This is a genomic window from Winslowiella toletana, from assembly GCF_017875465.1.
Lineage (GTDB): Bacteria > Pseudomonadota > Gammaproteobacteria > Enterobacterales > Enterobacteriaceae > Erwinia > Erwinia toletana.
This window is the reverse complement of the sequence record NZ_JAGGMQ010000001.1, coordinates 3,161,378-3,622,750: the sequence shown is the minus strand read 5'-3', so window position 1 is coordinate 3,622,750 and position 461,373 is coordinate 3,161,378. Positions and strand designations below refer to the sequence as shown.

Sequence of the window (461,373 nt, the reverse complement as noted above, 5' to 3'; positions counted from 1 at the left end):
CCCGCGACTGGCGGCGCTCAGCGACTCTTATGAAGATTTCATCGCTAACTATCATCAGTTTGCCACACTGTTCTGGCAGTTTTACCCGCGTATGATGCAGCAGGCCGCTGCGCAGCAACTGTAAACCAGTCTGATATAATTTGATGCTTGCCCTTTTGGCCAAAAGGGCTATTGTATGAGCACGCCTTAATTATTTTCTGTTTTCGATAGGCGCAGCCTATCTGAGTAATCGGCGCTATGCACTGGTTCACGATGGCATCAAGCCTCTATACTTGCTGGCGTCAAATCACATTAACTTCACACTTTTACAGGAGTGAACATGGTCCTGGTAACTCGTCAAGCCCCTGATTTTACTGCAGCAGCTGTGCTGGGCAGCGGTGAAATCGTAGAAAACTTTAACTTTAAAAAACACACCGCTGGTAAAGCCACCGTTGTGTTCTTTTGGCCAATGGACTTCACCTTTGTATGCCCGTCTGAGCTGATTGCTTTTGACAAGCGTTACGAAGAGTTCCAGAAGCGTGGCGTTGAAGTTGTTGGTGTTTCCTTCGACTCTGAGTTTGTGCATAACGCATGGCGCAAAACGCCAGTTGATAAAGGCGGCATCGGCGAAGTTAAATACGCGATGGTTGCTGACGTTAAGCGCGAAATTCAGAAAGCTTACGGCATCGAACATCCGGACGCAGGCGTTGCGTTGCGCGGTTCATTCCTGATCGACAAAAACGGCGTTGTACGTCACCAGGTGGTGAACGATCTGCCACTGGGTCGTAACATCGACGAAATGGTGCGTATGGTTGACGCACTGCAGTTCCACGAAGAGCACGGTGAAGTTTGCCCGGCACAGTGGGAAAAAGGCAAAGAAGGTATGGGCGCATCACCAGAAGGCGTCGCTAAATACCTGTCTGAAAACGCCATTAACCTGTAATTCAGGTCGGTTGCAGAAAAAGCTCGCTACGGCGGGCTTTTTTTTGTCTGTTTTTTTGTTCTGATCCCTCCCGCTGCCCCTGTTTCGCCTCAGAGATGTCACAATTTCCTGCTAAGTTACTTAGCCAGCCAACTGATGCCAGATATGAAGGTCACTATGGAACCCTACACTCCCGCTGCAATTGATGCCCGTTACCATTTTGCCCGTGAAGTGGCGCAGGCCGCCGCTAATCGCGCTTATGGCTTTTACCAGCAGCGTAACCAGCTGGAAGTCGAGCATAAAGATCAGGATATGCAGAATGTCGTCAGCATTGCCGATCGCGATGTCGAAGCGCTGGTGCGCGACCTGATTGAACAGCGTTTCCCCGCCGATGACTTCCTTGGTGAAGAGAGCGGCGGCAGCGAGAAAAACGCCCGTTGCATCTGGGTGGTCGATCCAATTGATGGCACCAGCTGTTTTCTCAACGGACTGCATAACTGGTGCGTGGCGATTGGCGTGATTATCGATGGTGAACCCGTAATTGGCGTGGTGTATGACCCGAACCATCGGGAAATGTTTCATGCCTGCACCGGCCAGGGGGCGTGGGTTAATGACGCGCCATTACAGGTGCATAGCGGAGAAGATGTGCAAGCTGGCGTGATGGGTGTGGGAACCTCACAGCGCGTGGCGGCAGGCACCTTTGTGCCGTTTATCAGCAAGTTGCTCGATGAGGGCGGGATGTTTATTCGTAACGGTTCCGGCGCATTGATGACTGCATGGGTCGCCGCCGGACGTCTGATCGGCTACTACGAGCCTCACATGAATATCTGGGACTGCCTGCCCGGCATCGTGCTGGTGCGTGAAGCGGGTGGCGTCACCAATGATTTTCTCGCTAACCACGGCCTGCTGAACGGCAACCCGGTGTTAATGAGCAACAAAATTCTGTATCCGCAATTAGATGCAATGATCATTCAGCCGTTGAGCTGAGAGCGACTGGCCGGGCATTCACCCGGCCAGTAAATGTTTACTTACGGCTAACGCGCTGTTTGATCACATAGCCCGCCAGCAGCAGCACAATCCACACCATACCGACATACAGCGACACGCGGGTATCCGGGAAGTAACCGATCAGGCCAATAATAAACACCAGGAACGCCACGCCGACCATGGCGGTAGCAGAGCCACCCGGCACCGCAAACTTCAGCGCTTTTGCCTCTTCACGGCTCAGTTTACGGCGGAAAGCGATCTGCGAGCAGAGGATCATAATCCACACCCATACCGTCGCAAAAGTCGCCAGCGAGGCGATCACCAGAAACACTTTCTCCGGCATCAGGTAGTTAAGATACACAGCGACCAGCATCGCCAGCATCATCACGACGACCGTCACCCACGGAATACCGCGACGCGATACTTTCATAAACATCTTCGGCGCATGGCCCTGTTCCGCCATGCCATGCAGCATACGGCCAACACCAAATACATCGCTGTTAATCGCCGACAGTGATGCCGTAATCACCACAAAGTTAAGAATCGATGCCGCAGCGGCGATGCCCAGATGCTGGAACGTCAGCACAAACGGGCTGCCGGAAGTGCCGACCTGGTTCCACGGATAGATCGACATAATCACAAACAGCGTGCCGACGTAAAACACCAGAATACGCAGTGGCACCGAGTTAATCGCACGCGGAATCGACTTCTCCGGATCTTCCGCTTCACCGGCGGTGATACCGATAATCTCAATACCGCCATAGGCGAACATCACCATCTGCAACGACAGCAGCATGCCAACAATACCGTGGGCAAAGAAACCGCCATTACTCCACAGATTATGGATGCCAGTCGGCTGACCACCGTTGCCAATGCCCCAGATAATGATGCCGAAACCGGCAAGGATCATAATAATGATGGTGGCGACTTTAAAGAATGAGAACCAGAACTCCACCTCACCAAACACCCTGACGCTGAGCAAATTGATGCCGCCGATAATCAGCACCACGCTCAGCACCCAGATCCAGTGCGGTACATCGGGGAACCACACCCCCATATAGATTCCGAAGGCGGTGACATCCGCAATGGCGACAATCAGGATTTCAAAACAGTAGGTCCAGCCCGTGATATAGCCCGCCAGCGGGCCAAGATAATCCTGGGCGTAGCGCGAAAACGAACTGGCTTGCGGATTGTTAACCGACATTTCACCCAGCGCGCGCATAATAATATAGGCCACCGCGCCGCCAATAATGTAGGCCAGCAGCACACTAGGCCCGGCCATTTTTATCGCATCGGCGGAACCGTAAAACAGCCCGGTGCCAATTGCCGATCCCAAAGCCATAAAACGGATATGGCGAGTGCTCAGTCCGCGTTTGAGCGTGTTTGTTTCTTGCATAGCAACGTATCACCTGTGGAAATGAAAAAACCACGGGCAAGCCCGTGGTTACAAAAAAAACTGCAGTGTTACTGCTGGTGCGCGGTTACCTGCTGACGTCCCTGCACACGGTCATACACCGCGACCAGAATCAGCATCGCCAGTGACGGCGGCAACCAGGCCAGCCCCTGATCGGCCAGCGGCAGATGCTGACTCCAGAGTGGCAAAATATCTTTAAAGTTGGTGGTCTTAAACGCATCAATAATGCCGAACAGCAGGCTGACCAGCATGGTCGGTGCAATGATGCGGCTGTTTTTATGCCACCAGCTCAGGGTAAAGCTTAATACCACCAGCACAATACAGGGCGGATAGATGGCGGTCAGTACCGGAATGGAAATCTGAATCAGATGGCTCAGACCCAGATTGGAGACCAGCATCGAGAACAGGCCAAGAATAAACACCAGCGTGCGATAAGAGAGCGGCAGATACTGGGCAAAGAACTCGGCGCAGGCGCAGGTCAGGCCCACCGCCGTGACCATACAGGCGACAAAGATCAGCGCAGCCAGGAAGAAGCTGCCCATATTGCCAAAGGTCTGCTGTACATAGGCGTGTAAAATCGCCGCGCCATTGGCATTCTGATCCACCAGCCCGGCGCTGCCGGAACCCAGTTTAAACAGGCTGAGATAGACCAGCGTCAGGCCGATACCGGCAATCAGACCCGCCAGAATAGTGTAACGCGTCAGCAGGCGGCTGTCGCTGACACCGCGTGAACGTGCCGCATTGACGATAACAATGCCAAACACCAGCGCGCCCAGCGTATCCATGGTCAGATAGCCGTTAACAAAACCGGTGGAGAAGGCGGCGCGCGCATAGTCCGCGCTGGCTGGCGCAATACCGCCCGCAGGCCACATCAGCGCCGCGAGGCCAAGCACCGTCAGCGCAACAATTTTCAGCGGCGCCAGAATATGGCCGACGGTATCAAGCAGTTTGCCCGGATAGAGGGAGATGCCCATCACCAGCACAAAGTAGACCACGCTGTAGATAAACAGCGGCAGCGGGCCGTCGCCGGTCATTGGCGCAATACCGACTTCAAAGGAAACCGTTGCGGTGCGCGGGATAGCGAACAGCGGTCCGACCGCCAGATAGCAGACTGTGGCTAACAGCAGGCCCGCCGCTTTACCGATTGGCGTGCTCAGTGCATCAATACCACCGCCAACGCGCGCCAGCGCAATCACCGTAATTACCGGTAAACCTACCGCAGTAATCAGGAAGCCGAGAGCCGCAACCCAGACATGTTCACCGGACTGAATGCCGACCATTGGCGGGAAAATAATATTACCGGCACCGACAAACAGGGCGAAGGTCATAAAGCCCAGTGCGAGGATATCTTTTGGAGCTAAACGATGTGTCATAAAGCGGTATTGCCTGTAACTGATGTTGCGTGAAAGTGGTGTTTAAACGTTGCGAATCCGACAGCACGTGGAAAATTAACAATAATTCAGACAACTACAGAGCAATATGCTTGCTGACGGCCTGACGTGCAGGTGATTTGAGCTGATTTTCTTCTGTTCACAGGGGATGAATCGACAACGGCGCTAAGTAAAACGTTTATAGCGGGTAAAGGCAATACGGAATCGGAAAAGCAGAGTGATATAGCGGATAAATTCGGAAAAGCAGTGTATCAGTTCAGTATATAACTGAACTGCATTACATGATTTGTATTTTTTATGCACAGGTCGGGGTTAAATTGGTCATTTAACGGATTTTAATGCACAAAATGCGCGGAATTCCGCGCCTGTCTGCACAAGTTTACGCCAGTTACCAGACGTTTTTGGCGATATCGACCACCAGGCGCAGTTTCGCCCACTGCTGCTCTTCCGTCAGGCTGTTGCCCTCTTCGGTAGAGGCAAAACCACACTGCGGGCTAAGGCAAATCTGGCTGCGATCGACAAACTTCGCCGCTTCAGCAATGCGCAGTTTCACGGTTTCCGGATTTTCCAGCTCACCATTTTTGGTGGTGATCAGTCCCAGCACCACCTGCTGATTACCCGGTTTAATGAAGCGCAGCGGCTCAAAGCCACCCGAGCGCTCATTATCATACTCAAGGAAGAAAGCATCGACATTGACCGAACCAAACAGAATTTCCGCCACCGGCTCGTAACCGCCTTCCGAGATCCAGGTAGAACGGAAATTGCCACGGCAGACATGCAGACCAATGGTCAGATCGTCCGGTTTGCCTTCGATAGCCTGGTTCAGCACGCGGGCGTAAGTACGCGCCAGCTGCTCAGGATCTTCACCACGTTCACGAATCTGGCGTTTCTGATCGTCAGAACAGAGGTAAGCCCAGACGGTATCATCCAGTTGCAGATAACGGCAACCGGCGTCGTAAAAGGCTTTGATTGCGTCACGATAAGTCTGCGCCAGATCGTCAAAATAGGCATCCAGTTCAGGATAAACCGTGGCATCAATTGCTTTACGACCGCCACGGAAGTGCAGCACGCTCGGACTCGGAATAGTCATTTTCGCTACGGCATCGCCGCTGACGCCCTGTAAATAGCGGAAATCAGCTAACATCGGGTGATCGCCAAAGCCCAGTTTACTGACGACACGGATGCTGTGTGCTTTGGTCTGTACGCCGTTAAACTGAATGCCCTGCTCTGACTCATAACGCTCAACGCCTTGCAGGCCGTCGAAAAAGTCAAAGTGCCACCACGCACGGCGGAACTCGCCGTCGGTAACCACCTGTAAACCACAGGCGCGCTGATGGGTGACCACATCGCGAATCGCTTCGTCTTCGATACGGCGTAGCGCAGTGGCGTCAATCTCACCGGCGGCAAACTGCTCGCGGGCCTGTTTAATCGCTAGTGGACGCAGGAAACTGCCAACGGTATCGGCACGGAATGGCGCGGTGGATCTTTGCATGTTGATTAACTCCTGGCTTATGTGCGCGGCACATAATTTACCTGTGAAATAGTTGCTCTTCGTTATTCTTAGACTTCTGGATGTCTATATGTCTGAACCAAGAGTGACATGAGCATTCTTCAGGTGCAATAGAGGAAATTTCACGGGTGATGAATAAAATTCATTATGGATAATGGGTCGCTATTCAGAAACCTCGTAAGAGAGGGATTATTCAATTAACGCCTGCGCCTGACGCAGCTGCTGATCGGAAAGCGGTAAATAGCCTGCTCGTTTTACCAGCGCCTGCCCCTGCGGCGAAATCGCCTGCAACAGAAAAGCGCGCGTCAGGGGTTCCAGCGGTTTACCGGGGGGTTTATTCACATAGATATATAGTGGTCGGCTCCAGGGATAGCTGCCGTTACGGATATTTTCGATACTGGGGATCACCGCCGCCGCGCCAGCGCGCGCCACTGCCAGGGTTTTTACCCCGCTAATATGAAAACCGATACTGGCGTAACCAATACCATTCAGCGTGGTGGCCACCGCCTGCACCACCGCCGCCGAGCCGGGATATTCACTGACATCACGGCGGAAATCGCCGCCGCACAACGCCTGTTGTTTAAAGAAACCCCAGGTGCCCGAGGCGGAATTACGGCCAAAACGCTGCAATGCACGCTGCTGCCACTCAGGCGAGTTTAATTGCAGATCGCCCCAGTGTTCCGGCGTTGATGTGGCGCCACAGCGACGCGTTACCGAAAACAGCGCATCAATCTGCTGCGTGTCGATAGCGTTCAGCGGATTATCCTGATTAACCACCACCACCAGCGCATCCATCGCTACCGGCACCGCCAGCGGCGCATAGCCATATTTATCGGCAAACAACTGACGTTCCCCGGCCTGCATCGGACGGCTCATCGCCCCCAGTTGCGCAGCGCCAGCCGCCAGCGCGGTAGGCGCAGTCGAGGATCCGGCCGCCTGGATCTGCACATTAACGCCGGGATACTGACGATTGAAGTTTTCGCCCCACAGCGCCATCAGGTTACCGAGGGTATCGGAACCAACGCTGGTCAGATTGCCCGCCAGCATCCCCTCTCTGGCCGAGGCCGCGGCTGACAGCAGCAGCAGCGCTGTCAGAATCAGTTGTTTCATGCTTTGCGCCTGTTAGTGGTCAACGCGTAGCATTCTCCGGTAATTCCACCTGAACAATCAACCTTGGCGCCAGCGTAAAGCTAAAGCAGGTCTGAATATCCGGCACGCTGGTAATATCCAGCCGCGAATTATGGTGGCTTAACGCATGCTTGACGATCGCCAGCCCCAGACCACTACCGCCGGTATTGCGCGAGCGCGCTTTATCCACGCGATAAAAACGCTCGGTAAGCCGCGGAATATGTTCCGCTGCAATGCCCGGCCCGTTGTCCTTTACCGCAAAATGCGCGCCGGTTTTATCGCGCAACCAGCTGATATCAATGCGAGTGCCGGACGGCGTATGGTTAATCGCGTTATACACCAGGTTAGAAATCGCGCTGCGCAGCTGATCGTCATTGCCATATACCTGCAGATGCGGGTCGGTATGGAAATGGATCTCCTGACGACCGTTGCTGAGGGTTTCTGCTTCGCGTTGCAGCAGGCGCAGCATCATTGGCACATCCACTTTCTCCTGCAAGTCGATAGCTGGCGCCGCTTCAATACGCGACAGCGTCAGCAGCTGCTTCACCAGGCTGTCCATACGGCGCGTCTGCTCCTGCATGGTTTGCAGCGCCTTGCTGCGCGAAGGGCCTTCCAGCACCGAATCGTTCATCATCTCCAGATAACCCTGTAACACCGTCAGTGGCGTACGCAGTTCATGGCTGACGTTGGCAAAGAAGTTACGCCGCGCCCCTTCCAGCTGGTGTTTCTGGGTGACATCCCGCGCCACCAGCAGCCACTGCCCTTCGCTGTAAGGCATTACACGAAACTCTAAATGACGATGATTATTCAGTACCAGGGTAAGCGGGCGGGCAAAATCGCGCTGGCGCAGATAGCGGGAAAACTCAGGATAGCGCAGCAGGTTAAGGATATTCTGGCCATTATCCTCCGGCCAGCGCAGGCCTAAATGTTGCTGGGCTAAGCCGTTACACCAGAAGATATTGCCCTCTTCGGTGGTCAGCACCACCGCATCCGGCAAGGACTCGGCCCCACTACGAAAACGCTTAATCAGATTACCCAGCTCGCGTCGTCGTCGACGATTACGCAGCTGCATTTGATACAGACCGTAAAACAGGGGCTCCCAGCTGGCTCGCCCGGCGGGCGGCGTCATGGTGCGATCCACCCACAGCCAGTGCGATAAACGCAGCAGATTATAGAAATGCCAGCCCAGCACGCCCAGCACGGATACTAACAGCCACCACGGCAAATAGCCGAACAGCAGACCCAGTATCAGTGCTGGCAGACAGGCCAGCAACAGCTCCAGCAGTAATCTCTTCCAGGAGAGGCGTTCCAGCACGGTTCAGACTCCGATCAAAAACGAGCGGAGAAACGATAACCCGTTCCGCGCACCGTTTGAACCATTCGATCGTGGCCGGTGACTTCCAGTGCCTTACGTAAGCGGCGAATATGCACATCGACAGTGCGATCTTCCACATACACATTGGTGCCCCAGACATGGTTCAGCAGCTGCTCGCGGCTGTAAACACGTTCGGGATGGGTCATAAAGAAATGCAGTAATTTATATTCGGTCGGTCCCATATCCAGCGGCGTGGTTTCGGCCATCACCCGATGCGAGGAGGGATCAAGGCTCAGCCCCTGCATCTCAATCACCTCTTCCACCGCCATCGGCGAAATACGGCGCATTACCGCTTTAATTCGCGCCACTAATTCTTTTGGCGAAAACGGCTTGGTAATATAGTCATCAGCACCTACTTCCAGCCCACGCACCCGATCTTCTTCTTCGCCACGCGCTGTCAGCATCATTACCGGAATATCGCGCGTCATCGCTTCGCGCTTCAGATGTTTAATAAATTGAATACCGCTGCCACCAGGTAACATCCAGTCAAGAAGGATCAGATCTGGCCAGGGTTCGATAAGTAAATTTACCGCACTGTCATAATCTTCCGCCTCTATCGGTTGATAGTCATTTTGCTCAAGGACGAAACACAACATCTCACGGATTGGGGCTTCATCTTCGACTACCAGAATGCGCTTAGCCATTATTGCTCCTGCTGATGTGACCGATTTGTCACTGGGATTCGCGGCGTCATTATGCGTCAGTTTTATGACAGATTTATGAAAAATGCACGGGTCAGAATGGCCTTTGTCACAATTTTTTGACCGCGGATCCAGCATTATCGCAGCCGATTTTTTTCACTCTGTTTATAATCGGCCTTTCGCATCAACGTAATGCACCGAGTTTGGGAGATTTATGCGCATTATCCACACTGCCGACTGGCACCTCGGCCAGTTCTTCTACACCAAAAGCCGTGAGCCGGAACACCGGGCGTTTCTCGACTGGCTTATTCAGACGGTAGAAGAGCAGCAGATTGATGCCGTAATTGTCGCCGGCGATATTTTTGATACCGGCTCGCCGCCGAGCTATGCGCGTGAACTCTATAACCATTTTATTGTGCAATTACAGCAGACCGGCTGCCAGCTGGTGCTGCTGGGCGGCAACCATGATTCGGTCGCCACCCTCAATGAGTCGCGCGATCTGCTGGCCTGCCTGAACACGCGGGTGATTGCCGCCGCCAGCGAGTGTATTGCCGATCAGGTGCTGCTGCTGAACGATCGTCAGGGCCATCCTGGCGCGTTACTCTGCGCCATTCCCTTTTTGCGTCCGCGCGATATTCTGCGCAGCCAGGCTGGGCAATCAGGTCGCGAGAAGCAGCAAAGCCTGCTGGAAGCGATCAGTGAACATTACCAGCGCTGCTATCAGCACGCATTGCAGCAGCGCGAGGCGCTGGCGCTGCCACTGCCGATTATCGCGACCGGCCATCTGACCACCATGGGCGTGACCAAAAGTGACGCGGTGCGCGATATCTATATTGGTACGCTGGAAGCTTTTCCGGCGCAGGCTTTTCCGCCCGCAGATTATATTGCCCTCGGGCACATTCACCGCGCCCAGCGCATCGCCGACAGCGATCATATCCGCTACAGCGGCTCGCCGATTCCGCTCAGCTTTGATGAAACCGGTAAAGCGAAGAGCGTGTTTCTGGTGGAATTTGACGGCCAGCAACGGCAGCGGGTAGAGGCGCTGGAGATCCCGCAGTTTCAGCCGATGTGCATGATTAAAGGCTCACTGGCGGAAATCGAGCAGCAGCTGAAACAGTTTACCGATGCCAGCAGCAACGTCTGGCTGGATATTGAAATTGTCACTGCGGATTACCTCAGCGATATTCAGCGACGCATTCAGGAGCTGACCGCCGATCTGCCGGTGGAAGTGGTGTTATTGCGGCGCAGCAGAGAACAGCGGGACAAGGTTATCGCCCGCCAGAACAACGAAACCCTGAGCGAACTGAGTGTCGAAGAGGTATTCAGCCGACGGCTGGCGCAGGAACAGAGCAGCGATGCGGCGCGCCTGCAACGTGTAGAGCAACTGTTCGCCATTACCCTTGATGCGGTACGCAGTGAGGTGCAGCCGTGAAAATTCTGACCCTGCGCTTTAAAAATCTCAATTCGCTGAAAGGCGAGTGGAAAATCGACTTCACCGCCGAACCCTTCGCCAGTAACGGCCTGTTTGCGATTACCGGCCCCACTGGCGCGGGAAAAACCACCCTGCTGGATGCCATCTGCCTGGCGCTCTATCATCAGACTTCGCGTCTCGGCGTCATCACTCAGTCGCAGAACGATCTGATCACCCGCGATACCGCAGAATGCCTGGCGGAAGTGGAGTTTGAAGTGAAAGGCGTCGCCTGGCGCGCATTCTGGAGTCAGAACCGCGCACGCGGCGCAGTTGACGGCAACCTGCAGGCGCCACGCGTCGAGCTGGCGCGCTGCGACGATAACAGCATTGTCGCCGATAAAGTCAGCGATAAACTGCGCATCACCGAAACCCTGACCGGCCTTGATTTTAATCGTTTTACCAAGTCGATGATGCTGTCGCAGGGTCAGTTCGCCGCCTTCCTCAATGCCAGAGCCAGCGAGCGCGCAGAGCTGCTGGAAGAGCTGACCGGCACCGATATTTATGGTCGCCTGTCGGTTGAAGTCTTTGAACGCTATAAAAGCACCCGCATCACGCTGGACAATTTACGCGCGCAGGCCTCCGGTATGGCGCTGCTGGATGAAGAGAGCCGCCAGACGCTGCAACAGCAGCTGGAGCAGCTGATTGCGCAGGAGCAAGTACTCACACAATCACTCAATGCGTACCAGCAACAGCACAAGCTGCAACAGGATATTAGCGCGCTGCAACAGCAGCTGACTGAGGTTGAAACGCAGCAACAACAGGCCAGCACCCAGCTGCTCAGCCTGAGCGAACAGCAGCAGCAGGCGGAAAATGCGCGTAAGCAGCTGAATGAACAGCGCCAGCAGCAGGAAACGCTGATTAACGATCAGGTACTGCCGCTGGATTTACGCATCGCCGCGCTGGATAAGCAGTGTCAGGATTTCAGCAAAACGCTTAATGAACAGCAGGTTGCCTGCCAGCAGAAACAGCAACACCGGCAACAGCAGCAGCTGGAAATGCGCACGCTGGAGCAGCAGCGCCAGCAGCATCAGCAGTGGCGTCAGCAGCATGCTCAGGTCGCCGACTGGGGACCATTGCTATTGCAGTGGGGCGATCGTCTGGCTGCGTTACAAAAAAGCGAGCAAGTACTAACTTCGCACCGAGAGCATGAGCAGCAACAGCTGGAGAGCATTAACACACAAAATCAGTCGATTGCGCAGCAGGAGCAGCAGCTGGCGCCATTGCAGCAACAAACCGATCAAGCACAACAGCAGCTCACTCTGGCCCAGCAGGCGCTGGACAGCCTGCAACAGCAGCAGCCCGAGGCGGCGCTGCGCGCTTCGTTGGCGCAACTGCAACAACAGCGGCCACAGCGCCAGCAGCTGGCGCAGATTTCTTTGCAACTGTTACAACAGCATCAGCAGCAGAAAAAAACGCAGCTGGCGATCCAGACGCTGACGCAGCAGCTGGAGCAGGATGAGCAGCAACTGATTGCGCTGCGCAACGGTTATAAAGAGAAAAAACAGCATCATCTCGATTTGAAAGCCCGCTGCGACCTGGAGAAGCAGATCACCGATCTGGCGCAGCATCGCGCCACGCTGCAACCCGATCAGCCCTGCCCGCTGTGCGGCTCCCGCCAGCATCCGGCGATTGCCGGGTATCAGGCAATTGAGCTTTCAGCCAACCAGCAGCGACTGCAACAGCTGGAAAACGAGCTGCAACAGCTGTCTGAGCAAGGCAGCGCTAAAGGCGAGCAGGTGCGGCAGGCTAAACAGCAGCGGGAAAAGCTGCAGCAGGAGCTGCAGCAAATAGCGGATGATAGCGGACAGCTGCTGCAACGCTGGCAGGCGCTTTGTCAGCCGCTGGCGCTGACTGTTGAACCGCACGACGATGCCGCGCTCAGCCACTGGCTGGCGCAACAGGAGCAACAGGAAAGCACGCAGCAGCAGGCATTACAGCAGCTGGAGCAGAGTGTGCGTCACTGCCAGCAGGCCAGAGAAAACCTGCATCAAAAACAGCAGACAGGGCAAAAACTGCAGCAGTCACTGCTGCTGGCGCGCCAGCAACTCGCTTACGCGCAGCAGCAGCTGGCGGAGCGGCAAAAGCAGCAGCAATCTGATGCTGAACAGACACAGCAATTACGTCAGCAACTTAGCCAGCAGCTGGCGGCTTATCACTTCACCCTGCCTGCTCAGCAACAGACTGAGAACTGGTTAGCCGAACGCCAGGCGCAGTGGCGGCAGTGGCAGCAGAGTGAGCAAGCGCTTACTGAGCTTGGCCCTCAGCTGGCGGCATTACAAAGTCGTCAGGAGAGCGCAGCCAGCGAACTGGCGGAACGTGAGCAACAATTACGCCGCAGTGAAAGCGAACTGAATAGTGCCCGTCAGCAGCTAACCGAACAGCAGCAGCAGCGCCAGCAATTATTTGGCGATCGGCAGATCGCCGCAGTACGCCAGCAGCTGCAACAGCAGGCGGAGCAGGCCGATACGCTCTGCACCGCAGTACAACAGCGCTGGCTGACGGCACAGAACCAGATAAATACCCTGACCGGACAGCATAACTCACTAAATAACCAGCTTTCAGCATTGCAATTACGCCAGAAAGAGAGTGAAACTGCGCAGAGCCTTAACCTTTCACCACCACAACTTGCGCAGGAAATTGAGTCTCTGCGCCTGCAAATCCGCGACAATGCGCAGCAGCAGGGTCAGGCGCGCCAGCAGTTAACCAGCGATCAGCAGCGACGTGAGCAGCAGCAAGGGCTGATGCAGCAAATTGCCGATGGTGAACAGCAGCTGGAGGACTGGGCATGGCTGAATGAGATGATTGGTTCTGCGAAGGGCGATAAATTCCGTAAATTTGCCCAGGGGCTGACGCTCGACCATCTGGTATGGCTGGCGAATAATCAGCTTGCCCGTCTGCATGGTCGTTATCTGTTAGAGCGTAAATCGCAGGAAGAGCTGGAATTACAGGTGATTGACACCTGGCAGGCCGATGCCCAGCGCGATACCCGCACGCTCTCCGGCGGCGAAAGTTTCCTCGTCAGTCTGGCGCTGGCGCTGGCGCTCTCCGATCTGGTCAGTGATAAAACTCGTATCGAATCGCTGTTTCTTGATGAAGGCTTCGGCACCCTTGATGCCGAAACCCTGGATACTGCGCTCGACGCCCTTGATGCGCTGAATGCCAGCGGCAAAACGATTGGCGTGATCAGCCATGTCGAAGCGATGAAAGAGCGCATTCCGGTGCAGATTAAAGTGCGCAAAGTGAATGGCTTAGGCTACAGCAAACTGGAATCACCGACCGTCTGAAACCCTGTGGGCGCCGCAATGGCGCCCGTACTATCAGATTTTCGCGGCTTTTGCGCGCGGCCCCGCAAGCATGCCGCCATTAGTATTGGCAGTCAGCAAGCGGTTGCTGGTGACCACTGCAACATCATGCGCGCCATCGCCAACATTATTCGCAATCTGTTTGACCGCCGCACTGACCAGTATCCCTACCAGCCCCTGATTACCATTGTTTTGCTCGTTATTCGACGCGGTGGCAAGGCCACTCCAGATCTGCTTGCCGCTGCGCAGATCGACCAACCTGGCCGTCGCGCTTACCTGCGTTATGCTGTCGATAACAATATATTTGGTACCGTAATCGGTGATATCGATATACAGCGCTGCGTCGGCGTTAAAAATACTGCGCAATTTTTCCGCACTGACGCTGCGAATATCAGTGGCGTTGGTCAGGCCATTCTGCTGAAAAGTCTCTTCCACCACGGCCACCGGGAACACATAGTAGCCCGACTCGGCCAGCGGCTGCGTCACCAGCGAGACGAAACTGTGCGCCGCATTGATGTCCGCAGAGTGGTTTTCCGCAGGCAGCACCAGAATCGAGGCCGGTTTACTGGCGCGAAAAGCTGAGTAATCATACGGCGTTTTTTTCGCACAGCCGGTCAGGGTGATGGCCGCCAGCACGGCGACGAGAGTGATTAGTTTTTTCATTATTTTGCTTCCTGCTTGTTACGCATCAGGAAATCCATATAGTGAGAGGACTCAGGAAATGCGGCTTTCTCCGCGTTAAACTGGCTGAAAGCCAGATCCGGATGGCCGGTATTCACATATAACAACCCGAGCTGGGCGCGCAGTCCGGGAGCGACCGGTTTATTTTTGGCATTCGCCTGCTGAATAACCGCATTCAGGGTCTCAATCTCTTTTTCCGGTGCCGCAGTATGTTTGTAATAGCTATATAACGACGGCTGGTAGTCGCCCCAGTAATAGATATTTGTGTTTTTTTCGGCACAGGCGGTTAATAGTAAAGCGGTAGCCGCTGCCAGGCTGTATTTCAGTATGCGCATGTTCTTCTCCGTTTATTATTTAACCGCACGCCAGGCGCCGGATTCAATTCCGCTGACCAGATGATTGACCGCTTCACGCACCGCCAGATCCATCACTTTGCCATTTAATGTGGAGTCATAGCTGGCGGTACCACCAAAGCCAATCACTTCACGATTAGAGAGTGCGTACTCACCGGCGCCCTGCACGGAATAAACCACTTCAGAAGTGGCGACATCAACAATATTCAGATTGACCTTTGCATAAGCGACCTGAGTTTTGCCGCGCCCCAGAATGCCCCACAGCTGCTGGTCACCCACTTCTTTGCGGCCAAACTCAGTGATATCGCCGGTCACCACATAATCGGCGCCTTTGATTGACTGCGTGCTGCGCTTATAGCCTGCTTCCGCTTTCAGTTCGTCGAGATTAGCGCGGTCCAGCACGTTAAAACGCCCGGTCTGCTGGAGATGGGTAATCAGGATGGTTTTGGACTGGTTGCCCAGATGATCGACACCATCAGAGAAGATGCCATTCATATAAGCGGAGCGGTTATCAAATTTTCCCACGGCAATCGGGCTTTTTACCCCCTGATATGCCGGCTGACTGGCAGCGGTAACCTGAGGCGCTTCGATAGCGCGTGAAGATTCGGTCGCACAGCCGCTGAGAGCCGCGCAACTAATTAACGTCAACGTAACAAGGCGATAATAGGTTTTCATTTCTGTTCCATGAATTAAGTAAAAAAACCAGCAGCGCGCGATTAATAACCGTCAATGAATATCCGCCGATAAAAGCCAGAGGCAGCAATAAAACGACTATCTGTATTGGTAATAATTTAATTGCCTGATAATTTATTTCCGTGACTAACCTGGTGGCTTTATTGTTTCTTCCAGCCAATAAGGCGACCGCTGCAAGGCAGCAGGGGAATTATCTGTAAATGGTCTGGCGGTGCTGGAATAACCTGTCAGCAGAAAGCTAACGTTGTAAGCTATCGGCTGATATTAAAAATTCTTTAGCAATCCGGGTGAATAATGGCATCAGCGATACAGCAAACAGGGATAATGGCGGGAGGTATAGCCGGAATGGCGCTGCTGCTGGCGGGTTGTCAGTCGGCAAATCATAGCAATCCCCCTCCCGACACCCGTGAGGTACAGACCTGGGTGGAAAAACAGTGCGCTAAGCCAGCAGAAGGTATGTCAAAACAAGATTGCCGCTATTTTTCGCAGATTCAGTACCGGATCCAGCAGAATTTTGATAATGCTGAACAGTTTGCAGGCCGCGAATGTACATTGACCATTATCTGGGGGCCACAGCGGCGTTATAACGTGTTAAGCGCTATCGGTGATGAACAGCTGTGCAAAAAGGCGTGGGGAGTGGTTAGCAGCGCCGACAATCTGCCGCCGCCGCCCGATAATATCGCCAAAAAGTTTTTAATCAGATTACGGCCGGGAAGTTAACCGGCCAGCTCATCCTGACGCCACTGGCGCGGACTGATGCCGAACCAGCGGCGGAAGGCGCGCGAAAAGGCGCTGACTTCCGAATAACCCAGCAGCAGCGCCATTTCCGAAATCGGCAGCTGTTTTTGTTGCAGATAGTGCGTGGCCATTTCACAGCGCACTTTATCCACCAGTGCGGTAAAACTCAGCCCTTCATCACGCAGGCGGCGTTGCAGTGACCAGCTCGACAGCCCCATTTTTTCCGCCACGTCATCCAGTACCGGCTCGCCCTGCAACAACGCCAGATGCACCTGCGATCGCGCCTGATCGACAATATTCTGCAGCGGCGCGCTACAGTTAAGACGGCGGATCGCATCCTGCATTACGGTAAGCAGGATCGGATCGCTGTCCGGCATCGCACGCGCCAGATCGCGTTTCGGGATCACCAGCGAATTAAACGGCTGATCAAAATAAACCGGCGCATCAAACACCTTACAGTGCTCATGCCACTGCTCCGGGCGCGGATGTTCAAAATGCACTTCACGCGGTGACCAGCTTTTGCCGGTGACATGACGGATCAGATTCATAATCATCCCCAGCGTCAGCTCTGCATCCTGACGGCGACAGAGAATCGCGCCATGCCTGACCTGATAGTCAAAGCGCCAGCAATCGCCCCTGTCAACCAGCCGCGTCAGGGTGTCGTGCTGATGAAAGGGAAAAGCACTGACCACATTCTGTAGCGCCTGCTCAAGATTCGCCGAACAGAGGCCAACATAACCAATCAGACCTAATGACTGTGGTTTAAACTGCTTGCCGTAGTGCAAACCGAAGTTATCAAAACCTGAGGATCGCGCCGCTTCTTCCAGCACCCGACAGTAGTTGATCAGCCCAAGACTGAGCGTCGGGCTGGCCAGCAGTTCCGGATCGATGCCGCTGACGCCGAAAATGCGATCGACATCGCCGCCCTTATCACAGATAAAATCCCCTAACCCACTGGCCGCTGCCGCCAGCACACCGCGGTTACTGGCAAACCCGGCGGCCAGCACGCCAGCCATCTCGGGTTGTCTTGTCATTACATTTTCCATCATCGCCTCGCCCTGCGCTGCAAAAGGAAGTATCAGGAATAAGCAGCAAATTTCGTACCAACCACTATGGCGAGGTAAAACAATAAGTTAGTGATTATCAGTCACGGGCCGGGCACCGCGGCTGCGCATCCCTGCCCGATGATAGTGCAGATTCAGGCGCCAACCGGCAGCTGCGTGGTTTCCAGATAGCGGCGACACAGACGCACCGAATGATCGGCCCACTGCGGACCAAGACTTTGCGCCATTTCCGTCTCGGCATGGGAACCGGCCCATGCCAGCAGCTGAATACGCCGCTGGATCAGTAAGGTGGGCACCAGCGCCATATCGGCATCGGAAATATGCGCCACTTGCTCGTAGCCATGGATCCAGTGATCCACCCACTCGGCAGCACGCGGATGGTGCTCAACAAAGCTAATGGCGGCGGCCAGATCGTGCAGATACCAGCCGAAGCCACAGTCGTCAAAATCGATCACCCGCGTTTCGCCCTTGTGCAGCAGCAGATTGGTCAGACGCAGATCGGCATGGATCAGGCCGTAGCGATCGGCGCCTTTGCCATAATCCGCCAGCTCATCACCAATCCGTGTAATCGCCTGGCCGACAATGGCGCGATCGGCGATTTGCAGATTAGGGGCATCCTGCCAGTGGCCCCAGTGACTGTCCGCACTGACCATGGTGCGGTGATCCCAGATAATGCGCTGAAAGCCCGCCGGGCGCTGCCACTGGCGGCTGTGCTGATGCAGGCGGGCGGTGATATGGCCCAGCTGGCGGAAGGCGCGCGGATCGACATCGGTGGTCGGCATTTCGCCTTCGATCCAGTGAAACAGCACCACATAGCGCTCACCGCCATCCGGCAGCTTCAGGGTCTGCACCGCTTCGCCCTGACGGTTTAGCACCGCTTGCGGCACCACAATGCCGGTATCACGCAGGGCATTCAGCCAGTGCAGCTCACTTTCGATATCCGCTTTCTGATGGTAATCACCGCGATGCAGGCGCAGGGCATAGCGCTGACCATTGGCCACCAGCAGAAAAGTGGCGTTTTCGGATCGACACAGCAGGCTCAGTTCGCCATGCAGCGCCGCAGGGTATTGTGCGAGGGCAGCGTGCGCCAGCGCGGTCAGCGCAGTGTTATCAAGGGTGTCATATTGTTTGGCACTCATAAGTCAGGCTCCGGGGATAACAAAAGTGTTACCAGCATGTGATGCCAGACATCCGTTCGGCTTGACCGCAGACGACCCAATGTTGACCGCAGCGTACAGCGGGCGCTTTTCCTGCCGCTGAGTTGACTATAGATGACAAAACTTAGTGCGCCAGCGTCAAGTTTTCCCGGGCATGGCGGCGGCATTATCAAACCCTGCTGGCAAGCGATAACCGGGGCGAGGCGCTGACCTCGAAAATAACAAGACAATAGCGGGGAGTGTAATATGACAGTGACAAGTAAGCTCAAGCCCACACTGGGCACGATACATCTGTGGGGCATCGCGGTAGGTCTGGTCATTTCCGGCGAATACTTCGGCTGGAGTTACGGCTGGGGCGTAGCGGGTACCCTGGGTTTTCTGATCACCACCGCCCTGATCGCCACCATGTACACCTGCTTTATCTTCAGCTTTACCGAACTGACCACCGCCATTCCGCATGCCGGTGGTCCTTTTGCTTACAGCCGTCGCGCCTTTGGCGAAACCGGTGGTCTGATTGCCGGTATGGCAACCCTGATTGAATTCGTCTTTGCTCCACCGGCGATTGCGATGGCGATTGGCGCCTATCTGAATGTGCAGTTCCCGGAGCTGAATCCGAAATATGCCGCCGTTGGCGCCTATATCGTGTTTATGACGCTGAATATTCTCGGCGTAAAACTGGCGGCGATGTTTGAACTCTGCGTCACGGTGCTGGCTGTAGGTGAACTGCTGGTGTTTATGGGCGTGGTGGCGCCAGGCTTTAGTATGGCTAACTTTGTCGCCAACGGCTGGTCAGGCGGCGATAGTTTCGGTATACCTGCGGTGTCCGGTATCTTTGCCGCCATCCCGTTTGCCATCTGGTTCTTCCTGGCCATTGAAGGCGCAGCGATGGCCGCCGAAGAGGCGAAAGATCCCAAACGCACGATCCCGAAAGCCTATATCAGCGGCATTCTGACGCTGGTGGTGCTGGCGATTGGCGTGATGTTGCTGGCGGGCGGCGCGGGCGACTGGCGCACGCTGTCGAATATTAACGATCCGCTGCCGCAGGCGATGAAAATGATTGTCGGCGAAAACTCTGGCTGGATGCATATGCTGGTGTGGATTGGCCTGTTCGGTCTGGTGGCCAGCTTCCACGGCATTATTCTCGGCTATTCACGCCAGTTCTTCGCCCTGTCGCGCGCCGGTTATCTGCCGCCAGCGCTGGCAAAACTCTCCCGCTTCCAGACGCCGCATCGGGCGATTATTGCCGGTGGACTGATTGGCATCGCGGCAATCTTTAGCGACAGCTGGATTAATCTGCAGGGAATGACGCTGACGGCGGCGATGATCACCATGGCGGTATTTGGCGCCATTGTGATGTATCTGATGAGTATGCTGAGCCTGTTCCGTCTGCGTCGTACTGAACCGCAGATGGCGCGCAGCTTCCGCGCACCGGGCTATCCGATTGTCCCGGCAATCGCGCTGGTATTGGCGGTAGTCTGTCTGATTGCGATGCTGTGGTTTAACCCATTAATCGGCGGGATTTTTATCGCAATGATGGCGGCCGGTTATATTTACTTCCTGATGACCAAAGCGCAGCGCGACAACGCGCCAGCGGATGCGATGCTGTCCGGCGTCGAGTAAGCTTTACGGCCCTCTGCTGCTGACGGCAGAGGGCCGCTTTGATCTATAACGGCCAGAGCCAGGCCGCGCCGCGTACGCCACTGGAATCACCATGCCGCGCCTGCAACACCGGCGTTTCACACTCACCGCCAAACACCCAGTTTTTCAGCAATAACGGCACCGTCTGATACAGACGCGCAACATTGCTCATCCCGCCGCCCATCACAATCACATCCGGATCAAGAATATTAATCACCTGTCCCAGCGATTTTGCCAGCCGCTGCTCATAGCGACTCATCGCCAGTTCAGCTACCGGATCCTGCTGCTCCAGCAACTGAATAATCTCCGCCCCCTTGCGTGACTGGCCGCTCAGGCGCTGATAATCGGTGGCGAAACCGGTGCCGGAAATAAAGGTCTCAATACAGCCCGCTTTGCCGCAGTAGCAGGGCACTTCCAGACGGTAGCGCAGTTCATCTTCATCCATCCACGGCAGCGGATTATGGCCCCACTCGCCCGCATTACCGTTGCCGCCGATATGCGCCTGGCCATTAAGCGCCACGCCCGCGCCGCAGCCGGTGCCAATAATCACCGCAAACACCGTCGCTTCGCCCGCCGCCGCGCCATCTACCGCTTCGGACACCGCCAGACAGTTAGCATCATTGGCGACCCGCACTTCGCGCTGTAGTCGCGCCGAAAGATCTTTATCCAGTGGCTGACCATTCAGCCAGGTGGAGTTAGCATTTTTAACCTTGCCGCTGTACGGCGAAAGCGTTCCTGGAATACCGATGCCGACACTGCCCTGCTGCGCGGTTTTTTCTTCCGCGAGGGTCACCAGTCCGACAATAGCGTCAACGGTTTTCTGATAGTCGTCACGCGGTGTCGGCACGCGGTGGCGAAACAGCTCTTCCCCCTGGTTGGATAACGCAATCACCTCAGTTTTGGTGCCGCCTAAATCGATACCTATACGCACGTTGTTGTCCTCATTATGCGACGCAGAGACAGTTACATTAGAAGGGCGCAGCTTGAAAGGCAATGAAACCGCGGCGATGTTTCGCTATCATGCGCGCTGACTTTAAGACTTGCGCGCCAGATCGCGCCCCGGCTAAGGAAAACACCATGTTGTGGTTTAAAAATTTGATGGTTTATCGTCTGAATCGTGACATTCCGCTGTCGACGGACGATATGGAAAAACAACTCGAAGCGTTTTCCTTTAGTCCCTGCGGCAGCCAGGATATGGCAAAAACCGGTTGGGTTTCGCCAATGGGTTCGCGCAGCGATGCCCTGACCCATGTGAATAACGGCCAGATCCTGATTTGCGCACGTAAAGAAGAGAAGATCCTGCCATCGCCAGTGATTAAACAGGCGCTGGAAGCGAAGATCGATAAGCTGGAGAGCGAGCAGCAGCGCAAACTGAAAAAGACCGAAAAAGACTCGCTGAAAGATGAAGTGCTGCACAGCCTGCTGCCGCGCGCCTTCAGCCGTTTCAGCCAGACCTTTTTGTGGATTGATACGGTTAACAACCTGATTATGGTCGACTGCGCCAGCGCCAAGAAAGCCGAAGACACGCTGGCGCTGCTGCGCAAAAGCATGGGCTCACTGCCGGTGGTGCCGCTGACGCTGGAAAGCCCGATCGAACTGACGCTGACCGAGTGGGTGCGTTCCGGTGATGTCCCGGCCGGTTTTGCGCTAATGGATGAAGCCGAGCTGAAAGCGATCCTCGAAGATGGCGGCGTGATCCGTTGTAAGAAGCAGGATCTGGTGTGTGATGAGATTGCCAACCATATCGAAGCCGGCAAACTGGTCACCAAACTGGCGCTCGACTGGCAGGAACGTATTCAGCTGCTGCTGTCTGATGATGGTTCGCTGAAGCGTCTGAAATTTGCTGACACCCTGCGTGAGCAGAACGACGATATCGATCGCGAAGATTTCGCCCTGCGTTTCGACGCTGATTTTATCCTGATGACCAGCGAATTAGCCGCGTTGGTCAGTAACCTGGTGGAAGCACTGGGTGGTGAAGCTCAGCGTTAACTTTCCCCCCTTTTCGCTATCCATACTTATGGTATACTTGACTGAAATTTGCACAGGAGATTTTTATGAAGCTCACTCCGGTTAACGCTGCAAACCTTGATGAAATGCTTTCTCTGTCTCGTCAGTCAGGTAGTACTCACGTCACAGGGAAGAGTGATGAAGAATATCGCCGGAATTTCCTGCAAGAAATTTATGGTGAGATGTTAGCGGAAAGGACTCGCCGTGATCACAAGGATAAATATATTACGGGTTGATTTTGCCAGACGCTTTGGCGAAGTGAGTGATTATTTTGGTTTTGACCTTGATGTGGTAATCACTTACATCGGCGATATTCAGGCATTGCAAAAGCTGTGGCAAGCACGGGGTTATGTTGAAGTCTATGAGCATATCCATGAACGGCGTTACGGCATGATCAAAGATTCCAACTCCACGTTGGGGTCTTCCCCGTATTATATCGGCCTTTATCACGGGCGAGTGTTACCTGATGATCATGACCCACTACTTGTTATCTCCTTTCAGGAAAGCCCTGGCGGCAAGATTCTGGTGATTGAAAATATGATCACCCACGATGATATGTTTGGCGCCAGCGGAACAGTAAAACATTCGTTATCGCAGATGCGTGCTATCCGTAAGCGCTTGCGCGATAAGCTTGATGAAAAGTAAACAACTGTTTAAATGCGTATAGCGTAGCGGTAACGCGTTACTTTGGGGTTAACCCCCCCCAAAGTAACGTCATAAGTTGCGCTTCCGATCACGGGCTTCAGCAGGGTCTGCGCGTTATTCTTAAACTCCGAATCTGATAAACCGTTGAAAATTACCTCGATATCAAGATACCGGAGTACGTATGACTAGCCGAAAACCGGATGCAGTTGACGTAATTCTTGAACAGTGGCGACGGGAAAGGCCGGATATTGATGCCAGCCCGATGGGGCCAATGGGTCGTCTGAAACGCTGCATCATGCTGCTGGAACCGAGGATTGAAGCAGCCTTCGCTCCCTTTGGCCTGACGCGCTGGCAGTTCGATATGCTGGCCACCCTGCGCCGTGCCGGGACACCTTTTTGCCTGTCGCCCACGGCGCTGTTTTCCGCACTGATGATCACCTCCGGCACCATGACCCATCGTCTGAAGTTACTGGAAGCCAGCGAATTGATTGAACGGCTGCCCAATACCGACGATGCACGCAGTATGCTGGTGCAGCTGACGGAAAAAGGCTTAGCGCTGATCAATCGTGTGGTGGAAGTACATGTGGAAAACGAAAAGAGACTGCTGGCGTTAATTCCGCCGAATACTCTGGAGGAGCTGGATAATGCGCTATCGCAACTGATGGTGGCGCTGGAGGAGAATCCGGCGGTTAGCGGTAAAAAACAATAAACAGCACTGACGAAAGCGAATTCGCCAGTGCTTCATGGCCGATCAATATGGCAACGCTCAATATTATTGTCTGATTAAACGTGGCGCGGCAGGTCTTTCTTCAAAGTTGCTGCGAAACGGATTGATATCTAATCCCCCCCGGCGGGTATATCTTGCAAAAACGCTTAATTTCTCCGGACGACAATAGTAATTAATATCGTTAAATATACGTTCAACACACTGCTCATGAAACTCATTATGCATTCTAAATGAAATAATATATCGGAGTAACTTTTCTCGATCTATTTGTTGCCCTTCATATCTGATAACAACACTGCCCCAATCAGGTTGATTGGTCACCAGACAATTGGATTTGAGTAAATTTGATGAGAGTGTTTCAAAAACAATTTTATCAAAGGTGGAACCAATAAGATGTTCTGGTTTGAAGGTATAATCGCCAATTTCGATATCAAGTTGATCAATACACTCGCCAGGCAGCGAGTTACTAGCTGCCGGGTAATCGGTCAGGTGAGGATAAATGTTGACCTTTACCTCGCCAACGGCAGACAGTGAAAGATCTTGCCTGAGCGATTCGGCAACCTGCTCCGTTGTAGCGAACCTTGTTTGATTGAAACTATTGAGGTAGAGTTTGAATGACTTTGATTCAATGATATTTCTGCTTGTTGCCGGGATGAAAAAATCCGCAATAGCAACAACAGGTTTCCCCTTATTATTTAACCAGGAAAGCTCGAATCCCGTCCATAAATCAAAGCCGGAGAAAGGTAAATTTCCTGACTGAATCTTTATTTCCTCCCTGGCATAAGCCCGTGGAAGCGATTCAAGTAAATCGGGCGAGTAGTTCTGGATATAATTTGTGTTTTTTCCCAGCAACGTTATTCCATTACCTATGCTCATACACATTCCTTTTTGTTTTCTGCGTTAATATATCTTCTGAATAGTTCACGAGTGGCGTAGATTGGTCCCACGCCAATAATTGCATAAGCTAATTTAATGATGAACTGTGACATTATCATGGTTTTTATCGTCTCTATACTCAGCACATTATAAAAAGCTAATGTACAAAAAATAACACTATCTATCGCCGACGCGATAACGGTACTGGTGATCACTCTTATAAAAAGGTATCTGGAGTTTGTCAGTTCTTTTATTTTACAAAGTAATAATGAGTTAATATTTTCCGATACCAGATAGGCACAAGAAGAAGCAAAAAGCACAGCAACAATGCTTGTTACAAAGGCACTATATGATTCATTCAGCTCCCACTCAGCCAGGCCAGGAAGCAGGCTTGTTGCCCACAAGCCTGCAACAAATAAAACATTTGCGACAAATGAAATAAGTATTGTTCTTCTTGCCATTCTTAAGCCGAAAAATTCGTTAAGAATATCAACAAAAATAAAAGTGAGAGGATAGAAAAATATCGCTGGTGGGACAACAAAGTTAACCAGAGGAATATGAATGGGCTTTACGCCGCTAATAGTGCAAAGAATATATATCACTGTCATAGCTATACTGATAATGAGATAAGCATACCAGGATCGTTCATGCCTGTCACCTAGTTCATAAGATGTCACAGTATTTTCATTGCCATACATTCTTCGATAAAGCGCTTTAATTTCATCTCTATTTAAATCATTAGTTATTTCGCTACTTTCAAGATCTGGCAAACCAATCTTAATATATTTTCCAGTTGCAAGAACCATAATATTAGCTTTAATAACATCTGAACGTTCAAAGCCAAGTAGTTTATATTTGGTATTGTGTTCCATTGCATATCCTTCCTTGAATATTTAAATTAACATCAAAAATCATACCCGCTCTTCAATAACAGTACCAAGTAGATATTCATCAGTCTTATACATAAACCGAGAGATTTCCTGATCATAACTTAGATAAAACCCTTCGTCTTTTGAATAAAAGAGCGCAAGCTGCATATCAGAAGGATAGACCTTACGCTTAATAATAAGAATATCTCCCGGATAGAAAACATTTTTTATATTGGATTCTACTTTTAAGGCAACCATATTTGATACGTCGCCAAAATACCATGTTAACGGATATCGGGTAACGAGATAGCCAACTCTTTTTTCGAGACAGCCCAAAAACTCTCCCTGAGGAATAATGGGAATTGCCGCAGGATTTTTATCGCCTTCAGGTGATAACGTTTTTTCAATAAGTTCAATGCACTCGAGATCATAATTTTCAATAACTTCACACGCAACACCGAAAAAGTCAGCTATCCGGGTCACAGTTGACCTTTGAATATTATTAACTTTACCCTCAAGGATCTTATATATTGTTGCGCGTGTAACCCCTGTGCGAGAAGCGAGAGATGCTTTAGTTTCTCCGCGACTTCTCATAATATATGTTATATTATTGATAATATTTTCTTTTCTCTGCGAACCCGACACATTCATAGATAAACGTCCCTGTTTTTCACCTAACCCTTAGCATATAAACATTTATAATATCTGTCCATTGAGTAACCATCAGAGAATAGAAAAAACTACCGACAAAAAACATCCAATAAAAATAATTAATCAGATAATAATTAAAATAAAAATCAAATACGCATTTATACTCAAAGTGTATATTTTTATGTTGACTTTAAAAAACACAAACGATACTTTCCGAAACATCATTAATCAGGAGAGTAATATGAAGGGAATCAATTCAAAAGACTGGCATCGGGCCGATATTCTTGCAGCGGTAAGGAAAAAGAAAAAATCACTCTCAGCCCTTTCCAGAGAGCATGGTCTTTCATCATCCACCTTACATAATGCATTAATAAAACCCTGGCCTCGGGGTGAAAATATCATCGCGACAACAATCGGGTTGTTGCCAGCTGAGATATGGCCAGGTCGTTATATAAAAAAGAAAAACAGCGCAAAGATAGGATATTAAAATAAAAAACAATCGTTCAGACAGTCTTTATTAGCATCAGGGAAAGTCGGCAACAGGTTATTTTAAGATGGGGATCCCATAAAGCAATCCCCACCCGTTACAGATTACAGGTAGCGGCACAGATAGGAGGTCGGTTCGGCAACCTGCAGATGGAATTCGCTGTGCTCAGGAACGTTAAATACCGCCCCCGCCTGATAGAGTTTCCACTCGGTTTCACCTGGCAGCAGAACTTTCAGTGAACCACTGACCACTGTCATCTCTTCCGCCTGGGCTGTGCCAAAGTTATATTCACCTTCCGCCATCACGCCAACGCTCGCGCGTCCGGTGCTGGCACTGGTGAAACCAATGGATTTCACTTTTCCGTCAAAGTACTCACTAACGTTGAGCATGCAACTTCCTCGAAACCTAAAAATATGTGAAAAGTCAGTGTAGAGGTTTGTTTCACGCTCTGTCACGCAAAATTGCTACGCAATGTCGCACACCTCACGCCCTGATTACACCAGCAGTTCAGCAGCCAGTTTCGCCACCAGCACATTCGACAACAGCACCGGAATTTCCAGCAATTTTTGCAGGAAATCACGGTGATACTGGTGATAACCAATACAATCCAGTACCACCACATCCGCCCCCTGCTCTTTCAACGACAGCGCGGCGGCTGTAAGGGTTTCATCATCACTGAGGTAAGGACTGGCGACGGCAAAGCATGGCGCTTTGCTGAGGTGGCGCCATTTACTCGCCTGCTCACGGATCTGCTCCTGCACCGGCACCACAATCCCCACCTGATGGCTGTCGACAATCGATTTAATCAGTGGCGGAATAATGCGATCCGGCTCCAGCAGCAGTGCGTTATTGGCGCGCAGCTGGCCGAACTCACCGGTGCAGAGTAACAGGATAATGTCGTAACCCTGCTCCTCGAGCGCCAGAATCTTGTTCTGCAGGGCGATCTCGACTTTCGCCGCCGACAGACGCGCCTGCGAACCATCCTGCAAACGCGAAACCAGAACCTTTTCATCAGCCTGCGGCGCGAACTGCTGCTCAACTTCGGCAGCCGTCAGCCCGTCCAGTAATCCGGCGTGCGCGATCTGCTGTTCCGGCATATGCTCCAGCAGCAGCGGCAGAATATCGCTGCGTGGAGACTGACCAATGGTAAGCGTAACCAGTGTCTGCTTCATGATTATTTCCGCGCGCGCAGATGGCCCAGAGAGCCGTACATCGCGACCAGGCGTGCATACTCTTCAGCGTCATAGAACTGGCAGGTGCCGCGGCCAAACTCTTTCGCCACTTCTACCGCGAATTTCGCCGTCAGCGCAATATCCACTTCATGGCTTGCGCCGGTACCACAACCTGGCACCACTGACTCAGCACAGATCGCCACGCCCACCACCGGTACATCGGTCGCCGTTGACGGCTGTAAGATACTGTTCAGGTGATAGATACCGTTACCGTATGGCGTGATGTCCTGGGTGGTAATCGGGAATGTCACTGCCGGCTGGCCGCTGGTCATCTCCATAATGCGCAGCAGGTCTTCTGAAACGCGCAGGATATAGCCCTCTTTCACCGTCGGTGACAGCGCATAACCTTTGTGATTAAGAATGCGATTTCCCTTGGTGGTATCAATGGAAAGAATAGCATCTGCCTCAGCGATCGCTTCATTGCTGCTCATCGACAGGTCGTCGATTGGCGAGTCCATAAAATCGACCGGCTCATGCGGGCGGGTTGGCGCATCCGGGCAGATATGGGTAGTGATAATCACATCGCCTGCCAGCGGATCGCCTTTGCGCTGCATCTCAGCCAGCTTCAGGGCGCTGGCCACCGCCGCGACAGCGCCATCCGCATCGGAAACCAGACCAATACGCGTCGGACGCGCACCGATACCGCCGAGACGACCAATAATACCGAGGGTAGCCGCGCTACCGCCATTCAGTTTGCCATCGGTGCCGTGGATTTCGATACGCACGAAATCGGTGCCGCCTTTCTCGCCATCCACGCGATGGGTGGTGGCTTTCACACCAGCATAACCGGCAAACAGATCAACGATATCCTGACCACTGACCCTGGCGTGGTCCATTAACTCAAAAACCTGCAAAGTTTGTTGCAAACTCATTGTTGAATCCTCGTTTTATTTTTTAGCGCCACTGGCAAAGATCGAGTGGAAGAAGCTATACAGCGCGTCACCGGCAATAAATCCTGCGGCCATCACTTCCATTGGCGTACGGCCACGCTCGCCCCAGACACGGCTGATAATCAGGCGCAGTACAATACCGGCGATAATTGCCCAACCAGCGGCGGCGTTATTAATCAGCAGGCCGGTTGCCAGCAGGACGCCCAGCTGGCGTTTTGGTCCGCCAATTAACTGAATGATCGCCCCCGGTATCGCCCAAATCAGCAGACTCATGGCAATCCCCGGCTCAGCACCGGCCTGAATGGTTTTGGCATAGACGCGTGCTACTGGCGGCAGTAAATCCTGCGCGAAATAGCTAAAGTGCGCGTACCACACCACCGGAATCGCCACCACAAAGGCAATCAACGCGGCAATCAGCTGAACACGACGTCCCCACAGCTCTTCCTGCAGATTCTTACCATGACCGCGCAGCACAAAACCGGCTTTCAGGTCGTAACCCATATCGGCGAAGGCCGGGCCGGTAGCGGCGGTAAAACCGGTTAACACACAGAGCGCCAGCGGCGGGAAGCCAATCAGAATGCCGATAATCAGCGTAATCAATGCCACGGCAAACGCCGGGAACCAGCCAGAGTGCATCGCGGCAATGCCGACAATCAGCTCATGCACAAAGGCGGCAAAAGCGGCATAGACGATAAACAGCAGCAGCATCGGCAGTGACATCTCACTCCACAAACCGGCGGCCAGCGCCAGCAGCGCAGCGATCAGCACATAACCCACCGATCCCAGTCCCAGCGCTTTGCGCACTTCGGTATCCGGACTGGAGTAGCCGCTGTTATCCGTTTTCTTACTGCGGATCACCTGCACCACCTGAATCAGCGCCACCAGACCTGCGCCGACCATCACACCGTGCGGAATATAGTTAGCGTTGATATCGATGCCAGCAATCGGTTCAGAATAAGCGCGCAACAGCAGACCAATACCGAACATACTCAGCGCCCAGATATTGCCGATAAACGCCGTACCAAAGGCCGCCATTGGAATTTTCAGCATCGAACCGGCAACACCGCCAACAATGCCCACCACCAGCAGCCACGCCTGCTTACCGCCCCTGTCACCGGCTTTGATCGCTTCTGCCGCGGCAACGCCTGGTGGCCACGCATTACTGGCCGGGAACACACGGGTATCAAACAGACGATAGAGTAAATACGCATCCAGCAGCATCGCCGCCGAGACCCCGACAAACATCGGCAGCACCAGCTGCGGCTGGCCCATCACCCATGGCACCGCAATCGGCATTAGCAGACTATTCGCCGCGCCAAAGGTGGCGGATGAGATAGCGGTTTGCGCCAGGTTTTGCGTATGCACGGAACGGTAACGCTGGAAAGCTTTCATTGGCATACGTGCTAATAGCATTGCCAGCAGCGCGCCAATAATTGAGGTATTAGGTGTTACACCCAATGTCGTTAATAACTGCACGCCAATAATAGCGCCGAGAACTGAAAGGAGAATCAGCATCACAACGATGCCAATATCCTTTAATGGATTATCCTGCCGCATAGTTTCCCCGTTGAATTACCCTGTCTGTCGGTTTATTTCATTATTATCGGATTGGTAAATAAGGTTAATTCCCCCTCAGGAACGTTGAGAAGAGAATTACCCGAGTGAGTCTCTGCGGACTTTGCTTACGTTGTTATGTTGAAAATAGAGCCCTGGTATTGGCTTTTACAGCACTTTGCTTTCCCTGGTGAGGCGCAAAGTCATCACTGGCGACCTGGATATTTTTGCAGCCATTTCAGATCGCCAAATTTTTCGGCCAGTTGATGCGCTGTGGTCATCAACGCCGCTAAAACCAGCGGTGAATAACGCTGTTCACCTTCAGTCGAAGGAAAAGAGAGGCAGACGCCAATCGTTTCATCACGATGTTTATTGCTTACCGCAGTTGCCAGCGAACTGATGCCCTGCAGTGTTTCGTTACGGGCCAGCGCCCATCCCTGCTGACGCACTTGCGCCAGCGCCGCCAGTAACTCATCCAGCGTTTGCGGTGAGTTTGGCGAACTGACCTGCCACGCATCCTGATACAGCGCACAAATATAATCGTCGCTGTGACGCGCCAGAATCGCGCGGCCTACCGAGGTTTCCGCCGCCGGAGAACGACTGCCCGCCGGGGTAACCACCTGAATAAACTGCCGGCAGTGGAACATGCGCATCACAATAATTTCGCGCCCATCCAGCACCGAGATATAACCGGTGGCATTAGATTCTGTCGCCAGCCGCGCCATCAGTGGTGAAGCACTGTCGACCAGCGGCGTTGACAGATAGCTGCTGGCTACCGAAAGCAATACGCGGCCAATATGGAAACAGCGCGTATCCGGATCACGCTCCAGCAGCCCCTGCGACTCCATGGTGGCCAGCAACCGTGAAACGGTGCTTTTTGGCAGCCCTAAAGACTCGACCACATCACTAAATGACAATCCTGACTGACCTTGCATCACGCCGTAACGGGTAAAAAGTTTTAATACCGCAGCGGCATTTTCCAGGGTAGTCATATTGTGTTCCGATATATGGAACTAAGTTCCTGTTTGGTCTGCATTGAAACTAAAACCGTTACCTTTGCAGGTCAAGTTCTCATTTTTAACGATGGCTATTTAGCGCAGCACAATATGCGGGGTAAAACCCAACGAGGGGACAATATACTGGTGGAGAAAGAAAAGTATGCGGGGATCGCCAAAGGGGGAAAAAATCCCCCGAAGAATATTCTGAATATTATTTCACTGACTGGCGGGCGATCGTGAAAAAATTAATCACGTTGAGAACCGTTAACAAAAAGCATTTATCTACTCTTTCCCGGCATCCTCATAACGCTGCTTCGCGTCCAGCGCTTCCTGTTCGGTGTCATGCTCACTAATCAGCGTATTTTCATGAGGGTGATCGGCGCGTAGCTGATATGAAGTCACAGTTTTGCCCTCAGGGCCTTTTTCAACCGCTTCGATACGCGCTTCGCGTGGATATGGAGGTCTTGTCGCCATAATATGTTCCCTCTTATTGTGGATGATAATGTGATATCCAGAGGTTAAGTATAGACAATGCAGGGGATTTTTCCGTAACACTGTAGGGGCGGCGTTCTCGCCGCCCGTGTCAGGAGGTTGGCACAGGGAAATTTAGCTGGCGCGGGCCAGTGATAGCGTTTGTAACAGCGTCTGCACCACTTGCTCTGGGGTCTGCATCGCATTGATCACATGATGTGCGGCCTGCTGGTAGAGTCTGTCACGCTGTGACAGCACTTCCACCATCTCATCGGCAATCGGACGCCCGGTCAGCGTTGGTCGCTGCTCTTCTTCAGGATAGGCTTCAAGACGCGATGCCAGCACCTCGGGATCGGCTTTCAGATAGACCACCCGGCCATGTTCGCGCATAAAGCGGCAGTTCTCTTCCGCCAGCACCATCCCGCCGCCAGTGGCGATCACCGTTGAGGGCGCAGTGACGGCGATCAGCGCCTGGGTTTCGCGGCGGCGAAAGCCTTCCCATCCTTCAGCCGCCACAATCCCGGCAACGGTCTGTTGTGTGGTCTGCTGTAAAAAATAATCGGTATCACTAAACGCATAGGCCAGCGCCTGGGAAAGCGCGCGTCCGACAGTGGTTTTGCCGCATCCGCGGGCGCCGATCAGATAGATGGGTAACGACATAAATGGCACATCCTCAGCCGCATTGTTGGGGGCAACATGCTCACCAACATGGGAGTAAAACAGGTCAACTTTGCGTCGCATCATACCGTCAATTTTTTCGCTGAGCCAGACGTTACGTCATTTTTGCCAACGACCGCACAAAGATGCTGGCTAACCAGCTGATTAAAAACCGTAATTCCATGCACGTTTTGTGCATCACCGCCGGTTTTTCCGCTGGCAACATCTCCTTACCCGATGCCGATTTACTTTCCCGATACGATTGCCACAATTAGCCTGTCCCTGTTTACGGAGGTTTATCATGCAGAACGAAGAGCAACAATTGATTGAGAATCTGTTTAGCCGACTGAAGCAGGCCGAATCGCAGTCTGCGCCGCGCGATGCGGCGGCGGAAAAATTGATTGCCAGCCAGCTACAGCAACAACCTGGCGCCCCCTATTATATGGCGCAGGCGATCCTGATTCAGGAAGCGGCGATGAAGAAGCTTAACGAGCGGGTCAACGAGCTGGAGAGCCGCCTGGCGCAGGCGCAACAGCAGCAACCGCAACAGAGCAGCGGCGGTTTTCTGTCCGGTCTGTTTGGCGGCGGCAGCCGTCCGTCACAACCGCAGCAGCAACCTGCATCCTCAGCCTGGAACAGCGCGCCTGCGCAACAGCAGCAACCGGCTTACAACGCCCCGGCGGCAGGCGCGGCGCGCGGCACCGGTTTTCTTGGTGGCGCTTTGCAGACCGCGGTCGGCGTTGCCGGGGGGGTTGTGATGGCGGATATGCTGACCAGCATGTTCCATCATTCGCAGCCGGAAGAGATTGTGAATATTATCAATGAACCGGCGATGCCGGAGGCGGTCGATACCAGTCTCGATACCTTTAATCAGGGTGGCCAGGATCAGTTTCTGCATCAGGATGCCGGTCTGCCGCAGGATAACGCCAATGATTACAGCGACTTCGGCGGCGACGGTTTTGATGATAATGATTTTGGCGATGATGATAGTTTTGTCTGATTAGTCACGCTGCATCCGGGCGACGGAAACGCCGCCCTGATAATCGTTACCCGCGTAATATCCACTTATCCAGCTCATTGGCGAACTGCTGGCGATCTTTCTGGCTTAAGGTGCCCGGGCCGCCGGTCTGAATACCACTGGAGCGCAGGGTATCCATAAAATCACGCATCGTCAGGCGCTCACGAATGGTGGCATTGCTGTAACGCTCACCGCGTGGATTAAGCGCTATCGCTCCTTTCTCCATCACTTCCGCCGCCAGCGGAATATCCGCCGTCACCACCAGATCGCCCTTCTCTGCACGACGGACAATTTCGTTGTCCGCCACATCAAAACCAGCCGGAACCTGCAACGTACGTAAAAAACGCGACGGCGGAACATTTAGCGGCTGATTGGCTACAAAGGTAATCTCGACCTGCGCACGGTCGGCGGCGCGATACAGCACCTCTTTAATCACTTTTGGACACGCATCGGCATCCACCCAGATTGGCATAACATTTCCTGTCAGGATTGGGGAACGAGGGAGATCTTGCCGTTCTTTTACAGAATGGCAAATTTTTTCTGTGCTTAACTTGCCAGCTGCTGCTGGTTTTAAGCGTAGCTGAAGCTGGATTAAGGTGGAGAATGTCGTAAGCTGGGTGGCAGTAAATACAGAACGCATTAAGGAAATAAGATGCTGGAGAAAAAGATAGGTTTTATCGGCTGCGGTAATATGTCTAAAGCTATTATTGGCGGTCTGGTGGCCGGTGGAGTGCTCAAACCGGAAAATATCTGGGTATTTGATCATAAGCCCGCAACTAATCAGGCGATGCAGCAGCAGTATGGCATCACCCCGGCGCAAAGCGCGGAAGAGGTAGCGAAACAGGCTGATATTCTGTTTGCTGCGGTTAAGCCAAACGTGATTCTGAAAGTGCTGAAAGAGGTGGCCAGCAGTCTGAATAAAGAGACGCTGGTCGTTTCGATCGCTGCTGGCGTGACCCTCGATTCACTGGCCATGGCGCTGGGCCATGACCGCAAAATCGTACGCGTGATGCCAAACACCCCGGCGCTGGTCAATGAAGGTATGACCTCGGTGACGCCTAATGCGCTGGTGACGCAGCAAGAGAGCGAGGAAGTGGTGGCGATTTTCAACAGCTTCGGCAAAGCTGCGGTGGTTGATGAATATCTGATCCACGCTGTGGTCGGCGTCAGCGGATCGGCACCAGCCTATGTGTTTATGTTTATTGAAGCGATGGCCGATGCGGCAGTGCTGGGCGGCATGCCACGCGCGCAGGCGTATCAGTTTGCTGCACAGGCGGTGAAAGGCTCAGCGCAGATGGTGCTGGAAACCGGCAAACATCCCGGCGAACTGAAAGATATGGTCTGCTCACCGGGCGGCACCACCATTGAAGCGGTTAAAGTGCTGGAAGAGAAAGGTTTCCGCGCTGCGGTGATAGAAGCGATGCGCCAGTGTATGGCGAAGTCGGAAGCACTTAGCAAAAAGTCCTGATCATAGCGGGCGGGCTTTCCCCCGCCCCGCCAGCTGTTACAAATACGTCTCCGCCAGGCTGATCGCCTGTTCCACCGTCATGGGCTGCTGCATGCGCTGTATCAGCCCGGCGGTCAGGGTGTACATGCCGCAGGAAGCCGCAGCAGCCAGTTTTCCCTGCTGACCATAGAACGCGATAAAGCTCTTATCCGTTAGCGAACCGAGCAGTTCAAACTGGTCCCATTCGCTGGCGTGACCAAGATATTCATAACGAGTACCAAAATGCGCGGTCCAGAAAAACGGCACCCGATCAAATGCTTCTGCGGCTCCCAGCATATTCTTCGCCGCCACCCGCCCCTGCTGGTGCGCCACGCGATAGTGTTCAATACGTAACTTGCCAGCTGCGGTCGGACAGGTCGCGATATCCCCCGCGGCCCAGATATTCTTGCCCACCTGCAACTGGGCGTCGGTTGGCAGACTGCCATCATCCAGCAGCTCAATGTCGTGAATAAAGCCGGTCGCCGGCGCGATACCGGTGGCGAACAGCACCACATCCGCCGGCACTACGTCACCGCTTTTCAGCTCTACGCCACTGACATGCCGCTCCCCCTGCAAAGCCGCCACTTCACCCTCAACAAAACGCACGCCATTCTCTTCATGCAGCTCCCGGAAAAAGGTGGCGATTTGCTCGCCAAACTGCTTTTTAAACGGCAGCGGCTGGCGGGCGATCACCTGCACATCAATTTTCTTCGCGCGCAACGCCGAGGCCAGCTCCATGCCGATAAAACTGTTGCCGATAATCACCAGCTTCTGCTGGCTGTCGACCTCTTTAAGCAGCGAATCAGCCTGCTCAATACTGCGTAACAGATGTACACCGAACAGCGCCTTACCTTCAATATCCGGGCGCTGCGGCACCCCGCCGCTGGCAATCAGTAATTTATCGAAATGCAGCGTCGAACCATCGGCAAAATGCAGCTGCTGTTTACGGCTGTCGAGCCGCCCGACATCGCCATGGACCCGCTCCACCTGCTGCAGAAAATCCTTATCCAGCATTGAGGGGACTTCGCTGATTTTCATCTTGCCGGAGGGAACAAATTTGCTTAATGCGGTGCGGTCATAGGGGGCTTCAGTTTCGCGATCAACCAGAATCAGTTTGCCGTTAAATCCCTCATCACGCAGCGTCCACGCCGCAGCGCTGCCTGCCGCTCCGCTGCCAAGAATAACCAACACCTCAGTGTTATCAACGCCCTTGCCCGGCTGCTTCGCCGCCAGCGGTTCAGGGTCGACCTGCACCATGCCATTTTCAATGCGCAAGGCATAGTGCTGCAGATGGCTGAGGGCCAGTGGCTCCGCCAGCGAACCGTCACTCAGATTAAATACCGCTTTATGCCACGGACAGATCAACTGGTCGTCACAAATCGCCCCTTGCTCAAGAGGAGCGCCTGCATGCGGGCAGGTTGCCTGATAAGCACGAACCGTATCTCCGTTACGAATCAGTAAAACGTCGGTTTCCCCTACCGGTGCTTTAACCGGCTTCATCTCTGGCAAATCCTGCAAAACCATAACATTTTGATAGCTCACGACAGTGCTCCCTTTCAAAGGTAACTGGCAGATGCGGTGATACCCACATCTTTTACAGGAATATTATTAAGCCTGGCAGGTACGGGGCGCGGGAGAGGATTAAAGTGAATATTAAATTCTAACTCATTGTTTATAATTAAATTTAAAATCTTAATAAATATTAACCGCCGCAGAAAACGGTTTTGCGCGGGCTGAAAGAATTTACGGTGGGAGATCATGCGAAGGGAGAAATACGTGGATCCACAGATCCACGTTAAACTTTAGCTTTTCTTCAGGCAACTGCTCATAAAGGCTTTACGCTCATCCCCTTTCAGCGTCTTCTCTGCCGCCTGGGTATTACAGGTTTTCATTTTTACCTGCTGCGGCGTCATATCACTTATTTTGCTGTCTTTACGTAAGCACTCGCTCATAAAGTCTTTGCGCGCGTCGCCTTTCAGCGCCTGACTGCTGGCGTGCTGATTACAGCTGGCCATTTTTTGCTGCTGCGGCGTTTTCTCAACAGCAGCGGCATAGCCCGCTGTCATCAGGCTGACCAGCATTAGTATCAATATCTGCACCTTCATATTCGATCCTTATTTTAATTCACGAAGTCATTGCGCTAATGCTTTAAACAGCATTAACGCTAAGTCTGGCAGGTATTTTGTATATGGCTAAAAATAAAAAACAAACTTATAGCTGGATCTCATTATTACTTTAAGTGCGTAACCATGCTGGCAACAGTTAAACGCTGAAAGCGGCTCTACAGAAAAGTTTAATAGCGTGGGTAAGTCAGCAGTCGCCGGATATAGCCCTGCAATAAGGAAGTATCTTGCGGATCGGTGGCTGCATCCTCTGCCGCTTTACGCATCGCAACCTCAATGCCGGCATTGAGTTCCAGCCGCTGTGCTTCCTCCATCTTGCGTAACATGGCGGTAACTACAATTTCTAATGCTTCAACCTGAGCGGTGAGCTCTTTAGCTTCTTCTTCTTTGGCAGCGAGCTTTAACAATAATTCAGCAATGAGATTTTTCATGCGAATGTCTCAGCGGGTTAAAGCAAGACGTTAACATTGAGATAAATAAAATGGTAGCGCTTTTTAGCGGATATATTCGTGTATTAAGAAGCACATGCAGTAGTTAACTTTATCGAAACGTTTCTCTGCTAAAAATGATTTGTATACCCCTGAGCGGATAACAAGTCGTTGATAAATGGAATTTTGAAAATATTTTTTATTGAATGGTCAAAATAAAATGCCTCCGACTGGCCGTAACCGGCCAGTCGGAGGGAAGTTTAGTGACTTACTGTGGGCCACCCATAAAACCACCGCGTGGGCCGCCACCGCCGCCCCATCCGCCGCCGCCACCGCCGCCGCCATGTCCACCACCACCGCCACCGCCCGGTCCCCACATCGGGAACAGACAACCACTTAATGCTGTTACCAGCGCCACAATTGTGACCAGCTTAATAATACGACCCATAATAAACAGAACCTCTGTATGACGATTTTGCGCCGAGTGTATGCCGCAGGGGATCGCCCGACAATGCAGAATACTCTGCATCCGGCGGCTTTTTACCGCGCGTAACCACGCTTAACACTTTCCTGCCAGAATTCAGTGACCAGTCTGCATCAGCCGCTGCCTGCCGCAGATTTTTCCCGAAATCCGGGAACGCGATCGCCGTCGCGGAATCGCCGCTAAACGCTTTACTAAATCTGCCATCACAGGCAGTGTGAGCGCATAACATTCAATAAGGATCCCATGATGAAAACAGCCGCTATTCATACCCTGTCAGAGATCATTGCGCGTCGCGACTGGGAGCAGCCCGGCACCACGCAACTTAACCGTCTGCCCGCCCATCCGCCTTTTTTCAGCTGGCGTGATGCGCAGCAGGCACGTAATGATGCGCCGTCGGATCGACGTCAGAGTCTGAATGGCAGCTGGCATTTTAGCTACTTTGATCAGCCGGAAGCGGTGCCGCAAAGCTGGCTGTTGCAGGATCTGCCGCAGGCCGACAGCATTAAGGTGCCCTCTAACTGGCAGCTTGCCGGTTATGACAGCCCGATTTACACCAATGTGCAGTATCCGATTCCGGTTACGCCACCGCAGGTGCCACAGCATAATCCCACCGGTTGCTACTCGCTCACATTCACTGTCGACGATAACTGGCTGCATAACGGGCAGACGCGCATTATTTTCGATGGCGTAAACTCAGCCTTCTATCTGTGGTGCAACGGCAACTGGGTCGGTTATTCCCAGGACAGCCGTCTGCCAGCGGAATTCGACCTCAGTGAATTTTTACAGCCGGGCAATAACCGTCTGGCGGTGATGGTGCTGCGCTGGAGCGATGGCAGCTATCTTGAAGATCAGGATATGTGGCGGATGAGCGGTATTTTCCGCGACGTCAGCCTGCTGCATAAACCGCAGGTGCAGCTATGTGATATTCAGCTGGAAACCCATCTCAGTGCGGAATTCAGCTCGGCGCGCTTGCAGGCAACAGTGGTCGCCAGCCTGACGCCGGATAACTGCACAGACTATCAGCTCAGAGTCGGGCTCTGGCGTGACAATGAAGAGATTACCCATCAGCAACAGCCGTTTGGCAGTGAAATTATTGATGAGCGTGGCCACTACATCGAGCGCACCACCGTTAATCTGCAGGTTGCGCAGCCGCTGTTATGGAGCGCTGAAACCCCGCATCTGTATCGCGCGGTGATCTCGCTGCTTGATAACCGGGGTTCGCTGATCGAAGCGGAAGCTTATGATGTCGGTTTCCGTCAGGTCACCATTGAACAGGGGCTGTTAAAGGTCAATGGCAAGGCGCTGCTGATTCGCGGCACTAACCGCCATGAACATCACCCGGAGACGGGCCAGGTGATGGATGAAGCCACCATGGTGCGTGATATTCAGTTAATGAAACAGCACAACTTTAACGCGGTGCGCTGCTCTCACTACCCTAACCACCCGCTATGGTATCGCCTGTGCGATCGCTACGGCTTGTACGTGGTCGATGAAGCCAATATTGAAACGCACGGTATGCAGCCGATGAATCGCCTGTCCGACGATCCGCGCTGGTTTAATGCCTTTAGTGAACGCGTGACGCGGATGGTGCAGCGTGACCGTAATCATCCCTGCATTATTATCTGGTCACTGGGTAATGAATCCGGCCATGGCAGCACGCACGACGCGCTGTATCGCTGGATCAAAAGCAGCGATCCAACCCGTCCGGTGCAGTATGAAGGTGGCGGCGCCAATAGCGACGCGACCGATATTATCTGCCCGATGTATGCACGTGTGGATCAGGATCAGCCCTTCCCGGCGGTGCCCAAATGGTCAATTAAAAAGTGGATTAGCATGCCGGGTGAAACGCGACCGCTAATCCTGTGCGAATACGCGCACGCCATGGGCAACAGCTTTGGGGGTTTCGATCGTTACTGGCAGGCATTTCGTCAGTTCCCGCGCCTGCAGGGCGGCTTTGTCTGGGACTGGGTCGACCAGAGCCTGACGAAGACAGATGCAGATGGCAGCCGCTGGCAGGCTTACGGGGGGGATTTTGGCGATAAGCCCAATGACCGCCAGTTCTGCATGAATGGTCTGGTGTTTGCCGATCGCACGCCGCACCCGTCACTGTATGAGGCACAGCATACTCAGCAGTTTTTCCAGTTCAGCGTCGATCCCGGCAACCCGCTGGCCTTTACTGTCAGCAGTGAATATCTGTTCCGTCACAGCGACAACGAGCAGCTGCGCTGGCGCATCGAACAGAATGGCCAGACGGTGGTCAGTGGCGAAATTAACCTGTCGCTGCCGCCAGAGGGCAGCCAGCGAATTGAGCTGGATCAGCAGCCCGCGCTAAGCGGCGAAGTGTGGCTTAATCTTGAGGTGGTACAACCGCAGGCCACCGCCTGGTCCGCGGCAGATCACCGTGCGGCCTGGGCGCAGTGGCGTTTGCCTGCTACGCTGGCGCTGCCGCCGGAAGCTGATTCCGCTGTCGCGCCGACCCTTACCGCTAATCACGATACCATTGAAATTGCACATGGTCAGCAGCGCTGGCAGTTCTCCCGCCGCAGCGGTGAACTGACGCAGTGGTTGCAACAGGATCGCGCTACGCTGCTGTCACCGCTAAGCGATCTGTTTGTGCGCGCACCGCTGGATAATGATATCGGTATCAGCGAAACCACGCGTATCGATCCGAACGCCTGGGTCGAGCGCTGGAAACGTGCCGGACTCTGGCAACTGGAAGCCGTCACCCTGCAGTTTAAAGCCGATGCGCTACGTGACTCGGTTATCGTCGATACGCTGCATGCCTGGCAGTATCAGCAACAGACACTGTTCCTCAGCCGCAAACGCTATGAGGTGAATGCGCAGGGAGAGATAAGCGTTGAAGTGAGCGTCGAGATTGCCGCCGGCGTGCCAGCCCCGGCGCGTATTGGCGTACGCTGTCAGCTGGCGGAAGCGCCTGCCGAAGTCAGCTGGCTGGGACTTGGCCCGCATGAAAACTACCCGGACCGCCGCAGTGCGGCGCAGTTCTCGCGCTGGCAGCTGCCACTGGCTTCCCTGCATACACCCTATGTGTTCCCCAGCGATAACGGGCTGCGCGGCGGGACGCGTCAGCTGGATCTCGGTAAGCTGCAACTCAGCGGTGATTTCCACTTCTCGCTAAGTCGTTACAGCATGGAGCAGTTGCGTGATACCAGCCATCGCCACTTACTACGGGAAGAAGCGGGCTGCTGGCTGACGCTGGATGGCTTCCACATGGGCGTCGGCGGTGACGACTCCTGGAGTCCAAGCGTCAATGCCGATTTCTTACTCAGCGAACGGCGCTACAGCTATCGCTTTACCCTGCGTCAGCCGTAACGCATCGGCACGGGCGGCGATAACGCCGCCCCTACGCCCGGGGTTTCTGCAACTCCGTCGCTGCTGTCTTCTGCTGCCGATAGAGTCGCCGCAACTGCCAGGTGTTGATAAACACCACCAGCGCCGTGGCGATAAACACCCAGCGAAACCCGCCAATCGCCGAGACACCGGCGCCAATCAGCGGACCCACCACATTGCCAAGATACATAAATGACTGGTTGTAACCAAAAATACGTCCGGTGACCTGGTCGCTGGAGTAGCGCAACAGCAGCGTTTGCACCGCAGGCATCATTGCGCCATCGGCAAAGCCCAGCAGAAAGCGCAATACGCCCAGCTGCGTGGCATTGGTGACAAAGCCCATCGCCAGAAACAGCACTATCGAAAACGTCAGCGTGGCGATCAAAATCCGCTCGGTACCAATACGATCGCCAAGCTTGCCCAGCCAGGGCGCAGAGATTAGTGCCGACATACCGGGGATCGCCGCAATAAAACCGCTCAGAAAGGCAATATTTTGCACATCCGGTGCCAGATCGCGCACAAATAGCGTCAGAATCGGGCTGATGGAAGAGTTACTTAACTGAATCACCAGTGTGGTGCAAAACAGCGTGATCACCAGCGCCGGATTGCTTAAGGTCTGAAATACCGCGCTGCCGCTGAGCTTGTCCTCTTTCTTTACCGCTTTATGTCCGGTCTCTTTAATCAGAAACAGGGTAATCAGAAAACTGATCAGCAGCAGAATTGAAGTGAGGATAAACACGCTGCGCAAACCGACCCAGTCGGCCAGCAGCCCGCCCAGCATTGGTCCGGCAATCACACCTGAGATCTGGCCGGTGGCCACGGTGCTTAATGCCCAGCCGCTGCGCTCACGCGGCACCTGCGAAGCCACCAGCGCCATTGCATTGGGAATATAGCCGGAAGTCAGCCCCATCAGCGCACGCAGCAGAAACAGCTGCCAGACATTAGTGACAAACGCCTGCATCAGGATCACCGCTCCCATGCCAAAAGAGGCGCGCAACAGCATCAGCTTACGCCCCTTGCGATCTGCCAGGCTACCCCACATCGGTGAAACCACCGCCGAAACCATAAAGGTGACACTGAAGGTTAATCCGGACCAGATGGTTAAAGCGCTATGGGATTCAACACCAAGCTGTTGAATATAGAGTGGAAGAAACGGCAGAATTTGACTGATAGCCAGCCCGGTAAAAAAACACCCGAACCAGACTGAAATAAGATTGACCTTCCAGGATTCCATAGCGAAGTGCGCGTGGCCTCAAATGCATAGCGGAACCGTCAGTCTAGCAAGTTGAGAAATGTGACGAGTGGCAAATACTGGCAACGGGACAACTTCAGATTATTTAGCTGAAGCGGCATTCAGCTAACGCCGCCTCACGCTGCGGGCAGGCAAATAGCATTATCTTTATGCTTAAAACAAAAAACCCGCACAAGGCGGGTTTTTATTAGCGTTTCGTCGTTGAAGATAAATATCTTCAGCAGCGATAAATTCGCTTAGATAGCAGTTACGTTAGCAGCTGCTGGGCCTTTCTGGCCATTTTCAATGGTGAACTCAACTTTCTGACCTTCGTCGAGGCTTTTGAAGCCATCGTTCTGAATTGCAGAGAAGTGTACGAATACATCTTTGCTGCCGTCAGTTGGAGAAATGAAACCGAAGCCTTTCTCAGCGTTGAACCATTTTACTAAACCAGTCATTTTGTTAGACATTTGTCTATCCTTCATTCAATTACAAGCCACATGGGCGAAATGGTTTGTCTACAGAATTTATGAGGCACTCAGGAAGGAGTCAGGAAGAAGAGATATCTAAGATAACGCTTGAACTGAAGACTGCTTTACTAAAACTGCTCGCATATTCGGCTCTGCTTAACAAACCGACGACGCATTTACTCATAGCCACCCTTCAGATGCAACCTTTATTTTATTTGTCTTTAATAATCGTCGTTCACCATAAAGATTGAGGCTGGCTTTAGCCGCTCGCTACGGTAATACTGGCAGCCAAGGATTACGCGATAAACGCCCTTTTCTGTTAAGGATATCAGCATGCTGGAACTGTTTAAGGCGATTGGCCTGGGTCTGGTGGTATTACTGCCGCTGGCTAACCCGCTGACCACCGTGGCGCTGTTTTTAGGCCTGGCGGGCGATATGAACTTTAGCGAGCGCAACAAGCAAGCGCGCGATGCCTCGCTGTACGTTTTTATTATTATGACCGTAGCGTATTACGCCGGTAACCTGGTGATGGATACCTTTGGCATCTCGATTCCTGGCCTGCGGATTGCCGGTGGCTTAATTGTCGCCTTTATCGGTTTTCGCATGCTGTTCCCGCACAAACCGGCCGGTCAGTCGGTGGAGGCCGAGCACAAGCAGGATGAGTTAAACGAACATAAAGGGGTCAATATTGCCTTTGTACCGCTGGCGATGCCCAGCACCGCCGGTCCGGGCACCATTGCGATGATTATCAGTTCCGCTTCCACCATCCGCGACAGCACGCAGTTCTCGCCGTGGGTGATCAGCGTCGCGCCGGTGCTGACCTTTATCGCGGTCAGTGTGATTTTATGGATTAGCCTGCGCAGCTCCGGCGGCATTATGCGCATCGTCGGCAAAGGCGGTATCGAAGCCATCTCACGCCTGATGGGGTTCCTGCTGGTGTGCATGGGCGTGCAATTTATCATTAATGGCGTTTTAGAGGTTGTCAGCACTTATTCGCCTGCGTAATGTCAAAAATATTTCATTTTGTTACTGACAACTCCGCTGCCGCGTTCTATGTTTAAAAAATCTCCACCTGTTTAACGTCTGGCAAGTGGCGGGCTGACTGTCCTGGTTGCCCGGATCACCATCATATTGTCCTGTTTATGATCTCACCGGCCTCCCCTTGTGTGGCCGGTGGTGTGGCCGATGGCGCTTTTTCGGAGGTTTTTCATGCGAGCACATACACCCGGCGCAGGCCGTGCGATTACCGACTACTTTAACAGCCCAGCCTGGCAAGCACCGCGTGAGGCTGAGTTGCTGGCGGCAGTGATGACCGAACTGATGCAAGCCGGTAAACCGGCTACCAGCAAAGCGATTATCGCCACGGTGATTAGCAAACTGGAACATGAAGTCGATGAGGCGTTGTTACAGGGCTATCGCAATGTACTGGCGCAGCTGATGGATGAGAAAGCGGAGTAAGCGCAAAAGATTTAACCAGGCGTGCGCTTTGAATTGATCGCTTTTTATCTCGGGCTACACTCGCTTTAAAACGCGCCTGAGGATCAATCATGACAATCCAGCTTTCGGCTTTCGACCATGTACATATTTATGTCGATGACATACAGCAGGCGACACGCTGGTATCATGAGGTATTAGGATTTAGCGTTTGTCAGCCACTACTGAACTGGTATCAGCAGGGTGGGCCATTAACACTTCAACAGGGCAATATTCATCTGGCGCTATTTAAACGCCAGCAGCATGCCGCAGGTCATACCGTCGCCTTTCGCTGCAACGCCGCGCAGTTTATCGCTGCACAACGGCACCTTAGTCAGCATGATGTCACTTTCAGCCTTAGCGATCATCAGCTCTCCTGGTCGATCTATTTTAGCGATCCCTTTGCTAACCGTTACGAAATCACCAGTTATGAATATGCTGCTTTGCAGCCCTGAAGATTATACGATTACTGGGGCAAGCTCGCCGAGGTACAGCCAATCTACAAGCTGGCAAGGGTCTGCAAGGTTTCAGGGTTACGAGCTACCATGAGGATTAAAAGTACAGCCTGCGCATTTGGTTTAGCCCTGCCCTGTTCCCAGTTCTGATAAGTGGATTCACCGGTATGCAGATAGCTGGCAAAAACAGCCTGGGAAAGATTCAGTCTTTCGCGCACTGATTTAAGTTCTTCCGGCGCAATTGAAACCCGATGGCGGGAGACTTTATGGGTTTTCAGGGTGATCTTACCCTTCCGGTGTGCGGCCATTTCTTCCATACCCTGCATAAGTTCAGCGAACAGGTTACGCTCTGTCATAGTTTGTTTCCTCGTTTAATCTGCTCAAGCATCCGGGCCAGAATATCTTTCTGCTTTTTGGTGAGATCATCCATTTCATCCTTGTCATACAGGGAGAAGAGATAGAATAGCCCTTCGTCAGACCACCAGTAATAAATGATTCTCATCACCCGTGTGGGGATTAGCCATTAGTCATTCCTGAAATGCCTTAAACTGGTCATCCGTCAGGAATTCTGCACGGTATTTTTCAAATGTTGAGAGTTCAATAAAGATTGCGTTCATGGATTTCCTTACCCTCCGCTTCAGGATGTCCTATCCTCAAGTTGAGTACATTTAAACTTATTTTGCATCACAGTGTCACATTTTGTTATGTTATTACATAACAAATAACTTCTATGCGACGCTATGCTGACTTCGTTATCTCCGGCCCCTGACAGGGTGCTGCAACTGACCAATCTGGATCTGAATCTGCACCAGCAGCAAAAACTGCATCAACTCAGTTTTTCCCTGCAACGGGGCGAGTGCGTCTGTCTGCTGGGTGAATCAGGATGTGGTAAATCGCTAACCGCCAGCGCCATTATTGGCGCACTGCCCGCATCGGCGCGCCTGGCGGGTAGACTGCAAATTGCCGGACAGTCGGTGATTGATCGCCCGGTGGGCCAGCGCTCCCCTGCGACACGTGCAGCGATGATTTTTCAGGACTCCGCCAGCGCCCTTAATCCGCTGGTGAGTGTCGGCAAGCAGCTGCAGATGACACTGCGCGCCAGACAACCGGTTTCCCGGCGTGCAGCGCAGCAGGCGGCGATTGCGCTGCTGGATGAGATGGATTTCGCTGATAGTGAGCGGGTGATGGCCTGTTATCCCGCCGAGCTGTCGGGCGGCCAGCGTCAGCGCGTCTGCATCGCACTGGCGCTGGCCAGCGAAAGCCCGCTGATTGTCGCCGACGAACCCACCAGTGCGCTGGATGTCGCCACGCAACAGACGGTAATCGCGGCGTTCCAGCGCCTGGCGCTGCGTCGCGATGCGCCCGCGCTGCTGTTTATCACCCACGATCTGGTGCTGGCTGCGCAGCTCTGCAGCCGGGCGCTGGTGATGTCAGCCGGGCGGCTGGTGGAAAACAGCACCATGCAGCAACTGCTGAACCGGCCAACGCATGCGGCCAGTCAGCGGCTGGTCAGCGCCGCACGCCACGCGGAACAGATGCTGCTCACCACGCCCCCGCTGCGGGGGATTGCCTGATGTCTGTGCCCGCTTTTCTTACTACCCATCAGCTCAGCTATCAGCCGCACGGCCAGCCGCGTCCGCTTGTCGACGCCGTCTCATTCCAGCTACGTGCCGGTGAACGCGTGGCGCTGATTGGCTCCTCCGGCAGCGGCAAATCCACACTGCTGAAACTGATGCTGGCATTGCAAAGCGCCACTGACGGCGAAGTGCGCTGCCAGCAACATCCGGTGCGCCCCGCATCGGTACGGGCGCTGCGCTGGTATCGCCAGCAGGTGCAATATATCGCGCAGGATCCAGCCACCACGCTCGATCCGCGCCGCACGGTGGCGGATGTGCTGGCCGAACCGCTGCGCCAGTTAAAGCGTCTGCAACCCGACCTGCTTCAGCTGGCAGCGATTCTGGCGCAGGTCAGGCTCGATGCCAGCCTGTTAAATCAGCGCTGCGCCACTCTCTCCGGCGGTCAGGCGCAGCGCGTGGCTATCGCGCGGGCGATTGCGCTGCAACCGCGTTTTCTGCTGGCGGACGAACCGGTTAGTGGCCTTGATCTGCCGCTCAGACAACAAATCAACCACCTGCTGGCCGATATTGCCCGTCAGCAGCAGATGGGCCTGCTGGTGGTGTCACACGATCTGTCATCAATTACCTGCCTGTGCGAACGCGTGCTGGTAATGGATAACGGCGCCATCGTTGAAGACGCCCCCACCCGCCAGCTGTTGTGTCACCCGCAGCACCCGGCCAGCCAGCGTTTGCTGGACGCCATCCCCCGTTTACCTTTGGCTGATTAATTTAACAATAAGGATACCAGGCTAATGAAAGCTCGCGCCCTGTGGATACTGAGCATCACGTTGCTGCTTAGCGGCTGTTTTAACGAAAAGGAGGTCAAATCAGACAGCTCACGCATTCGTCTGGCGATGCTACAACCGCCACGCTCCGCCCTGTCGCCGCTGAGTGACGACGCGTTTAAACTGTCACGCTGGCAGACAGCCGAAACACTGGTCAATCTTGATGCGCTGGGCGAAGCAAAACCAGCGCTGGCCACCCGCTGGCAGCAGCTTGACGATCGCCGCTGGCGCTTTGAGTTACGCGAGAATGTCCATTTCCATGACGGTACGCTGTTAACGGCAGCCACGGTGATCCGCTCACTTAACGCCGCCACTCAGGCTGCGCCTAAGCCACGTATTCTTGATGGCGTTACGCTGGAGATTGCCGCCGACGGCGATCATGCGGTGATCATCACCAGCGCCGATCCCGATCCGCTGATCCCGCAGCGCCTCTCCAGCCCGCAACTGGCGATTCTGGCAGCCAGAGCCTATGGCGCAAATGGCAGCGTTGATCCGGTCGGCAGCGGCAGCGGGCCGTTTATTCTCAGCAAAGTGAATGGCACCAGCAGCGCCAGCTTAAACCGCTTTGCTGACTACTGGGGTGAGAAAGCGCAGGCCAGCGGGATTGATGTCAGCTTTGTGCCGGACGGTGCAGCGCGCGCGGCGGCATTGCGCACCAACAGCGCCGATGTGGTGGAAGCGGTGCCGGTCTCGCAGGCCGCCCTGCTGAAACCGGAACAGATTCATGAAGTGCCAATGCCGCGCACCAACACCCTGTATCTGAACAGCCAGCAGGGAACCTTCCGCGATCCGGCGCTGCGTGCCGCCGTACGTGAGGCGATCAATCGCCAGCAGCTGGTGGATAACGTCTATGAAAAACGCGCGGATGTCGCGCAAGGATTGTTAGGTCCGGCGCTGCCGTGGGCGGCGCAGCTGCGTCAGCCGGTCGCGCATCCGCAGGCGGCAGCCAGACCCAATGGCCAGCTGATGACTCTCGCCACCTTCAGTGACCGCGCTGAACTGCCGGAAGTGGCGGTTTATCTGGCGCAGCAGCTCACCGCCGCTGGTTTTCAGGTGAAGCAGGTGGTGCGTGAATATGCTCATATTGAAGCGGATGCGCTGGCGGGTAAGTTTGACGCCTTTATCCTGTCGCGCGCCACGGTGCTCGACTCCGGCGATCCGGTCGCCTATATGTACAGCGACTTTGCCTGCAAGGGTTCATTTAACATTGCGCAGCTATGCCAGCCGGCGATCGATCAGGCGCTGCAACGGGCAGCAGCCACGCCAGCTGGTGAGGCGCGTCGTCAGGCAATCATCGCGGCGGAAAACCTGATTCTGGCCACTGATGCCGCCATCCCGATGCTGCACGAACGGGTGATTCAGGGGGAAAGTCCGGCAGTACGCAGTGCCGATCGTGATCCGCGCGAACGTCGGCTGATCTCCAGCCAGACTCATCTGGAGTGATAATGCGCCACTTTACTCCCCTGCTGCCGCTGTTGTCGCGCCTGATCACCCTCGCGGCAATGGTGATGCTGGTCGGGATTTTACCCTGGCTGGCCGGAGGCGATCCGGCGCTGGCGTTGCTGCGGGCGCGCTCCGGCGATCAGGAGGCCACCACAGAAACTCTGGAGGCGATTCGCCACTCGCTGGGGTTATATCAGGGGCCGGATGCCCTGCTGTGGCACTGGCTGAAAAACCTGGCGCAGGGCGATGCCGGCAACTCGTGGATCTCCGGTGCGCCGGTGCTGCCGGGCATGCTACAGGCGACCGGGGTTTCGCTGACACTGATGGCCTGCGCACTGCTGGTCGCGCTGCTACTGCTGAGCCTGATCTGCCTGCCGGTACTGCGCGCCGGTCTGACGGGTGTGGCGCGACGCCCGGCGGGAACCCTGGCGGCGGCGCTGACCGCGCTGCCGGAATTTCTGCTGGCGGCGCTCTTGTTGCTGGCCGGTGCGGTGTGGCTCGGCTGGTTACCGCCATTTGGCTGGACAGGCTGGCAGCACGCGATATTACCGGCGCTGGCGCTGGGCATTCCGGCCGGAGGCTTACTCGGCCGTCTGTTTTCCGACGCGCTAAGCGCCAGTTTTCAGGAGAAGTGGCTGGTCAGCTGGCAGGCAGCGGGCATCCCGCGTTATCGCCTGGCGCTGGCGCTGATCAAACGCACGCTACCGGCAATGCTGCCGCAGCTGGCGATGGTGATTATCGGCCTGACTGGCGGCGCGATTGCGGTGGAGAAGGTGTTTGCCATTCCGGGCCTTGGTCGCGCCACGCTGGGCGCCGCCGCCGCCAGTGATCTGCCCGCGCTGCAAAGCGGTATGCTGATTCTGCTGCTGCTCGGAAGTGTCGCTGGCCTGCTGGCCAGTCTGTTGCAGCGCGCGTTGCTGGGTCCGGCTCTGCACTATGGCGCGCTGCCCGCGATACCGCCGCAGGTATCGGTCAGCCGCACAGGCTGGTGGATACCGCTGATCGCTCTGCTGCTAATGCTGTTGCTGATTGCGGCTGGTTTACCGCGCGATGCTTTCAGTTCCGCCTGGCTGCGCCTGCAATCGCCATCATGGTCGCTGCCATTCGGCGCCGACGCCATGGGCCGCGATATCCTTGCACGCGTGGCGCAGGGAGCATTGCACACCTGCGCGCTGGCGCTGCTGGTCACGCTCTGTAGTCTGCTGATCGGCATACTGGCTGGACTGTTTCCGCGCGTGCTGGTCGGCCCGATTGAAGTGGCCAATGCCACACCGCCGGTGATTGCCGGTATGGTGATTGCCGCTGTCAACGGCCCGACCGCTGCTGGCGCCGCTTTCGCGGTGATTATTGTCAGCTGGGCGCCGCTGGCGGCGCATACCGCCGCGCTGGTGGCCGAGATCAATGCCCAGCCGCATATCCGCATGTTGCCGGTCCTCGGGGTCGGTCCGCTGCGGCGCGCCTGGCGCTATTTATTGCCGCCGATGCTGGCGCCATTACTGCGTCACGCGATGCTACGTCTGCCGGGCAATGCGCTGGCGCTGGCCGGACTGGGTTTTCTCGGTCTCGGGCCGCAGCCACCGGCGGCCGACTGGGGGATCGTGCTGGCGGAAGGGATGCCTTATCTTGAACGCGCGCCATGGGCGGTGGTAGCCCCGGCATTGGCATTGATCCTGCTGTCAGTGCTGGCGGTCACCGGCGCCAGTCTCACGGATCGCACGCGGCATCTAAAGGTTAAGCCATAAGTACCAGAACAGCGCAGTTTCACTGCGCTGTGGATTCAGCGCGCGATACAGCGCCCGGTCGATGCCCGCCAGCTCGAAACCATACTGCTCGTAAAACAGGCAGGCGGGAACGTTATTTGACTGCGTCTCCAGCACCAGCCCCGAGAGATTTTTCTCACGCGCCCACTGCACTGCGGCATCCATCAGCGCACGGCCACAACCCAGCTGCCGCGCATGGCGATCGACAGCGATATCTTCCACCAGCGCCAGACCATTCCAGTTGCGGCTTACCGCCAGATAACCCGCCAGCTGCTGCTGGCGCTGAACGATAAACAGGGCGCTATCCACACTGTCGACATACGCACTAAACTGCTGCGGATCGTTAAAATAGTGCTTTTCGTATGCCTCAACCCGCTTCAGGTTCTGGCTGACAGGACGGTCAAAAACCGCAATAAACTCTCTGGTGACGCGAAAACCATAATCAAGCTCCCCCAGTGGCGTCAGCATTTCCATGCTGGCTGGCAGGACGGTAATTGCAGCATCAGTATCAGGCATTTTCTCCATCATCCGTTAATCTATGGCGTTTTAGCCATCAGGCTATCGGCCTCGGTAACTGAAGCGGTTTTTGTGCTGCGCTGATAGAGGCACAACTCGCGGCCGCGCTGATTATTCATATGTTTCTGAGGATAACGCCCCTGCAACAGCAGAGCCGAGTAACCAACCCGATCATCAAACAGCATGATTTTGCCGGCTGGTGTGGCATTTTTTAAACCGCTGGCTTTAATGCAAGCCTGCGCCATCGCCTTATCTGCTGCCGCCCAGGCTTGATTGCTGGAAGCAAACCCGGGTGACGCCAGCAGCACTGTTGCTGACAGTAACAAAAGTTGCACAGCTCGCATAATCACTCCTGCTGAATATTTCTCTACAGCGTAGCCGAAAGCGCTAAGCAAATGATCTGTTGCCGGAAGAAACGCAAAAAAAATCCCGCACGCAGCGGGAAGGTATGAAAAGACAAGCATTACCTGTTTTCGTGACGAGGAGATCACTGTTGTATGACGCAAGTTAAGCTAACCCGACGCTATTGCAGCAATATGACAAGCGGCAGAAGCAGCGAATGGTGAAATGAAAGGTGAAAGGTCTGGTAAAAAAGCAGTAACAGGGGGCGGGTGAGAAGCACGGATAGGGGCGAATCTGCTTCGCCCCGGTTGGCTGATTAGCCGCAATAGACGCTGCTAATTTTGCCGCTGGCATCGCCCATAAAGTTCAGACGATTAAGGTTAAAGTCCATGGTCACCGCCGAGTTATGCGGGATCGCACGCACCGGGTTGGCGAATTTCACCGTATCCAGTGAAGAAAGGGGTTTGCCGACATAGTTCTGATACTGCGAAGCGCCGCAGCGATCATTCTCAGCATCGACCGGCTGCGCCGCTGCATCATGCTTTGGCGCAGTGTTACAAGCGGTTAGCGCAAACATCGCGGCTACCATCAGGGATTTTGCATAAAACGTCACGTTTCACTCCTCTTCTACGTGTTTTTACTTAACAACAGCTCTCAGACTAACAGATTGCGTTGGCGGATCAGACGGTTTTTTACCCTTTCGTGCCGCCAGTTTATAACAATGTGAAAGTGACACGAATTGCTCAATCCTTAACCAGATAAAGGATATAATTACCTAAGATAATTCTTAGGAGGAAATCATGGAACTCGCGATTTTTATCTGCTTCGCGGCGTTGATGACCTTTATCGCCATCCGCGTACGTTAAGTCATCTGCTCTGGTAATCAGAGTACGGGCCGGGTCTTCACCCGGCCTGATAAACCGCTGTTTCCCCCCCGCGCTGAACCCGCTCGACAGTTTTCTAACTGGTTGATAGTATTGCCTCTCTTTTCAGCCACGGGCTTAAGATGAACGCCAATACCAACCGGGTTACGCTGACGCTGTTTTACGGCGCGATGTTTGTGATTTACTACCTGATAACGCTGGTGATTTCGCGCTTCCCCAATGTGGCTGAGCTGCGCAGTAGTGGTCTGCTGGTGCCGGTGGTTTGCCTGTTTGAGTTCGCGGTGCTGTTTCCGCTGTATCGTTTTTACTGCACGCGCCGCGACGACATTCCGCCGGGTACGCTGCGGTTAAAAACCACCCTGCTGTTTCTTGGTGGCCTGCTGTTACTGATGCTATTGCAAATCTTCGTGCTGCAGCCTGAAGCCTGGCTGGAACAGCAGTCACAACAGAGCCGCTCTGCGGTGTTGATTCTGCTGTTTACCGCCGTGGTGCTGGGGCCGGTGTTTGAAGAGATTCTGTTTCGCGGCTTTCTGTTGCAGGGATTTCTGCTGTGGGCGCCGAAGAGCCCGCTGGCCTGCGTCACCCTCACCTCGATCCTGTTTGCCACCATGCATACGCAATACGTGCATCTGCAAACGCTGGCGATGCTGACCCTGTTTTCGATGCTGCTGTGCTATGCACGGCTGCAATCACGCGGGCTAAAACTGCCGATTTTTCTGTATATGTTTAATAACCTGCTGGCGCTGTTACCGGCTTTATATGCCACGTTTCAGCATGGCTGATCCGAACGGTGCTAAAATTAATTCGCTTACAGCCAGCAGTAATCTCAGTCAGTCATCAATTAATGATTTATAACCATATCGCTTTACTTAGAACAAAAACACATATCGATAGCCAATAATCTACTATTTGATAAGGCTATGAGTCATTTAAACTCGCGGCAAATTTTAAGGTAAGGAAACGTCATGAAAAGTATCGTTCCGTCAGTCATCGCTATTGCTCTGGCTGCTTCTTTTGCTGCTCAGGCTGCCACACCGCCAGACACGCTGGTGATTGCTCAGTCGATCGATGATGCCAGCAGTTTTGACCCGGCGCAGGGTTTTGAACTGACCTCGATGCAGGCCTTTACCAATATCTATCAGCGTCTGGTGCAGTCAGACCCGAATAATCCGGTTGATCTGAAGCCAACGCTGGCGACCTCCTGGCAGCCTGCCAGCGATAACCGCAGCCTGACTTTTGAACTGCGTGATGGCGCTAAATTCTCCACCGGTAATCCGGTGCGCCCGGAAGATGTGATCTTCTCCCTGTCGCGTGTAATCAAGCTGAATCTGGACCCCTCTTTTATCCTCGCGCAGATGGGCTGGACCAAAGACAACGTTGATGCACAGCTGAAAAAGATTGATGACAAGCACGTTCAGATCAGCTGGACCGCTGATATCAGCCCGGCGTTTGTGTTAAGCCTGCTTTCAGCGCCGGTGGCATCGATCGTTGATGAAAAAACCGTACTGGCCAATCAGCAGAAAAACGATCTCGGCAATCAGTGGCTGGGCATTCACTCTGCCGGCAGCGGTCCGTATCAGATCCGCAAGTATATTCCGCATGAAGTGGTGCTGCTGTCGGCTAACCCGACCTCACCCGCCGGTGCGCCAAAACTGAAAAATATTCTGATTAAAAACGTGCCGGAACCGGCGGCGCGTCGTCTGCTGCTGGAACAGGGTGACGCCGATATTGCGCGTAACCTTGGCGCGGATCAGATGGCCGCGCTGAAAGGCAAAGCGGGGGTGAAACCCGTCGCTTATCCAATGGCGTCGCTGTATTACATCCAGTTCAATATTGATGCTTCACCCGCGCTGAAAAACCCCGCGCTGTGGGAAGCTTCCCGCTACCTGTTTGATTACCACGGTATCGCCGACGATCTGCTGAAAGGCCAGTTCCAGGTACACCAGTCATTCCTGCCGCAAGGTTTCCTCGGTGCGCTGAATGACAATCCGTATAAATACGATCCGGAAAAAGCCAAAGCGATTCTGCAGAAAGCGGGCCTGACCAATGTCAGCTTTAAGCTCTCCGTCAGCAATCAGCCGCCATATCTGGATATCGCTCAGGCGTTGCAGGCCAGCTTCGCCAAAGGCGGCATTAAGGTGGAACTGATCCCGGGGCTCAGCACCGAAGTCTCCACCAGCGTAAAAGCGCATAAATATGAAGCGACGCTAAATGCCTGGGGCGCTGACTATTTCGATCCGAATACTAACGCCGCCGCCTTTGCTTACAATCCGGAAGATGGCAGCAAAACCCTGGCATGGCGCTCTAACTGGCATATTCCTGAGCTGAGCAAACAGACGCTGGCCGCTACCGCCGTCAGTGATAATGCTAAGCGGGTGGAGATGTATCAGAACATGCAGCGCGAAGTGCAGAAAAATTCCCCATACGTGGTGGGACTGCAGGCGCGTAACCTGGTTGCGCTGCGCGATAACCTGAAAGGCTATGTGCAGGGAATCAACCCGGATATGGTTTACTACAACCAGGTCAGTAAGTAATGGCGGTAACCTCTACCGAAGCCGGGTCCGCCCGGCGTTTCTGGCGCGGTGGCGGACGTCTCGCCACCAGCCTGATTTCGTTACTGGTGACGCTGCTCGGTTTGCTGGCGTTTACCTTTATGTTGTCCCATCTGTCGCCGGTCGATCCGGTGTTACAGATTGCGGGCGATCACGCCAGTGAATCGACTTATGCGCAGGTACGCCGTGATTTAGGCCTCGACCAGCCGGTGCTGATGCAGTTCTGGCACTATCTCGAACACCTGGCGCGGGGTGATTTGGGCGTTTCGCGTATAACCAATCAGCCGGTGCTCAGCGATCTGATGCGCACTTTCCCGGCCACGATTGAACTGGCCAGCTGTGCGATGATTTTTGGCGCCTTTTTTGGCATCACGCTGGCGCTGCTGGCGGCGTGGAAACCGGGCAGCATAATTGATAACCTGGCGCGTCTAATCTCACTGCTGGGCTATTCGGTGCCGATTTTCTGGCTCGGGCTGCTGGGGCTGCTGCTGTTTTACGCAGTGCTGCACTGGTCGGCCGGACCCGGCAGGCTGGATGATATTTATGTCTATACCATCGAAACCAAAACCGGTCTGATGCTGATTGATAGCTGGCTATCCGGCGATGCGGAAATGTTCCGCAACGCCATCGCCCACCTGTGGCTGCCGGTGGTGGTGCTGGGGATGTTGTCGATGGCGGGCATTACCCGTCTGCTGCGCGCGGCGCTGCTGGAAGAGAGCAGCAAGGAGTATGTCACCCTCGCGCGCGCCAAAGGCGCCGGACGCGGGCGTATTCTGCTGCTGCATGTTCTGCCCAATGTCTCAGGTACGCTGATTACCGTGCTGGCGCTCTCCTACGCCACACTGCTGGAAGGTTCAGTGCTGACGGAAACCGTCTTTGCCTGGCCGGGTGTTGGCCGCTATATGACCACCGCGCTGTTCGCCTCCGATGCACCGGCGATTCTTGGCTCCACGCTGCTGATTGGCGGCTGCTTTATCGTGCTGAATACGCTGGCTGATGCTCTCACCTGGCTAACCGATCCGAGAACCCGATGACGCAAAATTTAACTGATGCTGAAACTGTGGCGCCGCGTCGCTATCGCCGTCGCCGGGTGACTACCCTGGTGGCTGGCGGCACGCTGGTGGCCATTCTGCTGCTGACCGCACTGCTGGCGCCGCTGCTGGCGCCTTTTGACCCCAATGCCCAGCTAATGTCCGCACGCCTGTTGCCGCCCTCTGCCGCTCACTGGCTGGGCACCGACGGCTTTGGCCGCGATCTGCTGTCGCGGGTGATTTACGGCACCCGTCCGACGCTGCTGCTGGTGTCGCTGATTCTGCTGCTGACCATTCCGGTTGGCATGCTGGTCGGTATCGCTGCCGGTTATCTTGGCGGCTGGACCGAACGTGTGCTGATGCGCATTACCGATATCTTTCTGTCACTGCCAAACCTGGTGATCGCGCTGGCGCTGGTGGCGATGCTTGGCCCGGGGCTGATGAATGGCGCACTGGCGCTGGCGCTGACCAGCTGGCCGCCCTTTGCGCGTCAGGCGCGCGCGGAAACCCTTGCGCTGCGTCGTAGCGATTACCTCGCCGCTGCGCGGATGCAGGGCATTACTGGCCTGCGTCTGATGTTTGGTCATATTCTGCCGCTCTGCATGCCAAGCGCCGTGGTGCGCGCCGCACTCAGCCTCGGCGGAATTATTCTTGCCGCCGCCGGTCTTGGCTTCCTCGGGATGGGCGTTCAGCCACCGACGGCGGAATGGGGTTCAATGGTCGCCGAAGGCAGTAAGGTGATTTTTGACCAGTGGTGGGTCGCTGCCGCACCAGGTGGCGCGATTCTGTTTGCCAGCCTTGCCTTTAACCTGACAGGCGACGGCCTGCGTGACCGACTGGATACCCGAAATGCCAACTGATTCTTCCGCGCTGATTATCGCCGACAGGCTAAGTATTTCGCTGAATGATGGCGCTACGCTGGTAAAAGATCTCTCTTTTACCCTCGGACGCGAACGTGTGGCGCTGGTGGGTGAATCCGGTTCCGGTAAATCACTCACCGCCCGCGCGCTAATGGGCCTGTTAGCGCCTTCACTGCATGTGCAGGCGCGCAGCTTAAGCGTCGCCGGGGAAAATGCCTTAACTCTGACTGAACGCCGCTGGAGCCAGTTACGCGCCAGTAAGCTGGCGATGGTCATGCAGGATCCTAAATATGCCCTGAACCCTGTGCGCACCATTGGCTGGCAGGTTGAGGAGCCACTCAAGCTGCATCGCGCCTTTAGCCGCGCCGAACGCCGCGAAAAGGTGTGCGAGATGCTGGATGCGGTGGGTCTGCCGCAACCGGCTCAGCTGATGACGCGTTATCCGCATCAGCTCTCCGGCGGCATGGGGCAGCGCGTGATGCTGGCAATTGCGCTGATTGCCGATCCGCAATTTTTGATTGCTGACGAACCGACCTCTGCGCTCGATCACGCGATGCGCGATCAGGTGCTGGCGCTTATCCGCCGTCTGGTGGAGCAGCGCAATATGGGGCTGCTGCTGATCAGTCATGATCTGCAACAAGTCGCGGAGCATTGCGATCGGGTGATGGTGATGTACAAAGGTGAAGTGCTGGATACCCTGCCCGCCGCTGAACTCCCGCGCGCCACGCATCCCTACACCCGAACCCTGTGGTCCTGTCGTCCCAGCAAAGCGACCCACGGGCAGACGCTGCCGGTTCTCGATCGCGCGGCACTGGAGGCGACTCGTGAGCATGATTGATCTGCAACAGCTGAGTGTGGCGCATAAGCAGGGCTATGATCTGCGCACCGTGGTGCATGATATTAACCTGACGATTGCCGCTGGCGAATGTTTTGGACTGGTGGGTCCGTCCGGCTGCGGCAAATCGTCGCTGCTGTGGGTGATGGCCGGACTGAATCCACACTGGCAGGGCAGCATGCAGCTGGCCGGGCATCAGGTCGTCGCTGGCAAAGCCTTTACCGGCGACCTGCGCCGCGAAGTGCAGATGGTGTTTCAGGATCCTTACGCCTCGCTGCATCCGCGCCACCGCCTGCGCCGCACGCTGGCCGAGCCGCTAAAACTGTTGAAGGTGCAGGATATCAATGATCGCATCGATCAGGGGTTTCGTCATGTCGGTCTCGATCCGGCGATGGCCGACCGCTATCCGCACCAGCTCTCCGGCGGACAGCGCCAGCGTGTCGCCATTGTGCGCGCACTGCTGTTAGAGCCAAAGGTGCTGCTGCTGGATGAACCCACTTCAGCGCTGGATATGTCGGTGCAGGCCGAGATCCTTAATCTGCTGAACGATCTGAAGCGCCTCGATAATCTGACCATGGTGCTGGTCAGCCATGATCCGGATGTGATCGACCATATGTGCGATCGCGCCGCCCGTATGGCCAATGGGCGGATTGTCGGTTAATCCGTATGAGACGGGCGGCGAGAACGCCGCCCCTACAGGATCATATTTTAATCCCGCCCGGTTAATTATAAATCCTTGATCTGGCTATAGTCTGAAAGCGGGATACCATAGTCTGAAGTGATATTTCCAACGCCCAGTTTGCCCCCTATAGTCCTGATATCCCCCCTCATCAGGATCATCAAATGCGTAAACTTCTGCCCGTCGCCATCGCCAGTGCATTAACTTTTACCGCTGCTGTCCATGCGGCGACGCCCGCCGACACTTTAGTTGTGGCAATCCCACTTGATGGCATTATCAGTTTCGATCCGGCAGAGAGCTTTGAAACCGTCAGTACCAGCAGCCTGACCGATCTCTATCAGGGGCTGGTGGCGTCGGATCGCAATAATCCGCGTCAGCTGGTAGCGGAACTGGCAACCGGCTGGCAACCCGGCAGCAGCGAACACAGCCTGGTATTTAATCTGAAGCCAGGCAGTCGCTTTGCCAGTGGCAATGCCATCACCGCCGACGACGTTATCTGGTCACTGACGCGAGTGGTAAAGCTGAATAAAACCCCGGCGTTTATCCTTGGCGAATTAGGCTGGACGCCAGAAAATATCGACACGCAGTTCACGCGTATCAGCGATGACAAAGTGGAATTACGCTGGGTTTCGCCAATTGGCAGCGATCTGGCGCTGCGTCTGCTGACCGCGCCGGTGGCATCGATTGTCGACAGCAAACTGGTACAGCAGCATGCCAGAGATAACGATTTTGGTAACGGCTGGCTGCGCACCCGCTCCGCTGGCAGCGCCGCTTACAGCATTCGCAACTATGTTCCGCAGCAGGCGCTGGTGCTGGAACAGAATCCGCAGGCCCGTCCCGCGCCGAAACTGAAACGGGTGATTCTGAAAGGGGTGGCCGATCCCGGCTCGCGACGTTTGCTGCTGGAACAGGGTGATGCCGATGTCGCCTATGAACTGGGTGCCGATCAGTTTGATGCGATTAAAAATCATCCCGGCATTAAAGTTTCCGCCTTCCCTTCCAGTCTGATCTACTATCTGGGTTTTAACACCCAGGACAAACAGCAACCGGCGCTGGGCAATCCGGCACTCTGGCAGGCCGCACGCTGGCTGGTGGATTATGACAGCCTGTCTGGTGAGTTACTGAAGGGACAGTATCAGGTGCACCAGGCGTTTCTGCCGCAGGGCTTTGACGGCGCATTAACCGATCAGCCATTTAAACTGGATGTCGCCAAAGCGAAGAGTATCCTGCAACAGGCTGGCATTAAGCCCGGCACCCGTTTCTCCCTGACTATTGTCAATCAGCCGCCGTACACTGATGTGGCGCAGGCGTTGCAGGCCAGCTTTGCTAAAGCGGATATCAATATAGATATTCAGCCAGTGGCAGAATCAGAACTGTGGAGCAAAATGCGCGGACGTAATTTCCAGTCGATCTTTATCTACTGGGGAGCGGACTATGTCGATCCCAATACCAATGCCAGCACCTTTGCCTTGAATGTACCCGGTGGTCCGAAAACCCTCGCCTGGCGTGTTGGCTGGGAGATCCCCAAACTCAGCGCGCAGACCCGCGCCGCAGCGGCGGAGAGTGATGTGCAGAAGCGCCAGGCGCTGTATGTCGAGCTGCAAAAAGAGATTCAGCACAACTCGCCGTATGTGGTGACCTTGCAGGGGCAAAAACTGGTGGGTCTGCGCGATAATGTTAAAGGCGCACAACAGGGGATTGGCACCAGCATGCTTTACTACGATCAGGTCAGTAAGTAACTCCGCTGCCGCTAAACGCCATCATCCTGATGGCGTTTACGGTATTTAAGCGGCGTATCGCCAATCATCTTTTTAAAGCAGGTAATAAAATAGGAGGTATCGGCAAAGCCGGTCTGCTCTGCTATCGCCTCCACCGGCAGCTCTTCGCTGCGCAACCAGGCACACGCCTGCCACAAGCGGCGCATCAACAGATAATCCTGAATCAACCCTCCGGTCTCCTGTTTGAAGCTGCGGGAGATATAACTGCGCGATAAATTAAGCGACAGCGCCAGCGCCGCGAGACTAAATTTATGCGCGTAATTTTCCTCAACCCATAACATCACACGCGTGGAAATACTGTCATCGCGCGGCTCCCGGTTCACGGCATATTCCGGCAAAAAATTCAGCAGCTGTAACACCAGGCAGGCGCTGTCCGGCAGATTAAATGGACGGCTGTCAAAAATGCGCTGATAAACGCTGAATAACTGTTCGAGACCGTGCTGATATTCACTTAAATCATAGACGGTAGCGGCGCCGTGCTGATGACAAAGGCGCTGTAAACGGGCGCGCTGATGCGGAAAATCACGCAAGAAATTGATCAGAATGGCGCTGTCCAGATGGATCAAGGTGCGCCGGTAGCTGGCAAGATCGCGCTCATCAACCAGCACCTTATGCAGTTTATAGGGTGGAAAGATAAACAGCCGACCAGGACGCAACGCATATTGCTGATTATCAACAATAATAGTGCCATAGCCCTGTTCGACCAGGAGAATTTCCAGCCACTGATGCCAGTGGTGAGAACAGGTTTTATCCCCAATGCGGCGCGTAATTAAGAATGCGCGATCCGTTACAGAATGGTGCTCAATGGTTGCCATCGTCATGTGGTTTACCCGCTGATAGTGGCTATTTTTCGCGGAAAAATTTAAACCGCTGTTTTATTTTGTATTACCATAAATTTTATTGAGCAACGCTATTGTGATAACGCTAACACTTTAACGTCAGTGCGGCCATCAAGAGGGAAAGATTGCCAATCCGAAAGTCGGATTACATCGTTTCTGGAATGAATAACATCTATAAGAACTAAATAGCGCTAAAAAGAGGCGAATGGCGAACGGGCATCCCTGCCACGCATGCCGTTAAGAGATGGCGGAATCAGAGTTGTGTTTATGTTTGTCCGATTCAAAATGCGTTTTAAACTGTTCGTAAATAGAGATCATATTTGACGCATCGCCCTGCAATGGGCTGAGTTTACCGGCGCGAACCAGTTCAATCACCAGCTGCAACGCTGCCTGCTTAGGACTGCTGGATGGATGTGCAATTTCGTTAGACATAGTGTTTCCACAAAGGTGTAAAACGCCAACTTTAACAACTTTAGCCTCCGCCCGTTACCCTTTTCCCGCGGGCGGGGGCACTTGTGCAGAAATAAGCGGCGAATCACCCGGAACTAAACAGGCTTTATTCTGAAACTTTCCGTTCCAGTTGCCCCATTCTGTTCACCTTTATCCCGTGGATTACGTTAAATTTGCGCTAAGTCCCATCTTAACGTGCCAACCTGACAGGAGTATGTGATGGATAGTAGCCTGATTGCGTTTTTATCAATTTGTGGAGTCATTGCGGTAGGTTCGATGTCACCCGGCCCCAGCTTTTTGCTGGTCGCCAAAACCGCCATGTCAGAGAGTCGTCGCTGCGGGGTATTTACCGCGTTAGGGATGAGTACCGGCTGTGCGCTGTTCGCGCTGGCAGCGATTATGGGGTTACAGTCGATTTTACTGACGGTTCCGTGGCTGTTCTGGCTGTTGAAGATTGCCGGTGGCCTCTATCTGTTGTATCTGGCGTATCAGATGATTATCAACGCCCGTCGGCCACTCGAACTGGAGACTGGCGCATCGAACGGCTATAGCGCCGCCCGCGGCTTTCGTCTTGGCCTGCTGACGCAGATCAGCAATCCGCAAACCGCGCTGGTTTTCGGCAGTATATTCGCTGCTTTTCTCAGCCACCAGTATCCTGTCTGGATCAATATTGCGCTGCCAGTCGCTTCTTTCGCCATCGACTTTGCCTGGTATCTGTTTGTGGTTATGGTGCTTTCCGCCACCGCGCCACGTAGCGCTTATCTGCGTTTTAAAAAGCGGCTCGATACCCTTGGCGGTGGCCTGATGGCGTTGCTGGGGATTAAATTAATCGTCAGTCAGTCATCCTGATACACGCCATCTCTCCCGCCGCCGCTGCGGCGGCGGGACTCGGCGGACTATCGCTTCTGCTGTTTTAGCCAGCGCTGCATACGGTCGATCTCCGGCTGTTGCGCGGCGATAATTTCCTGCGCCAGTTTACGCATTTCAGGGTCTTTACCATATTTCAGCTCGGTTTTCGCCATATCAATCGCTCCCTGATGGTGCGCCGTCATCCCCTGAGCAAAAGCGACATCAGGATTGTCCGACTGCATCCCCTGCATCATATCGCCATGCATCTTATCCATGCCGCTCTGATAACTCTGCTGGGCGGCGCTCTCTTTTGCGTGGTCCATATGCATCGTCTCCGCTGCCAGCACGCTTAATGGCGCCAGCAACGCAATCAGCAGGAAAGGTTTTATCTTGTTCATTGGATTTCCTCATCACTCAGATAACCTCAGAGATCTGAAGGGTAAACCCTCCCCTTACGGTAAGGTCAAGCGTGGTTCGCTGACGCCAGAAATGACTAAGCCCGCGGGTGGCGGGCTTTAAGGGTTGAACTTCATCAGTTTTCCAGACTTCGTTGCAGTATCGACGCTGACGTCAGGGGTTTACTGCAGTGGTTAGATGCCGCCCCGCAGGGATGAAGATGGCGCTGATACAGATATTGTCCTGCCAGTGCCAGTACACTCAGGTTATTGCTGATGTAATCCTCGCATTTGTTTACCGGAATTCCAAAATAGCACCATCAGGCGCAAATAACTGTTCGATTATTTCTGGTCTGTGACCCGGAAACTTCTTAAAAACCGAGTTTTACCGGAAACTTTAGCATTAGGATTTTACTTCAACTATTAACGGCCTCAAAATAGGCACAGGTTGATAAGGCATTTTGTCGGGATCGTCGCCGGTTTGGGGCAGTTTCTGAAAAACAGTTTTAAAAAGCGTGATCTGTTAGACAATTATTAGATTGACCGATTCAGGTTGTTCGCAATAGTTTTACACTTGCAGTACCAATAATTAGCAAACTTATTTTGATAGCGTTTAGCTGGCTATCTGGTACCCGGTAATCTCTTACGGTGTGTTAAAAGGATGTGCAAAATGAAATGCCCACAGGTATGGCATACAACCAACCTGCCCGCTATGGCAATGGCAGCAATACTGCTCTCACCGCTCGCGATGGCAGAAACGGTTACAGTTTCACTCTCGCAGGAACAGGATGGCGGCGACATGGGTCGTGCCTGCATCTATGTACATCAGGGTAAAGCAGAATTCCGTATGGTAAAGGCGGGTGAGCAGTGTGCTCCCAATATCACCATTGATAACAATAAAGCCTGATCGCTAATAAGCCGCTGTAAATAGTCAACAAAAATCACTCAGCAGATAATCTGCCGGGGGATACTGTTGACTTTTTTTTGCCTGATGTCTCTTAGATGATGGGCAAAAACGGAGTTAAATAAAATTAATGAATTAATCAATTCATTATTATTTCTGCTAATCTTTTTCGCCGATAATGGCAAAAATATATTTCACGCGGTCAATATTTTCACCGCTTCAGCTGAAAAGCATACGTTGGTTTTACTCATCTTTTCCTCCAACTGCTGCGTCTGACACGCAGTTGCCGCTTCGCTCGGCTATACTTAAACCCTGAAGACGGAGAGTCTCCCTCTTCAGGGACCGTCGTTTAAGGAGGGGATATGTTAATTGGCTTTGTACTATTAGTCAGCGCCTGCGGCTACGATGCCTGCGACGCGCTGCCGGTATCAGAACATATCTACCCTACCCTTGAATCTTGTCAGCGGATGGCAGAAAGGATTCATCAGCGACGCCCGCAGGCAGTGCTGCTGTGCGGCGAGGTCTGGCGTTAGCGCGCTATTTTAATGACACCTGTTTCAGGGTATCAAAAAGCATCGCTTTATCAGGTTCGGCGATGTTATGTTGCGAGATCAGCATATTAAATGCCGGCCTGTCCTCCTCACGCACACGGTCTCCGGACTTCAGCATCTGCGCCAGATGGCGGAGGATGTCCGTACTAAGCATTGAAATTTTTTCCCGCACCACCGGTAAGGGTAATGGCGTCCATTTCTCTTCCGGCATTGACAGCCAGTCAGCGCGATAACGATATTGTATCGCTTTGGCCACATCCATCTGTGCCGTAATAAAGGGCTTAACCGACTGTGGTTGCAGATCAAGGCCCTCAGCACTATTCAGAGTCAGCGAGAGCACCCGTGACTCCTGCGTCAAATCCTCAATTGCCTGATGATGCCTGGCTTTATAACCGGCAACATCTTTCATCCAGCCAAGACGCTGATTTACATGCTCAAAAAGTTGGGTTTTATCATTAGCCTGCGCCATTGGCAGCAGCATCGGGGTCAAAAACAGCGCCAGTACTCCGTATCGTGTCATCATTGCGATCCTCATCCTTAGGAAATCGAGGTAGTTTAGCACAGAAACTATTTAGTATGTTTTCTGCATATTTTTCTCCGCCAGTAACGCACTATTTTTTGTTACCCCTGTCCCATAAAGCAGGAGTAAACTGGTGGATTAGGGTGTATTCAAGTGTTGCCGGTTGAAACCCAGCGTGTGACAGGTCAAAATATAGGCTATTTTTTTACTATACCCTCAGCTCAACATAGTTGCCCCGATGAAAACGCCCAAGCCGCGTCGTCCCAATGGTCGATGGATTTACTACATACTTTACGATGGCATTTTATGGCCCTGCCCGGTGCGCTGGGAGTGGGAAAATGGCTACGGCGGCTGGCTGCCCTTTTATTACTCCCCTACCTTCGAATTTGTGGCTGGCGACCCGGAAAAAGCCCACCGGGTGTCAAGAAGCGCCAGTAAAGCGCGCGAAGCGGAACGCGTTCATTAGCAACGGAATGCCACCAGACTGGCGGCATGTACAAAAGCGTGCCAGGTTGTGTAGAAAGGAGGTGTTGCGATGAAACGTGATGTGTTGAGTGAAGAGTATTATGACGAAGTGTGCCGGGTGATTGGTGATGCGGTTATCGTGCTGGCGGAGAGCGGCCGTGATACGCAGCGCTCGGTGCTGGCTGAGTTGCTGAAGAAGACCCGACTTAAACGCGGTGACAGCGAGCGCGATGAACAGAAAGTGCTGGAACACGCCATCAGGCTGATAAAACCCTAATCTCCGCGATAATCCGAACCCGGCCGCAGGCTGGGTTTGTTTAATTGTTCTTATATGATACCCCCATTTCTCGCCTTGCGTAACATTGAATGCCAGGATAAAAAATCTTAGCCTTCAGGTGGCGCAGCAATGCAAAAAATCCTTCTCAGCGCCTGTCTCGCCGGTTTTCCGGTGCGCTATAACGGCTCGGCAAAAACACTGGTCAGTCAATATATCGCCCGCTGGCAGCGACAAAACCGCTTTGTGGTGTTCTGCCCGGAACTGGCTGCGGGTTTTCAGACGCCGCGTCCGGCGGCAGAGATCCAGTCCTCCGCCCGTGGTTATGGCGTGATTAACGATGGCGCAACGGTGCGTGAAGCCAGCGGTGATGACGTCACCGAGCGCTATATTTTAGCCGCCTGGCTGACGCTGGAGATGGCGCAACAGCATAACTGTCAGTTTGCCATTCTTACCGAAGGCAGCCCGTCATGCGGCAGCAGGATGATTTACAGCGGTGGCTTTAACGGCGGTCAAATCGCCGGTCAGGGCGTGACTACAGAACTGTTGACCCGCCATGGCATTGAAGTCTACTCAGAATTAACTCTCGCGGCGCTATGTGACCGCCTCCGCCATGAAGAGTCCGGCGATATCCCCTGCCTTATGCGCTAACCCTGCGAGCGGCGTCACTTTAACTAACCACGCTTACGCGAGTAATATCTGAGTCATTCCCTGCGGTCCGCAACAGGTGAACACCATGGAATGCAAACCGTTACTCTTTAGTTTGATGCTATTTATTACGGCGCCACTGTCGGCAAAAGACTTAGCGCTGGCGCTGGATAATGAGTGGCAAATCAACCCGTATCGCGCTACGCGGGTCAATTATTTCCCTTTTCCCCTGCTGAGCTGGAACGACCAGCATCTGTATATTGATGGCGATGAAGCCGGGCTGCTGGCGTGGAAAGATGCAGCCAATGAGCTAAAAATCAAAGGATTATGGTTTGACCGCAGCTACGACCGCCGCAATGGCAAAGGGCCGCAGATGCAGCAGCTGAATAATCGCCGCACCACTCTGATGGCTGGCGTCAGCTATCAGCGGATTACCCCGTATGGCGCGCTGTCTGGCCAGCTGGCGGCAGATACCCTCGGTCAGAGCAATGGTCTGCTGGCGACGGTGTCATGGACCGGCTATCTGCAAAGCGGCCAGCTGGCATGGATTCCGGCGCTCGGCATCGACTGGGAGGATGCGCGGCAAACGCGCTATTACTATGGCATTGATGATAATGAGTCCCGTCGCAGCGGATTAAGCCGCTACCGTCCCGGCGCCAGCCTGACGCCCTGGCTACAGCTGGCGCTCGACTACCGCTTCAGCGCCCGCTGGGAAGGCTTTATCTCCACGCGGCTTAACCTGCATGATGATCAGGTACGCAACAGCCCCATGGTGGAAAAATCGCTGAGCTATGTGATTGACCTCGGTGTTAATTATCACTTTTAACCCACAGGTGCGTTCATAAAGATATAGCTTATCGCGAAAACGAATTTCACCCGCCCCCGGCTTTTGCTCTACTTTGAACACTCTCTGTGCATCTTACTGGTGCATTTTTGTCCTGACGTTCGACCTGATTCCCGCCGGAAAAAACTGAGGTGATTGATTATTAATCACTATTTTTTTGGCATAAATATTGTATATACATGTCTATTCACAATAACTCTACGCTGGGGAAAGCAATGCGCATAACAACCATCAGGCAGGTTCTGTTATTAATGGCAGGATTAACGGCATTTGCGCCCGCCAGTCAGGCGGCGGATATCATCGTCGGCAGCAAAAGCTTTACCGAACAATATATTCTGGCGGAGATCTACGCCTCAGCGCTGGAGCAGGCCGGGATGCCGGTGGAGCGCAAAATTAACCTTGGCGGCACCTTAATTGCGCAAGCGGCGCTGTTAAAAGGCGATATTGATCTGTACCCGGAGTACACCGGCACCGCACTCAGTGCGGTGGTGAAAGGTGAACTCTCTTCCGATCCGGATAAAGTTTATCAGCAGGTAAAAAGCGTCTATGCGCAAAAATACCAGCTGACCTGGCTGGCGCCTGCCAGACTGAATAATGGTTATGCCTTACTGGTCAGCAAAGCGCTGGCAGAAAAGTATCAGCTGAAAACCCTGTCCGATCTGGCAAAAGTCGCCCCGCAGCTGACCATTGGCGCGGGCGCTGAGTTTGGCGATCGTCAGGATGGTCTGAAAGGCCTGCAGCAGGTTTACGGCATCAAATTTAAATCGTTCCGCCAGTTTGCCAAAGTGGGTCTGCGTTACGATGCGCTGGCCGCCGGACAAATTGATGTGGCGAACGGTTTCGCCACCGACTGGCAGATTGCTGACGGACAGTATGTCTCGCTGGCCGACGACAAACATCTGTTCCCGCCTTACTTCGTCGCCCCGGTAGTTCGTGACCAGACGCTGAAAGCGCATCCGGATGCCGCAGCGGTGCTGAATAAAGTCAGTGCGCTGCTGGATAACGCCACCATGCAGAAACTCAATGCCGCAGTAGAGAAAGATAAAGAAGAGCCAGCTGATGTCGCAGCAGCATTTTTGCGCGAAAAAGGCATTGTGAAATCGTAACTGACCCAATTTGAAGAGGGGCTATGACCTTAACTCTCGGTGATCACACCGCGTTAAGCCTGGCGATGCTGGTAAAGGTCGCCCGGGAAGATTATCCGGTGGCATTCAGCCCGGCGGCGCAGCAGCGTATCGAGCAGGGGTACGCCTTCCTTTATCAACGTATTGCATCCGGCGAGCAAATCTACGGCGTCACCACCGGCCTTGGCGCCGGTGTGGATACCGCCGTACTGCATGGTGACGATGGTCAGCAGGATATCGCCCGCTTACAGCAGATCCAGCAGCGTATTCCGCTGGCGCGCGCCGTAGGTGTGGGCCAGCTGGCGACCCGCGATCAGGTGCGGGCGATGATGCTGGCGCGGCTTGCCGGGCTGGCTGCCGGTTATTCCGGTATTTCACCGGCCAGCGCCACGGCGCTGTTACAGCTGCTGAATCATGGCGTACATCCGCAGGTTCCGTTAATCGGCTCCATCGGCGAGGCCGATCTCGCGCCGCTGGCGCATATCGGCCAGGCGCTTACTGGTCAGGGGGAAGCAGAATATCAGGGTGAAGTCAGTGCGATCGCTGCGCTGGCGAAAACTGTCGGCTTTACCCTGCCATTAATGAGCGGTAAAGACGGACTGGCGCTGGTGTCATCGAATGCAGCCAGCGTCGGACTTGCCGCGCTGGTACTCAGCGATATCGCGCAGTTAATCAATGCACACACCGGGGCGATTGCCCTGTCATTTGAAGCGTTCCGCGCCAATATTTCCCCGCTGTCAATCTGGGCCAGCCATATTCGCCCGCTGCCGGGAGGCGCGCAGAGCGCCGCTCATCTGTTGTCACTGCTGACGGGTGGCACGCTGGTGCAAGCCGGTGGCGCACGACTGTTGCAGGACCCATTAAGTTTCCGTTGCGCCGCATCGGTGCTGGCCAGCGTGCAGCAGGCGTTTAACCATGCCAGAGAGGCTACCGAACTGGAGCTGAACAGCGCCGATGACAATCCGGCGCTGATTGCCAGCGCCGATCTGGTGTTAGCCAACGCCAATTTCGATGCCACTCATCTGGCGCTGGCATTTGAAGCGCTGGGTCTGGCACTGGCGCGCCAGGCCAGCTGTGCCGCTGAACGCATGATGAAACTGATGTCCGCCAGCGCCAGCGGACTGCCGCGCTTCCTGACGCCGCACAGTGGCCAGACCGGCTTTGCCACGCTGCAAAAAACTATCTCCGCCCTCACCAGCGATATTGTGCATCACGCCAGTCCGATGTCGGCCATCACCATTCCGGTGGCCGATCGGGTGGAGGATTACGCCGCACAGTCGATGGCGATCGTCACTAAAACCGCACGGCTGGTTGAGAGTCTGCGCTACCTGGTGGCGATTGAACTGCTGGTGGCCGCACAGGCGGTGGACCTGCGCGCATTACCGGTCAGCGATCTGGGTAGCGGCAGCGCTGCTATCTGGCGACGGGTACGGACGCTGGTCGCGCCGCTGGATGAGGATCGCTCTTCAGCGGCAGATATTGCCCGGCTGGCCAGCGCGATTCGCACGCCAGACTGGCTGAGTGCCGACGAGCAACTTCTGGAGACTGACTGATGCGCTGGGCGCCGAAACACCTTGATGATATTGCCCTCGCCTTGTGGCAACACCTCTATCTGGTCGGCATCTCACTGGGCTGCGCCTTTGTGATTGCGATGATCCTCGGCATCTGGAGCGCGCGCCGGCCAAAAACCTATGCGCTGGTGCTGACCTTTACCGGCATGCTGTTTTCAATCCCCAGTCTGGCGCTGTTTGCGCTGTTTATTCCATGGCTGGGCATCGGCGTACTGCCCGCCATTGTCGGCCTGACCGCCTATGCGCTGATGATCCTGGTGCGCAATATCGCCACCGGCTTTCATGCCATTGCGCCTGAGGTGCTGGATGCGGCGCACGGCATGGGTTACGGCTACTGGCGTCGGCTGTGGGAAATTGAACTGCCGCTGGCGCTGCCGTTTATTATCACCGGCTTGCGCATCGCGGCCACCACCCTGATTGGTATCGCCACGGTCGCCGCCTATATTAATGCCGGTGGACTGGGCACGATTATTTTTGCCGGGCTGGATCAGCGCTATCCGGAAAAGATCCTGACTGGCGGCGGCCTGACGTCGCTGCTGGCGATTGGCGTCGATACCCTGTTTCTGCTGTTGCAGCGCCGTATGGCGCGTCGTCGCCCGCAGATCAGCCTGGAGGCTAGCGCATGATTTTTATCGACGCATGGCGCTGGATCATCGCCAATCCGCAGCAGTTCTTTGACGCGCTGCAACAACATCTGGTGATGTGTGGACTGGCGCTGCTGTTTTCCCTGCTGCTGGCGCTGCCGGTTGGCGTCAGGGTCGCCGCTTCGCCGCGCGCTACCTTTATCGCCACCAATATTGCCAGCACGCTGCGCACCATTCCCAGCCTGGCGATCCTCGCCGCCGCGCTGCCGTTTCTCGGTATTGGCCTGCTGCCGTCCGTGGTGGCGTTGGTGATCCTCGCGCTGCCGCCGATCCTGCTAAATACCTGCACCAGTATTCAGTCAGTCGATAAAGACACCCTCTCCGCCGCACAAGGCATGGGACTGACGCGTGGGCAAATCACCCGCCAGGTCATTCTGCCGCTGGCTGCGCCGGGGATCCTCGCGGGTGTACGTACCGCGGCGGTGCAGGTGATTGGCGGTGCGGCGCTGGCCTCGTTTATCGGTGGCGGCGGGCTGGGCGACTTCGTTACCACCGGTATCGCGATTATGGATATGTCGCGTCTGCTGGTCGGCGCGGTGCCGATTATTCTGCTGGCGATTGGCGCCGAATTGCTGTTTGCCGCCATCGAAAAGAGCTGGTTCAAACATGTTCCGAAAGGGAATGCCTGATGATTAAACTGGAAAATATCACCAAAATTTATCCCGGCACCACGCAGAAAGCGCTGTATAACCTGACGCTGGAGATCCCGGAAGGCTCCACCACCGCACTGATCGGCCCCTCCGGCTGCGGCAAAACCACTGCCTTGCGGCTGATTAACCGGCTGGAAGACGCCACTGAGGGGCGGGTGTGGGTTAATGGTGAAGATATCACCACCGTCGATCCGGTGCAGCTGCGCCGCCATATCGGCTATGTGATCCAGAATGTGGGTCTGTTTCCGCATATGCATGTGGCGGACAACATCGCTACCGTGCCGCGCCTGCTGGGCTGGGATCGGCGCAAAACCGATGCGCGCATCGATGAACTGCTGCATCTGGTCGGGCTGGATCCGGCGCGCGATCGTCAGCGTTATCCGGCAGAACTCTCCGGTGGACAGCGCCAGCGTGTGGGGGTTGCGCGCGCGCTGGCCGCCGATCCGCCGGTAATGCTAATGGATGAACCCTTTGGCGCGATCGATCCACTGGTGCGTGGCCGTCTGCAACTGGAATTTAAGCAGATTCTGCAACGGGTGAAAAAGACGGTGGTGATTGTCACCCATGACCTTGATGAAGCGATCAAAATGGGCGACCGCATCGCGATTATGCGCAGTGGCAAGCTATGCCAGTACGACACGCCAGCAGCCATTCTCAGCCATCCTGCCGACGATTTTGTCACCGCCTTTATTGGCAACGATGCCGCGCTGAAACTGCTGGCGTTGACAGCGGTAAGCGAGGCGATGACGCCAGTCGCGCAAAGCGCCTTTTCACTGGCGGTGAAAGCCGATGCCAGCCTGAAAGAGGTTCTGTCACTGATGCTGGCCCACGACGCGCCCGGAGTAAAAGTTACCGATGACCATCACCAGTTGCTGGGAGAACTTAATCGCCAGCAGCTATTCACTTACCAGCAAACATTGCTTGTGGCCTGAGCGCCAGACTAAGGGAAAGAGATGACTGAACAGGTCAATATCAGCTACCTCAACGGACCAGATATTCAACAGCTGGCAATGAGCGACAGCGAAATTCTCGCCGCCGTCGAAGCCGGACTGCTGGCGCAGGGCAACCATCAGACGGTGATTGAACCGCGCGTGCATCTGATCCCTGATCCGGCATTTAACGGCCACTTTAATGTGCTGCGCGGCTATATTGCGCCGCTGAATCTGGCCGGGGTAAAAGTGGTCGGCGATTACGTCAATAACTACAAGCTGGGTCTGCCGTCAGAGATGGCGATGCTGAATTTATTTAATCCGCAAACCGGTATGCCGGTGGCGATCCTCGATGCTTCGGCAATTACCGATATGCGTACCGGCGCCATCACCGCGCTTGGCGCCCGCCATCTGGCGCGCAAAAACAGTAAAGTTCTGGCGCATATTGGCGCCCGCGGCACCGCTTACTGGAATGTCCGCCTGCTGGATAGCCTGTATGACTTTGATGAGATCCGCGTTCACTCACGCCGGGCGGAGAGCCGTGAAGCCTTTGCCCGTCGGCTGGAGCAGGATCTGGGTAAAAAGATTATCGTCACCGACGACTGGGAAAGCTGCGTGCGCGATGCGGATATCGTGGTGGAAGCCTCGCGGCTGGAAAAACCAACGCCCATGCTGAAGACCGCGTGGATCAAACCCGGCGCGCTGGTGATCCCCTATGGCACCATGAGCGCAGTCGAACTGTCGCTGACCGACATTATGGCTAAAATGGTGGTTGATGACTGGGGTCAGTGCAAAGGCGGCATGTTTGGTTCGCTGCGCGCCCATGTTGAAGCCGGAAAGCTGAGTGAAACCACGCTGCACGGCGAACTGGGGCAGATTGTCGCCGGGATAAAAAGCGGACGCGAACGCGATGATGAAACCATTCTGTTCTGGCATCGCGGCCTGTCGCTGAGTGATATCGCCCTTGGTCATGCGATGCTGGAAAAAGCGCAAAAGCTGGGCATTGGCCAGACGTTACGCTACGCATGATCGCTAACGCACGGATGTACTCAGTCACTGCGACGGCGGCGGCAAACTGGAAGAAGCTGCTGCAGGAGGTGTATCGCCGGGCAAATGTCAGCGGCGATGTGATCGACTATCCGGCCCCGGCGCCGCTGGAGGCCCTGTGGCAGCGCGCGGATCTGGCGGGGGTGTTGATGTGCGGCCTGCCGTTTTCCCTTGGGCTGTTTCCGGTGGTGGCGCTGGCCACGCCGGTTCCGTTGCATTCGCTGGCGGACGGTGCTGGCAGCTATCGCAGCCGTTTAATTGTGGCAAAAGATGCACCTTATCAGCATCTGGCGGAAACCTTTGGTCAGCGGCTGGCGTTTACCAACCCGGAGTCGCACTCTGGTTACAGCGCCCTGCGTTTTCATCTGCTGCGCTGGCTGACGCCCGGCCAGCAGCGACTGTATCGCGAAACCGTCGGGCCGCTGATTACGCCACGGCGGGTAGTGGAAACCATTGCCAGCGGACTGGCGGATATCGGCCCGGTAGATAGCTATGCTTTTGAGCTGTTAGCGCGCGATGAACCTGAGCTGATGCAGCAAGTGCGGGTCATTGATCAAACGCAACCGGCGCCAATGCCGCTGCTGGTCGCTTCCGCCAGCCTGGATCCGACTACGCTGGCAACATTACAGCGCGCCTTTGTCGAACTGCACTATGACAGCCGCGTCAGCGAACTGCTGGCAGCGTTACAGTTGCAGGGATTTATGGCGCCGCCAGCGGATCATTATCAGCTGCTGGCGCAGCGCGCAGCGGCGGCGCGACAGGCGGGTTATGGTGTTTTGCAGTAACCACGCGGCAGGCTACAAGGCCGTTACGCTGCTAACCTGATGCTGAAATACATAGGGATCGGACAGCAATTCGAATTGCTCATCGTCCGCATATGTCACTGCAATATGGTAGTTTTCCCCGGCGAAGGCTTTAACTGCATCAATATCCACCCAGTATGTCGCCAGAAAAAAGTGCTCCCACTGCTGCTGAGTTTCACGACGTACTAAAGCAGCCAGATTTCCGGCGATCCCCTCAGCATGCTGTACACCAGTAAGCTGTAAATGTGCGGCAAATCCTTCAGCATGTTTCAGCGGTACGCAACCATGCCATGTTCTGACTATCATATTAAGCATCCTGTTGTTATCCATTAGATTTTGACCTTAACATTTTTATTTCCTTAAGGGACACCACAAATTTTATCCGCTGAATAATTGTCCCTGAACGCTAAAAAGAGGTAAGCATGGCAAGATTTACAGATAAACGCATACTGATTACCGGCGGCACCAGTGGTATGGGACTGGCTGGCGCTTTACGTATCAGTAAAGAAGGCGGAAAAGTCGCCATCACCGGATTAAATGCTGCCCGCCTGCAACAAGCGCAACAGCAACTGCCCGATGACGCTTTGATCCTGCATAACGATGCAGCGCAGGAGAATAGCCCCGAGGCGCTGGCTGACGCTTTACTGTCATGGGGGACGCTGGATGGTTTGTGGCTGAATGCGGGTTTTGCCGAGGTCGGCACGCCAGAAGAGGTCACGGCAGAGGCCTTTAATCATATGATGAATGCCAATGTCAGAGGTCCGATGCTGCAGCTGGCGAAGCTTTCCCCTCTGCTGAAACCCGGCGCTTCGGTTGTGCTCACCTCCTCCTCTTCAACCTATGAAGGCGCAGCAATGACCAGCCTGTATGCCGCCACCAAAGGCGCAGTGGTGGCGATGGCGCGCAGCTGGGCGGCGGCGCTGGCCACAAGAGAAATCAGGGTTAATGTGCTGATACCCGGTCCGATTGAGACCAACTTCCGCCACTTTATGCCCGAAGAAGCACGCCAGCAGTTTGAGGATTTTGTCGTCAGCCAGGTGCCGCTACGCCGGGTCGGCACCGCTGATGAAGCCGCGGCGGTGGCGCTGTTTCTGTTATCTGATGATGCTTCTTATGTCACCGGCAGCCAGTATGCGGTTGATGGCGGTCTGTTGCGCTATTAACCAGTGCCGCCACCTCTGCAATTAGCACTGCATAGCAAGCCGATGATTCAGCACAGCTAAGCCACAAACGCAAAAAGGGAGCCTGAGGCTCCCTTTTGTTATTCAGCAGACTTATTTAATCAGGTCAGCCGTCATATAGACATAGTTGCCGTTGCTGGCGCTGGTGATTTTATAAGATGAAGCACCGGCTGCCTGCGCTTTCGCGGCAATACGCGCTTCCGCGCTGTCGAGGTGGCTACCGGTGGCGCTCACGCTTTGAGCAAAGCTGCCGAAAGATACGGTAGCAAGGGCGATAACTGCAACAAAAGTTTTGATCGATTTCATGATTTAATTCCTTCAGGTTTTTGACTGGGAGAAGGCTGCTTGTCTTCGATAAAACAATAGTAACGCCCGCAGGCAATGTTTGATAGCGGAGCTATTTGCTTATCTTTGTCAAAAATACTGATTAAAAAACCTACCTGGAAAATCCATCCCCCTCAAGTCATCCTGTGCAATGCCGATAATCATAATGTAGCCGCAGCGCCAGCTTCCCTTATTAATAGCCAGCGACAGGCCCTCCAACTCTTACTCTCCTGCTAAAGGAAACCTGTTATGGCGATTATTTATATTCCTGCGCTGGTTAAGCTGCTGGTAAGCGCGCAGAACCAGCAATCCACCCCATTATCACGCAGCGACGTGGAGAGGATTCGCGCAAATGCCACTGCCGTCAGCCTGCCCGACCATATCGCGGCCGAGATGACCAAAAACGGTAGCTGGCCGGATATCAATCCGGATCGTTGCTGGGAGGAGTGGCTGGCTTATTGTCAGTTCCGCCGTATCGGTAAAGATCAGCGTATTGGCGTCAGATAGAAAAAGCCATCGTCAGCCGATGGCCGGTGGATTATGCCGTTTTGCTGCAACACAGCGGGCAAACGCGACAGGCGCGATGCTTTTGCTGGGCGTTAACCAGCGCTTCTGCTGCGGTATAAAAGGTGCCGAGAAATGCCCGATCGCGCCTGAGAATGGTGAGCTTCAGGCAGCCGGAACGGTGAACTATTTTAAAGGTATTTGGCTGTGGTTTGTTTTCCAGATAGTAGTAGTCACCCATCATTCTTCTCATTGTGATTTTGTCTGACCGCAGAGAAAGATTAGGTGAAAACCCGCGCGTCATCTTCGCCAGCACGGCCCCGGTTAACACTTTCAGAATTAGCACAGTTCGCCGCAGGGCCGGGCAAAACTGCTGCAGACAAAGCCTGAAGCGGATAGAATATGGCCTCTGGCGAATTCCCCTGAGAGAATAAAATGAATAAAAGAGCGATTGCACCGGCCCTTATCTTTATTGCGGCGGTGGTTTTCTTTGTCTGGTTTATTGCCAGCGGCGCCGCGGTGCCCGGCTCGTAGGGACGGCGTTAACCGCCCCTGCTAACGTCTTAACGCTGATCCTCTGACACCACTTTCCCGTTCAGCGTCATTGGCTCATTATCCAGCGACAGTGAACAGTTACGCAGCGGGATATCCAGATGGCAAGGCGTATCACGCGTGCCGCCCGCTTCGGTGTTTGGCCCGCTGGAGAACAGGAAGTTACCGGCAAAGGCGCGCGCATCCATGCCAATAGTGGACTCGCGATCATAGAGACCCAGCGTGCTCCAGTGCGCACGCGTCATCAATCCCCAGCCAACATGCGCCATGGCATAAGCCTCCGGATCGTTAAACGAATCCATAAAACTACGCATAAACTCGGCGTCAAATCCGCCCTCAATCTGGCGAATATAGCCCTCTTCAATAATCAGCGTCACCGGCTCACGCACATAGCGTTTAAACGGCAGAATGATATCGCCGCTATCAATCACAATTTTACCGTGCGAACTGCCTTCATCAGGCCAGGTGGCGACAAAGCAGCTTGGCCAGTGATCCCACTTGCCCGCCACATCGGAGAAACCGTGCTGAGTCAGTACCGGATAAGCGCCCAGTGCGCAGCGGAAATCGGTACCCGCCGGCGAAGTGACGGTCATCGTTTTCGCCTGTTGCAGGCGTCTGGTGGCGGCCATCGCGCGCTGTTTATCTTCCAGCGTCGGCAGCAGACGCAGCAGAATCTCCGGCGGTTCCACCGCCAGCAGCATGCGGGTGTTGGCTTTCAGAATCTCTTCCTGCTCCGGCGAGAACAGCAGCATCATGGTATCGATAATCAGATCGCTGCTTTTCAGCGCGCTGAGCGCCACTTTATTGGTCTCCAGCGCGGTCTTGCCGACATAGCCCGACTTATCCGGGCTGAGCGCTTTCTCGCCGTTAAGCGGCGGCAGCACCAGACGCGTCACCACTGCGCCCATCAGACCGCAGGCGATTTCACAGGTATTAACCACCTGCGGATGGGAGTCGGTGCTGGTCAGCAGCGTAACCTGTTCACCGGCCTTTAACTGACACAGCGTAAGAACCTGTTGCCAGCCGCTAACCAAATCGCTATCACTTACAGCCATCTTATGCTCCTTAATCAGATTAGGTTCAGGCGATGCTGGCGGTCGCCAGCGAGAAATAGTGACGATCAAAATGCAATAACGGCGTATGTTGCTGACCGAAACGTATCGCCTCGACCGCACCGAAAAACACACTGTGAGTTGAGGTCTGAACACGTTCAGCAATGCGACAATCGATATTCACCAGCGCGCCATCCAGCGCCGGTGCGCCGCTTTCCAGTTCGCTCCAGCTGGCGTGAGAAAAACGTTCGGCAGGTTCCACTCCCGCCTGCCCGGCAAAGATATCCGCCAGAAAACGCTGTTCGGCATTCAGCACATTGACGCAGAAAGCGCCGTTTTCCAGTATTGCGCGATGCGCCTCACCAAAGTGATTAACGCAAATCAGCACCATCGGCGGCGTAACCGTCAGGCTGCATACCGCCGAGGCGGTGAGGCCACGACGTTCATCCCCCTGCCCGGTGGTAATGATATTCACCGCCGTCGCCAGCTGGCGCATGGCGGCACGGAATTGATCTTCGAGAGTATTTTGACCCGTTGTCATAGTTGTTCCTCTTTTTCCCAGCCAGGTAAGCGGCGTAATTGTCGAACAAAAAACGGGGCCCCCAATACCACCACAAACATACGCACGGTTTGCAGGGCCAGAACAAAAGTCACATCCACATGGCTGGCGATAGCGACAATCGCCACCGAGTCGATACTGCCCGGCACCGTAGCCAGAAAAGCCGTCAGCAGATCGACGCCCATTAAATAACTCAGCAGCAATGAAAACAGCGCGCTGAGGCCAATCAGCGCCAGTGACGCCAGCAGCGCCAGCGGGATCAGCCGAATCAGCCGCAGCAGGATCGCGCGGGTAAACTTCAGGCCAACTTCCAGCCCGATAGCGGCAAACGCCAGATTCAGCACCCAGCCCGGCAGCGTCATATGGTAGATATTGCTGGCGCTTAACACCGCGCCGACAATCAGCGGCACCATCATCGCCGCCGCCGGTAAGAAAGCCATATAGCGCGCGGCTAACGGGCCGAGTGCGGCAATCGCCAGCGTGCTGCACAAGGCGCTCAGCGCAATCGGCGTAAAGCTAAACAGTTTCGCGCTGCTGATCACCGCTGCCGGGGTGGCAAACAGATGCGAAACCAGGGTTACCGCCAGCACCACCGCCGCCAGACGAATATATTGCACCAGCGCCACGACGCGACCATCGGCATTGCGTTCATAGGCGATAATCACCATCGCGCTCGACATACCGGGCATTGCCGCCCAGATGGCGGTTTCCGCCGATACTTTGCCGAAATAGCGCAGCCCCCAGCTGATACAAAATGAAAACAGTAAGGTGGCGCAGACCGACAACAGCAGGATCGGCCAGTTGGCAATTACTGACAGCAATATCACCGGCGTCAGATTGGTGGCAATCAGGCAACCGGCAACCCCCTGCGCCAGCAGAAACAGCGGACGCCACAGCTTGCGTTCATTACCGCTGACCGCAAAACAGACCCCGGCCAGCATCGAACCTAATAGTGCTGCTGCCGGGAAATTAATCAGCGTTAACAGCTGAGAAATCGCCGCGGCGAGCATAAACAGCGCGCACCAGTTGAAAAACTGGTTACTGCGCGAGGCCGTAACGGCAGACGCGGTTAGCTTCATACTGATCCTGTTAACACATCGGGCCTGAGAGCGGTGAATGACTAGACGCTGTCGTCCGCTAAATGATCTTCAATCCAGGCCGCACACTGCAGCAGCTGCGCATCCGCGCCGATACGCCCAACCAGCTGAATCCCCAGCGGTAAACCTTTGGGTCCGCGCCCGGCCGGTAAGGTAATGCACGGCGTATGCAGTAACGTCCACGCCTGGTTAAACGCCGGATCGCCGGTTGAACTTAGTCCTTCCGGCGCTTCGCCCGGCGCGGCCAGCGTCAGGAACAGGTCATAACCGTCCATCAGCGCCTGCATGCGCTTGCGCCACTGGCCGATGCTGGCCATCGCCTGCTGATATTGCGCCAGCGTGGTTTCTGCTTTGAAATCGAGAAAACGGCAGGTCACTTCGGTGATCTCCGCGCGGCGATGCTCAAAGGCCAGCGCATGCGCCACTTCCCAGCCCATCACCGCGTCATGCATCGCAAACAGTTCGCTAAAGTGATCCGGCGTCGCCACTTCGCTCACCTGCGCACCTGCGGCCGCCAGACGGCTGGCCGCCGACTCGAGCACCTGCTGCGAATCCGCCCCGGCCTGCGCCCAGTTAGAGGAGCGGAACAGCGCAATGCGCGGCTTATGGCTGGCATCGCCAATATGCAGTTGCGGCTGACTGGCCAGTTGCGCGCTGGCAAAACCGGCATCGCGTACGTTGCGGGTGATCACCCCGATGGTATCCAGCGAGTGCGACAGCACCTTGGCGCCGGTGCTGTTAATGGTGCCGAAACTCGGTTTATAACCGACCACGCCGCAGTAAGAGGCCGGACGAATAATCGATCCTGAAGTTTGCGTACCGTAGGCCACCTGCGCCATATTGGCGGCGACTGCCGCGCAGGATCCGCTGGAAGAACCGCCTGGCGTATGCGCGGGATTATGCGGATTACGAGTCTGATTCGGGCTGGCCATGGCAAATTCAGTGGTCACCGTTTTGCCAAGAATAATGGCGTCGGCCCGGCGCGCCATCGCCACACAGCTGGCATCCCAGGCGGGACGAAAACCGCTGTACAACGCCGAACCATAACCGGTTGGCAAATCGACGGTATCAATCACATCTTTGACGCCAATGGCTACGCCAGCCAGCGCTCCTTTGTGTGGACGGCTATCCAGCAATTGCGCCGCCTGTAGCGCCTGTTCCGCCGCCAGCGTTTGCCATGCCAGAATCACCGGTTCACGCCGGACGATCTCCGCCTGACGCGCCTCAATGGCCGCCGTAGCGCTAAGTTCCCCGGCTTGTATTTTTGCCGCCAGTGCGCGGGCAGTTAAAGCAAGAATGGCCTGCTCAGTCAGAGACATGCGGGACTCCTGAATGGATAGAAGGACGGCGCTTAAACCACGGCTGCACCAGCTCCAGCTGACCAGCCAGCGCAAACAGCGTGGCTTCTTCGCCAAAGGCCGCGCCAAAATGGACGCCAATTGGCAATCCACGGGTGGAGATTCCCAGCGGAACGCTCATTGCCGGGCAACCGGCGGCATTAAACACGCAGGTAAAGGGACCGTGTTGCCAGAAGCGCTGATAAAAAGCATCAAGATCGCGGGTATCGCCCTGCATCTCACCGAGCAGCGGCGCAGTTTCGCTGGTGACCGGCGATAACAGAATGTCGTACTGACTGAAGAATTGCCCCATGGCGCGCGCCATTGCATGCAGTTGATTAATCGCCCACAGATAGTCGAGGCCGCGCCACTGTTGTCCTTCAAGGATCCACTGCTGATTAACCGGCTCCAGCAGTGACAGCGGATCGGCGATACCGCGTGCGGCGGCAAAACTGTTCATGCCACTGGCGACATTGACGCCAAGGATAATGCGCCAGGCGCGCATCAGGGCTTCGATGTCATAGGCGCAAACCGCAGGTTCCACCTGGTGGCCAAGCGTGCTGCACAGGCTTGCCGCTTCATTCACCACCCGCAGAATATCCGGGTCAATCGCATGACCTAATGGCGAATGGGTGATCAGCCCGATGCGCAACGAACGCGGTGGCTGGCTGACCGCCTGTAAAAAACTGGCGGCGCTGGCAGGTGCGGCATAGGGATCGCCGCGATCGGCGCCAGCACTGGCATCCAGCAGAGCGGCGTTATCACGCACCGACCAGCTGACCGCATGCGGCGTCGACATACCGGCAATCGCTTCAACCGCCACCGGCCCCAGTGGATTACGCATCCGGCTGGGTTTAAAACCAAACAGGCCACAGTGCGAAGCCGGTACGCGTGTCGAACCGGCACCATCGGAGGCATTGGCCAGCGGCATCCAGCCGGCAGCCACCGCCGCCGCAGAGCCGCCGGAAGAGCCCCCCGGCGTACGCTGCAGATCCCACGGATTACGCGTGGCGCCATACGCCAGCGGTTCAGTGGTAAAACTAAGGGCAAATTCCGGCGTATTCGATTTTCCCAGCAACAGTAAACCCGCCTGGCGATAACGTGCAATCAGCGTGCTGTCCTGCGCCGAAACCACTCCACTGAACAGGTGCGAGCCGCTGGAAAGCGGCTGTCCGCTGACCTCAAAACCGGTGTTTTTAATCAGCATCGGCACGCCAGCAAAAGGCCCGTCTGGCAGACCCTGGCGCAGCTGCTGCCGCGCCATCTCATAAGCCGGATGCACCACCGCATTCAGTGCCGGATTACCGCGTTCACACAGGGTAATTGCCGTTTCCAGCACCTCCTGCGCACTGATCTCACGCTGACGAATCAGCTGCGCCAGCCCCAGGCCATCATAGTCTGCATACTCGTTAAACATGCGCGTCCCCGACATCGATAATGACGCGCAAAAGCACAACGGCTCTCACGCGTATTCGCCATCGCCACAGAAAAAACGTGGCGATCAGACCAGCCCTGCCAGCTTCTTCACCTGGTCAACAAACACATCACGTTTTACTTCTTCATACAGACGGGCACGCAGACGCGGCGCCGGGCTGGAGTTGACGTTTTCAAACAGCGCGACGCGGCCTGCCAGCGAACTGGTGGTCATATCCCAGATAAAGTTCATCAGCTGCTCTTTTTCCATTGCGCTGGCGCCATGACCGACCAGCAGATCGCGCAGGTAGTGGCCGATATCCGGGTTATCAAACGCCGCTTTGCCAAAGCGCATCACCAGGCCCTGTCCGCACATCTCCTGCAACACGTGAATAATGCGCGGGTAGTGCTGAATCGAGTAGAGACGCCCGGTGGTTAACATGCCGACATCCGGCGCCATCACCTCGCCTTCGGTCATCTGTGCTTTGGCTTCCGCCGCATAAACAAAGGCGCGCAGAGTCTGCGCATATTCGATCAGTTCCCCCAGCATCGCCTGCACCGCCGGAATACGGCCAGTCCCCAGCACATCCAGCACCAGCTGGCCCGCGCCGACAAACAGCTCCGCTTTGACCGCCAGACGGGTTAACACATGCCAGTGCGCAAAGGTGCAGACCGGGCCGTAATACTGCATCGCCGTCGGATCGCCGAGGTTAAAGATGCGCTCGGTGGGCACAAACACATTGTCGAAAATAATAAACTGGTCAGCTTCTTCACCGAGGCGGGCAATCGGATGATCGAAAGGATCGGCGCCAGGATGGGAAACCATTTCACGGGAAATTAAGCGAATCCCTTCCGAATTAATCGGCACCGATCCCCAGATACAGGCTTCCGCTGGCGTTTCCTGAATGCCACCAAGGTTGGTGAAGAAAATTTCATTGGCCTGCGCGGCGATCGAGCCGACAGTTTTGGCGCCGGAGACACGGATACCACCGCGTTCAATGCTTTTAACCCGCAGCAGCGAGGCTTCGCCCGCTTTCGGTGATGAGCGATCGGTTTGCGGTCCGGCAAGGCTTTCCGATGCTGTCAGGTTATTGTCGCGACCATAAGCCAGATAGCGTTCGATATTTTCCGCGAAGTCAGGCTGGCAGCCATCAAAGGTGGATTTTTTCGCTTTAAAGGTTGGCAGATAAGCATACAGTCCCACAGCAATCGCCGGCGCCAGATCCGGCGGACGACCAAAAGTGCCGCCGGTTTTTAATGAGGTGTACTCGATCATCTTGCGACGATCCTGCAGTTCGGTAATGGTGCGCGGGATCTGCCAGGCGCGGCTATAGACATCGCCGCTGACGCTATCGGTGACAGTGGTGGCGTCCGCGTGTTCGGCGGTAAACTGATCGTCGAACATCGATGCCAGTAAGTCGATGCCGGCAGAAAGCGCCGGTTCATCAGTGACCTTCTCCAGTTTTTTGCCGTTTACCCACAGCTGGCGGCCATCATCTAACGAAGCTTTGAACTCCGCGCCGGTTTTCAGTTTTTGTTGTGCTACGCCTTTCAACATCGCTTCCACTGGCTACCCCCTGAGTTTAAGAACCTGTTACGGCACTGAACGCCCGGTGCCGTACTGAACAGCAAAACCAATAACTCAACCATTTCCGGGAATTCCTCTGGTGCTGGCCTGCCCGGTACAGCCAGAAAAACACAACAACAGAAATATTTCAACCAATAATAGCGAGCATAAAAGTATTGGTTAAAAAAAATTAAGCGATGAATAACCGTGCGAAAACAGTAAAAAAACGCCAAAAGAAAAGTAAAAATAAACCATTAAAAACAATTAAATAACCAAATTAAGGCCAGATAAATCCCGCGTAAGATCGCCGGCTCAATCAATGCAGCCAATGGAAAACTCTATGACCTTTCGCCTTATGATAACCAAACGATCTGGATCAACCAAAGATATTGGTTGCATATTGGTTATAGCGATAGCTTAATGAAATGCATCTGAGTATTGCTGCAGTGACCTGAACAGCGTAAGTCAGTGATTACGCTGTTTCATTCCGTTAACTGGCCAGGCGCGGAGGGGATAATGGCAGGAAGAGAGTCTGATCTGTCAGCTTACTGGCTGGCACTGCGTACTGTGCGCCGCTTCGCGACAGTTAAACTGGTGCGACTGCGGCGTCTGCTGACGCCGATCGGGCAGCGTAAACTGATAGCGGGTTTGCCAGCTGGCGCCCTGCTGACCACACCAGAAGCGCTGCACCGGCAGGCGATCCTGCTGCTGGTTAAGAATAAACACTTCACCGCTGCGCGTGTTTTTCCACAGTGCGGCTTGCAGGGTTCTGCCCGGCAGAATATCGCCCAGCGCCACCGAGTACCAGTGTGCGGTAGAGACTTCACAAGACAAAGGCTGCTGGCCCTGATTATTTACCGCAATAATAAATTTATCGAGGCCTTGTGTGCCCCGTTCAATATGCAGCGTTTCCTCTGCGTGCAGCGGAGATAAAATTATAATGGCAGAAATAAACAACCAGCTCATTCGCATGGTAACTCCCGGGATAAAGGAAACGGCCAGATAACATCGCCAGACGAATAAAATATTTAATTAATTAAAGACAATGTCAACAATAATATTAATGAGGAAACAGATGATGAGAAGTTGGCAAAATTTGCATCGCGTGCTGTTAGTTAGTCTGTTTTTTTGCGCCACCAGTTATGCCGCAGAGATTAAATCGATTGCTATTTTAAGCCCGGAACCCGGCACCGATTTTGGCTGGAACCAGCAGGGAATTGACGCCGCCAAAGCGGCCGGGGCCAAAGCGGGCGTTAAAGTGATGGTGGCGGAAAACCTCGGCTATGGCGATATCCGTCCGGCGCTGCGCGATCTGATTGACGATGGCGCTCAGCTGCTGATTGCCCATGCCAGCGGTTACAACCAGGCGGCGCCAGAAATTGGCCAGCAGAGTAACGTGCCGGTGGCGGTCACCGACAGCCCGGCATCACTGAAAGCCGGGCTGGTCGCCGACTATACCGTCAGCGGCCATGAAGGCGCTTATCTGGCCGGGGCGCTGGCGGCGAAAATGACCCGTAGCGGCACGATCGGCGTAGTGGTCTCAGGCGAACCGCCATCATGGAATGCGCAATCAAACGCCTTTATTCGCGGCGCACGCGCCACCAAAGCCGATATCAAAATTCGCTATGCGGTGATTGGTCCGGCGGCCTATAGCGACGCCGCAGGCGGCAAACGCGTCACCTCCTCGGTGATTGCCGCCGGCGCCGATATTATCTTTGGTCAGGGCAATGGCTCCAGCTTTGGCATGTTGCAGGCGGTAGAAACCGCGAAAGCCGCAGATGGCGGTAAAGTCTGGTTTATCGATGTGATTGGCGATAAATCGAAAATTGATAAAGGCAATTTATTAAGTTCGGTATTATGGAATTTAACCCCGGTATTTACTGCCATGATCGGTGATTTAAAAGCAGATAAATATGGCAGCCATAATTACACCACCTCTTTAGCTGACGGTTCGATCAGTTTATTAAAAACCGCGCATATTCCGGATGACGTCTGGCAGAGTGTCAATCAGTTAAAAGATCAGATTATTGCCGGAAAAATCAAAATACCGGCCGAATATGATGCCAAATCCCTGCATGACTTATTAAACGCCGGTAAGTCTTAATTTGCTGATTAGCCGGAGGCCATGATGAGTGAATTATTGTCCGCTCCCCTGCCCGCGCTGTCGGTCAGGCAGATAACCAAACGTTTTCCCGGCATTGTTGCCAACAATCAGGTGGATTTTGCCCTGTGGCCCGGCGAGGTGCATGTGCTGCTGGGAGAGAATGGCGCCGGGAAATCCACCCTGGTGAGTATGCTGGCAGGTCTGTTACAGCCGGATGAGGGCAGCATCGAGCTGGAGGGGCAAATTCGCACGATTAACTCGCCACAACGGGCGCTGGATCTGGGGATTGGCACGGTATTCCAGCACTCAATGATGGTGCCGTCGCTATCGGTAGTCGATAACTTTGCGCTGGGTCAACGCTGGTGGAAACGCCCGCCACGCGCGCATTTCGCCGCAGAAATTCAGCGCGTCAGCCAGCAAATTGGCGTTAACGTTAATCCTTATGCTGAGGCCGGTTCGCTGTCGCTGGGTGAACAGCAGCAGGCGGAAATCGTCCGTACTCTGCTGCGCGGTAGCCGGGTGCTGATTCTCGATGAAGCAACCGCGATGCTGACGCCGCAAAACGCCAGCGAGCTGGGACAGCTGATGCGTCGGCTGGTGGCGCAGGGTTTAGCGGTGGTGTTTATCACTCACAAACTCAATGAAGCGCTGGACTGGGGCGACCGCATCTCGGTACTGCGACTCGGGCGCAAAGTGGGCGAAATTACGCCGGATAATTTGCGGGCATTACACCGTGAAGAGGCGACCCGTCAGGTCGTGCAACTGATGTTTAACCTCGATCCTTCGCTGAGCAGTGAAGTAGCGGGTGGTGTACGCCACAGCAGCTGCCAGCCAACAGCAAAACCGGTGCTGGAAATTCATGCGCTGGAAGTCAGCGATAAGCTGGTGCCGGTCAGCCGTGTTGAGCTGCGTATCCGTCCCGGCGAAATCGTTGGCGTCGCCGGTATTGATGGCAACGGCCAGAAACAGCTGGCGGAGGCGATTGCCGGTCAGCGTCCATTAAGCAGCGGCCGTATCTGGCTGGATGGCGAGTCGATAGAAAATTGCTCCATCGGTGAACGACGGCGGCGCGGTTTACGCTATGTCACTGATAACCGGCATGGCGAAGGCACGGTCAGCACCTTTCCGGTCGCCACTAATCTGCTGTTAAAACAGATTGGCGAAGCGCCGTTCTGGCGTCATGGCATTGAACAGTCGGCGGAAATTGCCCGCTGGAGCGCCGCGCGTATCCGTGAATATGATATTCGCGTACCGCAAACCGACACCCCGATCGGTAAGCTTTCCGGCGGCAATATTCAAAAAGCGGTGCTGGCGCGCGAACTTGGCGATACGCCACGGGCGGTGATCTTCTCCAAACCCACCTACGGACTGGATCTGCAGAATATCCGCTCAACCCGTCGCCGCATCCGCGAATCTGCCGCCGCCGGTAGCGCCGTGATGCTGATTTCCACCGATCTGGAAGAGATTCTTGAGCTGGCCGACCGCATCGCGGTGATGTCGCAAGGCCAGATTGTCGGCATTGTCGACAACGATCCTGCCGCCCGTAGCCGGGTGGGTGAATTGATGAGTGGAGTGCATTAATGAGCAGTCAATCCGGACCCACTGGCCTGACAACGTCAGGCGTCGCCTTTCCGCCGTGGATCAAACGGTGGCTGACCCGGCTCAGTTTTTCACTGGCGCCACTGCTGATTGCGCTGCTGATCACCGGCAGTCTGCTGCTGGTGATGGGGGTGAATCCGCTGGAGTATTACAGCTATATCGTGCGCAAAGGGCTGCTGACCCCGTCCGGGCTGGACGCCACCTTAACGCGGATGGGCCCGCTGTTACTGATTGCTGCCAGCCTGATCGTCGCTTTTCGCGCCGGGCTGTGGAACCTGGGTGGTGACGGCCAGTTCCTGCTCGGCGCGGTGACATCCTCCGCGCTGGCCCCTGCGCTGCTCGCCTGGGGGGCGCCGGTATGGCTGGCCCTGCTGCTGGCGATGCTGGCGGCGGCAGTGGTCGGCGGCGTCTGGGCGTTATTGCCCGGTCTGCTAAAAGCCTGGCAAAATATCAATGAAATCATTACCACCATGATGATGTCGTTTCTCGGTATTTCGCTGGCAAATGTGCTGGTAAAGCTGGTGTTTTTTGATCCCAGCACCACCGTGCCGCAAACCCGTACCCTGCCGTGGGAAGATCGCTTACCCATGCTGTTTGGCAGCCATATCTCCAGCGGGTTACTGCTCGGTCTGCTGGCGATTCTGGCGGTGCACTGGATGATGACGCGCACCGCCTTTGGTCTGCAACTGCGCGTGGTGGGCGCTAATCCGCAAGCGGCAATCCATGCCGGGATTTCCGTGAGCCTGCTGACGCTGGCAGTATTTGCCCTCTCGGCTGCCCTTGCCGGTCTGGCTGGCGCAGTGGAAATTATGGGAGTGCAGGGCAATGTGCGCGCCGACTGGAATCCGGCCTATGGCCTGGTGGTGGTGCCGCTGGTGTTTCTGGCGCGTTTTAACGGCTTTGGCACCATTGCGTTTGTCTTTCTGTTTTCCATGCTGTCGATTGGCAGTGAAAGTGCCGCGCGCCGCATGGATATTCCCAACCATTTCACGCTGGTTACGGTTGCGGTACTGATGCTGGTGCTGGGACTGACCGAATGTGTTGAACAGCGTCAACGACAAAAAGTGAGGGGATAGCATGGATCTGTTTACGGTTGGCTTTCTGACTTCACTGCTGCTGGGCGCAGTCACCGCTGGTGTGCCGCTGCTGCTGGCTGGTCTCGGTGAACAGCTGTCGGAAAAAGCGGGCGTCCTGAACATCGGCCTTGAAGGCATGATGCTTAGCGGCGGTTACCTGGGTTTTTACGTAGCCTGGCAGAGCCAGTCAATGGGATTAGGTCTGCTGGCGGGCGGTCTCGCCGGAGCCCTGACCGGCGGACTGATGGCGCTGCTGTGCGTCTGGTGGCGACTGAATCAGATTGTGGTCGGTATCGCCATCACGCTGGGCGCCGAGGGCGCGACCGCTCTGCTGCACTACTTTCAGTTTAGCCGCACCTATCCGCGACTGGGTAATATCGAAAGCTGGGCGATTCCCGGGCTCAGCAATATTCCGGTGCTCGGCCAGGCGCTGTTTAATCAGCCGCTGATTATCTATCTGGCAGTACTGGCGGTGCCGCTGTTTGCCATGATCTATCGCGGCACGCTGGCCGGTTTATATCTGCAGGCGGCAGGCGATAAACCTGCGGCGCTGGATGCCGCTGGCGTCAATGTATTGCGCACGCGTACGCTGGCGGTGCTGATCACCGGACTGTTTGCCGGTCTGGGCGGCGCGTTTATGTCTCAGGTCGGCGCGGGCATTTTTGTTCCCTTTATGACCCAGGGCAACGGCTTTATCGGCATCGTGTTAGCGATGCTGGCGCGCGGCAAACCGTTGTGGGTGCTGGCGGGCGCGCTGCTGTTTGGTTGCTGCCTGTCGATGACCACTGCGCTGCAGGTGCTGGGGGTGGATGTGCCGACCGATGTGATTCAGATGCTGCCATTTATTACCGTGATGCTGGTGCTGTTGCTGTTTGGCCGCCGCGCCAGTTTACCGGCGGCGCTTGGCGCGCCCTATATTCGCGGCGCGCGTTAAACCTGTACTGGCCGTAGCTACCGTTTTGACGTAAAGCGGTAGCTGCATAGTTTTTGCGCCGCGGCGGCTTGAGCGATATGGAAAAATTTGACCGCAGGTTATAAGTGACGGGCTTGATTCAGTTCATCTTCCGTCAGGCCGGTCATTTCCATCACATCAGCAAGCGCCAGCCCCCGGGACAACATTTTGCGTGCGACTTCCAGTATACCTTCCAGACGCCCTCTCTCGAGACCTCGTTCCAGACCTCGTTCCAGACCTCGCTTCAGACCTTTCTGCTCCAGCTTTTCTGCCATCGTCATCATCATTTCCTCATATTGTCCGGCCCGCTTTGCCAGCGCGCGGATAAATGCTTCCGGGTCCGCCGTTTCTCCCACCTGCAGCAGATAATTCATCGCTACAGTCACCAGCATATCGGTAGTGTAATCACTTGTTATCAGCGTTGCCAGCGGCTCCAGCAGCTTCATCAGGTCGCGTTCGCGAATATTTTTCTGCAGAAACTCCAGCAACGCCACCCCTTTGTGCGACATGATCTCATCGTTGGAGATCACTGTAACGTCCACCAGCGGAAAATCACCGCCGTAGACGCGCGCGGCCAGCTCCGGGTCATCAAAAGCCTGTAGCCAGTTCATCGGGTAAGGATAAGGGCTGGTAGTACCGTGGTAAAACAGGATGGGGATTACCAGCGGCAGACGATGATGCCCGGCATCAAGATGACGCTGCATCGCCGCGATGGCGTAGCGCATCAGCCTGAAGGTCATATGCCTGTCGGGCGAGCTCTGATGTTCTATCAGGCAGTGGATGTACCCTTCCCCGCGAACCGTTTTCAGCGAATACAACACGTCCGAATAGAACGCACGCAAATCCTCTTCAACAAAACTGCATGATTCCAGATGAAGTGTTGCCAAATCGCAATGCTTTAGCAGCGCCGGCGGCAGATGGATTTGCAGAAAATCCCTTGCGGCTGCAGGGTAAGTAAGAAACTGTTTAAAGACCGCATCATGCGGTGTAGGGGTTGCACCCATTCCGTGGCTCCTGTCATCCAGATTGACCTGCGCAGAATTTAACACATCTGATTAGCGGTTAAAATACAACCAGATATATTGATTTCGCACAGCAGCGCCGGTTTATAACTGACCATGATTAGCCAATCACCGCCATTGCCGCCGCCACGCCAGCGCCAATATCCAGCTGCGGCTCGCGTAGCTGATTAAGTGCCCCCGCCAGTGCGGTCAGCGCAATAATCGCAAACATCGGTTGCGCAGTCGGCCCCATATGGCCGACACGCAATACCTTGCCCAGCGTTTCACCGCGCCCTGACGAAAACATCACGCCATAACACTCACGCGCGCGCAGTCGCCATTGCGCTTCATTTACCCCGTCGGGCACGCGTATCGCAGTTGCCGTTGGTGAAGCAATGCTTTCATCCGCCGCCCACAGGCTAAGTCCCATCGCCTGAATCCCGGCGCGAAATGCCTGTGCGGTTAGCCTGTGGCGCGCCCAGACCTGCGCTGGCCCCTCCTGCAAATAACCGTCCAGCGCCGCCTCCAGCCCGTTGATCTCCGCCACTGATGGGGTATACGGAAAAGGTTTTTCCGCTGACCAGGCATCACGCCAGTCGAGCAGGCTGAGTACCGACGCACGCGGCGCAGCGTCATTGGCCTCGATTTTCCGCCAGGCAGCGTCAGATACCGCCACCAGGCTTAAGCCCGGCGGACAGCCGAGACATTTATTGGGGCCGGTAATAAACAGGTCCGCCTGGCAACTGGCCGCCGTCACCGCCACACCGGCAAACGAAGAAACCGCATCCACCAGCAGCAATTTGCCATGTTTTTTCACCACCCGCCCAATTTCATCCAGTGGGTTTAGGGTGCCGGACGGCGTGTCATGGTGGCAAACCACCACCACGGTAATCTGCGGATGACGACTAAGCCATGCATCAACCGCGACAGGATCAATCACCTGATTAAATTCAACGCGCAGCTCCTCAACCTGACGCGAATAGCGCCGCGCCCACTCAGAGAAACCGGCGGCATATACGCCGGAAACCAGATTCAGCACCATATCCTCAGCGCTAAGCAGCGATGCCGCCGCGGCTTCCAGCGCCAGTACCGGTTCACCCTGTAAGATCAGCGGCGGCGTGGCGCTTTCCAGCGCCTGTGCGGCCTTCAGGCTGACGCGTTCAAAGCAGTTCTGAAAAGCCGGGTCGTAGTCGTACCAGACCGGCATCGATAATGCCCGCGACACCGCCGGATAGACATCAACCGGACCGGTAGTCAGGGTAAATAACGGCTGGGCAAAGGCGGAACGCATCATAACCTCACAGGATAATGGCCAGACAGATCTTCACATTATGTCCCGCAACCTTAAAAATCAACCATTTCATAAATGGTTTTATTAGCACCATTTTTTCGGTTATGATAACTAAAAAACGCGGCCAGCCAATACTGAAACGCAAGAATCACAATTTATCCATATGTTTTTAAATGATTTTACTATCTAACCTATTTAACTGGTTGCATAACATGGATAATCGACATCAACTCTGCCCTGACGATCACGGGTACAGAAAACTGACAGGATCGCCTTATGACAACCATTAAATCTGCGGCAACCCGCTCACCGGTCAAGGAGAAGCAGCAGGAGAAGCTGGAACACCTTGTCAGTGAGATCAAAAAGCTGACCCAGACCAAAGGGATGTTACCGGCGGAGCGCGTGCTGGCCGGAAAACTGAATATCAAGCGCCATCTGCTGCGCTCAGCTTTACAACTGATGCGCGACCGCGGTGAGATCCCACCCGCACGTCCGGGCCGCCGCACCAGCGAGCCAAAAGCAAAAAGCCGCGTGGAGAAAGGCAGCAACCACAGCAATACGCCACAGGATGCGGTCAGTAATTTTATTGGCAGTGATCTGGTGCGATCCACCAATCCGCTGGAAGTGATGGAGATGCGCATGATGCTGGAACCGGCGCTGGCCAGACTGGCGGCATTACGCGCCTCGCCAGAAGAGATTGCGGCAATTAAGGCCGCCGCCAGCACGCCAGATGATCTGACCCCCAGCGAAGCCGACCAGCGTTTTCATCGCGCGATTGCCACTGGCTCACGTAACAGTCTGGTCAGCGAACTCTTTGTGTTGCTGAACCAGGTGGCCAGCGACAGCCGCCTGCGCTTTGCGCAAAGTGATGAAGAGACCACCCATGACCGTATCGCACAGCGAGACCAGGAACACCATCTGATTGCCGATGCCATCGCCAGCCGCGATTGCGACGGCGCCGAACGCGCCATGTGGCAGCACCTGGCGGTTGTGCAACAAAAAATCATCAGTCGCTTAGGTTTTGCACCTTCGAAGAAGGATTACGCCTGAGATCACCAGTAACGGGGGAAAGGTATGCGTCATTTTGATGTGCTGGTCATTGGTGGCGGTTCCGCAGGTTCAGTACTGGCCGCGCGTTTTTCAGAAAACCCGGATTGCCAGGTGGCGTTGCTTGAGGCTGGTGAATGGCCGACGGATCCGGATATCGCTAAGCCCGCGATGTGGCCGCTGATTCAGGGCAGAGCCTATGACTGGCAATACGCAACCTTAGCGCAATCCGGCACCGCAAACCGTATCCATCCCTGGCCACGTGGCCGTACCGTCGGCGGCTCCAGCTGCTTACACGCGATGGCGCATGTGCGTGGTCATCAGGATGATTTTGCCGCCTGGGCGCAGGCCACCGGTGATGACAACTGGTCATGGCAGGGTCTGCTGCCGTGGTTTATCAAAAGTGAGCGCTTTTCTGGCGGCGCCAGCGCGGTGCATGGCGCTGATGGTCCGTTAGATGTCTGGCTGCCAGATGCAGAGGTTCATCCGCTGGTGAAAAGCTATATGCAGGCCGGACTGAATCAGGGTGCGCCCTGGCTTGGCGATCATAACCGCGGACAGTTGTGCGGCGTCGCACCCAACTCGCTGACCATCCGTCAGGGCGAGCGGGTGTCAGCTGCCGATGCCTGGCTGAAACCGGCAGGTGAACGCCATAACCTGACACTGTTGTTACACACCGAAGTGGAAAAGCTGCTGCTCGAAGGCAATAAAATTAGCGGTGTGAACTGTATTATTGCCGGTCAAGCGGAGACCCTTTCGGCAGATAACGTGATTGTTGCCGCCGGGGCCCTGGCCTCGCCAGCCCTGCTGATGCGATCCGGTATTGGCTGCGCCAGTGAACTGGAGGCATTGGGGATCAGCTGTCAGCTGCCGCTGGCGCAGGTGGGTAAAAATCTGCATGACCATCTGCTGGCGGCGGGCAATGTGTGGCTGGCGCGTCAGCCGATTGGCAAAACCCGCTTACAACACTCGGAATCCCTGATGTATCTGCATTCGGCGGATATAACCCGGCGCGATGTCCAGCCGGATATTGTACTCGGCTGTGTCTGTGCGCCTTCAGTTGCCGACAGCTTTCCGCAGCCGGAACCGGGCACCACCTATACCCTGCTGTGTGGTGTTACCCGCCCCACCAGTCGCGGACAAATTACGCTCAGCGGCCCACACCGCAACGATAAATTACTGATCGACCCGGCTTATCTGCAAACAGAACATGACCGCCAGACTTTTATTAAAGCGCTAAAAATTGCCCGCCAGATTGGCAATGACGCAGCACTGAGTCCGTGGCGGGAAAAAGAGTGGCTGCCGGGAGAGCAGGTGCAGGATGATGCCGCGCTTAGCGAGTTTATTTCGCGGGCAGTGATTACGCATCATCATCCGGTAGGCACCTGTCAGATGGGAAAAACCGCGCAGGATTCGGTGGTGGATGGACGGCTGCGTATCCATGGTGTGGATAATGGTTATGTGGTGGATGCGTCAGTGATCCCCACCATTACCTGTGGTCCGGTTCATGCGGCGATCCTGGCGATTGCCGAGTCATTTGCCGGACGTTTCCGGTAGTTCCTTAAGTGCCTGCAAAGCCATGGGCGGCATTGTGCCGCCCATGGCCTGTTAATCTATCGTCACCACCCGCCCTTCGCTGGCGCTGATACGGGCAGCATCCAGCACTTTCAGCGTCAGGATCGCCTCGCTGGCGCTGACCGGCGGCTTACCGCCCTGCTGCACTGCCGCGGCAAACTGCTCATAATAGGCCTGATAAGCGCCCTGCTCAGAAGGGATCACTTTGTCGCCGTCTGCGGTGCGCAGTGTGCCCCACAATTCTGGCTTCTCAATTCCCCAACCGGCAGGATCGTCCACCGGTCGCAGACCGGCAAAAATAGCCTGTGCCTGTACATCAGTGCCCGATGCCGAGTAGCTGCCCGCATCGCCATAACAGCGCAGTTCGCGTGCCGTCAGATGATTAAGTTTGCTGGCGGAGAGGTGTGAATGCACCCCCGACTGATGGGTCAGCGTCAGTACAAAGCTGGCATCGGTCTGCTCCCCCTCGACGCTGACAAAGTCTAATTGTGCATACACGGTGCTGACCGGACCATGCAGCCAGATCGCCTGATCCACCAGATGACTGCCAAGGTCGCGCAGTAAGCCCCCCTGTGCGCCACCTTCCAGTGTGTTCTCGTCCAGATCCATCCGCGAGTGAAAACGCCACAACTGTCCCAGCGAACCTTGTTGCAGGACTTTACGCAGCGTCAGGATATCAGCGTCAAAGCGGCGATTATGGAACACCGCCAGCACTACCCCTTTGGCCCTGGCCGCCTGATCAAGCTCTCGCGCCACTTCAGCGCTGGGAGCAAAAGGTTTATCGGCAATAACCGCCACCCCGGCGGCAATCGCTTCCAGCACCAGTTCACGGCGCGTCGCCGGAGGGGTAGTAATGGTCACCGCATCAACCCCATCCGCCAGCATGGCGCTGAGGCTGGGATAGATTTTGACGTCTGGCAGGTCCGCTTTAACCCGGGCGATGGTTTCGGCAGCGCGGGCAACCACCCCGACCAGCTCAATACCCTGTGCCGCCGCAATAAAAGGCGCATGAAAATAACGTCCGCCCTGACCGTAGCCCACTAAGCCTAATCTCATACTTATTTCCTTATCTCGTTCAGTTGCCGTTAATAACGTCGCTTTGAATGAAAATAAAATTTCAAAACATGATTATATGAAAAACATAATCCATCAACAGCAAGCTGGCTGCATACCGGCGAGATGCAGTTTAGTGACCGGCATCACATAACAAGTGATGCGTTACTTCACTGGCGCATCCTGATCCTCATCTTCCGGGGCAACCTCCGGGATCTCCTCCTCGCTATTAACCATTACCGACTGGATCTCTTCCTCATCGATAGTCGGGTTCAGCGCCACTGCCAGCGGCGAGCTGGTCATCCCATCCGGCAACGCAACATGGGGGAACTGCACTTCATCAGAGGGGGTCACCGCAGAGACTTTCTGCCAGCTGAGCGCGGCAATCACCACGCCACACAGACAGAAAAAGGAGTAGAGCATATTGCCGCCCAGCGGCTGCATAATTGCGCCGGTCAGTAGCGGACCAATACAGGCGCCGATGCCAAACGCCATTAACAGGCAGGCGGTAAGCGAGACGCGGCGCTCGGGCACCACCTGATCATTGGCAATCGCCACCGCCAGCGGATAGAGGGAAAACTGCATCATGCTGACGGCAAAGGCCATGGCGACAATCAGCGTAAAGCTAAACTGCATCGGCAGGGCGAGTGGAATCGACACCAGCGCAAAGATCAGCGCGGTAATAAACAGCAGGCGATTACGGTCGATGCGATCTGACAGCCAGCTTAGCGGAAATTGCGACACCAGCCCGGCGAAGATGGTAATCCCCATAAAGACCCCGGTCAGGTGGGCGCTGAATCCCAGCTGGCTGATATAGACCGGCGCCATACCGTAAAACGCGCCCACCGCCATACCAATCACCAGCGTCATAATCAGCAGGCGCGGGATGGTTTTAAAGAAGTAGCCCAGCTCCATCGGCGCGGGGGACATCGGTTGCGCATTGGTGCGGGTGGTCAGCGCGATCGGCACCAGGCAGAGAGCGAAACAGAGCGCCACAATCATTAAGCTGGTGAGGCCAAAATCGCTCTGCATCACCAGAATAAACTGACCGGCGGAGAGGCCAAGGTAGGTCGCCACCATATACAGGCCAAAGATTACGCCGCGCTGACTGGCTTCCGCCTGATCGTTCAGCCAGCTCTCCAGCACCATATACTGGCACATCATGCACAGCCCGATAATCAGGCGCAGAAAAATCCACAGCGGTAAGAAATCGGTCAGCCCGTGGCCCAGCACCGATGCGGTAATAATTCCGGCGCAGGAGACATAGGCGCGGATATGGCCGACGCGCGCAATCAGGTTGTGCCCGACCTTACCGCCAATCACCAGACCGATATAGTTGGCGGCGGTAATGCCACCGATCAGCGCCCCGCTTACCTGCTCATGGGCAAGCCGCAGCGACACATAGGTGGTGAGTAAGCCGGATCCCAGCAGCATTAACAGGGTGGTGGTGTAGAGCGGCAGAAATGCCCGGAGAACCTTCTTCATTACGACTCCCTGTAGTTTTAATCCGCTGATTTTTACGGCCAGTCTGAAATCGTAGTCTTTTTTGGCGCTTTCGGGCAAATATCAGCGCCAGTTTCGGATTGATGGAAGTCATTACTACGGGTGGTGAAAACGCCGCCCGCCTCACAAATTACTGGCTAGTCAGTTCGCGAATATAGCGCTCGCGCAGACGCTGTACCACCGGCCCCGGCACGCCGCCGCCAATGGTATGGCCATTCAGCGCGACGACCGGTAACACAAAGGTGGTGGCGGAACTGATAAACAGCTCCTGCGCCTGATAAGCCTCTTGCGGGCTGAAGGAGCGCTCGACCACATTGATGCCTTCGGCGGCGCACAGCCGCAACAGCGTTGCACGCGTAATACCGGGTAAGATGGCATGGCTTAACGGCGTGGTGACCAGCGTATTATCCGCCAGCACCATATGACAGTTGGAGGAGCTGCCCTCAGTAATCAGTCCGTGCTCGACAAACAGCACATCATCAGCCTGCTGCGCGCGGGCATACTCTTTTGCCATACAGGCAGCTAATAAGCCGACAGTTTTAATATCACGACGCTGCCAGCGAATATCCTGCCAGGTGACCACTTTCAGCCCGTTCTGCAATTTGGCATGCTGCACAATCGCATGCTGCTGGGTGAACAGCACCAGCGTCGGTTCCACATCCGGGCCGGGGAAGTGAAAATCGCGCACACCGGCGCTGCCACGGCTTAACTGCAGATAAATCGAACCTTCATGCAGATCATTCTGCTCAATCAGCGTCAGATGGATCTGATGCAGCTGATCCGCACTCAGCGGCACCCGCAATGCCAGTTCTTTGCAGGAGCGTTGCAGCCGCTGCATATGACCGTCAAAATCCACCAGCTGACCGTTAACCACCGCAGTGACTTCATACACCGCATCAGCAAACAGGAAGCCGCGGTCGAAAACTGACACCCGCGCCTGATGCTGGTCAACAAACTCACCATTTACATATATCCGCTGCATTGTTATTCCCGTTTCCCTGAAGAGACGCCGCACCGCTGTTTCTGACCGTTACCGGTGGGCAAAGATATGACCCATAAACTCCACCATAGTATGCGCCGCCAGGTAAGAAGTCATGCCGGTTGCAACATCCAGCAGCGGATTCACCTCCACTAAATCGAAACCAATAATATCCATCCGTTCAGCCAGCGCACACAGGGTATCGCGCAGCTGGGCGTAGCTTAGGCCGTCAGGCTCAGCAGAGACGCATCCCGGCACCAGCGCCATATCCAGCACATCGATATCAATGCTGACGTAACACTTCTCACCAGCGGGTAACAGTGCGGCGATCTGCTGTGGGCTGCACTGGCGAAAATCATTTACCGGCACGATACGGCTGCCCTGCGCCTGTGCATCGGCGATTTCGCCCGGACGCACGCGCAGACTGCGGATCCCCACCTGCGTCAGGCTTTTTACCTGCGGTAACGCAGCAATATGGCGGAACGGCTGACCGTTGGTGTAGTGCATCTCGTGCTGCACCGGGGCAAAATCGAGATGGGCGTCAAACTGAATCACATGCACCGGCTCTTCAATGCCGCGAATCAGCGGGTAAGAGACCGAGTGATCACCGCCCATCGCCACCGCAATCACCCCTTTGCGCCGTAACTGGCGCGTCATCGCGGAGATATTTTCCATCGTTTGTGACAGATTGGTGGGCAGAATATCGATATCACCAACATCCTGAATCTTGCCGTCGGTAATCTCACTGGCAAGAAAATGCTGCTGACGCGCAATATCATAAAATCCGCTGGGGGAAAAGCGCATTGAGTGTTCACGGATACTGCGCGGCGCCATCCGCGTGCCAGGCATAAAAGGGGAAGCCTCATCAAAAGGCACGCCAAATATCGCCATTTCTGCCTGTAGCTGGGCGATATCCTCACAGTAGTTGGCGCGTAAAAAAGTGGAAATCCCGCTAAAGGCGCGATTGACCCGATCAACGCCACGCATATTGGTCATCTGATTCTCTCTGTTAACTGATTTTCTTCAGCAGCGCCTGCGTTCTGGCATGGGTCGGACTGGCAAATATCGCTGCGGCGTTACCCGCTTCGACAATGCGTCCCTCCTCCATGACCACCAGCGTGTCCGCCATCTCACGGGCGAAGGTCATTTCATGGGTCACGACCATCATGGTCATGCCTTCACGTGCCAGCTGTTTCATCACCGCCAGCACCTCTTCCACCAGCTCCGGATCCAGCGCTGAGGTGGGTTCATCAAACAGCATCACCTCCGGCTGCAACGCCAGCGCCCGCGCAATCGCCACGCGCTGTTTCTGCCCGCCCGACAGGCTGGCGGGCATCGCCGTGGCTTTATGCGCCAGCCCGACCTTCTCCAGCAGTTGCATCGCCAGCTGTTCAGCATGGGCTTTTGGCTGTTGCAAAATTTTGCGCGGGCCAATCGCCACATTGTTAAGGATGGTGAGATGCGGAAATAAATTAAACGACTGAAACACCATACCGACATGGGTGCGCAACGCGTTGAGGCGGATATCGTCGAGCATTTTGCCGTTATCCAGCAGTCGCTCACCGCAGATGCGGATTGAGCCGCTTTCCGCCTGCTCAAGACCGTTACAGCAGCGTAAAAAGGTGCTTTTGCCAGAGCCGCTTGGCCCGATAATCACCACCACTTCGCCGCGCTGCACCTCGAGGTCAACGCCATGCAGAATAGTGTTGTCGCCAAATGATTTTTGCAGCTTACTGACCTGAATAATGCCCTGACTCATTGCACCATCCCTCCGGCGCGCAGCTTGTTTTCCAGCTTGCGTAACGCCAGCATGGTGGCGCTGGTCAGTATCAGATAGATAAAGGCAATCACGATATAGACCTCCAGCGAGCGGTAGGAAACGCTGATAATTTTCTGCCCTTCATGCATCACGTCATGAATGGTTACCAGCGATACCAGCGCCGAATTCTTGGTCAGCGCAATAAACTCATTGGCCATTGGCGGCACCATACGCACCAGCGCCTGCGGCATAATCACCCAGCGCATCGCCTGCCCCGAGGACATGCCCATCGAACGCGACGCCTCCATCTGACCACGGTCGATCGACAGAATCGCCCCACGCACCAGTTCCGACACATAGGCGGCGGAGTAACAGCCCATACCAATCACCCCGCAGACAAACGCCGGGATCACGATGCCGAAATAGGGCAGACCAAAATAGAGGATAAACAGCTGTACCAGCAGCGGCGTGCCGCGCACCAGCACCACATAGGTGTTGCCAGCCAGCCACAGCGCTTTACGCGCGGGATTAACCCGCGCCAGACCAATCAGCGTGCCAAGAATGCAGCTTAACACCATGGCACACAGGGTTATTTCGATGGTCACCAGCGCGCCTGAGAGCAGATCCCGCCAGCCTGCCAGGGCCGGTGTAAAATCAAACGTGACCATATTTATGCTCCTTTAGTTGCCCGCAACGCCAAACCACTTCTCGTGGATACGCTGCCAGCTGCCGTCGGCGCGAATTGCCTGCAACGCTTTATTCAGTTCAGCGCGCAGTTCAGGCTCACGTTTACTGACGGCAATGCCGTAGTCCTCACGGGTTAACGGTTCGTCTAACACTTTGCTGACACCACGCGCTTTGGCGTACAGCAGCGCCGCCGGTTTACCGGTGACCACCGCATCAGCGCGGCCGGAAGTTAACGAGTTAAACATCTCCTCATTTTTTTCCACTTCAATCAATTTAGCGGTTGGGTATTGGGCATTCATCACGCTGACTGACTTCGTGCCCACCTGCACCGCTACGCGTTTACCGGCAAGATCGGCCGGGCCTTTGATGCTGGTGTTATCTTTATTGACCATTACCACCAGACCGGCAGAGAAGTAAGGGTCGGTAAAATCGACCACTTTTTTGCGCTCATCGGTGATATAGATCGCCGACAGAATAATGTCGGAACGTCCGGCCAGCACTGAAGGCACCATCGCTTTAAAGTCCATATCGGTGTACTCCAGCGGGCGGCCAAGCTTTTCCGCCAGCGCGCTGGCCATATCGATATCAAAACCAGTGCGCTTACCGTCCTTGATGTACTCCATCGGCGGGAAAGTGGGATCAATCGCCACACGTACCGGCTCAGCGGCCAGCGTGGAGCCGATATGCAACAGCGCAGGCAGGCAAAGCGTCAGCAATAAGGTTTTCAGTTTCATCAGCATCTTCCAGGTTAATTAACGCGTGGTATCGCAATAGCCCGCGCGGATCGCGGCCCCGATAAAATTGAGAATCAGACGGCCTGCAATCATGCAGGAGTGCTGGTTAATATCTTTTTCTGGCTGGATTTCAACGAAGTCCATCCCCACCACTTGTCCTTTGTTCACCAGGCCATGTATCAATTTTCGTGCCTGAACGAAGGTCACGCCGCCTGGCGCCGGTCCGGCAACCGCTGGCATACAGGTTGGATCAAGGCCATCCGCATCAATAGTCAGGTAGTAGCGGCCGCCATCGGGGATACGCGCCAGCACCGCTTCCATACCAATATCGTGCAATTCATAGGCAGTGATAATTTCAGCGCCCCATTTTCGTGCATAGTCTGCCTCCTCCTGGCGCGCACTGCCCGAAGCGCGCATACCGATCTGAATAATCTCTTTGACATACGGCAGTTCAGAGGCGCGTCGCATTGGGCTGGAGAGGCCATCTTTGATGCCATTGACCTCATCGCGCCAGTCAAGATGAGCATCGAGATGCACAATGGTGATCGGCCCCTGGTCGTCAAAAGCGCGCAGGATCGGGTTGGTGATACCGTGGTCGCCGCCCAGCACTATCGGGATCGCACCCGCCGCAAGGATCTTGCGCGTCGCCAGCTCGGCACGGCGGAAATGCCCGCGTGGATCGCTGAGATCGGCAGGCACATCGCCGCAGTCCACAAAGCGCACATCGTCGCGTCCCTGCAACAGCGGGCCATCAATATCAAAATCAAAGCGCTCCGGGCTGCGAATCACGCGGTCAGATGCCTGACGGATGGCGGTGGGTGCGTTAGTCTGATCGTTGTTATAATCCTGTGGGGTATAAGCCGCGCCATAAGGCATGCCTAACACGGCAAAATGCGCCTGCAGGTTATCCAGATCTAAAGCAAGTTCAGAAAATAACAGTGATTTATGATTAGTTTTTGGTGCAATGGTTAATTGTTCTGACATGGACTATTTCCCTGATGTGGCAAAAGATGTTACTGGTGATTGTATTAATGGTTACGCAGCCGGAAAACAGACTTTTTATGCAATCATCGTTGCAGGAAAAACAACCATGAAAAATAGAGTGCTGAATGAACGTGATTTAAGGGCGTTACGTATATTTTGCGTGGCGGCGCAGGCGGGTGGTTTTTCCGCAGCAGAAAATAAACTGAATATGACTAAAACCACCATTAGCCGGCAGATTAAATCGGTAGAAGATACGCTCGGCGCCAGGCTTTGCAGCCGTGGGCCGCAGGGCTTTGAGCTTACCGAGGCCGGTAAAGCCGCACTGGTTTATGCCCAGGAAGCGCTGGATGCCCTTGACCGTATATTTCCGGCGATTGATGCCAGCCGCGAAATTATTTCCGGCGATCTATCCATAGGATTTTCTGATAATATCATTGGCAATCCCGGTGGTTTTTTACATCTGGCATTAAAGGAATTACATCATACTGCGCCGCTGGTAAATTTATCGCTGCATACACTTACCGCGCCACAGCTTATTCAGGCGCTGCTTGATCGCAAACTGGATATAGCGCTAAAAGGCATCATGGAACATCAGAAGGTCATATCTTTACGTTATATTGAATTGTATAGCGAAAGCCATCAGCTCTATTTTATTGGCAGTGAAGTCACCGGTGAAAAACGGCCGGTGGTATTCCGTCATCAGCAGGCGTTTGTTGAAGAGAGTATCAGCCGGATGGGCTACCGTCGTGGCCCGGAAGCCAACGGCATTGAAGCGGTAGCAATGCTGATTGCCACCGGCCAGTATGTCGGCATTTTGCCGACCCACTATGCCGATCTGTTACGTCCGGTGCTGCCGTTGCAGGAAGTGCCCGGCACGCCGCGCTGGGAAGTAAAACATTATGCGGTCACCCACGGCTCACGTCCGCTCTCTCCCGCCGCTGAAACGATGCTGAAGCTGCTGCTCTCCAGCCACCGGCGCCAGAGCTAAAAGGGGAAGTCACAGGCATAAAGTCTGCTGTTTTTTCCGCATTTAATTACCCCCAGAATGGGATAAACGACACGCTGTTCTGCCATCAGGATAAAAACAATGAGTAAAAATCTGAACAAAGACACCAAAGTCTGCATGTCCCTGGCCGCGCGCCCCGGCAACTTCGGTACCCGCTTCCATAACTATCTGTATGACGCGCTGGATCTCGATTACCTGTATAAAGCCTTTACCACCAGCGATCTGGCGGCCGCCATCGGCGGCGTACGCGCGCTGGGTATTCGCGGCTGCGCCATCTCAATGCCGTTTAAAGAGGCCTGTATTCCCATGGTTGACGAGCTGGACGCCTCAGCGAAAGCGATCAACTCGGTTAATACCATCGTTAATACCGATGGCTATCTGAAAGCCTGGAACACCGACTATATCGCTATTGCCACCCTGTTGAAGCAGTATCAGGTGCCGACAGAGATGAGTTTTGCGCTGCGCGGCAGCGGCGGCATGGCCAAAGCAGTGGCCTGCGCGTTAAAAGATGCCGGTTTTAAGCACGGCTATATTATTGCTAAAAATGAAACCACGGGTCGTCAGCTGGCGGAGCTGTGCGGCTTTGAATGGCGTCTGAGTCTCGAAGGGGTGCCAGCGCCCGGCTTATTAATTAACGCCACGCCAGTCGGCATGAGCGGCGGTGTCGATGCCGATAAACTGTCGTTTAGCGCTGAAGAGATTGCCGCCGCCAGCGTGATATTTGAGGTGGTCGCGCTACCGGAACAGACGCCGCTGGTCGCCAGCGCGCGCAGCCAGCATAAAACGGTGATTACCGGCGCGGAAGTGTTTGCCATTCAGGCGGTCGAGCAGTTTGTGCTGTATACCGGCATCCGCCCGGATGACGCATTATTCCAGCAGGCCGCCGCTTACTCGCGGCAGTAGCGCAGCGGCAGCCTTAACAGCGGTGCAGACGGCGGACTACTTCAGCATAAAATCATATTGCAGATTCATTTTGATATCGTAGTAGTCCAGCCGATCGCCAAGGCTACTGCCGTTGCGATGCTCACGCGCTTTATTAAGGATCAGTAACGCCTTCAGCCCTTTCAGCATGCCATCTTGCGGGCGATAGCCAAATAGCAGGTTAGTGCCCATGCCATGGATCGGCACGCGATGCTGATAATCCTCGTAACCGCGAGTCAGCACCTGCGCCACACCAACATACGTATCACCCGGCAGATTCACTGTGCCGCCCGCCTGCCACGACCACATATCGTTATGGTTACGGTCAATACTGAGGTCAAACGGATAGCCCAGATCGGTGTCAACGCCAGAGCTCCAGTGCGGTCTGTCGCCGGTTCTGGCCGCCGCCATAAACAGCGACCCCGGCGGCGCAACATAGCTTAGCTGTCCACTGACGACATAGCCGTACTCCGGACCATCATCGCGGACGCTGAGTCCATTCAGCCTGGCATAAAACGCCATAAACTCCGGCTTCAGATACTCGCGCTGATCGTCCGCCAGCGGAATACAGCCTGCGGCTTTGGTCATTAGCTGAAGCGCCACATCCTGCTGCCAGGAGACCGCCGCACCGGCAGATTCACACTGGCGTCGCCAGGCAAGCGCGCTGATATATTGTGGCCGAAACAGATCATGTTTCAGCGTGGTGGTATTAATCGGCCCGGTTTTATGCACCCCCTCGGCGACATCAGAATAGTTATATACGCCAAAGCGATACATGGCATAAATATCCAGCTGTGGATTAAGCTGATATTTAAGCAGCGCCGCATCAGAGAGTGATGGCACAGTACGTTGTGATGATGAATTAATAATTAACAGATCGTCGCCACCGCTGTATTGCGTATCCGTCACCATACGACCGACTTTAAACTGCAACTGCGGTGAAAGGTTTATTTTTAACGCCGCAGTATAACGATTGAAACTATCATGATCATTTAAATACCAGCGGCTACTCCAGTTATCACGCGCGCCGAGTTTATAAACATAAAAGTCGCCAATATCGACACCGATAATATCGCGGTAATAACCGCTGTTATACTCCAGCGCCAGCCCCTGCACCCAGGCATAGATATCTTTACCGTTACCGGCGCTGGGCTTCTCCGCCCTGCGAAGTTCATTCCTGACACGTAATCTTAAAACATCCTCTTGCTGCTCAAAGGAGGATGCTACAGCCTGATAAGATAAGCAGAACACAACCCCACAGATTAACTGCGTTTTGGTGATGTATTTCATATAACTCTTATCCCCGGAGGTGTTTATTATTCGATTTTGCTGCGATAAACCTTATGCTCTTCGAGTTGTTCAAGGAATTGCTGACTGGTGGTTTTTCTTTTTTCAATCTCCTGTACGATCTCCTGATATTTCTTTTCGGTGAGTGGATAACAGCACATACCAATAAAGGCGAGGAACAGGCAAAGGGCCGGAATAATCGCCACCGCCAGTTTAATACCGGTGATGGCCTCGGCGGTTTGCGGCTGATTGGAGACATAACCAAATCCCACCAGAATAAACGCCGGTAGCGAGCCGCCAATCGCCTGACCGCATTTACGCGTAAAGGAGAACAGCGAATAGGTCAGTCCTTCAATCCGCACGCCGGTCTGGTATTCGCCATATTCAACCGTATCGGCTTCCAGCGCCCACATCACGGTCATACACAGACTGGCGCCAAACGAGGCGCAGGCGAACAGGAAAAACGCCATATAGATCGAAGAGGAGAGAAAGAAGAACAGCGTCAGATAACTGAGCGCGGCGATCCCCGAGCCGAGAATAAAAGTGGATTTCTTACCGTAACGTTTGACCAGCCGCGGCACTAACGGAGCCGCTAACACAGCGCCGAGAAAGGTCTGAATAAAGATCAGCACGCTAAAATAGCTCATATCATGCAGAATATAGCGTACGTAATACAGCCCGGCGGCGCTGAGGGAGAAGGTGCCGGTCAGTGTCGCTATCGCCACCAGACAGAGAATAATCAGTGGCCGGTTGCGCTTAATGGTTTTCAGGCTGATGCGCAGCGTCGGTTGCTGAACCACCCGGGTAATATTCTCCTGAGTGGTGCGGAAACAGATCCAGTACAGCGCCACGCCAACCACTGCCAGCACACAGGTGTAGAGGGTATAGACAGACTGCGACTCACCGTGTCTGCTGTTAATCGCCGGAGCAATCACAAACGCCAGCAGCGTATAGGTAAAAGAGGCCATAATGGTGCGCGCCGCGCCCAGCTTTGCCCGCTCCTCGGGATGCTGAGTCATGGCGGTAGAGAGTGAACCGTAGGGAATATTGACCAGCGAATAGGCCAGTCCGAGCCCCATATAGGTCAGATACATATAAAAGATTTTATGGCTGTCGCTTAGCGCGGTGGGAACTGAGAATACCAGCACGCTAAATACCATCAGCGGTACGGCGCCAAACAGAATAAAGGGGCGGAATTTTCCCCAGCGCGTTTGCGTGCTGTCGACCACCCGGCCCACCACCACATCCGCCACCGCATCGAAGATCCGCACCAGTAACAACATCGTCCCGGCTACCGCGGCATTAATGCCGACGGTATCGGTGTAGTAATTCAGCAAAAACATCGCGCCCATAGCAAAGGCGAAGTTGTTAGCAACATCGCCTAAGCCATAGCCCACAATATTTTTCCATGTGAGGCTATTTTTCATTAGTGATTACTCCGCGCTGCCGGGCTTGATAAACGGCTGCTGAGAAGTCCAGCGTTCGCGCAGGACAAAGGCCGAAGACTTCGGTTTTCTGTCGCGGGTAAACACCCCTTTTTTATTCCCACCGACGCGAATAATGTTCTGTGAGGTAGCAAAGTCGGCGAAGTTCCACACATGTTCGCCCACTACCGCCCCCACGCGGTCGAATACCCGGTGATACATCGCCAGGAAGGCATTCTGGAACTCTTCGCTCCACATCTCCTGATACGTAGAGTGCAGACCGGCCAGCGTATCGGCGCCATATTCGGTGATAATAATCGGACGATGCAGCTTCTCCTGCCATGCCCGTAACTCTTTCTCCAGCTGCTGTTCCGCTTTCTCGAGGTTGCCGGACTGAGTGTACCAGCCGAAGTAACGATTGAGGCAGACCACATCAAACAGATCGGTGATGGTGTCGCTTTCTGCCGTACAGAACATAACATTGACGCAGGTGATCGGACGGCTGGGATCCAGTTTGCGTGTCGCTGCCGCCAGCGGCGCGAAGTAGTCACGCGCGCCGGTCTGGTTAGCATCCGGCTCATTGGCGATGCTCCACATCACTACCGACGGGTGATTTTTGTCGCGGGCAATCAGCTCTTCAATTGCCCGCAGATGCGCCTGCTGTGTTTGCTGATTAACGGCTTCCTCAGAGAACAGCGCTTCCGGCATCGTATTCTGACTAAACGTAATACCCAGCGCGAGGTTAAGGCCCACCGCCGGGGTTTCATTGATCACCACAATGCCGTGTTCGTCGGCCCAGTCGAGCATCTCTTCCGCGTAGGGATAGTGCGAGGTGCGGTAAGAGTTAGCGCCGATCCAGCTCATCAGCGCGTGGTCGTGCACCATCAGTACATTATCAAATCCTTTACCGCGAATATCAGCATCTTCATGGCGGCCAAAACCGGTGAAATAGAACGGTTTATCGTTAATCAGGAACTGTTCGCCGACGACTTTAACCGTACGAATACCGACGCGGACAAAATAGTGATCCTGCTGGCCGTCCGCCTCGTTCTCCACCCACAAGGTATAGAGATAGCCTTCACCCGGTTGCCATAATGTCGGTGACTTGACCAGCAGATCGCCCTGTGGCCCGCTGCCCTGCGCCACCACATTTTGCTGATGATCTTTCAGCAGTACGCTGACCTTACCCGACGCTTTGACCTGATAGCTGACGGTAGCCTGCTGATGGTTTTCGGTCAGCGAGGTCACCACATGCACATCGCTGATAGGATTTTTCGGCGTGGTATACAACATCACGCTGCGGTGAATACCGGCGTAGTTAAAGAAGTCATGGAAATAGAGCTGTTCGCGTTTCCCTTCTTCATCTTCCACCACCATGCCTGGCGGGATAGTCTGCCAGCTTAACTGGTTATTGACGCAGACGGTGATCCGCAGCGGTTCACCCGCTTGCAGCAGATGGCTGATATCATGCTCAAACGGTGTATAACCGCCCTGATGTTCCATCACCTGCTGCTCGTTGACCCACACTTTGCCATAGTGGGTGACCGCATCAAAACGCAGCACCACCCGGCGGCCCTCCCAGCCAGCCGGTACGATAACGTTCCGCTGATACCAGACATTGCCGACATGGTTGCGAATATCAGCATCGGCGAACTGCTCATTAAAGCTGCCCGGCACCGCAATCTCACGGCTGTTTTGCAACGGCTGACGCCACCACTGCTGGTTCATTCCCTGATTGTCGCTGTCGACCACAAACGCCCATAAGCCATCCAGATTCTTAATTTCACGGGATCGGGTTTCTACTGGTTTTAACATCGGTTCGCTTCTCCATCTTGTGAGTAAATGTCGCTTCAGGTTGACCGGCTATTTTATTGGTCAACCAAATTTTAACCGTGTAAAAGAGATAGCATGTGCCAGAAGGGAGCGTTACCGCGATAAAGATGAACTGCCGTCTCGCTCGCAAAAACGCAGGCGCAACTGACAGAAAGACGACAGGGCTCACGAACGACGCGCGCGGGCGATTGACTTTAGTGGCAAGATGATCAACCGAACGTTCGTTCTAGTTTTTAATCCAGCAGGCATCGCCAGATAACATTATCTAATTAAATGGTTTTAAAGGAGTTTAACTGGTAAAGCGGTGATTACTGCCGGATACCCAGCAGACCATTAATCATGGCGGTCAGGGTGTTTCGCCGCTGCTGGTCACTAAGCTGCATCGCGCTGCCGGTATCCGCCAGCACGCCATAGGTTAGCGACAGTAACAAACTGGCTACCGCGTTTAAATCGATATTCGCCGCAATCGCGCCTTGCGCTTTGCCCTTCTCCAGACGCTCAATCACCCGCTGCATAATCGCCTGGTGCTTGCGCTCCAGCATCTCTGCCACCAGCGGATTGCGCATACCTTCGGCCATGATTTCGATGACCAGCGAACGCTGCGCCTGATCTTCTTCACGTACCGCCAGCAGGTTAGCAATCATCTCCTCAACCACATCGCGCTGTTCGGCGCTGTCATCAAAGCGTGCAAAGGCACGTTGTTGATCCTGCTGAATAATTTCCTCGATCAGCGCTTCTTTGCTGGCAAAGTGGTGATACAGCGTGCCCGGACTCATATCACAGGCCTTGCAGATGCTTTTCATCGAGGCGCCATGAAAACCATCGCGCGCAAAACAGTGGCGCGCGGCGGTCAGCACGCGCTGTCGCGACGGAGAAGAAATTTTGCAATCAGAAGTCGTCACGTTTGAGCTTCCCTTGATTAACCGGCAACTGTGTCAGGAATTCGCTTCGCTTAATGGCCAGGAGGTAAACAGATAGCCGTCAAAGTTAATATCATCAACGTCGGAGAACTCAAGCAGACGTACTTTCACGTTTTCAAGATGTTGCCACATGGCGAGCTTCGCCGCCCGCGCATCTTTCTTGATCAGTGCGGCAAGGATCTGCTTATGGTCGGTCAGCCAGGCCTGGCGGTAGTGAGTATCCTGCAAATGGCGATGCAGCTGGATCCACATCGGGTTATTCTCACGCCACTGCCAGGACTGTTTAAACAGCTCCACCAGCATGCTGTTATGGGTCGCTTCCGCAATCGCCAGATGGAACTGCATATCACCACTTTCATGGTCTTCGCTGGCCAGCTCCTGCTCTTCAATCTGTAACGCGCGGCGCATCTTGACGATATCGTCGCGGGTCGCCTGCAACGCGGCAAACTCGGCGATATTGCTCTCCAGCAGCTGACGCGCTTGCAGCAGCTCAAACGGTCCGGCGTCGTTGCACTGACTGCTGTCAGCGGCATCAGCGTTGTGATCCTGCGGCAGCATGACGACAAAAATACCGGAGCCACGACGCACCTCAATCAGCCCTTCAATTTCCAGCATAATCAGCGCTTCGCGCAGCACGGTACGCGTGACATCCAGCTGTTCGGCGATTTCACGTTCCGGAGGCAGGCGATCACCCAGCGCGAATTGCTGCCGGATAATCATCGTACGTAGCATGCCGCCCACTTCCTGGTAAGGACGTTGTGGGCGCGGTGGAATGGATGACGCTTTCATGGTGGTATCCGCTTTATGTTGCCAGTAACGCCGCTAATTCAGGGCAATATTCAGACTATACCATAAGTGGTTGATCAATTTTCGGCAAGCGGCGACCCGCTGGTCGCCTGAAAATTACACGCCGGAGAAATAGCGCTGCGCATTGTTAAAGCAGATATCTTTCACCATCTGTCCGAGCAGTACTTCGTCATCCGGCGCCTCCCCTGCCTCCACCCACTGGCCCAGCAGATTGCATAACAGGCGGCGAAAATATTCATGCCGCGTGTAAGAGAGAAAACTGCGTGAGTCAGTCAGCATGCCGACAAACTGGCTCAGCAGCCCAATCTGTGACAGCTGCTCCAGCTGACGCAGCATGCCGTCTTTCTGGTCGTTAAACCACCAGCCGGAACCAAACTGCACCTTGCCAGGCATCCCGCTGCCGGGAAAGTTACCGATCATCGTCGCCAGCACTTCGTTATCACGCGGATTGAGGCAGTAGAGAATCGTTTTCGGCAGCTCATTGCTGATATCCATACTGTCGAGCAGCCGCGACAGCGGCCAGGCAATATTGTTATCGCCAATCGAGTCAAAACCGCTGTCAGCGCCTGACTGACGCAACATCCGCGTGTTGTTATTACGCAGCGCGCCAATATGCAGCTGCATCACCCAGCCGCGCGCCGCATACTGTCGCCCCAGCCATACCAGCACAGCGCTACTGAACTGGGCGATTTCCAGTTCTGTCAGTGCGTTACCGGCCAGACGTTTCGACAGGATCGCATCCAGCAGCCGATCGTCCGGCACCGGCGCATAGCGCAGGATATCGATGCCGTGATCAGCGGCGCGACAGCCGTGCAGGGCAAAATGGTCCAGACGCCGGGCCAGCGCCACCCGCAAATCATCAAAACGCGTAATCGCCACATCTGCTGCGGCTTCCAGCTGTTGCAGATAGGAGTTAAACCCCTCCAGCTCAATTTTAAACACTTTATCCGGTCGCCAGCTGGGCGCCACTTCAATATCAAAGCTACCATCTTCGGCAATCTGGCGATGATATTGCAGCGAATCAATCGGATCGTCAGTCGTCCCCACCATTCGCACATTCATCTGGCGCATAATGCCGCGCGCCGAAAATTCCGGCGTAGCCAGCTGCTCATTGCACTGATGCCAGATGCGTTCGGCGGTGGCCGGTCCGAACAGCGTGCCGGTGATGCCAAATGGCCGTCGCAGTTCAAGATGGGTCCAGTGGTAGAGTGGATTTCCCAGCGTACGCGGTACGGTGCGCGCCCAGGCCTGATACTTATCGTAATCACTGCTGCTTTTGCCGGTGATCAGTGACTCATCGACCCCCATCGCCCGTAACGCGCGCCATTTATAGTGATCGCCTTCCAGCCAGATTTGCCCGAGGTTGGCAAAACGACGATCTTCGGCAATCTCCTGCGGGTTAAGATGACAGTGGAAATCATAAATCGGCATTGCGGCGGCATAGTGGTGATACAGCATGCGTCCGGTGGCGTTTTGCAGTAAAAAATCTTCAGTCATAAATGCGGTCATTATGCTTCTCCTGACGGGTTAAGGGCTGCCACCGCAGCAGCCGCGCCATTGTCCAGTATCTGCAGGTAAGCATCGCTTACGGCCCTGACAAACCGCGGATTATCCGGCAGGTCAGTGCCAAAAATAGCGTGGATGCCGAGCAGCGCACGCACCCGCTGCTGCGGTTCGGCATACTGCTGATGAATCGCCTGTAGCTGCGTCAGCAACGGGTCAACCACGTCAATAACGCGCCCCTGTTCATCTGTGCCGCTGACATAGCGCATCCAGCCAGCCACTCCCAGCGCCAGATGACGCCATGGCTGGCCTGCGGCAAGGTGCTGGCGAATCGGATCAAGCAGGCGCTGTGGCAACTTCTGGCTGCCATCGATAGCGATTTGTCCGGTGCGATGTTGCAATGACGGGTTACTGAAGCGCTCAATCAGTTGCGCGGCATAGCGGTGAAGATCGGTATCTGCTGGCATCGCCAGTGTGGGCGCTTGTTCCGTCAGCATCAGGGACAGCGCAGCCTGGCGGAATGCGTCATTATTGATGGTTTCGGCAATCGTCTGGTAACCGGCGAGATAGCCGAGATAAGCAAGGAATGAGTGGCTGCCATTCAGCATGCGTAACTTCATCAGTTCAAACGGCGCCACATCATCGACAAACTGCGCGCCGACCCGATCCCACTGTGGACGGCCATTCACAAAATGATCTTCAATCACCCACTGGCGAAAAGGTTCGCAGGCAATTGCGCAGGGATCAAATACCCCCAGTTGCGCGCCAATCTGTTGCAGACTCTGCTCAGTGGCGGCGGGAACAATGCGATCCACCATGGTACAGGGAAAGGTCACCTGCTCTGCTATCCACTGCGCCAGCCCGGCATCGCGCGCGCCTGCCAGCCCGAGTACCGCCGCTTTTGCCACCAGGCCATTGTCACGCACGTTATCGCAGGAGAGCACGGTAAACGGCTTAAGCCCCTGCTGGCGGCGCAGATACAGCGCCTCAACAATATAGCCAATGGCGGATACAGGCTGTGCAGGATTAAGCAGATCCTGTTTAATCAGCGGGTGATGCTGATCAAGCTGACCGCTGGCGCCATCGGTGCAGTAGCCTTTCTCGGTAATCGTCAGTGAGACAATGGCGGTTTCTGCGCGCGTCATCGCCTGCAAAATCGCTTCACCGCCGTCAGATTCCGCATGCAGCGCCTGTTTAACCGCGCCAATAATTTTTAGCTCGCTGCTGTTCGCGCCACGTTCCGCCACGGTATACAGCAAATTCTGCGCTTTCAGCTGGTCGATCAGGCGCGCGCCATGACCGGACATCAGGCTCACTTCACATATCCCCCAGTCGCTGTCGCTGATCTCCAGCAGATGGTGGGTGTACAGCGCCTGATGCGCGCGGTGGAAAGCACCGCAGCCAAGATGAACAATACGCGGCGCCAGGCGTGTGGCGTCCCATGCCGGACGCCTGACGGAAAGCGGACTGTTGGCAATATTCTGTGCCATAACAAACTCCTGTTAAATAACCACCCTCGCCGGACGGCAGGGTTAAGCAGACTCAGAACCGGGAAAAACCGGGAGCCGCATAACGCGAATGTGTTATGCGGCGGGAGATCAGTGGCTGAAGAATGCGCGCTGGATTGCCAGCTCCACACCACGCAGTTCGGCCAGACCTTTCAGGCGACCAATCGCCGAATAACCTGGATTGGTTTTCTTGTTCAGATCGTCCAGCATCTGGTGGCCGTGGTCAGGACGCATCGGGATGGGATCTTCAGCACCAGCGCTCTTACGGCGATGCTCTTCAGTGGCGATCGCTTTTATCACCGCATACATGTCGACATCGCCGTACAGGTGTTCCGCTTCGTGGAAAGTGTGCGGATTCTCTTCACGCAGTGTGGAACGCAGATGGGTAAAGTAAATGCGCGGACCAAACTCGGTGATCATCTGCACCAGGTCATTATCGGCACGCACGCCGTAGGATCCGGTACACATAGTAAAGCCATTGGCCGGACTGCTGACGTTGTCCACCATCCACTGCATATCTTCAATCGTTGAGACAATGCGCGGCAGGCCAAGGATCGGACGCGGTGGATCGTCGGGATGCACCGCCATGCGGATCCCCACCTGCTCCGCCACCGGAATAATGCTGTTAAGGAAGTAAGCGAAGTTCTCACGCAGCCGGGCTTTATCGATATCTTTATAGCGCTGCAGATGCTGGCGGAACTGCTCAAGAGAGTAGCCCTCTTCCGCCCCCGGCAAACCCGCAATAATATTGGCGGTCAGCTGTGCTTTTTTCTCATCGCTCATCTCCGCAAACCGCTGATTAGCCTGCTCCACCTCGTCAGCGGTGTAACCTGCCGCGGCGCCCTCGCGTTGCAGCAGGTGCAGTTCAAATACCGCAAACTCAATCTGGTCGAAGCGCAGCGCTTTGGCGCCATTTGGCAGCTGATACGCCAGGTCGGTGCGGGTCCAGTCCAGCACCGGCATAAAGTTGTAGCAAACGGTAGAAATGCCGCACTGCGCAAGGTTACGCAGCGACTGCTGGTAGTTGCTAATCCACTGCGGATACTGGCCAGAGTGAGTTTTGATATCCTCATGAATCGGCACGCTTTCCACAACCGACCACACCAGGCCCGCCGCTTCTACCGTCGCTTTGCGCTTCAGGATCTCCTCCACCGTCCACACTTCACCATTCGGAATATGGTGCAGTGCGGTGACCACCCCGGTCGCCCCGGCCTGGCGCACATCGGCCAGCGTTACCGGATCATCGGGACCATACCAACGCCAGGTCTGCTTCATGCTCAATCCTCTTATTGTCTGTAATTCGCTTAGCGCTAAACTCAGTGATTTGCCAAATGATGTCAACCTGAGACACAAAATTGGTTAACCACATCACAAACTGATGATCTTTGCATCGCAGAAATGACGAAAAATCAATGGAATTGAGCCAGCCAGAAGGCCAGAAAATTTATCAACCAATTTATCAGCATTCACTGCAAACTTGGCCTGGCCGGGCGAATCAGCTGGCGTTGCGACAGAAATGTCACGCGCTAACACCATGCCTGTTTAAAACACGCTAACGCTACTATTTTCAGCGCTTTTTGTGATCGCCTTCTGATTACACACAGCTGATAATTGCCGTAAAAAGACGTTAGAGAGATAACTGGCAATGCATGTATAGCGCATAACATTTTACACCTACAGACCGACTAATAATAAAATAACGGGATACCTTATGAAGCTCTCTGAACTCACCACAAGGGAACGGCACAATTTCAGCTACTTTATGCTGTTCTTTTTCTTCTACTACTTCATCATGTCGGCGTACTTTCCCTTTTTCCCGGTGTGGCTGGCGGAAGTTAATCATCTGACAAAAACCGAAACCGGGATGGTCTTCTCCTCCATCGCGCTGTTTTCGATTGTCTTCCAGACTGCCTTTGGTCTGATATCGGACAAACTGGGACTGCGCAAGCACCTGCTCTGGTGCATCGTGATTCTGCTGATTCTGTTTGCTCCCTTCTTTATCTTTGTTCTGTCGCCACTGCTGCAATTTAATATCTGGCTCGGCGCGCTGGCGGGCGGGATCTACCTTGGCTTTGTCTTTTCCGGCGGTTCTGGCGCCGTCGAGGCGTATATCGAGCGCGTCAGTCGCACCAACCGTTTTGAATATGGTCGGGTGCGGGTATCCGGCTGCGTCGGCTGGGCGGTCTGCGCCTCATTAACCGGCATTCTGTTCAGCATCAATCCGAATATCACGTTCTGGATCGCCTCAGGATTTGCGCTGGTGCTGGCGCTGCTGCTGATCCTCTCACGCCCGCAACCAGGCCAGAGCGAAGTGGTCATCGATAAGCTCGGCGCTAATCAACGCGAATTCTCGCTAAAAATGGCCGGTGAATTATTGAAAATGCCGCGTTTCTGGGCGTTTTTACTGTACGTAGTAGGCGTGGCGAGTATCTATGATGTGTTTGACCAGCAGTTTGCCAATTTCTTTAAAGGCTTCTTCTCATCACCACAACAGGGAACCGAAATATTTGGTTTCGTCACCACCGGCGGTGAATTGCTGAATGCGATTATTATGTTTTTTGCCCCGGCGATTATTAACCGTATTGGCGCTAAAAATGCCCTGCTGGTGGCGGGAGCCATTATGTCGATTCGTATCATTGGCTCCTCTTTTGCCAGCAGCGGCGTTGAAGTGATTGTGCTGAAAACGCTGCATATGTTTGAGCTGCCATTTCTGCTGGTCGGCACCTTTAAATATATCTCGTCGGTGTTTGACCCGCGCCTCTCCGCCACGCTGTTTCTGATTGGTTTTAACCTGTCGAAACAGCTTTCCGGCGTCGTGCTGTCAGCCTGGGTCGGCCAGATGTACGATTCTGTCGGTTTCCATCAGGCTTACCTGATCCTTGGGCTGATTACCGCCAGTTTTACCCTGATCTCGTTCTTTACCCTCACCGGGCGCGGCGCAAGCGGGCTGCTCACCCCCGACGCCAGCAAAGCCTGATTTAACTACGGTTGCTATAGCCAGTGATGGCTGTAGCAACCTGGCTACATTTCGCTAATCCAAAGCAGATCGCAGATTTACTTTTTTTACGTAAAGTTAACAGCCCCTCCTGCCGATAAGCCCCCCTGATGCGGACTTAAATAAAATTATCATAATCATGGAGGAGACCTGCCAGTGAGTTCCCAAACCAGCCATCGCGGTAACGAATATATGCTCGCCGACGATACCACTCTGATGACCACTACCGACGCCAGCGGCAATATCACTTACGCCAATATGAGTTTTGTCGAGGTGAGTGGCTACGCGCAGCACGAAATCGAGGGGCAGCCCCATAATCTGGTGCGCCATGCAGATATGCCGAAACAGGCGTTCGCCGATATGTGGGCCACCATCAGACAAGGACTTCCCTGGAGCGGGCTGGTTAAAAACCGCCGCAAAAATGGCGACTATTACTGGGTGCGCGCCAATGTGGTGCCGCTGATCCGTGACAGTAAAATCATCGGCTATATGTCGGTGCGGATTAAACCCAGCCGCGAGGAAGTGAACTCCGCCGAACAGCTGTATCAGCAAATGCAGCGCAGCGAACTGCGTAGCTGGCGGTTGCATCAGGGCATTCTGCTGCGTCGTGGGCCGCTTGCCAGCCTCTCGGCACTGAAGACCATGCCACTGCGCTGGCGCATCCGCTCGGCCAGCGCCGGTTTCTGGCTGCTCAGCCTGCTGAGTTGGTTAACCGCTGGCGTTGCCGGGGGCGCGCTGGCGCTCTCTGCCGGACTTTCCCTGCTGGCCACAATGGTGATCTGCGGCTGGCTGGAGTGGCAGATATCCCGTCCGATGGAGAAAGCCTGTCGCATGGCGCTGAATGTCGCCACAGGTGCCAATAGCCAGGTTGCAGGTTTTGATCGCGTTGATGAAGTCGGCATGACCCTGCGCGCGGTGTCGCAACAGGGACTGATGTTTCGCTGGCTGGTTAACGACGTGCGCGCGCAGATTATGGCGGTTCATCAGGCCAGCGATGCGCTGTCGCAGGGCAGCGAGAAGATCGCCAGCCGCACTGAACAGACGGCGGTCAGCGTGCAGCAAACCGCCGCCGCGATGGAGCAGATGACCCGCGCGGTAGAGAAGAATACCGACAACACCGATAAAGCCAATAGCTTCTCATCAACAGTTAATCAGGCAGCGTTAGAGGGGCGCGAGGCGGTACTGAGCGTTGTCGGCACCATGGATAAAATAGCCGAGAGTTCGACGCAGATCGCCACCATGATCAGCCTGATCGACAGCATTGCCTTTCAGACCAATATTCTGGCGCTGAATGCGGCAGTGGAAGCGGCGCGCGCCGGTGAACAGGGTAAAGGCTTTGCGGTAGTCGCCGGCGAGGTGCGCAGTCTGGCCAATCGCAGCGCGCAGGCCGCCAGCGAGATCCGCCAGCTGATTAAAGCCAGTACCCTTAATGTACAGGATGGCGCCAGTCAGGTGCGCGAAGCGGGTGAAGCGATTACCGAAATGGTCGAAAAAGTGCAGAGTGTGAAAGCGTTACTGAATCAGATCAGTATGGCGACCCATGAACAGGGAACCGGTCTGAGTGAAGTGGGTAAAGCGGTGGAAGTGCTGGATCAAAATACCCGTCAGAATGCCGAACTGGCCGGGAACAGCGTGCGTGAAGCGGCGGGAATGAAGCAGCAGGCGCGGCGCCTGGTGAATGCCATCAGCGTCTTCAGTTAGCTGACTGCTCTGTCCCTCTGAGTCGCATGATCGGATTCAGAGGGCTGTCTGCCGCCGCAACGCTTAAGAACTGAACAGCGTAAATGTGCTGGCGTAATAAGTAACCATCCAGGCGACATAGCCCAGCCATACCAACATACCAAGACTCAAACCCATTTTAGTTGTCATTTTACCGCCCCTGTATCAGCTGTCATTTCAGGATTACTGCTCAGGTTTTAGAGTGGCAGGAGGCAAGCTGACATATCTTGCGCTGGATCAAATTAACCACGAAAAGCCGCGCAGCGGCAGCGGGGTTAATATCAAAATCGCTTCCCTGCCCCCGTTTCAGGCATAACGCAATGTGGTAAGTAATCTGTAAGTCTGATCGCCCTAAAGTTGCTGCGAAAATTTAATCCGCCGCTTAAGGAACGATTGTGAAGCAAACTTTTCCAACCATATTATTGCTGGGCTCACTGTTTCTCTATTCAGGTTCACTTTATGCGGTTAGCAACTCCGCCGCTCAGACCAGTGGATTTACCCTGTTCAGCGATCAACCCAACGTCACACAATGGGGAGTAGGTATTGGCGTTAAATATGAGCAGTCACCTTACCGCGATTATGGTTCAGAGTATTCGCCACTGCCGCTGATCTACGTTGAAAATAAATGGCTGCGGCTATTTGGCAATAACCTCGATATTAAAGTGGGCCGATGGGACAACCTGAAATTTGCCCTGCACAGCGAATATGCTTTCGGTGATGGTTATAAAGGATCGGATGCGCCGGTTCTGAACGATATGCAAAAGCGCAGCGGCGGATTCTGGGCAGGTCCGTCGGTAGCATGGGATACGGAAATCGTTACGCTGTATGCGGACTATTTATTCGCCGGTAATAAAGGACAAAAAGCAAAGTTAGCCGCCATCAGAAAATTTGACTACGGCGACGTCACCATTGCACCTTATGCAGATATTGTCTGGCTTAACGATAAATATGTTGATTACTACTATGGCGTCCGGCCTGCCGAAGCCCGTCCGGGTCGCGATGCTTATGATGGCAAATCAACTTACGCCTTCTCTGCGGGATTAAATGTCAGCTATGCGCTTAGCGCGCATCAGAGTCTGAGTCTTGATGCCAGTGTGACACGCTTCGGCAGTGGCATTGACGACAGTCCGTTAGTCGATAACACCACCATTCCGCAGGTTAGCGTTGGTTATCTCTATCACTTTTAGAGGGTAGAACCTATGTCACGCGTTGCGCTTATTGAAGATAATTTGCGGCTTGCCGGCATGATTGGTCAGGCGCTGTCGGCTGCGGGTATCGAAACCGACTATTTCCCCACCCTTTCGCAGGCGAAATATGGCCTTAACCAGGCGCGCTATCAGGTGATTATTATCGACCGCGGCTTGCCTGATGGGGATGGTCTCACATTTTTAAGGGAGTGGCGTGCGTCAGGCGAGATGACCGCCTGCCTGATGCTGACCGCACGCGATGCGTTACACGATCGCATCGATGGCCTCGAAAGCGGCGCCGATGACTATGTCAGCAAACCTTTTGCCATGAGTGAGCTGGTCGCCCGCGTGCGAACCCTGATGCGCCGCCCCGCCGAAACCATGGCGCTGACGCTGAGTTTCGCCAATATGACGCTTGATCCGCAACAACAGATGCTGCATTGCGCCAGCAAATCGATTTTACTCTCCTCACCAGAGCTGCAAATTATGCAGACGCTGGTGCAGGGGAAAGGGCATACCGTGCGCCATGCCACCCTGGAGCATGCCGCGTGGGGTCTGGCTGATGCGGTCACGCCTAATGCACTGGAAGTGAGCGTCCATCGTCTGCGCAAAAAGATGCTGCGCGTCGGCGTGCTGGCGAAAATAGTTAACGTCCGCGGCGTCGGCTTCGCCCTGCTGCCGCTGGAGTTAAACGATTAAAATGCGACTTAATAGCATCAGTTACTGGAGCCGCAGCCTGGCATTCAGATTATGGGTAACCAGCATTGCCGTGCTGTCGATCAGTCTGACGGTGATTGTCAGTCTTATCCTGTATATGTTCAGCCACTCACCGCTGCAAATGTGGCAGATGAAAGACAATCAAGACACCGCGGAAAGTGTGGCTGCAGGGCTGCAATATAATCCGCAGGGTCAGCCAACGGCAATCCAGGTGGATAAACGAACGGCATGGCTGTTTGATGTGGCGTCAACCGAGTTTATGTACCGGGTGCTGGATAAATCAGGCCGGGTGCTGCTCTCTTCGCATAGTGATATTTACCATTTCCCGACGGAAGATCTGCTCTCTTCTTCAGCAGTGGGCGCTCACCGCCAGGTCAACTTTAATCATCGTCCATTCGATCTCTATAGCCTGAAAATTTATCATAACGAGCGGCCGTTTTACGTGCAGACCGCCACCAGTAACTATTTTGGTGAAACGGTAGTGGATATGAAACTGGACCCGCTGCCAAATATCGCCGCAATTACCGTATTAATCGCGGTTATCGGTTTTGGCCTGACGTTTCCCTTTACCATTCGTATGGTGCTGCGCCCGCTGAATAGCGCCTCAAAGGCGGCCATGTCGATTACGCCAGCAAATTTAACCACCCGTCTGGGTGAACAAGAGATGCCCAGCGAAATAAAACCGCTGATTGGTGCGTTTAATCAGGCGCTGGAAAGGTTAGAGACCGGCTTCAGCGCCCAGCAGCAGTTTCTCGGATCCGCCGCTCATGAGCTACAAACCCCGTTAACGCTATTAAGGGGGCAGATTGAGTTGCAGCCTGAAATTAATAACAAAGATCTGCTGTTTCGTGAAATCGACCTGATGGCAAGGCAGGTACGACAGCTTCTGCATCTGGCGGAAGTCAGTGAATCACAAAACTATCTGTTTGATAAAACCGATATTATCGCCGTTACCCATGACGTTGTTGACTATCTGGAGCTGAAAGCGGCAAACCATCAGGTGCAATTGCAGATTGAGGCGCCGGAAACCCTGCCGCCAATTAACGCCGACGAAAGCGCGCTATTTATTTTATTAAAAAACATCGTCGAAAACGCCATTAATGTCACGCCAGCAAATCAGGAAGTCACGGTGGTGGTTGAGGCCAGTGCCATCCATATTCAGGATAACGGCCCGGGTATTCATCATGATGATTTTCCCATGCTGTTTAAACGCTTCTGGCGTGCGGCGAATGCCAGCACTGAGGGAACCGGTCTCGGCCTGGCTATCTGTAAAGAGATTGCGCAGGCGCACAAATGGCAAATCACCGCGCATAATACGCCACGCGGCGCCGAGTTTATTATTCATTACTCTGCCCGGTAAATCAGCCGTCACAAAAACTTCATAAACAGCGTTTTTATAATTCACACCAGACACTTACAGCTAATTCCTCCAGTTTTCCACTGGCGGGCAGATTAAAGTCGGGTCTCTGCGCAGTCGATATCCCAGTGGCGCACGATCTTGATCTCTATTTAACCCGGGAAATACTGAACGCTATGAAACTAAACCATCTCACCATCGGGCAACGCCTCGGTCTGCTGGCGGCTATTCTGCTGCTGGCGACCCTGTTTATCGGCATGCGCGGTTTGTCCGTTAACGCCGACGGACTGGCGCATAACCAGAGTATTCTGGCGACCGAAAAAATCATTTCAGACAGCATCGATACCGCGCGTAATGCGCAGGTGCAGTTCAAGATTCAGGTGCAGGAGTGGAAAAATACCCTGTTGCGTGGCACGCAGGGGCAGGAACAGTTCGATAAATACCAGAAAGCCTTTACTGAACAGAGCCAGAAAACCCAGGCACTGCTGGATCATCTCAGCAAACTGCTGCCGCAAATTGGCATCAGCACCAGCGAGGTGGTGAAGACCCGTAGCCTGCACGCCGAACTGGAAAAGCATTATCTTTTGGCACTGCAACAATATCATATTCAGGATGCAACCAGCCCGCAGCGGGTGGATAAGCTGGTCTCCGGCATCGACCGTGAACCCACGCGCATGATTGATGAGATGGTGGCCAGCACGCTGAAGCAGGCCGCGCTTATCCGTCAGCAAACCGATGCGCGCAACCTTGCGCTCTATCAGCAGACCCGACTGATGCTGATGCTGGCAATGGCGTTGACGCTGGTTGCCGGTTTTATCATTACCTGGTGGCTGATTCGCAGCATCACCCGCCCGCTGGCGCAGGCGGTGGCGATCGCCCGCACCGTGGCCTCCGGCGATCTTCAGACCACTATCACCGTGAGTGGTCGCGATGAGACGGCGGAGCTGATGCAGGCTTTACAGGAGATGAACAGCAATCTGACGCGGATTGTCGCCGGTGTCCGTTCCGGTACCGAAACCATCGCCACCGCATCCAGCCAGATCGCCATCGGTAGCCGCGAGCTTTCCGCGCGTAACGAAGCCCAGGCCAGCGCAATCGAAGAGACTGCTGCATCAATGGAACAGCTGACATCAGTAGTGAAAAATAACGCCGACAACTTACGTATCGCCAGTGATATTACCCGTGAGGCCAGCTCTGCCGCCGATCAGGGCGGAGAAGTGGTGGAGCAGGTGGTGCAGACCATGAGCGAAATCAACCAGTTCTCCAGCGAGATGAGCAGCATTATTGGCGTGATTGACAGTATCGCCTTCCAGACCAATATTCTGGCGCTGAATGCGGCGGTCGAAGCGGCGCGCGCTGGCAGTGAAGGACGCGGTTTCGCCGTGGTAGCGGCTGAAGTGCGGGCGCTGGCGCAACGCTCAGCAACAGCAGCGAAAGAGATTGGCGCCCTGATCGATAACTCGGTAACCCGTATCAATCAGGGCAATACGCTGGTGAAAAGTGCGGGCGGTTCAATGGCGGAGATTGTTGGCAGCGTGCAGCGTGTCAGCCAGCTAGTGGATACCATCTCGATGGCCAGTAACGAGCAGAGCACCGGTATTGATCAGGTCAATGTCGCCATCACCCATATGGATTCCGCCACCCAGCAAAATGCCACTCTGTCGCAGGAATCCTCTGCGGCGGCCCATTCGATGCAGCAGCAGGCGGAACAGCTGCTGGAAATGGTCAGAGTGTTTAAGTTGCGGGAAGATCGTATCGGCTAAGGCATTTAGGGATAGGTTTATGACATCGACATGTTTTAAAAACGTGTCGATAAAATCGATTTTTATCGACATATCACTGAGGCATGTTTATGGTATCGACATTAGGCTCAGGATATGTTGATAAAATCAGTTTTTATCGACATATCATTGAGACATGTTTATCCCATCGACAGGTTCCGTGAAGCTGTCGATAACTGCAAGAGGGTTAAACCTATGTCATGGGATGCTGAAAAACCCTTTAACCAGCTGCCACTGTTACCACCACAAGCTGAACAGCTGGAGTCTGTAACCGTACTCAAAGCCTGTATTAAAGCCCGTGCGGCGCTGGCTGAGCTTAAACAGGCTGGCGAGTTGTTGCCTGACCAGGGGCTATTGATCAATCTAATCCCGTTGCTGGAAGCAAAAGACTCCTCCGAAATTGAAAACATCGTTACCACCTCAGACAAGCTTTTTCAGTTCTCGCAGGAAGAGAGTCAGGCGGATCCGGCCACTAAAGAAGCATTGCGCTATCGTACTGCACTCTATGATGGCTTTAAAAATGTGCATGAACGGCCTCTCTGTGCTTCGACGGCGGTAAAGATTTGCCGGACGTTAAAAAATGCAGAGATGGATATCCGCCGGGTGCCAGCTACAAGATTAGTCAGCAGCGATCAGCGCGTGGTTTATACGCCTCCTGAAGGGGAAAGTGTTATTCGCGATCTGTTGAGTAACTGGGAAAATTTTATTCACGCCGAAGATGATATTGATCCTCTGGTGAAAATGGCGATTACCCATTACCAGTTTGAAGCCATTCATCCCTTTCCGGACGGTAACGGCAGAACGGGGCGTATTCTCAACATCCTGTTTCTGATAGAAAAGCGATTGCTGACCCTGCCAATACTCTATCTGAGCCGCCATATCGTCAGCCATAAAGCGGATTATTATAATTTGCTACGTGGCGTGACCGCTTCTGGTGAGTGGGAGCCGTGGATTCTGTTTATGCTGAAAGCTGTCGAAGAGACCTCAATATGGACCACGGCGAAAATCGCCGCCGTACGCGAATTGCTGGCGCTAACCACAGCGCATATTCGCCAGTCGCTGCCCAAAATCTACAGCCATGAACTGGTGCAGATCATTTTTGAACAGCCTTATTGTCGTATATCGAGCCTGATCGATAATGGCATCGCACGACGCCAGACGGCATCAGTCTATCTGAAACAACTGTGTGAAATTGGCGTTCTGAATGAAATTACCTTTGGTCGCGAGAAGCTCTATGTCCATCCTAAGCTAATACAGTTGATGACAAGGGATGAGAATGCGCTGGTGGCTTACTGAGTAATAGCGCTATTTCACAGCAATAACTGTGACATAGCGCTGTTTATTATAAGCCAATATCGCGCAATTTAACCCCCGACATGAGTTTCTTCTCAATCTGCTCCAGAGTGACATTTTTCGTTTCCGGGACCAGGGCGAAAGTAATAAATACGAAACTGATATTCAGTGCGGCATAAAACCAGAAAGTGGCGGCAGCGCCGAAGGTATCAATCAACGTCAGGAAGGTGGCGCCAATAATCATATTGGACACCCAGTTGGTGGTGGTGGAACAGGTGATACCAAAATCACGTGCTTTCAGCGGCTGAATTTCTGAACATAAAATCCACACCACTGGCGCGGCGCTCATGGCGTAGCCAGCAATACACATCATTGCCATGCCAACCGAAAGCCAGGAAAGACCGGGTGATGCATGCCCGATACTCAGCGACATAAAACAGAACCCCAATATCAGCGTGCCCAGCGCCATCACACTGAAACCCACTTTTAGCGCGGGTTTGCGCCCCACTTTATCCACGGTAAATACCGCGATAAATGTCGCCAGCATAAACGTCAGGCCGACCACAATGGTGGCGATCATCTGCTGTTCAGTGCTGGTAAATCCGGCCATTTTAAATATCTGCGGCGCGTAATACATAATAATATTCATGCCGGTAAACTGCTGAACCGCCTGCAATAACATACCAAGAAATACCGCACGCCGGACATTCCGGTTAACCTTAAATAACCCCCAGCCGCCCTGCTTCACCTTGAGGCTTTCTCGGATCTCGTTGAGTTCATTGCGGGCTTTTTCGGAGGTATCTCGCAACATGCGCAGCACCTCTTCCGCCTCAATATGACGCCCTTTTGCCGCCAGCCAGCGCGGGCTGTTGGGCAGAAAGAACACCAGAATCATCAGTACCACTGCTGGCAGCGCCAGAACGCCCAGCATACCGCGCCAGTTGCCGCTGTAACTAAAAGCGGTATCGGATAAAAAAGCCATCAGAATACCCAGCGTTACCATCAGCTGATACATACTAATCATCTTACCGCGAACATTTTCGGTTGCCATTTCAGAGAGATAAAGCGGTGCCGTATAGGATGCAATGCCCACCGCGACGCCGAGCACCACCCGCGCCGCCATCAATATTTCAACGTTCTCTGCCAGAGCCGAGCCGAGGGAACCGACAATAAACAGCACCGCTCCCGCCATCAGACTGTATTTACGCCCCAGCTGTGATGACAGCCAGCCGTTTAACAGTGCGCCAAGCGCCGCACCGAGCATCATGGTGCTGACCACCCACTCCTGCTGGCGACTACTGAGGGTAAAATGCTCAGTTATAAAAGGGAGTGCACCGGAGATAACGCCGATATCGAGGCCAAATAATAATCCCGCCACTGCCGCAGAAACGGAGACAAACAGATTCATGCGCCGGGTATTTTTCGCAATGATCCCCACACCATCACTTACGTATGACATTGTGACAACTCCTGAGAAATAAAATAATTCATCAGGTGTTACGTTACAGGAGCAGCGTTTTCACGCTACGGCATGAACATCTGAAGACATGGACATAATAGCTATGACATAGCATTGTGTGATGGACATTGCATTTTGCGGTTGTTTTTCTGCAGGGCGATCTTAAAATAAGTTCTTGATATTAAATAAACAAAATAAAAGATTCATTAAACCGGCAAATTCATGGATTAAACTGCTATTAATATATGGAGGAAAGTGACTATTTTAGCTGATTTGTCATGATGGCTGATGATGGTAATACGCTTTTCAAAAAAACCAAAAATATCATAAAGTTAATCAATAATTGCCGTGGGCTTTTCCGTTTCTGGCGACCAACAGCCACCACTGCCATGGTATGTTTCGGCACCTAAAACAAACTGAGTCTGGCAGCGGTTACATAAAAAATGGTAATCCACAATATCCCCCCATGTCATACCTTCGGCACACTGTTTGAAACTATACTGATTCCACTGCGATTGCGATTCAGCTTCAGAGATTATCCCCTCGCTGACCGCCTGAGCGGCAATACGGATCGCCTTACGCAGATCCGCCGGTGTACGGATAATGTATTTAACGCAAAGATCCTGACAGTATGGGCAACTCATTTTTTTCTCCGTAAAAAGCGCCACAGGTTTGATCATGCGGCCTCGCGTTTCAAGACGAACAAATGTCAAATCCTCTTGTGTTGCACAGCAAACAAGCTGATGGTGAATAACACAGGCACTACAATCCCACCGCCACCCGCACTTTTACCAGGTCGCGGAACGCCCTGATTAGCGTTTCCCGGCTGCGTCCACGGCGGAAAATCAGTGAGAACGGCGCCTGATAGCTAAACTGTTGCGGTAACAGGCGTTTTAGCTGGCCCTGCTCCACCCAGGGTTGCGCGCAATGCTCAGGCAGATAGCCGATATATTTGCCTGACAGGATCAGAATCAGCTGCGCTTCAATGCTCTCGACCGAGGCGGCGCTGGCTTTAAAGCCGCGGCGCGCCAGCTCGGCCTGATTCCAGTAACTGCGGGTGACAAAACCGTAGCTATGCAAATCACCAGTATCCTGTTCAGCGCGGTTAAACAGCTGATGGCTGTCGCTACAGTAGAGCCAGTGTTGCTCGTGATGCAGCGGCAGCGTCACCAGATTATTCACATTGACCGGAAAATGGCCGATAGCCAGATCGAGCCGGTTATCCAGCACCTGCTGCTGCAATTCATTGGGATCGCGCACTGAGAGGTTAAGATACACCGCCGGGAAGCGCTCACTAAACTGGTTGATGCTCTCCGCCAGTCCCAGCCGCCGGTCAGTCGACAGGGAATCGACCACCCCCAGCGAGAACACGCCGCCCTGCTCGCTTTTCAGCCCTTCCACCTGACGATCAAAGTCCGCCAGCGTACCGAGTAATTGCAGGCTGTACTGCAAAAACTGTTCGCCGCGAGGGGTCAGCGAAAAGCCGCCGCGACCACGCTGGCACAGTACAAATCCCAGCCGCTGCTCCAGCTCGCTCATATAACCGCTGATCGCCGGAGTAGTCATGTTCAGCTCCTGCTGCGCGCGCGAGTAACCCTGGCAGCGCGCCACGGTGGCAAAAATAGTCAGCAACTTCAGGTTTGGCAGGCGGTTGACGCTCACGGACTCTCCCTCGGCCTGGCGGCTAATTAGTTAAGTAATCTCTGAACTGATTATTTACTCTCAATGATTTTTTCTCAAGCTTATCCGGCAGATGATGGCTGATGCCCTTTTCACCTTCCGGAGGCCACACCTGATGCACCCGAACAGCGATAACGACTTTCCACAGCCGCAGAGCGGCAACGATATGCCCCGTTTTGCCGGACGCGGCACCATGATGCGTCTGCCCGCCGCTGAACGCCCCGATGGGCTGGATGCGGCGTTTATCGGCATTCCGCTCGATATTGGCGCATCTCAGCGTGCCGGCACCCGCTACGGGCCGCGAGCGATCCGCGCCGATTCAGTGATGATTCGCCCGTACAATATGGCAACAGGCGCTGCGCCTTTCGATTCGCTGCGTGTGGCGGATCTCGGTGATGTGCCGATCAACACCTATAATCTGCATAAATCGGTGCAGATCATTGAAGACTATTACAGCGAACTGAATGCTTTTCCGTTAGTGCCGCTGACACTGGGTGGCGATCACACCCTGACGCTACCGATCCTGCGTGCGCTGGTGAAAAAGCATGGCCCGGTTGGTTTGATCCATGTTGATGCGCATACCGATACCAATGATGAAATGTTCGGTGAAAAAATTGCCCATGGCACCACCTTTCGTCGCGCGGTAGAAGAAGGTCTGCTTGATCTGCAGCGGGTAGTGCAGATTGGTCAACGTGCGCAGGGCTACGATGCCGGCGACTTTCAGTGGGGTGTCGATCAGGGCTTCCGCCTGGTGCCTGCGGAAAAATGCTGGTATCAGTCGATGACGCCATTAATGGAACAGGTGCGTGCGCAGATGGGCAGCGGCCCGGTCTATCTCTCGTATGATATCGACAGCTTTGATCCCGCCTGGGCGCCCGGCACCGGCACGCCGGAAGTGGGCGGTCTGACCTCGATTCAGGGGCTGGAGATCGTGCGTGGTTGTCGTGGCCTGAATCTGATTGGCGCAGACCTGGTCGAAGTGTCTCCGCCTTACGATATCAGCGGCACCACCTCGCAGCTGGCCGCCAATATTCTTTATGAAATGCTCTGTGTATTACCCGGCGTAAATTACAACTAAATAAGGTCAGGCATGTCTGAACAAAATCTGGTTTTCCCTGCGCGCGTGCTGCGCGGTGCAGGCGTTATACAGCAGTTAGGTGGTATCTGTCGTGAGCTGGGGCAGCGCGCGCTGCTGATCGGCGGTCACCAGGCGTTGCAGGCCGTCGAACCGCTGGTGCGTGCGCAGCTTGCTGACGCACAAGTGGAGTTAGTCGGCAGCGAATGGTTTGGCGGTGAAACCTCGCTGCGGCAGATCGCCCGTCTTGGTGAACGGGCGAAGGCGCTGAACGCCGATATGATTATCGCCACTGGCGGCGGTAAATCGCTGGATACCTGTAAAGCGGTGGGTGCGGAACATAATCTCCCGCTGGTCACCATTCCTACGATCGCCGCCACCTGCGCCGCCGTCACGCCGCTGAGCATTCGTTATGATGACGAGGGTAATTTCTACGATATTTTCCCCCTTCCCCAGGCGCCAGCGGCAGTAATTATCGATAGCCAGCTGCTGGCTCAGGCGCCGGTGCGCTGGCTGGCCGCAGGTCTTGGCGACACGCTGGCGAAATGGTATGAATTCCGCGCCGTCAGTCAGCGCCATCCACCCGCAGGCGCTAATGAGAAATCATCACTGGCGCACAGCCTGATCTGCTATGAAGTGATAGCCGAACATGGCCCGAAAGCCTGCGCCGCAGTGCGTAACGGGCAGCCGGATCAGCATCTCGATCAGGCGCTGGATGCGATTTTCACTTTTGCTGGTATGACTTCGCTAATGAGCAACGGCGCGCATATGGCGGCGTCACATGCGATTTATGAAGGCTTTACCTTCTGTGATAAAACCCGCGAGTATGGCCATGGCCTGCTGGTCGGCTACGGCAATCTGTGCCTGCTGGCGCTGGAAAACCGTAGCGATGAAGAGCTGTTGCGCGAAATGATGCTGGCGCATCAGTGCGCTATCCCGCTAACGCTGGCGGCGATTGCCGACCTCACGGCGGAAGAGATGGCGGTGATTGTGCATGAGTCGGTGGCAACGTCAGATATGAAAAATATGGCCGAGCCAGTTAGCGAAGCGGCGCTGTATCAGGCCATGGCGCGGGTGGAAGCGCTGGCAGGTAGTCACTTCTGACAGAATGCCCATATCCCGCGATATGGGCTAATCCTTACTTCAGTAACGCCAGCAACTCACTAACATCCGCCTGCTGCTCCAGCGTCAGGCAGTAGTCCTGCAACGCACTGGTTTGTTGCGGCGTAAGCACCCGCTGCGCCAGCTGGGTAAACTTATCCAGCAGTGCGGTATCGCTTAACGGATTGGTCGGCGCACCCAGCGGCACGGCAATATGCTGGCGCCAGCGTTCGCCCGTCAGCGTCTCCAGTTCAACCACCGGCTCATCGCTGCTGCCCTGCTGCGTATCAATATGCAGTTCAATGCGCGTCAGCATGGCGGCAACCTCACTGCTGGCGCGTTTATCGCTGTCATAGGCATCCAGTCCGGCATGGCCAAACAGCACTCGCGCCGCCAGCGCATAGGGCAGACTCATCTGCGCCGCCGCCAGGCTTTGCAGATCGCTATTGCCACACATATCCAGCAGGAACGGATTAAGGTACACATTAATACGCGCGATCTGTTCAGCGCCACAGTTGTGTTCAGCCATCAGCAGACCAACGGCATCAATCGCCGAATGGGTGCCGCGACAGGAAGCATAGGGCTTAATCGAGCAACGATTGAGCTTCCATACCTGCCCCAGTTCCGCCGTTAATGCGGCTGGCTGGCGGCTGGCTGGGGCAAAGGTTTGCAGAAAACCACCCCAGACATCGTCAAAGGTCTGGCCAGGGCCGGTGATGCCTTTGGCCGCCAGCAGTGCAGCTAACACGCCCCCTTCCGCCGCACGTCCGGCATGCAACTTCTTACTCTGCGAACCATCATGGATAAAGCCCCATAACCCGCTGCTGAAGCTGGCGGCAATCCCCAATGCCTGCGCGGTTTGGTTCTGATTTAACTGAAGTAAAGAGGCGGCGGCGGCGGCGGCGCCAAATACGCCACAGGTAGCAGTGGAGTGCCAGCCCGCTTCATTATGCGGCGCATAGCCACCACAGGCTTCCAGCACCCGGCGGCCCACGTCATAGCCCAGCACCACCGCAGTAATCAGCGCCTGACCAGAAACCGGCGCCGCACACTGTGGTATCAGCGCCATTACCGCCGGCAAAACCACCGCGCCAGAGTGATCGCAGCCACCGGTATCGTCCAGTTCATACATATGCGCCGCCACACCGTTTAGCCAGGCGGCATTGCGCGGTGAGGTTTGCCAGCCACATCCCCAGACGCTGGCCAGCGGCGTACAGCCTTCGGCGATAACCGTTTGCTGCACCGCCTGCGCGATCGGACTATTACTGCCCGCCAGGGTGGCGCCAAAGGTATCGAGAATATGACGTTTGGCGCGCTCCACCAGCTCTGGTGGCAAATCGTTATAACCGGTGCTGGCGACAAAAGCCGCCAGATCGTCCATTAACTGGCTCATGCGTTTTGCTCCATAATCTGTCGCTGGAAGATCTCTGCCGGATGTTCGGGCAGATTATCAGGCTGGGTTTGCCACCAGTCGGCGACCTCAGCAGCGCTGGCCATCCACACCTGCTGGTGTCCGGCGATAAAGTCCAGCAATTCACCCAGCAGACCGATGCGCCCGGCAGTGCCGATAATTTCCGGATGCAGACGCAGTACATAGCAGAGACCAAAACGGTGGAAGCCGCGAAAATCCAGCTTCATATTTTCTAACGTCTGCTGATAAGAGGCGATACGTGACTGGCCCGGCGGCACCGCCGGACTGAGGTTAAAGGCGAAATAAGGCTCGTCCTCCAGCTCATAATGCATCGGCAGTTCAACCAGCCGTGTCGCCGGATGGAAGTAGGGTAAATCGTCGCCGCGCCAGCTGGATGACCAGCGGATACCGGCCTCACTCAGCGCTGCCGCCAGCCCCGGTTTCCACTGTCCGGCTGGCGTGCGAAATCCTACCGGCCGCGCGCCGCCAGCGGCTGCCAGCTGGTCGCAACCCTGCCTGACGCAGGCGATTTGCTGTTCCAGCGTCAGCGTATCAAAATTCTGGTGGCGATCGCCGCTGCAGGCAATCTCATGCCCGGCGGCGACAATACGGGCGAACACCGCAGGATTTTCAGTCGCGACAATCGCTGGCACCAGCCAGCTGGCGCGCACATTTTTTTCCGCCAGCAATTTCAGCAGCCGATCAACACCGCGCAGCGTGCCGTAACGCCAGACCGATAAAGTTTTATCGCGTCCGGCCACCGCCGGGGTTTGCGTCAGAATGCCGTGAATATCGTTAAAGTCGATGGTCAGCACCACCGCCGATTGCTGCCCCTGTGGCCAGCGTGTTGCTTCAGTCATGCTGCTGCTCCTGCAGATACCAGTGGGCGACATCACGGCAGCGGGCAAACCAGACGTCGCGCTGACGCATATGGGCAATAAACTGCTCCAGCAGCAGAATTCGTCCCGGCTTACCGCTGATTTTGGGATGGAAAAGCGTCGTCAGACACAGACCTTCATCCATCGCACCATCAAATTCACGACACCAGTTATCCAGCGTCAGGGCATAGCTGGCGGTGCGATCCAGCCCTTTCGGAAAGTCCGGCTCGCGGGTGTAAGCCAGCGAGGCGTAATCATCCATTTCCCATTTGCCGGGGATCTCTACCAGCGGCTGCGTATAGCCCGGCACGCTGATGGCATAAGGCCGATCGTCACCGCGCATGCTGCTGGAGTAGATCACGCCCGCATCCAGCAATACACCAGGTGTTTCCTGATGCCAGTCGCCTGATGGCGTGCGAAAACCCTCGGCACGAATGCCGAGGCGCTGCCAGAAAATCTCGCGCGATGTCTCCATTACCTGACGCTGCTGATCGCCGTTTAGCGCGTAAAAGGACTCATGGCGATAGCCGTGATAAGCCACCTCATGCCCTTTTTCGACAATTGCGGCGCACTGCTGCGGCCACTGCTCAACCACCCACGCCGGAATAAAGAAGGTGGCGGGCACCTGATACTGCTCCAGCAGATCGAGGATTCTGCCCAGCGCACGAAACGGACCGTAACCACCGAAGGTGAAATACTCCGGTATTTGCCAGATGCTGCCGTTAAGCATCGCGTCGCCGGTTGGCCCGTCGAGATCAAACGCCAGCGCCATACAGCCCTGCTTGCCTTGCGGCCAGCGCGGGCGGACGTCAGGTACAGTCATGGTTATTTCCCGTTAACGGTCGCGGTTTTAATCGCGTTATCCGCCAGACCCCATTTGCTGAGGATTTTGACGTAGCTACCGTCGGCGATCAGATCATTGACCGCACCCTGTACTGCGGCAATCAGCGCCGGATCATTTTTATCAATCGCCATACCGGTAAGCTGGAAGGCAATCGACTGATCCAGGGGTTTATAGGTGTTTTTCTCCAGATCCATCACATAAGGCAGGGTTTCGCTGCCCTGCACCGCGCCATCCAGACGGCGCTGACGCAGCTGGGTGCGCGCATCGGCAGTACCTTCGGCGCCGACCACAATAATCGCCGGTTTGCCTTTGGCTTCGCAGTTAGCCGCGCTCCATTTGGCAATTTCCTGCGGGAAGGTGGTACGACGGCTGGTGCCGACTTTTTTACCGCACAAATCGGCCGCAGTGTTGATATCTTTGCGTGCCGCCAGGGTGTAGAACTGCGGGCCGGTCTGGAAATAGTCGATAAAGCTGACCACTTTCTGCCGCTCAGCAGTATCGGTCATACCGGACATCACCATATCCACGCGCTTCGTCGCCACAGCATTCACCATCTGTTCAAAGGCGATCTCCTGCCATTTGATTTTGACGCCCAGCTTCTCGCCAATGGCGTTACCGAGATCGACATCAACGCCAGTCAGGGTATTGGTGGCCGGATCCTTAAACTCCATCGGCGGGTAGTTCGGCATAATCGCCACCGTCAGTTCCCCTTTAGATTTAATCGCCGCTGGCAGTTCAGCGGCCCAGGCGGTGGATTGCAGCAGCAGAGCGGCGGCAACGGCAGAAAGCACAATCTTTTTCATCTGGATGTTCCTGGTTAGGGTTTAAAGAAGAATGGCGGAGATAAAGTTCTGCATCCGCGGATTTTGCGGATTCAGCAAAATGTCTTCGGGCGCGCCGCGCTCGATAATGCGACCTTCATCCATGAACACCACCTGATTCGCCACTTCCCGGGCAAAGCCCATTTCATGGGTTACCACAACCATGGTGGTTCCTTCTTTCGCCAGCGTACGCATAACGGCCAGCACCTCGCCGACCATTTCCGGGTCGAGCGCCGACGTTGGCTCATCAAACAGCATCAGCTTGGGTTTCATTGCCAGCGCGCGGGCAATCGCTACGCGCTGCTGCTGACCACCGGACAACGCCTGCGGATAAGCGTGGGCTTTATTCGCCAGCCCGACGCGATCCAGCAGCGCCATCCCTTCTTCGGTGGCTTCACGTCTGGGACGCAGCAGGACGTGCATCGGCCCTTCAATCACGTTTTCCAGCGCGGTTTTATGCGGAAACAGGTTAAAACGCTGGAATACCATGCCAGTTTGCAGACGCTGACGGGCAATCTGCTTGTCACTCAGCGAATGCAGTTTGTTACCGGCAATGCGATAGCCCGCCAGTTCGTTATCAATCCAGATTCCGCCCTGATCGATCTTTTCCAGCTGATTAATACAGCGCAGGAAAGTGCTTTTACCGGAGCCGGACGGACCGAGAATGCACATCACCTCGCCGTAGTTAACTTCCAGACTGACGTCTTTCAGGGCATGAAAGTGGTCAAAATACTTATTTACCTCAACCGCTCTGACGATATTTCTCATCGCGTAATCTCCTTAGTTACGGCGGCGCTGGCCGCGAGAGAAGTAGCGCTCAAGGCGGCTTTGCCCGAACGACAACACGGTGACGATAATCAGGTACCAGATACCGGCTACAAACAGCAGCTCCATTACGCGCGCATTGGCGTAGTAGATGTTCTGCGTGTTGTAGAGCAGCTCGGAGTACTGGATCATGCTCGCCAGACTGGTGGTTTTAATCATGCTGATAAATTCATTGCCCACCGGCGGTAAAATCACCCGCATCGCCTGCGGCAGAATGATGCGTTGCAGCGCCTGCAGACGCGGCATACCGATCGACTTCGCCGCTTCATACTGGCCGGTATCCACCGACAGCAGCCCGGCGCGCACCACCTCAGAGGTATAGGCGCCCTGGTTGATACTCAGTCCCAGCAGCGCCGCAACAAACGGCGTCATTACATTGACGGTTTCAATGCTGAATACGCCGGGAATCGAGATCACCGGAAACACCAGCGCCAGGTTAAACCACAACAGCAGTTGCAGGATCAGCGGCGTGCCACGAAACACCCAGGCATAGCCCACAGAGATGTAGTGCAGCACCGGGTTCGGCGACATATACATAATCGCCGCCACCACGCCAAACAGGATGCCCAGCGCCATCGCCAGAATCGACATCACCAGGGTGTTAACCACCCCATCGAGAATCGCCTGCGCGGTAAAGAACTGGCCGACAAATGACCACTCGATTTTGCCCTGCGAAAAGGCATGTACCAGCGAGGCCAGCAGCAGAATAATCACCACCGTGGCGGTAATTCGTCCGTAATAACGACGCGGCACCACCTGATACTGTTTGAGGTCGTAACTCTGTTCGGGCTGCTCGCGGCTTCCCGCCAGGTTAACGTTTTTCGAACTGTTCATTGCGGCTCCGGGGTTCAATGCTAAGGGTTTACAGACGAGGGCCCTTGTAAGCACTCACCCACTCGGCCTGCTGCTGAATACGCCCTTTCAGACGCTCAATCTGCTCACTGACGCGCGCTGGCGCGGTGCCGCCGAAACCGTCGCGTGAATGGATAGCGGCTTCCAGCGTCAGCGCCGTGCGCACTTCAGGCGTCAGGCGCGCATCCACTTCCGCCAGCTGCTGATCGGTCAGATCGGAGAGGCCATGACCATGGAATTCACACAGCTGCACCAGCTTGCCGGTAATTTCATGGGCTTCTTTAAACGGCACGCCGCGCATTGCCAGCCAGTCGGCCACTTCGGTCGCCAGGGTGAAACCTTCCGGCGCCTGCGCCAGCAGTTCCGCCTCATTAACCTTCATGGTTTCAATCATGCCAGCCATCGCAGGCAGTACCAGCAGCAGCGTGTCCACCGAATCGATGGCGCTGCGTTTGTCTTCACTAAGATCGCGGTTATAGGAGAGCGGCATCGCTTTCATGGTGGCGAGCATTGCCGTCAGATTGCCGATCAGGCGGCCACTGCGGCCACGCGTCAGCTCGGCGATATCCGGATTTTTCTTCTGCGGCATAATTGAACTGCCAGTGGCGTAGCTGTCGCTGATCTCAACCCAGCGGAACTGGCGTGAGGTCCACAGACAGATCTCCTCGCTGATGCGCGACAGATTGACGCCAATCATGCTGGTGATAAACAGGAATTCGGCGACATAATCGCGGCTGGCGACAGCATCAATCGAGTTCTCGCACGGCGCGCGATACCCCAGCTCCTGCGCCGCCAGCTCCGGACGGCGGGCAATCGCGGAACCGGCCATCGCGGCGGCGCCCAGCGGTGAGAAAGCGCTGCGGTTATCCCAGTCCTGAATACGTTCAATATCGCGCGAGAAAGATTGCGCATGAGCCATTAACTGATGGCCAAATACAATCGGCTGCGCCTGCTGCAGATGAGTAAAGCCCGGCGCAATGGTGCTGGCATGCTGTTCGGCCTGGCTGACCAGCGCCTGTTGCAGAGCCAGCAAAGCGGTAGTAATCCGGCGTACATTGTCGCGCAGGTAGAGGCGCAGATCGTTCACCGTCTGATCGTTGCGCGAACGTCCGGCACGCAGTTTGCCGCCCAGCGCGCCAAGGCGTTCAGTCAGCGCACGTTCGATAAAGGTATGCACGTCTTCATCGGCATAAATCGGATCCACTTTCCCGGCACGATAGTCAGCATCCAGCAGGTCGATAGCAGCGATCATTTCGCTGGTTTCCGCCTCGCTCAGCAGGCCAGCGCGCTGAAGTTCGTGAGCATGCGCCCGGCAGCCAGCCAGATCGTACGGAGCCAGAGCAAAATAGTACTCAGGGCTGCGCGACAGCGCGGTTAAGGCGGCAGCAGGCGGAGTTTTAAAACGGGCACCCCATAAACGATCGGCACTGTCAGACATAATTCCTCTCTCATTGCGCGGTTTCACCCCTGTCGTCATAAAATAAGGAAATCCTCTGACCGGGGTGCGAGTGATAATTAAAAGTTATTTTAATTTGCCAGCTGGTAATTAGCGGCTAATTCAGGTTCACTCTTACTTTCACTGTATTTCTTCCGGGGTTGAATATTTATTATGGAAAGTAAGGTTTCCAACACAGGAAACATGAATTATGCGCGCAGCGATAATTCATCAATGTCCATTAACAATGTCGATCTGAAGTTATTACGTGTATTTAAATGCGTGGTAGATTCGGGCGGCCTGACCTCGGCCAGTCATGAACTGAATATTGGTCTGGCGGCGATCAGCAAACAGCTTTCCGATTTGGAGATCCGTCTGGGAATGACTCTGTGCAGCCGCGGGCGTGAGGGCTTTGAGCTGACCGAATATGGCGTCACGGTTTATCAGGCCACGCTGGAGCTGTTCGCCTCTCTGAATAATTTTCGTGAACGCCTGCACAACAGCCGCAATGAGGTGCTGGGCGACCTGAATATCAGCGTGGTGGACAACACGATTTCTGACTCACAATCGCCGGTAACCAAAGCGGTGCAACAGCTACATAACGCTGCACCAAAAGTAAACATCCGCCTGCAAACCGCCCATCTTGATGATATAGAAAAGGGATTAAATGAGGAGCGGTTTAATTGCGCCATTGCGCCGGTATATGATAAAAAAAGTGAATTTGATTATTATTCTATTTATACCGAAACCTCGCATTTATATTGCAGTAATCAGCACCCCTTATTTTCACAGGAAAACACCAGCATCAGCCTCGAAATATTAAAGAATCAAAAAATCATTAATCACACCTATGTCACGCATCGCCATAACAATAAGCTGTTTGCCTTTAGCAGCAGTAAAATTCAGGCTGTGCAGGTTGAGGCGGTGGCGATGCTGATCCTTACCGGACATTTTATTGGCTACCTTCCGGCGCACTATGCTGAGCATTATGTGCAGGAGAAAAAAATGCGCGCGATTGGGCCAGATGAACTTCAGGTTAAAACGCCCTTCTGCCTGATAATTAAAAAAGGGCGTAAGATCAATCAGCTGATCACGCTGTTTATGGATGCGCTGGGGATTGGTTAAAGAGATGCACCGGAATGGGGCATTGCCCCGCCGCTAACTATGACGATAACAACTGCTGCAGATAATCTTTACCTTTGAATAAATCATCACCACAGCTATCAAGCAGAACCAGTAATTCTCTTTTTTGCCTTGCGTCAGGCTGCGTTCCACCACGGTTCGCTCTGACTTTCCAGCCGCTGAGCGCCTGTTGCGTTAATGACTTCTCAAAAATCGCTGCATTGTAGAGCAGGAAAATCAGACTATCCCACAGGTTTAAACTGCTGGTCAGAGCCAGACAAAGCCGTTGACGATCGGCGCAGGGATGCGTATCCAGCACCTGTTGAAGCTCGCCTGGCCGGAGAAAAAGTTTAAGTTTGATAAATTGCCGGCAAGCCATCCGCCCAATAGCTGACGATGGGCAGGAGATTGCCTCAAGTAATATTTCCCGCGCCTCCTGTTGCTGATGCCTGACAATTACCCGCAAAGCCACCCTGTACATCCCCGGCTGCTGGCTGTTCAGACTATTTAATGCCAGCGCCTCCACCGGAAGATATTTTTGCTCATCCAGACCGAGCAGCGCCACGCTCCTTTCAGTCACCTTGCGGCCAGTATCATTAAACACCGTCAGATAATGTTCTGTCGGTGACCACCCACCCGCTTTCAGCAGCCGGGCCGCACGCTTGCGTACCAGTTCGTTGCGATCCAGCAGTAACACACGCAGTAGCGGCAGCGACACCTCTGTTTTCTGGTTAATAACGTAATGCAGCGCTAACTGTTTGATGGGTGGGTAACTATCGCTGAGCAGTTCCTGCATTCTTTCAGTGGTTACGGCCGCGCAGCTGCTAAGAACTGCTCTGGCAGCCATCAGTCTGACCATACAATCCTGCTGCAGGCTGGCCTGCTGAAAAATCTTCCCCGGCGGGAAAAGCTGTTGTTCAATCAGCACTTGTGTCGCAATCCGGGCAATGTTTTTATGAGCAACGCAGACGCCATCCAGCAGCCTCTGCTGATGCTGCGGCAAAGATAAAAATTGGATTACTTCATCTACCAGCCGCTGATGATCGTCCCGTTCACCGTTGAGTAGCCGGTAAAAATCGGGCAGACAATCGACCAGTAGCCCGGCATCCTGCTGCGTGATATATCGCCGAATGCTCTGGCGCGCGGCTGAACGAACCGGAGCAGCCCAGTCATTGGCCCGCTCAATCAGCGCTGGCAGTGATGAAGGTTGATGCATATAACCCAGGCGTAGCACCACGCGCTGCCGGATACGGCCGTTATAATGGCGGGCTAATTGCTCAAGACGTTTTACCGGATGATGCTCCGTCTTTACCCACAGTCGGTAGTCCTGATTCGCAGCGTCAGCCATCAGTGCATCAAGCTGACGCTGTAAGAAAAAATCGCTTGCGGCCATACATTATCCTTAATCTGATGTCAGGTGGTGATAAGCTTACATGGAGTCAGACATTCAGTAGCGATTATTTTCCACGCAGATGAAAATAGCGCAAGCGAATGTTAAAAAGGTTTAACAAATTTATCCTGACAGGGATGGTTCGCGTACCAGGTATGCGGGGGTGAATACAGTTTTCAGTCAAATATAGGTTTTTATCCTCCCCCCTGGAGAATAAAATCATCGTTACTTAAAGCATTAAAATAACGTGATAACAACTTATATCACCAGGTTTTAGCCAGTAATTACATTGCCTTTCAGAAAAAGATAAATTAAATGATTTTTGACCCTGACTCTCCCTTAACTTTCTGGAGTGCGCTCAACGTTGCAGTTGGCGCCCTGGGCATTATCGCATTAGGTGCCTGGACAATTTACTTTAACCTTCAGGGACAGATATCGGAGGTGAGATCGGAAGTCTCCACGCTCAGGGCAGACACCAGAGAAGATTTCCACCGCCTTAACGACAAAATTGATGCCATGGGTGCCAGGCTTGATGCAAAAATTGATGCCATCAGTAGCAAAACTGATGAGAAACTCGATAAACTTACCGCAATGATCATTGATATGCGCGTTGAGCAAGCGAAGAAAGAGTCGTAATAACCGCACAACAACAGTGCAGACTAACTAAACACCATGCCCGCATAAGGCTGCTGACGACAGGCCGCCAGGCGCTCCGGCAAACCACCGACATGGACTTCCAGTTTATGGCCGTCCGGGTCGAGGAAGTAACAGGACTCCCCTTCACTTTTGTTGCGTTTCCATATGCTGATCTTTGCCTGCTCAAGACCCAGCACAAACTGCTGAAAATCCTGTCGATCAATTGTGAAGGCGTAATGAGTATAGTCGCTCTCTTCAGCATTCAACGGACGACGAAGCGGATCAACCGACAAACACAGCCAGAGATCGCCACAGGTGAGATAAGCGCCGTTATCCCAGTATGCATGTAACTGCAAGCCCAGCAGATGATGATAAAAGTCCAGGCTCTGTGATAAGTCTGAAACCGCGAGGGTAAGATGGTTTAGATTTTTTAACATGCACTCCTCCAGTGAAAGCCTGATTTTACTCCATCGACGTTTTACTTACCGAATAGCTTTCAACCCTGCCATTATCCAGTTTGATGGTCAGCGTTTTGCCGGAGGTGGTGTTCATCGCTCTGGCCTGACTCCAGTTCCAGACCAGAATCGTGTTGCCTTCCGGGTAAGGCGTATCGGTGGCTGGCTGGCCGAACAGGGCAATAAGATCAGATTTTGTCGACTGCCCTTTACGAATTTGACTTAATTTTGCATCGTCAAAGTCCTGGCCCACGGAAGAGACGCATCCTGTAAGCAGCAGTAAAATCATTAAGACGGGTAACAGTGATTTCATTATTAACACCACGATGGTTTTAGGCCATCGTAGCATTGTCGGGGCATCAGGCAAGGGGGATGGTCTGATTATCGGGCAGCGTCCTGCACTGCCCGCGTGGCGTCAGCTTTATCGGCCCGAACACGTCGCGCATTCCGGTATCATCATTTGATAATGATAAAGTCACACTGCTCAGCATAACCTCATCGCTGGTTATGCTGAGATTAATGATGCAACTGCAGGGAGAAAATCGCTGTATGTTATCACGGCAGCCATCTCACCGGATTATACAGTAATTACAAGTTTAACTTTTAATTTTGTAATTTACGCAGAGCCTGTACCTGACGCCACAGGATAAATATATATTCTGGTAATTACTCTTATTGAAATTAATTATCGCGCGCAAAACACCCATCACGCCATTGATTAATATAAACATAAAAAATAACAACACCAGGCACGCCGAAGAACTCAGTTAATCGAGAGGGTAAAAAAAACAAGCAAAAACCATTATCTGTTTATTTTTTGGAAAGACCACCCAATAAAAATCCTGTTGCATTTCAAAAAAAGACAGAATAATCTTCACCAGTTCGATTTAATAAATTGCTATTTAACCCACGCCTTAACAATATAATTATATCAAATGAAACAAATAACAAGCTCGCTAAAAATAGAGGAGAAAAATAAAATGAACTTTAATCCTAACTCCCCTTTGAATTTCTGGAGTGCGCTTAACGTCGCCATTGGCGCTCTTGGGGTTGCCACCTTAGGCGCCTGGACAATTTATGTTAATCTCCAGGGCCAGATATCGGAGGTAAGAACGGAAGTCTCCACGCTCAGGGCGGACACCAGAGAAGATTTTCACCGCGTTAATGACAAAATCGATATATTGGGCGCCAGGGTTGATGCGAAATTTGATGCCATGATTGCCAGGCAGGATGCCATGGGTGCCAGACTTGATGCGAAAATTGATGCTATGGGTGCCAGATTCGATGCAAAACTTGATGCAATGGGTGCCAGATTCGATGCAAAACTTGATGCCATCAGTAGTAAAACCGATGAGAAACTCGATAAACTGACTGCCATGATCAGTGATATGCGCATTGAGCAAGCAAAGCGAGAAGCGCAATAACGGCACAGGAGGATTATGACGATGTCTGAAAATCCAACAATCGCTCTGGTCGGTCCGGGAGCCATCGGCACCACCATCGCGGCGGCGTTGCATGAGGTCGGACGCACGCCGACAATTTGCGGTCGCACGGCGCATCCACAGCTGGAGCTGCGCTTCGACGGTGGCCAGATCGTGGTGCCAGGGCCAGTGCAGACTGATCCGGTCGCCATAAAAACCCCCTTTGACCTGGTTTTCGTCGCGGTAAAATCAACGCAGGTGGAGGCGATGGCGCCGTGGCTTGCAGCGTTGTGCGATGCAGAGAGCGTGGTCTGCGTACTGCAAAACGGTGTTGAGCAACAAACACTCTTTGCCCGTTACCTGTCCGGCAACACGGTGTTGCCTTCAGTGGTGTGGTTTCCCGCTCAACGTGAAGCAAATGCTTCGGTGTGGCTACGCGACAAGCCACGCCTCACCTTGCCAGACACGCCAGCAACCGGTGTGGTGCTTGCGGCTTTGCACGGTACACGATGCTCAGTCGAAGTAGCTGCAGATTTCACCTCCGTCGCATGGCGCAAACTTTTGCAGAATGCGGTCGCTGGCTTAATGGTACTGGCTGGTCGCCGTGCGGGCATGTTTTCCCGCAGCGATATCACCAGCCTGTCGCTGGCTTATCTGCGGGAATGCCTTGCGGTGGCGCGTGCAGCGGGGGCAATACTGGGCGACGAAGTGCCACAACAGATCGTTGATGGATTTCATGGTTATCCGCCCGATTTAGGCACCTCAATCCTTGCTGACCGGCAAGCCGGTCGCCCGCTGGAATGGGATATCCGTAACGGGGTGGTGCAGCGATATGGTCAGGCTCATGGCATCCCAACACCGATCAGCGATCTGGTGGTGCCACTTTTGGCCGCCGCCAGCGATGGACCCGGCTGAAATTGTAGCCGCAGCATAGGATTGCTGTTGACCATGCTGGCGCTGTCTTAGTGTTGAAGATGGTGCCGATACCAGGAGTCGAACCCGGGACCTTTTCATTACGAATGAACTGCTCTACCTGCTGAGCTATACCGGCTTTAAAGCAGAAATGTCGCGAGCTAATACGTTAGAAAAAACGCTTTTCCGAGTCAAGCCCTGCACAGCTAACTGCGTAAACCACCACCATTAATTAATAGTTAACCCTGTCGATCCAGTGCAATAAATTCATATTTCTCGCGATCCGCATCTTACATATTTATCCTGTTCCGCTATGCTTAACTTCTGTAAGCCTTTGTTCCTCAATAACTAACAGGAGTTTGCGTGGAAAACAGTAAACATGCCCTTATTATCGGAGCTTCACGTGGTATTGGTTTAGGGCTGGCAAATACGCTGGCCGAACGCGGATGGCAGGTTAGCGCCACCACCCGTAACGCAATTCCTGAATCTCACCCGACCATCGACTGGCTGACGCTGGATATTAATGACGCCGGGCAGCGCAGCGCCCTGCAGGAACCACTCAGCACCAGCCAGTTTGAGGTGATTTTTATTAATGCAGGCGTATTTGGCCCTGATCATCAGGATATTATGCAGGCCAGCGATGCTGAACTTCTTGCCCTGTTTACCACCAATGCTTTCTCCCCGGTGCGCTGTGCTGCAGAACTGCTGCCCCTGCTGACGCCAAAAACCGGCATTCTGGCCCTGATGTCATCGCAACTGGCCAGTCTGAATGAAAATAACGACGCAACTTATCCGCTGTATGCCGCCAGTAAAGCGGCGCTGAATATGCTGTCACGCGAACTTACCCAGTCTACCGCGCCGCACGGACAAACGTTGCTCTGCGTGCATCCAGGCTGGGTGCAAACCGATATGGGGGGCAGTGAAGCAACCCTGACGGTTGCAGAAAGCGCCAGTGGTATTGCCGATCAGCTGGAAAAATGGCCCGGCAAAGGTGGCCATCACTATATCGATTATACCGGCAATGCGCTGGCCTGGTAATATCGGCTAAGCTGCGTGGGTGATGGATGAATTCGGCTTACTTCCGCACATCCATCACCATGCGCACCGCCAGCCCGGCCAATACCGTAGCCATTAACCAGCGCTGAACACGTTGCCATAACGGGCGACCGGAGAGGAATTGCGCAACAGAGCCTGCGGTAAAGATAATCGCACCATTTACCAGCATACTGATAACTATCTGACTGAAACCCAGCGTCAGGGATTGCGCCAGCACATTGCCCTGAGACGGATCAATAAATTGCGGTAACAGAGAGAGATAGAGCACTGCCGCTTTGGGATTAAGCAGGTTGGTAATCAGCCCCATGGTAAACAGTTTGCGTGGGCTGTCAGGTTTTAGCGTACGTAGCTGAAAAGGCGAGGCGCCATTGCGCAACGATTGCCAGGCCAGCCACAGCAGATAGAGCGCGCCAGCAATGCGTAATGCGTCATAAGCAAAAGGCACCGCCATCACCAGCGCGGTAATGCCGAGGGCGGCGCAGAACATATAGAAAATAAACCCCAGCGCCACACCAGCCAGCGAAATCAGACCGGCTTTATGCCCCTGGCAGATGGAGCGCGACACCAGATAAATCATATTTGGCCCGGGCGTCAGCACCAGGCCAAGGGCGATAGCAGCAAAAGGTAACCATTGAGAAAGCGTCAAATTTCTTCTCCTGCCAGTGCCCGCGTTATCCGCGGATTGTATCGTCGCCGTAAGCGATCCATTTGTAGGTGGTTAACGCTTCCAGCCCCATCGGGCCGCGCGCATGCAGTTTCTGCGTGCTCACCGCCACTTCAGCGCCTAAACCAAACTCGCCGCCGTCGGTAAAACGGGTGCTGGCATTGACGTAAACCGCGGATGAATCGACCTGTTTAACAAAACGGTCGGCATGCTGGATAGTGCGGGTCAGAATCGCGTCGGAGTGCTGGGTGCCATGTTCGCGAATATGCGCGATGGCCTCATCCATATCCGCTACCACTTTGACATTCAGATCCAGCGACAACCATTCGTCGTTGTAATCCGCCTCTTTCACCGCCACCACCTCTGCGCCACCCGTCTGCAACACAGGCAGCGATTGTGCGTCAGCGTGCAGTTTGATGCCTTCCTGCGCCATACGGCTGCTTAGCGCTGGCAGGAAAGTGGCGACAAGCGCCTGATGCACCAGCAGGGTTTCCACCGAGTTACAGGCGCCTGGACGCTGTTTCTTGGCGTTAACAATCACTTTCAGCGCCGCATCCTGTTCAATCGACTGGTCAACATAGATATGGCAAACGCCGATCCCGCCGGTAATCACCGGAATCGTCGACTGTTCACGACAAAGCTTATGCAATCCGGCACCGCCGCGTGGGATCAGCATATCGACATAGCGATCCAGCTTCAGCAGCTGATTCACCAGTTCACGATCCGGGCTTTCGATCGCCTGCACCGCGCCAGCCGGCAGGCCATGCTGTTGCAGCGCGCGCTGAATCACTCGTACGGTGGCGCCATTGGTGCGATACGTCTCTTTGCCGCCGCGCAGAATCACCGCATTGCCGGTCTTCAGGCATAGCGAGGCAACATCCACCGTCACATTGGGACGCGCTTCATAAATCACCCCCACCACGCCCAGCGGCACGCGGCGGCGTTCAATACGCAGCCCGCTATCCAGCTGGCCGCCATCAATCAGTAAACCTACCGGATCGGCCAGGCGACAAACCTGGCGCACATCATCGGCGATGCCCTTGAGACGCGCGGGGTTAAGCATCAGGCGATCAAGCAGCGCGGCGCTCATACCATTCTGCCGTGCGTCGGCCAGATCCCGTTCGTTGGCCGCCAGGATCTCCGCGCTCTGCGCTTCAAGGCTGTCGGCGATAGTCAGCAGAACCTGATTTTTCTGCGCGGTGGTTAACACCGAAAGCTGGTAAGAGGCGGCTTTCGCGGCTTTACCCATTTCCTCAAGCATCGAAAACTCCTTAACTGACAATCATATCGTCGCGGTGAACGGCTACCGGACCATATTCATAACCGAGAATTTCACTGATTTTCTGACTGTGATGTCCGGCGATCATGCGCATCGCATCACTGTTATAACGCGAAACGCCATGCGCCACATCGCGTCCTTGCAGGCTGCGGATACGGATCACTTCGCCACGGGAGAAGTTGCCATCAACCTGACGGATACCTTTCGGCAACAGCGAACTGCCGCGCTCCAGCATCGCTGACAGCGCACCATCATCAATCACGATTTCACCGGCAGGCGGCGCGCCAAAGATCCAGCGTTTACGATTTTCCAGTGGCGTTTGCAACGCATGAAAACGGGTGCCGACCGGCTGACCGGCGATCACATCGCCAATCACCCCTGCACGGCTACCGGCGGCAATAATCACATCGATGCCGGCACGACAGGCGACATCAGCGGCCTGTAGTTTAGTCGCCATACCGCCGGTGCCAAGGCCCGACACGCTGTCACCGGCGATAGTCCGCAGCGCATCATCAATGCCGTGTACATCGCTAATCAGCTCTGCCGCCGGGTTATTGCGCGGATCGGCAGTGAACAGCCCCGGCTGGTCAGTTAACAGCAGCAGTTTATCAGCACCCGCCAGCATCGCCGCCAGCGCCGAGAGATTATCGTTATCGCCGACTTTAATTTCCGCCGTCGCCACCGCATCGTTTTCGTTAATCACCGGCACGATATGGTTGTCGAGCAGCGCGCGTAAGGTGTCACGCGCATTCAGAAAACGCTCACGATCTTCAAGATCGGCACGGGTCAGCAGCATCTGGCCAATATGGATGCCGTAGATGGAGAACAGCTGTTCCCATAACTGAATTAAACGGCTCTGCCCCACCGCAGCCAGCAGCTGCTTTGAGGCGATGGTGGGCGGCAGTTCGGGGTAACCAAGATGTTCCCGTCCGGCGGCCATCGCCCCCGACGTCACGATAACGATACGATGTCCGGCCGCATGCTGCTGTGCGCACTGACGAACCAGTTCAACGATATGTGCCCGATTTAACCGACGTGATCCGCCGGTAAGGACGCTGGTACCTAATTTAACCACCAGGGTCTGACTGCCGCTCATTATTTCCTGCCGTTGGTAAAAAAAGTCTGCAAACAGCCATTTAATCAGGTGTGACCGGTTAAGCCAACAGCCAGCGGCGGAAAAGCACAAAATAGCGCGGACAATGGCGTAGACCAAAAGTTCGCAATTAACAAGAAATCAGAAAAAATGTCATAAAACTTTCATCCTGTCAGGGTAAAACGTTCCTGCGTTAACAAGAGCCTACAAGGCAAAATGTTATTTTACTTATTCGGGAAGTCTATTAAATGAAGAAGAGCGCTCTGGCAATTTTGACGGCCGCACTGGCCCTGACCACCTCAGCACACGCAGCGGAAATTTATAACAAAGATGGCAACAAGCTGGATTTCTACGGCAAAGTTAAAGCCATGCACTACCTGAGTGACAGCGCCAGCAACGATGGCGATAAGTCATATGTGCGTATCGGCTTTAAGGGCCAGACCCAGATTAATGACCTGCTGACCGGTTACGGCCAGTGGGAATACCATATGCCTGCCAGTAACGCAGAAAGCGATGGCACTACCGGCACCAAAACCCGTTTAGGTTTTGCCGGTCTGAAAGCAGGCGATTACGGCTCATTTGATTACGGTCGTAACTATGGCCTGATCTATGACGTTGAAGCGTTCACCGATATGATGCCTGAGTTCGGCGGCACAGGTTATACCGGCGCAGATATCTATATGCTGTCCCGTACCAATGGTGTAGCGACTTACCGTAACAACAACTTCTTTGGTCTGGTTGATGGCCTGAAGCTCGGCCTGCAGTATCAGGGCAAAAATGAGAGCACCACGCGCCAGGGCTCCACCGCTAACGGCGACGGTATGGCGGCATCACTCGCCTATACCCTGATGGATAGCCTGACCATTAACGGTGCGGTGTCTTCTTCTAACCGCGTGCTGAACCAGAAAACCTCAACTTACGGCGGTGGCGATAAAGCTGAAGCCTGGGCGACCGGTCTGAAATATGACAACAACGGTGTTTATCTGGCCGCGACCTATGCTGAAACACGTAATATGAACCCGATCAGCGGCACCGCGCAGATTAATGGCGCCGATCTGGCGGTTAGCGGTTACGCTAACAAAATGCAGAATATTGAGTTAGTGGCTCAGTATCAGTTCGATTTCGGTTTACGTCCGTCACTGGCTTACGTGCAGACTAAAGCGAAAGATATCGAAAACGGCGTTGGCGATGCTGACTACGTTAAATTTGCTGACGTTGGCGCGACTTACTACTTCAACAAAAACATGTCCGCGTTTGTTGATTACAAAATCAACCTGCTGAACGACGATAACAAACTGGCGAAAAACACCGACGATATCGTTGCTGTCGGTATGACTTACCAGTTCTAAGCTGTCTCCCCGCATCCTGCCACGGATGCGGTTGTCTTACCCTCGTTATGTGTCTGTAAAAAAAGGCCGTTCACAGTGTGAGCGGCCTTTCCTGTTTATTTAGCAATCACTGTCTTATCAGGCAGTCAGTTTTACCGGCTGATCGTTAAAGTGTTCCGCAGGCACTAATCCCAGCTCCATGCCCACGAGTAATTCTTTCAGACGCTCATGGAAATTACGCAGGGTCTCTTCCAGTTTCTGATTGTTCTCTTTACCCTTGATTGCTGTTGGCTTCCAGTTGCCCTCTTTATCAAACAGGCCAAAATGGTACTCATAGGTAAAGCGATCGGACTCTGCTTCCAGCTCCATCCACCAGCCCCAGAACTCACGCTCTTCGGGTGCAGGTTTGACATTGACGCAAACTGCCAGGCAGTCAAAGAAAAAGCGATCGTTGTCGCATTTGTTCTCGCGGATATAGGGACCCAGAGCAGCGAAACGTTTCATTAACCGGCTTTTCGGGTGTCCACTCGGTAACGTCATGATTAAACCTCCTGTGATGTTGCCTCATTTGTAGCAAACTGCTGAATAATAGCAACTCATCTCTGCAACTGCCTGGCGAGCCAGTCACAAATTTTTTGTAACGCGTCGTCGAAATTCTGCAACACCGGCGAGAATGTAATCGGCAGCAGTTTGCCGTCGGCGGACGAGTTGACGATTAAGCGTGAATCCTCTTCCGGGCTAAACGGATCGTTATCCCAGTAACCGGACAGCATTGGCGTTGGCGTACGGCGTCCCAGCAGCCCCTGCATTTTTAACGAATAGCGATTCAGTTCGGTACGCAGCGCGCTGTCGCTGGCATTCGCCATGCCCATGCGGCTGGCGAGCATATCCATATACATATCCGGCACCGCGTTTTGCCGCTGGATATCGGTCAGCAGGCTATGCACCACCGGTCCCAGACAGGCCACCGCACGCAGACGCGGCGCTTCCAGGTACGCCAGACGCACCGCAATATTAGCGCCAAAACGGTAACCAAAAGCGGCGACACGAGTATGGTCAACCCACGCCACTGACTCCAGCTGGCGCAATACCTGCTGATGCAGCAAGCTGGTGTCCTGGCTAAGTTTGCATTTCGCCGAGAATCCTACCGATGGCATATCAATGGTCAGCATGGCAATGCCACGCGGCGCAAGGTAGTCATGGAAAAAGCGGTAATAGTCGGTTTGCAACGTGTCGAGGCCGCCACACATAATGACCGTCGGATAAGGCGCCGCCACCTGCTTTGGCATATGCAGAAAGCCGGAGATAACGCCAACGTCAGCAATGGTGAACGCCAGCTCTTTCAGCTCACCGGCCAGTCGCGGCGCGGCCTCTTCGTAAGCCCGGTTCGCCAGCAGCTGCGCCTGATCCGCCAGTTCATCGCCTTTAATATGTGGATAACTGGCAATGCTGTAGAGGTTGGCGGCATGCAGCCAGTTCTCACCGGCGGTAAGGTCGTCAGTGGCTTCCATCGCCTGTTGCTGCCACATCCCCGCCTGTTTCGACCACTCATAAATCCAGTTGCCGCCGCGATAGCCAATCACCGTATCAAGATGTTTTTCGTTGGTACGCCCGGCATCGCTGACCGCAATCCGCGCCAGCACTTCGCTAATTTCCAGCAATGGTAAACCACGCCATGCCCACATCAGGCGGTTAATCATGCGATACCAGCCTGCGTGATGTTCGCCATCCAGTGTCGATTGCACACTTTGCGTCGAGTAATGACGGCGTTTCACCAGAGAAGACGTTTCGGGATGCTTAAAGCGGGGCTTGAACAGCTCTTCACTGAGATTTTTGGGAGTCATTATGAAGCTTTCCTTCCTGCGCAGCCTGACGGAAAGACAGTTTAACCTGGTGACGGGCAGAAACAACAACGCCCGGCAAAAGCGGGCGTTGTATTAATGTGGATCAAAGATGGCGGGTGAATCAGCCTTTCACAATTGGCGGGACATACACCACGCCCATATCCCACGGCTGCTCAATCCAGGTATCCTGCGGGATATCGACCACATAATCGTCGACCAGCGGACGACCTGCCGGTTTGGCAAAAATCGTCACAAAGCGCGCTTTTGGATACATATCGCGGATCGCCTGCGCGGTACCACCGGTATCCACCAGGTCATCAATCACGATAAAGCCTTCGCCATCGCCTTCTGCGCGCTTCAGCACGGTCATTTCGCGCTGATTATCGTGGTCATAGCTGGAGATACATACGGTATCAACATAACGGATGCACAGTTCACGTGCCAGTAATGAAGCCGGAACCAGACCACCGCGGCTGACCGCGATAATGCCTTTCCATTGTTCCACAGGCAGCAGGCGCTGAGCCAGTTTACGGGCATGGATCTGTAACATGTCCCAGGTGACGACGTATTTTTCGCTCATAAAGGAATCCCGGCCAACAATATTGGCTTAAAAGTATGCAATGGGAAAAGGTTGCGCGAGATTATAAGGATCTGAAGCGCTAAAAACCAGCACCTGTGTGCCTGGTTGCGGCTTTTTAGCGCTGCTGGTTGCGCAAGGTGCGCTAAACGGTGGTATTCTCAGGCTTATCACGTCAGATTCGCTGACGGCGATCTTTTACTGGAAACTTTGCGACGCACCGGACATACCGGTTGCCGAAACAGGAGACTTATCGTGTCTGAATTGTCTCAACTATCACCACAGCCGCTGTGGGATATTTTTGCCAAAATCTGCTCTATTCCGCATCCCTCTTATCATGAAGAAGCGCTGGCTGAACATATTCTGTCCTGGGCCAAAGAGAAAGGCTTCTGGGTTGATCGCGATAAAGTGGGCAATATTCTGATCCGCAAACCGGCGACGCCGGGAATGGAAAACCGCAAACCGGTTGCGCTACAGGCGCACCTGGATATGGTGCCGCAGAAAAATAACGACACGGTACACGACTTTACTAAAGATCCGATTCAGCCATGGGTTGATGGCGAGTGGGTAAAAGCACGCGGCACCACGCTGGGCGCGGATAACGGTATCGGTATGGCGTCAGCGCTGGCGGTGCTGGCCGACGACAGCCTTGAGCATGGTCCGCTGGAAGTGCTGCTGACCATGACCGAAGAGTCTGGTATGGATGGCGCTTTTGGTCTGCAGGCTGGCTGGTTGCAGGCGGATATCCTGATCAACACCGACTCAGAAGAGGAAGGTGAAGTCTATATGGGTTGCGCGGGCGGTATCGACTTTATTACCACCCTGCCGGTTGAGCGTGAAGCGGTTCCGGCCGGTTTCACCACTCTGAAGCTGACGATTAAGGGCCTGAAAGGCGGTCACTCCGGTTGCGATATTCATGTCGGTCTGGGTAACGCCAACAAGCTGCTGGCGCGCTTCCTTGCCGCGCAGGCAAAAACGCTGGATATTCGCCTGGTTGATTTCACCGGCGGCACCCTGCGCAATGCGATTCCGCGCGAAGCGGTCGCGACGCTGGCGGTCGCCACCGACAAAGTGGATGCGCTGAAAGCTGCCGCCACCGGTTATCTGGCGACACTGCAGAATGAAGTCAGCCCGAAAGATAAAAACGTCAATGTGCTGGTTGAGCCGCTGGCCAGTGAAGCCAGCGCGCTGACCGCTAACAGCCGTGACCGCTTTATCGCCCTGCTGAACAGCACGCCAAACGGCGTAATCCGTAACTCCGACGTGATGAAAGGCGTGGTGGAAACCTCACTGAACGTCGGCGTGGTATCGATTAAAGACCATGAAGCGGAGATTATCTGCCTGATCCGCTCGCTGATCGACAGCGGTAAAGATTACGTGGTGGAAATGCTGACTTCGCTTGGCGAACTGGCTGGCGCGAAAACCGCACCGAAAGGTGGTTACCCGGGCTGGCAGCCTGATGCCTCTTCACCGGTAATGGCGCTGGTGCGTGAAACCTATGAGAAGCTGTTTAACCGCACGCCGAACATTCAGGTGATTCACGCCGGTCTGGAGTGTGGTCTGTTTAAGAAACCATATCCACAGATGGATATGGTTTCTATCGGCCCAACCATCACCGGTCCGCACTCACCGGATGAGCAGGTACATATCGAAAGCGTTGGCCTGTACTGGAAACTGCTGACGGAACTGCTGCGGGTCATTCCTGCGAAATAATTCGATTACGGGCGGCGAGAACGCCGCCCCTACATCAGAGCAGCGTAGGGGCTACGTTTTCGCCGCCCGTATTGATGATTTGCACCTGGTGCAATGGCGGCGTTTTCGCCGCCCATATTATTTCCAATTACCAGCCCAATAATAACTGCCGTTCCAGCTGTGGATTCAGTAACGATACATGTAATCCCACCAGCCGCACACCCCGTCCCCCGCGTCGCTCATCCCAGGTCTTCTTAGCCATGCTGATTAAATCGTCTTTATTCAGAACCGGCCAGACATGCTCCTGCGTGGTCAGCTGGAAATCATTAAACTTCAGCTTTACGCCCTGCCGCGCAATATGTCGATCCGGCTTAATGGCGGTTAAACGCCGCTCCAGCTCCTCATACAGATAATCGAGGATCTTCAGGCACTCTTCCCAGCTATGAATATCCTCAGAGAGCGTACGTTCGACGCCCAGCGATTTACGCTCGCGTTCGGTAATCACCTCCCGCTCGTCAATGCCATTACTGCGTTCCCATAGCACGCGACCAAATTTGCCAAAGCGTCGCAGCAGCATCGCCAGATCGGTTTTTTGTACATCGGCACAGGTAAACAGTCCCAGCTCTTCCAGCTTCTTTGCCGTCACTTTGCCAACGCCGGGGATTTTTTTCAGTTGCAGCGTCTGTAAAAAGGCCGGTAGTTGTTCCGGGGTGATCACAAACTGGCCGTTGGGCTTATTCAGATCGGAGGCTATTTTGGCAACAAATTTAATCGGCGCAATGCCAGCGGAGGCGGTGAGATTCAGCTCATCGGCAATACTCTGACGAATTTCGCGCGCCATTAAGGTCGCCGAACCATGGCAGTGTTCGCTGTCGGTCACATCCAGATAAGCTTCATCGAGGGATAGTGGTTCAATTAATGAGGTGTAGCGCGAGAAGATTTCGCGAATATGGCTGGAAGCGGTTTTATAGGCTTCAAAACGCCCGGGGATCACTTTCAGATGCGGGCAGAGTTTCAGCGCCATGGCGGTCGACATCGCACTGTGGACACCATATTTACGCGCCGGATAGTTCGCAGTGCTGATCACGCCACGCTGCTTCTGGCTGCCGCCAATCGCTATCGGGATATCACGCAAACGGGGATCGTCGCGCATTTCGACTGCAGCATAAAAACAGTCCATATCGACGTGTATAATCTTACGCATATCCCCTCCGGCATTACTGGATAAGTATACAGTTAAAATCAGACAATTCAAGTGCGCCGCTCAGCCGGAAAATCCATGCTATTCCCTGTCGCCAAGGGATAAGTCCAGTGTTTATGAGGAATAATCTTGGCCAGCATCTTGATAAAAAAACAGACAATGTTAATGTTGCGCTGCGATAGCGGAATTTTCCGATAATGCAGTTACCAGACGCTCACCACGTCGCACTTTAAAACCCTCTATTTCAAGGGAATCAGAATGGGCAAAATCGCACTGCTGTTTGCGATGATTTTTCTGCCAGCCTTAAGTCAGGCCAGCACCCCGGAACCCGTTCAGCCACTGGCTCCGGTAAGTAAAGAATTAAAGAAACAATTAATTGGCACCCCGGTCTATCTTCAGATTTTTAAAGAAGAGCGCACGCTGGAACTGTATGGAAAAATAGGCAACGAATATCGTCTGCTGGACAGCTATCGCATCTGCAACTTCTCCGGCGGACTCGGTCCGAAACAGCGTCAGGGCGACTTTAAAAGTCCGGAAGGCTTTTACACCGTGACGCAGCGTCAGTTAAAACCCGACAGCCGTTTCTATCGCGCGATTAATATTGGCTTTCCCAATGAGTATGATCGCCAGCAGGGTTACGACGGTAAATATCTGATGATTCATGGCAATTGTGTGTCAGTGGGCTGCTATGCCATGACCAATGCCTATATGGATGAGATTTTTACTTATGTAAATGCCGCGCTGCGCAATGGCCAGTCAGAGGTGAGCGTCAGTATTTATCCATTCCGGATGACGGAAAGCAATATGCAGCGCCATCGTAACTCTTACTACGCCAACTTCTGGAAGCAATTACAGCCGGGATATGCGTGGTTTGTGCAGCATCGACAACCGCCAACGGTTAGCGTCAATGCCGGAAAATATGTGCTGAACAGCAGTCCGGTAATCGACAACCATTCAGCGCCATCAGGATCATTCCTCGCGCTCACCAAGACAGAATAGCACCCACTCACCGGGTTCTATTTTGTGCCAGGTTTCATTACCGGTTAGCGGCTGAGTCGCAATCACCGTGACCACGTCATTTGGCGTGGTCTGCTTCTGAAAATCTATCTCCACATCCTGATCGAGCAATTTGGCTTTGCCAAAGGGCGCACGCCGCGTGATCCAGAACAAATTGGTGGAGCAAAAGGCCATCAGATAGCGACCATCCGACAGCAGCATATTAAACACGCCCTTCTCGCGCAGTTCAGTCGCCAGTTCCGCAATATAGCGAAATACCGCTGGCCAGTTGCCTGGGGTACGCGGATAGCGGGTGGTCAGTTTATGCAGCAACCAGCAAAACGCCTTCTCACTGTCGGTTTCACCCACCGGGCGAAACTGGCCGGTTTCGAGCTGGCGATAGCCTTTGAGCTGGCCGTTATGCGCATAGGTCCAGTTACGACCCCAGACTTCACGGGTAAATGGATGGGTATTTTCCAGCGATACTTCACCGCGGTTGGCCTGACGGATATGCGCCACCACCGAGTGTGATTTAATCGGGTAATCCTGCACCAGACGCGCGATTGGCGAGTTAAAGCTCGGCTGCGGATCTTTAAATGTGCGACACCCTTTGCCTTCATAAAAGGTAATGCCCCAGCCATCTTTATGTGGCCCGGTTCCACCGCCTCGCTGCACCAGGCCGGTAAAGCTAAAGCAGATATCCGTTGGGACGTTAGCGCTCATCCCGAGCAGTTCGCACATAGTGATGACCTCAAAATCAATAATTCCCCCGCGCACGGGGGAAGACGCTAATTATTTAGCCATCTCTTTTTCAATCAGCAGAATCAGGATATGAATCACTTTAATATGAATTTCCTGAATACGGTCGGCAAAACCGAAGTGCGGCACGCGAATTTCGACGTCGGCCGAACCATCCATTTTACCGCCATCTTTGCCGGTCAGGGTGATCACTTTCATTCCCTGCGCCCGCGCTGCTTCAATCGCTTTGATCACATTAGCAGAGTTGCCGGAAGTCGAGATCCCCAGCAACACATCGCCTGAGCGCCCGACCGCCTCAATATAGCGCGAGAAGATAAAGTCATAACCGAAGTCATTACTGACACAGGAGATATGGCTGACATCAGAGATCGCAATCGCCGGGTAGCCTGGGCGGTTTTCCCGATAGCGACCGGTCAGCTCTTCAGCAAAATGCATCGCGTCACAATGTGAACCGCCATTACCGCAGGAGAGAACTTTACCACCAGCTTTAAACGAATCCGCCAGCAGTACCGCAGCGCGTTGAATAGCATGGATATTGGCATCATCGCTCAGGAATTTATTAAGCGTGTCGGCGGCTTCATTTAACTCTGAACGAATTATGTCCTGGTACATAGGGATGTCCTTAGGGGGAAAGAAATTCTGCACAAGTTTACCGGAATGGGGGTAAGGCGAAAAGCGCCCTGCAACACAAGCTGCGGCTTTGACTTTTGGTGCTGCAGGATTGTGAGCCAGGTTGTAATTATAATGTAAACACATTGCTAACAAACTATATCTGCTCTAAACCTGTGGTAACGATCTGAACAGGTCAGACCTCTTACTACTTACGGAGCGGTTCATTATGATGGTTCTCAGTATTATCGCGACGATTGTGCTGACTGGCGCACTCTTCTATCACCGCGTAAATCTGCTGCTCGCCAGCCTGTTGCTGCTGATCTGGACGGCCGCGATGGCGATGCTGTCGCTGTGGACGCCATGGCTGCTGATTCCGCTGGCGATTATTCTGCTGCCATTTAATTTCCTGCCGATGCGGCGGGCAATGTTCTCCAAATCGCTGCTGCACACTTTTCAGAAAGTGATGCCGCCGATGTCGCGTACTGAAAAAGAGGCGATCGATGCTGGCACCACCTGGTGGGAAGGCGAGCTGTTTCGCGGTAATCCTGACTGGCAGAAACTGCATAACTACCCACAACCGCGCCTGACGGAAGCGGAACAGACCTTTCTTGATGGTCCGGTAGCCGAAGCCTGCCGCATGGCCAACGACTTTCAGATCACCCATGAAATGGCCGATCTGCCGCCGGAACTGTGGGCGTATCTGAAAGAGCACCGCTTCTTTGCGATGATCATTAAAAAAGAGTACGGCGGCCTCGAATTTTCCGCTTATGCGCAGGCCAAAGTGCTGCAGAAACTGGCCGGGGTTTCAGGAATTCTGGCGATTACCGTCGGTGTGCCCAACTCTCTCGGCCCGGGTGAACTGCTGCAACATTACGGCACCGAAGAGCAGAAAGATCACTATCTGCCACGCCTGGCGCGCGGTCAGGAGATCCCCTGCTTTGCGCTGACCAGCCCGGAAGCGGGTTCTGATGCCGGGGCGATTCCGGATACCGGCGTGGTCTGCATGGGCGACTGGCAGGGTCAGCAGGTGCTTGGCATGCGTCTGACATGGAACAAACGCTATATCACACTCGCTCCTGTCGCTACCGTGCTGGGGCTGGCGTTTAAACTCTCCGATCCGCAGCATCTGCTGGGTGAAAGCGACGAGCTGGGTATTACCTGTGCGCTGATCCCCACCAGCACCGCTGGCGTCGAAATTGGCCGTCGTCATTTTCCGCTGAATGTACCGTTCCAGAACGGTCCGACGCGCGGCGAGAATATCTTTGTGCCGATTGATTATATTATTGGCGGGCCGAAAATGGCCGGTCAGGGCTGGCGGATGCTGGTGGAATGTCTGTCGGTAGGACGCGGGATTACGCTACCATCGAACTCCACCGGCAGCGTGAAAAGTATCGCGCTGGCCATTGGCGCTTACGCCCATATCCGCCGTCAGTTCAAACTGCCGATCGGCAAAATGGAAGGGATTGAAGAGCCGCTGGCGCGCATTGCCGGCAATGCCTATGTAATGGATGCCGCAGCGGCGCTGATTACTTACGGCATTGTGCTGGGTGAGAAACCGGCAGTGCTGTCAGCGATTGTTAAGTATCACTGTACCCATCGCGGCCAGCGCGCCATCGTTGATGCGATGGATATTGCCGGTGGTAAAGGCATTATGCTCGGCAACAGTAACTTCCTCGCCCGTGCTTATCAGGGGGCGCCGATTGCGATTACCGTGGAAGGCGCCAATATCCTGACGCGCAGCATGATTATTTTTGGTCAGGGGGCAATCCGCTGCCATCCTTATGTGCTGGATGAGATGGCCGCAGCACAGAGCGGCGATGTCAACGTCTTTGATAAGGCGCTGTTCAGCCATATTGGCCATGTCGGCAGCAATAAGATGCGCAGCCTGTGGCTGGGACTGACCGCCGGTCGCACCAGTAAAACACCAACCCGTGACGCAACCCGTCGTTATTATCAGCATCTGAACCGCATCAGCGCCAACCTCGCGTTGCTGTCAGATATTTCGATGTCAGTGCTGGGCGGCAGTCTGAAACGCCGTGAGCGTATCTCTGCGCGTCTTGGCGATGTGCTGAGTCAGCTTTATCTGGCTTCCGCAGCGCTGAAACGTTATGAAGATGAGGGACGCAATGAAGCGGACCTGCCGCTGGTGCACTGGGGCGTACAGGATGCGCTGCATCAGGCTGAACTGGCGATGGACGATCTGCTGCGTAACTTCCCGAATCGGCTGGTTGCTGGCCTGCTGCGGGTGGTGATCTTCCCGACCGGCCGCCACTGCCATGCGCCATCCGATCAGCTGGATCATCAACTGGCGCGCATTCTGCAGCTGCCTTCCGCTACCCGTACCCGTCTGGGACGCGGTCAGTATCTGACGCCAGGCGAACATAATCCGGCCGGTCAGCTGGAAGAAGCGCTACAGGATGTGATGGCGGCGGAAGTGATTCACGATCGTCTGTGTAAACAGCTGAAGAAGAGCCTGTCCTTTACCCGTCTGGATAAACTGGCGACACGCGGTTTGCAGGAGGGATGGATTGATCAGCAGGAAGCCGACGTGCTGACGCGGGCGGAAGCCAGTCGTCTGCGTTCAATTAACGTTGATGATTTTGCTGCTGATGAACTGGCGACCCGGCCGGTAAAAGCGCAGCAACCTGCCAGAAAGATTGAGGCGGCGTAACGACCAGACGGGAGCCGAAAACGGCTCCCCTACGGGTTTGTAGGGGCGGCGTTTTCGCCGCCCCTGTCAGTCACTTAACCGTTCTGACGGATCCGCGCAATCAGCGCATCGATATCCTGCACATGTGGCGCGGCGAGAATCAGCGTGCGGCCTAAACTGATCGCATGGCGCAGACACTCATCACGCATCGGCTCGCTGGCGATTTTCTTGATATCCGCCACCTGTGAAATCCCTACGGTACGACGAATCAGTTCAGTACCGCAGAAACCGATAGTATCCTGCAACACGCGCTGCAAGAATGCTTCGGCATAGCCCGGATACGCCAGCGCCTGATCGCGGGTTTTCTCCGCCGCCAGCGCGAGGAAACGTTCTGCAAAGCCCAGCCAGACTTCACGCACATCGGTTAAACGCTGTTCACGTCCGTCCGCCGCTTCACGCGCAGCCAGCAGGCCCGGCAGTGCGCAGTAGTTAATCAGCAGGTTGCCAATCGCGGTGCCGACATCAAAACCGATCGGGCCATAGAAACCAAACTCGGCATCAATCGCTTTCAGGCTGCTGTCGGTGACAAAGATCGAACCGCTATGAATATCACCGTGCAGCAGTGCTTCAGCGTGCGCCAGGAAGTGATGTTTCAGGCCAGCGACGGCAATTCTCAGCTCATGATCATCACGCAGCTCAGCGACAAAGCTCTCCAGCGTTGCCGGATAAGCATTGCGCTCATGGATCTGGTAAGGCTCATTAAAGAACAGATCCTCGGTCATTTCACACAGCTCGGGATTGGTGAAACGAATGACATCCGCTTTTTTCGCATGCGGATGCTGGAAGAAATCAGAAGTATGGAACAGTGTCTGCGCCAGATATTCACCCAGCTGCGCCGCCGCCTGCGGGAAATAGCTGCCTTTCACCAGCTCACCGCGCCAGATGGCGTGATCGGAGAGATCTTCCATCACCATCACCGCTAAGTCAGCATCGAAATGCAGAATTTTAACCGTGTGTTGTGGACAGAAACTGCCATGCACCTGCAACGTTTCCGCTTCCAGACGCGCGCGATCAAGGGTTAATGGCCAGGATTCGCCGACGCAGCGTACATAAGGCAGCGCCTGCTTAACAATAATCCGGCTGCGACCCGCCTGGTCGAAAATTTTGAATACCAGGTTAAGGTTACCATCGCCAATTTCCTGTGCGTCCACCAGTGAAGAGGGATCGTCCAGTCCACCAAATTGTCGGGCATAATCGACCGCATCTGCGGCAGTGAACGTACGGTATTGCGACATTGCCTTGTTCCCCATTGAAACTTTTCTGCGTTATATGATAAGAATAAGCCGTTCAGACGTCTATACATCCGCACTGCATGTTGGCACAATATGCAGCATTAACGCAACATGGATTTAAACCACATGCAGACACTCAGCACTACCAGCTTACAGGTCCGTGAAAATCAGCTTTGGATCCTCGACCAGCAGGCACTTCCGCAGGAAAAAATCTGGCGCCCTGTTCCCGACGTCGCCACGCTGGTCGGCCATATCCAGGCGCTGCGTGTGCGCGGTGCGCCGCTGATTGGTCTCTCCGCCAGTCTGCTGCTGGCGTTGCTGGCGGAAAATGGCATGGCGAAAACCGAACTGACCCTCGCACTGGACGTGTTGCGGGCATCACGGCCAACAGCAGTCAACCTGATGAACAACCTTGACCGCATGAAACTGGCGCTGGCGCAGGAGAATTTCGCCGGCGCGCTGAATATTGAGGCACTGCGCCTGGTGGCAGAGGATAAAGCGCTGTGCGACAGCATTGCCGCAGCCGGTAGTGTGCTGGTAAAAGCAGGCAGCCGCCTGCTGACCCACTGCAATACCGGCGGTTTAGCCACCGCAGGCGTCGGCACCGCGCTGGGGGTAATTGCCCGGGCGCATCAACAGGGCAACGTCGCCAACGTCTGGGTAGATGAAACCCGTCCGCTGTTGCAGGGGGGCCGCCTGACCGCCTGGGAACTGGGTGAACTGGGCGTGCCGTATAAACTGATTTGTGACTCAATGGCCGCCAGCCTGATGGCGCAGCAGCAGGTAGACGCAATCTGGGTTGGCGCAGACCGTATCGCCGCTAATGGCGACGTGGCGAATAAAATCGGCACCTACAGCCTGGCGGTACTGGCCAGCTATCACGGCATCCCGTTCTATGTTGCCGCGCCGCATACCACCCTCGACAGCGGCTGTCCGGATGGCGCAGCGATTCCGATTGAGCAGCGCGATGCGCGTGAAGTGACCGGGGTTGCCGGTAGTTTTGGTCAGGTACAGTGGGCGCCGCAGGATGCCAGCGTGTATAACCCGGCGTTTGATGTCACTCCTGCCGCACTGATTAGCGGCTGGGTGCTGGATACCGGTGTGGTAACACCTGCACAGGTGGCGGAAGGGATTTTTCAGCCACGTTAAGGCTGCATCGGCTGTCGCAGGCCCTCCCCCGTAAATGGGGGAGGGCGAGGATACTAAGGCAGACGCGGGTAAGCATCGGCGATCGTGTCGCCGGTAAAGTTAGCGATCCAGCCTTCCTGATTATCAAAGATACGGATGGCGGTGAAGTGCGGTGACGATCCCATATCAAACCAGTGCGGCGTGCCGGCCGGTACTGAGATCAAATCGTTCTTCTCACACAGGATCTGATAGATCTTGCCATCAAGATGCAGACAGAACAGCCCGGCGCCTTCAACAAAGAAACGCACTTCATCTTCGCCATGGGTATGCTCAGAGAGAAACTTGGTGCGCAGCACCTCTTTCTGCGGGTTATCGGCACGCATGCTGATTACATCCCAGCTCTGATAGCCCTTCTCCGCCACCAGACGATCGATGGCATGCTGATAAGCTTTGATCACGGTTTCCGCTGCCGGATTGTCACCCAGGTCGCGATCGGCTTCCCAGCGCTCAAAGCGGACATCTTTGGCATTCAGCTGCTGACGGATCTCTTCCGCGTCAGTGCTGTGCCAGATCGGTGTTGTCGCTTCGGTATCGGTAAAAATAGTCAATGCACTCATAAGGAAAACAGCTCCAGGTTAATCTGATCAAAACGGTTTACCTGACGATGGACGCTGACTGCATCCGCCTCGTCGCGAATTAACTGCACGGTGTGCCAGCCCGCCTGCTGCGCGGCATCCAGTTCCTGATGAATATCGGATAAGAACAGCAGTTCACTGGCTGGCAGAGCAATCTGACTGGCGATAGTGCGATACGAATCGACTTCGCGCTTGGCGCCGACATGGGTATCGAAATAGCCACTGAATAGCGGAGTGATATCACCTTCCTCGCTGTAGCCAAATAATAATTTCTGCGCAGCTACTGAGCCAGATGAATAAACGTACAGCGAAACGCCCTGCGCCTGCCACTGCTTTAACGCGGGCAGCACATCCGGATAAAGATGACCTTTAAAATTACCGTTCAGATAGCCGTCACGCCAGATCATCCCCTGTAGCGCTTTCAGCGCCGTGGATTTGCGGTCCTGATCCATAAAAGCGAATAAGGTGGTGACCAGCTGGTCGACAGTGGCGTCCGGCCGGGCAATCTCGGCGCGCAGATCGTCAAGCGTGGCGCTGACTGCTGCCTGCTGCTGATGCTCAGCCAGCCAGGCCGCGAGATGCTGACGGGCATAAGGAAACAGCACGTTATGGACAAAGCGAATATCGCTGGTGGTGCCTTCAATATCGGTAACAATCGCACGAATCATTTGGCCTCCAGCAGGCGTCGTTGCATTTCACACAGAAACAGAAACTCCAGCCCTTCAAGGTGGCGCTTAGCCTCATTAACATCTTTGCCCCAGCAGGTTAAGCCGTGGCCGCGCAGCAGGAAACCGTAACGCAACGGCGTCTGTTGAGCGAACTGCGCAATCCGCTGCGACAGCGCGTCAATATCCTGGTCATTATCAAACAGCGCAATCGACACGCTGTCGAGGTGCGACTGCTGTCCGGCGAGGGTTTTCTGCATTTCATAACCCTGCAACACCAGCGCAGCGCCTTTTTCCACGCGCGACAACACCGTTGAGTTGACCGTATGGGTATGCAGCACCGCGCCCGCCTGCGGGAACAAGCGATAGATTAAGGTATGCAGCCCGGTTTCCGCCGAGGGCGTACGCCCGGATGGCGCGCGGTTGCTGGCAATCTCAACCTGAATAAAATCATCGCGCGTCAGGCTGCCTTTATCTTTACCCGATTCGCTGAGCAGGCAGTAACTGTCGTCCTGGCGAACCGACATATTCCCGCCGGTCGCCGGCGCCCAGCCTTTTGCGCCAATCCAGTGGCAGGCCGCCACCAGCTGGTCCAATTGCGGTAAAACCGTCATACCTTTCCTTATTTTTCAGGTGTTTGCAGCGCTACTGTTTTTCGACTTTAGACGTCTAAGCGTCTTGATTGCCAAATATTACCATCGGGGCTATAGTGGCAGCAACACACCGCACAGACAATAGCGCTACAGGTAATCCACATGAGTCAAACACCCCTGATTCCCGAGAGCAAACTTCCGGCGCTCGGCACCACTATTTTTTCGCAAATGAGCGCACTGGCACAGCAGTATCAGGCGATCAATCTGTCGCAGGGCTTTCCTGATTTTGACGGCCCGGGCTATCTGCAGGAGCGTCTGGCATATCACGTCAGCCAGGGCGCTAACCAGTATGCGCCGATGACTGGCGTGCAGCCCTTACGTGAAGCGATCGCGGCGAAAACCGCCGAGCTGTATAGCTACCGGCCTGACATCGACAGCGATATCACCGTCACCGCTGGCGCGACCGAAGCGCTGTATGCAGCGATTACCGCGCTGGTGCGTCCGGGCGATGAAGTGATCTGTTTTGATCCCAGCTATGACAGCTATGCTCCGGCGGTGACGCTTGCTGGTGGCGTGATGAAGCGTATCGCCTTGCAACCGCCGGGCTTTAAAGTGGACTGGCAGCAGTTTGCCACCCTGCTGTCGCCACGCACCCGACTGGTGATCCTCAATACACCGCACAATCCTTCCGCCAGCGTCTGGCAGAAAAGTGATTTTGCTGCGTTGTGGCAGGCTATCGCTGAGCAGGAAATCTATGTGCTGAGCGATGAAGTGTATGAACATATCTGTTTTGCCGCCGAAGGCCATGCCAGTGTGCTGGCGCACCCGCAGCTGCGCGAACGGGCGATTGCCGTATCGTCATTTGGTAAAACCTTCCATATGACCGGCTGGAAAGTGGGTTATTGCGTGGCGCCTGCGGCATTGAGTGCGGAAATTCGCAAAGTGCATCAGTATCTGACCTTTTCGGTCAATACTCCGGCGCAGCTGGCGCTGGCGGATATGCTGCGCGATCAGCCGGATCACTATCGCGAACTGCCAGACTTTTATCGCGCGCGTCGTGACCGTTTTGTGCAGGCGCTGGCGAAGAGCCGGCTGGAAGTGTTGCCTTGTGAAGGCACCTATTTCCTGCTGGCGGACTACAGTGCGATCTCTGATCTTGACGACGTCAGCTTCTGCCAGTGGCTGACCAAAGAAGTTGGCGTGGCGGCGATCCCGCTGTCGGTGTTCTGCGCTGATCCTTTCCCTCATAAACTGATCCGCCTGTGCTTCGCCAAACAGGAAGCCACGCTGGATGCTGCTGCGGAGCGCCTGTGTCAACTTTAAAACTGACGGTACTGCAACAACCGCTGGTGTGGATGGATGGTGAAGCCAACCTGCGCCACTTTGACACCCTGCTGGCAGAGATTAACGGCAGTGATTTGATCGTGTTGCCGGAGATGTTTACCACCGGCTTTGCGATGGAAGCAGCGCAAAGTTCGCTGCCACAGGCGCAGGTCATAGAATGGCTGCAGGCTCATGCCAAAGCGACCAATGCGCTGGTAGGCGGCAGCGCGGCGATTCAGACTGATAAAGGGGCGGTAAACCGTTTCCTGCTGGTCGAGCCGGGCGGCAAGCTGCACAGTTATGATAAGCGTCATCTGTTCCGCATGGGCGATGAGCATCATCACTATCTGGCGGGTGAGCGTCGGGAGATTATTGAGTGGCGCGGCTGGCGCATTCTGCCGCAGATCTGTTATGACCTGCGCTTCCCGGTGTTTTCACGAAATCAGAACGACTACGATCTGGCGCTGTATGTGGCCAACTGGCCAGCAGCGCGTGCGCTGCACTGGCAGTCGTTACTGCTGGCGCGCGCCATTGAGAACCAGGCGTATGTTGCCGGTTGCAATCGTGTTGGCAGTGATGGCAATCAGCATCAGTACAGCGGTGACAGCCGGATTATCAGCCCGCAGGGTGAGATTCTGGCGGCCGGGGAACCCCACCAGCCCGCACGTCTTGATGCGGAGTTATCGCTGGAAAATTTGCGAGAATATCGCGAGAAATTCCCTGCCTGGCGCGATGCCGACACCTTCAGCCTGTAACCTGTAAGAAGTTGCCTGCAGGGAGTGAGCTCTCTGCAGGCAATTTATGGTTATTTATGCGGCTATAATCAGTTTGATCGCGCAATACTTTGCGCGCTTCCTGCTGCCCTGCAAAGGATCTGTCTGTGTCGCCGGTACAGCATAAACATCACCGGCATTAATTATTATAATTGCCTGATGCTTCTGGGTATTTCCCTGATGCTGACCCAGTATCTTTGGATGTCGGGCAATTATGCCAATAAATTCACATAGATCAATGCCAACGTCTGCCGCTATTAGCGTTAAGTCTCATAAGTCAGAATAAAAATAATCGCCTTGTTTTTTCAGCAAAAACAGAAAATGACCGCCCAAAAAAGCAGTAATAACACAAGATAACGGGGGGAAATAAAGAGGATTCTGCCATCAGAAGGCGTAATTAAATAAGAATTAATTAGCACTTTTTTTAAAACGAGCCATTCTAATTATCGTTTTATTTAATCAATGTGAGCGGCGCAAAAACCGCCCCGCTGAGGTGTTGCTCAGGAACCGCGATAGGTCGACCACGACCAGGGTGAGATCAGAAACGGCAAATGATAGTGACTGCCGGTGGCCGGGATCGTGAAATCGATCTGCGCGGTCACATAGAGCGTGTCACGTTCGCTGGCGGCAAAGTAAGCGCCAATCTCCGCCGTCAGCCGATAGTGTCCCGGCGTGAGTGGTTCAAGGGTGAAGTCTCTGATGCGGCCATCGCTGTCGGTCTGGCCTTTACTGACCGGCAGCCAGCCAGCAGAACTGTCCTGCTCCAGCGCAATCACAACGCCTTTAGCCGGTGTTCCCAGCGCCGTATCCAGTACGTGAGTGGTAATGGTGCTCATTGAAAACTCTCCTGAAGACGCAGCAGGGTAATTTCACGCAGTTGGGTTAGCGCTTCCTGCAGCTCCTGTTGTGGATCATTAGCCAGCCGACGCTGAAGTTCAGCCAGCATCTCTTCACCGCTACGCCCTTTGGCGCGAATCAGAAATACCCGGCCAAAGCGCTGTTCATACTGCTGATTACCGCTGTGCAACGCCTGTTTCAGCAGCTGATTATCGTCGCTGACCGCCGACTGCTCCTGACGCGACAACGCCGCCTCTTTGCCCGCTCCCGCAGCCCGTTCGCCAATGCGCGGATGCGCGGAGAGCGCCTGCGCAAGATCGTCGCCATCCCAGTGGCTGGCAACCCCGGCCGCATGCTGCAACAGCGTATCAAGGGAAGCATAAGGACGCGCCGCCGCCAGCTCGCTGCACCAGCCCGGCAACGCCACACAATGCGCAATGGCGTGACGTGCTTCGGCATCGCTGAGTTGATTGAACTGTTCAGGCGTCATCTTTAATTCCCGTGCAAATTATTGGCACGGGCGGCGAGAACGCCGCCCCTACGTCAGGATATCTGGAACACTGTAGGGAAGCCGTTTTCGGCTCCCGTCTGAACGCCGCCCCTACGATTTGGCGATATTCACTACCGCTAACAGGTATGCCTGTATCGCTTTGGCGACATCGTTTGTCATTACCGATTCGGCAGGATGGTGGCTGATACCGCGGTCACAACGCACAAACAGCATCCCGACCGGCCAGCGCTCGGCAATAGCAATCGCATCATGCCCGGCGCCGCTTGGCAGCGACAGAGCGCGCCCCTGCACCTGCGTTACCGCCTGGCTTAATGCCTCCTGCAACCGGTCGTCACAGCGCGTCGCGCCAATATGGTAATACTCGTCAGCGCTAAAGATCAGCCCACGGCGCAACGCGATGGCTTCTGCCTGGGTCAGCAATTCGGAAAGCAGCGCCGCCAGCGGCTGATCTTGCGGTCCACGCACATCGAGCGTCAAATCCACTTCACCCGGAATAACATTTACCGCACCGGGCGCGCATTGCAGAGTGCCGACGGTGGCCACCAGCTGCGCATCATGCTGTGGCGTACTGTGTTCGATATACACCATCCATTCGGCGGCGGCGGCCAGCGCATCTTTGCGATGACTCATCGGCACGGTGCCGGCATGCCCCGCTTCGCCGACAAAACGACAGTTAAGCCGTCGTGCGCCGTTAATCGCGGTCACCACCCCCAGCGCCAGTTGCTCTTGCTCAAGACAAGGACCCTGCTCAATATGCAGCTCAAGGTAAGCAACGATATCGCTGACCTGACGCGCCGCCTGACCAATTTTGCTGGCATCAAGGCCGACATCGGCCATCGCTTCAGCCACGGTAATGCTGTTTCCGTCCGGGTGCGTCACCCAGCTCTCCGGCCAGCTGCCGGTGATGCCGCGACTGCCCAGCAGGGTAATGCCAAAGCGCGTGCCCTCTTCGTCGCCAAAGCCGATAATCTCAATCGCCAGCGGCAGTCGCAGCTGGTGCTGATGCAGATATTGCACGGTTTCGATAGCGGTCAGTACGCCAAGCATACCGTCGTAACGACCGGCATTACGCACCGTATCCAGATGCGACCCCAGCAGCAGCGCCGGCGCATTCGCTACCGCGCCTTCATAGCGTCCACAAATATTACCGACACTGTCCTGCCACACCTGCATGCCAGCCGCCGCCATCCACTCGCCTACGCGTGTATTGGCGCGCATATGTTCTGGTGACAGATAAACGCGCGTCAGCTTATCGCCGGTTTCGCTGATTTCCGCCAGCGCGTCACAGCGCGCCATGACCCGGGCAGCAGCCAGTTCAGCTTCGGTTGCGTTCATCAGACAGCCACTCATTAGCGACTCCCGTTGCTGTACAGATCCCATGCCGCCTGCATCGCCGCGCCTTGCGTGGTTTTAAAGCCGAGATGGTTCAGTACCGCTTCCAGCGCAGCGAGGGTTTGCAGCACGCAATCTTTGCGCGCGTTATAGCCCATGGTGCCGATGCGCCACACTTTGCCAATCAGCGGACCAAAGGAGGTGCCAATTTCAATGCCGAAATCTTCCAGCATCAGTTTGCGCGCCAGATCGCCATTCACCCCTTGCGGGATCACCACGCCCAGCACGTTATTCATCTTGTGCTGCAGATCGCCAAAGGTTTCCAGCCCCATCCCCTGAATACCGGCCAGCATCGCTGCGCCATGTAGCTTATGGCGGGCGATGCCGTTATCCAGACCTTCCTGCAGGATCAGACGCGCGCACTCGCGGGCGCCAAACAGCGCGCTGGTGGCTTCGGTATGGTGGTTCAGGCGCTCCGGTCCCCAGTAATCCATGATCATGCCGAGATCAAAGTAGTTGGAGTAGATCATCTCATCATCGCCATCCTGATGGGCGGCGGTGCGGATCCCCTCTTCCACGCATTTGCGTTTACGGATCACCGCTTCCATCTGCGGGCTGAGGGTGATCGGCGAGGTGCCGGATGGCCCGCCAAGGCACTTCTGCATCCCGGCGGAAACCGCATCCAGTCCCCAGGCGTCGGTTTCCAGCGGGTTACCGCCGAAAGAAGCCGTGGCATCGGTATAGAACAGCACATCATATTTACGGCAGATCGCGCCCAGCTCCGCCAGCGGTTGCAGCATGGTGGTAGAGGTATCGCCCTGCACCGTCAGCAGCAGGCGCGGACGCACCTTTTTAATCGCATCTTCAATCTGATCCGGGGTAAAGACCTCGCCCCACGGCACTTCAATGGTGTGGACTTCGGCGCGGCAGCGGCGGGCAATTTCACATAACAGATGACCAAAACGGCCAAACACCGGCACCAGCACTTTATCGCCCGGACGGATCGCCGACAGCAGGATCGCTTCAATACCGGCGCGCGAGGTGCCGTCGATCAGCATCGTCCAGCGGTTTTCGGTGCGGAATACCGCGCGATACAGCTCCATCACCTCATTCATATAGTGGGTCATCGCCGGATCGTACTGACCGAGCAGCTGGCTCGACATGGCGCGCAGCACACGCGGATCCGCATTGATCGGTCCTGGTCCCATCAGCAGACGTTGTGGCGGATTAATTTGTGGGTAGTGCGTGATATCCATCTTAGATTCCTTTATTCGACATTCCGATGCTTAATTAAGGCCGCGCACCGAGGAGATAAACTGTTTCAGCTCTGGCGTCTGCGGATCGGCAAATACGGTGCGGCTGTCGCCCTGCTCCCATACCCGTCCCTGATGCATAAACACCACGCGGTCGCCAACTTCACGGGCAAAGTTCATTTCGTGGGTCACCAGAATCAGCGTCATACCCTCTTTCGCCAGCTGCTCAAGCACTTTCAGCACTTCGCCCACCAGCTCCGGATCGAGCGCTGAGGTGATCTCATCACACAGCAGTACTTTCGGTGACATCGCCAGCGCACGGGCAATCGCCACGCGCTGCTGTTGTCCGCCGGAGAGATTCGCCGGATAGTAATCCATGCGGTCGCCGAGGCCGACTTTCTCCAGCATCTGCGCCGCCAGCTGACGGCATTCACTCTCTTTCTTTTTCAGCACCCGACGCGGCGCCAGCATCACGTTTTCCAGCGCGGTCATATGCGGGAACAGGTTAAAACTCTGGAACACCATGCCGATCGAGCGGCTGATATCGCGCGCCTGCGAATCGCGATCGGTAATGGTGACGCCGCCCAGCTTGATGCTGCCTTCCTGATAGCCTTCCAGTCCGTTCATACAGCGCAGCAAGGTACTTTTGCCGGAGCCACTACGGCCGATAATCGAGATCACTTCACCCATATCGACATCGAGATCGACGCCTTTCAGCACATGGTTTTCGCCGTAATATTTCTGTACCTGATTAATGGTGATGAGCGGCATTGAATTTCTTCTCCAGATATTGGCTGTAGCGGGACAGCGGATAACACATCAGGAAGTAGCCCAGCGCCACCAACCCGAAGACCTTAAATGGCTGATAAGTTACGTTATTCAGTATAGTTCCGGCTTTGGTCAGCTCGATAAAGCCGATAATCGACGCCAGCGCAGTGCCTTTAATCACCTGCACCGCAAAGCCCACGGTAGGGGCGATACCGATACGCACCGCCTGCGGCGCGACCACGCGAAACAGAGTCTGGCCAAAACTCAGTCCCAGACAGCGGGACGCTTCCCACTGCCCTTTTGGCAGCGCTTTAATACTGCCGAACCAGATATCCAGCAGAAAAGCGCTGGTATACAGCGTCAGCGCCAGCGACGCCGCGGTCCACGGCGTGACATCAATGCCAAACAGCGCGACGCCAAAAAAGGCGAGGAACAGCTGCATCAGCAGCGGCGTGCCCTGAAACAGTTCGACGTAAGCGCGAATAAAGCGCAGCGGCCAGCGGCCACCGCTCAGACGCAGCAGCAGCAAGGGCAGAGTCACCAGCGTGCCGCCAATAAAGGCGGTCAGCGACAGCAGCAGCGTCCAGCGCGCCGCCAGCAGCAGATTACGCAGGATGTCCCAGTCAGTAAAAGTGGTCATCATGGCTGCTCTCCAAACCATTTACGCCCGGCGGCCAGTAACAGCTGACGCATGGCAACTGACAGCGCCAGATACATCAGAGTGGTGACCAGATAGACTTCAAAGCTTAAAAAAGTGCGCGACTGAATCAGGTTGGCGGCAAAGGTCAGCTCTTCATAAGAGACCTGCGACACCACCGATGAGCCAAGCATCACAATAATGCACTGACTGACCAGCGCCGGATAAATACGTTTTAGTGATGGCGGCAGCACCACGCGAATAAAGGTTTGCGCGCGGGTCAGACCCAGCACCCGTCCCGCTTCCCACTGTCCGCGTGGTGTGACCTGAATGCCGGCGCGAATAATCTCAGTACTGTAAGCGCCGAGGTTAATCAGCATCGCCAGCAGCGCGGCTTCACCGGCTGTCAGTTTCATGCCCATATTCGGCAGGCCAAAGACGATAAAAAACAGTTGCACCACAAAGGGGGTATTGCGAATCAGCTCAACATAGCCGCCCCAGATGCGGCTCAGCCATGAGGGCTTACCGCTGCGCAATGCTGCGCCAAAAATACCCAGCCCCACGCCACCAAGAGTGGCAACCACGGTAAGCTGGATGGTCACCCACAGACCGGACAGCAGTTCCGGCCAGTGAGGCCACAGCGCGGCAAAATTAAGTTGTCCGATCATGGTCTGTCCTTACGCGCCTAAATCTGCTGGCAGTGGTGCTTTCAGCCACTCTTCCGACATACCGTTCAGGGTTTTATCTTTGATCGCCTGCTCAATCAGCGCGTCCACCTGCGCTTTCAGCGCTGGCTCGTTTTTACGCAGGCCGATAAAGCACGGCGAGTCTTTCAGCATAAATTTGGCCACCGGCGCTTTTGCCGGGTTCTGACGCGCAATCGCCGCCACTACCAGGTTACCGGTCGCCACATACTGCACCTGACCAGAAAGATAAGCGGACAGCGTGGTGTTGTTATCTTCATAACGTTTCACCTGCGCCTCTTTCGGCGCCACGTCGCTTAACACCATATCTTCGACCGCACCACGGGTAACCCCAATCGACTTGCCGCTCAGTTCAGCAGCATCTTTCAGCGCCACATCTTTCGGGCCAAATACGCCAAGGAAGAACGGCGCATAAGCACGACTGAAATCGATCACTTTTTCGCGCTCGGCATTTTTACCCATGCTGGAGATCACCAGATCGACTTTGTCAGTTTGCAGATAAGGCACACGGTTAGCACTGGTCACCGGCACCAGCTGTAACTTTAGTTTCATCTGTTTTGCGAGGTATCGGGCCATATCGATATCATAACCCTGTGGTTGCAGGTCGGTGCCTACTGAACCGAATGGCGGGAAGTCCTGCGGCACAGCGATACGGATCACGCCACGTTTCTGAATATCCTGTAGCTGATCGGCCATTGCGGTTGTCACCTGAGATAACATCAGCGCCGCACCCATTACCGCCATTAATGCCTTTTTCATCATCATACCCCGGTTAGTTAATCATGAAACAAAAGATTCTTGTTAAATGCATTCTGCAACTAATGTGCCAGGGAGAAATCTGCCGCTTAAATTTTCTAAGTGGCAGATTTTATAAGGCTGGGATGGGGGAAGAGAGAAGAAATCAGCGACAGCGCACTGCCTCAAAAAGAGGCAAAGCACCAGAATGGTGCCCCGTTAGCGTTGCTCCAGCTCGTCGAGGTGCTGATAGAGGTCGGCAATCAGGTGGATACGCTGACGCCCCTGCGATAATAATTCGTGCAGTAACGCGTTGGATAGCAGGTTAACGACACTCATTGCCGAGGCATAGCTGTCAAAGGCGGAGACGCTGTCCAGCGAGGCAAACAGCTGCCAGCGCGACAAGGCAATAACGCCCTGCGCCTGAGGCTCGCAGATCAGCAGAACCGGGATGTTGTCCTGCTGAAGCTGCTGAAGTAGCGGCCTGATAATGCGCGGACGACGGCGAAATGCCACCACCACCACTACATCCTGCGGAGTAACATCCACCAGCTCTTCCGCCAGCGTCTGGCCGGGTTGCGGCAGCAGATGCACCTGCGCGCGCGCCTGCATCAGCTGCTGCCGCAGGTGCAAGGCCACCGGATAAGCGTTACGCATACCAATGATAAATATGCGTTTTCCCTGAGTCATTGCCTGAATAATCTCGCCAAACTGCGTGGCGTCAACACTGTTCACCCACTGCGTCAGATTGGCCATCTCCTGCTTGTAGTGGCGCGCCAGCAGGGTATTGCCCTGCACTGCATCACGATTATCGGTTAATGGCATGCCGCTCTGGCGCAGGGTGCGCAGTTCATCGCGCATATCTTTATATTTTTCATAGCCTAAGCGCTTAAATAAACGGCTGACCGTAGCTTTCGATACCCCGCTTAACCGCGCCAGCTCGGCGCTGTTATAGCTGATCAGATCGTCGAAATGGTCGAAGACAAAGTCAGCAATGCGCTGCTCCTGCGGCGACAGCTGCGGGTAATGGCTTCTTAAACGTTCATCAAGCTGTTTCATGGCGATCTCTTGTAACTTTCGTTTCACTGAACATAACACAATTTATTCCGGGGCCAATCGTTGCGACAGCAAATCCGCAATCCGCTGGCAACCTGGAACATCTCTTGCTTCACTGTTGTGGTCTGTAACCCGATAAAAAAGAGCAAGCGATGATTCAAAGTAATATGGCGCCGCTGGGTATGGCGGTAGCGCCGCACCACCTGGCGAGTGAAAGCGCCCTCGCCGTGCTGCGCGAAGGCGGCAATGCAATTGAAGCGATGGTCGCCGCTGCGGCCACCATTGCGGTAGTTTATCCGCATATGAATGGCTTAGGTGGCGACGGCTTCTGGCTGATTATGCCGCCGCAAGGTGAACCTGTTGCTATTGATGCCAGCGGCGCTGCCGGATCGCTGGCCCATTTTGATTTTTACAGCGGCGAACAGAGTATTCCGCATCGTGGTCCGAAAGCCGCGCTGACGGTCGCCGGTACCGTCAGCGGCTGGGCGGAAGCGCTGAAAATTTCGGCGGAACTGGGCGGCGCGCAGCTACCGCTGGCGCGCCTGCTGGGCGATGCCATTCGCTATGCCGCCGATGGTATTCCGGTCACCGAGTCGCAAGCCTCCGCCACCGCCAGTAAATATAGCGAGCTGGTTAATCAGCCTGGTTTTGCCCGCAACTTTTTGCCCGGCGGTGAAGCCCCGCGGACTGGCAGCCGTTTTACCCAACCGGAACTGGCCAATACCCTGACGGCGCTGACCATTGACGGGCTGGAGAGTTTCTATCGCGGCCCGCTGGCGCACAAGCTGGCGCTGGAGATGTCGCGTCTGGGTATGCCGATCACCCTCGAAGATCTGCAAAATCACCAGGCAAAGCGCCGCACGCCGCTGCGCGTCTCGCACCAGCAGGGTGAGATCTACAATATGACGCCGCCGACCCAGGGATTAGTATCGCTGGCGATCCTCGGTATTACCGATCACTTAAATATGGCCGCAGCCAGTGATGCGCAGACCGTGCACCGGATTGTCGAAGCCACCAAGCTGGCGTTTGGCCTGCGTGATAAATACATCACCGATCCACAGCATATCAGCGAAGAGATGCAGTCCCTGCTGGAGAGCGATCGTCTGGCGGCGCTGGCGGCGCAAATTGATGACGCCAAAGCCGCGCCATGGGGCAGCGGGCGCGGACCGGGCGATACGGTATGGATGGGAGTGATGGACAGCAGCGGGCTGGCGGTGTCGTTTATCCAGAGTATCTACCATGAGTTCGGCAGCGGCGTGGTATTGCCGGATACCGGCATTACCTGGCAGAACCGCGGCGCGGCCTTTAGCCTGCAACCCGACCATCTGCTGGCGCTGGCGCCGGGTAAACAGCCGTTCCATACCCTGAATCCGGCGGCGGCGCGTCTGAATGATGGCCGCACCATGGTGTATGGCTCCATGGGTGGCGATGGTCAGCCGCAAACCCAGGCAGCGCTGTTTACCCGCCATGTGGTACAGGGGATGCCGCTGCAGCAGGCCGTCAGTGCGCCGCGCTGGCTGCTGGGCCGTACCTGGGGCCAGGCCTCTGAGTCGCTGAAACTGGAAGGCCGCTTTTCAGCGGAAACCATCGCCACCCTGCGTGAACTGGGTCATGAAGTAGAACTGCTGCCTGATTTTAGCGAGGCCGTCGGCCATGCGGGCGCGATTGTGCGCCATAACAACGGCATGCTGGAAGGCGCGTTCGATCCGCGCAGCAACGGCAGCGCTGCCGGTTTTTAACAGGAGAATATGATGAGTAATACCCCTGACTGGGCCGCGTATGTGGCGCAAATGGAGCAGGTTCTGGCGCTGGAGTTAGATGATGCGCGCCGTGCTGAACTGCTGACGCAATTTAGCCGCATCGCCGCGATGTCGGCGCCGCTGATGGCTTATCCGCTCGACGATCGTCTGGAAGTAGCGGGAGTGTATAAAGCATGAACCTTGCCGCCCTCTCGATTGCAGAATTGCAGTCCGCACTGACCTCCGGTGAGCTGAGTGCACGGGATATCGCCCAACAGACCCTCAGCGCAATTGAAGTGCATAATCCGGCTATTAATGCCTGGACCCGGGTGACGCGGGATCGCATGTTGCAGGAAGCCGATCGCCTTGACGGTTTACGCCGTGAGGGGCAGCCACTGCCAGCGCTGGCGGCAGTGCCCTATGCGGTAAAGAATCTGTTCGACGTGGCGGGCTTCAGCACGCTGGCCGGCGCCAGTCTGTTCAGCGATCGCCCGGCAGCGCATCAGGATGCCTGGGCAGTGGATAAGCTGGCAAAATCCGGTGCGCTGCTGTCCGGCATGCTGAATATGGATGCTTACGCCTATGGTTTTACCACCGAAAACAGCCATTATGGCGCCACCCATAATCCACGCGATCTGAGCCGTATCGCCGGTGGTTCTTCTGGTGGTTCTGCGGCGGCGGTGGCTGCCAGCCTGGTGCATTTCTCACTTGGCACCGATACCAATGGTTCGATTCGCGTGCCCGCTTCGCTGTGCGGCATTCTTGGTCTGAAACCGACCTTTGGCCGCCTGTCGCGCAGCGGCAGCCATCCATTTGTCGCCAGCCTCGATCATATCGGTCCCTTTGCCCGCAGCAGCGCGGATCTGGCAGCGGTCTATGACGCACTGCAGGGACATGACAGCCAGGATGCATTTCAGGCCGATATTGCGCTGCGCCCCACGCTGCCCGGCCTGGAAAAGGGGCTGGAAGGATTACGCTGCGGCGTACTCGGCGGCTATTTCCAGACCTGGTGTAATGAGGATGCCCGTGCCGCGGTAGCCAGCGCGGCGCGTGCGCTAAATGGCCATGACGAAGTACTGCTGCCGGATGCTGAAATCGCCCGCTCTTCGGCATTCCTGATTACCGCTTCCGAAGGCGGCAACCACTATTTACCTGCGCTGCGCGCCAGCCCCGAGCGTTTCGAGCCATTATCACGCGAGCGCTTGCTGGCGGGGGCAATGATCCCGGCGGCCTGGTATGTGCAGGCCCAGCGCTTCCGTCGCCATTTCCAGCAGCAGGTATTACCGCTGTTTGATCAGTTTGATGTGCTGATTGCCCCGGCAACGCCATGCAGCGCCACCACTATCGGTCAGGAGACGATTCATATTAACGGTGTCGATCTGCCAACCCGCGCCAGTATGGGGATGCTGACGCAGCCGATCTCTTTCCTTGGCCTGCCGGTGACCACGGTACCGCTGCAAACCACCAGCGGTCTGCCGATTGGCCTGCAATTGATTGCCGCGCCATTTAAAGAAGAGAACTGTTTACGCGCCGCACGCGCGCTGGAGCAGCAGGGTCTGGTAATGGCGCAAGCCAGCAGGATGGGAGTTTGACTATGAATAATGACTATATCGATCGCCCGGCGATTATCGCCGAAGTGACCAGCGCCTTTTATCGTTACGAAAAAGCGCTGACCGGCAATGATACTGAAGTGCTGGACGAACTGTTCTGGCATAACCCGCGCACCGTGCGGCTGGGCGCCGGTGAGAATCTGTATGGGATCGAAGCGATCCGTGCATTCCGTGCGGCGCGCCCTTCTGTCGGGCTGGATCGTCAGTTGCAGAATACGGTGATCACCACTTTTGGTGATGATTATGCGGTATGCAGCACCGAGTTTACCCGTCAGGGCAGCGAGAAGACGGGCCGTCAGCAGCAGACATGGGTGCGGATGGCGGATGGCTGGCGGATTGTGGCGGCACAGGTGAGTTTAATGAGCTGAGATTGCAGGGGCGTCGTTTTCGGCTCCGGTTTATCTGGCAATCAGCATCCAGATCTTTGGCGCGGGCGGCGAGAACGCCGCCCCTACAAAGTTGGCATTATCTGTAGGGGCGGCGTTCTCGCCGCCCTGTGTTAAACCTCAGGCGCCGGGTGCTTCTCCACCCAGTGCTCGGCGATTTGCTGGCGGGTACAGATCCACACCTTGTCATGCTGCTGCACGTAATCAAGAAAGCGCTGCAGCGCTTTAAAACGCCCCGGGCGTCCCAGCAGACGACAGTGCATGCCAATCGACATCATCTTCGGTGAGGTCTCGCCCTCTTCATACAGCACATCAAAGCTGTCTTTCAGATAGGTATAAAATTGCTCGGCAGTGTTAAAACCCTGCGGCGTGGCGAAACGCATATCGTTGGTTTCTAAGGTATACGGAATGATCAGATGCGGTTTTACCGTGCCATCCTGACAGGTCACTTGCGTCCAGAATGGCAGGTCGTCACCGTAGTAGTCACTGTCATAAGTGAATGCGCCATGCTCCGCCACCAGCCGACGGGTATTCGGACTGTCGCGCCCGGTGTACCAGCCGGTCGGCGTTTTGCCAAACAGATCCACCAGCACGTCCACCGCCTGCTGCATATGCTGACGCTCAGTTTTGGCGTCCATTCCCTGATAGTGGATCCAGCGCCAGCCGTGACTGACCACATCGTAGTCTGCCTGCTTAATCGCTGCGACGATTTCCGGATGACGCGCCAGCGCCATTGCCACGCCAAATACCGTCAACGGCAGATCGCGCTTCTGAAACTCCTGATGAATCCGCCAGAATCCCGCACGGGAACCGTACTCATACAGCGAATCCATCGACATATGGCGTTCAGGATAACTGGCGGCGCCAATAATATCGGATAAAAACTGTTCCGAACCGGCGTCGCCGTGCAGCACGTTATTCTCCGCGCCTTCCTCATAGTTCAGCACAAACTGCACGGCAATCTGTGCGCCATCGGGCCATGCCGCATGCGGCGGCTTACCAGCGTAACCACGCAGGTCACGCGGATAGCTTTTATTAAAGCTATATTCTTTCTTTTCTACGGCATCAGTCATTATCAGGTTTCCTGTCGTCGAGCCGAATGATCAGTTTAGGCCGTGAAAAGCACCTGTGATGGTTTTTCGGATCGGGTAATCAAGATCGCCATGCTTGCTGGTTGACAGACCCAGCGCCACCAGCGATTCCACCATTTTCACTGCAGCGCCTACGCCGTCGATAACCGGCAGGCCAAGCTCCTGGGTTAATTCTCTGGCCAGCGTCGCCATCCCACCACAGCCCAGCACAATGGCGCCGCTGCCATCTTCGCGCTTCGCTTGTATACAACGCGCGCGCACTTTCTCCTGCGCGACACCACTGCCATCTTCCAGCGCCAGCACCGGTAAATCGATAGCATGCAGCGCGGCGCAGTGATGTTCAAAGCCATATTGCTGCAGCAGATGGCGCGCAATAATCAGGGTGCGCGGTAAGGTGGTGACAATCGAAAAACGCGTCGCCACCAGGGTCGCCATATGCATCGCCGCTTCGGCGATGCCCACTACCGGCCCTTGCGCCAGTTCACGCGCCGCCAGCAAACCCGGATCGCCAAAGCAGGCAATCACATGACCGCTGACGCCCTGCTCACGTCCCAGCTTAATTTGCTCCAGTACGCCAACGGCGGCAATCGCCTCATCAAAATGGCCTTCAATCGACGGTACACCCTGCGCAGGTGAGACCGCTACGATTTCTGTGCTATTTGCCGCCACCGCACGCGCTGCGCTGGCGATAGTTTCCGTCATCGCCAGGCTGGTATTGGGATTAATCACCTGAATAATCATTGCGCACTCCCCAGCGAGCCAAACAGGCGGGCAAAGTCCGGCAGGGTTTCGCCACTGCGTTCAAAGTGCAGACTGGCTACAATATTCGCGAAATGTTGCTGCAGGGTGTCAGTCAGCGGTTGCAGCGCTTTTTCACGCAGCATGGAGATCAGACGATCGTGATCGTTGCAGCGGCAACCCTGTTGCCATGGCGCGCCCCAGGCGGCAATCACCAGCGATGAGCGCTGAGTCAGGCGTGTGACCATTTCGGTCAGCACCTGGTTGCCGGAAATTGCCTGTAGCTGAATATGAAACGCCGCCGACAGTCGGATCGCCGCCGGACCGTTATGCTGTTCATGAGCCTGCTGCTCCTGACGCGCCAGCTTCTCCAGCGCCGCCAGATGCGGTGGCTGGCAGTGTTCCAGCACAAAAGGCAGGTTGGCGCATTCAATTAATGCGCGGGTGCGGAAAATATCCTGGGCTTCCTCAACCCCCGGCGTCGCCACCTGTGCACCACGTTTGGGCGTCAGAGTGACCATTTGCACCGCCGCGAGGCGTTGCAGCACTTTACGAATGCCGGTACGGCTGACGCCAAACACCTCTGAAAGGGCCTCTTCAGGCAATTTACTTCCGGGTGGCAACTGATGTTCAACAATCGCGGACATCAGCGCCTGATAGATCGGCTCGTCTTTATCGTTCAGGTCCGCAGCCGTTTTCAGGCCATTTTCACTCTTCATTACCTACTCCGGTAAACATCATTGCATACAAGAATCGTATACATGAAACTTAACTTTTGTATACAAAAACTCATTTCTGGCCTGGTTCCTGCAATACCCTCTGCACAGAGTTTGTTATTCGGTGCATTCAGAGGAGCAGGTTTCATGCCAAATAGTCAAAGTGTTAGCCCGGCGTCGGCCAGTGAAGCCAATGCCAACTACAGTCCACGACTGTGCAATGAAGATCTGGCGCCAACCCGCGACCAGAACTGGAGCTGGTACAACATCTTTTCGTTCTGGATGTCGGATGTACACAGCATGGGAGGCTATGTCGTTGCCGCCAGCTTCTTTACCCTCGGGCTGGCCAGCTGGCAGGTGTTGCTCTGTCTGCTGGTGGGGATTTGTATTGTACAGATCTGCGCCAATCTGGTGGCCAGACCCAGCCAGATGGCCGGGGTGCCTTATGCGGTGATTTGCCGTCAGGCGTTTGGCGTGTTTGGCGCCAATATCCCGGCAGTGATCCGCGGCCTGATCGCCTTTGCGTGGTATGGCATTCAGACTTACCTTGCCGCCAACGCGCTGATGCTGGTGACCCTGAAGTTCTGGCCAGCGCTGGCGCCAATGACCCAGTCATCCTGGCTGGGTTTGTCGCAGCTGGGCTGGATCTGCTTCGGCATTATGTGGTTGTTGCAGGCGATGGTGTTCTGGCACGGCATGAGCGCGATTAAACGCTTTATCGATGTGGCCGGTCCGGCGGTATATATCGTGATGGTGGCGCTGGCGGGCTGGATTGTTTACCAGACCGGCTTCGACGGTATCTCTTTTACCCTGGCGAGCAAGCAGATGAGCGCGGGAGAACAGAGCTGGCAGATGATTACCGCCACCGCACTGGTGGTGTCCTACTTCTCCGGCCCGTTACTCAACTTTGGAGACTTCTCACGCTATGGTAAAAGCATGGGCGAAATCCGCCGCGGCAACCGCTGGGGTCTGCCGTTTAACTTCCTGCTGTTTTCAATAGTGACGGTAGTTATTGTTTCCGGCACCCAGTCGCTGTTTGGCAAGATGATTACCGACCCGATTGAAACCGTCAGTATGGTCGGCAACGATCTGGCGGTGGCGATTGGTCTGCTGACGATGATTACCGCCACTATCGGCATCAATATTGTGGCGAACTTTGTGTCACCGGCCTTCGACTTCTCCAACTGTTCCCCACAGAAGATCAGTTTCCGCACCGGCGGCATGATTGCGGCGGTGGGTTCAGTACTGCTGACGCCATGGAACCTGTTCCAGTCACCCGAGCTGATTCACTATACGCTGGATGTACTGGGCGCCTTTATCGGCCCGCTGTTCGGTATTCTGCTGGTGGATTTCTATCTGATTAAACGCGGCACCGTATCGACAGACGATCTGTTTAACGACACGCCGCAGGGCAAGTACTGGTATCGCGGCGGCTTTAACCCGAAAGCGATTGCGGCGCTGTTGCCGGCGGTAGCGATTGGGCTGGTGATCAGCTTTATTCCTGCACTGCACGCGGTGGCTAACTTTAGCTGGTTTATCGGCGCGTTTTTAAGCGGCGGCGCTTACCGCTGGATTGCACGCCATGAGCGCGCAGCTTCCGCCGCGGCTGTTTATGCTGGCAAAGTGGTGTTGCAGAAGGAGTAAAACGACGAAAGCCTGATTCATTACTGAATCAGGCTTTCTGAATGTTGGCGGAACGGACGGGGCTCGAACCCGCGACCCCCTGCGTGACAGGCAGGTATTCTAACCAACTGAACTACCGCTCCGCGCTGTGTTCCCCGTCGGGAACGAGGCGCATATTAATCGTAGCGAGATTTGCCGTCAACGCTTTTTAAGCGCGGAGAATGCGTTTGCCTGCTTTTTCAGCATCACGGACGATTTTGGCTCATTTATAAGGCACTTATGGCCGCCATAAACAGCTGCCGCCTTTTTTCATCACTAAATCCAGACGCTGTTCATGCGCCAGCACTTCTTCCTCGCTGGCCTGTACCACACGCAGCGCTGACTGCGGACGTGTAATACGCTGAATGCTCTGGCTGCCATCCGCTTCCCGACGCTCCCCTTCCACTGAAAATGACAGCGAGGTCTGGCCGCCGGTCATCAGCAGGAAGACATCCGCCAGGATCTCGGCATCGAGCAGTGCGCCGTGCAGCGTACGTTTGCTGTTATCAATATCGTAACGTGAGCAGAGCGCATCAAGGCTGTTGCGCTTACCCGGGAACATCTTACGCGCCATCATCAGGCTGTCAGTGACTTTGCAGAAGGTATCGGTCTTTGCAATGCCTCTGTTCAGCTTGCTGAATTCGTAATCCATAAAGCCGATATCAAACGACGCGTTATGAATCACCAGCTCAGCACCGCGGATATAATCCATAAACTCATCGGCGATATCGCTGAAGCACGGCTTATCCTGCAGGAACTCGTCGGCGATACCGTGAACGCCGAAAGCTTCCGGGTCCACCAGCCGGTCCGGCTTCAGATACATATGGAAATTGTTACCGGTCAGGCGGCGGTTAACCACCTCAACGGCACCAATCTCAATTATGCGGTGACCTTCGTAATGGACACCTATCATGTTCATACCGGTGGTTTCGGTATCGAGGACGATCTGGCGTGTAATTGCTGTGCTCATAGGGCTCGTTTATGTCAGACTTGGCGTTTTGTCAGAGGGAAGTTTACCAGAGATGAGTAAACAGGTAGAAATTTTCACCGACGGATCTTGCCTGGGTAATCCAGGCCCCGGCGGTTATGGCGCGATTCTGCGCTATGGTCAGCATGAAAAAACCTTTAGCGCCGGTTATTACCTGACCACCAACAACCGTATGGAAATGATGGCGGCCATTGTCGCGCTGGAAGCGTTAACCCAGCCCTGCACCGTAACGCTCAGTACCGACAGCCAGTATGTGCGTCAGGGCATTACCAGCTGGATCCATAACTGGAAGAAGCGTGGCTGGAAAACCGCCGATAAAAAACCGGTAAAAAATGTCGATCTGTGGAAACGGCTCGATAGCGCCTTAAGCCACCATGAAATTAAATGGGAGTGGGTCAAAGGCCACGCCGGTCATCCGGAGAACGAGCGCTGCGACGAACTGGCGCGCAGCGCAGCGGGCAGCCCGGCCTTTGATGACATTGGCTATAAGCAGGAATCCTGATCGCGGAACTGGCGGGTGGCATTAACCGTCTGACGCAGTCGTCCTTTATTAGCCTGCTTCTTCGCTGGCGTCATGGTCAGCGGGAAGGTGCGTTTACGTGCCACTACAATGTTCAGGCAGCCTAAAGCCGGTAAGTGCGTGCTGATCATTTTGCCGCCCTGCCGGTTCCATGGCACCACCTGAAAACGGGTGCGGTGCATCACTTCATAATTCAGCAGGCTCAGCCAGTCCAGCAATCGCATCTGGCTAAACATCCGCCCGCTCCATGGCGCGCGACGATGTAATCCCGGGATCGCTTTGCCAATCCCCAGCAGGCTAAACGGATTAAAGCCGCTGATAATCATCCAGCCATCATCAATCAATACCCGGTCCACCTCGCGCAAAATGCGATGCGGGTCGCCACTCCATGCCAGCGTATGCGCCAGCAGGCAGGCATCAACGGACTTGGATTCAAACGGCAGACACATCGGATCGGCTATCACCTGTAGCCGTTCCCCCTGCTGGCCGACATTCACCTGGTGTGAGATAGCGCAGGCTTCGGTATCGATTTCCGCACTAAGATTGCCAATTTTAAGCAGGTGGAAGCCATACAGCTTGCCGAGGCACGGCTGCAGATGTTGTGAAAGCGCATCACGAAAATAGTCGCCCCAGGGCATGTCCGCCCAGGAGTTCGGTGCATTTAGAATTTGGCGTGTTTTAGCGGGCTTCATGCTTTACCATCTTCATTCCTTCACGGCCTTCTGAGAGGTGACTATGAATCTTACCAGCATTCCTGCACTACAGGATAACTACATCTGGACGCTAAATGATGACAGCGGTCACTGCCTGATTGTTGACCCGGGCGAAGCTGCGCCGGTGATGGCGGCCCTGCAGCAAAATCAGTGGCAACCGGTAGCGATTTTACTCACTCATCATCACCATGACCATGTTGGCGGCGTAAAAAAACTGCTGGAAGAGTGGCCACAATTAGTGGTGTATGGCCCGCAGGAGACACAAGATAAAGGGGCGACGAAAATCGTCAGCGAGGGCGATCGCTTCACTATTTTGGGCTGCGAATTTAGCGTTATTTTCACCCCGGGACACACTTTAGGACATATCTCATATTACAGTTCGCCTTACCTTTTTTGCGGCGACACTATGTTTTCCGGTGGTTGTGGTCGGCTTTTTGAGGGCTCACCAGAACAGATGTTCGAATCTTTTCAAAAGCTTAGCAAACTACCTGACGAAACCCTTATTTGCTGCGCCCATGAATACACATTATCTAATCTGAAGTTTGCGCAAGCGACCTTACCGCAAGATAGTGAAATTGCGCGCTACTGCCTGCAAATTAAGGAGTTACGCGCTGAAAATCGCATTACTTTGCCATCAAAACTGGCCCTTGAGCGCAAGATTAATTTATTTTTAAGAACGCATGAGACTGATTTACAACGGGTTATAGGATTCGATTGTACACCACAGCAAGCATGGCAACCATTTGCCCGTTTACGCGAGTTGAAAGACCGTTTTTGACATTTGTGGTTGTGTTGTTGAAACCGAGCACGTATCATTGCTCGTCTTTTAAGCAAACTATTGACACACACATGAAGGCTAAAGCGATAATACTCGCCTCGGTCTTGCTGGTGGGTTGCCAGGCGTCAAGGCATGATGCTAACACCCCGGTCCAGCATGCACAGAGTCTGTCTTCGGCAGGTCAAGGTGAAAATGGAAAGTACTCAGATCGGATGTTGTCTCCGCGCTGGCAGGATGATGGAACCAGCCTCGCGCAAGACCAGGATCTTTGGCATTTCATTAGCGACGAGCTGAAGATGGAGGTTCCGGAAAATTCCCGGATCCGTGAACAAAAACAAAAGTACCTGAAGAACAAGAGCTATCTCCACGATGTAACATTACGGGCAGAGCCGTATATGTACTGGATAGTCGAGCAGATTAAGCAACGCAAAATGCCGATGGAACTGGTACTACTACCCATAGTGGAGAGCGCTTTTGACCCCCACGCGACATCAGCCGCGAATGCCGCAGGCATCTGGCAGATTGTCCCGGCTACGGGGCGTAATTATGGTTTGAAACAGAACCAGTGGTATGACGGTCGACGTGACATCGTCGCATCTACCAAGGTTGCGCTGGATATGATGGAACGTCTTAACGACATGTTTGACGGCGACTGGTTACTGACCATTGCGGCCTATAACAGTGGTGAAGGACGCGTCATGAAAGCGGTAAAACAGAATAAAGCGCGCGGGAAACCGACCGACTTCTGGAATTTATCGTTACCACGCGAAACCACGGTCTATGTGCCGAAAATGCTGGCTTTGGGCGAAATCCTTAAGCATAACAAACGTTACGGTATTCGACTGCCGACCCCTAACGAAAGCCGCGCCCTGGCGCGTGTCGAAGTGGGTCAGCAGATCGAACTGACACAGGCTGCCGAAATGGCGGGTATGTCACTGACCAAGCTGAAGAGCTTTAATACCGGTTACAAACGCGGAACAACAGCGCCAAACGGTCCCCATTACATAATGGTGCCTAAGTCGAATGTTGCCACGCTACGTAACTCACTGGCGACAGGTGATATCGCTGCAGTTCAACCCACTGAGGTGGCGAAAAACAGCAGCAGTGCAGGCGGTTATAAAGTGCGCAGCGGCGACACCTTATCCGGTATCGCGAAACGCCTTGGCGTCTCGGTAAAAGATTTGCAAAGCGCGAATAATCTGCGTGGCGGAAAAATTAAACCGGGTCAGACGCTCAGCGTGAGTGGTGGTAAAGGTACCGCGCTGGCCAGTAACAGCAGCATCACCTATCAGGTACGTAAAGGGGATTCCCTTGCCAGTATCGCTAAACGTCACGGCGTCAATGCCAGTGATGTGATGCGCTGGAATAGTGTACTAAGTGACGCAAAAAGCATTCAACCCGGCGATAAGCTGACGTTGTTTGTGAATAATAGCGCCACGCCAGATAGCTAAAGCATACCGATTACGTCTTATCGAATAAAAGAGCCACTCCGCGGAGTGGCTCTTTTTTTGCCGCTGATTTACGGTTTAACCGCTTCGATAAAGATAATATCGGTGCTGAAGCTGCCATCCGGCTGTAACTGATAATAGCGCTGCACTTCATCAGCAGCAGATTGCTGATAAGCGCGAATAGCTGTCACCAGTGCTTCCGGGGTGCGCATACGCGCAATCCAGCTGCTGAACTCAAGATGCAGGCGGTCCTGAGTAACCCCGGTGATGGCTAATCCGGCTTCGGTAAACATCGTCAGCCATTCGCCCGGATGGTAGTCACGCACATGCGAAGTATCGCGCAATGCTTCCACCGTCTGCAGCCAGATATCCAGCACGGCATTGCCGGGCGCATTCACATCCATAAAAATCACTTTGCCCGCCGGTTTCAGCACTCGTTTAACTTCACGCAGCGCCTGCCCCACATCGTGCCAGTGATGTGCTGAATAACGGCTGATGACAATATCAAAGCTGGCGTCAGCAAAGGGCAACGCCTCGGCATAGCCCTGCTGGGTAGTTAAATGGCCGTATCCGCGCTCCTGAGCGCTTTTCTTTACCACGTCCAGCATCTGACCGGAGAGATCGTACGCCACCACTTCTCGTACCTGCTGCGCGGCGATAAAGCTGGCATGCCCTCCTCCGCACCCCAGATCCAGCACCCGCGCCTCAGGTGTCACGGACAATCGCTCGCTCAGACGCTGTAAATCGCCGCCGCTGGCATGCACCGCGCTGCTGAGGTAAGCCTCAGCACGATCGCCGAACTGTTTATCGACATTCTGGTGGTGACTTTGCGTTGCCATATCTCTGTTTCCTTTTTGAGTTTTTTAAAGATGGGCAGACGCGACTGGCCTGCCCTGACGGCAGGCCTGCAAGAAGCTCAGATAAGCTCAGGCTTGCCGGGGGTGAATTCGACGAGTAGCGGGTTGTGATCGGATGCGCGCGTAACAAGGACGGAGGCCTCGGCGACATGCATACCGCGATAGAAAACGAAATCCAGTGGACGACCGAACGCTTTACGCCGGTGATCGTCGGTAAAACGCACTTCACGCAGTCCCATCTCACGTGAAAAACGGAACAGCGCATTCATCCGCTGACGGCTCCAGGCGTTAAAGTCTCCGGCCATGATTACCGGCCCCTGATGATGCAGGATCTGCTCACCAATCGGCCCCAGCTGTTTACTGTAAACATCGATACCGAGGCTAAAGTTGACCGCATGGATATTGACCACCATCAGCAACTCACCGTCAGGCAGTGGATAGGCGGTTACCAGCGCCGACTTGGACAGGCGCAGTAACGGCTCGCGTTCACGCAACGGGCAGCAATAAATTGGGTGCGCAGCGGCCAGCGTCATTACGCCAGAGGGGTGCTGCGGCAACACAAAAGCGGGCACCTGATCGGCCGCCAGATAGTTGGAGGTAGCGAACTGCACCAGTTCCGGAGTGGTTTGCGCTTCCTGCAGCAATACCAGATGCGCATCTTTACCAAAGTTTTGCAGCACCGATAACCAGTCAGCACGCTGCTGCTTGAAAATATTCCACACCAGCACCCGCAGCGTGGTTTCGGTGGGCAGAGGAGCGCCAGGCGGTAAGGCTTTACCTACGTGCAGCATCGCTCCAGGGGGGAAAATCCGCTCCGCTGGCTGACCTGCAACATATCTCATGGCATAGGTTTTTTTGTGCACTGTACCGCCTGAACCTTATTTGCTGCTGAGAAGTATATCTCTTCTTTCAGTTATAGGGACTTTACGCCGTAGTTTCAATCGGTACGGCTGATTTACGCGCGCCATAGCGTAAGTAAATGCAAAAACCGGCGGCATTTGCAGACCATCCCTGACGACCTGAAGCCACCGCTGAGGGCGCCTGCTGCTGCTCAGAGACGGTCTGTCTGATGGCGCTGAGGATCCGGTCATGTTTAAATAACAAAACAGTGCAAAATCCCTGTTTAATTTTGCGGCCGGAGCAATAATGAAAGCGACATCTGAAGAGCTGACCATCTTTGTGGCGGTGGTAGAGAGCGGCAGCTTTAGCCGTGCCGCAGAGCAACTGGAAATGGCCAATTCTGCCGTCAGCCGGGCGGTTAAAAAGCTGGAGAATAAACTTGGCGTAGAGCTGCTGACGCGCACCACGCGTCAGGTGAAGCTGACCCAGGAGGGCGAAAAGTATTTCCGTCGGGTGCAGAAACTGCTGCAGGAGATGGCCAGCGCCGAAAATGAGTTAATCGAAAGCCGCAATGTGCCCAGCGGGCTGCTGCGTATCGATGCCGCTACGCCGGTAGTACTGCATGTGCTGATGCCGATGATAAAACCTTTCCGCCAGCGCTATCCTGAAATCACCCTGTCGCTGGTGTCGTCGGAAAACTTTATTAATCTGATTGAGCGTAAAGTCGACGTGGCTATTCGTATCGGTACGCTGGTGGACTCCAGCCTGCGCGCACGTCCTCTGTTTACCAGCTATCGCAAAATTGTCGCAGCGCCAGGTTATCTCGCGCAGCACGGCACGCCGCAGAGCGCCGAAGAGCTGCGTCAACACCACTGTCTGGCGTTTGTTGAAGCACCGCGTCTGAATCGCTGGCCGGTGGCGCAGCAGGATGGTCAGCCGTTCGATATTATACCGGCGACCTCATCCAATAGCGGTGAAACCATTAAACAGCTGTGCCTGAACGGCAATGGCATTGCCTGTTTATCGGAATATATGGTGGATAAGGAGATTGCCGACGGTAGTCTGGTGCAGCTGCTTGCCGACCAGTTGCTACCGGTGGAGATGCCACTCAATGCGGTTTACTACAGCGACGGCGCGGTGAATATGCGCGTGCGCGCGTTTATTGATTTTCTCAGCGAATGGATAAAGGGACAGTATCCGCAGCCGGGATAGCTGTCCGGTACTGCGCGTTATTCAGCGCGCTGGCGAAAGCGGGCGATTTCAGCGTTCAGCAGATACATTGAGTCGATCACCGTATCGGCCCCTGCCGCTTCCAGCCTGCCGCGATGGCTTGCATTAGTATGGGCGCCGCCGGTAAAACCAATTACATACATCCCTGCGCGTTTAGCGGCTATCACACCATGTACCGAGTCTTCAATCACCATCGTGTTTGCCGGGGTGGCGTGCATAACCTCAGCTGCATGCAGAAAGATATCGGGCTGCGGCTTCGCGCGGCCAGGTCCCAGATCGACAGCGGAAAAGATATTCGCCGCAAACAGATGCTTTAGCCCCACCAGAGACAGCATGTAATCCAGTTGCTCTGCGCCGGAGTTCGAGCAGATACATTTACGCGTCGTAATCCCGCTAATCACCTCGTCAGTGCCAGCGATTCTGCTGAGACTGTTACCGAACTCAGCCATCAGCAGCGAATAAAATTGCTGATGAATGCTTTCGGCAATGTTAACGCCTTTATCAGCCCTGACTTTATCAATCAGCTCACTCCACGCCAGCCCACTGTAGTCGCGGGTAAACTCATCGAAACCGATAGCGACGCCGTGTTGATTCAGCAGTGACACCGTAAGCCTGATGCCGATAATTTCTGAATCGACCAGCACACCGTCGCAATCGAAGATGATCAATTCCAGGTTGTTATCCATATGCGTGCCCTGAAAAAAGGGCTGGCCGCCGGGAGTTACCCCAACGGCCAGCGTATTCATATCGCTGATTAAGCGCTAAGCAGCTCTTTACGATATTTGACTAACAGCTGCTGGATGTCGCGCAGACGTGATACCGCAATCGATGATAACTTTTCTTTGGAAACATTGCGGTCAAGGGAGATGCAATCTTTCCACAGCGAGCGTCCGGCAATCACCCCGGAAGCGCCATTGCGCAGCGAGATATCAACCTGCTGCAGGAAGGTCTGGTGATCGACCCCCGCCGACAGCACCGCCCACGGAATATCACCACAAATTTTCGTCACGCTGGCGCAGGCCGCTTCGCTTCCCGGATAAGGAATTTTCAGTACCTTAGAACCGCAATCGATACAGGCCTGACAACCGTCCTGTATCAGCTGTGGAATTTTGCTCTGGTACGCTTCATTGCTCTCGCCTTCCAGCTGATAAGTCAGGAACTCAACCACCAGGAAAAGATCTTCGCGGGCGAAATCGGCAATCACATCACGCAGCGTCGCCAGGTTTTCAGTATTGGCTTCCGGCGTATCCATACGCAGGTAGATCATGATTTTGCCGCCGGTCGCGCCCAGTTCACGCACCTTACGTGCATTGATCCCTTCAACCATATTGGAGATGCGATAACCATGTGGTGAAGTCCCCCAACCAGAAGCATCGAGTCCCACCAACAGGCCGGTATTACGTGGCACCACCCCTTCATCAATAATGCCCGGTACGGCGCAAATTGGATCCACTAATACGCATCCCGCCTCAGAGGCCAGATAACGGGTAATATCGTATTTGGTTTTGCCGAGGGTTTCATTGCTGATCTTAGCCTGTTCTTCCGGCGTGGCGGCCAGCAGTGTTCTCATTCCGCCACGCTGATCGCAGGCCACAACCATCATTGAACCTGTAGCATCGCAAATCATTTGATAGCCGCGACGTTCTGCCGTTGTCATTTTGTTCATTGGTTAATTCCTCGTACAAGAGATAATTTGTTTAGGGTTAATTTTGATGCAGACGGTGACTGACCCACGCAATAAGTTCCTGGTTATTGCCACCCTGATCCTGGTCAACGGTATATACCTCACCGAAAGCCATAGGTTGTGCTTTATGCGCCAGCTGCGTTAATTCCGGAATATACTCTTCACCAGGATGCCCTTTTACCCGGCAGGCACAGCGCTGTTTATATCTTTCAGCAACCAGCTCAGCCGAAGCTTTATTCCATATTTCAATAATGGTCTGGCAACCTGACATTTTCAGGTAATCCGCTAAAATCGTTTTATCGCGAAAACCAAACCAGGCGTCCATAACAAATATCGTATCCTGTGGCGCACTCTTAACGATACTGAACATTGACTCATAGGCCGCATAACCAAGTTTACGATTTAGCGGCCGATCAATAACCTCTGAGAACTGAACCATAAAAGGTTCTTTGATCTCATCAATACTTAATAGCGGAAATTTAAAGTAATCAGAAAGCGTTCTGGCAACAGAACTTTTCCCTGATGCCGGAATTCCATTAACTAGAATCACTGTTTTCATAATAACCCGAGAATTTCGTCAATTGTTGTGGCTCGTCTGATTTGAGATAACGTATCCTCCTGTTCCAGCAGACCGACGATCGAGGCGATACCCTCAGTGATGTGAGAATCACTGTTAACGCCGCCAAACATCACAATAATATCTACTGGTTCACTGCCATTAATCGACAGGGGATGACTAAGGGTCATCATGCTAAAGCAATCTTTAATCACTCCGCACTCCGGTCTGGCATGAGGTATAGCGATACCTTCATCGAAAACGTAGTAGGCCCCATACTCGATGGTATTGTTAATTACTGCCTGCGGATATTCAGGAGTAACAAAGCCACCACTAATTAATGGCTTTGCCGCTTGCGCAATAATGTCGCTCCAGGAGTCAACATCCATTCGCACCTGAATATACTGGTTCTGTGAAAGGAACTGTTTAATGCTCATATCACCTCATATATTTCTGCGAATGGTATTTCTCAGCTCATCCATCTTTACGAAAACATCATCAACCCGGCTACGATAACCTTTACTGGCGGAAAATATTTTTACCGCCTGGTTATATTTAACCATTAACTGTTTTTGCGTAGCGTTATCCGCCGGGTTCTGTAATAAAACTGATTCCAGCTGTGTGAATTCCGCCGCTATTCTCTCTGCATCTTCATCACTGTTATTCTCCCCTTCAGGTTGTGAATTAAACATTTGTTTTAATTTTGCAAACATAATCTCTCCTCATATCGTCAGAGGCCAGAATTAAGCCGGATTACTTACTCAGTTTTCGGTTAGCAAACCAGACAATCAATATTACAAAGGCAATAAAACCGATAACGAATGGCCAGTCATGCTGGAAGGCATGCCCCAGTACCAGACCGGTGCTAATCACATCTGAATCACTAAAGGTGACGCCCTTAAAGCCGAAGGTTTCCAGCAGGGGCACCAGGATGGCCGGCAGGAAGGTAATAAACAGGCCGTGCACCACACCGCCGATAATCGCCCCTTTTCTGCCGCCCATAGCGTTACCAAACACCCCGGCAGCCCCGCCGGCAAAGAAGTTGGTCAGCAAGCCAGGCAGAATCATCGCCAGACCAAACATCGGGAATACGATCATACCGATAATCGATCCAACAGTGGTGGCAAGGAAGCCGACAATCACCGCGTTAGGGGCATAGGGGAATAACACCGGGCAATCAAGCGCAGGTTTAGCATTAGGGACCAGACGCATCGCAATACCACGGAAAGCCGGAACCAGTTCATTCAGCAGTAAACGCACGCCGCTATACAGCACAAACACACCTGCGACAAACTGCATCGACTGCATAAACGAATACATGATGTAATTTGTTTCGCCGGCAAACTGTGCAATATAAGTCGGGCCGGCAAAAATGGCCGGAATGATATACATCGGCACCATAATGACAGCCATTGACAGGTAGGTGTCCTGCAGAAACTTAAAGTTATCCGGTAACTCTAAATCCTCAGTTGAACGTGAGTTCTTGCCAATGGCGCGCGCGACGGCAGCCTGCACCAGATAACCAATAGTACAGAAGTGACCGAGGGCGACATCATCGGAGTCGGTGATCTTGCGCACTATTGGCTGGGCGATGGCCGGCATTAACACCGCCATAATGCCGCCAAATATGCCGCCGGTCAGAATCAGGGTCGCGCCCGTCAGCCCGGCCTTGTAACCAATAACGGTTCCGATGGTCGCCATCCATAACAGCGCCTGGCCAGTGAGGAAGATATATTTAAATGGCGTAATACGCGCAATAATGATGTTAACAGCAAAAATCACCAACAGCGTCAGCGCCACTTCAGAACCCAGCTCACGGTTTGCCACGCCAGCGATAGCCGCAACATCGGTAATGTATCCCTTCATGCCAAAACCGCTGGTAAAGATATCATTCAGATAGGTCAGGGCTTCAACAATGATATTGATGCCTGCCATCATGATCAGAAAGCCAAGCAGCGTTTTAAATGTTCCCTCGATAGTTTTACCGACAGATTTTTTTTGCAGGATCAGACCAAGCATGGCGATTAACGCAATAAGTATCGAAGCCTGGCCGAGAAAATCCTTCACAATAAAATGAATAATAGCGTCCACTTACCACCTCAACTTTATTTTGAATTTATATAAGCCAGGATTTTCTCTTCTATCTCTTTTTTATCAGTGAGCTTGTTTAATATGATGACTCGTTTCTTATCTTCCTCGCTGGCATCTGAGGTTAAGATGTCAGCAAACATTTTCTGGGTAAGAATAATGTCATATTTAAAAGATGAAGCTTCGGATACCGTAGTGTGATCGATATCAGCTTCAATCGATAATTTTTGCAATACCGATTTCGCGCTCATTTCAATAGCAAAGCTTGAGCCGAGACCGCAGCCACATACGCAGAGTACTTTAAGCATGTTATTACCTCAGATAAGGTTATTTACTTTAGCCAGTTTGTAGAGATTACTATCTTCATCCACCAGACGTTTGTCGGAGTTTTCAAGATCGATCGGGATAGCCTTATTATTATTGTTTATAACAATGATTTTATTAGTCAGGCCGCTGTTAATACACCTTACAACTTCTTCCGCCAGAATGGCGCCCTGAATAATCTCCTCACCGGTTGGCGTGCCATTTCTTAATCCATAACCCAGAATAGTTTTTCTGATGCGGATACCAATTTTGTGCTCAATTTTGCCAATCATGGTATCAATCGCACCCTGAAATCCAGGGGTATACTCTTTGGTATAGCCTTCAGAACATAAAATAATTACGCTATTCTGCACTTTAATCTTATCCCTGATTTTCTGCGCCAGCAGATCAATATTCCATGGCGATTCAGGAATAAGTGCGATATCGGCATTGCTTTTCAGCGCGGCTTGTAAGGTTAACTCACCACAATAGCCGCCCAGCAGTTCGATCATAAATATCCGTCCTGGCAGGCCGCGGCCGGTATTACGTAATTTCCCCACCTCAGCAATGACCTGTTCGCAGGCAGTCGAAAATCCGATGGTATAACTGTTACCCGTGATATCGTTATCAATGGTCATACCGATGCCATAACAGTTAACGCCATAGCTGCTGAGAACTTTTAAAAACTGAAAAGAGCCATCTCCGCCGCCCATAATCAGACAGTCGAGTTTTTTCTGGCGGATATTTTTGACAATTTTCTCGTAGTCAGACTTTTTACATTTATCCTCTTTTCTGCCGGAAGAGATTAACGGTACAGAAGAGATGGAAAGATCCACTAAATCGCGGCGTGATATTTCCTTCGCACGATTCTCTATCAGGCCATTAATGCCGCCATCAAAAATCACCATTTCAGATTCGGTCATCCGGTTAACCTGAAACAGAAAGTTATTCATGCCACTGACATCACCACCACTTATTACTAATCCTATTTTCATGGCTGACCTCAGATAAACATTTACCGGTTAATGTGGATTTAATGTTAAAGATGCCGGGATTAATTTTTTTGACGGATATCACATTTATGCAATGATTTTCTCCAGCAGCAGGTGTTGACAGTGGTTAATTTCGTGAAATTTTGTGATATAAATCACTTTATTTTTTACGCTTTTTACGCAATTTTTACTTAATTTATTGTTTTTACTCTTAATTTTTTATGTGATCTAAATCCGCTCTGAAAGTTTATTTTCACTAAATAAGCCGTTGCTGTTTTTGTGATTTATTTCACATTATTATGCTTCTCAGCATTAAAATATTGCCAGCCGGTTTCTATACGGACTTATTGCACTGTTCAATTGAGAGATTCAAAACCAGCAAGCGATTACTGCGCTTAATGCTTAATTGATAAGGAATTTAAAAGTAATAGTGGGAGATGTGATGGTGGATATGTGCATCGGGGATATTGCTATCAACGGACAGCCTTCGGGAGTGAAGGCTGTCCGGTCGTACTTCAGACTAGCGATCCCAGGCGGGTGCCAGTCCTTCCGGACTCACCAGACGGTCATTGCTGTCCAGTGTGGCAATCTTCGTCATATCTGCCTCATCCAGCTTTAGTGATTGCGCCAGCAGGTTACTCGCAAGGTTTGTCCGTTTGGTAGAAGATGGTATTACCGCATAACCTGACTGCATCGCCCAGGCAAGAATAACCTGTGCAGTCGTGGCCTGATGCTTGTCTGCAATGACCTGAATTACGCCGTCGGTTAACGCCTTACCATAAGCCAGCGTCATATAGGATGTAACAGGGATGCCATTCTGCCGGGCAAACGCCACAACTTTACGGTTTTGCAGATACGGGTGTAATTCAATCTGATTGGTGGCGATTTCTGCTACACCAACGGCATCAATCGCTTGCTGCATCAGTTCCGTGGTGAAGTTAGAGATACCGATCGCACGCGTCAGTCCGGCCTGTTTCGCCGCAACCAGTGCCTGCATGGTTTCAGCTACCGGGACCGCAGCGCCAGGCGATGGCCAGTGGATCAGGGTAAGATCAACGTAATCGGTACGCAATTTGGCCAGACTCTCTTTCAGGCTGGGAGCCAGCGCTTCTGCCGTGAGGTTTTCAATCCAGATTTTCGTGGTGATAAACAATTCTTCGCGCGCCACGCCGCTTTCTGCAATTGCCTGCCCAACAGCGGCTTCATTACCGTAAATCTGCGCGGTGTCGATTGCCCGATATCCCAGATCCAGTGCGTTTTTTACCGATGCGATAACCACATCATCCTGCAAACGGAAAGTGCCTAAGCCAAAAGCGGGAATTGTCATAATGTCCTCATATCCTTTATAAACAGTTTTGCTGAAAGTGAGGAGAGTATGGCAGTGATATTGTTGCTGAAAAAGCCGACTTTCAGCATAACACTTGTGACTAAAAGACAAGAATAGCACTATTTCAGACATACGAAAAAGCCCTGAGCAGATGCTCAGGGCTTTCGTAATAAGTGGCGGAACGGACGGGGCTCGAACCCGCGACCCCCTGCGTGACAGGCAGGTATTCTAACCAACTGAACTACCGCTCCACCGATTCTGTACTGATCCCAGACATGACGTCTGAATTCAGGTGTTTCTCTCATTTCCGTGTCACGGGAAATGGTACTAATTTGATGCCTGGCAGTTCCCTACTCTCGCATGGGGAGACCCCACACTACCATCGGCGCTACGGCGTTTCACTTCTGAGTTCGGCATGGGGTCAGGTGGGACCACCGCGCTAAAGCCGCCAGGCAAATTCTTTGTGCTCTGTCCTGTGTCTTTTACGCTCTGACCGCGTTGGCTGCCTTCGCGTCACTCAGTCACATACTTCTGTATGCTCCTTCATGCCGTCTCAGTTGCCGCCTTGTCACAGCGCAAAATCCTTCGGACTTAATTCCGGTGAACAAGCTGAATACTGTCGCGTCTCTCTCAACGCTCACCAAAACACTTCTGGTGTTGTAAGGTTAAGCCTCACGGGTCATTAGTACCGGTTAGCTCAACGCATCGCTGCGCTTACACACCCGGCCTATCAACGTCGTAGTCTTCAACGTCCCTTCAGGACTCTCAAGGAGTCAGGGAGAATTCATCTCGAGGCAAGTTTCGCGCTTAGATGCTTTCAGCGCTTATCTTTTCCGCATTTAGCTACCGGGCAATGCCATTGGCATGACAACCCGAACACCAGTGATGCGTCCACTCCGGTCCTCTCGTACTAGGAGCAGCCCCTCTCAATTCTCCAGCGCCCACGGCAGATAGGGACCGAACTGTCTCACGACGTTCTAAACCCAGCTCGCGTACCACTTTAAACGGCGAACAGCCGTACCCTTGGGACCTACTTCAGCCCCAGGATGTGATGAGCCGACATCGAGGTGCCAAACACCGCCGTCGATATGAACTCTTGGGCGGTATCAGCCTGTTATCCCCGGAGTACCTTTTATCCGTTGAGCGATGGCCCTTCCATTCAGAACCACCGGATCACTATGACCTGCTTTCGCACCTGCTCGAGCCGTCACTCTCGCAGTCAAGCCAGCTTATGCCATTGCACTAACCTCACGATGTCCGACCGTGATTAGCTGACCTTCGTGCTCCTCCGTTACTCTTTAGGAGGAGACCGCCCCAGTCAAACTACCCACCAGACACTGTCCTCAGCCCGGATAACGGGCCCAAGTTAGAACATCAAACATTAAAGGGTGGTATTTCAAGGTTGGCTCCACGCAGACTGGCGTCCGCGCTTCAAAGCCTCCCACCTATCCTACACATCAAGGCTCAATGTTCAGTGTCAAGCTGTAGTAAAGGTTCACGGGGTCTTTCCGTCTTGCCGCGGGTACACTGCATCTTCACAGCGAGTTCAATTTCACTGAGTCTCGGGTGGAGACAGCCTGGCCATCATTACGCCATTCGTGCAGGTCGGAACTTACCCGACAAGGAATTTCGCTACCTTAGGACCGTTATAGTTACGGCCGCCGTTTACCGGGGCTTCGATCAAGAGCTTCTCCTTGCGGATAACCCCATCAATTAACCTTCCGGCACCGGGCAGGCGTCACACCGTATACGTCCACTTTCGTGTTTGCACAGTGCTGTGTTTTTAATAAACAGTTGCAGCCAGCTGGTATCTTCGACTGCCTTCGGCTCCGCCCGCGAGGGGGTTCACCTACCAGCAGCGTGCCTTCTCCCGAAGTTACGGCACCATTTTGCCTAGTTCCTTCACCCGAGTTCTCTCAAGCGCCTTGGTATTCTCTACCTGACCACCTGTGTCGGTTTGGGGTACGATTCGATGTTACCTGATGCTTAGAGGCTTTTCCTGGAAGCAGGGCATTTGTTACTTCACCACCGTAGTGGCTCGTCATCACGCCTCAGCCTTAAAGCGTTCCGGATTTGCCTGGAACGCAAGCCTACACGCTTAAACCGGGACAACCGTCGCCCGGCTAACATAGCCTTCTCCGTCCCCCCTTCGCAGTAACACCGGGTACAGGAATATTAACCTGTTTCCCATCGACTACGCTTTTCAGCCTCGCCTTAGGGGTCGACTCACCCTGCCCCGATTAACGTTGGACAGGAACCCTTGGTCTTCCGGCGAGCGGGCTTTTCACCCGCTTTATCGTTACTTATGTCAGCATTCGCACTTCTGATACCTCCAGCAGACCTCACAGTCCACCTTCGACGGCTTACAGAACGCTCCCCTACCCAACAACGCATACGCGTCGCTGCCGCAGCTTCGGTGCATGGTTTAGCCCCGTTACATCTTCCGCGCAGGCCGACTCGACCAGTGAGCTATTACGCTTTCTTTAAATGATGGCTGCTTCTAAGCCAACATCCTGGCTGTCTGTGCCTTCCCACATCGTTTCCCACTTAACCATGACTTTGGGACCTTAGCTGGCGGTCTGGGTTGTTTCCCTCTTCACGACGGACGTTAGCACCCGCCGTGTGTCTCCCGTGATAACATTCTCCGGTATTCGCAGTTTGCATCGGGTTGGTAAGCCGGGATGGCCCCCTAGCCGAAACAGTGCTCTACCCCCGGAGATGAGTTCACGAGGCGCTACCTAAATAGCTTTCGGGGAGAACCAGCTATCTCCCGGTTTGATTGGCCTTTCACCCCCAGCCACAAGTCATCCGCTAATTTTTCAACATTAGTCGGTTCGGTCCTCCAGTTAGTGTTACCCAACCTTCAACCTGCCCATGGCTAGATCACCGGGTTTCGGGTCTATACCCTGCAACTTAACGCCCAGTTAAGACTCGGTTTCCCTGCGGCTCCCCTATACGGTTAACCTTGCTACAGAATATAAGTCGCTGACCCATTATACAAAAGGTACGCAGTCACCCCCCTGAAGAGGGCTTCCACTGCTTGTACGTACACGGTTTCAGGTTCTGTTTCACTCCCCTCGCCGGGGTTCTTTTCGCCTTTCCCTCACGGTACTGGTTCACTATCGGTCAGTCAGGAGTATTTAGCCTTGGAGGATGGTCCCCCCATATTCAGACAGGATGTCACGTGTCCCGCCCTACTCATCGAACTCACAGCAAGTGTGCCTTTGTGTACGGGAGTATCACCCTGTACCCTGCGACTTTCCAGACGCTTCCACTGACACACAAACTGATTCAGGTTCTGGGCTGTTCCCCGTTCGCTCGCCGCTACTGGGGGAATCTCGGTTGATTTCTTTTCCTCTGGGTACTTAGATGTTTCAGTTCCCCAGGTTCGCCTCGTTAAGCTATGTATTCACTTAACGATGATGCACCGCAGTGCACCGGGTTTCCCCATTCGGGTATCGACGGGTATAGCGCCTCATATCGGCTTACCGTCGCTTATCGCAGATTAGCACGCCCTTCATCGCCTCTGACTGCCAGGGCATCCACCGTGTACGCTTAGTCGCTTAACCTCACAACCCGGAAGTGTCTTTCGACTCTTCAGAGCTGCAAGCATTTGAGAGACTCGAATATATCGTGCTTCATTTCTTATTACGGAGAAATGAGACGACATATCGTTTCAATTTTCAGCTTGTTCCGGATTTTTAAAGAGCAAATATCTCAAACGTGACTCGCCTTGCGGCCTAATCAGTTTTGAGATACTGGGTTGATAACGTCTTTCACATCGTTATCAGAGTATGGCGTCCCCAAGGGGATTCGAACCCCTGTTACAGCCGTGAAAGGGCAGTGTCCTGGGCCTCTAGACGATGGGGACACAAAAATTGTCAGCCAGTCACTGACTGGCTATTTTTGTGTAAAGGTGAAGATTTGCCTGCAAATCTGAGCGACAAACTTATTTGTCACCGAACCTTACGCAAAAAGACGCTTGCTCATTACTTTTTTCATCAGACAATCTGTGTGGGCACTGCGCGGAGTATCTTCACATAGGTAAGGAGGTGATCCAACCGCAGGTTCCCCTACGGTTACCTTGTTACGACTTCACCCCAGTCATGAATCACAAAGTGGTAAGCGCCCTCCCGAAGGTTAAGCTACCTACTTCTTTTGCAACCCACTCCCATGGTGTGACGGGCGGTGTGTACAAGGCCCGGGAACGTATTCACCGTAGCATTCTGATCTACGATTACTAGCGATTCCGACTTCACGGAGTCGAGTTGCAGACTCCGATCCGGACTACGACGCACTTTATGAGGTCCGCTTGCTCTCGCGAGTTCGCTTCTCTTTGTATGCGCCATTGTAGCACGTGTGTAGCCCTGGCCGTAAGGGCCATGATGACTTGACGTCATCCCCACCTTCCTCCGGTTTATCACCGGCAGTCTCCTTTGAGTTCCCGCCATCACGCGCTGGCAACAAAGGATAAGGGTTGCGCTCGTTGCGGGACTTAACCCAACATTTCACAACACGAGCTGACGACAGCCATGCAGCACCTGTCTCACGGTTCCCGAAGGCACTAAGGCATCTCTGCCGAATTCCGTGGATGTCAAGGCCAGGTAAGGTTCTTCGCGTTGCATCGAATTAAACCACATGCTCCACCGCTTGTGCGGGCCCCCGTCAATTCATTTGAGTTTTAACCTTGCGGCCGTACTCCCCAGGCGGTCGACTTAACGCGTTAGCTCCGGAAGCCACGCCTCAAGGGCACAACCTCCAAGTCGACATCGTTTACGGCGTGGACTACCAGGGTATCTAATCCTGTTTGCTCCCCACGCTTTCGCACCTGAGCGTCAGTCTTCGTCCAGGGGGCCGCCTTCGCCACCGGTATTCCTCCAGATCTCTACGCATTTCACCGCTACACCTGGAATTCTACCCCCCTCTACGAGACTCTAGCCTGCCAGTTTCAAATGCAGTTCCCAGGTTGAGCCCGGGGATTTCACATCTGACTTAACAGACCGCCTGCGTGCGCTTTACGCCCAGTAATTCCGATTAACGCTTGCACCCTCCGTATTACCGCGGCTGCTGGCACGGAGTTAGCCGGTGCTTCTTCTGCGGGTAACGTCAATCGACGCGGTTATTAACCGCATCGCCTTCCTCCCCGCTGAAAGTACTTTACAACCCGAAGGCCTTCTTCATACACGCGGCATGGCTGCATCAGGCTTGCGCCCATTGTGCAATATTCCCCACTGCTGCCTCCCGTAGGAGTCTGGACCGTGTCTCAGTTCCAGTGTGGCTGGTCATCCTCTCAGACCAGCTAGGGATCGTCGCCTAGGTGAGCCGTTACCCCACCTACTAGCTAATCCCATCTGGGTTCATCCGATGGTGTGAGGCCCGAAGGTCCCCCACTTTGCTCTTGCGAGATTATGCGGTATTAGCTACCGTTTCCAGTAGTTATCCCCCTCCATCGGGCAGATCCCCAGACATTACTCACCCGTCCGCCGCTCGTCACCCAAGGAGCAAGCTCCTCTGTGCTACCGCCCGACTTGCATGTGTTAGGCCTGCCGCCAGCGTTCAATCTGAGCCATGATCAAACTCTTCAATTAAAAAGCTTGATGCTCAAAGAATTAAAACTGTTATTCGTAATGAATATAGTAGTCACTCTTGAGACTTGATATTTCAAATTTTTTCCATCCGGGGATGGTTTGCGATATCAACCCTGCGAGTGCCCACACAGATTGTCTGATAAATTGTTAAAGAGCAGTGCAATCAGCGACTTCGTCTGCTGCTGCGAGGTGGCGTATATTACGCTTTCCTCCCTCAGAGTCAACCCCGTTTTCAGAAGTTTTTCTCCGGCGGTTCAGAACCGATTAACTCGCTTCCCGAACCTCCTGAGCCGCCGCTGTGTAAGCCGTTGTTCCGTCTCAGTGGTTGCGCATTATAGGGAGCTCCTGAGGGATAGCAAGCACAAATCTAAACTTTTTTGCCACTTTCATGCCACTTGCCGCAACTTCGTACGAAACGCTGTTTTTTAACCCTGTTTAATGCGTTGCGGTAGCTCTGCAAGGCTATTAATTACCCAATCTGCTGCAGCTTCACCTTCAGCAGTGACAGGCTTACCGCTACGGACCAGTACTTTTTTACCGACGCCAGCCGCTTTACCCGCCAGGATATCCTCAATCTTGTCACCTACTATATAAGAAGCAGCCATATCGATGTTCAGTTCCTGCTGAGCCGACAGCAACATGCCCGGCTGCGGTTTACGACAATCGCACTGCTGGCGGTAAGCGTCTTCCGTTGCATCCGGATGATGCGGACAGAAATAGATGCCGTCGAGGTCGACTTCGCGATCGGCCAGCGACCAGTCCATCCACTCGGTAAGGCTGATAAATTGATCTTCAGTAAACATACCGCGCGCGATACCGGACTGGTTAGTCACCAGCACCAGCGCAAAGCCCATTTTTTTAAGTTCACGCATGGCGTCAATCACGCCATCGATAAACTGGAAGTTATCGATTTCATGAACATAGCCGTGATCGACATTTATCGTGCCATCACGATCAAGGAAAATTGCGGGTACAAGCTCTGCCACGTAGAAACTCCTGCTACTAAATTTGCTGCACAGTATCGCATGATTGCAATAAAAGAGAGAATGCCAGATTGAATGACTTCGATTGATTTAGACGTCTGGATGCCTTACCATCCATTCAAATTTCGCGATAGCGAAGATTGACGCTAAGCCACACCACGGACAACTTTCATCACGATAATAAATAACTCAATGATAAAACTTTCAAATATCACCAAAGTGTTCCAGCAAGGCTCACGCAACATTACTGCGTTGTCAGATGTCAGCCTGCACGTGCCCGCCGGACAGATTTACGGCGTAATTGGCGCATCTGGCGCGGGCAAAAGTACGCTGATCCGCTGCGTTAACCTGCTTGAACGCCCCACTTCCGGCAGCGTGCTGGTCGATGGCCAGGAGCTCACGACTCTGTCAGAGGGAGAGCTGACCCATGCCCGTCGTCAGATTGGTATGATTTTCCAGCACTTTAACCTGCTGAACTCACGTACGGTATTTGGCAATATCGCCCTGCCGTTAGAGTTAGGCAATCTGTCGCGTGAACAGATCAAACAGCGGGTGATTGAATTACTCGACCTTGTGGGCCTGGCGGATAAGAAAGATGTCTGGCCAGCCAATCTTTCCGGTGGGCAGAAGCAGCGCGTGGCGATTGCCCGGGCACTGGCCAGCAACCCTAAAGTATTGCTGTGCGATGAGGCCACCAGCGCCCTCGACCCGGCAACTACCCGCTCGATTCTGGAATTACTGAAAGATATTAACCGTCGTCTTGGTATTACCATTCTGTTGATCACTCATGAAATGGATGTGGTCAAACGCATCTGCGATCAGGTAGCAGTGATCAGTAATGGTGAGCTGATTGAAAAAGACAGCGTCAGCGAAGTGTTCTCGCACCCGAAAACCCCGCTGGCCCAGCAGTTTATTCAGTCCACGCTGCATCTCGATATTCCCCAGGATTATCTGGACCGCCTGTTGCCGGAAGCCAAAACCGATACCGTGCCGCTGTTACGTCTGGAGTTCACCGGCCAGTCCGTTGATGCCCCGCTGCTGTCAGAAGCGGCGCGCCGCTTTAATGTTAATAACAATATTATCAGCGCGCAGATGGATTACGCCGGTGGCGTGAAATTCGGCATCATGCTGGCTGAAATGGACGGTGATGAGGCGGATACTGCTGCTGCGATCGCCTTCCTGCAAGAACATCACGTGAAAGTTGAGGTATTAGGTTATGTCTGAGGCAATGATGTGGTTACTGGGCCGGGGTGTGTGGGAAACCCTGATGATGACCTTTGTCTCTGGCTTTATGGGTTTTGTGCTCGGTCTGCCGGTAGGCGTACTGTTGTATATCACCCGTCCGGGACAGATTATGGAAGGCGCGAAGCTGTACCGCGTGCTCTCCGCCGCAGTGAATATCTTCCGCTCGATTCCTTTTATTATCCTGCTGGTCTGGATGATTCCGTTTACCCGCCTGATTGTCGGCACCTCCATCGGTTTGCAGGCCGCGATTGTGCCGCTGACCGTCGGCGCCGCACCCTTTATTGCGCGTATGGTGGAAAATACCCTGCTGGAACTGCCAACCGGACTGATTGAAGCCTCGCGCGCCATGGGCGCCACGCCGCTGCAGATCATCCGTAAAGTGCTGCTGCCTGAAGCGCTGCCGGGACTGGTAAATGCCGCTACAATTACCCTGATTACACTGGTGGGTTACTCAGCAATGGGGGGTGCTGTCGGTGCCGGTGGTCTGGGTCAGATTGGCTATCAGTACGGTTATATCGGATACAACGCCACTGTGATGAATACGGTATTAGTATTATTGGTGGTTTTGGTGTATTTGATTCAATTCTGTGGTGATCGCATCGTTCGCGCAGTCACCCACAAGTAAACACAAGCAACATCAATTTCATTTTGAAGGAACGGATATGTCTTTTAAATTAAAAACTCTTGCCGCTGTGGGTGCGCTGATTGGTTCACTGGCGCTGGCTGGTTGTGGTCAGGAAGAGAAAGATCCAAACCACATTAAAGTGGGTGTGATTGTCGGCGCTGAACAGCAGGTTGCTGAAATCGCGCAGAAAGTGGCGAAAGAGAAATACGGTCTGGATGTTGAGCTGGTCACCTTTAACGACTACGTGCTGCCAAACGAAGCGCTGAGCAAAGGCGACATCGACGTTAACGCCTTCCAGCACAAACCGTATCTGGATCAGCAGATCAAAGATCGCGGCTATAAACTGGTGTCAGTCGGCAACAGCTTTGTTTATCCAATCGCGGGCTACTCCAGAAAGATCAAATCACTGGATGAACTGCAGGAAGGCGCTCAGGTCGCCATTCCTAACGACCCAACCAATCTTGGCCGTAGCCTGCTGCTGCTGCAGAAACAGGGTCTGATCAAACTGAAAGACGGTGTTGGCCTGCTGCCAACCGTGCTGGATGTCACTGAGAACCCGAAAAAACTGAAGCTGGTTGAGCTGGAAGCCCCACAGCTGCCACGCTCTCTGGACGATCAGCAAATTGCCCTGGCGGTCATCAACACCACTTATGCCAGCCAGATTGGCCTGACCCCAGCCAAAGACGGCATCTTTGTTGAAGACAAAGATTCACCTTACGTTAACCTGATCGTGGCGCGCGAAGATAATAAAGACGCGGAAAACGTGAAGAAATTCGTTCAGGCTTATCAGTCAGACGAAGTAAATGACGCGGCGAACAAAATCTTTAACGGTGGCGCAGTGAAAGGCTGGTAATCTCCTGCCTTAATGCACATCAACTGAGGGCGACGGCAACGTCGCCCTTATTTTTTCGTCGTCAGGCCAGCGCCATCCTGCTTAGTCGCTTGTCATTTCCACCATAGCTTGCTTCAATAACGCCACTTTTATCAACATGAGGATTGTCACATGCGTGTTATACCGCTCTGTTTGTTAGCGCTGTCGCTGACAGGGTGTTCACTGCTGCACAAGTCGCCAGAACCGATTCGCAGCTCAACCACGCAATCGACGCCGACTGAACCCGCGCGCACCAAGCCTGCTCCACGCCCGTCGCCGGTAAAACTGTATACCAATGCTGAAGATCTGATTAGCAAGCCGTTCCGTGATTTAGGCGAAGTATCGGGTGATGATTGTCAAAGCAGCACGCAGGACTCTCCGCCGAATATCAATACTGCGCGTAAAAGATTGCAGATCCGGGCTTCCGGCATGAAAGCGAATGCGGTACTGCTGCATAAGTGTGAGATCGTTACTGCGACTCAGGGTTGTTATCGTCAGGCCATCTGCCAGGGCTCGGCGCTGAAAGTCTCCGATCAATGACCGCTTTTTCCTTCGAGCAAATCGGTGTTATCCGTTCCCCCTGGAAGGAAAAATTTGCTGTTCCACGCCAGCCGGGCCTGATTCAGGACGGCGGCGGCGAGCTGCATCTGCTGGCGCCCTACAATCAGGCTGAAGCTGTGCGCGGCCTGCAAGACTTCAGCCATCTGTGGTTACTGTTTATCTTTCATCAGACCATGGCAGGCGGCTGGCGTCCGACGGTCAGACCGCCACGGCTCGGCGGTAATGCGCGCATGGGCGTATTTGCCACCCGATCCACCTTTCGTCCTAATCCGGTCGGCATGTCGCTGGTTGAACTGCTGGATATCCGCTGCGAAAAAAATGCGGTGATTTTGCAGCTTGGCAGCCTTGACCTGGTTGATGGCACGCCGGTTGTCGATATCAAACCCTATCTGCCGTTTGCTGAAGCGCTGCCGGATGCCCGCGCCGGATTTGCCCGGCATGCGCCTGAAGCCGATATGCCGGTGTGTTTCTCGCCCGCCGCGCAGCAACAGATTGCCGCCCAACAGCGATACTATCCGCACCTGGAGCGTTTTATTGCCCAGGTGCTGGCGCAGGATCCGCGTCCCGCTTATCGCAAAGGCGAGGAGCCGGATCGTGAATATGCCGTCTGGTTGCTGACGTTTAACGTCCGCTGGCGCGTCACCGCCGCCGGAACCGAGGTAATTGCCGTCGATCCACGCTAATATATTGCCCGCTTTACTTTTGAGGATTCAGACTCGCTGGTACACTAACCGCCAGTGTTTCAGGTCAGTTTACTTTTGATAGCTTTCCGCTTAATGGAATCGTAACAACATGCGTACTACTCAATATCTGCTCTCCACGCAAAAGGAGACGCCTGCCGACGCCGAAGTCATTAGCCATCAGCTAATGCTGCGCGCCGGGATGATCCGCAAGCTGGCTTCCGGTCTTTATACCTGGTTGCCCACCGGTTTGCGCGTACTGAAGAAAGTCGAAAACATCGTGCGCGACGAGATGAACAACGCCGGTGCCATTGAGATCTCCATGCCGGTGGTGCAACCCGCCGACTTGTGGCAGGAAAGTGGACGTTGGGAACAGTATGGCCCTGAGCTGCTGCGTTTTGTCGATCGTGGCGAGCGCCCGTTTGTGCTGGGTCCAACTCATGAAGAGGTGATCACCGACCTGATTCGTAATGAGCTGAGCTCTTACAAACAGCTGCCGTTGAACCTGTTCCAGATCCAGACCAAATTCCGTGACGAAGTGCGCCCGCGCTTTGGCGTCATGCGCTCACGCGAGTTCATTATGAAAGATGCTTACTCGTTCCATACCACTCAGGAGTCGCTGCAGGAAACTTACGATACGATGTATCGTGCCTACAGCCAGAGCTTCAGCCGTATGGGGCTGGATTTCCGTGCGGTGCAGGCGGATACCGGTTCTATCGGTGGCAGCGCGTCGCATGAGTTCCAGGTGCTGGCGAACAGCGGCGAAGACGACATTATCTTCTCTACCGATTCCGACTATGCGGCGAATATTGAGCTGGCGGAAGCGATTGCTCCTGCAGGCGAACGTCCGGCGCCGACGCAGGAAATGCGTGAAATTGATACGCCAGAGGCGAAAACCATCGCTGCGCTGGTTGAGCAGTTTAATCTGCCAATTGAGAAGACGGTGAAAACGCTGCTGGTTAAAGCAACCAAAGAGAGTGGCCATGCACTGGTTGCCCTGCTGGTTCGCGGCGATCACGAGCTGAACGAAGTTAAAGCGGAAAAAATCGCTGCGGTAGCGGCGCCGCTGACTTTTGCCAGCGAAGAAGAGATCCGCGCTGTGCTGGGCGCAGGTCCGGGTTCACTCGGGCCGGTTGGCCTGTCGCTGCCGATTGTTGCCGATCGCACCGTCGCCAAAATGAGCGACTTCAGCGCTGGTGCCAATGTTGACGGTAAGCACTTCACCGGCATCAACTGGTTGCGCGATCTGCCAGAAGCCGAAGTTGCTGATATCCGTAACGTGGTGGAAGGCGATGCCAGCCCGGACGGTAAAGGTACGCTGCTGATCAAACGCGGTATCGAAGTCGGTCATATTTTCCAGCTCGGCACCAAATACTCTGAAGCGATGAAGGCATCGGTTCAGGGTGAAGATGGCCGTAACCAGGTGATGACCATGGGTTGCTACGGTATTGGCATCAGCCGTATTGTTGCTGCCGCTATTGAGCAGAACCACGACGATCGCGGTATTATCTGGCCTGCGGCGCTGGCGCCTTTCCAGGTAGCGATTCTGCCAATGAACATGCATAAGTCGTTCCGGGTGAAAGATGTGGCGGAAGAGCTGTATAACACCCTGCGCGCGAAAGGCATCGATGTCATTCTGGACGACCGTAAAGAGCGTCCGGGCGTGATGTTTGCCGATATGGAACTGATTGGCGTGCCGCATACTATCGTAATTGGCGATCGTAACCTCGACAGCGAAGAGATTGAGTATAAAGCGCGTCGTGAAGGCGAAAAGCGAATGATTAAAACCGCTGAAATCGTTGATTTCCTGGTGGCTGAACTGGCGAAGTAAGCCCGTCCGGCAGTAAAAAACCACCGCCTGCGCGGTGGTTTTTTTTATGTCAGTTTTGAGTTACCGCGGCCTGTTGCTGCTCATGCGCCTGCTGAACACGCATACTCTGGTGACGATTCCAGTAAAGGCCGAAGGTCTGATTAAAGGCTTCGATCTCCTTTTTGATTCCCGGCAGACGGATGGTCGTACGCTTTTTACCTTGGGCATTTGGCTGATGATGGTGCAGGTAGATAATATCAGTACCAAAGCGGCGCACGTGGTTCACACTTTTAATGTTATCCCACTCCAGCAGCTCATCGCTTTGCGGTGGCACAATGCCACGATAGCTAATGGCGACCTGCAAACCGCCTTTCAGCGAATAAGTGACTGGCGGGAAAAATTTCAGCACCAGCGCTGTCTCTTCTTCGCCGACCGGCTCATAGCGCCATGCCAGACTCTCTTCATGCGCCGAAGAAAAATCACGTTCATACTTCTGCCACAGACGCTGCTCAATATCAGTGGCCACCGGCATCAGATCAACCCAGCTCTGCGTCGGAAAGGTGGCGGCAATCGCCGCATAGTTTGCCTCTTCGACCGTATAACCGACGTTGCGCATTCTGTCAGCCAGCGGCGGATGCGAATCAAACGGGTGCGGAACATTTTGCTGGCGCATCATGCCAATAAAGTCCGGCGAACTGACATGCTCTGGCAGACCGGCGGCAATCGCATTACGGATGCCCAGTTCATTCTGATGCTGCGTGTTATGCTCAAACAGCGTCTGTTCGACCTCACCACGGTAACTGGCATAGGCGGAGATTTTAATCAGTGACTCGATAATGGCCGCCGGTGCAATCAGCTTCGCAGCGGTGCGATCGGCAATAAACTCACGCTGACGGCTGTCACGCTGCGCAGCCAGTTCGAATAGCATGCGGTAGAGACAGAGGGGATAGAACACCACCAGCGTCGCCAGGTTTTCACTCATCAGTTGTGTATACTGGTCAAAGCGGTGCAGTTTCGGCCCCAGCAGCGCGCCGGAAGCGGTATCGCCTTCATGCAGATGCGTCAGTTCGTGCACCATAACGCTATCCGCCTGCGCGGTATCCAGCTGACGCAGCAGCGGAATGCTGACATACAGTTTGCGGCCTTTAAGCGGCTGATCATTAACGCTCAGCGGCGCTTCAGTAACGTAAAAGTTAACATCAATTCCGGCGATAATATGGTCTGGCGGCGTGGTGCCGACCTGAGCCGCCAGCGCATCAACCCGCGCCCAGAGTGCCGGTGCCGCCTCGCGCGTAACCACTTCACCTTCTACCCCATCCTCTTTCGGCAGCTTTTTAAAGATGCCCTTAATCATATGGTACATGCCATACAGCACCAGTATGGCCACCAGCAGAATCACTTTCGGGTAATAAGTCTGGGTAAAGAAGGCGGTGCCCCAGAAGGAGAGCCATACCAGCATCGCCCCCTGCACCACCACTTCCAGCGCACTGGCCAGCATCAGGAACTGACGGGCCAGCGTCAGGCTCAGCAGTTGTCCCTTACGGCTGGTAAATGCCAGCGCACTGAACAGCAGCACCAGCAGTAAAATCACTGCACCGGCAATCAGCGTCCAGAAAGCGACCTTATCCATCATATAGAATTGCCACAGCTCGGACTGCTCAGCGCAGACCGCGTGCTGATAATCACGCAGTTCATCCGTAACGGTGCCGCACATGCTGGACGGGGGATTCTGCTGCAGGAAATCTTTCAGTTTGTTAACGTCCTGATTCTGCCCGATGGCATCATCAATAAAGATCTCGCTATACTGCTGGTCAAGCTGACGACTGCCATATTCAGAGAAAACCAGAGTAATCGTCGGGATAAGAAAAAGCGTCACCAGAAGCCAAAGAAATACTTTGGCATATCCTTTTTTCAATGCCTTTAATTCATTCAAAATAATAAACTCGCTAAATGTCTGTTGGCGGACAAAGCTGCTTATATCAGGCAACAAAAGAGGTCATATCTACCGGTATACAGGGAGGGGAATGGCGGCGAGATCCTTCTCTTGTGTGCATCAGCTTTATAAAATTAATAATTTCAGTGCGACTTAATAAGACAATATTTTTTAATAGCAGGCAATAGCGAAAAGCTTATTTCAGTGTAATTATGCTTAACAAACATATTCCCACCGCTGCCGGAGGGTTATTTCCTGCAGCGATAATAATAATTTGGCTTAAGTTGAATCGTTTCCGCTAATTAACTACTGCGGTTTATCCGCTCTGATATGCCGCGCAAGACCGCTTAACGCACCTTGCCGCGCAGGGTTTTGGTCGCTGCTTTTCGCGCTTTACCCTCCAGCCGCCGTTTACGTGATGCCATCGTCGGACGCGTGGCGCGCCGGGTTTTCTCCACCACGGTTAATTCATTAATCAGATTTTCCAGCCGCTTTAACGCCGCTTCGCGATTCAGCTCCTGGCTGCGATACTCCTGCGCTTTGATAATCACCACGCCATCTGGCGTAATCAGATGGTGACTGGCCGCCAGCAGGCGCTCTTTATAAAATTCCGGCAGTGACGACGCACGGATATCAAAGCGTAAATGAATAGCGGTTGAACTCTTATTCACATGCTGGCCACCGGCACCCTGCGCACGAATGGCGGTAATTTCTAATTCAGCATCGCTGATGGTCGCATTACGTGAAAGAACAATCATGGTGCTTTGCCATTAATCAGCCAGTCAGTAAAACGCACTTCCAGATGATTTTGCTCGTCAGAAAGCCAGATGGTGCCATCCTGGATGGTGGCCTGCAGCGTCATACTGCGTGAAGCGAAAGCCGTCAGCGCCGCCAGCATCGCATCGTCAATAAAGCGCACCGTCAGATTATCCTGCTGCGACAACTTGCTCTGGTTCTGCTGCCACCAGATCTGCGCAGCGCGCGCGGTGTAAGTATATAAAAATACGCTGGCGGAGCGATTGCAGGCTCTTTTAATCCGGCGCTCTTCAGGCAGGCCTAAATCAATCCACTCTTCGATGCCGTTATGGTCATTCAGTCGCCAGATTTCTGGCTCATCCTCAGCACTCAGGCCGCGAGTAAATTGCAGGCGCTCACCGGCATGGCATAACCACGCCAGAAGCCGCAGCATCAGGCGTTCTTCGGTCTCCGATGGATGACGCGCCAGCGTCAGGCTGCTGTCGAGAAAAACGTTGCGATCCATATCCGCGACATTAACGTTGGCTTTGTAAATCGTTGCTTTAAGTGCCATGAGATCCCTTATTATCAGATAGTGCATTGTAACGCGCCGCGGCAGCAAATCACCCTGCTGTGGGCTGATTTCACGTAAAAGCCTGTGCTATAGTCGCTTACTAGCCAGAGGGTTATGCTCTGAAGGAGGTGCATGTGCAAAAGTATTGTGAATTAGTTCGCCGCAAATATGCTGAGATAGGCAGCGGCGATCTTGGATACGTGCCGGACGCGATAGGTTGCGTGTTAAAAGCACTGGACGAGATAGCTGCTAATAGTGAGCTAAACTCTTCTGTCAGGGAACAAGCAGCTTTTGCTGCTGCAAACTTATTGGTGAGCGATTATGTTGACGAATGAAGCGTACAAACCGATCAATTGTGACGACTACGATAACCTCGAGCTCGCCTGCCAAAGTAACTGGACACTGTCGCTGGAACTGAAAAACGGCGAACAGCTCAGCGCGAAGGCCACCGATATGGTGATGCGAAAAAACATCGAATATCTGGTAATCGAGCTAACTGGCGAACAGCGCGAACTGCGGCTGGATCATATTGCCAGTTTCAGCCACCCAAAGCTGGGAACGGTTGTCGTCAGCGAATCTGACTGATTTTGCGGGCGGAAGGACTCTTCCGCCCCTGCCTCTTCAGGGCTTCAGACTGCCATAGTAAGCCGACAAATCCGCAATATCCTGCTCGCTTAATCCCGCCACAAACGCCTTCATCACTTCTGCCTGCCCGCCACTACGATCGCCTTTTTTGTACGCCTGTAACGCATGCGCCAGATAGGCGCTGTTCTGTCCGGCGAGATTGGGATAGAGCGGCACTGCAGCTTTGCCTTTCGCGCCATGGCAGGCCTGGCAGCTGGTCGATTTTTGCTGACCCGCGGCGACATCCCCTGCGGCCAGTGCCGGCGCCGTGCTGATGGCCAGCCACAGCAACCCGATATATTTATAGATCATTGCTCTCTCTGCTTAGGGTTTCAGCCAGCTGATACGCCAGCTTTTGTTATCGGTGATACGGCCTTCGTGGGTGACAAATACGCCCAGCGCAGCAATCAATTTTTCGCCATAAAACAGCAGCGGCGTACGCTCGCGCTGCCAGACCGGGACAGCAAACTCCTGCCACAACTTTTTGATCGCCCGGCTACCGGCGCGGCCCACAATATGAAAATCACCCTGTGCATAAAAACGGATCGTCACCACGTCATCCGCGCGCGGTTGACGCAGTTCAATACCCTGCGGGTCGATGCACAGCGTACCAAGCTGCTGCGGCAGCAGCAGGGGCTGCCACGGGCTTTGCCAGGCAATAACGCAGTCACGCAATGAAGGATAGAGCGGCAGCCAGTAAATGGCCTGGCGATAACGGCGGATTTGGTGATTTCCCAGCCGCAGACAAGGTGAGGCATCTTCACGGCTGTCGATAACCTCATGCCAGATACGCTGCACAGCGTCGCGTGACGGCATCTGACCGCCCTGTGCGCTAATCCAGCGCCGCAGTAGCGCATTACGCCGCGCCTCGCTGAGTGGCTGTAGCGGTGCGATAAGCAGTGAGCCATCCGTCTGCATCATCGCAGCCAGCGATTCGGCCAGTAGCTCATCCAGTAACTGTTCCTGCTCGCCACAGAGCGCGGCGCTGCGTGCGGAGGCTTGGGCAAAGTGCGGCCAGCGCTGATGCAGCAATGGCAGCACCTGCTGACGCAGGAAGTTACGGTCATAACGCAGATCCTGATTACTCTCGTCTTCGATCCAGCTTAACTGATGCTGCTGCGCCCACTGCTCCAGCTGCCCGCGCGTCTGAGTCAGTAACGGGCGCAGTAACAGGTTTTCCCCCAGCGTCAGTCGCGCCGGCATCGCCGCCAGCCCGGCGGGACCACTGCCGCGCTTCAGCGCTAACAGCAACGTCTCGCACTGATCATCAAGATGCTGCGCGGTCAGCAGTGTTTCTCCTGGTTGCAGATGGCGACGAAAAGCGGCATAGCGCGCGCTGCGCGCCGCCGCTTCAATCCCCTGCTCACGGCCATCCACCGCAACATGCTCAGTCAGTAAAGGCAGCTGCCACTCAGCACACTGCTGCTGACAATGCAGCTGCCAGCTGTCGGCAAAAGGACTCAACCCGTGATGAATATGAATCGCGCGCAGTTGCAAATTCGGATGGCTGATGCGCAGTTGCACCAGCTGATGCAGCAATACGGTCGAATCCAGGCCGCCACTGTAGGCCACCAGCAGACGAGAATGCCCGGCAAGCTGTGCGTCAAGACTGGAAAGCGGTGGCATAGCGATAGCGACGACCTCGGATAACCCGGTGAAAGTAAGCGGGTATTCTACGCCTGATACAGTTCCAGCGGCAAACCATCAGGATCGTTAAAAAAGGTGAAGCGTTTGCCGGTCAGCGGATCGACACGAACCGGCTCACAAACCACACCGCTCTGCGCCAGCTGAGCAAAGGCATCATCGATATCATCAACGCTAAACGCCAGATGACGCAGGCCACAAGCTTCCGGATGACTGACGCGCGCCGGCGGTTGCGGAAAGGAGAACAGCTCGATGGTGTAATGACCATTCAGCGCCAGATCCCCTTTCCATGAATCGCGTGCAGCGCGGTAGATCTCATCAATAAGCGTGAAGCCGAGAATGTCGCAGTAAAAGGCTTTGCTACGCTGATAGTCGGTGGCAATGATGGCGATATGGTGAACCAGCTTTAATCCCAGCATAGTGATTTCCTGATTGAGACATGTTGCTGGCACCATACCCGTAGCTGGCGCCAGCAACAAGGGGAGGAAATCCGGATTCAGCTGACCGGATCCTTCAGCACCCGCACCAGATAACGTCCCTCTTCGGTCAGTTTTGCGCCATGAATATCGGTTTCAAAGCCTGGATAGTGCTCGCCAATGGTACAGAGCATCAGCAGGAAATCGAGCACCGCGCGGCTCCCGGCGGTAATCATCTCGCCCGGCATCACCAGCGGCACGCCTGGAGGATATGGCAGGATCATATTGGCGGAAACGCGCCCCACCAGCTGACCGATATCGACAGTTTCCACATTGCCTTTAACCTGCTGCTGGAACATCTGATGCGGGGTCATTTTCATTTCCGGCAACACATCAAAAGCCTGCAACATCAGCCGCGGCAGATCATGCTGACGGATCAGGGTATGGATCCCCTGCGCCAGCGTCTGGATACGCATATTGCGATAAAAGTCAGGATCTTCGGCATAGAGATCCGGCAACATGTTCTGTACCCGCAGATTAAGATCGTAAGCACGTTTAAACTCGGTCAGGCCGCGCAGCAGGCTCATCGCCTTGGTTTTGTCGATGCCGATGCTGAACAGAAACAGCAGATTGTATGGGCCGGTCTTTTCCACTACTACGCCGCGCTCATCAAGGAATTTCGCCACCAGCGCCGCCGGGATCCCCTCATCGGCCATAATCCCCTGCTCGCTCATCCCCGGCGTAAGAATGGTGACTTTGATCGGATCGAGATACATATGATCGTGATCGGCATCGGTAAAGCCGTGCCAGTCATCACCTGGCGCTATCGGCCAGCAGTCGGCCTCATCCACTGCTTCCGGTTGCCAGATATCAAAGAACCAGCTGTCACTCTCTTCGCGCAGCCGCTGTACTTCACGACGGAAATGCAGCGCGCGCTCTACCGAACGATTAATCAGGCGCTTGCCGGGATTGCCGCGCAGCATCGCCGCCGCGGTTTCAATCGAGGCGACAATCGCATAGTTCGGCGAGGTGGTGGTATGCATCATGTAGGCTTCGTTAAACGTCTGCTCGTCGTAGTCGCCTTTAATATGAATCAGTGACGCCTGTGAAAACGCCGCCAGCAGTTTATGCGTCGACTGGGTTTCATAAATCACTTTCCCCGGCGTGCGTTCGCCGCTCATACCGCTTTTACCGGCATAAATCGGATGGAAATTGGTATAGGGCACCCAGGCGGAATCAAAGTGAATCGACGGCACATCCAGCGTCTGCTTAATAAATTGCGTATTATACAGCAGGCCATCATAGGTGGAGTTGGTAATTACCGCATGTACCGGCCAGCTGGCACACGGGGTCGAGGCCACCTTTTGCGCAATGCTGTCGCGACGGAACTCTTTCTGCGGGATGCCGCCAAGAATACCCAGTGGATTGCGCGTCGGCTTCAGCCAGATTGGCACAATATCGCTCATCATCAGTAAATGCGTCAGAGACTTATGGCAGTTACGGTCAATCAGCACCGTGCTGCCCGCCGGTGCCGCATACATGCCAACAATTTTATTCGAGGTCGAGGTGCCGTTGGTCACCATATAACTCTGCTCAGCGCCAAAGGTGCGCGCCACATACTCCTCTGCTTCCAGATGCGGGCCGGTATGATCGAGCAGCGAACCCAGTTCAGTAACGGAAATCGAAATATCGGCCTTCAGGGTGTTGGCGCCAAAGAAGTCATAAAACAGCGTGCCAACCGGACTTTTCTGGAATGCGGTGCCCGCCATATGGCCGGGGGTGCAGAAGGTGTATTTCCCCTCCTTCACATAAGTAAACAGCGCACGCGTCAGCGGCGGCGTGATGGTTTCAATATATTCGTTGGTGTACTGACGGATACGCTGCGCAATATCATCGGCGGCATTCAGCGCATATTCAAAGAACCACAGTGCCATCCGCATCTCATTGATACTGACGTCCAGCTGCGAGTGGGTGTTGATAAAGGCATACAGCGGCAGGTATTCATTAAGCTGGTTAATTTCACTGCAGAGGTCGAGACTGTATTCATCCCAGTCAAAGATGACGCCGCAAATACGTGAATTGTGCTCAATCAGCTTAACGAGGTCATCGGCATTTTTCGGATAGATTAGCTGGAATCCCTGCGCGCTCAGTGCAGCGTCAAGTTCCCGGATCGGTTGGTCTTTATAGAAAACGTCGTGCGGTCCCATAATGGCGATGATATTCAATGCGAATCTCCTGGTAAATTTATAGCCAGCGATAAGCATAGCGGATCGACACGATGCAGTGAAAAAAAGAAAATTTTATAAATCTGTAAGTTCGTTCGCCTGCAATCGACGACATTTTGCATGCGGATTATTTATTATCGTATCTATTTCCTCCTTAGTGTAATATTGGTAATTGTTTATTATTGCATTAATTTCTTTATGATTATACTCACTAAGTAAAATGTAATTATTATTACTTCCTTTAAGCAGTATTATTCTTAAATCAGTTCTTCCTGAATGTTTTGCCTGAATATTCAGGGGTTCAGTTGAAACGCTGTCCACCGCATAGACACGCGATGCTTTGTTAACATTGCCGAGTCGGTGAATACGTAAAGCACGTGATTTCTCTCCACACATCAGCGAGATAATCCGTTCCTTAGACTTAGGTTCAATGTCATAAATGGATAAACTATCACTTTCACGTATATATACATTTCGCAGTACCGTTTTAGATGATCTATCTTTGGGCCTGACGGCAGCAACTTCACTTGCGGATGATGCATCGTCCTGTTGCACATTTTGGTATCTTTTGCGTATTTTACTATCGGAAGAATCTGCTCTGGAGACTTTTCCCTCCGGTTTAAATACTGGAAAAATCGCTTTATAATTGGCTTCTTTTAAAGTAACAGACCTTAAAGATTCAGATAGTTTATCTAACGATTCTTTATCAAAATCACGGAGCAATGCTTTTAAATCGTTTAGTATAATGGTACTTAGCGCATCAACCCTATTCCCCTGCAGATTTTGCCTTGTTGTATAGAGATTATAGATTTCTTCTAACATATGAATAGAAACAGGAGGGGTTGCCCGCAATAAAGCCAGTATCGAATGGACAGAATGCATATATTGATCAACATTTGAGGTTGATACTGCAGGCGCAGACAACTGCTCCCTGACCATTGTCAGGCATGAAAAAATAAATTTATCGGGATCCTGCTGTAACTGCGAAAAAGTTAGCAACATTGCATGCTGAACTTTTGTCGAAGCTGCAAAAAAACTCCCAGGATTTATCACCCAATCGATGTTTACTTTTATGCCTGCTTCCGCATCAGATTTCCCACCAACAGCAGCAATACATGCCTGGCGAAAAATATCTATTCCAGTAATATTGCTGGTGAAAAAACTGGCCAAAGCCTGACGCTCATCGGCTTCTTCTGTAGTCACCGGCCCAGCGCGATGTTGAAGCGATAATATTGTTTTTTTACCAAGTTCTAAAAATTTATTATATCCTGACTGCTTATAGGGTAGATCTGTTTTTATCTTTGAAAACTCGCGTATAAAATCGTTTTTTTTACCCTTGCGCGTCATTACACTGTAAGCTGCATTCACCAGAAACGGCCGTATGATTTCCTCTTCTTTATCCCGACGAATATAACAAGATGCTTCAATTGTGCGTGAAATAAGGTAAAGGTAATTATCATCACTAATTTTCCCTGCTTCTAACTGGCTGTTCAACATCTTTAATGGTGCAGAAATATTTTTTGCAACACTGATCGGAGCCAGACTATTCGCAATATCGTCCATTAATGCCATAGCGTTTGTGCCATGCCCTTTTTCCAGCAATTTAATTTGGATAAGCGCAATATTTTCAAACAGGTTAAAGTATGGCGCTGGTGATTCTTTTTTGCTGAAATCATTAATTATTGCTTTTAACCGATCGTTTAAAAAATCATAGCCTGATTCACTGTTATTCAAGTTGGCAGAGACAATCCTGTCGATAACCGCTAACTGATGTTTACTGCCTGATAACGAACCAAGCATACCGGTCAAAATTTTGTCAAAATCATTGTTTATAAATACCACATTTTCCAGAAAATCATTCCGTTCCAACCATTTATTTGCCATCTTTGATGACACCACGCCGGTAAATGTATAATCAGTAAGAAAGGTTTGCCATTTTGACTGTTCCTCAACAAGAGGGGGTTCAGATTCACCGATCTTCAGGCATTGCTGGTCATTAATACCCTTCTCTTTAAGATCGAGATAATATTTCCAATATGTGATAAAATTTCTGACCGCGCTTCCTTCTTCGCAACTAAATAAATCCATAGCTCGAGATTCCTCGCAAATTAGTTGCGCTTGATACATGGATAACGCATTTAATCGATCGACTTTTTTTATTTTTGCATTAAACATTTCTTCAAAAATTTTAACACTGTATTCTACCGATAAATTGATTTGCGCCAGGTTAAGGAAGTGTATAAATGCCATTGAATCGCAACCATCATTAGGCCTTTCCAAAAGGATCGTTTTGTAAGCCTTAATGACATCCTCACTCCAGCTGCCGGGAAAATCGAGTGCATTTAGTAAAAGATGTGTCAGCACACGGTCTTGTGGCGCGCCAGATATAGTCATATTAAACCTTAAATCCGCTGACGCAGCAGACATCATTTTCTTAAAATAAACATTAAAATTATTTAGGGTACAGGGAATCAGTGGTCTCAACATCTCAACAATAGTTTCTTTAACCCTCTTAAAATTCCCGCGATAGGAATCCACCGCATTTTCAAACCTTGAATAATAATACATTAGTGTATTTTGTACTGCTTCATCAGTTAAGCGTGTATTTTCTAATTCTTTAAATATTTTCTTGAGTATAAATGGAAAAACCCAGTGTACAGATTGGTTTTTTTCACAGATACCATTTATTACTTGCAAGAATGATTCATTAAAAGATTTAGCCTGTTCTGATGGCATAACTTTTGCCAAAGTATATAAATAAGTCGCAATATCATTATAATGTTTAACCGATTCCCCCAGAGAATTAAGCACATTATTGGTCATCATACTGAGTACTAGTTTGTCAGGTAAACCAATAGTTTCAAGTACAGGAAGTAATAGTTTAAGGGTATCTGCGGGTCGTTGCATAATCTCCGTCGAGAAAGCTTTAAAAAATTCAAGTCTGACGCTGATTGCCTGTGGCGAGGCATTATTACACCGGGCGGCTAACTGACGAAATACAGCATCAACATCACCTTTATTTGCTTCTGTCTCTATCAATTCAAGAAATAATTTACTGCCCTCTGAACTCTGCGCCTGATTGCTCTCTAATCCCTTTTCGGGTTCAATGCTATGAAGCATATAACATAAGGTTTCATTGACATTGCTGCGAGCCGCGATCTTTTTTTTTGCATAATCATGTATCGATGATTTTTTTTTACTGCCTGAAGAACGTAACGCCTCTTGTAATGAAGATAAAGTGATAGCCTTATCATCAATATTATGAGGACTTGATAGTGTATCGGTTAGAAAATGCTGTTGCTGAGGGAACCTTTCCTCAGCCCGCCACGTGCTGAATTGTGGAGGGTCGGGCGGTAAATAGCGTAATGCCGGGGGTGAGAGTGGGCGCTGTTGCAAGGCCGGATATAAGGATGCAGACGGTGAAAATAATGGATCGGATAGAGAGCTTAATTGCAAAGAAGAATTAGTCACTTGCGCCACAGGCATTGACGACGACGGAATGCCGGGGCCAGTCAGTGAAGGAGAATTCTGAGTTATCCTGCCAGGTGCATGAGGCACTATATTAAAGTCATCAGGCATAATTATTCTCCCATATGGCTATGCGATATCCTGTTTGTGTTGTAATGTCCGCTGAGATCACCATCAACACTACAAGCGCTAAACGCATTTTCCTACTTTATTTCGCTGATTTTAGTCCGCCGTAAATGATACAAAATAGGGGGACACCAACAGGTATCCTCCCAGACTATTGGCATTTTAATGGAATACGTTAAGTGCAATTTATGGACTGATCGCCATGCTAAGAGTTCCCCACATCCGGGCTTAGTACGCCGCCGGTAGCGTTACCCAATAACCAGGCTGATAATCGATTGGCAGAAAGCGCTGATGGAACTCACGGAATGTCTTGTCCGGATCGAGATCGTTAAACAGATCAGGATGCATCCACTTGGCTAATTGCTGGATGGCGACAAACTGATACGGGCTGTCATAAAACTGATGCCAGATGGCATGGGCGTGACCGTTGGTCGCCACCGGCAGGGTTTTAAACGCCGAACGCGCCATCAATGCCTGTAAGCGCTGGATAGCGACTTGTTGATCCGCCCCCGGCCCCACGCCAACCCAGCCATTGGCGGTGTTATAGTTTTTCCAGTTCGCACCGGTCACCACCACCACATCAGGACGCGCGGCGATAATCTGCTCCGGATTCAGGGTGCCAAAAGTGCCGGGGATCAAATCCTTAGCAATATTGTCACCGCCAGCCACTTCCACCATGCGACCAAAGTTTTCATCGCCAAATGACATGCAGCACTCTTCGGTGTAACCACCGGCGCGGTCGATCATCACTTTTGGCCGCGGGCCTTTGTACGCTTTCAGACGGTTGATCACCAGATCGATCTGCTGCTGACGGAAATCAATAATCTGCTGAGCGCGTTCGGGTTTATTCACCAGCTGACCCATAATCCGGATGCTCTTTTCCGCATTTTCAAACGGCTTTTCGCGGAAATCAATAAACACCACCGGTATACCGACGCTGGCCAGCTTTTCGATTAATTTCGATTCGTCGGTAGCGGCTTTGGATTCCAGGTTCATCAGCACCAGATCCGGCTTCAGGGTCAGTGCCTGCTCGACATTAAAGGTGCCATCTTTGGCGCCGCCAAAGGTCGGTAATTGAGTGATCTGCGGATATTTCGCTACATAGATCTGGTAGCTGTCAAAATCCGCTTTAGGCAGATCGTCGCGCCAGCCGACCACGCGTTTGAACGGCGCATCGGTGTCAAAAGCCGCCAGCAGATAGATCTGCCGTCCTTCACCTAAAATAATACGTTTTACTTCGGATTTGATTTCGACTTTACGGCCACTGACATCTTCGACCACAAAGGGAGCAGCCAGCGCATTATGCGCCAGCGCCAGTGCGGTCAGTAACACCGCGACGCGACTCCACAGGTATTGCATGATTAACCCCTAAAAGAAAATGATTATTATTATCAAGAAGCACCCGCATCTTATCCGCAGATAAAAGCGACAGCAATCAGTTTCTTAGGGTGACTATTCGGAAAGGGAATCAGACAGGATCAGACATACAAAAATGCCACTTGCCCGTTACGGGTAAGTGGCATTTCGACATGTAAGGGAGCCGTTTTCGGCTCCCTTGGGCGGCGAGAAGCCGCCCCTACAAAGATCGCTGCATCTGTTATGCGTAACCGTAATTCATCAGGCGCTGATAACGACGGTTAAGCAGCTCCTCGGTGTTCAGCACATCAAGATCGGCCAGATCGGCCAGCAGCTGAGCTTTTAAATTCTCAGCCATCTTGAGTGGATCACGGTGCGCTGAACCCAGCGGCTCCGGGATCACCGTATCGATCAGCTTCAGCTCTTTCAGACGTGGTGCAATAATGCCCATCGCTTCAGCGGCCAGCGGCGCTTTTTCAGCGCTTTTCCACAGAATTGACGCACAACCCTCCGGTGAAATCACCGAATAGGTGCTGTACTGCAGCATATTCACTTTGTCGCCAACGCCAATTGCCAGTGCGCCACCGGAACCACCTTCACCAATAACGGTGCAGATAACCGGAATTTTCAGGCCTGACATTTCACGCAGGTTACGGGCAATCGCTTCAGACTGTCCACGCTCTTCCGCACCGACGCCTGGGTAGGCACCCGGAGTGTCGATAAAGGTCAGCAGTGGCATCCTGAAACGCTCGGCCATTTCCATCAGGCGCAGCGCTTTGCGATAGCCTTCTGGCGCCGGCATACCGAAGTTGCGACGAATTTTCTCTTTGGTTTCGCGGCCTTTCTGATGACCAATGATCATCACCGGACGACCGTCCAGACGAGCAATACCACCCACAATCGCTTTATCATCTGCGTAAGCACGATCGCCAGCTAACTCATCAAAGTCGGTAAACACGTTACGGACATAGTCCAGCGTGTATGGACGCAGCGGATGACGCGCTAACTGCGCAATCTGCCATGCCCCCAAATCTGAGAAGATTTTACGTGTCAGTTCAACGCTTTTCTCACGCAGACGCTGCACTTCTTCATCCAGATTAATATCCAGTTTTTCATCCTGACGGCTAACCGCAGTAAGCGAATCAATCTTCGCTTCCAGTTCTGCGATTGGCTGTTCGAAATCCAGGTAATTAAGACTCATAATATTCCTGTTTTAGTCAAACTCCAGTTCCACCTGCTCCGATCCTACCAACGAACGTAGATCGTTAAGTAAACGATCGTTGGGCGACACGCGCCATGCTGCGCCGAAGCGCAACTTCGCCCGCGCATCTTCTCTCTGATAATAGAGATGCACCGGAATGGTTCCCGAACGATGGGGTTCCAGGGATTGACGGAGACGGTTCAAAAGCTGGTCATCAATTTGCCTGTCCGTCAGCGAGATAGCAAGCCCGCGCGCATATTTTTCGCGAGCTTCATCAATGTCCATCAGTTCGCGGGCGGTCATCTTAAGGCCACCACTGAAGTCATCAAAGCTGACCTGTCCGCTGACGATCAGGATACGGTCTTTCTCCAGCATATGCTGGTATTTATCTAACGCATCTGTGAACAACATCACTTCCAGACGGCCAGAACGGTCATCCAGCGTGCAGATGCCAATACGGTTACCGCGTTTTGTTACCATTACGCGGGCCGCCACCACCAGACCGGCTGCCGTGGTAACTTTACCACGATCGGTCGGGTGCATGTCTTTCAGGCGCGATCCACCAACATAGCGCTCAATTTCTTTCAGGTACTGATTAATCGGATGGCCGGTAAGATATAACCCGAGGGTTTCACGCTCACCGTCCAGCTGAATTTGTTCCGGCCACGGCGTGACATCAGAATAGGATTTCTCAACCTGTTCCGGCGCGTCCGCCAGGACGCCAAACATATCGGCCTGGCCGATCGCCTCGGCTTTGGCATGTTGATCGGCGGCCTTCAGCGCGTCGCCAAGGGCGCTCATCAGCGCAGCGCGGTGCGGTCCAAGGCGATCAAACGCCCCGGACATAATCAGTTTTTCCAGCACCCGGCGATTAAGCTTTTTGGTATCGGTGCGCGCGCAGAGGTCAAACAGCTCACGGAAATAGCCACCTTCGTTACGCGCTTCGAGAATCGCCTCAATCGGGCCTTCACCGACACCTTTAATTGCGCCGATACCGTACACGATCTCACCGTCACCGTTCACATGGAAGTGATACTGCCCGGAGTTAATATCCGGCGGCAGGATTTTTAATCCCATGCGCCAGCACTCATCCACCAGCGACACCACTTTCTCGGTGTTATCCATATCAGCGGTCATTACTGCCGCCATAAACTCGGCCGGATAGTGCGCTTTTAACCACAGTGTCTGGTACGAGACCAGCGCATAGGCCGCGGAGTGCGATTTGTTAAAGCCGTAACCGGCGAATTTCTCCACCAGGTCAAAGATTTTTACCGACAGCTCGCCATCGATACCGCGCGATTTGGCGCCATCTTCAAAACCGCCGCGCTGCTTGGCCATCTCGACCGGGTTCTTTTTACCCATCGCTCGACGCAGCATATCCGCGCCGCCAAGGCTGTAACCGGCCAGCACCTGGGCGATCTGCATCACCTGTTCCTGATAGAGGATGATGCCGTAGGTTGGCTCCAGTACCGGTTTCAGCGACTCATGCTGCCACTGGATATCCGGATAGGAGATCGCTTCACGACCATGCTTACGGTCGATAAAGTTATCCACCATCCCCGACTGCAACGGCCCCGGACGGAACAGCGCCACCAGCGCGATCATATCCTCAAAGCAGTCAGGTTTCAGGCGCTTAATCAGATCTTTCATGCCGCGTGATTCAAGCTGGAATACCGCAGTGGTTTCCGAGCGTTGCAACATATCGAAGCTTTTTTTGTCATCCATCGGGATGGCGGCGATATCGACTGGCGGCTCGCCCTGCTTTTCACGTCGGGCGTTAATCATTTTCAACGCCCAGTCGATAATTGTCAGCGTACGCAGGCCAAGGAAGTCAAACTTCACCAGCCCGGCATACTCAACGTCGTTCTTATCAAACTGGGTGACCGGCTGGTTGCCGTTCTCATCGCAATAGAGCGGTGCAAAATCGGTAATTTTAGTTGGCGCGATCACCACACCACCGGCGTGTTTACCGGCGTTGCGCGTCACACCTTCCAGCTTACGCGCCATATCGATCAGCGCTTTGACCTCTTCATCCGCCTCATAGATTTCCGGCAGCTGCGGCTCAGCAAGGAAGGCTTTTTCCAGCGTCATGCCCGGATCGGGCGGCACCAGTTTCGAGATGCGATCAACAAAACCGTAAGGATGCCCCAGTACACGACCCACGTCGCGGATTACCGCTTTCGCCGCCATCGTACCGAAGGTAATAATCTGTGATACCGCCTGGCGGCCATACATGTCAGCTACGTGCTCGATCACCAGATCACGTTTTTCCATGCAGAAGTCGACGTCAAAGTCGGGCATCGATACACGTTCCGGATTCAGGAAGCGTTCGAACAGCAGGTCAAACTCCAGCGGATCGAGGTCGGTAATTTTCAGCGCATAGGCCACCAGCGAACCAGCACCGGAACCACGTCCGGGACCGACCGGCACCCCGTTATCCTTCGACCACTGGATAAACTCCATAACGATCAGGAAGTAACCGGGGAAGCCCATCTGGTTGATAACTTTCAGCTCGATATCGAGACGGTCATCATACTCCGGGCGTTTTTCCACGCGTACTTCAGGGTCCGGGAACAGAAATTCCAGACGCTCTTCCAGTCCCTCTTTCGATTTCATGACGAGGAAATCTTCGGTACTCATTTCACCGGTCGGGAACTGCGGCAGGAAGTACTCGCCAAGGCGAATGGTGACGTTACAACGCTTAGCAATCTCTACGCTGTTTTCCAGTGCTTCCGGGATGTCCGAGAACAGCTCGCACATCTCCTCTTCACTGCGCATATATTGCTGAGGGCTGTAGTTACGTGGGCGTTTGGGGTCATCAAGGGTAAAACCGTCGTGGATCGCCACACGTATTTCATGGGCGTCGAAATCTTCGGCGTTAATAAAGCAGACTTCATTGGTCGCCACCACCGGGATCCCTTCGGCAATCGCCAGCTCGACCGCCGCGTGCAGATAGCTCTCTTCATCCGGGCGTCCGGTACGGATTAACTCCAGATAGTAGCGATTGGGGAAATGCTGCTGATAGAACGCCAGGCACTGCGCGACCAGCGCAGTGTTGCCGCGCAGCAGGCTTTTGCCAACATCGCCGCGCCGTCCACCGGAGAGCAGAATCAGTCCTTCCTGCAGCTCCATCAGCCAGTCACGGTCGATAACTGGTCCCGCCGCGCCATAGCCACGCTGATAGGCGCGCGAGATCAGCAGCGTCAGGTTCTGATAACCGGTGTTATTGGCCGCCAGCACGGTGATATGGCTCAGCTCATCGCCCATCAGTTCGCTGGAGACAAGGAAGTCAGCGCCGATGATCGGCTTAACGCCAGCGCTGTGCGCACTGCCATAAAATTTCACCAGACCGCAAAGGTTGGTGAAGTCAGTTATAGCGACCGCTGGCATACCGATAGCCGCCGTTTTTTTCACCAATGGGGCAGTCTTGGCGAGTCCATCGATCATGGAGTAGTCGCTGTGAACGCGCAGGTGAATAAAACGTGGTTCAGCCATAGATCTGTTAACTCCGGTTAATACTTAACGCCGCCCCTACAGGATTTGTAGGGGAGCCGCTTTCGGCTCCCGTGCATTGCTGACTTCCGCATCCAGTAACGCGTTACGCACCGGGGCGAAACTGCGGCGATGATGTGCCGTAGCGCCATGCTGCGTCAGTTGCGCCAGATGGAATGCGGTCGGATAACCTTTATGCTGGGCAAAACCATACTGTGGAAACTCTTTATCCAGCTCGGCCATTTCGCGATCGCGCGTCACCTTGGCAATAATAGAAGCCGCACTGATCTCCGCCACCAGACTATCGCCTTTTACCACCGCCAGCGATGGCATCGGCAATGCCGGGCAGCGATTACCGTCAATCAGCACATAATCCGGCAGTACAGCGAGTCCCGCCACCGCGCGCTGCATCGCCAGCATAGTGGCATGCAGGATATTGAGCTGATCGATCTCTTCCGGCTCGGCGCGCCCGACACTCCAGGCCAGCGCATTGGCTTTGATCTGATCATACAGCGCCAGACGGCGTTTTTCTGACAGTTTTTTCGAATCGGCCAAACCGATAATCGGTTTGGCCGGATCGAGGATCACCGCGGCAGTGACGACCGCGCCCACCAGCGGCCCGCGACCCACTTCATCAACGCCGGCAATACAGCTTGCCAGCGGTGGATAGATAAAATTAGACATTTGCCAGCTCCAGCACGGCTTCTGCCGCTTGTTCATCCGCGTTCCAGCGGATTTGATGGTGCAATTCGTGGAAGGTCGCCAGCAGTGCGTCGCGCGCCTTCCCCCCGGAGAGTAACGGTTCCAGCGCCGCCGCCAGCAACGCCGGCTGACACTCGCTCTGCAACAGCTCTTTCACCAGCTCACGACCGGCCAGCAAGTTCGGCAGTGAGACATAATCGGTTTTCACCAGCCGTTCCGCCAGCCAGAAGGTGAACGGCTTCATGCGGTAGCCCACCACCATCGGACACTTGGCCAGCATACACTCCAGCGCGGCAGTACCAGACGCCAGCAGTGCGGCATCACTGGCGACCATCGCCTCACGGCCATGCCCATCAAGCAGATGCATCGGCAGATCCGGTGCCACTTCCGCTTTGATCCGCTCAAACTGCTCGCGCCGTTTAGCGTTCACCAGCGGCACGACAATTTCCAGCTCAGGCCACTTTTCGCGCAGCAGCAGCGCCGTTTTCAGGAAATCGGCGCTTAGCATCTCAACTTCCGCTCCGCGACTGCCCGGCAGCAGCGCCAGACAGCGGGCATTTTCATCAATCTCTAACGTCTGACGGGCAGTCAGCTTATCCGGCTGCAGCGGCATGGCGTCCGCCATCGTGTGGCCGATAAAGCGGCAAGGCACATTAAATCGGTCATAAAACGCTTTTTCAAACGGCAGAAATGCCAGCACCAGATCGGTCGATCTGCCAATTTTGAAAACACGTTTTTGTCGCCATGCCCAGACTGACGGGCTGACGTAATGAATAGTGCGAATACCGCGCTGTTTTAAACGTCCTTCAAGGGTGATGTTAAAGTCTGGCGCATCGATGCCAACAAAAACATCCGGTCGCAGTTCGCTAAAACGACGGGTCAGATCGCGACGGATCTTCAGCAAGCGTGGCAGACGTTCAAGCACCTCAACGATGCCCATTACCGCCAGCTCTTCCATCTCATACCAGGCTTCACAACCTTCCGCCTGCATCAGCGGCCCTGCAACACCAACAAAGTGCGCATCAGGGTGCTTCGCTTTCAGGGCGCGAATCAAACCTGCACCAAGAATATCGCCGGAGGTTTCTCCGGCGACCAGGGCAATCGTTAAAGGACGCTTTAGCATAAGTTAACGAATCAGACCTCGCGTTGAACGCGTAAAGAAATCGTAGAATGGCTGCACCTCAGGATGTTGCCGGGCGATAGCTTCAATCTCAGGCTTCACTTCATCCAGCGTACGGCCACTGCGGTACAGCAACTTATAAGCATTGCGAATCGCATGCAGTGCTTCTTTGCTGAAGCCGCGACGTTTCAGCCCTTCGATGTTGATGCCAAATGGCGTTGCGTGGTTGCCCTGCGCAATAACATAAGGTGGAACATCCTGAGCAACGCCCGAACAACCGCCGACCATCACATGCGCGCCGATGGTGCAGAACTGATGCACCGCCGTCATGCCACCAATAATGGCAAAGTCATCAACAGTAACATGGCCGCCAAGCGTAGCGTTATTGGCAAAAATACAGCGGTTGCCAATCACGCAGTCATGGGCGATATGTGCGTTAATCATCAGCAGGTTATCACTGCCAATTTTCGTCACGTCGCCGCCCTGCGCGGTGCCACGATGGATAGTCACACTTTCGCGAATGCGGTTGCGATCGCCAATTTCCACGCGCGTAGGTTCACCGGCATATTTGAGATCCTGATTCACTTCACCAATCGAAGAGAACTGATAAATCTCATTATCCTTACCAATGCGCGTGTGGCCATTCACCACCACATGGGACTTCAGTACGGTACCTTCACCAATTTCAACGTTAGCGCCAATAAAGCAAAATGGGCCAATATGGACGCGAGCGCCAATAATGGCGCCCTCTTCAACAATTGAACTCGGATGGATTACGGCGGTTTGGTCTATCACGGATTAAGCCTCCCGGCTGCGGGCACACATCATGGTAGCTTCGCAGACAATTTTACCGTCAACAGTTGCCACGCCTTTAAAGCGTGTCAGGCCACGACGGGTTTTCTCAAATGTGACTTCCATAATCATCTGGTCGCCAGGTACGACAGGACGCTTAAAGCGCGCTTCATCAATACCAGCAAAATAGTACAGCTCGCCCGGTTCCAGTTTACCCACGCTTTTAAACGCCAGAATACCGGTGGCTTGCGCCATCGCTTCCAGAATCAGGACGCCTGGAAAAATCGGCTTACCAGGGAAGTGCCCCTGGAAAAACGGTTCATTGACCGTTACGTTTTTCACTGCACGCAGATATTTATGCTCTTCAAAATCAAGAACGCGATCTACCAGCAAAAATGGGTAACGGTGCGGCAGTAGCTCTAAAATCTCTTCAATCTTCAGAGTATGAGTTTCAGTAGTCAAAATACTCTTCCTGTCCTAAAAAAAATCTGATGGCATTAATAACACGGCCTGCAAAGATCACAGGATCGTCCGCAGGCCGCAAATTCTGTTTCCGTGCGCTTGGCTTTCCCTGCTTCGCATGTTTTATTTATGAAAGCTGGGCAGACGCGGGATGGTCGCTTAGTCTTTGCCGACTTTGCGCTCGATGTGCTTTAAGCGTTTGCTTAACTCATCAATATTCATCACCAACGCTGCAGTTTTACGCCAGGTTTTGTTGGGTTGCAGCGGAATTCCGGAAGAGTATACCCCAGGTTCGGTAATTGGTCTCATCACCATTCCCATTCCGGTCACCGTAACTTTGTCACAAATCTCCATGTGACCATTAATTACGCTGGCGCCGCCAATCATACAGTAGCGACCAATCGTCAGGCTGCCCGCCATGATCACGCCACCCGCAACAGCGGTATTGTCGCCAATCACAACGTTATGTGCAATCTGACACTGGTTATCAATGATAACACCATTGCCGATTTGAGTGTTATCCAGCGCGCCACGGTCAATCGTGGTACAAGCGCCAATTTCAACCCGGTCGCCAATCACCACGGTGCCAAGCTGCGGAATCTTCACCCAATTGCCGCGATCGTTAGCATAACCGAAGCCATCTGCGCCGATCACCGTGCCTGACTGAATCAGACATTGCTCACCGATGCGCACTTCATGGTAAACCGAAACATTGGCCCAAAGACGGGAACCGGCGCCGATATGAGTATCTTTACCAACAAAACAACCGGCGCCAATTACCACGTTATCACCCAGTTCAACGCCAGATTCGATCACCGCATTGGCGCCGACTGAAACATTTTTACCGAGTTTAGCGCTGGCATCAATCACCGCGCTGGGTGCGATATTGCTGGCCGGTTGTGGAGTGGTATCCAACAGTTGCGCCATACGCGCATAGGTCAGATAAGGGTTTTTAACGATCAGCGCAGCGCTCTGGCACCACTCCAGATCCGCTTCCGTCAGCACCACGGCTGAAGCCTGGCAGGTTGCGAGCTGCTCGCGGTAGCGACTGTTAGATAAAAAAGTGATCTGACCGTTTTGGGAGGATTGCATAGAAGCAATGCCGGAGATGACGATATCGCCATCTCCGTGCAATTCTGCATCCAACTGCTGGGCTAAATCAGCCAGTCGAATTGAAGACATGGATTATTTAACCTGTTTCAGTACATCAGCAGTGATGTCTTTAGAGTTAGATGCATAAGCAACTGCGTTTGCATCGATAACGACGTCGTAACCTTCATCGTCAGCCACTTTCTTCACAGCGTCCTGAATACGGCTCAGGATTTTATTACGCTCTTCGCTCTGACGACGACGGTTGTCCTGCTCAAAAGCCTGCGCTTTAGTCGAGAACGCTTCACGCTGCGCCATGATGTCTTTTTCCATGCGGCTGCGCTCGCTCGCCTTCATGGTTGAACCGTCGCGCTGCAGACGCTGCATTTTAGTTTGCAGATCGCGTTCCTGGTTCTGCAGCTCGCTTGCGCGGCCTTTGAATTCATTTTCAAGCTGCTTCGCAACTGTCGCACGCTGCGGTAACTGTTGGAAAATGCTGGAAACGTTTACCACTGCAATTTTGTCAGCAGCCTGGGCGCCAGCTGAAACAGCTAAAGCAAGACTCAGACCTGCGGCACATAACAACTTTTTCACTATAAACTCCTTACCATCACCGTTCGTGTCATTGACACATGTTTTGCGTGACCCCGGCACACCTGTGTGGCCGGGCGACAACGCGATACTCACTTGAGCAGCTTCCTTGCGCAGGTCGTTACCAGGTTTTACCAATGTTAAACTGGAACTGCTCTGCTTTATCTCCATCATACTTTTTCATCGGCTGAGCGTATGAGAACACCAGCGGGCCAAGTGGAGACATCCACTGCAGCGCCAGACCGGCAGAAACACGTACGTTGGTTGGATCGCTGTAATCCGGCGCACCTGCCGCGCGGGTTTCAGCAGTATCCTCCCAATGGGTATCCCATACGGTACCGGCATCAACAAACAGTGATGTACGTACCGAGTTAGAATACTTCTCACTCAGGAATGGCGTTGGCGTAATCAGCTCCATGCTGGCTACCGCCATAGCGTTACCACCTACCGCATCGTCAGAGCTACAGAGTGCTGCTGTTCCGGAACAGTTAGACGAGTTGTTATTGTAGTAGACCGCTTTCGGACCGATGTTGTTCGAACGGAAACCACGCACCGTGCTGGAGCCACCGGCATAGAAGTTCTCGTAGAACGGCAATTCCTTACCGCTTAAACCATCGCCATAACCCAGACGACCACGGCCTAACAGCACCCAGGTACGATCCTGGTTGATCGGCATATACTGTTGGCTGTCCAGCGTCACTTTATAGAAGCTGTTGTCTGAGCCAGGAATCGTCACTTTACCGTTCAGGTTGGTACGGTTACCTGAGGTCGGGAAGAATCCACGATCCAGATTGTTGTAAGTCCAGCCATAGTTGAAGGTAAAGTCATCTGCTGAATAATCCTGGCCAGGCTCCTGACCAACGGAGCGCAGATAACGCCACATGGCAATCTGCGGCTGCATATCGGACAGGGAGTTATGCACATAACCCAGACCTACACGCAGCGTGTTATTTTCGTTGACCGGGAAGCCAAGCGTACCGTCCAGACCATAGCTTTTGTTGGTATAGTCTGAGAGGTCAGCATCATCCGCTTTAAAGTCGTTATAGAACAGACGACCACCAAGACTGACGCCATCAACGGTAAAGTACGGATCGGTCAGAGAGAATTCTGCATAGGTCTGGTAATCGTTTTTGGTACCACTGATACCAACGGTATTACCGGTTCCCAGCCAGTTTTCCTGCTGTACGCCGACCTGGAAACTAACGCCGCTTTCGGTGCCGTAACCAATACCAAAGTTAAAGGTACCGGTGTTGCGCTCTTTCACCTTATACACCACGTCAACCTGATCAGGCGATCCTGGTACACGCTGGGTATCAGTGTCGACCGTTTCAAAATAACCGGTACGATTCAGGCGCTCTTTGCCCTGCTCAACAAGGTCGCTGCCCAGCCATGCCCCTTCCATCTGACGCATTTCACGGCGCAGCACGGAATCTTTCGAGGTATCGTTACCTTCAAAACGCACTTTACGCACGTAGTAACGGTTACCGGCATCGACGTTAACATGCAACTTAACGGTTTTATCCGCATCGTTGATTTCAGGCTGTGTCACCACGCGTGGATAAGCATAGCCGTAACGGCCAAACATCTTCTTGATGTCGTCTTCCATACGCGTCACTTTGGCGCCGTTATACAGCTCGCCCGGCTCAACTTTGGTCAGGCTTTCAACTTCTGCTGAGTGACCGGCCATATTGCCGTTAACCACCACCCCAGAAAGCTTGTACTGATCGCCTTCGGTGATATTGACGGTGATATAGATGCCTTTTTTATCCGGCGTCAGGCTGACCTGAGTGGAATCAATGTTAAAACGGGCATAGCCGCGATCCAGATAGAAGCTGCGCAGGGTTTCAAGGTCACCCGCCAGTTTCTGCTTCTGGTATTTACGATCGCCCACCACATTCCACCATGGCACTTCATCACGCAGCTGGAAGCGGGAGATCAACTCTTCCGAGCTGAACGCTTTGTTGCCGACCACGTTAATCTGCTGAATTTTGGCGGAAACACCTTCGGTGAACACCAGTTTCAGGTCAACACGGTTGCGCGGCAACGGCGTTACCACCGCTTTTACGCTGGCGCTGTATTTGCCGACGCTGTAGTAGAAATCCTCCAGACCCTTCTCGATTGTCGAGATGGTGGTGCGGTCCAGCGCTTCGCCGACGCGTACGCCAGAGGCTTCAAGGTTCTGCTTAAGCATGTCTTCTTTCACCGCTTTGTTACCGGAGAAAGTGATGCTGGCAATGGTCGGACGCTCTTTCACCTGAACGATCAGCGTTTCGCCGTCGCGCAGGACCTGAACGTCTTCGAAGTTTCCGGTCGCAAACAGGGAGCGAATGGTATTACTGATGTCTTCGTCAGACACAGAATCCCCTACCCGCACAGGCATGCTAAGCAAGGCCGCACCGACGGCGACTCGCTGCAGTCCTTCGAAATGAATGTCCTTCACTACGAACCCGTCTGCACCGTATACGGTGGCGCTGCTAAACAGCAGCGACGCTATGAGCAACTTTTTCATCGCCATCGTTGTTATGCGTTCTTCCTAACACATCCCGAGCCTGCGTGCGCCTTGCGGCGACGACTACAAGCGAGAGAAATCATTGAATAGTGCAAGCCCCATTAACAGCACCAGCAAAATCGAGCCGATACGATAACTGAAGTCCTGAACTCGCTCGGACACCGGTCTTCCTTTGATCTTTTCGATCGCCAGGAAAAGCAGATGACCACCATCTAAAACCGGTAATGGGAACAGGTTGATAATCCCGAGGTTCACGCTGATTAACGCGAGGAACATCAGATAATAAATCACACCATATTCAGCTGACATCCCGGCACCCTGCGCGATTGAAATCGGCCCGCTCAGATTGTTCAGCTTTACATCACCCGTAACCAGCTTGCCAAGCATGCCAACCGTCAGCTTCATCAGTTGCCAGGTTTTATCCGTGGCCTCACCAATTGCCGCAAACGGACCATACTGGCGCACTGTCTTATATTCGTCCGGCAGTGGGATCACGCGAGGTATCACACCCGCAAACCCTTCTGCACTGTTATCCGGCTTCGCCTCAGGCGTCAGCGTCAGACTGACCACTTCCCCCTGGCGCTCAACGTCAAGCGCAATGGCCTTCCCTGGATTGTCACGCACCTGGGTGACAAAACTCTGCCATTGCCCTAACAGCTGACCATCGACTTTAACGATCCTGTCGCCTGCTTGCAAACCTGCCGCACTGGCAGGTGAGCCAGACTGCACTTCAGCCAGTACCGATTCAATCTCTGGTCCACGTGGCCGAATCCCTAATGCCACCACCGGGTCCTGCTTATCAGGCTCGAATTGCCAGTTGCGCAAATTGAGCTTTTTTTCCGTAGATTGCGAAGAGCCAAATGGCGCCACACGGACGGTGGTTTCGTCGTCGCCGATTTTTGCCACCAGCGCCATACGTACAGCTTCCCAATCAGGCGTTTCGATACCGTCTACTGCTTTTAGTTCCATGCCAGGGGCAATTTGCGCTTCCGCAGCCACCGAACCGCTCACAATTTCACCAATAACCGGACGAACCCCGGGCACGCCATGGATAAATACCAGCCAGTAAGCAAAGATGGCGAAAATGAAGTTGGCGATGGGACCGGCAGCAATAATCGAGGCGCGCTGCAACACGGTTTTGTTGTTAAAAGATTGATGACGCAGTTCAGGCGGCACGCTCTCGACGCGCTCATCGAGCATCTTAACGTAGCCGCCGAGGGGGATAAGCGCGATCACATACTCAGTGCCCTGACGATCGCGGCGACGCCACAGCGCTTTACCAAACCCAATGGAGAAGCGCTCCACTTTGACGCCACAGCGGCGTGCAACCCAGAAATGGCCGAACTCATGGACGGTAATTAACACGCCCAGCGCAACGATAAAGGCAGCAAAGCTCCAGAGTATGCTCAACATGGCAATGATGCGTCCTTTAAAGGGTTTTGAAGACCAGCAGCAGCAGGCAGGCAAATACCGGCACCGCAGCAGTCAGGCTATCAATACGGTCGAGAATACCGCCGTGACCCGGAATCAGATTTCCGCTGTCTTTAATTCCGGCTTCGCGTTTAAACATACTCTCGGTCAAATCACCCAGTACCGACGCTAATGCCGCGACAATCGAACACGCCAGCAGTGTCACCGGCTCGATGGTTAACGGCGCCCACAGGCCAAACAGCCAGGCGATCAGCGCCGACGTCAGCAGGCCGCCAAAGAAACCTTCCCAGGTTTTGCCCGGTGAGACTTTTGGCGCCAGCTTGTGTTTGCCAAACAGACGACCAAACATATAGGCGCCCGAATCTGCACCCCATACCAGGAACATCACATACAGCAGCCACCAGGCGCCGGCGAAATGGTCGATATCATAATGATACTGGCGCAACGCCAGCATGCCCCAGAAGAAAGGCACAATGGTCAGGATACCGAACACTAAACGGAGGAAACGTGACTGACGCCAAAGTGCGGCGGATGTCGGATAAAACAGCACTAATCCCAGCGCCACCAGCCACCAGCCGAGCGAGGCCCAGAGCGAGATAGTCATCACGGGTAAATGCAGACTGTGCTGATACGCCGGAAGCGCCAGCATCATTAAGGCGAGCAGCAGACCGCAAAGTACGGCCAGCCAGATACGTTGAGAGCGGGATGCAAAGCCTGCAAACTGACCCCATTCCCATGCGGCCAGCATACACACCACCAGAGTGGTAATCATAAAACCTGACGGCGGCAGCAAAAACAGCGCGGCAATCACCACCGGAATCAGTATGAATGCCGTAATCAGACGAGATTTCAGCAAAGGTTACCCCCAGTGCGCTCAGGCGCCACCAGGTGCTGCGCCGCCAAACCGGCGCTCTCGGTGTGAGAAAGCATTCATTGCACCTTCAAAAACTTGTTCATCAAAATCAGGCCAAAGAACATCAGTAAAGTAAAACTCTGCATAGGCAACCTGCCATAGCAGGAAGTTACTGATGCGATGTTCTCCCCCGGTCCTTATTACCAGATCCACTGGCGCCAGATCGCTGAGGCAAAGATGCTTATCCAGGGACTCTTCGTCGATCTGATCGGGACGAAGCAATCCTTCCTGCACCTGCTCGGCGATTTGTCTGACGCCATGGATAATATCCCAACGGCCACCATAATTCGCGGCAATGTTGAGCGTTAGTCCATTATTTTGTTGAGTAAGTTCCTCAGCGCGGCGAATCCGCTCTTGTAAGCGTGAATTAAAGCGACTGATGTCACCAATAATTCTTAAACGAACATTATGCTTGTGCAGGCTTTTCACTTCGCTGTCGAGCGCCCAGACAAAAAGCTCCATCAACGCCAGGACTTCCTGTGGCGGACGGTTCCAGTTTTCGCTGCTAAAGGCATAAAGCGTGAGTGCATCGAGCTTATTACTCACGGCGAAACTTACGGCACGACGGACCGATTTCACTCCCGCTTTATGACCGGAGATGCGCATTTTGCCCTGACTCTTTGCCCAGCGCCCGTTGCCATCCATAATGATGGCCACATGGCGGGGGCCGCTCCCGAGCTGGTCATCGGTTTGTAATTGATTTTCGGACGACATAACGCGTAATTATTTCCTTTAATCAGAAATACAACGGCTTCTGAATACTCTGTACGCTGGCGCAAAAAAGCCGTGTTCCACACGGCTCTCACTACCGCTACGACAGGCCACATCTGCTCAACGGTAGCCGGTGACTATACCATTTCCGGCCGCAGCGAACAAATAGCGGCTCGGCAAATCATTTAATTACCGGTAAGCGGCAAAGCGCGGCAACAGTTCATTCGCCACGGCGCGTGCCTGCTTGTCGATCGCTATCACCGCTTCAACACTCTGCGGCTCTTCACAAGAAAGCGCTGCCAATACCGCCATATTCAGCCCGGCAATATCAGTAAAGCGAATCTGTGTGTTCAGGAACGCAGCAACAGCAATCTCGTTCGCAGCATTCAATGTGGTCGTCGCAGCCTGTCCTTGTTCGCAGGCATCCATTGCCAGTTTCAGGCAGGGATAACGTGCAAAATCAGGCTCAGCGAAAGTGAGTGCACCCATGCGGGTGAAATCCAGCGGCGTAACGCCAGCGTTAACTCGCTGTGGCCAGGCCATCGCATGGGCAATTGGCGTACGCATATCTGGAGAACCCAGTTGTGCGATTACGCTGCCATCGCGATAACGCACCATGGAGTGAATCACTGATTGCGGATGCAGGATCACTTCCATCTGCGCGTCAGTGGCATTAAACAGCCAGCGAGCTTCGATGTATTCAAGGCCTTTATTCATCATGGTGGCCGAGTCGACAGAAATTTTACGTCCCATCGACCAGTTCGGATGCGCACATGCCTGATCTGGCGTTACGCTGCTCAGCGCAGTCACTGGCGTGTCACGAAAAGGGCCACCCGATCCCGTAAGAATAACGCTCTCAATGCCGTTACCCTTGAGATCAGCGTAACCTAACTGCTGCTGGATGGAAGCAGGCAAACTCTGAAAAATGGCATTATGCTCACTGTCGATCGGCAACAGCTGGGCTTTCGACTCACGTACTGCGTCCATAAATAAACGGCCGCAAGTGACAAGCGACTCTTTGTTCGCCAGCAGTACGGTTTTCCCGGCACGGATGGCGGCGAGAGTCGGCAACAACCCGGCGGCGCCGACAATCGCCGCCATCACCTGATCGACATCGTCTAATGCCGCCAGTTCGCAGGCAGCCTGCTCTCCGGCCAGCACTTCGGTGGCGACATTTAACGCCGCCAGTCGCTGACGTAACGCCTGCGCAGAGGCTTCATCGGACATCGCCGCAAAGGCGGGGCGGAACAGCTGGCACTGTTCAGCCATCAGCTCGACGTTGCGACCGGCGACCAGCGCCTTTACCGCAAATAGATCAGGATTTTCGCGCACCACCGCCAGTGTGCTGGTGCCGACGGAACCGGTCGAGCCGAGGATGGTTAATTGCTTCATTAGGCTGCTCTGTGTAAGTACTCATGCAAACGGGCGGCGCTAACGCCGCCCCTACGCGAAAACTGGTGTAGGGGCGGCGTTAGCGCCGCCCACTGGCATAGGGGTACATATTAACGAATCAAAATGCAAAACGCCGCCAGACCCGCCATTCTGCCAGAACGGGAACCTGTACGGCGTTTTTACGGCGCATGATGGAATCAGAATTCCATCAGTTCCGCTTCTTTTTCTGCCAGGGCCACATCGATTTTTTTGATGTAGGCGTCGGTCATTTTTTGAATCTCATCCTGTGAACGACGCTCGTCGTCTTCACTGATCTCTTTGTCTTTCAGCAGGGCTTTCACTTTATCGTTAGCGTCACGACGGACGTTACGCACGGAAACACGCCCCTGCTCCGCTTCACCGCGGACCACTTTGATCAGATCTTTACGACGCTCTTCGGTCAGCGCTGGCAAAGGAACACGAATGTCCGTACCGGCAGAACTTGGGTTCAGACCCAAATCGGAAGTCATAATCGCTTTTTCAACCGCCGCGCTGATCGAGCGATCAAACACGTTGATTTTCAAAGTACGAGAATCTTCAACGGTTACGCTGGCCAGCTGGCGCAGCGGAGTAGCAGCACCGTAATACTCAACCATAATGCCATCGAGAATACTCGGTGAAGCACGGCCGGTACGGATTTTGCTGATATGGTTTTTGAACGCATCGACGCATTTATCCATGCGCACATCTGCATCTTTTCTGATGTCGTTAATCACGTTGGAACCCTTGGATTCTGGTTACCAGGCAGGCCTTAGCCAGCTAAGACCCGTTTAAATAATCTTCGATAATCCTGAATGGAGTGCGAGACAGGGCATCGCACTCACAGAATATACCCTATTTTACGCCGTGACTGATATTAATGCGTAATCAGCGTGCCTTCTTTTTCACCCATCACCACGCGGCGCAGCGCACCTGGTTTGTTCATATTGAACACGCGGATTGGCAGCGAATGGTCGCGCGCCAGGGTAAATGCCGCCAGATCCATCACTTTCAGTTCGCGCTCCAGCACATCCTGATAGCTCAGTTGATCATGCAGGGTCGCGTCCGGATTAGTCACCGGGTCAGCAGAGTAAACGCCGTCGACTTTGGTGGCTTTCAGCACCACGTCGGCTTCGATCTCGATGCCACGCAGACAAGCTGCAGAGTCGGTAGTAAAGAATGGATTACCGGTGCCGGCAGCGAAAATCACCACACGGTTATTACGCAGTAAACTGATAGCTTCAGCCCAGCTGTAGTTGTCACACACGCCATTCAGCGGAATCGCTGACATCAGACGCGCATTAACATAGGCACGGTGCAGCGCGTCGCGCATGGCAAGGCCGTTCATTACCGTGGCCAGCATGCCCATATGATCGCCAACAACGCGATTCATACCCGCCTTTGCCAGACCAGCGCCGCGGAACAGGTTCCCGCCGCCGATCACCACGCCCACCTGGATGCCGAGCTCGACCAGCTCTTTCACTTCTTGCGCCATACGGTCGAGAACGCTTGCGTCGATACCAAAGCCTTCGGCACCTTGCAGTGCTTCACCACTCAGTTTTAGCAGGATACGTTGATATACAGGTTTTGCATTGGTAGCCATGGTCATTTTTCCTGGAAGCTATCATCAAATTGGAAGAGTAAAATCTGATGTATCATCCGCTTAGTCAGCATAAATTGCTATTGGGATGAGACTGAAAATGCGTAGAGCTAAATTTTTTATGCTGGGCAGAAACGGGAGCCGATAACGACTCCCCTACGATATCTGTAGGGGCGGCGTTATCGCCGCCCACAGCTAACGTGAAGTCCAGATAAAAAAGAACCGCCATTCGGCGGTTCCTTAACCATGCTTACTGCTTAGACATGGCCGCAACTTCTGCTGCGAAGTCGCTTTCGACTTTCGCGATGCCTTCGCCCACTTCAAAGCGGATGAAGTTAACCACGGTAGCACCCTTCTCTTTCAGTGCCTGGCCCACGGTTTTAGCTGGATCGATAACGAATGCCTGACCAGTCAGAGAAACTTCGCCGGTGAATTTCTTCATACGGCCTTCAACCATTTTCTCTGCGATCTCTTTCGGCTTGCCAGATTGCATAGCGATATCCAGCTGAACCTGACGCTCTTTCTCAACCACTTCGGCAGACACGTCTTCCGGGTTGACAAACTCAGGCTTGCTTGCTGCAACGTGCATGGCAACCTGCTTGATCAGCTCTTCATCAGCGCCGGTAGCAGAGATCAGTACGCCGATACGCGCGCCATGCTGGTAGCTGCCCAGCTGCTCACCTTCGAGAACTTCAACGCGACGGATGTTGATGTTTTCGCCAATTTTGGCAACCAGCGCCACGCGCTGCTCTTCGAACTGGGTCTTCAGCACTTCAACATCAGTCACTTTACCAGCAACTGCTGCGTCCAGAACTTCATCAACGAATGCCTGGAAACCGCCATCTTTAGCAACAAAGTCAGTCTGGCAGTTAACTTCCAGAATCACAGCGTAGTCGCCAGCGATTTTAGTTTTGATAACGCCATCAGCAGCAACGTTGCCTGCTTTTTTCGCTGCTTTAATCGCGCCAGACTTACGCATATTTTCGATAGCCAGCTCGATGTCGCCGTTCGCTTCGGTCAGCGATTTTTTGCAGTCCATCATGCCCGCGCCAGTACGCTCGCGCAGTTCTTTTACCAATGCAGCGGTAATTTCAGCCATTCCAGAATCCTCGATTCGTCCCTGTGCGCCTGCGCGCAGTAAGAGACTTGTTGCGGAAAATTTATTCTGCCCCGCCAGCCAGATGGCCCGGCAAAACAGACTTTAAAAATAAAAGGGGCCTTAAGGCCCCTTACAGATCACAATCTGAAATACCCTTCGCTCTTCAAGCTGCAACGGCGTTGGCTTCCTTCTCTCACCCTGGTCACTTAGTTAACTAAGCTCCCAGAGTTCGTTCAGTTGCCGCCTTGTTGCAGCTTGAATGCTCTTGGGTATTATAAGGGCTCTGTTAAGAGCAAGCCTTAATTACTCAGCTTCGGCGAAGGTCTCTTCAGCCTGCTGCGCCAGATCCTGTGAACGACCTTCGCGAACAGTGGTCGCAACTGCAGTCAGATACAGTTTAATCGCACGGATCGCATCGTCGTTACCAGGGACAACGAAATCAACGCCATCTGGATCAGAGTTAGTATCAACGATAGCAAATACCGGGATACCCAGGTTGTTTGCTTCTTTGATTGCGATGTGTTCGTGGTCAGCATCGATTACGAACAGTGCGTCCGGCAGGCCGCCCATATCTTTGATACCGCCCAGGCTGTTTTCCAGCTTGGCCAGTTCACGAGCACGCATCAGCGCTTCTTTCTTGGTCAGTTTATCGAAGGTACCGTCCTGAGACTGGATTTCCAGATCTTTCAGACGTTTGATGGACTGACGAACGGTTTTCCAGTTAGTCAGCATGCCACCTAACCAGCGATGGTTAACGAAGAACTGGTCGCAGCTCAGAGCAGCTTCTTTCACCGCTTCGCTTGCCGCGCGCTTAGTACCAACGATCAGGATCTTACCTTTACGGGAAGAGATCTTGTTCAGTTCAGCCAGAGCGTTGTTGAACATTGGTACAGTCTGCTCAAGGTTGATGATGTGAACTTTGTTACGTGCGCCGAAGATGAATGGCTTCATTTTCGGGTTCCAGTAACGGGTCTGGTGACCGAAGTGTACACCGGCCTTGAGCATGTCGCGCATGGAAACAGTTGCCATGATTACCTCTATATAAATGATTGGGGTTGGGCCTCCACATATCCCATACAACCGACCTTGAACAGCGATAACGCTCTTCGCAGGCACCCCGGCGTATGTGTCGATATGTGTGTGTTATTTACACATAATGAGATTTATGCGTTTCCCGCATAACAAGTTTAACCTTGTCGTACAGAGAATCGTCGGCGCGCTTTATACCATAAAGCCGCCTGTGACGCCAATAATTGTTATCCCGCCAGCTGCAATTCAATCACTATTTGGCAGCATCCGGACGGGCTGTTAACATTGTATCACTAGCTACATTATTGTCGAAAATGACGACAACAGCGGATAAAATTAATGGCAATTTCAATAAAAACCCCTGAAGAAATCGAAAAAATGCGCGTGGCGGGCCGTCTGGCAGCCGAAGTGCTGGAGATGATCGAACCCTATGTTAAGCCGGGTATCAGTACCGCTGAATTAGATCGCATTTGTCACGACCATATCGTCAATAAGCAGCAGGCGGTCTCCGCCTGTCTCGGCTATCACGGTTTTCCTAAGTCAGTCTGCATCTCGATTAACGAAGTGGTGTGCCACGGTATCCCGAGTGATGAAAGGCTGCTGAAGGATGGCGATATCGTTAATATCGACGTCACTGTGATCAAAGATGAGTACCACGGCGATACCTCGAAGATGTTTATCGCTGGCACGCCGACGATTCTTGGCGAGCGCCTGTGCCGCATTACGCAAGAGAGCCTCTATCTGGCGCTGCGCATGGTCAAGCCGGGTATTCGTCTGCGTACGCTGGGTCGTGAGATCCAGAAGTTTGTTGAAGCGCAGGACTTCTCAGTGGTGCGTGAGTATTGCGGTCATGGTATTGGCAAAGGTTTCCATGAAGAGCCACAGGTACTGCATTACGATGCGGATGATGGCGGCGTAGTGTTGCAGGCCGGTATGACCTTTACGATCGAACCGATGGTTAACGCCGGTGATTATCGTATTCGCAGCATGAAAGATGGCTGGACGGTAAAAACTAAAGATCGCAGCTTGTCCGCGCAGTATGAGCATACTATTGTGGTGACAGAAAACGGCTGTGAAATTTTGACGCTGCGTAAAGATGACACCATCGAAAACGTATTAGTGAACGAGGGTTAATCCCGCGAAGCACGCTGCGTAAACACCCCTGAAAGCCGGCCCTGTCGCCGGTTTTTTTATGTCCGAGAGATGCTGAAGAGAGAGCGCAGATGAGCAATAGCGTGACAGAAAACGTAAATATCGGGCTTTCGGACTCACCGGCCCACTGGGACGATACGCAACTCACCCGCGAAACCCTGAAGCAGTATCTGGACGCGTTTAACCAGCATCTGGCCGATGCCTTTGATGCCGGCGCCGATGCTGAAGATCTGATCGACGCCCGCACCCTGTTTATCGACCGGTTGTTACGCCGCCTGTGGCGTTTTTACGGCTTTGACGTGATGAGCGATATCGCGCTGGTGGCGGTCGGGGGTTATGGCCGTGGCGAGCTGCATCCGCTGTCTGATATCGATGTGCTGATCCTCAGCCGCACACCGCTGGACGAAGCAGCAGCGCAACGCACCGGCGAGCTGCTGACGCTGATGTGGGATCTGAAACTGGAAGTGGGCCACAGCGTGCGTACGCTGGAAGAGTGCCTGCTGGAAGGGCTTTCCGATCTGACGGTCGCCACTAACCTGATCGAATCACGCATGCTGGTCGGCGATGTCGCGCTGTTTCTTGAAATGCAGAAAAACGTTTTCAGCGACGGCTTCTGGCCGTCATCGCGCTTTTTCGCCGCCAAGATTGAAGAACAGCAGGAGCGCCATAAACGTTATCACGGCACCAGCTACAATCTCGAGCCGGATATAAAAAGCAGCCCGGGCGGCCTGCGCGATATCCATACCCTGCTGTGGGTGGCGCGTCGCCATTTTGGCGCCACCTCGATGAGCGAAATGGTCGACTTTGGCTTTCTGACTGAAGCCGAACGCAATGAACTGAACGAGTGCCAGAGTTTTTTATGGCGTATTCGTTTTGCGCTGCATCTGACGCTGACTCGTTACGATAACCGTCTGCTGTTCGATCGCCAGCTCACCGTGGCTCAGCGCCTGAACTATCAGGGCGAAGGTAACGAGCCGGTGGAGCGGATGATGAAGGACTTCTTCCGCGTCACGCGTCGCATCAGTGAGCTGAATCAGATGCTGTTGCAGCTGTTTGACGAGGCGATTCTGGCGCTCGGCGCCGATGAAAAGCCCCGCGCGATTGATGATGATTTTCAGCTGCGCGGCAGCTTGATCGATCTGCGCGATGAAACCCTGTTCGAGCGTGAACCGGTAGCGATTATGCGCATGTTCTATACCATGGTGCGCAATCAGAATATTACCGGCATCTACTCCACTACCCTGCGTCAGCTGCGCCATGCCCGTCGCCATCTGAAACAGCCGCTATGCATGATTCCGCAGGCGCGTAAGTTATTTCTCGCCATCCTGCGCCACCCCGGCGCGGTCAGTCGCGCGCTGGTGCCCATGCATCGTCACAGCGTGTTGTGGGCATATATGCCGCAGTGGAGCAATATTGTCGGCCAGATGCAGTTTGACCTGTTCCATGCCTACACCGTAGATGAGCACACCATCCGCGTCCTGCAAAAGCTGGAAAGCTTTGCCGATGAAGCGACGCGTCCGCGCCATCCACTGTGTGTCGAGCTATGGCCGCGCCTGCCGCAGCTGGAACTGCTGTTAATGGCGGCGCTGTTTCACGATATCGCCAAAGGACGCGGCGGCGATCACTCGGTGCTTGGCGCGCAGGACGCGCTGGAGTTTGCCGAGATGCACGGCCTTAACTCGCGCGAAACCCAGCTGGTCGCCTGGCTGGTGCGCCATCACTTACTGATGTCGGTCACTGCGCAACGCCGCGATATTCAGGATCCGACCGAGATCCAGCAGTTCGCGGAAGTGATGCAGAATGAAAATCGCCTGCGCTATCTGGTCTGTCTGACCGTCGCCGATATCTGCGCCACCAATGAAAACTTATGGAACAGCTGGAAACAGAGCCTGCTGCGCGAACTGTTTTTCGCGACTGAAAAGCAGCTGCGTCGCGGCAGCGAAAACAGCCCGGATCTGCGCGAACGTGTGCGCCATCACCGTTTGCAGGCGCTGGCGCTGTTGCGTATGGATAATATCAATGAAGAGGCGCTGCACGATATCTGGTCGCGCTGTCGCGCTGACTATTTCCTGCGCCATACGCCGAATCAGCTGGCGTGGCATGCGCGTCATCTGATGAACCATGATTTAACTAAGCCGCTGGTGCTGGTGAGTCCGCAGGCCACACGCGGCGGCACCGAGATCTTTATCTGGAGTCCGGATCGCCCTTACCTGTTTGCCGCCGTCGCCGGTGAGCTGGATCGCCGCAATCTTAGCGTGCATGATGCGCAGATCTTTACCAGCCGCGACGGGCTGGCGATGGACACCTTTATCGTGCTGGAACCGGACGGCAGCCCACTGTCAGCCGATCGCCATCTGATGATCAGTCAGGCGCTGGAGCAGGCAATTACCCAGACTAACTGGGTGCCGCCGCGTACCCGACGCCAGGCGGCGAGGCTGAAGCACTTTAACGTCGATACAGAGGTTAACTTTTTGCCAACCCACACCGACCGGCGCACCTATCTGGAACTGATTGCGCTTGATCAACCCGGTTTACTGGCGCGCGTGGGCGAGGTTTTCTCGGACCTCGGCGTATCACTGCACGGTGCGCGTATCAGCACCATCGGCGAGCGGGTAGAGGATTTATTTATTCTGGCAAACAGCGATCGGCGCGCACTTGATGCCGAATTACGTGATGTATTGCAACAACGGTTGACAGAGGCACTTAATCCAAACGATAAAGTGTGACCCGGACACAATTTTTACTATGCAATGTAGGGGCGGCGTTATCGCCGCCCGTGCTGACCAGCGCATCGGGAGCCGATAACGGCTCTCCTACAAGACGATTGATTACAGGAACTATATTTAATGCAACAATTACAGAGTGTTATTGAAGCCGCCTTCGAGCGCCGTGCCGACATCACCCCAGCTAACGCTGATACCGTGACTCGTGAAGCCGTAAATCAGGTAATTAGCCTGCTGGACAGTGGCGCGCTGCGCGTAGCTGAAAAGATCGACGGTCAGTGGGTCACTCATCAGTGGCTGAAGAAAGCGGTTCTGCTCTCATTCCGCATCAATGACAATCAGGTGATTGATGGCGCAGAAAGCCGCTACTACGACAAAGTGCCGATGAAATTCGCCGGTTACGACGATGCGCGCTTTAAGAAAGAAGGTTTCCGCGTGGTGCCGCCTGCGGCTGTGCGTCAGGGTGCGTTTATCGCCCGCAACACCGTGCTGATGCCGTCTTACGTTAATATCGGCGCTTACGTTGATGAAGGCTCAATGGTAGATACCTGGGCAACCGTGGGTTCTTGCGCGCAGATCGGTAAAAACGTTCACCTGTCTGGCGGCGTGGGTATCGGTGGCGTACTGGAGCCGCTGCAGGCTAACCCAACCATCATTGAAGACAACTGCTTTATCGGCGCACGTTCTGAGATCGTTGAAGGCGTTATCGTTGAAGAAGGCGCGGTGATCTCGATGGGTGTGTATATCGGTCAGAGCACCAAAATCTACGATCGCGAAACCGGTGAAGTGCATTATGGCCGCGTACCTGCTGGCTCGGTGGTGGTTTCCGGCAACCTGCCATCGAAAGACGGTAGCTACAGCCTGTACTGTGCGGTAATCGTGAAGAAAGTCGACGCTAAAACGCGTGGCAAAGTGGGCATCAACGAACTGCTGCGCACCATCGACTAATTATGCTGCGGGCCACGCCCTGTGGCCCGTAATCTTTTCTTTACACTTCCCCGCACAATTACCTGTTTTGCGTAGCGAATTAACAGGTGCATTTGTTCAGATTTCAGACGATAATCCGCGCCAGTTAATCTTAATCACACTACGACGGTTTCTGCACTTTCGACTTCTGTGACGGCATTGATCGCATTAGTACGAAACGAGTGAGCTAAGTGAAGACAAGGCGTAAGCGCGCAGCAACCGCAGTGGACTTGAGTCCATGAGGATTGCGAGCACTGCACAACGCAGGATTCACGACGCGCAGCCGGATCGACATCAACTTACAAAGGAATCAATATCATGTATGACAATTTGAAAAGCCTCGGCATCAGTTCACCTGACGATATCGACCGCTACAGCCTGCGTCAGGAAGCCAACAACGACATTCTGAAAATCTATTTCCGCAAAGATAAAGGTGAGTTCTTCGCCAAGAGCGTGAAATTTAAATATCCGCGTCAGCGTAAAACTGTGGTCGGCGACAGTATCGGCCAGGGTTATAAAGAAGTGCAGGAAATCAGCCCGAACCTGCGCTACGTGATCGACGAGCTGGACCAGATTTGCCAGCGCGACCAGGTTGAAGTGGATCTGAAGCGTAAAATTCTCCACGATCTGCGTCATCTGGAAAGCGTGGTATCGAATAAAATCACCGAGATTGAATCAGATCTGGAAAAATTAACTCGTAACGGACGTTAATTTATCGGGGCGGCATTAGCGCCGCCCGCTTCTTCCTACGGCTGCTCATCGAGCTGTAACGCGACATACAGCAATAGCCTGTCATCGAAATTACTCAGATTTAACCCCGTCAATTCCGAGATCCTGTTCAGACGATACTCCAGCGTATTGCGATGGATAAACAGCGCTTTTGCCGTGGCCGAAGGCTGAACATTATGACTGAACCACGAAATCAGCGTCCGTCGCAGTAAGCCGTTGCTATCCAGCGCTTTCAGTTTTGCCAGCGGACGCGATAACTCATTCGCCTGCCAGCCGCCGCGTAAACTATCCAGCAGCACCGGCAGCACTAAATCCTGATAGAAGTAGCTGCGCTGATCCGGCATACGCTGTTTACCCACCAGCATGGTGGTATGCGCGGTACGGTATGAACGCGCAATACTGCCCTGCCCGGTGAAAAAATTGCCCAACGCGATTCTGATACGCAGATGCCCGCTCTCTTTCATTCGCGACAGTAGCTGCTCCACGCGCCGCCGGTGCTCATCCTGATCGTGACGGCCATGGGTATTCAGCGCCGGTTTTAGCACCACCATCTCCGTCAGCGAAACAATGGCGATCAGGTTATCACGCTCCGGCGTGGTCAGCAGGGTTTGCAGCTGCTGCAACTCTGACATCGCACTGTCGACACCCAGCTGACCGCTGTCCACTTCCACCACCGCCACAACGCGCGGCTGATTAAGATCGATGCCCAGCCGCTGCGCCCAGTCATTCAGGGCGGGCGACAGGATTTCATTGCGGATTAAATTCAGCACCAGCTCTTCACGTAAACGGCTGTCCTGCGCCAGCATATGCAGCAGACGCGCCTGCTCCAGCATCATTTCGGCGGTCATACAGACCAGTTCACCATAGTGGCGCAGGGTCAGCGGATCGCCGGTCAGACCAATTACGCCGACGATCTCGCCATCAATTCGCAGCGGCAAATTAATACCAGGCCGCACGCCATGCAGATGTTTCGCTACCGCTTCGTCGATATCCACCACCCGCGCTTGCGACAGGGCCAGCAGCGCCCCTTCGTGCATTTCCCCAATGCGTTCACGGTCGCCACTGCCAACAATGCGCCCGCGCGCATCCATCACATTGACATTACTGTCAATAATTTTCATCGTGCGCGCGACGATCTCCTGGGCCAGACGTGCATCCAGATGATAGGTGGCCATCAAACACTCCTGCAAAGCATAGGGATATTCAGCATAGCGGGGAGAATCGCGCGACACATTGTGCAACTGCACAGAGAGGTGAACCGGCTGTAAAAATTGCGGGGAGTATCACAAATAGAGCGAGGAATGGTGCGAAAAAGTACCGGCGCCTGAGCGCCGGCAGGTCAGAAGTTACTGCATTACCAGGTAGATAGTGCTGTCGCCACGTTGGATATTCAGCGCCAGAACAGCGGGTTTGCTATCAAGGATCTTACGCAGTTCGCCAAGGTTGGCCACCGCCTGCTGGTTCACCCCGAGAATCACGTCATCCTTTTTCAGGCCGATGCGCGCTGCTGCCGTACCCGGCTTCACATTGTCGACCTTAACGCCTTTATTGTTGGCAATATTGCTCAGATCGGCGCCTTCAATGCCAGCATAAATGGTCGCAGATTCCACTTTGTTCTGCGTACTCTGTTGCAGCTCAATATTCACCGTCACCGGTTTACCGTCACGCAACAGGCCGAGTTCCATTTTACTGCCTACCGGCAGCGTTCCCACCTGGGCGCGCAGCGCAGAGAAGCTGGAGATCGGTTTCTTATTGATCGAAACAATCACATCGCCTGCTTTAATCCCGGCTTTCGACGCCGAAGAGTTTGGCAATACCTGGCTGACAAAAGCGCCGCGCTGAGCATCGACTTTCATCGCTTTCGCCAGTTCGGAGTTCAGCTCGGTACCCATAATCCCCAGCTCACCGCGTTTCACCTGACCATATTCCACCATCTGCGCGGTCAGGTTTTTCACCATATTACTTGGGATGGCGAAGCCGATACCGATATTGCCGCCGTCCGGCGCAAGAATGGCAGTGTTAATCCCAATCAATTCACCGTTAAGATTAACCAGCGCACCGCCGGAGTTACCACGGTTAATCGCTGCATCGGTCTGGATAAAGTTCTCATAGTTTTCAACATTCAGGCCACTACGGCCCAGCGCCGAAACAATACCCGAGGTCACGGTTTCGCCCAGACCATAAGGGTTGCCGATCGCCACGGTATAATCACCGACGCGCAGGTTATCGGAATCCGCCAGCTGAATCGCCGTCAGGTTTTTAAAGTCCTGCAGCTGTATCAGGGCGATATCAGAACGTGGATCTTTGCCGATCACTTTGGCGTCATATTTACGCCCGTCACTCACCTGCACCTGAATTTTCGTGGCGTTATCCACCACATGATTATTGGTGACAACATAGCCTTTCGCCGCGTCAATCACCACGCCGGAGCCCAGCGCTCGGAATTTCTCCTGCTGCGTATTGCCGCCATCCTGACCATCCTGTCCCTGTCCGCCCTGGCCGCCGCCCTGACACATTGGCGAACTCTGGAAAGGAGAGCCGTCCTGACAGAACGGTGAATTGTCGCCAAAGAACTGCTGGAACTGTTGCGGCATGCGCGGCGTACGCACGGTGGTACTGCCTTCAACGTTAATACTGACCACGGAAGGCATAACTTTTTCCAGCATTGGTGCCAGACTTGGCAATTGCTGGGTGGAAGAAGAGGCTGTTTCGGCAGCCTGAGTCACTGCTGGATTCATCGCCAAACCCAGGCTCAGAGCCAGTGCGCTCAATACTAAGGTAGTTTTTTTCATTCGTCGGTTTCTCGTCTCTGACAATGATGCAGACCATTGCTGTGGTCACGATTTTAAGATTAAATTTTTAGCGCGAAGTTCATGTTTAAGTATTTGGTAATGGTAAAAATTTATTCTTAATCTTTACAAATCTCGCCAGCAAACTTTTACTCTACCGCCATCAGACGCCGGTATTCATCCCAGGCATACAGATCGGTCATGCCGCTGATATAATCCTGCAGCAGGCGGGCGCGGTAATAACGCTCCCACAACAGGCGCTGATACTTATGTTCAACAATGATGGTTCTCATTTTTTGCTGATAAGCTTTACGATGCTTACCCGACAACTTATGGAACAGCCGCGTCTCAATTGGCCGGCCTTTTAAAAAGTCCTCATTCATTAATGCGGTAAAATCTTCATAATTCAAGGTCAGCAGCGGCTTATAAATATCCAGCAACCCCTTCATCACGCGATAACCCTGTAACTCCAGCTGCTCCACTTCCGAGTGGTTAAATACGTGCTTACGCGCCACGGTTTTGAATATCGCCAGCAGACGCCCCTCTTCACCATCATCCTCCAGCAATGAGTGATTAAAGTCGCCAGCGAAAATTGCCGGTAGATTTTCCACAAAACGTTTCACCGCGTAGGAGACCAAAACATTTTGCACACTGACGCGCAGCGACATAAAGAACTGATCGTTCTTGCTGCGGAAACGCCCATTGCCATTAGCATTTTTCCACGCATAACCCACCGTGCGGGAAAAAGCATCACCGGCTTTCGGTTTACCCCAGCTCTGTTCAAGAAATTCATATAACGCATCAACATTAAAAATCGCTTTTTCCACTGCATCATCTAAATCGGCAATGCAGTAAGAAATATCATCGGCCGCTTCCATAATATAGGTCAGGGGAAAACGGTGATGCTCCTGAATATCGGTAGCGGCCCGCAGCTCGGCAATATAATCCTGCTCCGACAGATAAAAGCCGGGCTTCTTCATCAGCGTGCTAAATTCCGCTGGTTTATCACCCTGCCACCATGCCGGCGCGGTATATTTTAAAATACAGGCGACCTGAGAATAGGTGAGATTAAGCTGCAATAGCGTATGCACCAGCCGTATGGCCTGCGCATTGCCTTCAAAATGGCAGAGATCCTGACGAATCATATCGTTCAGCGCCGTAAACGCCTTTATCTCGTCATCGCTGAATACGCCGCACACCTGCGGATCGACCAGTTCTGCAGGTAAATTATCATCAAACCAGTCGTTTATCGCCGCTTCGCCAAAATGACCAAACGGCGGATTGCCAACGTCATGCAGCAGACAGGACATCTCCACCAGGCTTTCAAAAGCGCCGGTAAAATCATCCAGTCCATACTGCTCCAGTCCGCCGCTGGATTTTAGCGTCTCAATAATCTCTTTGGCGATATAGCGCCCGGTCTGCTGCACTTCCAGCGAATGGGTCAGACGTGAACGCACCGCCGCATTACGCTCCAGTGGAAATACCTGGGTTTTCTGCTGCAAACGCCGAATCGCTGCAGAATTAATAATTCGTCCACGGTCACTTTCAAAATGACGCGTAATATTATATTCACCAGCGGGTTCTTCACGGTTATTGTATGGCCGCTGAAAACTCATTTTCTTCCTGAAATTAATCTCTGCCATCATTCCTCTCACCGGGTGCGTGAATACTATCAGGACAACCATGTTAAACTATGCATCACTTTAGGTGATAAATTCTACAACAAAGCGAGACTCTCTATGAAAGCAGGCATTATTGGTGCGATGGAGCAGGAAGTGACCCTGCTGCGTGACAAGATTGAAAACCGTCAGACTCTGACGCTGGGCGGTTGTGAAATCTATACCGGCACCCTGAACGGCGTTGAAGTGGCGCTGCTGAAATCGGGCATCGGTAAAGTGTCGGCCGCCATGGGCACCACGCTGCTGCTGGAGCTGTGCAAACCTGACTTTATTATTAATACCGGCTCCGCTGGCGGCCTGGCGCCGACGCTGACCGTAGGCGATATCGTGGTTTCAGATGAAGTGCGTTATCACGACGTCGATGTCACGGCCTTTGGCTATGAAGCCGGACAGATGGCCGGTTGCCCTGCCGCCTTTAAAGCCGATGAGAAACTGATTGCCGCCGCCGAGAGCTGTATTGCACAGCTGAGCCTGAATGCGGTGCGTGGTCTGGTGGTCAGTGGCGATGCCTTTATCAACGGTGCTGAGCCGCTGGCGCGCATTCGTCAGACCTTCCCGCAGGCGATCGCGGTTGAGATGGAAGCCACTGCGATTGCGCATGTCTGCCATCAGTTCAATACGCCATTTGTGGTGGTGCGCGCGATTTCAGACGTGGCCGATCAGGAGTCACACCTCAGCTTTGATGAGTTCCTGGTCGTTGCCGCCCAACAATCATCCCTGATGGTTGAAACCCTGCTGAATAACCTGCGTGGCTAAGTTTTTCGCTACCCTGCTGTTACTGCTGGCGCTGCCGGGCGTGGCGCTGGCCGCCGCTGCGCCACGGGTTATCTCGCTGGCGCCGCATCTTACCGAACTGGCATTTGCCGCCGGCATCACACCGGTTGCGGTGAGCGCTTACTCAGATTATCCGCCGCAGGCAACAAAGCTGGAACAGGTGGCTAACTGGCAGGGAATCAATGTTGAACGCATCCTGGCGCTCAAGCCGGATGTGGTGCTGGCATGGCGTGGCGGCACCCCGCAGCGTCAGGTCGAACAACTGCAGGCGCTGGGGCTGAAGATCGTCTGGCTGGATGCACAATCCATTGAGTCCGTGGTCGACGGGTTGCGTGAACTGCAGGTATGGAGTCCACAGCCTCAGCTGGCGCGCCAGCACGCTGATGCGCTGGCGCAGCGGTTTGCCGCCCTGCGGCAACGCTATCAGCATCTGCAACGCCAGCCAGTATTTCTGCAGTTTGGCATGCAACCGCTGTTTACCGCCTCGCAGGCCACGCTGCAGAACCAGATCCTGCAACTCTGCGGCGGAGACAATATTTTTGCCGACAGCAGAGTGCCGTGGCCCCAGGTAAGCCGCGAGCAGGTGCTGATGCGCCATCCGCAAGCCATCGTCATCACCGGCGATGCAGCGCGTATCCCGGCGGTAATCCGCTTCTGGCAGCCGCAACTGTCCGTACCAGTGATTGCGATAAATGATGACTGGTTTAGTCGCGCGGGACCACGTATTATTCAGGCAGCTGAGCAATTATGCAGCATGCTCCAGCCCAACAAATAGCTGTAACTGTAAAGACCGGATAAAGAACGGTTAAAGAAACAGCAAATATTGCCGTTAATTAAGTAGTGCCGCGATGGGAACTGATATTCTCATGGCGTTTTATATGCGTTCTGCGCATATGTTTGCACCAGGAAACAAACTACCATGAAAGCCGTTATTTTGGCCTTAGGCCTGTTGATGGCGGGTAATCTCTATGCTGCTTCCACAACCGGCAGCATTGGGGTGAAACTAACCATCTATTCACTGTGTAAGGTGGATGGGCGTGTCAGTGTCAGTCAGAAAGCACCACAGATTGATTGTGGCCGCCAGATATCCGCACAACCGAAAGTGACCGAAAGCAAAATAGCCAGGAACGCCAGCAGTAATCAGGAACAGCGTCTGGTCACCGTCGAGTGGTAAACCGAAAAGGGCGAAGTGATCTTCGCCCTTTTTTTTCAGCATCAGATACTGAAAGAGGATCCGCAACCGCAGGTAGTTTTTGCGTTTGGGTTAGTGACAATAAAACGTGAACCTTCCAGCCCTTCAGTATAATCCACCGCACCACCCACCAGATATTGCAGGCTCATCGGATCAACCACCAGCGCCACGCCCGATTTCTCAATGGTCATATCGCCGTCATTAATCTTGTCGTCGAAAGTAAAGCCATACTGAAAACCACTGCAACCACCACCGGTGATATAGACACGCAGTTTCAGGTCCGGATTATCTTCGTCGGAAATCAGGTTTTTCACCTTGCTGGCTGCAGCTTCGGTAAATTGCAGAGGCAGTGCTGTTGCTACATCGTCACTCATTTAAATACTCCAGTAATGCGTTCAGGCTGCCGCCTGTCAGGTCAATAGTTGACCATAGCTTTTATCATTATCTTATAGGCTAATAGCGCAATCAAGTATTGGCGCATGATGCTTTATGCGCAGCCTGCGCCTCTTGTTGCTGCTGCTGTTTAGCCAGAGTGCGGGCTAACAGAGAGGAATACAAGGGCTTACCACCAAGAAACTGTGCCAGCAGGGTAGCGCCGAGGCAGGTGATAATCATCGGCAAAATCAGCTGATAATTATCGGTCATCTCCAGCACCAGCACGATACCGGTCAGCGGCGCACGAACTGATGCGGCAAACAGCGCCCCCATCCCGGCGATCGCAAAGGTGCCGGGCTGCAGCCCCCATTGGGGAAACAGCGCGCTGCTGGCGATACCAAAAACGGTGCCCAGCAAGGTTCCCAGCGCCAGCATCGGTGCAAAAATCCCGCCAGGCGCGCCCGAACCAAAACAGAGTAAGGTGGTGATCATACGGGCAATAAAAATAAACAGCAGCATACCCAACGTGTAATGACCAGCCGTCGCCAGCGGGATCAGATTAAACCCGCCACCGGCGGCTTCCGGCTGGATCACCCCCAGCGCGCCGCAGATCCCACCCAGCAGTGCGCCGATCAGCAGGATTTTCTGCATTCGTCCGCCATGTAACTGTTGAAACCAATCCTGGGTACGGAAGATCAATTTGTTAAACAGCACGCCAACACCGCCAAATACCATCCCCAGCAGCAGGTAGAGCCAAAGGGTATAAACCGGCGCATTACTCAGTTTACCGACCTCAATCACCGCATGCTCGCCATTAAAAATGCGAAAAACAATGCTCGACATAATGACGCCGATAAATACCGCTTTAATCGAGATCAGGCTGTAACGAAACTGCAAGCGCATCTCTTCGATAATAAACAGGATCCCGGCCAGTGGCGCATTAAACGCGGCGGAAAGCCCCGCCGCCGCACCGGTAGCCAGTAGCGAATGGCGCGCCTCGGCACTGCGTAAACGGAACAGATCCAGCACCATCCGTCCGATATTGCCGCCCAGCTGCACCGTCGGACCTTCGCGGCCGAGCACCATTCCGGCGCCCAGCGTGCCCATGCCGCCAATAAATTTCACCGGGATCACCCGCCACCAGCGTACCGGGCGCAACTCTTCCAGCGCCCCCTCGATCTCCGGAATACCGGAACCGGCCGCTTCAGGCGCAAAACGACGCACCAGGTAATACCCCATCACTGCCAGTAACGCGGAGAGAATAAATGCCAGCGGCAAAGTCAGCCACAAACTGTCGCCCGCTGCGGCCAGTGTCGCCAGCCGCAGCCCATGTACCCAGTTGACGGCTTTTTCAAAGGCCACACCCACCAGTCCGGCCAGCGTACCGGTGATACCGGCAACAATCAGAATCGCTACCGGTGTTTTATCGCGACGCAACAGCAGCCGCAGATAGTCGCCACGACGCACCGGTATGACCGGTAACTGATCCGAAGATGTCGGGATTTCACGCATATCAGGGTCATTTGTCAGGAAATGTATAACCGTATGATACGCATAGCCTGCGCTGCCGTCGCAAAAAAATCCTTACTGAAAGTATCAATCGTGCTGCACGCCTTTCAACCCACCGGCATGTTCCTTAGAATGGTAAGGATATTTCCCCATATATGATTCAGGAGCCCGATCCATGAGTAAGTCTGAAAACCTGTATGCTCAGGCGCAAAAGTTAATTCCCGGCGGAGTTAACTCTCCGGTGCGCGCGTTCACCGGTGTCGGCGGCGTACCGCTTTTCATCGAGCGTGCGAACGGCGCTTACCTCTATGATGCGGATGGTAAAGCCTATATCGATTACGTCGGTTCCTGGGGGCCGATGGTGCTGGGGCATAATCACCCGGCAATCCGTAATGCGGTGATTGAAGCCGCCGAACGTGGCCTGAGCTTTGGCGCACCAACCGAGATGGAAGTTAAAATGGCCGGGCTGGTCTGTCAGCTGGTGCCAACCATGGATATGGTGCGGATGGTGAACTCCGGCACCGAAGCCACCATGAGCGCCATCCGTCTGGCGCGCGGTTACACCCATCGCGATAAGATTATTAAATTCGAGGGCTGTTACCATGGCCATGCCGATTGTCTGCTGGTGAAAGCGGGTTCCGGCGCGCTGACCCTTGGCCAGCCAAACTCACCTGGCGTACCGGCGGACTTCGCCAGACATACCCTGACCTGCACCTATAACGATCTGGCATCGGTTCGCGCGGCATTTGAACAGTACCCGCAAGATATCGCCTGCATTATCGTTGAACCGGTCGCGGGCAATATGAACTGCATCCCGCCACATGACGACTTCCTGCCAGGACTGCGCGCGCTGTGCGATGAGTTTGGCGCACTGTTTATCATTGACGAAGTGATGACCGGTTTCCGCGTGGCGCTGGCGGGGGCGCAGGCGCACTACGGCGTGAAGCCGGACCTCACCTGCCTGGGTAAAATCATCGGCGGTGGCATGCCAGTTGGTGCTTTTGGCGGTCGTCGTGAAGTGATGGAAGCGCTGGCGCCAACCGGCCCGGTTTACCAGGCGGGCACCCTCTCCGGCAACCCGATTGCGATGGCGGCTGGCTTCGCCTGTCTGAGTGAAATCGCCAGACCTGGCTGCCATCAGACCCTGACCGCATTGACGACTCAGCTGGCTGACGGCCTGCTGGCTGCGGCAAAAGCGGAGAATATTCCGTTGGTGGTCAACCATGTCGGCGGGATGTTCGGCCTGTTCTTTACTGATGCAGAGACGGTAACCAGCTATCAGGATGTGACGAAGTGCGACGTGGAACGCTTTAAAAAATTCTTCCATCTGATGCTGGAAGAGGGCATTTACCTTGCGCCTTCAGCCTTTGAAGCGGGCTTTATGTCGCTGGCGCACAGCAAAGAAGATATTCAGAACACCATCGATGCTGCGCAACGCAGCTTTGCCAGACTGTAAGTAAGACTGAAGGCATTGCGGCAATAACGGCTTCCCTGATCGGAAGCCGTTTTTTTGCCACTATTCAGACCGCCAGCAGGTCATTCATCAGCGCCGGGTTGCGTTCCAGCATCAGCAGGATTTTTAGCGATGAACCTGAAGGTATACGACGATCCTGCTCCCAGCTTTGCACCAGTGACGCGCTGACACCCACCGCCTCAGCAAATTCATCCTGCTTCATGCCACTGGTTTCACGCAATAATTTGACGTTTGGCAAATGGTGGCGATGAACCTGAGCCGGTTGCATTTCGCCATTCTCAATCGCAACCATCTGTTCCATGCTTTCGACCAAATCGTTAAATAGTTGTTTATCCATAATACAAACCTTTGCGAAAATGCCGTGCAGTGCAGGCATGGTTTAGTTAAGTCTGTCGGTTAATGCCTTCAGTATGGCTTTTTCTGATTCACTCAGGTCATCTTTTGCATTTTTAGGGTAAACCGTCAGCAGATACAGCCTGCCGCTATGAGTGAGAAGATAGTAGATAATCCTGACGCCACCTTGCTTCCCCATACCGGGGCGACCCCAGCGTATTTTTTTGCAGCCGCCGGTTTTGATTATCGTGTCGCCTTCATCATGATGCGTCAGCAGATACTCCTGCAATTCCCTGAAGCTATCATCGTTTAGCAGGTATCGACGTTGCTTACTGAAGACGACCGTTTCAATAAATTCAAAATACTCCATTTGTCATCTACCTCCATGTAGAAGCCGATCTTAATCGTACGCAGTACGATTATCAAGATTTATTTCGTACCTGGTACGGCAAGGCGACAATAAAAAAGCCGCAACGTTATCCGTTGCGGCTATTAACAGCTCCGTCTGTTTATCAGCTTTTCCGCAACAGATAAACAAAGTACGGTGCGCCAAAGAAGGTCGCCAGCAGACCTGCCGGGATCTGATCCGGGAACGACATCATCCGCCCACACCAGTCAGCAAACACCATCAATGCGCCACCCAGTAGCGCGGCAATCACCAGTTGTGGCAACGCGCGGCGGAAGCCGAGCATGCGCGCCATATGCGGCGCCATCAGACCAATAAAGCTCAATGGGCCAATAGTCAGTGTTGCCGCTGCGGTTAACGCTGCGGCCAGCAACAGTAGCGCCAGACGCGAAGGCGTCAGCGCCATACCTACCGCCCGTGCGGTAGCGCCGCCGAGCGGCAGAATCGCCAGCCAGCGCGTCGCCAACGGCGCCAGCGCAATTAATACCAGAGCAATCACGCTGGTACGTAACGCCTGTGCGCCATCGACATTATAGGTAGAACCAGAAATCCATGTCAGAAGCCCCGCCATACGCGGATCGCCACTGGCCAGCAGCAGCATCAGCAGCGTGGTAAAGGCAGTGCTTAACGCCATCCCCGCCAGCAACATGCGCTCCGGAGAGAAACCGCCGCGCCCTGCTGCCAGCAGAATAATGATCAGGGTCAGCGCAGCACCAAGGCTGCCCGCCGGCAGCAGCCAGCCGAAAGCATCACCCGGTACAATAAACAGCATCACCACCACGCCAAAAGCGGCGCCAGAACTGATCCCCAGCACTTCCGGGCTGGCCATCGGATTACCGGTCAGGCGCTGAATCAGACAGCCCGCGACGCCCAGCATCATGCCAGCCGCCAGCGCGGCAACCAGTCGCGGGCCACGCCATGGCAGTAACTGTTGCCAGAGTTCGCCACTGGCCCATACCCAGCCCTCAGCATTGCGGCCAAAGCCGAGTGCAATCACCGCCATCAGCAGTAGTCCGCCAAGCGCAATCAGCGCCCACCACACCACCCGATGGCGCTCAGCCGGCACTTTATCACCCGCATTCATCGCTGGCGGCACCGAGCCGGTGCGCAGACGCGGCAACAGCCATAACAGCAGCGGCGCGCCAATTATCGCGGTGGCGGTACCGGTTGAGACCTCCAGCCAGATGTCCGTCAGCCAGCTGACGCTCTGATCCGCCAGCCATAGCAGCAGTGCACCGATAAACGGCGCCAGCAGCATCCGGCTGATTAAGCGTCGCGCGCCCAGGATCCGCGCCAGAAGCGGCGCAAACAGCCCAATAAAACCGATAATCCCCACCGCACTGACCAGCTGAGCGCTCAGCAGAATCGCCAGTACCAGCGCAGCTAAACGCGCCAGCGACAGCGCCAGGCCGAGGTTTTTCGCGACGCCATCATCCAGCCCCATCAGGGTCAGCGGACGCAGCAGCAATAGCGTCAGGGCAAAGGCGATTAACAGACGCGGCCACAGCAGGATCACATTGCTCCAGTCCTGCTGATTAAGTGCGCCGGTGCCCCACAGAAACATATTCTGCAGCTGGTCTTTATTAAAAATGGCGACGATCTGATTGACTGCGCCGCAATAGAGACTCATCACCAGACCGGCAAGAATCAGCGTAACTGGCGACAGACGTTTGCCCCAGGCGATGCCAAACACCACCAGCCCCACCAGCAGCGCACCAGTCAGCGCCGCCATCTGGGCCGTCAGAAAACCCGCAGGCAGCGCGCCAATGGTCACCATGGTGATCCCCAGCTGCGCACCGGACGCCACCCCGAGGGTGGTGGGTTCAGCCAGCGGATTGCGCAATACCTGCTGAAACAGCAGACCGGCCAGCCCCAGCCCGGCACCGACCAGCAGCGAAATAGTCAGACGCGGCAGCGTGCTGTAGTGAAACACCATCTGCTCAATATCATCGACATTGGGCTGATGCAGCGCTGGCCACCACTGCGCCAGCGGCAGCTGATGGCTAAAGTTGTAAAACGTCAGCGCCAGCGCGGCGATAAACAACGTGCTAAGCAGCGTAACCGGGAACCTGTTGCTTGCGTTCATTACGCCTCCAGCGCGCTGTCGAGGGTATAGCAGAATTGCATCGCGGTCAGCGTCGCGCCATAGAACCAGACGGCGGGCACCCGCTTAAAGCGCTGTTGACGGATAAACGGGAAGGATTGCCATAAGGCGGTAGAGGAGATTTGCTGCATCAGCGGCTCATCGCCATGCGCAAAGCAGATTACATCGGCATCTTTGATCACCGCCAGCCGCTCAAGGCCAATCACCGCACTGCCCCAGAAGCTGGTTTCCTCCTGCCAGGCATTTTCAATTCCCAGATGATTCATCACTTCAAGGAACAAGCTGGATTTGCCAAACACAATCGCATGGCGGTTATCGATGAGCGACATCAGTAATAATGGCTTCTGCGCACGTGGCGCCAGCCGGACACGCATCTGGGCGATAAAGCTGTCGAACTCCGCCAGATGTTGATGAGCGCGCGGTTCGATATCAAGGTGCCGGGCCAGCTTAACCAGTGAATGGCGCGCTGAAGTCAGCGGTTTGCCATCGCCTTCGTTAAAGCTAAAGCCCATGCCCGGCGCGATACGGGCGATTTTATCTGGCGACGGCCCGTAACCCTGCGAATAGACAATCAGAGAGGGTTGCAGTTGTGTCATTAATTCAAGGTTCGGTTCGGTACGCAGACCGACGTCAATGGTATCAGCAGCCAGCTCTGGCTTTCCGACCCACACCTGGTAGTCGTGCTTGTCGGCAACAGCCATCGGCGCGACGCCAAGCGCCAGCAACAGTTCGACTGGCAGCCACTCGATAGCAATTATACGTTGCAGATCCGGCGCCACAGCAGCGCTGGCCGACAGGTTCAGCCATAAGGGAGAAGTCGCCATAGCGGTCAGCAGGCGGCGGCGAAGAGTGTCTGGCATCAGAACATCCTGTAATCAGTAAACAAAGCTCACTGGCGCACCGCCTTGCGGATGCGGCAGGATGCCCATAGGAATGCCGTAGATCTTCTCCAGCACATCAGCATGCATAATCGCCTGTGGTTCGCCCTGCGCGATGGCCTCACCGCCGCGCAACGCCACCAGATGGTCGCAATAACGCGCCGCCATATTGATATCATGCAGTACTGCAATCACCGTCAGGCCACGTTGATGGCTCAGACGCTGGATCAGCGCCAGCACATCGACCTGATGCGCGATATCCAGCGCGGAGGTCGGCTCATCCAGCAGCAGGCAGCGGCTGTTCTGCGCCACCAGCATCGCGATCCAGGCGCGCTGACGCTCACCACCGGAAAGACTGTCCACCAGCCGCCGGGCGAAAGGCTTTAATCCGACCAGCGTGATAGCTTCATCAACGCGCTCACGATCTTCAATACCGAAGCGACCCAGCGCACCATGCCAGGGATAACGACCAATCGCCACCAGTTCACGCACCGTCATACCTTCCGCAGCGGGCAGCTGCTGTGGCAGATAGGCAACCTGACGGGCGAAGGTTTTGCTGTTCCACTCCGCCAGCGGCGCATCATTCAGCAGCACTTTTCCGTCGCTGGCGTCATGATGACGACCCAGCATTTTCAGCAGCGTGGATTTTCCGGAACCATTGTGGCCAATCAAACCGGTCACTTTACCGGCAGGAAAAGTCAGCGAAAGTGGATGTAACAATGTACGGCCGGGAACGGTGAAACTCACATTGTCCAGCCGGAAGGTGGTGTCCTGGGCTTGCGGAAGTTGCATGACGGTCTTCAAGGTTGATGAAAGAGAATCGCTACGGAATGTAAACGATAATTATTATTATGAAGCCCGAATGATATGCGAATTAAACGCGGATCTGCAACAAAAATCCAGCCGGGACGGGGTACGGTGATGGGGAGAGAGCATTGAAAAGGGCGGCTAACGCCGCCCATGGGATTACTTACCAAACATATCTTTTATCCAGCCCGCTACGCCGTCGCCATCCTTCTGCTCCGACTGTTGCTGCTGCTGTAACTGCTGCTGTTGCTGCTCAACCTGCTGCTGTTGCTGCTGGCAAAGCGCATTGGCATCGGTGGTCCAGACCGGCAGAGATCGCCAGCTGCTGCTGCCGCTGCCACAGACAAAATTACCGGCGGAATCGACGTTCATCGGCGCGATATCTTCCGGTGGCGTCAGCATCAGCGGCATCGGCGCCTGATTTTCCAGGTAGTGACGATAGATCTGCATCGCACCGGAAGCACCGTACAGCTTAGTTGGCTGGTTGTTATCGCGACCAATCCAGGTAATCGCTACTTCCTTACCATCGATACCGGCAAACCAGCTATCGACCTGATTGTTGGTGGTGCCGGTTTTCGCCGCGAGGTTAGCGTTAGGGTATTTCGCCCCCAGCGCACGCGCCGTTCCACGCGCGGCAACCTGCTGCATGCTGTACAGCGTCAGATAAGCTGCCTGTGCTGGCTCAGCCCTTTCCGCCTGCGGGAAGCTCTGATACAGCACCGTGCCATCTTCGGCAATGACTGAACGTACTGCTGAAAGCTGCGCCCGGTTACCGCCGCTGGCGATAGTCTGGAACGCCTGCGCTACTTCAATCGGCGTCAGGTTCAGCGCCCCCAACAGCATGGCTGGCACCGGATGCAGCTGATCTTTCGGCACACCCAGTTTGGTCCAGGTATCGGTCACCTGTTGCAGACCCAGCGACATCCCCAGATTAACCGTCGGCACGTTCATCGAACGGGTCAGGGCATCAACCAGCATCACCTGGCCACTGAACTGGCGATCGTCATTCTGCGGCTTCCAGATCTGACCATTCGGCTGTTTCAGGGCAATCGGGTTATCGGCGATCCAGGTATTCAGGCGATACTTATCCGGCTGGCTAAGCGCCGTCAGATAGGTTGCCGGTTTCGCCAGTGAACCGATTGAGCGACGCGCCTGCAAGGCACGGTTATAACCGGCAAACTGCGGATCGGCGCCGCCAACCATCGCACGGACTTCGCCGCTGAAACGATCGACAATCACCATCGCAGTTTCAAGATCTTTCAGGCCACGCTGTTTACGCAGCACCGGAATCCCCTCTTCCACCGATTTCTCAGCGGCATCCTGCGAGACCGAATCGAGGGTGGTGAAAATTTTCACCCCGGAGAGATCTTTAATCTTATCGCCCAGCTTCTGCTGCAGCTCATTACGCACCATCTGCATAAAGGCTGGCTGCGGCGTAATTACCCCACCTTTCGGCTGCACGCCCAGCGGACGCGCACTCAGCATATCGTACAGCTCCTGGTCGATAACGTTCTGCTGTTGTAACAGACGCAGCACCAGATTACGGCGCTCCAGCGCCAGCTGCGGGTTACGCCATGGGTTATACAGCGACGCCCCTTTCACCATCCCCACCAGCAACGCCTGCTGATCGAGACTCAGCTCGTCCACCGGACGACCGAAATAGTAGAGGCTGGCCAGCGGGAAACCACGGATCTGATCGCTGCCGCTCTGACCGAGATAGACCTCGTTCAGGTACAGTTCAAGGATACGATCCTTGCTGTAACGCGCGTCCATAATCAGCGCCATATAGGCTTCATTCGCCTTACGCCACAGGGAACGCTCATTGGTCAGGAACAGGTTTTTCACCAGCTGTTGCGTCAGGGTACTCCCCCCCTGCACCGCGCGACCGGCGGTAATATTGGCGAGGAAAGCGCGGCCAATTGAATAGAGGCTGATGCCATCATGCTGATAGAAATGGCGATCTTCGGTGGCGACCAGCGTATCCACCAGCAGGTCCGGGAAGCCCGCGCGCGGCACAAACAGACGCTGCTCGCCATTTGGCGATTGCAGCATAGTGATCAGGCGCGGATCAAGGCGGAAGAAACCAAAGTCGCGTCCACTGTCGAGGTTCTTAATCTCGCTCAGAGAACCACTGCTGAATGACAGACGTGCGCGGATCTGACCCTCTTTGCTGTCCGGGAAATCAAACGGACGGCGGATCATCTCAATACTGTTGGCCTGCACAGTAAACTCACCCGGACGTGTCATGCGCGTCACCTGGCGATACTGGGTCCCCTCAAGCAGCGCAATCATCTCCTGCTTGTTGTAGGACATGCCAGGCTCAAGGCTGACCATACGGCCATACACTGTGGCGGGCAGCTGCCAGACTTTACCGTCAATGCGGCTGCGGATCTGCGAATCGAGGTAAACGCCGTAAATGGCCATCAGCACGATAAAGACCAGCAGCAGCTTAATAAACAGCCCCAGCCAGCTTCTTTTCTTCCGCCCTTTTCCTTTACGTGGCACCGGTGCTACCTCCTCGTCGTCGTCATCAGCATCATCCTGATAATCATCATAATCTTCATCATCATACTCTTCTTCCCTGCGGCGACCTTTAACCGGCTTCCGCGGCGGCTTAGGCTGTTTCCCTTTGCGCCCAATAGGTTCGCGATCGTTCCCAGACATTCGTTTTATTTCTCCAGGCATGGCCGTCGGCAACGGCGATTACTCTGTTCCTGTTCTGCATCGCGGGAAAGTGGAACCTTCCGAAATGCTGTTATTCGGCCGTTTATCACGGCGGGGAAGCGTTGCGCATATGACGCGGGGGCGAAGAATTCGCCGGCCCGAAAGGATAGCATTAAACCTGAATATTCTTAACTCTCAGCAGGGAGAAATCCCCGGCGCAGAGCCGGGGTGAGGGATCAGAATTGATACGAAACATTAACCGAGTAATTTCGCGATTCGCCATACACCGCGTAATCGCTCAGCCACGAGTAATAAGTGCGATCAAACAGGTTATTGACGTTTGCCTGCACCGCCAGCTGTTTTGTCGCCTGATAACGGGCAAACAGGTTAGCCAGCGGGTAGCTGCTCTGATACACGCGCTGGGTTTCGCCATCCGGCCCGGTGGCGTCCTGGAAGGTGCGATTTTGCCAGTTAACACCGCCGCCAATGGTCAAATCGCGCAGCATCGGCAGCTGATAGCGGCTGAAGAGTTTAAACGAGGTCTGCGGCATATTACTGTTAAAGCGGCCGGATGAATCTCTGGCGACATAGCGCGTGGCACCAAAGGTCATTTGCAGGTTTTCGGTTACCGCGCCATTTAGCTCAAACTCCGCCCCTTTGCTTACTGCGCCCTTCGCAGCGTAGTAAGCCTGCTCACTGGAATTATTAACAAATTTACTGCCATCAGCCTGGCCGACGTTTTCCTGTTCGATACGGAACAGCGCAAAGCTGGCGGTCAGACGACCATTCAGCCAGTCCGATTTCAGACCAGTTTCATAGTTTTTACCGGTGACGGGCGACAGGTAAGCACCACTGCTGTCGCGGTAAGTTTGTGGCTGGAAGATCGAGGTATAACTGGCGTAAGCCGACCAGCTATCGTTGATGTCATAAACCAGACCACCGTAAGGCGTCAGATTGTTTTTGCGCATATTGCCGCTGCTGCCAGCGGTACTCCATTGGGTGTAACGCGCACCGAGGATCAGCGACAGTGGATCGGCCAGTGAGAAGCGCGCTGCGGTATAGGCCGATTTCTGCCGCACCATATCATCCGCATTCAGATACCAGTCACCCCACTCTGGCTCAGCAACATCGCCATTGCCGTTAAAACTGCCCATCTGCTCACTGTCGATTGAACCGTCGGCACTGTAAGTGGCGTTATGCTGACGGCTGTAACTGACGCCCGCCACCAGCTCATGCTGACGCCCGAACAGATCAAACGGCCCGCTGGCATAGGTATCAATTGAATCCAGCTTACGGGTGCCGCGATCTTTACTGCCAAAGCCGGAAGTGCCCTCGCCGCTGACCGCATCCGGGAAATCCATCACATACAGCAGCTTATCGTTAAAGGTCTCCTCGGCATGAGTGCCATTGAGGCGGAAGCTCCAGCCGTTATCAAAATTATGCGTCGCATTAGCAAAGACTTTTCGTGAATCGATGCTGTAGCGCGTCCAGTTGGCAGCAGAGTTGGTGCTGCGATCGTAATGGGTCAGATCGCCATTGCTGTACCAGGTCGGCAATCCGCCCCAGGTGGGGTTGCCGGTATTGCTTTGCTGATAGTCGTAACCCAGCGACAGGGTGGTATGGTCGGTGACATCCGCGTCCACAACGCCGTACAGGAACTTTTTACTTTTATGATAGCGATCCAGCCAGCTATCCTGATCCTGATAGCCAGCGATAACGCGGCCACGTACGCTACCGGCATCATTCAGCGGCGCGGAGAGATCCAGCACATAGCGCTGTTTATTCCAGCTACCGTAACTGGCGCTGACATTGCCGCTAAACGCTTTACTGTCCGCATGTTTACGCACCATATTGATCGATGCCCCCGGACTGCCCGCGCCGGTCATCAGGCCGGTTGCGCCGCGTACCACTTCGATACGGTCATAAATCGCCGTATCCGACCCGGCATCGCCAAAGTTCCATGTATCACTCACCGAGGTGGGAATATCATCAAAGGTAAAACTGCTGATCTGAAAACCCCGTGAGAAGTACGCTGAGCGTTCGCTGTCAATGATTTCAGTGGCGACGCCGGTGGTGTTATCCAGCACCTCACCGACCGATTGCAGGTTTTGATCCTGCATACGCTGTTTGGTGATAACGCTGACCGACTGCGGTACATCACGTGGGGTCAGCAGCATTTTGGTGCCGGCACGCGTGGTTTTGACCTGATAGTCCTGCTGATCACTGGTTAATGGATCAGCCGCCGCTTCCACCACCAGATCCGGCTGCGCCTCTGTGGCAGCCAGCGCAGGATGTACCAGCGTGTGAATCACCAGTGCCAGCAGTGAAACGGTAAAGCTATGTTTATTTACCGACGCATAGATCGCGGCGCCGGCTTCCCTGCGAATAAAAGCCATAAATATTTCTCATTGTTGTTATAGGATGCTCAGACATGAGAATATAAATGATAATTATTCGCTTTCAAATTATTACGTGATGATTTATTTGCGCGTTGGCCGGGTCGTTGCCGGATCATCCGGCCAGGTGTGTTTCGGATAACGCCCTTTCATCTCTTTCTGCACCTGCGGCCAGGCGCCGCGCCAGAATGCCGCTAAATCGCGGGTGATCTGCAATGGCCGCCGCGCCGGTGAAAGTAACTCCAGCACCAGCGGCACCCGCCCGTCCGCCACACAAGGGTTCTCCGCTTCGCCATACATCTCCTGCAACTTTACTGCCAGTACCGGCGGCAGCGTGGCATCATAACGCAACGGCAAACGGCTGCCGGTCGGCACCGTGTAGTGCGTCGGCAACGCGCTGTTCAGCCGCTGACGCTGCGTCCACGTCAGTAATTGCAACAGTGCGCTGGCCAGATTAATCTGCCGCATCCCTTTCAGATCGCGCACACCGTCCATCATCGGCAACAGCCAGCGCTCCAGCGTCGCCAGCAGGCTCTGATCGTCGCTGGCAGGCCACTCTTCCTGCGGCAACCACTGAGCGGCACAGGCGAGGCGCATACGCAGCTGTTCAGCTTCCGGCGTCCAGTTCAGCACACTCAGCCCTTTTTCGCGGACCCAGTTCAGCATCGCCGGATGCAGCTCCTCCGGCTCCGGCTTCGCTTGCGGCTGTGCCTTCAGCACCAGCGCGCCAATTTGCTGACGCCGCCAGGCGCGCAGCGTGCCTTTTTCGTCATCCCACTCAACTGCGGTCACTGACTTCACACACTGCGGGCACTGCTGCGTCAGCCGATCGATATCCACCGGCAGTGCCTGCAAAATACGCGCGTCGGCCTGCGCGCCGCTTTGCAATAGCAGCGGCGCCAGCAGCCACTCATAGCGCGTTAACGCGTGATCGTCATCCAGCTGTACCCCAATGCCATTTGCCAGCTGATAACGTCCCTGCTGACCGCGACGACGCGCCAGACGGTCGGGAAAAGCAGCCATCAGCAGCGGCAGCAGATAATCACTGTCCGCCTGCGCTGCGCCGACGCCCAGCCGTTTTTGCAGCTGACGTGCCCGTCGCTGCCAGTGCGGCTGTACGCGCTGGAAACAATCACGCAGATCGCCGCTGCCGTTGCGCGGTGGTTCCTCAAGGATCGCCACCAGCAACGTCGCGGTGGCGATACGCCCGGCATCGCTACCCGCATCAACCATCAACGCCGCCAGCCGCGGATCGCTGCCAAGTTGCGCCATCCGACGCCCCTTCTCAGTCAGCTTACCGTTAGCATCGCAGGCCCCCAATGTGGTTAACAGCTCAGCAGCGGCCAGCAGCGCGCTGGATGGCGGTTTATCCAGCCAGCTCAGCTGACTGGCATCATGGCAGCCCCACTGCAATACCTCGAGCCACAGCGCCGACAGATCGCTGTTGATAATCTCAGCATCCGCATGGCTCGCCGCTCGTTCCGCCTGCTCTTTGTTGATCAGGTGCAGACACAGCCCCGGCTCCAGACGGCCCGCTCGCCCGGCGCGCTGCGTCATCGATGCCTGACTGATACGCTGAGTTTGCAGGCGGGTTAAACCGCTGCGCAGATCGAAACAGCCGGCGCGCTCCAGTCCGCTATCCACCACCAGCCGGATGCCTTCGATAGTTAAACTGGTTTCGGCAATATTGGTCGCCAGCACCACTTTGCGCCGTCCTGGCGCCGCTGGCAGAATCGCGCGCTGCTGTTCGCTGAGTGGCAACGCACCGTACAGCGGGCAGAGATCGACATCACTGCTGACCCGCTCCTCCAGCAACGTTTTAATGCGCTGAATTTCGCCGACGCCGGGTAAAAACAGCAGCAGTGATCCGCTTTCATCGCGCAGCAGCTGACTTACCTCGCGCGCTACCGCATCGTCAAAACGCAGATGCGTCGGCAGCGCGCTGTAGCGTCGTTCAACCGGGTAGCTGCGGCCTTCAGAGATAATGACCGGTGCAGCGGGCAACATGGCGCTTAAGCGCTGATTATCGAGAGTGGCCGACATCAGCAGAATTTTCAGGTCATCACGCAACCCCTGCTGCACATCCAGCAGCAGCGCCAACGCCAGATCCGCCTGCAAACTGCGCTCGTGAAACTCATCAAGGATCACCAGCGAGACCCCTTCCAGCATCGGATCCTGTTGCAGCATGCGCGTCAGGATACCTTCAGTCACCACCTCCAGCCGGGTATCGGCTCCAACCCGGGTTTCAGCGCGCATACGATAACCGACGGTGCCACCCGGCTGCTGATTCAGCTGTTCCGCCAGCCGCTGCGCCACATTGCGCGCCGCCAGCCGACGCGGCTCCAGCAGCAGAATGCGTCCGCTGAAATCGGTCTGCTGCAGGATCTGTAACGGTAACCAGGTCGATTTACCGGCGCCGGTGGGCGCCGCCAGTAACACCTGTGCCGCCTGCTGTAATGCGGTTAATAGCGCAGGAAGCACCGCACTGACCGGTAATTCACTCACAGAAAAACTCCGTAACAATATGGGTGTTTACCCTAAATAATTCGAGCTGCACCAAGGCGGCAAGTGAACGAATCCCGATGAGCATAGTTAAACTACGTGATTCGGGTGAGTGAACGCGGCCAACACAGGTGCAGCTCGAATTATGACGGGTATTATATTGGCAGGCATTGTAGCATTCCTCTCAATTCATTACCGGAGACTGCTATGTCCACGCGCCGTTTATTCTTCGGCATCGGTTTACCGCAGACGATACAGCAGGAAATCATCGCCTGGCGCGCCGCGGCGTTTGACGCCGCAGCGGGTCGTCCGCTGGCCGCCGCTAATCTGCACCTGACGCTGGCCTTTCTCGGTGAAGTCAGCGACGAAAAAACCACCGCGATCAGCCGCCTGGCCGGACGGATTCGCCAGCCGCCGTTTACCCTGCATATTGACGATGCCGGCCACTGGCCACGTCCCGGCGTGGTATGGCTCGGCCTGCGTCAGGCACCACGCGGACTGGTGCAACTGGCGGAGATGCTGCGTTCCCAGGCAGCACGCAGCGGTTGTTATCAAAGTCCGCACCCGTTTCATCCGCATATCAGCCTGCTGCGCAATGCTACCCGGCCAGTGGCGATGCCGCCGCGCGATTTTCACTGGCAGTTCGATGTCACGCACTTTTCCCTGCTGCAATCGACGTTTGCGCAGGGTCGCAGTAGTTACAAGGTCATTGAAAGCTGGCCTCTTATCGCCAGACAGGAATAATTATGGAATATTTTCCGGCGCTGCAATCCGCGCGCCTGATTAGCCGCTACAAACGTTTTCTCGCGGATGTGGTGACGCCGCAGGGCGAAACCCTGACCATCCACTGCGCCAACACCGGCGCCATGACCGGTTGCGCCACACCAGGTGATACCGTGTGGTATTCCACCTCCGACAGTCTGACGCGGAAATACCCGCACAGCTGGGAGCTGACGGAGACGCAGCAGGGTCACTGGATCTGTGTGAATACCCTGCGCGCCAACACGCTGGTGCGTGAAGCCATCGCCGCTGAGGCTATCCCGCAGCTGACTGGCTACAAATCGTTACAGGCGGAAGTGAAATATGGCGCAGAACGCAGCCGCATCGATTTTCTGTTGCAAGCAGATCATCGCCGAAACTGCTATATTGAAGTGAAATCCGTGACGCTATTACAGCATGGCAAAGGGTATTTTCCGGATGCGGTTACCGGGCGTGGTCAGAAGCACCTGCGTGAACTGGCCAAAATCGCTGAAAATGGCGAGCGCGCGGTACTCTTTTTTGCCGTTCTGCACTCGGGGATTGAGGACGTATCTCCGGCGCGTCATATTGATGCGCAGTACGCAGAACTACTGGCACGGGCACAACAGAGCGGAGTAGAGATACTCTGTTATAAGGCGCAGTTATCTTCAACCGGTTTGACACTGAAAAAGTCGTTGCAAGTAGAGTTGTAATATTTAGCGCAATTTGCTCTGATAGGATAGATACTGGCGGTGCGCTAAATACGCTTTTACTCACAGGCTTGTCAAGTCATGTTCAAGAATAATTGCCAACCTTAATCGCTTCTGTTATTTATAGCGGCCTGTTTTTTCCCCCTTTGGGGATCGATAGTGCGTGTTATCCAGGAGAAACAACATGCAAGAAGGGCAAAACCGTAAAACATCGTCCCTGAGTATTCTCGCCATCGCTGGGGTGGAGCCATACCAAGAGAAGCCAGGCGAAGAGTATATGAACGAAGCCCAGCTGGAGCACTTCAAGAAGATTCTTGAAGCTTGGCGCAATCAACTCAGGGATGAAGTAGACCGTACGGTTACACACATGCAGGACGAAGCCGCTAACTTCCCGGATCCGGTCGATCGTGCCGCCCAGGAAGAAGAGTTCAGCCTCGAACTGCGTAATCGCGACCGTGAGCGTAAGCTGATCAAGAAGATCGAGAAGACGCTGAAAAAGGTTGAAGACGACGATTTCGGCTACTGTGATTCCTGTGGCGTTGAAATCGGTATCCGTCGCCTTGAAGCGCGTCCTACTGCCGATCTCTGCATTGATTGCAAAACGCTGGCGGAAATTCGCGAGAAGCAAATGGCCGGTTAACGGCGCGCGGATGTTGCAGTGAAGCAGGGACAAATTGGTGCTCCCGCTTCACTGCTCTCCGTATCTGCATATCATGTCACTATCCTATATCGGGCGCTTTGCCCCCTCTCCATCCGGTGAATTACACTTTGGATCGCTGATTGCTGCACTTGGCAGCTATCTGCAGGCGCGTGCGCAGCAGGGTCAGTGGTTAGTGCGTATCGAAGATATCGATCCGCCGCGTGAAGTGCCCGGCGCTGCAGAGCAAATTTTACGTCAGCTGGAACATTACGGCCTGCACTGGGACGGCGATGTGCTGTGGCAGTCGCAGCGTCATGACGCCTATCGCGAGGCGCTGGCGTGGTTACGTCAGCATCAGCAGAGCTATTTTTGTCGCTGTAGTCGTAGTCGTATTCAGCAAATCGGCGGACACTATGATGGTCACTGCCGCACGTTACAACATGGCGCGGAAAATGCAGCATTGCGTTTACGCCAGCATGCGCCGGTCACCCACTTTTATGATGGCCTGCGCGGTGAAATCGTCGCCGATGCGGCGCTGGCTGCCGAAGATTTTATTATTCATCGCCGTGACGGGCTGTTCGCCTATAACCTGGCAGTGGTGGTTGATGACCATTTCCAGGGCGTGACGGAGATCGTCCGTGGTGCCGATCTGATTGAGCCGACGGTGCGACAGATTGCGCTGTATCAGCAGTTTGGCTGGCCGGTACCGGCATATTTGCATTTGCCGCTGGTACTGAACCATGATGGCGATAAATTATCGAAGCAAAATCATGCGCCCGCCCTGCCGCAAGGCGATCCCCGCCCTCTGTTGGTGCGTGCTTTACAGTTTCTCGGTCAGAATGTGCCGGCAGGCTGGCAGGATGATTCACTGGAAGCGCTGTTAAAACAGGCGATCCAGCAGTGGAATTTAGCAAAAATCCCACGCAATGACGCAGCGGAAGGCGATGCCGTGACATCGGCATTCTCAAATGGTTCTCACTAAGCTATGATTAGCCGCTGTTTTTACCACCCAAGTTTCTTAGTCACTATCGAGGTGTCCCATTTTTACCCGAGTTGCTAATTTTTGCCGAAAAGTCCTGAATCGCGAAGATGAGGCGCCCACGGTGGTCGAGGAAATCCGTCATATGACGATTATCCCTCGAGATCGCCATACAATCTCGCGGAAAGACATTAGCGAAAATGCCCTCAAAGTGCTCTATCGCCTGAATAAAGCCGGATACGAAGCCTACCTGGTCGGCGGCGGCGTGCGCGATTTGCTGTTGGGTAAAAAGCCGAAAGATTTCGATGTGACCACCAATGCCACACCGGAGCAGATGCGTAAGCTGTTCCGCAACTGCCGTCTGGTCGGTCGTCGCTTCCGCCTCGCGCATGTGATGTTTGGTCCGGAAGTGATCGAAGTCGCCACTTTCCGTGGACATCATCTGGCCGAAGTCGAGCAGGAAGATCGTAACAGCTCGCAGCGCGGCCAGAACGGCATGCTGCTGCGCGACAATATTTTTGGTTCGATTGAAGATGACGCCCAGCGCCGCGATCTGACCATCAACAGTCTTTACTACAGCGTCGCTGATTTCACCGTGCGAGATTACGTCGGTGGCCTGAGCGATCTGCAACAGGGCATTATCCGCATGATTGGCGATCCGGAAACGCGTTATCGCGAAGATCCGGTGCGTATGCTGCGCGTCGTGCGCTTCGCCGCCAAACTCGATATGAGCATTGCGCCAGAGACCGGTGAGCCGATCCCACGCCTTGCCACGCTGTTGCAGGATATTCCGCCCGCACGTCTGTTTGAAGAGACGCTGAAGCTGCTGCAGGCCGGTTACGGTTACAGCACCTATCTGCAGCTGCGGGAATATCAGCTGTTCCAGCCGCTGTTCCCGATTATCACCCGCTACTTTACCGAGCAGAGTGACAGTCCGATGGAGCGGATGGTGGTTCAGGTGCTGAAAAACACTGATAACCGCATCCACAACCAGATGCGCGTTAACCCGGCGTTCCTGTTTGCCGCCATGTTCTGGTATCCACAGCTGGAAGCGGCGCAGAAAATCGCGCAGGAGAGCGGCCTGGCCTATTACGACGCCTTTGCGCTGGCGATGAACGATGTGCTGGACGAAGCCTGCCGTGCGCTGGCGATACCGAAACGCATTACCACGCTGGTGCGCGATATCTGGCAATTGCAGCTACGCCTGTCACGTCGCCATGGTAAACGCGCGTGGAAGCTGATGGAGCATCCAAAATTCCGCGCCGCTTATGATCTGCTGGCGCTGCGTGCTGAAGTGGAAAACAATCAGGAATTGCAGCGTCTCACCACCTGGTGGAGCGAGTTCCAGGTTGCGGCGCCGCCGCAGCAGAAAACTATGCTCAACACGCTGGGTGACGATCCGGTACCTCGTCGTCGCACCCGTCGTCCGCGTAAACGCACGCCAGGCGCAGCGCCACGGCGTGACGGCAACAGCAACGCATGACACGGGTCTGGATCGCATTAGGCAGCAATCTGGCCGATCCACTGCATCAGGTGCAAAATGCACTTGATGCACTGGCGGCGATCCCCGACAGTCAGTTAATTGCCACCTCTGCGCTCTACCGCACGCCGCCGTATGGCCCGGCGGATCAACCTGACTATCTTAATGCGGTAATTGCCCTGGAGACCGGGCTGACGCCGGAAGCGCTACTCGATCACACCCAACGTATTGAGCTGGAACAGGGACGGGAACGTAAAGCCGAGCGCTGGGGACCGCGCACGCTGGATCTGGATATTCTGCTGTTTGGTGATCTGACGCTGAATAGTGAGCGTTTAATCGTGCCGCATTACGATATGAAAAATCGCGCTTTTATGTTGCTGCCGCTGCTGGAGATTGCGCCAGATCTTCGCTTCCCGGATGGAGAGTCTGTCGCAGAGTGCCTGGCAAAGCTTGATAGCAGTGAAATTCAGCTCTGGTGATATAAATTTGTTCGACGCCGGTTCTAACCGCAACAAAAAAGCCGTCCCGCAAGACGGCTCAAAAAACCTCGAAGGTTTTACGCTCCCGATTAAAGGAACTTATTGATCAGTTCCAGCACTGCTGTCACTAAGTTAATCATCGCTATTAATAGCTCTTTCATAACCCGCACCTCCATCTCTGTGGCACGTAGGCTACTAAGCAGTTTCCATACCTCTAATCCGCCCATCCGGTTATGCTATTCACTTAACCAAAAGAAGAATTTCACCACGCTGCCGCCAAGGCTTCCGGGGGCGAACCCGGAAGAGGGCTATACATTAGCCACCGATACACTGATGGTTCAGTACTGTTCACTACCAAATTCAGTGTTGAAGAGCTTAATCTGGCAACTTACAAAGCGGTTCAGCGGGCATTACCTCTTTCGGACCGCGACATTATAAACCGTAAATTCTGCTTATTAAATATGCGATTGATGGGGTTTGACTTCTGTCGTATAATTATTTAGCCAAAAGAAGAATTTCATCATGCTGTATGCCTGCAGCCCTCGCGAAGCAGTTGGCTATAGCGCATAACCCCGCCTTGTGCGGGGTTTCTGCTTTCTGACTTGTGTAACTATTTTTACTTTATGTTATTTTTCCCGCGCGATACCCCCCCTTTTTTTTCCCCTGTACTCTCATCTCTGATAAACGTTCCTCTACCTGAAGCGATCTATTACACTTCGCCCATCAGAAATTTTGTCCTGAGGGGCCGTAATGAAACCGACCACTATTTCTCATCTGCGCCAGTGGAAACAGACAGGGCGTAAATTCGCCTCGATTACTGCCTACGAATACAGCTTCGCTAAACTGTTTGCCGAAGAGGGCATCCAGGTATTGCTGGTAGGTGATTCACTGGGGATGACCGTGCAGGGCCATGATTCAACGCTGCCGGTCACCGTGGAAGATATTGTCTATCACACCCATGCCGTGCGCCGTGGCGCGCCAGCGGCCCTGCTGCTCGCCGATCTGCCATTTATGAGTTACGCCACGCCGCAGCAAACCTTCGATAACGCAGCGCAGCTGATGCGCGCGGGCGCGAATATGGTCAAACTGGAGGGCGGTAAGTGGCTGGCGGAGACGGTACAGCAGCTGACCGAGCGCGCAGTGCCGGTCTGTGGTCATCTCGGCTTAACGCCGCAGTCGGTCAATGTATTTGGCGGTTACAAAATCCAGGGGCGTGAAGCTGCGGCGGCCGATCGCCTGCTGGAAGATGCGCTGGCGTTAGAAGCCGCCGGTACGCAGCTGCTGGTTCTGGAGTGTGTGCCAGTGCCACTGGCGCAACGCGTCACCGCAGCGCTGACTATCCCGGTGATTGGCATCGGCGCCGGTAATGTGACCGATGGTCAGATTCTGGTGATGCATGACGCCTTTGGCATTACCGGTGGACATATCCCGAAATTCGCGAAAAACTTCCTTGCTGACAGCGGCGATATCCGTGCAGCGGTGCGCCAGTATATTACTGAAGTTGAAGCCGGAAGTTATCCCGCTGAAGAACACAGTTTCCAATAATCCAGGAGAGAGAGTCTGTGCTGATAATTGAAACCTTGCCGATGCTGCGCCGTGAGATCCGTCGCTGGCGTCAGGATGGTAAGCGCATCGCGCTGGTGCCGACCATGGGCAATCTGCACGATGGTCATATGACGCTGGTTGATGAAGCGCGTGAGCGTGCTGATATCGTGGTGGCCACTATTTTCGTCAACCCGATGCAGTTTGAACGCGCGGACGATCTGGCGCGCTATCCTCGCACGCTGCAGGAAGATTGCGAGAAGCTTAATCGTCGCGGTGTCGATCTGGTGTTTTCGCCTTCACCGGACGATATCTATCCGCAGGGACTGGATACCCAGACCTTTGTGGAGGTGCCGGGGTTGTCGTCACTGCTGGAAGGCGCCAGCCGTCCGGGCCATTTCCGTGGCGTATCGACGGTGGTCAGCAAGCTGTTTAACCTTGTCCAGCCTGACCTCGCCTGCTTTGGCGAAAAGGATTATCAGCAGCTGGCGTTGATCCGCAAGATGGTGGCCGATATGGGCTACGATATCGAGATTATCGGCGTGCCAACGGTACGCGCCAAAGACGGACTGGCGTTAAGCTCACGCAACGGCTATCTGACTGCCGATCAGCGTAAACAGGCTCCGGCCCTGAGCAAAGTGATGAACAGCATGGCGCAGAAGTTGTCTGACGGTGAACGCCATGTGGAGCAGATTATCGCTGATGCCGAAGCGGAACTGACGGAGAAAGGCTTCCGCCCTGATGGACTGGCGATCTGCGATGCAGGCACTCTGCTGCCGCTGAATACCGAGAGTCAAAGCGCGGTTATTTTAATGGCGGCCTGGCTGGGCAATGCACGGCTGATTGATAACCAGCAGGTTGATCTGACGCAGTAGACAAGGCACGGCTATCGACAGATACTGTCGTTCGTTTTTTTCTGATTTTACCCTAAATAATTCGAGTTGCAGGAAGGCGGCAAGACTGAGAATCCCTGGGAGCATAGATAACTATGTGACCAGGGTGAGCAGGCGCAGCCAACGCATCTGCAACTTGAAGTATGACGGGTAACGAGGTAATAAAGTTATGGTACGCACCATGTTGCAAGGCAAGCTGCACCGGGTAAAAGTCACCCAGGCCGATCTGCACTATGAAGGTTCCTGCGCTATCGATCAGGATTTCCTCGATGCCTCCGGCATCCTGCAGTATGAAGCGATTGATATTTACAACGTCAATAATGGTCAGCGTTTTTCGACCTACGCGATTGCTGCTGAGCGTGGCTCAAAAATTATCTCAGTAAATGGCGCCGCTGCGCGCTGCGCCTGCGAAGGTGATCTGCTAATTATCTGCTCTTATGTACAGATGTCAGATGAGCAAGCCCGCGAGTGGCAGCCGAAAGTGGCCTATTTTGAGGGTGACAATCAGCTGAAACGTGTGGCGAAAGCGGTGCCGGTTCAGGTGGCCTGAATATCCTACGGGCGGCGTTTTCGCCGCCCAATAAGTTTATTACGTCCGCAATCCACGGCCACGCTGAATCAGCCACCATACCAGCGCATAAAACACCACGATAAAGGCGATTAGCACCGCAAGGGTAAATACCAGCGGTACATCGCTGATGCCCAGGAAACCGTAGCGGAAGCCGCTAATCATATACACGATAGGATTTAGCTTCGATACCGCCTGCCAGAACGGTGGCAACAGCGTCAGCGAATAGAATACGCCGCCCAGGTAGGTTAGTGGCGTCAGCACAAAAGTCGGGATCAGGCTGATATCGTCAAAAGTGCGGGCAAACACCGCATTTAACAGCCCCGCCAGCGAAAACAGAATCGCCGTCAGTAATAGCGTGATCGCCACCATAGCCCAGGAGTGCACATGGAAAGGCACAAAGAACAGCGAAATAGCGGTTACCAGGATCCCCACGCAAATACCACGCGCCACCCCACCGCCAACATATCCGGCGATGATAATATGGGTAGGCACCGGCGCGACCAACAGCTCTTCGATATTGCGCTGGAACTTGGAGCTAAAAAACGACGAGGAGACATTAGCGTAAGCGTTGGTGATCACCGCCATCATAATCAGGCCCGGGACGATAAACTGCATGTAAGTGAAACCATGCATATCACCAATCCGCGAGCCGATCAGATTACCGAAAATGATAAAATAGAGCGTCATGGTGATCACCGGCGGCAGCAGGGTTTGTACCCAGATACGCGCAAAACGGTTAATCTCTTTTTCCCAGATACTCTTTAACGCTACCCAGTACAAATGTGTCATGCCTTCTCCCCTTTCTTCTGCGTCAGTCCAACAAACAGCTCTTCCAGCCGGTTTGCTTTATTCCGCATACTCAGCACCTGAACCCCCTGCGCGCTAAGCTGACTGAACACGCTGTTAAGTCCCTGTTCACGCATCACTTCCACTTCCAGCGTCGAGGCATCCACCAGCCGGTACTGGAAACCTTCAAGCCGTGGCAAAGCGCTTTTTGCCGCCAGATCGAGGATAAAGGTCTCAGATTTCAGTTTGGAGAGCAGTCCTTTCATCGAGGTGTTTTCTACCAGCTCACCGCTCTGAATAATGCCGATATTGCGGCACAGCATCTCAGCTTCTTCCAGATAATGGGTGGTAAGAATAATGGTAGTACCCTGCGCATTAAGCTCTTTCAGAAATACCCACATTGAACGACGCAACTCAATATCCACGCCCGCCGTCGGTTCATCAAGGATCAATAGCTTCGGCTCATGCATCAGCGCACGGGCGATCATCAGACGGCGTTTCATACCGCCAGAAAGCATGCGCGCACGTTCGTTACGCTTCTCCCACAGATCAAGCTGCTTGAGGTATTTTTCCGCACGTGCAATGGCATCGCGCTTCTCAACACCGTAATAACCCGCCTGATTGACCACAATCTGCATCACGGTCTCAAACGGGTTAAAATTAAACTCCTGCGGCACCAGCCCCAGCTGGCGCTTGGCGTTGACCACATCGTGCTGCAGGTCATAACCGAATACCCGCACCTTGCCGGCCGTCTTATTTACCAGCGAGCTGATAATGCCGATGGTGGTCGATTTTCCCGCGCCGTTCGGCCCGAGCAGTGCATAGAAATCACCGGCCTCAACATTAAGATCGATTCCCTTCAGCGCCTGAACACCGCCGGGATAGGTCTTGGCCAGTTTTTCAAGTTCCAGTGCATAAGTCATAGGTAAAAGCCTACCCTGTTTTGTTTGGTTTTTTTGTTTGCCGTATTAAATATTGTGGCGTTGGCCTATAGTACTGCAACGCACTTTGACTTGTTACAGGTCGTTAATTTTAATGAAAGACATAGACACCCTTATCAGCAACAATCGCGAATGGTCTAAATTGCTGGTCGAAGAGGACCCAGGTTTCTTTGAGCGTCTTGCTGATGCGCAAAAACCCCGTTTTCTGTGGATTGGTTGCTCTGACAGCCGCGTACCTGCGGAACGTTTAACCGGCCTTGAACCTGGTGAGCTGTTTGTTCACCGCAACGTAGCCAACCTGGTGGTTCATACCGACTTAAACTGCCTTTCCGTGGTGCAATACGCGGTAGAAGTGCTGGAAGTCGAACACATCATTATCTGCGGTCACTATGGCTGTGGCGGTGTACAGGCTGCAGTTGAAAATCCGGAACTGGGATTAATTGACAACTGGCTGCTGCATATCCGCGACCTGTGGTACAAACATAGCTCAATACTGGGTGAACTGCCGCCAGAAAAGCGTTTTGATAAATTGTGTGAAATCAACGTGATTGAGCAAGTCTACAACCTCGGTCACTCCACGATAATGCAATCAGCATGGAAGCGCGGCCAGAAAGTGACGATTCATGGCTGGGTATATGGGATTCACGACGGTTGCCTGCGCGACCTTCAGGTCACCGCCACCAACCGTGAAATCCTTGAGCAACGTTACCGCCACGGTATTGCCAACCTGCTGAATACGCCGGATAGCCATCGCTGATAGTCGGGAGCCGATAACGGCGCCCCTACGTATTATGTAGGGGCGCCGTTATCGCCGCCCGTCTGAATAGCGCCGCAAGAATACAACAGGCTGCTCACTCCGGCCTTGGTCGATTGTGCTGTAAGGCGTGGGGATTACTCTTCGAAGATCACGACTTTGCCAACATACGGCAGATGACGATAGCGCTGGGCATAATCGATGCCATAACCGACCACAAATTCGTCGGGAATAGTGAAGCCGACATATTCCACATCCACCGCCACTTCACGGCGCTCAGGCTTATCCAGCAGCGTACAGATCGCCAGTGACTTCGGACCACGCAGGCGCAGAATCTCGCGCACTTTGCTCAGCGTATTACCGGAATCGATAATATCTTCAACAATCAGCACGTCTTTACCACGAATATCTTCGTCGAGGTCTTTCAGGATCTTGACGTCACGGGTGGTGGACATGCCGCTGCCGTAGCTGGAGGCGGTCATAAAATCGACTTCATGCGAGACATCAATGGTGCGGCACAGATCGGCCATAAACATAAACGACCCACGTAACAGACCGACCAGCACCATATCGCTGCCGCTGTCACGGTAGTGTTCAGAGATTTGCTTGCCCAGTTCAGCAATGCGGGTTTTGATCTCAGCTTCGGAGATCATCACTTCTACGGTGTGTTTCATAACATTCAGATTGGTTGCATGGGGAAAGCACCGCAGTCTACCACATTTCACCGTTGAAGCATGCTGTTGCGCAACCTGAATCATTATGTGGCAGATACGCCCCCCGGGTCTGCCGAAAATTACCAGTAATGCGGTTTTATGGCGGACTTCTTTCTGGTGGCTACCCGGTCAGGAAACTGATGTGAGGCCAGCTCGATATCAGAGATATTTCGCCTTATCCAGTGACTGTGGTTAGCCAGAGAACCAGGAACACCACGCCGGATCCCTTCCCGATGCGGCAGTATAATCCCAACCGTAATATCAGGAAAATCTTCACGTATCGCTTTTAGTGCAGGGGTCATATCGGTATCAGCTGAGACTAAAACCAGTTGCCGGATGCGCTTCTCGTCATCCAACCTCACCTGCCGTGCAAGAAGTCGATACATACTAATGGCGATATGGACGTCAGTTTCTTTTTCTTCCAGATCCCAGATATGAACTTTATCCAGCCTTGATGCCGGAACGTCTTTGCTGATGTAACGGGGTGCGGTGCCGTGTTCTATCCTGTGACGGCCATAATAAACGCAGACATTATGCGCAATAAGAGCGCGGATATAAGTGTCCTGCGCATGCCTTGACTCTATACCTCTGGTGGCAAGATGAGGCAAAACTGAGGAAGTAAAATAATTGATATTGACGGTTTGCGAGGCAGGATTCTGGACACAACAAATATGAGTTAACAACGCAGGCAGATTGAGCCATTTATAAGGAGTGCCAGCCAGCAATCCATAAAACAGGTTATAGCCATCAATAAAAAAAGAGGTGCGCACGTTCTCCAGTCCTTTGGATACGAAAAAACCGGCAGCTTGCCGGTTTTTTCACCCTAACAGCCAGTGAATTTAATCGCTGCGTACAGGGTTGAGTTGTGTAATTAATGTACTCATGTCCGAAAACAGCGTCAACTGTTTTTACACAATAAAACCAGGGAATGGAAAAAACCCACCCAGATGGATAGACTGCCATAAATAACAAATATAATATTTAATAGCGCAAATGGTTTTAACCATAGAACGTTAATTCATTTATCGTCATGATCAGCTGCATGCTAGCTTATGCTAAAAATAACGAGTTAATTCATGCCGCAATGGCAGGAGATCGTATGACGTCGCCACACTCAAAGAAAACCCATCTTGGTAATCGCGAATTGTCGCCAGAAACGCAAATGCTTAACTATGGCTACGATCCGGCGCTTTCTGAAGGCGCGGTTAAACCGCCGGTATTCCTTACTTCGACCTTTGTCTTTAACACTGCTGAAGAGGGGCGCGACTTCTTCGACTATGTCTCCGGCCGCCGTGAACCACCGGCAGGCAGTTCATCGGGCCTGGTTTACTCGCGTTTTAACCATCCTAATAGCGAAATCGTTGAGGATCGACTGGCGATTTATGAGCGCAGCGAAAGTGGCGCGCTATTCTCCTCCGGCATGTCGGCAATTGCCACCACGCTGCTGGCGCTGGTCAAACCGGGGGATGCCATCCTGCACTCGCAACCGTTGTATGGCGGCACCGAAACCCTGCTAACGAAAACCTTTCGCAATCTGGGCGTGGCGACTCAGGGCTTTGATGATGGCGTCAATCAGACATCGGTACAGGCTGCCGCCGATGCTGCGCTGCAACAGGGACGCGTTTCAGTCATCCTGATTGAGTCACCAGCAAACCCGACCAATAGCCTGGTCGATGTGGCGATGATCAGTCGTATCGCTGACTATATTGCTCAACAACAGGGTCATCGTCCGGTTATTGCCTGCGATAACACCCTGCTGGGCCCGGTGTTTCAGCGGCCGCTGGAGCATGGCGCCGATCTCTCCATCTACTCGCTGACCAAATATGTTGGCGGCCACTCGGACCTGATTGCCGGTGCGGTGCTTGGCAGTAAGGCGCTGATCAGCCAGATTAAATCGCTGCGTGGCTCGATTGGCACCCAGCTGGATCCGCACTCCTGCTGGATGATTGGCCGCTCACTGGAGACGCTGTCGCTGCGGATGGAGCGCGCAAACAGTAATGCACAGGCTGTGGCGGAGTTTCTGCGCGATCATGCTAAAGTCGAAAATATCCACTATCTGTCATTTCTTGATGCGCAATCTGCCGCCGGACAAACCTTCAGCCAGCAGTGTTCGGGAGCCGGTTCGACCTTTTCTTTCGATTTACGCGGCGGCCAGGCCTCTTCTTTCCGTTTTCTCAATGCGCTCCAGCTGTTTAAGCTGGCGGTCAGCCTTGGCGGCACCGAATCACTTGCCAGCCACCCGGCCAGCACCACGCATTCGGGCGTGCCGGTTGAGGTGCGCGACCGCATTGGCATTCGACCGTCTACCATTCGTTTATCGATCGGCATCGAGAATAAAGATGATTTAATTGAGGATTTGCGTCTGGCGCTGGAACAGGCCTGATAGCTGTCATTTATTATTAGCAGAGTAGCTCACGCGCATAGTCAATAAAGTCGCGCACGGCGTGATTATGCAAATGGCTCTGCCAGCTGAGCGCCAGCGTGGTGGTGGCCAGTGGATCGTCGAGATGACAATACCCGACTTCCGGCAGCATCACCGAAAGCTGGGTTTCCGGCGCCAGCGTCACCCCCATGCCAATCGCCACCAGGCCAATGGCGACAGACACATCACGGGTAAACTGAATTTTTTGCGGCGTAAACCCGGCGCGCAGACAGGAAGAGAGCGCCGACCAGCCCAGCCCGACGCCGGGAGGATCTTTTTGAATCAGAAAAGGTTCATTCGCCAGGTCGGCTAAAGCAATGCGTTGCTTATTCAGCAACGGATGGTGATGCGGCAACACGGCAATCAGCGGACGCGTCGCCACTTCCAGATAATCAAGCTGCTCAAGCCGCGGCACCGGGGTACGAATTAAAGCAATATCCAGCTGATCATTTAACAACAGGGTTAATTGCTGGTTAACATCGTGTTCTTCAATATCAATATCGACGTGCGGATTTTCCTTACGATAACCGCTAATTAACATCGCTAATACCGGATCGATGATCGACGATCCGACATATCCCATTCGTAGCTGGCCTTTATATCCTGCCCGCAGGCTGCGCGCGGTTTCACGGATCTTATCGTAATGGCTTACCGCCAGCCGCGCATCAACCAGCAACTGCGCGCCCTCATGGGTTAACGCCACATTACGCCGATTGCGCAAAAACAGCATCAGCCCCAGTTCCTGCTCCAGCGCTTTAATATGCTGGCTAAGTGCTGGCTGGGCAATATTCAGGCGCAAAGCGGCTTTACCAAAATGTAACTCTTCCGCCAGCACCACAAAGGAGTGCAGTTGTCGGTGATCCATACGGTCAGGGTTCCGTCGTAAGCGCAGATATGTGGCCATGATTATGTGCCCAAAACTTATAAAAATCCCTTATTAAAACACCGGTTTTTATTATTGGACAACAATTACCGACATCCCGAAACTGCAAGCACAGCAACGGTGAAGCCGCTGATATCAGCCCTGTTGTTGCAAGATAGCGTCTGCTGACGCTTTGCCGATAAGATGATTTTGAGGTTCATTTGTATGTCTGAAGCCAAAAAAGTTGATGCTCTGCCAAAAGTGACGGACCTGCGTTCCGCACTGGCGGTGCTAAGCCAGTACGAGGATGAATTGATTTACACCGATGAACCGGTGGATCCGATCGCCGAACTCTCCGGCGTCTATCGTTATGTTGGCGCCAATGGCACCGTGCAACGACCAACTCGTGTTGGCCCGGCAATGATTTTCAATAAAATCAAAGGCTATGATGATATGCGCGTGCTGATCGGGTTACTGTCATCCCGTAAGCGTGTGGCACGACTGTTCGGCACTACGCCGGAAAAGCTGGCTTTTATGCTAAAAGATTCGGTCAGTACGCCAATTGCGCCGATCGTTATCCCACGTGAGAAAGCCGCTTGTCAGGAAGTCGTGCATCTGGCGACCGATCCTGATTTCGATATTCTGAAACTGCTGCCAGCACCGACCAATACACCTGAAGATGCCGGCCCGTACTTCACCCTCGGTATGGCCTATGCTGCTGATCCGGAAACCGGTGAGCACGATGTCACCATCCACCGCCTGTGTGTGCAGGGCAAAGATGAGATTTCCATGTATTTTGTGCCGGGCCGTCATCTGGATGTTTTTCGCCAGAAAGCGGAAGCCGCCGGTAAAGCACTGCCAATCTCTATCAGTATCGGTGTCGATCCGGCCATTGAAATTGGCGCCTGCTTTGAGCCACCGACAACCCCGCTCGGTTTTGATGAACTCTCTATTGCCGGTAGCCTGCGTGGCCAGGCTGTCGAACTGGTTGACTGCATCAGCGTCAAAGCGCGCGGCATTGCTAACGCCGAAGTGGTGATTGAAGGCGAACTGGTGCCAAATTACCGCGTACGCGAAGACCAGAACACCAACACCGGTAAAGCGATGCCAGAATTCCCTGGCTATACCGGTGACGCACAGGCGGAAGTGCCGGTAATTAAAGTCAAAGCGATTACTCATCGCCGTCATCCAATTCTGCAAACCTGTATCGGCCCGAGCGACGAACATACCAATATGGCCGGTATTCCTACCGAAGCCAGTATTCTGCAAATGGTAGAACGCGCCCTGCCTGGTTTTGTGCAGAATGTACATTGCCCGTCTCCGGGCACCGGCAAATACCTGGCGGTATTGCAGGTGAAAAAACGCACTGCGCAGGATGAAGGTCGCCAGAAACAGGCTGCATTGCTGGCTTTCTCAGCCTTCTCCGAACTGAAGCATGTGATGCTGGTGGATGAAGACGTCGATATTTTCGACCTTAGTGACGTGATGTGGGCAATGACCACCCGTTACCAGGGCGATGTCAGCACCACCTTTATTCCGGGCGTGCGTTGCCATCCGCTTGATCCCTCTTCCGATCCGGCCTTTAGCTCGTCAATTCGCGGCCACGGTATTGCCTGTAAAGCTATTTTCGACTGTACCGTACCTTATAGCCTGAAAAAGAATTTCCAGCGCAGTCAGTTCCTTGAAGTGGATGTAAATCGCTTTATTCCAGGCTTTAACCAGTAATCAGGAGAGGGTATGTCAGGGTCAGTTAGTGCGCTAAAAAAACCACGTCTGGTGGTCGGCATCAGCGGTGCTTCAGGTTTCTCCTATGGCGTTCAGGCACTGCGTTTCTTACGTCAGGCTGGAGTGGAGAGCCATCTGGTGATCTCCCCGGCGGCACATCTGAATCGGCAGCACGAAACCAGTCTCAGCGAGGAAGATGTGCTGGCGCTGGCGGACGTGGTGCATCCGATCCGGGCAGTAGGAGCCGCGATTTCCAGTGGGTCATTTCAGACCATGGGGATGCTGGTGGCGCCCTGCTCAATGCACTCCCTGGCTGCCATCGCCAATGGCGTTACCGATAATCTGCTGACACGGGCAGCAGATGTCGTGCTAAAAGAACGCAGGCGGCTGGTGTTAATGGTGCGGGAAACGCCATTACATGCCGGTCATCTGCGTAATATGCAATATGCGACTGAATGTGGTGCGATTATTTTCCCTCCGGTGCCGGCTCTGTATGCCCGGCCACAAACTGTTGAGGAGATTATCTCCCACAGTGTGGCGCGCGCGCTGAGCTTATTTGGTATTGATTGTGCGGAATTACCACGTTGGGGAGAGACAGTAAACTTATTAAGTGGGAGTGAAGAGTCGTGATTATTGGACCCTATATTAATGGGGCCGCCGTACTGACTGGCGGCATTGTTGGGGCACTACTGAGTAATAAACTCCCTGAACGCGTACGCACCTCGATGCCGCAGATTTTTGGCGCCGCTTCAATGTGTATGGGCATCATTCTGGTCACCAAAATTGCCCATATGCCGGTGATGGTGCTGGCGGTGATCCTCGGTTCACTGTTAGGGGAGTTAGTTTATCTGGAAAAAGGCATTGGCAAGCTTGGAGCGAAAGCGCGCGGGTTAGTGGAATTAGTTGTCCGCTCCGAGCCAGGCAGTGAGGAGTCGCAGCAGCAATTTTTACAGAGCTATGTGGCGATTATTGTGCTGTTTTGCGCCAGTGGCACCGGGATTTTTGGTTCGATGCATGAGGGGATGACCGGTGATTTCAGTATCCTGATTGCCAAATCGTTCCTCGATGTGTTTACCGCCGCTATTTTTGCTACCACGCTCGGCTTCGCGGTGGCGATTGTCGCAGTGCCACAGCTGATTATTCAGTTACTGCTGGCCTATGGCGCGGTATTTATTCTGCCACTGACCACGCCAGCGATGCAGGCGGATTTTTCCGCCGTCGGCGGCGTACTGATGTTTGCCACCGGTTTTCGTATCTGTGGCATTAAGATATTCCCGGTAGCCAATATGTTACCAGCGCTGGTACTGGCAATGCCTATATCGGCGTTATGGAGCGCCGTATTTTAATTATTTAACCTGCAAATATCGCATCATAAACAGACTATTTTTATCCCACACTGATTATTACCCGACGTAATAATCAGTGTGGCATCTTGTCGTTATTAATAAAATAAAAAATATAAATACGCTCAATACTTCAAAGAAAAAATTATATCTCAACAGGTTAAAGGCACCAGGGGGCGTCCTTTACCTTGAATCACCGTAAGAAAAGTCAAGGTAGAATTAAAATGAAAAAAATATCTTTAGCGATACTGTTTTCCTGTCTGCTGCCAACTGTTATCTGTGCAGCAGAAAACAGCAGCCCGTCAGCGGAAATATTACAGGTCACCTCTTATGCCGATAATGGCAGCCAGGGTACGTTGCGCTGGGCATTAGAAAAAAACAATCAACACCCAGGACACTATCGCATTGAATTACATGCCATCGGCAACAAGCCGTATGTCATTAAACTGCAACAGCCGCTGCCTGCCATCCGCGGACCGGTAGAGATTATCAATACCGACTGGCGCAAAACCAGTGACTATATTGCGATTGACGGTTCCGGCTATATCAAACCGGTTGATCCACGAGCCTGCCCGGGCGCGGTTGCGGGCCAGTACGGCGCCAATGTGCGCACCACCAGCCTGCCAGGTCTGGTGTTGCGCGATACCGACCATGTGACGCTACAGGGGCTGGAAATCAGTAACTTTTGCATCGGGATCTTAATTAACCGCGCCAGTGATAACCTGCTGGAAGATAACCGTATTGTCGCGAACCATGGTGGCGCTGGCATTATGTTAACCGGCGATGATGGCAAAGGTAATTCCACCATCACAACCACACAAAGAAATAAAATCATCCGCAATACTTTTATTAATAATGGCGATGCAATGGAGGCCACTCGTGGCGCATCATTTAATCTGATTGCCGATAACTTTATTACTACCGATAAAAGTAATCAGGAACCCTCTCAGGGTATCGAGCTGTTGTGGGGGAACGATAATCAAATCATCCGTAACCACTTTGAAAATTACTCTGATGGTGTTCAGCTTAACTGGGGCAACCGCAACTATATTGCGGCCAATACCTTTACCAACTTGTCATCCGCCGTCACCTTAAGCGGCAGCGAAAATATCGTGGACGGCAATATTATGATCGGCAACCGGGTGGCGGTTTCGGTGCGTCCACAGGGCGAAGCGGGTAAAGATGGCAGCTTTGGTATTAACCGTATCACCGGTCCTTCGGATAACCGCATCAGTGAAAATATTATGGTCGATAACGGTAAAGATATTAAGCGCTGCTTTGCCGGTGGCAGTTGTGTCGAAGGTGAAGCTGGCGCGATTGTCTTTAACGTGCCGGGACTGGAACACGCCGCCTTTATTGGCAATCGTGGCGGCGGTATCAGTAATGACACCAGTCAGCTGGAAAAAATCTGCGCGATTGATGGTCAGAGCGCCGGTTGCGAATCGGTGCCGAATGAGGGCCAGACGGCTCCGCGTCTGAGCCAGGTCAGGCTGCATAACAGCGAGCTAAGCGTTGATGGTCAGGTCAATGGTGTGGCTAACACCCTGTACCGTATTGAATTCTTCTCAAATCGTCGTGCCAGTGAAGATGAGGCCGAAGACTTCCTCGGTTATCAGATGGTGCCGATCAATGCCAACGGCAAAGCCAGCTTCCACTACCTGCGGGCACTGCCCGCCGGTTTGCAGGTCGCCAATATTACCGCCACCGCCACCAATAATGACGGCGCAACTTCACCATTAAGTCACCCGGTGATGGTCCGGTAGCGACTTCACTTAAATCTGCGCCTGACGACAGCGTGCCATGCCGCTCAGGCGCATAAAACGGACGTTTACCTGTGCAAAATGTTAATCCGCTGGCGACGATCGGCGACTATTTGCAGCAGCAGCATGTGCTGACACTCTGTAGCGGCGAGCGCGATTCACTGTGGTGCGCCAGCTGCTTTTATGTTTTTGATCGGGACGAAGTGGCATTTCTGCTGATGAGCGCCAGCAGCACCGAGCATGGCGCATTGATGCAACAGCAGGCCCTGGTTGCCGGCACGGTCAGCGATCAGACTAAAACCGTGGCGCTGATCCGTGGCGTGCAGTATCAGGGAGAAGTCAGTTGCTTAAGCGGCGATGAAGCGCAGCGCGCCCGCACGCACTACCAGCGGCGTTTCCCGCTGGCAAAACTTATCACTACGCCAGTATGGAAAATCCGGATTAACCGGCTAAAAATGACCAATAACCGGCTGGGTTTTGGCAGAAAACTGCACTGGCTGCGCAACGTTACGTAGATGGGCGGCGAGAACGGCGCCCCTACGGATGGTGCAGCGGCGGCATTTTCGCCGCCCGCTCAGCCTTTAGTTAACGGTAAATCCCAGCATCATGCCGGTATCTTCATGCTCCAGCAGATGGCAGTGCGCCATATAAGCATTCTGCGCATCAGCAACATAGTTAAAGCGCACCAGCACTTCGCTGCGCCAGCCCTCAACGCGCACCATGTCTTTCCAGCCACTGCGGTGCGCTTCCGGCGCTTTACCGTTTTCCGACAGAATGCGGAACTGGGCGCCGTGAATATGGAACGGATGCAGCATGGCGTCGCCTTCACCGGAAATGGTCCACTTTTCATAATCGCCTAATCTGGCGGCAAACATCGGCTTGTCCATATCATAGGGCAGGCCGTTGATCTTATTGCCGTGATGGAAATCGTAACTTGCCGGGTCGCCAGCCATTGCACGGTGATCCATTGCGCCGTCGCCATCTTTATCGTCGTGCGCATCCATCGCCATCCCGGCCATCGCTTTATTGCCATACTTGCGCATCAGCGCCTGCATCCCGAGCTGGTCCAGTTGCGGATCCATCATCAGTTGCAGCCAGCGGTTAGTGATGCCTTCGCTGGCGGGCAGCGGCGGCAGATCGACCAGTTTGTCCGGCAGCTGACCACTGGCCTGAATCGCCAGCGGGATAACGTTTAACAGCGGCAGCGGCTGGTCAAACGGCATCAGCGTCATCCCCATCTGACGCACCGGCAGGGTCACCAGGTCAAACGCTTTGCCATCTTTGGTATCGACCAGCACTTCAAAGCGCTCACCTGGCATCATCGCCAGCTCCGTGACTTTAACCGGTTCAGCCAGCAGGCCGCCGTCGCTGGCAATCACATACAGCGGGCGATGATCGCTGGCCGCCAGTTTCAGGGAACGGGCGTTACAGCCATTCAGCAAGCGCAGACGCAGCCAGCCGCGCGGCACCGCCTGCTGCGGATACTGCACGCCGTTGGTTAACATCATATTGCCAAACCAGCCCACCGCCGCGCTGAGAATATCCAGCTGATAATCGATTTTACTGCCGTCGGCGCTAAGCTGTTTATCCTGTAAAATCAGCGGAATATCATCGACGCCCCACTGCTTCGGCAGCATCAGTTTTTCACTGTCGTTATCCTGCATAATCACCAGCCCCGCCAGCCCCTGCGCCACCTGATAGCCGGTTTCACCATGCTGATGAGGGTGGAACCAGCAGGTAGCCGCCGGCTGGTCGGGGGTAAAACTCACCGTGCGGCGCTGGCCCGGCTCAATGCGCGCCTGCGGTCCGCCATCCACTGCGCCGGGGATCTCCAGCCCGTGCCAGTGCAGGGTGGTGGCCTGCGGCAGCCGGTTGTCGATATTGACGCTAATCGGTTTGCCGCGCTCCAGCAGCAGCGCCGGCCCCAGCAGATTGCCGTTATAACCCCAGCTCGGCACTTGCTTGCCGTTCCAGGTTGAAAAACCACTCTGAGCGGTTAGCGTGACTTCGCCGCGCGGGTCGGCACTCAGCAGCTCGGGAATCGGCAGCATCGGACGGGTTGCGGCCATCAGCGAGCGGCTCCAGAGTGGTAACGCACCGGCAGCACTGAGCGCAGCGCTCAGCTTAATAAAATCACGGCGTAACATCATTGCATCCTTTACAGTAAAAGTTATTGCGCAGCTTAAACCCTCCCCCGGCGGTAAGGTCAAGTTCAATCAGATTCATCATGTTGGTGGAAACTGATGAAAATGGCTGTTGAAGGCAGTTTAAGCGGCAAAATTGTCTGAACCCGGAGTCTAACTGTGCTAACGTCAGGTTATAGCAACTTTGTGAGAAGAATTATGAAGAAAGGCATCAAGGCTCTGTTTCTGACCGGTCTGCTGGGTTTTTCCTGCTCCAGCTTTGCGCTGAGCGAATCAGAAGCGGAAGATCTTGCGGATCTGACCGCGGTATTTGTCTACCTGAAAAATGACTGTGGCTATCAGGATCTTCCCGATGCCCAGATTCGTAAAGCCCTGATGTTTTTTGCCCAGCAAAACCGTTGGGATTTAACCAATTACGCCAGTTACAACATGAAAGCGTTAGGCGAAGACAGCTACCGTGATTTGAGCGGTATTGCCATCGCGAATGATAAAAAGTGTAAGTCTCTCGCACGTGATTCCCTGAGCCTGCTGGCCTACGTAAAATAACCCACCGCGATTACTCCACTGCTGATAATTTGACCGTGCAACCACGGTCAGAGTTAGCTATTATGTGCCGCCCATTTTTCCTGGCTACTTTGAGGAGATCCTCCATGGCTCAAAATGAAATGTGGTATGAAACACTTCATGCCGGTTTCGGACAATATTTCACGGTTGATAAACAGCTGTATCGTGAAAAGACCGAACATCAGGATCTGATTATCTTTGAAAATGCTGCTCTGGGTCGCGTTATGGCGCTTGACGGCGTGGTACAAACCACCGAGCGCGATGAGTTTATCTACCACGAGATGATGACCCATGTGCCGCTACTGGCGCACGGCGCGGCGAAGAAAGTGCTGATTATTGGCGGCGGCGATGGCGCAATGCTGCGTGAAGTCAGCCGTCATCAATCGGTTGAGCAGATCACCATGGTGGAAATTGACGCCGGGGTGGTTACCTTCTGCAAACAGTATCTGCCAAACCACAGCGCCGGAGCCTATGAGGATCCGCGCTTTACGCTGGTAATAGATGATGGCGTTAACTTCGTTAATCAGTGCAGCGAAAAATTCGACGTTATTATCTCTGACTGTACCGACCCGATTGGTCCTGGCGAAAGTCTGTTTACCTCTGAATTTTACGCCGGATGCCACCGCAGCCTTAATCAGAATGGCATCTTCGTGGCGCAGAATGGCGTTTGTTTCCTGCAACAGGACGAAGCCATCAACAGTCACCGCAAGCTGGGTCACTACTTCAGTGATGTCAGCTTCTATCAGGCAGCGATCCCGACCTATTATGGCGGCATTATGACCTTTGCCTGGGCGAGTGATAATCCAGCTTTGCGCCAGCTTGATAGCGCAACCCTGCAGGCGCGTTTTGCTGCAGCGGGTATAACCTGCCGTTACTATAATCCGGCGATCCACACTGGCAGCTTTGCCCTGCCGCAATATCTGTTGAATGCACTGTCAGACGCAAGCTGACTGGGCATTTATAAGGGGGTGAACTAAATTGCAAAAGCTGAAACTACATGGCTTCAACAACCTGACAAAGAGCCTGAGTTTTTGTATCTATGATATTTGCTATGCGAATACCGCTGCGGAGCGCGACGGATACATTGCCTATATTGATGAGCAATACAACGCCAATCGTCTGACTGAAATCCTGAGCGAAACCTGCTCGATCATTGGCGCTAATGTGCTGAATATCGCCCGTCAGGATTACGAACCACAAGGGGCCAGCGTCACCATTCTGGTGAGCGAAGAGCCTATTGACCCGCGTGATATCGATAACTCGGAACATCCTGGTCCACTGCCGAACTCCGTGGTGGCCCATCTGGATAAGAGCCATATCTGCGTCCATACCTACCCGGAAAGTCACCCGGAAGGCGGACTCTGCACTTTCCGCGCCGATATCGAGGTCTCTACCTGCGGTGTCATCTCGCCGCTAAAAGCGCTGAACTACTTAATTCATCAACTGGAATCTGACATCGTCACTATCGACTATCGTGTGCGTGGCTTTACCCGTGACGTTAACGGCGTAAAACACTTTATTGATCACGAGATTAATTCGATTCAGAACTTTATGTCTGAAGATATGAAGTCGATGTACGACATGATGGATGTGAACGTTTATCAGGAGAATATCTTCCACACTAAGATGCTGCTGAAAGAGTTCGACTTAAAACACTACCTGTTTAACACCAAACCGGAAGATTTGCGCCCGCAAGAGCACAAACGCATTACCGATTTGTTGTGGAAAGAGATGCGTGAAATTTACTACGGCCGCAATATCCCTGCCGTGGGATTGAAAACGCTGTAACAGTGGGCGGCGAGAATGGCATCTAACTTTTTGGCTGATGTCCATTTCTCGCCGACCCAGGGGTTCTAAGCCGCAACCGCCGAAATTTCCAGGAAGATCATTTCAAATCGGTCAGAGGGTCCGTGTACGGGCTTCGATATATATCAACAAAAACTTCCTTTGAAGACATAAAGTTACCTATTGAAACAACATCATTACTCTCATAGCTTCGCCAGCATTCCGCCTCAATACTACATGTTTTTTGTGGTTCATATCCCTTAACTCTTAAGTAATTCCGGATCTCACTGCTGTCAGTGGCCCCTTGAAAATGAACTGAAAAAACAAGAGCTTCCGGACCGGTAATGTTAGTAAAATCAAAATTATAGTTGTCTGAAATCCTGGGCATTTGTTTCAGCAGTTCAGGCGTATAGAATTCGTACTTCAGCCAGTCCTGCTCGGTGTAAGATGCAGAGCCTGCAAACTCCAGCTTAAGAAACGTCCAGACAGCGGCCAGAATAATTCCGGCAACAAGAATTGCGCCAGTCCAAAATTTCGTGCGTTTTCTCATAGTCCCATCCTGCCGTTGCTGGCACCAATAATCGCAAACGTCCCGTTCTGCTGCGGCAGGATCACGTTACCGGACAGAAAATCATTGTAGGGTACAATCGTCCGCATGAACGGCGGCAGCAGCCCTTTACGTGGCCGTCAGTGGGGAAATTTTTCCGGATCCGGGAACAGCAGCGGCTGGAACGTCTCGTTTTTCCAGCTACCAATCTTGCCGTAATAGTCCCAGCGCTTCAGGGCTTCTTTCTTGCTGACCGGCCACAGCTGATTAAAGGGATTCTGAACTGACACCACACGGTAAAAAACCCAGCAGGTCTGAGACCAGATCCTCGCCGCCGAAACCGCTGTCAGTTACCAGGTTATTGGGAAACGATCCCTGAAACGCCTCAAACTTACGCGCCATGGTCATCATCATCGCCAGCGCGATGCTTTTCTGCTCCCAGTGAGGCCGCCCGCGCCGGTTGCGCCAGGTCATCACCTTGCCCGAACGTAACAACCCGTAAGGAGACGTCATCCCCTGAGCGTACGTCACATCATAGAACTCTGTTCCCGAAGCCTCTCCTCGGGTCATTCTGCTAAGTAAGTTACGAATATCAGAACCCTGTGCGTGGCCCAGATCCACCCAGCCAAGCACTTCGGTATAAATCAAACCCGTCGGTCGAGAAGCAGCATATTTGCCGTCGATAATTTCCGATCGTTTACTCATCCTGAGTGTTCCTTCCTGTGCTCATCTCACACGCAATTTACCATAACAACCGACAAGATAAAAAAGAGGATAATGGGGTCCGCCTGGTTAGCGCAGGGCTATTTCAGACTCAGCAGGGGGTTGTCTCTGGCTGCCTTACGCCGTCAGCATCAGCTGAAACGGCTGCCCGGTCAGTTCAGTGCGTACATCGGCTTCCAGATATTTATCGGTAATAATATCGGTCAGTCCCTGCAATGGCGACACGCAAAACAGTGACCAGGAGCCGTACTTACTGCTGTCAGCCAGCAACACGCGACGGCGCGAATTGACCAGCAGATCCTGCTTCAGCCCGGCTTTCTCCTCGGTCGGGGTAGTAATGCCCTTCTCCAGACTCCATGAGTTACAGCTGACAAAAGCGATATCCGGATAGACAGTGCGCAGAAAACGTCGGCCATGATCGCCAATACAGGACTGGCTGGAATCATCGATACGGCCACCGATAATCGTCACCTCAATCTGCTTAAACTCTGACAGAAACAGCGCAATATGCAGATCCGCGGTAATCACCCGCAGTTGCAGATGCGTCAGCTCGCGCGCCAGTTCCAGCATGGTGGTGCCAGCATCCAGCACCACCGAATCGCCAGATTTGACCAGACTTGCCGCCTGATGGGCGATCGCCTGCTTCTCGGCCAGATGACGCTGCGACTTCTCCTGAGTGGTCGGCTGGGCGGGGATAAAGCGATTCAGCGTTACACCGCCATGCGTGCGGCTAATCACGCCCTCCTGATCAAGCTTAATCAGGTCACGGCGAATGGTGGCTGGCGACGCTGAAATGGCGGCGACCAGCTGTTCAACAGTGACCAGATTATGACTTTTCAGATAGTCCATAATCTGATCGAGGCGGCTTTGTCCCTTCATATTTCCTTATGCCAGTTGCATCGCGAGTTGGATGGAAATCGCCATGCTCTCAGACTTCGCTTTACCTGTCCAGGCAATATCAAATGCCGTGCCATGGTCAGCAGAAGTGCGGATAAACGGCAGTCCGGCGGTGATATTCACCCCGTCATAGAAACCCAACAGCTTCAGCGGAATATGTCCCTGGTCGTGATACATCGCCACCACCATGTCATACATCCCTTCATAACACTGCAGATAGACGGTATCCGGCGGGCACGGACCATAAACATTGATGCCTTTGGCTTTCATCGCTTCGACGGCAGGTCCGACGATAGTGATCTCTTCATCGCCAAACAGGCCATTTTCACCGGCATGCGGATTTACGCCCGCCACCGCGATACGCGCATGGTCATAACCCACACGCTTCATAAAGGTATCCGCCATCGCAATGGTGGTTTCCACCCGCTCGCGTCCCAGCGTATCAAGGAACTTACGCAGTGCAATATGGGTGGTGACGTGGATCACTTTCAGTCGATCGGTATACAGCACCATGGCGTAATCTTTGCTGTCCGTCAGCTGCGCCAGCAGTTCGGTATGGCCCGGATAGATATGCCCGGCAGAGTGCAGCGCTTCCTTATTCAGTGGCGCCGTAGCGATAGCGTGCACCTCACCGGCCATTGCCAGCGCTGTGGCGCGTTTTATGCAGCGATATGCCAGATCACCCGCCTCGGACTGCACCACTCCCGGTTTTAACCCCTGCGGATCCACCAGCGGCTCGTCGATAATATTAATAATGCCTGGCGCAAAGTGCGCATCTGACACCTTATCCAGCACGCGTAATTCCACTTGCGGCGTAATATTCAGGCTCAGTATGCGACGCAGCGTAGTGGCGCATCCCACCACCACGGCCGGTGCGCCGGACAGCTCACCTTCGGCCAGTGACTTGATAATAATTTCCGGACCGATACCTGCCGGGTCGCCCATGGTAACCGCAATAATTTTACTCACTCGACTTCTCCTCAATAAAACGAATAACTTCTACCAGGGTGTTTTCATCACCAAAGCCACCGGCCTTGGTCATCACCAGCATGTGTTGATACCTGTTCAGCAGATGACCGTAAGGCACACAGCCCGCCACCTGCCCTTTAATCTGAAATCCGCTGGCGCCCAGCCGCCGCGCAATCGCCAGCGCCACATCCCCACCGGAAAGATAAAGCCCGGCTGGCTCGGCCTGCGGCAAAATCGCCGCGGTCAGCTCGCCGAGCTGCTGGCAAATTTGTTCACCTAATTGCTGACGTGAGATCTGATGCTGCTGGCACAGCGCCGCAATCGTATGGCGCTGATCTGCCTGCTGGCAGGTGCGGATAATGCAGTGCTCTCCCTGCTGAAGCGCCGTGATGGCCTGTTGCAGCCAGCTGCTGCTCTGCGGCCACGGCGGTTGCTGAAACAGCGCGGTGATATCGATATCCACCAGCGTCACAGAATGCTGGGTTTGCAGCCGCGCAATCTGCTGCCGGGCGATATCACTCATCGAACCCACCACCGCCAGCAGCGGCGCTGCGGGACGATCGGACAGCAAGGCGCCGAGCGCATCACTTAATCCGGCGGATCCGGCCAGCAGCGGTTTTTCCGCCAGCTGCGCGGCAGCGCGCATCAGGCGCTGAATATCGTGATCCGATTCGGCATCAACCACCAGTAAACGCGTGCCCTGATGCAGATGGTGTTGCAGCCGCTGCGCTAACGTATCGGAGCGCAGCTCATCAAGGCTCAGCACCGCGCCGCTCAGGTCACTTTGCGCCTGCAGCCGCGCCAGTACGCTGGCGTCGCCTACCGGGGTTTTCGGGTCACTGGCAAATTCGGTGGCGGTCAGCAATTGTCCGTCGATCAGGCAATAGCCGCCGCGCGTGGTGCGGCCCAGCTTAGGAACCGCAGGCGCTATTAACGCCAGCTGTCTGCCGCTGGCCAGCAGCGCCGCTTCAATCTCCGCTCCCGGATTACCGCGCAGGGTGGAGTCGATTTTTTTAAAAATCCAGCCATCACGCACTCTCTCCACGCCAGCCGCCATTGCCTGACGGGTGCGTTCGGCAGCCTGAGGCGCACTCAGCGCCCGGCTGTCGGTGCTGATTACCCAGACATCAGCCTCGGCGCTGTTTAGCGCGCTGTTGCAGTCAAACAGTACATTGACCCGCGCACCGGCCCTTGCCAGCCCGCTGCCGGCGTCATTCGCGCCGGTAAAATCATCGGCAATCACCCATACCGGGGTTTTCCACTGCGTCATCTGTTCTCCATCAGGGTTGAAAGATTGCGGTAGTCATCATGCCACACAACCCGATAATGATTATATTCAATCACGATTGATTATATGTGAGCAAGATCAAATTAATCAAAATCAATTTGTCTTATAAAATTAGCCAGCAGTTGTGACAGCCGTCGCGTTGAAATGACGAATTACAATCACCAGCGATTCCAGCAAGCGATCGCCAGGAGAAAAGGCAGAAATAATGAATATCAACAGCACCCTTATCAGCGGCTACCAGGCGCTTAACGACATTGGCTATCTGCTGCAGGACAAGCAGAGCGTATTGCTGGTCAGCGATAAAAATATTGTGGCGATCCCGGCAGTACAACAGCTTATTGCGCAAGTGAAGTCGCATGTCGGCAGCCTGAAAATTATCGACAGCGTGCCGCCGGAACCAAGCCAGCACGACGTCGCGGCCATTCTGGCGCCGCTGGAGACGCAAGGTATTGATATGGTGATTGGCATTGGCGGCGGCAGCGTGCTGGACGTCGCCAAGCTGCTGTCGGTGCTGTGTGTGGATAACGCGCCAACGCTGGATGCCCTGCTGGCCGGTGACAAGCCGCTGACGCGCACCACCACTCTGCTGATCCCGACCACCGCCGGAACGGGCTCCGAAGCGACGCCGAACGCGATTCTGGCGATCCCGGAAAAAGAGACCAAGGTAGGCATTATTTCGCCAGTGATGTTACCGGATTTTGTCGCGCTGGTGCCGGAACTGACCACCAGCATGCCCGCCCATATCGCGTCTTCTACCGGCATTGATGCGCTCTGCCATCTGATTGAGTGCTTTACCGCAACTGTCTCGAATCCGGTCAGTGATAACTACGCGCTAATCGGTATGAGAAAGCTGTTTGCCAGCCTTGAAACCACCCTTGCCGAACCGGCAAACCTTAGCGCCCGTCTCGATATGTTGTGGGCCTCTTACTACGGCGGCGCAGCGATTGCCCATGCCGGCACCCATCTGGTTCACGCCATGTCCTATCCGCTGGGCGGCAAATACCATATCCCGCACGGCGTGGCGAACGCCATTCTGCTGGCGCCCTGCATGCGCTTTGTGCGCCCGGCGGCAGTGAGCAAATTTGCTCAGGCATACGACCTGCTGCCCGATGCGAATCCTTCACTGACGGAAGAGGCGAAATCGCACGCGCTGGTCGACTACTTCGCCGCGCTGGTTAAACGCCTGAAACTGCCCGCCAGCCTTGATGAGCTGGGGATCAATGCTGACCACCTGCCCTACCTGGTGGAAGCTGCGCTGGATGTGCAGCGCCTGATGAAAAATGTTCCGGCAGCGGTCAGCGCCAGTGATGTACGCGATATCTACCTGACGCTGTTTCCGACACTCAATCACGAATAAATTCCGAGGATAAGATGAGCAAAAAAATTGACGGCGTACTCACCGCCATTGTCACCGCCTTTGACCGCGACGGCGCGTATAACGCCAGCGCGATGCGCCAGCAGATCCAGCGTCAGCTAAAAGCCGGTAATGGCATCTTCTGCGGCGGGACTAACGGCGAATTCTTTGTGCTGAACGAGCAGGAGAAGCTGGCAGTGACCGAAACCTGCGTTGATGAAGTGGCGGGCAGCGCAAATGTGGTCGCCCATATCGGCGAGATCTCGACGCGTGAAACCATTCGTCTTGGCAGGCAGGTAGCAAAACTGGGTGTGGATGCGGTTTCGGTTATCACGCCCTATTTTGTGCCGCTAAAACAGGAAGAGCTGATTGCGCACTATCGCGCTGTGGCCGACGCCCTTGAGGTGCCGCTATTCCTCTACAACATCCCGGCGCGCACCGGCAATACCCTGCAACCGGACACCGTGCGCACGCTGGCGGCGCATCCGAATATCATCGGCATCAAAGACAGCGCCGGGAGCTATGAAAGCCTGAGCGGCTTTTTAAAGGCAGCCGAAGGCATCGACAACTTTAACGTGCTGAATGGGCCGGATTCGCTGATTCATCAGGGCTTTGTCGATGGCTGTTCCGCCTGTATTTCCGGGCTGGCCAACGTGGCGCCTGACGAAATTAACGCTATCTGGGCGCACTTTAACGCCGGTGATATCGAAGCCTCGCATAAAGCCCAGCAAAACGTCACCGGCCTGCGTACCGATCTGTACAGCGTCGCCTTCTCTCCGGCAGCGGTGAAAAAAGCGCTGGCGCTGATGGGCCATGATGTCGGCGACAGCCGCTATGCGGTGCAGTTCAGCGCAGAAGACGAACAACGCATTCGTCAGATCGTGAACCAGTACCTGCAATAAAAAAATTTAATAAAACCATTTCCGATTTGCTGAAGCGGGTGTTGCCTTACACACCCAGGGTTCATTACGTCTGTTAAGAGGCTGAAATGAAAGAATTTACCGCTGAAGATACGCTAATTATTATCGGCATCGTCATAGCGTACATCCTGTTTACCACCTGGTTAACCTACCGGTTAAGAAGTAAAAGCTCAGGCGATTTTATGGAAGGCTCGCGTGCGATGCCGGCCTTTATTGTCGGAGTGATGTTAATGTCAGAATATATCGGCGCAAAATCCACTATCGGTACCGCACAGGCGGCATTTGAAGATGGTTTCGCCGCTTCCTGGTCGGTAATTGGCGCGGCGATTGGTTTCCCCATCTTTGGCCTGTTGCTGGTTAAACGCATCTACAACACCGGGAAAATCACTATTTCTGGTGCGATTGCCGAGAAATATGGTAACTCCACTAAAAATATTATCTCGCTAATTATGATTTACGCCCTGCTACTGGTTAACGTGGGTAACTATGTCAGCGGCGCGGCGGCCATTTCAACAGTACTAAAAGTGAACCTGCCGGTAGCGGCGTTTATTACCGCGGTCGTCAGTACCTTCTACTTCGCCTTTGGCGGCATGAAAGGGATGGCCTGGGTTACGCTGCTACACAGTGGCATCAAGTATTTTGGCGTACTGGTGATCCTTGGTGTGGCGCTGCATATGACCGGCGGTATTACCCCAATGGTGCAAAATATGCCGGACTTCTACTGGACATGGGACGGCAATATCGGCGCCAGCACCATTTTTGCCTGGCTGATTGGCACCATTGGATCCATCTTCTGTACCCAGTTTGTCATTCAGGCGATCTCTTCCACCAAAGATGCCAAATCGGCCAAACGCGCCACCTGGGTCGCTTTCCTGTTCTGTCTGCCCATTGCGATTGCCATCGCGATTATCGGTGTGGCGGCGAAATACCTGCATCCGGAGATCAACAGCCTGTATGCATTACCGGTGTTCCTGCAGGATATGAACCCATGGCTGGCGGGGATTGTCACCACCTCACTGGTGGCATCGATCTTCGTCAGTGTCAGTACCGTCGCGCTGGCGATTGCCTCGCTGATTGTTAAAGACTTCTATGTGCCTTATCGCAACCCAACGCCAGAGCGCGAATTTAAAATGACGCGCTGGTTATCACTGGCGATTGGTTTCGCGCCACTGATTTTCGTGCTGTTCGTGCCGGAAGTGCTGAAGCTGTCATTCTTTACCCGCGCCATTCGCCTGTCGATTTCAGTCGTGGCAATGATTGCCTTCTACCTGCCGTTCTTTAAGAGCGCGCGCGGCGCGAATGCAGGGCTGATTGGCGCCTGTGTGGTGACCTCGGTCTGGTATATGTTGGGCGATCCGTTTGGCATCAACAACATGTATGTCGCGCTGGTGACCCCGGCGGTGATCATGTTAATCGACCGTCTGATCCCGACGCGCGCAGAAAAACAGAGCAAAAAAACCAAACCCCAAATTCAGAAAAGTGGAGCCTGATATGACTATGGAAACTGTCGCCGTTGAACGCACTGGCCTGCTAACCGGTAATCAACAACAGCTAAGCGCGATGCTGCCTTCGGCCTGCCCGCAGAACCATGCCGCTAATCTGTTACCGTTACCGGACGGCGATCTGCTCTGTACATGGTTTGCCGGTACTCAGGAAGGTATTGCTGATATCTCCATCTACTGCTCGCGGCTGGAAAAAGGCAGTGAGCGCTGGTCTGCCGCGGAAAAGCTGTCGGAAGATCCGACCCGCTCCGAACAGAACCCGGTGCTGTTCCTCGATCCGGATGATATTTTGTGGCTGCTGTATACCGCGCAGAAATCGGGCAATCAGGATACCGCGATTGTGCGCTACCGCCAGTCGCGCGATTTTGGTCGCAGCTGGGGAGCTATCGAAACGCTGCTCGATCAGCCGGGCACCTTTATCCGTCAGCCAGTGGTGGTTTTAAATAACGGCGACTGGCTGCTGCCGGTGTTCTACTGCCGCACCACGCCGGGCGAGAAATGGGTCGGTAACCATGATGTCAGCGCGGTAAAAATCTCCAGCGATAAAGGCAAAAGCTGGCGCGATGTGGCGGTGCCGGAAAGTACCGGCTGTGTGCACATGAATATCACCCTGCTGAAGGATGGCTCGCTGCTGGCGTTGTACCGCAGCCGCTGGGCGGACTTTATCTATCAGAGCCGTTCAACCGATGGCGGCAACAGCTGGTCTGCGCCACAGGCAACGGAACTGCCCAACAATAACTCGTCAATTCAGGTGACAACACTGCACAACGGCCATCTGGCGCTGGTGTTTAACAAGATGAGCGCCGCCGATGCCACTGAACGCCGCGCCTCGCTGTATGACGAAATTGAAGATGAGGACGACGATGTGGCGGTAGCGCTGGAGCCAAAAGCACATACCGGCCGCAGCGCATTCTGGGGCGCGCCGCGTGCGCCTATGACGCTGGCGATCTCTACCGATGGCGGCAAAAGCTGGCCGCAGCAGCGCAATCTGGATGAGGGCGATGGCTACTGCATGACCAACAACTCACAGCAGAAACTGAATCGCGAATTCTCCTATCCCAGCATTAAGCAGGGCATTAACGGCGAACTGCATATTGCTTACACCTATTTCCGTCAGGCAATTAAATATGTGCGCGTCAACGAGGCGTGGCTGACAGGAGATAAAGCATGATCGCCGGTAATCTTAATGCACTGACGCTGGCGACCCTGCCAGCTTCACTCTGGTCGCTGTTGTCACAACCGCAATACAGTCTGGCGGCGTTGCAGGCCCATGATGACGGCAAAATCCAGCCGCCAGGCGCTGACTGGTTCTGCCATATTGGCGCGGCGCAGACCGCGCCCGCAGCGACGCGTCATACTGAGTTTCATCGCCACTATTTAGATATTCAGGTGCTGCTGGCAGGCGAGGAGATCATTAATTTCTCCTGCCTGGATGCCCGTCAGCAGCAGGCGGAAGAGCGCAAGCCGGATCTGTTTATCCTCGCCAGTCCGCAGCTGACACAAGCGATACATCTGCGCGCCGGTGATTTTGTCACCTTCTATCCCGGCGAGGCGCATCAGGCGTTGTGCGCCGCAGGTAAACCCGCACAGGTACGCAAAGCGGTATTTAAAATTCCGCTGGCGATGCTGGAGGCGCAGTGATGAAGCGTCATGCGCTGGTAACCGGCGCCAGTTCCGGGATAGGCGCCGCGATAACGCAAACGTTATTGCAGGAGGGCTGGGCGGTGACCGGACTCAGCCGCACCCTTGTCAGCGACGATAATCCGGCGTTTCAATCGCTCCCGGTTGATCTGTTTGACACTGCGGCGCTGAAGCAGGCGCTAAGCAGTCTGTCGCCGGTGGATGCGGTGATTCATGCTGCGGGGATGATGAAAGCAGCGCCTCTCGGTGAACTGGATGAAACCATCAGTGAACAGCTGTGGCAGCTGCATATTCGTGTGGCGGAGGTGCTGGCCAATCAGCTGGCACCACAACTGCCTGCGGGCGGCCGCATTGTGCTGCTCGGCAGTCGCACCTCGACCGGCGCCGCCGGTCGCAGCCAGTACGTCACCACTAAATCCGCGATGAGAGGGATGATCAGAAGCTGGGCGGCGGAGCTGGCCGGACGCGGCATAACGGTCAATATCGTCGCGCCAGGCGCGACCGAGACGCCAATGCTGAAACAACCGGGACGCGAAAGCTCACCGCCGAAGTTGCCGCCGATTGGGCGTTTTATTCAGCCACAGGAGGTGGCCGGACTGGTGAATTATCTGCTGTCACCACTGGCCGGGGCAATTACCGGTCAGGAGCTGGTGATTTGCGGCGGTGCATCGTTGTGAATTTTGCGGACGGGTTCAATCCCGTCCCGATTATTTTCCCTGTAAAAACAGTCGGTAGGCGGCGATCACCGCGAGAAAATCCTCCACACCGCAGAATGACAGACTCTCTTCATCGTAATAGCTCATGCCCTCTTCCATACCGTCATCTTCGATATTCAGCTGATTGGCGCGGATAATAATCTCCTCATCATCCATCCACAAACTGTACTCATGACCGACATGTTGCCACTGGCGCTCACTGCCTTTAATCGCTTGCACCGCCGCTTCAACATCGTCCAGCAGCGTGAGATTCTCTTTTACTTCTTCATTAAACCAGTGCCCCACAACTTCATGGCCCATCGACATACGTACCTTCACCCCGCCGGTGAGATCACGTAAAAATTCATATTCCATTGTACTTTCCTCTGCCAGCCAGACGGCCTTGTCACGCACTATAAAAGTGCAGTTTCTGCACTGCGCGCGTGGTGAATAGATGCTTACCGGCATTATCGCAGGCTGAGAGGCGAAAAAAAGAGATTTCAGGACCATTTAACAGTGTGGCGCGATTTTTGCGTGATCTTCTGTCGATCAGCTGAACTCCCCTTCCTTTTCGTCCAGACCGAGGCTTTTGTTATGGAACTGAAATGGTTCGAAGATTTTCTCAGTGTCACGCGTTGCTACAGCTTTACTCGCGCTGCGGATGAGCGTCATGTTACCCAGTCCGCACTGAGCCGGCGTATCCGCCAGCTTGAGGAGTGGCTTGGCGTGCCGCTGTTTGACCGTAAAACCTATCCGGTGACGCTGACGCCTGAAGGGCAGGCGTTCCTCGCCACCGCCAGTGAAACAGTGTTTGCCATGTCACACCTGCGTAACGATATGCATCAGCGTTATACGCGCCGGACCTCGGTGATGCGTTTTGCGATGCTGAATACGCTGTCGCTGACCTTTTTCCCCGACTGGATCAAACAGATTAGTCAGCATCAGCAGCTGAGCTATATTCGCCTGTGCGATCAAAAACCGACCTTTGTGGAGCACATTACGCTGCTGCACAGCGATGAAACCGATTTTCTGCTGACCTACGCCCATGATTCTGTCTCGCTGATCCAGCAACTCGCCCGCTACCCGATGCTGCGGCTGGGTACCGAACGCGCTATAGCAGTGTGTCGTCCCGACAGTGACGGTAAACCGCTCTATCCTGTCGGTCTTGATCAGCAGCCGATTCCCTATCTCAGCTATGGCCACCACTCCTTCTTTGCCCATGCGCTGGCGGAGATGTTTAGCCGCAAGCCGCTGCCGCTGGCGCCAATCTATGAAAACAGCATGTCGATTAACCTGAAAGCGATGGTGCTGTCGGGCAGCGGCGTCGCCTGGCTGCCGGAAAGTCTGATCCATGAAGAGTTAAGCCGCGGCATGCTGGTGCGCGCCGGCGATCGCCACTGGGATATGCCGCTGGATATCCGTCTGTATCGTCAGCCACACCTGCGCAATCATCAGGCGGAAGCCTTCTGGCTGAGCGCCAAAGGAGAAACCGCCGTTTCGGCAGCGTGATAATCCTGACAAAGGCGGCGATAACGCCGCCCGTAAATCCAGACACCAAACTATGCATTTTTGGAATGGGACAGGCGAAATGCTCATTGGTATTTTGCCGCCACCCACGCGCATTCTGAATGTCCTGGGCCGCGCACGCGCCTGACAACGATTTCTGGGGACAGTCATGCAAAACAAAGAGTTAGTCTGGAAGCTGGTGGATGAACATAAAACCGAATTCTGTGATCTGAGCGACCGCGTCTGGGGTATGCCGGAGATCTGTTATACCGAATACCGCTCCGTGGCCGAACATACCGCGATGCTGAAACAGCAGGGTTTCCGCGTGACTGAGAATATCGCCGGCATCCCGACGGCGGTTATCGGCGAAGCCGGTGAAGGCGGCCCGATTATTGCCATTCTCGGCGAATATGATGCCCTGCCTGGCCTGAGCCAGGAGTCCGGTGTCGCTTATCCCTCCCCGCTGCCAGGCAATGGCCAGGGGCACGGCTGCGGTCATAACCTGTTAGGTTCTGCCGCTATGCTGGCCGCGACCGCGCTGAAAGAGTGGCTGGCCGCGACCGGCACGCCTGGCCGCGTACGCTACTACGGCTGTCCGGCCGAAGAAGGCGGCGCAGCGAAATCCTTTATGGCGCGCGCAGGCGCTTTCGATAACGTTGATGTGGCGATTACCTGGCACCCCAGCGCCCATCACGAAGTGGCAAAACCGCAATCCCTCGCCAACACTCGCATGGACTTCTTCTTTACCGGTCGCTCTTCGCATGCCGCCGCATCGCCACACCTGGGCCGCAGCGCACTGGATGCCGCTGAGCTGATGAATGTCGGCGTTCAGTTCCTGCGTGAGCATGTACCGCAGGATTCGCGGATCCACTACGCGATGCTCGATTCCGGCGGTATCGCGCCAAACGTGGTGCAGGCGAAAGCTGCAGTGCGTTACGCCATCCGTTCACGCGATGTGCATGCGATGTTCGATCTGAATGAGCGCGTCAAACGCGTGGCGCAGGGCGCGGCGATGATGACCGATACCCAGGTCGAGATCAGCATTATGAGCGCCGTCTCCAACCTGCTGGGCAACCGCCCGCTGGAAGAGGCGATGCAGCGTAACCTGGAACAGCTGGGCACCGTGAAGTTTGATGACGCCGACCTGGCGTTTGCCGCCGAGATTCAGGCGACGCTCAGCGCGGAAGAGATCGCCAGCGATATCCGCAAAACCGGCATGAAACGCGCCACGCCAAAGCCGCTCAGCGACTTTATTATCCCGCTTGATACCCAGGGTGAAGTGATGATGGGTTCCACCGACGTTGGCGATGTCAGCTGGGTGATCCCAACAGTGCAGGCTCATGTTCCGACCATGGCGATTGCCACGCCGGGCCACTCCTGGCAGCTGACCGCACAGGGCAAAATGCCGGCCGCGCACAAAGGTCTGACCCACGTTGCCAAAGTGATGGCCTCCACCGCCATTGATGTGCTGACCGATAAAGTGCTGCTGGCGCAGGTGAAAAAAGCCCATTACGAGCAGGTCAGTGAAACCCCTTATAAATGCCCGATCCCGGCGGAAGTGAAACCACCGGTGCAACCGCGTCCGACTGAACTCTGATTCTTTTATCCTCTGGAGCATAATAATGACCAAACTGAATGCAATTGCCGCCGCACTGGTTTTGGCGGGCACTTTTAGCGCGGCCAGTCAGGCCGCAACACCGCCCGATTCACTGGTAATGGCGTGGAATATCGACGCCATCAGCACCTGGGATCCGGCGCAAATTGGTGAAGTGGTCACCAATGAAATCTATACCAACACCTGCGATACGCTGGTGGATTTTGACGTCAAAGATGAGAAAAAAGTGGTGCCGAATATGGCGCAGAGCTGGGATGTTTCTGCCGACCGGAAAACCATTACCTTTCATCTGCAAAAGAACATGAAGTTTGCCGATGGTTCCCCGGCAACGGCGGGCGATCTGGCGTGGTCACTGCAGCGGGTGGTTAAACTCGGCTATGGCAACGCGGCGGCGATTAAAGAGTACGGTTTTACTAAAGAGAACGTCGACCAGACAATTACCGCGCCGGATAACAACACACTGGTGCTGACCTTCGATAAAGCCTATCCCACCAACCTGGTGCTTCAGGCGATTGCCGCCAATAACGTCTCCTCACTGGTCGATCGCAAACTGCTGGAGAAACAGGCGGTAGATGGCGACTTCGGCCATAAATATCTCTCCACCCATACCGCCTGCGTCGGACCGTATCAGCTGGCGCGCTGGAACGCCGGTGAGGGCGTGGTATTACAGTCAACGCCCAACTACTGGGGCGAGCAGCCACATCTGAAACGCATTCTGATCCGTCATGTGGCGGAAACCGGCACCCAGCGCCTGCTGCTGACGCAGGGCGATGTCGATATTGCCCGCGACCTGTCAGCAGACGATCTGAAAACGCTGGATGAAGGCGGCAAGGTTAAGGTGGAAAAAACCCTGAAACCGCAGCTGTTCTTCTGGAGCTTTAACAACGAAGACCCGATTTTCAAAAATGAAAAAGTACGTCTGGCAATGCGCTACCTGATCGATTACGACGGCCTGGCGAACAGCGTCATGCCGTACCTCGGCGTGCCGCGCGCCAGCTTTGCGCAACTCGGCGCTTTCGGCGCGCTGGACGCCAAAGAGGGTCAGCCGTTTAAACTCGATCTGGCCAAAGCTAAACAGCTGCTGACCGAAGCCGGTTACCCGAATGGTTTCACCTCCACTGTGTTTTTCGGCACCCTGCCGCACTCAGCGCCTATCGCCCAGAGCATCCAGCAGAACGCCGCCAAAATCGGGGTCACACTGAAGCTGGAGCGGATGGCTAATGCCCAGCTGTTCAGCCGCGCACGCGGTCGTGAATTCCAGAGCGTGATGATGGCATGGCAAACCTCGGTGCCGGATGCCTACGGCAACGCCTCGCGGCTGGTGTTTAACCCGGACAACAGCAAAGAAGCGCGTGCCACGCAGTATCCAAGCTGGCGCGCCGCTTACTACGACGAGCAGATGAATAAAGCCGTTGAAGCCGCGCTGCTGGAGCCGGACGACAGCAAACGCACCGCCATGTACGCCGATCTGCAACGTGAAGTGATGCAGAAAGGACCGATGGCCATCATGTTCCAGATGTACAACACCGCCGGCATCAGCCCGACAGTGAAAAACTGGACCTGGAATGGCTTCCGCGTCTGGTACAACGCCGCGAGCAAATAACGGAGGCCGCCAATGTCGCAGCTTTTACCGCAACAACACATGACCCTGGAGCCGTCACCAATCTGGCGCCGCCTGCGGGCGCTGCTGAAAGGCACACTCTCCATCTTCTGTACGCTGCTGGGGCTGGCGGCATTGACCTTCTTTATTGGCCGTCTGCTGCCGATCGACCCGGTGGTGGCGGTGATCGGCGACAACGCCGGTCAGGAAGCCTATGACAAGATGTACCATCTGCTGGGCCTCGATCAGCCGCTGTGGAAACAGTTTATTGATTACGTCTGGCAGCTGGCGCATCTCAACTTTGGCACCGCGCTGACCACCAGCCAGCCGGTGGCGCAGGATATCGCCCGCGTATTTCCGGCCACGCTGGAACTGGCGACGCTGGCGGCAATTATTGGCGTCGGCCTCGGTATTCCGGCCGGGGTGCTCTCCTCAATGTACCGTAACTCATGGTTTGACCATGTCATTCGTTTTATCGGCCTGCTGAGTTACTCGACGCCGCACTTCTGGCTGGGACTGATGGGGCTGCTGCTGTTCTATGCCTCACTCGGCTGGATTGGCGGACCTGGTCGTATCGACTTTATGTATGAGTTCGATCTGCATCCGGTGACCGGCTTCTGGCTGATTGACAGCCTGCTGGCCGGTAACTGGGAGGTGTTTAAGAACGTCTTCGGTCATATCATTCTGCCGGCGTCGATTCTGGGCCTCAGCTCACTGGCTTATATCAGCCGCATGGTGCGCAGCTTTATGATTGAGCAGCTTTCACAGGAATATATTATCACCGCGCGGGTTAAGGGTCTGTCATGGGCGCGCTGCGTCTGGATCCACGCGCTGCGCAATGTGGCGGTGCCGACCTTAACCGTGGTGGCGCTCTCCTGGGCCACCCTGCTGGAAGGAGCCGTACTCACTGAAACCGTGTTTGCCTGGCCGGGTTTTGGCCGCTACCTCACCAATGCGCTGCTGGCTGGCGATATGAACGCGGTGGTCGGCTGTACGCTGCTGATCGGCGCGATCTTTGTGGTGCTTAATCTGATCTGCGACCTGCTGTACCGTATTTTCGATCCCCGCACGCGTCAGGAGGGACAATGACCGACTCGCTAAATAAATCACTGCCAGCGCACCAGCGTTCGGCATTACGTAGCTGGCTTAGCGCGCCGGTGCCCGCTTCGCCATTCCAGGCACGGATGCAGCAAATATGGCTACAGTGGCTGCGCTTCTGCGCTAACCATTCGGCGCTGTTTGGTCTGCTGGTGCTGCTGGTGGTGGTGGCGGCGGCGCTGTTTGCGCCGTGGTTCAGCACGCATGATATTTTTACCCAGGATCTGACCAACCGTCTGCAACCACCAACGGCGCAGCACTGGCTCGGCACCGATGAGCTGGGACGTGATATCTACAGCCGCCTGCTGCATGGCGCGCGGATTACGCTGTATATCGCCGCACTGACGGCGGTGATCATCACGCCGCTGGGGCTGATTATCGGCACCACCGCTGGCTACCTCGGTGGCTGGGTGGATACCGTGCTGATGCGCCTGGTAGATATTTTTCTCGCCTTCCCCAGCCTGATTCTGGCGCTGGCGTTTGTCGCCGCACTGGGTCCGGGCATTGATAACGCGATTATCGCCATTTCACTCTCCTCCTGGCCGCCGATTGCCCGTCTGGCGCGCGCCGAAACCCTGTCGATCCGCAAGATGGACTATATCGCGGCGGTACGTTTGCAGGGGGCATCGTCGTGGCACATTATTCTGCGCCATATTATGCCGATGTGTCTGCCGTCAGTGGTGGTGCGCGTCACGCTGAATATGGCGGCGATTATCCTGACCGCTGCCGGACTCGGCTTCCTCGGCCTCGGCGCGCAAGCGCCCAGCCCGGAATGGGGGGCGATGCTGGCTTCCGGCCGCGAATTTATGCTGAACAATGGCTGGATTGCCGCCATCCCTGGTTTAGCGATTCTTTTTACCAGTCTGGCCTTTAACCTGCTTGGCGACGGCCTGCGCGACGTAATGGATCTCCGCCATGAATGACACCCTGCTGCAGGTGGAAAACCTGAATATCATTTTTAAGGGCGCGCATCAGGATCATCACGCGGTGCGCAATGTCTCTTTCAGCGTCGGACGCGAAAAGCTGGCGATTGTCGGTGAGTCTGGCTCTGGCAAATCACAGACCTGCCGTGCGCTGCTGAAGCTGACGCCGAAAATTGGTCGCGTCACGGCGGATAAAATGCAGTTTGGCGATATCGATCTGCTGGCCGCCAGCGAAAAGCAGATGCGGCGGATTCGCGGCGGACGCATTTCGATGATTTTGCAGGATCCTAAATTCTCGCTAAATCCGCTGATGCGTATCGGTGACCAGATTAGCGAAGCTTATCGCCTGCACACCCAGGCAAGTAAAAGCGTGGCGCGCGAGCGGGCGCTGGCAATGCTGGAGTCAGTGCATATTCGTGAGGTGGAAAAAGTCTGCCAGCTCTATCCGCATGAGATTTCCGGCGGTATGGGGCAGCGCGTGATGATCGCCATGATGCTGATTCCGGAGCCGGATCTGATTATCGCCGATGAACCCACTTCGGCGCTGGATGTGACCGTGCGTCAGCAGGTGCTGAGTATCCTTGATGAACTGCTGGCGCGCCGCAATACCGGCATGCTGTTTATCACCCACGATCTTAATCTGGTATCACGTTTTTGCGACCGTGTGCTGGTGATGTATGCCGGACGGGTAGTGGAGGAGATTCAGGCCAGCCAGCTGGAACATGCCTGTCATCCCTACACCCGCGCGCTGCTCGCCAGCCAGCCACGGCTGCAGCAACCGGTGGAGACCCTGAGTGTGCCGACCCGTGACGCCGCCTGGCTGAACGGCCCGACCTGGCGTGATGGAGTTGCCATATGAATACACCGATTCCCACGCAACAGCGCAGTGTTGAAGCGGTCAGTCTGAATATCGCCTTTGGTGAAGGCAGCCAGCGCCGTCAGGTAGTGAGCGATGTCAGCTTTACGCTGGCGGCGGGCGAAAGCTATGGCCTGATTGGCGAATCCGGCTGTGGTAAATCCACCATTCTGCGCGCCCTTGCCGGTCTGAACAGCGATTATCAGGGCGCGATTCTGTTTGATAACAAAGAGCAGCAGCCGGTACGTGATAAAGCTTTTTACCGTCAGGTACAGATGGTGTTTCAGGATCCCTACGCCTCGTTGCATCCACGCAAAATGGTGTGGAACGCGCTGCGCGAACCATTGCAGCTGCACGGCCTTGATCGCCACGAGTCGCGTATCAGCGATGTGCTGCATGCGGTGGGTCTGAGTGATGCATTTCGTTACCGCTATCCGCATCAGCTTTCCGGCGGCCAGCGTCAGCGCGTCGCGATTGCCCGCGCGCTGATTATGGAACCGTCGGTGCTGCTGCTTGATGAACCCACATCGGCGCTCGACGTGTCGGTGCAGGCGGAAATCCTTAACCTGCTCGCCACGATGCGCAAACAGCGCCAGCTGACCTATCTGATGGTCACCCACGATCTGGCGGTCGTGACCCATCTCTGTCAGCGGGTGGCGATTATGCATCAGGGGGTGCTGCTGGAAGAGTTAAGCGCCGATGCCCTGCGTCAGGGCAATGCGCGCGAAGAGTACACGCGGCGTTTCCTCGCTGCCAGTGAATGCTAAGGAGAAGGTTTAAGCATGTTTATTAAGCTGCGTCGTTATCTGGAAACCATTAATACCGATGCGATGATGGTGCTGCAACACGGCGAGTGCCGGTTTTCCGTTGGCGATCTCAGCCATCGTTTTCAGTGCCACTCAATGCGCAAAAGCTTTCTCAGCGCGCTGTATGGCCCGGCGGTGGCGGAAGATCGTATCGATCTGTCACTGACCTTGCAGACGCTGGGCATTGACGACCGTGAAGGCTTATCGGCAGTGGAAAAACAGGCCTGTCTGTATGACCTGCTGACGGCGCGCTCCGGTATCTATCATCCGGCAAATTATGAAACTGCATGGATGAAGCGCATTAAACCGGCGCGTCACCGCCATGCGCCAGGGGAGAACTGGTGCTACAGCAACTGGGATTTTAATGCCCTTGGCACTGCCTGGTTGCAGCTGACCGGCGAAAATATCCATCAGGCTTTTGAGCAGCGTATTGCGCGTCCAGTTGGCATGGAAGATTTCCGCGGCGGGCAGGATGGCTGGATGGAGCCGGGAGAGTCGTCAGATCATGCGGCCTATCCGTTCCGCCTGTCGACGCGCGATCTGGCGCGCTTTGGCCAGCTGTTTTTGCAGCAGGGCCAGTGGCAGGGAGAAACGATTATCCCGGCGGCGTGGGTGAAGACCAGCACCGCACCGATTTCCCACGCCGGCGATCGCGGCGCCTATGGCTATATGTGGTGGGTGACGCGCGATAGCGTCGCCTGGCCGGAAGCGATATTACCGGCGGGCAGCTATTCGGCGCGCGGCGCTGGCGGCCACTTCTGCCTGGTGATGCCGACGCTGGATATGGTGGTGGTGCATCGGGTCGACACTGACCAGCCGGGTCGGGAAGTAAACCGTTTTCAGATTGGAAAATTATTGCAGCTGTTGCTGGATGAATGTGCTGCCGGAGGTGTTGTATGAGTGTGATTGAAACCATTGCCGCCTGGTGCGTTCGCCACCCGGCGTTTAGCGACCACGCGCGCCAGCTGGCGCAGGATGCGATCGCCGATACGCTGGGCTGCCTGTATGCCGGACGCGACGACTTCTCCACCCAGGCAGTGCAGCGTGCCTGGGCGCACTATGAAAGCCAGCCAGCGGCGATTATCGCGTTGCTGAATGGCACCGCCGCCCATGCGATTGATTACGATGATAACTTTGGCCCGGGGATGAGCCACGCCTCGGCGGTGCTGGTCCCTGCCCTGCTGGCGGTGGCGCTGGAAGAGAACCGCGACGGCAAGGCGCTGACAGAAGCTTATCTGATCGGTTTACAGGCGCAGGCCTTTGTTGGCGAAGTGGTCAGCAGCGCACACTATACGGCGGGCTGGCATGGCACCTCGACCATCGGCTGTATCGGCACCGCGGCTGGCGTCGCCTGGCTAAAGGGACTCGATGAGGCCGGAATTGCGCGCACGCTGTCGATTGCCGTCAGCCTCGCCAGCGGGATTAAAGGCCAGTTTGGCACGCCGTTAAAGCCTTTTCATGCTGGTATGGCGGCGCGTAACGCGATTGATGCCGCTCAGCTGGCAGCCTGCGAAATGACCGGACGGCTGGATATTATCGAATGCGATATGGGCTTTTATCAGCTGTTTGACGGCGCCGGTTTTCAGCCGGAAAGCATCCAGCGCTGGTTAACGTTGCCACAGCATGTGATTGAAACGGTGGGTGTGATGCCGAAAAAGCATCCCTGCTGCGGATCGACGCACCGCATTCTTGATGCGATTGCCGATTTGCAGGCGCTGCATGCCTTTAGCGCTGAAGATGTTGAGTCGGTGGCCACCAAAGTCGGTATCTCGAATCTGCGCAATCTTGCATATCAGCAGCCGCAGGATGAGATGCAGGCGCGTTTCTCGATGCATTACTGTGTGGCGGTGATGCTGGAGAAAGGGATGCTCAGTGTCGCCGATTTCACGCCAGAGCAGGTGCAGCGTCAGGCCGATGCCGCCAGACTGGCCAGAGTATCGATGAGCAGCTGGAGCGCCGAAGAAGAAGCTGAACAGAGTAACCTGCCGCATATTGTCACCATTATGCTGAAAGATGGCCGCACGCTGACCGCTCAGCGTCTGAACGCTAAAGGCTCACTGGCGGAACCTTTTAGTGCAGCGGAGAAACAGCAGAAGTTCGCTGACTGCTGCGCAGGTTTACGCGGTTATGATCAGATCTGGCAACGACTGGGGAATTTACCGCAGGAAAGTCATCTGGGATTTGTGCGGAAAATGATGGTCTGAAGCAAAGGGGCGGCGTTCTCGCCGCCCATCACAACAGAACTACACTGCGGTCTGGAAAATCACACCATCAGCTTTATCGGTATACTGGTCAAGCTGGTCAAAGTTCAGATAACGGTAAGTATCTACCGCCGTCTTATCCACCTGTTCCATAAACTGCTGATACTCATCCGGCGTTGGCAACTTGCCAAGCAGTGAGGCTACCGCAGCCAGCTCCGCTGACGCCAGGAAGACGTTAGCACCATTACCCAGACGGTTCGGGAAGTTACGCGTCGAAGTGGAAACCACCGTCGAGCCATCGGCAACACGCGCCTGGTTACCCATACAGAGTGAGCAACCCGGGATCTCAATACGCGCACCGCTCTTACCAAACACGCTGTAGTAACCCTCTTCGGTCAGCTGCGCCGCATCCATCTTGGTTGGCGGCGCCACCCACAGACGGGTTGGCAGCTGGCCTTTATGGGCATCCAGCAGCTTACCGGCCGCACGGAAGTGACCAATGTTGGTCATGCAGGAACCGATAAACACTTCATCGATCTTCTCACCCTGCACGTCAGACAGCAGACGCGCATCATCAGGATCGTTAGGCGCACAGAGAATTGGCTCTTTGATCTCAGCCAGATCGATATCGATCACCGCAGCGTATTCCGCATCGGCATCGCCTTCCAGCAGCTGTGGATCTTCCAGCCATTTCTGCATGCCCTGGATACGACGCTCCAGCGTACGGCGATCGCCATAGCCCTCGGAGATCATCCACTTCAGCAGCACAATGTTGGAATTAAGATATTCGATAATCGGATCTTTACCCAGCTTAATGGTACAGCCCGCCGCCGAACGCTCAGCAGAAGCATCGGACAGCTCAAATGCCTGCTCAACTTTCAGTTCCGGCAAGCCTTCGATCTCAAGGATGCGGCCAGAGAAGATGTTTTTCTTACCTTTCTTCTCAACGGTCAGCAGGCCCGCTTTGATCGCGTACAGCGGGATCGCATGCACCAGATCGCGCAGGGTGATGCCCGGCTGCATTTTGCCTTTAAAGCGCACCAGCACTGATTCCGGCATATCCAGCGGCATTACGCCGGTGGCAGCGGCAAACGCCACCAGACCAGAACCCGCCGGGAATGAGATACCGATTGGGAAACGGGTATGGGAGTCACCACCGGTACCGACGGTATCCGGCAGCAGCATACGGTTCAGCCAGCTGTGGATAATGCCGTCGCCCGGACGCAGTGACACACCGCCACGGTTCATAATAAAGTCGGGCAGCGTATGGTGCGTGCTGACGTCAACCGGCTTCGGATAGGCCGCGGTATGGCAGAATGACTGCATCACCAGGTCGGCGGAGAAGCCGAGGCAGGCAAGGTCTTTCAGTTCATCACGGGTCATCGGGCCGGTGGTATCCTGCGAACCTACCGAGGTCATTTTCGGTTCGCAATACTGACCAGGACGCACGCCGTCGGTGCCGCAGGCGCGGCCAACCATTTTCTGCGCCAGCGAGAAACCACGGCTGCTCTCGGCCACGTCTTTCGCGATGCGGAATACGTCGCTCACTGGCAGACCCAGTGATTCACGCGCTTTGGTGGTCAGACCGCGACCAATAATCAGCGGAATACGGCCACCGGCACGCACTTCATCCAGCAGCACTTCGGTTTTCAGTTCGAAGTTCGCCAGCACCTCATTGGTGTCATGGCTACGCACTTCGCCTTTATACGGATAGATATCAATGACGTCGCCGGTGTTCAGGTTATCGACATCCACTTCAATCGGCAGTGCGCCGGCATCTTCCATGGTGTTAAAGAAGATCGGCGCAATTTTACCGCCCAGCACCACGCCGCCGCCTTTTTTGTTCGGCACAAACGGCAGATCATCTCCCATAAACCACAGCACCGAGTTGGTGGCGGATTTACGTGATGAACCGGTACCGACCACGTCACCGACGTATGCCAGTGGGAAACCTTTCTGATTCAGCGCTTCGATCTGCTTAATCGGACCCACGTTACCAGCATCGTCGGGTTCGATACCTTCACGGGCGTTTTTCAGCATTGCCAGCGCATGCAGTGGAATATCCGGGCGCGACCAGGCATCTGGCGCCGGCGAGAGGTCATCGGTATTGGTTTCGCCGGTAACTTTAAACACGGTAACGGTGATTTTTTCCGCCAGTTCCGGGCGCGAGAGATACCAGTCAGCATCAGCCCAGGCTTGTACGACCTGTCTGGCATGCGGGTTGCCAGCTTTGGCTTTCTCTTCAACGTCGTAGAAGCTGTCAAACATCAGCAGCGTGTGGGACAACGCTTTAGCGGCAATCGCGGCCAGCGTTTCATCATCGAGGGCATCGATCAGCGGATGGATATTGTAGCCACCCTGCATGGTGCCCAGCAGCTCCACCGCTTTTTCCGGCGAAACCAGAGGAGAGGTTGCTTCACGTTTGGCAATTGCCGCAAGGAAACCCGCTTTAACATAGGCCGCTTCATCAACGCCTGGCGGGACTCGATTAATTAACAGATCGGACAGGAATTCTTCTTCACCTGCTGGTGGGTTTTTTAGCAGTTCAACCAGCGCGGCCATTTGGGAAGCATCTAACGGTTTAGGAACAATCCCCTGGGCAGCACGCTCGGCAACGTGCTTACGGTATTCTTCTAGCACGACGTTCTCCTCGCTCTCATTGTATTTGGCTTTCCGGTCACCTTTTTTCACGTCGACGTGAGTAACTATCCTTGTCCGGGTTTTGCATAGGGTAAGGTGCCCGGTTTCGCGGGGGTCAGCATATCAGGAATTAGTTCGCTTGTTAATCTGTTTACAAAAAAGCAACATTATTCGGCGCCTTGCAACATTCACCGCATAAACCTGCTGAATGCAGGCCACCGCTGGCCTGAATGCCGTTTTGCCTGCTCAACCTGCCAGCGTTTCATTACTAAATCTCGTCTGACCATCAAAATTCGCTCACTTTTGCTGATGTTTCCGGTGCTTTCGCGATAGCTGATTACACTTTGGCATTAGAACCCAATTCCCCACGCTATTTAGCAGGGAGCCATTGTGAAGAGAATTGACCGTATCCCTCCGAATGCTGATGAACGGCTTATAGCGCTAAACACAAATGCCCACTTTTCAGCCTCCGATATGCCAATGATCCATCAGCTTTCGCAGGTGATGCAAAGTCCGTTAAATATGGCAGCATGGTCAGCGCCACCACCTTTGTCAGCCAGGCAGAACTTTATCCCCCCTCTTTCACCAGCATTTACAGCAACCAACTATCCGACACCAGGGTTTCAAAATAGCGGGCTTCTTTCATACCCGCCATTACCGTTACCGCCTGCTGCTCCCCCGGAAGGACCACCGATAATTTCAACGCTTCAGCATGCATTGCGGCAACAGCCATCCGGGCTTTCGCCTCAAACCCTGGAAGAGATTCTTCCCTGCTACCGCCATATGGGCGCAATGGCCCCGCTGGAAAATAAGCATCTGACGGCAGCGGGTAAGGAGCTGGAAGAGAGGCTCAACTCTCCGCACTGGAGTCCCTGGAAACAATTAGCCGGAGAAACCAACCTTGAATGGGCGCTGCGGGTGAGCAATATGGATCAGCGTCTGAAATATAGTGACTTTAGTAAACTGAAAGACATCAACCTTATCCTGTTAAACCTTCATTTACTGCAGCGGCAACCATTATCGGAAGCCGGGCTGCGAGTGATGAATTATATCCATTCAACGAACCCGGAAGGGATGGACTTTCAGCTGGGCGAAGAGTGGCCATATTGGGTTGTCCGGCTAAAAAAACTGGCGCCCTATCTGTCAGAACAGGAAGTTATCACCCTCACCGGTTTTACGCCCGAAATCCAGAAACGTTATCCGGCAAATAAACTGTTGCAGGAAGATCCGGTGATCACCCCGCGTTCCAAACGGATAACCGCCACCTCTTTGACCTCGCCGTGGCAGCGCGCGGCGCGTTCCGGCACGAACGTCAGTGGCGTGATTCGGGCTATCCAGCAAAAGCGCAATCTTTTTCAGCCAGAGAATGGTGCGCACGTCGAGCGTTTTCTCAAACAGCAGGGCTGGACTCAATTGCATAATAATGGCAGCAGCGGCACCGATTATAATAATTCGCTGCCGATCGCCTTGTTACAGCTCACGACGCGTGAATACTCGCAAAGCAAATGGCTAATGGCGCAGGTAAATAAATATCGTCAGCGGCTGGTGCTGCAAGGCTGGCAGGGGCATGCGCATGGTTTTTTTCTGGATGGCAATATCCTGTTCAAGCCGGCAGGCGCAGCGGCGGCCTTAGTGGAAATGCTTAATCAGGATTTACTGGATCGTTTCAGACACCCAATACGGGTTATCAGCCATAGCTTTATCGCCGAAAAGGAATCCCAGGCCATTTTGGGTTCCTTTGAGGCTAATGCACGCGAGATACATATCCTGAATATCGGTAACCATTTTTCAGCGCTATTGCCCCCCCCGCGCGATAATTTACCTGCGGTTACCGGGCCATCCCGGGTGACGTTTCCTCCCCCTTTGAGGCTGTTAAAGCTTACCGGTAAACCTTCCCGTTCTCAGGCACAGCCTGTCGTGATTACGATAAGCGATCTTTCCGGCGATGGTGAAAAAATAGAGCGATTAATCAACAGCAGAAAAATAAAACTGAATAGCTCATCGATGCCAATTATAAGAATCAGGGAGCTGCTGCTCATTGCACGCAAACTTGGATTATTGCTGACAGAAAACGATATTAAAGACCTGGTGAAGGTCACTACCGATGAAATAAATGCTTTTCCGCAGCAATTTCGCAGCGCGCTTAGCGATCACGGCAAGCATACGATGCAAATTATCGACTCAGATATGCCGGGCGATTATGCGTGGAAAGAAGATGAAACCAATTACCGCTGGGCAAGCAGATTAATCAAACAACAACCTGAACTGACAGTGGATGATTTGGTGTTGATAACCGGCGGCAATAGTTTTTTGCTGATAAGGCTATGGAAGGCGCATAAATCAGGTTTGTCGGACAGTGGCAAAAGATTGCAGAACAGGCTGAATTCGTCGGACTGGAATCCCTATAAACGCTTTGGTGATGAAACCCCCTCTGAATGGATAGAACGTCTCGGCAATATGGACGAAGGACTGAGCGGGACCGATATAATGCAAGTATGTGACGAAAGTTGTTCTGTGATTGATACCCGTTTAGGGCTGCGAAAACAGTTATCGCCTGCGGGTAAAATGATCCGGGACGAAATTAATTCCCCGACAGGTGGCGCGCATGCTTTCCGCCCTGGCGAAGACTGGCCAGCATGGTGCCTGCGTCTGAAAGAAACCGGCATCAGCCAAAATGACAGTGATTGTATTAGCGGATTTAACCCGGATATGCTTATCCGCTATCTGCTACAGACGTAAATATCACTTACCATCGCCTGCAGGCTGGCGCGAAGTCATTAATTGCCGTGCGTTGACTGGCGGTTAAGGAAGCGAGATTTACAGCCCAACAGGCCGGGCGTATAGTGCCTGTCGTTTAATCACGTGGAGCAACCTTTTTGGACAGTAACCAAACCCATTAAGGCAAGCCTGTTGCTTGCCACCCTGGCAAGCAGCGATCGGTTAACTCGTCTGCTGCTCCACTGCTACCCGGACGAGTCATTATGATACTGAAATTTACCCATACCCTTTTTCCTCCGGGCTGATGCCCAAGCGGCTATCGGCTGCGCCTGATGCGCAGCTCTCTGTAACCGATCCTGCTATTCAGGTTATTACCATTATCAGTTAAGGAGTCCCTATGGACGAGCACCCCAGTACGCAACGTAATCCGCGTTGCAAGGGAGCAGTGAGCTAGTTCCTTTCCCATCTGCAACGCACTCTTTTTTTCACGACTATCTCAATTTGAGAGAGATTGCCGTGCGCAGAATTTGGAGTAGCAACAGATGACTCAGATGATCGATAGTACGCAGCAAACGCGCCGCCACAACAAAAATCGCCCCACTCAGGCGTGGCCGATTGCCCGTGAGGCGCAGGTCAGCCTCGACAGCACCTTTGCCACACTCAACAGCAGTCCGCAGGGACTGAGCGCCCGCCAGGCGGCCGCGCGTTTGCAACAGTCTGGCCTGAATCAGGTGGCGGAGGAAAAAGCGCCGCACGTCCTGATTCAGCTGCTGATGGCGTTTAATAATCCGTTTATTTTTGTACTGATGGGTCTGGCTGGCATCAGTTTCTTCACCGACTACTGGCTACCGGCGCAGCAGGGTGAAGAAACCGATCTGACTGGCGTAACCATTATGCTGATAATGATTACCCTGAGCGGGGTACTGCGCTTCTGGCAGGAGTTCCGCACCAATCAGGCGGCCGATGCGCTGAAATCGCTGGTATCCACTCAGGTCACCACCCTGCGCCGCCATGGCGATAACAGCAAACCACAGTGGATCTACGTCAACCAGCAGCAGCTGGTGCCAGGAGATATCATCTCACTGTCAGCTGGCGATATTATTCCTGCCGATATCAAGCTGGTTAAATCACATGACCTGCTGGTCAGTCAGGCAGCGCTGACTGGCGAAGCCTTACCGGTGGAAAAATATTGTCTGACGGAACCCACGCAGACGCCGCACGATATTGGTGAAGGCGCGCTGCCCGGCTTAACAAATATCTGCCTGATGGGCACCAATGTGGTCAGCGGCCACGCCACTGCGGTGGTGGTCGCCACCGGCACCCGCAGCTGGTTTGGTTCGCTGGCAAAAAATATTATTGGCAAACGCCCTCCCACCTCTTTTGACCGCGGCGTAAATAGCGTCAGCTGGCTGCTGATCCGTTTTATGGCCGTTATGGTGCCAGTGGTGCTGTTGCTGAATGGCTTCACTAAAGGCGACTGGCTGGATGCCACCCTGTTTGCCGTCGCCGTCGCCGTCGGTCTGACGCCTGAGATGCTGCCAATGATTGTCAGCACCAATCTGGCCAAAGGCGCGATGGCGATGGCGCGCCGCAAAGTGGTGGTCAAACGGCTGAATGCTATCCAGAACTTTGGCGCGATGGATGTGCTTTGTACTGATAAAACCGGCACTCTGACGCAGGATCATATTGCGCTGGAGCACCATCTGGATATTCTCGGCCGCCCCTGCCGCAGGGTGCTGGAACTGGCGTGGTTGAACAGTTTTCATCAGAGCGGACATAAAAATCTGATGGATCGCGCCGTGGTGGCGTTTGCGCGCCAGTACCACGACTTGCCGCGTCATCTCCGCAAAGTCGACGAACTGCCGTTCGATTTCAGCCGCCGTCGTCTGTCGGTTTCCCTGAGTGACGATCAGGGACAGCATCAGTTGATCTGCAAAGGCGCAGTGGAAGAGATGCTGGCAATCACCACCCATCTGCAGCAGAACGGTCAGGTGGTGGCGATCGATGAGGCATGGCGTGCAGAAATTATACAGCGGGCCGCCGACTTCAATCAGCAGGGCTATCGGGTGCTGCTAATCGCCATCCGTAAATTAAATAGCAGCGGCTGGCATCAGCGCCTGACATCGGACGATGAGCGCGATTTAACCCTGTGCGGCATGCTGACCTTCCTCGATCCAGCCAAAGAGAGCGCCGCAGCGGCGATCCGCGCGCTGCAGGATAATGGCGTGCAGATCAAAGTGCTGACCGGCGATAACCCGCTGATCACTGCCAAAATCTGCCGGGATCTCGATCTTGATCCCGGCGTGCCGCTGCTGGGTGATGAGATTGAGCAGTTAAGCGATGAACAGCTAAAACCGAGGGTAGAGCTGCATACCATTTTTGCCAGGCTGACCCCGGCGCAGAAACAGCGGGTGGTTACTCTGCTGCAGGAGAACGGTCATACCGTCGGCTTCCTTGGCGATGGCATTAATGACGCGGCGGCGCTGCACGCGGCGGATGTCGGAATCTCTGTCGACAGCGCCAGCGATATCGCCAGACAGTCCGCTGATATTATTCTGCTGGAGAAGAGCCTGATGGTGCTGGAGCAAGGGGTACTGGTTGGTCGCCAGACCTTTGGCAATATCATTAAGTATCTGAATATCACCGCCAGCTCCAATTTCGGCAATGTGTTTTCCATTCTGGTCGCCAGCGCCTTTATTCCATTTTTACCGATGCTGGCGATTCAGCTGCTGTTGCAGAACCTGATTTACGATATCTCACAGCTGGCGCTGCCGTGGGACAAAATGGATAAGGAGTTTGTACGCCAGCCACGCCAATGGGATGCGAAAAATATCGGGCGTTTTATGTTGTGGATGGGACCCACTTCGTCAATTTTTGATATCACCACCTTTGCGCTGATGTGGCATATTTTCGGCGCTAACAGCGTTGATCATCAGACTCTGTTTCAGTCTGGCTGGTTTATCGAAGGCTTGCTGTCACAAACGCTGGTAGTACATATGTTGCGCACCCAGAAGATCCCGTTTATTCAGGCACGCGCCAGCTGGCCAGTTATGCTGGCCACCGTGCTGGTGGTGGTAATCGGCATCGGTTTACCGTTCTCACCAGTTAATAGCTGGTTTGGTTTACAGGCGCTGCCATTAAGTTACTTCCCATGGCTGCTGGCGACCCTGCTGGGTTACTGCCTGTTAAGCCAGGGCATGAAACAACTCTATATCCGTCGTTTTGGTCAGTGGTTCTGATTGTTTAATCGATACGGGAGGGGAATCCCTCCCGTTTTTTTTTAAAAAATGAGAGTAATACTAAAATTTCATGCTAAGCATGGAAAATATTTCAGCGTTTTTTTATATCAGCACCATTACATTAACAGATATATTTTGGAAATCATTATTAACATGGAAATTCTCTATGCAGAGCGTAAATACAGCTGGCGCAGAACTTTACAGTATTAATGTCAAGAATAATGAATTTAAAACTAAAGACTTAACCGGGTACGAAAACTTTCTAATTCCCAACCAACGAACTAAGGAAATTGTCGCTGAAAAAATACTAACAACAGACCACCTCACTGATAAAGATATATCAGTACGTGATATGCACTTGCTAAACATTCTCATTAAGGAGAAGAGAGATTCCCTTAAGGAAAAACATACCGAACTTGCCAAAAGTTACGTTATAAAGCCTCAGGCGAAAATTAATACCCCCAATAAAAGTTCGGACATCGATAATGAAAGAGCACTGATTAATTCTATGCTAACTGATAGTAGTGGAATTGTAGTTTATAAAGACCCTGGCAATACCTTACCCATAGATTTTATCATCCAAAATATACAGACTCTCGGTGATAACAATGTCAAAAAAATTTATCTTTCAGGTTTGGTAAGTGAAGTACATCAACAGTACCTTGACGAGGTGAACAAACATATAGGTTCAGGTTATTTTATACCTGATAACTTGATCAATTACCTGGATTTTATTGATAATACAGGAAGGCTCAAAGCTCTAATCTTCACTGCACAATTCAAGGGAATTAAAGTACAGGCACTTGATTGCATTGCAACATCGGTAAATTTAAATTATAAAACATTACATTCATCTGAAAAATATGTTGTATCGATGAAAGCAACAAATATTTTCTCTGCTGAGCTGATTAACCAACATCAGAAAGCAGAAGCAGGTAAATTTGTCGTAATAGCAAGAGAATTCAATTTTACCAGTTCGGATCATAACTTCGATAAGACAAACGGTGATCCGATTAGCATCGCGAGTATGACAGATGCATACAGCATTAATGTTGAACTGTGTACCGATAAAAATGGTGAAAACAAGATTAGCCAAAACAATATCGGGGATATAAACAGTCTGGCTGCAGATGTGACCTTGCGACGTAATCCTGAAAATCACCTTCCTCTTAGATTAAGCTAAAAAAACGGCTCCCTGGGGAGCCGTTTTCAGCGAAACCAAATAGCGAAAATTTATTTCTTTTTCGCTTTCGGGTTTGGCAGGTCAGTAATGCTACCTTCAAAGATCTCAGCAGCCAGACCAACAGATTCATGCAGCGTTGGGTGCGCATGAATCGTCAGGGCGATATCTTCAGCATCACAACCCATCTCAATCGCCAGACCGATTTCACCCAGCAGCTCGCCGCCGTTAGTGCCAACAATCGCGCCGCCGATAATACGATGCGTCTCTTTGTCGAAAATCAGTTTGGTCATACCGTCTGCACAATCGGAAGCGATGGCGCGACCAGAAGCGGCCCACGGGAAAGTGGAAACTTCATAGCTGATGCCTTTCTCTTTCGCTTCTTTCTCAGTCAGACCTACCCAGGCAACTTCTGGCTCAGTGTAAGCGATAGAAGGAATCACTTTCGGATCGAAGTAGTGCTTCTTACCGGAGATCACTTCTGCCGCGACGTGGCCTTCATGCACACCTTTATGCGCCAGCATTGGCTGACCCACAATATCGCCGATCGCATAGATATGCGGCACATTGGTGCGCATCTGCTTATCGGTACGGATAAAGCCGCGCTCATCCACTTCCACGCCCGCCTGACCCGCATCCAGCAGTTTACCATTCGGTACGCGACCGATAGCGACCAGCACCGCATCATAACGCTGTGGTTCGGCTGGCGCTTTTTTGCCTTCCATCGTGACATAGATGCCGTCTTCTTTGGCTTCTACCGCAGTCACTTTGGTTTCCAGCATCAGGTTAAACTGCTTGCTGATACGTTTGGTAAAGACTTTCACTACGTCTTTATCCGCCGCCGGAATCACCTGGTCAAACATCTCAACCACATCAATCTGTGAACCCAGTGCGTGATATACGGTGCCCATTTCCAGACCGATAATGCCGCCGCCCATCACCAGCAGACGCTCAGGAACTTCTTTCAGCTCCAGTGCATCAGTTGAGTCCCAGACGCGTGGGTCTTCATGTGGGATAAATGGCAGTTCAATCGGACGTGAGCCTGCAGCAATAATCGCGTTGTCGAAGTTAATGGTAGTCGCGCCATTTTCACCTTCAACCACCAGCGTATTAGCACCGGTAAATTTACCCAGACCGGTAACCACTTTAACTTTACGGCCTTTCGCCATACCCGCCAGACCACCGGTCAGCTGAGTGATGACTTTCTCTTTCCACGAACGCACTTTGTCGATATCAGTGGTAGGTTTACCAAATACGATACCGTGCTCTTCCAGCGCTTTGGCTTCTTCAATCACTTTCGCGACGTGCAGCAACGCTTTCGAAGGGATGCAACCCACGTTCAGACAAACACCACCAAGGCTGCTGAAACGCTCTACGATGACGGTCTCCAGACCTAAATCAGCGCAACGGAAGGCTGCAGAGTAGCCTGCAGGGCCAGCCCCAAGTACCACGACCTGAGTTTTAATCTCTGTACTCATCATGACCTCTTTGATTGGCGTTCCGGCGGGTCAGACTTTCTGGTTAGTGCCCATGTTCCACCGGGACATATTCATCGCAAGAGTTTACAGAATTGTTAACAGACTGCAAACCGCTTGGTTTCCTTAGATGTTAACTTCTCAATCCAGGAGCCTGTAATAAGGCCGGCAACATGCCGGCCTGTTAACTTACATCACCAGACGGCGAATATCTGCCATGATGGTGCCGATGTAAGCGGCAAAACGCGCACCCGCCGCGCCATCGATGACCCGATGGTCGAAGGAGAGTGACAGAGGCAGCATCAGGCGTGGTACAAACTCTTTACCGTTCCACACCGGTTTCATCGATGATTTAGACACACCGAGGATCGCCACTTCCGGCGCATTGACGATGGGGGTAAATGCCGTACCGCCAATGCCGCCAAGGCTGGAGATGGTGAAACAACCACCCTGCATATCAGAAGCCGTCAGCTTACCGTCGCGCGCTTTCTTCGAGATCACCGCCAGTTCCTGCGACAGCTCAACAATGCCTTTCTTGTTGACGTCACGGAACACCGGAACCACCAGACCATTTGGCGTATCAACCGCCACACCGATATTGATATATTTCTTCAACGTCAGTTTCTGGCCATCTTCCGACAGTGAGCTGTTGAAACGTGGGAACTCTTCCAGCGCTTTGGCAGCCGCTTTCATCAGGAACACCAGTGGGGTGATCTTCAGATCCAGTTTCTTCTTCGCTGCTTCGTCATTCTGCTGCTTACGGAAGTTTTCGACTTCAGTAATATCCGCTTCGTCGTGCTGGGTAACGTGCGGGATCACGATCCAGTTACGGCTCAGGTTAGCGCCAGAGATTTTCTGGATGCGGCCCATCTCGACTTCTTCGATTTCACCGAACTTGCTGAAATCAACTTTCGGCCACGGCAGCATGCCCGGGATACCGCCGCCCGCTGCAGCAGGTGCAGACTCGGCGCGTTTCACGGCATCTTTCACGTATGACTGAACGTCTTCTTTCAGAATACGACTTTTACGGCCAGTGCCTTTGACTTTCGCCAGGTTAACACCGAATTCACGCGCCAGACGACGGATAACCGGGGTGGCGTGTACGTAAGCGTCGTTCTCGGCGAAATCGCTTTTCGCTTCAGCGTTAGCGGCGGGCTTCGCCTCTTCTTTCTTCGCAGGCGCCGGAGCCGCTGCTTCTTTTTTCTCAGCCGCTGGCGCTTCTGCCGCAGCCGGAGCCGCAGCGCCAGAACCGGCGGTTTCGAACACCATAATCAGCGAGCCGGTGCTGACTTTATCGCCAGTCGCGATTTTGATCTCTTTGATCTTACCGGCGAATGGCGCAGGCACTTCCATTGACGCTTTATCGCCTTCCACGGTGATCAGTGACTGCTCAGCTTCAACGCTGTCGCCCACTTTCACCAGGATTTCAGTCACTTCAACTTCGTCTGAACCGATATCCGGCACGGCAACTTCTTTGCTTTCGCTGGCTGCCGGTGCGGCCGCAGCAGCTGGCGCCGCTGCGTCTTTTTTCTCTTCTGCCGGAGCAGGCGCAGCTTCTGCTGCACCGTCGGCGGATTCGAAAATCATAATCAGTTTACCGGTTTCCACTTTATCACCGGTGGCCACTCTGATCTCTTTCACTACGCCAGCTTCTGGCGAAGGGACTTCCATCGAGGCCTTGTCACCTTCCACGGTGATCAGCGACTGTTCAACTTCAACTTTATCGCCAACTTTCACCATAATCTCGGTGACTTCAACTTCGTCTGCACCGATATCCGGTACCTTGATTTCGATAGCCATTAAACTTTACCTCTTATGCCAGACGCGGGTTGACTTTATCAGCATCGATATTGAATTTCGCAATGGCTTCCACCACGACTTTCTTCTCGATTTCGCCGCGTTTGGCCAGTTCGCCCAGGGCTGCTACAACAACGTAAGACGCATCCACTTCGAAGTGGTGACGCAGATTTTCACGGCTGTCAGAACGGCCAAAGCCGTCGGTACCCAGCACGCGGTAATCGCTTGATGGTACATAGCTGCGAACCTGCTCAGCGAACAGTTTCATATAGTCAGTTGACGCCACGGCCGGTGCTTCGTTCATCACCTGAGCAATGTACGGCACACGCGCTTCTTCAGCCGGGTGCAGCATGTTCCAGCGCTCACAATCCTGACCATCACGCGCCAGTTCGGTAAATGAAGTCACGCTGTAAACGTCAGAACCGACGCCGTAATCTTTCGCCAGAATCTGCGCTGCGTCACGCACATGACGCAGGATAGAGCCTGAACCCAGCAGCTGAACTTTACCTTTGCTGCCTTCTACCGTCTCCAGCTTGTAGATACCCTTACGGATACCCTCTTCCGCACCCTGCGGCATCGCAGGCATATGGTAGTTTTCGTTTAGCGTGGTGATGTAGTAGTAGATGTTCTCTTGTGCTTCACCGTACATACGCACCAGACCGTCATGCATAATGACAGCCACTTCATAGGCGTAAGCCGGATCGTAAGAGATACAGTTAGGGATAGTCAGTGACTGAATATGGCTGTGGCCATCTTCATGTTGCAGACCTTCACCGTTCAGTGTGGTACGACCGGAAGTACCGCCTACCAGGAAGCCGCGCGCCTGCTGATCGCCTGCCGCCCAGCACAGGTCGCCGATACGCTGGAAACCGAACATTGAGTAGTAGATGTAGAACGGAATCATCGGCAGGTTGTTGGTGCTGTAAGACGTTGCCGCCGCCAGCCAGGATGCGCCTGCGCCCAGTTCGTTGATGCCTTCCTGCAGGATCTGACCTTTTTCGTCTTCTTTGTAGTAAGCAACCTGCTCACGGTCCTGCGGGGTATATTGCTGGCCATTCGGGCTGTAGATACCGATCTGACGGAACAGACCTTCCATACCGAAAGTACGCGCTTCATCGGCGATAATTGGCACCAGACGATCTTTGATCGACTGATTCTTCAGCATCACGTTCAGCACACGCACAAAGGCGATAGTGGTCGAGATCTCTTTGTTCTGCTCTTCCAGCAGTGACTGGAAATCAGACAGCGCGGGCATTTCCAGCTTCTCGCTGAACTTCGCCTGACGGGTTGGCAGGTAGCCACCCAGTTTCTGGCGCTGAGCGTGCAGATAGGTGTGCTCTTCTGAACCTTCAGCAAAGGTCACGTAGGGCAGTTTTTCGATATCCGCATCTTCAACCGGTACGTTGAAACGATCACGGATATAGCGCACGCCATCCATGTTCACTTTCTTCACCTGGTGAGCGATGTTTTTCCCTTCTGCGGAGTCGCCCATACCATAGCCTTTAATGGTATGCGCCAGAATCACTACCGGCTTGCCTTTGGTGTCCTGCGCTTTTTTCAGCGCCGCATAGACTTTCTTCGGATCGTGGCCGCCACGGTTCAGCGCCCAAATCTCGTCGTCGGTCATATCTTTCACCAGCTCAGCGGTTTCCGGATATTTGCCGAAGAAGTGTTCGCGCACATAAGCGCCGTTACGCGATTTAAAGGTCTGATAGTCGCCGTCAACGGTTTCGTTCATTAGCTGGATCAGTTTACCGCTGGTATCTTTACGCAGCAGCTCATCCCAACGACCGCCCCAGATCACTTTGATCACTTCCCAACCGGCGCCGGCAAAGATGCCTTCCAGTTCGTTAATGATCTTGCCGTTACCGGTGACCGGTCCGTCCAGACGTTGCAGGTTACAGTTGATGATAAAGCACAGGTTGTCCAGCTTCTCGCGGGTCGCAATAGTGATCGCGCCTTTGGATTCTGGCTCATCCATTTCGCCGTCGCCGAGGAAGGCGTAAACGGTCTGTGCGGCAGTCTCTTTCAGACCACGGTGCTCAAGATACTTGAGGAATTTCGCCTGGTAGATCGCGCCTAACGGACCAAGGCCCATCGATACGGTTGGGAACTGCCAGAAATCAGGCATCAGTTTTGGATGCGGGTAAGAAGAGAGACCCTTACCATCCACTTCCTGACGGAAGTTATTCATCTGATCTTCAGTCAGACGGCCTTCAAGGAAGGCACGGGCGTAAACGCCTGGGGAGATATGACCCTGGAAATAAACCAGATCGCCGCCATCTTTGTCGTTACGCGCACGGAAGAAGTGGTTAAAACACACTTCATAGATGGTGGCGGATGACTGGAAGGAGGACATATGACCGCCCAGATCCAGATCTTTCTTCGATGCACGCAGAACCGTCATGATGGCGTTCCAGCGGATCGCGGAACGGATACGACGTTCCAGAGAGGCGTTGCCCGGATATTCCGGCTCGTCTTCAGTGGCAATGGAGTTGATGTACTGGCTGACACCAGCACCCGCAGCCACTTTAACGCCACCTTTACGTGCTTCGCTTAATACCTGATCAATCAGATACTGCGCGCGCTCAACACCTTCTTCACGGATGACCGATTCGATCGCCTGTAGCCAGTCGCGAGTTTCAATCGGATCCACGTCATTGTGTAAACGTTCTGACATGGGGGGTATTCCTTATCTGTGTCTAATACGTTGAATTGTCTGGAGCCTGTCTCGTTGCACTCTGCCTGATTATGGAGCGCAAGGAGACAGGCTCGTCGTTTATCCCTTTCATCCTTCAGGTTGCCGCTGAGTCAGTTGCAACGCGAATGGTGTCGGGTATATAGCCGCGTTTTCTCGACGCGTTATTCCTTACGTTGCTGTAAACGTCGTAAGGAGCGCTCTCTACGACTCTGCTCCCGACTTCTGTCCAGCAATATTTCCTCGATAAACGCCAGATGGCGGTGTGACGCTTCACGAGCCTGTTCCGGCTCGCGTGCCACAATCGCCGCAAAGATGCTGGCGCGGTGACCGCTCACTTTCGCCAACATTTCCCGGCGTGAGTAGAGCAATTCAAAGTTCTGCCGGACGTTCTTCTCCAGCATCGGTCCCATACAGCGCAACAGATGCAACAGCACCACATTGTGCGCCGCTTCGGTGACAGCAATCTGATACTGCATAACCGCATCGGCTTCGGCGTCTAAATCGCCGCTATCCTGTGCCTGCTGAATCACCTGATGACATTCGCGAATGCGCTGCAAATCTTCGTCGGTGCCGCGCAACGCCGCATAGTAGGCGGCAATGCCTTCCAGTGCGTGACGGGTTTCCAGCAGATCGAACTGAGATTCAGGATGTTCGGCAAGCAGTTCTACGAGCGGATCGCTCAGGCTTTGCCACAGGCTTTGTTGTACGAATGTGCCACCGCCCTGACGGCGCAGCAGCAGACCTTTTGCTTCCAGACGCTGGATAGCTTCACGTAAAGAGGGGCGGGAGACATCAAACTGTTTGGCGAGCTCGCGCTCTGGCAGCAGCTTCTCACCCGGACGCAGGGTCCCTTCCATAATCAGAGACTCGAGCTGTTGCTCGATTGCATCGGATAGCTTTGGTTGGCGAATCTTGCTGTAGGCCATCTTCCCTTCTTCCTGCCATTTGTCCGAAGTAAATTGGTAATACCAATTGCAAAAAGGTGTCCGTAAAGTAACAAAGTATTCACCTTGTGTCTATATGGCATAAGCCCGAAACCGGGGCTGGCTCACGTTGTAAAGAGACTGATTAGCCACCGGAAAGCGTATCAAACGCGGGCGACAGAATTGTTAATAACGCTAACTTTTACGAAACCTTACACGGAGTTAGTGGGGTTTCTGGCGCTAAGCCATAAGGCGAAGCTATTCGTCTTTCGGGCCAATCTATGCCAGAAGAGGATATTGCGCGGCAGATGTAACTGACTATTTCTTCACCACTTCGCCGCACAAAAAGAGAAAGCATGTGCAAAGGCCAGCGCTTACCACTATTCTTGTCGCGGAGAAAGCATCATTTCGTTTTTTGTGATGCTGTTACTGTAAAATAATCAATACGTTATCTGTCAGATTTTGCTTACAACGGCTCACGCAGCGGCGCAAAAAATGCCAATAAGAATAACGACATCACGAGGTTTTATATGGAACAACAACAAGGCGATGCGCTAAAAAGGGGATTGAAAAATCGCCATATTCAGCTTATTGCATTGGGTGGCGCGGTAGGTACCGGCTTGTTTCTGGGGATCGCACAAACGATCAAAATGGCTGGTCCGTCAGTACTGCTGGGTTACGCGATTGGCGGCTTTATTGCCTTTATGATTATGCGTCAGCTGGGAGAGATGGTGGTGGAAGAGCCGGTAGCCGGTTCCTTCAGCCACTTCGCTTACAAATACTGGGGCAATTTTGCCGGCTTTGCTTCCGGCTGGAACTACTGGGTGCTGTATGTACTGGTGGCGATGGCTGAGCTGTCCGCAGTCGGTATCTATGTACAGTACTGGTGGCCGGAGATCCCGACCTGGGTCTCTGCCGCCGTGTTCTTCTTAGTGATCAACGCGATTAACCTCTCCAACGTCAAAGTGTATGGCGAAATGGAGTTCTGGTTTGCCATCATTAAAGTGGTGGCGGTGGTCGGAATGATCATTTTCGGTGGCTGGTTGCTGTTCAGTGGGACTGCCGGGCCGGAAGCGAAGGTCAGCAATATCTGGGATATTGGCGGCTTCTTCCCGAATGGCGTCACCGGTCTGGTGATGGCGATGGCAGTGATTATGTTCTCCTTTGGTGGCCTTGAGCTGATCGGCATAACCGCGGCGGAAGCGGACGACCCGGAAAAAAGCATTCCCAAAGCGACCAATCAGGTGCTGTATCGTATCCTGATTTTCTATATCGGTTCGCTGGCCGTGCTGCTTTCACTCTACCCATGGACCAAAGTGGTCGAGGGCGGCAGCCCGTTTGTGATGATTTTCCATGACCTCGGCGACAGCCTGGTGGCGAATGCGCTAAACGTGGTGATTCTGACCGCGGCGCTGTCGGTATATAACAGCTGCGTCTACAGTAACAGCCGCATGCTCTACGGCCTGGCGAAACAGGGCAACGGCCCGAAAGCGCTGCTGAAAGTGGATGCACGCGGTGTTCCGGTGATCGCCATTGCGGTTTCCGCGCTGGCCACCGCCATCTGCGTACTGGTGAACTATCTGATGCCTGGTGAAGCATTCGGCATTCTGATGGCGCTGGTGGTTTCTGCGCTGGTGATCAACTGGGCAATGATTAGTCTTGCCCACCTGAAATTCCGCCGCAAGAAAGATCAGCAGGGTGTGACCACTCGCTTTAAAGCGCTGCTCTATCCGGTTGGCAACTGGATCTGCCTGGTGTTCCTCGCCGGTATTCTGGTGATTATGGCGATGACGCCAGGTATGGCGATTTCAGTCTGGCTGATCCCGGTTTGGGTGCTGATCCTTGCTATCGGCTACTTTATTAAGAATAAAGCGCAGAAGGCGTAATATTGTCGGCGGGCGGCGGGAACGCCGCCCCTACGCCAGGCTTCATGTAGGGGCGGCGTTCTCGCCGCCCGTGTTAATGATCTCCATCACACTTCTCCCTGCACAGTCATTTTGTCCATCTGCGCGACGGTTTCCTGCTGCGCACAGTGAGACATAAACATCAATAATGTTTCCCACTACAGAGGATGACCCTCCAGCGGCGGGAGAACAGACAATGAAGGCAACAGCGCTTTCGGTTAAAGAAAAAATTGGCTACGGCATGGGCGACGCGGGTTGCAATATGATCGGCGGCGCCATCATGTTGTTCCTCAGCTATTTTTACACTGATGTGTTTGGCCTGGCGCCAGCAATGGTCGGCATCCTGCTGCTGTCGGTGCGCGTGCTGGATGCGGTTACCGATCCGATTATGGGGGCGATTGCCGACCGTACGCGCAGCCGCTGGGGACGTTTTCGCCCGTGGCTGTTATGGGTATCGGTGCCCTACGTGCTGTTTAGCGTCCTGATGTTTACCACGCCGGAATGGAGCTATCAGAGTAAAGTGATCTATGCCTTTATCACTTACTTCCTGATGTCGCTCTCCTACACCGCCATTAATATTCCTTACTGTTCACTCGGCGGGGTGATTACCAACGATCCTGGCGAGCGCGTCTCGTGCCAGTCTTACCGTTTTGTGATGGTCGGCATCGCCACGCTGATTCTGTCACTGTCGCTGCTGCCGCTGGCGGAGTGGTTTGGCGGCGCAGACCGGGCGCGTGGCTACCAGATGGCGATGGGCGTACTGGCCACTATCGGTCTGTTTATGTTTCTGTTCTGCTTTGCCACGGTGCGCGAACGCATCACTCCGGCAGTACCGAGTAATGACGATCTGAAAGCCGATCTGAAAGATGTGTGGAAAAACGATCAGTGGGTGCGCATTCTGCTGCTGACCTTCTGCAATGTGTGTCCCGGCTTTATTCGCATGGCCGCCACTATGTATTACGTCACCTGGGTGATGCAGCAGTCGACCAGCTTCGCCACGCTGTTTATCAGTCTTGGGGTGGTTGGCATGATGATTGGCAGTACGCTGGCGAAACCGCTTACCGACCGCTGGTGCAAACTGAAAGTATTTTTCTGGACCAATATCGTGCTGGCGATCTTCTCCACCGGTTTCTGGTTCCTCGATCCGCATGCCACGGTATTGATTCTGGTGATGTACTTCCTGCTGAATATCCTCCATCAGATCCCGTCGCCGCTGCACTGGTCGCTGATGGCGGATGTTGATGACTACGGCGAGTGGAAAACCGGTAAACGCAGCACCGGCATCAGCTTCTCCGGCAACCTGTTTTTCCTGAAAGTGGGACTGGCGGTGGCCGGGGCGATGGTCGGTTTTCTGCTGTCATGGTATGGCTACGATGCGGGTGCGAAACAACAGAGCGCCACGGCGATTAACGGCATTATGCTGCTGTTTACCGTGATCCCTGGCGTCGGTTATCTGATTACCGCAGGCGTCATTCGTCTGTTAAAAGTTGACCGTCAGCTGATGCAGACCATTCAGATCGATCTGGCTAAACGGCGCGAAAACTATCGTGAACTAAGCGACTACCGCGAAGGAAAACCTCTTGATATCAAACCAGAGGGAGCAGCGTAATGTCTGACCAGAGCTGGCCTAACCCGTTTATTGAACAGCGCGCTGACCCCTTTATTCTGCGCCACGAAGATCACTACTACTTTATCGCCTCAGTACCCGAATATGACCGGCTGGAGATCCGTCGCGCCGACACGCTAAGCGGTCTGCGTGAAGCCAGCGCCGTGGTGGTGTGGCGTAAACCGCCCGGCGGCCCGATGAGCGAACTGATCTGGGCGCCGGAACTGCACTACATTGATGGCCGCTGGATGATCTACTTCGCCGCCGCCCCGAGCAGGGCGATTAAAGACGGGCTGTTTCAGCACCGGATGTTTGCGCTGGAGTGTCGCGACAGCGATCCCCTAAGCGGTAACTGGCAGGAGCGCGGACAGGTGCGTACCCCGATCGACAGCTTTGCGCTGGATGCCACCGTATTCCGGCATCAGGGCAAAAACTGGTATCTGTGGGCGCAGAAAGATCCGCTGATCCCCGGCAACTCCAACCTCTATCTGGCCGAGCTGGAAAATCCCTGGACGCTAAAAACCCCGCCGGTGATGCTAAGCCGTCCGCAATATCAGTGGGAGTGCGCCGGTTTCAGCGTGAATGAAGGCCCGGCGGCGATCCGTCACGGCGACAAGCTGTTTGTCAGCTATTCCGCCAGCGCCACCGATGAAAACTACTGTATGGGATTATTATGGATTGATGCCGATGCGGATCCGCTGCGTCCGGCCAACTGGTCAAAATCGGCGCGTCCGGTGTTTACCACTCACTGGCTGCACCGGCAATATGGCCCGGGGCATAACAGCTTTACCACCGCAGAAAATGGCGAAGATATACTTGTGTATCATGCGCGTAACTATACGGAAATCGAGGGCGATCCATTATGGGATCCAAACCGCCATACGCGCATTAAAAGCTTCAGCTGGGACGCTGACGGTATGCCCGATTTTGGCGTACCGCCAGCCGAAGAGTAGTTACACCAGGGTGCCGTAAATCGTCAGTATTGCCACCACCACCACCAGCACTAACGACACCTTTTTAGCCAGCGACACCGCCACGCGCGGTGTCTCGGTTTTATCCAGATGAGGATCGCGCGCCAGCGAGAACTGCGCCAGCTGGGTCAGCACCTGATATTGCGAGCTGTGGCGATCGCCAAGCGAAGCAAACCACGCAGGCAGCGCGCGCTCACCGTGCCCCAGCAGTGCATAGGCCACCCCGGCCAGACGCACCGGGATCCAGTCAAGCCAGTGTAACACCGCATCAATGCCGGACTGTGAGCGCTCCAGGGGCGTATGGTGCCGCGCCAGCCAGCTCTGCCAGCCGCGTAAAAAGGCATAACCGACCAGCAGTACCGGCCCCCATGCGCCGCCGACCACAAACCAGAACATCGGCGCCAGATAAAAGCGGAAGTTAATCCACAGCAAGGCATTCTGCAGTTCGCGCAGGTATTCGCGCTCGTCGCAATCCACCGGAATGCCGTGGATCAGCGTCAGCTCTTCCGCCATTGCATCCCGCGCGTTAGCGTCGTTGTGGCTGGCCGCCTTCAGATAAGCGTGATAATGCAGGCGCACGGAACCCGCGCCAATACAGAGCAGCCCCACCAGAATCCAGAAAATCAGCTGCACCACGCCAAAGAACAGCCCTTTTAGCGAACCGATCACCACCATCACTATCGCCATCGCGATCAGTGTCATCAGTATGGTCCGCAGCAGTGAAAAACGCCGTTGCCGGCGAAATAGCGGTTCCAGCCGGTGATCCAGTTGCCAGTGTTCACCTGATTTGAACAGGCGCTCCCAACCTAACACCAGCAATAAGCTAAACAGGGTCATGCATTGCGCTCCTTCGGAGTGGTATCCCTCGCGAGATCTAAGGCGTGGCGAAATTTTTCCCAGTCAAATGCCGGTCCGGGATCGGTTTTGCGCAGCGGCGCAATATCGCTATGGCCGGTAATACGCTCAACCGTCAGCGGATAGTGCTGCATCAGCAGCAGTGTGACGTCCTTCAGCGCATGATACTGCGCATCGGTATAGGGAAGGATATCCGTTCCTTCCAGCTCAATGCCGATTGAAAAATCATTACAGTTTTCACGGCCCTGCCAGAGAGAGACGCCCGCATGCCATGCGCGCAGATGGAAAGGAACGTATTGCACTATTTCCCCGTCGCGGCGAATCAGGCAATGAGCCGAAACGCGCAGATGACTGATTTCTGCGAAAAAGGGATGGATGCTGGCATCCAGCGTGCCGGTAAACAGCGCATCAATATACGGGCCACCAAACTCGCCGGGCGGCAAACTGATATTGTGCACCACCAGCAATGACGGCGCTTCATCCGCGGGGCGTAAATTAAAATGTGGCGATGGCACCTGCTTCACATCCACAATCCAGCCATCCTGCAACTGCATCCCCTTCCCTCCCTTCATAACATTTCCCTCAGAGTAGCACGGTTTTTTTTCCGTTAAGAAATCTTATACCTGCCACCGCTTTAATCGGTCATTGAGCGGTAACACAACTTTTTTCGTCTCTGCTGCATCCAAATCGCCCGCCGGTTCGTACATAGCAATGTGAGGCAATCAATGCCCCCTGTCACTCAACAAGGAAATAATCATGAAAACCTTAATTCGCTCTGCTATCTGCGCTTCATTGCTGTTCAGCAGTGTTTCAATGGCTGAAATGATGTCGAATATCGTGATGGTTGGCGGTGCTGAAATGTACCCGTCAAAAGATATTGTTGATAATGCGGTAAATTCAAAAGACCACACCACGCTAGTTGCTGCGGTAAAAGCGGCCGATCTGGTGACAACCTTAAAAGGCCCGGGTCCGTTTACGGTATTTGCGCCGACCAATGACGCCTTTGCCAAATTACCGGCAGGCACGCTGGAGAGTCTGCTTAAACCCGAGAATAAAAAGCTGCTGACCAGCGTTCTGACTTACCATGTGGTCGCCGGTAAATATGATATGAAAGCGTTGCAGAAAAAATTAAAACAGGGCCATGGCACGGCGGAACTGACAACCGTCAATGGTCAGCCATTGTGGATTATGAGCAACGGCCCGCACAATATTCAGTTAAAAGATGGCAAAGGTTTTGTCGCCAATATCAGTACCTATGATGTAAACCAGAAAAATGGCGTTATCGATGTGATTGATACCGTATTGATGCCAAAATAAGCGCATCTATACTTGCTGTGCCGCGCAATATTTCGCGGCACAGACACAGTGTTGCCTTCCGCAGCGCCATCACAGGATAAGAGATGACGGACACCCCCCCCAACGAGCAGGTTTTATTGCTAGCCGCTGTCGCGTCCGGAGACCGTCAGGCTTTAGCATCGCTTTATCATCAAACCTCACCGCATCTGTATGCCATCGCGCTGCGCATGATGCGCCGTCGCAGCTGGGCGGAAGAAGTACTGCATGACAGTTTTATTCTCGTCTGGCAACGTGCCGCCAGTTATAACCCGGAACTTAGCGCGCCGAAAACCTGGCTGACACATATTGTGCGCCACCGCGCCATTGACTGCCTGCGAATGCGTGACAATAACCTTGAGGCTCTGGATGAGCAGCCGCAAGAGGAGCTGATGGCGATGTCCGCTCCGGCAGCCGACCAGTTAGACGCCAGCCAGCAGGCGCAGCGCCTGACTGAGTGCCTCGGATATTTATCCGCCGACCAGCGGCAAAGTATCACGCTGGCCTACTATCAGGGGCTGTCGCATGGTGAAATTTCCACCCATTTGCAGCAGCCGTTGGGCAGTGTAAAAAGCTGGATTCGTCGTGCGCTGGATCATCTTAAGAATTGTGTAGGTATATGAAAAACAGAAGCGATTACGATTCAGCGCTGGCGGCAGAATATGTGCTCGGCACCTTGCGTGGCGCAGCGCGACTCAAATTTGAACGGCGTTTACAGCAGGAGCCAGAGCTGGCGCTGGAAGTCAGCCGCTGGCAGAACGCGCTGGCGCATCTTGATGACTCACTGACGCCAGTCACGCCGCCCGCGCATATCTGGAAGAAAATCGCCCTGAGTCTGCCGGCTATCCAGCCCGCCAGAGCAAAACCGCACGGCTGGCACTACAGTGGCTGGGCGCTGGCCGCATCGCTGGCCGGAATATTGCTTTACTCCAACTTGCGCACGGAGACAGCGCCCACTGACCAGCCTGTCGCTATCCTGAATAGCGCAGATAACGCCAAAGGACAGTGGATCGTCAATATTAACCCGGCGCGAACCGAGCTAAGCCTGACGGCGCTGAATCCTCCGGCGCTGGACAGTAAGCAAAGTCTGCAACTGTGGCTGATTCCTGCTGACGGCATACCCCGCTCTCTGGGGCTGATACAGGCCAGACAGCTTAACCGGGTCGATATCAGCCATCATCAGCTGGCTAACCGCCTGACGCTGGCGATTAGCCTTGAGCCGCAGGGCGGTTCACCAACCGGTCAGCCAACCGGCCCGGTGTTGTTTAATGGACAGCTGTCGCAGCTTTAGAAAAAAGTCGGCAACGTTTCAACCACCTGCAAATTGTCATCAACGACACACAGCTGACGCCACTTATCGAACGTCAGACAGGGATGCGAAGCGCCAAAAGCGATAATATCGCCGGGCGTCAGCTGATGATCGGCGGGAACCTGCAGAAAAGCATGCTGATCCATCAGGCGGACAACCTGATAACTGGCGTCCAGGCTGCGGGCTTCGCTCTGCCCCTGTTGATAGACGCGCAGCGGCACCGGCATACTGTCGTGGGCGATATCGCGTTTTCCCAGCGCGGCAATTACCCGTCCAGCTTCCGGCGTCGACTGCACATAAGCGAACACTTCCATGGCTGGCAGCAGAGCGCTGTGCATCTCAGGATGGCGCGCCAGCAGCGCATTTTGCGCCTGCTTGTAGATACCGTGATCGTGAACCAGATAACAACCGGGACGCATCAGGGTAATAAAAGCATCACGCGCATCTTCACGGGCAAATGCCTCAGCCACCAGGTCGTACCATGTCGACCCCGAGGCAGTGATAATCGGATGCTCACTGGCAAACTTGCCGGCTGTTTTCAGCGCCAGCGCGGTTTTCACCAGCATGCTGATAAAGGCCGCAACATCCTGCTGCTCACTGTCACTGAAGATCACTCCTTCATAGCCTTCAATACCGCTAAGCGCCAGCGAGTCATACTGAGCAATCGCTGCAGTCACCTCGTTAATCTGCTGCTGTGTACGGCAACCGCAGCGCCCGTTGACCACGCCCACTTCCAGCATCACATTCAGCGTGAGTCCCTGCTGATGGAAAAAGGCGCCCAGCTGATGCACATTGACCGCACTATCCACCAGGCAGTGAAACTCAATATCGCCCGGGCGCAGCAGATCGGCCACAATCTGCATATTCGCCTGGCCCAGCAGCTGATTCGCCAGCAGCATCCGCCGGATGCCATGCTGTGCCGCAACAGCGCACTGGGTCGCCGTTGCCAGCGTGATCCCCCAGGCGCCAGCATCCATCTGACGCTGAAACAGCGCCGGAGCCATGGTGGTTTTGCCATGTGGCGCCAGCTCAGCGCCGTGCGCCGTGGCATACTGCTGCATCCAGCCCAGATTATGCTGCACTGCCGACTGGTGTAATACCAGCGCAGGCAGAGAGACATCCTGTAACAGCTGTTTGCCGCTTACCGGTAGCCCTTTCTGTCGAATCGATGTCACCTGCATACTTTTCCCTGTTTCATAAGTGGGTTGCTGATCCCGATACCTTTACGCGTTCACTGGCTTACGTCAACCGCCGTCTGGCAAGCTTTTAGCAAACGCGCTAGAGTGTCCGCACTCTATTATCCGAACCTTCGGAGCTTGAATATGACGACACGCCGCTACGACTCTGACAGTCGCCGTACAGAACTGCTGGGCCGTATTGAGAACGATATTCCTGCCGCGGTTGCCAATGCGCTACAGGAAGATTTAGGAGGCGAAGTGGATGCCAGTAATGACATCACTGCCAGTCTGCTGCCTGCCGATACCCAGTCTCATGCCACGGTGATTACCCGTGAACCGGGGATTTTCTGCGGTAAACGCTGGGTGGAAGAGGTGTTTATTCAGCTCGGCAACCGCACCCAGCTGACCTGGCATGTCGACGATGGCGAGGCGATTAGCGCTAATCAGCTGCTGTTTGAAATTGCCGGCCCGGCGCAGCTGATTCTGACCGCCGAACGCACCGCGCTTAACTTTGTACAGACCCTGTCCGGCGTGGCAACTGAAGTCAGCCGCTATGTCACCTTGCTTGAAGGCACTGATACCCAGTTGCTGGATACGCGTAAAACCCTGCCGGGCCTGCGCACCGCGCTAAAATACGCCGTGCTGTGCGGTGGCGGCAGCAACCACCGGCTGGGACTTTCCGATGCTTTTCTGATTAAAGAGAACCATATTATTGCCACCGGCTCGATTCGACAGGCGGTAGAAAAAGCCTTCTGGCTGCATCCTGATGTTCCGGTTGAAGTGGAAGTGGAATCCCTTGATGAGCTGGAGCAGGCGCTGGCCGCTGGCGCGGATATCGTGATGCTGGATAATTTCAGCGTCGAGCAGATGCGCGAAGCCGTGGCCTTAACCGCAGGACGGGCGCTGCTGGAAGTGTCCGGCAATGTGACCAATGAGACGCTGCGCACCTTTGCCGAAACCGGGGTGGACTATATTTCCGTTGGCGCGCTGACCAAGCATGTGCGGGCGCTCGATCTGTCGATGCGCTTTAACTGAACAACGGGAGCCGATAACGGCTCCCCTACCAGACTGTTAGGGGTGGCGTTATCGCCGCCCGTTCTGTGAACCCGCTTCCACTCTGTTTGTCCTCTGCTATCTCTCCGCTAAAACCTTTCCGCGATCCCGCGCAAATTACCGCTTTACCACTGGTTTCCACCAGCCAGCCTGCTTATGGTGCCGTCAGACACCCCAAGGAGAGCAGTAGTAATGGACAAGCATAAGCAACGCGGATTCACGCTGATTGAACTGATGATCGTGGTCGGTATCGTCGCCATCCTTAGCGCGATAGGTTTACCGGCGTATCAAAACTACCTGCAGAAAGCGGCGCTCACCGATATGTTGCAGACCATGATGCCGTATAAAACAGCGGTGGAACTCTGCGCCATTGAGCGTGGCGCTACCACAGCCTGTAACGCTGGCAGCAATGGCGTGCCTGCCGGTAGCGGCTCGCGCTATGTGCGCAGTGTGGCGGTTGCCGCCGGGGCGATTACGCTGACAGGTCAGGAGAGCCTGGATGGCTTAACCGTTGTGTTAACCCCAATCTGGGCCGCGGCCGATGGGCGTATTAGCTGGCAGCGCAGCTGCAACAGCGTCCAGAGCAGCCTGGCGGAGGCCTGCAACGATGTGTTCCGCTTTGATGATGCTACGGGGACACGCTAATGGAGACGGCAAATCAGCGCACGATCCAGGCGCTCTGCCAGCGCTACCAGGCGATTATTCTGCAGCATACCGCTGACCGGCTGCATCTGGCGATCAGTGAAACCCCTGATGCGCAAATGATTGAGGCGCTGCGCTTCGCCAGCCAGTGTCATGTTGAGATCGAGTGCTGGCCACAGGCGCGGATCGAACAATACAGTCAGCAGTCATCCGCCAGCCCGTTGGCGCGCGAAAGCAGTAGCGATGAGGCGCAAGGCGCTTCGGCGGTTGATCTGGTGGATCAGACCCTGCAAATCGCCATCCAGCGGCGTGCCTCTGATATCCATTTTGAACCGCAGGCCAATGGGTTACGCATCCGTCTGCGCATCGATGGTGTACTGCACCCGCTGCAAGGCAGTTATCACAATATTACCGCCTCGCTGCTGGCGCGGCTGAAAATCCTCGGCAACCTCGATATCGCTGAACGGCGCATGCCTCAGGACGGCCAATTTAGCCAGCAGGTGAATGGCAAAGCTGAGTCATTTCGCCTCTCGACACTGCCGGTGCGCTTCGGCGAAAAAGCAGTGATTCGTTTGCTGCAAAGTGAAGCTCAGGCGATTGATCTCGACAAACTCGGCATGCCTGCCGCCGCGCTGCAATGTTACCGCGCCGCGCTGGCGCGTCCGCAGGGACTGATTCTGGTTACCGGCCCTACCGGCAGCGGCAAAACCTTTACCCTCTATAGCGGCTTAAGCGCGTTAAACCAGCCGGGGAAAAATCTGTGCAGCGTCGAGGATCCGGTAGAGATCCCATTGCCAGGGGTCAATCAAACGCAGGTCAACAGCAAATCCGGACTCGATTTTCATTGCGTGCTGCGGGCGCTGTTACGCCAGGATCCGGATGTGATTATGCTGGGGGAGATTCGTGACGGTGAGACCGCCGAAATCGCCATTAAAGCGGCGCAAACCGGCCATCTGGTGTTATCGACTCTGCATACCAACTCCACCACTGAGACCCTGACCCGCCTTGGTCAGATGGGGATCCCCGGTTATCTGCTGGCATCGGCGCTAAAGCTGGTAATTGCCCAACGCCTGGTGCGCCGTTTATGTCCGCATTGCCGCCAGCCTGCTGCTGCGCTAACCCACTTTCCGTCGGCCCTGTGGCCAGGCGCGCTGCAAAACTGGCGCGCCGTGGGTTGCGACCACTGCTTTTCTGGCTATTACGGTCGGCTGGCGCTTTTTGAGCTGCTGCCGATCAGCGACCCGCTGCAACAGGCCATTGCCGCCAATGCCACGCCCGATGAACTGGCCAGCCTGGCGCAGCAGCAGGGAATGAACTCACTGTTTACCGAAGGTCTGCATGCGGTTAACCGTGGTGATACCTCACTGGAGGAGATCAATCGCATTGTGGGTGTCGGTGATGGCTAATCCTACGCTGTTTCACTGGCAGGCGATTGATGCCCGCGGTGACTTTGTTAGTGGTGCTTTACTTAGCAACAGTTCACTTATGGTGATGCAGCAATTACTTGATAAAGGCTGTTCGCCGGTGTCGATTAAGCGAGGTAAAAGCTGGCGTCCGCGTGACTGGCAATGGCAGCACAAGGTTATGTTGATCCGCCAGCTGGCAACCTTGCTGAAAGCGGGGCTGACGCTGGCGCAGGGCGTCAGACTGCTGGCCGAAGGCCATCCTCATCCGGGCTGGCAGGCGCTGTTGCTGGATATCCAGGCGCAAATCGAACAGGGCGCCCCTTTTTCGCAAGTGCTGGAACGCTGGCCAGAGATTTTCCCGCCGTTATTTCCGGCGCTGATGCATATCGGTGAAGTCACCGGTCAGCTGGATGAGTGCTGCTTTCAGCTGGCGCGTCAGCAGGAGCGCCAGCAACAGTTGCAAAAGAAGGTGATCAAAGCGTTGCGCTATCCGCTGTTTATTCTGCTGGTCGCTCTCGCGGTAACCGTGGGGATGCTGGTATTGGTGCTTCCGGAGTTTGTCTCGATTTACGCAGCGTTTGACGCTCCGCTGCCAGCGTTTACTGCGGCGGTAATGGCGTTGTCCGAAACCCTGCAGCGGGGTGTTATGCCGCTGACCATGATCACCCTGCTGACCGTTCTGCTGTGGCGTAGCCAGCGCAGAAAACGTGTAACCTGGCAACGTCGGGAACAGCAACTGCTGTTGCGTCTGCCGTTGATTTCATCTCTGTATCGCGGCAGCCAGCTTAGCCAGATTTTCACCACCCTGACCTTGACCCAGCAGGCCGGTCTGACCCTGCTGCAAAGCTTGCAGGCGGTAGAAAAAACCCTGAGTGACTGCCTGTGGCGCGAAGCTATCAGTGATTTACAGCAGCATATCGCTGCAGGCAACCCCCTGCATCAGGCGCTGGCGCAGCATAAACTTTTTACCCCGCTCTGCCATCAGCTGATTAAAGTGGGTGAAGAGGCCGGTTCACTTGATATCTTACTGGCGCGGCTGGCGCAATGGCATGAAGAACACACCCATGAGCTGGCAGATACGCTGGCCGCCACGCTGGAACCGCTAATGATGGTAGTGATTGGGATAATTGTCGGGACGTTAGTGGTGGCAATGTACCTGCCGATATTTGGTCTGGGGGATGCGCTGGGGTAACCCGGCTGCTGCAAATCATCAACACGGGCGGCGATAACGCCGCCCCTACGGGGTTGTAGGGGAGCCGTTATCGGCTCCCGGGGTTTATCGATTAAACACACGGTTTTCCTGCTCGGCCACGCGAATAAAGGTAGTGCGTTTGGTCAGCTCTTTCAGACGCTCAGCGCCGACATAAGTGCAGGCAGAACGCAGGCCACCGAGAATATCGCGGGCGGTATCTTCCACCGCCCCACGCAGCGGCAACTTCACGGTTTTACCTTCTGCGGCGCGGTATTCGGCCACGCCGCCGACATGGCGTTTCATCGCCGATTCGGAGCTCATGCCGTAGAACAGCATAAATTGTTCGCCATTCTCTTCCACAATGGTGCCTTCACACTCGTTATGGCCCGCCAGCATACCGCCAAGCATGACAAAATCCGCACCGCCGCCAAACGCTTTTGCCACATCGCCCGGCACGGCACAGCCGCCGTCGCTGACAATCTGGCCCCCCAGGCCGTGAGCGGCATCGGCGCACTCAATCACCGCGGAAAGCTGTGGATAGCCAACACCGGTTTTCACTCTGGTAGTACAGACTGAACCCGGGCCAATGCCCACTTTGACAATATCAGCGCCGGACAGTATCAGCTCTTCCACCATCTCACCGGTGACCACATTACCGGCGCAAATGGTTTTATCCGGACAGGCTTCACGCACGCGCTTTAAGAACTCAACAAAATGTTCCGAATAGCCATTAGCCACATCAATACAGATAAAATTCAGTGCCGGTGACAACGCCAGAATCTGCTGCATTTTAATAAAGTCAGCCTCAGAGGTACCGCTGGAGACCATCACATGACGCAACACGTTTTCCGGCACGCTGGCGACAAAGGTGCGCCACTGCTCAACACTGTAGTGTTTATGAACTGCGGTAAGAATATCGAATGACGCCAGCGCCTCTGCCATGCGGAAAGAGCCAACGGTATCCATGTTAGCGGCAATAATGGGAACGCCTGACCAGGCGATGCCTGAATGTTTGAAGGTAAACTGACGTTCGAGTTCAACCTGGGAGCGGCTTTTCAGCGTTGAACGCTTAGGCCGGATAAGAACATCTTTGAAACCGAGTTTTAAATCTTCTTCGATACGCATGACATATTTCCTGGTTAGTGGCGACGATCTGACGATCGGGTGCTGCTGCCCAGCTCCAGTGAAGCTATCATACGCGCTAAAATCGCGACTACAAGACTGCGAAAGTGGCTTTATTTACGCTACAATCGCTTAAATTTATCTGAAAATCTCACTTGTGATCCATGCCGCAGAATTCAGGGTAGTTATTGCGATAAAACCCCCGAAATTCTGATTTTTCTCGCAAGTTAATCTGGAATCAGGCTTATGCGCTATACCGTCGCGCTGACCGGTGGCATCGGCAGCGGAAAAAGCACCATCGCCAATGCCTTTGCCGCGCTGGGTGTGGATGTGGTGGATGCGGATGTGATTGCCCGTCAGGTCGTCGAACCCGGTCAGCCGGCATTGCAGGCCATCGCCGAAAAGTTTGGCGATGCCGTCATCAATACCGACGGCACGCTAAATCGCGCCAGCCTGCGTCAGAAGATTTTCAGTTCAGCTGCGGATAAGCAGTGGCTGAACAACCTGCTTCACCCCTTAATCCACCAGCAGACACGTCGTCAGCTGGCTGCCAGCCACTCTGTATGGTGCTTATGGGTTGTGCCGCTGTTAGTTGAGAACAATCTGCATAAGCTGGCAGATCGTGTGCTGGTGGTCGATGTTGACCCGGAAACTCAGCTGGCGCGCACCATGGCGCGCGACAATATCAGTCGTGAACAAGCCAGCAATATTCTTGCTGCCCAGGCGACGCGAGAAGCACGCCTGGCCGTAGCTGATGATGTTATCGATAACAGTGGCGATCCCGCAGCGGTATTACCACTTGTTGCTGCGTTGCATCAGCGCTATTGCGCGCTGGCGACGCTGGCAGAACAGGATAAAAAGCATGAGCACAACGATACTATTTGAGCATCCACTGAATGAAAAAATGCGTACCTGGCTGCGTATCGAGTTTTTACTTAAGCAGTCAGAGGCGAGTAAAAGCATTACCGACCATCTTGGCGCGCTGACATTTTTCCGCAACGCCGCTGAATTACTGGATGTTTTTGAGCGTGGCGAGCTGCGCACTGACATCCTGAAAGAGCTGGATCGCCAGCAGCTGAAGCTGCGATCCTGGGCTGAAGTCCCTGGCGTCGATATGGAGCTGATTAACGCGTTAAGCCAGCGTCTGAAGCGCTGCTCTACGGTGCTGATGGCAGCGCCACGTATGGGACAGCAGCTGCGTGAAGATCGCCTGATCGGTCTGGTACGTCAGCGCCTCAGTATTCCCGGTGGTTGTTGCAGCTTCGATCTGCCCACCCTGCACGTCTGGCTGCATCAGGAGCAGCAGCTGCGTGACAATCAGGTGACGCAGTGGCTGGAGTCGCTTAGCGCCGTACGCGAAGCGCTGACCTTGATCCTCGAACTGATCCGTCAGTCGGGAATTTTCCGTAACCAGACCAGCCTGAATGGTTTTTTCCAGGATAATGCGGAGGGTTCCGATCTGTTGCGTTTGCAACTGATGCTGGAAGACTCGCTTTATCCGCAAGTGTCGGGGCATAAGAGCCGCTATGCGATTCGTTTTTTGCCGCTGGATAGTGAGAACGGTGACGTTCCTGCCCGACTCGATTTTGAACTGGCTTGTTGTTAAAGGTTGTTATGAAAGAAGAAATAGTGAGTGTGAACTGCCCGACCTGTGGCAAAGAGGTGATCTGGGATGAGCTGAGCCTGTGGCGGCCATTTTGCAGCAAACGCTGCCAGCTTATTGACCTCGGTGAATGGGCCGCAGAAGAGAAACGTATCCCCAGCAGCGGCGATCTGTCCGACAGCGACGACTGGAGCGAAGAGCAGATCGATCGTCATTAACTGCAGCGGGCGGCGACAACGACGCCCGAATATTCAGCCGGTGATTTCCGCCAGCAGACGGGCAACAATGGGAATATTCGCGGGTGGAAACTCTGCCGCGACTAATTGCGCCTGCGGCACCCAGCGCATCGGCTGTCCTTCACGGCCATAAGGTTCGCCATTCCAGGCTTCGACGATAAAAAAGTGCAGCGTAACGCGTAAATCTTCGTAGGTATGATCTGCGGTATCAAAAGGCTCGGCTGCCGTAACCTCAATCCCGGTCTCCTCCAGCAATTCACGTTTTAGTGCTTCTGCCGCACTCTCTTCCGCTTCAATTTTACCACCAGGAAATTCCCACATATTCGCCATATGCGAGCTGGCTGAACGCTGCGCGAGGAAAATTTCCTTACGGGCGTTACGAATAATGCCTACCGCAACTTGCAGGTGCTTCATTATTTATCTCCATAAAAAATGGGCGGCGAGAACGCCGCCCCTACGAAGGATTGACTGAAATATTGTAGGGGAAGCATTCCCGCCGCCCCTGACAGATATCAGGCTAAGCGCCCATGACACTGTTTAAATTTCTTACCGGAACCGCATGGGCAGGGATCGTTACGGCCCACTTTGCGTTCACCTGTCTGACTTGCCATTGATGCTGCCGCTTCGCTATCGGCATCAACATGGCTCAGCTGCTGCTGCTGTTGCAGACGCTCAGCTTCCAGACGGCGCTGTTCTTCCATCGCTTCCACTTCTTCCGGCATACGCACCTGAACTTTGCACAGGGTGCTGATCACTTCATATTTCAGTGATTCCAGCATGGCGCCGAACATCGCGAACGACTCACGCTTGTACTCCTGCTTAGGATCTTTCTGCGCATAACCACGTAAGTGGATACCCTGACGCAGATAATCCATTGCCGCCAGGTGCTCTTTCCACAGGGAATCCAGCGTTTGCAGCATCACGCCTTTTTCGAAGTTGCGCATCATTTCGCTGCCAACCACTTCTTCTTTCGCCAGGTAGACGGCTTTGCCCTGCTCCATGATACGCTCACGCAGCGTCTCTTCATGCAGATCAGGCTCTTTATCCAGCCACTCAGCGATTGGCATATCGAGGTCGAAATCGTTTTTCAGACGCTCCTGCAAACCGGCCACATCCCACATCTCTTCCAGTGACTGCGGTGGAATATAGCTGTCGATGGTGGTTTTAAACACATCGTCGCGGATGCTGTTAATGGTTTCGCTGACATCGGAAACATCCAGCAGTTCGTTACGCTGGGAGTAGATCGCACGACGCTGATCGTTGGCGACGTCATCATATTCCAGCAGCTGCTTACGAATATCAAAGTTGCGGCTTTCTACTTTACGCTGCGCATTGGCAATCGCTTTCGTCACCCATGGATGCTCAATCGCTTCACCTGGTTTCATACCCAGTTTACGCATCATATTAGAGACGCGATCTGAGGCGAAAATACGCATCAGCGCATCTTCCATTGACAGGTAGAAGCGCGATGAACCCTGGTCACCCTGACGACCGGAACGGCCGCGCAGCTGGTTATCGATACGGCGTGATTCATGACGCTCGGTACCGATAATATGCAGACCACCTGATGCCAGTACCGCATCATGGCGAATCGTCCACGCGGCTTTAATCGCGTCAATCTGCTCTGCGGTCGGTTCTTCCAGCGCGGCGATCTCAGCCTGCCAGCTACCGCCCAGCACGATATCGGTACCACGACCGGCCATATTGGTAGCGATAGTCACCGCCCCCGGCTGGCCTGCCTGCGCCACAATGTCCGCTTCGCGGGCGTGGAACTTGGCGTTCAGTACGCTGTGCTTCACACCAGCGCGATCCAGCGCGGCAGAAACCACTTCGGATTTTTCAATCGAGATAGTACCGACCAGAATCGGCTGGCCGTTAGCAGAACGCTCACGGATATCTTCGATAATTGCATCGATCTTCTCCGCCTCAGTCATATAGACCAGATCCGGCAGATCTTTACGCACCATCGGACGGTTAGTCGGCACCACAATGGTATCCAGCTTGTAAATCGAGCTGAATTCAAAGGCTTCGGTGTCGGCAGTACCGGTCATACCGGCCAGTTTCTCATACAGACGGAAGTAGTTCTGGAAAGTGATCGAAGCCAGCGTCTGGTTTTCGTTCTGAATATCCACGCCTTCTTTCGCTTCAACCGCCTGATGCAAACCATCAGACCAGCGACGACCCTGCATGGTACGGCCAGTGTGTTCATCAACGATGATCACTTCGCCATCTTTCACAATGTAATCGACATCACGGGCAAACAGCACATGCGCGCGCAGTGCGGCGGTGACATGGTGCATCAGCATAATATTGGTTGGTGAGTAGAGTGATTCTCCCTCATCCATAATACCTTCGCTGACCAGCAGCTCTTCGATATTGACCAGGCCACGCTCGGTCAGGTGTACCTGACGCGCTTTTTCATCCACCGAGAAGTGACCTTCACCCTGGAAGGTATCGGAGTCTTCTTTCTCCTGACGGATCAGGTGCGGGATGATTTTATTCACTTTGATATACATCTCGGAGCTGTCTTCAGCCGGGCCCGAAATGATCAGCGGTGTACGCGCTTCATCGATCAGAATGGAGTCAACCTCATCCACCAGCGCATAGTGCAGTTTACGCTGCACGCGTTCTTCCGGGCTGAACGCCATATTATCGCGCAGGTAGTCAAAACCGTATTCGTTGTTGGTACCGTAAGTAATATCGGCGGCATAAGCGGCGCGTTTGGCCGGGGCGGGCATATTTGGCAGGTTAATACCGATGCTCAGACCAAGGAACTCAAACAGGGCGCGGTTATTCTCGGCATCACGCTGTGCCAGATAGTCGTTGACGGTTACCACATGCACGCCCTTGCCGCTTAACGCGTTCAGGTAGGCAGGCAGGGTTGCAGTCAGGGTTTTACCTTCACCGGTACGCATCTCGGCGATACAGCGGTCGTTCAGCACCATACCGCCCAGCAGCTGCACGTCGAAGTGACGCATACCAAATACACGCTTACTGGCTTCACGCACCGTGGCAAACGCTTCCGGGATCAGGCTTTCCACTTCTTCGCCTTTCGCCAGACGTGCGCGGAATTCATCGGTTTTCGCCTTCAGTTGATCGTCAGAGAGCGCTTCGTATTCCGGCTCCATCTTATTGATCTGTTCAACCGCTTTACGCATACGACGCAGCGTACGATCGTTACGGCTACCAAAGACTTTGGTTAAAATTTTCGTCAACATAATAAATACTTCTCTCCAGCCGTATATGTCGGCCTGCAGCATTGTTATTGCTTATCAAGGTGTAGAGCTGTGCTCTGAGTTTTTTCAGGCGAGAGTTGCGGGTCCGGCACGAATGCCCTGAACCTGAGCCAGCCACAAGCCAGTCTGGTGCGGTGTGCGTGGCGTAATGCTGAGGTGTGAAGCGTCGTGGGTAATAACCGGGGGACGAGATTCGTGAGTCAACAACGCATTAAGGGTGTCGAGCAGCGCGAACTTCTGTACTTCAAGCGGTAACGCCTGCTCAGCACTCGGCAAGTGTGTTGGCGTTAGCGCAAAAGAGAGATGACGAATAACCGTGCGGATAGCGTGCTGGTGCCAGTAATCGACATTAAAGTTCGGACGACGGGCGCTCTCCTGCAACAGCGCAAGGCTGTCGAAACGCACCACATTGCCGATAGTCAGACTACGGGAGGAGGCTTCAGGTAAGCTGTTCTGTTCGCTGGCATGGGCGGCAGGCAGGCCAAAACTCGCCGCGACCATCCCCAACAGGAGATGCGGCCAGAAGTAACGTCTGCCAAATTGTCGCCAACGATCAAGAATGCTTGTCACTTTATTCTGCCATTACTCGCCAGTTACTGATTTTTCTGAGCGCAAATCTTACCATCATTAGCGACAGCCGACATCAGGATAAATCTGTCGCGTGCAGGAAAAGTGCCCTGAACTGGCCAGGAAAGCAGCATTCAAACGCGGGAGAGAGGGAAAAGAAGATAATAGAACGACTGGTCTCACTGGCCGGAGAGAGTGCCAGCTTAACCAGTCGTTATAGTCTGATTACGGCTTACGCCAGAACCAGATTAGGTGCCTTGAATGCCAGCGGAAGTTCAGCTTCGTCTTCAAACGTTGCCCATTCCCAGGCTTCCTGTTTAGCCATCACCGCCTGCAGCAGTTTGTTATTTAATGCATGACCCGATTTGAATGCGGTAAACGCACCAATGATATTATGGCCACACATAAACAGGTCACCGATCGCATCAAGCATTTTGTGACGCACAAATTCGTCTTCAAAGCGTAAACCGTCTTCGTTCAATACGCGGTAGTCATCCACCACGATTGCACAATCGAAGCTGCCGCCCAGGCACAGGCCTTTAGACTGCAGATACTCGATTTCACGCATAAAGCCGAAAGTACGTGCACGGCTGATCTGGCGCACAAAGTTCTCAGCAGAGAAATTCATGCTGTAGCGCTGCGCGCTGGAATCAATCGCCGGATGGTTAAAATCGATGGTAAAGTCCAGCGAAAAACCATTGAATGGCTTGATTTCAGCCCATTTGTCGCCATCTTCAACCCGGACAGATTGTTTGACGCGGACAAATTTTTTCGCGCTGTTCAGCTCTTCAATGCCTGCGTCCATCAGCAGATAAACAAAGGGTGCTGCGCTGCCGTCCATAATCGGGATTTCAGGCGCATCGACTTCAACCACAATGTTATCAATACCCAGACCAGAAAGTGCTGCGTTCAGGTGTTCGACCGTTGAAATACGCACGCCATGCTCATTTACCAGGCAAGTAGAGAGCATAGTATCACGCACGGATTTGGCATCAGCCGGGAAATCGACCGGTGGATTCAAGTCAGTGCGACGATAGATGACCCCGGTATTAGCCGGCGCAGGGCGTAGCGTCAGTGTGACCTTTTTGCCGGTATGTAAACCGACACCAGTCGCCTGAACAATACGTTTTAATGTCCGTTGTTTGATCATCGTATTATCTCGCAAAATTACTCATCCGACCGCCAGTGTATAACACCAGCGGACGAATACTTTAGCACAAAGAGCGGAGGAACCCAATCATCAGAAAGTTCTTAGTCCGCCTGCTTACGCAGGAAGGCCGGGATATCCAGATAGTCAGGTTCTTTGCTGGCTGGTGCGCCTGGGTCGTTAACCACTTTCGCCGCCGGTTTCTGCTCCTGAGGCAGTGGAGCCATACCGTGCTGCTGATAGCGATGATCCATCACTGGCTGGCTGGATTGCTTGTTGGTAACCAGCGTAATTTCCGGACGTTTGTCCATGCCGATACCGGTCGCCACCACGGTCACGCGCAGTTCGTCGTTCATTTCCGGATCCAGTGAGGTACCGATAACCACGGTTGCGTTATCAGAAGCGAACGCACGGATAGTGTTACCTACGGTTTCGAACTCATCCAGACGCAGGTCGAAGCCAGCCGTGATGTTGACCAGCACGCCGCGCGCGCCAGACAGGTCGATATCTTCCAGCAGTGGGCTGGAGATCGCCATTTCCGCTGCTTCTTCCGCACGGTCTTCACCACAAGCGACGCCAGAACCCATCATTGCGTAACCCATTTCAGACATCACGGTACGCACGTCAGCGAAGTCGACGTTCATCAGACCCGGACGGGTGATCAGTTCGGCAATACCCTGCACCGCACCTTTCAGCACGTCGTTAGCCGCACCGAACGCGTCGAGCAGAGAAATGCCACGACCCAGCACTTTCAGCAGTTTGTCGTTAGGAATGGTGATCAATGAGTCAACGTGCTTGGACAGCTCCGCGATACCCTGCTCGGCGAATGCCATGCGTTTTTTGCCTTCAAAATTAAAAGGCTTGGTCACCACAGCAACCGTCAGGATACCTAACTCTTTTGCCACTTCAGCTACCACAGGCGCTGCACCGGTACCGGTACCGCCGCCCATGCCCGCAGCGATAAACACCATGTCGGCGCCTTCCAGCGCGGAACGCAGTGCTTCGCGATCTTCTTCCGCAGAGTTACGGCCAACTTCCGGGTTTGCACCCGCGCCCAGACCTTTGGTAATACCGTTACCGATCTGGATAGTCTGACCGACTGCAGTTTTACGTAACGCCTGCGCGTCGGTATTTACTGCAAAGAACTCCACGCCTTCGATGCGCTCGCGCACCATATGCTCAACGGCATTACCGCCGCCACCACCGACGCCGATGACTTTAATCACCGCGTCATTGGTTAATTCCATAGGTTCAAACATAATTTCTCTCCGTTATGTGCCTGTCGCCTGGGGATCAATAAAGTGGTGCCAGATCCCCTTTACTAAAATTAAAACTCTTTTCTCAGCCAGCTATTGATACGTTTAAACCAGTTGCCAACTGAGGCTCTTTTTTCCACATCAGCCTCACCGTTCAGGTGCGACTCTTTTCCGTAGTGCAGTAAGCCTACCGCCGTTGAGTAGTACGGCTCCTGCGCGTAATCCGTTAATCCGGTAATATTCAGCGGCTGTCCGATGCGCACCTGCGTGTGGAATACACGCTGAGCACAGGCCGCCAGCCCTTCAATTTGCGCCGCACCGCCAGTCAGAACAATCCCTGCCGCCAGATGGTGTTTTACGCCCTGCTGACGCAGCTGTTCCTGCAACTGCAGAATCTCTTCATTCACCAGATTCAGCAGTTCGGTGTAGCGTGGTTCAATCACTTCAGCCAGTGTCTGTCGTTGCAGACTTCTTGGCGGACGTCCGCCGACGCTGGGTACTTCGACGTTTTCATCTTTGCCAACAATCGACCCCAGCGCACAACCGTGGCGTACTTTAATCGCTTCGGCGTCGGTTGGCGGCGTACCAAAAGCGTACGCGATATCGCTGGTCACCACATTCCCGGCATACGGGATCACTTTGGTGTGGCGCAGCGCACCGCCGGTATATACGGCGATATCCATCGTGCCGCCGCCAACGTCGACGACGCAGACGCCCAGTTCACGCTCATCTTCGGTCAGCACCGCAAAGCTTGATGCCAGACCGGCGAAAATCAGTTGGTCAACTTTCAGACCACAACGTTCAACGGCTTTAACAATGTTCTTCGCCATATCGTTGTGGCAGGTAATCAAATGCACCTTGGCCTGCATGCGAACACCGGATAAACCCACCGGGTTCTTGATCCCTTCCTGATAGTCGATTGCATACTCTTGAGGAATAACGTGCAGGATACGATGCTCATCACGAACGCGGACCGACTTAGCGGTATGTACCACATTCTCTACATCTTCCTGCGTCACTTCCTCTTCGGAAATCGGAACCATCCCGATTTCATTCTGGCAACTGATGTGTTTGCCCGATAATGCGAGGTAAACCGAAGAAATCTGGCAATCCGCCATCAGTTCCGCCTGGTCGATAGCGCGCTGCACGCATTTCACTACCGATTCCAGATCGTTTACACCGCCTTTATCCATACCGCGGGACGGACAGCTACCGACCCCGATAATATTGACCATGCCATCGGGCAGAACTTCCCCTACTAAAGCGGCGACCTTCGCGGTGCCAATCTCGAGTCCAACTACCAGCTTTCTGTCCGTCGACTTGATCATTATTGTTTAACCTGTGCCTGATTCTGTTGCTGATTACTGTCCTGCGGCTCAATAAAGGCCGGTGCCCATCCTACTGCCGCGCCAGAGTCATATCGCAGATCAACGTAACTGATGCGCTTATTCTCTGCCGTCGCCTGCTGTTGCAGTGAAGGATAGAGCTCGATAAAACGCTTCAAACGCTTCATATCATCGTTGCGGCCAAGTTCGATGCGGACATCATCTGCCGTCACCAACTGCCATGAACGACGTGCCGTCATCGATGCCATCTTCAACTTAAATTTGCCTGCCGCCAGCGTCTGGCTCATCTGGTGATAGCCGCTGAGTACTTCCTGCTCGCTACCTTCAGGGCCGTACAGCAAAGGCATCTCTTCTTTACCAATATGGCTTGCCGGTACGCTAAACGATTTTCCATCTGCATCAACCATATGCAGATCGTTCCAGCGAGCTACTGGTACATACTCAACCAGGTGAATTTTTAATTCGTCCGGCCACTGTTTTCGCACACTAACCTGTTGGATCCATGGCAGACGTTCAATCTGCTGCTGGAGAATGTTCACATCCTGCGACATAAAGGTGCCCGGTGAACCCAGCGACAGAATCGCCTGACGGATATCATCATTGGTGGTGTAGTGGGTTTTCCCGGTCACCACCAGTGTCGATAACGGCAAGCGCGACGCATCATTCATCCACTTCAGCACCACCAGACCGCCAAAAGCCATAGTGCCGACCACCATCAGCAGGAAGATAATCCCCGCGAGGCGCGAGCCATTGCTTCGTCCGTTGCGCGCTTTCTCCTGCTGCGCTTCCCGGTTACGTACATTCAGAGCCGCCTGGGACATATCAGTCCGCCAGCTCCAGAATACGCACAACCAGCTGCGAGAAGCTCAATCCCGCCTGTTTTGCCGCCATCGGCACCAGGCTGTGACTGGTCATGCCCGGTGACGTATTGACTTCCAGCAGGTAAAAACCGTTATCGCTATCCATCATCACATCCACCCGGCCCCAGCCACTGCACCCCAGCACACGCCATGCATCGATCACCAGCTTACTTAACTCGGCTTCGCGACCGGCGCTTAATCCGCTCGGGCAAAAATATTCAGTATCGTCAGAAATATATTTTGCCTGATAGTCATAGAAGTCACTGGCCGGTCTAATGCGAATTGAAGGCAAAATAGCGTCGCCAACAATGCCCACGGTGTACTCCGGACCACTTAAAAACTTCTCAATCAGCACTTCGTCGTCGTGACGGAAAGCCTCCTCCAGCGCCGTCGGCAGATCGGCAGGCTGATCAACCCGCGAGATACCGACGCTGGAGCCTTCACAGCTCGGCTTCACAAACAGCGGCATTCCCAGCTCAGCGATACGTGCAGCCAGCTCAGCGTCGATACCGGCGCTCATCTGCTGACGATTTATCACCACATAAGGCGACACCGGCAAACCGGCGCCCTGCCACAACAGCTTGGTGCGCATCTTATCCATAGTGATCGCCGAGGCCATCACGCCGCTACCGGTATAAGGAATCGCCTGAAACTCCAGCAGCGCCTGCAACGTACCATCTTCACCACCACGACCATGCAGCGCGATAAAGGCTTTGTCGTACCCGGCCTCTTTCAGCTGCGTCGCCGGGAAATCACGGATATCGACGGCATGGGCATCAATACCGCCCTCAATCAGACCTGCCAGCACCGCAGTTCCTGACATCAGCGACACTTCACGCTCAGCAGAGGTGCCACCCAGCAAGACAGCAACTTTCTCAGCCATGATGATCCCCTCCTTCAGTAACCTGTGGTTGCAGCTTCTGATCCGCCAGCTTGCGGGCGATCTTGCCGACATTACCGGCGCCCTGCACGAGGATTAAATCGTTGCCGGTCAGCGTTGGCGCCAGCATTTCCAGCACTGCATCGTGATCCGACACCAGAATCGGATCCACCTTGCCGCGTCCACGAATGGTGCGGCACAGCGAACGGCTGTCAGCACCCGGAATCGGTGATTCACCGGCGGCATACACATCCAGCATCAGCAATACATCGACCTGCGACAGTACATTGGCGAAATCGTCATACAGGTCGCGAGTACGGGTATAACGGTGCGGCTGGAAAATCATCACCAGCTTTTTGTCCGGCCAGCCGGCGCGCGCCGCTTTAATGGTGGCGTCCACTTCGGTCGGATGGTGACCATAGTCATCCACCAGCATCGCGCTGCCGGTTGCGCCATTCACTTCGGCCAGCGGATACTCACCCAGGAAGTCGAAGCGACGTCCGGTGCCCTGGAAACTCTCCAGCGCGCTGAGAATATCTTCATCTTCAATCCCCTCTTCGGTCGCCACCGCCACCGCCGCCGCCGCATTCAGCGCGTTATGTCGGCCTGGCGCATTCAGCGTCACCTTCATCAGCGGCTTGTCATGGCGCACCAGAGTAAAGTGTCCCTGCGCGCCCTGCTGCTGGTAATCCTCGATACGCACATCGGCGTCATCGCTAAAACCGTAAGTGGTAATCTGACGCCCGACACGCGGCAGCAAATCACGGATAACCACATCATCAACACACATTACCGCACGACCATAAAACGGCAGATTGTGCAGGAAATTGATAAACGTCTGCTTTAAGTTCTCGAAGTCGCCCTGATAGGTATCCATATGATCGGCTTCGATATTGGTGACAATCGCCACCATTGGTTGCAGATGCAGGAACGACGCATCGCTCTCATCCGCTTCCGCAATCAGATAACGGCTGCTGCCAAGGCGCGCATGCGTACCCGCCGCTTTGACCAGACCTCCGTTAACAAAGGTCGGATCCAGTCCGCCTTCGGCATAAATGCTGGAAAGCATTGCCGTGGTGGTGGTTTTGCCATGCGTACCGGCAACGGCGATGCCGTGACGGAAGCGCATCAGTTCGGCCAGCATCTCTGCACGGCGAATCACCGGAATACGCGCTTCACGCGCAGCGACGATCTCCGGGTTATCCTGGGAAACCGCCGTCGACACCACCACTACGCTGGCGCCGCTGACGTTTTCCGGACGATGGTTAAAGAAGATCGTCGCGCCCAGCGCCGCCAGATGCTGGGTAACCGGGTTCGGCGCTAAATCCGAACCGCTGATCTCATAACCTTCGTTAGCCAACACTTCAGCAATACCGCCCATGCCAGCACCACCGATGCCGACAAAGTGAATGTGCCGGACGCGACGCATCTCGGGCACGATTAAACGCAGTTTCGCTAATTGTTGTGTATTCATCTCTTCTGCCTGCTAATACCGGGCCGGACTGATCCGCCCCCGACAATCATTTAGTTACCCGCAGCGGCGCTTACCGCGACAGCAACACGTTCGGTAGCATCAGGAATCGATACCGCACGCGCTCTCTCTGCCATCTGCTGCAGGGTTGGGCGATCCCAGCCTGCCAGCGTTGCTGCTACTATCTCCGCAGTAAACTGCGGCTGTTCGAAAATTTTGGCGGCGCCCGCTTGCTCCAGCGGCAGCGCATTCCAGTACTGCTGACGATCTTTATGCTGAAACGGCACAAAAATCGCCGGTAAACCTGCGGCGGCCACTTCGCTGACGGTGAGGGCGCCGGAACGGCATACCACCACATCCGCCCAGGCATAGGCCGCTGCCATATCATCGATAAACTCGGTGACCTTATGCTGCGTCTGGCCGGCATCCTGATAGGCCTGCAACACCGTCTCCAGCGCGCCCTTGCCAACCTGATGCCATAAACTGATGCTGTCGCCCATTTTGGCCGCCACCAGCGGCAACGTCTGGTTCAGCACCCGCGCCCCCTGACTGCCGCCAATCACTAATACGCGAACCGGTCCTTCGCGGCCTGCCAGCCGCTGTTCCGGTAACGGCAGCGCCAGCACATCGGTACGCACCGGATTGCCCACCACATCGGCATGCGGGAAAGCGCCCGGAAATGCCTGCATCACTTTTTTGGCAATTTTTGCCAGCCACTTATTGGTCAGGCCAGCAATGCCGTTCTGCTCATGCAGCACCACCGGAATACCGCAGCTCCATGCCGCCAGGCCACCGGGACCGGAAACATAACCGCCCATTCCCAGCACCACATCCGGCTGATACGCCTTCATAATGGCGCGCGCCTGACGCCAGGCGGAGAAAATGCGCATCGGCGCCAGCAACTGCGCCTTCACACCTTTGCCGCGCAGGCCAGAGATGCGAATAAAATCAATTTCAATGCCGTGCTTCGGCACTAAATCCGCTTCCATACGGTCGGCGGTGCCCAGCCAGCGCACCTGCCAGCCTTGCGCCATCAGATGGTGCGCTACCGCCAGCCCGGGAAAAACATGTCCACCGGTTCCGCCAGCCATCACCATCAGTCGCTTACCACTCATCGACCACCTCGTGTAAACGCCTGCGCTTTTGCCAGACGCGTTTCGTAATCAATACGCAATAACAGCACGATAGCCGTCGACATAATAATCAGACTGGAACCACCGTAACTGATCAGCGGCAGCGTCAGACCTTTGGTCGGCAACATACCCGCTGCGGCACCGACGTTAACCAGTGCCTGGAAGCTAAACCAGACGCCAATTGAACAGGCCAGAAAGCCGGAAAATCGCTGGTCAAGCTCTAATGCGCGTCGGCCAATCGACATCGCACGAAAAGCGACGAAGAATACCATTAACAGTGCAAAAACCACACCGATATAACCCAGTTCTTCCCCGATAATCGAGAAAATAAAGTCGGTGTGCGCTTCGGGTAAATACTCCAGTTTCTGCACTGAGTTACCCAGTCCCTGCCCCCAGAATTCGCCGCGGCCAAAGGCCATCAACGACTGGGTTAACTGGTAACCACTACCGAATGGATCTTCCCATGGATCCCAGAAAGAGGTTACACGGCGCATACGATAGGGTTCGGCGACAATTAACAGGCAAACGGCAAAGATACCCGAGCCGATAATTGCCAGAAATTGCCATAATTTCGCGCCAGCGAGGAACAGCATCGCCAGCGTGGTGACAAACAGCACCACCACCGTACCGAGGTCCGGCTGCGCCAGCAGCAGTACCGCCAGCACCACCATCACGCCCATCGGTTTGCAGAAGCCCCAGAAGTTGTTACGCACCTCTTCCACTTTGCGCACCAGATAGCTGGCGAGATAGCAGAACAGCGACAACTTCGACAGCTCCGCCGGCTGAATACGCAGCGGGCCAAGGGCGATCCAGCGCGAGGCGCCGTTTACCGAGCTGCCCACCACCAGCACAATCAGCAGCATCAGCACTGAGGCCAGCAGCATAATATTGCTGTAGCGTTGCCAGACTTCCATTGGCACCCGCAGGGTCAGCAGCGCCATACCAAACGCCAGCGCCATATAGAACCCCTCGCGCTTGGCAAAGAAGAACGGGTCGTCTGACAGACGCTGGCCCACCGGCATCGATGCCGAAGTCACCATCACAAAACCGATAATCGCCAGACCAAAGGTCAGCCACAGCAGAGTGCGGTCATACAGCACCATCGAGGTCGCATCGTTTTCACGCGGCCCCATCACCCACTCTTTCAAGCGACCGGAAACACCACCGGCGAGGCTCAGACCAGGAAATCGCATCAGCCAAGCTCCTTAGCCAGTTGCACAAAGCAGTCGCCGCGCTGTTCAAAATTGCGGAACTGGTCGAGGCTGGCGCAGGCCGGTGACAACAGCACCATATCGCCCGGCTGTAACTGTGCGGCGATTTGCGTCATCGCCTGCTGCATGGTTTCGGTCTGTACTGCAATCTCCGGACGTAAATCCGCCAGTTCAGCAGCATCACGACCAAAGCAGTAAATCCGTACATTATCGCCCTGTAAGTAGCTGGCCAGTGGCGAGAAATCGGCTGATTTACCGTCGCCTCCCAGCAGCAGCCACAGCGTGCCGTCGACTTTCAGGCCGTTCAGCGCCGCTTCGGTGCTGCCGACATTGGTGGCTTTCGAATCGTTAATCCAGCGCACGCCGTTGTGCTGATATGCCAGCTGGAAACGGTGCGGCAGGCCGCCAAAGGTGGTCAGCGCCTTCAGGCTGGTGGCGCGCGGTAAACCGACCGCATCCGCCAGCGCCAGCGCCGCCAGCGCATTGGTGTAGTTATGCTGGCCGACCAGATTCATCTCGTCGGTGTTTAATACTTTTTCACCGTTAGCCCGCAGCCAGATGCTGCCCTGCTGGCGATTCAGGTGGTAGTCACCAACATCGACGCCAAAGCTGATGCAACGCTTATCCGCGCCGCGCACCGGCATCGTCAGGGCGTCATCCGCATTGACCACGCAAACTTCCGCATTTTCATAAATCTTTAACTTAGCGGCACGATACTGTTGCAGGCCAAGCGGATAGCGATCCATATGATCCTCAGTCACATTGAGGATGGTGGCCGCCGCCGCCTTCAGGCTATGAGTGCTCTCCAGCTGGAAGCTGGAAAGTTCCAGCACATACAGCTGCGCCGGATGCTGCAATAGCGTCAGCGCAGGCAGACCGATATTGCCGCCGACGCCCACTGACCAGCCCGCCGCCTGCGCCATTTCCCCTACCAGCGTGGTGACGGTGCTTTTACCGTTAGAACCGGTAATCGCCACAATCGGCGCTTTGGCTTCGCGACAGAACAGCTCAATATCGCCAATAATTTCCACGCCCTGCTCAGCCGCATCCAGCAGCGAAGGATGCGCCAGCGCCATACCCGGGCTGGCGATAATCAGGTCAGCGCTCTGCAGCCAGCGGTCATTCAGCGACCCCAGATGACGCTCTGCCGCCTCCGGCAACTTATCGAGGCCCGGCGGCGACAGTCGGGTATCCATCACGCGTGGCGTGACGCCCCGCGCTAAAAAGAAATCAACACAGGAGAGCCCGGTAAGGCCCAGCCCGATGATGACGACTTTTTTACCCTGATAGTCTGTCATGATTACCGTACCTTCAGCGTTGCCAGGCCAATCAGCACCAGCATCAGCGAAATAATCCAGAAGCGCACAATCACGCGCGGCTCCGGCCAGCCTTTCAATTCATAGTGGTGGTGAATCGGCGCCATGCGGAAAATGCGCTGACCGCGCAGCTTGAACGATCCGACCTGCAGGATCACCGACAGCGTCTCCACCACAAATACGCCGCCCATAATCACCAGCAGGAACTCCTGGCGCAGCAGCACCGCGATAGTACCGAGCGCGCCGCCCAGCGCCAGCGAACCGACATCCCCCATAAACACCTGCGCCGGATAGGTGTTAAACCATAAGAAGCCCAGTCCGGCGCCGACAATTGCCGTACAGACAATCACCAGTTCACCTGCATGGCGCAGATAAGGGATATGTAAGTAGGCGGCGAAATTAACGTTACCGGTCGCCCAGGCCACCAGCGCAAAGCCCGCAGCGACAAACACCGTTGGCATAATCGCCAGGCCATCAAGACCATCGGTCAGGTTAACCGCGTTACTGGTGCCGACAATCACAAAGTAAGCCAGCAGCAGGTAGAGCAGCCCCAGTTGCGGCATAATATCCTTGAAGAACGGCACCACCAGCTCGGTGGCCGGAGTATCTTTGCCGATGGCATACATCACAAACGCCACCGCCAGCGCAATCACCGACTGCCAGAAATACTTCCAGCGCGCGATCAGCCCTTTAGTATCTTTGCGCACCACTTTGCGGTAGTCATCGACAAAGCCGACAATGCCGTAACCCACCAGCACAAACAGCACGCACCAGACGTACGGGTTAGACGGATACGCCCACATCAGCACCGAAATGGTGATGGAGGTCAGGATCATAATGCCGCCCATGGTCGGCGTGCCGCGCTTGCTGAAGTGCGACTCAGGACCGTCGTTACGCACCACCTGACCAATCTGTAATTTTTGCAGATAGGCAATCAGGCGCGGCCCCATCCACAGTGAGAGGAACAACGCAGTCAGCAGGCTGACGATGGCGCGAAACGTCAGGTAGGAAAAGACGTTAAAGCCAGAATAAAAAGCGACCAGATGTTCGGCCAGCCAGACTAACATGTTCCTTTCTCCTGTAAGCTCTGTACTACCTGCTCCATGGCGGCACTACGAGAACCTTTAACTAAAATGGTCATCTCTTGATGTTCCGACAACAGTGACAACAATCGTTCAGTCACCGCTGCTTTTTCGCCGAAGTGTTCACCCACGCCGCTGGCATCGCTGATGCCTTTGCTTAGCGAGCCGACACTCAGGACTTTATCAATTCCCGCCAGACGCGCCGCTTCGCCGACTTCGCGATGACACTCAGCCGCTTCATCGCCCAGCTCAGCCATATCGCCGACCACCAGCACGCGATAGCCCGGCATATCAGCCAGTACCTGCGCGGCGGCGGTCATCGACCCGACGTTGGCGTTATAGCTGTCATCCAGCAGCAGCTGACTACGATTCAGCACAATCGGGAACAGACGTCCCGGCACTGCCTGTAGTGTGGCCAGCCCTTGTTGAATGGCGCTGAGTGGCGCATCCACCGACAATGCCAGCGCCGCAGCGGCCAGCGCGTTAGCGATATTGTGGCGACCCGGCAGCGGCAGCGTAATCGCCACCGCGCCGGCTGGCGTATGCAGGGTAAATTCGGTGCCCTGGGTGGCGAAACGGATCTCGCTGGCCCAGAAATCGCTGTCCGGTTGCTGCTCAGGGGCAAAGCGCCAGACGGTTTTATTGTGCAGGTGGCTCTGCCAGTGCGGCCAGTCATGGCTGTCCGCATTGATAATTGCGGTGCCATTCGCAGGCAGACCGTTGAAAATCTCGCCTTTAGCTTTTGCCACGCCCGCCAGTGAACCAAACCCTTCCAGATGCGCCGCCGCAAGGTTATTCACCAGTGCGCTTTCAGGCCGGGTTAAATCGGTAGTGTAAGCAATCTCGCCCTGATGGTTGGCGCCCAGCTCGATCACCGCATACTGATGTTCGGTGTTCAGACGCAACAGCGTCAGGGGAACGCCGATATCGTTATTCAGGTTACCCGCGGTATACAGGGTTTCACCGCATTCACGCAGGATAGCGGCGGTCATCTCTTTGACCGAGGTTTTGCCGGATGAGCCGGTTAACGCCACCACGCGCGCGCTGCTCTGCTGACGAACCCATGCCGCCAGCTGCCCCAGCGCCAGCCGGGTATCTTTCACCACTACCTGCGGTACAGCGACAGGTAAGTGCTTACTCACTAACAATGCAGCCGCACCGTTAGCCATCGCCTCAGCGACAAAATCATGGGCATCAAAACGCTCACCCTGCAGCGCGATAAACAGTGCACCGGCGCTGACCTTACGCGTATCAGTCGTGACCGCTGTAATCGTCAAATCGTCGCCCACCCGCTCACCGCGGGTGATAACTGCCAGTTGCTCTAATGTCAGCGCGATCATGCCATCACTCCTAACAAACGGGCGACCGTTACGCGGTCGGAGTAATCAAGGCGTTGATTGCCGACCAGCTGATAATCTTCATGGCCTTTACCGGCTACCAGCACAACATCGTCAGGCTGTGCCTGCATTACAGCGTTAGTAACCGCTTGCGCACGTCTATGAACCACCCGTGCGCGCCCGGCATCGAGTAAGCCGGAAAGAATGCCGGCAACAATCGCCGCAGGCTCTTCACTGCGCGGATTGTCATCCGTAATCACCACTACATCGGCGAACTGCTCTGCAATTGCCCCCATTAGTGGGCGCTTACCTTTATCGCGATCGCCGCCACAGCCAAAGACGCACCACAGTTTGCCTTTGCAGTGCAGGCGCGCAGCTTCCAGCGCTTTCTCCAGCGCATCCGGGGTATGGGCATAATCCACCACGACCGTCGGTTTCGCTGGCGCGTTAAACACTTCCATGCGGCCACATACCGGCTGCAGCTGATTGCCAGTAGCCATCAGTGATGCCAGTGGATAATCGAGCGCCAGTAAGGTGCCAAGCGCCACCAGCAGGTTACTGACGTTAAAAGCGCCCATCAGGCGACTGTCAATCTCGCCATTGCCCCAGCTCGAGGCAAAACGCACTCTGGCGCCGCCATCGTGGTAAACCACCTCACTGGCTTTTAACCAGCGGCCCCGACAACCCGGTTGCAGGTTGTTATCCATGGTTACCGCTACCGCATCCGGCAGATTCTCCAGCCAGCGGCGCCCCACGTCATCATCGGCATTAATAATAATCTGGCCGACCTGATGCTCAGAGAACAGCAGCCATTTGGCCGCTTCATAGCGCGTCATATCCCCGTGATAGTCGAGATGATCGCGGCTGAGATTGGTAAACGCCGCTGCGGCAAATGGCAGCGCCGCAACACGATGCTGCACCAGGCCATGTGAAGAGACTTCCATTGCGGCGACAGTCGCGCCCTGCTGCACCAGCGAATATAAAACGTGCTGCACATCGACCGCCGAACCGGTGGTGTTTTCAGCCGATACCAGCTGGCCGTACAGGCCATTGCCAACCGTGCCCATCACTGCGCCAGTTTCGCCCAGCAGGTTAGCCCACTGCGCCAGCAGCTGAGTGGTGGTGGTTTTACCGTTAGTGCCGGTGACGCCAATCAGGCGCAGTTGCTCACCCGGTTGCTGATAAAAACGTCCGGCCAGCGCCGACAGACGCTGTGGCAGTTGCGACAGATAAATCACCGGCACGCCGTGCATTTCGCGGATATCACCATCCGCTGCCTCGCCTTCGGCTTCAGCAATCACTGCCGCCACGCCCTGAGCGATAGCCTGCGGAATAAAACGTCGTCCGTCGGCCTGATGGCCAGCAATCGCCACAAACAGATCGCCGGATGCCGCCTGACGGCTATCCAGTGTCATTTCACGAAGCGGTCGCTCCGGTGCGCCAGGCACCCACGGAGCCAGTAGGTCGCGCAAATTACGATCTGTCACCTGATCCCTCTTTCTTGTTAATTACCATATCGTTTTTATCGGTGGTGGGCAGCGCATCCGGCTCAACATTCATGGTGCGCAATACGCCGCCCATGATGGCGCCAAACACCGGTGCTGATATTGCACCACCATAATATTTACCGGCCTGTGGATCGTTGATTAATACCACCAGGGCAAAACGAGGATGGCTGGCAGGCGCAACGCCTGCGGTGTAAGCAATGTATTTATTGACGTAGCGACCATCCGGACCGACTTTTTTCGCCGTGCCAGTCTTAATCGCAATGCGATAGCCTTTAATTGCCGCTTTCACGCCACCGCCGCCTGGCAGGGCGACGCTTTCCATCATATGCACTACCGTCTTCACCAGCTCTTCCGGGAAGACGCGCTCGCCAGACACTGGCGGGTCAACTCGGGTAATCGACAGCGGGCGGGCAATGCCATAGCTGCCAATGGTTGCGTAGACTCGCGCTAACTGTAACGGCGTTACCATTAGCCCGTAGCCGAAAGAGAAGGTGGCCCTCTCTATGTCAGACCACCGTTGTTTTTGAGGATATAAGCCACTGCTTTCTCCGACCAACCCCAAATTGGTCGCCTTACCCAGTCCAAAGCGCGCGTAAGTATCTACTAACGCTGAGGACGGCATCGCTAACGCCAGCTTAGACACGCCGACGTTACTCGATTTCTGCAGAACCCCGGTCAGGGTCAGTTCGCTGTAGCGCGCCACGTCCTTAATTTCATGGCCGTTAACGCGATACGGAACGGTATTCAGTACGGTATTTTCTTTCACCACGCCACGCTGCAACGCGGTCATCACCACCATCGGCTTCACCGTCGAACCCGGCTCAAAGATGTCGGTAATCGCGCGGTTACGCATCACGTCTTTCGGCGTACCGGTCAGGTTGTTCGGGTTATAGGCCGGGCTGTTAGCCATCGCCAGTACTTCACCGGTACTGACATCCACCAGTACCGCCGTGCCGGATTCGGCTTTGTTAAACGCCACGGCGTTATTCAGCTCGCGATAGACCAGCGCCTGCAGACGTTCATCAATGCTTAACGCAAGGTTATGCGCCGCCTGGCTATCCACCGAGGAGATATCTTCAATCACCCGGCCATAACGGTCTTTACGCACCGTACGTTCACCGGGCTGACCGGTCAGCCACTTATCGAAGCTCTTCTCGACGCCTTCAATGCCCTGACCATCGATATTGGTAAAACCAATCAGATGCGAGGTGACCTGACCCGCCGGATAGTAACGACGCGACTCTTCGCGCAGGTAGATGCCCGGCAGCTTCAGTTTTTTAATGTAATCGCCAATCTGCGGGTTAACCTGACGCGCCAGATAGACAAAGCGCCCTTTCGGATTAGCGTTAACCCGCGCCGCCAGCTGATCGAGAGGAATAGAGAGCGCATCGGACAACGCCTTCCAGCGGCTGTCGAGGGTGACGCCGCCATGTTCATTCAGCTCTTTCGGATCGGCCCAGATAGCGTTAACCGGGACGCTGACCGCCAGCGGGCGACCGGCGCGATCGCTAATCATGCCGCGCGCGGTAGGGATCGCCTGCACGCGCAGAGAACGCATATCGCCTTCACGCACCAGTTTGTCCGGGTTGATCACCTGCAGGTAGGCTACACGCAGCAGCAGACCCGCCAGCGCCAGTAAAATACAACCGCACAGCAACGCAAAACGCCAGCTGACAAAGCTGGCCTTATTTTCCGGTTTTTTCAATTTAAGCGTTTTAGCTGCGGCTCTCATTGAGTCCGTGGTTCCTTATTGCTGTACCACAATATTTTCCTGCGCCGGATCGACATGCTGCATTTGCAGCTTCTCGGTTGCCGTACGCTCGACCCGGCTATGATCGCCGAGGGCATTCTCTTCCAGAATCAGGTTGCGCCATTCGATATCCAGCGCATCACGTTCGAGCACCAGCTGTTCCCGCTGCGCCGTCAGCAGACGGGTTTTGTGTGCGGTGGTCACCACCAGCACCGCAGAAATCAGCACCGCCGTCACCAGGATTAATGGTATCTTGCCATGACGCAGCAGATCGCCGCCGATAACCCCGGGTAAGCTGTGGCGCTCGTTGCCAATCACGATGCGGTCCTTTCAGCAATACGCAGCACTGAACTGCGCGCGCGCGGGTTTTCCGCCACTTCCGCTTCACCCGGCATCATTTTGCCAAGCGCTTTCAGCTGACGACCTCCAAGGCTGGCCAGCTGCGCTTCGGTCATCGGGATGCCATGCGGAACCTGCGGACCACGACTCTGTTCGCGCATAAAACGCTTCACAATGCGGTCTTCCAGCGAGTGGAAGCTGATCACCGATAAGCGACCGGCCGGAGCCAGCGCGATCAGCGCGCCTTTCAGCGCCAGTTCAATCTCTTCCAGTTCACTGTTTACCCAGATGCGGATTGCCTGAAAACTGCGGGTAGCCGGATGCTTAAATTTATCTTTCACCGGCGTCGCCGCGTAGATCACATCGGCCAGTTCTTTGGTGCGCGTCATCGGTTGTTCGCGGTTGCGCTCAACAATCGCGCGTGCAATACGCTTGGCAAAGCGCTCTTCACCAAAGGTTTTCAGCACAAACGCGATATCGCTCTCTTCGGCATGCAACAACCATTCAGCCGCCGAGTGGCCGCGTGTCGGATCCATGCGCATATCCAGCGGTCCGTCACGCATAAACGAAAATCCGCGTTCAGCATCATCAAGCTGCGGTGACGACACGCCAAGATCCAGCAGAATGCCGTCGACCTTGCCGGTCAGTCCCAGCTCGTCCACATACTCAGCCAGCGCCGAAAACGGACCATGAATAATGTTGAAACGGGGATCGGTAATCTCTGCGGCAGCGGCGATCGCCTGGGGATCGCGGTCGATGGCGTACAGGCGGCCGTGCTCTCCCAACTGGGAAAGAATCAGGCGCGAATGTCCACCGCGCCCGAAAGTGCCATCAATGTAGATGCCGTTATCCTTGAGGTTGAGGCCATTAACCGCCTCATCTAACAGCACCGTGGTATGTTTAAAATTATCCTGCATATCTATAGCGACAAATCCTGCAATCGATCGGATAACGGTTCCCGCGTCGACTGCTCAGCGTCAATATCTTCCCTGACTTGTTGATACCAGGTCTGTTCATCCCACAGCTCAAACTTATTGAACTGTCCAACCAGCATCACTTCTTTGCTCAGACTCGCATGCTGACGAAGAGTGTTCGCCAGCAGTAAGCGGCCTGCATTATCCATCTGACACTCACTGGCATGCCCGAGTAACAGTCGCTGTACGCGACGTTCGGCGGGATTCATGCTGGACAAGCGAGACAGTTTTTGTTCAATGATTTCCCATTCGGGTAAGGTGTAAAGCAACAGGCATGGCTGGTGGAGGTCAATGGTACATACCATTTGCCCCTGTGATTCCCCGATCAGCGTTTCGCGATAACGCGTAGGTACGGCGAGCCGCCCTTTACTGTCGAGATTGACTAACGTTGCCCCACGGAACATGCCAGCCTCACCCCCTGATTACCCCGTTTCACCACTTTACACCACAAATTCCCACTAAAAGAGTTTACGGAGCGAAGGAAAACATTGTCAAGCCGCAGTACGGGCCTGAAGACATTATTTCTGAGGGGGTAAAAGGGAGGAGAGTTAAAAATAAAGCCTGCCAGATACAAAACAAAAAAATAAGCCGATGAATAGTGACAAAAAATTCACATTAATTTTAATTATGCTCAAAAATATAGCAGTCAAAAGTCGGCAAAATTAAGCTGCAAACTTTGCGAGCCGGTTTGCATTTTAAGGTATTTCTGAAGGAATGCACAGGGCGTTAGCGCCTGACGGGGCCTGAACTGAGGGCAAAATCTGACAGTCGCGAGGCGATATCGGTTTTAAAGTTAAACATCGGCAGGGACAATACTTACTTTAATTTACGTAAACTGCGCGCGTCACATTGAATTTATGCGCCAATTTTCAGCCGGAGATAAAACCTGGCCAAAAAATTAATAGATGTAAAAAAAGGCAGCTGGCGCTGCCCGTCATTTTTTAACTGCTTTTGCGGCTTAATTTTCCGCGACGAAACAGGTTGCGCCGAATGCGGGTTAAACCCGGTTTCGGTTTACGCGGCTCATCAAGACTGGCCAGCACCAGTTCCAGCACCCGCTCCGCCACATCGCGATGGCGCTGCGCGACCGCCAGCACCGGACACTCAAGGAAATCAAGCAGTTCATGGTCGCCAAAGGTGGCAATCGCCAGATCAACCGGCAGACGGCCTTCTCGTTTCAGCGTCACATCCATAACGCCCTGCAGCAGGCCAAAGGAGGTGGTGAACAGCGCCTCCGGCATCGGATGGTCTTCAAGATAGCTCTCAAACAGCGCCGCCGCCGCCGTTCGCTCGTAACTGTTGGCATAAATATAATCAATATTGCGCTCATCGCCTTCCCACGCCTGACGGAAACCCATCTCACGTAAAAAGCTGACCGACAACTCCGGCAACGCGCCAAGATAGAGCACGTTATTTACCGGCAGCTTGCGCAGTTCTGCCGCCAGCATCTCTGCATCATCCTGATCGGCGCCGACCACGCTGGTGAAATGTTCACGATCCAGCGCGCGGTCAAGGGCAATAATCGGCAGGGGATCGTTGATCCAGCGTTGATAGAACGGGTGTTCCGGCGGCAAAGCGGTAGAAACAATAATCGCATCCACCTGACGTTGCAGCAGATGCTCAATACAGCGCATCTCATTTTCCGGCAGATCTTCCGAACAGGCGATCAGCAGCTGATAGCCACGTTGACGCGCCTGGCGTTCAAGGTAGTTAGCAATACGCGTGTAGCTGGTATTCTCAAGATCGGGAATAACCAGGCCAATCGAACGCGTACGTCCGGCACGCAGCCCCGCTGCCACTGCATTAGGATGGTAATTATGCTCACGCACCACCGACATCACTTTCTCGACGGTTTTATCGCTGACACGATACTGCTTGGCTTTGCCATTAATGACATAGCTGGCAGTGGTGCGCGAAACACCGGCGAGGCGCGCAATTTCATCCAGTTTCACAATAACCCCACACTTCAGATACCACGACCGCGCGATGATGAATAGCCCTGTCGTAGTTATGGATAAGTCTCTTTTAACATCTAACAGCAGAAAAGAGTGGTGAGCAACCGCTTTTCATCGACTTAGCGCAGTTGTTAAGCAAAATTTGGCCCAACGCACATCAACTAAAGTGATGATGTTTATAATTTGAGTAACCGTTTCAGCTAAGCACGACAGTTGTCCTGCTCGCTGGCGGATCTTTGCAATTTTAAAAAATCGATGCTTATTCGCGAATGCAGTCTGCCACCACTCTGCAAACTGCATGGCGACAAAATCACAATCATAAGGAGATGATATGGTTGATTCAAATCGTGTCAGTGGCGGTGTCCCAGCTGATAATAATAATCCGCCGCCCACCGCACCGCTGGCGAGTAATTACTGGGATAATTTATCCTTGCAACAGCAGCACGCTATCATCACAGCGCTAAGCCAGTCGGGCTGCTGGAATCTCGATGCCATGGAACTTGCCCCGTTTATTTTTGTTAATGCAAACAGAGCGGGTAATTACGCTTTGCGTATTGAAGATAGCGAAGGACAGCTGGTGTTATTTCTCCCCGCCCCCTCGCAACATCCAACAGATGTAATCGTTATTTGCCAGTCGGTAAATGAAGATGGGCTGTTAAGCTATGCGCCAGCTATTCAGGGCCTTTTTATCCCTGTCAGTGCCGCTTGCGCTAACAACAGTCTGTTTATTGCACTGGAAGCTGCCAGATGTGGTATTGCCCCCGATCAAATCACCGACGTTCAAATAATCCAGATTCGCAGAAACTTAGCCTCATACCTGGATATTGACACCGGTTGCGAGAACTATATCAGGCACTATTTCCGCCACTGGATACCCCGAGAAGGGATCGAATCAATACCCTGCCAGGGCATTGAGGATAGTCTTGAACTTGAACAGTTACGTAAAGCGGGTTTTACCATAACCGCTCGGGGTCGCGAAGTTCATCATCAACTTCCACAACTGCGTGAATGCTTAAAGCTAATTGATAAAATTTTATCCAATCTGTTTGCGAACGAACGGGTTAACCCATCAATTTTACAACAGATTATCGCCCAGTATCTCGGTATTGATATTGCTGACGTTACCCCTGCAATGACAGAGCCAACCCATAATGCTCTTGTTAAGTACCATCAGGTAGTCGAAAGCTATTTAACCACTTATGCCAACCAATTTTTGCTGGGGGAACACCAGGACCGGGGGTCGCTTGCACAAGCATTCCCTGGGGATAAACATCGCAGAATCATTCTAAACCGGTCGCTGATAACGGCGCCATTTCTGCATATATTACAGGCAATCACCCACGAATTGAGTCATATGATGGAGGTTCACGGAACCCATGATATTTTTTATGTGTTACAGCATGGGCTTGTGAATGATATATCCAGAAGTTCTGAGATGTTTGCAGCAATGCAGGCAGAAAATAACCAGGCATTCGACCAGGCTGGCTTTGAAACTATCATCCTTGAACGTTTTAACCCCATTCATCTTTCCATAAACAAGCGAAGAAATAAAACACCTCTTACTGCCAGTGATATCTCATTATGGGAAATAGCCATAGCAAGTGTACTCGATAAAAAAAAATGGGCTGCCTTTTGTGAACGTGCGAAAAAAGAATATAGCTTAAGCGAGGAAGACCTGAGTCTGTTTGAAAGTATAATTAATCAGGCACCCACCTGGCAGTTAGTATCACAGCTATCAGGCGTAAAATACACCAATCCGCGACAGTTACTTAACGATATTTATGCTGACAGAACTGCGATGTGGAGGCTGCTGTTGCAAAATGCAGATTCATTTATTCTGTTTTTGTTTGCCTGTGGTCAGGAGGATATCCGCCACTATTTTGACACCCACCACTATGAGAACCTTTATAAGAATATCTGCACTAATAGCACCCTGAGCTTATTATCGGGTGTAAGCTTAACTCCGGAGCCTGATTATCGCTGGCTTGAACGTGCAGAATCCCTTACCGCTTTTGAGTTTTGCCAGAGCCTGCTGGATCTGGCTTATTGTGCAGTAAGTACTGACACAAGGGGGATTTGTGATATTCCGGTACCTCCCACTATGCCAGGCGACAGATCCATCCTGAAGCAATTTCTGCGAGAAAACGCCGCTAAAATTGTGCAAACCCTGTCCCGTTTTGCCACTGCCACACCGGGCATAATGTCAGATAATAACACGCTGCTATTTCTGCTGATACTCAACCAGGCACTGATCAATAAGGAACTGAGTGCGAAAGAGATATTGAAAATTATTTTGCCGCAAGATTTAACGCAGGATACTGCGCTGTGCAATGTTGTCGCGGAGTCGTTCTGGCGTAACAGTAAACTAATCGTCTGGCAGCAATTGGTCCGTCGCTGCTTTGATCAGATTAATAATACAGACCAGAAAATTTATCTTAAAAATTTCCTCCGCTCGGCGCAAGGGATCGCTTTTCTGCAACAATTAAATGCACAACTTGAGGTTATTGAACATGCACCGCAGAATTTCATACCGATAACCGGCACCCTGAGCGAGCTGTTAAAACAAGGCATTATCCCTGAAAATTATGAAATTGGCTTACGCAGCAGGAAACTAATCACTCAGCAACAAACAGTATCGGTTGAAACCATAGAGCTTAAATCTATGCTGACGGCGACCTCTCATCCGATATTTTCCACCCCTCCTTATGCCCTCACGTTTAAAGCGTTGTTATCCGGGCTGGCAACGTTGCGGGGATGGTATATTGCTAACGAAGACGCTGAGGGTGATACGGTTAATTATTTCGATCCACAAGGCAATGATATAAACCAGCAGCATCAGATGCTGGTCAACAATGAGCTGGTTTTGGTGATTACTCCGGATCGGTTAACGCTCAACCAGCAGACACCTGAAGGATTTCAGATAATTCATAGCACTGACAGACCTGGCACCCATAGCGAACTGTTTGATGCGGTGATGGCATTACAAGACCCGGCTCCGGCACGTTCTCAGCAGCGTGATATAACCACACACTCAGGGCTATTTAACCATCTGGAGCACACCGATAAGGTGAATAAACATGCTGAAGAGATCAACAGTAAAATTAGCGTTCTTCTCCGTTATCTGAATGAGGGCAAAAAAACCTTTATCTTACGTAAAAAACAGCCATCACCGATAAAAAGAATCAACAGCGCAGGAAGTCATATAAAAACAGCGACGTCCGATAAGTTAAACGAAGCTATAATTGGCGCAATTTTAGCGAACATCGATATGATCAATGAGATTCTTGATGATATCAGAGAGGCTCAGGCGGTAGACAGAAAATTAAAGCAGTTAACTTCTCTGTCCTGGTATTTGCAGTCACTCTATTCTGATACTAAAAACATTATTGACAGAAACACAACACTGCAGAACAACGAGTTAATAACCCATGCCAGCCAGATAAAAAAAGATACGCGAAAAAGCATAAAATATACTAATCAAACCCGTGCAGAGATTTATGATATGACGGGCAGCGGCGCCTATACTCCCTATCAGCTCCATATTCAGCGCCGGCAGAATATCTCTCCTGAGCCAGTATCTGCGGGAATAGCCGACCTGATTCTTATTGTCGGTGAGATAATTGCCACGACCCGAGCCTTCAGTGAAGAGCACAACCAGTATTGTGCTGAACGTGATAACCAACGAGATCTTATCTGCGAAGCCGATCGCGCAAAACGTGATAAAGATTACCAGCAGCTGACGGAGGAGCTGGAATTAATGAGAGAGCAGTTCATCCTGCAACTTGAGGAAGAGCAGCAGGCGCAATTGCGGCAAAAACAGCAACAAATGCCACCGGAATATGTCGCCGACGATGATGGCGACAATGACAATAACGCCAGCACTCAGAATAATAACCAGATAACCGACAAACCGGCTGAAAAAAGTAAAACAGTAGCGGCAATCAGCGCTGAACAGCAGGTAAGTGTGGCGGTACCTCAGGCAACAGCATCAGGCTCCGCTGCTGGTGTGATAATCAACAGTAGTGGCACTGATAGCGTGACAGTGGTGCAATCATCAACAAGGAGAATCCATCAGCATTCGTCGGTCAACCGCCGTATGCTGCACTCATTCCACGCCACCACCAATCGTGGCTATGGAAACGTTATGTCGATTCTTGATTTTGCTGACAACAATGCATCTGTATCTGATCCTGCTCACAATGAAACGCTGAGAATCAGCAGTGAGACCGCCGCCAGGGCAAACCTCAGGCCGCCAGAAGCGAAAAAGCCACAACCGTTCTCCACCTTAAGAATTCGCTCATTAACCCCTGAGCAACAGCGAATCGAGGAACAGCGTGCGTTACAGAACCGGATTTTGGTTCGGGAAATATGGCAAGATATTAATACAGAACAGTTGAATAATCGCGTCTTTGCAAGAGTGACGCGCGCTCAACAGGCTCAGCAAGTATTAAATAGCAAAAAAAGAATGCAACGGGCAAATCAGCGGGCGAATGCTGCGGAAAGCCGCATCCATAAAGCGGATCAAAAATAATCATCGCAGCCGGACGCGCAAGGCGTCCGGCTACCGTCTGTCAGCGCATAATACGGTCGCCACGCGACACACCAACAATCCCGGAACGCGCCACTTCAACAATTTCCGCCACTTCACGCACGGTGTTGAGGAAAGCGTCCAGCTTGTCACTGGTACCGGCGAGCTGAACCGTGTAAAGCGTTGGCGTAACGTCAATAATCTGACCACGGAAAATTTCCGCGCTGCGCTTCACTTCTTCACGGCCATAACCGCTGGCCTGAATTTTCACCAGCATAATCTCACGTTCAACGTGCGATCCCTGCCCCAGCTCGCTAACGCGCAACACGTCCACCAGCTTATGCAGCTGCTTTTCGATCTGCTCCAGCACTTTCTGATCGCCGACGGTTTGAATCGTCATGCGCGATAAGGTTGGATCGTCGGTCGGCGCGACCGTCAGGCTTTCGATATTGTAACCACGCTGTGAAAACAGGCCGACTACGCGGGATAATGCGCCGGATTCGTTCTCCAGTAATACTGATAAAATACGCCGCATAATTATGTCCTCTCCGTTTTGCTCAGCCACATCTCGTCCATACCACCACCGCGAATATGCATCGGGTAGACGTGCTCTGTGCCATCGACATTAATGTCAGCAAACACCAGACGCCCTTTGCCCAGCTCTTCCAGCGCGTACTTCAGCTTCTCTTCCAGCTCTTCCGGGTGACTAATCGATACGCCAACATGGCCATAGGCTTCCGCCAGGCGTACAAAGTCAGGCAGCGACTGCATATAGGATTGCGAATGACGGCCGGAGTAGATCATATCCTGCCACTGCTTCACCATCCCCAGATAGCCGTTATTCAGGTTCAGCACCAGCACCGGAATATCATATTGCAGTGCGGTGGACAGCTCCTGAATATTCATCTGAATACTGCCATCACCGGTCACGCACACCACCGTCTCTGCCGGCAGCGCTAACTTCACCCCCAGCGCGGCTGGCAGGCCAAAGCCCATGGTGCCGAGACCACCGGAATTGATCCAGCGACGTGGCTTATCAAACTGATAGTAGAGCGCGGCAAACATCTGGTGCTGTCCCACATCAGAGGTCACATACGCCTCGCCATGGGTCAGGCGACAGATAGTTTCGATCACCGCCTGCGGCTTGATGGTGTTGCTGGTGCGATCAAACTCCAGACACTTGCGTGAACGCCACTGATCGATGCTCTGCCACCAGTCGCGCAGACTGTCGAAATTCTGGCTGGCGTCAGATTGATCCAGCAATTCCAGCATCTGCTCCAGAACCTGCCTGGCATCACCGACAATCGGCACATCTGCAGGCACCGTTTTCGAGATCGATGTCGGATCAATATCGATATGCAACACCGTGGCGTTCGGGCAATATTTTGCCAGATTGTTGGTGGTGCGATCGTCAAACCGCACACCGACCGCGAAGATCACATCGGCGTTATGCATCGTCATATTAGCTTCATAGGTGCCGTGCATGCCCAGCATGCCAACGCACTGACGGTGAGTGCCCGGGAACGCGCCCAGTCCCATCAGCGAAGTGGTCACCGGCAGATTGAGTTTTTCCGCCAGGGTTTTCAGCTGATCATGGCACCCGGCGTTAATCACCCCGCCACCAGCGTAAATTACCGGTTGCTGCGCCGCTAACAGCGTTTGCAGCGCTCGCTTAATCTGACCTTTGTGCCCCTGCGTGGTCGGGTTATATGAACGCATGCTCACCGACTCCGGCCAGGCGTACGGCAATTTATTTGCCGGATTAAGAATATCTTTTGGCAGATCGATGACCACCGGGCCAGGACGACCGGTGGCCGCCAGCCAGAAGGCTTTCTTAATGACACCGGGGATATCTTCGGTATGCTTAACCAGGAAGCTGTGTTTGACCACCGGGCGGGAGATCCCCACCATATCGCACTCCTGGAACGCATCGTAACCAATCAGCGATGACGCTACCTGTCCGGACAACACCACCATCGGAATCGAATCCATATAAGCGGTGGCGATACCGGTAATCGCATTAGTGGCGCCCGGACCGGAGGTCACCAGCACCACGCCGACTTCACCGGTCGCGCGCGCATAGCCATCGGCCATATGCACCGCGCCCTGCTCGTGACGCACCAGCACATGGTCGACACCGCCGACCGTTTGCAGAGCGTCATAAATATCGAGTACCGCTCCGCCCGGATAACCGAACACATGCTTCACGCCCTGATCGATCAACGACCGGACGACCATCTCGGCTCCTGACAACATCTCCATCTTTGCCTCCAGGCTTAAGGTACTGATTCTGCTGACTCTGTTCGCTTGCCATTTGCGCTGCGCAACAACGTAAAGCGTCGCACAGACGATGCCAGAAGAAGGCAGACCTTTGGGTTTTATTCTCAGGTTATGGAAATCATTTCCACAACCCAGGTACAGGGGAAGTAATGCCCTTGCTAATTTCTCGTTAGAGTTGTGTATTTACCATAACCGCGAAAAAGTTGGCAGGCAAACGACAAACGCAGCTTCGCGATTATCAGCTAAAATTAAGCATCTGGAGCAGAGCGAGTAGCTTCGACAATTTCACTGAGTGAGTAGCGAAATAAAAGCGGTTTATTCTGTCGGAATCACCATCAACAGAGCGATCTTATAGTTATTAAAATTAAGCCGGAAGGTTCGAAACAGTAGCCCGCCCAGGGTTGCGGGTATCAAGGTTGACAATGCTGGCTGAAACACGTATCAATATTGGCAACAGAAATTTTATGGGGTTTGATTCAATGATTGGTAACTTCCGCCTACTCGGTCTACTACTAAACGCATCTTATTTGCGCGGTAGGCTTGTGGGCGGAATCAATCACTGATTCAGACTCGCAAAACTAAAGAAACCCGCGCCGATGCGCGGGTTTTTTTATGCTCGCGGAACAGGCGCTGAAATAGCACTAACGGGAAGGACGATAACGATGAGCTCACAAGTATTTATTTTCGATACCACTCTGCGTGATGGCGAACAGGCGTTACAGGCCAGCCTGAGTGTGAAAGAAAAACTGCAAATCGCGCTGGCGCTGGAGCGCATGGGTGTTGACGTGATGGAAGTCGGTTTCCCGATCTCCTCTCCCGGCGACTTTGAGTCGGTGCAAACCATTGCGCGCCAGATCAAAAACAGCCGCGTCTGCGCACTGGCGCGCTGCGTCGAAAAAGATATCGACGCCGCTTATGAAGCGCTGCGCGTTGCTGATGCTTATCGTATCCACACCTTCCTCGCCACCTCGCCAATGCATATCGCCACCAAACTGCGCAGCACCCTGCCGGAAGTGATTGAGCGGGCGGTCCGCATGGTCAAACGGGCGCGTAACTATACCGACGATGTGGAATTCTCCTGCGAAGATGGCGGACGCACGCCAATTGACGATCTGTGTCGCGTGGTTGAAGCGGCGATTAACGCCGGCGCCACCACCATCAATATCCCGGACACCGTCGGCTATACCCTGCCAGACGAATACAGCAATATCATCTCGCAGCTGATTGCCCGCGTACCGAATATCGATAAAGCCATTCTGTCAGTCCATACCCATGATGACCTGGGCATGGCGGTTGGCAACTCAATCGCCGCGGTGCAGGCTGGCGCCCGTCAGGTGGAAGGCACGCTGAATGGTCTGGGCGAGCGCGCCGGCAACTGCGCGCTGGAAGAAGTGATTATGGCGATTAAAACCCGCAGCCAGATAATGAATGTGCATACCAATATTCAGCATCAGGAAATCTACCGCACCAGCCAGATTGTCAGCCAGATCTGCAATATGCCGATTCCGGCCAATAAAGCGATTGTCGGTTCCAACGCCTTTGCTCACTCCTCCGGAATTCACCAGGATGGCGTACTGAAAAACCGCGAAAACTATGAAATTCTGACGCCGGAATCGATCGGCCTGCATAAAATCCAGCTGAACCTGACGTCCCGCTCTGGCCGCGCCGCAGTGAAACACCGGATGGAAGAGATGGGTTACAAAGAGACCGATTACAGTCTGGATGCGCTGTACGACGCCTTCCTGAAGCTGGCCGACAAGAAAGGCCAGGTCTTCGATTACGACCTGGAAGCACTGGCGTTTATTAACAAGCAGAACGAAGAGCCGGAACACTTTCAGCTGCAAGATTTTAACGTGCAGTCAGGCTCCAGCATCACCGCGACCGCCTCAGTTCATCTGCATTGCGGCGAAGAGCAGAAATCAGAAGCGGCAACCGGAAACGGTCCGGTGGATGCGGTTTATCAGGCGATTAACCGCATCACCGAGTTTGATACCGAACTGGTGAAATATCAGCTGAGCGCCAAAGGCCATGGCAAAGATGCGCTGGGTCAGGTAGATATCGTGGTCAACTATAATGGCCGCAAATTCCACGGCGTCGGTCTGGCGACGGATATCGTGGAATCTTCCGCTAAGGCGATGATTAATGCCTTAAACAATATCTGGCGCGCCCGTCAGGTTGAGCAGGAACTGCAACGCAAATTCAAGAATAAAGACCAGAAGGAAACGGTGTAATTATGTCGAAAAATTATCATATTGCGGTGCTGCCAGGTGACGGCATTGGCCCGGAAGTGATGGCGCAGGCAGCCAAAGTGCTGGATGCGATTCGCCAGCGTTTTGCGATGCGCATTACCACCAGCGAATATGACATCGGTGGTATCGCCATCGATCGTCACGGCGTGCCATTACCCGCCGCCACCATTGCCGGTTGCGAGCAGGCGGATGCGATTCTGTTTGGCTCGGTTGGCGGCCCGAAATGGGAACATTTACCACCCGCTGAACAGCCTGAGCGCGGCGCGCTGCTGCCACTGCGTAAGCATTTCAAACTGTTCAGTAACCTGCGTCCGGCCAGCCTGTATAAAGGTCTGGAGGCATATTGTCCGCTGCGTCGCGATATCGCTGACCGCGGTTTCGATATTCTCTGCGTGCGTGAACTGACCGGCGGCATCTATTTCGGCCAGCCGAAAGGACGCGAAGGCAGCGGTATGCATGAACGTGCGTTTGATACCGAGGTCTATCACCGCTTTGAGATTGAGCGCATTGCGCGTATCGCCTTTGAATCGGCGCGCAAACGTCGCAGCAAAGTCACTTCCATCGATAAAGCCAACGTGCTGGCGACCTCAGTAATGTGGCGTGAAATCGTCAGCGAAATCGGCAAAGAGTATCCGGATGTGGCGCTGAGCCATATGTATATCGACAACGCCACCATGCAGCTGATTAAAGATCCGTCACAGTTTGACGTGCTGCTTTGCTCTAATCTTTTTGGTGACATTCTGTCCGATGAGTGCGCAATGATCACCGGTTCAATGGGCATGCTGCCTTCCGCCAGCCTGAATGAACAGGGCTTCGGCCTGTATGAACCGGCGGGTGGCTCCGCGCCGGATATCGCCGGTAAAAATATCGCCAACCCGATTGCGCAGATTCTCTCGCTGACACTGCTGCTGCGTTACAGTCTGGAAGCAGATGAGGCGGCCGACGCTATCGAGCGCGCGATTAACCGTGCGCTGGAAGAAGGTTTCCGCACCAGCGATTTAGCCGGTGACGGGCAGGCAATCAGCACCGATGAGATGGGCTCGATCATTGCCCGCTTTATCACTGAGGAATAGCAGATATGGGTAAAACATTATACCAGAAGCTGTTTGATGCGCATGTCGTCCGCGAAGTCGCGGGCGAAACGCCGCTGCTGTATATCGATCGCCATTTAGTGCATGAAGTCACTTCGCCACAGGCGTTTGATGGTCTGCGCGCGCACGGTCGTCCGCTACGCCAGCCATCAAAGACTTTCGCCACCATGGATCATAATGTCTCGACCCAGACCAAAGATATCAACGCGTCAGGCGAAATGGCGCGCATTCAGATGCAGGAACTGATCAAGAACTGCGCCGAATTTGGCGTACAGCTGTATGACCTGAACCACCCGTTTCAGGGCATCGTGCATGTGGTCGGCCCGGAACAGGGTCTGACCCTGCCGGGAACCACGCTGGTCTGTGGCGACTCCCATACCTCGACCCACGGCGCTTTTGGCGCGCTGGCGTTTGGTATCGGCACCTCGGAAGTGGAACATGTGCTGGCGACCCAGACGCTGAAGCAGAGCCGCGCCAAAGCGATGAAAATCGAAGTCACCGGCACTGCGGCGCCTGGCATCACCGCCAAAGATATTGTGCTGGCGGTGATTGGTAAAACCGGTAGCGCCGGCGGCACCGGTCACGTGGTGGAATTCTGTGGCCCGGCGGTTGAAGCGCTGAGCATGGAAGGCCGCATGACATTGTGCAATATGGCGATTGAGATGGGGGCGAAAGCGGGTCTGGTGGCGCCAGATGAAACCACCTTCGCCTACCTGCAAGGGCGGCAGTTTGCGCCAAAAGGGGAAAAATGGCAGCAGGCGCTGGAATACTGGCGCAGCCTGAAATCTGACAGCGACGCGCAGTTTGATCGCGTGGTCACCCTTGATGCCGCCGATGTCGCGCCGCAGGTGACCTGGGGCACTAATCCAGGCCAGGTGATTGCGGTCAATCAGCTGATCCCGGAGCCTGCCTCATTTAGCGATCCCGTTGAACGCGCCTCCGCCGAGAAAGCGCTGGCCTATATGGACTTAAAGCCCGGCATCAGAATGACCGATGTGCGTATCGATAAAGTCTTTATTGGCTCCTGCACCAACTCACGGATTGAAGATCTGCGCGCCGCCGCCGCCATCGCCAAAGGACGTCAGGTGGCGCAGGGTGTGCAGGCGATTGTGGTGCCGGGTTCCGGCCCGGTCAAAGCGCAGGCGGAAGCGGAAGGTCTGGATAAGATCTTTCTTGATGCCGGTTTTGAATGGCGTCTGCCAGGCTGCTCAATGTGTCTGGCGATGAACAATGATCGCCTGAATCCCGGCGAGCGTTGCGCCTCAACCAGCAACCGTAACTTTGAAGGTCGTCAGGGACGCGATGGCCGTACGCATCTGCTGAGCCCGGCAATGGCCGCCGCAGCAGCCATCAGCGGCCGCTTCGCGGATATTCGCGAACTGCATTAAGGACAAGATTATGGCTAACAAATTTACCCGGCATAGCGGCATTGTGGTGCCGATCGATGCGGCCAATGTCGATACTGACGCCATCCTGCCGAAACAGTTTCTGCAGAAAGTGACACGTACCGGTTTCGGGGTGCATCTGTTTCATGACTGGCGCTATCTGGATGCAGCGGGTACCCAGTCGAACCCGGAATTTATTCTGAATAAGCCGGTGTTTCAGGGCGCCAGTATCTTACTGGCGCGCGAGAACTTTGGCTGTGGATCGTCGCGTGAGCATGCGCCCTGGGCGATTACTGATTACGGTATTCAGGCGGTAATCGCCCCGAGCTTTGCCGATATTTTTTACGGTAATTCATTTAATAACCAGCTGCTGCCAGTGACCCTCAGCGAACAGCAGGTTGATGAACTGTTTGCGATGGTGGCCGCCGAGCCAGGTATCAGCTTTACCGTTGATCTGGAGAATATGGTGGTGATTGCCGGGGATAAGCGCTATAGCTTTGAACTGGATAGTTTTCGTCGTCACTGCATGCTGAATGGCCTCGACAGCATTGGTCTGACGCTGGAACATGCCGCCGATATTGACGCCTTTGAGCGGCGGCAGCCGGCATTTCTTTAATTCTGGAATACGGGCGGCGAAAACGCCGCCCCTACAATGTTTCAGAAAAACCTCCGTAGGGGCGGCGTTCTCGCCGCCCTGCTTACTTCAGACATCTTTAACTTTTACCGACAGCCCCAGCGCCACTATCGACAGCAATAACGCCAGCCAGTACACCGCATAGTGCCCCCAGGTTTCCGCCAGCGCCCCCTGCAACACCCCGGCAAGAATCACCCCGGTAGATATACTATTGGTAAACAGTGTGGTGGCCGCCCCCGGACGCCCCGGCATCAGATCCTGAAAATAGAGCATGCCAATCCCGGCAATAATGCCGATAAAAATGGCATTAAAAATCTGAATCAACATCAGCGCCGTACGCGACTGGAACAGCACCAGCCCGAGGTAAAACAGCACTCCTGAGGCAATCGCGAACAGCATCATATTGCGTTTACCGAAACGCTTCACGTAATGCCCGGCCAGCAGCATCGCCGGGATCTCCAGTCCGGCGGCAGTACCCATCAGCAACCCCGCCAGCCGATCCGGCAAGCCAAGCACGCTACTGATATACAGCGGCATATCAATGATATACATGGTATTGCAGGTCCACATAATCATAGAAGCGAAAAACAGCATGCGTACGTCGCGATTTTTCCACGCGCTGATTTGGGTCAGCAGCACTTCCGGCGACTGCTCAACGCGCGGCACCGACGGCAAAGCCAGCCAGATGAGCGCCAGACAGATGACAAACAATCCGGCGGCCACCAGAAACATGGTGGTAAAACCGTAGTTTAGCGCCAGTGCAAACGACAGCGGCGGCCCGATCACCCATGCCAGCGACAGCTGCGCACGCATCACCGAACTGAACATCACCACTTCACGCGCGGAACTGTCAGCATACTCGCGCGCCAGCGCGAAAATCTGCGGCATCGCCACACTGGCCAGCGCCGAGAGAAACACCCCGAACGTAATCAGCGTCAGATAGTCACGGTTAAAGGCAAACAGCAACGCATTCAGCAGCGCCATCACGCAGCAGAACAGAATCAGCATACGCCGGTCGCCACGGTTGTCCGAGCGCTTTGCCAGCAGCAGACTGACCACAATGCCGGCAATCGCATTGACGGTATAGAACAACCCAACCCAGAACGGACGCACCGCCACTTCACGCGATAAAAACAGGCTCAGCGTCGGCGCCTGTAGCGCACCGGCCACGCCAACCATAAAAGAGACCGCCATAAAAGCGATATACACCGGATTCATACGGCGGCGGCGGGTAAGCAGCGATTTCATGCCTTGATCCTTGCAGGATGAAAAAGGGGGTATCGAATAGTCGACAGAGTATGAAGCGTAGAAGAAAGCATAGTGAAAAGAAAAAAGCCAGCAGACATTCATCCGCTGGCTGGTGAAAGCACCATACTCAGAAAGTGATGGTTAAGCGCATCACAACGATGCCTCCCGCTCTTCCATCTGCCGCTATTATCGCCATAATACAGGAAATGAAAAACTGATGGCTTTCACTGCGGAGTTCCCCTTTTATGTCCTCTCCCCGCTTGCGGCAGCAATTTATTCGCCTGTGGCAGAGCTGTAACGGCCAGTCACAAGAGACCACACTTAATGAACTTGCGTTGCAGCTCAGCTGCTCGCGGCGACATATGCGCAACCTGCTGAATGCGATGCAAGCTGAAGGCTGGCTAAACTGGCAGTCGGAAGCCGGACGCGGTAAACGCTCGATGCTGAGTTTTCTCTATACCGGCCTCGCACTCCAGCAGCAACGTGCCGAAGACTTACTGGAGCAGGATCGCATCGACCAGCTGGTGCAACTGGTTGGCGATAAAAATCAGGTGCGTCAGATGATTAGCTCGCACCTCGGGCGCAGTTTTCGTCAGGGTAAACATATTCTGCGAGTGCTCTACTACCGCCCGCTGATGAATTTGCTGCCCGGTTCGCCGCTGCGTCGTTCAGAAACCCATCTCGCCAGACAGATCTTCAGCAGCCTGACACGTATAAATGAGGCAAACGGGGAACTGGAACCCGATATCGCCCATCACTGGCAGCAGATTTCCGCCAGCCACTGGCGTTTCTATCTGCGCCCGGCAATCCATTTTCACCATGGCCGCGAACTGGAGATGGATGATGTTATCAGCTCACTGCAGCGCCTTAACGCCCAGCCGCTGTTCAGCCATCTGACGCGCATTGAATCCTCGACACCCTGGGCGCTGGATATTCATCTCAGCCAGCCGGATAACTGGCTGCCGTGGTTACTGGGCAGCGTCAGTGCCATGATCCTGCCGCGTGAATGGCCAACCCTGCCGGACTTCGCACGCGAGCCGATTGGCACCGGTCCTTATTCAGTGGTGCGCAATCAGCAGTCACAGTTAAAAATTGAGGCATTTGATGACTACTTCGGCTACCGCGCGCTCATCGATGAAGTGGCGATCTGGGTGCTGCCGGAGATCTCTGATGAACTGGTCTATTCCGGCGTCAAACTGCAAGGTGGAAAGCAGGATGAAACCTCGGAAGAGAGCCGCCTTGAGGAGGGCTGCTATTTTCTGCTGTTCGACCAGCGCTCTGAACAGGGGCGCAACGAGCAGGTGCGCCGCTGGATCAGCACCATCTTTAACCCGATTGCGATGCTCAACCACTCGGGGATTGGCTATCAGCGTTACTGGTTCCCCGCCTGGGGACTGCTGCCACGCTGGCATCACCGGCGCAATATGACGCCAGTCAGCAAACCCGACGGGCTGGAAACATTAACCCTTACCTGGTACAGCGACCATATTGAGCATCAGGGCATCGCCAATGCGCTGGAGCCGATCCTGGCGGCCCATGGCGTGAAACTGGTGACCCAGGAGGTGGACTACAACAGCTGGTATCGCGGTGAAGCGGAGAGTGATATCTGGCTGGGCAGCGCGAATTTCACCCTGCCGTTAGATTTTTCGTTGTTCTCGTTGTTGTATGAAATTCCGCTGATCCATCACTGTGTGGATATTGACTGGGAAGGAGATGCACAGCGCTGGCGGCAGCAACAACTGTCGCTGGCGGACTGGAGTCAACAGCTGGTCGACAGTTACAGCCTGCATCCGCTGTTCCACCACTGGTTATTGCTGGAAGGCCAGCGCAGTATGCGCGGGGTGCGGATGAATACCCTCGGCTGGTTTGATTTTAAATCCGCCTGGTTTGCACCGCCGGAGTCGTGATGCTTTCGCTGCGCAGCATAAGTCACTAGAATAGGCGATTCTCAACGGGGTGCGGAAAAACCTTATATGGCGATAATTTAAAAACGCCGCGAGCAAGTTTTCCGCTGAGAAAAACCCGTCGAACCTGATCCGGCTTATACCGGCGTAGGGATTTGAGATTGCGCGTTACTCAGATCCTTTGCGACTCATAAAATTTCTCTCCAGGAGAGCGCAAAGTGTTAAAGAAAACCCTGCCCTTTTTACTGCTGCTGGCGACACCTGTTTTCGCTGCTAAACCCACCCTGACCGTCTATACCTATGACTCATTCTCTGCGGAGTGGGGGCCGGGTCCGGCGATCAAAAAAGCGTTTGAAGCCGACTGCAATTGCGAACTGAAATTCGTCGCGCTGGAAGATGGCGTATCACTGCTAAACCGTCTGCGGATGGAAGGCAAAAACAGTAAAGCGGATGTGGTGCTTGGCCTCGATAACAATCTGCTGCAGGCGGCGGAAAAAACCGCTCTGTTCAGCCCGAGCAAGGTGGATACCCGCGCGCTGAAAATTCCGGGTGGCTGGCATAACAGCACCTTTGTGCCGTACGACTATGGCTACTTCGCCTTTGTCTATGACAAAACCAAAGTGAAAAACCCGCCCAAAAGCCTGAAAGAGCTGGTCGACAGCAATCAGAACTGGAAAGTGATCTATCAGGATCCGCGCACCAGCACCCCAGGCCTCGGCCTGCTGCTGTGGATGCAGAAAGTGTATGGCGCTGATGCGCCTCAGGCCTGGCAGAAGCTGGCCCGCAAAACCGTTACCGTCACCAAAGGCTGGAGCGAAGCCTACGGCCTGTTCCTGAAAGGTGAAAGCGATCTGGTGCTGAGCTACACCACCTCTCCGGCCTATCATCTGATTGAAGAGAAAAAAGATCAGTATGCCGCCGCCGACTTCGCTGAAGGCCACTATATGCAGGTCGAAGTCGCCGGTCAGCTGGCCAGCAGCAAACAACCGCAACTGGCGCAGCGCTTTATGCAATTTATTGTCAGCCAGCCGTTCCAGCAGGCCATTCCGACCGGCAACTGGATGTATCCGGTGATCGACAGCAAACTGCCGGACGGCTTCAGCACTCTTCGCGTACCAAAAACTGCACTGGAGTTCAGCCCGCAGCAAGTCGCCGATAAACGCAGCCAGTGGATCAGTGAATGGCAACGCGCCGTCAGCCGCTAATTGCCGGCTGGATGATCCCCGGCGGCCTGGCGGCCCTGCTGCTGGTCGCCGTGGCGCTACTGGCGTTTGGCGCATTATGGTTTAACGCACCGGCAACCGACTGGCGCGCGATTGTACAGGATCGCTATCTCTGGCATGTGCTGGGCTTCTCTTTCTGGCAGGCGCTGTTATCGGCGCTGCTGTCCGTGATCCCGGCAATCCCGCTGGCGCGTGCGCTCTGGCGTCGCCGCTTTCCCGGACGCCGTGCGCTGCTGCGCCTGTGCGCCATGACGCTGGTGCTGCCGGTGCTGGTGGCGGTATTTGGCATACTTAGCGTCTACGGCCGCGAAGGCTGGCTGGCGCATCTCTGCCAGCTGTTCGGCATTGACTACCGCTTCTCGCCTTATGGCCTGTCGGGCATTTTGCTGGCGCATGTGTTCTTTAATCTGCCGCTGGCCACCCGCCTGTTATTGCAGACGCTGGAGAATATTCCCAGCGAACAGCGTCAGCTGGCGGCGCAGCTGGGAATGGGCGGCTGGCACCACTTTCGTCTGCTGGAGTGGCCGTGGCTGCGGCGGCAAATTCTGCCCGCCGGAGCGCTGATTTTTATGCTCTGCTTCGCCAGTTTTGCCACCGTGTTGTCGCTGGGCGGCGGGCCGCAAGCCACCACCATCGAGCTGGCAATTTTCCAGGCGCTCAGTTATGACTACGATCCTGGCCGGGCGGCGCTGCTGGCGCTGATACAGATGATCTGTTGCCTCGGCCTGGTGATGCTTAGCCAGCGTTTAAGTAAAGTGATCCCGGCGGGTAACGCCACGCTGGGCGGCTGGCGTAATCCGCAACAGAGCCTGCACGCCCGCCTCACCGATACCCTGATCATCGCTCTGGCGTTAAGCCTGTTATTACCGCCGCTGCTGGCGGTGGTGGTTGATGGCATTAATCAGGGGATTGGCAGCGTGCTGACGCAACCGGCGCTATGGCAGGCAACCGCTACGTCGCTACGCATCGCGCTGGGAGCCGGTCTGCTGTGCGTGGTGCTGACCACCATGCTGCTGTGGACCAGCCGCGAGCTGCGCCTGCGCCAGCGTCCGCTGGCGGGCCAGACGCTGGAACTCAGCGGCATGCTGATCCTCGCCATGCCTGGCATTGTGCTGGCCACCGGTTTCTTCCTGCTGCTGAACAGTACCATTGGTTTACCGCAGTCGGCGGAGGGGCTGGTGATGTTTACCAATGCGCTGATGGCCATCCCCTATGCGATGAAGGTACTGGAAAATCCCCTGCGCGATATTGCCGAGCGCTACAATCTGCTGTGCCTCTCGCTGGATATTAAAGGCTGGAACCGGCTGAAATTGATTGAACTGAAAGCGCTGAAGCGCCCGCTGGCCCAGGCGCTGGCGTTTGCCTGTGTACTGTCAATTGGCGATTTTGGCGTAGTGGCGCTGTTTGGCAATGAAGATTTCCGCACCCTGCCCTTCTGGCTCTATCAGCAGATTGGCTCTTATCGCAGCGAACAGGGGGCGGTCACCGCGTTGCTACTGCTATTACTCTGTTTTCTGTTGTTCACCGTGATTGAAAAACTGCCGGGACGTCATGCTTACGCTGAATAATTTAACTTATCTCTATCAGCATCTGCCGATGCGCTTTTCTCTGTCGATGCAGGCGGGCGAGCGGCTGGCGATCCTTGGCCCGAGCGGCGCCGGCAAAAGCACGCTGCTGAGTCTGATTGCCGGTTTTCTGCCCGCCAGTAGCGGCACTATGACGCTAAATGGCAGTGACCATACCCACAGCGCCCCGGCGCAGCGTCCGGTGTCGATGCTGTTTCAGGAAAACAATCTGTTTCCCCATCTTAGCGTGGCGCAAAATATCGGTCTGGGCCTGCATCCCGGCTTAAAGCTAAATGCGCAGCAGAAACAGGCCATCAACGCTATCGCGCAACGCGTCGGCCTCAGTGACTATCTCGAACGCCTGCCATCGCAGCTCTCCGGCGGCCAGCGCCAGCGTGCCGCACTGGCGCGCTGTCTGGTGCGACAGCAGCCGTTACTGCTGCTGGATGAGCCATTTTCCGCCCTCGACCCGGCATTACGCAAAGAGATGTTGCGGCTGGTGGATGAAGTCTGCCGCGAGCGAAAAATCACCTTACTGATGGTGTCGCACAGTCTGGAAGATGCACAGCAGATCGCCGCACGCAGCGTGCTGATTGTTGACGGACGGGTTTACTGGGATGGCGCGACCGCAACGCTGGCCGCCGGGGAAACGCGGGAAGCAGAGATTTTAGGCGTTACGGTTAAATAACCGGGCCAGCAACGCTGACCCGCTATCGATGCTAGCGACCGACAAATACCTGCCACAGCAAATGACGAAATATCGGCATCATCGGATGAAACTGGATGGCAATAAAACTGCCGACACCGATAACTAACGCGCTCGGCGCCAGCCAGCGCAGGCGACTGACCGGCAACATCGGCGTCGCCCAGTCATTCTGCTTCGCGGCGCGCTTCCAGCGCCAGCATAACCAGATGCCCAGCCACAGCAGCAGCGCCACTGCCAGCAGCAGCCATTTAAACATGCCGCTCTCCGCATCCTTCGGCACATCAATCGCCACGCCCGCCAGAATGCCCGGCATAAAGTAGAGCGGCGGCCATAGCAGGCAGCCAATGATATTAGGCGGCAGAAACTTCTTTATCGGCAGCTCCAGCATACCGGCAACCATCGGGATCAGCGGGCGGGTCGGGCCAATAAAACGTCCAACCAGAATGGTAAACATACTGTGCTGATGCAGGGCATGCTCGGTTTTATCCAGCATCGACTTATGCCGTTGCAGGAATGACCAGCGGTGCAGCGGCCCTTTAAACTGCCAGCCAATATAGTAGGAGATCCAGTCGCCCAGCAGGCAACCGATAATCCCGGCGCCCCATGCCGGATAGAGGCCCATCTGGCCGCTGCCGATCAGCGCGCCCAGCGTCGCCATTAGCACCGTGCCGGGCAACAACAGTCCAACCAGCGCCAGCGACTCCAGAAATGCCACCAGCATCACCGCAAACAGCGACCACGCCAGCGATTGCGTAATTAATTGTTCCAGCCAGGCTTCCATAATGTTCCATTCTGGTATTTCGAATGCTGGATTGTCCTGACCCGTCACAACAGCGTCAAGGCTTGTTTTGTATGGGAGTGTTGGCTTTATGTCAATGTCAGCAGGTGATGGCGTGATCACATATATAAAAACAAGCCGCTCATCAACGTTCGCACCGCCGAAAGATCGACCATCAGCTGTGTTCCGCTGTATTTAATGGTGTTGGTTTGCATGGTGACGCCGGTCTTTGACAGGCTTAATCCGGTAAAGGTGCAGGCAAGGCTCTTCACTTCATTGCTGGAGATGGTGGTGCCCACTGACATCGCATTCATCTTGATATCCAGTCCGTTAATACTGACATTGAAACCGGTGGTGGTGTAAGCGTGACTGCGTGCATTCACGGTACTGACCGGGGCATCCATTTCAATGGTGGTGTCACTTTTCAGCGTGATTTTATGTGGCGAAGAGATCATGATTTCGCCGCCATTCACCTCTTGCTGCCAGCTGCCATCAACCGAAACCATCAGGTCTCCCGCAGTATGCTCCTGCCGGTTACCGCCAACCCGCATATGAAGATCGTTCTCCACTGAAATCGTCATATCGCGTTCAGCGTGCAGGGTAAAAGATTCGTTACCGAGGGCATCGTCGAGAAACAGAAAGCTGGCGTTATCAATGGTGCCGCCACTGCTGCGCGACATAAAACCCATCCGTGTGGCGGCACTGGGCAGCTCCCAGGGTGGCATGTTCTGCTGGTTATAGACACGCCCGGTGATAATCGGTCGATCCGGGTCGCCATTAATAAAATCCACCACTACCTCCTCACCAACGCGCGGCACCTGTAAGGCGCCATATCCCCAGCCCGCCCAGCTGCTGGAGACGCGTACCCAGCACGAACTACTGCCATCGCTGCAACCATGGCGATCCCAGCGGAACTTCAGTTTTACCCGGCCATATTTATCGGTCCAGATAGTTTCGCCATAGGGTCCGATCACCTCGGCAGTTTGCGGGCCATGGGTCTTTGGCCAGCGCGTCTGCCGCAGCGGGCGCCAGTTGATATCGCCCGGCACCAGGGTAAAGCTTACCAGCCGCTCGCCGCCTGCTGCGCCGCTATTGCAGGGACTGACGCTAAGTAACCAGCTGGCGCTGACGGTAAGATATTGCCGCTCATCCTCACGACGCGGCGCGCCGCAGAGCTGAAACAGATAACCGGGCGCGATGCCACAGGCGCTTGCGCTGCCCGCCATCTGCTGGTGCTGCGCTGCCAGCTCCTGCTGACGTATGCGTGCATAAAACTCCCCCTGCTGACGATCGTTAAAACGGCCAGGCCAGTCGAACACTTCCGCTCTGCCGACGGCGCCGGAGTGAGGATTTTGTCGCACCTCCAGCAGCCGCGCGCGCGGCTGACGAAAATCGTAGTCATCCATGCTGTAAAGCGCCGGGGTGATGGTGTCAGTGGCGCTCCAGCCGCTAATCCCCGCAGCATGACCCTCTTGAGTGCTCCACGGGATATTTTCATGGCCCGCCAGCGCGTTATGCGCCTGCGGCCCGTCGGCCAGAATCAGCACCTGCCCATCCGCCTGATGCGAAAAATAGTAATAAATCCCCTCATGCTCCATCAGGCGACTAATAAAATCGAAATCACTCTCCTGATACTGGACGCAATAATCCCACTGGCGATAACGCCAGCTCAGCCGGTTTTCATACAGAATATGGTGGGCTTTAAACAGATCATGCAGGATTTCAGGCACCGTTTTTTCCTGCCAGATACGGAAGTCACGGTTTTGCGTTAAGTACCATACCGCCGGACGGATGGTGGCGCGATACAGCGTGTAGCGTTCAGCGCCGATGGCCTGACCGGCATGGGTAATTTGTGTAATTTTTCCGGTTAAATAACGCGATGGCGCCTGCTGATCTTTTAACTCAACAGCTAAGTCGCCGCCCAGTAACGTTTTTAGCGCAATATTATTGTCGTGACTGAGTAATTCGATTTCAAAAGCGTAGAGTGCGGAGAGTTGTTCAGTGCCGTTCAGTGATTTAAACAGCAACTGCCCATCACCCAATGGCGTATGGGCTACGATTACAGGTTCCATCGAAATATCCTTTTAGTTGATACAGCGCCAGCCTGGCTCAGGTCATCAATGACTTTTTTATGTTACCCACAAGGTTTAGCAGCTGAATTAAAATCCCGCTAATTGTCGCGCAAGAACTGTATAAATAAACATGCTATTATTATTTACAGTTAACGCAATAAGGGTTCCGGGTGGATAACGCACGCGCAGGCTTTTTACTTACTCGCCACTGGCGGGACACCGCCACCGGTACGGAAGTGGTGCTGTGGCTGGCAACCGATGCCGGGCCGCAACGGCTGGTGCTGCCGGAGCAGGAGTCGGTGGCCTTTATTCCGCAACAATTTCAGCAGCAGGCAGAACAGCTGCTGGCCGCTGAACGTCACTGTCGCATTACGCCCCTCGAACTGAAAGACTTCCGTCATCGCCCGGTATTTGCGCTCTATTGCCGTCAGTATCGCCAGCTACAGCGGCTGGAAAAGCTACTGCGTGAACAGCAGATCCCATTGTACGAGGCCGATATCCGTCCCCCGGAGCGCTTTTTAATGGAGCGCTTTATCACCGCGCCGGTATGGTTCAGCGGTCAGCCTGCCGGTGACAGCCTGATCAACGGCAGGCTGAAGCCGCATCCTGATTATCGGCCGCCGCTAAAGTGGGTCTCACTGGATATCGAAACCACCCAGCACGGTGAGCTTTACTGCATTGGCCTTGAGGGTTGTGGTCAGCGTGATGTGTATATGCTCGGACCGGAAAATGGCGATGCCAGCCAGCTGGATTTTAATCTGGAATATGTCAGCAGCCGTCCGCAGCTGCTGGAAAAACTTAACGCCTGGTTTCAGCAGCACGACCCCGACGTGGTGATTGGCTGGAGCGTGGTGCAGTTTGACCTGCGTGTGCTGCAAAAACATGCCGACCGCTATGGCATACCGCTGCGTCTGGGCCGCGATCGCCAGCCGCTGGAGTGGCGCGAACACGGTTTTAAACCCGGCGTATTTTTCGCGCAAGCTGCCGGACGGCTGATTATTGACGGCATTGAGGCGCTAAAATCCGCATTCTGGAACTTCTCCTCGTTCAGCCTCGAAGCGGTATCGCGCGAACTGCTGGGCGAAGGTAAAGCGATTAATAATCCATGGCAGCGCATGGAAGAGATCAATGAACGTTTCGCCAACGACAAACCGGCGCTGGCGCGCTACAACCTGAAAGATTGCGAACTGGTGACGCGCATTTTCCAGCACACCGAACTGATGCCGTTTTTACTGGAACGCGCCTCGGTTAATGGTCTGGCGGTGGATCGCCATGGCGGCTCTGTCGCTGCCTTCAGCCATCTCTATCTGCCACGGATGCATCGTGCCGGTTATGTGGCGCCTAATCTCGGTGAAATCGCCCCGGAAGCCAGCCCCGGCGGCTATGTGATGGATTCACGCCCCGGTCTGTATGATTCGGTGCTGGTGCTGGATTATAAAAGCCTCTATCCGTCGATTATCCGCACCTTTCTGATCGATCCGGTCGGTCTGGTGGCCGGACTGGCGACGCCCGACGACGCGCACTCCGTGCCCGGCTTCCGCCATGCGCGCTTCTCGCGCAGCGAACACTGCCTGCCGGAGATCGTCAAACAGATCTGGCTGGGGCGTGAAGCGGCGAAAAAACAGGGCAATAAGCCGCTGTCACAGGCGCTGAAGATTATTATGAACGCCTTTTATGGCGTGCTCGGCACCAGCGCCTGTCGCTTTTTCGATCCGCGCCTCGCCTCTTCCATCACCCTGCGCGGCCATGAAATTATGCGCCAGACGCGCGAGCTGATTGAGGCGGAAGGTTACGATGTGATTTACGGCGACACTGATTCCACCTTTGTCTGGCTGAAATCGCCGCACGATAACGCGCAGGCCAGTGAGATTGGTCAGCGGCTGGTGGAGAAAGTTAACCTCTGGTGGCGGCAGCATCTCAGCCAGCAGTATGGTCTGGAAAGCGCGCTGGAGCTGGAGTACGAAACCCATTTCAGCCGTTTCTTAATGCCCACCATTCGTGGCGCCGAACAGGGCAGCAAAAAACGCTATGCCGGTTTAATTACCGCGGACGGTCAGCAGCGCATGGTGTTTAAAGGGCTGGAAACGGTCCGCACCGACTGGACGCCGCTGGCACAGCAGTTTCAGCAGGAACTTTATCTGCGGATTTTTCAGCGCCAGCCTTATCAGGATTTTATTCGTGAAACTGTGCGTCAGCTGCTGGACGGTGAACTTGACGATCGACTGGTATTCAAAAAGCGCTTACGCCGGCCACTGAAAGAGTATGAACGTAATGTGCCGCCGCATGTGCGCGCCGCGCGGCTGGCCGATGAGCACAACCGCAAGCTGGGCCGCCCGTTGCAGTACCAGAATGGCGGTTATATTCGCTATGTGATGGCAACCTCAGGCCCGGAACCGCTGGAGGCGCGAATCACACCTCTCGACTATGATCACTATCTTTCGCGCCAGCTACAACCGGTGGCGGACGGCATTCTGCCATTTATGCAGGATGACTTTGCTACACTGATAACAGGACAGTTAGGGCTGTTTTGACAGGTGACGAACGCGTTACCTTCCAGTACCATAGCGCCCTTCCTGAACGTCAACGCTCCGCACCTTCAGCCAGACACTCTTTTTGTCCGGCCGCAATGCTATTGCCTGCAGCGCGTTCTAAAAAAACATGAGTTCCCCAAAGTAACTGGAGTTGCAGCAAGGCAGCAAGAGAACAAATCCCGGTGAACTGACACCAGTCAGTGATTCGGGTGAGTGAACGCCGCTAACGCTGCGGCAACTTCAATTACGAAGGGGATGAGAATCGAGCCAACTATCTATGCCTTATACACTTGGTCAACGCTGGATCAGCGATACGGAAAGCGAACTGGGATTGGGAACCATTGTTGCACTGGATGCACGTATGGTGACAGTGTTGTTCCCTGCCACGGGTGAAAACCGTCTCTATGCCAGAAATGATTCTCCGATTACCCGCGTGATCTTTAATCCGGGCGACACCGTGACCAGTCATGAAGGCTGGCAGCTGGAAGTAGAAGAAGCCCTCAGCGATAAAGGTCTGATGACCTATGTCGGCAAGCGTCTGGATAACGATGAGAGCGGCGTGACGCTGCGCGAAATGATGCTGGACAGTAAATTAGTGTTCAGCAAACCGCAGGATCGCCTGTTTGCCGGTCAGCTCGATCGCATGGATCGCTTTGCCCTGCGTTTTCGCGCGCGCAAATATCACAGTGAACAGTATCGTCTGGCGATCAGCGGCCTGCGTGGGATGCGCACCAACCTGATCCCGCACCAGCTGCATATTGCCCATGACGTTGGCCGTCGCCATGCGCCGCGCGTGTTGCTGGCCGATGAAGTGGGTCTGGGTAAAACCATCGAAGCGGGCATGATTATCCATCAGCAGCTGCTGGCGGGCCGTGCCGAACGCGTATTGATCGTGGTGCCGGAAACCCTGCAACATCAGTGGCTGGTCGAGATGCTGCGCCGCTTTAACCTGCGCTTTGCGCTGTTTGATGACGACCGTTACGCCGAAGCGCAGCATGACAGCGACAACGCCTTTGAAACAGAACAGCTGGTGATCTGCTCGCTGGACTTTGTGCGCCGCAACAAACAGCGCCTGGAGAAAATGGCCGAGGCCGAGTGGGACCTGCTGATCGTCGATGAGGCGCACCACCTGGCGTGGAGCGAAGGCGAACCAAGCCGCGAATATCAGGTGATTGAGCAACTCGCCGAACAGATCCCGGGCGTACTGCTGCTGACCGCCACCCCGGAACAGCTCGGTATGGAGAGCCACTTTGCCCGTCTGCGCCTGCTGGATCCGGATCGTTTCCACGATTTCGCTCAGTTTGTTGAAGAGCAACAGAATTTCCGCCCGATTGCTGATGCCGTCGCTATGCTGCTGGCAGATAAAACCATCTCCACCGATGAGATGAATATGCTGAACGACCTGGTGGGCGAACAGGATATCGAGCCGCTATTGCAGGTGGCCAACAGCAACCGTGAAGGCAAGCAGCAGGCGCGTCAGGAGCTGATCAGCATGCTGATGGATCGCCATGGCACCAGCCGCGTACTGTTCCGTAACACCCGTAATGGTGTGAAAGGCTTCCCGAAACGTGAACTGCATCAGATTCGCCTGCCACTGCCGTTGCAGTATCAGACGGCGATTAAAGTCTCCGGGATTATGAGCGCGCGTAAATCCGCCGACGAGCGCGCACGCGATATGCTCTATCCGGAGCAGATTTATCAGGAATTTGAAGGCGACAGCGGCACCTGGTGGAACTTCGATCCGCGCGTTGAATGGCTGCTGGGTTATCTGACCAGCAACCGTGACGAGAAAGTACTGGTGATCTGCGCCAAAGCCGCTACTGCCCTGCAACTTGAGCAGGTGCTGCGCGAGCGCGAAGGCATCCGTGCTGCGGTATTCCATGAAGGCCTGTCAATTATCGAGCGCGACCGTGCCGCGGCTTACTTTGCCACCGAAGAGAGCGGCGCTCAGGTGCTGCTGTGCTCGGAAATCGGTTCCGAAGGCCGTAACTTCCAGTTCGCCAGCCGTCTGGTGATGTTTGATCTGCCGTTTAACCCGGATCTGCTGGAGCAGCGTATTGGTCGTCTCGATCGTATCGGCCAGGCGCACGATATTCAGATTATGGTGCCCTATCTGGAAAAAACCGCGCAGGCGGTGCTGGTTAGCTGGTATCACGAAGGTCTGGACGCGTTTGAACATACCTGCCCGACAGGTCGCGCCATCTATGACAGCGTTTATCAGCAGCTGATTGAGTATCTGGCAGCGCCGGAGAATCCACAGGGACTGGAGGAGTTTATCCATCAGTGCCGCAGCCAGCATGACGCGCTGAAAAGCCAGCTGGAGCAGGGCCGCGACCGCCTGCTGGAGCTGAACTCCAATGGCGGCGAACAGGCGCAGGCGCTGGCCGATCTGATTGGCGAGCAGGACAATGATATTGAACTGGTCAACTTTGCGCTGAACCTGTTCGATATTGTCGGCATCAATCAGGAAGATCGCAGTGATAATATGATCGTGCTGACGCCAGGCGATCATATGCTGGTGCCAGATTTCCCGGGACTGCCGGAAGATGGCTGCACCATTACCTTTGATCGTGCGCAGGCGCTGTCGCGTGAAGATGCCCAGTATGTTACCTGGGAACATCCGATTATTCGTAACGGTCTGGATCTGATCCTCTCCGGCGATACCGGCAGCTGCGCGCTGTCGCTGCTGAAGAATAAAGCATTGCCGGTCGGCACCCTGCTGGTGGAGATGATTTACGTGGTGGAAGCGCAGGCGCCGAAGCACCTGCAACTGACCCGCTTCCTGCCGCCAACGCCAGTCCGTATGCTGGTTGATCGTAAAGGCACTAACCTGGCGGGCAAAGTTGAATTTGAAAGCTTTAACCGTCAGCTTAATGCGGTGAACCGTCATACCGGCAGTAAACTGGTCAATGCGGTACAGCAGGATGTGCATGAGATCCTGAAGTTATCCGAAGAGCAGGCGGCGGCGGAAGCGCGCCTGGTGATTGATGCAGCGCGTCAGGAAGCCGATGAGAAGCTGAGCGCCGAGCTGTCGCGTCTGGAAGCGCTGAAAGCGGTCAATCCGAATATTCGTGATGACGAGGTCGAAGCGCTGGAGAGCAATCGTGCGCAGGTGCTGGCCAGTCTTAACGATGCGGGCTGGCGCCTCGATGCGCTGCGCCTGATTGTGGTGACGCACCAGTAATCGTTGCTCCCCCACCCCAGCCCTCCCCTGCTTACATCGGGGAGGGTGTTGCCCGAGTACCTGTTGGACATATGATGGAACCCTACAATCCCCCACTCGATCCCTGGCTGCATATCCTCTATCAGGATGAGCATATTATGGTGGTCAACAAGCCCAGCGGTTTGCTGTCGGTGCCCGGTCGTCTGGAAGAGCATAAAGACAGTGTGATGACGCGCATTCAGCGTGATTTCCCGCAGGCCGAATCGGTACACCGGCTGGATATGGCGACCAGCGGGGTGATGGTGGTGGCGCTGAACAAAGCCGCTGAGCGTGAGCTTAAACGGCAGTTTCGCGAGCGCGAACCACAAAAAACCTACATTGCACGCGTCTGGGGGCATCCGCAGCCGGAGAGCGGGCTGGTTGATTTACCACTGATTTGTGACTGGCCGAACCGGCCAAAGCAGAAAGTCTGTTTTGAAACCGGCAAAGCGGCGCAGACCGGGTATGAAGTGCTGGAGTATGCCGCCGATAACAGCGCGCGCGTCCGCTTAAAGCCGATTACCGGGCGTTCTCATCAGTTACGCGTCCATATGCTGGCGCTGGGCCATCCAATCCTGGGCGACCGCTTTTATGCTCATGATGAAGCCAGAGTCATGGCGCCAAGATTACAGCTGCATGCGGAGATACTGACCATTACCCACCCGCAATATAAAACGCCGATGACTTTTCGTCAGCCGGCGGATTTTTAATTTTGCTGTGGGCGGCGTTCTCGCCGCCCTTTTTCACTTCACGGCTATTTAAAATTCTTTTCGCGCTTAATCAAATCGTACGCCGACTGAATTTCCTGCGCTTTTTGCTTCGCCATCTCCATCATTTCCGGCGGCAAACCTTTCGCCACCAGCTTATCAGGATGGTGCTCACTCATCAGCTTGCGATAGGCGCGCTTAATGGTGACCGCATCGTCGCTGCTTTTCACGCCGAGTACGCTACAGGCATCTTCCAGCGTCGGCCCACGTGGCGCCTGCTGGAAACCACCTTGCGAAGAAGAGCCGTTCCACGACTGGCCGCCGCCGCCAAACTGCTGGCCGCTCTGCATCATACGTAAGAACTGATCGAACTGGCTGCGGGAAATACCCAGCTCTTCAGCAATCACATACAACACCTGACGCTCATTGGGATGCAGTGAACCATCGGCAAACGCCGCCTGAATCTGAATTTCCAGAAACATCCGAATCAGATCAAAACGGCCGAAACAGGCGCTACGCAATTCACGCAGCTTGCTTCGCAACGGATATTCACCCTGCTTACCTTCACGAAACGCCTGCTGCGCCGCGGTACGCGCCACACCATGCAGCTGCATCCGCTCCATCAGCAGCGACGCCATCTGAATATCAGCATTGGTTACGCGCCCTTTCGATTTGGTTAAATGCCCCATCACCTGAAAAGTGGTGCGAAAAAACAGCGTCTGCCGCGTTTGCTGATTAGCGAAATAGCCCCGCCCTTGCGCGCCGCGAACCTTATCAACCATATGACCAATAATCAGGCCAATCGCCAGGCCCCAGAAGCCTGCTCCAGACAACAAACCCAGCACAAGGCCAAGTACTTTTCCCCAATAGCGCATATACTCCTCAATTCGCCATGCTGAAGGCCAAAAATTGCATTATCATACCTGTCATTTAACTCAGAGCCTAACGGCAACGCGGGTAAACGAGCAGGATTAAGACTAGCGCAACGCAGTTGAGTAAGTTAGTCTCTGACCGTTTGTCGGCATGATGCCAGTTATCACGGAATTCTCGATACCGCGTATGAAAAAACATATTCCTACTTTGCTGGCCACTCTGATTGGTTCAGCACTTTACAGTCAGCATGTGCTTGCCGACGATTTGATGTCGCAGTGCATGCTTGGCGTGCCGAGTTATAATCGACCTCTGGTGCAGGGACAAACCAATCAACTGCCGGTAACGATTAACGCTGATAACGCGAAAGGCAACTATCCCGACGATGCGGTGTTCACCGGCAATGTCGATGTGCAGCAGGGTAACAGCCGCCTGCAATCTGATGAAGTACAGCTTCATCAGAAAACCTTGCCTGGTCAAACTGTACCTACCCGTACGGTTGATGCGCTGGGTAATGTGCACTATGACGACAATCAGGTCATCCTGAAAGGTCCGAAAGCCTGGTCGAATCTGAATACCAAAGACACCAACGTCTGGAACGGTGACTATCAGATGGTCGGCCGCCAGGGGCGTGGTGTCGCCGATCAGATGAAACTGCGCGGTGAAAATCGTTATACCATTCTGGAAAACGGCACCTTTACTTCCTGTCTGCCTGGCGATAACAGCTGGAGCGTGGTCGGTTCTGAAGTGATTCAGGATCGCCAGGAAGAGGTGGCGGAGATCTGGAATGCGCGCTTTAAAATTGGTGCGGTGCCGGTGTTTTACAGCCCGTATATGCAATTGCCGATCGGCGATCGCCGTCGTTCTGGTTTCCTGATCCCCAATGCCAAATATGGCAGTAACAACGGCTTTGAATTTATTCTGCCGTATTACTGGAATATTGCGCCGAACTTTGATGCCACCCTGACGCCGCACTATATGAGCAAGCGCGGCATCCAGTATCAGAATGAGTTCCGCTATCTGACCACGGCAGGCGCTGGCCTGGTGGAGTTCGACTATCTGCAATCGGACGATCAGTTCAATAAAGATCATCCGGAAGAGAAAGATTCGAATCGCTGGTTCTTCTACTGGCGCCATGCTGGCGTCTACGATCAGAACTGGCGCTTCAATGTTGACTACTCAAAAGTCAGCGACAATTACTATTTTAACGATCTGGATTCGCCGTACTACTCGTCGACGGATGGCTATCTGACGCAGAAATTCAGCGTCGGCTATGCGGAGAGCAACTGGAACGCCACCCTGTCGAGTAAAGATTTCCAGGTGTTCTCGGTGCGTAATGTCTATCGTGCGCAGCCGCAGCTGGATCTTAACTACTATCAGAACGATGTGGGGCCGTTTGATACCCACGTGTATGGTCAGGCGGTGAAGTTTACCAACGTCGATTCGCGCTATCCTGAAGCGACGCGCCTGCACATTGAACCGACGATTAATCTGCCGCTGGCCAATGGCTGGGGCAGTCTGAATACCGAAGCGAAGCTGCTGGCGACCCACTATCAGCAGAGTGATGTGGAGTATTACAATACCAGCGTCGATACCGATAAAACCAACCAGCTGAAAGAGTCGGTCAACCGCGTAATGCCACAATTCAAAGTTGATGGCAAAATGGTGTTTGAACGCGATATGAACTGGGCGGAAGGTTATACCCAGACGCTGGAACCGCGTACGCAGTATCTGTATATCCCGTATCGCGACCAGAGCCATATCAACGCCTATGACTCAACGCTGCTGCAATCTGACTACACCGGACTGTTCCGCGATCGCACCTATAGCGGTCTGGATCGCATCGCATCCGCCAACCAGATGACCACCGGCGTCACTTCGCGAATTTATGATACCGATCTGGTTGAACGTTTTAACGTTTCTGTGGGTCAAATCTACTCGTTTACCCCTTCTCGCACCGGACTGGAAACGACGAGCGATGAAGATGACACTGGCAGCCTGGTGTGGGCCGGTGATTCATACTGGAAAATTAGCGATCGCTGGAGCACGCGCGGTGGTATTCAGTACGATACGCGACTGGATAACATTTCGCAGGGGAATGCGGTGCTGGAGTATCGTCGTGACGCTGACCGTATGGTCCAGCTTAACTATCGCTACAGCAGCCCGGAGTATGTGGCGTCTGCGCTGCAGCGTGATATTTCTACCAACGAGATCTATAAAGATGGCATTTCTCAGGTTGGGATGACGGCAAGCTGGCCGATTGCTGATGCCTGGTCGGTGGTGGGTGCGTATTACTACGACACCAAATCAAAACAGCCTGCCGATCAGCTGGTTGGCCTGCAATACAGCTCATGCTGTTATGCCATTCGCCTGGGTTACGAGCGCAAAATCAACGGTTGGGAAAACGAAAGCAGTAAATATGACAACCAAATCTCGTTCAACATTGAACTGCGTGGCCTGAGCTCTAACTACGGCTTAGGAACCGGTCAAATGCTGCGTCAGGGTATTCTGCCTTACCAGCGCGCTTTCTGATGTTGTAATGTTTGGCATGCAAACCCGCAGTGCGGAAAGAAGAATGGAAAAAGTATGAAGAACTGGAGAACGCTGATTCTTGGTGTGGCCCTGGCAGCCAATACCGCGTTTGCAGCACCACAAGTGGTTGATAAAGTTGCCGCCGTCGTAAACAACGGTGTGGTATTAGAGAGTGATGTTGATGGCATGATGCAGTCGGTGAAAGCACAGGCGCAGCAGGCCGGACAGCAGCTGCCTGACGATCGCACCCTGCGTCATCAGATTGTTGAACGTCTGATTATGGATAATATCCTGCTGCAGATGGGCAAACAGATGGGCGTGCAGGTCACCGATCAGCAACTTGATCAGGCGATTGCCAATATTGCGGCGCAGAATAAGATATCGATGGATCAGATGCGCAGCCGTCTGGCCTATGACGGTGTCAATTACAGCACCTACCGTGAGCAGATCCGTAAAGAGATGCAGATTGCTGAAGTGCGTAATAACGAAGTGCGTCGTCGTGTCACCATCCTGCCGCAGGAAGTGGATACGCTGGCCGCGCAGGTTGGCGCCCAGAACAATCGCGGCACTGAACTGAATCTCAGCCATATCCTGCTGCCGCTGCCGGAAAACCCGACGCAGCAACAGGTTGATGAGCAGGAAAACCTGGCGAAACAGCTGGTAGGTGAGATTAAAGGCGGCGCTGACTTCGGTAAACTGGCGGTCACTTACTCTGCTGACTCTCAGGCGCTGAAAGGCGGCAATATGGGTTGGGGTAAAATTGAAGAGCTGCCAACCCTGTTCTCGCAGGCGCTGAGCACGGCGAAGAAAGGCGATATTGTTGGTCCAATCCGTTCCGGCGTCGGCTTCCATATCCTGAAAGTGAACGATCTGCGCGGCGAGTCGCAGAATATTTCGGTCACCGAAGTGCATTCGCGTCATATTCTGCTGAAACCGTCACCGATTCTGACCGATGCGCAGGCACGCGCGAAGCTGGAACAGGTTGCTGCCGATATTAAGAGCGGCAAAACTGATTTTGCCACCGCAGCGAAACAGCTTTCGGACGATCCGGGTTCGGCCAATCAGGGCGGCGACCTGGGCTGGACTTCAGCTGAAGTGTTTGATCCGGCATTCCGTGATGCATTGCTGAAACTGAATAAAGGCCAGGTCAGTGAGCCGGTTCACTCCTCTTTCGGCTGGCACCTGATTCAGCTGCTGGATACCCGCCAGGTTGATAAAACCGATGCGGCGCAGAAAGAGCGTGCTTATCGCCTGCTGTTTAATCGTAAATTTGCTGAAGAAGCACAAACCTGGATGCAGGAACAACGCGCCAGTGCTTATGTGAAAATTCTGGATGGCAATGCTAAGTAATCAGCGTGTAGTGATCACTCCCGGCGAACCCGCCGGGATTGGTCCCGATCTTTGCATTCAGCTGGCGCAGCGAGACTGGCCAGTTGAACTGGTGGTATGCGCCTCAGCAGAATTACTGCGCCAGCGCGCGGCGAAACTCGGTCTGCCGCTTACTCTGCGCGACTATCAACCTGGCGTTGCCGCTCAGCCGCAGCAGGCGGGTAGCCTGACGCTGCTGGAGATCGCAACGGCGCAGCCAGTGACTGCCGGCGAGCTTTGCGTCGCTAACGGTGCTTACGTGCTGGAAACCCTGGCGCGCGCCTGTGACGGTTGTCTGAACGGCGAATTTGCCGCGCTGATTACCGGTCCGGTGCATAAAGGGGTGATCAACGATGCGGGTATCCCGTTTACCGGTCACACCGAATTTTTTGCCGAACGCGCCGCATGCGATCGTGTAGTGATGATGCTGGCGACGGAAGAGCTGCGCGTGGCGCTGGCCACCACTCACCTGCCGTTAAAAGATGTCGCGGACGCTATTACCCGTGACAGTCTGCATGAAGTGATTACTATTCTGCATCGCGACCTGCAAACTAAGTTTGGCCTTACCACCCCCCATATCTTCGTCTGCGGCCTTAATCCGCATGCGGGCGAAAGCGGCCATATGGGCCGTGAAGAAATTGATACCATTATCCCGGCCCTGAACGAGCTGCGCCTGCAGGGGATCCAGCTGACCGGCCCGTTGCCGGCCGATACCTTGTTCCAGCCCAAATATCTGCAACATGCCGATGCGGTGCTGGCGATGTATCACGATCAGGGGCTTCCGGTGCTAAAATATCAGGGATTTGGTCGCGCGGTGAATATCACCCTCGGCCTGCCATTTATCCGTACGTCTGTTGACCACGGCACCGCGCTTGAACTGGCGGGCCTGGGAACAGCTGATACGGGCAGCTTTATCACGGCGCTTAATCTCGCCATTACCATGATCAAGAGCAGTAATGAATAATCGCGTCCACCAGGGCCATTTTGCCCGCAAACGTTTTGGACAGAACTTCCTCAACGACCAGTACATCATCGAAAGCATTGTTTCCGCCATCCACCCTCAGCCCGGCGAGGCGCTGGTGGAGATCGGTCCCGGCCTTGGCGCCCTGACCGAACCAGTAGGCGAGCGCCTCGATGCCCTGACCGTCATTGAGCTTGACCGCGATCTGGCGGCACGTTTGCAAACGCATCCGTTCCTCGGCCCGAAGCTGACCATTTTTCAGCAGGACGCGATGACCTTTAACTTTGCCGAACTGGCTGAGCAAAAAGGCCAGTCGCTGCGCGTGTTTGGCAATCTGCCGTACAATATTTCAACGCCACTGATGTTCCACCTTTTCAGCTATACTAGTGCCATCAAAGATATGCACTTTATGTTGCAGAAAGAGGTGGTTAACCGTCTGGTGGCTGGCCCGGGCAGTAAAGCCTATGGTCGCCTGAGCGTGATGGCGCAGTATTACTGCAATATCATTCCGGTGCTGGAAGTGCCGCCAGAGTCCTTTACGCCTGCGCCTAAAGTGGATTCCGCCGTGGTGCGTCTGGTGCCGCATGCTAAGATGCAGAACCCGGTGGATGAGATTCGCACGCTGAGCCGCATCACTACCGAAGCCTTTGGCAAGCGCAGAAAGACGCTGCGTAACAGCCTGGGACATATTTTCTCGCTGGAGACGCTGGCCGAGCTGGGCATCGACAATACGCTGCGCGCAGAAAACATCTCTGTCGCACAATATTGCCAGTTAGCTAACTGGCTAACTGCGCATCCTGAGTCGCAGGAGAGCTAAACGCATGATTGATTCGCCCCGAGTATGTGTACAGGTGCAGAGTGTCTATATTGAGTCGCAATCCGCACCTCATGACGATCGCTATGTTTTTGCCTATACCATTACCATTCGCAATCTGGGGCGCAATCCTGTGCAGCTTCTTGGCCGTTACTGGTTGATTACTAACGGTAACGGTCGGGAAACAGAAGTTCAGGGCGAAGGAGTGGTTGGTGAACAACCGCTGATCGAGCCTGGCAATGAATTCCAGTATACCAGTGGCGCGATCCTCGAAACGCCGATGGGCACTATGCAAGGCCACTATGTGATGGTTGATCAACAAGGGGAAACCTTTAATGTTGATATTCCGGTGTTTCGCCTTGCCATCCCGACCCATATTCACTAAGAAAAAAACTTAATGAGTACATACCTTATTGGCGACATTCACGGTTGCTATGATGAGTTGCAATCGTTGCTGGCGCAGGTCGCCTTTGATCCAGAGAAAGATACCCTGTGGTTAACCGGCGACCTGGTGGCGCGTGGTCCCGGTTCGCTCGAGGTGCTGCGTTTTGTGCGTTCACTGGGCGACTGCGTGCGTCTGGTGCTGGGTAATCACGATCTGCATTTGCTGGCGGTTTACGCCGGTATCAGCCGCAATAAACCCAAAGATCGCATTACGCCGCTGCTGACGGCTCCCGATGCCGACGAGCTGATTAACTGGTTGCGCCGTCAGCCACTGCTGCAGGTCGACGAAGAGAAGAAGCTGGTGATGGCGCACGCCGGCATCACGCCGCAATGGGATATCGCCACGGCGAAAATGTGTGCGCGCGAAGTCGAAGCGGTGCTGTCCAGCGACAGCTATCCGCTATTTCTTAATGCGATGTATGGCGATATGCCGAATAACTGGACGCCGGAACTGAGCGGGCTGTCCCGCCTGCGTTTCAGCACCAATGCGCTGACGCGTATGCGCTTCTGCTTTCCTAACGGCCAGCTGGATATGATTGCCAAAGAGTCACCGGAATCTGCGCCGCCGCCGCTTAAACCCTGGTTCGCCATTCCTGGTCCTGTCGCCCGTGACTACACCATTGTGTTTGGCCACTGGGCCTCACTGGAAGGACGCGGTACGCCGGAAGGGATTATTGGACTGGATACCGGCTGCTGCTGGGGCGGCACCCTGACGCTGCTGCGCTGGGAAGATCGCGCGCTGTTTGTTCAGCCCTCCAACCGCGTACGCGCCAACGAAGGCTGACAACCGTAGCGGTCATCCTGACTGGATTTACTACGGATATTCTGCTGCCGGCATAGCTGCATTACCGGTTTTCACTATCAGCGGCTGACTCTTATCCGAAGAGCTATCTGCAGTATCCACTGCCGCCACCTGGTATTCGTAGGTGTTTCCTGCCGTCAGCCCGCTATCGATAAAGCGGGTCTCCAGCGCTTCACTGATAAACTCCCCATTGCGATAGACGCGGTAGTGTTTGACGACCAGATTGTCCATGGCGGCATGCCAGCTAAGCGTCAGGCGATCCTGACCGACCTCAGTAACTGCCAGCGCTACCGGAGGGGAAGGCTTCTCATTATCTTCTGGCGGCGCTTCATCCTCCACAGTGATGGAAGAGGACTCCCCGGCCACAGAGAGATTCTGCGCCTTATCCACCGCAACAATCTGATACTCATAGCTGTTGCCTGCGCTGACCTCCGTGTCACGCCACTCCGGCAACAGCGACTGAGCTATTTCAACGCCGTTACGCCAGATATTGTAGTGCGATACGCCGATATTATCGCTGGCAGGTTGCCATGCCAGAACAACCAGCCCCTCTGCCAGAGTGAGATCGGGCTTACCTGGCTGGCTGGGTGCGTCATGGTCCGGAGCGGCCGTCAGATCTTCATTAATTAACTGACCAAAACGCTCAACAAACGCGTTGCCATAAGCATTACCGTTGCGGTTATGCCCGGCATCCCAGTTAACCGACCAGGTCATTAGTCCCCTGACTGGCGTCCCCTGGGCCGCCAGACGTTCCCAGGCGTTACGCACATCAGCTTCATTTTTAGCATAACCGTTGGCGGCGGCATCTTCGTTGCTGGGCAGGCCGATAACCAGTTTATCCGCCGGAACAGGGATATAGCCGCGCGTGCCATGCACCAGCGAGTCGCTCAGGGTATATAAAAATTGCGCTTTTTTGCTGTCATCATTTTGCGCATACCAGCCATTTTCACCCTCTACGCCATCGTCATTCTGGTTGTAATATTGTGGAGAGATAAAGTCATAATAGCCCTCAAGATTTTCGATCAGTTTTTTCCAGGCGCCCCCCTTCTGCCGCAGGTCAGGGAACTCAGGCGACATACTGATTATAAATTTGGGGTATTGCGCTTTAACTCGTTTCAGTGCGGCGGGAATTTCAGTCTGATTGGCGCCGGCGGCAAGCGCACTGCCCGGCAGACTGATATCCAGGCCGTCAAAACCGTGCAGCTCAACCAGACGAATAATTTCATCGACAAATTTTTGCGCCTCTCCCGGCGCCAGCTCAATATGCACCCCGGTGCCACCCAGCGAAATCAGTACCGGGCGATCTTCGCTGTTAAGGATCGCGACCTTGTGGCGAAACTCTGCATCGCTCATATTATAAGGCTGGAAAGTCGGAATGCCGTTGCCGGTCATAAAGGCCACGGTAATAACGTTATATTCTGCAGGGATCTCCGTCAGATCTATATTGGCGGCACTCCCCTGCTGAAAACCATCGGACTGGCTCGCCCAGTTATGCCAGAAACCCACCATAATTTTTTTATCACTGATATCCGGAAAGCTATCCGCAGCATAAAATGTAGCAGCACTCGCTATCGCACTGCTGACTATTCCAGCCAGCAACAGTGATGCCGTTATCATATTTAATCCAGATTTCTTTTTCACAGGTAACATTTCGCATTAACAATCAATAATTATCCGCAGAAAAGTATTTTCTTTACCTGTTAAAAACCAGCGGCAGCTTCCCGCGAAGGGCAAGAATATTCCCGGGAGAATTTAAAAATGATAATAACGAGGATCAAATATCAGAAAAAATATCGCTACTACTGCCGGATAAGGACCAAAAGGAAAAGCCTCGCCCTTTTTTACCCGTAGCAGCACCGCGCTTAACAACGCCAGCAGAGGCGCAAACAGCATAATATGGCACAGGGTTTCCACGCCAAAGCAGGCGCCCAGTGCGGCAAACAGCTTCATATCGCCCATCCCCATCCCGGCGCCGCCACGCAGCAGATAATGCAGACGATCCAGTAGCCACGGCAGGGCAAAACCGATGGCCGAGGCGATTAACGCATCGCGCCAGCTGACCGCATTAATCTCCAGCAGCGTCGCCGCCACTCCCAGCACCCACAACGGCAATACCAGGCGATCCGGTAGCAGCATGGTGCGCCAGTCAATAACCGCCAGTGCGATCAGCAGACAAATCACGCTGAGAATAAATCCACTTTGCCAGGTCAGTCCATAACGAAAGGCCACCAGCATAAATAACAGTGCCGTCCCCCCTTCCACCAGCGGGTAGCGCCAGCTAATTGGTTGATGACAATCGGCACAATGCCCCCGCAACAGCAACCAGCCAAGCAGCGGCAGATTGTGGCGCCAGCGCACCGGCGAGCCACAGCAAGGGCAGTGTGAGGCGGGAAAACTTAACCTACATGTTTCACCCGCCATCATCAGCGGCAGGCGATAAATCACCACATTGAGAAAACTGCCGATGACTGCACCAGCTAATGCAGCCCATACCATTTCCATTTACACTCTCATTTAATCTTTGTTCAGGACATTATCAGTAAAAACATTACTGTTATCAGATATTGCGCATCGCATAGTAACCCGCCATATAGCGATAAATCCCCCCACCGGCTAAATAAAGAAAACTCTCAATCATCCGGCATTAATTCTTAATTAACCATAGAGCAATAGCCTGTTTATTGCGCAGGGGTTATTTAAGAATATTTACATCAGTTGTTAAACCAATATTGTGAAATAAACGTGAGAACATCATGAAAAAAACCTTATTACCTCGTAACCGTCATCAGCAGGGCTTTACGCTGCTCGAACTGCTGGTGGTATTAATGATTATTGCGCTGCTGGCTGGTTTTGTCGGTCCACGCCTGTTTTCTCAGGTGGATCAGGCGAAAGAAAAAACCGCGATCAGTCAGATGAAAATCCTGTCTGAGGCGCTGGGTCAGTATCGTCTTGATGTTGGCCACTACCCCAGCGAAGCACAGGGGCTGAAAGCGCTGCATGAACGTCCGAATGGCGTCAAAAACTGGCGAGGTCCGTATCTGAGTAAAGAAGTGCCTGCCGATCCCTGGGGCAACCCGTTCCAGTGGCATAACCCGACGCGTAAAAAAAATGTGGTGTATGAAGTTGAGCTGCTGGCGGCCGGTAATGGCGACCAGGCGGTGAGCTACGGATTCTGATCGTGCGTGTATTTCTCTGTTTTCTGTCGCTGTGGGCTATGCAGCTACCGGCACAAGCGACCTGCTGGCAAGAGGCTGGCCAGCGCTATGGCATTGAACCGGAGTTGCTGCATGCCATCGCCATCGTGGAGTCCAACCTGCAAAGCTCAGCGCGTAATCAGAACCGTGACGGCAGTTACGACATTGGCCTGATGCAAATTAACAGCCGCCATCTGCCGCTACTGCGCAACTTTCAGATCTCTGAAAGCGCACTGCTCGACGACCCGTGCCTCAGCGTGATGACCGGCGCCTGGGTGCTGGCAGGCTTTATGCGCCGCTATGGCTATAGCTGGGAGGCGGTCGGGGCTTATAACGCCGGTAACGGGTCGGATCGGGGGCATTTACGTCAGCGTTATATCCAGCGCGTACATCCCCACTATGCGCGGCTGAAAAAAGAGAGCCGCACTGCTGAGCAATAAAAAGCCATGAAAAATTATCAGATAACGTTATTGCGCAACGGTGTCCGCAGCGTGCAGCAGGTTTATGCCAGCAGCGTCGAGCAGGCGAAAGCGCAAGTCGCCAGCGATGCGCTGGTATTAGAGGTAAAGGCCAAAACCAGCGCACGGCGCGCACGGCCATTTCCCCTGACGCTGTTTATTCAGGAGCTGATCGCGCTGCTGGAGGCCGGCCTGGTCATTGTTGAAGCCATCGAAGCACTGAATGAGAGCTGCAATGAACCACAACAGCGCCGGGTACTGGGTGACATTCTGCGCGAACTCTATCGTGGACAGCAGTTGTCGCAGGCGCTCGCCACCCAACCCGCGCTGTTTCCGCCGCTGCTGGTCAGCACCGTGGCCTCTTCGGAACAGACTGGTCAGCTGCCGGTGGCGCTGGGACGTTTCCTGCATTACGAAAAACGCATGGAAACCCTGCGCAAACGCATTCGCAGCACCCTGCTCTACCCCAGCGTGGTGATCGGCGTCGGCTGCCTGATTCTGTTCTTTCTGCTGGGATTTATTATTCCGCGTTTTGCGGTGGTGTTTAACGGCATGCAAAACCTGAATGCCAGCGCGCACTTTATTGTCTGGTGGGGTGGGCTGACCGACAGCTATGGCCCGCTGCTGCTGCTGCTGACTGCAGGCGCTGTCGCCCTGATCGTTGCCGCACTACGCAATAAAGCGTTGCGCCAGGCGGGTTTCAGACAGCTGCTGTGCATTCCGCAGCTCAGGCAACAGTACCGGCTGACGATTCTGGTGCGCTTCTATCGCACTCTCGGCCTGCTGTTACAGGGAGGCATGGCCGCCGTCGACGCGCTTCAGCTGACCGGCGGCCTGCTACCGGCCACTTATCAGCCGCGGCTGCGCCAGATTCTGACGGAGGTGCAGACGGGTAAAGCGCTATCACACTGCCTGAGCGCGCAAGGACTGACCACTCCGGTCGCCAGCCGCCTGCTGGTGGTTGGCGAACGCGGAGGCGAGCTGCCTGCAATGTGCGAGCGCATCGCCGCTTTTTATGACGAGAGCCTGGAACGCGCTATCGAGACCTTTAGCAAAGTGTTTGAACCGCTGCTGATGCTGGTGGTCGGTGGCCTGGTTGGCCTGGTGGTGTTTCTGCTTTATATGCCCATTTTTGAAATGGCGGGAGGATTAGCCTGATGACCCATGATCATCACGAAATGCCAGACTCTGCATGGCTGAATCTCGCAGAGGAACAGCGTGCCGACTGGCTGGAGCAACTGCTGGCCGGACAGCCGCAGCAGCTGGAGCCGCTGGCGGCAGAGCTGGGTCTCTGGCCGCTGCAGGAACAACAGCTTACGGCGGCGGAACTGGACTTCAGCCGCATCAGCCTGCCGCAGGCGCTGGCGCGTCGTCTGTTACCGATCCAGCTGGATGGCAAAGCGTGGCTGCTGCTGGCGGATCCCTTTAGCCTGTCGCTACGCCAGTGGGCACAGCGCCATGCTCAGCGTCTGGCGCTTTGTCGTCCAGGCTGGGTCAATGAACAGCTGGATAATCTGTCGCGTCAGCAGCGCACTATGGAGCAGATCGATCATCAGGATTTCGCCAGTCAGGGTGAAGAGACAACGCTGGAGATCTCACTGGTCACCATCGATCAGGAGCAGAGCTCGGTGATCAGACTGGTCGACTCCACGCTGTACGACGCCCTGCAAAGCCGCGCCAGCGATATTCATCTGGAGAGCGTGCCTGATGGCCTGGTGGTGAAATACCGCATTGATGGCGTGCTGCATAACATTACGCGCTGCAACGGCTGGCAGAATGCCGAGCAGATTATTTCGCGTCTGAAGGTGCTTGGCTGCATGGATATCTCTGAGCGCCGCGTGCCACAGGATGGTCGTTTTAAGGCGCATATTCAGCAGCGCGATGTCGATTTCCGCGTCTCGATTATGCCCAGCATCCACGGTGAGGATGCGGTGATGCGCGTGCTGGATAAATCCCATGATAAAAAACTGCGGCTGGAAACGCTCGGCTTTGATCTGCCGACGTTACAGGCGATACGCAAGCTGACGCAGATCCCACACGGCATGGTGCTGGTAACCGGGCCCACCGGCAGCGGTAAATCCACCACCCTCTATTCGGCGCTCAGCGAGCTGAACAGTGGTGAAAGCAAGATCATCACCATTGAAGATCCGGTGGAGTATCAGCTGGAGGGGGTATTGCAAATTCCGGTCAACGATAAGAAAGGATTGAGCTTTGCCCGCGGCCTGCGCGCCATCCTGCGTCACGACCCCGATATTATTCTGGTGGGGGAAATTCGTGACGGTGAGACCGCCGGGATTGCGGTGCAGGCGGCGCTGACCGGCCACGTCGTGCTCTCGTCGGTGCACGCCAACAGTGTATTCAGCGTGCTGGAGCGTTTTCTCTATATGCAGGTCGAGCCAGCCAGTCTGATCACCGCGCTAAACGGCGTCGTCGCCCAGCGCCTGGTGCGTCAGATCTGCCCGCAGTGTCAGCAGGCTTCTCAGCCGACAGCGGAAGAGATTGCCGACTGGCAGCTTGATCGCCTCCAGCTTAGCGAAACCAGCTGGAGCCGGGGGGCGGGCTGTGATCATTGCCGGAACAGCGGTTATCACGGACGGCTGGCGCTGGCGGAAGTACTGCATTTCAGCGATGCGATGAAAGAGGCGCTGCTGGCGCGCGCACCGCTGCGCCAGCTACGTGAAGTCGCACTGGCGGAAGGCTTTATGCCATTGCAGCAGATCGCTATTAACGCAGCCAGCAAAGGGCTGACCAGCCTGCAGGAGGTGAAACGTGTTATTTCCCTCCATTAAACGCTGGTGTTGCCGCCTGCAACAGCAGCATCTGCAACTGTGGCTCAATAACCGGCTGCAATACCAGTGCCGCTGGCAGCCGCAGCAGCCGCTGGCCGATCAGCTGGCGCAGTTATTCGCCAGTCTGCCGGCCGCGCCGCGCTGGCGCGACACGCTGGAGTTTGTCGTCGACGCCCCCCACCTCAGCTACCTGCTGGTGCCGTGGAGCAATGGCATTATGCGACCGGCGGAACTGCGTCAGTATGCCGCGCTGTTGCTGGCACAGCAGCAGGATGAGCAGCAGCCGATGGCCGTGAGCTTTTTGCACAGCGGCTATGGCGAGAATGCCTTTGCCGCCCTGCTGCCGCAGGCGCTGCTGAGTGAACTGCAGCAAGTGGCAAAGGATCAGCGTCTGCGGCTGCGCGGCTGCCGCACGCCATTCAGCAATATGCTGAGCGATTTTGGCCGCCAGTTGCCAGACAACGCGCTGTTCGCCTGCATCGGCCCGCAGCAAAGCAGTTTCGCCTGCCGCTTTCAGCAACAGTGGCACAGCGTGTTTAGCCTGCATCTGCCGCACAACGAATTAAGACAACAGCTGGATACCGCTAACCGCCTCGCCGGTCTGCCAACGCTGCCGCGCTTTGTGCTGAACAGCACATCGGGTCTGCGCAGGCAGGGAGATGTATAGCCATGATAAATCGTCATCAATTTATCGCGCGCTGGCGGCTGCCGATCAGTCTCGTCCTGCTGGTGGTACTGATTGCGCCGACGCTGCTGGCGATCGCTATCACCCGGCAGCAGCAACAACAGCTGACGCAGGCAGTGATTCAGGAGATGCAACTGCTACAGGCTCACCGTCAGGCGGCGGAAGCGATTAGCGCCAGACAGCGCGCCTTCGATAAAGCGCCGCCACAGCAGGAGTCAACGCAGCTGAACGGACTGGCGCTGATCGCGCTGGCCCTGCACGACGATATTGCCCTGCTGTCGCTGCAGAAAGATGTGCGTGAGCAACGGATCCGCGTTGAGGTGCTCAGTCACTCACTGGATGCGCTGCTGGACTTTGTCTCACGCTTACAACGGCTGCCAGCCCGGGTAAGTCTGGAAAGCCATCAAACGGAAAACAGTATGCCCGGACCATGGAAGATTCGCGCCACGTTAAATCTGGAGTACACCGATGCGCCTTAACTCAGGCATCCTGCCCTCGTTAAATGAGTGGCAACCCCGTCTGCGCTGGTATGCCAGCCAGTGCTATGAACTGCTTGGCCCGCTGCCACTGCTGATTGCCGCGCTGTGGCTGGTGCTGTTGTTTTACTTATGTGCTCAGCTGCGCCCGGCGTTGATCGCCGATACCCTGCGTCAGCAGGAGATCCAGCAGCAGCTGGCGGCGCCGCTGCCGATTAGCGCGCCGGAACAGAGCGCAGCCGGGAGCGCACTAAGCGTCACGGAATATGAACAGGTGAAGGCGCTGTTCGCCATCCTGCAAAAGCATGGTTTGCAGGTTAACGAAAGCCGTTACCAGCTGCAGGCAGACAGCAGCGATGGCCAGCGCGATCAACTGGTGCTCGATATTCCGCTGGTGGGTGAATATATGAATTTGCAAAGCGCATTGCGCGAGATGGCGGCCAGCCTGCCGTTGCAATTTGAGTCGTTAGGCATGGCGCGTACATCACCCGCCACCACCCAGCTAACCATGTCGCTGCGCGTCACGCTGGCAGGAGAGAGCCAATGAAACTGCCGCGTTACTTGCAGATTGCGATCGGCATAACCGCTGCGCTGGTGCTGTGGAGTCTGGTCAGTGAGCCTGATGATGCGCCCACGCAGCAGCAGGCGTTACTGCCACAGGCCAGCCCGCTGGCTGCCGGACCGCCCGACAGTAGCCGTACCACGGCGACCCGCGCGCCTGACGATCACGACAGCAATCTGTTCCCGTTTCAGGGACCGAAAGCGAAACCCGCGCCGCCACCGCCGCCGCCCAAACCGGCAGCGCCCCCCAGCGCCCCCAGCCTGCCATTCAAGCTGGTCGGCGCCTGGTGGAGCCATAACCAGCGCTATCTGGTGCTAAGCGACGGTAAGCAAAGCTGGATCGTCTGTAATCAGTGCAGGATCGCCGACAGCATTCGCCGTGGCGAAAAATTAAATGAGAACTGGCAGTTAACAGCGATCGAACCTGACTATCTGGTTTTCCGCTGGCTGCCGCTTGAAACCGACCGGCGCTTACCGCTGGACGATATGCAATCAAAACCTAAATTCTAACGATATTGACTATGTTTACGAAAAAAAAGCTGTCTGTATTAATCACCGTGCTGCTGCTGGCAGGCTGTGCTAACCAGCAGTCACATACCTCTGACCAACTGCCGCAAGATCAACAACAGCAGCTTATCCATTCGCTGGATAAGCTGAGACAACAGCGTCTGGTCAATCCTGAGGATTTGACGCTGAAAAGCCGCGAACAGCTGGAGAGTAATCAGCTGGTCGATCTGTATCTGAAACAAGCGGATCGCGCCGTTGCGCAGAATAACCATCAGGACGCGGCACGCCTGTGGCGTACCGCATTGCAGTATCAGCCCGGCAATATGCGTGCGCAGCAAGGACTGCGCCGCATCAATGCCTGGCGTTCGCTGGATATGATGTATCAGCAGGCCAGCAAACTGGCGGCAAACAACCCGCAAGCGGCGCTGGAAAAAATCCAGAAAGTGCTGGAAGAGGAGCCGGGCTGGCCGCAGGCCACCGCGCTGCGCGATCATCTGCTGCGCCAGTTGTCGTCCAGCACGCAGCCGTCGCAGCGGATGAGCGCTGAACTGCAGAAGCCGGTATCACTCAATTTTCGCTCGCATAATCTGATGGAGATCTTCAACACCATTTCGAAGATCACCGGAGTGAACTTTATCTTTGATAACGATGTGTCACGCAATATCACCACCAGCATTATTGCCAATAAAACCACGGCGGAAGACGCGATCAATTTGCTGTTGATCTCCAATCAGCTGCGGAAAAAGGTGCTGAATGGCAATACCTTGCTGATCTATCCGGCCAGCCAGAACAAAGAGAAAATCTATCGTGACATTATGGTGAAAACCTTTTTCCTCGGCTACGCCAAAGCGAAGGATGTCAACGTGGCGCTGCGCAACCTGATGAAGATTAAAGATATTCATGTCGATGAACGGACTAACTCACTGACGGTACGCAGTCCACGTGAAAGTATCGAGATGATCGAACGCCTGCTGATGACGCTGGATCGTCCGGAAGCGGAGGTCACGCTGGAAGTCGAAGTGCTGGAGATCAGCAGCAGTGACGCCACCAAACTGGGTATTCGTTATCCGGGTGAGATCGGTATTGGCTTTAATGGCGGCGCCGATGGATCCAGCAATATTCCGCTGAACGGTTTTGGTCGCGACAATATGTTTATCAATCTTGGCAGCAATCGCGGACTTAAACTCGATATCAGTAAGATCCGCAGCAATGCCAGAGTGCTGGCCAATCCACGTATTCATGTGAAAAACAGTAAGCAGGCGTTGATCGAAATTGGCGAGAAACTGCCGGTATTAACCAATACCACTAATGATGGCGTAACCAACCAGAAAGTGGAGTACCAGGACGTTGGCCTGAAGCTGCAGGTGACGCCAGAGATCAGTCTCGACGGCGAGATCAGTATGGATGTTGAGTTCAGCCTCAGCAGCCTGGGCCTGGCGCAGGAGAGTAAGGATGGCCTGAAATACTACAGCACCAACAACCGGATGGCGAAAACCATTCTCAGCAGCCTCGATGGCGAAACCCAGATGCTGGCTGGATTGATCAGCATGAACCAGAAAGATGAGAAAAGTGGCGTGCCCGGACTCAGCGATGTGCCATTGATCGGGTCGCTGTTCAGAACCTCGGATAAAGAGAAGAAGCGCACCGAAGTGGTGCTGCTGATCACGCCGCGTATTGCCCGCAGCATCGATCTGCCGGGATCCCATATCAATGCGATCGCCGTAGGGACTGAAGATCTGCCAGGCGATCAGGATATGCGTTTGCGCGCAGCGGGTCGTATCCAGGTAGGCAGAGAAGCATCTGTCGCGCCACCGCTGGCACCACCGGCGCACTTCCCGGATCAGCGCGGCGAACTGCCGCCACCCAACCCGGCCCATGACAGCGCAGCAAGAAGCGCGCCATGAGTCAGCGACGGCAACAGGGTTTTACCCTGGTTGAAATGATGGTGACGCTCAGTCTGCTGGCTTCACTGGCGGCAGCCTCGCTGCCGCTAATTGAGAAACAGGCTCAGCGCCATAAAGAGGAACAGCTGCAACAGGCGCTGCGTCAGATCCGCCAGGCGCTGGATAGCTATCATCGCGCCAGTCAGCAAGGGCTGATTGAGAAACGCAGCGATGAATCCGGCTATCCGCCAACGCTACAGGCGCTTAGCGAAGGGGTGGTGGATAAAACCTCGCCTAATCAGCGCAAAATCTACTTTCTGCGGCGAATTCCGCGCGATCCGATGTGTGATTGCGCCGGTAAAGCTGACCATGAGAGCTGGCGCTTGCGCAGCAGTAACAGCGAACCGGGTAATTTTACCCGCCGGGGAGATATCTATGATGTCGCTTCATATAGCGAAGCCCGCGGACTCAACGGGGTGCCTTATGCGCAATGGTGAAAAAGGCTTTACCCTGATTGAACTGCTGGTGGTGATGGCGATTATTGCCACGCTGGTAACCCTGGTGGCGCCGCGCTATTTCCAGCAAACCGAGCGTGCCAAAGAGGTGGTGCTGAAACACAATCTGAATACGCTACGGGTTTCGCTCGATCACTATCGCCACGACCATATTCAGGGGCCAACGCGGTTGCAGGAGCTGGTGGAAAAAGGCTATCTGCGCCAGCTGCCGCTCGATCCGCTGACGGATCAGCACCATAGCTGGGTCAGCCGCCAGGACGAACACGGGCAGATTATTGATATTTTCAGTGGCTCGCAGCAGAAATCGCTGGATGGAGTGCCCTATGCCGACTGGTAATCGCCAGGCGGGCTTCAGCTATCTGCTGTTGCTGGCGTGGCTTAGCATGCTGTCGCTGCTGCTGCTGCGTAGTTATGACCACCGTCAGACGCAGTGGCGGCAGGATCGCGAAGAGCAGCTGCTGTTCGCTGGCGATCAGATTCGTCAGGCAATCCGTCTGTACCGCGAAAACCCGGCGGGTAATAAATGCTATCCGACCGCTTTCCATCAGTTGATCAGCGATACGCGCGGCAACCGGGCGCAGCACCTGCTGCGCCAGATCTATATCGATCCATTTAGCCAAAAGCGTGAATGGGGGATGATCTATGATGAAAAGCAGCGCTGGATCGGCGTTTACAGCCAGGGCAGCGGCAGACCACTTAAACAGCAGGGGTTCAGTGAACCCTATATCCATTTTAAACAGGCGGCCAGCTACGCCGAATGGCAGTTTAAAGTGGAAGAAGATCCAGCCGCGCCGTTGCCGGAGCGTTGCACCCGGTAATCGCGGGTAAATTATTGGGCAAACGCGCGCTCTAACTGCGTTTTCACATTCCGCAGCTCCAGGGCATGTTGATAGAATATTTTGCCTTTGGCGGTTGGAATACAGGGCCGACGGCGCACCACCAGTTTTTCGCCCATTTCATCTTCCAGCGAACTCAGACGCAATGATACTGCGGATGGTGTAATATAAAGTTGTCGCGCCGCTTCTTCAAAACTGCCGGTATCGACAACGGTAAGAAAAGCATTAATTTTTTTAAATCCCGCTCTCATCTTCGTCCCCGAAAAAGTTTTGGTAAAATATCGTTAACCCACGAGATAAATCTTAACTGTAAAACCCGCCACAGTTAAATCTGACTAGTCAGAAAATCGCCCGTCCGTCGATAACAATTTTTTCATAAAATGAGTTTTTCTTAATCAGCAAGAATCTTCTCGCTGGCGTATCAGATCCCTGGTTATTATCTTCGCACTTTCCAGCCATCCAAATTTATCAGGACAGAACGCTATGACCATCAATATTGCTATTGCTCATGAACACAAACTGATTCGCTGCGGCATTAAATCGTTGATTAAAAATATGACCGGAAAAAAACTTTCCGTCAGTGATGACAATGCCAGCTATTCGATTATTAATGATGTTTCCACTCCAGCCGAGCTGGTAAGCACCTTAAACAGCAATCATATCGATCTGCTGTTACTGGGATATACGCTCAATACTGATGAGCGTAAAAGCAGCCCGCTGGCTTCGATGGATGGTTATAACCTGGTGAAGTGGTTGCGTAACAAATACCCGCATATCAAAATTGTGGTGATGTCGCCGCACCGCCATGCCAGTCTGGTGCGTATGATGCTCGGTTCCGGCATTTCCGGTTATATCAGCATGGATATTTGTGAAAAAACGCTGGAGCGCGTGATGAGCAGCGTACTGAACAATGAGGTTTATGTGGAGAATGACTTAATGCGCACTCTGCTTAACGCCAATAATAATACTAACGAGATCTCACCTAAAGAGTCGGAGGTACTGCGTCTGTTATGCCAGGGATTGAGTTTAACCAAAATCGCCAGCCGCCTGAATCTGAGCATCAAGACAGTTAGCGCCCACAAACTGCGGGCTATGGATAAACTGGCGGTGGAGAGTGACTGTCAGCTCTACTTCCTGCTGAGCCGCTCCGGTCTGTTTGATATTAAACTGTGATGATCCGCCATGCACAGCATGCCGCAAACGGCGATAACCAGCTGATTGACAGTCAGCTGGTTATCTTAACCCGTCAGCCCAACGGCAATTAGTCACGCTGCTCCCGCGACGCATCAGCAGACTCGTCGCCGCTACAATTATGCACCGTATCTTGCTGAGCGGAGTCATCAGCGTTATTTTCCTGCTGCTCTCCGTTTGTCGTATGGGCTTCATGTACTTCGCTGGTTTCAATATCGTCATGCCCTTCATGGGCAAATGACACAGAAGAAACCATTGATACCAGTAATAATAAAATAAATTTACGCTTCATTATCTGCTTCCTGTAAATAACTGATTAAACATCACGTGATAAATAATCGTATAACAGAACGCCATTTAACAGCGGACAATTCTGCTGCTGATTAAGAACAGTAATTAGCCAGACAGATAAAACCCGACAATAATAAACCGATAAAAGAGCGCTCTTAGCGGTGACAAGAATTTTCCGATTCTAATAGATTGCACAGAAATTATGATATTCCCCACTTCGCGAAACAAAATCCCTGCAGCTGGATTTTACTGATCTCGCGATAGATGCGTTGTTATTTCAGCGCCCGCTCGCGCCGATAAACACTTTAACTTTATATGATATATCAAAGTAACTGGAAAAATTATGCGTTCTTTTAAGAAAAAGACACTACTTGTACTTATGGCCCTGGCAGGCAGTGCCGCCCATGTACAGATTGCCTCTGCCCATGGTTATTTAATGGATCCGCCTGCGCGTGGATTTTTGTGTAAAACCGATAATTCTCAGGGATGTGATGCGCTAAGAGAGAATAATCAGGAGAGTGCCATTACCACTCCGCAGCAGAATGTCTATGTGAATGCCAGCGATTACCAGGATTATACCCGCTCTTTACCAGATGGCCGTATCTGTAGCGCCAATGCCGCGAATACCAAACTGGATCTGCCAGCTAACTACTGGGCGCGCAAGGCGATAACGCCAAATGAAAACGGTGAAATCCCGATTATTTACTATTTCACGCGCCACCATAGTACCGACCATATTCGTTACTATATCACCAAAAACGAAGCGGATAATATGCAGGCGATTAAATGGAGCGATCTGGTCGAGATTGCCCACTTCCCTGATGTCGCGCAGCCAGGTAATGGTGAATTCGTGCAGTGGCGTGAAATGGTTAAATTACCGCAGGGAACCAGCGGCAAGCACACCATTGTCTCGATGTGGCCGGTTGCGCGCTCACATGGCACCAGTGAAAACTTTGTCTCCTGTAGTGATGTCGATATTCAGGGCAGCGAAAATCCTGAACAGGGCTGGAGCGTGATTGGCAACGGTGTCCAGGCGCAGCAGAATCTGAAAGCGGGTGATAAAGTCACCTTCCGTCTGTTCAGCAATGGCGATTCGGCTGGCGACTTCACCCATGAGATCGCCGAGGATCAATGGGGCTCAGCGGCCAACTGGTTATATGACCTCGCACGTAAAGTTAACCAGCAAAATATGCCGGTGAAAATTGGCGATACGCTGGAAAACGGTCAGGTCAAAATCACTGCGGTGAGAAATAACTACCATGTGTATGCGATCGATAAGAGCAAGAACTACAACTACACCATTGATATTAAACAGGCTGAATTACCGGAAACCGGCACGCCGCCGCTGGCGGTGATCACCCCTTCCACTACCACTATCACTCATGATGACTGGGTCAGCCTGAGTGCGGATCAGTCACAGGACCCGGATGGCACCCCGGTGCAGCAGCTGGACTTCGAGTGGTCCGTCAGCCGTAACGCCGACAAGGTCGAGCTGGAAAGTGACCGTGGCATCGCTACCCGTGTGCGCCTGAAAGCTGCGGCAACTGAGGATTTCGATGTGGTTGTGCAGCTGAAAGCCACCGATCCGCAGAATAACAGCGGTGAAACCACGCTGGTGCTGAACGCGAAGAAAGAGGTGACTGAACAGCCTGGCGGCTCATGGGATAAGAGTAAAACCTATGCCATGCCATGTAATAAAGTGACTTATAACGGCGCCGAATGGATGAACGGCTGGTGGACGCAGGATAACCAGCCAGGCGCAGACGGCGACTGGGGCGTGTGGCGTAAAGTCGGCGACAGCCGTATGCACGCGATGTGTAAAGGCGCTAAGTAACCGCATAATAATAACTTAGCTTTCACAGCCCGCCTTCAGGCGGGCTTTTTTGTGACGACAGCCGTTGCGCCAGCTTAGCCAGCACTCTTTCCGCCCGTTCCAGTAAAGTATCCAGCGTCTGACGATCAACCCGTCCACTTTTCTCAATCCGCAAGCACACCCGCATCCCGGGATAGTCGTCAAGCAGGGCAAATGACGCCTGCATCCGGTGCGCATGCTGGGTAATTTGCGCGATATTGCCACCGTCGTGCAGCTGGCGGATCGCCGCCATATCCTGTTGCAGCCCTTGCCTCAGCGCCGTGAGCAGCTGGCGTTCCTGCTGCGCATCGCCCTGCGCCAGCGCCCGTAGCGGTTCATCTTCAATGGCGGCGACCCGCTGATTAACCTGCTCCCAGGCTTGCGCAATACCATCAAGCAGCGCCTGTTGCGTCAGGGGCTTAATCAGCACATCATCCATCCCCGCCGCCAGACAACGCTCACGTTCGCTGGCAAACGCATTGGCGGTGCAGCCAACGATCAGCTGCGGCGGCAGCTGATGCCGCTGCTGATATTCACGTAAGTGACGCGTCAGGGTATAACCATCCATCCCCTGCATCTGACAGTCGGTCAGCACCACATCATAGTAGTGCTGTGCAACCTCCTGAAGTGCTTCCGCTCCGCTGCCCACCAGCTCGACATAATGGCCGGACGAAGCAAATTGCAGCGCCAGAACATGTAAATTCACCGGCAAATCATCCACCACCAGAATATTCAGCGACTCACTCTCTGCCCGCAGCCCGCTGTCCGGCAGCGCAGGATTGGCCAGCAGATCCGGTTCGGCGCGTTGCAATGACAACAAAATATTCACTCTGACGCCGCCGGAATCACTGGCGCCAAGCGTCAGCGTGCCGCCCATCAGGTTAATCAGCCGGGCGGAGATCGGTAACCCCAGACCGCTACCGGGCACTGCATCGGCGCTTTCGGCCCGTACCCAGGGTTGCAAAACCGCCTGATACATCTCTGCGGGAATACCGCAACCGCTGTCTTCCACCTCAATAGTGACCTCATCACGATCCTCATTGTGCAGATAGCGGGCGCTGGCGCGCAGCTGAATCTCGCCCTTTTCAGTAAATTTAATCGCGTTCAGTAGCAGATTATTCACCACCTGGGTCAGGCGTGCGCCATCCAGCCAGTGCGCAGTTGCTGCGGGAAGTCGCAGCAGGGCCTGTAACGCCAGCCCTTTCTCTTCAGCACGCAAGCGAAAAGTGGCGGCACAGCTCTCCAGCAAAGTTTCCAGACGCGTCGGTTGTAACCTGATATCAATGCTGCCCGCTTCGATTTTAGAAAAATCCAGTACATCGCCAATAATGCCCTGCAGCGAGTCAGCGGCCTGCCAGGCAATGCGCAGCGGGTTCTCCTGCTCCGGCCGCTGTTTTACCGCCAGTTCCAGAATGCCGATAATGGCATGCAGCGGGGTGCGAATTTCATGGCTCATGCGCGCCAGAAATGCCGATTTTTCCTGGCTGGCCAGCTCAGCCTTATCACGCGCCAGCAGCAGCTCGCGCGCCAGTGATTTACGCTCCGTCACATCAAACCAGCCGCCAATCACGCCCAGCATCACGCCAGCAGGATTATGGTAGCCCTCAAACCATAAATACCCTTCCCGCTCCTTACCCTGCAAATGCAGGATACGATCGGAGAAATGCGCCGGATCCCCAGACAGACAGCGCAGAAAAATCCCGCGCACCTCCTGCTTATCGGCCGCCGTAAGAAAATGCAGGGTTAAGAGATCGCGTCCGAGCACCTCCTGACCACGCAGCCCCGTCGCCTGGCAGAAATGCTGGTTAGCGGCGGTGACGATCATATCGGCAGCACAGACAAACATTGGCGTCGGTACGTTATTAAACAGGATTTCCCAGTAGGCCAGCAGTTCCTGCAAGCGGTACTCCGCTTTTTTACGTCTGCCGATCTGGCGCGCCAGATAACTGCCCCAGAATATCGAGCTTAAAGCAATCACCAGCAGCGCCACGCCCCATAGCATCACCCAGGGCGGCAACTGACTGTTGTAAGAGGCGAGATTGGCGACGGAAAACCAGTGGATCTTAAGCGCGCGCAGTTCATTCGGCGACAGGCTGGCAATGCCTTTATTCAGAATGCTGGTTAACTGTGGGTAAGCGGGCAGCACCGCGAATCGCTCCGGCTGCAACGTATTATCCAGTGTCTGCACAATAATACGGTTGCCATAGCGGCTGGATTGCAAATAGTTGGCGCTGCCGAGACTGGCAAACGTTGCATCGACCGCGCCCGCCAGCATCATATCGACCGCCTCTGGCACTGTCGCTGCTTCGACGATCGACATCTGTGGATAGAACTGCATCGCTGACAGCAACGCATGACCACGCTGGATCGCCACCCGTTTATGGTTTAACTGCTGCAACGTAAAAGGCGCACTGTGTTCGTTGCGAGTGATCATCACCCACTCTATCGTCCCCCAGGGATCGCTAAACGTCAGCCAGCCGCGTCGCGCCTGCGAGTCCATCAGCGACGGCGTCATCTGCGCCTTCTCCGCGCGCAACACTTTTTCCACCTCTGGCGGACCAGAGGCCGGAATAAAATTGAAATTCAGCCCGCTCTTTTCCGCCAGCAGTTGCAAAATATCGATATCCAGCCCGGTGATCTCATCGTTTTTATTAACAAACGAATATGGTGGAGTATCAATATCCACCGCCACATTGATCACCGGATGCTGCTTAATCCAGTCAATCTCCTGCTGGCTGAATGGCGGGCCATTGCTGTGATAGCCCTGCGCCAGGCCCGATATCCAGCGCTGGTAAATCTCATTTTTAAGGGCGTGCGGAATGCCGGTCAGAATGGCATCAACCGCTTCTACCACCCCATCCCCCTGACGTCCGACAAAGCCGTACAATAACTCTTCCAGCTGCGCATCACGGCGGTAAACCAGCCCGGACTGGGGTCGCAGCGCGCTATACCAGGCGATCTGACTTTGACCATCCAGCCAGGCATCGGCCTGATGGCTGACGACCGCCTGTACCCCCTGTTGCTGGCTGCTGGCGACGGTAAGCTGCGGATAGCGGCTGCGCAGATGTGCAAGCAGCGCCGGATTAATATCCGGTGCAGTTACAATATGCAGCTCAGCAAGTGGCGTATTCTGATTACTTTTGCGCACCATCAGCATCAGCGGCTGGACCAGAATCGGATCGGTGCGATTGTTGTTCGCATCTGCGACGGCAAAATCGGACTGAGCCAGCAACTGGATATCGCCACGCTGCAACGCCTGATACGCCTGCGGCCAGCTGTTATACAGCCGGGCTTCCACCGGACGCTTCAGCACCACCGACAGCAGGCGCAGATAATCCGGATATAAACCCTCCAGCTTGCCGTCCCAGCGCAGCGTTTGCAGCGGCGCCGCAGAACAGCAAAACAGTCCCACTTTCAGCACCGGATAGTGAGGCAGCACCCGACCATGGCTGGCGGCGGGGGTCATTGCTTCACTGGTCATATTCGACCAGATCTCCACACGCCGCCCCTCCACCTGCTCAGCAGCAGGTTCCGCCGCCAGCGCCAGCGCCCATGGCGGAAAAATCAGCCATAACCACCACCAGTGCGGGCGCAACATGGCTACTGCCCCAGTCCAGTCTGATTAAGATAGCGCCAGAGCGCGGCATCATTTTCCAGCCCCAGCTTTCTCATTGCGCTCAGCTTTTGCGCGCTGATGGTCTGCTTGGTACGGTACAGGCGCGCGGCGATATCGTTAACACTTAACCCCTGACCAATCAGCCGCAAAACCTCCAGCTCTTTTGCGCTTAGCGCCTTTTCAATCTGCTGCAACGGATCGCTGCGGAACACATCGCTCAGCCACGGCTGGTCTTCCGGTTGCTGGCTGCGCAGACCATCAGCCAGTTCCTGCGACAGACTGCTTTTATTCAGAACGGCCTTTACCCGATAGCGAGTCAGCAGCTCAAGGATGCGCGGGTCACTCAGCATGGTAATCACCACGATAGTCAGATTGGGATAGAGCTGGCGCACCCGGCCAATCATTCGCACCCCATCAACCTGCTGGTCGCCCGGCATATTAAGATCGGTAATCAGCATTTCCACCGGATGCAGCGCCAGCTGCGCAAACAGGGCACTGACATCATGTGCTTCGGCGACGATTTGGTAATCCTCTGGCAACGAGGCTAATACACCGCGTAAACCCAGCAAAAACACCGGATGGTCGTCGGCAACAATTACGCGAATACTCATGACGGCCTCCGCACGGACGCTGTCTGCGCGTCAGGAAACAGCACCCCTTCAAACCACAATTGATTTCCCTTGCGACAGGCAATCAGCGCCATAGTCGTGCGGTGAAACTGGCCACTGACATCAGCCAGCCGTACCGCCAGCACTTGCGGGATCTGCGGCGCAGAGGCCTTTAGCTGCTCAACTGCCTGTCGATCTTCCGGATGCAGCCAGGCGATAAATTGCGACCAGTAAGCTGGCGCATGGCTGGTATCCTGCCAGCGGCTCTGATAACGCCAGCTGATGGCGCCCGCACTGTTGAGCTGAAAACGGTGGAACCACCCCTGCTGCAATACCGTATCCATTAACTGTTCGCGCCACTGGTGACGGGCCAGCTGCGCATAGCGCTGGCTAATCCAGCTGGCGCACAGCAGCGCTGGCAGACTAAAGGCGGCGCAGTACCAGGTCGCCAGCAGTACATCCTGTTGCACATTGCGCTGCGGATGATAAAAGGGTCCCTGACCAAACAGAGTCGCCCCCACCACGCTGACCACGCTAAGGGAAAGGAAAATACTGAGCAGCAGCAGATCGCCACGCATCGCCAGCAGTAGCGGCAATGCAAACGAAAACATCAGCGCCAGATCCTGCCAGCGCAGCTCCTCGCTGCTGCTGACCGGAGCGAAAAACAGCATCAGCTGCGCCAGCAACATGCCGAAAGCCAGCAGCCATAGCCAGATATCCCCCTGCGGTTCACTGCCGATAGTCACCAGCCACAGCACAAAAAAGGTTAACGGCAGATAACTCAGCACATAGCCGCCCATAGACAGCAGTGAAAGTGACTGATCGATTGGATAATCCAGCAGAAACAGCGCCCAGGTGGTGATCAGTCGTTCGGCAACGCCGCTGATGCCACACAACAGCGCCAGGGCAAGAATGTCGCGCGGGCGACTGGGACGATACATAGCGCCATAATAGAATTGCCAGATCAGCGCCGTCACCATCAGCAACAATACATCGAAACCACAGAAGATTAAGGAGACGTTGACCGGACGGCCATACAGCTGACTGGCGACCAGATGCATTAACGCAGCACTCAGCAGCCACGCCAGCCAGTAGCGCACCGGCAGCGCGCAAACTACCCCCAGCAGCAGTCCGGCCGGGAACCAGACTAACGACGATAAGCTCCAGACATCCCGGACCTGCAGGCTCAGCATCGCTAATGCGAAATCGCAGCAGACAAACGCCAGCCAGCCAATCAGTATCATTCTGGTTTTCATAGCAAGGCGACTCCATGCTTCCCAGCAAATGCCTTAGCTTTGATCATTATAGATTACGAAAGAGTGATCTCTGCCTCTCTATCCAGCTGACTGAATATAAAGGAGTGATATTGAATGGCTGGATAACAGGAGGGAGGCGGAGCTTCAGTATTGTGGAGCTTGCGCCACAATGTTTTTCGCCGTCGCAAAGGCGAGCCGTTTGCTACCGGCAGGCTCGCCTTTACTAACGTATCATCGACCTAACGCTTCAGCCATGCGCCGCGTCACTGTCTGCTTCTGCTCAGAGGTTAGCGCGCGCAGCGGCAAGCGTGGGTTGCCAGCATTAATACCATGCAGTTGCATCGCCGCTTTACCTGCCGCCACACCACCAAATTCGACCAGCACCCGAATCAGCGCCACCACCCGGTCCATCTGCGCAATCACCGCAGCATGACGGCCCGCGTTAAAGTCGCTGATAATGCTCTGGAACAGCGGTGCGGCATAGTTATAGGTACTGCCCACTGCACCGATGGCGCCGACCGCCAGTCCACCCGGCAGATGCTCGTCAACACCAAACGGAATATCAAATTTGCCACCGCTGACGCGCAGGCAGCGCTGATACTCATACAGATCCGGGCTGTTAAATTTAATGCCGCTCAGGTTTGGAATGGCGGACTCTGCCTGTAATAAAAACTGCTCCATATCGAGGTTCAGCCCGGACATGCCGGAATGGTAATAATAAAAGCCTTTTGACGGCGCCGCAGCGGCAATCGCCTGACAATAAGCCACTAAATCGGCAACGCTGCCGGGTTTAAAAAAGCAGGGACCAATCGCCGACGTGGCGAAAATGTCGAGGGTCTCGGCATGCTGTGACAACTCAACCGCATCGGCCACACTGAGCGCACCGGTGTGCAGCGTGATAGCCAGTTCGCCGCCTGCAGCATCGACCCATCGCCGGGCAATCTGCTTACGCTCACTGACTGAACAGTGCAAACCTTCGCCGGTCGTGCCCAGGACATAAACGCCTTTGATGCCGTCATCAATCAGATGGGCGGCAATCTTATCGATAGCAGGATAATTTACCGCACCCTGCTCGTCGAAAGGGGTATGGGGGGCAGCAATCAAGCCGGTTAACTTACTCATGGTTTCTCCTCTTCACTCAGGCCACTCAGGCCTGCTGGATGGCGGCGGTAAACCAGCCGCAAATATGTTCAATTCGGGTGATGGCTGAACCAACGGTGACCGCCAGCGCACCGGCGCTGATGGCAGCCGCGGCCAGATCCGGCGCGTTATAGCGCCCTTCGGCAATCACACAAGCACCGGCCTGCGCAAGATCGCTGACCAGCGCAATATCGGGCAAGGCGGGTATCTCACCGCCGGTATAACCGGAAAGCGTGGTGCCAATAAAATCAATGCCCATCTGCTGCGCGGCGATCCCCTCATCAAAGGTGGCGCAATCCGCCATTGTCAGACGCTGATTGTCACGCACACGCTGATACAGTGCCTTTACGCTGCACGGGCGCGCACGCCAGGTGGCATCAAAAGCAATAATATCGGCCCCCGCCGCGCTTAGCTGATCGATATCGCTCAGCCAGGGTGTAATGCGAATCGGGGTATCCGGCAGGTCGCGTTTAATAATTCCGATAACTGGCACATCGGTGACCTGACGCACCGCGCGCAGATTGTCGATACCCTCAATGCGCAAGGCGACGGCGCCCCCCTGCACTGCCGCAGCGGCCATCGCCGCCACCAGCTGCGGGTTATCCATCGGACTACCCGCTACCGGCTGGCAGGAGACAATTAAGCCGTGGTGAAAGCGTTTTTTCAGCGAGGCAACAGACGACATGGCTTTAACTCCATAACAAAATATTAATTGAAGTTTTACTCCACAAAACAACAGACGTCCAGCCCAATGAAGCAAAACTCCTTTTAATTACTTTAAATGGAGTTTATCTTTTCTGCCACTGAATGGCTTCATCGATAAGGCAGCAACCATGGGAAAATGTCTGGCTGTGGATATTGGCGGCAGCAAAATTGCGTCGGCGCTGGTTGATAAAAATGGGCAGCTGAGCGATCGCCAGCAGATTATCACCCCCCGGAGCGGCGCGGCGGCGTTCGCCCGCAGCTTACAACAGCTGCTGCGCGACTGGCAGTCCGGGGCGACGTCGATTGCAGTGGCTTCAACCGGCATTATCCGTCAGGGCAAGCTGGTCGCGTTAAATCCGGCTAACCTTGGGGGAATTGCCAATTTTCCACTGGCCACCACCATTGAGCAGGTCAGCAAACTGCCTTACACCCTGCTGAATGATGCCCAGGCCGCGGCCTGGGCGGAATATCAGGCGCTGCCAACCAGCGATGTGGATAATATGCTGTTTATCACCGTATCTACCGGCGTCGGCGGCGGTATTATTCTCAACCGCACGCTACAGACCGGCAATAACGGCCTGAGCGGCCATATCGGCCATATCCTGGCGGATTTACAGGGACCACTCTGCGGCTGCGGACGCTATGGCTGTGTTGAGAGCATCGCTTCCGGCACCGCCATTGCTGCGGCAACCTGCCAGTGGCCAGAGCCGCTTACCACTGCCGAGGTTTTCGCGCAGGCCAGCGCGCAGCATCAGCCCGCCAGCGCAATCATTGACCGCTCGGCCAGCGCCATTGCCCGGCTGATCGCCGATATCACCATGGCGCTGGATATTCAGCGGGTGGTGATTGGCGGCAGCGTCGGTCTGGCGCCCGGTTATCTGGCGCGGGTCAGTGCGGCGCAGCAACATTTGCCGGCCATCTGCCGTACGCCGCTGCAGCCCGCTTTCCATCGCCAGGATAGCGGACTGCTCGGCGCCGCCTTGTGGGCCGCGCAGGGGTTTTGTTAATCGCCCCCCCATCCGGCGGTCATTATCCTTCACCCTGCAGAATAACTGTGCGATCATGCACGCCGTACTGATTTCGTGATCAATGAGGTAATGCCGTGACTGCACTTGTCCCCCGCTGGAAGCCTGGCAAAATTCTTGACGGCTTAGGAGCGCTACAAAATAGTCTGACGCGTTCCGCACAGCGTATTGCAGCCTACACGCTGGCAAACCCGGCCAGCGTCACGCAATTTTCTATCGCGGAATTCTCAGCCCAGACCAGCACCGGTGAAGCGACGATTATCCGCTTCTGCCGTACCCTTGGTTATAAAGGGTTTCAGGACTTTAAGATCGATCTGGCGATTGAAGTGGCCACACGTGAGAAAAACGAAGATGGCCTGCTGGATGCCGACGTGCAGGAGAGCGACGATGTGCTGCTGATTGGCGCCAAGCTGCAAACGTCGATCAACAATGTGATGTCGGAAACCCTTAACCTGATCTCGGCAAAAACCATTGCTGAGGTGGTCACCCGTTTACAACAAGCGGACCGCATCTGCCTGTTTGGCGTTGGCTCCTCCGGTATTACCGCGGAAGACGCCAAAGCCAAGCTGATGCGCATCGGCATGCGCGTTGATGCCGCGACCAGCAACCACTTTATGTATATGCAGGCGTCGCTAATGCAGCCGGGCGATGTGGCCTTTGGCATCAGTCATTCCGGTACTTCGGAAGAGACGGTAAAAGCGCTGAAGCTGGCGAAAGAAGCCGGGGCGGTGGTGGTGGCGCTGACTCATAATCTCGGATCGCCGGTTACCCTCGACGCCGATTATGTACTGATTAATGGTAATCGGCAGGGGCGGTTACAGGGTGATTCCATCGGCACTAAAATCGCCCAACTGCTGGTGCTGGATCTGATTTATGCCCTGCTGGTCAAAGCCGACCCGCAAGCGGCGCAGCTGACTAAAGACAAAACCGCTCAGGCCGTCAGTCAAAGATCAATTTAGTATGGAGCGAAACTCCATAGAAAATAGTATTATCTTTCAATAAGATGAAATTTTAATTTTTTTCTGCCCGCGCCGTTTTATTGAAGCCATTCACACTTATGGCTAATCGTGGTTGTAAAACCATCCGCTTCTTATACACTCCGTTTTGGAGTTTTACTCCCTTTTATATTTAATTTTGGGGTTTAGCTACATAACGGAGATCCTCCACCATGAATACTGCTCCATCCTCTGTCCGCTGGTATAAACAACTCAGTGGCAAACAATGGAAAGCTTTTCTCGCTGCATGGATCGGTTATGCACTGGATGGCTTCGATTTTGTGCTGATTACCCTGGTTCTGACCGACATCAGGCAGGAGTTTAACCTCAGCCTGATCCAGGCCGCCAGTCTGATCTCCGCGGCATTTATCTCACGCTGGTTCGGTGGCTTAATGCTCGGCGCAATGGGCGATCGCTACGGCCGCAAGCTGGCGATGATCGCCAGTATTGTACTGTTTTCTGTCGGTACTCTGGCCTGCGGACTGGCGCCCGGTTATACCACGCTGTTCCTCGCCCGACTGTTAATCGGTATTGGTATGGCGGGTGAATACGGCGCCAGTTCGACCTATGTGATGGAGAGCTGGCCGCAAAAAATGCGTAATAAGGCCAGTGGCTTTTTGATATCAGGATTTTCGATTGGCGCAGTGATCGCGGCACAGGCTTACAGCCATATCGTGCCAGTCTTCGGCTGGCGTATGCTGTTCTATATTGGCCTGCTGCCGATTCTGTTTGCTTTATGGCTGCGCAAAAACCTGCCGGAAGCGGAAGACTGGGAGCGTGCTCATGGCGATAAAGCCGGAGCACAGGCAGAAAAGCCGCATACCATGATCGATATTCTCTATCGCGGCAAACACCGGCTGTTGAATATGGTGTTAACCGTACTGGCGGCAGCGGCGCTGTATCTCTGCTTCTCTGGTCAGCTTAGCGTGGCGCCGCTGGTGCTGCTGGGCCTGCTGTGCGCCGTGACCTTTATCTGGTTTATGGTGCAAACCAGCGGCGATCGCTGGCCTACCGGCGTGACCCTGATGGTCATCGTGCTGTTTGCCTTTCTCTATTCATGGCCCATTCAGTCGCTGCTGCCAACTTATCTGAAGGTCGATCTCGCTTATTCACCGCAGACCGTGGCCAATGTGCTGTTCTTCAGCGGTTTTGGTGCCGCCACCGGCTGCTGTGTTGGCGGTTTTCTTGGTGACTGGCTCGGCACGCGAAAAGCCTATGCCATCAGCCTGCTGATTTCGCAGTTTCTGATTGTGCCGCTGTTCGCCATCGGCAGCAGTAATATTATGCTGCTGGGCGCAGTGCTGTTTCTGCAGCAGATGCTGGGACAGGGGATTGCCGGGCTGTTACCCAAACTGCTGGGCGGTTACTTCGATACCGACCAGCGTGCAGCCGGTCTTGGGTTTACCTATAATGTCGGCGCGCTGGGTGGCGCGCTGGCGCCGATTCTTGGCGCGTCAATTGCCCAGCATATGAGTCTTGGCAACGCGCTGGCGTCATTATCATTCAGCTTAACCCTGGTGGTGGTGATACTGATTGGGCTGGATATGCCATCACGTATGCAGCGCTGGCTGCGTCCGCAAGCATTAAGAATGGTGGATGCTATCGATGGCACGCCATTAAGTGGCGCGAAAGGAAAGTCATGTGCCATCGCGGCGGAAGTCAGCAGTAAATAACCCTTACCGGCGCGGCAATAAACCGCGCCGGTACTGAGTTGTGATGCAACAACTAGCGGCGTTCGAGGATTTCGAAACAGAAACTGTGTGAGTTGTTCTCATCCGCGTCGTGGAATTCACTAAAGGTGGATTCCCACTCATCCGGTTCGTAGTCCGGGAAGTGCGTATCACCTTCTACTTCAGCGTCAATATGGGTCAGATACAGACGGTCAGCACGGCCAAGCATCTGCTCATAGATACGGCCACCGCCAATCACCATAATCTCTTCCGCATCACCAGCGGCGTTGATCGCTTCCTCAATCGAGGTCACCCAGGTCACGTTTTCCGCGTTGCCGGGCTTGCTGCTGATCACAATATTCAGGCGATTCGGCAGCGGACGACCAATGGATTCCCAGGTCAGACGACCCATCATCACCGGTTTGTTCAGGGTAATACGTTTGAACCAGGCGAGATCCGCGGGTAAATTCCACGGCATCGCGTTTTCCATACCAATAACGCGATCGGCAGCCAGCGCCGCGATAAGACTAATCTTCATATGAAACTCAACAGGGGGTTAAATTGGCGCCATCATACGTAAAGGCGAAACTTTCGTCGATAGCGAGATGCGGGGATTTGCGTAAAGGTTGTAAAGGATTTTAGCGGTTGCGTTCCCGGTCACCCTTGAAGAGATTGCTGTAACATCTTTTGCACCCAGCCGTGTTAAACTTACCCTTTCCATTTTTAACTCAGAATACCACCATGTTAGAAACCAGCTTGTTTGTTGCGGCGATTGCAACTCTGGGCATGCTCTCTCCCGGGCCCGATTTTTTCCTGATTATAAAAAATGCGGCGCGTTATGCGCGCGGCACTGCTCTGGTTACCTCGCTCGGCGTAATTTGCGGCGTGGCGACCCATATGACCTACTGCGTTGCCGGTCTGGCGGTGCTGATCACCACCACGCCATGGCTGTTTATGTTGCTGAAATATGCCGGCGCCGCTTATCTGATCTATGTCGGCGTACAGGCTCTGCTGGCGCGCGGTAACAGTAAGATGGATCTCGATAATGTTCAGCGCGCCGGGACATCACTGAAAAAGGCATTTTTGCAGGGCTATCTGTGTAACCTGTTAAATCCGAAAGCCACACTGTTCTTCCTTTCGGTGTTTACTCAGGTGCTGAGCATCAACTCCGGCTTTGGCGAGAAGTTATGGTATGCGGGTATTATTCTCGGCCTGTCAGTAATCTGGTGGCCGATGCTGGTGTTTCTGATTCAGAGCGCGCCGGTTCGTCGCGGCCTGGCAAAAGCGCAGAAGATGATCGATAAACTGCTGGGCGGAATTTTGATTGGACTGGGGATCAAGGTAGCGCTCTCCTGATCACTGACGCCCCTTTCAGGGAAGGGGCAAAATCAGGCGTCTGGCCACATTACAGCCATTGAAAACCTTTCGCCATTAAGCCTGCCATCCCCAACGCAACCGAGATGATAGCGCCAAACAACAGACGAAAGTCGGCGCGGGCTTCCTTTCTGACTTCCTTAAACTCGACATGAATATCCTTAAACTCGACATAAATATCCTTGAACTCGGCACGAATATCCTTGAACTCGGCATGAACATCCTTTTTGAATTCCCGCATTTCATCTTTAAATTCGCGGAGATCATGTCTGATATCGGTTATCGCGTTTTTTATATGCCCGACATTGGTTTCCAGCTTCGCCACTCTTGTTTCCATACCCACTCCTCCATTGCCGCCCCGTGAGGCCAGATATACTGTCCTGACGTGACTAAATCCATCAGTCCATGTCATATCAGGTCCAGGTCGCAACCCAACGACGGCTCTGCGTGCATCCATCGTTTAGCCATCCCTGTCGGTTTATGCCATAAATCCTCGTTCGGCGTTGTAAAGCGCCATCGGGTTATATTTTAACCTGACGCCCGGTAAGAGCAGAACAGATTTTTGTTATGCTGGGTAAAGTTTATCCTTAATTTACCTATACTTTCCTGCACCGAAATCCGTTTTTCTGCCATAAAAAAAACGGCTCCCATCCGGGAGCCGTTTTATCATGCCGAAGCGTTTTTCTGCTATCAGCCCTGATGGGCCTTAATTTGCGCATGCATCTCCTGCACGGAGGTCACTTTCTCCGTCGGGTCCGCATTCAGCGACATCGCGGTGGCAAAGCCGCCGTTCAGCGTGGTGTCATAGTGCACTTTATACTGCAGTGCGCTACGGCGAATCAGCTTCGAGTCTTCAATCGCCTGACGTCCGGCGGTGGTGTTCACGATATAGGCGTACTCACCATTTTTCAGACGGTCCTGAATATGTGGACGACCTTCATGCACCTTGTTGACCAGACGTGGGTTGATACCGGCTTCACCAAGGATCACCGCCGTACCGTGGGTCGCATCCAGCTCGAAACCAAATTTCTGCAGCTTCGCGGCGAGGTCAACAATACGTTTCTTATCGCCTTCACGCACCGACAGCAGCGCACGGCCTGATTTCTTCATATTGGACTGCGCACCCAGCATTGCTTTAGCGAAAGCTTCCGCAAAGGTACGACCCACACCCATCACTTCACCAGTGGAGCGCATTTCCGGACCAAGAATCGGGTCAACGCCCTGGAACTTGTTAAACGGCAGCACCACTTCTTTCACTGAGTAGTAAGGCGGAATCACCTCTTCCGTTACACCCTGCTCCGCCAGTGATTTACCCGCCATCACGCGGGCGGCGACTTTCGCCAGCGGCACACCGGTCGCTTTCGAGACGAAAGGCACAGTACGGGCGGCGCGCGGGTTAACTTCAATCAGGTAGACTTCGTTGTCTTTTACCGCGAACTGTACGTTCATCAGACCACGAACGCACAACTCAAACGCCAGTTTCTCAACCTGCTGGCGCATCACATTCTGAATTTCAACGCTCAGGGTGTACGCTGGCAGTGAACATGCCGAGTCACCGGAGTGCACGCCAGCCTGCTCGATATGCTCCATAATGCCGCCGATCAGCACGCGCTCACCGTCGCAAATAGCGTCAACGTCCACTTCTACTGCATCATCGAGGAAGCGATCCAGCAGCACTGGCGCATCGTTGGAAACCGATACCGCAGTCTGGAAGTAACGCTTCAGGTCGATTTCGTCGTAAACGATTTCCATCGCACGCCCACCGAGCACATAAGACGGACGCACCACCAACGGATAGCCAATCAGCGTCGCTTTATCAACTGCCTGCTCCAGTGCGGTAACCGTGGCGTTGGCGGGCTGCTTCAGGCCGAGACGATCCACTGCCTGCTGGAAACGCTCACGGTCTTCAGCACGGTCAATCGCATCCGGGCTGGTGCCGATAACCGGCACACCGGCGGCTTCCAGCGCACGCGCCAGTTTCAGTGGCGTCTGGCCACCGTACTGCACGATAACCCCTTTTGGTTTTTCGATGCGCACAATTTCCAGCACATCTTCAAGGGTTACCGGCTCAAAGTAGAGGCGGTCTGAGGTGTCATAGTCGGTGGAGACAGTTTCCGGGTTACAGTTAACCATAATGGTCTCGTAACCATCTTCACGCAGCGCCAGCGAGGCATGCACACAGCAGTAATCGAATTCGATCCCCTGGCCGATACGGTTTGGACCGCCGCCCAGCACCATGATTTTTTCACGGCCGCTGTTTGGATTGGATTCGCACTCTTCTTCATAAGTTGAGTACATATAAGCGGTATCGGTGGCGAACTCCGCCGCACAGGTATCAACGCGCTTATAGACCGGATGCAGGTTTAGCTGTTCACGCAGCTTACGCACTTCGGATTCCGCAACGCCCGCCAGATCCGACAGACGTGCATCGGCGAAGCCTTTACGCTTCAGATTACGCAGCACTTCGTAAGTCAGGCCATTGATGCCTTCCTGCGCCACCTGCTCTTCCAGACGCACCAGCTCTTCGATTTGCACCAGGAACCAGCGGTCGATATTGGTCAGGTTAAACACGCCATCGACCGACATACCCGCGCGGAAAGCGTCAGCCACATACCAGATACGGTCGCAACCAGCATCTTTCAGCTCACGGCGAATGCGGGTCAGCGCTTCCGGATCATCCAGACTCACTTTTGGGTCAAAACCGTTAGCGCCCACTTCCAGACCGCGCAGCGCTTTCTGCACTGATTCCTGGAAGGTGCGGCCAATCGCCATCACTTCACCGACAGATTTCATCTGCGTCGTCAGCCGGTCATTGGCGCCGGCAAACTTCTCGAAGTTAAAGCGAGGAATTTTGGTCACGACATAGTCGATGGACGGTTCAAACGACGCCGGGGTACGGCCACCGGTGATATCGTTCATCAGTTCGTCCAGCGTGAAACCAACCGCCAGCTTGGCGGCCACTTTCGCAATCGGGAAGCCGGTCGCTTTCGATGCCAGCGCTGAAGAGCGGGAAACGCGCGGGTTCATCTCGATAATGATCATGCGACCATTCTGCGGATTGATCGAGAACTGCACGTTAGAGCCACCGGTTTCGACGCCAATCTCACGCAGTACCGCCATCGAGGCATTACGCATGATTTGATACTCTTTATCGGTCAGCGTCTGCGCCGGCGCGACGGTGATCGAGTCACCGGTATGGATGCCCATGGCGTCAAAGTTTTCGATAGAACAGACAATAATGCAGTTGTCGTTCTTATCGCGAACCACTTCCATCTCATACTCTTTCCAGCCAATCAGCGACTCATCAATCAGCAGCTCACTGGTCGGTGACAGGTCGAGGCCACGCTCACAGATCTCTTCGAACTCTTCACGGTTATAAGCGATACCGCCACCGGTGCCGCCCATGGTGAAAGAGGGACGGATAATGCACGGGAAACCCAGCTCTTCAGAAACCGCCAGCGCTTCTTCCATGGTGTGGGCGATGCCGGAACGCGCAGTATCCAGACCAATTCTTTTCATCGCTTTATCAAAGCGCTGACGATCTTCCGCTTTATCAATCGCATCGGCAGTCGCGCCAATCATGGTGACGCCAAATTCGGCCAGTACACCTTTGCGCTCCAGTTCCAGCGCACAGTTCAGCGCAGTCTGGCCACCCATGGTCGGCAGCACCGCATCCGGGCGCTCTTTTTCAATGATTTTGCGCACCACTTCCCAGTGAATCGGCTCGATATAAGTGGCATCGGCCATTTCCGGGTCGGTCATAATCGTCGCCGGGTTGGAGTTCACCAGGATTACGCGGTAACCCTCTTCACGCAGCGCTTTACAGGCTTGCGCGCCAGAGTAGTCGAATTCACAAGCCTGGCCGATAACGATCGGGCCAGCGCCAAGAATCAGGATACTTTTTATGTCGGTACGTTTTGGCATTTTGTCGCTCCTGATTATTTCGCGGTTGAACGGTAAGCTTCGATCAGTTCGATAAAGTGATCGAACAGCGGCGCCGCATCGGCTGGCCCCGGGCTGGCTTCAGGGTGTCCCTGGAAGCTGAACGCTGCTTTATCGGTGCGGTGAATCCCCTGCACCGTATGGTCAAACAGCGATTTATGCGTCACACGCAGGTTAGCCGGCATATTGCTCTCATCAACCGCAAAACCGTGGTTCTGAGCGGTGATCATCACGCGGTCGTTATCCAGGTCTTTCACCGGATGGTTACCGCCGTGGTGACCCAGTTTCATTTTCACCGTCTTCGCGCCGCTGGCCAGCGCCAGCAGCTGGTGGCCCAGACAGATGCCAAATACCGGGATATCGGTTTCGAGGAATGACTTGATGGCGCTGATAGCGTAGTCACATGGCTCCGGGTCGCCCGGGCCGTTTGACAGGAAGATACCGTCCGGATTGAGTTTCAGCACTTCATCCGCAGAGGTCTGCGCCGGAACAACCGTCAGGCGGCAGCCGCGATCCACCAGCATACGCAGGATATTGCGTTTCGCGCCATAATCGTACGCCACGACGTGGAATGGCAGGTCACTGCGCTGCGCTGGCAGGCCCTCTTCCAGCGTCCAGCTGCCTTGCAGCCAGCTGTAAGACTCCTGCGTGGTCACTTCTTTCGCCAGGTCCATGCCTTTAAGACCAGGGAAGGCTTGCGCTTTTTGCAGCGCCAGTCCGGCATCCGGCGCGTCACCAGCAATGATGCAGCCGTTCTGGGCGCCTTTCTCACGCAGCAAACGGGTCAGCTTACGGGTATCGATATCAGCAATCGCGACAATATTATGACGCTTCAGGTACGCAGACAGCCCTTCTTCATTACGGAAGTTGCTGGCGATCAGCGGCAGGTCACGAATAACGAGGCCTTGCGCATGTACCTGGGAGGATTCTTCGTCAGCAGCATTGGTGCCGACATTGCCGATATGGGGATAAGTAAGAGTGACGATCTGGCGGGAATAGGAAGGATCTGTGAGGATTTCTTGATAACCGGTCATTGAAGTGTTGAAAACAACTTCACCCACTGCCGATCCTTCTGCCCCAATGGCCCGACCGTGGAATTGGGTTCCGTCTTCCAGAACCAATAGCGCTGACTTAATCAAAACGTCCTCCAGGGAATAAACAGTCACAATATCTGCATATTAATTCATAATACGGCCATGAATCAATGCAAAAACCGCCTGAGATGTCGATTTTCGGCAAATTGCGCGCATTCTAATGATCGCCCTGCCCATTGTCTACCCTGAGAGTGAGTTTTTCATACTTTTTTAGCCAACTGGAAGGAAACTCGGAAGATTCATGCTGAAAACAAGTGATATCCGGCTGATAAAACCGGTTGCCTGGTGAAATGAAATAAAAAAAGGTTCAGTGAGTACGAAAAACCAGACCAAATGGTCAAAAATACGTTTTTTGCCACTCAGCGAAGGTATAAAAATGACTATTTCAACCAGTTAATATGAAAAACAATAAAAACCATCTGTTTTTAACAAATAAAAAAGGGCAATAAAATTATTACCCTACCAATCATAACCTTATGATTGAAATAACCACATCACGATGGTCGCAACACTTTACAAACTCTCTAAATCAAGCACATCACGCATATCATAAAGACCGCTTTTACGGTCATTAAGCCATTGAGCAGCACGAACCGCACCGCTGGCAAAGGTCATACGGCTGGAAGCCTTGTGGGTAATCTCTACCCGCTCGCCGATATCAGCAAACATCGCAGTATGCTCACCAACGATATCACCAGCCCTGACTGTGGCGAATCCGATGGTTTGCGCCTTACGCTCGCCGGTAAAACCTTCACGGGCGTAAACCGCATGTTGTTTAAGATCCCAGTCCATTGCATCAGCAATCGCTTCACCCATTGCCAGCGCGGTGCCTGATGGCGCATCCACTTTATGGCGGTGATGCGCTTCGACAATTTCTATATCGGCATAGTCGCCCATTACTTTTGCTGCTTTTTCCAGCAGCTTCAGCACCAGGTTAACGCCAACGCTAAAGTTAGCCGCGAATACGATGCCAATATCAGCTGAAGCCTGCTTAATCGCCGCATTACCTGCGTCGTCAAATCCGGTGGTGCCGATCACCATCGCCTTCTGGTGCTGACGGCAGAAAGCCAGGTACTCCAGCGTTCCTTCCGGGCGGGTGAAATCGATCAGAATATCGAAATCATTAACCACTGCTTCGAGGTTGTCGCTGACCTTGATACCGATAGCGCCAGTCCCGGCTAACTCACCCGCATCACTCCCCACCAGCGAAGAGCCGCTACGCGCCAGTGCAGCGCCCAGGCGCACACCTTCAGCCTGTTGCGTCGCCTGAATCAGCTGACGTCCCATACGCCCGGCGGCGCCCACGATAGCAATACGGATTTCTGAATGACTCATATTTATGTCCCTGGAATTTCTGTGCCTGCAAGCGACGATAAGGTTAACGAGGCGGCTACAATACCGCCACAATATTCATTACATAATTAGAATTTTACGCCAGCGGGCAGGGATTATCAGTAAAACAAATCGCGGGAAGGGAATGTTCGGGGGGAATCATAAGCACGGGCGACGAGAACGCCGCCCATGTAAATCGGTTAATCGACCTGCTTGATATCAACGCGCAGTTCTTTCGGCACTTCAAAGACAATATTCTCTTCGCGGCCAATCAGCTCGATGGCGACTTCACCGCCAAACTGACGCAGGCGGCTGATCACTTCCTGCACCAGAATATCCGGCGCGGAAGCACCGGCGGTCACGCCCACACAACTGACGCCTTTGATCCACTCTTCCTTAATATCATCCGCAGAGTCGATCAGCCGCGCCAGTTTACCGGCACGCTGCGCCAGCTCGGCCAGACGATTAGAGTTGGAAGAGTTTTTCGAGCCAACCACCAGCACCACATCAGCATCCTGCGCCAGGCTGCGCACCGCTTCCTGTCGGTTGGTTGTGGCATAACAGATATCATCTTTGCGCGGCCCGACGATTTTCGGGAAGCGCTGACGCAGCGCATCAATCACATCCGAAGTATCATCCACCGATAATGTGGTCTGCGTCATAAAGCACAGGTTCTGTTCATCCTTCACCTGCAATTTATCGACATCAGACGGCGACTCGACCAGATACATGCCGCCAGCAGGGTTGCTGTACTGGCCCATGGTGCCTTCCACTTCCGGGTGACCGGCGTGGCCAATCAGAATCGCCTCAGTGCCTTTACGACTGGCGCGCGCCACTTCCATATGCACTTTGGTCACCAGCGGGCAGGTGGCATCAAACAGCATGGTCAAATCGCGCGCGCGCGCTTCAGCACGTACCGCCTGAGACACGCCATGCGCCGAGAAAATCAGGATCGAACCATCCGGCACTTCGGTGATCTCTTCAATAAAGATCGCCCCGCGCTCGCGCAGGCTATTGACCACATAGCGGTTATGCACCACTTCATGGCGTACATAGATTGGCGCGCCATACATCTCCAGCGCGCGCTCGACGATGCTGATAGCCCGATCCACACCCGCACAAAAACCACGCGGGTTAGCCAACAGGATTTGCATGGTTCCCCTCCAGTACCGGATCGATCTCCAGCACTTCGATATCAAACTGAATGGTGCGTCCGGCCAGAGGATGATTAAAGTCAACGGTGATCGAATCACCGGAAACCTCACGGATCACCCCCGGCATTTCGCTGCCACCCATGCCGGTAAACAGCATAATAGCACCAGGCTCCGGCTCCCCCGCCTGCGCAAAGTCACGGCGCGAGAAATACTGAATCATATCCGGGCTGGCCGCACCAAACGCAGACTCCGGCGGCAGGCTGAAGTTATGCTTAGCGCCAGCCTTCAGCCCCAGCAACGCCTCCTCCAGTCCTGCCGACAAACTGCCGTCGCCAAGACGGAACAGCGCCGGTTTACCATTGGCACGCGTCGACTCCGCCGTTGAGCCATCTTCCAGCTTCAACGTGAAATGCACCAGCACCGCGCTATCGCGCTGTACAGAATCAGTCATGCCTTACCCTTTCTGTTTAGCCTGCTTTCCCGAAGGGGTCAAAAATCCCTCCAGAACGATCAGCGCTGCGCCAATACAGATGCCGCAGTCGGCAATATTGAAGGTGGCAAAATGCCAGTCGCCAACATAGAAGTCGATAAAATCGACCACAAAGCCGTGATACGAACGATCAAACAGGTTGCCCAACGCGCCGCCAATAATCAGCGCGTAAGCAATATTATTAAGCTTCTGGCTGGCGGATGTGCGATACATCATCACCAGCAGCGCCACCACTATCGCCACCGCAATACCGGCGAAGAACCAGCGTTGCCAGCCACCTTTATCAGCGAGGAAACTGAATGCCGCGCCGTAGTTGTGGGCATAGAAGAAGTTAAAGTACGGCATAATCGGCATCGACTGGTGCAGCATCAGATTATCCATAATCCATTGCTTGCTACCGAAGTCGATAACGATCACTACCAGCACCAGCCACAGCCAGCGCAATCCGGTCGATAAAAGTGGCTTACGCATCAGGCAAACTTACGCTGTTCGCCGTTTCCGGCGACGTTAGTGACACAGCGACCGCAAACTTCTGCGTGCTCCGGATTCTGACCGACGTCAGTAGTGTAATGCCAGCAGCGTGGACATTTCTCGCCTTCTGCTTTGTGCAGCGCAATTTTCAGACCTTTTACTGCTTCACTCTGCTGAGCTTCAGCAGTGGCCAGGCTGTAATCCGCCACCAGCGCACCGGACGTCAGCAGGACAAAGCGCAACTCGTCACCGAGACTGGTCAGTTTCTGCGCCAGCTCCGCGTCGGCATACAGCGTAACCGTCGCTTCCAGCGATCCACCGATACGCTTATCCGCACGCGCCTGCTCAATCACACGGTTAACTTCACCACGAACCTGCAACAGATCGCTCCAGAAAGCGTCATTCATCGGCTCATTATCCGCCACGCCAAACAGGCCGTCGAACCACTCTTCAGTAAACACATACTGCGCACGTTTGCCTGGCAGGTAAGCCCAGATCTCATCCGCGGTAAACGACATGATCGGCGCCATCCAGCGCACCAGCGCTTCAGCGATATACCAAAGTGCGGTCTGACAGCTACGACGCGCCAGGCCATCGGCTTTTGCGGTGTACTGACGGTCTTTGATGATATCCAGATAGAAGGAGCCCATCTCAACCGAACAGAACTGCATCAGGCGTTGCACCACTTCATGGAAATCATAGCTGGCGTAAGAAGCAATGATATCTTCCTGTGCGGCTTTAGCGCGACCTACCGCCCAGCGGTCCAGCAACACCATCTCTTCCGCTTTCACCATATCGGTTTCCGGATTGAAGCCATTCAGATTGGCCAGCAGGAAACGCGCGGTATTACGGATACGACGATAAGAGTCGGCAGAACGTTTCAGAATTTCGTCCGATACCGCCATTTCGCCGGTGTAATCGGTTGATGCCACCCACAGACGCAGAATATCGCCACCCAGCTTATTCATCACATCCTGCGGGCTGACGGTGTTACCGATAGATTTTGACATTTTACGGCCCTGACCATCGACGGTGAAGCCGTGGGTCAGTACCTGACGATAAGGCGCTTTGCCTTTCATCGCGGTAGAAATCATCAGTGAAGACATAAACCAGCCACGATGCTGATCCGAACCTTCCAGATACATATCCGCGCTATGGCCGCCAAACTCAGGGCGCACATCGACAACAGACGAATGGGTAGAGCCGGAGTCAAACCACACATCCAGCGTATCAGGCACTTTTACATAGTCATTAGCGTCATCGCCCAGCAGATCTTTGCTGTCCAGATCCCACCACGCCTGAATGCCATCCACTTCGACCCGTTTAGCCACCGCTTCCATCAGCTCAAGGGAGCGCGGATGCAGCTGCTCGGTCTCTTTATGGACGAACAGCGCCATCGGCACGCCCCAGGTACGCTGACGCGAGATACACCAGTCAGGACGGTTGGCGACCATTGATTCGATACGCGCCTGGCCCCAGTCCGGGATCCACTGCACGCCTTTGATCTCTTTCAGCGACTGCGCGCGCAGGCCTTTCTGATCCATGCTGATAAACCACTGTGGCGTAGCACGGAAGATGATCGGCGTTTTGTGGCGCCAGCAGTGCGGATAGCTGTGGAACATTTTCTCCACATGCAGCAGCGCGCCATGCTCACGTAGCAGCTCAACAATCATATCGTTGGCTTTAAATACCTGCACGCCATCCAGCGTTGGATAAGTACCGGTGATATAGGTGCCGTCCGGACCGACCGGGTTAGCGGTTTCCAGACCATATTTCTGCCCGATAACATAGTCATCCGGGCCGTGACCAGGGGCGGTATGCACCGCACCGGTACCGGCGTCCAGGGTAACATGCTCGCCGAGTACCACTGGCACATCAAAGCCAAGGAAGGGATGCTGGAAACGCATCAGTTCCAGCTCAGCGCCGGTAGTGCTGCCCAGCACCGTCCACTCGCTGACGCCAGCGCGTTTCATGACACTCTCAACCAGATCTTTGGCGAGGATCAGCGCCTTACCATCAATCTGCACCAGCTGGTATTCAAATTCCGGATGCAGTGAGATCGCGCGGTTAGCTGGCATGGTCCACGGGGTGGTGGTCCAGATCACCAGCGCAACCGGGCCATTAACGCTGGCGGCGCCAAATCTGGCGCTCACCGCAGCGCTATCCACCGCATTAAACATCACGTCAATCGAAGGGGAGGTTTTATCGATATACTCCACTTCCGCTTCCGCCAGCGCGGAACGGCAGTCCAGACACCAGTGCACCGGCTTGGCGCCTTTATGCAGGTGGCCATTGCCGATGATTTTACCCAGCGCACGGATGATATTGGCTTCGGTCTGGAAGTTCATCGTCAGATAAGGACGGTCCCAGTCACCGAGTACGCCAAGACGGATAAAGTCAGCTTTCTGACCTTCAACCTGCTCAGCGGCATATTTGCGGCAGGCAGCACGGAACTCAGCCGCGCTCACTTTCTCGCCCGGCTTACCGATCATCTGCTCAACTTTATGTTCGATTGGCAAACCGTGACAGTCCCAGCCCGGCACATACGGCGAATCATAGCCAGCCATGCCTTTGGACTTCACAATAATGTCTTTCAGAATCTTGTTAACTGAGTGACCAATATGAATACTGCCGTTCGCGTAAGGAGGGCCATCGTGCAGAATAAAGGTTTTTTTCCCTTTTTTGGCTTCGCGGATGATGCCGTACAGATTGTCAGCATACCAACGTTGCAGCATTCCCGGTTCGCGTTTGGCCAGATCGCCACGCATCGGGAACCCCGTTTCCGGCAAATTCAGGGTAGATTTATAGTCACTCATCAGATTCTCGGTTCCGTATGTCGGTTTCGTCGGTTCTTAAACCGGTGTTGGTAGCCCAAAAAAGTTTCGGGCAGTCACCACATCTTTAGCAATTTGCTCTTTTAGCGCGTCAAGCGATGCGAATCGCTGCTCGCTGCGAATTTTTTGACAGAGCACCACATCGATATGGCGTCCGTACAGGTTCATTGCAACGTCCAGCAGATGAACTTCTAACTGCTGACGTAACCCGGCAACGGTCGGGCGGGTACCTATATTGGCCACGCCGGGCAACGGCTGCTCAGCAAGGCCATAAACTTCAACGGCATACACCCCTTTAACCGGCGAAACTGAACGCCGTAGCGGAATATTCGCCGTCGGAAAACCGATGGTGCGTCCCAGCGCATCGCCATGCACCACCCGGCCAGAAATACTGAAGGGATGCCCCAAAAGCGACTGCGCCAGCGCCAGATTATCCTCCGCCAGCGCCTGACGCACCGCGGTGCTGCTAATACGCTTACCGTCATCGCAGAATGTCTGGGTGCTGATGACATCAAAGCCATATTCGACGCCCGCTTTCTGTAATAACAGGAAATCCCCCTGGCGACCAGCGCCAAAACGGAAATCATCGCCTACCGCCAGCAGCTGCACGCCGAGCTTGTTTACCAGCAGATCGGCAACAAAGCTTTGCGCAGTCTGTGCAGCGAAACGGCGGTCAAAGCGCACGCAAAGCACCGCATCGACACCCGCTTCGGCCAGATAACGCACTTTTTCACGCAAACGCGTCAGACGCGCTGGCGCCTTGTCGGCGGCAAAAAGCTCCAGTGGCTGCGGCTCAAACAGCATCACCATGACCGGTAAGCCACGTTTACGCCCTTCTGTGCACAGACGCGCCAGCAGAGACTGATGACCGCGATGCACGCCGTCAAAGTTACCTATGGTCAGCACGCAGCCGCGATGCTGCTCTCTGAGATTATGTATGCCGCGGATAAACTTCATGGCTGGCTCAAATTTGTGGAAATCGGCGGATTATACCTTGTACAGCGGTTAAGGTTAACCCGCGATTGATCCCTTTACGGCATTCTGGGGGCAATTTCAGTAAGATGGCGGCCAGTGAGTCAGATATCAGACAATTTTATTGGGAAAGACTGTATTCATCCCCACGATGCTGGTAGAATCCTGCGCCATCACAACGTAATCAAGTGTCGTCATTTTAAACGGCGCTTATTTGCACAAATCCATTGACAAACGAAGGCTGAAAAGGCATATTCCACGGCCTTTGAATTGTCCTCAATAGAATATATTTGGGAGTTGGACCTTGGCTAATATCAAATCAGCTAAGAAACGCGCCGTAACATCTGAGAAGCGTCGTAAGCATAACGCAAGCAACCGCTCAATGATGCGTACTTTCATTAAGAAAGTATACGCGGCCATCGCTGCTGGCGATAAAGAAGTTGCTCTGAAAGCATTTAACGAAATGCAACCAATTGTGGACCGTCAGGCTAGTAAAGGCCTGATCCACAAGAACAAAGCTGCACGTCATAAGTCAAACCTGACTGCACAGATCAACAAACTGGCTTAATGCTAATTTGTTAATCGGCTTTGAAAGAACCGGCGCCTGCGCCGGTTTTTTTATGCTTTTTTTTACCCACTACGGGCGGCGAAAACGCCGCCCCTACATCAGATCTTCGTAGGGGCGGCGTTTTCGCCGCCCCTGTTGATAATTTCAGGCGGGAAACAACGCGGTAAAATCTTTGTTGCAGATGCGCTGCACCGCCGGGTGCTGGATCATGCGCTCAGCAAAAATCACGTGATACTCTTCAGTAACATTATCAATACGACCAATCTCAACGATCTCATCATCACTATAGATATCCTGCCCATACAGCGACGGCGCGACAAAAATCGCATTGTTCGAGGCGCCAAACGCCTTCATTAACGCGGCATCATCAAATTCACCAAGAATCTCCACCTGCAGCCCCTGTGAATGAAACCAGTTCAGCAACCTGCGACCAAGCATCGAACGCCGTCCGGGGATCAGCAAACGTCGCTGCTCAAGGCAGGCGGGAAAGCTTTTGTCAGGAAGCGGGCGCGTACACCAGAAACTGATGCCACACTCGCCAAGTTTGACCGAGAACAGCCCTTCCTGCTGCGTGGAATCGATCGGACAATCTGAGAGGATCATATCCAGCTTATGCTGACTCAACTGCTCCAGCAGCATTTCATGGGTCGACTCATAACAGCGCAGATGAATTTTTTCATCATCCCGCACCGCGGTTTCCAGTACCTGGCTCACCAGCCGCTTCGATAACGCATCCGCCACACCGACATCAAACAACAGGTTCGACTCCTTGCGGTAGTTGACGATATCCAGCATCTCCTGACTCAGGGTAAACATGCGATCGGCATAACGAAACACCAGCTGTCCCAGCTCCGAAGGCACCACACCACGCCCCTGACGCTTAAACAACTTGCCCTGCAAACGATCTTCCAGTGCTTTTATTTGTCCGGTAATGGTTTGCGGCGTCAAAAACAGGGCTTCGGCAGCACCCACAATCGATCCTTCTTTGCACACCTGCCAGAAGTAGTAGAGGTGGTTGTAATTAATATGAGACATACGCACCGATGCGCTCCTGTGTCAGCCGCAATATAGCGCCAGCTTAACCGATAAGCGGGCGCAAAAAACGCGACAAACCTGCCGGAACAGGTTTGACGTTTATTTTAGTTTAACGCGCAGCAGCAGGTAGCCCACCACAGCCGAAGCGATGGAGCCAATCAGAATGCCCAGCTTGGCAAGTGTAATCAGGGCCGGGTCGATATCGCCATAGGCCAGCGTGGCAATAAAGATCGACATGGTAAATCCGATTCCGCACAGTACGCCGACGGCGACAATATTTGACATACTGGTGCCCTGCGGCAGTTTCGCCAGACCAGATTTAACCGCCAGCCAGCAAAACAGGGTAATCCCCAGCGGTTTGCCAATCAGTAAACCAACCATAATCCCCAGTGGCAGCAGCGAGAACATATCGCCAGCGGAAATGCCGTCCAGCACCACACCGGCATTAGCGAAAGCAAACAGCGGCAGAATCAGCCAGCTGACCCACGGATGCAGCCCGTGCTCCAGCTCCTCCGCAGGTGAATGCCCCTCTTTCTTCGCCAGTGGAATAAAGAAACCGACAATCACCCCGGCGAGGGTGGCATGCACGCCAGATTTTAATACCGCCACCCACAACACTATCCCTATCAGCAGATAGAGCGAGGTGCTGCGCACATTAGCCATATTCAGCAGCGCCAGCAACGCAATCGCCGCAGCGGCGACGCCGAGCGCCACCATCGACAACTCGCTGGTGTAGAACAGCGCAATAATAATAATCGCACCGAGATCGTCGATAATCGCCAGCGCCATCAGGAAAATTTTTAGCGCCGGTGGCACCCGGCTTCCCAGTAACGCCAGAATACCTAACGCAAAAGCGATATCGGTAGCGGTCGGGATCGCCCAGCCGCTGCGCGTCACCTCATCACCACCGTTAAACGCGAGGAACAGCAGTCCCGGCGCCACCATGCCGCCAAGGGCGGCAATCAGCGGGAATATCGCCCGATCGCGGCTGGCTAATGCCCCCACCATCAGCTCGCGCTTCACTTCCAGACCAATCATCAGGAAGAACAGCGCCATCAGCGCATCATTGATCCACAGCAGCAGATTTTTGCTGACATCCAGTGCGCCAAAGCGGAATTCAACCGGCGTCGCCAGCAGCGCCAGATAGCCTTGTTGAGTCGCAGTATTATTCGCCAGAATCATCGCCAGCGCGGCGGCCAGAATCAGTACCACCCCGCTGGTGGCCTCATTGTTTAGCAAACGCCTGATGTGAAAGAGCATATTATTTAATTCCTGTGTGTTACATGTTTCAGTATCTGTTAACCAGCATACGCCGTTTAAAGACTCGAAAATAACAGTTTATTTATGGCTTAATGCTCGAAATTACCGAAACATAACGCCAGGCGCAAAACGCTGTCGCTCGGTTGCTGGTCAAAAACATTAACTATAGAATGCCTCTTCGTTCTCCTGTGGTGACCCGTTAATGGCAATGAAACACAGCTCGCAATCAGGCATGACCATAGCTGACGTCGCCAGACTGGCGGGGGTTGCGCCGATTACCGTCTCACGCGTGCTTAATCAGCCGGCGCAGGTAAAACCCGCGACGCTGGAAAAAGTGCGGCGGGTGATTGAGGAAACCGGTTTTGTACGCAATCAGATCGCCGGTGCGCTGGCCTCTAATCGCAGTCGTCTGGTGGCGGTGATTGTGCCAATGCTCACCAATCCGATTTTTTCCGATACCTTCCAGGCGATTGCTGAAAAACTGGCGGCTGCCGATTACCAGGTACTGCTGGGAACCTCGGGCTATCAGGCACAGCATGAGCAGGAGCTGCTGGAAGTGATCCTCAGCCGCCGTCCTGATGGCATTATCCTTACCGGCACCCTGCACACCGAAGACAGCCGTAAGCGGCTGCGCGCCACCCGGGTGCCGGTGGTTGAGACCTGGGATATTTCGCCGGATCCGATCGATATGCTGATTGGCTTTTCCCATGAAGACACCGGGCGGGCCATCGCACTGCATCTGCTGGCGAAAAATTACCGCCATTTTGCCTTGCTGTCGGTGGACGATCCGCGTGGTTCGCTGCGCGCCAAATCCTTTATCCATACGCTGAATGCCAATGGCATTCACGATGTGCAGCAGCACTACTTCTCCGGCCTGCCAACGCTGCAACAAGGGCGTGAAGGCCTGAGCGCGCTGCTGACCAGTACGCCGCGTCCGCTGATGGTGGTCTGCACTTCCGATACCATTGCCCATGGCGTACTAACCGAAGCCGCCAGCCGCGGCATTAAAGTGCCGCAGGAGATTGCAGTATTTGGCTTTGGTGATATGAATTTTGCCGCCCATACCTTCCCCCCGCTTTCGACGGTCAAAATCGATGGCAAAAAGATCGGCCAGCTGGCCGCCAGCGCCCTGCTTGATCGGCTGAAAGGCGATGATGCGGCGGCGATTTATCGCGATATTGGCTTCACGATTATCGATCGCGACAGCACCTTTAACGGTTGATTAACAAGCAACAATATTTGTCGCCTGGCTCCCATTTTTCACTGCTGATGCTTGCAAGGCAGTCAGTCACTGCTCAGTATTCAGCTCTAATGGTTGCGCAACCATATACGGGCTGATTTGATATTAAATCATTACTATCAATGAAATACTGGAATAAATCATGTCACAAAATACCTCACCCCATGAAACTACATATAAAAATGGTAGCGCAACCATTTCCACTACGGCGACAGCGTTAAAAGCCACCCGCGTACGTTATGGCATTATGGTGATGCTGTTTTTTATGACCGCGATGAACTATGCCGACCGGGCGACCCTGTCGATTACTGGTACCGCCATTAAATCCAGCTTTGGTCTCTCTTCCGTCACCCTGGGCTATATGTTTTCCGCCTTTGCGTGGACCTATGTGATTGCTCAGATCCCTGGCGGCCGCCTGCTGGATCGCTACGGCTCACGCCGGGTATACGCCATCAGTATTTTCCTCTGGTCGATTCTGACCTTCAGTATGGGATTTGTCGCTGGCCTGCCAGCGGTAATCGGCATTACCGCGCTGTTTGTGCTGCGCATTCTGATTGGTCTGGCGGAAGCCCCGGCCTTCCCCGGCAATAGCCGGATTGTCGCCACCTGGTTCCCGGCCTCGGAACGCGGCACCACCTCAGCACTGTTTACCTCAGCCTCCTACTTTGCCACCGTGGTGTTTGCGCCGGTGATGGGTTGGGTCACCCAGCGCTTTGGCTGGCAGTATGTCTATCTGATGATGGGCACCCTCGGCATGCTGCTGACGCTGATCTGGCTGCGGGTGATGTTTATGCCGAAAGAGCATCCGCGGATTAACCAAAGCGAGCTGGATTACATCACCGCGGGCGGTGCGCTGGTGGATATGGACAGCAGGCACCAGCAAGGACAACCGGCAAAACCAACGGTCGCCACCTGGCCCTGCGTGCGTGAAATTCTTTCCAGCCGAATGATGCTGGGGATTCTGATCGGCCAGTACTGCGTAACCACCCTGACCTACTTCTTTCTGACCTGGTTCCCGATCTATCTGGTGCAGGATCGCGGCATGTCGATCCTGAAAACCGGCTTTATCGCGGTGATCCCGGCGATCTGCGGCTTTATCGGCGGCGTGCTGGGCGGCGTGGTGTCTGATCGCCTGATTAAAAACGGTGTCTCAATTACCTGGGCGCGCAAGATTCCAATCGTATTTGGCATGCTGCTCTCTACCACCATGATTATCTGTAACTACCTCGATACCGAATGGCTGATCGTGGCGATTATGGCGATGGCCTTCTTTGGCAAAGGTTTTGGCGCCCAGGGCTGGGGCGTGATGTCAGATGTGGTGCCAAAGCAGGCCAGTGGCCTCGCCGGTTCGCTGTTTAACGGCATTGGTAATATCGCCGGTATCACCACCCCCATTATTATCGGCTACCTGGTGAACGAAGCGGGCAACTTCTCTATCGCCCTCTCCTTTGTGGCGGCCAATGCGCTGGGGGCGATTGTCTGTTATCTGCTGGTGGTCGGGCCAATTAAGCGCCTTGAACTGAAAAAATCACTGATTGTTCATTAATTATTTACAAGGAAATCACCATGAAGATTGTCATGATCGGCGAAGCGGCCACTCACCAGCAGGAGATTGCGCAGGCACTCGATTTCCCCGCCGAGTTTATTGCCCTCCCCCGTGAAGCTCATGAGTCTGCACAATGGGACGACCAGATTGACGGCGCGGATGTGCTGGTCGCGATGCGTTTTCAGCGTAAAACCCCGCCTCCGGCGTTCCGTCTGCTGCACGTTCCCGGCGCCGGGCTGGACGGGATCGACTTTGCCGCACTGCCAGCCGATTGCAGCGTCTGTAATGTCTATGAACATGAAATCCCGATGGCGGAATATACCCTTGCCGCGATGCTACAGCATGAGGTGCGGCTGGTGACGCTGCGCGCCAGCTTTGACAGTCAGCACTGGTCAGAAACCTATCTGTCACGCACGCCGCGCGGCGAACTTTATGGCCGCACGCTGCTGATTGTCGGCTTTGGCCGCATTGGCCAGGCGATCGCCAGCCGCGCTCAGGCGTTTGGCGTACGGGTGATAGCCATTTCCGGCCATGCGCAGGATGGCAAAGTGGAGGGTCCGGCGGATGAAGCCTGGCATCCGGATACATTGCTGGAGCATCTGCCGCGCGCCGATTATGTGGTGCTCTCCTGCCCGCTCAATGATAAAACGCGCGACTCCTTTGGCCACGCGCAACTGGATGCGATGCGCGCTGATGCGGTGCTGATTAATATTGCCCGCGCCGCCGTGGTCAATGAGCAGGCGCTGTATGAAGCGCTGGAGCAGCAAAAAATCTCCCGCGCTTTTCTCGACGTCTGGTATCAGTACCCGGCGGGCAGCAGTGACCAGGTCGCGCCAGCGCACTACCGTTTTGAACAGCTGCCAAATGCGGTCTGCACACCGCACATCTCCGGCTGGACCACCGGTCTGTTTGCCCGCCGCTATGCGTTAATCGCCGATAATATCCAGCGTCTGCAACAGCATCGCCCGTTTAACAATCTTGTCCACGGTAAGGCGCAGCAATGAAAATCACCCGTATTGAAACCACCCGGGTTAAAAGCCTCGCGAACCTGCTGTGGGTGGAGATCCATACCGATGAGGGACTGGTCGGTCTGGGCGAAACCTTTCGTGGCGCAGAAGCGGTGGAAGCCTATATCCACTCCGTCTCGGCGCCCCTGCTGCTGGGCAAGGAGGCCGGACAGATTGAGCGGCATAATCGCACCCTGCTGCGCGGCTATCTGGGCTTTAACGGTTCGGGCGTGGAAACGCGCGCGGCATCCGCAATTGATATCGCGCTGTGGGATCTGTTGGGGAAATCGCTTAACCAGCCGCTGTATCAGCTGCTGGGCGGGCTATGCCATGACCGCATGCGCGCTTACAACACCTGCGCTGGCGTCAGTTTTAACAGTCAGGGCGAGCAGCGGCGGGTGATAGCGCAAGGTGACAGCAAACCGAGCGGACGTTACGACGACCAGGTGGCTTTCCTCGAATGTCCGGACGAACTGGCGCAAAGCCTGATTGAGGAAGGATTTAGCGCGATGAAGATCTGGCCGGCAGACAGCTTTGCCGCCGCCAGCGGCGGCCAGTACATCAGCAGCGCCGATATTAAAAAAGCTATCGCGCCGTTTGAAAAGATCCGCCGGGCAGTGGGCGATCGCATTGAACTGATGTGCGAATTCCATTCGTTATGGAATACCAGCAGTGCGCTGGCGATTGCTAAGCCGCTGCGCGAACTGAATATTTTCTGGGCCGAGGATCCGATAAAAATGGATTCACCGCAGGCGCTGGCGGATTATCGCCGGCTGTCAGGATTACCGGTGTGCGGCAGTGAAACGCTGGCGGCTACCAGTAATTTCCGCGATCACCTGGCGGCTGATGCGCTCGATTATGTGATGCTCGATCTGTCATGGTGCGGCGGGATCACCGAAGCGAAAAAAATTGCTGCGCTGGCGGAAGCGTATCAGAAGCCGATTGCGCCTCATGACTGCACCGGTCCGGTGGTATTAATGGCGTCATTGCATCTGGGTTTATCATCGCCAAATGCGATTTTCCAGGAGGTGGTGCGCGCTTATCTGGCAGGATTCTATGGCGATCTGGTCAGCACGCTGCCGACGCTGGAGAACGGCTGGTTATCACCACCGCAGGGGCCAGGACTGGGTACTGCACTGAGCGATGCGCTGCGTGCGCGAGCGGATGTGGTGGTAAGAAGTTCGGGATTGTAACCGGACTACGTGAACGGGAGCCGCCGATAGCGGCTCCCTCTGGCGATCGCTTACAGTGAGCAATACACGCGAGCTTCACGCGGTGTATAGATACCGAAAGTGACCACGCCCAGCAGGCCGTTAACAAAAGTCTGCTGCGTTTCTACACGCGCCACTTTGTCCTGGCCGCCACAGATTGCGGCTGCATCCAGCGTTTTTTTCTGGCCAATACCAGAAACAAAGAAATGATGAGTAGTAACTTGTTTCGGTGCAGAAGTCTGGTTCTGTTTCAAAACGAAAGATTGCTGCGCACAGCCGGTTAACAGCAGAGCAAATACGGCAGTTGCCAGAAACTTTTTCATAAATGTCCTTATATTCATTAGAAAAATTGCACAGGCATCAGATAACAAACTGGAATCTATTGCAACAACAGGAAACATTTATAGTGCAATTCCTGACAATGTGCTGACAAAACAGCAATAGTCAGAATGAACGGCAATCAGCGGCATGAAGCCAGGGGAGGGATAATTAACAGAAATTGCTCCCTGCCGCAGGCAGGGAGCAATGCAGATTAACGGGTTAAATCGTCAAAAAACTTTTTTACACCGTCAAAGAAGCTTTTGGAGCGTGGGCTGTTTTTCTCGCCGGATGGACCGCCGAAGCTCTCTTCCAGCTCGCGCAACAGTGCCTTCTGCTTGTCATTCAGGCTAACCGGCGTTTCCACCACAACACGGCACAGCAGGTCGCCCTGAGCGCCGCCGCGTACGGATTTCACACCTTTACCGCGCATGCGGAACAGCTTACCAGTCTGCGTTTCCGCCGGTACTTTCAGGTTGACGCGACCATCAAGGGTCGGCACTGCAATCTCGCCACCCAGTGCAGCCATGGCGAAATTGATCGGCACTTCGCAGTACAGGTTATTATCTTCACGTTCAAAAATTGGGTGTTTCTTCACCTGCACCTGAACGTAGAGATCGCCTGCTGGCGCGCCGTGTTCACCGGCTTCACCTTCACCGGTCAGACGAATACGGTCACCGGTATCAACACCCGCCGGGATTTTCACCGACAGCGTTTTGGCCTTCTCGACACGGCCGTGGCCATGGCAGGCGTTACAAGGATCTTTAATTACCGAGCCACGCCCGTGACAGGTCGGACACGCCTGCTGCACGGTAAAGAAGCCCTGACGCATCTGCACCTGGCCAGCACCATGACAGGTTGAACAGGTTTGCGGCTTCGTCCCTGATTTCGCACCGCTGCCGTGGCAAACGTCACACTCTTCCAGGGTAGGAATACGGATCTCTTTGGTCACGCCGCGCACTGCTTCTTCCAGCGAGAGTTCCATGTTGTAGCGTAAATCAGCGCCACGTGCGGCACGCTGACGGCGTCCCCCACCAAAGATATCGCCAAATACGTCGCCAAAGATATCACTGAAGTCAGCGCCGCCGCCGCCGAAACCGCCGCCGCCATGACCACCGCCCATACCGCCCTGTTCAAAGGCTGCATGGCCGTACTGGTCGTACGCCGCACGTTTCTGCGCATCGGTCAGAATCTCGTAGGCTTCCTTAACTTCTTTAAATTTACCTTCGGCATCCTTTTCCTGATTACGGTCAGGATGGAATTTCATTGCCAGGCGTTTGTAGGCCTTTTTGATTTCACGCTCATCCGCAGATTTCGGAACGCCTAAAACCTCGTAATAGTCTCTTTTCGCCATTGTTATTTGTCCTGCCCTTAACATGCGTGCACGGGCGTGGAGAGATCTCCTACGCCCGTGCTGGTTACCTTTACCCGTTGTAATGGTTGAATATTACGCCGGGTACCTGAAACTCCGTAGGGGGGCCATCACTGCCCCCCTTTCCGTTCAGGGCTTATTTTTTGTCGTCTTTTACTTCTTCGAATTCAGCATCGACAACGTCGTCATCTTTCTTCGCAGAAGCGTCGCCTGCATCGGCGCCAGCGCCAGCCTGCTGCTGCTGAGCAAATTCCATCAGCTTGCTGGAAACTTCCATCAGCGCCTGCATTTTGGCTTCGATCTCAGCTTTATCTTCGCCTTTCAGCGCAGTGTTCAGCTCAGCCAGAGCCGCTTCAATCGGCGCTTTGTCGTCTGCTGGCAGTTTATCGCCCGCTTCGTCCAGCTGCTTACGCGTGCTGTGCGACAGATGATCGGCCTGGTTACGTACCTGCACCAGCTCTTCGAACTTACGGTCAGCTTCAGCGTTAGCTTCAGCATCACGCACCATTTTCGCGATCTCTTCTTCGTTCAGACCAGAAGAAGCCTTGATGGTGATCTTCTGCTCACGACCGCTGTTTTTGTCCTTCGCTGACACATGCAGGATACCATCGGCATCGATGTCGAAAGTGACTTCGATCTGTGGCATACCGCGCGGCGCAGCCTGGATGCCGTCGAGGTTAAACTGACCCAGTGATTTGTTATCACCGGCACGTTTACGCTCACCCTGCACCACATGAATGGTCACCGCAGACTGGTTATCTTCCGCCGTAGAGAACACCTGACTGTGTTTCGTCGGGATAGTGGTGTTCTTGTTGATCAGCGCAGTCATCACGCCGCCCATGGTTTCGATACCCAGTGACAGCGGGGTTACGTCCAGCAGCAGCACGTCTTTCACGTCGCCCGCCAGAACACCACCCTGTACTGCAGCACCTACCGCTACCGCTTCGTCCGGGTTCACATCTTTACGCGGCTCTTTACCAAAGAACTCAGCCACTTTCGCCTGAACCATTGGCATACGCGTCTGACCGCCGACCAGGATCACGTCGTTGATGTCGGAAACCGACAGACCCGCATCCTGCAACGCCACTTTCAGTGGTTCGATAGAGCGTGCCACCAGGTCTTCAACCAGTGATTCCAGCTTCGCACGAGTCACTTTGATGTTCAGGTGTTTAGGACCTGTAGCATCAGCAGTGATGTACGGCAGGTTCACGTCGGTCTGCTGAGCAGAAGAGAGCTCAATTTTCGCTTTCTCTGCGGCTTCTTTCAGACGCTGCATCGCCAGTGGATCGTTGTGCAGATCGATGCCCTGATCTTTCTTAAACTCAGCCACCAGGTAGTTAATCATGCGGCTGTCGAAGTCTTCACCACCGAGGTGAGTATCACCGTTGGTCGCCAGCACTTCGAAGGTTTTTTCGCCATCAGCATCATCGATTTCAATGATGGAGATATCGAAAGTACCACCGCCGAGGTCGTAAACCGCGATAGTGCGGTTGCCAACTTCTTTATCCAGACCGTAAGCCAGTGCGGCGGCGGTTGGTTCGTTAATGATACGTTTTACTTCCAGACCAGCGATACGGCCGGCGTCTTTCGTTGCCTGACGCTGAGCATCGTTAAAGTAAGCTGGTACAGTGATAACCGCTTCAGTTACTGGTTCGCCCAGATAATCTTCCGCCGTTTTCTTCATTTTCTTCAGCACTTCCGCAGAAATCTGCGGTGGCGCCAGTTTCTGGCCTTTTACGTCAATCCACGCATCGCCGTTATCGGCTGCGATGATTTTGTAAGGCATGATTTTCAGGTCACGCTGTGCTTCTTCGTCCTGGAAGCGACGGCCAATCAGGCGCTTAATCGCGAACAGGGTGTTCTGCGGGTTGGTCACAGCCTGACGTTTAGCAGGCTGACCTACCAGAATCTCACCATCCTGCGTGTAAGCAATGATTGAAGGAGTGGTGCGATCGCCTTCCGCATTTTCCAGCACGCGAGCTTTGCCGCCATCCATAATCGCAACACAAGAGTTGGTTGTACCCAGGTCAATACCAATAATCTTACCCATCTAAACGTCTCCTACTTAAATTCGTCAATTCGTAATCAATCTGATTGTGAACCAGTTATGTGGGCGAATTGCGTTATTTCAACCAACAACAACTGCTTTTTTTCCGGTCCAACAACTATTGGATGAGAAGTAAGTGGGGCCGCTTCTGACAGCATCAAGGGTTAAAACTAAAAAAATTTTCATTTTGATGAAAAAAAACAGGCCCGCATCAGCGGGCCTGTCAGTAAACACAAGGTCAGATTAACGGGCGCTGACTTCACGCATCAGCCCCTGCTGACGACGCTCTGCGGCCAGCCACACGCCCAGCAGCAAGCCCATCAGCGCCAGCGCCACCACATACCACGCGGGCGCCATTGGCGTGTACTTCATCATCAGGGTGACGGAAATCGGCGTCAGGCCACCGAAAATGGCGTAAGCGACGTTATAAGAAAAAGAGATACCGGTAAAACGCACTTCGGCCGGAAAGGCATGCACCATCACAAACGGCACCACGCCGACCACCCCCACGCTGAGTCCGGCAATGGCGTAGGCGAGGAACAGATATTGCGGCGCCACCGCGGTGCTGTGGAAAAACCCCCAGCTGCAGATCGCCAGCAGCAGGCTGCCGACCGTCAGGACTTTCGCCGCGCCGAAGCGATCAACCAGCAGACCGGCGATAATGCAGCCTGTCATCAGCATCACGGTCGCCACGCTGTTGGCCTGCAACGCAGTGGCGGCGGCAATGCCATGCTGTTTTTGCATCAGGGTTGGCGCCATCAGGATCACCACCACAATGCAGGCCGAGAGCAGCCAGGTCAGCAGCATCGACACCACGACCCCACGCTTATGCTCCGCCAGTACGGTTTTCAGCGGCAGCGCCTCAGACAGCGCTTTACGCGCCTGCATTTCACGGAATACCGGGGTTTCCTGTAACCAGCGGCGCAGATACATCGCCAGCAGACCAAAAATACCGCCAAGGAAGAACGGAATACGCCAGCCGGTGGCGGCAATCGCCTGTGGCGTCATAGTGGTATTGATCAGTGTGGCGACCAGCGATCCGAGCAGGATGCCAAAGGTGAGTCCGGCGGTCAGCGTGCCACAGGCGATGCCAGTGCGTTTTTCCGGCACATGTTCGGCGACAAATACCCAGGCGCCCGGCACTTCACCGCCGATTGCTGCGCCCTGCAACATGCGCATCAGCAGTAACAGCAATGGCGCGGCAATGCCGATGCTCTGGTAAGTGGGCAGCAGACCCATCGCCAGCGTCGGCAGCGCCATCAGCAGAATACTCAGGCTGAACATCTTCTTGCGCCCGACCCGATCGCCAAAGTGCGCCATAATAATGCCGCCCAGCGGACGCGCCAGATAACCGGCGGCAAAGATACCAAAGGTCTGCACCTGGCGTAGCCATTCCGGAATATCCGGCGGGAAGAACAGTTCGCCAATCACCGCCGCGAAAAAGACGAAGATAATAAAGTCGTAGAACTCCAGCGCACCACCCAGTGCCGCCAGAGAGAGGGTTTTGTAATCCTGCCGGTTTAAGCGGCGTGCGATATCGTGATCCATAATTTTTCGTGCATTTCCAGAGGCAGAAGAAAAAAGTATAGCTGTAGCTGTAAAGCTGCGATGACTATACCGTCAATTTCTCGCTACACCCAGTCGTGCTGGATCTTATGCCTGAAAAATTCGTTTTTCAGTTGTTTGTGTCACGTCTTGCGCTTTTAGGACGAAAAGCTGCTACTACCGCCCCGTCAGTTTCCACATACGGGCCTTCCAGCAGCTGAATGCAGTAAGGAACGCTGGCAAAGATGCCATGCACACGCGTATTACCCTGCTCATCTTTCAGCCCTTCCAGCGTCTCTTTAATCGATTTCGGCTGGCCTGGCAGATTAAGAATCAGCGACTGTTTGCGGATCACCCCGACCTGGCGCGAGAGAATCGCGGTCGGCACAAAATTCAGGCTGATTTGCCGCATCTGCTCGCCAAAACCAGGCATTTCGCGATCGGCCACCGCCAGCGTGGCGTCTGGCGTCACATCGCGACGCGCCGGACCGGTGCCGCCGGTAGTCAGCACCAGATGGCAGAACATCTCGTCCACCAGCTCACAAATCGCCTGCTCAATCATCGGCTGCTCATCGGGCACCAGACGTTTTTCCAGTTCGAAAGGGGTGGTGATCGCCTGTCCCAGCCACGCCTCAAGCGCGGGCAAACCCAGATCCTGATAAATGCCGTTTGAGGCGCGGTCGGAAACCGAGATCAATCCTATGCGTAGTGTATTCATTGTCAGTTCGCTGCGTAGTCGCGGCCAGTCAGAAACGGCGCGGTTTTTGAAGAAGGGTTGTCAGCAAGAATAAACCATCGGGGCGGGAAAGAGAAAGTGGCCGCTTGCCGGCCACCTGAAAACCATTACAGCAGATCGGCAATCATCTTCTCAAGTTTGCCCTGGTCGATGGCAAAGTTACGAATGCCTTCTGCCAGTTTAGCGACCGCCATTGGGTCCTGGTTGTGCTGCCACAGGAACTCAGATTCGGTCATTTTCGCCGGACGCGCTTTCACTTCGCCTTTAAAGCTCAGTTTACGCTCAACGGTGCCTTCGCTTTCCGCCAGCTCTTTCAGCAGGCCAGGGGAGATAGTCAGACGGTCACAGCCTGCCAGTTCCAGAATCTCACCAACGTTACGGAAGCTTGCGCCCATCACCACGGTTTCATAGCCGTGCTGCTTGTAGTACTGATAGATTTCAGCCACTGAAACCACGCCTGGATCTTCGTGCGGCGCGTACTCTTTTTTGTCGGTATTCGCTTTGTACCAGTCAAGGATACGGCCAACAAAAGGAGAGATCAGGAAGGCGCCCGCTTCTGCACAAGCACGTGCCTGCGCAAAGGAGAACAGCAGGGTCAGGTTACAGTTGATGCCTTCTTTTTCCAGCTGCTCAGCGGCACGGATACCCTGCCAGGTGGAAGCCAGTTTGATCAGGATACGGTCGTTGCTGATACCTGCATCGTTGTACAGTTTGATCAGGCTACGCGCCTTGGCGATGCTGGCTTCGGTGTCGTAAGAGAGACGAGCATCAACTTCAGTAGAGATACGGCCGGGGATCAGCTTCAGGATTTCCAGACCGATATTCACCGCCAGTTTATCGGAGGTGTACTGAATCTGTTCTGCTTTATCGCTGCTCTGATCGCGCGCCCAGGCGATCGCTTCATCGATCAGTTTGCGGTATTCAGGGATTTGCGCGGCGTTCAGAATCAGAGAAGGGTTGGTGGTGGCATCCTGCGGCTGATACAGCTTCATCGCTGCGATATCGCCGGTGTCAGCAACCACAGTAGTCAGCTGACGTAAGGAAGTAAGTTTGTCCGTCATAGTTGTCATTCTCATTAGGTTAGACTGTCGAGGGGTAAAAAGTCTGTGGTCGATAATATCACGCGCAACTGACCACGCAAGGTAAGGTTGCCGCTAAACCGATAGCCAGCGCGAATCGTAATGATTTGCCTGACCTGATGGCTTTTTTGCTACAGTATGCGGGACTAACCATACGAATAAACAGAAGAAAACCCTGCGGGGCAGCTGAGGAACAGAACGATGTTGATGGTAATCTCTCCGGCCAAAACGCTGGATTTTGACAGCCCGCTGGCGACCCAAAAATTTACCCAATCCGCACTTCTCGACAAATCGCAGCAGCTGATCGAGTTGGCGCGCGATCTGTCACCGGCGCAGATTGGTTCGCTGATGCATATCAGCGATAAGCTGGCGGAACTTAACGCCCAACGTTTTAACGACTGGCAGCCGCCCTTCTCACTCGACAATGCACGACAGGCGATCCTGGCGTTTAAAGGCGATGTCTATACCGGCTTGCAGGCGGAAGATTTTAGCGCCAAAGATTTCGACTTTGCCCAGCAGCATCTGCGGATGCTTTCCGGCCTGTATGGCCTGTTGCGTCCGCTTGATTTAATGCAGGCCTATCGTCTGGAGATGGGCATTAAGCTGGCTAATCCGGCAGGGAAAGATCTCTATACCTTCTGGGGCGATACCCTGACCGAAGCGCTGAATGATGCGCTGGCGGAGCAAGGCGACGATGTGCTGATTAACCTCGCTTCTGATGAGTATTTTAAAGCGGTGAAGCCGAAGAAACTTAACGGGCAGATCATTAAACCGGTGTTTCTCGATGAGAAAAACGGCAAATTTAAGGTAATCAGTTTTTACGCCAAAAAAGCGCGTGGGCTGATGAGCCGCTATATCATTCAGCAACGTCTGAGCAGACCAGCGCAGCTGAAAAAGTTCGACCTTGAAGGTTACTTTTTTGACAGTGAAGCCAGTTCAGCGCTTGAACTGGTGTTTAAACGCCACGAGCAGAAATAAATACCTTTGCGGCTTGCGGGCGGCGAAAACGCCGCCCCTACGTTCATCTGGTGTAGGGGCGGCGTTTTCGCCGCCCGTCCCACAACAAGGTCCTACTTCAGCAAAAACGCCCGCAGCTCAGCAAAATCCGCCTTCATAGTATGCGAAAGCAGATCGAGATCGGCACGCTCCGCCAGTTCTGGCGGCAGCGGCAGTTGCTTGCCAAGGATCGCTTCCACGCTCTCTTTAAACTTCGCCGGATGCGCAGTGCCAAGGAACAGGCCAAACTCGCCATCCTGCAGCTGATCGCGCAGCAGACGATAGGCAATCGCCGCATGAGGTTCAGAAACATAACCGATGCTGTCAAGCTCACGCATGGTGGCTTTGGTGGTTTCATCACTCACCGCGCCGGTCGCCAGATCCTGTAAACGCCAGGTTTTACGACGGAACAGCTCTTCGACGCGCGGCCAGTTATTTGGCTGGCTGACATCCATCGCATTCGACAGTGTGGCGACAGTGGCATTTGGCTGCCATTCACCACTGGTCAGGAAGCGCGGCACGGTGTCGTTGGCATTGGTGGCGGCAATAAAGCGCTTCACTGGCAGGCCCAGCGACTTGGCCAGCAGACCCGCGGTCAGATCGCCAAAGTTACCACTCGGCACCGAAATCACCAGCTGGTTACGCTGTTCTTGCGGCAGCTGCGCGACCGCTTCGAAGTAGTAGCAGATCTGCGCCAGCAGACGGCTGATATTGATTGAGTTCGCCGAGTTAAGG

Annotated in this window: 425 protein-coding genes, 4 tRNA genes, 3 rRNA genes, 1 pseudogene and 1 riboswitch (2 of these 434 only partly in view); of the genes and pseudogenes, 193 read left to right on the top strand and 240 right to left on the bottom strand. The window is 54.2% G+C overall.

Translation table 11 applies throughout. The features are described from left to right. The 3 genes from J2125_RS16840 to J2125_RS16830 form a co-directional block, all read left to right on the top strand. Positions 1-124, top strand: partial view of an ACP phosphodiesterase gene (locus J2125_RS16840; protein WP_017800906.1) — the 3' end only. Its footprint begins 458 nt before the window's first position; 124 of the gene's 582 nt are visible here — the last part of the coding sequence; its start codon lies off the left edge, out of view; it ends in the stop codon at positions 122-124. Between the two features lie 195 nt (positions 125-319). Beyond that, positions 320-922: a peroxiredoxin C gene (locus J2125_RS16835; protein WP_017800905.1), complete on the top strand. Its 603-nt coding sequence runs from the start codon at positions 320-322 to the stop codon at positions 920-922. Between the two features lie 156 nt (positions 923-1,078). Continuing rightward, positions 1,079-1,888 (top strand): inositol monophosphatase family protein, encoded by an 810-nt coding sequence (locus J2125_RS16830; RefSeq protein ID WP_017800904.1) that lies wholly within the window; start codon positions 1,079-1,081, stop codon positions 1,886-1,888. A gap of 37 nt (positions 1,889-1,925) precedes the next feature. Here the strand turns inward: J2125_RS16830 and proY are convergent, their stop codons facing one another. The 6 genes from proY to phoB all read right to left on the bottom strand — a co-directional run bounded on the left by proY (position 1,926) and on the right by phoB (position 9,350). Further along, positions 1,926-3,284, bottom strand: a complete 1,359-nt coding sequence (gene proY / locus J2125_RS16825; protein WP_017800903.1) for a proline-specific permease ProY — start codon at positions 3,282-3,284, stop codon at positions 1,926-1,928. A 68-nt stretch (positions 3,285-3,352) separates the two neighbouring features. Beyond that, on the bottom strand, positions 3,353-4,675 hold the full coding sequence (brnQ, locus tag J2125_RS16820; RefSeq protein ID WP_017800902.1) for a branched-chain amino acid transport system II carrier protein: 1,323 nt from the start codon (positions 4,673-4,675) through the stop codon (positions 3,353-3,355). Positions 4,676-5,081: 406 nt separating this feature from the next. Next, the gene (locus tag J2125_RS16815; RefSeq protein ID WP_017800901.1) at positions 5,082-6,185 is read right to left on the bottom strand and encodes a cobalamin-independent methionine synthase II family protein; all 1,104 of its coding nucleotides are present in this window, start codon (positions 6,183-6,185) and stop codon (positions 5,082-5,084) included. Positions 6,186-6,392: 207 nt separating this feature from the next. Next, complete coding sequence (locus tag J2125_RS16810; protein ID WP_017800900.1) at positions 6,393-7,313, bottom strand: PstS family phosphate ABC transporter substrate-binding protein; 921 nt, start codon at positions 7,311-7,313, stop codon at positions 6,393-6,395. 19 nt (positions 7,314-7,332) lie between these two features. Next, positions 7,333-8,646, bottom strand: a complete 1,314-nt coding sequence (phoR, locus tag J2125_RS16805) for a phosphate regulon sensor histidine kinase PhoR (protein WP_017800899.1) — start codon at positions 8,644-8,646, stop codon at positions 7,333-7,335. A gap of 14 nt (positions 8,647-8,660) precedes the next feature. Then, positions 8,661-9,350: a phosphate response regulator transcription factor PhoB gene (gene phoB / locus J2125_RS16800; protein WP_017800898.1), complete on the bottom strand. Its 690-nt coding sequence runs from the start codon at positions 9,348-9,350 to the stop codon at positions 8,661-8,663. A gap of 211 nt (positions 9,351-9,561) precedes the next feature. Here phoB and sbcD point away from each other — a divergent pair, with 211 nt between their 5' ends. Beyond that, on the top strand, positions 9,562-10,779 hold the full coding sequence (gene sbcD, locus J2125_RS16795; RefSeq protein WP_017800897.1) for an exonuclease subunit SbcD: 1,218 nt from the start codon (positions 9,562-9,564) through the stop codon (positions 10,777-10,779). Then, complete coding sequence (locus J2125_RS16790; RefSeq protein ID WP_017800896.1) at positions 10,776-14,102, top strand: AAA family ATPase; 3,327 nt, start codon at positions 10,776-10,778, stop codon at positions 14,100-14,102. Before sbcD ends, J2125_RS16790 begins: the two co-directional genes overlap by 4 nt. A gap of 33 nt (positions 14,103-14,135) precedes the next feature. On the opposite strand, the gene J2125_RS16785 is transcribed toward J2125_RS16790, so the two are convergent. From J2125_RS16785 to J2125_RS16775, 3 genes are read right to left on the bottom strand one after another with little or no spacing between them, the layout of a single operon-like run. Further along, positions 14,136-14,783: a DUF799 domain-containing protein gene (locus J2125_RS16785; protein ID WP_017800895.1), complete on the bottom strand. Its 648-nt coding sequence runs from the start codon at positions 14,781-14,783 to the stop codon at positions 14,136-14,138. Beyond that, a complete protein-coding gene (locus J2125_RS16780) occupies positions 14,783-15,136 on the bottom strand; it encodes a DUF4810 domain-containing protein (RefSeq protein WP_017800894.1) in 354 nt (117 codons plus the stop codon). The genes J2125_RS16785 and J2125_RS16780 overlap by 1 nt, the downstream gene beginning before the upstream one ends. A 15-nt stretch (positions 15,137-15,151) precedes the next feature. Next, positions 15,152-15,829 (bottom strand): CsgG/HfaB family protein, encoded by a 678-nt coding sequence (locus tag J2125_RS16775; protein ID WP_017800893.1) that lies wholly within the window; start codon positions 15,827-15,829, stop codon positions 15,152-15,154. 342 nt (positions 15,830-16,171) lie between these two features. Here J2125_RS16775 and J2125_RS16770 point away from each other — a divergent pair, with 342 nt between their 5' ends. Next, positions 16,172-16,567, top strand: coding sequence for a cell envelope integrity TolA C-terminal domain-containing protein (locus tag J2125_RS16770; protein WP_071590508.1), 396 nt, complete (start codon positions 16,172-16,174; stop codon positions 16,565-16,567). On the opposite strand, the gene qhpR is transcribed toward J2125_RS16770, so the two are convergent. Together qhpR and J2125_RS16760 are read right to left on the bottom strand one after the other, a co-directional pair. Further along, positions 16,564-17,619 carry an AraC-like transcriptional regulator QhpR gene (qhpR, locus tag J2125_RS16765; protein ID WP_420864404.1) on the bottom strand — a complete coding sequence of 352 codons (1,056 nt, stop codon included), beginning with the start codon at positions 17,617-17,619 and terminating at the stop codon, positions 16,564-16,566. The two genes, J2125_RS16770 and qhpR, sit on opposite strands and share 4 nt — an antisense overlap. Before the next feature lie 164 nt (positions 17,620-17,783). Next, a complete protein-coding gene (locus J2125_RS16760) occupies positions 17,784-18,788 on the bottom strand; it encodes a phosphotransferase enzyme family protein (protein WP_017800890.1) in 1,005 nt (334 codons plus the stop codon). Positions 18,789-19,058: 270 nt separating this feature from the next. Here J2125_RS16760 and eat point away from each other — a divergent pair, with 270 nt between their 5' ends. Then, positions 19,059-20,426 carry an ethanolamine permease gene (gene eat / locus J2125_RS16755; protein ID WP_026111663.1) on the top strand — a complete coding sequence of 456 codons (1,368 nt, stop codon included), beginning with the start codon at positions 19,059-19,061 and terminating at the stop codon, positions 20,424-20,426. Positions 20,427-20,469: 43 nt separating this feature from the next. Here the strand turns inward: eat and mak are convergent, their stop codons facing one another. Then, complete coding sequence (gene mak / locus J2125_RS16750) at positions 20,470-21,375, bottom strand: fructokinase (RefSeq protein ID WP_017800888.1); 906 nt, start codon at positions 21,373-21,375, stop codon at positions 20,470-20,472. A 146-nt stretch (positions 21,376-21,521) separates the two neighbouring features. Between mak and rdgC the strand changes: the two genes are divergently transcribed. From rdgC to J2125_RS16730, 4 genes are all read left to right on the top strand, one after another. Next, entirely contained in the window at positions 21,522-22,433 is a 912-nt protein-coding gene (gene rdgC / locus J2125_RS16745) for a recombination-associated protein RdgC (protein WP_017800887.1), read from the top strand. 65 nt (positions 22,434-22,498) lie between these two features. Continuing rightward, positions 22,499-22,687 carry a hypothetical protein gene (locus tag J2125_RS16740; protein ID WP_017800886.1) on the top strand — a complete coding sequence of 63 codons (189 nt, stop codon included), beginning with the start codon at positions 22,499-22,501 and terminating at the stop codon, positions 22,685-22,687. After that, positions 22,656-23,096: a hypothetical protein gene (locus J2125_RS16735; RefSeq protein WP_071590507.1), complete on the top strand. Its 441-nt coding sequence runs from the start codon at positions 22,656-22,658 to the stop codon at positions 23,094-23,096. Before J2125_RS16740 ends, J2125_RS16735 begins: the two co-directional genes overlap by 32 nt. Positions 23,097-23,277: 181 nt before the next feature. Further along, positions 23,278-23,805: a MarR family winged helix-turn-helix transcriptional regulator gene (locus J2125_RS16730; RefSeq protein WP_026111661.1), complete on the top strand. Its 528-nt coding sequence runs from the start codon at positions 23,278-23,280 to the stop codon at positions 23,803-23,805. A 63-nt stretch (positions 23,806-23,868) separates the two neighbouring features. On the opposite strand, the gene queF is transcribed toward J2125_RS16730, so the two are convergent. The 3 genes from queF to J2125_RS16715 are packed head-to-tail and all read right to left on the bottom strand — an operon-like array spanning position 23,869 to position 26,219. Continuing rightward, positions 23,869-24,705: an NADPH-dependent 7-cyano-7-deazaguanine reductase QueF gene (gene queF, locus J2125_RS16725; RefSeq protein ID WP_026111660.1), complete on the bottom strand. Its 837-nt coding sequence runs from the start codon at positions 24,703-24,705 to the stop codon at positions 23,869-23,871. After that, positions 24,696-25,571, bottom strand: coding sequence for a queuosine precursor transporter (locus J2125_RS16720; RefSeq protein ID WP_017800882.1), 876 nt, complete (start codon positions 25,569-25,571; stop codon positions 24,696-24,698). The genes queF and J2125_RS16720 overlap by 10 nt, the downstream gene beginning before the upstream one ends. Before the next feature lie 39 nt (positions 25,572-25,610). Continuing rightward, on the bottom strand, positions 25,611-26,219 hold the full coding sequence (locus tag J2125_RS16715; RefSeq protein WP_017800881.1) for a helix-turn-helix domain-containing protein: 609 nt from the start codon (positions 26,217-26,219) through the stop codon (positions 25,611-25,613). Between the two features lie 241 nt (positions 26,220-26,460). Here J2125_RS16715 and J2125_RS16710 point away from each other — a divergent pair, with 241 nt between their 5' ends. Next, positions 26,461-26,706 carry a helix-turn-helix domain-containing protein gene (locus J2125_RS16710; RefSeq protein ID WP_017800880.1) on the top strand — a complete coding sequence of 82 codons (246 nt, stop codon included), beginning with the start codon at positions 26,461-26,463 and terminating at the stop codon, positions 26,704-26,706. Positions 26,707-26,810: 104 nt separating this feature from the next. On the opposite strand, the gene ppnP is transcribed toward J2125_RS16710, so the two are convergent. The 7 genes from ppnP to aroL all read right to left on the bottom strand — a co-directional run bounded on the left by ppnP (position 26,811) and on the right by aroL (position 32,511). Continuing rightward, positions 26,811-27,095 (bottom strand): pyrimidine/purine nucleoside phosphorylase, encoded by a 285-nt coding sequence (ppnP, locus tag J2125_RS16705; RefSeq protein WP_017800879.1) that lies wholly within the window; start codon positions 27,093-27,095, stop codon positions 26,811-26,813. A gap of 105 nt (positions 27,096-27,200) precedes the next feature. After that, positions 27,201-27,878 (bottom strand): AroM family protein, encoded by a 678-nt coding sequence (locus J2125_RS16700; RefSeq protein ID WP_017800878.1) that lies wholly within the window; start codon positions 27,876-27,878, stop codon positions 27,201-27,203. 2 nt (positions 27,879-27,880) lie between these two features. Next, on the bottom strand, positions 27,881-28,810 hold the full coding sequence (locus tag J2125_RS16695) for a DUF1177 domain-containing protein (RefSeq protein ID WP_017800877.1): 930 nt from the start codon (positions 28,808-28,810) through the stop codon (positions 27,881-27,883). A 15-nt stretch (positions 28,811-28,825) separates the two neighbouring features. Next, entirely contained in the window at positions 28,826-30,385 is a 1,560-nt protein-coding gene (locus J2125_RS16690) for an OPT/YSL family transporter (RefSeq protein ID WP_017800876.1), read from the bottom strand. Positions 30,386-30,588: 203 nt separating this feature from the next. Then, positions 30,589-31,374, bottom strand: a complete 786-nt coding sequence (locus J2125_RS16685; protein ID WP_017800875.1) for an IclR family transcriptional regulator — start codon at positions 31,372-31,374, stop codon at positions 30,589-30,591. 288 nt (positions 31,375-31,662) lie between these two features. Next, positions 31,663-31,854, bottom strand: coding sequence for a YaiA family protein (locus J2125_RS16680; protein WP_017800873.1), 192 nt, complete (start codon positions 31,852-31,854; stop codon positions 31,663-31,665). A 132-nt stretch (positions 31,855-31,986) separates the two neighbouring features. Further along, the gene (gene aroL, locus J2125_RS16675) at positions 31,987-32,511 is read right to left on the bottom strand and encodes a shikimate kinase AroL (RefSeq protein WP_026111659.1); all 525 of its coding nucleotides are present in this window, start codon (positions 32,509-32,511) and stop codon (positions 31,987-31,989) included. Between the two features lie 298 nt (positions 32,512-32,809). On the opposite strand from aroL, the gene J2125_RS16670 reads away from it, so the two are divergent. Next, positions 32,810-33,508, top strand: coding sequence for a DUF2076 domain-containing protein (locus J2125_RS16670; RefSeq protein ID WP_017800870.1), 699 nt, complete (start codon positions 32,810-32,812; stop codon positions 33,506-33,508). Positions 33,509-33,554: 46 nt separating this feature from the next. Here the strand turns inward: J2125_RS16670 and J2125_RS16665 are convergent, their stop codons facing one another. Next, positions 33,555-33,998, bottom strand: coding sequence for a YaiI/YqxD family protein (locus J2125_RS16665; protein ID WP_017800869.1), 444 nt, complete (start codon positions 33,996-33,998; stop codon positions 33,555-33,557). A gap of 180 nt (positions 33,999-34,178) precedes the next feature. Here J2125_RS16665 and proC point away from each other — a divergent pair, with 180 nt between their 5' ends. After that, positions 34,179-34,994, top strand: coding sequence for a pyrroline-5-carboxylate reductase (gene proC, locus J2125_RS16660; RefSeq protein WP_017800868.1), 816 nt, complete (start codon positions 34,179-34,181; stop codon positions 34,992-34,994). Between the two features lie 36 nt (positions 34,995-35,030). Here the strand turns inward: proC and J2125_RS16655 are convergent, their stop codons facing one another. From J2125_RS16655 to J2125_RS16640, 4 genes are all read right to left on the bottom strand, one after another. Beyond that, entirely contained in the window at positions 35,031-36,554 is a 1,524-nt protein-coding gene (locus tag J2125_RS16655) for an FAD-dependent oxidoreductase (protein WP_026111658.1), read from the bottom strand. Between the two features lie 260 nt (positions 36,555-36,814). Beyond that, positions 36,815-37,117, bottom strand: a complete 303-nt coding sequence (locus J2125_RS16650; RefSeq protein ID WP_026111657.1) for a PsiF family protein — start codon at positions 37,115-37,117, stop codon at positions 36,815-36,817. Between the two features lie 188 nt (positions 37,118-37,305). Then, positions 37,306-37,566, bottom strand: coding sequence for an anti-adapter protein IraP (gene iraP / locus J2125_RS16645; RefSeq protein WP_017800864.1), 261 nt, complete (start codon positions 37,564-37,566; stop codon positions 37,306-37,308). Positions 37,567-37,831: 265 nt separating this feature from the next. Further along, on the bottom strand, positions 37,832-38,011 hold the full coding sequence (locus J2125_RS16640; protein WP_017800863.1) for a hypothetical protein: 180 nt from the start codon (positions 38,009-38,011) through the stop codon (positions 37,832-37,834). A 282-nt stretch (positions 38,012-38,293) separates the two neighbouring features. Between J2125_RS16640 and J2125_RS16635 the strand changes: the two genes are divergently transcribed. Then, on the top strand, positions 38,294-41,380 hold the full coding sequence (locus J2125_RS16635) for a beta-galactosidase (protein WP_017800862.1): 3,087 nt from the start codon (positions 38,294-38,296) through the stop codon (positions 41,378-41,380). Positions 41,381-41,411: 31 nt separating this feature from the next. Here J2125_RS16635 and J2125_RS16630 read toward each other — a convergent pair whose 3' ends face one another. Together J2125_RS16630 and cspE are read right to left on the bottom strand one after the other, a co-directional pair. Beyond that, entirely contained in the window at positions 41,412-42,632 is a 1,221-nt protein-coding gene (locus J2125_RS16630; protein ID WP_017800861.1) for a multidrug efflux MFS transporter, read from the bottom strand. A 254-nt stretch (positions 42,633-42,886) separates the two neighbouring features. Continuing rightward, positions 42,887-43,099: a transcription antiterminator/RNA stability regulator CspE gene (gene cspE, locus J2125_RS16625; protein ID WP_017800860.1), complete on the bottom strand. Its 213-nt coding sequence runs from the start codon at positions 43,097-43,099 to the stop codon at positions 42,887-42,889. A gap of 333 nt (positions 43,100-43,432) precedes the next feature. Here cspE and J2125_RS16620 point away from each other — a divergent pair, with 333 nt between their 5' ends. The 3 genes from J2125_RS16620 (at position 43,433) to J2125_RS16610 (ending at position 45,027) form a co-directional block, all read left to right on the top strand. After that, positions 43,433-44,104 (top strand): MarC family NAAT transporter, encoded by a 672-nt coding sequence (locus tag J2125_RS16620; RefSeq protein ID WP_017800859.1) that lies wholly within the window; start codon positions 43,433-43,435, stop codon positions 44,102-44,104. Between the two features lie 204 nt (positions 44,105-44,308). Continuing rightward, entirely contained in the window at positions 44,309-44,557 is a 249-nt protein-coding gene (locus J2125_RS16615) for a biofilm development regulator YmgB/AriR family protein (protein WP_017800858.1), read from the top strand. Between the two features lie 89 nt (positions 44,558-44,646). Further along, the gene (locus J2125_RS16610; protein WP_017800857.1) at positions 44,647-45,027 is read left to right on the top strand and encodes a VOC family protein; all 381 of its coding nucleotides are present in this window, start codon (positions 44,647-44,649) and stop codon (positions 45,025-45,027) included. A gap of 44 nt (positions 45,028-45,071) precedes the next feature. On the opposite strand, the gene J2125_RS16605 is transcribed toward J2125_RS16610, so the two are convergent. Further along, positions 45,072-45,383: a helix-turn-helix domain-containing protein gene (locus J2125_RS16605; RefSeq protein WP_017800856.1), complete on the bottom strand. Its 312-nt coding sequence runs from the start codon at positions 45,381-45,383 to the stop codon at positions 45,072-45,074. A 384-nt stretch (positions 45,384-45,767) separates the two neighbouring features. Here J2125_RS16605 and J2125_RS16600 point away from each other — a divergent pair, with 384 nt between their 5' ends. Genes J2125_RS16600 through J2125_RS16585 form a run of 4 tightly spaced genes read left to right on the top strand, consistent with a single transcriptional unit; the run spans position 45,768 to position 50,613 of the window. Continuing rightward, on the top strand, positions 45,768-46,601 hold the full coding sequence (locus tag J2125_RS16600; protein ID WP_017800853.1) for an ATP-binding cassette domain-containing protein: 834 nt from the start codon (positions 45,768-45,770) through the stop codon (positions 46,599-46,601). Continuing rightward, positions 46,601-47,371, top strand: coding sequence for an ABC transporter ATP-binding protein (locus J2125_RS16595; protein WP_017800852.1), 771 nt, complete (start codon positions 46,601-46,603; stop codon positions 47,369-47,371). The genes J2125_RS16600 and J2125_RS16595 overlap by 1 nt, the downstream gene beginning before the upstream one ends. Positions 47,372-47,395: 24 nt before the next feature. Then, positions 47,396-48,871, top strand: a complete 1,476-nt coding sequence (locus tag J2125_RS16590; protein ID WP_017800851.1) for an ABC transporter substrate-binding protein — start codon at positions 47,396-47,398, stop codon at positions 48,869-48,871. Positions 48,872-48,873: 2 nt separating this feature from the next. Beyond that, positions 48,874-50,613, top strand: a complete 1,740-nt coding sequence (locus J2125_RS16585; protein WP_017800850.1) for an ABC transporter permease subunit — start codon at positions 48,874-48,876, stop codon at positions 50,611-50,613. On the opposite strand, the gene J2125_RS16580 is transcribed toward J2125_RS16585, so the two are convergent. The 3 genes from J2125_RS16580 to J2125_RS16570 form a co-directional block, all read right to left on the bottom strand. Then, complete coding sequence (locus tag J2125_RS16580) at positions 50,596-51,147, bottom strand: GNAT family N-acetyltransferase (RefSeq protein ID WP_017800849.1); 552 nt, start codon at positions 51,145-51,147, stop codon at positions 50,596-50,598. The genes J2125_RS16585 and J2125_RS16580 overlap by 18 nt on opposite strands. A gap of 20 nt (positions 51,148-51,167) precedes the next feature. Then, positions 51,168-51,491 (bottom strand): hypothetical protein, encoded by a 324-nt coding sequence (locus J2125_RS16575; RefSeq protein ID WP_017800848.1) that lies wholly within the window; start codon positions 51,489-51,491, stop codon positions 51,168-51,170. 314 nt (positions 51,492-51,805) lie between these two features. After that, on the bottom strand, positions 51,806-52,102 hold the full coding sequence (locus tag J2125_RS16570; protein ID WP_017800847.1) for an I78 family peptidase inhibitor: 297 nt from the start codon (positions 52,100-52,102) through the stop codon (positions 51,806-51,808). 393 nt (positions 52,103-52,495) lie between these two features. Between J2125_RS16570 and J2125_RS16565 the strand changes: the two genes are divergently transcribed. The 7 genes from J2125_RS16565 to J2125_RS16535 all read left to right on the top strand — a co-directional run bounded on the left by J2125_RS16565 (position 52,496) and on the right by J2125_RS16535 (position 60,069). Then, a complete protein-coding gene (locus tag J2125_RS16565) occupies positions 52,496-53,155 on the top strand; it encodes a CPBP family intramembrane glutamic endopeptidase (protein ID WP_017800846.1) in 660 nt (219 codons plus the stop codon). Positions 53,156-53,338: 183 nt separating this feature from the next. Further along, positions 53,339-54,907, top strand: coding sequence for an ABC transporter substrate-binding protein (locus J2125_RS16560; RefSeq protein WP_017800845.1), 1,569 nt, complete (start codon positions 53,339-53,341; stop codon positions 54,905-54,907). Next, positions 54,907-55,959, top strand: coding sequence for an ABC transporter permease (locus tag J2125_RS16555; protein WP_017800844.1), 1,053 nt, complete (start codon positions 54,907-54,909; stop codon positions 55,957-55,959). Before J2125_RS16560 ends, J2125_RS16555 begins: the two co-directional genes overlap by 1 nt. Next, entirely contained in the window at positions 55,956-56,816 is an 861-nt protein-coding gene (locus tag J2125_RS16550; protein WP_017800843.1) for an ABC transporter permease, read from the top strand. The genes J2125_RS16555 and J2125_RS16550 overlap by 4 nt, the downstream gene beginning before the upstream one ends. Then, positions 56,806-57,654 carry an ABC transporter ATP-binding protein gene (locus tag J2125_RS16545; protein WP_017800842.1) on the top strand — a complete coding sequence of 283 codons (849 nt, stop codon included), beginning with the start codon at positions 56,806-56,808 and terminating at the stop codon, positions 57,652-57,654. Before J2125_RS16550 ends, J2125_RS16545 begins: the two co-directional genes overlap by 11 nt. After that, positions 57,647-58,312 carry an ABC transporter ATP-binding protein gene (locus J2125_RS16540; RefSeq protein WP_017800841.1) on the top strand — a complete coding sequence of 222 codons (666 nt, stop codon included), beginning with the start codon at positions 57,647-57,649 and terminating at the stop codon, positions 58,310-58,312. The genes J2125_RS16545 and J2125_RS16540 overlap by 8 nt, the downstream gene beginning before the upstream one ends. 182 nt (positions 58,313-58,494) lie before the next feature. Then, the gene (locus J2125_RS16535) at positions 58,495-60,069 is read left to right on the top strand and encodes an ABC transporter substrate-binding protein (RefSeq protein ID WP_017800839.1); all 1,575 of its coding nucleotides are present in this window, start codon (positions 58,495-58,497) and stop codon (positions 60,067-60,069) included. 11 nt (positions 60,070-60,080) lie between these two features. Here the strand turns inward: J2125_RS16535 and J2125_RS16530 are convergent, their stop codons facing one another. After that, positions 60,081-60,929 carry an AraC family transcriptional regulator gene (locus J2125_RS16530; protein ID WP_017800838.1) on the bottom strand — a complete coding sequence of 283 codons (849 nt, stop codon included), beginning with the start codon at positions 60,927-60,929 and terminating at the stop codon, positions 60,081-60,083. Positions 60,930-61,184: 255 nt separating this feature from the next. Then, positions 61,185-61,379 (bottom strand): hypothetical protein, encoded by a 195-nt coding sequence (locus J2125_RS16525; protein WP_017800837.1) that lies wholly within the window; start codon positions 61,377-61,379, stop codon positions 61,185-61,187. A gap of 237 nt (positions 61,380-61,616) precedes the next feature. On the opposite strand from J2125_RS16525, the gene J2125_RS16520 reads away from it, so the two are divergent. Next, positions 61,617-62,246 carry a LysE family translocator gene (locus tag J2125_RS16520; RefSeq protein WP_017800836.1) on the top strand — a complete coding sequence of 210 codons (630 nt, stop codon included), beginning with the start codon at positions 61,617-61,619 and terminating at the stop codon, positions 62,244-62,246. Positions 62,247-62,293: 47 nt separating this feature from the next. Here J2125_RS16520 and copM read toward each other — a convergent pair whose 3' ends face one another. Then, positions 62,294-62,644, bottom strand: a complete 351-nt coding sequence (gene copM, locus J2125_RS16515; RefSeq protein ID WP_017800835.1) for a CopM family metallochaperone — start codon at positions 62,642-62,644, stop codon at positions 62,294-62,296. Between the two features lie 667 nt (positions 62,645-63,311). Between copM and J2125_RS16510 the strand changes: the two genes are divergently transcribed. Together J2125_RS16510 and J2125_RS16505 are read left to right on the top strand one after the other, a co-directional pair. Continuing rightward, positions 63,312-63,548, top strand: a complete 237-nt coding sequence (locus tag J2125_RS16510; RefSeq protein ID WP_017800834.1) for a hypothetical protein — start codon at positions 63,312-63,314, stop codon at positions 63,546-63,548. Positions 63,549-63,907: 359 nt separating this feature from the next. Next, positions 63,908-64,078, top strand: coding sequence for a hypothetical protein (locus J2125_RS16505; RefSeq protein ID WP_017800833.1), 171 nt, complete (start codon positions 63,908-63,910; stop codon positions 64,076-64,078). Positions 64,079-64,082: 4 nt separating this feature from the next. Here J2125_RS16505 and J2125_RS16500 read toward each other — a convergent pair whose 3' ends face one another. Next, positions 64,083-64,616 (bottom strand): chorismate mutase, encoded by a 534-nt coding sequence (locus tag J2125_RS16500; RefSeq protein WP_100229629.1) that lies wholly within the window; start codon positions 64,614-64,616, stop codon positions 64,083-64,085. A 238-nt stretch (positions 64,617-64,854) separates the two neighbouring features. On the opposite strand from J2125_RS16500, the gene J2125_RS16495 reads away from it, so the two are divergent. From J2125_RS16495 to J2125_RS16445, 11 genes are all read left to right on the top strand, one after another. Continuing rightward, positions 64,855-65,082, top strand: a complete 228-nt coding sequence (locus J2125_RS16495) for a hypothetical protein (protein ID WP_026111654.1) — start codon at positions 64,855-64,857, stop codon at positions 65,080-65,082. Positions 65,083-65,151: 69 nt separating this feature from the next. Further along, the gene (locus J2125_RS16490) at positions 65,152-65,358 is read left to right on the top strand and encodes a DUF2767 family protein (RefSeq protein ID WP_017800830.1); all 207 of its coding nucleotides are present in this window, start codon (positions 65,152-65,154) and stop codon (positions 65,356-65,358) included. A gap of 129 nt (positions 65,359-65,487) precedes the next feature. Further along, positions 65,488-66,006, top strand: coding sequence for a 2-thiouracil desulfurase family protein (locus J2125_RS16485; protein ID WP_017800829.1), 519 nt, complete (start codon positions 65,488-65,490; stop codon positions 66,004-66,006). An 85-nt stretch (positions 66,007-66,091) separates the two neighbouring features. Further along, positions 66,092-66,829 carry a MipA/OmpV family protein gene (locus tag J2125_RS16480; RefSeq protein WP_017800828.1) on the top strand — a complete coding sequence of 246 codons (738 nt, stop codon included), beginning with the start codon at positions 66,092-66,094 and terminating at the stop codon, positions 66,827-66,829. A gap of 233 nt (positions 66,830-67,062) precedes the next feature. Continuing rightward, positions 67,063-67,953: a glycine betaine ABC transporter substrate-binding protein gene (locus J2125_RS16475; protein ID WP_017800827.1), complete on the top strand. Its 891-nt coding sequence runs from the start codon at positions 67,063-67,065 to the stop codon at positions 67,951-67,953. 23 nt (positions 67,954-67,976) lie between these two features. Beyond that, positions 67,977-69,524, top strand: coding sequence for an HAL/PAL/TAL family ammonia-lyase (locus tag J2125_RS16470; RefSeq protein WP_017800826.1), 1,548 nt, complete (start codon positions 67,977-67,979; stop codon positions 69,522-69,524). After that, the gene (locus J2125_RS16465; protein ID WP_017800825.1) at positions 69,524-70,168 is read left to right on the top strand and encodes an ABC transporter permease; all 645 of its coding nucleotides are present in this window, start codon (positions 69,524-69,526) and stop codon (positions 70,166-70,168) included. Before J2125_RS16470 ends, J2125_RS16465 begins: the two co-directional genes overlap by 1 nt. Then, positions 70,165-70,815, top strand: a complete 651-nt coding sequence (locus J2125_RS16460; protein ID WP_017800824.1) for an ABC transporter permease — start codon at positions 70,165-70,167, stop codon at positions 70,813-70,815. The genes J2125_RS16465 and J2125_RS16460 overlap by 4 nt, the downstream gene beginning before the upstream one ends. Next, positions 70,815-71,768: an ABC transporter ATP-binding protein gene (locus J2125_RS16455; RefSeq protein ID WP_017800823.1), complete on the top strand. Its 954-nt coding sequence runs from the start codon at positions 70,815-70,817 to the stop codon at positions 71,766-71,768. The genes J2125_RS16460 and J2125_RS16455 overlap by 1 nt, the downstream gene beginning before the upstream one ends. A gap of 21 nt (positions 71,769-71,789) precedes the next feature. Beyond that, complete coding sequence (locus J2125_RS16450; RefSeq protein ID WP_017800822.1) at positions 71,790-72,794, top strand: ornithine cyclodeaminase family protein; 1,005 nt, start codon at positions 71,790-71,792, stop codon at positions 72,792-72,794. After that, a complete protein-coding gene (locus J2125_RS16445) occupies positions 72,791-73,597 on the top strand; it encodes a phosphate/phosphite/phosphonate ABC transporter substrate-binding protein (RefSeq protein WP_017800821.1) in 807 nt (268 codons plus the stop codon). The genes J2125_RS16450 and J2125_RS16445 overlap by 4 nt, the downstream gene beginning before the upstream one ends. 12 nt (positions 73,598-73,609) lie before the next feature. Here the strand turns inward: J2125_RS16445 and J2125_RS16440 are convergent, their stop codons facing one another. Further along, on the bottom strand, positions 73,610-73,921 hold the full coding sequence (locus J2125_RS16440; RefSeq protein ID WP_026111653.1) for a hypothetical protein: 312 nt from the start codon (positions 73,919-73,921) through the stop codon (positions 73,610-73,612). Positions 73,922-74,037: 116 nt separating this feature from the next. Here J2125_RS16440 and J2125_RS16435 point away from each other — a divergent pair, with 116 nt between their 5' ends. After that, positions 74,038-74,778 carry an SDR family oxidoreductase gene (locus tag J2125_RS16435; protein WP_017800819.1) on the top strand — a complete coding sequence of 247 codons (741 nt, stop codon included), beginning with the start codon at positions 74,038-74,040 and terminating at the stop codon, positions 74,776-74,778. 111 nt (positions 74,779-74,889) lie between these two features. On the opposite strand, the gene J2125_RS16430 is transcribed toward J2125_RS16435, so the two are convergent. Beyond that, the gene (locus J2125_RS16430; protein ID WP_017800818.1) at positions 74,890-75,102 is read right to left on the bottom strand and encodes a YdgH/BhsA/McbA-like domain containing protein; all 213 of its coding nucleotides are present in this window, start codon (positions 75,100-75,102) and stop codon (positions 74,890-74,892) included. A gap of 267 nt (positions 75,103-75,369) precedes the next feature. On the opposite strand from J2125_RS16430, the gene J2125_RS16425 reads away from it, so the two are divergent. Continuing rightward, positions 75,370-75,627 carry a hypothetical protein gene (locus J2125_RS16425; RefSeq protein ID WP_017800816.1) on the top strand — a complete coding sequence of 86 codons (258 nt, stop codon included), beginning with the start codon at positions 75,370-75,372 and terminating at the stop codon, positions 75,625-75,627. 31 nt (positions 75,628-75,658) lie between these two features. On the opposite strand, the gene J2125_RS16420 is transcribed toward J2125_RS16425, so the two are convergent. Next, on the bottom strand, positions 75,659-75,877 hold the full coding sequence (locus J2125_RS16420; protein ID WP_157819441.1) for a hypothetical protein: 219 nt from the start codon (positions 75,875-75,877) through the stop codon (positions 75,659-75,661). A gap of 182 nt (positions 75,878-76,059) precedes the next feature. Here J2125_RS16420 and J2125_RS16415 point away from each other — a divergent pair, with 182 nt between their 5' ends. Next, the gene (locus J2125_RS16415) at positions 76,060-76,158 is read left to right on the top strand and encodes a YoaK family small membrane protein (RefSeq protein ID WP_017800814.1); all 99 of its coding nucleotides are present in this window, start codon (positions 76,060-76,062) and stop codon (positions 76,156-76,158) included. A gap of 29 nt (positions 76,159-76,187) precedes the next feature. Here J2125_RS16415 and J2125_RS16410 read toward each other — a convergent pair whose 3' ends face one another. The 7 genes from J2125_RS16410 to J2125_RS16380 all read right to left on the bottom strand — a co-directional run bounded on the left by J2125_RS16410 (position 76,188) and on the right by J2125_RS16380 (position 84,167). Next, complete coding sequence (locus J2125_RS16410) at positions 76,188-77,231, bottom strand: 2,5-dihydroxypyridine 5,6-dioxygenase NicX family protein (protein WP_017800813.1); 1,044 nt, start codon at positions 77,229-77,231, stop codon at positions 76,188-76,190. A gap of 25 nt (positions 77,232-77,256) precedes the next feature. Then, positions 77,257-77,769 carry a flavin reductase gene (locus tag J2125_RS16405; RefSeq protein ID WP_017800812.1) on the bottom strand — a complete coding sequence of 171 codons (513 nt, stop codon included), beginning with the start codon at positions 77,767-77,769 and terminating at the stop codon, positions 77,257-77,259. Next, a complete protein-coding gene (locus tag J2125_RS16400; protein WP_017800811.1) occupies positions 77,766-78,866 on the bottom strand; it encodes an AbrB family transcriptional regulator in 1,101 nt (366 codons plus the stop codon). The genes J2125_RS16405 and J2125_RS16400 overlap by 4 nt, the downstream gene beginning before the upstream one ends. Positions 78,867-78,907: 41 nt before the next feature. Continuing rightward, positions 78,908-80,203 (bottom strand): amidase, encoded by a 1,296-nt coding sequence (locus J2125_RS16395; protein ID WP_017800810.1) that lies wholly within the window; start codon positions 80,201-80,203, stop codon positions 78,908-78,910. Beyond that, a complete protein-coding gene (locus J2125_RS16390; RefSeq protein WP_017800809.1) occupies positions 80,190-81,638 on the bottom strand; it encodes an amidase in 1,449 nt (482 codons plus the stop codon). Before J2125_RS16390 ends, J2125_RS16395 begins: the two co-directional genes overlap by 14 nt. Before the next feature lie 84 nt (positions 81,639-81,722). Then, positions 81,723-83,192 carry a 4-hydroxyphenylacetate 3-hydroxylase N-terminal domain-containing protein gene (locus J2125_RS16385; RefSeq protein ID WP_040462433.1) on the bottom strand — a complete coding sequence of 490 codons (1,470 nt, stop codon included), beginning with the start codon at positions 83,190-83,192 and terminating at the stop codon, positions 81,723-81,725. A 549-nt stretch (positions 83,193-83,741) separates the two neighbouring features. After that, positions 83,742-84,167, bottom strand: coding sequence for a hypothetical protein (locus tag J2125_RS16380; RefSeq protein ID WP_017800807.1), 426 nt, complete (start codon positions 84,165-84,167; stop codon positions 83,742-83,744). Positions 84,168-84,276: 109 nt separating this feature from the next. Between J2125_RS16380 and J2125_RS16375 the strand changes: the two genes are divergently transcribed. From J2125_RS16375 to J2125_RS16360, 4 genes are read left to right on the top strand one after another with little or no spacing between them, the layout of a single operon-like run. Beyond that, positions 84,277-85,305: a putative B6 ABC transporter substrate-binding protein gene (locus J2125_RS16375; RefSeq protein WP_026111651.1), complete on the top strand. Its 1,029-nt coding sequence runs from the start codon at positions 84,277-84,279 to the stop codon at positions 85,303-85,305. Between the two features lie 21 nt (positions 85,306-85,326). Beyond that, positions 85,327-86,886 (top strand): putative B6 ABC transporter ATP-binding protein, encoded by a 1,560-nt coding sequence (locus J2125_RS16370; RefSeq protein WP_209499509.1) that lies wholly within the window; start codon positions 85,327-85,329, stop codon positions 86,884-86,886. Beyond that, complete coding sequence (locus J2125_RS16365) at positions 86,886-87,980, top strand: putative B6 ABC transporter permease subunit 2 (RefSeq protein ID WP_017800804.1); 1,095 nt, start codon at positions 86,886-86,888, stop codon at positions 87,978-87,980. The genes J2125_RS16370 and J2125_RS16365 overlap by 1 nt, the downstream gene beginning before the upstream one ends. Position 87,981: 1 nt before the next feature. Further along, positions 87,982-88,914, top strand: coding sequence for a putative B6 ABC transporter permease subunit 1 (locus tag J2125_RS16360; RefSeq protein WP_017800803.1), 933 nt, complete (start codon positions 87,982-87,984; stop codon positions 88,912-88,914). Between the two features lie 98 nt (positions 88,915-89,012). Here the strand turns inward: J2125_RS16360 and J2125_RS16355 are convergent, their stop codons facing one another. Then, positions 89,013-89,936, bottom strand: a complete 924-nt coding sequence (locus tag J2125_RS16355) for an Rpn family recombination-promoting nuclease/putative transposase (protein WP_017800802.1) — start codon at positions 89,934-89,936, stop codon at positions 89,013-89,015. Positions 89,937-90,054: 118 nt separating this feature from the next. Beyond that, the gene (ppaT, locus tag J2125_RS16350; RefSeq protein WP_017800801.1) at positions 90,055-91,227 is read right to left on the bottom strand and encodes a pyridoxamine--pyruvate transaminase; all 1,173 of its coding nucleotides are present in this window, start codon (positions 91,225-91,227) and stop codon (positions 90,055-90,057) included. Between the two features lie 273 nt (positions 91,228-91,500). Here ppaT and J2125_RS16345 point away from each other — a divergent pair, with 273 nt between their 5' ends. Together J2125_RS16345 and J2125_RS16340 are read left to right on the top strand one after the other, a co-directional pair. Next, positions 91,501-92,274, top strand: coding sequence for a FadR/GntR family transcriptional regulator (locus J2125_RS16345; RefSeq protein WP_017800799.1), 774 nt, complete (start codon positions 91,501-91,503; stop codon positions 92,272-92,274). A 24-nt stretch (positions 92,275-92,298) separates the two neighbouring features. Further along, entirely contained in the window at positions 92,299-93,828 is a 1,530-nt protein-coding gene (locus J2125_RS16340) for a GMC family oxidoreductase (protein WP_017800798.1), read from the top strand. Positions 93,829-93,879: 51 nt separating this feature from the next. On the opposite strand, the gene J2125_RS16335 is transcribed toward J2125_RS16340, so the two are convergent. The 8 genes from J2125_RS16335 to J2125_RS16300 form a co-directional block, all read right to left on the bottom strand. Continuing rightward, entirely contained in the window at positions 93,880-94,902 is a 1,023-nt protein-coding gene (locus tag J2125_RS16335) for a Gfo/Idh/MocA family oxidoreductase (RefSeq protein ID WP_017800797.1), read from the bottom strand. A 162-nt stretch (positions 94,903-95,064) separates the two neighbouring features. After that, positions 95,065-96,384 carry an MFS transporter gene (locus J2125_RS16330; RefSeq protein ID WP_017800796.1) on the bottom strand — a complete coding sequence of 440 codons (1,320 nt, stop codon included), beginning with the start codon at positions 96,382-96,384 and terminating at the stop codon, positions 95,065-95,067. A 148-nt stretch (positions 96,385-96,532) separates the two neighbouring features. Next, positions 96,533-97,384 carry a D-amino-acid transaminase gene (locus tag J2125_RS16325; protein WP_017800795.1) on the bottom strand — a complete coding sequence of 284 codons (852 nt, stop codon included), beginning with the start codon at positions 97,382-97,384 and terminating at the stop codon, positions 96,533-96,535. 48 nt (positions 97,385-97,432) lie between these two features. Then, positions 97,433-98,377 carry an arginase family protein gene (locus J2125_RS16320; RefSeq protein WP_017800794.1) on the bottom strand — a complete coding sequence of 315 codons (945 nt, stop codon included), beginning with the start codon at positions 98,375-98,377 and terminating at the stop codon, positions 97,433-97,435. A 13-nt stretch (positions 98,378-98,390) separates the two neighbouring features. Further along, the gene (locus J2125_RS16315) at positions 98,391-99,140 is read right to left on the bottom strand and encodes an amino acid ABC transporter ATP-binding protein (RefSeq protein WP_017800793.1); all 750 of its coding nucleotides are present in this window, start codon (positions 99,138-99,140) and stop codon (positions 98,391-98,393) included. After that, positions 99,137-99,808 carry an amino acid ABC transporter permease gene (locus J2125_RS16310; protein ID WP_017800792.1) on the bottom strand — a complete coding sequence of 224 codons (672 nt, stop codon included), beginning with the start codon at positions 99,806-99,808 and terminating at the stop codon, positions 99,137-99,139. The genes J2125_RS16315 and J2125_RS16310 overlap by 4 nt, the downstream gene beginning before the upstream one ends. Positions 99,809-99,820: 12 nt before the next feature. Beyond that, complete coding sequence (locus J2125_RS16305) at positions 99,821-100,561, bottom strand: transporter substrate-binding domain-containing protein (protein WP_017800791.1); 741 nt, start codon at positions 100,559-100,561, stop codon at positions 99,821-99,823. Between the two features lie 18 nt (positions 100,562-100,579). Beyond that, positions 100,580-101,545, bottom strand: a complete 966-nt coding sequence (locus tag J2125_RS16300) for an agmatinase (RefSeq protein WP_017800790.1) — start codon at positions 101,543-101,545, stop codon at positions 100,580-100,582. Between the two features lie 106 nt (positions 101,546-101,651). Between J2125_RS16300 and J2125_RS16295 the strand changes: the two genes are divergently transcribed. Together J2125_RS16295 and J2125_RS16290 are read left to right on the top strand one after the other, a co-directional pair. Next, on the top strand, positions 101,652-102,533 hold the full coding sequence (locus J2125_RS16295) for a LysR family transcriptional regulator (RefSeq protein WP_017800788.1): 882 nt from the start codon (positions 101,652-101,654) through the stop codon (positions 102,531-102,533). A 99-nt stretch (positions 102,534-102,632) separates the two neighbouring features. Continuing rightward, a complete protein-coding gene (locus J2125_RS16290) occupies positions 102,633-103,454 on the top strand; it encodes a shikimate 5-dehydrogenase (protein ID WP_017800787.1) in 822 nt (273 codons plus the stop codon). Between the two features lie 36 nt (positions 103,455-103,490). Here the strand turns inward: J2125_RS16290 and J2125_RS16285 are convergent, their stop codons facing one another. The 8 genes from J2125_RS16285 to uxuA form a co-directional block, all read right to left on the bottom strand. After that, the gene (locus tag J2125_RS16285) at positions 103,491-104,762 is read right to left on the bottom strand and encodes an OprD family porin (protein ID WP_017800786.1); all 1,272 of its coding nucleotides are present in this window, start codon (positions 104,760-104,762) and stop codon (positions 103,491-103,493) included. A gap of 26 nt (positions 104,763-104,788) precedes the next feature. Beyond that, complete coding sequence (gene uidB / locus J2125_RS16280) at positions 104,789-106,186, bottom strand: glucuronide transporter (RefSeq protein ID WP_017800785.1); 1,398 nt, start codon at positions 106,184-106,186, stop codon at positions 104,789-104,791. Between the two features lie 6 nt (positions 106,187-106,192). Further along, a complete protein-coding gene (gene uidA, locus J2125_RS16275) occupies positions 106,193-107,998 on the bottom strand; it encodes a beta-glucuronidase (RefSeq protein ID WP_017800784.1) in 1,806 nt (601 codons plus the stop codon). Between the two features lie 326 nt (positions 107,999-108,324). Further along, positions 108,325-108,918 (bottom strand): TetR/AcrR family transcriptional regulator, encoded by a 594-nt coding sequence (locus tag J2125_RS16270; RefSeq protein WP_017800783.1) that lies wholly within the window; start codon positions 108,916-108,918, stop codon positions 108,325-108,327. 33 nt (positions 108,919-108,951) lie between these two features. Continuing rightward, positions 108,952-109,725 carry a Uxu operon transcriptional regulator gene (gene uxuR / locus J2125_RS16265; RefSeq protein WP_071590506.1) on the bottom strand — a complete coding sequence of 258 codons (774 nt, stop codon included), beginning with the start codon at positions 109,723-109,725 and terminating at the stop codon, positions 108,952-108,954. Positions 109,726-109,839: 114 nt separating this feature from the next. Beyond that, on the bottom strand, positions 109,840-111,252 hold the full coding sequence (gene uxaC / locus J2125_RS16260; RefSeq protein ID WP_017800781.1) for a glucuronate isomerase: 1,413 nt from the start codon (positions 111,250-111,252) through the stop codon (positions 109,840-109,842). After that, a complete protein-coding gene (locus J2125_RS16255) occupies positions 111,252-112,736 on the bottom strand; it encodes a fructuronate reductase (RefSeq protein WP_017800780.1) in 1,485 nt (494 codons plus the stop codon). Before J2125_RS16255 ends, uxaC begins: the two co-directional genes overlap by 1 nt. A gap of 108 nt (positions 112,737-112,844) precedes the next feature. Beyond that, a complete protein-coding gene (gene uxuA / locus J2125_RS16250) occupies positions 112,845-114,029 on the bottom strand; it encodes a mannonate dehydratase (protein ID WP_017800779.1) in 1,185 nt (394 codons plus the stop codon). A gap of 436 nt (positions 114,030-114,465) precedes the next feature. Here uxuA and J2125_RS16245 point away from each other — a divergent pair, with 436 nt between their 5' ends. From J2125_RS16245 to fic, 7 genes are all read left to right on the top strand, one after another. Further along, complete coding sequence (locus tag J2125_RS16245; RefSeq protein ID WP_026111649.1) at positions 114,466-115,731, top strand: oligosaccharide MFS transporter; 1,266 nt, start codon at positions 114,466-114,468, stop codon at positions 115,729-115,731. A 210-nt stretch (positions 115,732-115,941) separates the two neighbouring features. Continuing rightward, positions 115,942-117,450, top strand: a complete 1,509-nt coding sequence (locus tag J2125_RS16240) for a methyl-accepting chemotaxis protein (protein WP_051050837.1) — start codon at positions 115,942-115,944, stop codon at positions 117,448-117,450. A gap of 413 nt (positions 117,451-117,863) precedes the next feature. Beyond that, positions 117,864-118,655, top strand: coding sequence for a MipA/OmpV family protein (locus J2125_RS16235; RefSeq protein WP_017800773.1), 792 nt, complete (start codon positions 117,864-117,866; stop codon positions 118,653-118,655). A 12-nt stretch (positions 118,656-118,667) separates the two neighbouring features. After that, the gene (locus tag J2125_RS16230; protein WP_017800772.1) at positions 118,668-119,354 is read left to right on the top strand and encodes a response regulator transcription factor; all 687 of its coding nucleotides are present in this window, start codon (positions 118,668-118,670) and stop codon (positions 119,352-119,354) included. 1 nt (position 119,355) lies between these two features. Further along, a complete protein-coding gene (locus J2125_RS16225) occupies positions 119,356-120,732 on the top strand; it encodes a HAMP domain-containing sensor histidine kinase (RefSeq protein WP_017800771.1) in 1,377 nt (458 codons plus the stop codon). Between the two features lie 173 nt (positions 120,733-120,905). Next, the gene (locus J2125_RS16220) at positions 120,906-122,492 is read left to right on the top strand and encodes a methyl-accepting chemotaxis protein (RefSeq protein WP_017800770.1); all 1,587 of its coding nucleotides are present in this window, start codon (positions 120,906-120,908) and stop codon (positions 122,490-122,492) included. A 213-nt stretch (positions 122,493-122,705) separates the two neighbouring features. Next, a complete protein-coding gene (gene fic, locus J2125_RS16215; RefSeq protein WP_017800769.1) occupies positions 122,706-123,806 on the top strand; it encodes a protein adenylyltransferase Fic in 1,101 nt (366 codons plus the stop codon). A gap of 46 nt (positions 123,807-123,852) precedes the next feature. Here fic and J2125_RS16210 read toward each other — a convergent pair whose 3' ends face one another. The 3 genes from J2125_RS16210 to J2125_RS16200 all read right to left on the bottom strand — a co-directional run bounded on the left by J2125_RS16210 (position 123,853) and on the right by J2125_RS16200 (position 126,924). After that, on the bottom strand, positions 123,853-125,262 hold the full coding sequence (locus J2125_RS16210) for a sugar porter family MFS transporter (RefSeq protein ID WP_017800768.1): 1,410 nt from the start codon (positions 125,260-125,262) through the stop codon (positions 123,853-123,855). A gap of 332 nt (positions 125,263-125,594) precedes the next feature. Continuing rightward, complete coding sequence (locus J2125_RS16205) at positions 125,595-125,942, bottom strand: hypothetical protein (protein WP_017800767.1); 348 nt, start codon at positions 125,940-125,942, stop codon at positions 125,595-125,597. Positions 125,943-126,024: 82 nt separating this feature from the next. Further along, positions 126,025-126,924 (bottom strand): LysR family transcriptional regulator, encoded by a 900-nt coding sequence (locus tag J2125_RS16200; protein ID WP_017800766.1) that lies wholly within the window; start codon positions 126,922-126,924, stop codon positions 126,025-126,027. Positions 126,925-127,057: 133 nt separating this feature from the next. Here J2125_RS16200 and speB point away from each other — a divergent pair, with 133 nt between their 5' ends. Next, positions 127,058-128,020: an agmatinase gene (speB, locus tag J2125_RS16195; protein ID WP_017800765.1), complete on the top strand. Its 963-nt coding sequence runs from the start codon at positions 127,058-127,060 to the stop codon at positions 128,018-128,020. Positions 128,021-128,032: 12 nt separating this feature from the next. Further along, entirely contained in the window at positions 128,033-129,121 is a 1,089-nt protein-coding gene (locus J2125_RS16190) for an iron-containing alcohol dehydrogenase family protein (RefSeq protein ID WP_017800764.1), read from the top strand. A 34-nt stretch (positions 129,122-129,155) separates the two neighbouring features. Here the strand turns inward: J2125_RS16190 and J2125_RS16185 are convergent, their stop codons facing one another. From J2125_RS16185 to argH, 7 genes are read right to left on the bottom strand one after another with little or no spacing between them, the layout of a single operon-like run. Then, the gene (locus J2125_RS16185) at positions 129,156-130,511 is read right to left on the bottom strand and encodes an MmgE/PrpD family protein (RefSeq protein ID WP_017800763.1); all 1,356 of its coding nucleotides are present in this window, start codon (positions 130,509-130,511) and stop codon (positions 129,156-129,158) included. Then, positions 130,508-131,389 (bottom strand): polysaccharide deacetylase family protein, encoded by an 882-nt coding sequence (locus J2125_RS16180; protein WP_017800762.1) that lies wholly within the window; start codon positions 131,387-131,389, stop codon positions 130,508-130,510. Before J2125_RS16180 ends, J2125_RS16185 begins: the two co-directional genes overlap by 4 nt. Continuing rightward, the gene (locus tag J2125_RS16175) at positions 131,382-132,230 is read right to left on the bottom strand and encodes a polysaccharide deacetylase family protein (RefSeq protein WP_017800761.1); all 849 of its coding nucleotides are present in this window, start codon (positions 132,228-132,230) and stop codon (positions 131,382-131,384) included. The genes J2125_RS16180 and J2125_RS16175 overlap by 8 nt, the downstream gene beginning before the upstream one ends. Before the next feature lie 2 nt (positions 132,231-132,232). Continuing rightward, complete coding sequence (locus J2125_RS16170) at positions 132,233-133,054, bottom strand: ABC transporter substrate-binding protein (protein WP_017800760.1); 822 nt, start codon at positions 133,052-133,054, stop codon at positions 132,233-132,235. A gap of 21 nt (positions 133,055-133,075) precedes the next feature. Further along, positions 133,076-133,840, bottom strand: coding sequence for an amino acid ABC transporter ATP-binding protein (locus tag J2125_RS16165; RefSeq protein WP_209499508.1), 765 nt, complete (start codon positions 133,838-133,840; stop codon positions 133,076-133,078). 12 nt (positions 133,841-133,852) lie between these two features. After that, positions 133,853-134,731: an amino acid ABC transporter permease gene (locus J2125_RS16160; protein ID WP_017800757.1), complete on the bottom strand. Its 879-nt coding sequence runs from the start codon at positions 134,729-134,731 to the stop codon at positions 133,853-133,855. 28 nt (positions 134,732-134,759) lie between these two features. Beyond that, positions 134,760-136,187: an argininosuccinate lyase gene (gene argH, locus J2125_RS16155; protein ID WP_017800756.1), complete on the bottom strand. Its 1,428-nt coding sequence runs from the start codon at positions 136,185-136,187 to the stop codon at positions 134,760-134,762. A gap of 171 nt (positions 136,188-136,358) precedes the next feature. On the opposite strand from argH, the gene J2125_RS16150 reads away from it, so the two are divergent. Further along, a complete protein-coding gene (locus J2125_RS16150) occupies positions 136,359-137,309 on the top strand; it encodes a LysR family transcriptional regulator (protein ID WP_026111647.1) in 951 nt (316 codons plus the stop codon). Positions 137,310-137,346: 37 nt separating this feature from the next. On the opposite strand, the gene J2125_RS16145 is transcribed toward J2125_RS16150, so the two are convergent. Next, a complete protein-coding gene (locus tag J2125_RS16145; protein ID WP_017800754.1) occupies positions 137,347-138,699 on the bottom strand; it encodes a HEAT repeat domain-containing protein in 1,353 nt (450 codons plus the stop codon). A 312-nt stretch (positions 138,700-139,011) separates the two neighbouring features. Here J2125_RS16145 and J2125_RS16140 point away from each other — a divergent pair, with 312 nt between their 5' ends. Further along, positions 139,012-139,332: a hypothetical protein gene (locus J2125_RS16140; protein ID WP_017800753.1), complete on the top strand. Its 321-nt coding sequence runs from the start codon at positions 139,012-139,014 to the stop codon at positions 139,330-139,332. 23 nt (positions 139,333-139,355) lie between these two features. Here the strand turns inward: J2125_RS16140 and fos are convergent, their stop codons facing one another. Both fos and J2125_RS16130 read right to left on the bottom strand, forming a co-directional pair. Continuing rightward, positions 139,356-139,769 (bottom strand): fosfomycin resistance glutathione transferase, encoded by a 414-nt coding sequence (gene fos, locus J2125_RS16135; protein WP_017800752.1) that lies wholly within the window; start codon positions 139,767-139,769, stop codon positions 139,356-139,358. Positions 139,770-139,794: 25 nt separating this feature from the next. Continuing rightward, entirely contained in the window at positions 139,795-140,100 is a 306-nt protein-coding gene (locus tag J2125_RS16130; RefSeq protein ID WP_017800751.1) for a hypothetical protein, read from the bottom strand. Positions 140,101-140,767: 667 nt separating this feature from the next. On the opposite strand from J2125_RS16130, the gene J2125_RS16125 reads away from it, so the two are divergent. After that, positions 140,768-141,211 carry a hypothetical protein gene (locus tag J2125_RS16125; RefSeq protein WP_017800750.1) on the top strand — a complete coding sequence of 148 codons (444 nt, stop codon included), beginning with the start codon at positions 140,768-140,770 and terminating at the stop codon, positions 141,209-141,211. 21 nt (positions 141,212-141,232) lie between these two features. Then, complete coding sequence (locus J2125_RS16120) at positions 141,233-142,123, top strand: oxidoreductase (protein WP_198510895.1); 891 nt, start codon at positions 141,233-141,235, stop codon at positions 142,121-142,123. Between the two features lie 60 nt (positions 142,124-142,183). Here the strand turns inward: J2125_RS16120 and J2125_RS16115 are convergent. Further along, a tRNA-Thr gene (locus tag J2125_RS16115) sits at positions 142,184-142,259 on the bottom strand. 224 nt (positions 142,260-142,483) lie between these two features. Here J2125_RS16115 and J2125_RS16110 point away from each other — a divergent pair. After that, positions 142,484-143,158 (top strand): SDR family oxidoreductase, encoded by a 675-nt coding sequence (locus J2125_RS16110; RefSeq protein ID WP_017800748.1) that lies wholly within the window; start codon positions 142,484-142,486, stop codon positions 143,156-143,158. A 37-nt stretch (positions 143,159-143,195) separates the two neighbouring features. Here J2125_RS16110 and J2125_RS16105 read toward each other — a convergent pair whose 3' ends face one another. From J2125_RS16105 to proB, 3 genes are read right to left on the bottom strand one after another with little or no spacing between them, the layout of a single operon-like run. Next, positions 143,196-143,822, bottom strand: coding sequence for a LysE family translocator (locus tag J2125_RS16105; protein ID WP_017800747.1), 627 nt, complete (start codon positions 143,820-143,822; stop codon positions 143,196-143,198). A gap of 25 nt (positions 143,823-143,847) precedes the next feature. Then, positions 143,848-145,101: a glutamate-5-semialdehyde dehydrogenase gene (gene proA / locus J2125_RS16100; protein WP_017800746.1), complete on the bottom strand. Its 1,254-nt coding sequence runs from the start codon at positions 145,099-145,101 to the stop codon at positions 143,848-143,850. Between the two features lie 10 nt (positions 145,102-145,111). Continuing rightward, positions 145,112-146,215, bottom strand: a complete 1,104-nt coding sequence (gene proB, locus J2125_RS16095) for a glutamate 5-kinase (RefSeq protein ID WP_017800745.1) — start codon at positions 146,213-146,215, stop codon at positions 145,112-145,114. Positions 146,216-146,460: 245 nt separating this feature from the next. On the opposite strand from proB, the gene J2125_RS16090 reads away from it, so the two are divergent. Further along, positions 146,461-147,561: a porin OmpC gene (locus tag J2125_RS16090; RefSeq protein ID WP_017800744.1), complete on the top strand. Its 1,101-nt coding sequence runs from the start codon at positions 146,461-146,463 to the stop codon at positions 147,559-147,561. 117 nt (positions 147,562-147,678) lie between these two features. On the opposite strand, the gene crl is transcribed toward J2125_RS16090, so the two are convergent. The 3 genes from crl to gpt form a co-directional block, all read right to left on the bottom strand. Beyond that, complete coding sequence (gene crl / locus J2125_RS16085; RefSeq protein WP_017800743.1) at positions 147,679-148,080, bottom strand: sigma factor-binding protein Crl; 402 nt, start codon at positions 148,078-148,080, stop codon at positions 147,679-147,681. A 56-nt stretch (positions 148,081-148,136) separates the two neighbouring features. Then, positions 148,137-149,384: an esterase FrsA gene (frsA, locus tag J2125_RS16080; protein ID WP_017800742.1), complete on the bottom strand. Its 1,248-nt coding sequence runs from the start codon at positions 149,382-149,384 to the stop codon at positions 148,137-148,139. Between the two features lie 121 nt (positions 149,385-149,505). After that, a complete protein-coding gene (gene gpt, locus J2125_RS16075; RefSeq protein ID WP_017800741.1) occupies positions 149,506-149,964 on the bottom strand; it encodes a xanthine phosphoribosyltransferase in 459 nt (152 codons plus the stop codon). 252 nt (positions 149,965-150,216) lie between these two features. Here gpt and pepD point away from each other — a divergent pair, with 252 nt between their 5' ends. Then, complete coding sequence (pepD, locus tag J2125_RS16070; protein ID WP_017800740.1) at positions 150,217-151,674, top strand: beta-Ala-His dipeptidase; 1,458 nt, start codon at positions 150,217-150,219, stop codon at positions 151,672-151,674. Positions 151,675-151,801: 127 nt separating this feature from the next. On the opposite strand, the gene dinB is transcribed toward pepD, so the two are convergent. After that, positions 151,802-152,857 carry a DNA polymerase IV gene (gene dinB / locus J2125_RS16065; RefSeq protein WP_017800739.1) on the bottom strand — a complete coding sequence of 352 codons (1,056 nt, stop codon included), beginning with the start codon at positions 152,855-152,857 and terminating at the stop codon, positions 151,802-151,804. Between the two features lie 255 nt (positions 152,858-153,112). Between dinB and dpaA the strand changes: the two genes are divergently transcribed. Then, positions 153,113-153,853 (top strand): peptidoglycan meso-diaminopimelic acid protein amidase, encoded by a 741-nt coding sequence (dpaA, locus tag J2125_RS16060; RefSeq protein ID WP_017800738.1) that lies wholly within the window; start codon positions 153,113-153,115, stop codon positions 153,851-153,853. Here dpaA and J2125_RS16055 read toward each other — a convergent pair. Then, positions 153,824-154,591 carry a class II glutamine amidotransferase gene (locus tag J2125_RS16055; RefSeq protein WP_017800737.1) on the bottom strand — a complete coding sequence of 256 codons (768 nt, stop codon included), beginning with the start codon at positions 154,589-154,591 and terminating at the stop codon, positions 153,824-153,826. The genes dpaA and J2125_RS16055 overlap by 30 nt on opposite strands. Positions 154,592-154,642: 51 nt before the next feature. Beyond that, positions 154,643-155,221 carry a D-sedoheptulose 7-phosphate isomerase gene (gene lpcA / locus J2125_RS16050; protein WP_017800736.1) on the bottom strand — a complete coding sequence of 193 codons (579 nt, stop codon included), beginning with the start codon at positions 155,219-155,221 and terminating at the stop codon, positions 154,643-154,645. A 226-nt stretch (positions 155,222-155,447) separates the two neighbouring features. Here lpcA and fadE point away from each other — a divergent pair, with 226 nt between their 5' ends. Continuing rightward, complete coding sequence (gene fadE / locus J2125_RS16045) at positions 155,448-157,892, top strand: acyl-CoA dehydrogenase FadE (protein WP_017800735.1); 2,445 nt, start codon at positions 155,448-155,450, stop codon at positions 157,890-157,892. A gap of 74 nt (positions 157,893-157,966) precedes the next feature. Here the strand turns inward: fadE and mtnK are convergent, their stop codons facing one another. Further along, positions 157,967-159,166: an S-methyl-5-thioribose kinase gene (mtnK, locus tag J2125_RS16040; protein ID WP_017800734.1), complete on the bottom strand. Its 1,200-nt coding sequence runs from the start codon at positions 159,164-159,166 to the stop codon at positions 157,967-157,969. Between the two features lie 123 nt (positions 159,167-159,289). Between mtnK and mtnA the strand changes: the two genes are divergently transcribed. Continuing rightward, a complete protein-coding gene (gene mtnA / locus J2125_RS16035) occupies positions 159,290-160,312 on the top strand; it encodes an S-methyl-5-thioribose-1-phosphate isomerase (RefSeq protein WP_026111646.1) in 1,023 nt (340 codons plus the stop codon). Between the two features lie 53 nt (positions 160,313-160,365). Here mtnA and J2125_RS16030 read toward each other — a convergent pair whose 3' ends face one another. From J2125_RS16030 to J2125_RS16020, 3 genes are read right to left on the bottom strand one after another with little or no spacing between them, the layout of a single operon-like run. Beyond that, positions 160,366-160,908 (bottom strand): 1,2-dihydroxy-3-keto-5-methylthiopentene dioxygenase, encoded by a 543-nt coding sequence (locus tag J2125_RS16030; RefSeq protein WP_017800732.1) that lies wholly within the window; start codon positions 160,906-160,908, stop codon positions 160,366-160,368. Next, complete coding sequence (gene mtnC, locus J2125_RS16025; protein ID WP_017800731.1) at positions 160,905-161,594, bottom strand: acireductone synthase; 690 nt, start codon at positions 161,592-161,594, stop codon at positions 160,905-160,907. Before mtnC ends, J2125_RS16030 begins: the two co-directional genes overlap by 4 nt. Beyond that, complete coding sequence (locus tag J2125_RS16020) at positions 161,591-162,205, bottom strand: methylthioribulose 1-phosphate dehydratase (protein WP_017800730.1); 615 nt, start codon at positions 162,203-162,205, stop codon at positions 161,591-161,593. Before J2125_RS16020 ends, mtnC begins: the two co-directional genes overlap by 4 nt. Positions 162,206-162,346: 141 nt before the next feature. Between J2125_RS16020 and J2125_RS16015 the strand changes: the two genes are divergently transcribed. Together J2125_RS16015 and J2125_RS16010 are read left to right on the top strand one after the other, a co-directional pair. Continuing rightward, positions 162,347-163,507: a pyridoxal phosphate-dependent aminotransferase gene (locus tag J2125_RS16015; protein ID WP_017800729.1), complete on the top strand. Its 1,161-nt coding sequence runs from the start codon at positions 162,347-162,349 to the stop codon at positions 163,505-163,507. Continuing rightward, positions 163,495-164,262, top strand: coding sequence for an amidohydrolase (locus J2125_RS16010; protein WP_017800728.1), 768 nt, complete (start codon positions 163,495-163,497; stop codon positions 164,260-164,262). The genes J2125_RS16015 and J2125_RS16010 overlap by 13 nt, the downstream gene beginning before the upstream one ends. Positions 164,263-164,780: 518 nt before the next feature. Here J2125_RS16010 and uraH read toward each other — a convergent pair. The 9 genes from uraH to hpxU all read right to left on the bottom strand — a co-directional run bounded on the left by uraH (position 164,781) and on the right by hpxU (position 172,116). After that, on the bottom strand, positions 164,781-165,116 hold the full coding sequence (gene uraH, locus J2125_RS16005) for a hydroxyisourate hydrolase (protein ID WP_017800727.1): 336 nt from the start codon (positions 165,114-165,116) through the stop codon (positions 164,781-164,783). Next, the gene (uraD, locus tag J2125_RS16000) at positions 165,113-165,607 is read right to left on the bottom strand and encodes a 2-oxo-4-hydroxy-4-carboxy-5-ureidoimidazoline decarboxylase (RefSeq protein WP_017800726.1); all 495 of its coding nucleotides are present in this window, start codon (positions 165,605-165,607) and stop codon (positions 165,113-165,115) included. The genes uraH and uraD overlap by 4 nt, the downstream gene beginning before the upstream one ends. Positions 165,608-165,718: 111 nt before the next feature. Further along, a complete protein-coding gene (hpxK, locus tag J2125_RS15995; protein WP_017800725.1) occupies positions 165,719-166,978 on the bottom strand; it encodes an allantoate amidohydrolase in 1,260 nt (419 codons plus the stop codon). After that, positions 166,978-168,216: a pyridoxal-phosphate-dependent aminotransferase family protein gene (locus J2125_RS15990; RefSeq protein ID WP_017800724.1), complete on the bottom strand. Its 1,239-nt coding sequence runs from the start codon at positions 168,214-168,216 to the stop codon at positions 166,978-166,980. The genes hpxK and J2125_RS15990 overlap by 1 nt, the downstream gene beginning before the upstream one ends. A gap of 30 nt (positions 168,217-168,246) precedes the next feature. Next, positions 168,247-168,984 (bottom strand): amino acid ABC transporter ATP-binding protein, encoded by a 738-nt coding sequence (locus tag J2125_RS15985; RefSeq protein ID WP_017800723.1) that lies wholly within the window; start codon positions 168,982-168,984, stop codon positions 168,247-168,249. Further along, on the bottom strand, positions 168,965-169,624 hold the full coding sequence (locus J2125_RS15980; protein ID WP_198510883.1) for an amino acid ABC transporter permease: 660 nt from the start codon (positions 169,622-169,624) through the stop codon (positions 168,965-168,967). Before J2125_RS15980 ends, J2125_RS15985 begins: the two co-directional genes overlap by 20 nt. Beyond that, entirely contained in the window at positions 169,621-170,286 is a 666-nt protein-coding gene (locus J2125_RS15975) for an amino acid ABC transporter permease (RefSeq protein WP_017800721.1), read from the bottom strand. The genes J2125_RS15980 and J2125_RS15975 overlap by 4 nt, the downstream gene beginning before the upstream one ends. 9 nt (positions 170,287-170,295) lie before the next feature. Next, a complete protein-coding gene (locus J2125_RS15970; protein WP_017800720.1) occupies positions 170,296-171,081 on the bottom strand; it encodes a transporter substrate-binding domain-containing protein in 786 nt (261 codons plus the stop codon). 195 nt (positions 171,082-171,276) lie between these two features. Continuing rightward, positions 171,277-172,116: a MurR/RpiR family transcriptional regulator HpxU gene (gene hpxU, locus J2125_RS15965; RefSeq protein WP_017800719.1), complete on the bottom strand. Its 840-nt coding sequence runs from the start codon at positions 172,114-172,116 to the stop codon at positions 171,277-171,279. Positions 172,117-172,265: 149 nt separating this feature from the next. Between hpxU and J2125_RS15960 the strand changes: the two genes are divergently transcribed. Genes J2125_RS15960 through hpxZ form a run of 4 tightly spaced genes read left to right on the top strand, consistent with a single transcriptional unit; the run spans position 172,266 to position 175,830 of the window. Beyond that, complete coding sequence (locus J2125_RS15960) at positions 172,266-173,852, top strand: gamma-glutamyltransferase family protein (RefSeq protein ID WP_017800718.1); 1,587 nt, start codon at positions 172,266-172,268, stop codon at positions 173,850-173,852. A 9-nt stretch (positions 173,853-173,861) separates the two neighbouring features. Beyond that, positions 173,862-174,050 (top strand): oxalurate catabolism protein HpxX, encoded by a 189-nt coding sequence (gene hpxX, locus J2125_RS15955; protein ID WP_026111645.1) that lies wholly within the window; start codon positions 173,862-173,864, stop codon positions 174,048-174,050. Beyond that, positions 174,047-175,444, top strand: coding sequence for an AtzE family amidohydrolase (locus tag J2125_RS15950; RefSeq protein WP_017800716.1), 1,398 nt, complete (start codon positions 174,047-174,049; stop codon positions 175,442-175,444). Before hpxX ends, J2125_RS15950 begins: the two co-directional genes overlap by 4 nt. A 2-nt stretch (positions 175,445-175,446) precedes the next feature. Further along, positions 175,447-175,830 carry an oxalurate catabolism protein HpxZ gene (gene hpxZ, locus J2125_RS15945; protein ID WP_017800715.1) on the top strand — a complete coding sequence of 128 codons (384 nt, stop codon included), beginning with the start codon at positions 175,447-175,449 and terminating at the stop codon, positions 175,828-175,830. Between the two features lie 131 nt (positions 175,831-175,961). On the opposite strand, the gene puuE is transcribed toward hpxZ, so the two are convergent. Genes puuE through J2125_RS15930 form a run of 3 tightly spaced genes read right to left on the bottom strand, consistent with a single transcriptional unit; the run spans position 175,962 to position 178,396 of the window. Further along, positions 175,962-176,921, bottom strand: a complete 960-nt coding sequence (gene puuE / locus J2125_RS15940) for an allantoinase PuuE (protein WP_017800714.1) — start codon at positions 176,919-176,921, stop codon at positions 175,962-175,964. A 30-nt stretch (positions 176,922-176,951) separates the two neighbouring features. Further along, entirely contained in the window at positions 176,952-177,680 is a 729-nt protein-coding gene (hpxA, locus tag J2125_RS15935; protein WP_017800713.1) for an allantoin racemase, read from the bottom strand. After that, complete coding sequence (locus tag J2125_RS15930; protein WP_017800712.1) at positions 177,677-178,396, bottom strand: GntR family transcriptional regulator; 720 nt, start codon at positions 178,394-178,396, stop codon at positions 177,677-177,679. The genes hpxA and J2125_RS15930 overlap by 4 nt, the downstream gene beginning before the upstream one ends. Before the next feature lie 144 nt (positions 178,397-178,540). On the opposite strand from J2125_RS15930, the gene J2125_RS15925 reads away from it, so the two are divergent. Further along, positions 178,541-180,037 carry an NCS1 family nucleobase:cation symporter-1 gene (locus J2125_RS15925; RefSeq protein WP_017800711.1) on the top strand — a complete coding sequence of 499 codons (1,497 nt, stop codon included), beginning with the start codon at positions 178,541-178,543 and terminating at the stop codon, positions 180,035-180,037. A gap of 45 nt (positions 180,038-180,082) precedes the next feature. On the opposite strand, the gene J2125_RS15920 is transcribed toward J2125_RS15925, so the two are convergent. Further along, positions 180,083-180,159, bottom strand: a tRNA-Asp gene (locus tag J2125_RS15920). A gap of 134 nt (positions 180,160-180,293) precedes the next feature. Next, on the bottom strand, positions 180,294-181,025 hold the full coding sequence (dnaQ, locus tag J2125_RS15915) for a DNA polymerase III subunit epsilon (protein WP_017800624.1): 732 nt from the start codon (positions 181,023-181,025) through the stop codon (positions 180,294-180,296). On the opposite strand from dnaQ, the gene rnhA reads away from it, so the two are divergent. Further along, the gene (gene rnhA, locus J2125_RS15910; RefSeq protein ID WP_026111635.1) at positions 180,979-181,545 is read left to right on the top strand and encodes a ribonuclease HI; all 567 of its coding nucleotides are present in this window, start codon (positions 180,979-180,981) and stop codon (positions 181,543-181,545) included. The two genes, dnaQ and rnhA, sit on opposite strands and share 47 nt — an antisense overlap. Here the strand turns inward: rnhA and J2125_RS15905 are convergent. After that, on the bottom strand, positions 181,527-182,255 hold the full coding sequence (locus J2125_RS15905; RefSeq protein ID WP_017800622.1) for a class I SAM-dependent methyltransferase: 729 nt from the start codon (positions 182,253-182,255) through the stop codon (positions 181,527-181,529). The genes rnhA and J2125_RS15905 overlap by 19 nt on opposite strands. Positions 182,256-182,298: 43 nt before the next feature. Here J2125_RS15905 and gloB point away from each other — a divergent pair, with 43 nt between their 5' ends. Both gloB and mltD read left to right on the top strand, forming a co-directional pair. After that, complete coding sequence (gloB, locus tag J2125_RS15900) at positions 182,299-183,054, top strand: hydroxyacylglutathione hydrolase (protein ID WP_017800621.1); 756 nt, start codon at positions 182,299-182,301, stop codon at positions 183,052-183,054. Between the two features lie 71 nt (positions 183,055-183,125). Then, a complete protein-coding gene (gene mltD, locus J2125_RS15895; protein WP_026111634.1) occupies positions 183,126-184,505 on the top strand; it encodes a murein transglycosylase D in 1,380 nt (459 codons plus the stop codon). 68 nt (positions 184,506-184,573) lie between these two features. Here the strand turns inward: mltD and J2125_RS15890 are convergent, their stop codons facing one another. The 3 genes from J2125_RS15890 to J2125_RS15880 all read right to left on the bottom strand — a co-directional run bounded on the left by J2125_RS15890 (position 184,574) and on the right by J2125_RS15880 (position 186,463). Then, a complete protein-coding gene (locus J2125_RS15890; RefSeq protein WP_017800619.1) occupies positions 184,574-185,341 on the bottom strand; it encodes a class I SAM-dependent methyltransferase in 768 nt (255 codons plus the stop codon). 77 nt (positions 185,342-185,418) lie between these two features. Continuing rightward, positions 185,419-186,222 carry an endonuclease/exonuclease/phosphatase family protein gene (locus tag J2125_RS15885; protein ID WP_026111633.1) on the bottom strand — a complete coding sequence of 268 codons (804 nt, stop codon included), beginning with the start codon at positions 186,220-186,222 and terminating at the stop codon, positions 185,419-185,421. Positions 186,223-186,283: 61 nt separating this feature from the next. Beyond that, positions 186,284-186,463 (bottom strand): hypothetical protein, encoded by a 180-nt coding sequence (locus J2125_RS15880; RefSeq protein WP_017800617.1) that lies wholly within the window; start codon positions 186,461-186,463, stop codon positions 186,284-186,286. Between the two features lie 42 nt (positions 186,464-186,505). On the opposite strand from J2125_RS15880, the gene yafC reads away from it, so the two are divergent. After that, on the top strand, positions 186,506-187,411 hold the full coding sequence (gene yafC / locus J2125_RS15875; RefSeq protein ID WP_017800616.1) for a DNA-binding transcriptional regulator YafC: 906 nt from the start codon (positions 186,506-186,508) through the stop codon (positions 187,409-187,411). A gap of 17 nt (positions 187,412-187,428) precedes the next feature. Here yafC and J2125_RS15870 read toward each other — a convergent pair whose 3' ends face one another. The 15 genes from J2125_RS15870 to gmhB all read right to left on the bottom strand — a co-directional run bounded on the left by J2125_RS15870 (position 187,429) and on the right by gmhB (position 200,953). Then, the gene (locus tag J2125_RS15870) at positions 187,429-188,115 is read right to left on the bottom strand and encodes an HAD family hydrolase (protein ID WP_040462426.1); all 687 of its coding nucleotides are present in this window, start codon (positions 188,113-188,115) and stop codon (positions 187,429-187,431) included. Positions 188,116-188,183: 68 nt separating this feature from the next. Continuing rightward, complete coding sequence (locus J2125_RS15865) at positions 188,184-189,095, bottom strand: tagatose-bisphosphate aldolase (protein WP_017800614.1); 912 nt, start codon at positions 189,093-189,095, stop codon at positions 188,184-188,186. A 37-nt stretch (positions 189,096-189,132) separates the two neighbouring features. Beyond that, on the bottom strand, positions 189,133-189,672 hold the full coding sequence (locus J2125_RS15860; RefSeq protein WP_017800613.1) for an ATP-binding protein: 540 nt from the start codon (positions 189,670-189,672) through the stop codon (positions 189,133-189,135). Continuing rightward, complete coding sequence (locus J2125_RS15855) at positions 189,669-190,106, bottom strand: PTS sugar transporter subunit IIA (RefSeq protein ID WP_017800612.1); 438 nt, start codon at positions 190,104-190,106, stop codon at positions 189,669-189,671. The genes J2125_RS15860 and J2125_RS15855 overlap by 4 nt, the downstream gene beginning before the upstream one ends. A 6-nt stretch (positions 190,107-190,112) precedes the next feature. Then, on the bottom strand, positions 190,113-190,382 hold the full coding sequence (locus J2125_RS15850) for a hypothetical protein (protein ID WP_017800611.1): 270 nt from the start codon (positions 190,380-190,382) through the stop codon (positions 190,113-190,115). Between the two features lie 40 nt (positions 190,383-190,422). Then, positions 190,423-191,760, bottom strand: coding sequence for a PTS sugar transporter subunit IIC (locus tag J2125_RS15845; protein WP_017800610.1), 1,338 nt, complete (start codon positions 191,758-191,760; stop codon positions 190,423-190,425). 14 nt (positions 191,761-191,774) lie between these two features. Continuing rightward, positions 191,775-192,065 (bottom strand): PTS sugar transporter subunit IIB, encoded by a 291-nt coding sequence (locus J2125_RS15840; RefSeq protein WP_017800609.1) that lies wholly within the window; start codon positions 192,063-192,065, stop codon positions 191,775-191,777. A gap of 9 nt (positions 192,066-192,074) precedes the next feature. Beyond that, positions 192,075-193,055 carry a 6-phosphofructokinase gene (locus J2125_RS15835; RefSeq protein WP_026111632.1) on the bottom strand — a complete coding sequence of 327 codons (981 nt, stop codon included), beginning with the start codon at positions 193,053-193,055 and terminating at the stop codon, positions 192,075-192,077. A 517-nt stretch (positions 193,056-193,572) separates the two neighbouring features. After that, positions 193,573-194,379, bottom strand: coding sequence for a 2,5-didehydrogluconate reductase DkgB (gene dkgB, locus J2125_RS15830; RefSeq protein ID WP_017800607.1), 807 nt, complete (start codon positions 194,377-194,379; stop codon positions 193,573-193,575). Positions 194,380-194,553: 174 nt separating this feature from the next. Beyond that, positions 194,554-194,630: transfer RNA gene (locus J2125_RS15825), tRNA-Asp, on the bottom strand. A gap of 86 nt (positions 194,631-194,716) precedes the next feature. Then, positions 194,717-194,832, bottom strand: a 5S ribosomal RNA gene (rrf, locus tag J2125_RS15820). A 208-nt stretch (positions 194,833-195,040) separates the two neighbouring features. After that, positions 195,041-197,948: ribosomal RNA gene (locus J2125_RS15815) — 23S ribosomal RNA — on the bottom strand. Positions 197,949-198,174: 226 nt separating this feature from the next. Further along, positions 198,175-198,250: transfer RNA gene (locus J2125_RS15810), tRNA-Glu, on the bottom strand. A 174-nt stretch (positions 198,251-198,424) separates the two neighbouring features. Further along, positions 198,425-199,967: ribosomal RNA gene (locus tag J2125_RS15805) — 16S ribosomal RNA — on the bottom strand. Together the 16S, 23S and 5S rRNA genes with 2 tRNA genes alongside form the textbook arrangement of a ribosomal RNA operon. A 425-nt stretch (positions 199,968-200,392) precedes the next feature. Continuing rightward, on the bottom strand, positions 200,393-200,953 hold the full coding sequence (gene gmhB / locus J2125_RS15800; protein WP_017800328.1) for a D-glycero-beta-D-manno-heptose 1,7-bisphosphate 7-phosphatase: 561 nt from the start codon (positions 200,951-200,953) through the stop codon (positions 200,393-200,395). Positions 200,954-201,142: 189 nt separating this feature from the next. On the opposite strand from gmhB, the gene metN reads away from it, so the two are divergent. From metN to proS, 6 genes are all read left to right on the top strand, one after another. Further along, complete coding sequence (gene metN, locus J2125_RS15795; protein ID WP_017800329.1) at positions 201,143-202,174, top strand: methionine ABC transporter ATP-binding protein MetN; 1,032 nt, start codon at positions 201,143-201,145, stop codon at positions 202,172-202,174. Next, positions 202,167-202,820: a methionine ABC transporter permease MetI gene (locus J2125_RS15790; protein ID WP_017800330.1), complete on the top strand. Its 654-nt coding sequence runs from the start codon at positions 202,167-202,169 to the stop codon at positions 202,818-202,820. The genes metN and J2125_RS15790 overlap by 8 nt, the downstream gene beginning before the upstream one ends. A gap of 37 nt (positions 202,821-202,857) precedes the next feature. Then, on the top strand, positions 202,858-203,673 hold the full coding sequence (locus J2125_RS15785; RefSeq protein WP_017800331.1) for a MetQ/NlpA family lipoprotein: 816 nt from the start codon (positions 202,858-202,860) through the stop codon (positions 203,671-203,673). Positions 203,674-203,823: 150 nt separating this feature from the next. After that, positions 203,824-204,231: an Rcs stress response system protein RcsF gene (gene rcsF, locus J2125_RS15780; RefSeq protein WP_017800332.1), complete on the top strand. Its 408-nt coding sequence runs from the start codon at positions 203,824-203,826 to the stop codon at positions 204,229-204,231. Beyond that, positions 204,228-204,935, top strand: a complete 708-nt coding sequence (gene tsaA, locus J2125_RS15775; RefSeq protein ID WP_017800333.1) for a tRNA (N6-threonylcarbamoyladenosine(37)-N6)-methyltransferase TrmO — start codon at positions 204,228-204,230, stop codon at positions 204,933-204,935. Before rcsF ends, tsaA begins: the two co-directional genes overlap by 4 nt. A 109-nt stretch (positions 204,936-205,044) precedes the next feature. Then, complete coding sequence (proS, locus tag J2125_RS15770) at positions 205,045-206,763, top strand: proline--tRNA ligase (protein ID WP_017800334.1); 1,719 nt, start codon at positions 205,045-205,047, stop codon at positions 206,761-206,763. Positions 206,764-206,812: 49 nt separating this feature from the next. Here the strand turns inward: proS and J2125_RS15765 are convergent, their stop codons facing one another. The 3 genes from J2125_RS15765 to J2125_RS15755 form a co-directional block, all read right to left on the bottom strand. Beyond that, on the bottom strand, positions 206,813-208,732 hold the full coding sequence (locus J2125_RS15765) for a M48 family metallopeptidase (RefSeq protein WP_017800335.1): 1,920 nt from the start codon (positions 208,730-208,732) through the stop codon (positions 206,813-206,815). Positions 208,733-209,022: 290 nt separating this feature from the next. Next, positions 209,023-209,433 carry an alternative ribosome rescue aminoacyl-tRNA hydrolase ArfB gene (gene arfB, locus J2125_RS15760; RefSeq protein ID WP_017800336.1) on the bottom strand — a complete coding sequence of 137 codons (411 nt, stop codon included), beginning with the start codon at positions 209,431-209,433 and terminating at the stop codon, positions 209,023-209,025. Then, on the bottom strand, positions 209,430-209,984 hold the full coding sequence (locus tag J2125_RS15755) for a YaeQ family protein (RefSeq protein WP_017800337.1): 555 nt from the start codon (positions 209,982-209,984) through the stop codon (positions 209,430-209,432). Before J2125_RS15755 ends, arfB begins: the two co-directional genes overlap by 4 nt. 134 nt (positions 209,985-210,118) lie before the next feature. Between J2125_RS15755 and J2125_RS15750 the strand changes: the two genes are divergently transcribed. Further along, the gene (locus J2125_RS15750; protein WP_017800338.1) at positions 210,119-210,319 is read left to right on the top strand and encodes a YaeP family protein; all 201 of its coding nucleotides are present in this window, start codon (positions 210,119-210,121) and stop codon (positions 210,317-210,319) included. Further along, the gene (gene rof, locus J2125_RS15745; RefSeq protein WP_017800339.1) at positions 210,306-210,569 is read left to right on the top strand and encodes a Rho-binding antiterminator; all 264 of its coding nucleotides are present in this window, start codon (positions 210,306-210,308) and stop codon (positions 210,567-210,569) included. The genes J2125_RS15750 and rof overlap by 14 nt, the downstream gene beginning before the upstream one ends. A 36-nt stretch (positions 210,570-210,605) precedes the next feature. Here rof and J2125_RS15740 read toward each other — a convergent pair whose 3' ends face one another. The 23 genes from J2125_RS15740 to rpsB form a co-directional block, all read right to left on the bottom strand. Then, entirely contained in the window at positions 210,606-210,920 is a 315-nt protein-coding gene (locus tag J2125_RS15740; protein ID WP_017800340.1) for a c-type cytochrome, read from the bottom strand. 12 nt (positions 210,921-210,932) lie between these two features. Then, complete coding sequence (gene tilS, locus J2125_RS15735) at positions 210,933-212,234, bottom strand: tRNA lysidine(34) synthetase TilS (RefSeq protein ID WP_017800341.1); 1,302 nt, start codon at positions 212,232-212,234, stop codon at positions 210,933-210,935. 47 nt (positions 212,235-212,281) lie between these two features. After that, positions 212,282-212,671 carry a VOC family protein gene (locus tag J2125_RS15730; protein WP_017800342.1) on the bottom strand — a complete coding sequence of 130 codons (390 nt, stop codon included), beginning with the start codon at positions 212,669-212,671 and terminating at the stop codon, positions 212,282-212,284. Between the two features lie 77 nt (positions 212,672-212,748). Then, complete coding sequence (locus J2125_RS15725) at positions 212,749-214,893, bottom strand: lysine decarboxylase LdcC (protein WP_017800343.1); 2,145 nt, start codon at positions 214,891-214,893, stop codon at positions 212,749-212,751. A 75-nt stretch (positions 214,894-214,968) separates the two neighbouring features. After that, a complete protein-coding gene (locus J2125_RS15720; RefSeq protein WP_157819436.1) occupies positions 214,969-218,472 on the bottom strand; it encodes a hypothetical protein in 3,504 nt (1,167 codons plus the stop codon). 243 nt (positions 218,473-218,715) lie between these two features. Then, positions 218,716-219,846, bottom strand: coding sequence for an ABC transporter substrate-binding protein (locus J2125_RS15715; RefSeq protein ID WP_017800345.1), 1,131 nt, complete (start codon positions 219,844-219,846; stop codon positions 218,716-218,718). Between the two features lie 238 nt (positions 219,847-220,084). Next, positions 220,085-221,044, bottom strand: a complete 960-nt coding sequence (accA, locus tag J2125_RS15710; protein ID WP_017800346.1) for an acetyl-CoA carboxylase carboxyl transferase subunit alpha — start codon at positions 221,042-221,044, stop codon at positions 220,085-220,087. A 12-nt stretch (positions 221,045-221,056) separates the two neighbouring features. Then, on the bottom strand, positions 221,057-224,539 hold the full coding sequence (gene dnaE, locus J2125_RS15705; RefSeq protein WP_017800347.1) for a DNA polymerase III subunit alpha: 3,483 nt from the start codon (positions 224,537-224,539) through the stop codon (positions 221,057-221,059). Positions 224,540-224,575: 36 nt separating this feature from the next. Beyond that, positions 224,576-225,220: a ribonuclease HII gene (gene rnhB / locus J2125_RS15700; protein WP_017800348.1), complete on the bottom strand. Its 645-nt coding sequence runs from the start codon at positions 225,218-225,220 to the stop codon at positions 224,576-224,578. Beyond that, positions 225,213-226,361 carry a lipid-A-disaccharide synthase gene (gene lpxB / locus J2125_RS15695; protein WP_017800349.1) on the bottom strand — a complete coding sequence of 383 codons (1,149 nt, stop codon included), beginning with the start codon at positions 226,359-226,361 and terminating at the stop codon, positions 225,213-225,215. Before lpxB ends, rnhB begins: the two co-directional genes overlap by 8 nt. Positions 226,362-226,364: 3 nt before the next feature. Then, positions 226,365-227,153: an acyl-ACP--UDP-N-acetylglucosamine O-acyltransferase gene (gene lpxA, locus J2125_RS15690; RefSeq protein ID WP_017800350.1), complete on the bottom strand. Its 789-nt coding sequence runs from the start codon at positions 227,151-227,153 to the stop codon at positions 226,365-226,367. Between the two features lie 3 nt (positions 227,154-227,156). Continuing rightward, a complete protein-coding gene (gene fabZ / locus J2125_RS15685; RefSeq protein ID WP_017800351.1) occupies positions 227,157-227,612 on the bottom strand; it encodes a 3-hydroxyacyl-ACP dehydratase FabZ in 456 nt (151 codons plus the stop codon). Positions 227,613-227,771: 159 nt separating this feature from the next. Next, positions 227,772-228,794, bottom strand: coding sequence for a UDP-3-O-(3-hydroxymyristoyl)glucosamine N-acyltransferase (gene lpxD, locus J2125_RS15680; protein WP_017800352.1), 1,023 nt, complete (start codon positions 228,792-228,794; stop codon positions 227,772-227,774). A 3-nt stretch (positions 228,795-228,797) separates the two neighbouring features. Beyond that, on the bottom strand, positions 228,798-229,295 hold the full coding sequence (gene skp, locus J2125_RS15675) for a molecular chaperone Skp (RefSeq protein WP_017800353.1): 498 nt from the start codon (positions 229,293-229,295) through the stop codon (positions 228,798-228,800). A gap of 118 nt (positions 229,296-229,413) precedes the next feature. Next, positions 229,414-231,807 carry an outer membrane protein assembly factor BamA gene (gene bamA, locus J2125_RS15670; RefSeq protein ID WP_017800354.1) on the bottom strand — a complete coding sequence of 798 codons (2,394 nt, stop codon included), beginning with the start codon at positions 231,805-231,807 and terminating at the stop codon, positions 229,414-229,416. A 57-nt stretch (positions 231,808-231,864) separates the two neighbouring features. Next, the gene (gene rseP / locus J2125_RS15665) at positions 231,865-233,214 is read right to left on the bottom strand and encodes a sigma E protease regulator RseP (RefSeq protein ID WP_017800355.1); all 1,350 of its coding nucleotides are present in this window, start codon (positions 233,212-233,214) and stop codon (positions 231,865-231,867) included. A gap of 16 nt (positions 233,215-233,230) precedes the next feature. Then, positions 233,231-234,088, bottom strand: coding sequence for a phosphatidate cytidylyltransferase (gene cdsA, locus J2125_RS15660; RefSeq protein WP_017800356.1), 858 nt, complete (start codon positions 234,086-234,088; stop codon positions 233,231-233,233). An 18-nt stretch (positions 234,089-234,106) separates the two neighbouring features. Beyond that, a complete protein-coding gene (ispU, locus tag J2125_RS15655; RefSeq protein ID WP_017800357.1) occupies positions 234,107-234,859 on the bottom strand; it encodes a (2E,6E)-farnesyl-diphosphate-specific ditrans,polycis-undecaprenyl-diphosphate synthase in 753 nt (250 codons plus the stop codon). A gap of 186 nt (positions 234,860-235,045) precedes the next feature. Further along, a complete protein-coding gene (ispC, locus tag J2125_RS15650; protein WP_017800358.1) occupies positions 235,046-236,248 on the bottom strand; it encodes a 1-deoxy-D-xylulose-5-phosphate reductoisomerase in 1,203 nt (400 codons plus the stop codon). A 197-nt stretch (positions 236,249-236,445) separates the two neighbouring features. After that, positions 236,446-237,003 (bottom strand): ribosome recycling factor, encoded by a 558-nt coding sequence (gene frr / locus J2125_RS15645; RefSeq protein ID WP_017800359.1) that lies wholly within the window; start codon positions 237,001-237,003, stop codon positions 236,446-236,448. A 140-nt stretch (positions 237,004-237,143) separates the two neighbouring features. After that, on the bottom strand, positions 237,144-237,869 hold the full coding sequence (pyrH, locus tag J2125_RS15640) for a UMP kinase (RefSeq protein WP_017800360.1): 726 nt from the start codon (positions 237,867-237,869) through the stop codon (positions 237,144-237,146). Positions 237,870-238,116: 247 nt separating this feature from the next. After that, positions 238,117-238,965 (bottom strand): translation elongation factor Ts, encoded by an 849-nt coding sequence (gene tsf / locus J2125_RS15635; RefSeq protein WP_017800361.1) that lies wholly within the window; start codon positions 238,963-238,965, stop codon positions 238,117-238,119. A gap of 303 nt (positions 238,966-239,268) precedes the next feature. Next, on the bottom strand, positions 239,269-239,994 hold the full coding sequence (gene rpsB / locus J2125_RS15630) for a 30S ribosomal protein S2 (protein ID WP_026111608.1): 726 nt from the start codon (positions 239,992-239,994) through the stop codon (positions 239,269-239,271). A gap of 339 nt (positions 239,995-240,333) precedes the next feature. Here rpsB and map point away from each other — a divergent pair, with 339 nt between their 5' ends. From map to J2125_RS15610, 4 genes are all read left to right on the top strand, one after another. Then, positions 240,334-241,128, top strand: coding sequence for a type I methionyl aminopeptidase (map, locus tag J2125_RS15625; RefSeq protein WP_017800363.1), 795 nt, complete (start codon positions 240,334-240,336; stop codon positions 241,126-241,128). Positions 241,129-241,217: 89 nt separating this feature from the next. Next, positions 241,218-243,872 carry a bifunctional uridylyltransferase/uridylyl-removing protein GlnD gene (gene glnD / locus J2125_RS15620; protein ID WP_017800364.1) on the top strand — a complete coding sequence of 885 codons (2,655 nt, stop codon included), beginning with the start codon at positions 241,218-241,220 and terminating at the stop codon, positions 243,870-243,872. A 120-nt stretch (positions 243,873-243,992) separates the two neighbouring features. After that, positions 243,993-244,817, top strand: coding sequence for a 2,3,4,5-tetrahydropyridine-2,6-dicarboxylate N-succinyltransferase (gene dapD / locus J2125_RS15615; protein WP_017800365.1), 825 nt, complete (start codon positions 243,993-243,995; stop codon positions 244,815-244,817). Positions 244,818-245,153: 336 nt separating this feature from the next. Next, on the top strand, positions 245,154-245,546 hold the full coding sequence (locus tag J2125_RS15610) for a DUF3461 family protein (protein ID WP_017800366.1): 393 nt from the start codon (positions 245,154-245,156) through the stop codon (positions 245,544-245,546). 35 nt (positions 245,547-245,581) lie between these two features. Here J2125_RS15610 and J2125_RS15605 read toward each other — a convergent pair whose 3' ends face one another. From J2125_RS15605 to dgt, 3 genes are all read right to left on the bottom strand, one after another. Continuing rightward, positions 245,582-246,739: a CdaR family transcriptional regulator gene (locus tag J2125_RS15605; protein WP_017800367.1), complete on the bottom strand. Its 1,158-nt coding sequence runs from the start codon at positions 246,737-246,739 to the stop codon at positions 245,582-245,584. 171 nt (positions 246,740-246,910) lie between these two features. Beyond that, positions 246,911-248,356, bottom strand: coding sequence for a serine endoprotease DegP (gene degP, locus J2125_RS15600; protein WP_017800368.1), 1,446 nt, complete (start codon positions 248,354-248,356; stop codon positions 246,911-246,913). A 146-nt stretch (positions 248,357-248,502) separates the two neighbouring features. Continuing rightward, positions 248,503-249,996, bottom strand: coding sequence for a dGTPase (gene dgt, locus J2125_RS15595; protein ID WP_026111609.1), 1,494 nt, complete (start codon positions 249,994-249,996; stop codon positions 248,503-248,505). A 96-nt stretch (positions 249,997-250,092) separates the two neighbouring features. Between dgt and mtnN the strand changes: the two genes are divergently transcribed. The 3 genes from mtnN (at position 250,093) to J2125_RS15580 (ending at position 251,980) form a co-directional block, all read left to right on the top strand. Continuing rightward, positions 250,093-250,788 (top strand): 5'-methylthioadenosine/S-adenosylhomocysteine nucleosidase, encoded by a 696-nt coding sequence (mtnN, locus tag J2125_RS15590; RefSeq protein ID WP_017800370.1) that lies wholly within the window; start codon positions 250,093-250,095, stop codon positions 250,786-250,788. Then, on the top strand, positions 250,781-251,581 hold the full coding sequence (gene btuF / locus J2125_RS15585; protein WP_017800371.1) for a vitamin B12 ABC transporter substrate-binding protein BtuF: 801 nt from the start codon (positions 250,781-250,783) through the stop codon (positions 251,579-251,581). The genes mtnN and btuF overlap by 8 nt, the downstream gene beginning before the upstream one ends. Positions 251,582-251,725: 144 nt before the next feature. Next, on the top strand, positions 251,726-251,980 hold the full coding sequence (locus J2125_RS15580; RefSeq protein WP_017800372.1) for a hypothetical protein: 255 nt from the start codon (positions 251,726-251,728) through the stop codon (positions 251,978-251,980). A 41-nt stretch (positions 251,981-252,021) separates the two neighbouring features. Here the strand turns inward: J2125_RS15580 and erpA are convergent, their stop codons facing one another. Continuing rightward, entirely contained in the window at positions 252,022-252,372 is a 351-nt protein-coding gene (erpA, locus tag J2125_RS15575; RefSeq protein ID WP_017800373.1) for an iron-sulfur cluster insertion protein ErpA, read from the bottom strand. 91 nt (positions 252,373-252,463) lie between these two features. Beyond that, on the bottom strand, positions 252,464-253,885 hold the full coding sequence (clcA, locus tag J2125_RS15570) for a H(+)/Cl(-) exchange transporter ClcA (RefSeq protein ID WP_017800374.1): 1,422 nt from the start codon (positions 253,883-253,885) through the stop codon (positions 252,464-252,466). Between the two features lie 172 nt (positions 253,886-254,057). Here clcA and hemL point away from each other — a divergent pair, with 172 nt between their 5' ends. After that, the gene (gene hemL, locus J2125_RS15565) at positions 254,058-255,338 is read left to right on the top strand and encodes a glutamate-1-semialdehyde 2,1-aminomutase (RefSeq protein ID WP_017800375.1); all 1,281 of its coding nucleotides are present in this window, start codon (positions 254,058-254,060) and stop codon (positions 255,336-255,338) included. A 64-nt stretch (positions 255,339-255,402) separates the two neighbouring features. Here hemL and nadS read toward each other — a convergent pair whose 3' ends face one another. The 8 genes from nadS to hrpB all read right to left on the bottom strand — a co-directional run bounded on the left by nadS (position 255,403) and on the right by hrpB (position 267,449). After that, the gene (gene nadS / locus J2125_RS15560; RefSeq protein WP_017800376.1) at positions 255,403-255,693 is read right to left on the bottom strand and encodes a NadS family protein; all 291 of its coding nucleotides are present in this window, start codon (positions 255,691-255,693) and stop codon (positions 255,403-255,405) included. Between the two features lie 42 nt (positions 255,694-255,735). Next, positions 255,736-256,059 carry a type II toxin-antitoxin system RelE/ParE family toxin gene (locus tag J2125_RS15555; protein WP_017800377.1) on the bottom strand — a complete coding sequence of 108 codons (324 nt, stop codon included), beginning with the start codon at positions 256,057-256,059 and terminating at the stop codon, positions 255,736-255,738. A 142-nt stretch (positions 256,060-256,201) separates the two neighbouring features. Further along, on the bottom strand, positions 256,202-258,181 hold the full coding sequence (gene fhuB / locus J2125_RS15550; protein ID WP_017800378.1) for a Fe(3+)-hydroxamate ABC transporter permease FhuB: 1,980 nt from the start codon (positions 258,179-258,181) through the stop codon (positions 256,202-256,204). After that, positions 258,181-259,059 carry a Fe(3+)-hydroxamate ABC transporter substrate-binding protein FhuD gene (gene fhuD / locus J2125_RS15545; protein WP_017800379.1) on the bottom strand — a complete coding sequence of 293 codons (879 nt, stop codon included), beginning with the start codon at positions 259,057-259,059 and terminating at the stop codon, positions 258,181-258,183. Before fhuD ends, fhuB begins: the two co-directional genes overlap by 1 nt. Positions 259,060-259,074: 15 nt before the next feature. Further along, positions 259,075-259,869 (bottom strand): Fe3+-hydroxamate ABC transporter ATP-binding protein FhuC, encoded by a 795-nt coding sequence (gene fhuC, locus J2125_RS15540; RefSeq protein ID WP_017800380.1) that lies wholly within the window; start codon positions 259,867-259,869, stop codon positions 259,075-259,077. Positions 259,870-260,043: 174 nt separating this feature from the next. Further along, positions 260,044-262,548 carry a bifunctional glycosyl transferase/transpeptidase gene (gene mrcB / locus J2125_RS15535; RefSeq protein WP_017800381.1) on the bottom strand — a complete coding sequence of 835 codons (2,505 nt, stop codon included), beginning with the start codon at positions 262,546-262,548 and terminating at the stop codon, positions 260,044-260,046. A gap of 236 nt (positions 262,549-262,784) precedes the next feature. Continuing rightward, positions 262,785-264,944 carry a ferric-rhodotorulic acid/ferric-coprogen receptor FhuE gene (gene fhuE / locus J2125_RS15530; protein ID WP_017800382.1) on the bottom strand — a complete coding sequence of 720 codons (2,160 nt, stop codon included), beginning with the start codon at positions 264,942-264,944 and terminating at the stop codon, positions 262,785-262,787. Between the two features lie 84 nt (positions 264,945-265,028). Continuing rightward, on the bottom strand, positions 265,029-267,449 hold the full coding sequence (hrpB, locus tag J2125_RS15525; RefSeq protein WP_017800383.1) for an ATP-dependent helicase HrpB: 2,421 nt from the start codon (positions 267,447-267,449) through the stop codon (positions 265,029-265,031). A gap of 204 nt (positions 267,450-267,653) precedes the next feature. On the opposite strand from hrpB, the gene thpR reads away from it, so the two are divergent. From thpR to panD, 9 genes are all read left to right on the top strand, one after another. Further along, complete coding sequence (thpR, locus tag J2125_RS15520) at positions 267,654-268,190, top strand: RNA 2',3'-cyclic phosphodiesterase (protein ID WP_017800384.1); 537 nt, start codon at positions 267,654-267,656, stop codon at positions 268,188-268,190. Positions 268,191-268,192: 2 nt separating this feature from the next. Then, on the top strand, positions 268,193-268,897 hold the full coding sequence (gene sfsA, locus J2125_RS15515) for a DNA/RNA nuclease SfsA (protein WP_017800385.1): 705 nt from the start codon (positions 268,193-268,195) through the stop codon (positions 268,895-268,897). A 181-nt stretch (positions 268,898-269,078) separates the two neighbouring features. Beyond that, entirely contained in the window at positions 269,079-269,534 is a 456-nt protein-coding gene (dksA, locus tag J2125_RS15510) for an RNA polymerase-binding protein DksA (RefSeq protein ID WP_017800386.1), read from the top strand. A 73-nt stretch (positions 269,535-269,607) separates the two neighbouring features. Then, positions 269,608-270,516 (top strand): tRNA glutamyl-Q(34) synthetase GluQRS, encoded by a 909-nt coding sequence (gene gluQRS, locus J2125_RS15505; protein ID WP_017800387.1) that lies wholly within the window; start codon positions 269,608-269,610, stop codon positions 270,514-270,516. A 58-nt stretch (positions 270,517-270,574) separates the two neighbouring features. After that, a complete protein-coding gene (gene pcnB / locus J2125_RS15500; protein ID WP_026111611.1) occupies positions 270,575-271,996 on the top strand; it encodes a polynucleotide adenylyltransferase PcnB in 1,422 nt (473 codons plus the stop codon). Further along, positions 271,993-272,472, top strand: coding sequence for a 2-amino-4-hydroxy-6-hydroxymethyldihydropteridine diphosphokinase (folK, locus tag J2125_RS15495; protein WP_017800389.1), 480 nt, complete (start codon positions 271,993-271,995; stop codon positions 272,470-272,472). The genes pcnB and folK overlap by 4 nt, the downstream gene beginning before the upstream one ends. Before the next feature lie 750 nt (positions 272,473-273,222). After that, on the top strand, positions 273,223-274,017 hold the full coding sequence (gene panB / locus J2125_RS15490; RefSeq protein WP_017800391.1) for a 3-methyl-2-oxobutanoate hydroxymethyltransferase: 795 nt from the start codon (positions 273,223-273,225) through the stop codon (positions 274,015-274,017). 17 nt (positions 274,018-274,034) lie between these two features. Further along, positions 274,035-274,889, top strand: a complete 855-nt coding sequence (gene panC / locus J2125_RS15485) for a pantoate--beta-alanine ligase (protein WP_017800392.1) — start codon at positions 274,035-274,037, stop codon at positions 274,887-274,889. A 187-nt stretch (positions 274,890-275,076) separates the two neighbouring features. Continuing rightward, entirely contained in the window at positions 275,077-275,457 is a 381-nt protein-coding gene (panD, locus tag J2125_RS15480; protein ID WP_017800393.1) for an aspartate 1-decarboxylase, read from the top strand. 39 nt (positions 275,458-275,496) lie between these two features. Here panD and J2125_RS15475 read toward each other — a convergent pair whose 3' ends face one another. Then, a complete protein-coding gene (locus J2125_RS15475) occupies positions 275,497-276,267 on the bottom strand; it encodes an ABC transporter permease (protein ID WP_017800394.1) in 771 nt (256 codons plus the stop codon). Then, on the bottom strand, positions 276,264-277,187 hold the full coding sequence (locus J2125_RS15470; protein WP_017800395.1) for an ABC transporter ATP-binding protein: 924 nt from the start codon (positions 277,185-277,187) through the stop codon (positions 276,264-276,266). Before J2125_RS15470 ends, J2125_RS15475 begins: the two co-directional genes overlap by 4 nt. A gap of 112 nt (positions 277,188-277,299) precedes the next feature. Between J2125_RS15470 and can the strand changes: the two genes are divergently transcribed. After that, positions 277,300-277,962 (top strand): carbonate dehydratase, encoded by a 663-nt coding sequence (gene can / locus J2125_RS15465; protein WP_017800396.1) that lies wholly within the window; start codon positions 277,300-277,302, stop codon positions 277,960-277,962. Positions 277,963-278,096: 134 nt separating this feature from the next. Here can and hpt read toward each other — a convergent pair whose 3' ends face one another. Both hpt and J2125_RS15455 read right to left on the bottom strand, forming a co-directional pair. Further along, a complete protein-coding gene (gene hpt / locus J2125_RS15460; RefSeq protein ID WP_026111612.1) occupies positions 278,097-278,633 on the bottom strand; it encodes a hypoxanthine phosphoribosyltransferase in 537 nt (178 codons plus the stop codon). Between the two features lie 119 nt (positions 278,634-278,752). Beyond that, on the bottom strand, positions 278,753-279,442 hold the full coding sequence (locus J2125_RS15455) for an NYN domain-containing protein (protein ID WP_017800398.1): 690 nt from the start codon (positions 279,440-279,442) through the stop codon (positions 278,753-278,755). A gap of 329 nt (positions 279,443-279,771) precedes the next feature. Here J2125_RS15455 and J2125_RS15450 point away from each other — a divergent pair, with 329 nt between their 5' ends. Next, on the top strand, positions 279,772-281,055 hold the full coding sequence (locus J2125_RS15450) for a cystathionine gamma-synthase family protein (protein WP_017800399.1): 1,284 nt from the start codon (positions 279,772-279,774) through the stop codon (positions 281,053-281,055). 16 nt (positions 281,056-281,071) lie between these two features. Here J2125_RS15450 and J2125_RS15445 read toward each other — a convergent pair whose 3' ends face one another. Continuing rightward, on the bottom strand, positions 281,072-281,959 hold the full coding sequence (locus J2125_RS15445) for a LysR substrate-binding domain-containing protein (RefSeq protein ID WP_017800400.1): 888 nt from the start codon (positions 281,957-281,959) through the stop codon (positions 281,072-281,074). Positions 281,960-282,181: 222 nt separating this feature from the next. Between J2125_RS15445 and J2125_RS15440 the strand changes: the two genes are divergently transcribed. From J2125_RS15440 to J2125_RS15420, 5 genes are all read left to right on the top strand, one after another. After that, the gene (locus J2125_RS15440; RefSeq protein ID WP_017800401.1) at positions 282,182-283,681 is read left to right on the top strand and encodes a UbiD family decarboxylase; all 1,500 of its coding nucleotides are present in this window, start codon (positions 282,182-282,184) and stop codon (positions 283,679-283,681) included. A 12-nt stretch (positions 283,682-283,693) separates the two neighbouring features. Beyond that, on the top strand, positions 283,694-284,311 hold the full coding sequence (locus J2125_RS15435; RefSeq protein WP_017800402.1) for a UbiX family flavin prenyltransferase: 618 nt from the start codon (positions 283,694-283,696) through the stop codon (positions 284,309-284,311). Continuing rightward, on the top strand, positions 284,308-285,027 hold the full coding sequence (locus J2125_RS15430) for a DUF554 domain-containing protein (RefSeq protein ID WP_017800403.1): 720 nt from the start codon (positions 284,308-284,310) through the stop codon (positions 285,025-285,027). The genes J2125_RS15435 and J2125_RS15430 overlap by 4 nt, the downstream gene beginning before the upstream one ends. Before the next feature lie 221 nt (positions 285,028-285,248). Next, positions 285,249-286,787 (top strand): NosD domain-containing protein, encoded by a 1,539-nt coding sequence (locus tag J2125_RS15425; protein ID WP_209499507.1) that lies wholly within the window; start codon positions 285,249-285,251, stop codon positions 286,785-286,787. Positions 286,788-286,858: 71 nt separating this feature from the next. Further along, on the top strand, positions 286,859-287,299 hold the full coding sequence (locus J2125_RS15420) for a YhbP family protein (protein WP_017800405.1): 441 nt from the start codon (positions 286,859-286,861) through the stop codon (positions 287,297-287,299). Positions 287,300-287,365: 66 nt separating this feature from the next. Here J2125_RS15420 and cueO read toward each other — a convergent pair whose 3' ends face one another. Continuing rightward, a complete protein-coding gene (cueO, locus tag J2125_RS15415) occupies positions 287,366-288,931 on the bottom strand; it encodes a multicopper oxidase CueO (RefSeq protein WP_017800406.1) in 1,566 nt (521 codons plus the stop codon). A 195-nt stretch (positions 288,932-289,126) separates the two neighbouring features. On the opposite strand from cueO, the gene J2125_RS15410 reads away from it, so the two are divergent. The 3 genes from J2125_RS15410 to speD all read left to right on the top strand — a co-directional run bounded on the left by J2125_RS15410 (position 289,127) and on the right by speD (position 291,280). After that, the gene (locus J2125_RS15410; RefSeq protein WP_017800407.1) at positions 289,127-289,474 is read left to right on the top strand and encodes a YacC family pilotin-like protein; all 348 of its coding nucleotides are present in this window, start codon (positions 289,127-289,129) and stop codon (positions 289,472-289,474) included. A gap of 104 nt (positions 289,475-289,578) precedes the next feature. Beyond that, complete coding sequence (gene speE, locus J2125_RS15405; RefSeq protein ID WP_017800408.1) at positions 289,579-290,442, top strand: polyamine aminopropyltransferase; 864 nt, start codon at positions 289,579-289,581, stop codon at positions 290,440-290,442. A gap of 28 nt (positions 290,443-290,470) precedes the next feature. Continuing rightward, positions 290,471-291,280 carry an adenosylmethionine decarboxylase gene (gene speD, locus J2125_RS15400; protein WP_017800409.1) on the top strand — a complete coding sequence of 270 codons (810 nt, stop codon included), beginning with the start codon at positions 290,471-290,473 and terminating at the stop codon, positions 291,278-291,280. 97 nt (positions 291,281-291,377) lie between these two features. Here the strand turns inward: speD and J2125_RS15395 are convergent, their stop codons facing one another. The 5 genes and pseudogenes from J2125_RS15395 to dtnK form a co-directional block, all read right to left on the bottom strand. Beyond that, positions 291,378-291,827: a hypothetical protein gene (locus tag J2125_RS15395; RefSeq protein ID WP_017800410.1), complete on the bottom strand. Its 450-nt coding sequence runs from the start codon at positions 291,825-291,827 to the stop codon at positions 291,378-291,380. Further along, positions 291,824-292,529: pseudogene (locus J2125_RS15390) on the bottom strand (hypothetical protein). Before J2125_RS15390 ends, J2125_RS15395 begins: the two are co-directional and overlap by 4 nt. A gap of 135 nt (positions 292,530-292,664) precedes the next feature. Then, on the bottom strand, positions 292,665-293,426 hold the full coding sequence (locus J2125_RS15385) for a DeoR/GlpR family DNA-binding transcription regulator (protein ID WP_017800412.1): 762 nt from the start codon (positions 293,424-293,426) through the stop codon (positions 292,665-292,667). 6 nt (positions 293,427-293,432) lie between these two features. Continuing rightward, the gene (locus tag J2125_RS15380; RefSeq protein ID WP_017800413.1) at positions 293,433-294,413 is read right to left on the bottom strand and encodes a D-threonate 4-phosphate dehydrogenase; all 981 of its coding nucleotides are present in this window, start codon (positions 294,411-294,413) and stop codon (positions 293,433-293,435) included. Continuing rightward, positions 294,406-295,683: a D-threonate kinase gene (gene dtnK / locus J2125_RS15375; RefSeq protein ID WP_017800414.1), complete on the bottom strand. Its 1,278-nt coding sequence runs from the start codon at positions 295,681-295,683 to the stop codon at positions 294,406-294,408. Before dtnK ends, J2125_RS15380 begins: the two co-directional genes overlap by 8 nt. A gap of 223 nt (positions 295,684-295,906) precedes the next feature. Between dtnK and J2125_RS15370 the strand changes: the two genes are divergently transcribed. The 6 genes from J2125_RS15370 to J2125_RS15345 all read left to right on the top strand — a co-directional run bounded on the left by J2125_RS15370 (position 295,907) and on the right by J2125_RS15345 (position 301,795). Further along, on the top strand, positions 295,907-297,058 hold the full coding sequence (locus J2125_RS15370) for an iron-containing alcohol dehydrogenase (RefSeq protein WP_017800415.1): 1,152 nt from the start codon (positions 295,907-295,909) through the stop codon (positions 297,056-297,058). Positions 297,059-297,072: 14 nt separating this feature from the next. Beyond that, complete coding sequence (locus tag J2125_RS15365) at positions 297,073-297,957, top strand: dihydrodipicolinate synthase family protein (RefSeq protein ID WP_017800416.1); 885 nt, start codon at positions 297,073-297,075, stop codon at positions 297,955-297,957. Between the two features lie 86 nt (positions 297,958-298,043). Further along, a complete protein-coding gene (locus J2125_RS15360; RefSeq protein WP_017800417.1) occupies positions 298,044-299,465 on the top strand; it encodes a sodium:solute symporter family protein in 1,422 nt (473 codons plus the stop codon). 1 nt (position 299,466) lies between these two features. Further along, positions 299,467-300,648: a sialidase family protein gene (locus J2125_RS15355; protein ID WP_017800418.1), complete on the top strand. Its 1,182-nt coding sequence runs from the start codon at positions 299,467-299,469 to the stop codon at positions 300,646-300,648. After that, positions 300,645-301,118 (top strand): NanQ anomerase/TabA/YiaL family protein, encoded by a 474-nt coding sequence (locus J2125_RS15350; RefSeq protein WP_017800419.1) that lies wholly within the window; start codon positions 300,645-300,647, stop codon positions 301,116-301,118. The genes J2125_RS15355 and J2125_RS15350 overlap by 4 nt, the downstream gene beginning before the upstream one ends. Continuing rightward, on the top strand, positions 301,118-301,795 hold the full coding sequence (locus tag J2125_RS15345; RefSeq protein ID WP_017800420.1) for an SDR family NAD(P)-dependent oxidoreductase: 678 nt from the start codon (positions 301,118-301,120) through the stop codon (positions 301,793-301,795). Before J2125_RS15350 ends, J2125_RS15345 begins: the two co-directional genes overlap by 1 nt. Positions 301,796-301,825: 30 nt before the next feature. Here the strand turns inward: J2125_RS15345 and yacL are convergent, their stop codons facing one another. Beyond that, positions 301,826-302,188: a protein YacL gene (gene yacL, locus J2125_RS15340; protein WP_017800421.1), complete on the bottom strand. Its 363-nt coding sequence runs from the start codon at positions 302,186-302,188 to the stop codon at positions 301,826-301,828. A 219-nt stretch (positions 302,189-302,407) separates the two neighbouring features. Here yacL and J2125_RS15335 point away from each other — a divergent pair, with 219 nt between their 5' ends. The 9 genes from J2125_RS15335 (at position 302,408) to J2125_RS15295 (ending at position 312,421) form a co-directional block, all read left to right on the top strand. Continuing rightward, the gene (locus J2125_RS15335; RefSeq protein ID WP_017800422.1) at positions 302,408-303,322 is read left to right on the top strand and encodes a LysR family transcriptional regulator; all 915 of its coding nucleotides are present in this window, start codon (positions 302,408-302,410) and stop codon (positions 303,320-303,322) included. 166 nt (positions 303,323-303,488) lie between these two features. Further along, complete coding sequence (locus tag J2125_RS15330; protein WP_017800423.1) at positions 303,489-304,916, top strand: M20 family metallopeptidase; 1,428 nt, start codon at positions 303,489-303,491, stop codon at positions 304,914-304,916. Between the two features lie 25 nt (positions 304,917-304,941). Next, positions 304,942-306,537, top strand: coding sequence for an ABC transporter substrate-binding protein (locus J2125_RS15325; protein WP_017800424.1), 1,596 nt, complete (start codon positions 304,942-304,944; stop codon positions 306,535-306,537). A 12-nt stretch (positions 306,538-306,549) separates the two neighbouring features. Next, positions 306,550-307,623, top strand: coding sequence for an ABC transporter permease (locus tag J2125_RS15320; RefSeq protein ID WP_017800425.1), 1,074 nt, complete (start codon positions 306,550-306,552; stop codon positions 307,621-307,623). Beyond that, positions 307,620-308,555 (top strand): nickel transporter permease, encoded by a 936-nt coding sequence (gene nikC / locus J2125_RS15315; protein ID WP_017800426.1) that lies wholly within the window; start codon positions 307,620-307,622, stop codon positions 308,553-308,555. The genes J2125_RS15320 and nikC overlap by 4 nt, the downstream gene beginning before the upstream one ends. After that, positions 308,548-309,414, top strand: coding sequence for an ABC transporter ATP-binding protein (locus J2125_RS15310; protein ID WP_017800427.1), 867 nt, complete (start codon positions 308,548-308,550; stop codon positions 309,412-309,414). Before nikC ends, J2125_RS15310 begins: the two co-directional genes overlap by 8 nt. Then, a complete protein-coding gene (locus tag J2125_RS15305; protein WP_017800428.1) occupies positions 309,411-310,178 on the top strand; it encodes an ABC transporter ATP-binding protein in 768 nt (255 codons plus the stop codon). The genes J2125_RS15310 and J2125_RS15305 overlap by 4 nt, the downstream gene beginning before the upstream one ends. A 15-nt stretch (positions 310,179-310,193) precedes the next feature. Beyond that, a complete protein-coding gene (locus tag J2125_RS15300) occupies positions 310,194-311,117 on the top strand; it encodes a serine hydrolase domain-containing protein (protein WP_017800429.1) in 924 nt (307 codons plus the stop codon). After that, positions 311,114-312,421 carry an MmgE/PrpD family protein gene (locus tag J2125_RS15295; protein ID WP_017800430.1) on the top strand — a complete coding sequence of 436 codons (1,308 nt, stop codon included), beginning with the start codon at positions 311,114-311,116 and terminating at the stop codon, positions 312,419-312,421. Before J2125_RS15300 ends, J2125_RS15295 begins: the two co-directional genes overlap by 4 nt. Before the next feature lie 39 nt (positions 312,422-312,460). On the opposite strand, the gene acnB is transcribed toward J2125_RS15295, so the two are convergent. Beyond that, positions 312,461-315,058 carry a bifunctional aconitate hydratase 2/2-methylisocitrate dehydratase gene (gene acnB / locus J2125_RS15290; RefSeq protein ID WP_040462419.1) on the bottom strand — a complete coding sequence of 866 codons (2,598 nt, stop codon included), beginning with the start codon at positions 315,056-315,058 and terminating at the stop codon, positions 312,461-312,463. 592 nt (positions 315,059-315,650) lie between these two features. Beyond that, the gene (locus J2125_RS15285; RefSeq protein ID WP_017800432.1) at positions 315,651-315,791 is read right to left on the bottom strand and encodes a hypothetical protein; all 141 of its coding nucleotides are present in this window, start codon (positions 315,789-315,791) and stop codon (positions 315,651-315,653) included. A gap of 497 nt (positions 315,792-316,288) precedes the next feature. On the opposite strand from J2125_RS15285, the gene J2125_RS15280 reads away from it, so the two are divergent. From J2125_RS15280 to J2125_RS15270, 3 genes are all read left to right on the top strand, one after another. Continuing rightward, positions 316,289-317,797, top strand: coding sequence for a hypothetical protein (locus J2125_RS15280; protein WP_198510880.1), 1,509 nt, complete (start codon positions 316,289-316,291; stop codon positions 317,795-317,797). 521 nt (positions 317,798-318,318) lie between these two features. Continuing rightward, positions 318,319-321,015 (top strand): magnesium-translocating P-type ATPase, encoded by a 2,697-nt coding sequence (gene mgtA, locus J2125_RS15275; RefSeq protein ID WP_026111614.1) that lies wholly within the window; start codon positions 318,319-318,321, stop codon positions 321,013-321,015. 79 nt (positions 321,016-321,094) lie between these two features. Then, on the top strand, positions 321,095-322,198 hold the full coding sequence (locus J2125_RS15270; protein ID WP_157819438.1) for a membrane-targeted effector domain-containing toxin: 1,104 nt from the start codon (positions 321,095-321,097) through the stop codon (positions 322,196-322,198). 50 nt (positions 322,199-322,248) lie between these two features. Here J2125_RS15270 and lpdA read toward each other — a convergent pair whose 3' ends face one another. The 4 genes from lpdA to pdhR form a co-directional block, all read right to left on the bottom strand. Further along, a complete protein-coding gene (gene lpdA / locus J2125_RS15265) occupies positions 322,249-323,673 on the bottom strand; it encodes a dihydrolipoyl dehydrogenase (protein WP_017800436.1) in 1,425 nt (474 codons plus the stop codon). Positions 323,674-323,859: 186 nt separating this feature from the next. Then, positions 323,860-325,470: a dihydrolipoyllysine-residue acetyltransferase gene (gene aceF, locus J2125_RS15260; protein ID WP_017800437.1), complete on the bottom strand. Its 1,611-nt coding sequence runs from the start codon at positions 325,468-325,470 to the stop codon at positions 323,860-323,862. Positions 325,471-325,483: 13 nt separating this feature from the next. Then, positions 325,484-328,147, bottom strand: a complete 2,664-nt coding sequence (gene aceE / locus J2125_RS15255) for a pyruvate dehydrogenase (acetyl-transferring), homodimeric type (RefSeq protein WP_017800438.1) — start codon at positions 328,145-328,147, stop codon at positions 325,484-325,486. Positions 328,148-328,329: 182 nt separating this feature from the next. Beyond that, positions 328,330-329,094 (bottom strand): pyruvate dehydrogenase complex transcriptional repressor PdhR, encoded by a 765-nt coding sequence (pdhR, locus tag J2125_RS15250; RefSeq protein ID WP_017800439.1) that lies wholly within the window; start codon positions 329,092-329,094, stop codon positions 328,330-328,332. 527 nt (positions 329,095-329,621) lie between these two features. Here pdhR and aroP point away from each other — a divergent pair. The 3 genes from aroP (at position 329,622) to J2125_RS15235 (ending at position 333,554) form a co-directional block, all read left to right on the top strand. Continuing rightward, positions 329,622-330,977, top strand: coding sequence for an aromatic amino acid transporter AroP (gene aroP / locus J2125_RS15245; protein ID WP_026111615.1), 1,356 nt, complete (start codon positions 329,622-329,624; stop codon positions 330,975-330,977). Between the two features lie 214 nt (positions 330,978-331,191). Next, a complete protein-coding gene (locus J2125_RS15240; protein WP_017800441.1) occupies positions 331,192-332,604 on the top strand; it encodes a glycoside-pentoside-hexuronide (GPH):cation symporter in 1,413 nt (470 codons plus the stop codon). After that, a complete protein-coding gene (locus J2125_RS15235; protein ID WP_017800442.1) occupies positions 332,604-333,554 on the top strand; it encodes a glycoside hydrolase family 43 protein in 951 nt (316 codons plus the stop codon). The genes J2125_RS15240 and J2125_RS15235 overlap by 1 nt, the downstream gene beginning before the upstream one ends. Here the strand turns inward: J2125_RS15235 and ampE are convergent, their stop codons facing one another. Together ampE and ampD are read right to left on the bottom strand one after the other, a co-directional pair. Next, positions 333,555-334,409 (bottom strand): beta-lactamase regulator AmpE, encoded by an 855-nt coding sequence (gene ampE / locus J2125_RS15230; protein ID WP_017800443.1) that lies wholly within the window; start codon positions 334,407-334,409, stop codon positions 333,555-333,557. Next, complete coding sequence (ampD, locus tag J2125_RS15225; protein ID WP_017800444.1) at positions 334,406-334,981, bottom strand: 1,6-anhydro-N-acetylmuramyl-L-alanine amidase AmpD; 576 nt, start codon at positions 334,979-334,981, stop codon at positions 334,406-334,408. The genes ampE and ampD overlap by 4 nt, the downstream gene beginning before the upstream one ends. A 202-nt stretch (positions 334,982-335,183) precedes the next feature. Between ampD and J2125_RS15220 the strand changes: the two genes are divergently transcribed. The 3 genes from J2125_RS15220 to J2125_RS15210 all read left to right on the top strand — a co-directional run bounded on the left by J2125_RS15220 (position 335,184) and on the right by J2125_RS15210 (position 337,050). Continuing rightward, positions 335,184-335,744: a fasciclin domain-containing protein gene (locus tag J2125_RS15220; protein ID WP_017800445.1), complete on the top strand. Its 561-nt coding sequence runs from the start codon at positions 335,184-335,186 to the stop codon at positions 335,742-335,744. 83 nt (positions 335,745-335,827) lie between these two features. Continuing rightward, complete coding sequence (locus tag J2125_RS15215; RefSeq protein WP_017800446.1) at positions 335,828-336,382, top strand: sigma-70 family RNA polymerase sigma factor; 555 nt, start codon at positions 335,828-335,830, stop codon at positions 336,380-336,382. After that, positions 336,379-337,050, top strand: coding sequence for an anti-sigma factor (locus J2125_RS15210; protein WP_017800447.1), 672 nt, complete (start codon positions 336,379-336,381; stop codon positions 337,048-337,050). The genes J2125_RS15215 and J2125_RS15210 overlap by 4 nt, the downstream gene beginning before the upstream one ends. On the opposite strand, the gene J2125_RS15205 is transcribed toward J2125_RS15210, so the two are convergent. Further along, positions 337,047-338,249, bottom strand: a complete 1,203-nt coding sequence (locus J2125_RS15205) for an amino acid deaminase (protein WP_017800448.1) — start codon at positions 338,247-338,249, stop codon at positions 337,047-337,049. The two genes, J2125_RS15210 and J2125_RS15205, sit on opposite strands and share 4 nt — an antisense overlap. Positions 338,250-338,390: 141 nt before the next feature. Between J2125_RS15205 and nadC the strand changes: the two genes are divergently transcribed. From nadC to hofC, 4 genes are all read left to right on the top strand, one after another. After that, on the top strand, positions 338,391-339,281 hold the full coding sequence (gene nadC / locus J2125_RS15200; protein WP_017800449.1) for a carboxylating nicotinate-nucleotide diphosphorylase: 891 nt from the start codon (positions 338,391-338,393) through the stop codon (positions 339,279-339,281). Between the two features lie 210 nt (positions 339,282-339,491). Next, complete coding sequence (gene ppdD, locus J2125_RS15195) at positions 339,492-339,944, top strand: prepilin peptidase-dependent pilin (protein WP_017800450.1); 453 nt, start codon at positions 339,492-339,494, stop codon at positions 339,942-339,944. Beyond that, positions 339,944-341,347 carry a type II secretion system protein GspE gene (gene gspE / locus J2125_RS15190; RefSeq protein ID WP_017800451.1) on the top strand — a complete coding sequence of 468 codons (1,404 nt, stop codon included), beginning with the start codon at positions 339,944-339,946 and terminating at the stop codon, positions 341,345-341,347. The genes ppdD and gspE overlap by 1 nt, the downstream gene beginning before the upstream one ends. Beyond that, positions 341,340-342,539: a protein transport protein HofC gene (gene hofC / locus J2125_RS15185; protein ID WP_017800452.1), complete on the top strand. Its 1,200-nt coding sequence runs from the start codon at positions 341,340-341,342 to the stop codon at positions 342,537-342,539. The genes gspE and hofC overlap by 8 nt, the downstream gene beginning before the upstream one ends. An 84-nt stretch (positions 342,540-342,623) precedes the next feature. On the opposite strand, the gene J2125_RS15180 is transcribed toward hofC, so the two are convergent. Beyond that, complete coding sequence (locus tag J2125_RS15180) at positions 342,624-343,664, bottom strand: GMP reductase (protein ID WP_017800453.1); 1,041 nt, start codon at positions 343,662-343,664, stop codon at positions 342,624-342,626. A 243-nt stretch (positions 343,665-343,907) separates the two neighbouring features. On the opposite strand from J2125_RS15180, the gene coaE reads away from it, so the two are divergent. Genes coaE through yacG form a run of 3 tightly spaced genes read left to right on the top strand, consistent with a single transcriptional unit; the run spans position 343,908 to position 345,482 of the window. Beyond that, a complete protein-coding gene (gene coaE, locus J2125_RS15175) occupies positions 343,908-344,546 on the top strand; it encodes a dephospho-CoA kinase (RefSeq protein WP_017800454.1) in 639 nt (212 codons plus the stop codon). Continuing rightward, positions 344,524-345,267 (top strand): cell division protein ZapD, encoded by a 744-nt coding sequence (gene zapD, locus J2125_RS15170; RefSeq protein WP_017800455.1) that lies wholly within the window; start codon positions 344,524-344,526, stop codon positions 345,265-345,267. The genes coaE and zapD overlap by 23 nt, the downstream gene beginning before the upstream one ends. Positions 345,268-345,275: 8 nt before the next feature. After that, the gene (yacG, locus tag J2125_RS15165) at positions 345,276-345,482 is read left to right on the top strand and encodes a DNA gyrase inhibitor YacG (protein ID WP_017800456.1); all 207 of its coding nucleotides are present in this window, start codon (positions 345,276-345,278) and stop codon (positions 345,480-345,482) included. Between the two features lie 33 nt (positions 345,483-345,515). On the opposite strand, the gene mutT is transcribed toward yacG, so the two are convergent. From mutT to cra, 20 genes are all read right to left on the bottom strand, one after another. Continuing rightward, positions 345,516-345,914: an 8-oxo-dGTP diphosphatase MutT gene (mutT, locus tag J2125_RS15160; protein ID WP_017800457.1), complete on the bottom strand. Its 399-nt coding sequence runs from the start codon at positions 345,912-345,914 to the stop codon at positions 345,516-345,518. A 98-nt stretch (positions 345,915-346,012) separates the two neighbouring features. Beyond that, the gene (secA, locus tag J2125_RS15155) at positions 346,013-348,718 is read right to left on the bottom strand and encodes a preprotein translocase subunit SecA (RefSeq protein ID WP_026111616.1); all 2,706 of its coding nucleotides are present in this window, start codon (positions 348,716-348,718) and stop codon (positions 346,013-346,015) included. Positions 348,719-348,802: 84 nt separating this feature from the next. Beyond that, the gene (gene secM, locus J2125_RS15150; protein WP_026111617.1) at positions 348,803-349,306 is read right to left on the bottom strand and encodes a secA translation cis-regulator SecM; all 504 of its coding nucleotides are present in this window, start codon (positions 349,304-349,306) and stop codon (positions 348,803-348,805) included. A 229-nt stretch (positions 349,307-349,535) separates the two neighbouring features. Beyond that, entirely contained in the window at positions 349,536-350,453 is a 918-nt protein-coding gene (gene lpxC, locus J2125_RS15145; RefSeq protein ID WP_017800460.1) for a UDP-3-O-acyl-N-acetylglucosamine deacetylase, read from the bottom strand. A gap of 101 nt (positions 350,454-350,554) precedes the next feature. Beyond that, complete coding sequence (gene ftsZ / locus J2125_RS15140; RefSeq protein ID WP_017800461.1) at positions 350,555-351,709, bottom strand: cell division protein FtsZ; 1,155 nt, start codon at positions 351,707-351,709, stop codon at positions 350,555-350,557. Positions 351,710-351,777: 68 nt separating this feature from the next. After that, positions 351,778-353,034: a cell division protein FtsA gene (gene ftsA / locus J2125_RS15135; protein ID WP_017800462.1), complete on the bottom strand. Its 1,257-nt coding sequence runs from the start codon at positions 353,032-353,034 to the stop codon at positions 351,778-351,780. Further along, on the bottom strand, positions 353,034-353,873 hold the full coding sequence (ftsQ, locus tag J2125_RS15130; protein WP_017800463.1) for a cell division protein FtsQ: 840 nt from the start codon (positions 353,871-353,873) through the stop codon (positions 353,034-353,036). Before ftsQ ends, ftsA begins: the two co-directional genes overlap by 1 nt. 1 nt (position 353,874) lies before the next feature. Further along, on the bottom strand, positions 353,875-354,795 hold the full coding sequence (locus J2125_RS15125; protein WP_017800464.1) for a D-alanine--D-alanine ligase: 921 nt from the start codon (positions 354,793-354,795) through the stop codon (positions 353,875-353,877). Then, on the bottom strand, positions 354,788-356,266 hold the full coding sequence (murC, locus tag J2125_RS15120; RefSeq protein ID WP_017800465.1) for a UDP-N-acetylmuramate--L-alanine ligase: 1,479 nt from the start codon (positions 356,264-356,266) through the stop codon (positions 354,788-354,790). The genes J2125_RS15125 and murC overlap by 8 nt, the downstream gene beginning before the upstream one ends. A gap of 50 nt (positions 356,267-356,316) precedes the next feature. Continuing rightward, the gene (gene murG, locus J2125_RS15115) at positions 356,317-357,378 is read right to left on the bottom strand and encodes an undecaprenyldiphospho-muramoylpentapeptide beta-N-acetylglucosaminyltransferase (RefSeq protein ID WP_017800466.1); all 1,062 of its coding nucleotides are present in this window, start codon (positions 357,376-357,378) and stop codon (positions 356,317-356,319) included. Then, positions 357,375-358,589: a cell division protein FtsW gene (ftsW, locus tag J2125_RS15110; RefSeq protein ID WP_017800467.1), complete on the bottom strand. Its 1,215-nt coding sequence runs from the start codon at positions 358,587-358,589 to the stop codon at positions 357,375-357,377. Before ftsW ends, murG begins: the two co-directional genes overlap by 4 nt. Further along, complete coding sequence (gene murD / locus J2125_RS15105) at positions 358,589-359,905, bottom strand: UDP-N-acetylmuramoyl-L-alanine--D-glutamate ligase (RefSeq protein ID WP_017800468.1); 1,317 nt, start codon at positions 359,903-359,905, stop codon at positions 358,589-358,591. Before murD ends, ftsW begins: the two co-directional genes overlap by 1 nt. A gap of 2 nt (positions 359,906-359,907) precedes the next feature. Then, positions 359,908-360,990, bottom strand: a complete 1,083-nt coding sequence (mraY, locus tag J2125_RS15100; protein WP_017800469.1) for a phospho-N-acetylmuramoyl-pentapeptide-transferase — start codon at positions 360,988-360,990, stop codon at positions 359,908-359,910. Next, positions 360,984-362,345 (bottom strand): UDP-N-acetylmuramoyl-tripeptide--D-alanyl-D-alanine ligase, encoded by a 1,362-nt coding sequence (murF, locus tag J2125_RS15095; protein WP_017800470.1) that lies wholly within the window; start codon positions 362,343-362,345, stop codon positions 360,984-360,986. Before murF ends, mraY begins: the two co-directional genes overlap by 7 nt. Then, the gene (gene murE, locus J2125_RS15090) at positions 362,342-363,829 is read right to left on the bottom strand and encodes a UDP-N-acetylmuramoyl-L-alanyl-D-glutamate--2,6-diaminopimelate ligase (RefSeq protein WP_026111618.1); all 1,488 of its coding nucleotides are present in this window, start codon (positions 363,827-363,829) and stop codon (positions 362,342-362,344) included. The genes murF and murE overlap by 4 nt, the downstream gene beginning before the upstream one ends. Continuing rightward, positions 363,816-365,582 (bottom strand): peptidoglycan glycosyltransferase FtsI, encoded by a 1,767-nt coding sequence (locus tag J2125_RS15085; protein ID WP_017800472.1) that lies wholly within the window; start codon positions 365,580-365,582, stop codon positions 363,816-363,818. Before J2125_RS15085 ends, murE begins: the two co-directional genes overlap by 14 nt. A gap of 15 nt (positions 365,583-365,597) precedes the next feature. Then, complete coding sequence (gene ftsL / locus J2125_RS15080; protein WP_017800473.1) at positions 365,598-365,918, bottom strand: cell division protein FtsL; 321 nt, start codon at positions 365,916-365,918, stop codon at positions 365,598-365,600. Then, entirely contained in the window at positions 365,915-366,856 is a 942-nt protein-coding gene (gene rsmH, locus J2125_RS15075) for a 16S rRNA (cytosine(1402)-N(4))-methyltransferase RsmH (protein WP_017800474.1), read from the bottom strand. Before rsmH ends, ftsL begins: the two co-directional genes overlap by 4 nt. A 2-nt stretch (positions 366,857-366,858) precedes the next feature. Next, the gene (gene mraZ / locus J2125_RS15070; protein ID WP_017800475.1) at positions 366,859-367,317 is read right to left on the bottom strand and encodes a division/cell wall cluster transcriptional repressor MraZ; all 459 of its coding nucleotides are present in this window, start codon (positions 367,315-367,317) and stop codon (positions 366,859-366,861) included. 537 nt (positions 367,318-367,854) lie between these two features. Further along, positions 367,855-368,865, bottom strand: a complete 1,011-nt coding sequence (gene cra / locus J2125_RS15065) for a catabolite repressor/activator (RefSeq protein ID WP_017800476.1) — start codon at positions 368,863-368,865, stop codon at positions 367,855-367,857. A gap of 334 nt (positions 368,866-369,199) precedes the next feature. Here cra and J2125_RS15060 point away from each other — a divergent pair, with 334 nt between their 5' ends. Further along, complete coding sequence (locus tag J2125_RS15060; protein WP_017800477.1) at positions 369,200-373,399, top strand: hypothetical protein; 4,200 nt, start codon at positions 369,200-369,202, stop codon at positions 373,397-373,399. A gap of 40 nt (positions 373,400-373,439) precedes the next feature. On the opposite strand, the gene ilvN is transcribed toward J2125_RS15060, so the two are convergent. Together ilvN and ilvI are read right to left on the bottom strand one after the other, a co-directional pair. Continuing rightward, a complete protein-coding gene (ilvN, locus tag J2125_RS15055) occupies positions 373,440-373,931 on the bottom strand; it encodes an acetolactate synthase small subunit (protein WP_017800478.1) in 492 nt (163 codons plus the stop codon). Positions 373,932-373,933: 2 nt separating this feature from the next. Further along, positions 373,934-375,658 (bottom strand): acetolactate synthase 3 large subunit, encoded by a 1,725-nt coding sequence (gene ilvI, locus J2125_RS15050; protein ID WP_026111619.1) that lies wholly within the window; start codon positions 375,656-375,658, stop codon positions 373,934-373,936. A gap of 440 nt (positions 375,659-376,098) precedes the next feature. Here ilvI and leuL point away from each other — a divergent pair, with 440 nt between their 5' ends. The 5 genes from leuL to leuD all read left to right on the top strand — a co-directional run bounded on the left by leuL (position 376,099) and on the right by leuD (position 381,017). Continuing rightward, a complete protein-coding gene (gene leuL / locus J2125_RS25295) occupies positions 376,099-376,239 on the top strand; it encodes a leu operon leader peptide (protein WP_157819439.1) in 141 nt (46 codons plus the stop codon). 99 nt (positions 376,240-376,338) lie between these two features. Further along, on the top strand, positions 376,339-377,907 hold the full coding sequence (leuA, locus tag J2125_RS15040) for a 2-isopropylmalate synthase (RefSeq protein WP_017800480.1): 1,569 nt from the start codon (positions 376,339-376,341) through the stop codon (positions 377,905-377,907). Positions 377,908-377,909: 2 nt separating this feature from the next. After that, on the top strand, positions 377,910-378,998 hold the full coding sequence (gene leuB, locus J2125_RS15035; protein ID WP_017800481.1) for a 3-isopropylmalate dehydrogenase: 1,089 nt from the start codon (positions 377,910-377,912) through the stop codon (positions 378,996-378,998). 5 nt (positions 378,999-379,003) lie between these two features. After that, entirely contained in the window at positions 379,004-380,404 is a 1,401-nt protein-coding gene (gene leuC / locus J2125_RS15030; RefSeq protein ID WP_017800482.1) for a 3-isopropylmalate dehydratase large subunit, read from the top strand. Positions 380,405-380,414: 10 nt separating this feature from the next. Next, positions 380,415-381,017, top strand: a complete 603-nt coding sequence (leuD, locus tag J2125_RS15025) for a 3-isopropylmalate dehydratase small subunit (RefSeq protein WP_017800483.1) — start codon at positions 380,415-380,417, stop codon at positions 381,015-381,017. 87 nt (positions 381,018-381,104) lie between these two features. Here leuD and J2125_RS15020 read toward each other — a convergent pair whose 3' ends face one another. Beyond that, complete coding sequence (locus J2125_RS15020; protein ID WP_017800484.1) at positions 381,105-382,283, bottom strand: sugar efflux transporter; 1,179 nt, start codon at positions 382,281-382,283, stop codon at positions 381,105-381,107. A 245-nt stretch (positions 382,284-382,528) separates the two neighbouring features. Here J2125_RS15020 and sgrR point away from each other — a divergent pair, with 245 nt between their 5' ends. From sgrR to thiQ, 4 genes are all read left to right on the top strand, one after another. Continuing rightward, entirely contained in the window at positions 382,529-384,190 is a 1,662-nt protein-coding gene (sgrR, locus tag J2125_RS15015; RefSeq protein WP_026111620.1) for an HTH-type transcriptional regulator SgrR, read from the top strand. A gap of 35 nt (positions 384,191-384,225) precedes the next feature. Beyond that, positions 384,226-384,359: riboswitch (TPP riboswitch) on the top strand. Positions 384,360-384,405: 46 nt separating this feature from the next. After that, entirely contained in the window at positions 384,406-385,392 is a 987-nt protein-coding gene (thiB, locus tag J2125_RS15010) for a thiamine ABC transporter substrate binding subunit (protein WP_017800486.1), read from the top strand. Next, complete coding sequence (gene thiP, locus J2125_RS15005) at positions 385,368-386,978, top strand: thiamine/thiamine pyrophosphate ABC transporter permease ThiP (RefSeq protein ID WP_017800487.1); 1,611 nt, start codon at positions 385,368-385,370, stop codon at positions 386,976-386,978. Before thiB ends, thiP begins: the two co-directional genes overlap by 25 nt. After that, positions 386,962-387,663, top strand: a complete 702-nt coding sequence (gene thiQ, locus J2125_RS15000) for a thiamine ABC transporter ATP-binding protein ThiQ (RefSeq protein WP_017800488.1) — start codon at positions 386,962-386,964, stop codon at positions 387,661-387,663. The genes thiP and thiQ overlap by 17 nt, the downstream gene beginning before the upstream one ends. 31 nt (positions 387,664-387,694) lie before the next feature. On the opposite strand, the gene J2125_RS14995 is transcribed toward thiQ, so the two are convergent. Beyond that, a complete protein-coding gene (locus J2125_RS14995) occupies positions 387,695-388,462 on the bottom strand; it encodes a DedA family protein (RefSeq protein WP_017800489.1) in 768 nt (255 codons plus the stop codon). 116 nt (positions 388,463-388,578) lie between these two features. After that, a complete protein-coding gene (locus J2125_RS14990) occupies positions 388,579-390,531 on the bottom strand; it encodes a type VI secretion system Vgr family protein (protein WP_209499506.1) in 1,953 nt (650 codons plus the stop codon). A 170-nt stretch (positions 390,532-390,701) separates the two neighbouring features. Between J2125_RS14990 and polB the strand changes: the two genes are divergently transcribed. From polB to rluA, 3 genes are all read left to right on the top strand, one after another. Continuing rightward, positions 390,702-393,062 carry a DNA polymerase II gene (polB, locus tag J2125_RS14985; protein WP_017800491.1) on the top strand — a complete coding sequence of 787 codons (2,361 nt, stop codon included), beginning with the start codon at positions 390,702-390,704 and terminating at the stop codon, positions 393,060-393,062. Between the two features lie 277 nt (positions 393,063-393,339). Beyond that, positions 393,340-396,246 carry an RNA polymerase-associated protein RapA gene (rapA, locus tag J2125_RS14980; RefSeq protein ID WP_017800492.1) on the top strand — a complete coding sequence of 969 codons (2,907 nt, stop codon included), beginning with the start codon at positions 393,340-393,342 and terminating at the stop codon, positions 396,244-396,246. Between the two features lie 74 nt (positions 396,247-396,320). Next, positions 396,321-396,974: a bifunctional tRNA pseudouridine(32) synthase/23S rRNA pseudouridine(746) synthase RluA gene (gene rluA / locus J2125_RS14975; protein WP_026111621.1), complete on the top strand. Its 654-nt coding sequence runs from the start codon at positions 396,321-396,323 to the stop codon at positions 396,972-396,974. Between the two features lie 44 nt (positions 396,975-397,018). On the opposite strand, the gene djlA is transcribed toward rluA, so the two are convergent. Beyond that, positions 397,019-397,846, bottom strand: a complete 828-nt coding sequence (gene djlA / locus J2125_RS14970; RefSeq protein WP_017800494.1) for a co-chaperone DjlA — start codon at positions 397,844-397,846, stop codon at positions 397,019-397,021. A gap of 148 nt (positions 397,847-397,994) precedes the next feature. On the opposite strand from djlA, the gene lptD reads away from it, so the two are divergent. Genes lptD through apaH form a run of 6 tightly spaced genes read left to right on the top strand, consistent with a single transcriptional unit; the run spans position 397,995 to position 404,744 of the window. Continuing rightward, positions 397,995-400,373: an LPS assembly protein LptD gene (gene lptD / locus J2125_RS14965; RefSeq protein ID WP_040462380.1), complete on the top strand. Its 2,379-nt coding sequence runs from the start codon at positions 397,995-397,997 to the stop codon at positions 400,371-400,373. A gap of 54 nt (positions 400,374-400,427) precedes the next feature. Continuing rightward, a complete protein-coding gene (surA, locus tag J2125_RS14960; RefSeq protein ID WP_017800496.1) occupies positions 400,428-401,723 on the top strand; it encodes a peptidylprolyl isomerase SurA in 1,296 nt (431 codons plus the stop codon). Beyond that, positions 401,713-402,705: a 4-hydroxythreonine-4-phosphate dehydrogenase PdxA gene (gene pdxA, locus J2125_RS14955; RefSeq protein WP_026111622.1), complete on the top strand. Its 993-nt coding sequence runs from the start codon at positions 401,713-401,715 to the stop codon at positions 402,703-402,705. The genes surA and pdxA overlap by 11 nt, the downstream gene beginning before the upstream one ends. Next, positions 402,698-403,519: a 16S rRNA (adenine(1518)-N(6)/adenine(1519)-N(6))-dimethyltransferase RsmA gene (rsmA, locus tag J2125_RS14950; protein WP_017800498.1), complete on the top strand. Its 822-nt coding sequence runs from the start codon at positions 402,698-402,700 to the stop codon at positions 403,517-403,519. The genes pdxA and rsmA overlap by 8 nt, the downstream gene beginning before the upstream one ends. A 4-nt stretch (positions 403,520-403,523) precedes the next feature. Continuing rightward, a complete protein-coding gene (gene apaG / locus J2125_RS14945; protein WP_017800499.1) occupies positions 403,524-403,901 on the top strand; it encodes a Co2+/Mg2+ efflux protein ApaG in 378 nt (125 codons plus the stop codon). Between the two features lie 12 nt (positions 403,902-403,913). Beyond that, positions 403,914-404,744 (top strand): bis(5'-nucleosyl)-tetraphosphatase (symmetrical) ApaH, encoded by an 831-nt coding sequence (gene apaH / locus J2125_RS14940; protein WP_017800500.1) that lies wholly within the window; start codon positions 403,914-403,916, stop codon positions 404,742-404,744. Between the two features lie 30 nt (positions 404,745-404,774). Here the strand turns inward: apaH and J2125_RS14935 are convergent, their stop codons facing one another. Beyond that, positions 404,775-406,379, bottom strand: a complete 1,605-nt coding sequence (locus J2125_RS14935; protein WP_017800501.1) for a glycosyl hydrolase family 18 protein — start codon at positions 406,377-406,379, stop codon at positions 404,775-404,777. A 135-nt stretch (positions 406,380-406,514) separates the two neighbouring features. Continuing rightward, on the bottom strand, positions 406,515-407,264 hold the full coding sequence (locus J2125_RS14930; protein WP_017800502.1) for a prepilin peptidase: 750 nt from the start codon (positions 407,262-407,264) through the stop codon (positions 406,515-406,517). Between the two features lie 251 nt (positions 407,265-407,515). On the opposite strand from J2125_RS14930, the gene gspG reads away from it, so the two are divergent. The 12 genes from gspG to J2125_RS14870 are packed head-to-tail and all read left to right on the top strand — an operon-like array spanning position 407,516 to position 416,648. After that, a complete protein-coding gene (gspG, locus tag J2125_RS14925; protein WP_017800503.1) occupies positions 407,516-407,938 on the top strand; it encodes a type II secretion system major pseudopilin GspG in 423 nt (140 codons plus the stop codon). A gap of 2 nt (positions 407,939-407,940) precedes the next feature. Then, positions 407,941-408,396, top strand: coding sequence for a lytic transglycosylase domain-containing protein (locus tag J2125_RS14920; protein WP_017800504.1), 456 nt, complete (start codon positions 407,941-407,943; stop codon positions 408,394-408,396). A gap of 6 nt (positions 408,397-408,402) precedes the next feature. After that, positions 408,403-409,572: a type II secretion system F family protein gene (locus tag J2125_RS14915; protein WP_017800505.1), complete on the top strand. Its 1,170-nt coding sequence runs from the start codon at positions 408,403-408,405 to the stop codon at positions 409,570-409,572. Continuing rightward, the gene (locus tag J2125_RS14910; protein WP_017800506.1) at positions 409,572-411,203 is read left to right on the top strand and encodes a GspE/PulE family protein; all 1,632 of its coding nucleotides are present in this window, start codon (positions 409,572-409,574) and stop codon (positions 411,201-411,203) included. The genes J2125_RS14915 and J2125_RS14910 overlap by 1 nt, the downstream gene beginning before the upstream one ends. Then, positions 411,184-411,870, top strand: a complete 687-nt coding sequence (locus J2125_RS14905; protein WP_017800507.1) for a hypothetical protein — start codon at positions 411,184-411,186, stop codon at positions 411,868-411,870. Before J2125_RS14910 ends, J2125_RS14905 begins: the two co-directional genes overlap by 20 nt. A gap of 2 nt (positions 411,871-411,872) precedes the next feature. Then, on the top strand, positions 411,873-412,367 hold the full coding sequence (locus J2125_RS14900; protein ID WP_017800508.1) for a hypothetical protein: 495 nt from the start codon (positions 411,873-411,875) through the stop codon (positions 412,365-412,367). Continuing rightward, on the top strand, positions 412,357-412,911 hold the full coding sequence (locus tag J2125_RS14895; RefSeq protein ID WP_017800509.1) for a GspMb/PilO family protein: 555 nt from the start codon (positions 412,357-412,359) through the stop codon (positions 412,909-412,911). The genes J2125_RS14900 and J2125_RS14895 overlap by 11 nt, the downstream gene beginning before the upstream one ends. Then, on the top strand, positions 412,908-413,435 hold the full coding sequence (locus tag J2125_RS14890) for a hypothetical protein (protein ID WP_017800510.1): 528 nt from the start codon (positions 412,908-412,910) through the stop codon (positions 413,433-413,435). The genes J2125_RS14895 and J2125_RS14890 overlap by 4 nt, the downstream gene beginning before the upstream one ends. 11 nt (positions 413,436-413,446) lie before the next feature. Further along, the gene (locus J2125_RS14885) at positions 413,447-415,336 is read left to right on the top strand and encodes a secretin N-terminal domain-containing protein (RefSeq protein WP_017800511.1); all 1,890 of its coding nucleotides are present in this window, start codon (positions 413,447-413,449) and stop codon (positions 415,334-415,336) included. After that, positions 415,333-415,812 carry a type II secretion system protein gene (locus J2125_RS14880; RefSeq protein WP_017800512.1) on the top strand — a complete coding sequence of 160 codons (480 nt, stop codon included), beginning with the start codon at positions 415,333-415,335 and terminating at the stop codon, positions 415,810-415,812. The genes J2125_RS14885 and J2125_RS14880 overlap by 4 nt, the downstream gene beginning before the upstream one ends. After that, on the top strand, positions 415,799-416,167 hold the full coding sequence (locus J2125_RS14875; protein WP_017800513.1) for a type II secretion system protein: 369 nt from the start codon (positions 415,799-415,801) through the stop codon (positions 416,165-416,167). Before J2125_RS14880 ends, J2125_RS14875 begins: the two co-directional genes overlap by 14 nt. Next, positions 416,154-416,648, top strand: coding sequence for a hypothetical protein (locus tag J2125_RS14870; RefSeq protein WP_017800514.1), 495 nt, complete (start codon positions 416,154-416,156; stop codon positions 416,646-416,648). Before J2125_RS14875 ends, J2125_RS14870 begins: the two co-directional genes overlap by 14 nt. A gap of 11 nt (positions 416,649-416,659) precedes the next feature. Here the strand turns inward: J2125_RS14870 and J2125_RS14865 are convergent, their stop codons facing one another. Further along, complete coding sequence (locus J2125_RS14865; RefSeq protein ID WP_017800515.1) at positions 416,660-416,917, bottom strand: LysR family transcriptional regulator; 258 nt, start codon at positions 416,915-416,917, stop codon at positions 416,660-416,662. 232 nt (positions 416,918-417,149) lie between these two features. Here J2125_RS14865 and J2125_RS14860 point away from each other — a divergent pair, with 232 nt between their 5' ends. Continuing rightward, positions 417,150-417,839, top strand: coding sequence for a LuxR C-terminal-related transcriptional regulator (locus J2125_RS14860; RefSeq protein ID WP_017800516.1), 690 nt, complete (start codon positions 417,150-417,152; stop codon positions 417,837-417,839). Positions 417,840-417,927: 88 nt separating this feature from the next. Here J2125_RS14860 and J2125_RS14855 read toward each other — a convergent pair whose 3' ends face one another. After that, positions 417,928-418,149, bottom strand: coding sequence for a hypothetical protein (locus J2125_RS14855; protein WP_017800518.1), 222 nt, complete (start codon positions 418,147-418,149; stop codon positions 417,928-417,930). A gap of 435 nt (positions 418,150-418,584) precedes the next feature. On the opposite strand from J2125_RS14855, the gene J2125_RS14850 reads away from it, so the two are divergent. Further along, complete coding sequence (locus J2125_RS14850) at positions 418,585-419,982, top strand: lytic polysaccharide monooxygenase (RefSeq protein ID WP_198510881.1); 1,398 nt, start codon at positions 418,585-418,587, stop codon at positions 419,980-419,982. A gap of 22 nt (positions 419,983-420,004) precedes the next feature. Here J2125_RS14850 and J2125_RS14845 read toward each other — a convergent pair whose 3' ends face one another. The 5 genes from J2125_RS14845 to J2125_RS14825 form a co-directional block, all read right to left on the bottom strand. Further along, positions 420,005-423,598: an ATP-binding protein gene (locus J2125_RS14845; protein ID WP_017800520.1), complete on the bottom strand. Its 3,594-nt coding sequence runs from the start codon at positions 423,596-423,598 to the stop codon at positions 420,005-420,007. 2 nt (positions 423,599-423,600) lie between these two features. Next, complete coding sequence (locus tag J2125_RS14840) at positions 423,601-424,227, bottom strand: response regulator (RefSeq protein WP_017800521.1); 627 nt, start codon at positions 424,225-424,227, stop codon at positions 423,601-423,603. Then, complete coding sequence (locus tag J2125_RS14835; RefSeq protein WP_017800522.1) at positions 424,224-425,480, bottom strand: hypothetical protein; 1,257 nt, start codon at positions 425,478-425,480, stop codon at positions 424,224-424,226. Before J2125_RS14835 ends, J2125_RS14840 begins: the two co-directional genes overlap by 4 nt. 231 nt (positions 425,481-425,711) lie before the next feature. Then, the gene (locus J2125_RS14830; protein WP_017800523.1) at positions 425,712-426,602 is read right to left on the bottom strand and encodes a dihydrodipicolinate synthase family protein; all 891 of its coding nucleotides are present in this window, start codon (positions 426,600-426,602) and stop codon (positions 425,712-425,714) included. Positions 426,603-426,627: 25 nt separating this feature from the next. Beyond that, complete coding sequence (locus J2125_RS14825; RefSeq protein WP_017800524.1) at positions 426,628-427,305, bottom strand: N-acetylmannosamine-6-phosphate 2-epimerase; 678 nt, start codon at positions 427,303-427,305, stop codon at positions 426,628-426,630. 148 nt (positions 427,306-427,453) lie between these two features. Between J2125_RS14825 and J2125_RS14820 the strand changes: the two genes are divergently transcribed. From J2125_RS14820 to J2125_RS14810, 3 genes are all read left to right on the top strand, one after another. Then, entirely contained in the window at positions 427,454-428,332 is an 879-nt protein-coding gene (locus J2125_RS14820; protein WP_017800525.1) for an N-acetylmannosamine kinase, read from the top strand. Between the two features lie 95 nt (positions 428,333-428,427). Beyond that, positions 428,428-429,309, top strand: a complete 882-nt coding sequence (locus J2125_RS14815) for a MurR/RpiR family transcriptional regulator (RefSeq protein ID WP_017800526.1) — start codon at positions 428,428-428,430, stop codon at positions 429,307-429,309. A gap of 209 nt (positions 429,310-429,518) precedes the next feature. Beyond that, positions 429,519-431,018 carry an MFS transporter gene (locus J2125_RS14810; protein WP_017800527.1) on the top strand — a complete coding sequence of 500 codons (1,500 nt, stop codon included), beginning with the start codon at positions 429,519-429,521 and terminating at the stop codon, positions 431,016-431,018. A 52-nt stretch (positions 431,019-431,070) separates the two neighbouring features. Here J2125_RS14810 and folA read toward each other — a convergent pair whose 3' ends face one another. Then, a complete protein-coding gene (gene folA / locus J2125_RS14805) occupies positions 431,071-431,553 on the bottom strand; it encodes a type 3 dihydrofolate reductase (RefSeq protein ID WP_017800528.1) in 483 nt (160 codons plus the stop codon). A 203-nt stretch (positions 431,554-431,756) separates the two neighbouring features. On the opposite strand from folA, the gene J2125_RS14800 reads away from it, so the two are divergent. Next, the gene (locus tag J2125_RS14800; RefSeq protein WP_017800529.1) at positions 431,757-432,371 is read left to right on the top strand and encodes a LysE family transporter; all 615 of its coding nucleotides are present in this window, start codon (positions 431,757-431,759) and stop codon (positions 432,369-432,371) included. 49 nt (positions 432,372-432,420) lie between these two features. Here the strand turns inward: J2125_RS14800 and J2125_RS14795 are convergent, their stop codons facing one another. The 9 genes from J2125_RS14795 to ribF form a co-directional block, all read right to left on the bottom strand. After that, complete coding sequence (locus J2125_RS14795) at positions 432,421-432,726, bottom strand: hypothetical protein (protein ID WP_017800530.1); 306 nt, start codon at positions 432,724-432,726, stop codon at positions 432,421-432,423. Between the two features lie 353 nt (positions 432,727-433,079). After that, complete coding sequence (carB, locus tag J2125_RS14790) at positions 433,080-436,313, bottom strand: carbamoyl-phosphate synthase large subunit (RefSeq protein WP_017800531.1); 3,234 nt, start codon at positions 436,311-436,313, stop codon at positions 433,080-433,082. 14 nt (positions 436,314-436,327) lie between these two features. Beyond that, positions 436,328-437,470: a glutamine-hydrolyzing carbamoyl-phosphate synthase small subunit gene (carA, locus tag J2125_RS14785; RefSeq protein ID WP_040462383.1), complete on the bottom strand. Its 1,143-nt coding sequence runs from the start codon at positions 437,468-437,470 to the stop codon at positions 436,328-436,330. Between the two features lie 468 nt (positions 437,471-437,938). Further along, positions 437,939-438,760 (bottom strand): 4-hydroxy-tetrahydrodipicolinate reductase, encoded by an 822-nt coding sequence (dapB, locus tag J2125_RS14780; RefSeq protein WP_209499505.1) that lies wholly within the window; start codon positions 438,758-438,760, stop codon positions 437,939-437,941. A 197-nt stretch (positions 438,761-438,957) separates the two neighbouring features. Then, positions 438,958-439,911 (bottom strand): 4-hydroxy-3-methylbut-2-enyl diphosphate reductase, encoded by a 954-nt coding sequence (gene ispH / locus J2125_RS14775; RefSeq protein ID WP_017800534.1) that lies wholly within the window; start codon positions 439,909-439,911, stop codon positions 438,958-438,960. Continuing rightward, a complete protein-coding gene (gene fkpB / locus J2125_RS14770) occupies positions 439,892-440,362 on the bottom strand; it encodes an FKBP-type peptidyl-prolyl cis-trans isomerase (RefSeq protein WP_017800535.1) in 471 nt (156 codons plus the stop codon). Before fkpB ends, ispH begins: the two co-directional genes overlap by 20 nt. A gap of 3 nt (positions 440,363-440,365) precedes the next feature. Beyond that, the gene (lspA, locus tag J2125_RS14765) at positions 440,366-440,872 is read right to left on the bottom strand and encodes a signal peptidase II (RefSeq protein ID WP_017800536.1); all 507 of its coding nucleotides are present in this window, start codon (positions 440,870-440,872) and stop codon (positions 440,366-440,368) included. Next, positions 440,872-443,688 carry an isoleucine--tRNA ligase gene (ileS, locus tag J2125_RS14760; RefSeq protein WP_017800537.1) on the bottom strand — a complete coding sequence of 939 codons (2,817 nt, stop codon included), beginning with the start codon at positions 443,686-443,688 and terminating at the stop codon, positions 440,872-440,874. The genes lspA and ileS overlap by 1 nt, the downstream gene beginning before the upstream one ends. Positions 443,689-443,724: 36 nt before the next feature. Then, positions 443,725-444,663 carry a bifunctional riboflavin kinase/FAD synthetase gene (gene ribF / locus J2125_RS14755; RefSeq protein ID WP_026111624.1) on the bottom strand — a complete coding sequence of 313 codons (939 nt, stop codon included), beginning with the start codon at positions 444,661-444,663 and terminating at the stop codon, positions 443,725-443,727. Positions 444,664-444,982: 319 nt separating this feature from the next. On the opposite strand from ribF, the gene rpsT reads away from it, so the two are divergent. Beyond that, a complete protein-coding gene (rpsT, locus tag J2125_RS14750) occupies positions 444,983-445,246 on the top strand; it encodes a 30S ribosomal protein S20 (protein ID WP_026111625.1) in 264 nt (87 codons plus the stop codon). 144 nt (positions 445,247-445,390) lie between these two features. Here rpsT and nhaR read toward each other — a convergent pair whose 3' ends face one another. Next, entirely contained in the window at positions 445,391-446,281 is an 891-nt protein-coding gene (nhaR, locus tag J2125_RS14745; RefSeq protein WP_017800541.1) for a transcriptional activator NhaR, read from the bottom strand. A gap of 99 nt (positions 446,282-446,380) precedes the next feature. Beyond that, on the bottom strand, positions 446,381-447,541 hold the full coding sequence (gene nhaA / locus J2125_RS14740; RefSeq protein ID WP_017800542.1) for a Na+/H+ antiporter NhaA: 1,161 nt from the start codon (positions 447,539-447,541) through the stop codon (positions 446,381-446,383). Between the two features lie 202 nt (positions 447,542-447,743). Here nhaA and J2125_RS14735 point away from each other — a divergent pair, with 202 nt between their 5' ends. From J2125_RS14735 to J2125_RS14720, 4 genes are all read left to right on the top strand, one after another. Continuing rightward, on the top strand, positions 447,744-448,763 hold the full coding sequence (locus J2125_RS14735; RefSeq protein WP_198510882.1) for a LacI family DNA-binding transcriptional regulator: 1,020 nt from the start codon (positions 447,744-447,746) through the stop codon (positions 448,761-448,763). 160 nt (positions 448,764-448,923) lie between these two features. Then, positions 448,924-450,327: an MFS transporter gene (locus tag J2125_RS14730; RefSeq protein ID WP_017800544.1), complete on the top strand. Its 1,404-nt coding sequence runs from the start codon at positions 448,924-448,926 to the stop codon at positions 450,325-450,327. A 20-nt stretch (positions 450,328-450,347) separates the two neighbouring features. Next, complete coding sequence (locus tag J2125_RS14725) at positions 450,348-451,331, top strand: 2-hydroxyacid dehydrogenase (RefSeq protein WP_017800545.1); 984 nt, start codon at positions 450,348-450,350, stop codon at positions 451,329-451,331. Next, positions 451,328-452,527, top strand: a complete 1,200-nt coding sequence (locus J2125_RS14720) for a mandelate racemase/muconate lactonizing enzyme family protein (protein ID WP_017800546.1) — start codon at positions 451,328-451,330, stop codon at positions 452,525-452,527. The genes J2125_RS14725 and J2125_RS14720 overlap by 4 nt, the downstream gene beginning before the upstream one ends. A gap of 50 nt (positions 452,528-452,577) precedes the next feature. Here J2125_RS14720 and J2125_RS14715 read toward each other — a convergent pair whose 3' ends face one another. The 6 genes from J2125_RS14715 to tal form a co-directional block, all read right to left on the bottom strand. Then, a complete protein-coding gene (locus J2125_RS14715) occupies positions 452,578-452,868 on the bottom strand; it encodes a Bor family protein (protein WP_017800547.1) in 291 nt (96 codons plus the stop codon). A gap of 209 nt (positions 452,869-453,077) precedes the next feature. Then, positions 453,078-454,217 carry a molecular chaperone DnaJ gene (gene dnaJ, locus J2125_RS14710; protein ID WP_017800548.1) on the bottom strand — a complete coding sequence of 380 codons (1,140 nt, stop codon included), beginning with the start codon at positions 454,215-454,217 and terminating at the stop codon, positions 453,078-453,080. 154 nt (positions 454,218-454,371) lie between these two features. Then, entirely contained in the window at positions 454,372-456,285 is a 1,914-nt protein-coding gene (gene dnaK / locus J2125_RS14705; RefSeq protein WP_017800549.1) for a molecular chaperone DnaK, read from the bottom strand. 240 nt (positions 456,286-456,525) lie between these two features. Further along, positions 456,526-457,830, bottom strand: coding sequence for an MFS transporter (locus J2125_RS14700; protein ID WP_017800550.1), 1,305 nt, complete (start codon positions 457,828-457,830; stop codon positions 456,526-456,528). Between the two features lie 127 nt (positions 457,831-457,957). Continuing rightward, positions 457,958-458,545: a molybdopterin adenylyltransferase gene (gene mog / locus J2125_RS14695; RefSeq protein WP_026111627.1), complete on the bottom strand. Its 588-nt coding sequence runs from the start codon at positions 458,543-458,545 to the stop codon at positions 457,958-457,960. A gap of 125 nt (positions 458,546-458,670) precedes the next feature. After that, the gene (gene tal / locus J2125_RS14690) at positions 458,671-459,624 is read right to left on the bottom strand and encodes a transaldolase (RefSeq protein ID WP_017800552.1); all 954 of its coding nucleotides are present in this window, start codon (positions 459,622-459,624) and stop codon (positions 458,671-458,673) included. A gap of 219 nt (positions 459,625-459,843) precedes the next feature. On the opposite strand from tal, the gene yaaA reads away from it, so the two are divergent. Continuing rightward, complete coding sequence (gene yaaA, locus J2125_RS14685; protein WP_017800553.1) at positions 459,844-460,620, top strand: peroxide stress protein YaaA; 777 nt, start codon at positions 459,844-459,846, stop codon at positions 460,618-460,620. Positions 460,621-460,712: 92 nt separating this feature from the next. Here yaaA and thrC read toward each other — a convergent pair whose 3' ends face one another. Then, on the bottom strand, positions 460,713-461,373 hold the 3' portion of the coding sequence (gene thrC / locus J2125_RS14680) for a threonine synthase (RefSeq protein ID WP_017800554.1). 623 nt of this gene lie beyond the right edge of the window; the window shows 661 of its 1,284 coding nt (coding positions 624-1,284); the start codon falls outside the window, past its right edge; its stop codon occupies positions 460,713-460,715.

What these genes read in the sequence shown, in the direction of transcription:
- J2125_RS16835 (WP_017800905.1), top strand. Translation starts at nt 320, where the DNA reads ATGGTCCTGGTAACTCGTCAAGCCCCTGATTTTACTGCAGCAGCTGTG.
- J2125_RS16830 (WP_017800904.1), top strand. Translation starts at nt 1,079, where the DNA reads ATGGAACCCTACACTCCCGCTGCAATTGATGCCCGTTACCATTTTGCC.
- proY (WP_017800903.1), bottom strand. Translation starts at nt 3,284, where the DNA reads ATGCAAGAAACAAACACGCTCAAACGCGGACTGAGCACTCGCCATATC.
- brnQ (WP_017800902.1), bottom strand. Translation starts at nt 4,675, where the DNA reads ATGACACATCGTTTAGCTCCAAAAGATATCCTCGCACTGGGCTTTATG.
- J2125_RS16815 (WP_017800901.1), bottom strand. Translation starts at nt 6,185, where the DNA reads ATGCAAAGATCCACCGCGCCATTCCGTGCCGATACCGTTGGCAGTTTC.
- J2125_RS16810 (WP_017800900.1), bottom strand. Translation starts at nt 7,313, where the DNA reads ATGAAACAACTGATTCTGACAGCGCTGCTGCTGCTGTCAGCCGCGGCC.
- phoB (WP_017800898.1), bottom strand. Translation starts at nt 9,350, where the DNA reads ATGGCTAAGCGCATTCTGGTAGTCGAAGATGAAGCCCCAATCCGTGAG.
- sbcD (WP_017800897.1), top strand. Translation starts at nt 9,562, where the DNA reads ATGCGCATTATCCACACTGCCGACTGGCACCTCGGCCAGTTCTTCTAC.
- J2125_RS16785 (WP_017800895.1), bottom strand. Translation starts at nt 14,783, where the DNA reads ATGAAAAAACTAATCACTCTCGTCGCCGTGCTGGCGGCCATCACCCTG.
- J2125_RS16780 (WP_017800894.1), bottom strand. Translation starts at nt 15,136, where the DNA reads ATGCGCATACTGAAATACAGCCTGGCAGCGGCTACCGCTTTACTATTA.
- J2125_RS16775 (WP_017800893.1), bottom strand. Translation starts at nt 15,829, where the DNA reads ATGAAAACCTATTATCGCCTTGTTACGTTGACGTTAATTAGTTGCGCG.
- J2125_RS16770 (WP_071590508.1), top strand. Translation starts at nt 16,172, where the DNA reads ATGGCGGGAGGTATAGCCGGAATGGCGCTGCTGCTGGCGGGTTGTCAG.
- qhpR (WP_420864404.1), bottom strand. Translation starts at nt 17,619, where the DNA reads ATGACAAGACAACCCGAGATGGCTGGCGTGCTGGCCGCCGGGTTTGCC.
- J2125_RS16760 (WP_017800890.1), bottom strand. Translation starts at nt 18,788, where the DNA reads ATGAGTGCCAAACAATATGACACCCTTGATAACACTGCGCTGACCGCG.
- rdgC (WP_017800887.1), top strand. Translation starts at nt 21,522, where the DNA reads ATGTTGTGGTTTAAAAATTTGATGGTTTATCGTCTGAATCGTGACATT.
- J2125_RS16740 (WP_017800886.1), top strand. Translation starts at nt 22,499, where the DNA reads ATGAAGCTCACTCCGGTTAACGCTGCAAACCTTGATGAAATGCTTTCT.
- J2125_RS16730 (WP_026111661.1), top strand. Translation starts at nt 23,278, where the DNA reads ATGACTAGCCGAAAACCGGATGCAGTTGACGTAATTCTTGAACAGTGG.
- queF (WP_026111660.1), bottom strand. Translation starts at nt 24,705, where the DNA reads ATGTGTATGAGCATAGGTAATGGAATAACGTTGCTGGGAAAAAACACA.
- J2125_RS16720 (WP_017800882.1), bottom strand. Translation starts at nt 25,571, where the DNA reads ATGGAACACAATACCAAATATAAACTACTTGGCTTTGAACGTTCAGAT.
- J2125_RS16715 (WP_017800881.1), bottom strand. Translation starts at nt 26,219, where the DNA reads ATGAATGTGTCGGGTTCGCAGAGAAAAGAAAATATTATCAATAATATA.
- J2125_RS16710 (WP_017800880.1), top strand. Translation starts at nt 26,461, where the DNA reads ATGAAGGGAATCAATTCAAAAGACTGGCATCGGGCCGATATTCTTGCA.
- ppnP (WP_017800879.1), bottom strand. Translation starts at nt 27,095, where the DNA reads ATGCTCAACGTTAGTGAGTACTTTGACGGAAAAGTGAAATCCATTGGT.
- J2125_RS16700 (WP_017800878.1), bottom strand. Translation starts at nt 27,878, where the DNA reads ATGAAGCAGACACTGGTTACGCTTACCATTGGTCAGTCTCCACGCAGC.
- J2125_RS16695 (WP_017800877.1), bottom strand. Translation starts at nt 28,810, where the DNA reads ATGAGTTTGCAACAAACTTTGCAGGTTTTTGAGTTAATGGACCACGCC.
- J2125_RS16690 (WP_017800876.1), bottom strand. Translation starts at nt 30,385, where the DNA reads ATGCGGCAGGATAATCCATTAAAGGATATTGGCATCGTTGTGATGCTG.
- J2125_RS16685 (WP_017800875.1), bottom strand. Translation starts at nt 31,374, where the DNA reads ATGACTACCCTGGAAAATGCCGCTGCGGTATTAAAACTTTTTACCCGT.
- J2125_RS16680 (WP_017800873.1), bottom strand. Translation starts at nt 31,854, where the DNA reads ATGGCGACAAGACCTCCATATCCACGCGAAGCGCGTATCGAAGCGGTT.
- aroL (WP_026111659.1), bottom strand. Translation starts at nt 32,511, where the DNA reads ATGTCGTTACCCATCTATCTGATCGGCGCCCGCGGATGCGGCAAAACC.
- J2125_RS16670 (WP_017800870.1), top strand. Translation starts at nt 32,810, where the DNA reads ATGCAGAACGAAGAGCAACAATTGATTGAGAATCTGTTTAGCCGACTG.
- J2125_RS16665 (WP_017800869.1), bottom strand. Translation starts at nt 33,998, where the DNA reads ATGCCAATCTGGGTGGATGCCGATGCGTGTCCAAAAGTGATTAAAGAG.
- proC (WP_017800868.1), top strand. Translation starts at nt 34,179, where the DNA reads ATGCTGGAGAAAAAGATAGGTTTTATCGGCTGCGGTAATATGTCTAAA.
- J2125_RS16650 (WP_026111657.1), bottom strand. Translation starts at nt 37,117, where the DNA reads ATGAAGGTGCAGATATTGATACTAATGCTGGTCAGCCTGATGACAGCG.
- iraP (WP_017800864.1), bottom strand. Translation starts at nt 37,566, where the DNA reads ATGAAAAATCTCATTGCTGAATTATTGTTAAAGCTCGCTGCCAAAGAA.
- J2125_RS16640 (WP_017800863.1), bottom strand. Translation starts at nt 38,011, where the DNA reads ATGGGTCGTATTATTAAGCTGGTCACAATTGTGGCGCTGGTAACAGCA.
- J2125_RS16635 (WP_017800862.1), top strand. Translation starts at nt 38,294, where the DNA reads ATGAAAACAGCCGCTATTCATACCCTGTCAGAGATCATTGCGCGTCGC.
- J2125_RS16630 (WP_017800861.1), bottom strand. Translation starts at nt 42,632, where the DNA reads ATGGAATCCTGGAAGGTCAATCTTATTTCAGTCTGGTTCGGGTGTTTT.
- cspE (WP_017800860.1), bottom strand. Translation starts at nt 43,099, where the DNA reads ATGTCTAACAAAATGACTGGTTTAGTAAAATGGTTCAACGCTGAGAAA.
- J2125_RS16620 (WP_017800859.1), top strand. Translation starts at nt 43,433, where the DNA reads ATGCTGGAACTGTTTAAGGCGATTGGCCTGGGTCTGGTGGTATTACTG.
- J2125_RS16615 (WP_017800858.1), top strand. Translation starts at nt 44,309, where the DNA reads ATGCGAGCACATACACCCGGCGCAGGCCGTGCGATTACCGACTACTTT.
- J2125_RS16610 (WP_017800857.1), top strand. Translation starts at nt 44,647, where the DNA reads ATGACAATCCAGCTTTCGGCTTTCGACCATGTACATATTTATGTCGAT.
- J2125_RS16605 (WP_017800856.1), bottom strand. Translation starts at nt 45,383, where the DNA reads ATGACAGAGCGTAACCTGTTCGCTGAACTTATGCAGGGTATGGAAGAA.
- J2125_RS16600 (WP_017800853.1), top strand. Translation starts at nt 45,768, where the DNA reads ATGCTGACTTCGTTATCTCCGGCCCCTGACAGGGTGCTGCAACTGACC.
- J2125_RS16595 (WP_017800852.1), top strand. Translation starts at nt 46,601, where the DNA reads ATGTCTGTGCCCGCTTTTCTTACTACCCATCAGCTCAGCTATCAGCCG.
- J2125_RS16590 (WP_017800851.1), top strand. Translation starts at nt 47,396, where the DNA reads ATGAAAGCTCGCGCCCTGTGGATACTGAGCATCACGTTGCTGCTTAGC.
- J2125_RS16585 (WP_017800850.1), top strand. Translation starts at nt 48,874, where the DNA reads ATGCGCCACTTTACTCCCCTGCTGCCGCTGTTGTCGCGCCTGATCACC.
- J2125_RS16580 (WP_017800849.1), bottom strand. Translation starts at nt 51,147, where the DNA reads ATGCCTGATACTGATGCTGCAATTACCGTCCTGCCAGCCAGCATGGAA.
- J2125_RS16575 (WP_017800848.1), bottom strand. Translation starts at nt 51,491, where the DNA reads ATGCGAGCTGTGCAACTTTTGTTACTGTCAGCAACAGTGCTGCTGGCG.
- J2125_RS16565 (WP_017800846.1), top strand. Translation starts at nt 52,496, where the DNA reads ATGAACGCCAATACCAACCGGGTTACGCTGACGCTGTTTTACGGCGCG.
- J2125_RS16560 (WP_017800845.1), top strand. Translation starts at nt 53,339, where the DNA reads ATGAAAAGTATCGTTCCGTCAGTCATCGCTATTGCTCTGGCTGCTTCT.
- J2125_RS16555 (WP_017800844.1), top strand. Translation starts at nt 54,907, where the DNA reads ATGGCGGTAACCTCTACCGAAGCCGGGTCCGCCCGGCGTTTCTGGCGC.
- J2125_RS16550 (WP_017800843.1), top strand. Translation starts at nt 55,956, where the DNA reads ATGACGCAAAATTTAACTGATGCTGAAACTGTGGCGCCGCGTCGCTAT.
- J2125_RS16545 (WP_017800842.1), top strand. Translation starts at nt 56,806, where the DNA reads ATGCCAACTGATTCTTCCGCGCTGATTATCGCCGACAGGCTAAGTATT.
- J2125_RS16540 (WP_017800841.1), top strand. Translation starts at nt 57,647, where the DNA reads ATGATTGATCTGCAACAGCTGAGTGTGGCGCATAAGCAGGGCTATGAT.
- J2125_RS16535 (WP_017800839.1), top strand. Translation starts at nt 58,495, where the DNA reads ATGCGTAAACTTCTGCCCGTCGCCATCGCCAGTGCATTAACTTTTACC.
- J2125_RS16530 (WP_017800838.1), bottom strand. Translation starts at nt 60,929, where the DNA reads ATGACGATGGCAACCATTGAGCACCATTCTGTAACGGATCGCGCATTC.
- J2125_RS16525 (WP_017800837.1), bottom strand. Translation starts at nt 61,379, where the DNA reads ATGTCTAACGAAATTGCACATCCATCCAGCAGTCCTAAGCAGGCAGCG.
- J2125_RS16520 (WP_017800836.1), top strand. Translation starts at nt 61,617, where the DNA reads ATGGATAGTAGCCTGATTGCGTTTTTATCAATTTGTGGAGTCATTGCG.
- copM (WP_017800835.1), bottom strand. Translation starts at nt 62,644, where the DNA reads ATGAACAAGATAAAACCTTTCCTGCTGATTGCGTTGCTGGCGCCATTA.
- J2125_RS16510 (WP_017800834.1), top strand. Translation starts at nt 63,312, where the DNA reads ATGAAATGCCCACAGGTATGGCATACAACCAACCTGCCCGCTATGGCA.
- J2125_RS16505 (WP_017800833.1), top strand. Translation starts at nt 63,908, where the DNA reads ATGTTAATTGGCTTTGTACTATTAGTCAGCGCCTGCGGCTACGATGCC.
- J2125_RS16500 (WP_100229629.1), bottom strand. Translation starts at nt 64,616, where the DNA reads ATGACACGATACGGAGTACTGGCGCTGTTTTTGACCCCGATGCTGCTG.
- J2125_RS16495 (WP_026111654.1), top strand. Translation starts at nt 64,855, where the DNA reads ATGAAAACGCCCAAGCCGCGTCGTCCCAATGGTCGATGGATTTACTAC.
- J2125_RS16490 (WP_017800830.1), top strand. Translation starts at nt 65,152, where the DNA reads ATGAAACGTGATGTGTTGAGTGAAGAGTATTATGACGAAGTGTGCCGG.
- J2125_RS16485 (WP_017800829.1), top strand. Translation starts at nt 65,488, where the DNA reads ATGCAAAAAATCCTTCTCAGCGCCTGTCTCGCCGGTTTTCCGGTGCGC.
- J2125_RS16480 (WP_017800828.1), top strand. Translation starts at nt 66,092, where the DNA reads ATGGAATGCAAACCGTTACTCTTTAGTTTGATGCTATTTATTACGGCG.
- J2125_RS16475 (WP_017800827.1), top strand. Translation starts at nt 67,063, where the DNA reads ATGCGCATAACAACCATCAGGCAGGTTCTGTTATTAATGGCAGGATTA.
- J2125_RS16470 (WP_017800826.1), top strand. Translation starts at nt 67,977, where the DNA reads ATGACCTTAACTCTCGGTGATCACACCGCGTTAAGCCTGGCGATGCTG.
- J2125_RS16465 (WP_017800825.1), top strand. Translation starts at nt 69,524, where the DNA reads ATGCGCTGGGCGCCGAAACACCTTGATGATATTGCCCTCGCCTTGTGG.
- J2125_RS16460 (WP_017800824.1), top strand. Translation starts at nt 70,165, where the DNA reads ATGATTTTTATCGACGCATGGCGCTGGATCATCGCCAATCCGCAGCAG.
- J2125_RS16455 (WP_017800823.1), top strand. Translation starts at nt 70,815, where the DNA reads ATGATTAAACTGGAAAATATCACCAAAATTTATCCCGGCACCACGCAG.
- J2125_RS16450 (WP_017800822.1), top strand. Translation starts at nt 71,790, where the DNA reads ATGACTGAACAGGTCAATATCAGCTACCTCAACGGACCAGATATTCAA.
- J2125_RS16445 (WP_017800821.1), top strand. Translation starts at nt 72,791, where the DNA reads ATGATCGCTAACGCACGGATGTACTCAGTCACTGCGACGGCGGCGGCA.
- J2125_RS16440 (WP_026111653.1), bottom strand. Translation starts at nt 73,921, where the DNA reads ATGATAGTCAGAACATGGCATGGTTGCGTACCGCTGAAACATGCTGAA.
- J2125_RS16435 (WP_017800819.1), top strand. Translation starts at nt 74,038, where the DNA reads ATGGCAAGATTTACAGATAAACGCATACTGATTACCGGCGGCACCAGT.
- J2125_RS16430 (WP_017800818.1), bottom strand. Translation starts at nt 75,102, where the DNA reads ATGAAATCGATCAAAACTTTTGTTGCAGTTATCGCCCTTGCTACCGTA.
- J2125_RS16425 (WP_017800816.1), top strand. Translation starts at nt 75,370, where the DNA reads ATGGCGATTATTTATATTCCTGCGCTGGTTAAGCTGCTGGTAAGCGCG.
- J2125_RS16420 (WP_157819441.1), bottom strand. Translation starts at nt 75,877, where the DNA reads ATGAGAAGAATGATGGGTGACTACTACTATCTGGAAAACAAACCACAG.
- J2125_RS16415 (WP_017800814.1), top strand. Translation starts at nt 76,060, where the DNA reads ATGAATAAAAGAGCGATTGCACCGGCCCTTATCTTTATTGCGGCGGTG.
- J2125_RS16410 (WP_017800813.1), bottom strand. Translation starts at nt 77,231, where the DNA reads ATGGCTGTAAGTGATAGCGATTTGGTTAGCGGCTGGCAACAGGTTCTT.
- J2125_RS16405 (WP_017800812.1), bottom strand. Translation starts at nt 77,769, where the DNA reads ATGACAACGGGTCAAAATACTCTCGAAGATCAATTCCGTGCCGCCATG.
- J2125_RS16400 (WP_017800811.1), bottom strand. Translation starts at nt 78,866, where the DNA reads ATGAAGCTAACCGCGTCTGCCGTTACGGCCTCGCGCAGTAACCAGTTT.
- J2125_RS16395 (WP_017800810.1), bottom strand. Translation starts at nt 80,203, where the DNA reads ATGTCTCTGACTGAGCAGGCCATTCTTGCTTTAACTGCCCGCGCACTG.
- J2125_RS16390 (WP_017800809.1), bottom strand. Translation starts at nt 81,638, where the DNA reads ATGTTTAACGAGTATGCAGACTATGATGGCCTGGGGCTGGCGCAGCTG.
- J2125_RS16385 (WP_040462433.1), bottom strand. Translation starts at nt 83,192, where the DNA reads ATGTTGAAAGGCGTAGCACAACAAAAACTGAAAACCGGCGCGGAGTTC.
- J2125_RS16380 (WP_017800807.1), bottom strand. Translation starts at nt 84,167, where the DNA reads ATGAGCTGGTTGTTTATTTCTGCCATTATAATTTTATCTCCGCTGCAC.
- J2125_RS16375 (WP_026111651.1), top strand. Translation starts at nt 84,277, where the DNA reads ATGATGAGAAGTTGGCAAAATTTGCATCGCGTGCTGTTAGTTAGTCTG.
- J2125_RS16370 (WP_209499509.1), top strand. Translation starts at nt 85,327, where the DNA reads ATGATGAGTGAATTATTGTCCGCTCCCCTGCCCGCGCTGTCGGTCAGG.
- J2125_RS16365 (WP_017800804.1), top strand. Translation starts at nt 86,886, where the DNA reads ATGAGCAGTCAATCCGGACCCACTGGCCTGACAACGTCAGGCGTCGCC.
- J2125_RS16360 (WP_017800803.1), top strand. Translation starts at nt 87,982, where the DNA reads ATGGATCTGTTTACGGTTGGCTTTCTGACTTCACTGCTGCTGGGCGCA.
- J2125_RS16355 (WP_017800802.1), bottom strand. Translation starts at nt 89,936, where the DNA reads ATGGGTGCAACCCCTACACCGCATGATGCGGTCTTTAAACAGTTTCTT.
- ppaT (WP_017800801.1), bottom strand. Translation starts at nt 91,227, where the DNA reads ATGATGCGTTCCGCCTTTGCCCAGCCGTTATTTACCCTGACTACCGGT.
- J2125_RS16345 (WP_017800799.1), top strand. Translation starts at nt 91,501, where the DNA reads ATGACAACCATTAAATCTGCGGCAACCCGCTCACCGGTCAAGGAGAAG.
- J2125_RS16340 (WP_017800798.1), top strand. Translation starts at nt 92,299, where the DNA reads ATGCGTCATTTTGATGTGCTGGTCATTGGTGGCGGTTCCGCAGGTTCA.
- J2125_RS16335 (WP_017800797.1), bottom strand. Translation starts at nt 94,902, where the DNA reads ATGAGATTAGGCTTAGTGGGCTACGGTCAGGGCGGACGTTATTTTCAT.
- J2125_RS16330 (WP_017800796.1), bottom strand. Translation starts at nt 96,384, where the DNA reads ATGAAGAAGGTTCTCCGGGCATTTCTGCCGCTCTACACCACCACCCTG.
- J2125_RS16325 (WP_017800795.1), bottom strand. Translation starts at nt 97,384, where the DNA reads ATGCAGCGGATATATGTAAATGGTGAGTTTGTTGACCAGCATCAGGCG.
- J2125_RS16320 (WP_017800794.1), bottom strand. Translation starts at nt 98,377, where the DNA reads ATGACCAATATGCGTGGCGTTGATCGGGTCAATCGCGCCTTTAGCGGG.
- J2125_RS16315 (WP_017800793.1), bottom strand. Translation starts at nt 99,140, where the DNA reads ATGAGTCAGGGCATTATTCAGGTCAGTAAGCTGCAAAAATCATTTGGC.
- J2125_RS16310 (WP_017800792.1), bottom strand. Translation starts at nt 99,808, where the DNA reads ATGGTCACGTTTGATTTTACACCGGCCCTGGCAGGCTGGCGGGATCTG.
- J2125_RS16305 (WP_017800791.1), bottom strand. Translation starts at nt 100,561, where the DNA reads ATGAAACTGAAAACCTTATTGCTGACGCTTTGCCTGCCTGCGCTGTTG.
- J2125_RS16300 (WP_017800790.1), bottom strand. Translation starts at nt 101,545, where the DNA reads ATGTCAGAACAATTAACCATTGCACCAAAAACTAATCATAAATCACTG.
- J2125_RS16295 (WP_017800788.1), top strand. Translation starts at nt 101,652, where the DNA reads ATGAAAAATAGAGTGCTGAATGAACGTGATTTAAGGGCGTTACGTATA.
- J2125_RS16290 (WP_017800787.1), top strand. Translation starts at nt 102,633, where the DNA reads ATGAGTAAAAATCTGAACAAAGACACCAAAGTCTGCATGTCCCTGGCC.
- J2125_RS16285 (WP_017800786.1), bottom strand. Translation starts at nt 104,762, where the DNA reads ATGAAATACATCACCAAAACGCAGTTAATCTGTGGGGTTGTGTTCTGC.
- uidB (WP_017800785.1), bottom strand. Translation starts at nt 106,186, where the DNA reads ATGAAAAATAGCCTCACATGGAAAAATATTGTGGGCTATGGCTTAGGC.
- uidA (WP_017800784.1), bottom strand. Translation starts at nt 107,998, where the DNA reads ATGTTAAAACCAGTAGAAACCCGATCCCGTGAAATTAAGAATCTGGAT.
- uxuR (WP_071590506.1), bottom strand. Translation starts at nt 109,725, where the DNA reads ATGAAAGCGTCATCCATTCCACCGCGCCCACAACGTCCTTACCAGGAA.
- uxaC (WP_017800781.1), bottom strand. Translation starts at nt 111,252, where the DNA reads ATGACCGCATTTATGACTGAAGATTTTTTACTGCAAAACGCCACCGGA.
- J2125_RS16255 (WP_017800780.1), bottom strand. Translation starts at nt 112,736, where the DNA reads ATGGCACAGAATATTGCCAACAGTCCGCTTTCCGTCAGGCGTCCGGCA.
- uxuA (WP_017800779.1), bottom strand. Translation starts at nt 114,029, where the DNA reads ATGAAGCAGACCTGGCGTTGGTATGGTCCCGATGATCCGGTAACGCTG.
- J2125_RS16245 (WP_026111649.1), top strand. Translation starts at nt 114,466, where the DNA reads ATGAAGCTCTCTGAACTCACCACAAGGGAACGGCACAATTTCAGCTAC.
- J2125_RS16240 (WP_051050837.1), top strand. Translation starts at nt 115,942, where the DNA reads ATGCTCGCCGACGATACCACTCTGATGACCACTACCGACGCCAGCGGC.
- J2125_RS16230 (WP_017800772.1), top strand. Translation starts at nt 118,668, where the DNA reads ATGTCACGCGTTGCGCTTATTGAAGATAATTTGCGGCTTGCCGGCATG.
- J2125_RS16225 (WP_017800771.1), top strand. Translation starts at nt 119,356, where the DNA reads ATGCGACTTAATAGCATCAGTTACTGGAGCCGCAGCCTGGCATTCAGA.
- J2125_RS16220 (WP_017800770.1), top strand. Translation starts at nt 120,906, where the DNA reads ATGAAACTAAACCATCTCACCATCGGGCAACGCCTCGGTCTGCTGGCG.
- fic (WP_017800769.1), top strand. Translation starts at nt 122,706, where the DNA reads ATGTCATGGGATGCTGAAAAACCCTTTAACCAGCTGCCACTGTTACCA.
- J2125_RS16210 (WP_017800768.1), bottom strand. Translation starts at nt 125,262, where the DNA reads ATGTCATACGTAAGTGATGGTGTGGGGATCATTGCGAAAAATACCCGG.
- J2125_RS16205 (WP_017800767.1), bottom strand. Translation starts at nt 125,942, where the DNA reads ATGATCAAACCTGTGGCGCTTTTTACGGAGAAAAAAATGAGTTGCCCA.
- speB (WP_017800765.1), top strand. Translation starts at nt 127,058, where the DNA reads ATGCACCCGAACAGCGATAACGACTTTCCACAGCCGCAGAGCGGCAAC.
- J2125_RS16190 (WP_017800764.1), top strand. Translation starts at nt 128,033, where the DNA reads ATGTCTGAACAAAATCTGGTTTTCCCTGCGCGCGTGCTGCGCGGTGCA.
- J2125_RS16185 (WP_017800763.1), bottom strand. Translation starts at nt 130,511, where the DNA reads ATGAGCCAGTTAATGGACGATCTGGCGGCTTTTGTCGCCAGCACCGGT.
- J2125_RS16180 (WP_017800762.1), bottom strand. Translation starts at nt 131,389, where the DNA reads ATGACTGAAGCAACACGCTGGCCACAGGGGCAGCAATCGGCGGTGGTG.
- J2125_RS16175 (WP_017800761.1), bottom strand. Translation starts at nt 132,230, where the DNA reads ATGACTGTACCTGACGTCCGCCCGCGCTGGCCGCAAGGCAAGCAGGGC.
- J2125_RS16170 (WP_017800760.1), bottom strand. Translation starts at nt 133,054, where the DNA reads ATGAAAAAGATTGTGCTTTCTGCCGTTGCCGCCGCTCTGCTGCTGCAA.
- J2125_RS16165 (WP_209499508.1), bottom strand. Translation starts at nt 133,840, where the DNA reads ATGAGAAATATCGTCAGAGCGGTTGAGGTAAATAAGTATTTTGACCAC.
- J2125_RS16160 (WP_017800757.1), bottom strand. Translation starts at nt 134,731, where the DNA reads ATGAACAGTTCGAAAAACGTTAACCTGGCGGGAAGCCGCGAGCAGCCC.
- argH (WP_017800756.1), bottom strand. Translation starts at nt 136,187, where the DNA reads ATGTCTGACAGTGCCGATCGTTTATGGGGTGCCCGTTTTAAAACTCCG.
- J2125_RS16150 (WP_026111647.1), top strand. Translation starts at nt 136,359, where the DNA reads ATGGAAAGTAAGGTTTCCAACACAGGAAACATGAATTATGCGCGCAGC.
- J2125_RS16145 (WP_017800754.1), bottom strand. Translation starts at nt 138,699, where the DNA reads ATGGCCGCAAGCGATTTTTTCTTACAGCGTCAGCTTGATGCACTGATG.
- J2125_RS16140 (WP_017800753.1), top strand. Translation starts at nt 139,012, where the DNA reads ATGATTTTTGACCCTGACTCTCCCTTAACTTTCTGGAGTGCGCTCAAC.
- fos (WP_017800752.1), bottom strand. Translation starts at nt 139,769, where the DNA reads ATGTTAAAAAATCTAAACCATCTTACCCTCGCGGTTTCAGACTTATCA.
- J2125_RS16130 (WP_017800751.1), bottom strand. Translation starts at nt 140,100, where the DNA reads ATGAAATCACTGTTACCCGTCTTAATGATTTTACTGCTGCTTACAGGA.
- J2125_RS16125 (WP_017800750.1), top strand. Translation starts at nt 140,768, where the DNA reads ATGAACTTTAATCCTAACTCCCCTTTGAATTTCTGGAGTGCGCTTAAC.
- J2125_RS16120 (WP_198510895.1), top strand. Translation starts at nt 141,233, where the DNA reads ATGTCTGAAAATCCAACAATCGCTCTGGTCGGTCCGGGAGCCATCGGC.
- proA (WP_017800746.1), bottom strand. Translation starts at nt 145,101, where the DNA reads ATGCTTGAGGAAATGGGTAAAGCCGCGAAAGCCGCCTCTTACCAGCTT.
- proB (WP_017800745.1), bottom strand. Translation starts at nt 146,215, where the DNA reads ATGAGCGGCAGTCAGACCCTGGTGGTTAAATTAGGTACCAGCGTCCTT.
- J2125_RS16090 (WP_017800744.1), top strand. Translation starts at nt 146,461, where the DNA reads ATGAAGAAGAGCGCTCTGGCAATTTTGACGGCCGCACTGGCCCTGACC.
- crl (WP_017800743.1), bottom strand. Translation starts at nt 148,080, where the DNA reads ATGACGTTACCGAGTGGACACCCGAAAAGCCGGTTAATGAAACGTTTC.
- frsA (WP_017800742.1), bottom strand. Translation starts at nt 149,384, where the DNA reads ATGACTCCCAAAAATCTCAGTGAAGAGCTGTTCAAGCCCCGCTTTAAG.
- gpt (WP_017800741.1), bottom strand. Translation starts at nt 149,964, where the DNA reads ATGAGCGAAAAATACGTCGTCACCTGGGACATGTTACAGATCCATGCC.
- dinB (WP_017800739.1), bottom strand. Translation starts at nt 152,857, where the DNA reads ATGCGTAAGATTATACACGTCGATATGGACTGTTTTTATGCTGCAGTC.
- dpaA (WP_017800738.1), top strand. Translation starts at nt 153,113, where the DNA reads ATGGGCAAAATCGCACTGCTGTTTGCGATGATTTTTCTGCCAGCCTTA.
- J2125_RS16055 (WP_017800737.1), bottom strand. Translation starts at nt 154,591, where the DNA reads ATGTGCGAACTGCTCGGGATGAGCGCTAACGTCCCAACGGATATCTGC.
- lpcA (WP_017800736.1), bottom strand. Translation starts at nt 155,221, where the DNA reads ATGTACCAGGACATAATTCGTTCAGAGTTAAATGAAGCCGCCGACACG.
- fadE (WP_017800735.1), top strand. Translation starts at nt 155,448, where the DNA reads ATGATGGTTCTCAGTATTATCGCGACGATTGTGCTGACTGGCGCACTC.
- mtnK (WP_017800734.1), bottom strand. Translation starts at nt 159,166, where the DNA reads ATGTCGCAATACCGTACGTTCACTGCCGCAGATGCGGTCGATTATGCC.
- mtnA (WP_026111646.1), top strand. Translation starts at nt 159,290, where the DNA reads ATGCAGACACTCAGCACTACCAGCTTACAGGTCCGTGAAAATCAGCTT.
- J2125_RS16030 (WP_017800732.1), bottom strand. Translation starts at nt 160,908, where the DNA reads ATGAGTGCATTGACTATTTTTACCGATACCGAAGCGACAACACCGATC.
- mtnC (WP_017800731.1), bottom strand. Translation starts at nt 161,594, where the DNA reads ATGATTCGTGCGATTGTTACCGATATTGAAGGCACCACCAGCGATATT.
- J2125_RS16020 (WP_017800730.1), bottom strand. Translation starts at nt 162,205, where the DNA reads ATGACGGTTTTACCGCAATTGGACCAGCTGGTGGCGGCCTGCCACTGG.
- J2125_RS16015 (WP_017800729.1), top strand. Translation starts at nt 162,347, where the DNA reads ATGAGTCAAACACCCCTGATTCCCGAGAGCAAACTTCCGGCGCTCGGC.
- uraH (WP_017800727.1), bottom strand. Translation starts at nt 165,116, where the DNA reads ATGAGCACCATTACCACTCACGTACTGGATACGGCGCTGGGAACACCG.
- uraD (WP_017800726.1), bottom strand. Translation starts at nt 165,607, where the DNA reads ATGACGCCTGAACAGTTCAATCAACTCAGCGATGCCGAAGCACGTCAC.
- hpxK (WP_017800725.1), bottom strand. Translation starts at nt 166,978, where the DNA reads ATGAGTGGCTGTCTGATGAACGCAACCGAAGCTGAACTGGCTGCTGCC.
- J2125_RS15990 (WP_017800724.1), bottom strand. Translation starts at nt 168,216, where the DNA reads ATGGATATCACGCACTACCCACAAATTAATCCGCCACAACGTCTGCTG.
- J2125_RS15985 (WP_017800723.1), bottom strand. Translation starts at nt 168,984, where the DNA reads ATGCCGCTCATCACCATTAATCAGGTACAGAAATATTACGGCGAAAAC.
- J2125_RS15980 (WP_198510883.1), bottom strand. Translation starts at nt 169,624, where the DNA reads ATGATGACCACTTTTACTGACTGGGACATCCTGCGTAATCTGCTGCTG.
- J2125_RS15975 (WP_017800721.1), bottom strand. Translation starts at nt 170,286, where the DNA reads ATGATCGGACAACTTAATTTTGCCGCGCTGTGGCCTCACTGGCCGGAA.
- J2125_RS15970 (WP_017800720.1), bottom strand. Translation starts at nt 171,081, where the DNA reads ATGAAAAAGGCATTAATGGCGGTAATGGGTGCGGCGCTGATGTTATCT.
- hpxU (WP_017800719.1), bottom strand. Translation starts at nt 172,116, where the DNA reads ATGAAACAGCTTGATGAACGTTTAAGAAGCCATTACCCGCAGCTGTCG.
- J2125_RS15960 (WP_017800718.1), top strand. Translation starts at nt 172,266, where the DNA reads ATGATTCAAAGTAATATGGCGCCGCTGGGTATGGCGGTAGCGCCGCAC.
- hpxX (WP_026111645.1), top strand. Translation starts at nt 173,862, where the DNA reads ATGATGAGTAATACCCCTGACTGGGCCGCGTATGTGGCGCAAATGGAG.
- J2125_RS15950 (WP_017800716.1), top strand. Translation starts at nt 174,047, where the DNA reads ATGAACCTTGCCGCCCTCTCGATTGCAGAATTGCAGTCCGCACTGACC.
- hpxZ (WP_017800715.1), top strand. Translation starts at nt 175,447, where the DNA reads ATGAATAATGACTATATCGATCGCCCGGCGATTATCGCCGAAGTGACC.
- puuE (WP_017800714.1), bottom strand. Translation starts at nt 176,921, where the DNA reads ATGACTGATGCCGTAGAAAAGAAAGAATATAGCTTTAATAAAAGCTAT.
- hpxA (WP_017800713.1), bottom strand. Translation starts at nt 177,680, where the DNA reads ATGATTATTCAGGTGATTAATCCCAATACCAGCCTGGCGATGACGGAA.
- J2125_RS15930 (WP_017800712.1), bottom strand. Translation starts at nt 178,396, where the DNA reads ATGAAGAGTGAAAATGGCCTGAAAACGGCTGCGGACCTGAACGATAAA.
- J2125_RS15925 (WP_017800711.1), top strand. Translation starts at nt 178,541, where the DNA reads ATGCCAAATAGTCAAAGTGTTAGCCCGGCGTCGGCCAGTGAAGCCAAT.
- dnaQ (WP_017800624.1), bottom strand. Translation starts at nt 181,025, where the DNA reads ATGAGCACAGCAATTACACGCCAGATCGTCCTCGATACCGAAACCACC.
- J2125_RS15905 (WP_017800622.1), bottom strand. Translation starts at nt 182,255, where the DNA reads ATGAAGCCCGCTAAAACACGCCAAATTCTAAATGCACCGAACTCCTGG.
- gloB (WP_017800621.1), top strand. Translation starts at nt 182,299, where the DNA reads ATGAATCTTACCAGCATTCCTGCACTACAGGATAACTACATCTGGACG.
- mltD (WP_026111634.1), top strand. Translation starts at nt 183,126, where the DNA reads ATGAAGGCTAAAGCGATAATACTCGCCTCGGTCTTGCTGGTGGGTTGC.
- J2125_RS15890 (WP_017800619.1), bottom strand. Translation starts at nt 185,341, where the DNA reads ATGGCAACGCAAAGTCACCACCAGAATGTCGATAAACAGTTCGGCGAT.
- yafC (WP_017800616.1), top strand. Translation starts at nt 186,506, where the DNA reads ATGAAAGCGACATCTGAAGAGCTGACCATCTTTGTGGCGGTGGTAGAG.
- J2125_RS15870 (WP_040462426.1), bottom strand. Translation starts at nt 188,115, where the DNA reads ATGGATAACAACCTGGAATTGATCATCTTCGATTGCGACGGTGTGCTG.
- J2125_RS15865 (WP_017800614.1), bottom strand. Translation starts at nt 189,095, where the DNA reads ATGAACAAAATGACAACGGCAGAACGTCGCGGCTATCAAATGATTTGC.
- J2125_RS15860 (WP_017800613.1), bottom strand. Translation starts at nt 189,672, where the DNA reads ATGAAAACAGTGATTCTAGTTAATGGAATTCCGGCATCAGGGAAAAGT.
- J2125_RS15855 (WP_017800612.1), bottom strand. Translation starts at nt 190,106, where the DNA reads ATGAGCATTAAACAGTTCCTTTCACAGAACCAGTATATTCAGGTGCGA.
- J2125_RS15850 (WP_017800611.1), bottom strand. Translation starts at nt 190,382, where the DNA reads ATGTTTGCAAAATTAAAACAAATGTTTAATTCACAACCTGAAGGGGAG.
- J2125_RS15840 (WP_017800609.1), bottom strand. Translation starts at nt 192,065, where the DNA reads ATGCTTAAAGTACTCTGCGTATGTGGCTGCGGTCTCGGCTCAAGCTTT.
- J2125_RS15835 (WP_026111632.1), bottom strand. Translation starts at nt 193,055, where the DNA reads ATGAAAATAGGATTAGTAATAAGTGGTGGTGATGTCAGTGGCATGAAT.
- dkgB (WP_017800607.1), bottom strand. Translation starts at nt 194,379, where the DNA reads ATGACAATTCCCGCTTTTGGCTTAGGCACTTTCCGTTTGCAGGATGAT.
- metN (WP_017800329.1), top strand. Translation starts at nt 201,143, where the DNA reads ATGATAAAACTTTCAAATATCACCAAAGTGTTCCAGCAAGGCTCACGC.
- J2125_RS15790 (WP_017800330.1), top strand. Translation starts at nt 202,167, where the DNA reads ATGTCTGAGGCAATGATGTGGTTACTGGGCCGGGGTGTGTGGGAAACC.
- J2125_RS15785 (WP_017800331.1), top strand. Translation starts at nt 202,858, where the DNA reads ATGTCTTTTAAATTAAAAACTCTTGCCGCTGTGGGTGCGCTGATTGGT.
- rcsF (WP_017800332.1), top strand. Translation starts at nt 203,824, where the DNA reads ATGCGTGTTATACCGCTCTGTTTGTTAGCGCTGTCGCTGACAGGGTGT.
- tsaA (WP_017800333.1), top strand. Translation starts at nt 204,228, where the DNA reads ATGACCGCTTTTTCCTTCGAGCAAATCGGTGTTATCCGTTCCCCCTGG.
- proS (WP_017800334.1), top strand. Translation starts at nt 205,045, where the DNA reads ATGCGTACTACTCAATATCTGCTCTCCACGCAAAAGGAGACGCCTGCC.
- arfB (WP_017800336.1), bottom strand. Translation starts at nt 209,433, where the DNA reads ATGATTGTTCTTTCACGTAATGCGACCATCAGCGATGCTGAATTAGAA.
- J2125_RS15755 (WP_017800337.1), bottom strand. Translation starts at nt 209,984, where the DNA reads ATGGCACTTAAAGCAACGATTTACAAAGCCAACGTTAATGTCGCGGAT.
- rof (WP_017800339.1), top strand. Translation starts at nt 210,306, where the DNA reads ATGTTGACGAATGAAGCGTACAAACCGATCAATTGTGACGACTACGAT.
- J2125_RS15740 (WP_017800340.1), bottom strand. Translation starts at nt 210,920, where the DNA reads ATGATCTATAAATATATCGGGTTGCTGTGGCTGGCCATCAGCACGGCG.
- tilS (WP_017800341.1), bottom strand. Translation starts at nt 212,234, where the DNA reads ATGCCACCGCTTTCCAGTCTTGACGCACAGCTTGCCGGGCATTCTCGT.
- J2125_RS15730 (WP_017800342.1), bottom strand. Translation starts at nt 212,671, where the DNA reads ATGCTGGGATTAAAGCTGGTTCACCATATCGCCATCATTGCCACCGAC.
- J2125_RS15720 (WP_157819436.1), bottom strand. Translation starts at nt 218,472, where the DNA reads ATGCCTGATGACTTTAATATAGTGCCTCATGCACCTGGCAGGATAACT.
- J2125_RS15715 (WP_017800345.1), bottom strand. Translation starts at nt 219,846, where the DNA reads ATGCAATACCTGTGGAGTCGCGTCGCGGTGTTACTGACCGCACTGGCG.
- accA (WP_017800346.1), bottom strand. Translation starts at nt 221,044, where the DNA reads ATGAGTCTTAATTACCTGGATTTCGAACAGCCAATCGCAGAACTGGAA.
- dnaE (WP_017800347.1), bottom strand. Translation starts at nt 224,539, where the DNA reads ATGGCTGAACCACGTTTTATTCACCTGCGCGTTCACAGCGACTACTCC.
- rnhB (WP_017800348.1), bottom strand. Translation starts at nt 225,220, where the DNA reads ATGTCTAATTTTATCTATCCACCGCTGGCAAGCTGTATTGCCGGCGTT.
- lpxB (WP_017800349.1), bottom strand. Translation starts at nt 226,361, where the DNA reads ATGCTAAAGCGTCCTTTAACGATTGCCCTGGTCGCCGGAGAAACCTCC.
- lpxD (WP_017800352.1), bottom strand. Translation starts at nt 228,794, where the DNA reads ATGTCTTCAATTCGACTGGCTGATTTAGCCCAGCAGTTGGATGCAGAA.
- bamA (WP_017800354.1), bottom strand. Translation starts at nt 231,807, where the DNA reads ATGGCGATGAAAAAGTTGCTCATAGCGTCGCTGCTGTTTAGCAGCGCC.
- rseP (WP_017800355.1), bottom strand. Translation starts at nt 233,214, where the DNA reads ATGTTGAGCATACTCTGGAGCTTTGCTGCCTTTATCGTTGCGCTGGGC.
- ispU (WP_017800357.1), bottom strand. Translation starts at nt 234,859, where the DNA reads ATGTCGTCCGAAAATCAATTACAAACCGATGACCAGCTCGGGAGCGGC.
- ispC (WP_017800358.1), bottom strand. Translation starts at nt 236,248, where the DNA reads ATGAAGCAATTAACCATCCTCGGCTCGACCGGTTCCGTCGGCACCAGC.
- pyrH (WP_017800360.1), bottom strand. Translation starts at nt 237,869, where the DNA reads ATGGCTACCAATGCAAAACCTGTATATCAACGTATCCTGCTAAAACTG.
- tsf (WP_017800361.1), bottom strand. Translation starts at nt 238,965, where the DNA reads ATGGCTGAAATTACCGCTGCATTGGTAAAAGAACTGCGCGAGCGTACT.
- rpsB (WP_026111608.1), bottom strand. Translation starts at nt 239,994, where the DNA reads ATGGCAACTGTTTCCATGCGCGACATGCTCAAGGCCGGTGTACACTTC.
- map (WP_017800363.1), top strand. Translation starts at nt 240,334, where the DNA reads ATGGCAATTTCAATAAAAACCCCTGAAGAAATCGAAAAAATGCGCGTG.
- glnD (WP_017800364.1), top strand. Translation starts at nt 241,218, where the DNA reads ATGAGCAATAGCGTGACAGAAAACGTAAATATCGGGCTTTCGGACTCA.
- dapD (WP_017800365.1), top strand. Translation starts at nt 243,993, where the DNA reads ATGCAACAATTACAGAGTGTTATTGAAGCCGCCTTCGAGCGCCGTGCC.
- J2125_RS15610 (WP_017800366.1), top strand. Translation starts at nt 245,154, where the DNA reads ATGTATGACAATTTGAAAAGCCTCGGCATCAGTTCACCTGACGATATC.
- J2125_RS15605 (WP_017800367.1), bottom strand. Translation starts at nt 246,739, where the DNA reads ATGGCCACCTATCATCTGGATGCACGTCTGGCCCAGGAGATCGTCGCG.
- degP (WP_017800368.1), bottom strand. Translation starts at nt 248,356, where the DNA reads ATGAAAAAAACTACCTTAGTATTGAGCGCACTGGCTCTGAGCCTGGGT.
- dgt (WP_026111609.1), bottom strand. Translation starts at nt 249,996, where the DNA reads ATGGCAGAGATTAATTTCAGGAAGAAAATGAGTTTTCAGCGGCCATAC.
- mtnN (WP_017800370.1), top strand. Translation starts at nt 250,093, where the DNA reads ATGAAAGCAGGCATTATTGGTGCGATGGAGCAGGAAGTGACCCTGCTG.
- J2125_RS15580 (WP_017800372.1), top strand. Translation starts at nt 251,726, where the DNA reads ATGAAAGCCGTTATTTTGGCCTTAGGCCTGTTGATGGCGGGTAATCTC.
- erpA (WP_017800373.1), bottom strand. Translation starts at nt 252,372, where the DNA reads ATGAGTGACGATGTAGCAACAGCACTGCCTCTGCAATTTACCGAAGCT.
- clcA (WP_017800374.1), bottom strand. Translation starts at nt 253,885, where the DNA reads ATGCGTGAAATCCCGACATCTTCGGATCAGTTACCGGTCATACCGGTG.
- hemL (WP_017800375.1), top strand. Translation starts at nt 254,058, where the DNA reads ATGAGTAAGTCTGAAAACCTGTATGCTCAGGCGCAAAAGTTAATTCCC.
- nadS (WP_017800376.1), bottom strand. Translation starts at nt 255,693, where the DNA reads ATGGATAAACAACTATTTAACGATTTGGTCGAAAGCATGGAACAGATG.
- J2125_RS15555 (WP_017800377.1), bottom strand. Translation starts at nt 256,059, where the DNA reads ATGGAGTATTTTGAATTTATTGAAACGGTCGTCTTCAGTAAGCAACGT.
- fhuB (WP_017800378.1), bottom strand. Translation starts at nt 258,181, where the DNA reads ATGAACGCAAGCAACAGGTTCCCGGTTACGCTGCTTAGCACGTTGTTT.
- fhuD (WP_017800379.1), bottom strand. Translation starts at nt 259,059, where the DNA reads ATGCCAGACACTCTTCGCCGCCGCCTGCTGACCGCTATGGCGACTTCT.
- fhuC (WP_017800380.1), bottom strand. Translation starts at nt 259,869, where the DNA reads ATGCAACTTCCGCAAGCCCAGGACACCACCTTCCGGCTGGACAATGTG.
- mrcB (WP_017800381.1), bottom strand. Translation starts at nt 262,548, where the DNA reads ATGTCTGGGAACGATCGCGAACCTATTGGGCGCAAAGGGAAACAGCCT.
- fhuE (WP_017800382.1), bottom strand. Translation starts at nt 264,944, where the DNA reads ATGGCTTTTATTCGCAGGGAAGCCGGCGCCGCGATCTATGCGTCGGTA.
- thpR (WP_017800384.1), top strand. Translation starts at nt 267,654, where the DNA reads ATGTCCACGCGCCGTTTATTCTTCGGCATCGGTTTACCGCAGACGATA.
- sfsA (WP_017800385.1), top strand. Translation starts at nt 268,193, where the DNA reads ATGGAATATTTTCCGGCGCTGCAATCCGCGCGCCTGATTAGCCGCTAC.
- dksA (WP_017800386.1), top strand. Translation starts at nt 269,079, where the DNA reads ATGCAAGAAGGGCAAAACCGTAAAACATCGTCCCTGAGTATTCTCGCC.
- gluQRS (WP_017800387.1), top strand. Translation starts at nt 269,608, where the DNA reads ATGTCACTATCCTATATCGGGCGCTTTGCCCCCTCTCCATCCGGTGAA.
- folK (WP_017800389.1), top strand. Translation starts at nt 271,993, where the DNA reads ATGACACGGGTCTGGATCGCATTAGGCAGCAATCTGGCCGATCCACTG.
- panB (WP_017800391.1), top strand. Translation starts at nt 273,223, where the DNA reads ATGAAACCGACCACTATTTCTCATCTGCGCCAGTGGAAACAGACAGGG.
- panD (WP_017800393.1), top strand. Translation starts at nt 275,077, where the DNA reads ATGGTACGCACCATGTTGCAAGGCAAGCTGCACCGGGTAAAAGTCACC.
- J2125_RS15475 (WP_017800394.1), bottom strand. Translation starts at nt 276,267, where the DNA reads ATGACACATTTGTACTGGGTAGCGTTAAAGAGTATCTGGGAAAAAGAG.
- J2125_RS15470 (WP_017800395.1), bottom strand. Translation starts at nt 277,187, where the DNA reads ATGACTTATGCACTGGAACTTGAAAAACTGGCCAAGACCTATCCCGGC.
- can (WP_017800396.1), top strand. Translation starts at nt 277,300, where the DNA reads ATGAAAGACATAGACACCCTTATCAGCAACAATCGCGAATGGTCTAAA.
- hpt (WP_026111612.1), bottom strand. Translation starts at nt 278,633, where the DNA reads ATGAAACACACCGTAGAAGTGATGATCTCCGAAGCTGAGATCAAAACC.
- J2125_RS15450 (WP_017800399.1), top strand. Translation starts at nt 279,772, where the DNA reads ATGACGTCGCCACACTCAAAGAAAACCCATCTTGGTAATCGCGAATTG.
- J2125_RS15445 (WP_017800400.1), bottom strand. Translation starts at nt 281,959, where the DNA reads ATGGATCACCGACAACTGCACTCCTTTGTGGTGCTGGCGGAAGAGTTA.
- J2125_RS15440 (WP_017800401.1), top strand. Translation starts at nt 282,182, where the DNA reads ATGTCTGAAGCCAAAAAAGTTGATGCTCTGCCAAAAGTGACGGACCTG.
- J2125_RS15435 (WP_017800402.1), top strand. Translation starts at nt 283,694, where the DNA reads ATGTCAGGGTCAGTTAGTGCGCTAAAAAAACCACGTCTGGTGGTCGGC.
- J2125_RS15425 (WP_209499507.1), top strand. Translation starts at nt 285,249, where the DNA reads ATGAAAAAAATATCTTTAGCGATACTGTTTTCCTGTCTGCTGCCAACT.
- cueO (WP_017800406.1), bottom strand. Translation starts at nt 288,931, where the DNA reads ATGTTACGCCGTGATTTTATTAAGCTGAGCGCTGCGCTCAGTGCTGCC.
- J2125_RS15410 (WP_017800407.1), top strand. Translation starts at nt 289,127, where the DNA reads ATGAAGAAAGGCATCAAGGCTCTGTTTCTGACCGGTCTGCTGGGTTTT.
- speE (WP_017800408.1), top strand. Translation starts at nt 289,579, where the DNA reads ATGGCTCAAAATGAAATGTGGTATGAAACACTTCATGCCGGTTTCGGA.
- J2125_RS15395 (WP_017800410.1), bottom strand. Translation starts at nt 291,827, where the DNA reads ATGAGAAAACGCACGAAATTTTGGACTGGCGCAATTCTTGTTGCCGGA.
- J2125_RS15385 (WP_017800412.1), bottom strand. Translation starts at nt 293,426, where the DNA reads ATGAAGGGACAAAGCCGCCTCGATCAGATTATGGACTATCTGAAAAGT.
- dtnK (WP_017800414.1), bottom strand. Translation starts at nt 295,683, where the DNA reads ATGACGCAGTGGAAAACCCCGGTATGGGTGATTGCCGATGATTTTACC.
- J2125_RS15370 (WP_017800415.1), top strand. Translation starts at nt 295,907, where the DNA reads ATGAATATCAACAGCACCCTTATCAGCGGCTACCAGGCGCTTAACGAC.
- J2125_RS15365 (WP_017800416.1), top strand. Translation starts at nt 297,073, where the DNA reads ATGAGCAAAAAAATTGACGGCGTACTCACCGCCATTGTCACCGCCTTT.
- J2125_RS15360 (WP_017800417.1), top strand. Translation starts at nt 298,044, where the DNA reads ATGAAAGAATTTACCGCTGAAGATACGCTAATTATTATCGGCATCGTC.
- J2125_RS15355 (WP_017800418.1), top strand. Translation starts at nt 299,467, where the DNA reads ATGACTATGGAAACTGTCGCCGTTGAACGCACTGGCCTGCTAACCGGT.
- J2125_RS15350 (WP_017800419.1), top strand. Translation starts at nt 300,645, where the DNA reads ATGATCGCCGGTAATCTTAATGCACTGACGCTGGCGACCCTGCCAGCT.
- J2125_RS15345 (WP_017800420.1), top strand. Translation starts at nt 301,118, where the DNA reads ATGAAGCGTCATGCGCTGGTAACCGGCGCCAGTTCCGGGATAGGCGCC.
- yacL (WP_017800421.1), bottom strand. Translation starts at nt 302,188, where the DNA reads ATGGAATATGAATTTTTACGTGATCTCACCGGCGGGGTGAAGGTACGT.
- J2125_RS15335 (WP_017800422.1), top strand. Translation starts at nt 302,408, where the DNA reads ATGGAACTGAAATGGTTCGAAGATTTTCTCAGTGTCACGCGTTGCTAC.
- J2125_RS15330 (WP_017800423.1), top strand. Translation starts at nt 303,489, where the DNA reads ATGCAAAACAAAGAGTTAGTCTGGAAGCTGGTGGATGAACATAAAACC.
- J2125_RS15325 (WP_017800424.1), top strand. Translation starts at nt 304,942, where the DNA reads ATGACCAAACTGAATGCAATTGCCGCCGCACTGGTTTTGGCGGGCACT.
- J2125_RS15320 (WP_017800425.1), top strand. Translation starts at nt 306,550, where the DNA reads ATGTCGCAGCTTTTACCGCAACAACACATGACCCTGGAGCCGTCACCA.
- nikC (WP_017800426.1), top strand. Translation starts at nt 307,620, where the DNA reads ATGACCGACTCGCTAAATAAATCACTGCCAGCGCACCAGCGTTCGGCA.
- J2125_RS15310 (WP_017800427.1), top strand. Translation starts at nt 308,548, where the DNA reads ATGAATGACACCCTGCTGCAGGTGGAAAACCTGAATATCATTTTTAAG.
- J2125_RS15305 (WP_017800428.1), top strand. Translation starts at nt 309,411, where the DNA reads ATGAATACACCGATTCCCACGCAACAGCGCAGTGTTGAAGCGGTCAGT.
- J2125_RS15300 (WP_017800429.1), top strand. Translation starts at nt 310,194, where the DNA reads ATGTTTATTAAGCTGCGTCGTTATCTGGAAACCATTAATACCGATGCG.
- J2125_RS15295 (WP_017800430.1), top strand. Translation starts at nt 311,114, where the DNA reads ATGAGTGTGATTGAAACCATTGCCGCCTGGTGCGTTCGCCACCCGGCG.
- J2125_RS15285 (WP_017800432.1), bottom strand. Translation starts at nt 315,791, where the DNA reads ATGGCTGTTGCCGCAATGCATGCTGAAGCGTTGAAATTATCGGTGGTC.
- mgtA (WP_026111614.1), top strand. Translation starts at nt 318,319, where the DNA reads ATGACTCAGATGATCGATAGTACGCAGCAAACGCGCCGCCACAACAAA.
- J2125_RS15270 (WP_157819438.1), top strand. Translation starts at nt 321,095, where the DNA reads ATGGAAAATATTTCAGCGTTTTTTTATATCAGCACCATTACATTAACA.
- lpdA (WP_017800436.1), bottom strand. Translation starts at nt 323,673, where the DNA reads ATGAGTACAGAGATTAAAACTCAGGTCGTGGTACTTGGGGCTGGCCCT.
- aceF (WP_017800437.1), bottom strand. Translation starts at nt 325,470, where the DNA reads ATGGCTATCGAAATCAAGGTACCGGATATCGGTGCAGACGAAGTTGAA.
- aceE (WP_017800438.1), bottom strand. Translation starts at nt 328,147, where the DNA reads ATGTCAGAACGTTTACACAATGACGTGGATCCGATTGAAACTCGCGAC.
- pdhR (WP_017800439.1), bottom strand. Translation starts at nt 329,094, where the DNA reads ATGGCCTACAGCAAGATTCGCCAACCAAAGCTATCCGATGCAATCGAG.
- aroP (WP_026111615.1), top strand. Translation starts at nt 329,622, where the DNA reads ATGGAACAACAACAAGGCGATGCGCTAAAAAGGGGATTGAAAAATCGC.
- J2125_RS15240 (WP_017800441.1), top strand. Translation starts at nt 331,192, where the DNA reads ATGAAGGCAACAGCGCTTTCGGTTAAAGAAAAAATTGGCTACGGCATG.
- J2125_RS15235 (WP_017800442.1), top strand. Translation starts at nt 332,604, where the DNA reads ATGTCTGACCAGAGCTGGCCTAACCCGTTTATTGAACAGCGCGCTGAC.
- ampE (WP_017800443.1), bottom strand. Translation starts at nt 334,409, where the DNA reads ATGACCCTGTTTAGCTTATTGCTGGTGTTAGGTTGGGAGCGCCTGTTC.
- ampD (WP_017800444.1), bottom strand. Translation starts at nt 334,981, where the DNA reads ATGCAGTTGCAGGATGGCTGGATTGTGGATGTGAAGCAGGTGCCATCG.
- J2125_RS15220 (WP_017800445.1), top strand. Translation starts at nt 335,184, where the DNA reads ATGAAAACCTTAATTCGCTCTGCTATCTGCGCTTCATTGCTGTTCAGC.
- J2125_RS15215 (WP_017800446.1), top strand. Translation starts at nt 335,828, where the DNA reads ATGACGGACACCCCCCCCAACGAGCAGGTTTTATTGCTAGCCGCTGTC.
- J2125_RS15210 (WP_017800447.1), top strand. Translation starts at nt 336,379, where the DNA reads ATGAAAAACAGAAGCGATTACGATTCAGCGCTGGCGGCAGAATATGTG.
- J2125_RS15205 (WP_017800448.1), bottom strand. Translation starts at nt 338,249, where the DNA reads ATGCAGGTGACATCGATTCGACAGAAAGGGCTACCGGTAAGCGGCAAA.
- nadC (WP_017800449.1), top strand. Translation starts at nt 338,391, where the DNA reads ATGACGACACGCCGCTACGACTCTGACAGTCGCCGTACAGAACTGCTG.
- ppdD (WP_017800450.1), top strand. Translation starts at nt 339,492, where the DNA reads ATGGACAAGCATAAGCAACGCGGATTCACGCTGATTGAACTGATGATC.
- gspE (WP_017800451.1), top strand. Translation starts at nt 339,944, where the DNA reads ATGGAGACGGCAAATCAGCGCACGATCCAGGCGCTCTGCCAGCGCTAC.
- hofC (WP_017800452.1), top strand. Translation starts at nt 341,340, where the DNA reads ATGGCTAATCCTACGCTGTTTCACTGGCAGGCGATTGATGCCCGCGGT.
- J2125_RS15180 (WP_017800453.1), bottom strand. Translation starts at nt 343,664, where the DNA reads ATGCGTATCGAAGAAGATTTAAAACTCGGTTTCAAAGATGTTCTTATC.
- coaE (WP_017800454.1), top strand. Translation starts at nt 343,908, where the DNA reads ATGCGCTATACCGTCGCGCTGACCGGTGGCATCGGCAGCGGAAAAAGC.
- zapD (WP_017800455.1), top strand. Translation starts at nt 344,524, where the DNA reads ATGAGCACAACGATACTATTTGAGCATCCACTGAATGAAAAAATGCGT.
- yacG (WP_017800456.1), top strand. Translation starts at nt 345,276, where the DNA reads ATGAAAGAAGAAATAGTGAGTGTGAACTGCCCGACCTGTGGCAAAGAG.
- mutT (WP_017800457.1), bottom strand. Translation starts at nt 345,914, where the DNA reads ATGAAGCACCTGCAAGTTGCGGTAGGCATTATTCGTAACGCCCGTAAG.
- secA (WP_026111616.1), bottom strand. Translation starts at nt 348,718, where the DNA reads ATGTTGACGAAAATTTTAACCAAAGTCTTTGGTAGCCGTAACGATCGT.
- lpxC (WP_017800460.1), bottom strand. Translation starts at nt 350,453, where the DNA reads ATGATCAAACAACGGACATTAAAACGTATTGTTCAGGCGACTGGTGTC.
- ftsZ (WP_017800461.1), bottom strand. Translation starts at nt 351,709, where the DNA reads ATGTTTGAACCTATGGAATTAACCAATGACGCGGTGATTAAAGTCATC.
- ftsA (WP_017800462.1), bottom strand. Translation starts at nt 353,034, where the DNA reads ATGATCAAGTCGACGGACAGAAAGCTGGTAGTTGGACTCGAGATTGGC.
- ftsQ (WP_017800463.1), bottom strand. Translation starts at nt 353,873, where the DNA reads ATGTCCCAGGCGGCTCTGAATGTACGTAACCGGGAAGCGCAGCAGGAG.
- J2125_RS15125 (WP_017800464.1), bottom strand. Translation starts at nt 354,795, where the DNA reads ATGGCTGAGAAAGTTGCTGTCTTGCTGGGTGGCACCTCTGCTGAGCGT.
- murC (WP_017800465.1), bottom strand. Translation starts at nt 356,266, where the DNA reads ATGAATACACAACAATTAGCGAAACTGCGTTTAATCGTGCCCGAGATG.
- murG (WP_017800466.1), bottom strand. Translation starts at nt 357,378, where the DNA reads ATGAGTGGTAAGCGACTGATGGTGATGGCTGGCGGAACCGGTGGACAT.
- ftsW (WP_017800467.1), bottom strand. Translation starts at nt 358,589, where the DNA reads ATGCGATTTCCTGGTCTGAGCCTCGCCGGTGGTGTTTCCGGTCGCTTG.
- murD (WP_017800468.1), bottom strand. Translation starts at nt 359,905, where the DNA reads ATGACAGACTATCAGGGTAAAAAAGTCGTCATCATCGGGCTGGGCCTT.
- mraY (WP_017800469.1), bottom strand. Translation starts at nt 360,990, where the DNA reads ATGTTAGTCTGGCTGGCCGAACATCTGGTCGCTTTTTATTCTGGCTTT.
- murF (WP_017800470.1), bottom strand. Translation starts at nt 362,345, where the DNA reads ATGATCGCGCTGACATTAGAGCAACTGGCAGTTATCACCCGCGGTGAG.
- J2125_RS15085 (WP_017800472.1), bottom strand. Translation starts at nt 365,582, where the DNA reads ATGAGAGCCGCAGCTAAAACGCTTAAATTGAAAAAACCGGAAAATAAG.
- rsmH (WP_017800474.1), bottom strand. Translation starts at nt 366,856, where the DNA reads ATGCAGGATAATTTTAAACATACCACGGTGCTGTTAGATGAGGCGGTT.
- mraZ (WP_017800475.1), bottom strand. Translation starts at nt 367,317, where the DNA reads ATGTTCCGTGGGGCAACGTTAGTCAATCTCGACAGTAAAGGGCGGCTC.
- J2125_RS15060 (WP_017800477.1), top strand. Translation starts at nt 369,200, where the DNA reads ATGGTTGATTCAAATCGTGTCAGTGGCGGTGTCCCAGCTGATAATAAT.
- ilvN (WP_017800478.1), bottom strand. Translation starts at nt 373,931, where the DNA reads ATGCGGCGTATTTTATCAGTATTACTGGAGAACGAATCCGGCGCATTA.
- ilvI (WP_026111619.1), bottom strand. Translation starts at nt 375,658, where the DNA reads ATGGAGATGTTGTCAGGAGCCGAGATGGTCGTCCGGTCGTTGATCGAT.
- leuL (WP_157819439.1), top strand. Translation starts at nt 376,099, where the DNA reads ATGCTGGCTGAAACACGTATCAATATTGGCAACAGAAATTTTATGGGG.
- leuA (WP_017800480.1), top strand. Translation starts at nt 376,339, where the DNA reads ATGAGCTCACAAGTATTTATTTTCGATACCACTCTGCGTGATGGCGAA.
- leuB (WP_017800481.1), top strand. Translation starts at nt 377,910, where the DNA reads ATGTCGAAAAATTATCATATTGCGGTGCTGCCAGGTGACGGCATTGGC.
- leuC (WP_017800482.1), top strand. Translation starts at nt 379,004, where the DNA reads ATGGGTAAAACATTATACCAGAAGCTGTTTGATGCGCATGTCGTCCGC.
- leuD (WP_017800483.1), top strand. Translation starts at nt 380,415, where the DNA reads ATGGCTAACAAATTTACCCGGCATAGCGGCATTGTGGTGCCGATCGAT.
- J2125_RS15020 (WP_017800484.1), bottom strand. Translation starts at nt 382,283, where the DNA reads ATGAAATCGCTGCTTACCCGCCGCCGCCGTATGAATCCGGTGTATATC.
- sgrR (WP_026111620.1), top strand. Translation starts at nt 382,529, where the DNA reads ATGTCCTCTCCCCGCTTGCGGCAGCAATTTATTCGCCTGTGGCAGAGC.
- thiP (WP_017800487.1), top strand. Translation starts at nt 385,368, where the DNA reads ATGGCAACGCGCCGTCAGCCGCTAATTGCCGGCTGGATGATCCCCGGC.
- thiQ (WP_017800488.1), top strand. Translation starts at nt 386,962, where the DNA reads ATGCTTACGCTGAATAATTTAACTTATCTCTATCAGCATCTGCCGATG.
- J2125_RS14995 (WP_017800489.1), bottom strand. Translation starts at nt 388,462, where the DNA reads ATGGAAGCCTGGCTGGAACAATTAATTACGCAATCGCTGGCGTGGTCG.
- J2125_RS14990 (WP_209499506.1), bottom strand. Translation starts at nt 390,531, where the DNA reads ATGGAACCTGTAATCGTAGCCCATACGCCATTGGGTGATGGGCAGTTG.
- rapA (WP_017800492.1), top strand. Translation starts at nt 393,340, where the DNA reads ATGCCTTATACACTTGGTCAACGCTGGATCAGCGATACGGAAAGCGAA.
- rluA (WP_026111621.1), top strand. Translation starts at nt 396,321, where the DNA reads ATGGAACCCTACAATCCCCCACTCGATCCCTGGCTGCATATCCTCTAT.
- djlA (WP_017800494.1), bottom strand. Translation starts at nt 397,846, where the DNA reads ATGCGCTATTGGGGAAAAGTACTTGGCCTTGTGCTGGGTTTGTTGTCT.
- lptD (WP_040462380.1), top strand. Translation starts at nt 397,995, where the DNA reads ATGATGCCAGTTATCACGGAATTCTCGATACCGCGTATGAAAAAACAT.
- surA (WP_017800496.1), top strand. Translation starts at nt 400,428, where the DNA reads ATGAAGAACTGGAGAACGCTGATTCTTGGTGTGGCCCTGGCAGCCAAT.
- pdxA (WP_026111622.1), top strand. Translation starts at nt 401,713, where the DNA reads ATGCTAAGTAATCAGCGTGTAGTGATCACTCCCGGCGAACCCGCCGGG.
- rsmA (WP_017800498.1), top strand. Translation starts at nt 402,698, where the DNA reads ATGAATAATCGCGTCCACCAGGGCCATTTTGCCCGCAAACGTTTTGGA.
- apaG (WP_017800499.1), top strand. Translation starts at nt 403,524, where the DNA reads ATGATTGATTCGCCCCGAGTATGTGTACAGGTGCAGAGTGTCTATATT.
- apaH (WP_017800500.1), top strand. Translation starts at nt 403,914, where the DNA reads ATGAGTACATACCTTATTGGCGACATTCACGGTTGCTATGATGAGTTG.
- J2125_RS14935 (WP_017800501.1), bottom strand. Translation starts at nt 406,379, where the DNA reads ATGATAACGGCATCACTGTTGCTGGCTGGAATAGTCAGCAGTGCGATA.
- J2125_RS14930 (WP_017800502.1), bottom strand. Translation starts at nt 407,264, where the DNA reads ATGGAAATGGTATGGGCTGCATTAGCTGGTGCAGTCATCGGCAGTTTT.
- gspG (WP_017800503.1), top strand. Translation starts at nt 407,516, where the DNA reads ATGAAAAAAACCTTATTACCTCGTAACCGTCATCAGCAGGGCTTTACG.
- J2125_RS14915 (WP_017800505.1), top strand. Translation starts at nt 408,403, where the DNA reads ATGAAAAATTATCAGATAACGTTATTGCGCAACGGTGTCCGCAGCGTG.
- J2125_RS14910 (WP_017800506.1), top strand. Translation starts at nt 409,572, where the DNA reads ATGACCCATGATCATCACGAAATGCCAGACTCTGCATGGCTGAATCTC.
- J2125_RS14900 (WP_017800508.1), top strand. Translation starts at nt 411,873, where the DNA reads ATGATAAATCGTCATCAATTTATCGCGCGCTGGCGGCTGCCGATCAGT.
- J2125_RS14895 (WP_017800509.1), top strand. Translation starts at nt 412,357, where the DNA reads ATGCGCCTTAACTCAGGCATCCTGCCCTCGTTAAATGAGTGGCAACCC.
- J2125_RS14890 (WP_017800510.1), top strand. Translation starts at nt 412,908, where the DNA reads ATGAAACTGCCGCGTTACTTGCAGATTGCGATCGGCATAACCGCTGCG.
- J2125_RS14885 (WP_017800511.1), top strand. Translation starts at nt 413,447, where the DNA reads ATGTTTACGAAAAAAAAGCTGTCTGTATTAATCACCGTGCTGCTGCTG.
- J2125_RS14880 (WP_017800512.1), top strand. Translation starts at nt 415,333, where the DNA reads ATGAGTCAGCGACGGCAACAGGGTTTTACCCTGGTTGAAATGATGGTG.
- J2125_RS14875 (WP_017800513.1), top strand. Translation starts at nt 415,799, where the DNA reads ATGCGCAATGGTGAAAAAGGCTTTACCCTGATTGAACTGCTGGTGGTG.
- J2125_RS14870 (WP_017800514.1), top strand. Translation starts at nt 416,154, where the DNA reads ATGCCGACTGGTAATCGCCAGGCGGGCTTCAGCTATCTGCTGTTGCTG.
- J2125_RS14865 (WP_017800515.1), bottom strand. Translation starts at nt 416,917, where the DNA reads ATGAGAGCGGGATTTAAAAAAATTAATGCTTTTCTTACCGTTGTCGAT.
- J2125_RS14860 (WP_017800516.1), top strand. Translation starts at nt 417,150, where the DNA reads ATGACCATCAATATTGCTATTGCTCATGAACACAAACTGATTCGCTGC.
- J2125_RS14855 (WP_017800518.1), bottom strand. Translation starts at nt 418,149, where the DNA reads ATGAAGCGTAAATTTATTTTATTATTACTGGTATCAATGGTTTCTTCT.
- J2125_RS14850 (WP_198510881.1), top strand. Translation starts at nt 418,585, where the DNA reads ATGGATCCGCCTGCGCGTGGATTTTTGTGTAAAACCGATAATTCTCAG.
- J2125_RS14845 (WP_017800520.1), bottom strand. Translation starts at nt 423,598, where the DNA reads ATGTTGCGCCCGCACTGGTGGTGGTTATGGCTGATTTTTCCGCCATGG.
- J2125_RS14840 (WP_017800521.1), bottom strand. Translation starts at nt 424,227, where the DNA reads ATGAGTATTCGCGTAATTGTTGCCGACGACCATCCGGTGTTTTTGCTG.
- J2125_RS14835 (WP_017800522.1), bottom strand. Translation starts at nt 425,480, where the DNA reads ATGAAAACCAGAATGATACTGATTGGCTGGCTGGCGTTTGTCTGCTGC.
- J2125_RS14830 (WP_017800523.1), bottom strand. Translation starts at nt 426,602, where the DNA reads ATGAGTAAGTTAACCGGCTTGATTGCTGCCCCCCATACCCCTTTCGAC.
- J2125_RS14825 (WP_017800524.1), bottom strand. Translation starts at nt 427,305, where the DNA reads ATGTCGTCTGTTGCCTCGCTGAAAAAACGCTTTCACCACGGCTTAATT.
- J2125_RS14820 (WP_017800525.1), top strand. Translation starts at nt 427,454, where the DNA reads ATGGGAAAATGTCTGGCTGTGGATATTGGCGGCAGCAAAATTGCGTCG.
- J2125_RS14810 (WP_017800527.1), top strand. Translation starts at nt 429,519, where the DNA reads ATGAATACTGCTCCATCCTCTGTCCGCTGGTATAAACAACTCAGTGGC.
- folA (WP_017800528.1), bottom strand. Translation starts at nt 431,553, where the DNA reads ATGAAGATTAGTCTTATCGCGGCGCTGGCTGCCGATCGCGTTATTGGT.
- J2125_RS14800 (WP_017800529.1), top strand. Translation starts at nt 431,757, where the DNA reads ATGTTAGAAACCAGCTTGTTTGTTGCGGCGATTGCAACTCTGGGCATG.
- J2125_RS14795 (WP_017800530.1), bottom strand. Translation starts at nt 432,726, where the DNA reads ATGGAAACAAGAGTGGCGAAGCTGGAAACCAATGTCGGGCATATAAAA.
- carB (WP_017800531.1), bottom strand. Translation starts at nt 436,313, where the DNA reads ATGCCAAAACGTACCGACATAAAAAGTATCCTGATTCTTGGCGCTGGC.
- dapB (WP_209499505.1), bottom strand. Translation starts at nt 438,760, where the DNA reads ATGAGTCATTCAGAAATCCGTATTGCTATCGTGGGCGCCGCCGGGCGT.
- ispH (WP_017800534.1), bottom strand. Translation starts at nt 439,911, where the DNA reads ATGCAAATCCTGTTGGCTAACCCGCGTGGTTTTTGTGCGGGTGTGGAT.
- fkpB (WP_017800535.1), bottom strand. Translation starts at nt 440,362, where the DNA reads ATGACTGATTCTGTACAGCGCGATAGCGCGGTGCTGGTGCATTTCACG.
- lspA (WP_017800536.1), bottom strand. Translation starts at nt 440,872, where the DNA reads ATGCGTAAGCCACTTTTATCGACCGGATTGCGCTGGCTGTGGCTGGTG.
- ileS (WP_017800537.1), bottom strand. Translation starts at nt 443,688, where the DNA reads ATGAGTGACTATAAATCTACCCTGAATTTGCCGGAAACGGGGTTCCCG.
- ribF (WP_026111624.1), bottom strand. Translation starts at nt 444,663, where the DNA reads ATGAAGTTTATCCGCGGCATACATAATCTCAGAGAGCAGCATCGCGGC.
- nhaR (WP_017800541.1), bottom strand. Translation starts at nt 446,281, where the DNA reads ATGTCTCATATTAATTACAACCACCTCTACTACTTCTGGCAGGTGTGC.
- nhaA (WP_017800542.1), bottom strand. Translation starts at nt 447,541, where the DNA reads ATGCTCTTTCACATCAGGCGTTTGCTAAACAATGAGGCCACCAGCGGG.
- J2125_RS14735 (WP_198510882.1), top strand. Translation starts at nt 447,744, where the DNA reads ATGGCAATGAAACACAGCTCGCAATCAGGCATGACCATAGCTGACGTC.
- J2125_RS14730 (WP_017800544.1), top strand. Translation starts at nt 448,924, where the DNA reads ATGTCACAAAATACCTCACCCCATGAAACTACATATAAAAATGGTAGC.
- J2125_RS14725 (WP_017800545.1), top strand. Translation starts at nt 450,348, where the DNA reads ATGAAGATTGTCATGATCGGCGAAGCGGCCACTCACCAGCAGGAGATT.
- J2125_RS14720 (WP_017800546.1), top strand. Translation starts at nt 451,328, where the DNA reads ATGAAAATCACCCGTATTGAAACCACCCGGGTTAAAAGCCTCGCGAAC.
- J2125_RS14715 (WP_017800547.1), bottom strand. Translation starts at nt 452,868, where the DNA reads ATGAAAAAGTTTCTGGCAACTGCCGTATTTGCTCTGCTGTTAACCGGC.
- dnaJ (WP_017800548.1), bottom strand. Translation starts at nt 454,217, where the DNA reads ATGGCGAAAAGAGACTATTACGAGGTTTTAGGCGTTCCGAAATCTGCG.
- dnaK (WP_017800549.1), bottom strand. Translation starts at nt 456,285, where the DNA reads ATGGGTAAGATTATTGGTATTGACCTGGGTACAACCAACTCTTGTGTT.
- J2125_RS14700 (WP_017800550.1), bottom strand. Translation starts at nt 457,830, where the DNA reads ATGGATCACGATATCGCACGCCGCTTAAACCGGCAGGATTACAAAACC.
- mog (WP_026111627.1), bottom strand. Translation starts at nt 458,545, where the DNA reads ATGAATACACTACGCATAGGATTGATCTCGGTTTCCGACCGCGCCTCA.
- tal (WP_017800552.1), bottom strand. Translation starts at nt 459,624, where the DNA reads ATGACGGACAAACTTACTTCCTTACGTCAGCTGACTACTGTGGTTGCT.
- yaaA (WP_017800553.1), top strand. Translation starts at nt 459,844, where the DNA reads ATGTTGATGGTAATCTCTCCGGCCAAAACGCTGGATTTTGACAGCCCG.